The 448,964-nt window shown below is 70.4% G+C and carries 429 protein-coding genes, 6 tRNA genes, 1 other RNA gene, 6 pseudogenes and 2 riboswitches (2 of these 444 only partly in view); of the genes and pseudogenes, 226 read left to right on the forward strand and 216 right to left on the reverse strand.

Annotation, left to right across the window (positions count from 1 at the left end; translation table 11 throughout):
- The 3 genes from ACIBP6_RS30595 to lgt all read left to right on the forward strand — a co-directional run.
- Positions 1-113: the 3' portion of a class I SAM-dependent methyltransferase gene (locus tag ACIBP6_RS30595; RefSeq protein WP_397057335.1), read on the forward strand. It extends 625 nt beyond the left edge of the window; 113 of the gene's 738 nt are visible here — the last part of the coding sequence; its start codon lies off the left edge, out of view; its stop codon occupies positions 111-113.
- 560 nt (positions 114-673) lie between these two features.
- Positions 674-1,435 (forward strand): class I SAM-dependent methyltransferase, encoded by a 762-nt coding sequence (locus ACIBP6_RS30600; protein WP_397057336.1) that lies wholly within the window; start codon positions 674-676, stop codon positions 1,433-1,435.
- Positions 1,436-1,624: 189 nt separating this feature from the next.
- Positions 1,625-2,554 (forward strand): prolipoprotein diacylglyceryl transferase, encoded by a 930-nt coding sequence (lgt, locus tag ACIBP6_RS30605; RefSeq protein ID WP_397057337.1) that lies wholly within the window; start codon positions 1,625-1,627, stop codon positions 2,552-2,554.
- 77 nt (positions 2,555-2,631) lie between these two features.
- Here lgt and ACIBP6_RS30610 read toward each other — a convergent pair whose 3' ends face one another.
- On the reverse strand, positions 2,632-2,859 hold the full coding sequence (locus ACIBP6_RS30610) for a DUF6011 domain-containing protein (protein ID WP_397057338.1): 228 nt from the start codon (positions 2,857-2,859) through the stop codon (positions 2,632-2,634).
- A gap of 124 nt (positions 2,860-2,983) precedes the next feature.
- Here ACIBP6_RS30610 and ACIBP6_RS30615 point away from each other — a divergent pair, with 124 nt between their 5' ends.
- On the forward strand, positions 2,984-3,262 hold the full coding sequence (locus tag ACIBP6_RS30615) for a hypothetical protein (RefSeq protein ID WP_132609318.1): 279 nt from the start codon (positions 2,984-2,986) through the stop codon (positions 3,260-3,262).
- A gap of 123 nt (positions 3,263-3,385) precedes the next feature.
- On the opposite strand, the gene ACIBP6_RS30620 is transcribed toward ACIBP6_RS30615, so the two are convergent.
- The 3 genes from ACIBP6_RS30620 to ACIBP6_RS30630 form a co-directional block, all read right to left on the reverse strand.
- Positions 3,386-3,562, reverse strand: coding sequence for a hypothetical protein (locus tag ACIBP6_RS30620; RefSeq protein ID WP_397057339.1), 177 nt, complete (start codon positions 3,560-3,562; stop codon positions 3,386-3,388).
- Positions 3,563-3,822: 260 nt separating this feature from the next.
- Positions 3,823-6,918, reverse strand: coding sequence for a BTAD domain-containing putative transcriptional regulator (locus tag ACIBP6_RS30625; protein ID WP_397057340.1), 3,096 nt, complete (start codon positions 6,916-6,918; stop codon positions 3,823-3,825).
- A gap of 524 nt (positions 6,919-7,442) precedes the next feature.
- Positions 7,443-8,675, reverse strand: coding sequence for a DUF418 domain-containing protein (locus tag ACIBP6_RS30630; RefSeq protein ID WP_397057341.1), 1,233 nt, complete (start codon positions 8,673-8,675; stop codon positions 7,443-7,445).
- Positions 8,676-8,778: 103 nt separating this feature from the next.
- Between ACIBP6_RS30630 and ACIBP6_RS30635 the strand changes: the two genes are divergently transcribed.
- From ACIBP6_RS30635 to ACIBP6_RS30645, 3 genes and pseudogenes are all read left to right on the forward strand, one after another.
- Entirely contained in the window at positions 8,779-9,531 is a 753-nt protein-coding gene (locus tag ACIBP6_RS30635) for a TetR/AcrR family transcriptional regulator (protein ID WP_397057342.1), read from the forward strand.
- Positions 9,532-10,055: 524 nt separating this feature from the next.
- The gene (locus ACIBP6_RS30640) at positions 10,056-10,472 is read left to right on the forward strand and encodes an NUDIX domain-containing protein (RefSeq protein ID WP_397057343.1); all 417 of its coding nucleotides are present in this window, start codon (positions 10,056-10,058) and stop codon (positions 10,470-10,472) included.
- 333 nt (positions 10,473-10,805) lie between these two features.
- Positions 10,806-11,033: pseudogene (locus tag ACIBP6_RS30645) on the forward strand (IS5/IS1182 family transposase); the annotation flags it as partial.
- 438 nt (positions 11,034-11,471) lie between these two features.
- Here ACIBP6_RS30645 and ACIBP6_RS30650 read toward each other — a convergent pair.
- Entirely contained in the window at positions 11,472-11,774 is a 303-nt protein-coding gene (locus tag ACIBP6_RS30650) for a formyltransferase family protein (RefSeq protein ID WP_397057344.1), read from the reverse strand.
- Between the two features lie 14 nt (positions 11,775-11,788).
- Between ACIBP6_RS30650 and ACIBP6_RS30655 the strand changes: the two genes are divergently transcribed.
- On the forward strand, positions 11,789-11,974 hold the full coding sequence (locus ACIBP6_RS30655) for a deaminase (RefSeq protein WP_397057345.1): 186 nt from the start codon (positions 11,789-11,791) through the stop codon (positions 11,972-11,974).
- Between the two features lie 794 nt (positions 11,975-12,768).
- On the opposite strand, the gene ACIBP6_RS30660 is transcribed toward ACIBP6_RS30655, so the two are convergent.
- The 4 genes from ACIBP6_RS30660 to ACIBP6_RS30675 all read right to left on the reverse strand — a co-directional run bounded on the left by ACIBP6_RS30660 (position 12,769) and on the right by ACIBP6_RS30675 (position 14,116).
- The gene (locus tag ACIBP6_RS30660) at positions 12,769-13,017 is read right to left on the reverse strand and encodes a winged helix-turn-helix domain-containing protein (protein WP_397057346.1); all 249 of its coding nucleotides are present in this window, start codon (positions 13,015-13,017) and stop codon (positions 12,769-12,771) included.
- A 143-nt stretch (positions 13,018-13,160) separates the two neighbouring features.
- A tRNA-Ala gene (locus ACIBP6_RS30665) sits at positions 13,161-13,236 on the reverse strand.
- A 16-nt stretch (positions 13,237-13,252) separates the two neighbouring features.
- Complete coding sequence (locus ACIBP6_RS30670; RefSeq protein WP_397057347.1) at positions 13,253-13,981, reverse strand: HAD-IA family hydrolase; 729 nt, start codon at positions 13,979-13,981, stop codon at positions 13,253-13,255.
- A 15-nt stretch (positions 13,982-13,996) separates the two neighbouring features.
- Entirely contained in the window at positions 13,997-14,116 is a 120-nt protein-coding gene (locus ACIBP6_RS30675) for a DLW-39 family protein (RefSeq protein ID WP_218154143.1), read from the reverse strand.
- Between the two features lie 414 nt (positions 14,117-14,530).
- On the opposite strand from ACIBP6_RS30675, the gene ACIBP6_RS30680 reads away from it, so the two are divergent.
- From ACIBP6_RS30680 to ACIBP6_RS30690, 3 genes are read left to right on the forward strand one after another with little or no spacing between them, the layout of a single operon-like run.
- The gene (locus ACIBP6_RS30680) at positions 14,531-14,743 is read left to right on the forward strand and encodes a heavy-metal-associated domain-containing protein (RefSeq protein WP_397057348.1); all 213 of its coding nucleotides are present in this window, start codon (positions 14,531-14,533) and stop codon (positions 14,741-14,743) included.
- A complete protein-coding gene (locus ACIBP6_RS30685; protein ID WP_397057349.1) occupies positions 14,740-15,612 on the forward strand; it encodes a hypothetical protein in 873 nt (290 codons plus the stop codon). The genes ACIBP6_RS30680 and ACIBP6_RS30685 overlap by 4 nt, the downstream gene beginning before the upstream one ends.
- 22 nt (positions 15,613-15,634) lie before the next feature.
- On the forward strand, positions 15,635-17,848 hold the full coding sequence (locus tag ACIBP6_RS30690) for a heavy metal translocating P-type ATPase (RefSeq protein WP_397057350.1): 2,214 nt from the start codon (positions 15,635-15,637) through the stop codon (positions 17,846-17,848).
- Here ACIBP6_RS30690 and ACIBP6_RS30695 read toward each other — a convergent pair.
- Complete coding sequence (locus tag ACIBP6_RS30695) at positions 17,831-19,000, reverse strand: MFS transporter (RefSeq protein WP_397057351.1); 1,170 nt, start codon at positions 18,998-19,000, stop codon at positions 17,831-17,833. The two genes, ACIBP6_RS30690 and ACIBP6_RS30695, sit on opposite strands and share 18 nt — an antisense overlap.
- Positions 18,997-19,446 (reverse strand): carboxymuconolactone decarboxylase family protein, encoded by a 450-nt coding sequence (locus tag ACIBP6_RS30700; RefSeq protein WP_397057352.1) that lies wholly within the window; start codon positions 19,444-19,446, stop codon positions 18,997-18,999. The genes ACIBP6_RS30695 and ACIBP6_RS30700 overlap by 4 nt, the downstream gene beginning before the upstream one ends.
- Positions 19,447-19,513: 67 nt before the next feature.
- On the opposite strand from ACIBP6_RS30700, the gene pdxR reads away from it, so the two are divergent.
- Positions 19,514-20,914 carry a MocR-like pyridoxine biosynthesis transcription factor PdxR gene (pdxR, locus tag ACIBP6_RS30705; protein WP_397057353.1) on the forward strand — a complete coding sequence of 467 codons (1,401 nt, stop codon included), beginning with the start codon at positions 19,514-19,516 and terminating at the stop codon, positions 20,912-20,914.
- On the opposite strand, the gene ACIBP6_RS30710 is transcribed toward pdxR, so the two are convergent.
- The 3 genes from ACIBP6_RS30710 to ACIBP6_RS30720 all read right to left on the reverse strand — a co-directional run bounded on the left by ACIBP6_RS30710 (position 20,870) and on the right by ACIBP6_RS30720 (position 23,565).
- On the reverse strand, positions 20,870-21,388 hold the full coding sequence (locus ACIBP6_RS30710) for a universal stress protein (protein WP_111177599.1): 519 nt from the start codon (positions 21,386-21,388) through the stop codon (positions 20,870-20,872). The genes pdxR and ACIBP6_RS30710 overlap by 45 nt on opposite strands.
- 103 nt (positions 21,389-21,491) lie before the next feature.
- Positions 21,492-22,211, reverse strand: a complete 720-nt coding sequence (locus ACIBP6_RS30715) for a hypothetical protein (RefSeq protein WP_397057354.1) — start codon at positions 22,209-22,211, stop codon at positions 21,492-21,494.
- Between the two features lie 25 nt (positions 22,212-22,236).
- The gene (locus ACIBP6_RS30720) at positions 22,237-23,565 is read right to left on the reverse strand and encodes an aminotransferase class I/II-fold pyridoxal phosphate-dependent enzyme (RefSeq protein ID WP_397057355.1); all 1,329 of its coding nucleotides are present in this window, start codon (positions 23,563-23,565) and stop codon (positions 22,237-22,239) included.
- Between the two features lie 34 nt (positions 23,566-23,599).
- Here ACIBP6_RS30720 and ACIBP6_RS30725 point away from each other — a divergent pair, with 34 nt between their 5' ends.
- Both ACIBP6_RS30725 and ACIBP6_RS30730 read left to right on the forward strand, forming a co-directional pair.
- Positions 23,600-24,229 carry an FMN-binding negative transcriptional regulator gene (locus ACIBP6_RS30725; RefSeq protein ID WP_397057356.1) on the forward strand — a complete coding sequence of 210 codons (630 nt, stop codon included), beginning with the start codon at positions 23,600-23,602 and terminating at the stop codon, positions 24,227-24,229.
- 9 nt (positions 24,230-24,238) lie between these two features.
- Positions 24,239-24,700: a GbsR/MarR family transcriptional regulator gene (locus ACIBP6_RS30730; RefSeq protein ID WP_397057357.1), complete on the forward strand. Its 462-nt coding sequence runs from the start codon at positions 24,239-24,241 to the stop codon at positions 24,698-24,700.
- A 222-nt stretch (positions 24,701-24,922) separates the two neighbouring features.
- Here the strand turns inward: ACIBP6_RS30730 and ACIBP6_RS30735 are convergent, their stop codons facing one another.
- On the reverse strand, positions 24,923-25,429 hold the full coding sequence (locus ACIBP6_RS30735; protein WP_397057358.1) for an ATP-binding protein: 507 nt from the start codon (positions 25,427-25,429) through the stop codon (positions 24,923-24,925).
- A gap of 360 nt (positions 25,430-25,789) precedes the next feature.
- On the opposite strand from ACIBP6_RS30735, the gene ACIBP6_RS30740 reads away from it, so the two are divergent.
- Entirely contained in the window at positions 25,790-25,930 is a 141-nt protein-coding gene (locus tag ACIBP6_RS30740; RefSeq protein WP_397057951.1) for a hypothetical protein, read from the forward strand.
- Positions 25,931-25,943: 13 nt separating this feature from the next.
- Positions 25,944-26,285: pseudogene (locus ACIBP6_RS30745) on the forward strand (SDR family oxidoreductase); the annotation flags it as partial.
- Here the strand turns inward: ACIBP6_RS30745 and ACIBP6_RS30750 are convergent.
- Positions 26,203-26,880 (reverse strand): hemerythrin domain-containing protein, encoded by a 678-nt coding sequence (locus ACIBP6_RS30750; RefSeq protein WP_397057359.1) that lies wholly within the window; start codon positions 26,878-26,880, stop codon positions 26,203-26,205. The pseudogene ACIBP6_RS30745 and the gene ACIBP6_RS30750 overlap by 83 nt on opposite strands.
- A gap of 64 nt (positions 26,881-26,944) precedes the next feature.
- Positions 26,945-27,694 carry an SDR family NAD(P)-dependent oxidoreductase gene (locus ACIBP6_RS30755; protein ID WP_397057360.1) on the reverse strand — a complete coding sequence of 250 codons (750 nt, stop codon included), beginning with the start codon at positions 27,692-27,694 and terminating at the stop codon, positions 26,945-26,947.
- A gap of 255 nt (positions 27,695-27,949) precedes the next feature.
- Between ACIBP6_RS30755 and ACIBP6_RS30760 the strand changes: the two genes are divergently transcribed.
- A complete protein-coding gene (locus tag ACIBP6_RS30760) occupies positions 27,950-28,693 on the forward strand; it encodes an SDR family NAD(P)-dependent oxidoreductase (RefSeq protein WP_397057361.1) in 744 nt (247 codons plus the stop codon).
- Positions 28,694-28,697: 4 nt separating this feature from the next.
- Here the strand turns inward: ACIBP6_RS30760 and ACIBP6_RS30765 are convergent, their stop codons facing one another.
- On the reverse strand, positions 28,698-29,585 hold the full coding sequence (locus ACIBP6_RS30765) for an NAD(P)-dependent oxidoreductase (protein WP_397057362.1): 888 nt from the start codon (positions 29,583-29,585) through the stop codon (positions 28,698-28,700).
- A gap of 50 nt (positions 29,586-29,635) precedes the next feature.
- On the opposite strand from ACIBP6_RS30765, the gene ACIBP6_RS30770 reads away from it, so the two are divergent.
- A complete protein-coding gene (locus ACIBP6_RS30770; RefSeq protein ID WP_397057363.1) occupies positions 29,636-30,034 on the forward strand; it encodes a MerR family transcriptional regulator in 399 nt (132 codons plus the stop codon).
- Between the two features lie 6 nt (positions 30,035-30,040).
- Here the strand turns inward: ACIBP6_RS30770 and ACIBP6_RS30775 are convergent, their stop codons facing one another.
- From ACIBP6_RS30775 to dnaA, 10 genes are all read right to left on the reverse strand, one after another.
- Positions 30,041-30,451: an ester cyclase gene (locus ACIBP6_RS30775; RefSeq protein ID WP_397057364.1), complete on the reverse strand. Its 411-nt coding sequence runs from the start codon at positions 30,449-30,451 to the stop codon at positions 30,041-30,043.
- Between the two features lie 1,160 nt (positions 30,452-31,611).
- Positions 31,612-31,688: transfer RNA gene (locus ACIBP6_RS30780), tRNA-Ile, on the reverse strand.
- 129 nt (positions 31,689-31,817) lie between these two features.
- Positions 31,818-32,573: a DUF3566 domain-containing protein gene (locus ACIBP6_RS30785; RefSeq protein WP_397057365.1), complete on the reverse strand. Its 756-nt coding sequence runs from the start codon at positions 32,571-32,573 to the stop codon at positions 31,818-31,820.
- A 3-nt stretch (positions 32,574-32,576) separates the two neighbouring features.
- Positions 32,577-35,075, reverse strand: a complete 2,499-nt coding sequence (gyrA, locus tag ACIBP6_RS30790; RefSeq protein WP_397057366.1) for a DNA gyrase subunit A — start codon at positions 35,073-35,075, stop codon at positions 32,577-32,579.
- Between the two features lie 21 nt (positions 35,076-35,096).
- Positions 35,097-37,040, reverse strand: a complete 1,944-nt coding sequence (gene gyrB / locus ACIBP6_RS30795; protein WP_397057367.1) for a DNA topoisomerase (ATP-hydrolyzing) subunit B — start codon at positions 37,038-37,040, stop codon at positions 35,097-35,099.
- Between the two features lie 681 nt (positions 37,041-37,721).
- A complete protein-coding gene (locus tag ACIBP6_RS30800; RefSeq protein ID WP_397057368.1) occupies positions 37,722-38,219 on the reverse strand; it encodes a DUF721 domain-containing protein in 498 nt (165 codons plus the stop codon).
- Between the two features lie 256 nt (positions 38,220-38,475).
- Positions 38,476-39,720 carry a DNA replication/repair protein RecF gene (gene recF / locus ACIBP6_RS30805; RefSeq protein WP_397057369.1) on the reverse strand — a complete coding sequence of 415 codons (1,245 nt, stop codon included), beginning with the start codon at positions 39,718-39,720 and terminating at the stop codon, positions 38,476-38,478.
- A gap of 64 nt (positions 39,721-39,784) precedes the next feature.
- Positions 39,785-40,729: a phosphogluconate dehydrogenase (NAD(+)-dependent, decarboxylating) gene (gnd, locus tag ACIBP6_RS30810; RefSeq protein WP_397057370.1), complete on the reverse strand. Its 945-nt coding sequence runs from the start codon at positions 40,727-40,729 to the stop codon at positions 39,785-39,787.
- A 45-nt stretch (positions 40,730-40,774) separates the two neighbouring features.
- Positions 40,775-41,914, reverse strand: coding sequence for a DNA polymerase III subunit beta (dnaN, locus tag ACIBP6_RS30815; RefSeq protein WP_132612958.1), 1,140 nt, complete (start codon positions 41,912-41,914; stop codon positions 40,775-40,777).
- A 546-nt stretch (positions 41,915-42,460) separates the two neighbouring features.
- Positions 42,461-44,002, reverse strand: coding sequence for a chromosomal replication initiator protein DnaA (gene dnaA, locus ACIBP6_RS30820; RefSeq protein WP_449595612.1), 1,542 nt, complete (start codon positions 44,000-44,002; stop codon positions 42,461-42,463).
- Positions 44,003-44,487: 485 nt separating this feature from the next.
- On the opposite strand from dnaA, the gene rpmH reads away from it, so the two are divergent.
- The 8 genes from rpmH to ACIBP6_RS30860 all read left to right on the forward strand — a co-directional run bounded on the left by rpmH (position 44,488) and on the right by ACIBP6_RS30860 (position 49,964).
- Positions 44,488-44,625, forward strand: coding sequence for a 50S ribosomal protein L34 (gene rpmH, locus ACIBP6_RS30825; protein ID WP_043614899.1), 138 nt, complete (start codon positions 44,488-44,490; stop codon positions 44,623-44,625).
- Positions 44,626-44,687: 62 nt separating this feature from the next.
- Positions 44,688-45,050 (forward strand): ribonuclease P protein component, encoded by a 363-nt coding sequence (gene rnpA / locus ACIBP6_RS30830; protein ID WP_132612954.1) that lies wholly within the window; start codon positions 44,688-44,690, stop codon positions 45,048-45,050.
- The gene (yidD, locus tag ACIBP6_RS30835; RefSeq protein WP_132612952.1) at positions 45,047-45,328 is read left to right on the forward strand and encodes a membrane protein insertion efficiency factor YidD; all 282 of its coding nucleotides are present in this window, start codon (positions 45,047-45,049) and stop codon (positions 45,326-45,328) included. Before rnpA ends, yidD begins: the two co-directional genes overlap by 4 nt.
- A 4-nt stretch (positions 45,329-45,332) precedes the next feature.
- Positions 45,333-46,283 (forward strand): membrane protein insertase YidC, encoded by a 951-nt coding sequence (yidC, locus tag ACIBP6_RS30840; RefSeq protein ID WP_132612950.1) that lies wholly within the window; start codon positions 45,333-45,335, stop codon positions 46,281-46,283.
- Positions 46,284-46,303: 20 nt separating this feature from the next.
- Positions 46,304-46,792 carry a protein jag gene (locus tag ACIBP6_RS30845; protein ID WP_397057937.1) on the forward strand — a complete coding sequence of 163 codons (489 nt, stop codon included), beginning with the start codon at positions 46,304-46,306 and terminating at the stop codon, positions 46,790-46,792.
- Between the two features lie 280 nt (positions 46,793-47,072).
- Positions 47,073-47,747 (forward strand): 16S rRNA (guanine(527)-N(7))-methyltransferase RsmG, encoded by a 675-nt coding sequence (rsmG, locus tag ACIBP6_RS30850; protein ID WP_397057372.1) that lies wholly within the window; start codon positions 47,073-47,075, stop codon positions 47,745-47,747.
- Positions 47,748-47,983: 236 nt separating this feature from the next.
- Positions 47,984-48,820, forward strand: a complete 837-nt coding sequence (locus ACIBP6_RS30855; protein WP_397057373.1) for a ParA family protein — start codon at positions 47,984-47,986, stop codon at positions 48,818-48,820.
- Positions 48,821-49,001: 181 nt separating this feature from the next.
- Positions 49,002-49,964, forward strand: coding sequence for a ParB/RepB/Spo0J family partition protein (locus ACIBP6_RS30860; protein WP_397057374.1), 963 nt, complete (start codon positions 49,002-49,004; stop codon positions 49,962-49,964).
- A gap of 495 nt (positions 49,965-50,459) precedes the next feature.
- Here ACIBP6_RS30860 and ACIBP6_RS30865 read toward each other — a convergent pair whose 3' ends face one another.
- On the reverse strand, positions 50,460-50,612 hold the full coding sequence (locus tag ACIBP6_RS30865) for a hypothetical protein (protein WP_397057375.1): 153 nt from the start codon (positions 50,610-50,612) through the stop codon (positions 50,460-50,462).
- 2,306 nt (positions 50,613-52,918) lie between these two features.
- Between ACIBP6_RS30865 and ACIBP6_RS30870 the strand changes: the two genes are divergently transcribed.
- Entirely contained in the window at positions 52,919-53,215 is a 297-nt protein-coding gene (locus ACIBP6_RS30870; RefSeq protein ID WP_397057376.1) for a transposase, read from the forward strand.
- Positions 53,216-53,799: 584 nt separating this feature from the next.
- Here ACIBP6_RS30870 and ACIBP6_RS30875 read toward each other — a convergent pair.
- The 3 genes from ACIBP6_RS30875 to ACIBP6_RS30885 form a co-directional block, all read right to left on the reverse strand.
- Positions 53,800-54,846 carry a threonine aldolase family protein gene (locus tag ACIBP6_RS30875; protein ID WP_397057377.1) on the reverse strand — a complete coding sequence of 349 codons (1,047 nt, stop codon included), beginning with the start codon at positions 54,844-54,846 and terminating at the stop codon, positions 53,800-53,802.
- Positions 54,847-54,888: 42 nt separating this feature from the next.
- Complete coding sequence (locus ACIBP6_RS30880; RefSeq protein ID WP_397057378.1) at positions 54,889-55,836, reverse strand: D-alanine--D-alanine ligase; 948 nt, start codon at positions 55,834-55,836, stop codon at positions 54,889-54,891.
- 183 nt (positions 55,837-56,019) lie between these two features.
- Complete coding sequence (locus tag ACIBP6_RS30885; RefSeq protein WP_397057379.1) at positions 56,020-57,345, reverse strand: PLP-dependent aminotransferase family protein; 1,326 nt, start codon at positions 57,343-57,345, stop codon at positions 56,020-56,022.
- Between the two features lie 176 nt (positions 57,346-57,521).
- Between ACIBP6_RS30885 and ACIBP6_RS30890 the strand changes: the two genes are divergently transcribed.
- Positions 57,522-58,139 carry a GNAT family N-acetyltransferase gene (locus ACIBP6_RS30890; RefSeq protein WP_397057380.1) on the forward strand — a complete coding sequence of 206 codons (618 nt, stop codon included), beginning with the start codon at positions 57,522-57,524 and terminating at the stop codon, positions 58,137-58,139.
- Positions 58,140-58,287: 148 nt separating this feature from the next.
- Here the strand turns inward: ACIBP6_RS30890 and trxA (ACIBP6_RS30895) are convergent, their stop codons facing one another.
- The 8 genes from trxA (ACIBP6_RS30895) to ACIBP6_RS30930 form a co-directional block, all read right to left on the reverse strand.
- Positions 58,288-58,602 carry a thioredoxin gene (gene trxA / locus ACIBP6_RS30895; protein ID WP_132612930.1) on the reverse strand — a complete coding sequence of 105 codons (315 nt, stop codon included), beginning with the start codon at positions 58,600-58,602 and terminating at the stop codon, positions 58,288-58,290.
- A gap of 10 nt (positions 58,603-58,612) precedes the next feature.
- Complete coding sequence (trxB, locus tag ACIBP6_RS30900; RefSeq protein ID WP_397057381.1) at positions 58,613-59,545, reverse strand: thioredoxin-disulfide reductase; 933 nt, start codon at positions 59,543-59,545, stop codon at positions 58,613-58,615.
- A 147-nt stretch (positions 59,546-59,692) separates the two neighbouring features.
- On the reverse strand, positions 59,693-60,622 hold the full coding sequence (locus ACIBP6_RS30905; protein ID WP_397057382.1) for an anti-sigma factor family protein: 930 nt from the start codon (positions 60,620-60,622) through the stop codon (positions 59,693-59,695).
- Positions 60,612-61,247, reverse strand: coding sequence for an RNA polymerase sigma factor SigM (gene sigM, locus ACIBP6_RS30910; protein ID WP_132612924.1), 636 nt, complete (start codon positions 61,245-61,247; stop codon positions 60,612-60,614). The genes ACIBP6_RS30905 and sigM overlap by 11 nt, the downstream gene beginning before the upstream one ends.
- Positions 61,248-61,262: 15 nt before the next feature.
- The gene (locus ACIBP6_RS30915; protein ID WP_397057383.1) at positions 61,263-62,783 is read right to left on the reverse strand and encodes a protein kinase family protein; all 1,521 of its coding nucleotides are present in this window, start codon (positions 62,781-62,783) and stop codon (positions 61,263-61,265) included.
- A gap of 166 nt (positions 62,784-62,949) precedes the next feature.
- Positions 62,950-64,557, reverse strand: a complete 1,608-nt coding sequence (gene murJ, locus ACIBP6_RS30920; RefSeq protein WP_397057384.1) for a murein biosynthesis integral membrane protein MurJ — start codon at positions 64,555-64,557, stop codon at positions 62,950-62,952.
- Positions 64,554-66,659, reverse strand: a complete 2,106-nt coding sequence (locus ACIBP6_RS30925) for a DUF6049 family protein (protein ID WP_397057385.1) — start codon at positions 66,657-66,659, stop codon at positions 64,554-64,556. Before ACIBP6_RS30925 ends, murJ begins: the two co-directional genes overlap by 4 nt.
- Positions 66,660-66,709: 50 nt before the next feature.
- Positions 66,710-67,234: an aminoacyl-tRNA deacylase gene (locus ACIBP6_RS30930; RefSeq protein WP_397057386.1), complete on the reverse strand. Its 525-nt coding sequence runs from the start codon at positions 67,232-67,234 to the stop codon at positions 66,710-66,712.
- Positions 67,235-67,386: 152 nt separating this feature from the next.
- On the opposite strand from ACIBP6_RS30930, the gene ACIBP6_RS30935 reads away from it, so the two are divergent.
- Positions 67,387-68,784: a CCA tRNA nucleotidyltransferase gene (locus ACIBP6_RS30935; protein ID WP_397057387.1), complete on the forward strand. Its 1,398-nt coding sequence runs from the start codon at positions 67,387-67,389 to the stop codon at positions 68,782-68,784.
- Here ACIBP6_RS30935 and ACIBP6_RS30940 read toward each other — a convergent pair.
- The gene (locus tag ACIBP6_RS30940; protein WP_397057388.1) at positions 68,764-70,050 is read right to left on the reverse strand and encodes an MFS transporter; all 1,287 of its coding nucleotides are present in this window, start codon (positions 70,048-70,050) and stop codon (positions 68,764-68,766) included. The two genes, ACIBP6_RS30935 and ACIBP6_RS30940, sit on opposite strands and share 21 nt — an antisense overlap.
- A gap of 120 nt (positions 70,051-70,170) precedes the next feature.
- Between ACIBP6_RS30940 and idi the strand changes: the two genes are divergently transcribed.
- Positions 70,171-70,755 (forward strand): isopentenyl-diphosphate Delta-isomerase, encoded by a 585-nt coding sequence (gene idi / locus ACIBP6_RS30945; protein WP_397057389.1) that lies wholly within the window; start codon positions 70,171-70,173, stop codon positions 70,753-70,755.
- Positions 70,756-70,841: 86 nt separating this feature from the next.
- Here the strand turns inward: idi and ACIBP6_RS30950 are convergent, their stop codons facing one another.
- Complete coding sequence (locus ACIBP6_RS30950) at positions 70,842-71,921, reverse strand: inositol-3-phosphate synthase (RefSeq protein ID WP_132621176.1); 1,080 nt, start codon at positions 71,919-71,921, stop codon at positions 70,842-70,844.
- Positions 71,922-71,934: 13 nt separating this feature from the next.
- Entirely contained in the window at positions 71,935-72,525 is a 591-nt protein-coding gene (locus tag ACIBP6_RS30955; RefSeq protein ID WP_132621174.1) for a PadR family transcriptional regulator, read from the reverse strand.
- A gap of 134 nt (positions 72,526-72,659) precedes the next feature.
- On the opposite strand from ACIBP6_RS30955, the gene ACIBP6_RS30960 reads away from it, so the two are divergent.
- The 4 genes from ACIBP6_RS30960 to ACIBP6_RS30975 all read left to right on the forward strand — a co-directional run bounded on the left by ACIBP6_RS30960 (position 72,660) and on the right by ACIBP6_RS30975 (position 78,139).
- Positions 72,660-73,046 (forward strand): DUF5318 family protein, encoded by a 387-nt coding sequence (locus ACIBP6_RS30960; protein WP_397057390.1) that lies wholly within the window; start codon positions 72,660-72,662, stop codon positions 73,044-73,046.
- Between the two features lie 145 nt (positions 73,047-73,191).
- Positions 73,192-75,759, forward strand: coding sequence for a transglycosylase domain-containing protein (locus ACIBP6_RS30965; protein WP_397057391.1), 2,568 nt, complete (start codon positions 73,192-73,194; stop codon positions 75,757-75,759).
- 2 nt (positions 75,760-75,761) lie between these two features.
- Complete coding sequence (locus ACIBP6_RS30970; protein WP_397057392.1) at positions 75,762-77,078, forward strand: glycosyltransferase family 87 protein; 1,317 nt, start codon at positions 75,762-75,764, stop codon at positions 77,076-77,078.
- Positions 77,075-78,139: a mannosyltransferase family protein gene (locus tag ACIBP6_RS30975; protein WP_397057393.1), complete on the forward strand. Its 1,065-nt coding sequence runs from the start codon at positions 77,075-77,077 to the stop codon at positions 78,137-78,139. Before ACIBP6_RS30970 ends, ACIBP6_RS30975 begins: the two co-directional genes overlap by 4 nt.
- A gap of 63 nt (positions 78,140-78,202) precedes the next feature.
- Here ACIBP6_RS30975 and ACIBP6_RS30980 read toward each other — a convergent pair whose 3' ends face one another.
- Positions 78,203-78,946 (reverse strand): deoxyribonuclease IV, encoded by a 744-nt coding sequence (locus tag ACIBP6_RS30980; protein WP_397057394.1) that lies wholly within the window; start codon positions 78,944-78,946, stop codon positions 78,203-78,205.
- Between the two features lie 74 nt (positions 78,947-79,020).
- On the opposite strand from ACIBP6_RS30980, the gene ACIBP6_RS30985 reads away from it, so the two are divergent.
- Entirely contained in the window at positions 79,021-79,197 is a 177-nt protein-coding gene (locus ACIBP6_RS30985) for a hypothetical protein (RefSeq protein ID WP_165970117.1), read from the forward strand.
- A 58-nt stretch (positions 79,198-79,255) separates the two neighbouring features.
- On the opposite strand, the gene ACIBP6_RS30990 is transcribed toward ACIBP6_RS30985, so the two are convergent.
- Positions 79,256-79,570, reverse strand: a complete 315-nt coding sequence (locus tag ACIBP6_RS30990; protein WP_132621164.1) for a hypothetical protein — start codon at positions 79,568-79,570, stop codon at positions 79,256-79,258.
- Between the two features lie 197 nt (positions 79,571-79,767).
- Here ACIBP6_RS30990 and rpsF point away from each other — a divergent pair, with 197 nt between their 5' ends.
- From rpsF to ACIBP6_RS31025, 7 genes are all read left to right on the forward strand, one after another.
- Positions 79,768-80,058, forward strand: a complete 291-nt coding sequence (gene rpsF, locus ACIBP6_RS30995) for a 30S ribosomal protein S6 (RefSeq protein WP_106242878.1) — start codon at positions 79,768-79,770, stop codon at positions 80,056-80,058.
- Positions 80,059-80,136: 78 nt separating this feature from the next.
- Entirely contained in the window at positions 80,137-80,694 is a 558-nt protein-coding gene (locus tag ACIBP6_RS31000; RefSeq protein WP_397057395.1) for a single-stranded DNA-binding protein, read from the forward strand.
- A 63-nt stretch (positions 80,695-80,757) separates the two neighbouring features.
- Positions 80,758-80,994, forward strand: a complete 237-nt coding sequence (gene rpsR, locus ACIBP6_RS31005; RefSeq protein ID WP_020543048.1) for a 30S ribosomal protein S18 — start codon at positions 80,758-80,760, stop codon at positions 80,992-80,994.
- A 14-nt stretch (positions 80,995-81,008) separates the two neighbouring features.
- Complete coding sequence (gene rplI, locus ACIBP6_RS31010; RefSeq protein WP_397057396.1) at positions 81,009-81,455, forward strand: 50S ribosomal protein L9; 447 nt, start codon at positions 81,009-81,011, stop codon at positions 81,453-81,455.
- A 356-nt stretch (positions 81,456-81,811) separates the two neighbouring features.
- The gene (locus ACIBP6_RS31015) at positions 81,812-82,678 is read left to right on the forward strand and encodes an ABC transporter substrate-binding protein (RefSeq protein WP_132621158.1); all 867 of its coding nucleotides are present in this window, start codon (positions 81,812-81,814) and stop codon (positions 82,676-82,678) included.
- Positions 82,679-82,685: 7 nt separating this feature from the next.
- Positions 82,686-83,525: an amino acid ABC transporter permease gene (locus ACIBP6_RS31020; RefSeq protein WP_397057397.1), complete on the forward strand. Its 840-nt coding sequence runs from the start codon at positions 82,686-82,688 to the stop codon at positions 83,523-83,525.
- A complete protein-coding gene (locus ACIBP6_RS31025; RefSeq protein ID WP_397057398.1) occupies positions 83,522-84,265 on the forward strand; it encodes an amino acid ABC transporter ATP-binding protein in 744 nt (247 codons plus the stop codon). Before ACIBP6_RS31020 ends, ACIBP6_RS31025 begins: the two co-directional genes overlap by 4 nt.
- Here the strand turns inward: ACIBP6_RS31025 and ACIBP6_RS31030 are convergent.
- Both ACIBP6_RS31030 and ACIBP6_RS31035 read right to left on the reverse strand, forming a co-directional pair.
- Positions 84,262-85,740 carry an APC family permease gene (locus tag ACIBP6_RS31030; RefSeq protein ID WP_397057399.1) on the reverse strand — a complete coding sequence of 493 codons (1,479 nt, stop codon included), beginning with the start codon at positions 85,738-85,740 and terminating at the stop codon, positions 84,262-84,264. The two genes, ACIBP6_RS31025 and ACIBP6_RS31030, sit on opposite strands and share 4 nt — an antisense overlap.
- A 407-nt stretch (positions 85,741-86,147) precedes the next feature.
- A complete protein-coding gene (locus ACIBP6_RS31035) occupies positions 86,148-87,449 on the reverse strand; it encodes an MATE family efflux transporter (RefSeq protein WP_397057400.1) in 1,302 nt (433 codons plus the stop codon).
- A 302-nt stretch (positions 87,450-87,751) separates the two neighbouring features.
- On the opposite strand from ACIBP6_RS31035, the gene dnaB reads away from it, so the two are divergent.
- The 4 genes from dnaB (at position 87,752) to ACIBP6_RS31055 (ending at position 93,714) form a co-directional block, all read left to right on the forward strand.
- Positions 87,752-89,104 (forward strand): replicative DNA helicase, encoded by a 1,353-nt coding sequence (dnaB, locus tag ACIBP6_RS31040; RefSeq protein WP_397057938.1) that lies wholly within the window; start codon positions 87,752-87,754, stop codon positions 89,102-89,104.
- A gap of 133 nt (positions 89,105-89,237) precedes the next feature.
- Positions 89,238-92,792, forward strand: a complete 3,555-nt coding sequence (gene dnaE / locus ACIBP6_RS31045; RefSeq protein ID WP_397057401.1) for a DNA polymerase III subunit alpha — start codon at positions 89,238-89,240, stop codon at positions 92,790-92,792.
- Positions 92,789-93,151, forward strand: a complete 363-nt coding sequence (locus ACIBP6_RS31050) for a DUF6300 family protein (protein ID WP_397057402.1) — start codon at positions 92,789-92,791, stop codon at positions 93,149-93,151. Before dnaE ends, ACIBP6_RS31050 begins: the two co-directional genes overlap by 4 nt.
- Before the next feature lie 116 nt (positions 93,152-93,267).
- A complete protein-coding gene (locus ACIBP6_RS31055) occupies positions 93,268-93,714 on the forward strand; it encodes a universal stress protein (protein ID WP_397057403.1) in 447 nt (148 codons plus the stop codon).
- On the opposite strand, the gene soxR is transcribed toward ACIBP6_RS31055, so the two are convergent.
- Positions 93,689-94,192 (reverse strand): redox-sensitive transcriptional activator SoxR, encoded by a 504-nt coding sequence (soxR, locus tag ACIBP6_RS31060; protein WP_132608481.1) that lies wholly within the window; start codon positions 94,190-94,192, stop codon positions 93,689-93,691. The genes ACIBP6_RS31055 and soxR overlap by 26 nt on opposite strands.
- A 9-nt stretch (positions 94,193-94,201) precedes the next feature.
- Positions 94,202-94,633: an Lrp/AsnC family transcriptional regulator gene (locus tag ACIBP6_RS31065; RefSeq protein WP_397057404.1), complete on the reverse strand. Its 432-nt coding sequence runs from the start codon at positions 94,631-94,633 to the stop codon at positions 94,202-94,204.
- Positions 94,634-94,689: 56 nt separating this feature from the next.
- On the opposite strand from ACIBP6_RS31065, the gene ACIBP6_RS31070 reads away from it, so the two are divergent.
- From ACIBP6_RS31070 to ACIBP6_RS31080, 3 genes are all read left to right on the forward strand, one after another.
- Entirely contained in the window at positions 94,690-95,595 is a 906-nt protein-coding gene (locus tag ACIBP6_RS31070) for an SMP-30/gluconolactonase/LRE family protein (protein WP_397057405.1), read from the forward strand.
- Positions 95,596-96,208: 613 nt separating this feature from the next.
- On the forward strand, positions 96,209-100,915 hold the full coding sequence (locus tag ACIBP6_RS31075; RefSeq protein WP_397057406.1) for a hypothetical protein: 4,707 nt from the start codon (positions 96,209-96,211) through the stop codon (positions 100,913-100,915).
- A gap of 5 nt (positions 100,916-100,920) precedes the next feature.
- Complete coding sequence (locus ACIBP6_RS31080) at positions 100,921-101,517, forward strand: hypothetical protein (RefSeq protein ID WP_397057407.1); 597 nt, start codon at positions 100,921-100,923, stop codon at positions 101,515-101,517.
- A 127-nt stretch (positions 101,518-101,644) separates the two neighbouring features.
- Here ACIBP6_RS31080 and ACIBP6_RS31085 read toward each other — a convergent pair whose 3' ends face one another.
- The gene (locus ACIBP6_RS31085) at positions 101,645-102,232 is read right to left on the reverse strand and encodes a hypothetical protein (protein WP_397057408.1); all 588 of its coding nucleotides are present in this window, start codon (positions 102,230-102,232) and stop codon (positions 101,645-101,647) included.
- 44 nt (positions 102,233-102,276) lie between these two features.
- Complete coding sequence (locus tag ACIBP6_RS31090; protein ID WP_397057939.1) at positions 102,277-103,206, reverse strand: C40 family peptidase; 930 nt, start codon at positions 103,204-103,206, stop codon at positions 102,277-102,279.
- A gap of 398 nt (positions 103,207-103,604) precedes the next feature.
- Between ACIBP6_RS31090 and ACIBP6_RS31095 the strand changes: the two genes are divergently transcribed.
- The 8 genes from ACIBP6_RS31095 to dnaN (ACIBP6_RS31130) all read left to right on the forward strand — a co-directional run bounded on the left by ACIBP6_RS31095 (position 103,605) and on the right by dnaN (ACIBP6_RS31130) (position 112,423).
- On the forward strand, positions 103,605-103,886 hold the full coding sequence (locus ACIBP6_RS31095; RefSeq protein WP_397057409.1) for a hypothetical protein: 282 nt from the start codon (positions 103,605-103,607) through the stop codon (positions 103,884-103,886).
- 83 nt (positions 103,887-103,969) lie between these two features.
- Entirely contained in the window at positions 103,970-104,764 is a 795-nt protein-coding gene (locus ACIBP6_RS31100; RefSeq protein WP_397057410.1) for a hypothetical protein, read from the forward strand.
- 5 nt (positions 104,765-104,769) lie between these two features.
- Positions 104,770-106,026: a hypothetical protein gene (locus ACIBP6_RS31105; RefSeq protein ID WP_397057411.1), complete on the forward strand. Its 1,257-nt coding sequence runs from the start codon at positions 104,770-104,772 to the stop codon at positions 106,024-106,026.
- A complete protein-coding gene (locus tag ACIBP6_RS31110) occupies positions 106,013-107,509 on the forward strand; it encodes an SCO6880 family protein (protein WP_397057412.1) in 1,497 nt (498 codons plus the stop codon). The genes ACIBP6_RS31105 and ACIBP6_RS31110 overlap by 14 nt, the downstream gene beginning before the upstream one ends.
- A 182-nt stretch (positions 107,510-107,691) precedes the next feature.
- Positions 107,692-109,077 (forward strand): ATP/GTP-binding protein, encoded by a 1,386-nt coding sequence (locus ACIBP6_RS31115; RefSeq protein ID WP_397057413.1) that lies wholly within the window; start codon positions 107,692-107,694, stop codon positions 109,075-109,077.
- 72 nt (positions 109,078-109,149) lie between these two features.
- Positions 109,150-110,574, forward strand: a complete 1,425-nt coding sequence (locus tag ACIBP6_RS31120; protein WP_397057414.1) for a sensor histidine kinase — start codon at positions 109,150-109,152, stop codon at positions 110,572-110,574.
- Positions 110,574-111,224, forward strand: a complete 651-nt coding sequence (locus ACIBP6_RS31125; protein WP_397057415.1) for a response regulator transcription factor — start codon at positions 110,574-110,576, stop codon at positions 111,222-111,224. Before ACIBP6_RS31120 ends, ACIBP6_RS31125 begins: the two co-directional genes overlap by 1 nt.
- Before the next feature lie 101 nt (positions 111,225-111,325).
- Positions 111,326-112,423, forward strand: coding sequence for a DNA polymerase III subunit beta (gene dnaN, locus ACIBP6_RS31130; protein ID WP_397057416.1), 1,098 nt, complete (start codon positions 111,326-111,328; stop codon positions 112,421-112,423).
- On the opposite strand, the gene ACIBP6_RS31135 is transcribed toward dnaN (ACIBP6_RS31130), so the two are convergent.
- The 7 genes from ACIBP6_RS31135 to upp form a co-directional block, all read right to left on the reverse strand.
- A complete protein-coding gene (locus tag ACIBP6_RS31135) occupies positions 112,401-112,868 on the reverse strand; it encodes a MarR family winged helix-turn-helix transcriptional regulator (protein WP_397057417.1) in 468 nt (155 codons plus the stop codon). The genes dnaN (ACIBP6_RS31130) and ACIBP6_RS31135 overlap by 23 nt on opposite strands.
- An 11-nt stretch (positions 112,869-112,879) precedes the next feature.
- Positions 112,880-113,554 carry a FadR/GntR family transcriptional regulator gene (locus ACIBP6_RS31140; RefSeq protein ID WP_397057418.1) on the reverse strand — a complete coding sequence of 225 codons (675 nt, stop codon included), beginning with the start codon at positions 113,552-113,554 and terminating at the stop codon, positions 112,880-112,882.
- Between the two features lie 101 nt (positions 113,555-113,655).
- Positions 113,656-114,999 (reverse strand): helix-turn-helix domain-containing protein, encoded by a 1,344-nt coding sequence (locus ACIBP6_RS31145; RefSeq protein ID WP_397057419.1) that lies wholly within the window; start codon positions 114,997-114,999, stop codon positions 113,656-113,658.
- A gap of 96 nt (positions 115,000-115,095) precedes the next feature.
- On the reverse strand, positions 115,096-115,629 hold the full coding sequence (locus tag ACIBP6_RS31150) for a PH domain-containing protein (RefSeq protein WP_111176071.1): 534 nt from the start codon (positions 115,627-115,629) through the stop codon (positions 115,096-115,098).
- The gene (locus ACIBP6_RS31155; protein ID WP_165969524.1) at positions 115,626-115,784 is read right to left on the reverse strand and encodes a hypothetical protein; all 159 of its coding nucleotides are present in this window, start codon (positions 115,782-115,784) and stop codon (positions 115,626-115,628) included. The genes ACIBP6_RS31150 and ACIBP6_RS31155 overlap by 4 nt, the downstream gene beginning before the upstream one ends.
- Before the next feature lie 96 nt (positions 115,785-115,880).
- Complete coding sequence (locus tag ACIBP6_RS31160; protein WP_397057420.1) at positions 115,881-116,105, reverse strand: hypothetical protein; 225 nt, start codon at positions 116,103-116,105, stop codon at positions 115,881-115,883.
- Between the two features lie 124 nt (positions 116,106-116,229).
- Positions 116,230-116,868 carry a uracil phosphoribosyltransferase gene (gene upp / locus ACIBP6_RS31165; protein ID WP_132608517.1) on the reverse strand — a complete coding sequence of 213 codons (639 nt, stop codon included), beginning with the start codon at positions 116,866-116,868 and terminating at the stop codon, positions 116,230-116,232.
- Positions 116,869-117,093: 225 nt separating this feature from the next.
- Here upp and ACIBP6_RS31170 point away from each other — a divergent pair, with 225 nt between their 5' ends.
- The 4 genes from ACIBP6_RS31170 (at position 117,094) to ACIBP6_RS31185 (ending at position 118,656) form a co-directional block, all read left to right on the forward strand.
- Positions 117,094-117,609 (forward strand): tRNA adenosine deaminase-associated protein, encoded by a 516-nt coding sequence (locus ACIBP6_RS31170; protein WP_397057421.1) that lies wholly within the window; start codon positions 117,094-117,096, stop codon positions 117,607-117,609.
- A gap of 18 nt (positions 117,610-117,627) precedes the next feature.
- Positions 117,628-118,104 carry a tRNA adenosine deaminase-associated protein gene (locus ACIBP6_RS31175; RefSeq protein WP_397057422.1) on the forward strand — a complete coding sequence of 159 codons (477 nt, stop codon included), beginning with the start codon at positions 117,628-117,630 and terminating at the stop codon, positions 118,102-118,104.
- Positions 118,101-118,556, forward strand: a complete 456-nt coding sequence (gene tadA, locus ACIBP6_RS31180) for a tRNA adenosine(34) deaminase TadA (protein ID WP_281282609.1) — start codon at positions 118,101-118,103, stop codon at positions 118,554-118,556. Before ACIBP6_RS31175 ends, tadA begins: the two co-directional genes overlap by 4 nt.
- A gap of 10 nt (positions 118,557-118,566) precedes the next feature.
- Positions 118,567-118,656, forward strand: a tRNA-Ser gene (locus ACIBP6_RS31185).
- Between the two features lie 48 nt (positions 118,657-118,704).
- Here the strand turns inward: ACIBP6_RS31185 and ACIBP6_RS31190 are convergent.
- The 3 genes from ACIBP6_RS31190 to ypfJ (ACIBP6_RS31200) form a co-directional block, all read right to left on the reverse strand.
- A complete protein-coding gene (locus ACIBP6_RS31190) occupies positions 118,705-119,001 on the reverse strand; it encodes a type II toxin-antitoxin system VapB family antitoxin (RefSeq protein ID WP_397057423.1) in 297 nt (98 codons plus the stop codon).
- A 48-nt stretch (positions 119,002-119,049) separates the two neighbouring features.
- Entirely contained in the window at positions 119,050-119,877 is an 828-nt protein-coding gene (gene ypfJ / locus ACIBP6_RS31195; RefSeq protein WP_397057424.1) for a KPN_02809 family neutral zinc metallopeptidase, read from the reverse strand.
- 62 nt (positions 119,878-119,939) lie between these two features.
- Positions 119,940-120,899, reverse strand: a complete 960-nt coding sequence (ypfJ, locus tag ACIBP6_RS31200; protein WP_397057425.1) for a KPN_02809 family neutral zinc metallopeptidase — start codon at positions 120,897-120,899, stop codon at positions 119,940-119,942.
- Between the two features lie 236 nt (positions 120,900-121,135).
- Between ypfJ (ACIBP6_RS31200) and ACIBP6_RS31205 the strand changes: the two genes are divergently transcribed.
- Positions 121,136-121,621, forward strand: a complete 486-nt coding sequence (locus ACIBP6_RS31205) for a LysE family translocator (protein WP_397057426.1) — start codon at positions 121,136-121,138, stop codon at positions 121,619-121,621.
- Between the two features lie 6 nt (positions 121,622-121,627).
- On the opposite strand, the gene ACIBP6_RS31210 is transcribed toward ACIBP6_RS31205, so the two are convergent.
- The 3 genes from ACIBP6_RS31210 to ACIBP6_RS31220 all read right to left on the reverse strand — a co-directional run bounded on the left by ACIBP6_RS31210 (position 121,628) and on the right by ACIBP6_RS31220 (position 123,134).
- Positions 121,628-122,023: a hypothetical protein gene (locus ACIBP6_RS31210; RefSeq protein ID WP_397057427.1), complete on the reverse strand. Its 396-nt coding sequence runs from the start codon at positions 122,021-122,023 to the stop codon at positions 121,628-121,630.
- Positions 122,024-122,167: 144 nt separating this feature from the next.
- Positions 122,168-122,563: a GNAT family N-acetyltransferase gene (locus ACIBP6_RS31215; protein WP_397057428.1), complete on the reverse strand. Its 396-nt coding sequence runs from the start codon at positions 122,561-122,563 to the stop codon at positions 122,168-122,170.
- Positions 122,564-122,606: 43 nt separating this feature from the next.
- Positions 122,607-123,134 (reverse strand): helix-turn-helix domain-containing protein, encoded by a 528-nt coding sequence (locus ACIBP6_RS31220; protein ID WP_397057429.1) that lies wholly within the window; start codon positions 123,132-123,134, stop codon positions 122,607-122,609.
- Positions 123,135-123,205: 71 nt separating this feature from the next.
- On the opposite strand from ACIBP6_RS31220, the gene ACIBP6_RS31225 reads away from it, so the two are divergent.
- The 3 genes from ACIBP6_RS31225 (at position 123,206) to ACIBP6_RS31235 (ending at position 126,334) form a co-directional block, all read left to right on the forward strand.
- Positions 123,206-124,327 carry a cytochrome P450 gene (locus ACIBP6_RS31225; RefSeq protein ID WP_397057430.1) on the forward strand — a complete coding sequence of 374 codons (1,122 nt, stop codon included), beginning with the start codon at positions 123,206-123,208 and terminating at the stop codon, positions 124,325-124,327.
- An 83-nt stretch (positions 124,328-124,410) separates the two neighbouring features.
- Positions 124,411-125,100: a DUF4097 family beta strand repeat-containing protein gene (locus ACIBP6_RS31230; RefSeq protein ID WP_397057431.1), complete on the forward strand. Its 690-nt coding sequence runs from the start codon at positions 124,411-124,413 to the stop codon at positions 125,098-125,100.
- A 265-nt stretch (positions 125,101-125,365) separates the two neighbouring features.
- On the forward strand, positions 125,366-126,334 hold the full coding sequence (locus ACIBP6_RS31235; protein WP_397057432.1) for a DUF418 domain-containing protein: 969 nt from the start codon (positions 125,366-125,368) through the stop codon (positions 126,332-126,334).
- A gap of 423 nt (positions 126,335-126,757) precedes the next feature.
- On the opposite strand, the gene ACIBP6_RS31240 is transcribed toward ACIBP6_RS31235, so the two are convergent.
- Together ACIBP6_RS31240 and ACIBP6_RS31245 are read right to left on the reverse strand one after the other, a co-directional pair.
- A complete protein-coding gene (locus tag ACIBP6_RS31240; RefSeq protein WP_397057433.1) occupies positions 126,758-127,300 on the reverse strand; it encodes a DapH/DapD/GlmU-related protein in 543 nt (180 codons plus the stop codon).
- Positions 127,301-127,385: 85 nt separating this feature from the next.
- Positions 127,386-128,351, reverse strand: a complete 966-nt coding sequence (locus ACIBP6_RS31245) for a LysR family transcriptional regulator (protein WP_397057434.1) — start codon at positions 128,349-128,351, stop codon at positions 127,386-127,388.
- 373 nt (positions 128,352-128,724) lie between these two features.
- Here ACIBP6_RS31245 and ACIBP6_RS31250 point away from each other — a divergent pair, with 373 nt between their 5' ends.
- Entirely contained in the window at positions 128,725-129,594 is an 870-nt protein-coding gene (locus ACIBP6_RS31250; RefSeq protein WP_397057435.1) for a hypothetical protein, read from the forward strand.
- A gap of 675 nt (positions 129,595-130,269) precedes the next feature.
- Here the strand turns inward: ACIBP6_RS31250 and ACIBP6_RS31255 are convergent.
- Positions 130,270-130,357, reverse strand: a tRNA-Ser gene (locus tag ACIBP6_RS31255).
- 95 nt (positions 130,358-130,452) lie between these two features.
- Between ACIBP6_RS31255 and ffs the strand changes: the two genes are divergently transcribed.
- Together ffs and ACIBP6_RS31265 are read left to right on the forward strand one after the other, a co-directional pair.
- An RNA gene (ffs, locus tag ACIBP6_RS31260) (signal recognition particle sRNA small type) lies at positions 130,453-130,548 on the forward strand.
- Between the two features lie 31 nt (positions 130,549-130,579).
- On the forward strand, positions 130,580-132,904 hold the full coding sequence (locus tag ACIBP6_RS31265) for a DNA polymerase III subunit gamma and tau (protein WP_397057436.1): 2,325 nt from the start codon (positions 130,580-130,582) through the stop codon (positions 132,902-132,904).
- Positions 132,905-133,465: 561 nt separating this feature from the next.
- Here the strand turns inward: ACIBP6_RS31265 and ACIBP6_RS31270 are convergent.
- Positions 133,466-134,902 carry a helix-turn-helix domain-containing protein gene (locus ACIBP6_RS31270; RefSeq protein ID WP_397057437.1) on the reverse strand — a complete coding sequence of 479 codons (1,437 nt, stop codon included), beginning with the start codon at positions 134,900-134,902 and terminating at the stop codon, positions 133,466-133,468.
- 395 nt (positions 134,903-135,297) lie between these two features.
- Here ACIBP6_RS31270 and ACIBP6_RS31275 point away from each other — a divergent pair, with 395 nt between their 5' ends.
- The 5 genes from ACIBP6_RS31275 to ACIBP6_RS31295 all read left to right on the forward strand — a co-directional run bounded on the left by ACIBP6_RS31275 (position 135,298) and on the right by ACIBP6_RS31295 (position 139,188).
- Positions 135,298-135,648, forward strand: a complete 351-nt coding sequence (locus tag ACIBP6_RS31275; protein ID WP_111184437.1) for a YbaB/EbfC family nucleoid-associated protein — start codon at positions 135,298-135,300, stop codon at positions 135,646-135,648.
- Between the two features lie 3 nt (positions 135,649-135,651).
- Complete coding sequence (gene recR / locus ACIBP6_RS31280) at positions 135,652-136,251, forward strand: recombination mediator RecR (protein ID WP_106242960.1); 600 nt, start codon at positions 135,652-135,654, stop codon at positions 136,249-136,251.
- Positions 136,244-136,774, forward strand: a complete 531-nt coding sequence (locus tag ACIBP6_RS31285) for a DUF5063 domain-containing protein (protein ID WP_132608539.1) — start codon at positions 136,244-136,246, stop codon at positions 136,772-136,774. Before recR ends, ACIBP6_RS31285 begins: the two co-directional genes overlap by 8 nt.
- 84 nt (positions 136,775-136,858) lie before the next feature.
- Complete coding sequence (locus ACIBP6_RS31290) at positions 136,859-138,133, forward strand: aspartate kinase (RefSeq protein ID WP_132608540.1); 1,275 nt, start codon at positions 136,859-136,861, stop codon at positions 138,131-138,133.
- Positions 138,130-139,188 (forward strand): aspartate-semialdehyde dehydrogenase, encoded by a 1,059-nt coding sequence (locus tag ACIBP6_RS31295; RefSeq protein ID WP_397057438.1) that lies wholly within the window; start codon positions 138,130-138,132, stop codon positions 139,186-139,188. The genes ACIBP6_RS31290 and ACIBP6_RS31295 overlap by 4 nt, the downstream gene beginning before the upstream one ends.
- Before the next feature lie 73 nt (positions 139,189-139,261).
- Here the strand turns inward: ACIBP6_RS31295 and ACIBP6_RS31300 are convergent, their stop codons facing one another.
- Positions 139,262-140,185, reverse strand: coding sequence for a hypothetical protein (locus ACIBP6_RS31300; RefSeq protein WP_397057439.1), 924 nt, complete (start codon positions 140,183-140,185; stop codon positions 139,262-139,264).
- Positions 140,186-140,370: 185 nt separating this feature from the next.
- Between ACIBP6_RS31300 and ACIBP6_RS31305 the strand changes: the two genes are divergently transcribed.
- The 4 genes from ACIBP6_RS31305 to ACIBP6_RS31320 all read left to right on the forward strand — a co-directional run bounded on the left by ACIBP6_RS31305 (position 140,371) and on the right by ACIBP6_RS31320 (position 143,903).
- Positions 140,371-141,039, forward strand: coding sequence for a TetR/AcrR family transcriptional regulator (locus ACIBP6_RS31305; RefSeq protein WP_246074326.1), 669 nt, complete (start codon positions 140,371-140,373; stop codon positions 141,037-141,039).
- Between the two features lie 64 nt (positions 141,040-141,103).
- A complete protein-coding gene (locus tag ACIBP6_RS31310) occupies positions 141,104-142,063 on the forward strand; it encodes an LLM class F420-dependent oxidoreductase (protein WP_397057440.1) in 960 nt (319 codons plus the stop codon).
- Positions 142,064-142,066: 3 nt separating this feature from the next.
- On the forward strand, positions 142,067-143,485 hold the full coding sequence (locus tag ACIBP6_RS31315; protein ID WP_397057441.1) for an amidase: 1,419 nt from the start codon (positions 142,067-142,069) through the stop codon (positions 143,483-143,485).
- 64 nt (positions 143,486-143,549) lie between these two features.
- On the forward strand, positions 143,550-143,903 hold the full coding sequence (locus ACIBP6_RS31320) for a YkvA family protein (RefSeq protein ID WP_397057442.1): 354 nt from the start codon (positions 143,550-143,552) through the stop codon (positions 143,901-143,903).
- Here the strand turns inward: ACIBP6_RS31320 and ACIBP6_RS31325 are convergent.
- The 4 genes from ACIBP6_RS31325 to ACIBP6_RS31340 all read right to left on the reverse strand — a co-directional run bounded on the left by ACIBP6_RS31325 (position 143,900) and on the right by ACIBP6_RS31340 (position 147,313).
- Complete coding sequence (locus tag ACIBP6_RS31325; protein WP_397057443.1) at positions 143,900-145,096, reverse strand: amidohydrolase family protein; 1,197 nt, start codon at positions 145,094-145,096, stop codon at positions 143,900-143,902. The genes ACIBP6_RS31320 and ACIBP6_RS31325 overlap by 4 nt on opposite strands.
- A 155-nt stretch (positions 145,097-145,251) precedes the next feature.
- Positions 145,252-145,968, reverse strand: coding sequence for a tyrosine-protein phosphatase (locus tag ACIBP6_RS31330; RefSeq protein ID WP_397057444.1), 717 nt, complete (start codon positions 145,966-145,968; stop codon positions 145,252-145,254).
- A gap of 37 nt (positions 145,969-146,005) precedes the next feature.
- Positions 146,006-146,794: an SURF1 family cytochrome oxidase biogenesis protein gene (locus ACIBP6_RS31335; RefSeq protein ID WP_397057445.1), complete on the reverse strand. Its 789-nt coding sequence runs from the start codon at positions 146,792-146,794 to the stop codon at positions 146,006-146,008.
- 51 nt (positions 146,795-146,845) lie between these two features.
- A complete protein-coding gene (locus ACIBP6_RS31340; RefSeq protein WP_132608548.1) occupies positions 146,846-147,313 on the reverse strand; it encodes a winged helix-turn-helix transcriptional regulator in 468 nt (155 codons plus the stop codon).
- Between the two features lie 58 nt (positions 147,314-147,371).
- On the opposite strand from ACIBP6_RS31340, the gene ACIBP6_RS31345 reads away from it, so the two are divergent.
- The gene (locus ACIBP6_RS31345) at positions 147,372-147,881 is read left to right on the forward strand and encodes a GNAT family N-acetyltransferase (RefSeq protein ID WP_397057446.1); all 510 of its coding nucleotides are present in this window, start codon (positions 147,372-147,374) and stop codon (positions 147,879-147,881) included.
- Positions 147,878-148,474, forward strand: coding sequence for a TetR/AcrR family transcriptional regulator (locus ACIBP6_RS31350; protein ID WP_397057447.1), 597 nt, complete (start codon positions 147,878-147,880; stop codon positions 148,472-148,474). The genes ACIBP6_RS31345 and ACIBP6_RS31350 overlap by 4 nt, the downstream gene beginning before the upstream one ends.
- Before the next feature lie 16 nt (positions 148,475-148,490).
- Here the strand turns inward: ACIBP6_RS31350 and ACIBP6_RS31355 are convergent, their stop codons facing one another.
- Positions 148,491-148,793 carry a hypothetical protein gene (locus tag ACIBP6_RS31355; RefSeq protein ID WP_397057448.1) on the reverse strand — a complete coding sequence of 101 codons (303 nt, stop codon included), beginning with the start codon at positions 148,791-148,793 and terminating at the stop codon, positions 148,491-148,493.
- 141 nt (positions 148,794-148,934) lie between these two features.
- Here ACIBP6_RS31355 and ACIBP6_RS31360 point away from each other — a divergent pair, with 141 nt between their 5' ends.
- Complete coding sequence (locus ACIBP6_RS31360) at positions 148,935-150,338, forward strand: DUF7059 domain-containing protein (RefSeq protein WP_397057449.1); 1,404 nt, start codon at positions 148,935-148,937, stop codon at positions 150,336-150,338.
- Between the two features lie 290 nt (positions 150,339-150,628).
- Here the strand turns inward: ACIBP6_RS31360 and ACIBP6_RS31365 are convergent, their stop codons facing one another.
- The 3 genes from ACIBP6_RS31365 to ACIBP6_RS31375 form a co-directional block, all read right to left on the reverse strand.
- Positions 150,629-153,649, reverse strand: coding sequence for an AfsR/SARP family transcriptional regulator (locus tag ACIBP6_RS31365; RefSeq protein WP_397057450.1), 3,021 nt, complete (start codon positions 153,647-153,649; stop codon positions 150,629-150,631).
- Positions 153,650-153,901: 252 nt separating this feature from the next.
- Positions 153,902-154,546: a GNAT family N-acetyltransferase gene (locus ACIBP6_RS31370; RefSeq protein ID WP_397057451.1), complete on the reverse strand. Its 645-nt coding sequence runs from the start codon at positions 154,544-154,546 to the stop codon at positions 153,902-153,904.
- Between the two features lie 141 nt (positions 154,547-154,687).
- Complete coding sequence (locus ACIBP6_RS31375; RefSeq protein WP_397057452.1) at positions 154,688-155,962, reverse strand: pyridoxal phosphate-dependent aminotransferase; 1,275 nt, start codon at positions 155,960-155,962, stop codon at positions 154,688-154,690.
- Between the two features lie 79 nt (positions 155,963-156,041).
- On the opposite strand from ACIBP6_RS31375, the gene ACIBP6_RS31380 reads away from it, so the two are divergent.
- From ACIBP6_RS31380 to ACIBP6_RS31390, 3 genes are read left to right on the forward strand one after another with little or no spacing between them, the layout of a single operon-like run.
- Positions 156,042-157,076 (forward strand): LysR family transcriptional regulator, encoded by a 1,035-nt coding sequence (locus ACIBP6_RS31380; RefSeq protein ID WP_397057453.1) that lies wholly within the window; start codon positions 156,042-156,044, stop codon positions 157,074-157,076.
- A gap of 31 nt (positions 157,077-157,107) precedes the next feature.
- The gene (locus ACIBP6_RS31385; RefSeq protein WP_397057454.1) at positions 157,108-157,779 is read left to right on the forward strand and encodes a ribonuclease HII; all 672 of its coding nucleotides are present in this window, start codon (positions 157,108-157,110) and stop codon (positions 157,777-157,779) included.
- Positions 157,780-157,785: 6 nt separating this feature from the next.
- Positions 157,786-158,766 carry an LLM class flavin-dependent oxidoreductase gene (locus tag ACIBP6_RS31390; protein ID WP_397057455.1) on the forward strand — a complete coding sequence of 327 codons (981 nt, stop codon included), beginning with the start codon at positions 157,786-157,788 and terminating at the stop codon, positions 158,764-158,766.
- A 49-nt stretch (positions 158,767-158,815) separates the two neighbouring features.
- Here the strand turns inward: ACIBP6_RS31390 and ACIBP6_RS31395 are convergent, their stop codons facing one another.
- From ACIBP6_RS31395 to ACIBP6_RS31405, 3 genes are all read right to left on the reverse strand, one after another.
- A complete protein-coding gene (locus tag ACIBP6_RS31395) occupies positions 158,816-159,202 on the reverse strand; it encodes an SCO5389 family protein (RefSeq protein ID WP_397057456.1) in 387 nt (128 codons plus the stop codon).
- 86 nt (positions 159,203-159,288) lie between these two features.
- Positions 159,289-160,218 (reverse strand): nucleotide-binding protein, encoded by a 930-nt coding sequence (locus ACIBP6_RS31400; protein ID WP_397057457.1) that lies wholly within the window; start codon positions 160,216-160,218, stop codon positions 159,289-159,291.
- A 109-nt stretch (positions 160,219-160,327) separates the two neighbouring features.
- Entirely contained in the window at positions 160,328-161,704 is a 1,377-nt protein-coding gene (locus ACIBP6_RS31405; protein ID WP_397057458.1) for an LCP family protein, read from the reverse strand.
- Between the two features lie 126 nt (positions 161,705-161,830).
- On the opposite strand from ACIBP6_RS31405, the gene ACIBP6_RS31410 reads away from it, so the two are divergent.
- From ACIBP6_RS31410 to ACIBP6_RS31420, 3 genes are all read left to right on the forward strand, one after another.
- The gene (locus tag ACIBP6_RS31410; protein ID WP_397057459.1) at positions 161,831-162,520 is read left to right on the forward strand and encodes a class I SAM-dependent methyltransferase; all 690 of its coding nucleotides are present in this window, start codon (positions 161,831-161,833) and stop codon (positions 162,518-162,520) included.
- 41 nt (positions 162,521-162,561) lie between these two features.
- A complete protein-coding gene (locus ACIBP6_RS31415) occupies positions 162,562-163,992 on the forward strand; it encodes an MFS transporter (RefSeq protein ID WP_397057460.1) in 1,431 nt (476 codons plus the stop codon).
- A gap of 169 nt (positions 163,993-164,161) precedes the next feature.
- Positions 164,162-164,941: an HAD family acid phosphatase gene (locus tag ACIBP6_RS31420; RefSeq protein ID WP_397057461.1), complete on the forward strand. Its 780-nt coding sequence runs from the start codon at positions 164,162-164,164 to the stop codon at positions 164,939-164,941.
- Positions 164,942-164,944: 3 nt separating this feature from the next.
- Here the strand turns inward: ACIBP6_RS31420 and ACIBP6_RS31425 are convergent, their stop codons facing one another.
- The gene (locus ACIBP6_RS31425) at positions 164,945-165,160 is read right to left on the reverse strand and encodes a hypothetical protein (protein ID WP_397057462.1); all 216 of its coding nucleotides are present in this window, start codon (positions 165,158-165,160) and stop codon (positions 164,945-164,947) included.
- 402 nt (positions 165,161-165,562) lie between these two features.
- Here ACIBP6_RS31425 and ACIBP6_RS31430 point away from each other — a divergent pair, with 402 nt between their 5' ends.
- Positions 165,563-166,027, forward strand: coding sequence for a hemerythrin domain-containing protein (locus ACIBP6_RS31430; RefSeq protein WP_397057463.1), 465 nt, complete (start codon positions 165,563-165,565; stop codon positions 166,025-166,027).
- 147 nt (positions 166,028-166,174) lie between these two features.
- Here the strand turns inward: ACIBP6_RS31430 and ACIBP6_RS31435 are convergent, their stop codons facing one another.
- Positions 166,175-166,582: a RidA family protein gene (locus ACIBP6_RS31435; RefSeq protein ID WP_397057464.1), complete on the reverse strand. Its 408-nt coding sequence runs from the start codon at positions 166,580-166,582 to the stop codon at positions 166,175-166,177.
- Positions 166,583-166,643: 61 nt separating this feature from the next.
- Here ACIBP6_RS31435 and ACIBP6_RS31440 point away from each other — a divergent pair, with 61 nt between their 5' ends.
- Complete coding sequence (locus ACIBP6_RS31440) at positions 166,644-167,264, forward strand: TetR/AcrR family transcriptional regulator (protein ID WP_397057465.1); 621 nt, start codon at positions 166,644-166,646, stop codon at positions 167,262-167,264.
- Here ACIBP6_RS31440 and ACIBP6_RS31445 read toward each other — a convergent pair.
- Positions 167,261-167,707, reverse strand: coding sequence for a MarR family winged helix-turn-helix transcriptional regulator (locus ACIBP6_RS31445; protein ID WP_397057466.1), 447 nt, complete (start codon positions 167,705-167,707; stop codon positions 167,261-167,263). The genes ACIBP6_RS31440 and ACIBP6_RS31445 overlap by 4 nt on opposite strands.
- A 98-nt stretch (positions 167,708-167,805) precedes the next feature.
- Here ACIBP6_RS31445 and ACIBP6_RS31450 point away from each other — a divergent pair, with 98 nt between their 5' ends.
- Positions 167,806-167,982 carry a hypothetical protein gene (locus tag ACIBP6_RS31450; protein ID WP_397057467.1) on the forward strand — a complete coding sequence of 59 codons (177 nt, stop codon included), beginning with the start codon at positions 167,806-167,808 and terminating at the stop codon, positions 167,980-167,982.
- Here the strand turns inward: ACIBP6_RS31450 and ACIBP6_RS31455 are convergent.
- A complete protein-coding gene (locus ACIBP6_RS31455) occupies positions 167,975-168,847 on the reverse strand; it encodes a LysR family transcriptional regulator (protein ID WP_397057468.1) in 873 nt (290 codons plus the stop codon). The two genes, ACIBP6_RS31450 and ACIBP6_RS31455, sit on opposite strands and share 8 nt — an antisense overlap.
- 71 nt (positions 168,848-168,918) lie before the next feature.
- Between ACIBP6_RS31455 and ACIBP6_RS31460 the strand changes: the two genes are divergently transcribed.
- Positions 168,919-169,794 carry a 4-hydroxy-tetrahydrodipicolinate synthase family protein gene (locus ACIBP6_RS31460; protein ID WP_397057469.1) on the forward strand — a complete coding sequence of 292 codons (876 nt, stop codon included), beginning with the start codon at positions 168,919-168,921 and terminating at the stop codon, positions 169,792-169,794.
- Positions 169,795-169,869: 75 nt separating this feature from the next.
- Positions 169,870-170,781: an NADP-dependent oxidoreductase gene (locus ACIBP6_RS31465; protein ID WP_397057940.1), complete on the forward strand. Its 912-nt coding sequence runs from the start codon at positions 169,870-169,872 to the stop codon at positions 170,779-170,781.
- 78 nt (positions 170,782-170,859) lie between these two features.
- Here the strand turns inward: ACIBP6_RS31465 and ACIBP6_RS31470 are convergent, their stop codons facing one another.
- From ACIBP6_RS31470 to ACIBP6_RS31480, 3 genes are all read right to left on the reverse strand, one after another.
- The gene (locus ACIBP6_RS31470) at positions 170,860-171,774 is read right to left on the reverse strand and encodes an aminoglycoside phosphotransferase family protein (RefSeq protein WP_397057470.1); all 915 of its coding nucleotides are present in this window, start codon (positions 171,772-171,774) and stop codon (positions 170,860-170,862) included.
- Complete coding sequence (locus ACIBP6_RS31475) at positions 171,775-172,653, reverse strand: 1,4-dihydroxy-2-naphthoyl-CoA synthase (RefSeq protein WP_132608571.1); 879 nt, start codon at positions 172,651-172,653, stop codon at positions 171,775-171,777. It lies immediately after the preceding gene.
- Between the two features lie 107 nt (positions 172,654-172,760).
- Positions 172,761-173,093 (reverse strand): ArsR/SmtB family transcription factor, encoded by a 333-nt coding sequence (locus ACIBP6_RS31480; RefSeq protein WP_132608572.1) that lies wholly within the window; start codon positions 173,091-173,093, stop codon positions 172,761-172,763.
- A gap of 87 nt (positions 173,094-173,180) precedes the next feature.
- Between ACIBP6_RS31480 and ACIBP6_RS31485 the strand changes: the two genes are divergently transcribed.
- A complete protein-coding gene (locus ACIBP6_RS31485) occupies positions 173,181-173,351 on the forward strand; it encodes a DUF3073 domain-containing protein (RefSeq protein WP_111176810.1) in 171 nt (56 codons plus the stop codon).
- Between the two features lie 81 nt (positions 173,352-173,432).
- Here the strand turns inward: ACIBP6_RS31485 and ACIBP6_RS31490 are convergent, their stop codons facing one another.
- From ACIBP6_RS31490 to ACIBP6_RS31515, 6 genes are all read right to left on the reverse strand, one after another.
- Positions 173,433-174,842, reverse strand: a complete 1,410-nt coding sequence (locus tag ACIBP6_RS31490; RefSeq protein WP_397057471.1) for an LCP family protein — start codon at positions 174,840-174,842, stop codon at positions 173,433-173,435.
- Positions 174,843-174,932: 90 nt separating this feature from the next.
- On the reverse strand, positions 174,933-175,199 hold the full coding sequence (locus ACIBP6_RS31495; protein WP_132608574.1) for a DUF6510 family protein: 267 nt from the start codon (positions 175,197-175,199) through the stop codon (positions 174,933-174,935).
- Position 175,200: 1 nt separating this feature from the next.
- Positions 175,201-175,926, reverse strand: a complete 726-nt coding sequence (locus ACIBP6_RS31500) for a ferredoxin reductase (protein WP_397057472.1) — start codon at positions 175,924-175,926, stop codon at positions 175,201-175,203.
- The gene (locus ACIBP6_RS31505) at positions 175,926-176,525 is read right to left on the reverse strand and encodes a sulfite oxidase-like oxidoreductase (protein WP_397057473.1); all 600 of its coding nucleotides are present in this window, start codon (positions 176,523-176,525) and stop codon (positions 175,926-175,928) included. The genes ACIBP6_RS31500 and ACIBP6_RS31505 overlap by 1 nt, the downstream gene beginning before the upstream one ends.
- A 47-nt stretch (positions 176,526-176,572) precedes the next feature.
- Positions 176,573-177,235, reverse strand: coding sequence for a response regulator (locus ACIBP6_RS31510; protein WP_397057474.1), 663 nt, complete (start codon positions 177,233-177,235; stop codon positions 176,573-176,575).
- Positions 177,232-178,377 carry a sensor histidine kinase gene (locus tag ACIBP6_RS31515; protein ID WP_397057475.1) on the reverse strand — a complete coding sequence of 382 codons (1,146 nt, stop codon included), beginning with the start codon at positions 178,375-178,377 and terminating at the stop codon, positions 177,232-177,234. The genes ACIBP6_RS31510 and ACIBP6_RS31515 overlap by 4 nt, the downstream gene beginning before the upstream one ends.
- A 193-nt stretch (positions 178,378-178,570) precedes the next feature.
- Between ACIBP6_RS31515 and ACIBP6_RS31520 the strand changes: the two genes are divergently transcribed.
- Both ACIBP6_RS31520 and ACIBP6_RS31525 read left to right on the forward strand, forming a co-directional pair.
- Entirely contained in the window at positions 178,571-179,569 is a 999-nt protein-coding gene (locus ACIBP6_RS31520; RefSeq protein ID WP_397057476.1) for a carboxymuconolactone decarboxylase family protein, read from the forward strand.
- Positions 179,566-179,979: a hypothetical protein gene (locus ACIBP6_RS31525; protein WP_397057477.1), complete on the forward strand. Its 414-nt coding sequence runs from the start codon at positions 179,566-179,568 to the stop codon at positions 179,977-179,979. The genes ACIBP6_RS31520 and ACIBP6_RS31525 overlap by 4 nt, the downstream gene beginning before the upstream one ends.
- 2 nt (positions 179,980-179,981) lie before the next feature.
- On the opposite strand, the gene ACIBP6_RS31530 is transcribed toward ACIBP6_RS31525, so the two are convergent.
- Positions 179,982-180,455 carry an MSMEG_6728 family protein gene (locus ACIBP6_RS31530; RefSeq protein WP_397057478.1) on the reverse strand — a complete coding sequence of 158 codons (474 nt, stop codon included), beginning with the start codon at positions 180,453-180,455 and terminating at the stop codon, positions 179,982-179,984.
- Positions 180,456-180,529: 74 nt separating this feature from the next.
- Here ACIBP6_RS31530 and ACIBP6_RS31535 point away from each other — a divergent pair, with 74 nt between their 5' ends.
- Together ACIBP6_RS31535 and ACIBP6_RS31540 are read left to right on the forward strand one after the other, a co-directional pair.
- Positions 180,530-182,845, forward strand: coding sequence for a xanthine dehydrogenase family protein molybdopterin-binding subunit (locus ACIBP6_RS31535; RefSeq protein ID WP_397057479.1), 2,316 nt, complete (start codon positions 180,530-180,532; stop codon positions 182,843-182,845).
- 36 nt (positions 182,846-182,881) lie between these two features.
- The gene (locus ACIBP6_RS31540) at positions 182,882-183,571 is read left to right on the forward strand and encodes a DUF2267 domain-containing protein (RefSeq protein ID WP_397057480.1); all 690 of its coding nucleotides are present in this window, start codon (positions 182,882-182,884) and stop codon (positions 183,569-183,571) included.
- 67 nt (positions 183,572-183,638) lie between these two features.
- On the opposite strand, the gene ACIBP6_RS31545 is transcribed toward ACIBP6_RS31540, so the two are convergent.
- Positions 183,639-183,944, reverse strand: coding sequence for a DUF2795 domain-containing protein (locus tag ACIBP6_RS31545; RefSeq protein WP_397057481.1), 306 nt, complete (start codon positions 183,942-183,944; stop codon positions 183,639-183,641).
- Positions 183,945-183,960: 16 nt separating this feature from the next.
- Positions 183,961-184,113, reverse strand: a complete 153-nt coding sequence (locus ACIBP6_RS31550; protein WP_165969528.1) for a hypothetical protein — start codon at positions 184,111-184,113, stop codon at positions 183,961-183,963.
- 228 nt (positions 184,114-184,341) lie between these two features.
- On the opposite strand from ACIBP6_RS31550, the gene ACIBP6_RS31555 reads away from it, so the two are divergent.
- Complete coding sequence (locus ACIBP6_RS31555) at positions 184,342-184,776, forward strand: ATP-binding protein (RefSeq protein ID WP_281282612.1); 435 nt, start codon at positions 184,342-184,344, stop codon at positions 184,774-184,776.
- Positions 184,777-184,781: 5 nt separating this feature from the next.
- Here the strand turns inward: ACIBP6_RS31555 and ACIBP6_RS31560 are convergent, their stop codons facing one another.
- Positions 184,782-185,705, reverse strand: a complete 924-nt coding sequence (locus tag ACIBP6_RS31560; protein ID WP_397057482.1) for a GlxA family transcriptional regulator — start codon at positions 185,703-185,705, stop codon at positions 184,782-184,784.
- A 70-nt stretch (positions 185,706-185,775) separates the two neighbouring features.
- On the opposite strand from ACIBP6_RS31560, the gene ACIBP6_RS31565 reads away from it, so the two are divergent.
- The 4 genes from ACIBP6_RS31565 to ACIBP6_RS31580 all read left to right on the forward strand — a co-directional run bounded on the left by ACIBP6_RS31565 (position 185,776) and on the right by ACIBP6_RS31580 (position 191,043).
- Complete coding sequence (locus ACIBP6_RS31565; protein ID WP_397057483.1) at positions 185,776-186,672, forward strand: NAD-dependent epimerase; 897 nt, start codon at positions 185,776-185,778, stop codon at positions 186,670-186,672.
- 72 nt (positions 186,673-186,744) lie between these two features.
- Complete coding sequence (locus ACIBP6_RS31570; RefSeq protein ID WP_397057484.1) at positions 186,745-187,968, forward strand: alpha/beta hydrolase family protein; 1,224 nt, start codon at positions 186,745-186,747, stop codon at positions 187,966-187,968.
- A gap of 7 nt (positions 187,969-187,975) precedes the next feature.
- Entirely contained in the window at positions 187,976-190,183 is a 2,208-nt protein-coding gene (locus tag ACIBP6_RS31575) for a polysaccharide lyase 8 family protein (protein WP_397057485.1), read from the forward strand.
- A 35-nt stretch (positions 190,184-190,218) separates the two neighbouring features.
- Positions 190,219-191,043, forward strand: coding sequence for a patatin-like phospholipase family protein (locus tag ACIBP6_RS31580; RefSeq protein WP_397057486.1), 825 nt, complete (start codon positions 190,219-190,221; stop codon positions 191,041-191,043).
- Here the strand turns inward: ACIBP6_RS31580 and ACIBP6_RS31585 are convergent, their stop codons facing one another.
- From ACIBP6_RS31585 to ACIBP6_RS31670, 18 genes are all read right to left on the reverse strand, one after another.
- On the reverse strand, positions 191,044-191,838 hold the full coding sequence (locus ACIBP6_RS31585; protein ID WP_397057487.1) for an alpha/beta fold hydrolase: 795 nt from the start codon (positions 191,836-191,838) through the stop codon (positions 191,044-191,046).
- 61 nt (positions 191,839-191,899) lie between these two features.
- A complete protein-coding gene (locus ACIBP6_RS31590) occupies positions 191,900-193,090 on the reverse strand; it encodes a hypothetical protein (protein WP_397057488.1) in 1,191 nt (396 codons plus the stop codon).
- Positions 193,087-193,602 (reverse strand): RNA polymerase sigma factor, encoded by a 516-nt coding sequence (locus tag ACIBP6_RS31595; RefSeq protein ID WP_397057489.1) that lies wholly within the window; start codon positions 193,600-193,602, stop codon positions 193,087-193,089. Before ACIBP6_RS31595 ends, ACIBP6_RS31590 begins: the two co-directional genes overlap by 4 nt.
- A 46-nt stretch (positions 193,603-193,648) precedes the next feature.
- Positions 193,649-194,512, reverse strand: coding sequence for a hypothetical protein (locus tag ACIBP6_RS31600; protein WP_397057490.1), 864 nt, complete (start codon positions 194,510-194,512; stop codon positions 193,649-193,651).
- A gap of 1 nt (position 194,513) precedes the next feature.
- Positions 194,514-194,822: a PadR family transcriptional regulator gene (locus ACIBP6_RS31605; RefSeq protein ID WP_397057491.1), complete on the reverse strand. Its 309-nt coding sequence runs from the start codon at positions 194,820-194,822 to the stop codon at positions 194,514-194,516.
- 62 nt (positions 194,823-194,884) lie between these two features.
- Positions 194,885-195,826, reverse strand: a complete 942-nt coding sequence (locus tag ACIBP6_RS31610; RefSeq protein ID WP_397057492.1) for a hypothetical protein — start codon at positions 195,824-195,826, stop codon at positions 194,885-194,887.
- Positions 195,826-196,098, reverse strand: a complete 273-nt coding sequence (locus tag ACIBP6_RS31615; RefSeq protein WP_397057493.1) for a hypothetical protein — start codon at positions 196,096-196,098, stop codon at positions 195,826-195,828. The genes ACIBP6_RS31610 and ACIBP6_RS31615 overlap by 1 nt, the downstream gene beginning before the upstream one ends.
- Positions 196,099-197,352: 1,254 nt before the next feature.
- Positions 197,353-198,111 carry an ABC transporter ATP-binding protein gene (locus ACIBP6_RS31620; RefSeq protein ID WP_397057494.1) on the reverse strand — a complete coding sequence of 253 codons (759 nt, stop codon included), beginning with the start codon at positions 198,109-198,111 and terminating at the stop codon, positions 197,353-197,355.
- Positions 198,108-198,713, reverse strand: a complete 606-nt coding sequence (locus ACIBP6_RS31625) for an iron chelate uptake ABC transporter family permease subunit (protein WP_397057495.1) — start codon at positions 198,711-198,713, stop codon at positions 198,108-198,110. Before ACIBP6_RS31625 ends, ACIBP6_RS31620 begins: the two co-directional genes overlap by 4 nt.
- Positions 198,596-199,087, reverse strand: coding sequence for an iron chelate uptake ABC transporter family permease subunit (locus ACIBP6_RS31630; protein ID WP_397057496.1), 492 nt, complete (start codon positions 199,085-199,087; stop codon positions 198,596-198,598). Before ACIBP6_RS31630 ends, ACIBP6_RS31625 begins: the two co-directional genes overlap by 118 nt.
- A complete protein-coding gene (locus ACIBP6_RS31635; RefSeq protein ID WP_397057497.1) occupies positions 199,084-200,067 on the reverse strand; it encodes an ABC transporter permease in 984 nt (327 codons plus the stop codon). Before ACIBP6_RS31635 ends, ACIBP6_RS31630 begins: the two co-directional genes overlap by 4 nt.
- Positions 200,064-200,966 carry a siderophore ABC transporter substrate-binding protein gene (locus tag ACIBP6_RS31640; RefSeq protein WP_397057498.1) on the reverse strand — a complete coding sequence of 301 codons (903 nt, stop codon included), beginning with the start codon at positions 200,964-200,966 and terminating at the stop codon, positions 200,064-200,066. Before ACIBP6_RS31640 ends, ACIBP6_RS31635 begins: the two co-directional genes overlap by 4 nt.
- A 236-nt stretch (positions 200,967-201,202) precedes the next feature.
- Positions 201,203-202,378 (reverse strand): ABC transporter substrate-binding protein, encoded by a 1,176-nt coding sequence (locus ACIBP6_RS31645; RefSeq protein WP_397057499.1) that lies wholly within the window; start codon positions 202,376-202,378, stop codon positions 201,203-201,205.
- A 136-nt stretch (positions 202,379-202,514) separates the two neighbouring features.
- Positions 202,515-202,694 carry a hypothetical protein gene (locus tag ACIBP6_RS31650; RefSeq protein WP_397057500.1) on the reverse strand — a complete coding sequence of 60 codons (180 nt, stop codon included), beginning with the start codon at positions 202,692-202,694 and terminating at the stop codon, positions 202,515-202,517.
- 170 nt (positions 202,695-202,864) lie between these two features.
- The gene (locus tag ACIBP6_RS31655; RefSeq protein ID WP_397057501.1) at positions 202,865-203,374 is read right to left on the reverse strand and encodes a hypothetical protein; all 510 of its coding nucleotides are present in this window, start codon (positions 203,372-203,374) and stop codon (positions 202,865-202,867) included.
- Entirely contained in the window at positions 203,364-203,786 is a 423-nt protein-coding gene (locus tag ACIBP6_RS31660; protein ID WP_397057502.1) for a MarR family winged helix-turn-helix transcriptional regulator, read from the reverse strand. The genes ACIBP6_RS31655 and ACIBP6_RS31660 overlap by 11 nt, the downstream gene beginning before the upstream one ends.
- 51 nt (positions 203,787-203,837) lie before the next feature.
- Positions 203,838-206,096, reverse strand: a complete 2,259-nt coding sequence (locus ACIBP6_RS31665) for an NACHT domain-containing protein (RefSeq protein ID WP_397057503.1) — start codon at positions 206,094-206,096, stop codon at positions 203,838-203,840.
- A gap of 179 nt (positions 206,097-206,275) precedes the next feature.
- On the reverse strand, positions 206,276-206,803 hold the full coding sequence (locus ACIBP6_RS31670) for a DinB family protein (protein WP_397057504.1): 528 nt from the start codon (positions 206,801-206,803) through the stop codon (positions 206,276-206,278).
- Positions 206,804-207,012: 209 nt separating this feature from the next.
- Between ACIBP6_RS31670 and ACIBP6_RS31675 the strand changes: the two genes are divergently transcribed.
- The 4 genes from ACIBP6_RS31675 to ACIBP6_RS31690 all read left to right on the forward strand — a co-directional run bounded on the left by ACIBP6_RS31675 (position 207,013) and on the right by ACIBP6_RS31690 (position 211,148).
- The gene (locus ACIBP6_RS31675) at positions 207,013-207,471 is read left to right on the forward strand and encodes a hypothetical protein (protein ID WP_397057505.1); all 459 of its coding nucleotides are present in this window, start codon (positions 207,013-207,015) and stop codon (positions 207,469-207,471) included.
- A gap of 151 nt (positions 207,472-207,622) precedes the next feature.
- Positions 207,623-209,344 carry an MFS transporter gene (locus tag ACIBP6_RS31680; RefSeq protein ID WP_397057506.1) on the forward strand — a complete coding sequence of 574 codons (1,722 nt, stop codon included), beginning with the start codon at positions 207,623-207,625 and terminating at the stop codon, positions 209,342-209,344.
- Positions 209,320-209,889 carry a cysteine hydrolase family protein gene (locus ACIBP6_RS31685; protein ID WP_397057507.1) on the forward strand — a complete coding sequence of 190 codons (570 nt, stop codon included), beginning with the start codon at positions 209,320-209,322 and terminating at the stop codon, positions 209,887-209,889. Before ACIBP6_RS31680 ends, ACIBP6_RS31685 begins: the two co-directional genes overlap by 25 nt.
- 41 nt (positions 209,890-209,930) lie before the next feature.
- Positions 209,931-211,148 carry a threonine synthase gene (locus ACIBP6_RS31690; RefSeq protein ID WP_397057508.1) on the forward strand — a complete coding sequence of 406 codons (1,218 nt, stop codon included), beginning with the start codon at positions 209,931-209,933 and terminating at the stop codon, positions 211,146-211,148.
- A gap of 4 nt (positions 211,149-211,152) precedes the next feature.
- Here the strand turns inward: ACIBP6_RS31690 and ACIBP6_RS31695 are convergent, their stop codons facing one another.
- Complete coding sequence (locus ACIBP6_RS31695) at positions 211,153-211,500, reverse strand: DoxX family protein (RefSeq protein WP_397057509.1); 348 nt, start codon at positions 211,498-211,500, stop codon at positions 211,153-211,155.
- A gap of 179 nt (positions 211,501-211,679) precedes the next feature.
- Here ACIBP6_RS31695 and ACIBP6_RS31700 point away from each other — a divergent pair, with 179 nt between their 5' ends.
- On the forward strand, positions 211,680-212,909 hold the full coding sequence (locus tag ACIBP6_RS31700; RefSeq protein ID WP_397057510.1) for a M20 family metallo-hydrolase: 1,230 nt from the start codon (positions 211,680-211,682) through the stop codon (positions 212,907-212,909).
- Between the two features lie 298 nt (positions 212,910-213,207).
- On the opposite strand, the gene ACIBP6_RS31705 is transcribed toward ACIBP6_RS31700, so the two are convergent.
- Both ACIBP6_RS31705 and ACIBP6_RS31710 read right to left on the reverse strand, forming a co-directional pair.
- On the reverse strand, positions 213,208-214,323 hold the full coding sequence (locus tag ACIBP6_RS31705; protein ID WP_397057511.1) for an epoxide hydrolase family protein: 1,116 nt from the start codon (positions 214,321-214,323) through the stop codon (positions 213,208-213,210).
- Positions 214,320-214,904 (reverse strand): TetR/AcrR family transcriptional regulator, encoded by a 585-nt coding sequence (locus ACIBP6_RS31710; protein ID WP_397057512.1) that lies wholly within the window; start codon positions 214,902-214,904, stop codon positions 214,320-214,322. The genes ACIBP6_RS31705 and ACIBP6_RS31710 overlap by 4 nt, the downstream gene beginning before the upstream one ends.
- Before the next feature lie 290 nt (positions 214,905-215,194).
- Here ACIBP6_RS31710 and ACIBP6_RS31715 point away from each other — a divergent pair, with 290 nt between their 5' ends.
- The gene (locus ACIBP6_RS31715) at positions 215,195-215,821 is read left to right on the forward strand and encodes a dihydrofolate reductase family protein (protein WP_397057513.1); all 627 of its coding nucleotides are present in this window, start codon (positions 215,195-215,197) and stop codon (positions 215,819-215,821) included.
- A 58-nt stretch (positions 215,822-215,879) separates the two neighbouring features.
- Here ACIBP6_RS31715 and ACIBP6_RS31720 read toward each other — a convergent pair whose 3' ends face one another.
- The 4 genes from ACIBP6_RS31720 to ACIBP6_RS31735 all read right to left on the reverse strand — a co-directional run bounded on the left by ACIBP6_RS31720 (position 215,880) and on the right by ACIBP6_RS31735 (position 220,531).
- Positions 215,880-216,272, reverse strand: coding sequence for a hypothetical protein (locus tag ACIBP6_RS31720; protein WP_397057514.1), 393 nt, complete (start codon positions 216,270-216,272; stop codon positions 215,880-215,882).
- A gap of 147 nt (positions 216,273-216,419) precedes the next feature.
- Positions 216,420-217,067 carry a response regulator transcription factor gene (locus ACIBP6_RS31725; protein WP_397057515.1) on the reverse strand — a complete coding sequence of 216 codons (648 nt, stop codon included), beginning with the start codon at positions 217,065-217,067 and terminating at the stop codon, positions 216,420-216,422.
- Positions 217,058-218,611: a sensor histidine kinase gene (locus ACIBP6_RS31730; protein ID WP_397057516.1), complete on the reverse strand. Its 1,554-nt coding sequence runs from the start codon at positions 218,609-218,611 to the stop codon at positions 217,058-217,060. Before ACIBP6_RS31730 ends, ACIBP6_RS31725 begins: the two co-directional genes overlap by 10 nt.
- 327 nt (positions 218,612-218,938) lie before the next feature.
- Positions 218,939-220,531 (reverse strand): endonuclease/exonuclease/phosphatase family protein, encoded by a 1,593-nt coding sequence (locus ACIBP6_RS31735; protein ID WP_397057517.1) that lies wholly within the window; start codon positions 220,529-220,531, stop codon positions 218,939-218,941.
- A 235-nt stretch (positions 220,532-220,766) separates the two neighbouring features.
- Between ACIBP6_RS31735 and ACIBP6_RS31740 the strand changes: the two genes are divergently transcribed.
- The gene (locus tag ACIBP6_RS31740) at positions 220,767-221,108 is read left to right on the forward strand and encodes a dihydrofolate reductase family protein (RefSeq protein WP_397057518.1); all 342 of its coding nucleotides are present in this window, start codon (positions 220,767-220,769) and stop codon (positions 221,106-221,108) included.
- Between the two features lie 2 nt (positions 221,109-221,110).
- Here the strand turns inward: ACIBP6_RS31740 and ACIBP6_RS31745 are convergent, their stop codons facing one another.
- Positions 221,111-221,680 carry a dihydrofolate reductase family protein gene (locus ACIBP6_RS31745; protein WP_397057519.1) on the reverse strand — a complete coding sequence of 190 codons (570 nt, stop codon included), beginning with the start codon at positions 221,678-221,680 and terminating at the stop codon, positions 221,111-221,113.
- A gap of 233 nt (positions 221,681-221,913) precedes the next feature.
- Here ACIBP6_RS31745 and ACIBP6_RS31750 point away from each other — a divergent pair, with 233 nt between their 5' ends.
- The 6 genes from ACIBP6_RS31750 (at position 221,914) to ACIBP6_RS31775 (ending at position 229,363) form a co-directional block, all read left to right on the forward strand.
- Complete coding sequence (locus ACIBP6_RS31750; protein WP_397057520.1) at positions 221,914-223,806, forward strand: DUF5107 domain-containing protein; 1,893 nt, start codon at positions 221,914-221,916, stop codon at positions 223,804-223,806.
- A 69-nt stretch (positions 223,807-223,875) separates the two neighbouring features.
- Positions 223,876-224,532, forward strand: coding sequence for a 4'-phosphopantetheinyl transferase (locus tag ACIBP6_RS31755; RefSeq protein ID WP_397057521.1), 657 nt, complete (start codon positions 223,876-223,878; stop codon positions 224,530-224,532).
- 70 nt (positions 224,533-224,602) lie between these two features.
- Complete coding sequence (locus ACIBP6_RS31760; RefSeq protein ID WP_397057522.1) at positions 224,603-226,597, forward strand: phosphopantetheine-binding protein; 1,995 nt, start codon at positions 224,603-224,605, stop codon at positions 226,595-226,597.
- Positions 226,594-227,661 carry a saccharopine dehydrogenase NADP-binding domain-containing protein gene (locus ACIBP6_RS31765; RefSeq protein ID WP_397057523.1) on the forward strand — a complete coding sequence of 356 codons (1,068 nt, stop codon included), beginning with the start codon at positions 226,594-226,596 and terminating at the stop codon, positions 227,659-227,661. Before ACIBP6_RS31760 ends, ACIBP6_RS31765 begins: the two co-directional genes overlap by 4 nt.
- 17 nt (positions 227,662-227,678) lie before the next feature.
- Positions 227,679-228,437: a class I SAM-dependent methyltransferase gene (locus ACIBP6_RS31770; protein WP_397057524.1), complete on the forward strand. Its 759-nt coding sequence runs from the start codon at positions 227,679-227,681 to the stop codon at positions 228,435-228,437.
- On the forward strand, positions 228,434-229,363 hold the full coding sequence (locus tag ACIBP6_RS31775) for an NAD(P)/FAD-dependent oxidoreductase (protein ID WP_397057525.1): 930 nt from the start codon (positions 228,434-228,436) through the stop codon (positions 229,361-229,363). Before ACIBP6_RS31770 ends, ACIBP6_RS31775 begins: the two co-directional genes overlap by 4 nt.
- A gap of 37 nt (positions 229,364-229,400) precedes the next feature.
- Here the strand turns inward: ACIBP6_RS31775 and ACIBP6_RS31780 are convergent, their stop codons facing one another.
- From ACIBP6_RS31780 to ACIBP6_RS31805, 6 genes are read right to left on the reverse strand one after another with little or no spacing between them, the layout of a single operon-like run.
- Positions 229,401-231,881 carry a methyltransferase gene (locus ACIBP6_RS31780; RefSeq protein WP_397057526.1) on the reverse strand — a complete coding sequence of 827 codons (2,481 nt, stop codon included), beginning with the start codon at positions 231,879-231,881 and terminating at the stop codon, positions 229,401-229,403.
- Positions 231,871-234,132 (reverse strand): ATP-binding cassette domain-containing protein, encoded by a 2,262-nt coding sequence (locus tag ACIBP6_RS31785; protein WP_397057527.1) that lies wholly within the window; start codon positions 234,130-234,132, stop codon positions 231,871-231,873. Before ACIBP6_RS31785 ends, ACIBP6_RS31780 begins: the two co-directional genes overlap by 11 nt.
- Entirely contained in the window at positions 234,119-235,072 is a 954-nt protein-coding gene (locus ACIBP6_RS31790) for an ABC transporter permease (protein WP_397057528.1), read from the reverse strand. Before ACIBP6_RS31790 ends, ACIBP6_RS31785 begins: the two co-directional genes overlap by 14 nt.
- Entirely contained in the window at positions 235,072-236,598 is a 1,527-nt protein-coding gene (locus tag ACIBP6_RS31795) for an ABC transporter substrate-binding protein (RefSeq protein ID WP_397057529.1), read from the reverse strand. The genes ACIBP6_RS31790 and ACIBP6_RS31795 overlap by 1 nt, the downstream gene beginning before the upstream one ends.
- A gap of 31 nt (positions 236,599-236,629) precedes the next feature.
- Positions 236,630-243,235 carry an SDR family NAD(P)-dependent oxidoreductase gene (locus ACIBP6_RS31800; protein WP_397057530.1) on the reverse strand — a complete coding sequence of 2,202 codons (6,606 nt, stop codon included), beginning with the start codon at positions 243,233-243,235 and terminating at the stop codon, positions 236,630-236,632.
- On the reverse strand, positions 243,232-247,068 hold the full coding sequence (locus ACIBP6_RS31805) for an amino acid adenylation domain-containing protein (RefSeq protein ID WP_397057531.1): 3,837 nt from the start codon (positions 247,066-247,068) through the stop codon (positions 243,232-243,234). The genes ACIBP6_RS31800 and ACIBP6_RS31805 overlap by 4 nt, the downstream gene beginning before the upstream one ends.
- Before the next feature lie 176 nt (positions 247,069-247,244).
- Between ACIBP6_RS31805 and ACIBP6_RS31810 the strand changes: the two genes are divergently transcribed.
- The 3 genes from ACIBP6_RS31810 to ACIBP6_RS31820 all read left to right on the forward strand — a co-directional run bounded on the left by ACIBP6_RS31810 (position 247,245) and on the right by ACIBP6_RS31820 (position 249,041).
- Complete coding sequence (locus ACIBP6_RS31810) at positions 247,245-248,072, forward strand: isochorismatase family protein (protein WP_397057532.1); 828 nt, start codon at positions 247,245-247,247, stop codon at positions 248,070-248,072.
- Complete coding sequence (locus tag ACIBP6_RS31815) at positions 248,069-248,383, forward strand: alpha/beta fold hydrolase (protein ID WP_397057533.1); 315 nt, start codon at positions 248,069-248,071, stop codon at positions 248,381-248,383. The genes ACIBP6_RS31810 and ACIBP6_RS31815 overlap by 4 nt, the downstream gene beginning before the upstream one ends.
- Positions 248,384-248,573: 190 nt before the next feature.
- The gene (locus tag ACIBP6_RS31820; RefSeq protein ID WP_397057534.1) at positions 248,574-249,041 is read left to right on the forward strand and encodes a cupin domain-containing protein; all 468 of its coding nucleotides are present in this window, start codon (positions 248,574-248,576) and stop codon (positions 249,039-249,041) included.
- A gap of 658 nt (positions 249,042-249,699) precedes the next feature.
- Here the strand turns inward: ACIBP6_RS31820 and ACIBP6_RS31825 are convergent.
- Positions 249,700-250,737 carry a Glu/Leu/Phe/Val dehydrogenase gene (locus ACIBP6_RS31825; RefSeq protein ID WP_397057535.1) on the reverse strand — a complete coding sequence of 346 codons (1,038 nt, stop codon included), beginning with the start codon at positions 250,735-250,737 and terminating at the stop codon, positions 249,700-249,702.
- A gap of 142 nt (positions 250,738-250,879) precedes the next feature.
- A complete protein-coding gene (locus ACIBP6_RS31830) occupies positions 250,880-251,848 on the reverse strand; it encodes an AraC family transcriptional regulator (protein WP_397057536.1) in 969 nt (322 codons plus the stop codon).
- A gap of 96 nt (positions 251,849-251,944) precedes the next feature.
- On the opposite strand from ACIBP6_RS31830, the gene ACIBP6_RS31835 reads away from it, so the two are divergent.
- The gene (locus ACIBP6_RS31835; protein ID WP_397057537.1) at positions 251,945-252,613 is read left to right on the forward strand and encodes an alpha/beta fold hydrolase; all 669 of its coding nucleotides are present in this window, start codon (positions 251,945-251,947) and stop codon (positions 252,611-252,613) included.
- Positions 252,614-252,655: 42 nt separating this feature from the next.
- On the opposite strand, the gene ACIBP6_RS31840 is transcribed toward ACIBP6_RS31835, so the two are convergent.
- Positions 252,656-253,855 (reverse strand): cytochrome P450, encoded by a 1,200-nt coding sequence (locus ACIBP6_RS31840; protein WP_397057538.1) that lies wholly within the window; start codon positions 253,853-253,855, stop codon positions 252,656-252,658.
- Positions 253,856-254,017: 162 nt separating this feature from the next.
- On the opposite strand from ACIBP6_RS31840, the gene ACIBP6_RS31845 reads away from it, so the two are divergent.
- On the forward strand, positions 254,018-254,677 hold the full coding sequence (locus ACIBP6_RS31845; protein WP_397057539.1) for a MarR family transcriptional regulator: 660 nt from the start codon (positions 254,018-254,020) through the stop codon (positions 254,675-254,677).
- 151 nt (positions 254,678-254,828) lie between these two features.
- Here the strand turns inward: ACIBP6_RS31845 and ACIBP6_RS31850 are convergent, their stop codons facing one another.
- The gene (locus ACIBP6_RS31850) at positions 254,829-255,797 is read right to left on the reverse strand and encodes a GntR family transcriptional regulator (protein ID WP_397057540.1); all 969 of its coding nucleotides are present in this window, start codon (positions 255,795-255,797) and stop codon (positions 254,829-254,831) included.
- Positions 255,798-256,119: 322 nt separating this feature from the next.
- On the opposite strand from ACIBP6_RS31850, the gene ACIBP6_RS31855 reads away from it, so the two are divergent.
- Positions 256,120-257,100, forward strand: a complete 981-nt coding sequence (locus ACIBP6_RS31855; RefSeq protein WP_397057541.1) for a hypothetical protein — start codon at positions 256,120-256,122, stop codon at positions 257,098-257,100.
- A 574-nt stretch (positions 257,101-257,674) separates the two neighbouring features.
- Here the strand turns inward: ACIBP6_RS31855 and ACIBP6_RS31860 are convergent.
- Positions 257,675-258,538, reverse strand: a complete 864-nt coding sequence (locus tag ACIBP6_RS31860) for an SDR family oxidoreductase (RefSeq protein ID WP_397057542.1) — start codon at positions 258,536-258,538, stop codon at positions 257,675-257,677.
- A 176-nt stretch (positions 258,539-258,714) separates the two neighbouring features.
- Between ACIBP6_RS31860 and ACIBP6_RS31865 the strand changes: the two genes are divergently transcribed.
- Positions 258,715-259,599 (forward strand): helix-turn-helix transcriptional regulator, encoded by an 885-nt coding sequence (locus ACIBP6_RS31865; protein WP_397057543.1) that lies wholly within the window; start codon positions 258,715-258,717, stop codon positions 259,597-259,599.
- Positions 259,600-259,647: 48 nt separating this feature from the next.
- Here the strand turns inward: ACIBP6_RS31865 and ACIBP6_RS31870 are convergent, their stop codons facing one another.
- On the reverse strand, positions 259,648-261,624 hold the full coding sequence (locus ACIBP6_RS31870) for a glycoside hydrolase family 31 protein (RefSeq protein ID WP_397057544.1): 1,977 nt from the start codon (positions 261,622-261,624) through the stop codon (positions 259,648-259,650).
- Positions 261,625-262,229: 605 nt separating this feature from the next.
- Here ACIBP6_RS31870 and ACIBP6_RS31875 point away from each other — a divergent pair.
- On the forward strand, positions 262,230-262,802 hold the full coding sequence (locus ACIBP6_RS31875; RefSeq protein WP_397057545.1) for a DUF6506 family protein: 573 nt from the start codon (positions 262,230-262,232) through the stop codon (positions 262,800-262,802).
- Between the two features lie 28 nt (positions 262,803-262,830).
- On the opposite strand, the gene ACIBP6_RS31880 is transcribed toward ACIBP6_RS31875, so the two are convergent.
- Positions 262,831-263,412 (reverse strand): TetR/AcrR family transcriptional regulator, encoded by a 582-nt coding sequence (locus ACIBP6_RS31880; protein ID WP_132614305.1) that lies wholly within the window; start codon positions 263,410-263,412, stop codon positions 262,831-262,833.
- Positions 263,413-263,530: 118 nt separating this feature from the next.
- Here ACIBP6_RS31880 and ACIBP6_RS31885 point away from each other — a divergent pair, with 118 nt between their 5' ends.
- Positions 263,531-264,373: a hypothetical protein gene (locus ACIBP6_RS31885; protein ID WP_397057546.1), complete on the forward strand. Its 843-nt coding sequence runs from the start codon at positions 263,531-263,533 to the stop codon at positions 264,371-264,373.
- Between the two features lie 112 nt (positions 264,374-264,485).
- Here the strand turns inward: ACIBP6_RS31885 and ACIBP6_RS31890 are convergent, their stop codons facing one another.
- The 4 genes from ACIBP6_RS31890 to ACIBP6_RS31905 form a co-directional block, all read right to left on the reverse strand.
- Positions 264,486-265,382 (reverse strand): lysostaphin resistance A-like protein, encoded by an 897-nt coding sequence (locus ACIBP6_RS31890; RefSeq protein WP_397057547.1) that lies wholly within the window; start codon positions 265,380-265,382, stop codon positions 264,486-264,488.
- A gap of 563 nt (positions 265,383-265,945) precedes the next feature.
- Complete coding sequence (locus ACIBP6_RS31895) at positions 265,946-266,389, reverse strand: HIT domain-containing protein (protein ID WP_397057548.1); 444 nt, start codon at positions 266,387-266,389, stop codon at positions 265,946-265,948.
- Positions 266,390-266,553: 164 nt separating this feature from the next.
- Entirely contained in the window at positions 266,554-266,973 is a 420-nt protein-coding gene (locus ACIBP6_RS31900) for a pyrophosphohydrolase domain-containing protein (RefSeq protein ID WP_397057549.1), read from the reverse strand.
- An 867-nt stretch (positions 266,974-267,840) separates the two neighbouring features.
- On the reverse strand, positions 267,841-268,446 hold the full coding sequence (locus ACIBP6_RS31905) for a helix-turn-helix domain-containing protein (protein ID WP_397057550.1): 606 nt from the start codon (positions 268,444-268,446) through the stop codon (positions 267,841-267,843).
- 374 nt (positions 268,447-268,820) lie between these two features.
- Between ACIBP6_RS31905 and ACIBP6_RS31910 the strand changes: the two genes are divergently transcribed.
- Positions 268,821-269,780, forward strand: a complete 960-nt coding sequence (locus ACIBP6_RS31910) for a TIGR03619 family F420-dependent LLM class oxidoreductase (RefSeq protein WP_397057551.1) — start codon at positions 268,821-268,823, stop codon at positions 269,778-269,780.
- Positions 269,781-270,247: 467 nt separating this feature from the next.
- Here the strand turns inward: ACIBP6_RS31910 and ACIBP6_RS31915 are convergent.
- Positions 270,248-270,333 (reverse strand) — tRNA-Leu (locus ACIBP6_RS31915).
- A 326-nt stretch (positions 270,334-270,659) separates the two neighbouring features.
- On the opposite strand from ACIBP6_RS31915, the gene ACIBP6_RS31920 reads away from it, so the two are divergent.
- Both ACIBP6_RS31920 and ACIBP6_RS31925 read left to right on the forward strand, forming a co-directional pair.
- Positions 270,660-271,247 (forward strand): hypothetical protein, encoded by a 588-nt coding sequence (locus ACIBP6_RS31920; protein WP_397057552.1) that lies wholly within the window; start codon positions 270,660-270,662, stop codon positions 271,245-271,247.
- 277 nt (positions 271,248-271,524) lie between these two features.
- A complete protein-coding gene (locus ACIBP6_RS31925; protein WP_397057553.1) occupies positions 271,525-273,516 on the forward strand; it encodes a chaplin family protein in 1,992 nt (663 codons plus the stop codon).
- Between the two features lie 116 nt (positions 273,517-273,632).
- Here the strand turns inward: ACIBP6_RS31925 and ACIBP6_RS31930 are convergent, their stop codons facing one another.
- A complete protein-coding gene (locus tag ACIBP6_RS31930) occupies positions 273,633-273,818 on the reverse strand; it encodes a DUF5703 family protein (RefSeq protein WP_103957247.1) in 186 nt (61 codons plus the stop codon).
- Between the two features lie 189 nt (positions 273,819-274,007).
- On the opposite strand from ACIBP6_RS31930, the gene topA reads away from it, so the two are divergent.
- From topA to tmk, 4 genes are all read left to right on the forward strand, one after another.
- Positions 274,008-276,692, forward strand: coding sequence for a type I DNA topoisomerase (gene topA, locus ACIBP6_RS31935; RefSeq protein WP_397057554.1), 2,685 nt, complete (start codon positions 274,008-274,010; stop codon positions 276,690-276,692).
- A 13-nt stretch (positions 276,693-276,705) separates the two neighbouring features.
- Entirely contained in the window at positions 276,706-277,977 is a 1,272-nt protein-coding gene (locus ACIBP6_RS31940; RefSeq protein ID WP_397057555.1) for a metallophosphoesterase, read from the forward strand.
- 71 nt (positions 277,978-278,048) lie between these two features.
- On the forward strand, positions 278,049-278,606 hold the full coding sequence (locus tag ACIBP6_RS31945; protein ID WP_397057556.1) for a helix-turn-helix transcriptional regulator: 558 nt from the start codon (positions 278,049-278,051) through the stop codon (positions 278,604-278,606).
- Positions 278,607-278,747: 141 nt separating this feature from the next.
- Positions 278,748-280,790, forward strand: coding sequence for a dTMP kinase (gene tmk, locus ACIBP6_RS31950; RefSeq protein WP_397057557.1), 2,043 nt, complete (start codon positions 278,748-278,750; stop codon positions 280,788-280,790).
- Here tmk and ACIBP6_RS31955 read toward each other — a convergent pair.
- Together ACIBP6_RS31955 and ACIBP6_RS31960 are read right to left on the reverse strand one after the other, a co-directional pair.
- Complete coding sequence (locus ACIBP6_RS31955) at positions 280,787-281,500, reverse strand: GAP family protein (RefSeq protein ID WP_397057558.1); 714 nt, start codon at positions 281,498-281,500, stop codon at positions 280,787-280,789. The two genes, tmk and ACIBP6_RS31955, sit on opposite strands and share 4 nt — an antisense overlap.
- Positions 281,497-282,102 carry a TetR/AcrR family transcriptional regulator gene (locus ACIBP6_RS31960; protein ID WP_397057559.1) on the reverse strand — a complete coding sequence of 202 codons (606 nt, stop codon included), beginning with the start codon at positions 282,100-282,102 and terminating at the stop codon, positions 281,497-281,499. Before ACIBP6_RS31960 ends, ACIBP6_RS31955 begins: the two co-directional genes overlap by 4 nt.
- Positions 282,103-282,295: 193 nt before the next feature.
- On the opposite strand from ACIBP6_RS31960, the gene ACIBP6_RS31965 reads away from it, so the two are divergent.
- From ACIBP6_RS31965 to ACIBP6_RS31985, 5 genes are all read left to right on the forward strand, one after another.
- Positions 282,296-283,468 carry a DNA polymerase III subunit delta' gene (locus tag ACIBP6_RS31965; RefSeq protein ID WP_397057560.1) on the forward strand — a complete coding sequence of 391 codons (1,173 nt, stop codon included), beginning with the start codon at positions 282,296-282,298 and terminating at the stop codon, positions 283,466-283,468.
- Positions 283,469-283,511: 43 nt separating this feature from the next.
- On the forward strand, positions 283,512-284,039 hold the full coding sequence (locus ACIBP6_RS31970; protein ID WP_246074977.1) for a SigE family RNA polymerase sigma factor: 528 nt from the start codon (positions 283,512-283,514) through the stop codon (positions 284,037-284,039).
- Positions 284,036-285,085, forward strand: a complete 1,050-nt coding sequence (locus ACIBP6_RS31975; RefSeq protein ID WP_397057561.1) for a permease-like cell division protein FtsX — start codon at positions 284,036-284,038, stop codon at positions 285,083-285,085. The genes ACIBP6_RS31970 and ACIBP6_RS31975 overlap by 4 nt, the downstream gene beginning before the upstream one ends.
- Before the next feature lie 100 nt (positions 285,086-285,185).
- Positions 285,186-286,001: a stage 0 sporulation family protein gene (locus tag ACIBP6_RS31980; RefSeq protein WP_397057941.1), complete on the forward strand. Its 816-nt coding sequence runs from the start codon at positions 285,186-285,188 to the stop codon at positions 285,999-286,001.
- Between the two features lie 246 nt (positions 286,002-286,247).
- Positions 286,248-286,324: transfer RNA gene (locus ACIBP6_RS31985), tRNA-Thr, on the forward strand.
- A 51-nt stretch (positions 286,325-286,375) separates the two neighbouring features.
- On the opposite strand, the pseudogene ACIBP6_RS31990 reads toward ACIBP6_RS31985, so the two are convergent.
- Both ACIBP6_RS31990 and ACIBP6_RS31995 read right to left on the reverse strand, forming a co-directional pair.
- Positions 286,376-287,098, reverse strand: a pseudogene (locus tag ACIBP6_RS31990) (FtsK/SpoIIIE domain-containing protein); the annotation flags it as partial.
- Between the two features lie 50 nt (positions 287,099-287,148).
- Positions 287,149-287,325 (reverse strand): annotated as a pseudogene (locus ACIBP6_RS31995) (hypothetical protein); the annotation flags it as partial.
- 236 nt (positions 287,326-287,561) lie between these two features.
- Here ACIBP6_RS31995 and ACIBP6_RS46845 point away from each other — a divergent pair.
- From ACIBP6_RS46845 to ACIBP6_RS32030, 7 genes and pseudogenes are all read left to right on the forward strand, one after another.
- Positions 287,562-287,885, forward strand: a pseudogene (locus tag ACIBP6_RS46845) (transposase); the annotation flags it as partial.
- Positions 287,882-288,358: a hypothetical protein gene (locus ACIBP6_RS32005; RefSeq protein ID WP_397057562.1), complete on the forward strand. Its 477-nt coding sequence runs from the start codon at positions 287,882-287,884 to the stop codon at positions 288,356-288,358. The pseudogene ACIBP6_RS46845 and the gene ACIBP6_RS32005, both read left to right, overlap by 4 nt.
- A 539-nt stretch (positions 288,359-288,897) precedes the next feature.
- Positions 288,898-289,326: a cupin domain-containing protein gene (locus tag ACIBP6_RS32010; RefSeq protein ID WP_397057563.1), complete on the forward strand. Its 429-nt coding sequence runs from the start codon at positions 288,898-288,900 to the stop codon at positions 289,324-289,326.
- Between the two features lie 382 nt (positions 289,327-289,708).
- Positions 289,709-289,978 (forward strand): alpha/beta fold hydrolase, encoded by a 270-nt coding sequence (locus ACIBP6_RS32015; protein ID WP_397057564.1) that lies wholly within the window; start codon positions 289,709-289,711, stop codon positions 289,976-289,978.
- A gap of 550 nt (positions 289,979-290,528) precedes the next feature.
- The gene (locus tag ACIBP6_RS32020; protein WP_397057565.1) at positions 290,529-291,887 is read left to right on the forward strand and encodes an epoxide hydrolase family protein; all 1,359 of its coding nucleotides are present in this window, start codon (positions 290,529-290,531) and stop codon (positions 291,885-291,887) included.
- A 223-nt stretch (positions 291,888-292,110) separates the two neighbouring features.
- Positions 292,111-292,836 (forward strand): SDR family oxidoreductase, encoded by a 726-nt coding sequence (locus tag ACIBP6_RS32025; protein ID WP_397057566.1) that lies wholly within the window; start codon positions 292,111-292,113, stop codon positions 292,834-292,836.
- Positions 292,837-293,115: 279 nt separating this feature from the next.
- Positions 293,116-293,802 (forward strand): hemerythrin domain-containing protein, encoded by a 687-nt coding sequence (locus tag ACIBP6_RS32030; RefSeq protein WP_397057567.1) that lies wholly within the window; start codon positions 293,116-293,118, stop codon positions 293,800-293,802.
- Positions 293,803-293,908: 106 nt separating this feature from the next.
- Here the strand turns inward: ACIBP6_RS32030 and ACIBP6_RS32035 are convergent, their stop codons facing one another.
- The 4 genes and pseudogenes from ACIBP6_RS32035 to ACIBP6_RS32050 form a co-directional block, all read right to left on the reverse strand.
- Complete coding sequence (locus tag ACIBP6_RS32035) at positions 293,909-295,039, reverse strand: transposase (RefSeq protein WP_397057568.1); 1,131 nt, start codon at positions 295,037-295,039, stop codon at positions 293,909-293,911.
- A gap of 5 nt (positions 295,040-295,044) precedes the next feature.
- Positions 295,045-295,245 (reverse strand): hypothetical protein, encoded by a 201-nt coding sequence (locus tag ACIBP6_RS32040; RefSeq protein WP_397057569.1) that lies wholly within the window; start codon positions 295,243-295,245, stop codon positions 295,045-295,047.
- A 201-nt stretch (positions 295,246-295,446) separates the two neighbouring features.
- Positions 295,447-296,085: pseudogene (locus tag ACIBP6_RS32045) on the reverse strand (SDR family NAD(P)-dependent oxidoreductase); the annotation flags it as partial.
- Between the two features lie 168 nt (positions 296,086-296,253).
- On the reverse strand, positions 296,254-296,550 hold the full coding sequence (locus tag ACIBP6_RS32050; protein WP_397057570.1) for an Ohr family peroxiredoxin: 297 nt from the start codon (positions 296,548-296,550) through the stop codon (positions 296,254-296,256).
- A gap of 217 nt (positions 296,551-296,767) precedes the next feature.
- Between ACIBP6_RS32050 and ACIBP6_RS32055 the strand changes: the two genes are divergently transcribed.
- A complete protein-coding gene (locus ACIBP6_RS32055) occupies positions 296,768-297,700 on the forward strand; it encodes a LysR family transcriptional regulator (protein WP_397057571.1) in 933 nt (310 codons plus the stop codon).
- A 145-nt stretch (positions 297,701-297,845) separates the two neighbouring features.
- Here ACIBP6_RS32055 and ACIBP6_RS32060 read toward each other — a convergent pair whose 3' ends face one another.
- Complete coding sequence (locus ACIBP6_RS32060) at positions 297,846-298,505, reverse strand: TetR/AcrR family transcriptional regulator (RefSeq protein ID WP_397057572.1); 660 nt, start codon at positions 298,503-298,505, stop codon at positions 297,846-297,848.
- Between the two features lie 121 nt (positions 298,506-298,626).
- On the opposite strand from ACIBP6_RS32060, the gene ACIBP6_RS32065 reads away from it, so the two are divergent.
- The 4 genes from ACIBP6_RS32065 to ACIBP6_RS32080 are packed head-to-tail and all read left to right on the forward strand — an operon-like array spanning position 298,627 to position 300,619.
- A complete protein-coding gene (locus ACIBP6_RS32065) occupies positions 298,627-299,997 on the forward strand; it encodes an FAD-binding oxidoreductase (RefSeq protein ID WP_397057573.1) in 1,371 nt (456 codons plus the stop codon).
- A gap of 28 nt (positions 299,998-300,025) precedes the next feature.
- Positions 300,026-300,310: a hypothetical protein gene (locus tag ACIBP6_RS32070; protein ID WP_397057574.1), complete on the forward strand. Its 285-nt coding sequence runs from the start codon at positions 300,026-300,028 to the stop codon at positions 300,308-300,310.
- Complete coding sequence (locus tag ACIBP6_RS32075) at positions 300,307-300,480, forward strand: FAD-dependent monooxygenase (protein WP_397057575.1); 174 nt, start codon at positions 300,307-300,309, stop codon at positions 300,478-300,480. Before ACIBP6_RS32070 ends, ACIBP6_RS32075 begins: the two co-directional genes overlap by 4 nt.
- 7 nt (positions 300,481-300,487) lie before the next feature.
- Positions 300,488-300,619 carry a hypothetical protein gene (locus tag ACIBP6_RS32080; protein WP_397057576.1) on the forward strand — a complete coding sequence of 44 codons (132 nt, stop codon included), beginning with the start codon at positions 300,488-300,490 and terminating at the stop codon, positions 300,617-300,619.
- Positions 300,620-302,048: 1,429 nt separating this feature from the next.
- Here the strand turns inward: ACIBP6_RS32080 and gdhA are convergent.
- Complete coding sequence (gene gdhA, locus ACIBP6_RS32085; protein ID WP_397057577.1) at positions 302,049-303,392, reverse strand: NADP-specific glutamate dehydrogenase; 1,344 nt, start codon at positions 303,390-303,392, stop codon at positions 302,049-302,051.
- 681 nt (positions 303,393-304,073) lie between these two features.
- Between gdhA and ACIBP6_RS32090 the strand changes: the two genes are divergently transcribed.
- Positions 304,074-304,721 (forward strand): hypothetical protein, encoded by a 648-nt coding sequence (locus tag ACIBP6_RS32090; RefSeq protein WP_397057578.1) that lies wholly within the window; start codon positions 304,074-304,076, stop codon positions 304,719-304,721.
- 315 nt (positions 304,722-305,036) lie between these two features.
- On the opposite strand, the gene ACIBP6_RS32095 is transcribed toward ACIBP6_RS32090, so the two are convergent.
- Positions 305,037-305,438, reverse strand: a complete 402-nt coding sequence (locus ACIBP6_RS32095; protein ID WP_397057579.1) for a nuclear transport factor 2 family protein — start codon at positions 305,436-305,438, stop codon at positions 305,037-305,039.
- A gap of 95 nt (positions 305,439-305,533) precedes the next feature.
- On the opposite strand from ACIBP6_RS32095, the gene ACIBP6_RS32100 reads away from it, so the two are divergent.
- Complete coding sequence (locus ACIBP6_RS32100; RefSeq protein WP_397057580.1) at positions 305,534-306,115, forward strand: TetR/AcrR family transcriptional regulator; 582 nt, start codon at positions 305,534-305,536, stop codon at positions 306,113-306,115.
- A 158-nt stretch (positions 306,116-306,273) separates the two neighbouring features.
- Here ACIBP6_RS32100 and ACIBP6_RS32105 read toward each other — a convergent pair whose 3' ends face one another.
- On the reverse strand, positions 306,274-306,948 hold the full coding sequence (locus ACIBP6_RS32105; RefSeq protein WP_397057581.1) for an SMI1/KNR4 family protein: 675 nt from the start codon (positions 306,946-306,948) through the stop codon (positions 306,274-306,276).
- A 71-nt stretch (positions 306,949-307,019) separates the two neighbouring features.
- Here ACIBP6_RS32105 and ACIBP6_RS32110 point away from each other — a divergent pair, with 71 nt between their 5' ends.
- Complete coding sequence (locus ACIBP6_RS32110) at positions 307,020-307,148, forward strand: hypothetical protein (RefSeq protein WP_397057582.1); 129 nt, start codon at positions 307,020-307,022, stop codon at positions 307,146-307,148.
- A gap of 6 nt (positions 307,149-307,154) precedes the next feature.
- On the opposite strand, the gene ACIBP6_RS32115 is transcribed toward ACIBP6_RS32110, so the two are convergent.
- Entirely contained in the window at positions 307,155-307,817 is a 663-nt protein-coding gene (locus tag ACIBP6_RS32115; protein ID WP_397057583.1) for a class I SAM-dependent methyltransferase, read from the reverse strand.
- Positions 307,818-307,999: 182 nt separating this feature from the next.
- Positions 308,000-308,518 carry a hypothetical protein gene (locus tag ACIBP6_RS32120; RefSeq protein ID WP_397057584.1) on the reverse strand — a complete coding sequence of 173 codons (519 nt, stop codon included), beginning with the start codon at positions 308,516-308,518 and terminating at the stop codon, positions 308,000-308,002.
- A gap of 186 nt (positions 308,519-308,704) precedes the next feature.
- Between ACIBP6_RS32120 and ACIBP6_RS32125 the strand changes: the two genes are divergently transcribed.
- Positions 308,705-309,604 (forward strand): helix-turn-helix domain-containing protein, encoded by a 900-nt coding sequence (locus tag ACIBP6_RS32125; protein WP_397057585.1) that lies wholly within the window; start codon positions 308,705-308,707, stop codon positions 309,602-309,604.
- Positions 309,605-309,611: 7 nt separating this feature from the next.
- Here ACIBP6_RS32125 and ACIBP6_RS32130 read toward each other — a convergent pair whose 3' ends face one another.
- Both ACIBP6_RS32130 and ACIBP6_RS32135 read right to left on the reverse strand, forming a co-directional pair.
- Positions 309,612-310,007, reverse strand: a complete 396-nt coding sequence (locus ACIBP6_RS32130) for a VOC family protein (RefSeq protein WP_397057586.1) — start codon at positions 310,005-310,007, stop codon at positions 309,612-309,614.
- A gap of 191 nt (positions 310,008-310,198) precedes the next feature.
- Complete coding sequence (locus tag ACIBP6_RS32135) at positions 310,199-310,765, reverse strand: TetR/AcrR family transcriptional regulator (RefSeq protein WP_397057587.1); 567 nt, start codon at positions 310,763-310,765, stop codon at positions 310,199-310,201.
- A gap of 47 nt (positions 310,766-310,812) precedes the next feature.
- Between ACIBP6_RS32135 and ACIBP6_RS32140 the strand changes: the two genes are divergently transcribed.
- Positions 310,813-311,778: a DMT family transporter gene (locus tag ACIBP6_RS32140; RefSeq protein WP_397057588.1), complete on the forward strand. Its 966-nt coding sequence runs from the start codon at positions 310,813-310,815 to the stop codon at positions 311,776-311,778.
- Here ACIBP6_RS32140 and ACIBP6_RS32145 read toward each other — a convergent pair.
- From ACIBP6_RS32145 to ACIBP6_RS32165, 5 genes are all read right to left on the reverse strand, one after another.
- Positions 311,721-312,167 carry a hypothetical protein gene (locus tag ACIBP6_RS32145; protein ID WP_397057589.1) on the reverse strand — a complete coding sequence of 149 codons (447 nt, stop codon included), beginning with the start codon at positions 312,165-312,167 and terminating at the stop codon, positions 311,721-311,723. The genes ACIBP6_RS32140 and ACIBP6_RS32145 overlap by 58 nt on opposite strands.
- Positions 312,168-312,364: 197 nt before the next feature.
- Positions 312,365-313,672 (reverse strand): family 43 glycosylhydrolase, encoded by a 1,308-nt coding sequence (locus ACIBP6_RS32150; protein ID WP_397057590.1) that lies wholly within the window; start codon positions 313,670-313,672, stop codon positions 312,365-312,367.
- Between the two features lie 179 nt (positions 313,673-313,851).
- Positions 313,852-314,226, reverse strand: coding sequence for a hypothetical protein (locus ACIBP6_RS32155; protein WP_397057591.1), 375 nt, complete (start codon positions 314,224-314,226; stop codon positions 313,852-313,854).
- Between the two features lie 27 nt (positions 314,227-314,253).
- Positions 314,254-315,246 carry an ankyrin repeat domain-containing protein gene (locus ACIBP6_RS32160; RefSeq protein WP_397057592.1) on the reverse strand — a complete coding sequence of 331 codons (993 nt, stop codon included), beginning with the start codon at positions 315,244-315,246 and terminating at the stop codon, positions 314,254-314,256.
- A 1-nt stretch (position 315,247) separates the two neighbouring features.
- On the reverse strand, positions 315,248-316,501 hold the full coding sequence (locus tag ACIBP6_RS32165) for an MATE family efflux transporter (RefSeq protein WP_397057593.1): 1,254 nt from the start codon (positions 316,499-316,501) through the stop codon (positions 315,248-315,250).
- Positions 316,502-316,571: 70 nt separating this feature from the next.
- On the opposite strand from ACIBP6_RS32165, the gene ACIBP6_RS32170 reads away from it, so the two are divergent.
- Positions 316,572-317,210, forward strand: coding sequence for a class I SAM-dependent methyltransferase (locus ACIBP6_RS32170; RefSeq protein WP_397057594.1), 639 nt, complete (start codon positions 316,572-316,574; stop codon positions 317,208-317,210).
- Positions 317,211-317,277: 67 nt separating this feature from the next.
- Here ACIBP6_RS32170 and ACIBP6_RS32175 read toward each other — a convergent pair whose 3' ends face one another.
- The 3 genes from ACIBP6_RS32175 to ACIBP6_RS32185 form a co-directional block, all read right to left on the reverse strand.
- Entirely contained in the window at positions 317,278-318,393 is a 1,116-nt protein-coding gene (locus ACIBP6_RS32175) for a DNA glycosylase AlkZ-like family protein (protein ID WP_397057595.1), read from the reverse strand.
- Between the two features lie 29 nt (positions 318,394-318,422).
- Positions 318,423-318,887, reverse strand: a complete 465-nt coding sequence (locus ACIBP6_RS32180) for a YcxB family protein (RefSeq protein ID WP_397057596.1) — start codon at positions 318,885-318,887, stop codon at positions 318,423-318,425.
- A 104-nt stretch (positions 318,888-318,991) separates the two neighbouring features.
- A complete protein-coding gene (locus ACIBP6_RS32185; RefSeq protein ID WP_397057597.1) occupies positions 318,992-319,975 on the reverse strand; it encodes an LLM class flavin-dependent oxidoreductase in 984 nt (327 codons plus the stop codon).
- Between the two features lie 619 nt (positions 319,976-320,594).
- On the opposite strand from ACIBP6_RS32185, the gene ACIBP6_RS32190 reads away from it, so the two are divergent.
- The 10 genes from ACIBP6_RS32190 to ACIBP6_RS32235 all read left to right on the forward strand — a co-directional run bounded on the left by ACIBP6_RS32190 (position 320,595) and on the right by ACIBP6_RS32235 (position 331,797).
- Complete coding sequence (locus tag ACIBP6_RS32190) at positions 320,595-321,188, forward strand: phosphotransferase (protein ID WP_397057598.1); 594 nt, start codon at positions 320,595-320,597, stop codon at positions 321,186-321,188.
- Positions 321,189-321,217: 29 nt separating this feature from the next.
- Complete coding sequence (locus ACIBP6_RS32195) at positions 321,218-321,781, forward strand: dihydrofolate reductase family protein (protein WP_397057599.1); 564 nt, start codon at positions 321,218-321,220, stop codon at positions 321,779-321,781.
- A gap of 70 nt (positions 321,782-321,851) precedes the next feature.
- The gene (locus tag ACIBP6_RS32200; RefSeq protein ID WP_397057600.1) at positions 321,852-322,388 is read left to right on the forward strand and encodes a DUF305 domain-containing protein; all 537 of its coding nucleotides are present in this window, start codon (positions 321,852-321,854) and stop codon (positions 322,386-322,388) included.
- A gap of 95 nt (positions 322,389-322,483) precedes the next feature.
- The gene (locus ACIBP6_RS32205; protein ID WP_397057601.1) at positions 322,484-323,182 is read left to right on the forward strand and encodes a FadR/GntR family transcriptional regulator; all 699 of its coding nucleotides are present in this window, start codon (positions 322,484-322,486) and stop codon (positions 323,180-323,182) included.
- A 16-nt stretch (positions 323,183-323,198) separates the two neighbouring features.
- Positions 323,199-324,449 carry an ABC transporter substrate-binding protein gene (locus tag ACIBP6_RS32210; protein WP_397057602.1) on the forward strand — a complete coding sequence of 417 codons (1,251 nt, stop codon included), beginning with the start codon at positions 323,199-323,201 and terminating at the stop codon, positions 324,447-324,449.
- A 58-nt stretch (positions 324,450-324,507) separates the two neighbouring features.
- The gene (locus tag ACIBP6_RS32215) at positions 324,508-325,359 is read left to right on the forward strand and encodes a carbohydrate ABC transporter permease (protein WP_246075446.1); all 852 of its coding nucleotides are present in this window, start codon (positions 324,508-324,510) and stop codon (positions 325,357-325,359) included.
- Positions 325,356-326,168 (forward strand): carbohydrate ABC transporter permease, encoded by an 813-nt coding sequence (locus ACIBP6_RS32220; protein WP_397057603.1) that lies wholly within the window; start codon positions 325,356-325,358, stop codon positions 326,166-326,168. Before ACIBP6_RS32215 ends, ACIBP6_RS32220 begins: the two co-directional genes overlap by 4 nt.
- The gene (locus ACIBP6_RS32225; protein WP_397057604.1) at positions 326,165-329,122 is read left to right on the forward strand and encodes a glycoside hydrolase family 38 N-terminal domain-containing protein; all 2,958 of its coding nucleotides are present in this window, start codon (positions 326,165-326,167) and stop codon (positions 329,120-329,122) included. Before ACIBP6_RS32220 ends, ACIBP6_RS32225 begins: the two co-directional genes overlap by 4 nt.
- Complete coding sequence (locus tag ACIBP6_RS32230; protein ID WP_397057605.1) at positions 329,119-330,351, forward strand: enolase C-terminal domain-like protein; 1,233 nt, start codon at positions 329,119-329,121, stop codon at positions 330,349-330,351. Before ACIBP6_RS32225 ends, ACIBP6_RS32230 begins: the two co-directional genes overlap by 4 nt.
- Before the next feature lie 9 nt (positions 330,352-330,360).
- Positions 330,361-331,797 (forward strand): S10 family peptidase, encoded by a 1,437-nt coding sequence (locus ACIBP6_RS32235; RefSeq protein WP_397057606.1) that lies wholly within the window; start codon positions 330,361-330,363, stop codon positions 331,795-331,797.
- On the opposite strand, the gene ACIBP6_RS32240 is transcribed toward ACIBP6_RS32235, so the two are convergent.
- From ACIBP6_RS32240 to ACIBP6_RS32260, 5 genes are all read right to left on the reverse strand, one after another.
- Positions 331,765-332,604 carry a hypothetical protein gene (locus ACIBP6_RS32240; RefSeq protein WP_397057607.1) on the reverse strand — a complete coding sequence of 280 codons (840 nt, stop codon included), beginning with the start codon at positions 332,602-332,604 and terminating at the stop codon, positions 331,765-331,767. The genes ACIBP6_RS32235 and ACIBP6_RS32240 overlap by 33 nt on opposite strands.
- A 71-nt stretch (positions 332,605-332,675) precedes the next feature.
- Positions 332,676-333,095, reverse strand: coding sequence for a peptidase inhibitor family I36 protein (locus ACIBP6_RS32245; RefSeq protein ID WP_397057608.1), 420 nt, complete (start codon positions 333,093-333,095; stop codon positions 332,676-332,678).
- Positions 333,096-333,340: 245 nt separating this feature from the next.
- The gene (locus ACIBP6_RS32250; protein ID WP_397057609.1) at positions 333,341-334,111 is read right to left on the reverse strand and encodes an SDR family NAD(P)-dependent oxidoreductase; all 771 of its coding nucleotides are present in this window, start codon (positions 334,109-334,111) and stop codon (positions 333,341-333,343) included.
- Entirely contained in the window at positions 334,108-335,112 is a 1,005-nt protein-coding gene (locus ACIBP6_RS32255; protein ID WP_397057610.1) for a DUF4432 family protein, read from the reverse strand. The genes ACIBP6_RS32250 and ACIBP6_RS32255 overlap by 4 nt, the downstream gene beginning before the upstream one ends.
- Positions 335,109-336,272 carry a DUF4185 domain-containing protein gene (locus ACIBP6_RS32260; protein ID WP_397057611.1) on the reverse strand — a complete coding sequence of 388 codons (1,164 nt, stop codon included), beginning with the start codon at positions 336,270-336,272 and terminating at the stop codon, positions 335,109-335,111. The genes ACIBP6_RS32255 and ACIBP6_RS32260 overlap by 4 nt, the downstream gene beginning before the upstream one ends.
- 129 nt (positions 336,273-336,401) lie before the next feature.
- Between ACIBP6_RS32260 and ACIBP6_RS32265 the strand changes: the two genes are divergently transcribed.
- From ACIBP6_RS32265 to ACIBP6_RS32285, 5 genes are all read left to right on the forward strand, one after another.
- Positions 336,402-337,361 carry a phage baseplate protein gene (locus ACIBP6_RS32265; protein ID WP_397057612.1) on the forward strand — a complete coding sequence of 320 codons (960 nt, stop codon included), beginning with the start codon at positions 336,402-336,404 and terminating at the stop codon, positions 337,359-337,361.
- A 72-nt stretch (positions 337,362-337,433) separates the two neighbouring features.
- Positions 337,434-339,044 carry an ABC-F family ATP-binding cassette domain-containing protein gene (locus ACIBP6_RS32270; RefSeq protein WP_397057613.1) on the forward strand — a complete coding sequence of 537 codons (1,611 nt, stop codon included), beginning with the start codon at positions 337,434-337,436 and terminating at the stop codon, positions 339,042-339,044.
- A gap of 89 nt (positions 339,045-339,133) precedes the next feature.
- Positions 339,134-339,937: a hypothetical protein gene (locus tag ACIBP6_RS32275; protein ID WP_397057614.1), complete on the forward strand. Its 804-nt coding sequence runs from the start codon at positions 339,134-339,136 to the stop codon at positions 339,935-339,937.
- Positions 339,938-340,083: 146 nt separating this feature from the next.
- On the forward strand, positions 340,084-341,754 hold the full coding sequence (locus ACIBP6_RS32280; RefSeq protein ID WP_397057615.1) for a hypothetical protein: 1,671 nt from the start codon (positions 340,084-340,086) through the stop codon (positions 341,752-341,754).
- 99 nt (positions 341,755-341,853) lie between these two features.
- Positions 341,854-342,954: a C40 family peptidase gene (locus tag ACIBP6_RS32285; RefSeq protein ID WP_397057616.1), complete on the forward strand. Its 1,101-nt coding sequence runs from the start codon at positions 341,854-341,856 to the stop codon at positions 342,952-342,954.
- 5 nt (positions 342,955-342,959) lie between these two features.
- Here ACIBP6_RS32285 and ACIBP6_RS32290 read toward each other — a convergent pair whose 3' ends face one another.
- Positions 342,960-343,451, reverse strand: a complete 492-nt coding sequence (locus tag ACIBP6_RS32290; protein WP_106243463.1) for an inorganic diphosphatase — start codon at positions 343,449-343,451, stop codon at positions 342,960-342,962.
- Between the two features lie 84 nt (positions 343,452-343,535).
- Here ACIBP6_RS32290 and dacB point away from each other — a divergent pair, with 84 nt between their 5' ends.
- The 11 genes from dacB to ACIBP6_RS32345 all read left to right on the forward strand — a co-directional run bounded on the left by dacB (position 343,536) and on the right by ACIBP6_RS32345 (position 353,291).
- Positions 343,536-344,963, forward strand: coding sequence for a D-alanyl-D-alanine carboxypeptidase/D-alanyl-D-alanine endopeptidase (gene dacB / locus ACIBP6_RS32295; protein ID WP_397057617.1), 1,428 nt, complete (start codon positions 343,536-343,538; stop codon positions 344,961-344,963).
- A gap of 51 nt (positions 344,964-345,014) precedes the next feature.
- Positions 345,015-346,091 (forward strand): zinc-dependent metalloprotease, encoded by a 1,077-nt coding sequence (locus ACIBP6_RS32300; protein ID WP_397057618.1) that lies wholly within the window; start codon positions 345,015-345,017, stop codon positions 346,089-346,091.
- A 51-nt stretch (positions 346,092-346,142) separates the two neighbouring features.
- The gene (gene tilS / locus ACIBP6_RS32305) at positions 346,143-347,147 is read left to right on the forward strand and encodes a tRNA lysidine(34) synthetase TilS (RefSeq protein WP_397057619.1); all 1,005 of its coding nucleotides are present in this window, start codon (positions 346,143-346,145) and stop codon (positions 347,145-347,147) included.
- Between the two features lie 10 nt (positions 347,148-347,157).
- Positions 347,158-347,709, forward strand: a complete 552-nt coding sequence (gene hpt, locus ACIBP6_RS32310; protein WP_397057620.1) for a hypoxanthine phosphoribosyltransferase — start codon at positions 347,158-347,160, stop codon at positions 347,707-347,709.
- Positions 347,710-347,945: 236 nt separating this feature from the next.
- Positions 347,946-349,943, forward strand: coding sequence for an ATP-dependent zinc metalloprotease FtsH (gene ftsH, locus ACIBP6_RS32315; protein WP_132614422.1), 1,998 nt, complete (start codon positions 347,946-347,948; stop codon positions 349,941-349,943).
- Between the two features lie 100 nt (positions 349,944-350,043).
- Positions 350,044-350,622 carry a GTP cyclohydrolase I FolE gene (folE, locus tag ACIBP6_RS32320; RefSeq protein ID WP_132614424.1) on the forward strand — a complete coding sequence of 193 codons (579 nt, stop codon included), beginning with the start codon at positions 350,044-350,046 and terminating at the stop codon, positions 350,620-350,622.
- 58 nt (positions 350,623-350,680) lie between these two features.
- The gene (gene folP, locus ACIBP6_RS32325) at positions 350,681-351,538 is read left to right on the forward strand and encodes a dihydropteroate synthase (protein ID WP_449595496.1); all 858 of its coding nucleotides are present in this window, start codon (positions 350,681-350,683) and stop codon (positions 351,536-351,538) included.
- The gene (locus ACIBP6_RS32330) at positions 351,535-351,981 is read left to right on the forward strand and encodes a nuclear transport factor 2 family protein (protein ID WP_132614426.1); all 447 of its coding nucleotides are present in this window, start codon (positions 351,535-351,537) and stop codon (positions 351,979-351,981) included. The genes folP (ACIBP6_RS32325) and ACIBP6_RS32330 overlap by 4 nt, the downstream gene beginning before the upstream one ends.
- Entirely contained in the window at positions 351,971-352,336 is a 366-nt protein-coding gene (gene folB / locus ACIBP6_RS32335; RefSeq protein ID WP_397057621.1) for a dihydroneopterin aldolase, read from the forward strand. The genes ACIBP6_RS32330 and folB overlap by 11 nt, the downstream gene beginning before the upstream one ends.
- Positions 352,333-352,836 (forward strand): 2-amino-4-hydroxy-6-hydroxymethyldihydropteridine diphosphokinase, encoded by a 504-nt coding sequence (gene folK, locus ACIBP6_RS32340; protein WP_397057622.1) that lies wholly within the window; start codon positions 352,333-352,335, stop codon positions 352,834-352,836. Before folB ends, folK begins: the two co-directional genes overlap by 4 nt.
- A complete protein-coding gene (locus ACIBP6_RS32345; protein WP_397057623.1) occupies positions 352,833-353,291 on the forward strand; it encodes a DUF3180 domain-containing protein in 459 nt (152 codons plus the stop codon). Before folK ends, ACIBP6_RS32345 begins: the two co-directional genes overlap by 4 nt.
- On the opposite strand, the gene ACIBP6_RS32350 is transcribed toward ACIBP6_RS32345, so the two are convergent.
- Positions 353,288-353,473 (reverse strand): hypothetical protein, encoded by a 186-nt coding sequence (locus ACIBP6_RS32350; protein ID WP_397057624.1) that lies wholly within the window; start codon positions 353,471-353,473, stop codon positions 353,288-353,290. The two genes, ACIBP6_RS32345 and ACIBP6_RS32350, sit on opposite strands and share 4 nt — an antisense overlap.
- Before the next feature lie 135 nt (positions 353,474-353,608).
- Positions 353,609-354,754 carry an NADH-quinone oxidoreductase subunit D gene (locus tag ACIBP6_RS32355; protein ID WP_397057625.1) on the reverse strand — a complete coding sequence of 382 codons (1,146 nt, stop codon included), beginning with the start codon at positions 354,752-354,754 and terminating at the stop codon, positions 353,609-353,611.
- Between the two features lie 121 nt (positions 354,755-354,875).
- Between ACIBP6_RS32355 and ACIBP6_RS32360 the strand changes: the two genes are divergently transcribed.
- Positions 354,876-355,715, forward strand: coding sequence for a DoxX family protein (locus ACIBP6_RS32360; protein ID WP_397057626.1), 840 nt, complete (start codon positions 354,876-354,878; stop codon positions 355,713-355,715).
- 977 nt (positions 355,716-356,692) lie between these two features.
- On the opposite strand, the gene ACIBP6_RS32365 is transcribed toward ACIBP6_RS32360, so the two are convergent.
- Entirely contained in the window at positions 356,693-357,895 is a 1,203-nt protein-coding gene (locus ACIBP6_RS32365) for an aminotransferase class V-fold PLP-dependent enzyme (RefSeq protein ID WP_397057943.1), read from the reverse strand.
- 310 nt (positions 357,896-358,205) lie between these two features.
- Positions 358,206-358,321: riboswitch (SAM riboswitch) on the reverse strand.
- Between the two features lie 144 nt (positions 358,322-358,465).
- Here ACIBP6_RS32365 and ACIBP6_RS32370 point away from each other — a divergent pair.
- Complete coding sequence (locus ACIBP6_RS32370) at positions 358,466-359,227, forward strand: TerC family protein (RefSeq protein WP_397057627.1); 762 nt, start codon at positions 358,466-358,468, stop codon at positions 359,225-359,227.
- The gene (locus tag ACIBP6_RS32375) at positions 359,227-360,420 is read left to right on the forward strand and encodes a cytochrome P450 (protein ID WP_397057628.1); all 1,194 of its coding nucleotides are present in this window, start codon (positions 359,227-359,229) and stop codon (positions 360,418-360,420) included. Before ACIBP6_RS32370 ends, ACIBP6_RS32375 begins: the two co-directional genes overlap by 1 nt.
- Here the strand turns inward: ACIBP6_RS32375 and ACIBP6_RS32380 are convergent.
- A complete protein-coding gene (locus ACIBP6_RS32380; RefSeq protein ID WP_397057629.1) occupies positions 360,404-361,366 on the reverse strand; it encodes an SAM-dependent methyltransferase in 963 nt (320 codons plus the stop codon). The two genes, ACIBP6_RS32375 and ACIBP6_RS32380, sit on opposite strands and share 17 nt — an antisense overlap.
- Positions 361,367-361,558: 192 nt before the next feature.
- On the opposite strand from ACIBP6_RS32380, the gene ACIBP6_RS32385 reads away from it, so the two are divergent.
- From ACIBP6_RS32385 to ACIBP6_RS32405, 5 genes are all read left to right on the forward strand, one after another.
- A complete protein-coding gene (locus ACIBP6_RS32385; protein WP_132614446.1) occupies positions 361,559-361,792 on the forward strand; it encodes a chaplin in 234 nt (77 codons plus the stop codon).
- Positions 361,793-362,138: 346 nt separating this feature from the next.
- Positions 362,139-363,029, forward strand: coding sequence for a Rossmann-like and DUF2520 domain-containing protein (locus ACIBP6_RS32390; RefSeq protein WP_132614448.1), 891 nt, complete (start codon positions 362,139-362,141; stop codon positions 363,027-363,029).
- A gap of 21 nt (positions 363,030-363,050) precedes the next feature.
- Positions 363,051-363,887 carry a pantoate--beta-alanine ligase gene (panC, locus tag ACIBP6_RS32395; protein WP_397057630.1) on the forward strand — a complete coding sequence of 279 codons (837 nt, stop codon included), beginning with the start codon at positions 363,051-363,053 and terminating at the stop codon, positions 363,885-363,887.
- Positions 363,888-363,970: 83 nt separating this feature from the next.
- A complete protein-coding gene (locus ACIBP6_RS32400; protein WP_397057631.1) occupies positions 363,971-366,496 on the forward strand; it encodes an L-aspartate oxidase in 2,526 nt (841 codons plus the stop codon).
- 3 nt (positions 366,497-366,499) lie between these two features.
- Positions 366,500-367,282 (forward strand): type III pantothenate kinase, encoded by a 783-nt coding sequence (locus ACIBP6_RS32405; RefSeq protein ID WP_397057632.1) that lies wholly within the window; start codon positions 366,500-366,502, stop codon positions 367,280-367,282.
- Between the two features lie 43 nt (positions 367,283-367,325).
- Here ACIBP6_RS32405 and ACIBP6_RS32410 read toward each other — a convergent pair whose 3' ends face one another.
- Positions 367,326-367,787: a hypothetical protein gene (locus ACIBP6_RS32410; protein WP_397057633.1), complete on the reverse strand. Its 462-nt coding sequence runs from the start codon at positions 367,785-367,787 to the stop codon at positions 367,326-367,328.
- Positions 367,788-367,946: 159 nt separating this feature from the next.
- Between ACIBP6_RS32410 and lysX the strand changes: the two genes are divergently transcribed.
- A complete protein-coding gene (gene lysX / locus ACIBP6_RS32415; protein ID WP_132614467.1) occupies positions 367,947-369,428 on the forward strand; it encodes a bifunctional lysylphosphatidylglycerol synthetase/lysine--tRNA ligase LysX in 1,482 nt (493 codons plus the stop codon).
- Between the two features lie 45 nt (positions 369,429-369,473).
- On the opposite strand, the gene ACIBP6_RS32420 is transcribed toward lysX, so the two are convergent.
- Positions 369,474-370,541 (reverse strand): cytochrome P450, encoded by a 1,068-nt coding sequence (locus ACIBP6_RS32420; RefSeq protein ID WP_397057634.1) that lies wholly within the window; start codon positions 370,539-370,541, stop codon positions 369,474-369,476.
- A gap of 266 nt (positions 370,542-370,807) precedes the next feature.
- Here ACIBP6_RS32420 and ACIBP6_RS32425 point away from each other — a divergent pair, with 266 nt between their 5' ends.
- A complete protein-coding gene (locus tag ACIBP6_RS32425) occupies positions 370,808-371,020 on the forward strand; it encodes a LuxR C-terminal-related transcriptional regulator (protein WP_132614469.1) in 213 nt (70 codons plus the stop codon).
- A gap of 6 nt (positions 371,021-371,026) precedes the next feature.
- On the opposite strand, the gene ACIBP6_RS32430 is transcribed toward ACIBP6_RS32425, so the two are convergent.
- Positions 371,027-371,983: a C40 family peptidase gene (locus ACIBP6_RS32430; RefSeq protein WP_397057635.1), complete on the reverse strand. Its 957-nt coding sequence runs from the start codon at positions 371,981-371,983 to the stop codon at positions 371,027-371,029.
- An 81-nt stretch (positions 371,984-372,064) separates the two neighbouring features.
- Positions 372,065-372,217, reverse strand: a riboswitch (cyclic di-AMP (ydaO/yuaA leader).
- A 278-nt stretch (positions 372,218-372,495) separates the two neighbouring features.
- Here ACIBP6_RS32430 and ACIBP6_RS32435 point away from each other — a divergent pair.
- The 6 genes from ACIBP6_RS32435 to ACIBP6_RS32460 all read left to right on the forward strand — a co-directional run bounded on the left by ACIBP6_RS32435 (position 372,496) and on the right by ACIBP6_RS32460 (position 381,745).
- Positions 372,496-373,065, forward strand: a complete 570-nt coding sequence (locus ACIBP6_RS32435; RefSeq protein WP_397057636.1) for an amino-acid N-acetyltransferase — start codon at positions 372,496-372,498, stop codon at positions 373,063-373,065.
- Positions 373,066-373,150: 85 nt separating this feature from the next.
- On the forward strand, positions 373,151-374,671 hold the full coding sequence (locus tag ACIBP6_RS32440) for an RDD family protein (RefSeq protein ID WP_397057637.1): 1,521 nt from the start codon (positions 373,151-373,153) through the stop codon (positions 374,669-374,671).
- Positions 374,672-374,782: 111 nt separating this feature from the next.
- Positions 374,783-375,268 (forward strand): RDD family protein, encoded by a 486-nt coding sequence (locus tag ACIBP6_RS32445; RefSeq protein WP_397057638.1) that lies wholly within the window; start codon positions 374,783-374,785, stop codon positions 375,266-375,268.
- Positions 375,269-375,779: 511 nt separating this feature from the next.
- Positions 375,780-376,112: a histone-like nucleoid-structuring protein Lsr2 gene (locus ACIBP6_RS32450; RefSeq protein ID WP_132614479.1), complete on the forward strand. Its 333-nt coding sequence runs from the start codon at positions 375,780-375,782 to the stop codon at positions 376,110-376,112.
- Between the two features lie 1,083 nt (positions 376,113-377,195).
- Positions 377,196-379,697, forward strand: a complete 2,502-nt coding sequence (locus ACIBP6_RS32455; RefSeq protein ID WP_132614481.1) for an ATP-dependent Clp protease ATP-binding subunit — start codon at positions 377,196-377,198, stop codon at positions 379,695-379,697.
- A gap of 1,163 nt (positions 379,698-380,860) precedes the next feature.
- Entirely contained in the window at positions 380,861-381,745 is an 885-nt protein-coding gene (locus ACIBP6_RS32460; protein ID WP_397057639.1) for a sugar phosphate isomerase/epimerase family protein, read from the forward strand.
- A 147-nt stretch (positions 381,746-381,892) separates the two neighbouring features.
- Here ACIBP6_RS32460 and ACIBP6_RS32465 read toward each other — a convergent pair whose 3' ends face one another.
- Complete coding sequence (locus ACIBP6_RS32465; RefSeq protein ID WP_397057640.1) at positions 381,893-382,357, reverse strand: MarR family winged helix-turn-helix transcriptional regulator; 465 nt, start codon at positions 382,355-382,357, stop codon at positions 381,893-381,895.
- Between the two features lie 60 nt (positions 382,358-382,417).
- On the opposite strand from ACIBP6_RS32465, the gene ACIBP6_RS32470 reads away from it, so the two are divergent.
- Positions 382,418-382,795: a cupin domain-containing protein gene (locus tag ACIBP6_RS32470; RefSeq protein WP_397057641.1), complete on the forward strand. Its 378-nt coding sequence runs from the start codon at positions 382,418-382,420 to the stop codon at positions 382,793-382,795.
- Between the two features lie 374 nt (positions 382,796-383,169).
- Here the strand turns inward: ACIBP6_RS32470 and ACIBP6_RS32475 are convergent, their stop codons facing one another.
- Genes ACIBP6_RS32475 through ACIBP6_RS32490 form a run of 4 tightly spaced genes read right to left on the reverse strand, consistent with a single transcriptional unit; the run spans position 383,170 to position 386,737 of the window.
- Positions 383,170-383,940, reverse strand: a complete 771-nt coding sequence (locus ACIBP6_RS32475) for an ABC transporter ATP-binding protein (protein ID WP_397057642.1) — start codon at positions 383,938-383,940, stop codon at positions 383,170-383,172.
- Positions 383,937-384,956, reverse strand: coding sequence for a FecCD family ABC transporter permease (locus ACIBP6_RS32480; protein WP_397057643.1), 1,020 nt, complete (start codon positions 384,954-384,956; stop codon positions 383,937-383,939). Before ACIBP6_RS32480 ends, ACIBP6_RS32475 begins: the two co-directional genes overlap by 4 nt.
- The gene (locus ACIBP6_RS32485) at positions 384,953-385,720 is read right to left on the reverse strand and encodes a class I SAM-dependent methyltransferase (RefSeq protein ID WP_397057644.1); all 768 of its coding nucleotides are present in this window, start codon (positions 385,718-385,720) and stop codon (positions 384,953-384,955) included. Before ACIBP6_RS32485 ends, ACIBP6_RS32480 begins: the two co-directional genes overlap by 4 nt.
- 24 nt (positions 385,721-385,744) lie before the next feature.
- Complete coding sequence (locus tag ACIBP6_RS32490; protein WP_397057645.1) at positions 385,745-386,737, reverse strand: ABC transporter substrate-binding protein; 993 nt, start codon at positions 386,735-386,737, stop codon at positions 385,745-385,747.
- Between the two features lie 830 nt (positions 386,738-387,567).
- Between ACIBP6_RS32490 and ACIBP6_RS32495 the strand changes: the two genes are divergently transcribed.
- Positions 387,568-388,503: an alpha/beta fold hydrolase gene (locus tag ACIBP6_RS32495; protein WP_397057646.1), complete on the forward strand. Its 936-nt coding sequence runs from the start codon at positions 387,568-387,570 to the stop codon at positions 388,501-388,503.
- Between the two features lie 1,202 nt (positions 388,504-389,705).
- Here ACIBP6_RS32495 and ACIBP6_RS32500 read toward each other — a convergent pair.
- Entirely contained in the window at positions 389,706-389,864 is a 159-nt protein-coding gene (locus tag ACIBP6_RS32500) for a hypothetical protein (protein ID WP_397057647.1), read from the reverse strand.
- A 17-nt stretch (positions 389,865-389,881) separates the two neighbouring features.
- Complete coding sequence (locus ACIBP6_RS32505; RefSeq protein WP_397057648.1) at positions 389,882-390,454, reverse strand: dihydrofolate reductase family protein; 573 nt, start codon at positions 390,452-390,454, stop codon at positions 389,882-389,884.
- Between the two features lie 72 nt (positions 390,455-390,526).
- Here ACIBP6_RS32505 and ACIBP6_RS32510 point away from each other — a divergent pair, with 72 nt between their 5' ends.
- A complete protein-coding gene (locus tag ACIBP6_RS32510) occupies positions 390,527-391,099 on the forward strand; it encodes a TetR/AcrR family transcriptional regulator (RefSeq protein ID WP_397057649.1) in 573 nt (190 codons plus the stop codon).
- 290 nt (positions 391,100-391,389) lie between these two features.
- Here the strand turns inward: ACIBP6_RS32510 and ACIBP6_RS32515 are convergent, their stop codons facing one another.
- Positions 391,390-392,265, reverse strand: coding sequence for an A/G-specific adenine glycosylase (locus ACIBP6_RS32515; RefSeq protein ID WP_397057650.1), 876 nt, complete (start codon positions 392,263-392,265; stop codon positions 391,390-391,392).
- 79 nt (positions 392,266-392,344) lie between these two features.
- On the opposite strand from ACIBP6_RS32515, the gene ACIBP6_RS32520 reads away from it, so the two are divergent.
- Positions 392,345-393,022 carry a hypothetical protein gene (locus ACIBP6_RS32520; RefSeq protein ID WP_397057651.1) on the forward strand — a complete coding sequence of 226 codons (678 nt, stop codon included), beginning with the start codon at positions 392,345-392,347 and terminating at the stop codon, positions 393,020-393,022.
- 285 nt (positions 393,023-393,307) lie between these two features.
- On the opposite strand, the gene disA is transcribed toward ACIBP6_RS32520, so the two are convergent.
- From disA to ACIBP6_RS32545, 5 genes are all read right to left on the reverse strand, one after another.
- Positions 393,308-394,384, reverse strand: a complete 1,077-nt coding sequence (disA, locus tag ACIBP6_RS32525) for a DNA integrity scanning diadenylate cyclase DisA (protein WP_132612505.1) — start codon at positions 394,382-394,384, stop codon at positions 393,308-393,310.
- A gap of 41 nt (positions 394,385-394,425) precedes the next feature.
- Positions 394,426-395,832, reverse strand: a complete 1,407-nt coding sequence (gene radA, locus ACIBP6_RS32530; RefSeq protein WP_132612507.1) for a DNA repair protein RadA — start codon at positions 395,830-395,832, stop codon at positions 394,426-394,428.
- 41 nt (positions 395,833-395,873) lie between these two features.
- Positions 395,874-396,179: a thioredoxin gene (gene trxA / locus ACIBP6_RS32535; RefSeq protein ID WP_111177122.1), complete on the reverse strand. Its 306-nt coding sequence runs from the start codon at positions 396,177-396,179 to the stop codon at positions 395,874-395,876.
- A gap of 3 nt (positions 396,180-396,182) precedes the next feature.
- Positions 396,183-396,551, reverse strand: a complete 369-nt coding sequence (locus ACIBP6_RS32540; protein ID WP_397057652.1) for a MerR family transcriptional regulator — start codon at positions 396,549-396,551, stop codon at positions 396,183-396,185.
- A gap of 116 nt (positions 396,552-396,667) precedes the next feature.
- Positions 396,668-397,366 (reverse strand): class I SAM-dependent methyltransferase, encoded by a 699-nt coding sequence (locus tag ACIBP6_RS32545; RefSeq protein ID WP_397057653.1) that lies wholly within the window; start codon positions 397,364-397,366, stop codon positions 396,668-396,670.
- A 91-nt stretch (positions 397,367-397,457) separates the two neighbouring features.
- Here ACIBP6_RS32545 and ACIBP6_RS32550 point away from each other — a divergent pair, with 91 nt between their 5' ends.
- The 7 genes from ACIBP6_RS32550 to ACIBP6_RS32580 all read left to right on the forward strand — a co-directional run bounded on the left by ACIBP6_RS32550 (position 397,458) and on the right by ACIBP6_RS32580 (position 404,152).
- Complete coding sequence (locus ACIBP6_RS32550) at positions 397,458-398,267, forward strand: sugar phosphate isomerase/epimerase family protein (protein WP_132612515.1); 810 nt, start codon at positions 397,458-397,460, stop codon at positions 398,265-398,267.
- Positions 398,264-399,034, forward strand: coding sequence for a class I SAM-dependent methyltransferase (locus ACIBP6_RS32555; RefSeq protein WP_397057654.1), 771 nt, complete (start codon positions 398,264-398,266; stop codon positions 399,032-399,034). Before ACIBP6_RS32550 ends, ACIBP6_RS32555 begins: the two co-directional genes overlap by 4 nt.
- Entirely contained in the window at positions 399,031-399,618 is a 588-nt protein-coding gene (locus ACIBP6_RS32560; protein WP_397057655.1) for a TetR/AcrR family transcriptional regulator, read from the forward strand. The genes ACIBP6_RS32555 and ACIBP6_RS32560 overlap by 4 nt, the downstream gene beginning before the upstream one ends.
- A gap of 115 nt (positions 399,619-399,733) precedes the next feature.
- Positions 399,734-401,839 carry a (Fe-S)-binding protein gene (locus ACIBP6_RS32565; RefSeq protein ID WP_397057656.1) on the forward strand — a complete coding sequence of 702 codons (2,106 nt, stop codon included), beginning with the start codon at positions 399,734-399,736 and terminating at the stop codon, positions 401,837-401,839.
- A gap of 148 nt (positions 401,840-401,987) precedes the next feature.
- Positions 401,988-402,782 carry a hypothetical protein gene (locus ACIBP6_RS32570; protein ID WP_397057657.1) on the forward strand — a complete coding sequence of 265 codons (795 nt, stop codon included), beginning with the start codon at positions 401,988-401,990 and terminating at the stop codon, positions 402,780-402,782.
- Positions 402,779-403,843, forward strand: coding sequence for a glycosyltransferase (locus tag ACIBP6_RS32575; RefSeq protein ID WP_397057658.1), 1,065 nt, complete (start codon positions 402,779-402,781; stop codon positions 403,841-403,843). Before ACIBP6_RS32570 ends, ACIBP6_RS32575 begins: the two co-directional genes overlap by 4 nt.
- 27 nt (positions 403,844-403,870) lie before the next feature.
- Entirely contained in the window at positions 403,871-404,152 is a 282-nt protein-coding gene (locus ACIBP6_RS32580) for a metal-sensitive transcriptional regulator (RefSeq protein WP_043615428.1), read from the forward strand.
- A gap of 483 nt (positions 404,153-404,635) precedes the next feature.
- Here the strand turns inward: ACIBP6_RS32580 and ACIBP6_RS32585 are convergent, their stop codons facing one another.
- On the reverse strand, positions 404,636-405,976 hold the full coding sequence (locus ACIBP6_RS32585) for a hypothetical protein (protein WP_397057944.1): 1,341 nt from the start codon (positions 405,974-405,976) through the stop codon (positions 404,636-404,638).
- A gap of 74 nt (positions 405,977-406,050) precedes the next feature.
- On the opposite strand from ACIBP6_RS32585, the gene ACIBP6_RS32590 reads away from it, so the two are divergent.
- Positions 406,051-406,932, forward strand: a complete 882-nt coding sequence (locus ACIBP6_RS32590) for a hypothetical protein (protein WP_397057659.1) — start codon at positions 406,051-406,053, stop codon at positions 406,930-406,932.
- Here the strand turns inward: ACIBP6_RS32590 and ACIBP6_RS32595 are convergent.
- Complete coding sequence (locus ACIBP6_RS32595; RefSeq protein ID WP_397057660.1) at positions 406,904-407,425, reverse strand: gamma carbonic anhydrase family protein; 522 nt, start codon at positions 407,423-407,425, stop codon at positions 406,904-406,906. The genes ACIBP6_RS32590 and ACIBP6_RS32595 overlap by 29 nt on opposite strands.
- Positions 407,426-407,572: 147 nt before the next feature.
- On the opposite strand from ACIBP6_RS32595, the gene ACIBP6_RS32600 reads away from it, so the two are divergent.
- Entirely contained in the window at positions 407,573-408,586 is a 1,014-nt protein-coding gene (locus tag ACIBP6_RS32600; RefSeq protein ID WP_397057661.1) for a hypothetical protein, read from the forward strand.
- Positions 408,587-409,091: 505 nt separating this feature from the next.
- On the opposite strand, the gene ACIBP6_RS32605 is transcribed toward ACIBP6_RS32600, so the two are convergent.
- The 3 genes from ACIBP6_RS32605 to ACIBP6_RS32615 all read right to left on the reverse strand — a co-directional run bounded on the left by ACIBP6_RS32605 (position 409,092) and on the right by ACIBP6_RS32615 (position 411,297).
- Positions 409,092-409,844, reverse strand: a complete 753-nt coding sequence (locus ACIBP6_RS32605; RefSeq protein ID WP_397057662.1) for a GntR family transcriptional regulator — start codon at positions 409,842-409,844, stop codon at positions 409,092-409,094.
- 152 nt (positions 409,845-409,996) lie between these two features.
- On the reverse strand, positions 409,997-410,473 hold the full coding sequence (locus tag ACIBP6_RS32610; RefSeq protein ID WP_397057663.1) for a VanZ family protein: 477 nt from the start codon (positions 410,471-410,473) through the stop codon (positions 409,997-409,999).
- 119 nt (positions 410,474-410,592) lie between these two features.
- Positions 410,593-411,297 carry a dienelactone hydrolase family protein gene (locus ACIBP6_RS32615; protein ID WP_397057664.1) on the reverse strand — a complete coding sequence of 235 codons (705 nt, stop codon included), beginning with the start codon at positions 411,295-411,297 and terminating at the stop codon, positions 410,593-410,595.
- A gap of 99 nt (positions 411,298-411,396) precedes the next feature.
- On the opposite strand from ACIBP6_RS32615, the gene ACIBP6_RS32620 reads away from it, so the two are divergent.
- The 6 genes from ACIBP6_RS32620 to kynU are packed head-to-tail and all read left to right on the forward strand — an operon-like array spanning position 411,397 to position 416,736.
- A complete protein-coding gene (locus tag ACIBP6_RS32620; protein ID WP_397057665.1) occupies positions 411,397-412,806 on the forward strand; it encodes an aldehyde dehydrogenase family protein in 1,410 nt (469 codons plus the stop codon).
- A complete protein-coding gene (locus ACIBP6_RS32625; RefSeq protein ID WP_397057666.1) occupies positions 412,799-413,596 on the forward strand; it encodes a 2-keto-4-pentenoate hydratase in 798 nt (265 codons plus the stop codon). The genes ACIBP6_RS32620 and ACIBP6_RS32625 overlap by 8 nt, the downstream gene beginning before the upstream one ends.
- Complete coding sequence (locus ACIBP6_RS32630; protein WP_132612545.1) at positions 413,593-414,024, forward strand: RidA family protein; 432 nt, start codon at positions 413,593-413,595, stop codon at positions 414,022-414,024. Before ACIBP6_RS32625 ends, ACIBP6_RS32630 begins: the two co-directional genes overlap by 4 nt.
- Entirely contained in the window at positions 414,021-414,536 is a 516-nt protein-coding gene (locus ACIBP6_RS32635) for a 3-hydroxyanthranilate 3,4-dioxygenase (protein ID WP_397057667.1), read from the forward strand. Before ACIBP6_RS32630 ends, ACIBP6_RS32635 begins: the two co-directional genes overlap by 4 nt.
- Positions 414,537-415,535, forward strand: a complete 999-nt coding sequence (locus ACIBP6_RS32640; protein ID WP_397057668.1) for an amidohydrolase family protein — start codon at positions 414,537-414,539, stop codon at positions 415,533-415,535.
- A gap of 4 nt (positions 415,536-415,539) precedes the next feature.
- Positions 415,540-416,736 carry a kynureninase gene (kynU, locus tag ACIBP6_RS32645; RefSeq protein ID WP_397057669.1) on the forward strand — a complete coding sequence of 399 codons (1,197 nt, stop codon included), beginning with the start codon at positions 415,540-415,542 and terminating at the stop codon, positions 416,734-416,736.
- Here kynU and ACIBP6_RS32650 read toward each other — a convergent pair.
- The gene (locus ACIBP6_RS32650; RefSeq protein ID WP_397057670.1) at positions 416,729-417,103 is read right to left on the reverse strand and encodes an MmcQ/YjbR family DNA-binding protein; all 375 of its coding nucleotides are present in this window, start codon (positions 417,101-417,103) and stop codon (positions 416,729-416,731) included. The genes kynU and ACIBP6_RS32650 overlap by 8 nt on opposite strands.
- A 10-nt stretch (positions 417,104-417,113) precedes the next feature.
- Positions 417,114-418,151: a DUF2293 domain-containing protein gene (locus tag ACIBP6_RS32655; protein WP_397057671.1), complete on the reverse strand. Its 1,038-nt coding sequence runs from the start codon at positions 418,149-418,151 to the stop codon at positions 417,114-417,116.
- A 154-nt stretch (positions 418,152-418,305) separates the two neighbouring features.
- On the opposite strand from ACIBP6_RS32655, the gene ACIBP6_RS32660 reads away from it, so the two are divergent.
- A complete protein-coding gene (locus ACIBP6_RS32660; protein ID WP_397057672.1) occupies positions 418,306-419,109 on the forward strand; it encodes an FKBP-type peptidyl-prolyl cis-trans isomerase in 804 nt (267 codons plus the stop codon).
- A gap of 12 nt (positions 419,110-419,121) precedes the next feature.
- On the opposite strand, the gene ACIBP6_RS32665 is transcribed toward ACIBP6_RS32660, so the two are convergent.
- Positions 419,122-420,045, reverse strand: a complete 924-nt coding sequence (locus ACIBP6_RS32665; protein WP_397057673.1) for a M23 family metallopeptidase — start codon at positions 420,043-420,045, stop codon at positions 419,122-419,124.
- Between the two features lie 112 nt (positions 420,046-420,157).
- Between ACIBP6_RS32665 and ACIBP6_RS32670 the strand changes: the two genes are divergently transcribed.
- A complete protein-coding gene (locus tag ACIBP6_RS32670) occupies positions 420,158-422,887 on the forward strand; it encodes an AfsR/SARP family transcriptional regulator (RefSeq protein ID WP_397057674.1) in 2,730 nt (909 codons plus the stop codon).
- 1 nt (position 422,888) lies between these two features.
- On the opposite strand, the gene ACIBP6_RS32675 is transcribed toward ACIBP6_RS32670, so the two are convergent.
- The gene (locus ACIBP6_RS32675) at positions 422,889-423,410 is read right to left on the reverse strand and encodes a GNAT family N-acetyltransferase (protein ID WP_397057675.1); all 522 of its coding nucleotides are present in this window, start codon (positions 423,408-423,410) and stop codon (positions 422,889-422,891) included.
- The gene (mads6, locus tag ACIBP6_RS32680; protein ID WP_132612565.1) at positions 423,407-424,753 is read right to left on the reverse strand and encodes a methylation-associated defense system protein kinase MAD6; all 1,347 of its coding nucleotides are present in this window, start codon (positions 424,751-424,753) and stop codon (positions 423,407-423,409) included. The genes ACIBP6_RS32675 and mads6 overlap by 4 nt, the downstream gene beginning before the upstream one ends.
- A 61-nt stretch (positions 424,754-424,814) precedes the next feature.
- Here mads6 and ACIBP6_RS32685 point away from each other — a divergent pair, with 61 nt between their 5' ends.
- Together ACIBP6_RS32685 and ACIBP6_RS32690 are read left to right on the forward strand one after the other, a co-directional pair.
- A complete protein-coding gene (locus ACIBP6_RS32685) occupies positions 424,815-425,432 on the forward strand; it encodes a DJ-1/PfpI family protein (RefSeq protein ID WP_397057676.1) in 618 nt (205 codons plus the stop codon).
- Complete coding sequence (locus ACIBP6_RS32690) at positions 425,429-425,875, forward strand: MarR family winged helix-turn-helix transcriptional regulator (RefSeq protein ID WP_397057677.1); 447 nt, start codon at positions 425,429-425,431, stop codon at positions 425,873-425,875. Before ACIBP6_RS32685 ends, ACIBP6_RS32690 begins: the two co-directional genes overlap by 4 nt.
- Here the strand turns inward: ACIBP6_RS32690 and ACIBP6_RS32695 are convergent.
- Entirely contained in the window at positions 425,859-426,356 is a 498-nt protein-coding gene (locus tag ACIBP6_RS32695) for a hypothetical protein (protein ID WP_397057678.1), read from the reverse strand. The genes ACIBP6_RS32690 and ACIBP6_RS32695 overlap by 17 nt on opposite strands.
- Positions 426,357-426,754: 398 nt before the next feature.
- On the opposite strand from ACIBP6_RS32695, the gene ACIBP6_RS32700 reads away from it, so the two are divergent.
- Positions 426,755-427,024: a hypothetical protein gene (locus ACIBP6_RS32700; protein WP_397057679.1), complete on the forward strand. Its 270-nt coding sequence runs from the start codon at positions 426,755-426,757 to the stop codon at positions 427,022-427,024.
- Between the two features lie 222 nt (positions 427,025-427,246).
- Here ACIBP6_RS32700 and ACIBP6_RS32705 read toward each other — a convergent pair whose 3' ends face one another.
- Positions 427,247-427,813: a C40 family peptidase gene (locus ACIBP6_RS32705; protein ID WP_397057680.1), complete on the reverse strand. Its 567-nt coding sequence runs from the start codon at positions 427,811-427,813 to the stop codon at positions 427,247-427,249.
- A gap of 783 nt (positions 427,814-428,596) precedes the next feature.
- Here ACIBP6_RS32705 and ACIBP6_RS32710 point away from each other — a divergent pair.
- Positions 428,597-428,926 carry an STAS domain-containing protein gene (locus ACIBP6_RS32710; RefSeq protein WP_132612577.1) on the forward strand — a complete coding sequence of 110 codons (330 nt, stop codon included), beginning with the start codon at positions 428,597-428,599 and terminating at the stop codon, positions 428,924-428,926.
- On the opposite strand, the gene ACIBP6_RS32715 is transcribed toward ACIBP6_RS32710, so the two are convergent.
- From ACIBP6_RS32715 to ACIBP6_RS32730, 4 genes are read right to left on the reverse strand one after another with little or no spacing between them, the layout of a single operon-like run.
- Positions 428,892-431,081: a terpene synthase family protein gene (locus ACIBP6_RS32715; protein ID WP_397057681.1), complete on the reverse strand. Its 2,190-nt coding sequence runs from the start codon at positions 431,079-431,081 to the stop codon at positions 428,892-428,894. The genes ACIBP6_RS32710 and ACIBP6_RS32715 overlap by 35 nt on opposite strands.
- 2 nt (positions 431,082-431,083) lie before the next feature.
- Entirely contained in the window at positions 431,084-432,466 is a 1,383-nt protein-coding gene (locus ACIBP6_RS32720) for a family 2B encapsulin nanocompartment shell protein (protein ID WP_397057682.1), read from the reverse strand.
- Between the two features lie 3 nt (positions 432,467-432,469).
- Positions 432,470-433,879, reverse strand: coding sequence for a family 2B encapsulin nanocompartment shell protein (locus ACIBP6_RS32725; RefSeq protein ID WP_397057683.1), 1,410 nt, complete (start codon positions 433,877-433,879; stop codon positions 432,470-432,472).
- A 46-nt stretch (positions 433,880-433,925) separates the two neighbouring features.
- The gene (locus tag ACIBP6_RS32730) at positions 433,926-434,975 is read right to left on the reverse strand and encodes a polyprenyl synthetase family protein (protein WP_397057684.1); all 1,050 of its coding nucleotides are present in this window, start codon (positions 434,973-434,975) and stop codon (positions 433,926-433,928) included.
- Positions 434,976-435,164: 189 nt separating this feature from the next.
- Here ACIBP6_RS32730 and ACIBP6_RS32735 point away from each other — a divergent pair, with 189 nt between their 5' ends.
- The 5 genes from ACIBP6_RS32735 (at position 435,165) to ACIBP6_RS32755 (ending at position 439,403) form a co-directional block, all read left to right on the forward strand.
- Positions 435,165-436,346: a zinc-dependent alcohol dehydrogenase gene (locus tag ACIBP6_RS32735; protein ID WP_397057685.1), complete on the forward strand. Its 1,182-nt coding sequence runs from the start codon at positions 435,165-435,167 to the stop codon at positions 436,344-436,346.
- 52 nt (positions 436,347-436,398) lie between these two features.
- Complete coding sequence (locus tag ACIBP6_RS32740) at positions 436,399-437,448, forward strand: NAD-dependent epimerase/dehydratase family protein (protein ID WP_397057686.1); 1,050 nt, start codon at positions 436,399-436,401, stop codon at positions 437,446-437,448.
- A 102-nt stretch (positions 437,449-437,550) separates the two neighbouring features.
- Positions 437,551-438,015, forward strand: a complete 465-nt coding sequence (locus ACIBP6_RS32745) for an ATP-binding protein (RefSeq protein ID WP_397057687.1) — start codon at positions 437,551-437,553, stop codon at positions 438,013-438,015.
- A 78-nt stretch (positions 438,016-438,093) separates the two neighbouring features.
- Positions 438,094-438,993: a dihydropteroate synthase gene (gene folP / locus ACIBP6_RS32750; RefSeq protein ID WP_397057688.1), complete on the forward strand. Its 900-nt coding sequence runs from the start codon at positions 438,094-438,096 to the stop codon at positions 438,991-438,993.
- A gap of 11 nt (positions 438,994-439,004) precedes the next feature.
- Complete coding sequence (locus ACIBP6_RS32755) at positions 439,005-439,403, forward strand: DUF1992 domain-containing protein (RefSeq protein WP_397057689.1); 399 nt, start codon at positions 439,005-439,007, stop codon at positions 439,401-439,403.
- Here the strand turns inward: ACIBP6_RS32755 and ACIBP6_RS32760 are convergent.
- The 8 genes from ACIBP6_RS32760 to ACIBP6_RS32795 form a co-directional block, all read right to left on the reverse strand.
- Positions 439,400-441,184 (reverse strand): ABC transporter permease, encoded by a 1,785-nt coding sequence (locus tag ACIBP6_RS32760; RefSeq protein WP_397057690.1) that lies wholly within the window; start codon positions 441,182-441,184, stop codon positions 439,400-439,402. The genes ACIBP6_RS32755 and ACIBP6_RS32760 overlap by 4 nt on opposite strands.
- 5 nt (positions 441,185-441,189) lie before the next feature.
- Positions 441,190-441,930, reverse strand: a complete 741-nt coding sequence (locus tag ACIBP6_RS32765) for an ABC transporter ATP-binding protein (protein ID WP_397057691.1) — start codon at positions 441,928-441,930, stop codon at positions 441,190-441,192.
- On the reverse strand, positions 441,927-442,460 hold the full coding sequence (locus tag ACIBP6_RS32770) for a PadR family transcriptional regulator (RefSeq protein ID WP_397057692.1): 534 nt from the start codon (positions 442,458-442,460) through the stop codon (positions 441,927-441,929). The genes ACIBP6_RS32765 and ACIBP6_RS32770 overlap by 4 nt, the downstream gene beginning before the upstream one ends.
- Positions 442,461-442,590: 130 nt before the next feature.
- Positions 442,591-443,487 carry a M23 family metallopeptidase gene (locus tag ACIBP6_RS32775; protein ID WP_397057693.1) on the reverse strand — a complete coding sequence of 299 codons (897 nt, stop codon included), beginning with the start codon at positions 443,485-443,487 and terminating at the stop codon, positions 442,591-442,593.
- 105 nt (positions 443,488-443,592) lie between these two features.
- On the reverse strand, positions 443,593-443,937 hold the full coding sequence (locus ACIBP6_RS32780; RefSeq protein WP_397057945.1) for a glycoside hydrolase family 6 protein: 345 nt from the start codon (positions 443,935-443,937) through the stop codon (positions 443,593-443,595).
- A 117-nt stretch (positions 443,938-444,054) separates the two neighbouring features.
- Positions 444,055-445,347 carry a serine/threonine-protein kinase gene (locus ACIBP6_RS32785; RefSeq protein WP_397057694.1) on the reverse strand — a complete coding sequence of 431 codons (1,293 nt, stop codon included), beginning with the start codon at positions 445,345-445,347 and terminating at the stop codon, positions 444,055-444,057.
- On the reverse strand, positions 445,334-445,567 hold the full coding sequence (locus ACIBP6_RS32790) for a substrate-binding domain-containing protein (protein WP_397057695.1): 234 nt from the start codon (positions 445,565-445,567) through the stop codon (positions 445,334-445,336). Before ACIBP6_RS32790 ends, ACIBP6_RS32785 begins: the two co-directional genes overlap by 14 nt.
- A 149-nt stretch (positions 445,568-445,716) precedes the next feature.
- Entirely contained in the window at positions 445,717-447,849 is a 2,133-nt protein-coding gene (locus tag ACIBP6_RS32795) for a transglycosylase domain-containing protein (RefSeq protein WP_397057696.1), read from the reverse strand.
- 326 nt (positions 447,850-448,175) lie between these two features.
- Here ACIBP6_RS32795 and ACIBP6_RS32800 point away from each other — a divergent pair, with 326 nt between their 5' ends.
- Positions 448,176-448,964: the 5' portion of a hypothetical protein gene (locus ACIBP6_RS32800; protein ID WP_397057697.1), read on the forward strand. 429 nt of this gene lie beyond the right edge of the window; 789 of the gene's 1,218 nt are visible here — the first part of the coding sequence; the start codon lies at positions 448,176-448,178; its stop codon lies beyond the right edge, outside the window.

Consider the following 448,964-nt stretch of genomic DNA (forward strand, 5'->3'; position numbering starts at 1 on the left):
CCGTCCCGGAGGATCTTCAGGATCTGCTTGCCTGTGAGGAGCGCGCGGGCCGTACAGATCCCTACCGGCAGGTTGCCGCTTTGACGCATCTGATCGTGCGTCGAGACCGGTGAGCGGTCGGACCGGAGCGGCTTGGTGGCGGTGTGGTCGGTTCTTGGTCCGGTACGGAGGCCGAGGAGCCTGAGAGACCACGAAGTCCTCGGCGGCCGATCGGCTCAGCGGAAGCATCACGCAAGGACCTCTCCTCCTGACCACCACTCTTGCGGAATGGCCCTCGGCGTGACATCAGGTGTCGCCTCTGTTACGTGATCTACCTGGTCCCCTGGACGGCAGTCCAACGGGCGGGTCGTGGCGCGCGCGGGCGGCGTGCTGGTGGGCGCGCACCACGGTGGAGCCCATGCCCACTGTCCGGTCCACGCCCCCGGCCTGGTCACACCGGGCCCGCAGCTCATTCAGGAGCTTGGCCCACATCCCCTCCATCGACCGACGGCGAAGCCGATCGGAGGCAGTCTCCAGCTCCCGTAACGCGCCCTGGCCCGGCTGGTCGCCGCGGTGCAGGCCCGCCCGTCCGCCGACCCTTGCGGCATGACGCGACCGCACCTATCGTACCGATGTATCAAGTCGATATATCGGGCTGACGGTTCGCCGGGGCCCGGCTGACGCGGGAGTTGCGATGAGGCGGATCGACTACGACACGGAGCAGTACCAGGACTACGCGCGGGGCCGTGCGCTTGACGAGCAGCAGCTGCAGGTATGGATCAGCGCCTTCGGAGCGGTGCTGCCCGAGCGGCGTCCGCTGGCGGGGCTGGACGTCGGCTCGGGCACCGGCAGGTTCACCCCCGCGCTGGCGCGAGCGTTCGGGCCGGTCACCGGCGTAGAGCCGTCGGTCCGCATGCGTGAGACAGCGCAGGCGCAGTCCCCGCATCCCGATGTGCGGTATCTGGCAGGCTCCGCCGAGGACATGCCAGTGCCGTCCGGCAGCGCCGACTACGCACTCATGTTCTTGTCCTGGCATCACGTCCAGGACAAGCCGCGGGCGGCCAGGGAGCTGGCCAGGGTGCTCAGGCCCGGCGGGCGGCTGCTCCTGCGCGCGAACTTCAGCGACCACCATCCCCGGCCGTGGTGGCTGGAGCACTTCCCCCGCGGCTTCGAGGCGGACGCCCAGTTGTTTCAGCCGTTGCACGAGGTCATCGCGATGTTCACGTCGGACGGCTGGCGCGTTGCCGGCTTCGGCACGGTTACCGAGCCGTCCTCCGGCACCTGCGGTGACATGCTCGAACGGCTGCGCCTGCGCACCCTTTCGTTCTTCGCCCAGCTCAGTCCCGACGAGCTGGAAGCCGGCTTTCGCAACCTGGAGCAGGCCGTCGCCGCAGATCCCGACGCGCCGGCGCCGGTCTTCTCCGAGCCGTTGCTCACCCTCGAACGGCCCTGGTAATGCCAACAGCACGTCGTTGACCTGCTCAAGCCTGCGATCCCACGCAGTGGCCGCTGATCGCGACGCGCCGGCCACCCGCCAAGCCAGACAGACTGCACCGGGTTCGTGCACGCCGCGTCACGGCGGAGGAATCACACGATCAGGTCACGCACACGACCAGGTGATCCCGCATCGGCTACCGTCACCGTCATGCCCCTCGCCTTGATACCCAGCCCTTCCGAGGGGGTCTGGCATCTCGGATTCATCCCGATCCGGGCCTACGCATTGTGCTTCATCCTCGGAATCGTCGTCGGCGCCTGGCTGAGCGACCGCCGCTGGCGCGCCCGCGGCGGCGAGAAGGGCACCATCAGCGACATTGCGGTCCCCGCAGTGATCTTCGGCCTGATCGGCGCTCGCCTGTACCACGTCATCACCGACTGGCAGACCTACTTCGGCCCGCGCGCGATCAAGGAGCCGTACCAGGCGCTGTTCATCTGGGAAGGCGGGCTCAGCATCTGGGGCGCGGTCGCCCTGGGAGGCGTGGGGGTGTGGCTGGCCTGCCGCCGCCGGGGGCTGTCCCTCGGCGCCGTGGCCGACACGGTCGCGCCCGGCATCGCGTTCGGGCAGGCGATCGCCCGCTGGGGCAACTGGTTCAACCAGGAGCTGTACGGCAGTCCGACCACGTTGCCGTGGGGCCTGGAGATCGACCAGGCGCACGGCGGCGAGCCGGGCGTGCTCTACCACCCGACGTTCCTGTACGAGTCGCTGTGGGACGCGGCGCTCGGCCTCGGGCTGATCCTGGCCGGCAGGCGGTTCACGCTGCGCCACGGCCGCCTGTTCGCCCTCTACGTCGCCGGCTACACGTTCGGGCGATTCTGGATCGAAGGGCTGCGGATCGACCCGGTCGGCGGGGTGGACCACGCGGTGACGTTCCTCGATCTGCGGATCAACCAGTGGACCTCGATCGTGTTGTTCGTCGGCGCGCTGGTCTACCTCTGGGTGACTCGTCACAAGGACGCGGAAGAGATCGTGGTCCCGGCCTCGCACAAGCAGGACGGCGGGGAGGCCGCCGGGCCGGCGCATCCGGCCGACCAGGCCGACGCGGAGAAGGACACCCGCCGAGCTCCAGGAGGTTCTTGACCCGCGGAGCCCGGTGTGCCAGCTGGGTCCAGTCACGAGGCTGCGCCGTCCATGCCGTGAACGCGAGCACTGCCGCGTCACTGCTCCGCCTGGAACAGCTCCATCTGGCCTTCGCAGTCCCGCCACTTCGCCACGCCTGTGATCCTCAACGGCCGGCGCGGAGCGACGCCCAGCTTGGACGCGCAGTCCGGGCCCAAACCCAGAGCTTGGGAGCCCGGTGTGCGCAGCTTGTGCTTGCAGGCCGCGCACCGGGTGAGGTGCTCGCGGGTGGAGGGGACACCGAGATCGAGAGGGAATTCGTCCATCAACCAGCAGGCTAACGCCGGACATGTCTGCTCCCTCTGCAGTTCAAGAAGCCGGAACGGCTCGTTACCGGAACAACCGCTCGGGTATCGGGGCGCGGACGGATCGACCACAAGGGGGCAACACATGATCCGGACGCTGCACAAGATGGGGATACGGGCCGAGCACGCGTACGCCGCCGGGATCGCATCCATCGGTTTGACCGTCGCCTCGTGGGCGGCGTCATGGTTCACCGAGAACACCGCCAGGGCGGACCGGTGGGGCATCTTCGTCGGCGAGTGGGCGCCCACGTTCTTCGCGCTCGGTCTGGCGCTCCGCATGGAAGAAACCCACCAAGCTCCCGGAGAGGAGGAGGTAGGGCCGCAGCGGGAGCGGCTGGGGCAGTACGCCGACGTTCGCCGGTAGCCGGCCAGGCCGCGCGCCCCTTCCGCTGCGCGCGGCCTACCGGGCGGCCCACAGCTCAGCTGATCTTCAAGCGCCATGGCCTCGACCCGCGCTGGTGACAGTCGACCGGCCCGCTGCCCGTTCTCACTCGTCTGCGGTCTTACGGCCGGCCACGAGCACGGACGAGAGGGCGACTCCGAGACACATGGACAGCACGATGCCGAGCAGGAGGTTGTGCATGGTGACACCCAGTCCCATGCCGATCGCGATGCCCGGCCACATGCCGACTGTGCGATTGGGCGAGTTCTTGCCGTTCGTCATGCTTCGATCTTCGTGCAGGAGCGCGTAGCGGCGTAGACGTCGCAGTCATGAGTACGACATGACAGCTGTCACACGCGGCGGGACGTACCAGGCCACCCGGAGCTCGATCCCGGAACCCACGGAGCAGAAGATCGATCTGGCGCCGTTCGGAGCAGGTCAGGACAGAACACGCCTACCACTGGCAGACGAGGAAATCCGGCCCGGCACAGAGGCTTCTCCCCTGTTTGACGAGCCGGACGGTGAGGCGAGGGCCGCCGGAGCTACCCTTCCGAGTGGGCCGTGAGCCGGTCCATCGCCTCCTGCCTCGGCAGGCTCACGCCACGCCGGTACGCCTCCAGGTAACCCTCGTCGCCGAGCTGCCCAGCCAGGACGGGCACCAGCCGGCACAGATCGGGGTCGCCCTCGTCGAAGACGCCCCTGAGCACCTGGCTCATCCCGAGCGCCGTCGCGGCCCCCGCCGGGTCGCCTTCCAGCCCGAGCAGCCTGGCCAACAGCTCCGCGCCCCGGGCCATGGCGTTGGCGTTGGTGTGCCCGAGCACGCCGCGCATCGCGCGGGGCAGCAGCTCGCGCGCCCGCTCCGCGGCCCCTTCGGTCACGAGGACGGCCATCCGGGAGGACACGATCACGTCGCTGTTCAGCTCGGGCGGGCCGGGTAGCCGGTGGATGACCGTCTCGAGCTCGTCCACGACCTGATGGGCCAGTTCCAGGTCGCCGGCATGGCGGTGCACCTCGGCGAGCGGGAACAGCATGCTGGCTTCCAGCCTCCGGTGACCGTGTTCGCGACCCTGACGCCGCGCGGCGTGGATGTCGTGCAGTGCGCCGTCCAGGTCGCCACCGCGCATTCGGTTCTGGGCGAGATGCGACTTGGTCATGAAGAGGTGTTCCTCGGTGCCGAGCTCGGAGGCGATCGCGACGGCGCGCTCGCAGGCCGCGACCGCACGTTCGTGCTCGCCGCGCAGGCCGTGGACGCGGCTCTGCCGTACCAGGCTCATCATCAGCCCCCACCGGTCGCCGACCTGCTGGAACAGGCGCAGTGCCTCTTCCCTGTGGCGGGCGCCGGTCTCCTGGTCGCCCTGTTCCGTGAGGAGGAAGTCGTAGGCCCAGTGGGCGCTGGCGCGCACCCAGGGGTCGGGCGAGTCCAGCGCCTCCAGGTCCCGGGCGTCCAGGGTGGTGAGCTTGGAGATGCGGAGCAACGGCAGCGCGTTGTGGACCTTCGTCACCCCGGGACGGCGGAGGTTCTCACGGACCTCCTGCCCGCCTCCCCTGCCCGACGTCGACCGCACCACCTCGAAGGCAGTGCGCGCGTCGGCCGGCAGCATGTCTCCGAGCGACAGCACCTCGCTCAGAAAGGCGTCGGACTGGGTGGACATCCCGCGCATGCCCCAGTACCAGATCATGGACCTGACGAGCCGGGCGGCCGTGTCCGCGTCGCCCGCCTCGATGGCGCCCCGCAGCACGGCCACCAGGTTGTCGTGCTCGGCGTCGAAGACCTCGACGGCGCGCAGCTGGTCCCTGGTACGCAGCAGCGGCTCGTTCTCCTCGGCCAACGCCAGGAAGTACGCGCGGAAGCGGTCGGCGATCGGCTCCGCGAGTTCGGCCGCCGCGTAGGCGCGAATGGTCTCCAGCATCCGGTATCTGTCACCGACCTGCTGGATCATGGACTTCTCGACCAGTGCTCCCGCGACATACACCATGTCGTCGGCGGTGAGGGACGCGTCAGAGCAGATCACCTCGAGCGCGGCCAGGTCGGCTCCGCCCGGGAAGGCGGCCAGCCGGGCGGCCAGCACCCGCTCGGGCTCCTCCAGCAGGTCCCAGCTCCACTCCACCATCGCGAGCAGCGTGCGCTGGCGCGGCAGCGCGGTCCTGCTCCCCGAGGTGAGCAGGCGGAAACGGTCATCCAGCCGCCGGGCGATCTGCGCCACACTCATCGCCCGCAGCTTGGCCGCGGCCAGTTCGAGCGCCAGCGGCATGCCGTCCAACCGGCGGCAGATCTCCACCGCGGGCTCCAGCGTCGTCCGGTCGAGCGCGAACCCCTGGCGCACGCCGGCAGCCCGCTCGACGAACAGCCGCACGGCGGCTGACTCAGCGGCCTCGGCCAGGTCCGCGTCCTGCACGGGCAGGTCGAGCGGGCCGAGGTGGAACAAGGCCTCGCCGGTGATCGCCAGGGCCTCCCTGCTGGTGGCCAGGACGCGCAGCTGCGGAAGCCGGACGAGCAGCTGCTCGACAAGCTGGGCGGCCGCCTCCACCAGGTGCTCGCAGTTGTCCAGCACCAGTACGGCGGGGCCGACGTCGAGCTGGGCGGCCAGCCGCGCGGGGGCAGGAGCCTGCGGCTTGAACCCGCCCTCGAACAGGCCGCCGCAGGCGCTGAGCACCGCGTCCGCGATCTGGTCCGGCTGGGTGACCCCGGCGAGCGAGACGAACCAGGTCCGTTCCTCGACGTGGTCCGCGGCCTGCAACGCCAGCCTGGTCTTGCCCGCGCCTCCAGGTCCGACGATCGTCACCAGCCGCGCGCCGGCCATCAGCCGGGCGAGCTCGCCGAGTTCGCGCTCCCGGCCGACGAAGCTGGTCAGCCTGGCCGGGAGCCGGCTGGGCGTGGCCTGCGGCCGTACGGAGGGCCGGTTGAGCTCCCCACGGAGGAGGGCGAGGTGGACCGCGCGGAGCTCGGGCGAGGGATCCATGCCCAGCTCGTCGCCGAGCTTGCCGCGGACCTCCTCGTACACGGCCAGCGCCTCTGACTGGCGTCCGGCAGCCGACAGGGCCCGGATCCGCAGTTCGGCCAGCCGCTCGCTCAGCGGGCGGGCGACGGCCGCGGAGCCCAGGTCGGCGAGCACCTCGGCGTGGCGGCCGAGCCGTACCTCCGCGTCGAAGAAGTCCTCGGCGACGGTGGCGCGCGACTCGTCCAACCGGGCCGCGACGTTGGGCGCGAACGAGGCCTCCAGCACGTCCGCCAGCGCGGCGCCCCGCCATTGCCCCAGGGCGGCGCGGAGCAAGGAGGAGGCTTCACGCGGCCTGCCGGCCGCGAGCTCCCGCCTGGCCTGCCCGGCAAGCTGCTCGAATCGGTGCGCGTCCACGTCCTCGGGGCTCAACGGCAGCCGGTAGCCGCCGGCCACCAGCTCCACGGACTCCGGCCCGCCCAGCGTCCTGCGCAACCGGGAGACCAGGCCATGCAGCGCGTTGACGACTCCGGCGGGGGGCTCCTCACCCCAGATGCCGTCGATCAGAGAGTCGGCCGACACCGGACGGCCGGCCTCCAGCGCGAGCCGCGCCAGCAGCATCCGCAGGCGCGCACCGGGGATGTCGATCGGGGAGCCGTCGTCAAAGGTGGCTTCGACCGGACCGAGGAGGAAGATCTGCACCGAGCCAGCTTCCCATCCGCGCCTGCCGAACGGTCACCGGAGCCCGGCCATGCCCGCTGCGCCGGCGGCCTGGCCGTGCAGTCCCGCTCGTGATCTGCCGTGCAACCACCCACAGCCGGGCGGCTGCAAGGGATCGTCAAGGCGTCCTCACCCGCGCCGGGCCAGGAGCCGCTCGGCGTCCGACAACGCGGCCACACACCCACGTCGTCTTACGCTTGGTGAAACGCCAGCGGCCCCGCCCCGGCCATTGGCCAGTAGGGCAGCAAGAGCGCTATATCGTCCTGGCCGCCCGAAAGGCCCGCTCCAGGCATCCCTGGAATTGGCCGGGTAGTGGCCTTTGACCTGTAGTGGAGCCTAGGAGATTCCAGCCCCGACTTGCTGCTTGCAAACGGGAGCCAGCCACCACGTCGTGGGCTTCATGTCCTGCTCAAGAGGCAGATGCGGGCAGGTTGCGGATGGCGGCGGGAGGCGGTGTTCCTGTACTCCGCTGCTGTACGGGAGACGTTGCGTTCTAAGACTGGCCGTTATCGTCGAGCCGGTGCGTCGATAACGCGGCCCTTCCTCCGAGGCCCGTAGGTCAGGCCGCGCAGGACCATCTCGGCGGGACCGGCCTGCTCGCGCTTGTCGAGGAGGCGGGCGATCAGCACGGTCACGAGCCAGACCGCCACCGCGGTGATCAGGCCGGTCACTGTGGGGCTGCCGAAACGGTGGCCGAGGGCGAGTGTGAAGGGCGCCAGGAGGATGAGCCAGGCCACCGACTGGAACAGGTATCCGGACAGGGAGCGCCGGCCGAGGGCCGAGAGGGCGCCGGCGACGGGGCCGGGCCGCGTGATCCGCATGGCGATCAGGCCGAAGACGGCCACGTAACCCGGGCCGGCGAACATGCCGCTGGCGCCGTGGAGCGTCAGCATCAGACCGGCGGCCGACTCGTTGACGTGCAGCCATCCGGCACTGACCAGGGCGGCCGGGAGCCCTCCGGCGATGGCGACGCCGAGCCCGAGGACGGCGGTCCACCTGAGCAGCGTCCTGTGGCGGGCCGGCTCTTCGAGGACGCGGCCGCGGGCGGCCCACATGCCCAGCCAGGCGATGAGGATGAAAGGCAGGACGGTCAGCGTGTGCGTCGGCCATTCGCCGAGACGATCCAGCATGGACTCCAGGTACCCGGGCGCGGCGAGGGATTCGATGTGGATCGCCGGCAGCGGGGCCGATCCGCCCGAACCCCCGATGATGCCGCTCACCACGATGGCGCCGATGACGAGTACCTGGACCGCCGCCACCGCCCAGATCGCCGGCGCGATCCGGTGGAACTTGTCGCCGCGGCGCAGCAGCACCAGGGTCATCACGATCCCGATGATCCCGTAGGCGCCGAGGAAGTCGCCGTAGTTCAGCAAGGCGGCGTGCGCGAACCCGAAGACGACGAGCCAGAGGTTGCGGTGCATCAGCACCGAGCGGACCTGCTTCGGTGTGGCCCCGGAGGCGTCCTGGCGGCGGGCGAGCTGGACGAGTCCGTAGCCGAACATCACGGCGAAGACCGGGTACCCGCGGGCGTGGACGAGTTCGAAGAGCAGCAAGTTGAGGCCGCGCTCGACACCTTCCGGCGTGGCGTCGAAGCCGGGCTGGCCGGCGAAGACGACTCCGGCGACGTTGGCCAGCGCGATGATCAGCAGCATCGCGCCCCGGGCGAGGTCCGGTGCGAGAGCGCGTTCGGCGCGCCGGACCGGCCCTCTCGATGTTCGTGATGCGGCGTCAATGCTCATACTTGTCCCTCTCCGCTTTTAGTTTGAGAGAGAAAGTATTACACGTATACTAATAAGACCTGGCATGATGGGGTCCAACTTTCCGGGGGCGAACGAGGGAGCCATGACCAGCGAGGACTTCGTTCCGGCGGCGCTGCGCCGGCTGTGGCGGATGCCGGAGTCCTCGCGTCTCGGGCGGCCCGCGGCCCTCGACGTCGATACGGTCGTCGCCGCGGCGGTGGAGATAGCCGATCGTGACGGGCTCGGCGGCGTGACGATTCCCAAGGTCGCGAAGAGCCTCGGCTTCACGGGGATGTCGCTCTACCGGCACGTCGGATCCAAGGACGAGTTGCTCACGCTCATGGCCGACGCCGCCTCGGGCACGCCGCCGGACCTGGACACCGACGACTGGCGCGAAGGCCTGCGCAACTGGGCCTTCGCGCAGCGCGAGGTGTTCCGGCGTCGGCCGTGGCTGACCCGCGTGCCCCTCTCCGGCCCGCCCTCCGGCCCGAACCAGATCGCCTGGATGGAGGCCGCGCTCGCGATCATGTCCCGCACCCGCCTCGACTGGGCGCACAAGGTCGGCATCCTGATGTTGATCAACGGCTACGTCGTCCAGTCGGTGCGGCAGTACAGCGAGCTCGCCGAGGGCAGAGCCGAAGGCCAGGGGCAGGCCGACGCCGAGCGCGACTACGGTCGCGCCCTGCTCCGGCTTGTCCAGCCCGAGCATTTCCCAGAGACGGCCCGGCTGTTCTCCTCGGCGCTGTTCGAGGCGCTGCCGTCGGACACCCCCGACGCGGCGATCGCCGACGCGGACTTCTCACTCGGGCTGGAGCTGATCCTCGACGGCGTCGCCGTCCGGATCGAGCAGTCCTGAGCCGCCATCAGACGCGTCCCCCTCGGCGCAGCAGGCGATCCGCGACGGGTGGACTGGCGCATCGGCCGGGACCGGCCCCGGGCCGCACGCCCGGACGGCGGGCGGGCGCAGGGTGCGGCGGCGGCGCCTTGACGGACGCGCGACAGCGAGAAACGCACAGAAGCTGCAACGGCACCGACCGAAGCGATCAACGGTCGCCTCGAACACCTACGCGGCTCCGCGCTGGGATCCCGGCGAAGGGTCCTCGGAAGAGACACGCAAGGGCGCTCGTAGGGTCATTGGGCATGGCGAACGTCGTGATTTGGGGAAGCCCAACGAGACTGGCAATCACACCCCAGGCATGTTCGTGAGTTCCGGCACCAGCGGAATCTCACCGATCTCGATGTTCGTGAGTTTGGGCGCCACCCCGCGGTAGGGGCGGGACACGTCTGTCGTCGGCCAGCGCACCGCTCACGCCCGGTGACGGGTGTCGGCGGCGGGACGCGCCTTGTCTGCGGCAGATCCGCATGGATCAGAATGTGCCGATGACGATCTCCGCTGACGACTCCGGACCGGTCCGGATTGTGACGGCCGTTCTTCGCGACGGCGATCGGGTGTTGCTGTGTCATCGAAGCGCCAGCCGCCGTTGGTACCCCGACGTGTGGGACCTGCCGGGCGGTCATGTTGAGGAGGGGGAGGATCCGAGACGGAGCCTTGTCCGCGAGCTTCGGGAGGAGTTGGGAATCACGGCATCGGAGCCGTCCAGCCCGCCGATGCATGAGATCCGGACCGCGACGTTCGACATGCAGGTCTGGTTGGTCGACAGGTGGACCGGAACACCCGTCAACGCTGCGCCGGACGAGCACGACGCCGTGGCGTGGTTCGAGACGTCCGACCTAGACAGCCTGCGTCTCGCCCATGAGTCGTATCTCTCGATGCTCACCGCCGTGCTCGTCACGTGACGTCGCTCCGGAAGCCAGCGGTGCGCGCTCATCTACCAGCAGCGCCACGCCGTCGAGTGCGGCATCAACCGGCTCAAACGCCATCGCGCCGTCGGTGAGGTCGACCCGGGACGCTGGTGAAGTCGTCCACGTCGAACCCGCCGGCGAGCAGGGGTGCGGGTTTGATCACGACACGGTGGCCGGTCAGGTCAACGCTTGGCGGCAGGCGCCACCGGAGTAGGCCGCGTCAGCGGAGACCTCGATCGGGGCGCTCGTCCAGCAGGTCGAGGGCCAAGGCGCCTTCATGATGCGCGGCGCCGGAGCCGGGCCGCAACGCGACTGCTGTGAACAGGCCCGTCTCCGCCGCGCATCGTCTGGAACGACGAGCAGGCCCGGGCGGTGCTGGTGGACGCGCTGGTCGGAGATGCCATCCGGTTGCCGGCCGATCTGCCCGAGCAGCCATTGGGCGACAAAGCCGCGAACGCGGTGGGCATCTTGCCCCTGGTAGCGGGCCAGGACATGGAACCGGCCGCAAACTCCGACGGCCGTGACAGGCGCTGGCGCATCGCCCAGCGCACCGCCTCTGTTGTACAGCCAGGCTCAGGGCGAGAGACAGCGCCGCCGTTGCTGTACTTCGCTGCTGTACGGCCGTAAGGCCCTCACAGCACGACGAAGCCCAGGTCAGAGAGCAACTCTGTGACCTGGGCTTACGCGTGTGGAGCCTGGAGATTCGAACTCCTGACTTCCTGCTTGCAAAGACGCATGCCGATCTTGCTCGACCTGGGAAGGCGCAGCTCAGCACACAGGTCGCATTCCCCGCAGCTTCCCACCCTTCGGCCTGCTTCCCAGCCCCACCGGGCACGCAAGGGGCACGCCCGCTATATCGTCCGGTGGGCGGGGGCTGACGAACGAAGCCCCCGGACCTTCGATCGCCCCCAGCCCTCGATAAAGAGCAGCCACCCCGTGGCGATGCTGAGTGCGGTACCGACAGCCGACCGATTTGCCAGCAATGATGCGGGCTCAGGGGGCGTGTCCCAGGGCGAGGGCTTGGGCAGTGGCCGGCAGGAGGATGTGGTCAGCTCGAAGGACCAGAGCAGTGAGGGTATCAGGGGTGTCGTCGGGCAGGACCGGGACTTGCTGCTGAGCGATGACGGGGCCTTCGTCGTAGTTCGCGGTCACGTAGTGGACCGAGGCGCCCGAGATGGTGTCGCCGCATGCCAGGACTGCCTCGTGAACGCGCTGCCCATACATGCCAGGGCCGCCGTGGCGTGACAGTAGCGCCGGGTGGATGTTGATGATGCGTCCGTCATAGGCGTTGAGCACTGCGGTGCCGATCTTTGGTCTGCCCTGGCTACAGCGATTGCCGCTCTGTCCACACAGAGGCGAACGCCCTCCTCTACGCCAGCAAGGACGACTGCACAGGCTCCACCCTCTACATCACCGACGAGCCCTGCTCGTCCTGTATGAAGCTAATCCGCGGTGCCGGTGTGGCGCGGGTTGTAACACCCCAAAGGGGACACTAATTGGCTATCACTGGGTTAGGTCCCAGACGGTCACCCGTCCCACGATCCCCTTAGACAAATTAGCCTCACGGACATGGAAGGCGGCGATACGGCCTTCTGACGTCTTGATGCAGTACCAGCCCTCTTCTACTTGGATTTGCCTGACCCCTGCGGCGTTAGCTGCAATACGACAGTCTTCGAATGTGGGGTTCTTCGAAGAGGGTGATTCGGGGAGCCAAGGCCCAATCAAGGCGTCCCTATGGGTTTCAAGGGTGCTGTGTCCCCTTTTTCCGAGGTCGTTCCCGTCATCACTGTTAGAACTAGGGTTGGTGTCAAGGTCCTTCCATACGGGATAGTCGATCAGAAGAGGCCCTGCATAGAAGACCGATGGCTCTGATGACGCGGGCGACTCGGTGGGGGTGGGTGTTGCCGTATCAACGGCAGGTTCGGCAGTCACCGGCTCTGAGGGCTGGAGCGAAGGTGGCGTTGGCGCATCCGCCGTGGAAGTCGGTGTCGGGGTGCTCGTAGGTGTGGTCGCCGACGCGGGGGTTGTCGCTGCGACGGGTTTGTCTCCGAGCGTGATGTCGAAAAGGTCTCTCCCGAAGGTGAGAAGGCCGAGCACTACGGCCGCTATCAGGCTGTAGAAGGTCAGCTTGAGCGAGTCTTTGTACCATTTGGGCCGAGAAGGCTGCTCTTGGTTCACCATGTCTGGTCTCTCTGCGAAACCCCGAGAGGGACCTTCCATCTCGGAGATCAGAGACTACAAAACTTGTTCACATCTGCGCAGCCCGAGAGTTGATCTGTGGATAACTCGCTTAGCTCTCAGCCGCCTTAACCTTCTCCGCAGCATCCGGCAGGACGTAATGGCCAGTGCCGGCCTCCGTCTCGATCAGCCCGTACAATCGCAGTTGCCGATGCACTTTCTGGGCTACGGTGTTGCTCATCGAGAACTCGGTCATCAGCTCGAAGATCGTGGGCACGCGATCGCCAGCGGCCAGCTCGCCGCTGCGAATCCGCTCTCTGATGACCTGGTAAGCCTGCCGCCACTTCGAGCCGGCGCTCATCTACCAGCACGAGACCAAGGAGGCTGACCAGCGGATCGCGGATGCGCTCAGCGCGCGGGTGGAGGCCGAAAAGAAGAAGCGGGGTGAGGGCCCGTTGATGGCCAAGGCACCCCGCCACAAGATTGGTGGCGGGGTGGTTTTGCTGGTGGAGCCTAGGAGATTCGAACTCCTGACTTCCTGCTTGCAAAGCAGGCGCTCTGCCAACTGAGCTAAGGCCCCTTGGGACGAAGATAGCTTACCCGGCCGAGGAAGCCACCTGCGTCGTGCCGAGGTCGTCACTGAGGATCAGGTCGGGGAAGTCGGCGATCGAGTCGAGGATGTGGGTGGCGCCGCCCTTCAGGAGGCGTTCGCGGCTGTGGACGCCCGTCATCACGCCGGCCACGATCGAGGCGCCGGCGCGCTTGCCGCACAACATGTCGCTCTCCGAGTCCCCCACGACGGCCACCTGGCGGACGTCTTCCACGCCCAGGCGCAGCACCGCGTGCAGGACCATGTCGGGCCAGGGGCGGCCGCGTCCGCCGGCGTCCTCCGGGGAGATGGCGAGGTCGATCTTGTCGTGCCAGCCGAGCACGCTGAGGACGCGGCTGAGGGTCGTACGGCTGAAGCCGGTGATCAGGGCGAGCTTGCTGCCGGTGCCGCGGAGCTTGTCGAGGACCTCCAGGACGCCGGGCATGGGGACGAGACCCGCCCGCTCGATGGCGCCCTCGTAAGAGCGTTCGAACGTCAGGTTCGCCGCCTGGGCCTGGGCCTCGTTTCCGGGGAAGATCCCGCGGAAGACGTCGATCTTGGGACAGCCCCGGGACCGGTGCACGTGAACCATGGCACGCGCGTACGCTCCGGTCCCGGGCACTATGCCCTGGGTCGCGATCGCCTCGGCGAAGGCGCGCTCGACCATGGCGATGTCACCGACCGTGGTGCCCGCCAGGTCAAGGCACACCAGCTTGATGGGGACGACGTCGCTCATCGCCTCGCCGGTCGGTTAGTTCTCGGTGCCGGTCGCCTCGGTCCAGAGATCGAGCTCTGCGCGGTCGGCCTGCACCTTGCGCCAGATCAGCAAACCCCCGAGGGCGATCAGCGCCAGAACGAGCAGCTTCTTCACGGTGTGACCCCACTTCTTCGACGGCCTCACCTGCCGGGGTGAGACCCAACGGTTGACAAGCAGCCTAGCAAGGGATGGCTGCGCTCCCTGTGTTGCGCGCTGTCCAGATGTGTGGAATGCGCGAAGGGTGGCCCTTCACCCCCAGGTGAGGCCCACCTTCGCTCCTGACCGAATCCGGCCGGCCCGCCGTGGACGACATCCGAGACCCCGTTCCGGGCAACCTCATCAATGGACAACAGCCTGATCATGCCAAATATCCCGCCGACGCGCGCATCCGAGGTATGTCGCTCGCGGGTTGACATACCCCCCATAGGTATATTAGGTTCCACTTCAGGTCGCCGATACCCTAGGGGGGTACGGTGTTAGACTTAGAGGCGAAGAATGAGCAGTGACGCCACATCCAAGGAGAGAGCCATGAGCACGACCACTTACACCGTGAAGGGCATGACCTGCGGCCACTGCGTGAGCTCCGTCAAGGAGGAGGTCGGCGAGGTGGCCGGCGTGACCAAGGTCGAGGTCGACCTGGCCAGCGGCCTGCTGACCGTTGACAGCGACGGCCCCGTCGACCCGGCGAAGATCGCCGCCGCGGTCGAAGAGGCCGGATACGCATTGGCAGAGCGGTCATGAACACGGCCGCCGAGCTCGGTTCCCACACCCTGGGGCTCGCCGTCGTCTTCGGCGGCGCCCTGGGCGTGGGCAAGGTGACAGCCGTGAGCCCGAGCCCAGCGGCCACAAAGGCAGAAGACGTGGGCGACCATACCCCCGGGAGGCTCCAAGTGTCTCAGGACGGCTACGCACTCGACCCCATCACCCCGATCGCGACCGGCGCACCCGCCGACTTCACGTTCCGGATCATCGGCCCCGACGGCGGGCCGGTCACCGGCTACGAGGTCGCGCACGACAAGAAGATGCACCTCATCGTCGCCTCCCGCGACCTGACGAGCTTCCAGCACGTGCACCCCGAGATGGCCCCCGACGGCACGTGGTCGATCAGGCTGGCGGTCCCGGAGGCGGGCCCGTACCGCGCGTTCGCGGACTTCGTCCCGCAGGGCAGAAAGGGGCTCACGCTCGAGGCCGACCTGCAGGCCCCGGGCGACTACCGGCCCAAGCCACTTCCCCAGGCCGGCCGCACGACGACCGTCGGCGACTACACTGTGAGCCTCGCCGGAGACCTGGTCGCCGGGCGTTCCAGCAAGATCTCGCTGACGGTGAGCAAGGGCGGCGAGCCGGTCACCGACCTGCAGCCCTACCTCGGCGCGTACGGTCACCTGGTCGCGCTGCGCGCCGGAGACCTGGCCTATCTCCACGTACATCCTGAAGAGAGCGCCACGGCGGGCCCGCAGATCATGTTCTACGTCGAGGCGCCGAGCCGCGGCGACTACCGCCTGTTCCTCGACTTCCGGCACGAGGGCGAGGTCCGTACGGCGGCCTTCACCGCCACGGCCACCCCCGCCGACGAGGACGACTCCCCCGCGGCCACTCACGGCCACAGCTGAGGACGCGAAGAAAGGAAAGGTCATGACTTCCCTCACCGAGACCGGCACCGAGTCCGGGGAAAGGGCCGTCGAGCTCACCATCGGCGGCATGACCTGCGCGTCCTGCGCCAACCGCATCGAACGCAAGCTCAACAAGCTCGACGGCGTGACCGCGTCGGTCAACTACGCGACGGAGAAGGCGAAGGTCACCTTCCCCTCGGACGTCGACCCGCAGGACCTGATCAGCGAGGTGGAGAAGGCCGGCTACACGGCCGCGCTGCCGGCGCCGCCGCAGGCCGAAGAGCCGCCCGACGAGCTGCGCTCGCTGCGCCGGCGGCTGATCACCTCGGTGGTGCTGTCCGTGCCGGTGGTGGCGATGGCGATGATCCCGCCGCTGCAGTTCACGTACTGGCAGTGGTTGTCGCTGACGCTGGCGGCGCCGGTGGTGGCGTACGCGGGCTGGCCGTTCCACAAGGCGGCGTGGACGAATCTGCGCCACGGCGCCGCCACCATGGACACGCTGATCTCGCTCGGCACGCTGGCCGCGCTCGGCTGGTCGGTGTGGGCGCTGTTCTTCGGCGAGGCGGGCATGCCGGGCATGACGCACCCGTTCGCGTTCACGATCGAGCGCGGCGCCGGGGCCGACGCGATCTATCTGGAGACGGCCGCGGCGGTGACGGCGTTCATCCTGGCCGGGCGCTACTTCGAGGCCCGCTCCAAGCGGCGGGCCGGCGCGGCGCTGCGGGCGCTGATGGAGCTGGGCGCCAAGGACGTCGAGCTCGCCGACGGGCGGCGCGTGCCGGTCGAGCAGTTGAAGGTCGGCGACCGGTTCGTGGTGCGCCCCGGGGAGAAGATCGCCGCTGACGGCGTGGTCGAGGAGGGCTCCTCGGCGGTGGACGCCTCGATGCTGACCGGCGAATCCGTGCCGGTCGAGGTCAAGCCGGGCGACGGGGTGACCGGGGCGACGGTGAACGCGGGCGGCCGGCTGGTCGTCCGGGTGACCCGGGTGGGGGCCGACACTCAGCTCGCGCAGATGGCGCGGCTCGTGGAGGAGGCCCAGACGGGCAAGGCGCAGGTGCAGCGGCTCGCCGACCGCATCTCCGGCGTCTTCGTCCCCATCGTGATCGCGCTCGCCGTGGGAACACTGGGCTACTGGCTCGGTACGGGCGAGGGAGCGACGGCGGCGTTCACCGCGGCGGTGGCGGTGCTGATCATCGCCTGCCCGTGCGCGCTCGGCCTGGCCACGCCGACGGCGCTGCTGGTCGGCACCGGCCGGGGCGCCCAGCTCGGCATCCTGATCAAGGGCCCCGAGGTGCTGGAGTCGACACGCAGGATCAACACGGTCGTCCTGGACAAGACGGGCACGGTCACCGAGGGCAGGATGACCCTCACCGCCGTGCACGTGGCCGAGGGCGAGAGCCGTGAGGAGGTGCTGCGGCTGGCCGGCGCGCTGGAGCACGCCTCGGAGCACCCCATCGCCCAGGCCATCGCCCGGGCGGCTCAGTCGGACGCCGCCGTCGAGGACTTCGCCAACGTCGAGGGCCTCGGCGTGCAGGGCGTCGTGGACGGTCATGCGGTCCTGGTCGGCCGGCCCAGGCTGCTGGCGGAGTGGTCCCAGCACCTGCCCGCCGACCTGGAACGCGCGCTCGCCGACGAGCAGGCCGAGGGCCGTACGGCGGTCGCGGTCGGCTGGGACGGCCGGGCCCGCGCGGTGCTGGTCGTGGCCGACGTGGTCAAGCCGACCAGCAAGGAGGCGATCGAGCAGCTCAAGGCGCTGGGCCTGTCCCCGGTGCTGCTCACCGGTGACAACGAGGCCGTGGCCAGGAGCGTGGCGGCCGAGGTGGGCATCGACGAGGTGATCGCCGAGGTGCTGCCCGCCGACAAGGTCGACGTGGTCAAGCGGCTGCAGTCCGAGGGCAAGGTGGTGGCCATGGTGGGCGACGGGGTCAACGACGCCGCCGCGCTGGCCCAGGCCGACCTGGGCCTCGCGATGGGCACCGGCACCGACGCGGCGATCGAGGCCTCCGACCTCACGCTCGTGCGGGGTGACCTGAAGGTGGCGCCCGACGCGATCAGGCTCGCGCGCCGGACGCTCAAGGTCATCAAGGGCAACCTGTTCTGGGCGTTCGCCTACAACGTGGCCGCGCTGCCGCTGGCCGCGCTGGGCCTGCTCAACCCGATGATCGCGGGGGCGGCGATGGCGTTCTCCAGCGTGTTCGTGGTCAGCAACAGCCTGCGGCTACGCGGGTTCAGGTGACGTCCGCAGCAGGGTCCATCTGACGGCCGGCGCCATCGCGGCGCCGGCCGCCACGAACACGGCGCCGGTCACCAGCCACCCCAGGGTGCCGCCGCCGATCACGAGCGTGGTCAGCACGACGGGCCCGAGCATCCGGGCCACGGCCACGCCGGTGCCGAAGAACCCCTGGTACTGCCCCTGCCGGTCGTCGGGGGCGAGCGTGAAGCTGATCTCCCACGACCCCGAGGCCAGCAGCATCTCCGCCGCGACCTGCAGCACCACGCCGACGAGCAGGAACATCCATCCGTACGGGCTGAGCGCGAACACCGCGCAGGCCGCGAACATCACCAGCCCCGCCAGCCGGACCGCCGCCGAGGCGTCCCGCAGCCCCTTGATCCGCCGGGCGACGCGCACCTGGAAGAGCAGCACGCTGCCGGTGTTGACGAGCAGCAGCACGGAGACCATCCAGGACGGCGCGCTGGTACGGGTGGCGATCCACAGCGGCACCACCAGGCTGAGCAGCGGCATGTAGAACAGCATCACCGCGTTGATCAGCGTGACCAGCGCGTACGGCCGGTCCCTGAGCACCGCGAGCCGCGGCCCGGGCGAGACGGGCGCGGGCGGCACGGCGGGCAGAGCGAGCAGCAGACCCGCGGTGAGCAGGAAGGTCAGGGCGTCCAGGGCGAAGAGAATCAGGTACGCGGCCGGGGTGTCGAGGTGGAGCGCGATCCCGCCCAGCGCGGCGCCGACGGCCAGGCCGCCGTTGAGCGTGGCCTGCAGCACGGCCCGGACGACCGTGCGTTCCGCGGGCTCGACCAGGGCGGCGAGCAGCGCCTGGCGCGCGGCCGACAGGCCGGTCTGCGCGGTGCCGTACAGGCTGGTCGCGAGGACGAACAGCGGGAACGAGCGGACGACGAGGAAGCAGGCGACCGCCGCGGCGGTGGCCAGCGCGAGCATGACGGCCACACCGCGCGGCCCGCGCCGGTCGGCGAGGTGCCCGAGCGGCACGCCGGCCACCGAGCCGACGGCCCAGCCCACGGTGAGACCGAGCCCGATCTCGGTGGCCGATAACCCGACGATCCTGGCGAAGTAGAACGCGGACGTGACGAGGAAGACGCCGTCACCGATGGACCCGGCAAGCTGCGCATGCACCAGGATCCGCCGAAATTTCATGATTTGTACGACTCCGGCGTCGTCCGTATCGCCACCCCGATCCGGTTCCAGGCGTTGATGGCGGCCACGGCCATCACGAGCGCGGCCAGTTCCTCCTGCGTGAAGTGGTCCGCCGTCTCCTGCCACACCTCGTCGGTGATGTCACCGGTGGAGAGCCTGGTCGCGGCCTCGGTGAAGGCCAGCGCGGCACGCTCGCGCCCGTCGAAGAACGGCGCCTCGCGCCAGACCGCGACCGCGTGCAGCCGGGCGTCGCTCTCCCCCGCCCTCTTGGCGTCCGAGCTGTGCAGGTCCACGCAGTAGACGCAGCCGTTGATCTGGCTGGCACGCAGGTTCACCAGGTGGAGCAGGGACGGGGGAAGCGGAGTGTGCCTGACGTACGCGTCCACCCCGGCCAGCGCGCGGTACGCGGGGGCGGCCAGCGCATGCAGGTCCATTCTTTCGGTCATGAGTCCATCGTGAACCGCTACTTGTCCCGCGATAAGCTCCAATTTCCAGCAAACCGATTGGGCCAAGATGGACGTGCACATCAGCCTCGAAGGCCGCGCCGACCTGACCGCACAGGTCTACCGGCAGCTGCTCGACGCCATCCTCGACGGCCGCCTCCGCTCGGGCGAGCGCCTCCCGCCGACCAGGGAGCTGGCCCGCCGGCTGGAGATCTCCAGGAACACCGTCGCGCTCGCCTACGACCGGCTGGTCGCCGACGGGTTCCTGGTGGGGCGGGCGGGTGCGGGCACGTTCGTGGCGGCCGAGCCGGTCAGGGGTCGCGCCGCCCCGAGGGGCGTGGTGCTGCCGCGCGCGTTCTGGCACGGCGTCGAGACCGAGCGCGCCATGCCCGCCGCCCGGTACGACTTCCGCGTCGGCGTCCCCGACGCGCGGCTGTTCCCGATGGACACCTGGCGCCGGCTGATGGGCCGCGAGCTGCGGGCGGGCTTCTCGGCCTACGGTTCCCCGTCCGGCTACGGGCCGCTGCGCGAGGCGATCTCCCGGCACATCGGCCTCAGCCGCTCGGTGCTCGCCGGTCCCGACGACGTGCTCGTCACCAACGGCGCGCAGCAGGCGCTCGACCTCATCGGCCGCGTCCTGATCGAGCCGGGTGCCGTCGTGGCGGTCGAGGAGCCCGGCTATCCCCCGGCCCGGATGTTGTTCCGCTCGCTCGGCGCGCGGGTGGTGGGCGTCCCGGTGGACGCCGAGGGCATCGACGTCGCGGCCATCCCGCGTTCGGCGCGCATCGTGTACGTCACGCCCTCCCACCAGTTCCCGCTGGGCACCCCCATGTCGCTCGCCCGCCGTGCGGCCCTGCTGGCCTGGGCGGAGCGCCGCCGCGCGGTGGTGATCGAGGACGACTACGACAGCGAGTTCCGCTTCGGCGCGCGCCCGCTCGAACCCCTCCAGAGCCTCGACCGCGCCGGCCGCGTCATCTACGTCGGTTCGTTCTCCAAGACGCTGCTGCCCATGCTCAGGATCGGCTTCCTGGTCGCGCCCGCCTCGCTCGTCCCCGCCCTGCGCACGGCCAAGCTGCTCTCCGACTGGCACAACGAGCTGCCCACGCAGGCGGCCCTGGCCCGCTTCATCGACGAGGGCCTGCTGGCCAGGCACATCAGAAAAGCCACCCGCGAGTACGCCGCCCGCCACGCCCTGATCGCCGAGGCACTGGCCGCCGACGATCGCCTGGAGCCGGTGCCGTCCGCGGCGGGCCTGCACCTCTGCGCCCGCCTCGCGCCTGATGTGTCCGTACGTCCGGCGCCCGGCGTGCTCATGTTCGAGTCACTGGAGAGCAACTGCGGGGAGGAACCCGCGCAGCGCGGAGTGGTGCTCGGCTACGGCGTGATCGGCCGCGACGCCATCCCGGAAGGGCTGCGCCTGCTCAGGTCACGGATGTCGGCGGGTCCAGAACCGCCGGCCGCGCGCTTCTGACATCTCCGGGTCGTCGGGCGGTGTCGGCTGCTTGACGATGACGACGGTCGTACGCGCGTGCCGCGCGCAGTACATGCTGGTCGAGGGCAGGAAGATGCGGCTGAACAGCCCGCGTCTCCCCCGGCCCAGCACCAGCAGATCGCCTTCGCGCGCCAGATCGACGAGGTGGTAGCCGGGGTCGCCGACCCGGGCGACGACGACGGTCGTCACGTCGTCGGGAATCCCGCCCGCGACGTCCTCGAACACGCCCTCGATCACCTCGGCGCAGCGCGCCTCCTCCCCCGCCCGGATGGCGTGCTGGACGGGCAACGCCTCAGGGAAGGGGTGGACAGGCGCGCGGCTGACGTGCACGGCCACGATGGCCATCCGGTGCAGCCTGGCCGCCCCGATGGCCCAGGCCAGCGCCCAGCGCGCGGCCGGTGACTCGTCGACTCCGACGACCAGCCGCGCACCGCCGGGCAGATCCTGTTCCACGGTGCCTCCTGTTGAAGTACGACCATAGTGCGCCTCCTGGCCTGTTACCGGGAGGTGGCACTTTGGGAACTCCGAAGTCCCCCACGCAGCGGGGTCATCACTTCTAGACGAGTCTCAGCAGGCCTTCGTAGAGCGTCTCGCGCTCGGCGTCCGACAGGAGTCCGTACGGCGCTCCGGCCACCCCGTTGGTCTCCGTCTCGATCTCGGCGCGCAGCCGCCCGTCCGGCAGGCCGACGATCTCGGCCGCCGACAGGCCCGCCGCCCGCCAGGCCGCGGCGTGGGCGTCGGCCCGGTGGTAGCGCAGCGCGGAGAGCCGGTTGAACAGCAGCAGCCCAGGCCCCGCCCCGTCCGGCTCGTACGGCGGCGCGACCAGCTCCAGCGCGCCGCCCGGCAGCCGCCTGGCCCCGTCGAGCACCCGGCCGGCCAGCGCGGCCAGGCCCGGCAGGTCGTTGCCCGCCCAGACGCGCGCGGCCGCCTCCCCGTGCAGCTCGTAGAGCCGGCGGACGAACGCGAGACCCCGGCCCGCGAGCCGCAGCGTGCCGTCGGCGTCCTCGGCCAGGGTCCCCTCGCGCAGGTGCTCCTCGACGCCGGCCGCGTGGTCGGCCGGGTCGCCGTACCGGTAGATCGTGGCCAGGTCGCGGCGGGAGAGCGGGCGCCGGGGGAGTGTGAAGCGCAGGTCCGACAGGAGGCCGGGGGTCACGTCCGACGCCTCGGCCAGGTCGGCGACCGCCCGGGCCGCCGCCGCGTGCACGTTGACGTGGGCCGCGCCGATGACGGGCGCGATTATCGCCGCATACTCCGCCAGGTCCTGAAATTTCGGCATCAGCGGGATTATGCCGCTTTTCGCGTCAGCCGTAACGGCCCTCTGCGGCCGGGAGCAGTGCGGCGGCCAGGTCGGCCGCGAGCGGCTCGATCTCCTCGGGGCGCAGGGACGAGACGGTCACGCGCAGACCGGGCGGCGAGCCGATCCGGTTGCGGGCGCCGGGCGCGCAGGCCCAGCCGCGGGGGAGCAGCCGGGTGATCGCGGTGATCTCGTCGGTGACGGGGATCCACACGTTCAGCCCGCTGCGGCCGTGCGCGCGCACGCCGTGCCCGGCGAGCGCCTCGACCAGGCCGTCCCGCCGGCTGCCGTACGCCGCCGCGACCGCCGCGGTGTCCACCGCGTCCGTACGCCAGAGATGGGCGACGGCGCGCTGCAGCAGGTGGCTGACCCAGCCCGCGGCCAGCCGCTGCCGCCCGCGCAGCCGGCCCAGCGTGACCGGGTCGCCGGTGATCAGGGCGAGCCGCAGGTCGGGTCCGAACGCCTTGGCCGTGGACCGGATGAGGATCCACCGGTTCGCCGAGCCGGCCAGCGGGTGCAGGGGGAGGTCCACGAACCCGGAGCCGTGGTCGTCCTCGATCAGCAGCACCTCGGGGTAAGCCGCCAGAGCCGCTCGCAGCTCGGCGGCGCGGGCTGCGGTGACGGCCGCGCCGGTGGGGTTCTGGGCGCGCGCCGTGATGACGACCGCCCGCGCACCCGCGCGCAGGGCTCGGGCGAGCTCGCCCGGGAGCGGGCCGTCGTCGTCGAGCCGCATCGGCACCGGACGCAGCCCGAGCACGGTGACGAGGTCGAGCAGCGCCGTCCAGCCGGGGTCCTCGACGGCGATCGGGTCGCCCGGTCGCAGGTGGGCGGCGAGCACGCGCTCCACCGCGTCGAGGGTGCCCGACGTGATCGCCAGCGGCCCTTCGGGGACACCGTCCGCCCGCAGGCGTTCCCCGGCCAGTACGAGGAGTTCCTCGTCGTCGCCGGTGCCGTACATGGCGGGACGTTCCTCGTGCGCGCGGGCCGCGGCCGCCAGCGCCTCGTGCAGGGGAGGGAGCAGCGCGGGATCGGGGTTGCCGGTGGCCAGGTCACGCACGCCCGGTGGCGCCTCGATGCGGATCTCCTCCCGCAACGTGCTGGCCGGCCGGGGCCTGACGCGGGTGCCGCGCCGCCCGGCCGTCTCCACGACGCCGCGCTCACGCAGCAGCCGGTACGCCGCCGCGGCCGTGCCCGCGCTGACCCCGGCTCGCGCGGCGATCTCGCGCACCGGCGGCAGGAGCACGCCCGGCGCGAGGCGTCCCTCGGACACGGCGACCTCGAGACCGGCCGCGATCTCACTGGCCGTCCCACCGGCGATCGTGTAATTTTCTAGCACAAATCTCATTATGTACTAATACAAAGAGGCAAATGTGCTCATCCATCCTTGGGATGCCGCCCGCGACGACGACGAATGGCGGAGCTGGCTGCGTACGCGCGACTTCGGGCAACTCGCCGCCAACGGCGTGGACGGGGGCGCCCCGGTGGTGGTGCCGACGCACTTCCGGTACGACGGCGACGAGGTCGTGCTCCACCTGGCCAGGCCGAACCCGATCTGGGCGGCGCTGGAGGCCAATCCGGCGGCGGTGGTGAGCGTGCACGACGAGTACGCCTACATCCCCACCGGCTGGCGCTCAGACTCCCCGGAGACCGGGGTGCCGACCAGCTACTACGCGGCGGTTCAGCTCGTCTGCCGGGCGCACATCGTGGACGACCGGGAAGGCAAGGCGGACATCCTGCGCCGCCAGCTCGCCCACCACCAGCCGGACGCCGACCACGGCGAGGTCGCCGCCGACGCGGGCCCGTACCACAAGAATCTGTCGGCGATCCGCGGCCTGCGACTGGAGGTCGTGGACGTGCGGGCCAAGTTCAAGTACGACGACCACAAGCCGGCCGCGCTTCGCACGCGGGTGGCCGCGGGGCTCGCCGAGCGCGGGCTGCCGGGCGACGCGGCGGTCCTGCAGCGGCAGCGCAGCAGGGAAGCCGGAAGCGGTGCGGGTTAGTCTGGCCGCATGCGGGACGGTCCTGACCTGACGAAGGTGCTCGACTGGGTCGAGCGGGTGGCGGCGTTCGTCTCAGGGGAGTGGGGGCTCACTCCGGTCACCGGCCGCGTCCTGGCCTGGCTGATGGCCTGCGACCCGCCGGAGCAGACGGCCGCCGAGATCGCCGGGGCCGTCGGGGCGAGCCGGGCCTCGCTCACCACGAGCCTGCGGCTGCTGACGTCCGCCCGGGTGGTCGGCCGGGTGCGCAAGCCCGGCGACCGTACGGTGTACTACCGGATCGAGGACGACGCCTGGAGCCGGATCATCGAGCAGAAGCTGGCCGCGTTCACGGCGTTCGACCGGCTGGCGGCCGAGGGGCTGCGGCTGGGCTGGGCCGACGAGGCGCAGACGGCCCGCATCCGCTCGGCCAGGAGCTCCATCGCCGCACTGAATCGCAGGCTTGACGACACGTCACCCACAGTCTGTGGATAACCACGGCAATCTGTGGACAACCCTCCTTCGCGCAGGTCGGCCGCGCCCTCTCCGCCAACCCCTCGCCAAGCAAGGTCCAGCCCTCCGTACTCGGAGGCGTTTCCCCAGCTCAACAGCCCTTTACCAGCACCGCGGCGACCACGGTGAACCACGGTGTCGCACCCCTCAGGAACGCCCTCCACAGAACACGTATTCGGGAACACCCAACCTGTGGACGAACACTCAGCAGAAAGCCGCGACAACCCCCGCCACCTCACCCGGCGACATCCGGCCTGTGTCCACGACCTGCCCCTCCCGGCTGAGCCACGGGAAGGCCTCCTGGTACGCCGCGAGATGCCCCAATCGCCATTCCCGGATGGACTCCTCGTCGCCCTTGATCCGCCGCACCAGGGTGTCGTGGTCGGCGTGGAGCACGAAGTGCCGGACGGGGATCCCGGCCTTCTCCAGCCCGCCGCTGATCTCCCGCCAGTACTCCTCCACGAGCACGGTCTGCGGCATCACCAGCACACCGCCCACGTAGTCGAGCAACCGCACGGCGGTCTCCACGACGAGGCCGCGCCACGGCGGCCAGTCCTGGAAGTCGCCGACCCGGGGCAGCTCAGAAACCGTCCGCAACAGGTAGCCGACCTGCTCGGGGTCGAAGTAGCGGGCCTCAGGCACGATCGGCAGGAGCTCCCTGGCGGTGCTGGTCTTGCCCGCGCCGAAGGTTCCGTTCAGCCAGATGATCACGTCACCACGTCCAGCAAGAGCGGGCTTCCGACGTCCGTTCCAGCGGGAAACACTACTGGATCCTGAACGCCATGCCCTTGCCGCGGGACCGCAGGTTCTGGCAGCCGGCGTCGCCGATCGGCTCCAAGCGGCCGCCCCGGCGGCCATCATCTGTCTCTTCGTCGTCGGCACACTGTCGAGCACCCGCGCGCCGCGAGCTCACCGAAAAACCGCGAAACGTCGCGGTTATGCCGGCCATCGAAGCGGCCTATGGCGACGACGGAATCCGTCCTGGGCATTAGTGCGCTGTAGCTGCTCGGTCGCGTTTTCCGGCGCCGTGGTAAACCGAATCGAATATGTGAACTCCAGGGGGAGTCAGTCATGGGACTGCTGGACGGAAAGGTGGCGCTGGTCACCGGCGGCACGTCCGGAATCGGCCGGGTCAGCGCGATTCTGTTCGCGAGAGAAGGCGCCAAGGTGGCCGGCGCGAAGAGCGTCGTCGACCAGGTCGTCAGCCGCTGACACCGTCAATCCCACCGCCATCCGCACGCCCCTTACCCGGCCGGGCCTCACCAGGAACCCCGACGGGACCGAGTACCACCCGCACGGCGAGAAGATCCCGCTCGGGCGGCTGGGGGAGCCGGAGGAGGTCGCGAACGTCGTCCTTTTCCTCCTGTCGGACCTGGCCTCATACGTCACCGGGCAGGCCATCATGGTCGACGGCGGCCAGAGCGTGAACTGGCCGCGAGAGAGCGCAGCGCCCGCTCCGGGCGATGCGCTCTTCGAGGGTCGGGTCAGCCCGTCACGCGCGGCGGCGTGGCCGTGCCGTACAACTCCGCGGCGTACGCGGCGTACGCCTTCGCCGCCAGGTCCTTGATCACCGGCTGGATCTCGGGCGGCATCTCGCTGACGATTCGGTCGATGGCCTGGGGCTCGCCCTCGTACATGAGCATGCCGAAGATCGTCGGTAGCTGGTCCGGCGGAGTGTCGGCACTGCCTTCCTCCGTCAGCCGGCGGTACTCCTCGGCGGTGACGTACTGCTCGATCAGCGGCACGACGTGCTCCTCCTCCAGCGCCAGGTGCTCGGTGAGCGCGGGCAGGAGCTGCTCGACGGTCTCGGCCAGAGCGTCCCGCGCCTGCGCCGACGCGGTGGCGCGCCAGGCCTCCAGCGCGTCGCCCAGCTGCCGACTGCTCTTGTGGATGGCCTCGTGCTGCTCCTCCATGACGGCGACGAGCGGCTTCAGCTTCTCCGGCACCCGCTCCAGCAGGCGGGGCCACACGTGCGCGTCCTCTCCCGCGTGGTGGTGGTGCAGCACGCCGTTGATCAGGGCGACGTGGCCGGCGACCACCTCGGCCCTCCGTTCGTCGCCCGCCGCCACGCCGCGCACCAGCCCCGGCACGGAGCCGAACTCGCGGCGGAACATGGTGTGCACGACGAACATGTCACTGGCGTCGGCCAAGGGCAGGGTCATTCATTCTCCTAGGGTGCGGAAAGGGGGAGGGCCGCCGCGGATCGCGGCGGCCCTGGAAAGGGGGTCAGATGGCCCAGCGACCGCCGTCGACGTGCAGCGTCGTGCCGTGGATGAAGCTCGCCCGCGGCGAGGCCAGGAAGGCGATCGCCTCGGCGATCTCCTGCGGCGCCGCCGGACGCCCGGCGGGCAGGGTGCTCGCCAGGGCGACCAGGGCGTCGCCCATGGGGGCGGTGCCCTCGGTACGCGTCGGCCCGGGGCTCACGGCGTTGACCCGCACCCCGCTCGGCCCGAACTCCGCCGCCCACGCCTTCGTCAGCTGCGCGACCGCGGCCTTGCTGGAGCCGTACAGGCTGTAGCCCGCGTGGCCGTACTCCGCCACCATCGTCGTCACGTTGACGATGGAGCCCCTGCCACGCTCGGCCATCCCGGGGGCCAGCTCGGCCACCAGGAAGAAGGGCGCCATGACGTTGATGGCGTAGACGTCGTGGAAGTCCTGCTGGGTCATCTCGACCGTCGGCGCGAACGGGTAGATGCCGGCGCTGTTCACCAGCACGTCCACCTTGCCGAGGAGCTCGGTCGCGGTCCGCCCGAGGGCGCGTGCCGAGGGCTCGTCGCGCAGCGTCGCCGCCACGAAGTCGGCCTGGCCGCCCTGCGCGCGGATGTCCTCGACGATCTGCTTGCCCTGCTGCTGGTCCCGGCCCGACAGCACCACGCGCGCGCCGAGCCGGGCCAGCACGTGCGCCGTCTCCCGCCCGATGCCCTTCGTGGCCCCGGTGACCAGGGCGCCCGTTCCCGACAGCTCGTTTTCCGCCATTGTCGTCTCCCTCTCGATGATCGGTGTCGAGGGATGTAAGCCGCGCCCGCTGAGGGAACTTCCGGCCTTTCCATAGCGCCGCCTTATGACCGCCATAGAAAAGACCACGCTTTTGGTACGGCACCAGGCAGGAAAGGGCCTGTCGTGGGCATAAGACGGCGTGATGGCCAGGCCGGAAGCGTCCGGCGCATCGGCCAGTTATGTCGATAAATCGCCATTTATTGTGAAACAAGCCCCTGAGAGGGGTGTTCTGCCATGCAGTTCCACGGCCAGACCGCGCTCGTCACAGGCAGCACGTCCGGCATCGGCCGCGAGACCGCGCTCCTGCTCGCCGAGCAGGGCGCGTACGTGATCGTCTCCGGCCGCGACACCGCCAAGGGCGCGGACACCGTCACCGCCATCGAGTCCGCCGGCGGCAAGGCCGCGTTCGTCGCCGCCGACCTCAGCGACCTGGAGTCGGTACGCCACCTCGCCGACGCGGCGGGCGACGTCGACGTGCTGGTGAACAACGCCGGCGCCTTCCCCTTCGCGGCCACCCTCGACCAGAGCCTCGACACCTTCACCCTGATGCTCGACACCAACGTGCGCGGCACGTACTTCCTCACGCAGTCCGTCCTGCGGGGGATGGCGGCCAGGGGCGGCGGGGCCGTCGTCAACGTCTCCAGCATCGCCGGCCTGAGCGGCATGGTCACCACATCCGTGTACGGCGCCTCCAAGGCCGCCGTCGACTCCTTCACCCGCACGTGGGCTGTGGAGTTCGGGCGCAGCGGCATCCGGGTCAACGCCGTCGCCCCCGGCCACACGTACACCGAGAACGTGGTCGCCGGGATCGGCGAGGAGGAGTTCGCCAAGATGGGAGCGCGGGTCCCGCTGAGCCGCCTCGGCAGCGCCCGCGAGATCGCCGAGGCGATCGTCTTCCTCGCCTCGCCCCGCGCCGCCTACATCACCGGCGTCACCCTCCCCGTGGACGGCGGGTTCATGGCCCTCGGCCTCGACTGACCCTTCAGGCCGAGGCGGGCGTACGGAACCACTCGATCATCGCCGCGTAGCCGTCGCCCCCGCGCCCGCCCGCCACGGCCCGCTCGGCCAGCGCCTTGACGAACCGCGGCAGCTCGGCGTCGACCCCGAGGGTCTCGCTCTCCGCGACGACGTGCTCCATCGCGGCCAGGTGGGTGTCGATCGTCGAATCGAGCGCCGGGTACGCCCCCTCGTCGATCTGCCGGGCGTACCCCTCCAGCCAGGCGCCCACGGTGGAGACGCCCTCCTTGGCGAGCGGGACGAACGCCGAGGCGTTCACCCCCGCCGCGCCGAGCAGGGCGGCGCCGTGCAGGAACCCGTTCAGGATGTTCCACATCAGGCTCAGCACGGCCACCTCGTGCAGCGCCGCCAGGCCGTGGTCGGCGCCGAGGTACGCCGTGCCGCCCGCGAGGCACCTCAGGGCGGGCTCATGCTGGTCGAAGGCCGCTCGGGGGCCGCTGTAGACGATGGTGGCGTCCGCCGTGCCGATGGTCGCGGGCACGGCCATGATCGCCCCGGCGAGGTACGTGCCGCCCCGCTTCGCGACCTGCCCGGCCGTCTCGCGGGCCGCCTGCGACGTGCCCGAGCTCAGGTTCACCAGCACCCGCCCGTCCAGGACGTCGCCCAGCGGCTCCAGCAGGCCGTGCACGGCGTCGTGGTCGGAGACGCAGACGACCACGAGCGGAGCGGCCGCGACCGCCTCACCGACCGAGCCGGCGAGCCGCGCCCCCTGAGCGACCAGCGCTTCGCCCTTTCCCGCCGTACGGTTCCACACGGTCGTGGGACGCCCGTCGCGCAGGAACGCCCCCGCCAGCGCCTGCCCCATCAGCCCGAGTCCGATGACCGTCACGGGTCCGGCGTCGAGATTGCTCATCGTGCCCTCCTCAGGGATGTGATGGCAGCATCGTCAACGTTCACACCGGTATGAAGGTCAAGCGGAAGCAGGGCATGCTCATCGGCGAACTGAGCCGGCGGACCGGCGTCCACACCCACCAGCTGCGCTATTACGAGGCTCAGGGCCTGCTCGAACCACGCCGCGCCGCCAGCGGCTACCGCGAGTACGCCGACGACGACATCCTGACCGTGACGCAGATCAGGCGGCTGCTCGAAGCCGGGCTCTCCACCGAGGAGATCCGCTTCCTGCTGCCGTGCGCCACCGGCACGGCCCCCGACCTCGAGCCCTGCCCAGAGCTGCTGACCGCCCTCCGAACCCGTCTGCGGGGCCTGGACGAGCACATCGACACGCTCACCCGCACCCGCCGGACCCTGCACGACTTCATCGCCGCCACCGAACGCCGCTCCCATCCCGACGACCCGCGGTGAACGGGCTCAGCGGATGAGCTTCTGGTAGACCTCGAAGGCGTTGCGCTCGACCCGGTTGGACACGAGCTTGCCGTCGTCGCGGACGGCCCAGACGGCCGTGCCGGTCATCTCGACGGGCTGCCCGTCGGGCTCGGTGCCGAAGGCGCCGTTGTTGCGGCCGGTGAGCCGCCACAGGGAGCAGACGCGGGAGCCGTCGTGGTTCTCGAACGACTCCACCACCTCGAACGTCAGGTCGCGGAACCCGGCGCCGAATCCCTTGGCCCACTCCTTGAAGGCGGCACGGGACTCGATGCGTTCCCCTCCCGAGATGAGGACGAAGTCCTCGGCGACGAGTTCCTCGATGGCGTCGTAGTCCTGCGCCTGCCAGACCCGCGCCCAGAACTCGTGCACCACGTCGATACCGGACCGCGCCACCATCTCGGACCTCCCTTGAACCCCCGTGGAGCCCTCATCCTACTCGGCGACACACCCTTGTTGACATCAGTGTCAAACATCGCGCGCCTCCTCTGCCTGCGCAGACGCCCGCTCGGGTACATACTTCTGATCGCCGAAACCAACTCCGACCCGGCACTCGCCGGAGGCGACGGCCCCGGATGAGTGTCGGTGTCATCGCTCCGAAAGAGCACCGTGCACATCCCGGGCGTCGCCGTCCCGGTACAGGACGCCCCTCGCGTCGAACACGACCACCTTCAGCCGGCCCACCCTGACCCACCTGCCCGCCGCCTCTGGAGGACACCGGCGGAATCCCACGCGGCCAGCACCTGCTGCTCCTTCTCGCCGGCGAGGCCGAACGGCGGGGCGCCGGGCGCGGCCCCTCGACCTCACCGCCTGACCGCAACCACCCCCACGTGTCCCAAACGGAGTCACCGAACGGGCGGGTGCGCAGTCCTGCGGCCTTCGCCGAAGCACCGGACACGGCCCAGAACCGGCGGTCTCCGGCACGTCCGGAATCCAGAGGGGAACCTCGGTCCACGGTCGCACGAGCTGCAGGCCGCGGGCCGGGTCGCCGGGCGCGTGGTGGACAAGGACTCATCCTGGGTCGTCATGCATCGGCAGTTGATCGTTGATCTTGATCAGTGTCCTGCCGCCGGACGTGAACGAGGAACTGATCTGGGATCTGCGAGCGCTCGCCGCCGTCGATCTGATCAGCGATGAGCGGGTGGCCCAAGCGGGAGTGACGCTTTCGGCGGCCGGCGTGTATCCGTCGTTGCACCTCAACTTGAGCGAGTGCTATCGCAAGCTGGGCGATCTCGGCCGCGCCCGCGAGCACCTCCAGCAGGCGCAGGCCACGATGGGGCACTTGGCGACGACGAGTACGCGCGGCTCATCAAGGGTGGCCTGGAGCGGCTGGCCGAACAACTGGCTCCGCCCACACCATGAGACGTTGACCGGGCGGAAAACCGCGCGACCTGCCTCGCCCCCAGTGGTCAGGAGTTCCGGCGAACGTCCAGGATCGCCGTCAGCGCGTCAGGGAATTTGCAGGTCGCGCCGATGCTCGTTGCCGCCGCCTGCGGCACTTCGCTGCCGTACGGGCATGAAAAAAGGCCAGTTCCGAGGGAATCTGGCCTTGGACCTGCTGGTGGGGCTACCAGGACTTGAACCTGGGACCTCTTCCTTATCAGGGAAGCGCTCTAACCGTCTGAGCTATAGCCCCGCACGCACCCCGAACGTTATCGCATCCGCCCCTTTGAGGCGAACCGGTTGTTCGGACGAGGAAAAGCTTACCGCCTCCGGCGGGCTGCTCGCGCCGTACCGCCATCTCGTACGGCGCGAGCGGCCGGGCCTACTCCGCCTCGCTGAAGGTCACCTCGACGCCGCCGACCAGGTCGGAGGCGATGTTGTAGATGACCGCGCCCAGCGTGGCCAGTGCGGTGATCAGCACGACGTTCACCGCGCCGATCAGCGCCGTGTAGCCGAGGATGCGCACCGGCTCGAACCACGAGGCGATGTCGATCGGGATGGAGTTCTGGCCGCCCTCACCCTGACCGAGCTGGTTGACCAGGTCGACGACCGAGTCGAACACGCCCAGGGCCGACAGCACGCCGTACAGGACGGCGACCGCCACGAACAGCACCACGAAACAGACCAGGGAGACCACGAAGCTGAACTTCATGGCCGACCATGGCTCGACGCGGCGCAGGACCAGATGGGCCTTGCGGGGGAGCCGGCTGCCCCCGCCGCCGGACGACTTCTTCTTCGGCAGCTCGATGGCCGGCGGGGCCTCGGTGGCCAGCGACGGACGCATGCGCACCGTATCGTTGCCGTCACGCTGGGGCCCGGAGGACGGGCCCTGCGGCGCCCCCTGCGGCGGCCCCTGCTGGGGGGCCGCTTGCTGGGGGGCTCCCTGCTGCGGCTGGTTCGGCGGCATGGGCCGCTTGCCGTCCTCCTGGGGTCCGGCCGGCCTGCCCTGTGCGGGCTTGGTGCCCTTGCCGTCGTCGACCGCGTCGAACATCTCGGTTTCCGCGGGCTTCTGCGGCTGCTTCCCGTTACCGGAAGCGCCGGAAGCCTTCGTCCTGGCGGAGCCACCCTGGGCGCTCATGGGTTACTCTCCTCCCCCGTCTTCCTCGTTGTCCACCGGAGCCTCGATGGACTCCGCGTTCCGGGCGAGGGCCACCACGCTGTCGCCTTCGGCGAGGTTCATCAATCGCACTCCCATGGTCTGGCGGCCGGACTGCTTGATCTCACCGGCACTCGTCCGGATCACCCCGCCGGCGGACGTGATCGCGAAGACCTCGTCCTCTGGGTTGACCATGACGGCTCCGACCAGCTTGCCACGGGAAGAAACGATTTTCGCAGTAAGCACGCCTCTACCGCCACGTCCTTGAACTGGATACTGCTCCACCGGCGTCCGTTTCGCGTACCCAGCCTTAGTGGCGATAAGCACGTCTTGACCGTCAGCGATCCTGTTCATGGCGAGAAGTTCGTCACCGTCGAGGAACCTCATGCCGATGACACCGCTGGTCGCCCGGCCCATCGGCCGCAGCGCATCGTCGGAGGCGGTGAACCGGATCGCCTGCGCGCCCTTGGAGACGAGCAGCAGATCGTCGGACTCGGAGACCAGGCGCGCGCCGATGACCTCGTCGTCCTCCCGCAGGTTGATGGCGATGAGACCGCCGGACCTGGGGGAGTCGTATTCGGCCAGGCGCGTCTTCTTCACCAGCCCGCTGCGGGTGGCGAGAACGAGATACGGCGCGACCGTGTAGTCGCGTAGATCGAGAACTTCCATGACTGTTTCGTCGGGCTGCATGGCGAGAAGGTTCGCCAGATGCATGCCTCGTGCGTCACGACCGGCATCGGGCAGTTCGTACGCCTTAACCCGGTATACCCGTCCCTTGTTCGTGAAGAACAACAGCCAGTGATGCGTCGTGGTGACGAAGAAGTGGTCGACGATGTCGTCCTGGCGCAGCTGCGCGCCCCTGACGCCCTTGCCGCCGCGCTTCTGGGCGCGGTAGAGGTCGGTCTTGGTGCGCTTGGCGTAGCCGCCGCGGGTGATCGTGACGACGATCTCTTCCTCGGCGATGAGGTCTTCGATCGACATGTCGCCGTCGTAGGCGATGACCTCGGTCTTCCGCTCGTCGCCGTAGCGGGCGACGATCTCGGCCAGCTCGTCGTTGACGATCTCGCGCTGGCGGCTCTCACTGGCCAGGATCGAGTTGTACTCGGCGATCTGCGTCATCAGCGAGTCGTACTCGTCCTGGATGGCCTGCCGCTCCAGGGCAGCCAGCTTGCGCAGCTGCATGTCGAGGATGGCCTGCGCCTGGACCTCGTCGATCTCCAGCAGCGTCATGAGGCCCTGCTGGGCGTGCGAGGCGGACTCGGAGGCCCGGATCAGGGCGATGACCTCGTCGAGCCGGCTGAGGGCCTTCAGCAGGCCTTGCAGGATGTGGGCACGCTCTTCGGCCTTGCGCAGCAGGTAACGCGTCCTGCGGACGATGACCTCGATCTGGTGCGCCACGTAGTGCCGGATGAACTGGTCGAGCCGCAGCGTACGCGGCACGCCGTCGACCAGCGCCAGCATGTTGGCGCCGAAGGTGTCCTGGAGCTGGGTGTGCTTGTACAGGTTGTTCAGCACGACCTTGGCGACCGCGTCGCGCTTGAGCACGATCACCAGCCGCTGCCCGACGCGTGAGGAGCTCTCGTCGCGTACGTCGGCGATGCCGGACAGCTTGCCCTCGCGGACCAGCTCGGCGATCTTCAGCGCCAGGTTGTCGGGGTTGACCTGGTACGGCAGCTCGGTGACGACCAGCGCCTGCCGCCCCTTGTCCTCCTCGACCTCGACCACGGCGCGCATGGTGATCGAGCCGCGGCCGGTGCGGTAGGCGTCCTCGATGCCCCGCCGGCCCACGATGAGCGCCTTGGTGGGGAAGTCGGGGCCCTTGACCAGCTTGATCGAGGCTTCGAGCAGCTCCTCGTCGGTGGCCTCGGGGTTTTCCAGCGCCCACTTGACCGCCGCCCCGACCTCGCGCAGGTTGTGCGGCGGGATGTTGGTGGCCATGCCGACGGCGATGCCGCCCGAGCCGTTGACCAGGAGCTGCGGGAACCGCGCAGGCAGGACGTCGGGCTCCTGCGACTTTCCGTCGTAGTTGGGACGGAAGTCGACGGTCTCCTTGTCGATGTCGCGCAGCATCTCCATGGCGATGGGCGCGAGCTTGCACTCGGTGTACCGCATCGCCGCCGCCGGGTCGTTGCCCGGCGAGCCGAAGTTGCCCTGGCCGTCGACCAGCGGATATCTCAGCGACCACGACTGCGCCAGGCGGACCAGCGCGTCGTAGATCGAGGTGTCGCCGTGCGGGTGGTAGGTGCCCATCACGTCGCCGACGACGCGGGCGCACTTGAAGTAGCCGCGGTCGGGACGGTAGCCACCGTCGTACATCGCGTAGAGCACCCGCCGGTGCACCGGCTTGAGCCCGTCGCGTACGTCGGGCAGCGCTCTGGACACGATGACGGACATCGCGTAGTCCATGTAACTGCGCTGCATCTCGGACTGGATGTCCACCGGCTCGATGCGGTCAGCCGGGGGAGTGGTGTTCACGTCCGTCACAGGTAAAGGTCCTTCTACTGGCTATACATCGAGGAAGCGGACGTCGCGTGCGTTGCGGATGATGAAGTCGCGCCGCGCCTCGACGTCCTCGCCCATGAGCACACTGAACAGGTCGTCGGCCTGCGCCGCGTCGTCGAGCGTGACGAGGCGCAGCAGCCGCGTCGCGGGGTTCATCGTGGTCTCCCACAGCTGCCCCGCGTTCATCTCGCCCAGACCCTTGAAGCGCTGGACGTTGTCACGCGGCCGGGGGTCGGGCTTGCCGTTGCGGATGCCCTCGGCGATGACGGCGTCACGCTCGGGGTCGGAGTAGGCGTACGAGGCCTCCTCGCCCTTGCGGTCCCACTTGATCTTGTAGAGCGGCGGGCACGACAGGTAGACGTGACCGGCCTCGATCAGCGGACGCATGAACCGGAACAGCAGCGTCAGCAGCAGGGTGTTGATGTGCTGGCCGTCGACATCGGCGTCGGCCATGAGGATGACCTTGTGATAGCGCAGCTTGGCGATGTCGAACTCGTCGTGCACACCGGTGCCGAGCGCGGTGATCAGCGCCTGGACCTCGTTGTTCTTCAGGACCTTGTCGATCCGCGCCTTCTCCACGTTGAGGATCTTGCCGCGGATGGGCAGGATCGCCTGAAAACGGGAGTCACGGCCGCCCTTGGCCGAGCCGCCTGCCGAGTCGCCCTCGACGATGAACAGCTCGCACTTCTCGGGGTCGTTCCACTGGCAGTCGGCCAGCTTGCCGGGCAGCCCGCTGCCCGACTCCAGCAGCGACTTGCGCCTGGTCAGGTCGCGGGCCTGGCGCGCGGCGATGCGGGCGCGCGAGGCCTGCAGCGACTTGTTGATGATGTCCTTGGCCTCGCCGGGGTTTCGCTCGAACCAGTCGCGCAGGTGGTCGTTGCAGGCCTTCTGCACGAACGACTTGGCCTCGGTGTTGCCCAGCTTGGTCTTGGTCTGGCCCTCGAACTGGGGGTCGGAGAGCTTGACCGAGATGATCGCGGTCAGCCCCTCGCGGACGTCCTCACCGCTGAGGTTGTCGTCCTTGCCCTCCTTGAGGAACTTCTGCTCGCGCGCGTAGCGGTTGACGATGGTCGTCAGCGCCGCGCGGAAGCCCTCCTCGTGGGTGCCGCCCTCCGCGGTGTTGATCGTGTTGGCGAAGGTGTAGACGGACTCGGAGAAGGAGTTGTTCCACTGCATGGCGATCTCGACCGCGATGCCGTCGCCCTCCTCCTCGAAGGAGACGATCGACGCGTGCGCCGGCTCCTTCTTGGCGTTGAGGTGATGGACGAAGTCGGCCAGGCCGCCCTGGTAGCAGTACGTCACCGTGGTGGGCTCACCGTTGACGTATTCGGGACGCTCGTCGGTGAAGGTGATCGTCAGGCCCTTGTTGAGGAAGGCCATCTCCTGGAACCGCCGCGAGAGCATCTCGTGATTCCACGTCGTGGTCTCGAAGATCTCGGGGTCGGGCCAGAACGTGACCGAGGTGCCGGTCTCGTCGGTGGGCTCGCCCTTGGCCAGCGGCGCCAGGGGCTTGGACATCTCGTAGCGCTGGCGCCAGTAGTGGCCGTTCTGCTTGATCTCGACGTCCATGGCGGTGGACAGCGCGTTGACGACGGCCGAGCCGACGCCGTGCAGGCCGCCGGAGACCGCGTAGGACTGGCTGTCGAACTTGCCGCCCGCGTGCAGCGTGGTCAGCACGACCTCGACGGCGGAGCGCTGCTCCACCGGGTGGATCCCGGTGGGGATGCCGCGCCCGTCGTCGATCACGCGCACGCCGTTGTCGGCCAAGAGCGTGACGTCGATCCTGGTGGCGTAACCGGCCAGCGCCTCGTCCACCGCGTTGTCCACGATCTCCGTGACCAGATGGTGGAGGCCGCGCTCACCGGTGGAGCCGATATACATACCTGGGCGCTTGCGAACCGCTTCAAGCCCCTCGAGTACGGTGATTGAGCTAGCGTCGTAAGACAACTGCGAAATCCTCCTGCCGCGGACACGCGGCGGGGGAGGCGATCAACCACAAAGCTGCCCCTGCCGTGCCCGTCACCGTCGTGAGTGCCCCGATGCGCGGTCACCCAGGGGAGTCGGCTTGCTGCCGGGGTGACACGCAAGCGGACGTGTCCGGAATCCTTTTTCATTCTACCGCCTCCGGAGGCCCGAGGTGGCAATGAACGCGCCTGTGATGCTCTCTAGCTCGTTTTGCCCCCTGTCAAGCATCCCCCCTCCGGAAGGGGGGCTTATCGCGTCTGCGGCTTTCTGATCGCCCTCGGCGCCTAACCGTAACGACGGGAAGCGCCTCTGTGGACAGCGTCCGAAAGCCTGGCCCCTAACGGCGCGAAACACCTGCTGTGGACACCGACCGGACGCCTGAGCTGTAGCGGCGCCAAACACTTGCTGTGGACAGCGGCGGGACGCCTGAGCTGTAGTGCGGCGAGGCGCCTGCTGTGGACAGCGGCCGGGGCCTGAGCCATAGCGGCGCGAAACACCGGCTGTGGGCAGCGGCCGAACGCCTGATCCGTAGCAACGCGAACACGTACTGGGGATAGTGGTCGGACGGGGGATCCGTAGCGGCGCTGCGCCTGCTGGGGATAGTGGTCGGAGGGGGGCCCGTAGCGGCGCTGCGCGCCTGCTGCGGGTAGCGGCTGGACGCCGCTACCCGTAGGTGTCGCGTGGGCCTCGGCTTCCGGTCACCCGCAAACCGCCTGTAGGACGCGGCGCGTTCTGCGGCCCCCTGACCTTGACCTTCGTGACCGTGCCGTCGCCGAGCTCCTCGTTGAGCCTGCGTACGAGGGTGCGCGCGAGCAGCCGGACCTGCGTCGCCCACGCCGTGGAGTCGGCCAGGACCAGCACCTCGCCGTCCTCGTACGACTCGGGTTTGGTGTGGGCGGCCAGGTCGGGGCCGACGATCTCGTGCCATCGCCCGAACACCGCGCCCACCGCCACCGGACGCTCCCAGCCGCGGTCGGCCAGGAGGTCGGCGATGGCGCGGCCGAACAGCTGGGGATCGCCGCTGTTGCGGCGGGCCGCGCCGCCCTTGCGCCGGGGCTCACGACGGGGGAGCTGCCCGCGCTTGGCGGCGTCCGCCTTGGCCTGGGCGAGCTTCTCCCGCGCCATCGCCGCGCCGCGCGCGGTCACATGCTGCGGCGCCATCCCTTCATCCACAGCCCCGCCCGTGCCCTGTCCCGGCGTACGGACGGCGGCTCCTTCCTGCTCCCGGGCACCTGACCCACCCTGTGGACGAGCCGCCGCGCCTCCGTGCGGGCCCTGCGGACCGCCCGGGGACGCGGCCGCCGGCGCGGTCTCCGCCCCCGGCTGTGGTGCGGCCTGTGGATAACCCGCGGGCCGCCCGGAGACGGAGTCGCGGAACGGCCCTCCAGGCGCACCGGAGCCGGAGAGGCGCGGGTCGTCAGCGGACACGGGTGACACTCCCCTCTGCGACGTCGAATCGGCTTCCCGACAACTCGCCGGGCACGTCGTCGGGCACGGCCGCGGTGATGAGCACCTGCTCGGCCGGCGCGACCATCTCGGCGAGCCGCCGCCTGCGCTGACTGTCGAGCTCGGCGAACACGTCGTCGAGGATCAGCACCGGATCGCCCCCGTCGGCCCGCAGCAGGTCGTACGCGGCCAGCCGGAGCGCCAGCGCGAACGACCAGGACTCGCCGTGGCTGGCGTAGCCCCGGGCGGGCAGGTCGCCGAGACCGAGGATCAGGTCGTCGCGGTGTGGGCCGACGAGGGTGACCCCGCGTTCGAGCTCCGACTGGCGGACCTCCAGTAGCCGCTCCCGCAGGCGGTCTTCAAGGGTTTTCCCCAAGTCTGTGGATAACGTCTGTGTATCGGAAGATCCCCGCTCACCGGGGATTTCTGCCTCCTGGCCACCCTCGTCGTTGTCCACACCTGTGGACAACGTGCTGCGGTAGGCCAGCGTCGCGGGAGCGCTCGACGGGGCGAGCGCGGCGTAAGAACCGGAGACCAGCGGACGCAGCGCCTCGACCAGCTCCAGCCGCCCGCGCAACAGCTCGGCACCGTGCCGCGCGAGATGGGCGTCCCAGACCTCCAGAGTGCTCAGGACGTCGCCGGCGCCCGCCGCGGCGAACCCGCTGTCCTTCTCCTGCCGACGGGGGCTCCTGGCGCCTCTGCGGGCCTGCGCGGCCGTACGCAGCAGCGCGCCGCGCTGCTTCAGCACCCGGTCGTAGTCGGCGCGGACACCCGCGAAGCGGGGTGTGCGGGCCACCAGCAGGTCGTCGAGGAAGCGGCGGCGCTCGGACGGGTCGCCCTTGGACAGCGCGAGGTCCTCGGGCGCGAACAGCACCGTGCGCAGCAGGCCGACGACGTCGCGGGCGCGGGGCACGGGCGAGCGGTTGAGCCGGGCGCGGTTGGCCCGCCCCGGGTTGATCTCCAGCTCGATCAGCGCCCGCCGGTCGTCCCTGTGGACGGCGCAGCGCACGATCGCCCGGGTGGCGCCCTGCCGCACCAGCGGCGCGTCACTGGCCACCCGGTGGCTGGAGTGCGTCGCCACGTAGCCGAGGGCCTCGACCAGGTTGGTCTTGCCCTGGCCGTTGGGCCCCACGAACGCCGTGACTCCCGGCTCCAGGCCGAGCTCCACGGACGCGTAGGACCGGAAGTCGGTCAGCGAGAGGTGGGCGACATGCACCCCACGAAGGTTAGTGCGCCCCGGCGGCCGCTGTGGGCACCGGCATGCGTTCCTGTGGAAAACCCTAGCGATCGGCCTCGCGAGGCGGCGTCACGTCGGCGCCAGGGGCGTCGGCGCCCTTGGCGTGGCTGCCCTCCGCGGCGGTGATCGCGTGGCCGCCGAACTGGTTGCGCAGCGCCGCGACCACCTTCATCGCCGGGGAGTCGTCCTGGCGCGAGGCGAACCTGGCGTAGAGCGCGGCGGTGATGACCGGCAGCGGGACAGCGTGGTCGACGGCCGCCTGGACCGTCCAGCGGCCTTCGCCGGAGTCCTGGGCGTAGCCGCGCAGCTGCTCGAGGTGCTCGTCGTCGTCGAGCGCGCGTACCAGCAGGTCGAGCAGCCACGAGCGGATGACGGTGCCGGTGCGCCAGCTGGCGAAGGAGCCCTTGACGTCCTTGACGATGTCGGAGGCCTCGAGCAGCTCCCAGCCCTCCGCGAACGCCTGCATCATGCCGTACTCGATGCCGTTGTGGACCATCTTCGCGAAGTGGCCGGCGCCGACGTCGCCCGCGTGGACGAAGCCGTCGCGGCCCTCGGGCTTGAGGGTCTCGAAGATCGGCATGAGGCGGTCGACGTCGGACTTGTCGCCGCCGCACATGAGGGCGTAGCCGTTCTGCAGGCCCCAGACGCCGCCGCTGACGCCGCAGTCGACGAAGCCGATGCCCTTCTGGGCCAGCTCGGCGGCGTGCTTCTGGTCGTCCGCGTAGTGCGAATTGCCGCCGTCGACGACGAGGTCGCCCTCGCTGAGCAGCTGGCCCAGGTCGTCGACGGTGGTCTGGGTGGGTTTGCCGGCGGGCACCATGACCCAGATCGCGCGCGGGGCCTGCAGGCGCTCGACGAGCTCCTTCAGGCTGCCGACGTCGCTGATCGCCGGATCGCGGTCGTAGCCGACCACCTCATGACCGCCACGGCGCAGCCGTTCGGCCATGTTGCCGCCCATCTTGCCCAGTCCGATCATGCCGATCTGCATGTGTCCAACCCCCTTGTCAAGGTTCCATCATCTCTGATGACAGGCTCAGCCTGACAGGCGGATGGGCATGATCAGGTAACGGTAGTCGGTGACGCCCCCGTCGTCCACAGGCTTGCCGCCGGTGAGGATGGCGGGCTTCGTCGAAGTGGTCATCTGCAGCCGCGCGACGTCGGAGTCGATGGCCCCGAGGCCCTCCAGCAGGAACTGGTGGTTGAAGGCGATGTTCATCTCCTCGCCCTCGTAGTCCACAGGCAGTGCCTCGACGGCCTGCGCCTCGTCGCCGCTGCCGGCCTCCAGCACGACCTCGCCGCTCCTGAACGCCAGCCGTACGGGAGTGTTGCGCTCGGCGACCAGGGCCACGCGCTTGACCGCCTCCACGAACGGGCCTGTGGACAGGTCGGCGCGGGCGGAGAACTCCGTCGGCAGCAGCGAGCGGTACTTCGGGAACTCGGGGTCGAGCAGCCGCGTCGTCGTCCGCCGCCCGTTGCTGGAGAAGCCGATCATGCCCTCACCCTTGCCGCCGGCGGAGCTGAGCGCGATCTCCACCTCGGCGCCGCTCGTGCCGAGCGCCTTGGCCGTGTCGGCGAGGGTCTTGCCCGGGATCATCGCGATCGCCGAGAAGTCGGGCTGCCCCGGCTGCCACTTCAGCTCGCGTACGGCCAGCCGGTAGCGGTCGGTCGCGGCGAGGGTGACCGTGTCGCCCTCGATCTCCATGCGCACGCCCGTGAGCATCGGCAGCGTGTCGTCGCGTCCGGCGGCGACGGCGACCTGCGCCACGGCCGAGGCGAACACGTCGCTGCCCACCCGGCCGGCGGCCGGCGGCATCGCCGGGAGCGAGGGGTAGTCCTCCACAGGCATGGTGAGGAGTGTGAATCGCGCGCTGCCACAGGTGACGACCGCCTTGGCGCCGTCCACCACGAAGTCCACAGGCTGTGCGGGAAGCGCGCGCGTGATCTCGGCGAGCAGCTTGCCCGAGACCAGGACGACTCCCGGCTCACCGGTGTGGAGCTCGAGGGTGACCTCGGCGGAGACCTCGTAGTCGAAGCCCGAGAGTTTGAGCTGCTGCTCCTCGGTCACCTCCAGGCGCATGCCGGCCAGCACGGGCACAGACGGACGCGCCGGGAGGCTGCGCGCCGTCCATGCCACCGCCTCAGCGAGGACGTCTCGCTCGATTCGGAACATCACGGTGATCAGCCTCCTGGTTCGTCGTTGATTCCAAGGAGTCCACTCTCCCGCACTCGCGCTCCGGGAGGGGCCCCTCTATGAGTCTTTGAGTTTCTTAGTTAGAGAGATAAGAGGTCATCACACTAGGGGCTGTGGAAACTGGGGACAACTGGTGTCCTCGCTGGTCAGCGGGCGTTTCTTCATCCACCGACGGTGTGGGTGGAGCCTGGGGAGAACTCGCGCGCCTGGGGATGGAGATTCGTTGCCCACAGGCCGTCCCCAGATCTTGGTGCCTTCATCCACGGGCAACCGGCAGTTATCCACGAGGTTTCCACAGCTTATCCACGGGGTAAATCGGACACCCTTGGAGCCCCAGATCGGCTGTTCACAGGCCGTCCACAGGTCATCCACACTTTTCCCCGAGTAGTCCCCAGGTTCTCCCCAGGATGTCCCCACTGTTGTCCCCAGCCTATGTGGACCGATTTTTCCTGGCATTGCCGGGCATTCCGCAGGCACGATTTTGCGTTTCCGCTGGTCCACAGTGTTTTCCACAGGCTGTGTACGACGTCACGAGCCGCGCTGCGTCTGCTTGATCCGCATTGTCAGCTCGTTGACCTGGTTGTACATCGACCGCCGCTCCGCGATCAGCGACCGGATCTTCCGCTCGGCGTGCATCACAGTGGTGTGGTCGCGCCCGCCGAACTGCTGGCCGATCTTCGGCAGCGACAGCTCGGTCAGCTCGCGCGCCAGGTACATGGCGATCTGCCGGGCGTTGACGAGCGCCCGGCTGCGCGAGGTGCCGCACAGGTCGTCGATGCTGATGCCGAAGTAGTTGGCCGTCTCGGTCATGATCGCCGCGATGGTGATCTCGGTGTCGGACTCCGAGGTGATCAGGTCCTTCAGCACCACCTCGGCGAGCTGCAGGTCGACGCCCTGCCGGTTGAGGCTGGCGAACGCGGTCACCCTGATCAGCGCGCCTTCGAGCTCGCGGATGTTGGTGGAGATGCGGCTGGCGATGTACTCGAGCACCTCGGGCGGCGCCGCCAGGCCCTCCTGGATGGCCTTCTTCCTGAGGATGGCGATCCGGGTCTCCAGCTCCGGCGGCTGGACGTCGGTGATCAGGCCCCATTCGAACCGGTTGCGCAGCCGGTCCTCCAGCGTGATCAGCTGCTTCGGCGCCCGGTCGCTGGAGATGACGATCTGCTTGTTGGCGTTGTGGAGCGTGTTGAAGGTGTGGAAGAACTCCTCCTGCGTCTGCTCCTTGCCCTCCAGGAACTGGATGTCGTCCACGAGCAGGATGTCGATCGCCCGGTAGCGGCCGCGGAACCCGTCGGCCTTGTGGTCGCGGATGCTGTTGATGAAGTCGTTGGTGAACTCCTCCGAGCTCACGTACCTCACCCGCGCGCCGTCGTACAGGCTTTGGGCGTAATGCCCGATCGCGTGCAGGAGGTGCGTCTTCCCCAGCCCCGAATCGCCGTAGATGAACAGCGGGTTGTACGCCTTCGCCGGCGACTCGGCGACCGCGACGGCCGCCGCGTGGGCGAACCGGTTGCTGGCGCCGATGACGAAGGTCTCGAACGTGTACTTCTGGTTGAGCCGAGCCGGTTCGCTGGGCTTGCTGCTCTTCGCCTCCCACCGGTTCGGCGCCGGCTCGGGCGTCTTCTCCACTGGCGGTGTGTACGGCTGCGCCTGTTCAAAAGAGAAGCTCTGCTGTGGATATTCGGTGGATACCTGAGGCTGCTCCGGCTGCGGCGAGTAGTACTGGGGCGGCTCGGAAGCGGGGTTGTGCTGCGGCTGCGCGGCCTGTGAATAACGCAGCTGACTCTCCACACCCTGGGGATAACTGTGAGTCACAGGCTGTTGATGACTGTCGCCCGGCGACTGCTCGGGCGCCGTGGTGTCGATCATCACGGCCAGCCGCATGGTCCGGCCGAGCTCCTGAGACAGAGCGTGCACCACGAGCGAGCGCAGCTTGCCCTCGATGAGGTCCTTGACGAAGTCGTTCGGGACGCCGAGCACGATCGTGTCGTTGGCCAGGGCGATGGGGCGCACCATCGCCAGCCACGTGCGCTGCTGTATCGGCACGTTCTCGTTGAGGAAGTTACCCAGGGCCCTCGCCCATACCGTGCCGAGGTCGACACCGTTCACGGTGTGGATCCCCCTCCTCGATCTCGCGGCCCCCCGCGTTGGTCTGTCCACATGACACGGCCGCCCACATGGATGAGCGGCCTGTTCGTCCACACGTGGTGGCCGGGCGTCGAGCCGCGGCCCTCCACAGGTGATCCACAGGCTGTCCACAGGCTCTGAGCGGCCCAGAAGGGCTGACAGTAGCGATGTGCACAGCTGTGTTCAAGATGTTGTCCACAGCCTAGTGGCACCGGAGTGCACATACTGTGGACGTGTGGCCGGCGGTGGAAAAGCGGCCTGTGGATTGGTGGATAACCGCGCTGGTTTGACCTGAGCGGTCCTTGCCCCGTAACGTACGACGGTCGGCTTGTCACGCGACGGCTATTTCGCGTGCCCTCGCTTTTCTGGCAGGCCATCCATGTGTATTAAGCGTCCTTGTGGCGCACCTTCGAGCCTGGAGCCCACCCGTGAGCAAGCGTACTTTCCAGCCGAACAACCGTCGCCGCGCGAAGACCCACGGCTTCCGGCTGCGGATGCGCACCCGGGCCGGTCGCGCCATCCTCGCCGCTCGCCGCCGCAAGGGCCGCGAGAAGCTGTCGGCCTGATCGTCCCGCGCCCGATAGTCGGCCCGCCGGTGGTTCTCACCGGCGGGCGATAGGCATATACGGTGCTGTCCCGGCAATCCCGCATGCGACGCGGGGAGGAGTTCGAGAAGGCGATCAAGCGCGGGCGACGCGCCGGTCGCCCCACCCTGGTGGTGCATTTCGCGGTATCAGGGGAAGATCCGCCTCTGGTGGGATTCGTGGTGAGCAAGGCCGTCGGCGACGCGGTGACCCGGAACAAGGTCAAACGGCGGCTCCGACACCTGATGCGGGACCGTCTCCACAGGCTTCCGAGAGGTAGCCTGCTTGTGGTACGCGCCAATCCACCGGCCGCGTCCGCGCGATTCGAGCACCTGGCCGCCGAGCTCGATTCCGCACTGGATCGTTTGCTCAGGCGGCGCGAGTCCTCGACGGGTGGACACAGATGACGGAGCAGCCGCAAGACGTGGCGCCGAGCGTTGCCGCTCGGGTGCTCATCGTCCCCATCCGGTTCTACCGGGCGTTCATCAGTCCGCTGCTCGGCCCGCGCTGCCGCTTCTACCCGTCGTGCAGTGCGTACGGGCTCGAGGCGATCGCCGTACACGGTGCATTGCGCGGCATCTGGTTGACTGTCCGGCGCATCGGGCGGTGCCACCCATTCCATCCCGGAGGTATTGACCCGGTGCCCCCACGCCCGGTCCGGTCCCACGAAACGCAAGGGAGATAGCTCGGTGGAGCTGTCCTGGCTGAGCTGGCTGTACCAAGCCGTAGCCCACGTCATCATCTGGATCCATTCTGCATACAGCACGGTCCTCGACCCGGACAGCGGTCTGACCTGGGCGTTGACGATCATCACGCTGACCGTGCTGATGAGGGTCCTGATCTTCCCGCTCTTCCTCAAGCAGATGCGCTCGTCGCGGAAGATGCAGGAACTCGCCCCCAAGGTTCAGGAACTGCGCAAGCGCTACAAGAACGACAAGCAGCGCATGAACCAGGAGGTCATGGCGCTCTACCAAGGAGCGGGCGCCAACCCGCTCGGCGGCTGTCTTCCTGTGGTCGCCCAGTTCCCCATCTTCATCTCCATGTTCACCGTGCTCCACAACATGGCCGACGGCCATGCGAAGTACGGCATGACGCAGGAGCTCGTCGACAGCGCCCGTAAGGCGCACATCTTCGGCGCGCCGCTGCCGGCGAACTTCTGGATGTCGTCGGAGCAGATCATCAGCTTCAGCGCGAACCCCGTCACGACCAAGGTGGTCCTGGCGATCTTCGTGGCGGTCAGCTCCCTGACCACGTTCCTCACCGTCCGGCAGAGCGTCACCCGCTCGATTCAGCAGATGCCGGACAACCCCATGGCGCAGCAGCAGAAGATCCTGATGTACATCTCGCCGCTGTTCGCCTTCTTCAGCCTGAACTTCCCGCTCGGCCTGATCATGTACTGGGTCACCACCAACGTGTGGACGCTCGGTCAGCAGCACTGGTTCTACAGCCGGCACCCCATGCCGCAGTACGACGCCAAGGGCAACGTCATCCCGGTCCAGCCGAAGCCTGGCCTGATCGCGAAGCTCCGCAAGACCCAGCCGGAAGAGCAGGCTCCCCCGCCGCCTCCGGAGCCTAAGATCATTAGGCAGCAGCCGAGCCGGCAGTCCCGTAGCAAGCGCACCGGCAGCAAGAAGTCGTGAACACGAAGGAGAGGCCGGCCATGACCGAGGCCGAGCAGGAGAAGGCTCCTGATCTCAATGCGCTGGAGCAGGAAGGCGAGATCGCTGCCGACTACGTCGAGGGCCTTCTCGACATCGCCGACATCGACGGCGACATCGACATGGACGTCGAGGGCGACCGGGCCATGGTCTCCGTCGTGGGGCTGAAGGGCACAGAGCTGGTCGGGCCTGGGGGAGAGGTCCTGGAGGCCCTGCAGGAGCTGACCCGGCTGGCCGTGCACCGCCAGACCGGCGAGCGTTCGAGGCTCATGCTCGATGTGGCCGGCTACCGCGAGCGGCGCCGTGCCGAGCTCAGCAAGCTCGGCACCGAGATCGCCAACCAGGTCAAGGAACGCGGCGAGCCCAAGTCGCTGCAGCCGATGACGCCGTTCGAGCGGAAGATCGTCCACGACGCGGTGGCGGCCGCCGGGCTCCGCAGCGAGTCCGAGGGGGAGGAGCCCCACCGCTACGTGGTGGTTCTGCCCGCCTGAGGCGCTTCACGCCGTCTGATCCGGCCGTCCGCCCGCCGTTGCGCGTGGTGGACGGCCGTTTCGCATTTTGTGCGCCTTACCGCCGTATGTGGCTTCTTAGGTGGACGTGGGGTGGCGTGGGGTAACGATGCCGCGCGACAGCGCGCTCACCGGCCGTCTTCACCCTGGCCCGCTAGTCTTCCCTTGTGATCTCACCCGTAGCCTTGGGTGAGGACCCGATCCCCTTCCACCCCATCCACTCCGATCAGGGCCATCAGTCCCAGAAAGGGCCAGCCGACCAGTGAGCGAAGAGCTTCCGGAGCCGCCGGACATTGCGCGGGACGTCTTCACCGGGGAGGCCTGGGAGCGTGCGAACGCGTTCGCCGGGCTGCTCGCGGGTCCCGGTGTCGTCCGTGGGCTGCTGGGCCCGCGGGAGGTGCCGCGGATCTGGGATCGCCACCTGCTCAACTGCGCGGTCGTGGCCGAGATCGTGCCGCCCGACGTACGACTGGTGGACATCGGGTCCGGCGCCGGCCTGCCCGGGCTGGTGCTGGCGATCGTCAGGCCGGATATCACGGTCACGCTGCTGGAACCGCTGCTGAGGCGTACCGTCTTTCTGGAGGAGAGTGTCGAGGCGCTCAAGCTCGGCAACGTCGAGGTGCTGCGTGGGCGGGCGGAGGAGCTCGCGGGCAAACGTGAGTTCGACGTCGCCAGCGCTCGTGCGGTGGCACCGCTCGACCGCCTCCTCGCATGGGCGATGCCGCTGCTGCGCGAGGGCGGCGAGCTCATCGCGATGAAGGGCGAACGGGCGGCCGAAGAGCTCGCCGAGGCGGAGACCGAGCTACGCGCCAGCGGGGCGCGAACGGCTGAGCTTGTCACCGTCGGGCGCGGTAAGGTCGAGCCGCCTGCAACATTGGTTCGGGTGGTAGCGGGTCGCCCGCCGGAGCGCGCAGCGAGGCGGCGACGAAGGAGGTGACGGTTGTGCCAGTCACATCAAGTGGTCTTGGCTGGCCGGAAAGCCGTCCGTCTGAGAGTCCAACCGGGGTTGGCTGGCCCGAAATGGGCGTGTCGCGACAGCGAATTCCCGGCACCGGCACACCACTGGTTGAAAGGATGGCCATCGTGACCCAGACCCCCCTGAACCCCGGTGATTCGCCGTTGGTACGAGAGGCGCTCAGCTCAGTGGTTTCACGTGAAACATCTGCAACCCCGATGGCAGCTCAGCCCGGCGAGACCTCTGGTGATGGCGACGCCCTCTGGCCGCGCCCGTCCAAGACCCGCGTGATCGCGGTGGCGAACCAGAAGGGTGGCGTGGGCAAGACCACCACCTCGGTCAACATTGCCGCCGCACTGTCGATGCACGGGCAGCGTGTTCTCGTGGTCGACCTCGACCCGCAGGGCAACGCCTCCACCGCGTTGGCCACGGAGCACCGAGGCGATGTCCCCGACGTGTACCAGGTGCTGGTGGACGATCTTCCCATGGCGGACATCGTCAAGCAGGTCCCCGACATGCCCAACCTCTACTGCGCACCCGCCACCATCGACCTCGCCGGCGCGGAGATCGAGCTGGTCTCCCTGGTGGCGCGAGAGGCGCGGCTGCGGCGGGCGCTGGCGGCGTACGACGCGATGGAGTTCGACTACATCGTGATCGACTGCCCGCCGTCGCTGGGCCTGCTGACGGTCAACGCGCTCGTCGCCGCGGAGGAGGTCATGATCCCCATCCAGTGTGAGTACTACGCGCTGGAGGGCCTCGGGCAACTCCTGCGGAACGTCGACCTGATCCGCGCCCACCTCAACCCGACCCTGCGCCTGTCCACCATCGTCCTGACCATGTACGACGGCCGCACCCGGCTGGCGTCGCAGGTGGCGGACGAGGTACGGTCGCACTTCGGCGACACGGTGCTCAAGACGGTCATCCCGCGCAGCGTCCGGCTGTCGGAGGCGCCCAGCTACGGGCAGTCGGTGATGACGTACGACCCTGGCTCCAGCGGAGCGATGGCGTACATGGACGCCGCCCGCGAGATCGCCCACCGCGCCACTGTCTCCTGACCGGGTCCGGGCCCACGCCGTCGTGGTGGACGGCCGGGCGTCGTCCACCATGCCTCGCGGATTTGTGGCATGTCGGTGTGAATCCAGCGGGACGGTGTGTGGCGAGCGGGCACTCCGCCGGGTCCACAACGGTAACCTCTCCTGGAGTGACCGGAATCGACCGGGTGGACGAGGAGACGCAGTGAGTCAGCAGCGGCGGGGATTGGGCAAGGGGCTCGGGGCGCTCATCCCGACCGGTCCCATCGTTGACGGCCCCGGGGGGACGTCGGCCCCGGCGAACGGGTCAGCGGGGGAGACGGGTCCCAAGCCGATTGCCGGAGCGTACTTCAAAGAGGTGCCGCTGGCCGCCATCGTGCCCAACCCGCGTCAGCCGCGTGAGGTCTTCGACGAAGACCGGCTGGAGGACCTGGCGGCGTCCATCCGGGAGGTCGGCCTGCTGCAGCCGATCGTCGTCCGGCCGGTGGGCGGCGGCGAGTACGAGCTGATCATGGGGGAGCGGCGCTGGCGGGCCTGCAAGCAGGTCGGCCTGGACCCCGTTCCCGCGATCGTCCGCAACACGCAGGACAACGAGCTCCTGCGGGACGCGCTCATCGAGAACCTTCAGCGTGAGCAGCTCAACCCGTTGGAAGAGGCGGCGGCGTACCGGCAACTGCTGGACGACTTCCAGGCCACGCATGATCAGCTGGCCAAGAAGGTCGGTCGCTCCCGTTCGCACATCACCAACACGCTGCGGCTGCTCAACCTGCCCCCGGAAGTCCAGTTGCCCGTTGCGGCCGGCACCATCAGCGCGGGCCACGCGCGCGCTCTGCTCGGTCTCGACAGCGCCGAGGAGCAGATCCAGCTCGCCAAGCGGATCGTCGCGGAGCTGCTGACCGTACGGGCGGTGGAGGAGATCGTCTCCATGGGGAGTGCCAAGGCGGCGACGAAGCCCGTGCGCGAGCGGCAGTCCCCCAAGCCGATCGATCCCGGCCTGACCCATCTCGCCGACCGCCTCTCGGACCACTTCGAGACCAAGGTGAAGGTGGACCTGGGACGGCGCAAGGGCCGCATCGTGGTGGAGTTCGCCACGATCGACGACCTGGAGCGCATCATCGGCACCATGGCCCCGGACGCGGCCCGAGTGATGCGCGAGGTCGAGAACTGACGCTGTTTCACGTGAAACACCGTGGGAAGCCCGAGCTTGATCGTCCTTTCAGGCGCCTCGCCCACTCACCGTTGGCGCGATAAGAGCGGCGGCTACGACATCGACGTCTCACGGTGGACGCTCTTCGAGCGGTAACGCCTGCTGTCCCACGGCACGCCCCCGCCTCCCGGGGGACAGCACCCATCAGGCTCCCGCCCTAGCCTCGCCGAACCGCCAGCCCTTCTCCGGGCGCATCGCATCACCCCTCCGTCTGCTCCCAGTCACCCACGCCAGGCGTACCCGCATCCAGAAACTGGGCGCCGCCCCCGGACCTCAGCACTGCGCCGCGAAACCGAACCTGGGCAGCCACACCCGCGCCGCCTGAACAGAATCGCCTTGCTGCCGCACCCGTGCCACCTGACAGAATCGCCTTCCCGCCACACCGACGCCGCGCCGCATTGTGACCCGCACGCCGAGATCCCGGCGCCTCGTGATCACATTCCGCCAGGCCTCGTATTAGCTCCGCCCGGCGCCGGCGCGGGCCGCCATCCAGGCCGGGGGTTCGGGCCGCAGGCCCACGGCGGTGACGCGCTCGTCGGTCGCGAACAGCTCGCAGACGGCGGTGCCGATGCCGCCGGCCTCGCCGGCGACCAGGATGTGGTGGGTCACGTCAGCTCCTTCCCCCGGGTCCCGGTCTCGTCGGCGTAGAGGGCCACACCGACGAGCGCGGCGGCGGCCACGTACAGCTACGTATGAGTGGCGAACGCTGCGGCACGCTAAATTCGCACGAGTGTTGGGCGCGACTGGTCGACGCATCGTGTGCGCCGGGGGAGCACCAGCATCGGGTCGCCTGACGACAGCTGCGTGCGGCGATATTTGTGTCGCGAGATCGTGTGGGCTGGCCTGAGGCACACTCATGCCGCAGAGGTGTGTCCGACTCGCCTGGTCGAACGCATTGCGCACACCCCATCCTGGGAGCGCCCGAGGATCCTGTGGTACCGGTGGCCCGTGGGCGCTCCGTACCGCACGTGGTGACAGGCGGCGCTGGGAGCACCGTCACGTCCTCGAAGGGCGTCGGGGGATGAGCGTGTCACATGAGTCCGCGGCCTGGCGCGATGGCGATGGTGGTAGATAGAGCGCGCCGCGCTGCACCTGTGTCGCGCTGCACTTGTGTCGCGCTGCACTTGTGTCGCGCTACGCCTGTGTCCCACGTAAAAGTGGCGACGCCTGCCTACGTCTAGAAGCACGCCGGGACCGTCGGCTCGCGGTGGCTGGGGGAGAAGGTGCTCTACTTGCATGCGGACGCCGAACCTGGCATATGGGGTCACGTGACTCACCCAGTGCACCGCGCTGCTGTGCGCGCCTACTGCCCAGCGATCCTAGGGCGCCGGGTTGTGCCGCCTACACCCGCATTCGTATGAGCCGTCGACGCCGCAGCGTACTCGTCGGCGGCACACGTAAGCCGCAGGATCATGCCGAGCTGGATGGGACGTCGGCTTTTGGGGTTCTTGCCTCGCATGCCTACGCTGGCCCCTACGCCTTGTCCGGCTACTCACACTTCGGCGGTCTGGGCTCTTTCCGCGCTCATTCGCGATTCGACGCGATTGGGCCTCCGTTGCTTTGGGTTGAGGTCGTCGATGGGTGGTCTTTGGTGATGTGTCGTGTGCGCCTGGGTGATCGGTGGTCGCGAGCGGAAATGGCGCTGTCGCCGTTCACGCTGCGCGGGGATCGGGGCGGGCCGGCTATGAGCGTGACGCAGAGGTAAGAGGTTGTGTGTCGCTGCAATGAAGGGGAAGCGGGATAGGCAATGAGTGGGCGGCTTCGGCGGGGCGGAAAGCAAGGCACTGACATCGCCCTCAGGGCGTCGCTTTGTTTCACGTGAAACCAGGTGTAGTTGGGACGGTGGCTGGGGTTGCCGTAGGGCTGCGCGACCGCAGGTGCGCTGTGAGTGGTCGTTGGACGGAGGTCTCATGTCGGGCGCCGCAGGCTTCTGGTTGTAGAGGGTCGCCACCATCGTTAGCTGAATACGTCAGCGGTCTGGCTCACACTGCACAAGTCCTTGCCGCCGTCCACGGCTTGCTGTCCCAGTCTCTGTTTCACGTGAAACACAGTCGGCGGTGTCAGCCACTTGCGCGCCTATCCGTGATGCGACGCGATTGACCTCCGCTGCTCTGGGTTGAGGACGTCGATGGGTCGCCCTTCGTGATGCGTCCTGCGCGCCTGGGCGATCGGCGGTAGTGAGAGGAACGGCGCTGTCGCCGTTCCCGCCGCGTTGAGATCGCGCCTGTTCGGCAGTGAGCGTGAGGCGGAGGTGGGCGGGTGGTTGTGCTACGCAGCGAGCGTCATCGAGATTGGGATAAGGGATAGGGGATTGGGGAGCGGCTTTGTCATCTGTCATCGGGGGAGGCAATGAGCGCTGACACAACGCTGAGGCGTCGCCCTGTTTCACGTGGAACAAGGGCGTGGTTGAGACGGTGATCCGGAGTTGCCGTAGAGCCGCGCGACCGCGAAGTGCCTGCACGGTGGTCGTTGAAGGCGGCTTTGGTGTACGCGCCCAGCTGACCGGCGCCCGGGAACGGCGCAGAGGTCGGAAGGTACGGCTGAAGTCGTGTGGGCACCCCGAAGGTCGGGGTCACCCCGAAAGTCAGGGCGTCACGAAGGTCGGGTCGTCACGAAGGTCGGGTCGTCACGAAGGTCGGGTCGTCACGAAGGTCGGGTCGTCACGAAGGTCGGGTCGTCACGAAGGTCGGGGCGGCCACGAAGGTGCGGATCCCTAGCCGGCTGGTCGGGGAGTGGCTCAAGGGTTGCTTCGCGCGCTGTCTGGGACTGTCGATGGACTGAGTGACGACGCGGACTGTCGACGGACTGCCGACCGTCTCGTGGCGGGCTGTTGCGAGCATAGTGAGGTGATCCCGTTGGATGGGACATCGAGATCAGGGGATCCTCCCCACCGGAGGATGTCCCTTTTGGAGAGCATGGGGAAGAAGCCGCGTCCCCGCTGCCCGTTCACGCCGAAGTTCAAGGCCGGGATCGTCGGGCTGTGCCGGCGCGGTGACCGCTCCGTCGGTCCGCAAGCCAAGGACTTCGACCTGACCCAGACTGTGGTACGGCAGTGGATCCGTCAGGCCGAGGTCGATGCCATCCAACGGGATGGGCTTGCCAGCAGCGAGAGCCAGGAGCTGGAGGCATGGCGGCAGGCGAACCGGCGGCTGCGCGTGGCAGTGGACATCCTCAAGCGAGCGCCGACCTTCTTCACCCAGGAGACCCGGTGAGCGCGGATCCGTTCATCAAGGCGAAGAAGCAAGCCGGCCGCAACGTCAACCGGACGTGCGAGCTGCCGGCAGTCTCCCGTGCCGTCTTCTACGCACGCCGCAGCTTCGTGTCCGGCCCCGCGATGCGTGACACCGACGAGTGCGCTGCGGCGTCGCCGGCTCATACGAAGGCACAGACGGAACAACCCGGCGACCCAGGACCGCTGGGCGGTAAGTGCGCACAGCGGTGCGCGGGGGTGCGTCACGTGACCGCATGTGCCTGGTGCGGCGTCCTCACGGCACCCTAGGCGCTCGTCTCGGACCCCGTCGGCGCGGTGGTGCGGGATGCACGCGTTGCCGTCGAGCAGGCGTTGGTTGTGGTGCTGGGCGGTCTTGTCGCTGGCACCGCCATGGACGAGCCTACGAGCGAGTGCCCAGCCCCGCCGAAGACCGGCGACTCAAGTCCGCCGGTGTTCAGCGCCGCTGCGTCTCGGCGCGACCGACTCTGCGCCGGCCAGGACGCGCGGCGACCGGTCGCGCCGGCCACGCCTCCCGGTTCGAGTGACGTGGCGGGGTGGTGGCCGCGGTGTGGACGAGTGGTGGGGTCAGGCGGCGGTGGACTGGTGGAGGTCTTTGAGGAAGTCGTCCACCTGCTCAGGGGTCGTGTCGAAGGCGGTCATCCAGCGGACTGTGCCGGCCGGCTCGTCCCAGTAGTGGAACAGGTAACGCCGGCGGAGGGTTTCGGTGGCGGAGTGGGGGAGGGTGGCGAAGACGGCGTTGCCCTCCACCGGGTACGCCAGCGAGACACCCGGGATGTCGGCCAGGCCGTCGGCCAGTCGCTTGGCCATCTCGTTCGCGTGGCCCGCGTTCCGGCGCCAGAGGTCGTCCGTGAGGAGGGCGGACAGCTGCGCCGAGATGAACCGCATCTTCGAGGCGAGCTGGAGCGACTGGCGCCGCAGGAAGGGTACGGCGTGGGCGAGCGAATCGTCGACGACCACCACGGCCTCGGCCGCCAGAGCGCCGTTCTTCGTGCCGCCGAAGCTGAACACGTCCACACCGGCGTCCGTCGTGATGGCCTTCAGGTCGCAGCGGAGGAACGCGGCGGCGTTGGCCAGCCGGGCGCCGTCCACGTGGAGCCGGAGGCCGTTCTGGTGGGCGGTGTCGGCGAGGGCGGCGATCTCGTCGGGGGTGTAGCAGGTGCCGAGTTCGGTGACCTGGGAGATGGAGACGACCGTCGGCTGCGACTCGTGCGGGTTGCCGATGCCGCCGAGGCGCGAGGTGATGTCGGCGGGGCGGAGCTTGCCGTCCTCGGTGGGGACGGTCATGAGCTTCACGCCCAGCAGACGCTCCGACGCGCCCGCCTCGTGGGTGGCGATGTGGGCGCTGCCGGTGCAGATGACGGCGTCGTAGCGGCCGAGCATCAGGGCGAGACCGACCAGGTTGGCGCCCGCACCGTTGAGCACGGGGAAGGCCTGCGCGGCCGAGCCGAACACCTCCCTGGCCCGCTCCTCGAACGCCGCCGTCCAGGTGTCGTCGCCGTACGCGGGCGCGTCCCCCTGGTTGGCGGCGGCGATGGCGTCGAGGACGGCCGGATGCACGCCGGCGTGGTTGTCGCTGGCGAAACTCTTGGGGTACATCGAATCGATCAGCACAGGCCAAGGCTACTCAGCCGGTTTCCGCCGTCATGCGACCGGTCAGCGGTTGGTGGCGTTCTGCAGGAGGCTACGGCACAGCTCGCCCAGGTCCCGCCCGGCGGCTTCGGCGGACATCGGCAGCAGCGACGTCTCCGTCATGCCGGGTGCCACGTTGACCTCCAGGAAGTGCGGCACGCCGTCCGCGTCCACGATCAGGTCCGTACGGGAGACGTCACGCAGCCCCAGCGCGGTGTGAGCGGTCACGGCGGCCTCGGCGCAGGCGGCGGCCGCGGCGGGCGTGAGGCGAGCGGGGGCGAAGAACTCGGTGCGGCCGGCCGTGTAACGGGCCGCGTAGTCGTAGACCCCCTCGTCGGGCACGATCTCCACCGCGGGCAGCGCCTCCGGCCCGTTGCCGAGGTCGACGACGGAAACGGAGACCTCGACGCCTTCGACGTACCGCTCGATCAGGGCCGTGTCGCCGTACGCGAAGCAGCCGACCATCGCGGCGGGCAGCTCCTCGGCCGTACGGACGAAGGAGGCGCCGAGGGCGGACCCGCCACGGGCGGGCTTGACGAACAGCGGCAGCCCGAGCCGCTCGACGATGCGGCCGAGCACGGCCGTGGCGCCGAGGTCGTGGAACGTCTCCTTGGGCAGGGTGACGGACTCGGGGGTGTGCAGGCCGACCGAGCGTATGACGACCTTGGCGGTGGGCTTGTCGAAGGCCACCCGGCACGCGTCGGGACCGGCGCCGACGTACGGGACGTCGAGGAGCTCCAGCACCGAGCGGATCGCGCCGTCCTCGCCCGCTCCGCCGTGGAGCGTGACGAAGACGGCGTCGGGCGGGTCGGCGAGGATCGACGGGACGAGGGACGCGTCGGTGTCGCGGGTCTCCACGTCGACGCCCGCCGCGCGCAGCACCTCACTGACTCGGCGACCCGAGCGCAGAGAGACCTCCCGCTCGTAGGAGAGGCCTCCGGCCAGCACCAGCACGTGGCCCAGATCGCTCATCACTTCTCCTCCGCTGATCCCACCGCTGTCCAACGGTACCGGCGTGGGGGGCGAATGCTGCACGGGAGGTGCTTTCTCCGGCGATCCCATCCCATCTCGGCCGTTCCACGAGGGGATTTCTTGGTGTTGGGCAGAACGAGGGGGCCGGTTCGTCAAGACCCGGCCCCCTCGGAAATGGTCGCGTCAGGCGAGGTCGGGGCCTGGCGTGTCGACGCCCTGGCGGTCGATCGCCGACGCCGTGCCGAACGTGTCGCGCAACTGCATCTCCTGCTCGATCACACTCGCGAGCCGGCGTACGCCTTCTCGGATGCGGTCGGGCTCGGGGTAGCAGAACGACAGCCGCATGTGCCGGGCCCCGCTGCCGTCGGAGAAGAACCCCGTCCCCGGGACGAACGCCACCCGCTCGGCCACGGCCCGCGGCAGGATGGCCTTGGAGTCGAGCCCTTCGGGCAGCGTCGCCCAGACGAAGAAGCCGCCCGCGGGACGTGTCCACGTGACCTCGGGCGGCATCAGCGCGTCGAGCGCTTCGAGAAGCGCGTCGCGGCGCTCCCGGTAGAGCTCCCTGAACGATTTGATCTGCTCGCGCCACGGTTGCGTGGCGAGATACTGGCCGACGGCCAGCTGGGTGAACGAGGAGTGGGACAGCACGGCCGACTCCATGGCGAGGACGAGCTTGTCGCGGATGGCGTGCGGCGCGAGCGCCCACCCGACGCGGAACCCGGGCGCGAGGGTCTTCGAGAACGACCCCAGATAGACCACGCCGTCGGGATTGTCCGCGCGCAGGGCCCGCATGGGCTCTCCGTCGAACCCGAGCAGTCCGTACGGATTGTCTTCGATGATGAGGATCCCGGCCCGCTGGCAGATGTCGAGCACCTGCTGGCGCCGCGCGATGTTGAGCGTGACGCCGGCGGGGTTGTGGAAGTTCGGGATCGTGTAGAGGAACTTGATGGGCGCGCCGGCGGTCTCCAGCGCGTAGATGGTCTGAGCCAGCGACTCTGGCACGATGCCCTGGTCGTCCATGGCGATGTGAACGACTTTCGCCTGGTACGCAGAGAACGTCCCCAAGGCCCCCACGTAGGAGGGCCCCTCCGCGAGGACGACGTCACCCGGGTCGATGAAGATCCGGGTGATGAGGTCGAGTGCCTGCTGCGACCCGACGGTGACGACCACGTCGTTCGCCCCGGCGTTGATCCCCTCCAGTCTCATGACCTCGCAGATCTGCTCGCGCAGGTGCGGATCGCCCTGCCCTGAGCCGTACTGCAGCGCCACCGGGCCACGCCTGGTGACGAGGTCGGAGACCAGCTCGCCGACCATGTCGAGGGGAAGCGCCGTGACGTACGGCATGCCGCCGGCGAGCGAGACCACCTCTGGCCTCGACGCGACGGCGAACAGAGCTCGAATCTCGGAGGCGACCATCCCGGCGGCTCGCGCCGCGTACCGATCGACGTAGGCGTCGATGCGCGACCCTTGGGTCGCGGGTGTCTGACCGTGATCCAGCTCTTCCGTCACGGCCCACCTCCTAGGTGTCATATCGGGCGGAAATACCAGATTACGCCAGTCCGGCATGTCCCCCGTGACCGGGCACGACCGTCGTGGTGTCCGCTGGCTGCATCTTCACTGAGCTACGATGCCAGTTGTGGACGCGGTTTTCGCGCGCTTTTCCGGGTCAACGATAGGGGCGGTAGTTGTCGCGCCGACTGGTCAACATAACCCTGGACAATCTTGAAGATCTCCCGCGGCGCTGCCGGCGGTGCGTGTTCTGGGAGCTCGACCCCGTCAACAGCGAGCGTGCGACGGAGTCGGGTGATCCGGGGTTGGAGAAGGAAGCCTGGATCTCCGCCACGCTGCTGGAGTGGGGGAGCTGCGGGAAGATTGTCTATGTCGATGGGGTCCCGGCCGGGTTCGTCGTCTACAGCCCGCCGCTGTACACCCCGCGTTCGCTGGCGTTTCCCACGTCGCCGGTGAGCGCCGACGCGGTGTTGTTGATGACGGCCCACATCATTCCCGAGTTCTCCGGCGGCGGGCTGGGGCGCATGCTGATCCAAGGCGTGGCCAAAGACTTGACCAGGCGCGGAGTCAAGGCGATTGAAGCTTTCGGAGATCTGAAGTGGGAAGAGCCGAGTTGCATAGTACCGGCGGAATACTTGCTTTCTGTGGGGTTTAAAACTGTTCGGCCGCATTTGAGATTTCCGCGGTTGCGGCTTGAACTCAAGAACGCCGTCTCGTGGCGTGAGGACGTCGAGGTGGCCTTGGAGCGCCTCCTCGGCTCCATGACCCCGGAGCGGGCTCTCCGACCCGTCTGACGGTCCCTCAGGCCCGTAGGCATGCGAAAGCCCCCCGCGATCGAGTCGCGAGGGGCCGGCGAAGCGCTCCACGAGCGGGTCGGCCGGGGGCAGGGCCGTTCCAGTGCTGCTCCCGGCCGACGGCCGCGGGGGCCATCCGTGAGACGTGCTAGATGATGCCCTCGAGCTCGCGCAGCAGCATGGCCTTCGGCTTGGCGCCGATGATCTGCTTCACGACCTCGCCACCCTTGTAGACGTTCATCGTGGGGATCTGGAGCACACCGTACTGGCGCGGAACCTCAGGGTTCTCGTCGATGTTGAGCTTGACGATCTCGAGCTTGTCGCCGTGCTCCTTGGCGATCTCCTCCAGGATCGGGGAGACCTGGCGGCACGGGCCGCACCACTCGGCCCAGAAGTCGACCAGGACGGGCTTGTCGTTCTTGAGTACCTCGGAATCGAACGTGGCGTCGGTGACAGCCTTCACGGTGTGCTCCTTACTTCTCGTTGTTGGCCAGCCAGCGCTCAGAGTCGAGCGAGGCAGCACAGCCGGTGCCGGCCGCGGTGATGGCCTGGCGGTAGGTGTGGTCGACGACGTCGCCCGCGGCGAACACGCCTTCGATGTTGGTCTCCGTGCTCGGCGAGGCCACCTTGATGTAGCCGTTCTCGTCGAGGTCGATCTGACCCTTGACCAGCTCCGTGCGGGGGTCGTGGCCGATCGCGACGAACAGCGCGTCGGTCGCCAGCTCACACTCCTCGCCGGTCTTGAGGTTGCGCAGCTTCACGGCCTCGACCCTGGTGTCACCGAGCACGTCGGCGACCTCGGAGTCCCAGACGAAGCGGATCTTCTCGTTGGCGAACGCGCGGTCCTGCATGATCTTGCTGGCCCGCAGCGTGTCACGACGGTGGACCACGGTCACCATGCGCCCGAACCGGGTCAGGAACATGGCCTCCTCCATCGCGGTGTCGCCGCCGCCGACGACCACGATGTCCTTGTTGCGGAAGAAGAAGCCGTCACAGGTCGCGCACCACGACACGCCGCGGCCGGACAGCCGCTTCTCGCCCTGCACGCCGAGCTCGCGGTAGCCGGAGCCCATGGCCAGGATCACCGACTTGGCGTAGTAGGTGTCGGTGTGGGTCTTGACGACCTTCGGCTCGGCGTTCAGGTCGACCTCGACCACGTCGTCGGCGACCAGCTCGGCGCCGAACCGCTCGGCCTGCTTGCGCAGGTTGTCCATCAGGTCGGGGCCCATGATGCCGTCGGGGAAACCCGGGAAGTTCTCCACGTCGGTGGTGTTCATCAGCGCGCCGCCGGCCGTGACGGAGCCCTCGAAGACCAGTGGTTTAAGCTCGGCGCGTGCGGAGTAGACGGCCGCCGTGTAGCCCGCCGGGCCGGACCCAATGATGATCACGTTACGAACGTCGCTCAACGCCCCACGCCTTCCTCGTCTGCTGTTGCCAACCGGCTCAACAGATCCTAGGCCGCCGTGATTCCCAGCCCTACCCCCCGACGCGGCGACGACGCCCGGACAACCGAAAGAGCCCGCCGAAGCGGGCTCTGACGAGGTGTTTCCTGCCTACCAGCGGCCCAGGGCGGGCTTACGCAGGTTCTTGCAGTTGAACGGGTCGACGATGTCGATGCGGACCCTTTCGGTGGCCCGCTTCTTCCACGAGGCCACGACGAGGGCCTCCTGGCCGTTGTACTGGCCCCGGTCGACCGCGAACACGTCGAGCTTGCTGCGCTTGGAGACCGCGGAGACGCACTTGGCGACCTGGTCGCTCTCGGAGGAGGCGCCGTTCAGCGCGGGTGCGGGGCCGAGCAGGTCGTTCAGCCGCATCCGCAGTTCGTGGTCGCTGTAGTTGTGGTCGCTGTTGGTCACGACGTACGCCCGCGCGCGCGTCTTGTCCCGCCCCGGCTGCGCCGAGGGCTGCGCGGACGACTGCGACGGCAGGGCGATCGGTGGTGCGACGCTCGCACCGTCACCGCCCGCCACCAGCAGGCCGGTCGCGGTCACCGCCGTGCCCACCACCGCCACCGCCGCGGCGGCAGCGACCGCCGGCATCGCCCAGCGGCGCCGCCGTGGGGCCCGGCGCCGGGCCGGCACGATGCTGCCGTCGTCGGCGACCACGCCGAGGCGCACCGGCTGCTCCGGGGTCTGCTCGGGGGCCTGCCGCGGGACGTCGCCGGAGGCGGCGGGCCGCTCCCATGGGGCGTCCCGCATGAGCTCGTCCCAGTCCGGCGGCTCCGCGAGACCGACGCCACCGCCCCGCCGGGACTCGGCCTCGACCGCCAGCGCCTTGTCGATGCGTAGTGCGACGCCCATCGGCATGGCCGGTGTGGGAGTCGCCGCGAGCACCTCGCGAACCGCCGCAAGGTCGGCCAGCAGCTCCCCGCAGGGGTCGCAGACCGCGAGATGCTCGCGGACCCGCTGTGCCGTGTCGGCGTCCAAGAGACCCTCGGCCAATTCAGCAAGGATCTCCAGATCGTAGTGCGTATCACCCGTCACGAAGTTCTGCTCCCTTCGCGGATGAGACGCGATTGGCTTCGGATCGGTTCCGCAGATGCGAAAGAATTGGGGCAAGTTTCGCGCGTCCTCGGGCGCATCTGCTCTTCACCGTGCCGCTGGGCACTTGGAGCACCTGAGCTGCGTCTTCGACCGAATAGCCCATCATGTCGACCAGCACCAGGGCCGCCCGCTGGTCGCCGGGCAGGAGTTTCAGCGCGGCCGAAACCTCCATGGAGACCTCGCGCTCCAGGGTCTGGTCGGGCATCGGGGTCTCGCGCTCGGCGGCCTCGATGAGCTCGTCGTCGGCGACCGGGCGGACGGACTTGCGCCGCATCCGGTCGAGGCAGGCGTTCACCACGATGCGGTGCAGCCACGTCGTGACGGCGGCCTCACCGCGGAACGAGCCGGCCTTGCGGTAGGCGGAGACGAAGGCGTCCTGCACGGCGTCGGCGGCCTCGTCAGGGTCACCCAGCGTCCGCAGGGCGACCGCCCACATGCGGTCGCGGTGGCGTTTGACGATTTCGCTGAAGGCGTGTGGATCCCCGTTGATGTGCGCGGTCAGCAGCTCGGCGTCGGTGACCGACGGCCGCTCCGCTGATGAGGGTGTCTCGGGTGGGGAGTTCACAAGAGGGATTCCTGATTATGCCGATCCGGGAGAGTGCACCACTACCTCATAGATGGTGCCATGAAAAGTGCCTGCATCCGTCGGAACACGCGTAAACCAGATCAAAACGTACTGGCCGCTTGTCGCCTGCTCGGGAGTCAGGGTGGTCTTGCCCGACGCGTCCTTGGCGGTCGCCACCGTCTTCAGCGAGCCCAGCTCGGCGGAGTCGCCCACCTTCAGCTCGACGGTCGCGCCGGACGCATCCGCCAGCGTAACTTCGACGTCGCCGATCTGCATCGACTTGCCCATGTCGAGCAGCAGGCCGACGCCGTCCTTCAGCCGGCCCAGATCGGCGCTGGTGTAGGTCTCGGTCTTCCACAGCGTGCCGGGCTTGCCGTCGATGGCGAGCTTGGCGATGTCGGACTTCTCGTCGCCGTCGCCCAGCGGGTCGAAGCCGCTGGCCTTGTCGGGTTTGACCGCCTCCATCTCCTGGGCCGTGACCGGCGCGGTGGTGGCGGGCGTGGTGCCCCCGGCCTCGACGGGATCGGTCGGGCTGCCGAGGCTGCGGCCGATCGTCCACGCGCCGACGCCTACCGCCACGATGACGAGCAGCACCACCACCGTCATCAGCACCCGGTTGAGCGTGCCGCCGCCACCTCCGTTGCTGATCGGGCGGGGCGCGGGCGGCCGCGGCTGCATGGCGGTCTGCTGGCGGTGCGCGATGTCGAGGCCCTCGGTGTGCGAGGCCGAGGCCACCGCTGGGGTGGAGGGGTAGGAGATCGGGATGGGCATCGGCCTGGCCACGTCGGCCAGCGCCTCGGCCACCTCGGACGGGCTGGACAGGGGGCTCTGCCCCCTGCGCGACTCGGGCAGGCAGGCGCGCACGGTGACGGTGTCGAGGTAACCGGGAACGCCGGCCGTGACCTGACGGGGCGAGCAGAAGTGGCCGTCGGTCATGGGAGCCGCCGGCAGGCCGCCCTCTTCTTCGTCGCCCGGCCAGTGACCGGTCAGCCCGGCGTACAGCAGCCGGCCGAGCCCCTCGGCGTCGTCGAGCGCGGGCTGATCGGTGGTGAGACCGGCCAGAGCGGCGTCGACGGCCACGCCGAGCACCTTCACCGTGTTGCCGTTCGTCCACATCAGATGGGCGGGGCGCAGGCACAGGTGGTAGAGCTGGGCCTCGTGGGCGTGCGCCAGCGCCTCCGCCGCCTCGGCGACCAGGCCGGCGGCCCGCTCCGGCTCCAGCGGCCCCGAGGCGAGCAGGTCGGCCAGCGTCTCGCCGGTGACCCACTCACTGACGACGTAGGCGGCCTTGTCGTCCTCGGCGGCGTCGAAGACCTGGGTGATGCGCGGGTCGGTGAGCCGGCTCGCCGCGCGGGCGGCCGTGACGACCTCATGGACGCGCGGGAAGTCCGGCGAGAACGTGTGCACGGCGACAGGCCGGGCGAGGATCTCGTCGATGGCCTTCCACAGCGTGGCACCATCGGACTCGCTGACGCGATCCTCCAGCCGGAAACGCTCGGCGAGACGGGTGCCGGGTTCGACGGCCGACGTGCTCACTGGCTCTCTCCGCTGCGCCGATCGGGCGTGCTCATGACTCGACTCACCTGCGTGGGCGTGTCCCACGAAGGCCCGCTATGCCGGGTGGATCCGCCCACGCCCCTCCTGCTTCCATTCGCGCGTGTCGGGCTCCATGGTAGTGCCGAGGAGATTCCGCCCGCGTTCTTTACCGACCTACCCGTCTTGCGACCATCCCAACGATCGAGTTGACCTCAGGAATGCGCATTCTGTGGGCCACGCCGAGATACAGCAGCATTCCCAGGCCGCCGCCGATGGCAAGGACGATCACCGAGTTGAGGAACCCTAGCCCGTCGAGCGTCTCCGTGACCACCCACACGCTCGCCAGAGCCAGCACGGCGGTGGGCAGGGCGGCGAGATACATCCTGGTCATCGCCATGCCGACGGCCCATCCGCCCAGGCCCTGGACCCGGCGACTGGCCAGGATCCAGGCCACCACCGCCCCCAGCGCGTACGCGATCGCGTACGCCAGCGCCAGCCCCATCACCGCGTACGCGGTCGGCAGCAGCACGTAGAACAGCACCATGAGGGCGGCGTTGACCGCGGTCGTGCCGGCGCCGATGAACACCGGCGTGCGGGTGTCGCCGAAGCTGTAGAAGACCCGCAGCAGCAGCTGGAAGATCGCGAACGGCACCAGCGCCAGCCCGTAGACCTGCAGCACGTTGCCGATGTAGACGGCGTCGGCGACGCTGGTGGCGCCGCGGGCGTAGATCGGCACGGTGACCGCCGGCCCGAGCACCATCAGCAGCAGCGACACCGGCACCATCACCGAGCAGATCAGCCGCACGCTCGACCCGAACTCGCCGCGCACGTCGTCGAACCGCCCTTCGGCCACCGCCCGGCTCATGCGCGGCAGCATGGCGGTGATCACCGACACGCCGATGACGCCGTACGGGAGCTGGAAGAGCTGGAAGGCCAGGGTGTACGGGGTGATGCCGTGACCGGCCACCACGTCGCCCGCGTCGCTGGCCAGGTTGGTGGTCAGCACGAAGCCCAGCTGGGTGACGATGACGTACCCGATGGTCCAGACGCCCATCTTGGCCATCTCGCCGAGCCGGGCGTTGCGCAGGTCGAAGCGGGGCACGAAGGAGAACCCGGCCCGGCGCAGCGCCACGATCAGCACCATCGCCTGGGCCACGATGCCGGCCGTGGTGCCGAGGCCGAGCAGCGCAAGGTCGCCGTCGGTCACCTTCGTGATGTCGCCGCCGCCCGTGCCGATCGCGGCGTACGCCACGAACACGCAGATGACGACCACGTTGTTGAGCACCGGGGCCCACATGGGGGCGCCGTAGCGGTCACGGGTGTTGAGGATGGCGCCCGCCACCGCGCCGACGCCGAAGAAGGCCAGCTGCGGCAGGATGAAGCGGGCCAGCGTGACCGCGACCTCGAACTTCCTGCTGTCGTGGTCCCAGACGGTGTAGAGGTCGATGAGCAGCGGCGCGGCCAGCACGGCGAGCGCCGCCACGATCATCAGCGCGACCGTGGCGAGGGTCAGCAGCCGCTGCTCGTAGGCCCGGCCGCCGTCGGGGTCGCGCTGCTGCGCCCGCACGATCATCGGCACGACGACGCTGCTCAGCACGCCGAGCAGCAGCAGGTCGAGGATGCTGTACGGGATCGCGTACGCCGCGTTGTAGGCGTCGCCCAGCGCCATGGTGCCGATGGCGTAGGCGAGCACCATCGTCCGCACGAACCCCGTGACCCTGGACACCATGGTGCCCGCCGCCATGATGGCGCTGGCCCGAAGCATGCGGCTCATACGGTCTCACTTTCCGGGGACTTGGCGGCACGCGCCAGCTTGCGCTGGGACCGGCGCCGCAGCAGCCGCGTCACCACGGCGGCGAGCATCACGGTGAGCGCGGCGCCCACGATCACCAGGGCGATGCCGGTGTAGCCGGTCGTGCGGATGGTCATCCGCTGCGGCTCGCCGTACGGCTGGCCGTCGGCCGTGCGCAGCTGCACGGTCACCGTCGCGTCACCGCTGAGGGCGGCGTTCATCGGCACCTGGACCGTGCCGCTCTGGCCGCCGCCGATCGTCAGCTGCTCCTTGAAGTCGACCTGCAGCACTTCAGGGTTGTTGGACTTGACGTCGACCACGATGTCGACCGGGGTGGTCAGCGAGTTCCGCACGCTGATGGGCACCACGCCGTCGCTGCCCGCGAGCGTACGGGGGCGGTCGGGGCCCGCGCCGGTGATCTGGACCTTGTCGGTGGCCGCGTCGACGGCCGCGCCGACCAGCTTGGTCAGCGCCCGGCCCGCCCGCGCGCTGCCGCGCCAGCCCGACGAGGTCAGCCGCAGCACCGCGGCGTCGAACGCGGGCTGCGTCTTGTTCACCTTGACGATGGAGGTGAGCTGCGCCTGGGTCCAGATCTCCTTGACCGGCTCCAGGTATTTGCGGCTCAGCTCGTCCTTGCGCTGCTGGGCGGTGTAGGTCAGCCCGGCGCGCGGTACGGACGCCTTGCCCGGCTTGATGGACTCCAGGCTGGTCAGCTGCAGCCACGGCAGCCGGCCCGCGGTCTTCAGCAGCGCGGTCACGAGTGACGGGTTGGGGTCCCAGCGCCGCGAGGGGGCGGCCACCAGCGACCTCGGCAGGATCTGGCCGGGCTCGGCGGCGATCATCGCGGTCTCCGCGATGAAGCGCTGCGTGCTCAGCAGCGTGGACGTGCCGGACGGCGGCTCGAACAGCCGGCTCAGCTCGGGGTCGGGCACCAGCGCGGTGACGGGGCCGTTGACCGAGTCGAGCGTCGCGGCGGCGTCGGGGGTGGTGGTGAGCGGCGTCTGCGGCGGCAGGTTGGTGGAGTTGAGCAGCACTCTGTCGACCCCGCTGACCGAGAGCAGGTCGAGGGCGTCGGGGTCGAGCAGGCCGGCGGCCGGCCAGTTGACGTTGGTCTTGGCGTTGCGGCTGAGCAGCGCCTCGGCCTTCTCCGCGCCCAGCTCGATGGCCCGGGAGGGCTGCGTGTCGAGCCCCTGGTGGGCGAGCGCGGCCACGTCGGGGTCGGCGTACGGGGTCGCGACCACGGGGGAGGAGGCCAGGGAGGTGCGCATGGTGGTCAGCCACGACGCCGCCGCCGTGCTGGCCGGCCTGGTCTCCTCGTCGTCGTCGACCTTGACGCGGTAGCCGCGGGACATCGTGTCGAGGTCGTCGAGCAGCGCCGGGTCGACGACCCAGGTCGTGCTGCTCGGCGCGGACTGCGCGATGCGGGCCAGGTCGGCCAGGCGGCCGCGGTCGCCGATCTCCTGGCTGAGCTCGTCGTCGACGAACAGCGGGTCGTCGGTCGCCCGATGGGGCCGGTCGATCACCGGCAGCACCACGGCGAGCTTGTTGCGCGGCGGCTTCGGGGTGGTGGGCGGCGCGTACGTCAGGTAGGTGCGCTGCGTCGCCATGGGCACCTCGTTGGAGGCCACGTCCACGGCGATCGGATAGGCCCCGAACGACCGGTAGCCGAGCTGCACGGGCGTCGCGGTGAACTGCCAGCGCGCCTCGGCCCCCGCGGCCAGCGTCGGGATGTACATCCTGGAGGTCCGGGAGACGTTGGCCGGGACCGGGGTGTTCTGGTCGGTCTGATAGGCGGCCAGGGAGGCCCGGTCGGTGAAGGGCTGCGACTGGTAGCGCAGGCGCACGGAGACGTTGGCCAGCGACGTGCCGGTGTCGTTGCGTACGGTGCCGGTGAAGGTGATCTCGTCGGTGAGGTTCTTCGGCACCTCCGGCGTGATCGACGCGATCGACACCGTCAAGGTCTGCCTGACCTGCGCGGCGAGCACTTCCGGCGCCCGCGCGGCCGCCGTGCTCGGCGCGGCCGCCACCTGGGGGGCGAGCAACGCGGCGGACAGCACGGCGGTCAGCGCGGCCTTACGGATCACGCTGACGCCCGGGCTGGACTACGACGACGCACGCCCGCAATGGTACGGGCTCAGTGCCGTCTCGCGACCGCCCCACGTGATCCTCTGGGGCGCGAGCCGCGTAGATCGACTATCTTGCCCGGCAGGTGAGTCAGCAGGTCGAGGCCGCGAAGGGCGAGCGCGGTGTGCCGCTCTCCGGTGGGCATGAAGATCGTGTCGGCGTCGGTGGGGAGGCGGTCGTCGATGAAGACGGGCAGCGACTCCGGCAGCAGCAGCGGGCAGACGAGCCCGTCGGCGTAGTCGGTGGCGGCGTTGACCACGTGGGAGGGAGCCGGCCGGACCTGCCGCGCGCCGAGCAGACCGCCGAGCGCTCCGGGTCGCGGGGGCAGCGAGACAGGGGAGGTCACCCCGGCGACGACCTCGCGGCCTGCCCTGGTCACCACGTCGAACACCGTCACCATCAGGCACCTGTCATGCGCCGCGGAGACCGTCTCGGGCAGTTCTTCCGCGCATGTCATGGGCCGCGGAAGGCGTACGATCTCATGATGGACCTGGTGTGCGAGGAGCCAGCGGTGGATCGCGAGGGCGTCCTTCATATAGTCCTCCTTGCCTCATTCGATGGCCCCCGACGGTCCTTGGACCGAAGGTAACCCGGACCTGGTGTGGCTCGGGGGATATGTTCCGGAATCAGCCGAAGGACCCGACTCGTTTGTCCGACTCAACTTTGACCGAAAGCCAGCAGCGGGCCATGACCGACCTGTTCCGCAAGATCGCCCCGGTGGCCGACGAGCTCGGCCGCCTCTTCGCCGCGCAGGGCCATGAGCTGGCCCTCGTCGGCGGGCCGGTGCGCGACCTCCTGCTCGGCCGCATCGGCAACGACCTCGACCTGACCACCGACGCCCGCCCCGAGCGGGTGCTCGAGATCGTCAAGGACTGGGCCGACTCCGTCTGGACGATCGGCATCGACTTCGGCACCGTCGGCCTGCGCAAGGGCGGCTGGCAGATCGAGGTCACGACGTACCGCAGCGAGTCGTACGACCCCAAGTCGCGCAAGCCCGACGTGATGTACGGCGAGACGCTGGAGGCCGATCTGGAGCGGCGCGACTTCGCGGTCAACGCGATGGCCGTGCGGCTGCCGTCCCACGAGTTCGCCGACCCCTACGGCGGGCTGCGCGACCTGCGGGCCAAGGTGCTGCGCACGCCGGGTCCGGCCGAGCGCTCGTTCGGCGACGACCCGCTGCGCATGCTCAGGGCGGCCAGGTTCGCCTCCCAGCTCGGTTTCACCGTCGACCCCGCGGCCCTCGAGGCCATGACGGCGATGGCCGAGCGCATCGAGATCGTCTCGGCCGAGCGCATCCGCGACGAGCTGGACAAGCTCGTCTGCGGCGCGGACCCGCGCGAGGGCCTGCGGCTGCTGGTGCAGACCGGGCTGGCCGCGCGCGTGCTGCCCGAGCTGCCCAAGCTGCGCCTGGAGATCGACGAGCACCACCGCCACAAGGACGTCTACGAGCACAGCCTGACGGTGCTCGACCAGGCCGTCGCGCAGGAGGAGGACGGTCCCGACCGCATCCTGCGCTGGGCGGCGCTCATGCACGACATCGGCAAGCCCAAGACCCGCCGCCACGAGCCCGGCGGGCGGGTGTCGTTCCACCACCACGAGGTGGTCGGCGCCCAGATGACGAAGAAGCGCATGACCGAGCTGAAGTTCCCGAAGGACGTCGTGGCCGACGTCGCCCGGCTGGTCGAGCTCCACCTGCGCTTCCACGGCTACGGCACGGGCGAGTGGACCGACGCCGCCGTGCGCCGCTACGTCCGCGACGCCGGCCACCTGCTCGACCGGCTCCACAAGCTGACCAGGGCCGACTGCACCACCCGCAACAAGCGCAAGGCGGCGGCGCTGTCGCGCACCTACGACCAGCTCGAGGAGCGCATCGCCCGGCTGGCCGAGGAGGAGGAGCTGGCCAAGATCCGGCCCGAGCTCGACGGCAACGAGATCCAGCGCGTGCTGGGCGTCGGCCCGGGGCCGGTCGTGGGGCGGGCCTACAAGTTCCTGCTCGACCTCAGGCTCGACAAGGGCATGATCGGCAAGGAGGCCGCCACCGAGGCGCTGCTGGAGTGGGCGAGGTCAAACGACCTGGGCGCGTGACGACGAGGTGACCGCCCGGTAGGCGAGCGCCGCCACCGGGTAGCCCACCGAGATGATCACGACGGCGAGGTACGACTTGCCGTCGGCCGGCAGGATCGCCGCCGCCACGGCCGCGGCGAGCACGTACATGCCGTTGAAGAGCATGTCGTAGATCGAGAACGCCCGGCCGAGGTAGATGTCCTCCACGTCGCGCTGGACGGCCGTGTCGGCGCAGATCTTGACGCTCTGCCCGGCCACGCCCAGCACGAACCCGGCCACCGGCAGCCCCCACTCCTGGAACGGCAGCACCAGCGCCGCCGTCAGCACCCCTGCAGAGGCCAGCGCGATCGGCACCCACCGCTCGATCGTGAACCGCTCGGTCGCGTACGGGGTGATGATCACGGCCATGAAGTAGCCGAAGCCGGAGGCGGCCACCACCAGGCCGATGCCGCGCAGCGCGGCGTCGGGATCGCCGTCGGTGAAGTAGTAGCGGTAGAGGATGATGCCGAGCGCCGTGCACATGCCGTACAGGAAGCGGTGGGCGGCCAGCGCGCCCAGGGTGCTGGCGGCGCGGCGGTGGCGCACCAGGTGTTTGGCGCCGTCGGCCAGGCCGACGACGACGTTGCGCAGGGCCTCGCGGGCCTGCGGCCGCTCGGGGTCGTCGGACGGGCCGAGCAGCCGGCGGCCCATCGTCCGGGCGACCAGCGCGCTCAGGCCGAACACCACGCCCGAGACCACCATGAGCAGCGCGACGCCGAAGTCGCTGCCGCCGAAGATGTCGCGCAGCAGGAAGCCGACGCCCGCGCCGATGAACGTGACGACGGTGCCGGACGTGGGCGTCACCGCGTTGGCCGCCATCAGCCGGTCGGCCGGCACGACGTGCGGCAGCGAGGCGCCGAGCGCGGCCAGGAAGAACCGGTTGACGCCGAGCACGCCGAGCGCCGCGGCGTAGAACGCCGGGTCGGGCGCGTCGGTGGCCACCAGCGCCGCGGTCACGAACAGCAGCAGGCCGCGGATGAACGGCGCGATCATGAGGATCTGCCGCCGGGACCACCGGTCGATGAAGACGCCGACGAAGGGGCCGAGCACGCTGTACGGCAGCAGCAGCACCGCCAGCCCGGCGGCCACCTCGAGCGCGGTCGTCTGGTTCTCGGGGCTGAAGAAGGCGAACCCGGTCACCGCGAACTGGAAGATCCCGTCGGAGAACTGGGAGACCAGCCGGGTGCCGAACAAGCGCCGGAAATCTCTGCCCTGGAGGACCACGCGTAGATCGGCGACGAAAGACACGCCGTCAGCCTAGCCCCCGCCACCCATCGCTCACGAAGCCGCGAAGTCTGAGGCCGCAGGCCAAGATTGCATACCGAACGGGGTTCCGAACGGCCAACATGATCACGTACGCTTCGAAGCGTGACGACTGAGGAACACGTGGTGCTCGTCGATCGTGCCGGCCACGCGCTGGGCACGGCGCCCAAGACGTCGGTGCACGGCCACGAGACCCCCCTTCATCTTGCGTTCTCCAGCTACGTCTTCGACCGCGAAGGTCACGTGCTGCTCACCAGGAGGGCGGATCACAAGATCACGTGGCCGGGGGTGTGGACCAACAGCTGCTGCGGCCACCCCCTGCCCGGAGAGCCGCTCGACAACGCGGTCGTGCGCCGGCTGTCGTACGAGCTCGGCCTGGAGGTCGAGCGCGTCGACCTCGTGCTGCCCACCTTCGCCTACCGCGCCGTCATGGCCAACGGCATCGTGGAGCACGAGCTCTGCCCGGTCTACCGCGTCATGGTCGACGCGTCCGCCCGGCCCAACCCGGACGAGGTGGGGGAGGTGCGCTGGATGCCGTGGAAGGAGTTCGCCGACGGCGTCAGGAGCGGCCTGCTCGCGATCTCGCCGTGGTGCAAGGAACAGGTGCCGCTGCTGATGGAGCTGGGCGCCGACCCGCTCGCCTGGCCCGCGGCCCCGACGACGGCCCTCCCGCCCGCGGCCCGCCCGTAACCGCCGTAATCCGTGACCGGGCGTAGTCACCGTAGAAGGAAAGGCGCCGCATCCCTGCGGGGACACGGCGCCTCACAAGAGCGGGGTCAGCGATCGACCTCGCCACGGATGAACTTCTCGACGTAGTCGCGGGCATCGTCGTCGGAGTACTGCTGCGGCGGCGACTTCATGAAGTAGGAGGACGCCGACAGGATCGGACCGCCGATGCCCCGGTCGAGCGCGATCTTCGCGGCGCGCACCGCGTCGATGATGATGCCGGCCGAGTTGGGGGAGTCCCAGACCTCGAGCTTGTACTCCAGGCTGAGCGGCGTGTCACCGAAGGAACGCCCCTCCAGGCGGACGTACGCGAACTTGCGGTCGTCGAGCCACGGCACGTGGTCGGACGGGCCGATGTGGACGTCGGCCTTGGCCATCTCGTGGGGGATCTGCGAGGTGACCGACTGCGTCTTGGAGATCTTCTTCGACTGGAGGCGGGTGCGCTCCAGCATGTTCATGAAGTCCATGTTGCCGCCGAAGTTGAGCTGGTACGTACGCAGCAGCTCGACGCCGCGGTCCTCGAACAACTTGGCCATCACGCGGTGCGTGATCGTGGCGCCGACCTGCGACTTGATGTCGTCGCCGACGATCGGCACGCCCGCCTCGGTGAACTTCTCCGCCCACTCGGGGTCGGAGGCGATGAACACCGGCAGCGCGTTGACGAACGCGACCTTCGCGTCGATGGCGCACTGCGCGTAGAAGCGGTCGGCCTCCTCGGACCCCACCGGCAGGTACGACACCAGGACGTCCACCTGGTTGTCCCGCAGCACCTTGACCACGTCGACGGGAGCCTCGTCGGACTCCTCGATGATCTCCCGGTAGTACTCGCCGAGGCCGTCGAAGGTGTGGCCCCGCTGGACCGTCACCCCGAGGGGCGGCACATCGGTGATCTTGATGGTGTTGTTCTCGCTGGCGACGATCGCCTCGGACAGGTCGCGGCCGACCTTCTTGGCGTCCACGTCGAAGGCCGCGACGAACTCGACGTCGCCGACGTGGTAGTCGCCGAACTTCACGTGCATCAGGCCCGGGACCCGTATGTCCGGGTCGGCGTCCTTGTAATAGTGAACGCCCTGGACCAGCGAGGACGCGCAGTTGCCGACACCGACAATGGCCACGCGAACCGAACCCATCGCACTCGCTCCCTTACTCATCAGTTGACGTGGTATCTCTTTCGGGCCTCTCCTCTGAAGAGGCCCGACGTTCCGTTGCGATCAGCTCGTTCAGCCAGCGCACCTCGCGCTCCACCGACTCGAGCCCGTGACGTTGCAGCTCCAGCGTGTAGCTGTCGAGCCGCTCCGCGGTGCGTGCGAGCGCGGTGCGCACCGCGTCGAGCCGCTCCTCCAGCCGGCTGCGGCGGCCTTCGAGGATGCGCAGGCGCACTTCGGCCTCGGTGTGCCGGAAGAAGGCGAAGTGCACACCGAAGCTCTCGTCCTCCCACGCGGCAGGACCGGCCTGGGTCAGCAGCTCCTGCAGTCGTTCCTTGCCTTCGGCGGTCAGCTTGTAGACGATCTTCGACCTGCCGCCGACGATCGCGGTCGGAGCGGGCTGCTCCTCCGCGATGAGGCCTCGGGCCAGAAGTGATCGCAGACAGGGGTACAGCGATCCGTAGGAGAACGCACGGAACATCCCCAGCAGGGCGTTGAGCCGTTTGCGCAGCTCGTAGCCGTGCAGCGGGGTTTCGTGCAGCGACCCGAGCACGGCCAGCTCCAAGACCCTGCCCTGTCCGCCGGCCATCGGAACCGCCCCCCTCTCGCGTCGATGTATCGAGCCGATACATCCCGAGGATACGTCCGCCCGCTATATGGCCGCAATCGGCAAATCGGGCAAGTCGTTGGGATGAACCGGAGAAACGCCGTAGTCTGGCGCACATGTGGTCACAGCGAAGGGTGGTGGATTACGGCCTCGCCAAAAGGGCGGTGGTCCACTCTCTGCGTGCCGGCCGCACGTTACGCGGCGAAGTCTTTGACGCACGGCCGTACCTCCTTCGCGCGGCCCGCCACTTCGGCGAGCCGACCGAACGCCTCTGCCCGGTGTGCGAGAAGGAGAACGTCACCAACGTGACCTATGTTCATGGCGATTCCCTGGGGCGGCATGCCGGTCAGGCAAAGGTCACGTCAGAGCCCGCTGTCATGGCTCATGATTACGATGAGTTCCGGGTGTACGTTGTCGAGGTCTGCCAAGGTTGTTCCTGGAACCACCTGACGGTGTCGTACGTCCTCGGGAACGGACCGCCTGACCTCGTCGGCCAAGCGTGATACCCGAGGGCGGCGAGGAGCCTCACGCCCAACCGCCGTTTTTGTTCCGACGACGTTGCGAGGACGTGTGAGTAACAGCATGAATGAGGGGGCGGCGCACCAACCCCGCCCGGGGAGACGCCGTCGTTCCAGCTCATCCCGTTCTGTGCCCCCAAGTTCTCCGCCTCAAACCGGCGAATCCGGCTGGGGCGAGGCCCCGCCGCAGCGCAGGCCGGAGGCCGCCTACGAGCAGACCGGCGCCATGGCCGCGCAGCCGTACGACGAGCCGCCGCGCCGGCCGGCACAGCCCGCGCCCCGCCGCGACGTCACCCAGGAGGGGCCGCGCACGCGCGCCCGCCAGGAGACGCGCGGCATGAGCGACCAGGAGACCATCGTCAGCGACGGCCCGCGCCGCTCGCGCCGGCGTGGCGAAGGCGGGCCGCCCCAGCCCCCCGGCCCTCCGGTCAAGAAGGGCGGAGGTCGCGGTGGCTGGCGCAGGTTCGTGCCCAGCTGGAAGATCGTCGTGGCGGGCGTCGTCATCCTCACCGCCGGCCTCTTCGGCATGGTCATGGTCGCGTACGCCAACACCCCGGTGCCGGACTCCAAGCAGGCCGAGGCGCTGGCGCAGCAGAGCACCATCTACTACCGCGACGGCAAGACCGTCATCGCGCATCTGGGCTTCAAGCGCGAGATCGTGCCGATCTCCAAGATGGCGCAGAGCGTGCGTGACGGCGCGGTGGCCATCGAGAACCAGTCGTTCTACGAAGACTCCGGCATCTCGATCCCCGCCATGTTCCGCTCGGTGTGGATGACCGCCACCGGGCAGCAGGTCCAGGGCGCCTCGACCATCACCCAGCAGATGGCCCGTGGCTACTACGACGGCCTCAGCCAGGAAGTCTCCATCCAGCGAAAGGTCAAGGAGATCTTCGTCGCGGTCAAGCTCGACGAGAGCATGACCAAGGACCAGATCATGGAGACCTACCTCAACACCATCAACTTCGGCCGCGCGTACGGCGTCGAGGCCGCCGCCAAGGCGTACTTCGGCAAGAAGGTCACCGCCGCGAAGCTCACTCCCGAGCAGGGCGCCTACCTCGCCGCGCGCATCCAGCAGCCCGCCTGGGACGCCGACGAGCCCGCCCTGCAGGCGCGCTTCAAGATCGTCATCAACAACATGGCCGAGCAGTGGCCCGACCGCTACGGTGACCTGCCCCAGACGGCCAAGTTCCCCAAGACGGTGAAGAGCGGCGACGCCAACGAGCTGGGCGGCCTCCGGGGCTACATGGTCAAGGAGGTGCTGAACGAGCTGGAGCAGCGCGGCCTGGACGAGGACGAGGTCAAGAGCGGCGGCTACGACATCATCTCCACCTTCGACAAGAAGCTGATGCAGGCCGCGAAGACCGCGGTGACCAGCACCACGAAGGGCATGTCCAACGAGTTCCACGCGGGCCTGGCCGCCGTCGACCCGAAGAACGGGCGCGTGCTCGCCTTCTACGGCGGCGACGACTACCTCAGCGACCCGTGGAACGAGCCCTTCCAGTCGCAGAAGCAGGCCGCGTCGGCGTTCAAGCCGTACGTGCTGGCGGCCTGGCTGCAGGCCGGCTACTCGCTCAAGAGCTTCGTGCCGGGCAACGAGACCGTGCCGAAGGAGCTGCCCGGCCAGCAGGAGGGCGGCATCACCAACAGCCACAACGTCGGCGCCGCCGTCGACGTGGTCAAGGCCACCGCGCAGTCGGTCAACACCGCGTTCGTCTCGATGGCGTACGCGCTGCCGAACCAACTCGACGACGTCAAGAACCTCGTCGAGGCGGCCGGCTTCAACCAGAAGCGCATGGAAGACGACATCGCCGAGCACCACTACCAGTTCGCCATCGGCAGCGCGCTGGTGACGCCGGTCGAGCAGGCCGCCGGTTACGCGATGTTCGCCAACGGCGGCAAGTACACGCGCTACCACGTCGTGCGCGAGGTCCGGCAGAACGGCCAGGTGGCCTACCCCGAGGTGGCCAACGCCAAGCAGGTCATCGACGCGGGCGTGGCCGCCGACGCCACGACCGCCATGGCGGAGGTGCTCACCACCGGCACCGCGGCGGGCAAGGGCCTCGGGAGCCGGCCGGCCGCCGGCAAGACCGGCACCAACAACGACGAGAAGGAAGCCTGGTTCGTCGGCTACACGCCGCAGATCTCCACCGCCGTCGGCTTCTACCGCGAGCAGTGCGTGACCAAGTCAGGCAAGATCGTCCCGCCCGAGCACTCCAACTGCCCGGTCTTCCGCAAGGGCAGCAAGAAGTACGGCTGGGACAACCCGTACACCTCCCCGAAGGAGACCTCGCTCGGGTTCGAGGGCGCCGGTCCACCCACGATCGTCTGGCAGAAGTTCATGCAGCTCGCCCACGAGGGCCTGCCGGTCGAGCAGTTCCCCGAGCCGGCCGAGGTGGGCCTGCCGGAGAACATCGTGCCGAGCCCGACGCCCAAGCCGACGAAGTCCCCCGAGGACGACCCCTTCGGCGAGGGCGACCCGTTCGGCGAGGACAATCCGTTCGGCGACGGCACCGACGAAGAGTGCTTCGTCAACTGTGACGACGACGTGACGACCGAGGACGACTCGACCGTCGACGACGGCCAGGTCGAGGAGTTCTCCGACAGCCCTGACGAGGTCGGGCTGGCGGGCGGCGGCTCAGCGCCCAGGGCGCGGCCGAGCGGGCAGGAACCGATGTCCACCAGGCCCGAGGACCAGTGACGGTGACCGAGGCACGCGCCCCCTGGGGGGCGCGTGCCGTGCCGTACCTGCCCCTGGGGCTGATCGCGGCCCTGGGGGCGACCCTCGCGTACGTCGTGCGGCTGCCGTGCCGCACGGGCGGCTGGAACGACCAGGTCGCGACGTACACGAACTTCTGTTACACCGACATCTACCCGCTCTACTTCGACCGGGCGCTGGCCACCCAGAACCCGTACTTCGCCGATGTGCCGTTCGACAAGCAGGTCGAATACCCCGTCGTGCTCGGCGAGGTCATGCAGGTGATCAGCTGGATCGCCCGGTGGCTGGAGCCCGACGCGGTCGCGCAGGCCGTGCGCTTCTACGACCTGACGGTCATCCTGCTCGGCGTCTGCCTGGTGGCCGGTGTGCTGCTCATGGCCGCCGTGGCCGGGCCTTCGCGCCGGTGGGACCCGCTCTGGTACGCCGTCTCGCCCGCCGTCGTGCTCGCCGCGTACATCAACTGGGACCTGGTCGCGGGCGCGCTGTCCATGGGCATGCTGCTGGCCTGGAAGCAGCGCCGGCTGGTGCCGGCCGGGGTGCTGCTGGGCCTCGCGATCGCCACCAAGTTCTACCCGCTGATGTTCGTGGGCGCGCTGTTCCTGCTCACGTTGCGCACCGCGCGCTGGCGGCCGTTCCTGGTGACGATCGGCTCGGCGCTGGCCACGTGGCTCGTGGTCAACCTGCCCTTCATGATCTTCGCCTGGGACGGCTGGCGCCGCTTCTACGTCTTCTCCCAGGAACGCGGGGTCGACTGGGGCTCGCCGTGGTTGTTCTTCCAGACCAAGGGCTGGCCGGTCGTCGGCGAGGCCGACGTGAGCACGCTCGGCATGGTGTCGCTGGCCGTGCTCTGCCTGGGCATCGCCGTGCTCACGCTGACCGCGCCGCGCCGGCCGCGGCTGGCGCAGATCTGCTTCCTGGCCCTGGCCGCGTTCATGGTGACGAACAAGGTGTGGTCGCCGCAGTTCGTGCTCTGGCTGGTGCCGTTCGCGGTGCTGGCCCGGCCCAACTGGAAGCCGCTGGCGTTGTGGCAGCTCGCGGAGGTCTGGTACTTCGTCGCCATCTGGCTCTACCTGCTGGCCCAGCCGCCGCTCAGCCGTGACGACCTCGGCATCAGCGACGACACGTACTTCACCGCCGTGTGGGGGCGGGTCATCACGATCGGGATCATGATGGCGTTCGTGGTGCGCGACATCCTGCGCCCGGACAAGGACGTCGTACGACGGACAGGCGTCGACGACCAGACAGGGGGCGTGTTCGACGACGCCCCCGACCGGTTCACGCTGACGTCCGCCCTGAGATGATCACTCGCTCGACCCGGCTCGACGCGCTGCTGCTCTGGTTCGGCTCGCGCGCGGGGCTGCTCGTCGTGACGTTGCTCGGCGTGACGCTGGCCGACTATCTCGACAGGTGGCGCAAGTGGGACGCCACCCTGTTCATCACCATCGCCCAGTACGGCTACGACGGCGAACCCGGCAAGCCTGTGGACGACGGGCTTCCCGCGTTCTTCCCCGGGCTGCCGATGGCGTTGCGGATCGTGCACCTCGTCGTACCGGACTGGGCGGCGGCCGGGCTGATCGTCTCGCTCGTGTCCGGGGCGGTCGCCATGGTGGCGCTGGCCCGGCTGGCCGAGGTCGAGGGCGCCTCCGGCTGGATGGCGGTGGCGGCGCTGCTGCTCTTCCCGATGGCGGTGTTCCTGGCCGCGGGCTACAGCGAGTCGCTCTTCCTGGCCTTCGCGATCCCGGCGTGGCTGGCCGCCCGCCAGGGACGCTGGCCGGTCGCGGTGCTGCTGGCGGCGGGGGCGTCGTGCGTGCGGATCACCGGGTTGTTCCTGGCGGCGGCGCTGGTCGTGGAGTTCGCCGCGCGGGCGGAGTCGCCGCGGCGGGCGGGCTGGCTCGTGGTGCCGTTCGTGCCGCTGGTGGCGTACTCGATCTACCAGTACCGCAGGACCGGCGACTGGCTGGCGTGGAAGCACGCTCAGGAGGCCGGGTGGGGGCGCGACTTCGCCTGGCCGTGGGAGGCGTGGCGGACGACGTGGCACTCGGCCATGGGCTCCGACGACTTCGCCGTGGCGTTCCGGATGGAGCTCGCCGGAGCGGTGGTGGTCGCCGCCGCGCTGGTCTGGCTGCTCGTGCTGCGCCGGTGGAGCGAGGCCGTCTACTGCGGAACGCAGGCGGCGGCGCTGATGACCTCGGCGTACTACCTGTCGATCCCGCGCTCGCTGCTGCTGTGGTTTCCGCTGTGGGTGGTCTTCGCCCGCCTCGCCACGCGCAGGGCGTGGGTGTTCGTGCTCTACTCGGCGGTCTGCGGACCGCTCATGCTGCTGAACGCCGGACGGTTCCTGAGTGGCGCCTGGGCAGGCTGATGTCTATACCCGATTGTGTTTCTCGGTAATCCAAGGAAGTTATCCACAGCCTGTGTGTAAACGCTAGAGGTTCTTCCTCAGGAAGGCGATGTCGTCGGCCTGGCCCTCGGCCGGCGTCTCCACCACGATCGGCGCACCGGCCGCCCGGCAGACCGCGAGGATCAGCTCGGAGTCGATGTTCCCCTTGCCCAGGTTGGCGTGACGGTCGGCGCCGGAGTCGAACGCGTCGCGCGAGTCGTTGCAGTGGACGAGGTCGATGCGGCCGGTGATGGCCTTGACCCGGTCGACCAGGTCGACCAGCTCCTCGCCGCCGGCGTGGGCATGGCAGGTGTCGAGGCAGAAGCCGACGTCGAAGCCGTCGAGCGCGTCCCAGAGCCGGGCGATGCGCTCGAGTTTGCGGGCCATCGCGTTGCCGCCGCCCGCGGTGTTCTCGATCAGCACGGGGACGGGGCACTCCATGCGCTCGAACACCTTGCGCCAGTTGTCGAACCCGACCTGCGGGTCGTCGTTCTTGTTGACGTGGCCGCCGTGCACGACCAGGCCCTTCGCGCCCAGCCCCGCCGCCGCCTTCAGGTGCTGCTCCAGCAGCTTGCGGCTGGGGATCCTGATGCGGTTGTTGGTGGTCGCCACGTTGATCAGGTAGGGGGCGTGGATGTAGATGTCGACGCCCTCGACCGGCTTGGCGGGCAGCACGGGCTTGTCGTAACCCTGCGGGTCGCCGAGGAAGAACTGCGCCACCTCGGCGCCGACCGCCGCGGCGTGGGCGGCGGGGTCGTCCTGGTCGACATGAGCTCCGATGCGCAGCATGTCATCGAGCTTATCCGTTTCGCAGGCACTGCTCAGGGCAGTCGCCAACCGCCCCCTATGCGAGGAGAAACGACATGTCACGCTGGCGCTTACGCGCGCTGATCTTATTGGTCTACGTGGTGATCGGGATCTACGTGGCCTGGGTGTACGACTACATCACTCCGGGCCTGCTGCGGGACCTCGCCGAGGCGCTGCTCGCCGTGTTCCTGTGGTTCCTGGTCCTGCTCGGCATCGACCTGCACATCGGGTGAGCCGCACACCGCAACGGCCCCGGCGGACGGGGCCGTTCGCCGCGTCGGGCGGCGCCCTTCAGTGGGGGAGGAAGCCGCCGTGGACGATGCCGAGCGCGGCTCCCACGAACGACCCCACCAGCCCGACCACGTTGAGCGCGCGCTGCGGTGTCGTCGCCGAGATGTACTGCGAGTAGAGCCCCATCCCGAAGCCGAGCGTGCCGAACCACGACGAGATCACGTGAGCCGCGGGCCAGAACGCCGCCACGAAGGCCACGACGCCGCAGACGATGGTCGCCACGGCGAAGCCGTTCTCGACCGGGTGCGCACGCCCGTCGGCATTGAGCGTGAGCCTGAACCGCCCCCTTTCGGAGGGCTGGAGAACATGTGGCACTGCCACCACCTCCTTGGTCTTCTTCTGGGCATGCCCAGGTACTGGCGGCTGGTAACCTGGGCACCGCTGCGTTGTGACGGTTGATTGATCCGTCACCCCGGGGTGCCGAAAGGGGCCACCCGGGCTCAGACGTCAGCGTCCTCCTGTCACGGCAGAGTGTCGTGACCGCAAGAGTCCAGAGGAGGTTGGAGTCCCGCATGCGTCGTTACGAAGTAATGGTCATTCTGGACCCTTCGCTCGATGAGCGCACCGTCGCGCCGTCCCTCGACCAGTTCCTCACCGTGGTCCGCAACGACGGCGGCACCGTGGAGAAGGTCGACGTCTGGGGCCGTCGCCGTCTCGCCTACGACATCGACAAGAAGTCCGAGGGCATCTACGCCGTCATCGACCTGTCGGCTCAGCCGGCGACGGTCAAGGAGCTCGACCGGCAGATGAACCTCAACGAGGGCATTCTGCGCACCAAGGTCCTCCGTCCGGACGTGCACTAACCTCCGGCTTTTGTCGGAGGAGCCCCGTACTCTGAGCCGTAACCCAAGCGAAGGCGTGCAGGAAGGCGAGCGCAAGCCATGGCAGCAGGCGACACCGTAATCACCATCGTCGGCAACCTGGTCGACGACCCGGAGCTGCGCTTCACCCCGACGGGGCAAGCGGTGGCTCGGTTCCGCATCGCGTCCACTCCGCGGTTCATGGATCGCCAGACCAACGAGTGGAAAGACGGCGAGAGTCTCTTCCTGACCTGCAACGTCTGGCGGCAGGCGGCGGAGAACGCCGCCGAGAGCCTCCAGCGCGGCATGAGGGTCATCGTGCAGGGGCGGCTCAAGCAGCGGTCTTACGAGACCAAGGAAGGCGAGAAGCGCACGGTCTACGAGGTCGAGGTCGACGAGGTCGGCCCGTCCCTGCGTAACGCGACCGCCAAGGTCAACCGCACCTCCCGTCAGGGTGGCGGCGGTGGCGGCTTCGGCGGCCCGGCCGACGACCCGTGGGCGTCCGCGACCCCGGCCTCGCCCCAGGGCGGCGGCTTCCAGGGTGGCGGTGGCGGCTTCGGCGGCGGCGGCCAGCAGCAGGCAGGCGGCTTCGCCGGCGGCGGCGGCGGTGGCGACTTCAGCGACGAACCGCCTTTCTAAATCCAGTCCACAAGCCCGAGTCCATTCCCGCTCTGACGGCGGGGCTCTGAAAGGAGCACCACGATGGCAAAGCCGGCACTGCGCAAGCCCAAGAAGAAGGTTTGCCTGTTCTGCCACGACAAGATCTCCTACGTCGACTACAAGGACACGGCCCTGCTGCGGAAGTTCATCTCCGACCGCGGCAAGATCCGTGCTCGCCGGGTGACGGGCAACTGCACCCAGCACCAGCGCGACGTGGCGACCGCGATCAAGAACGCCCGTGAGGTGGCCCTGCTGCCCTACACGAGCACCGCGCGCTAAGGAGGCCTTGCGACATGAAGCTCATCCTCACCAACGAGGTCTCCGGCCTCGGCACCCCCGGCGACATCGTCGAGGTCAAGGACGGCTACGGCCGCAACTACCTCATCCCGCGCGGCTACGCCATGCGCTGGACGCGGGGCGCCGAGAAGCAGATCGAGACCATCCGTAAGGCACGCGACGCCCGCGAGATCCGCGACCTCGGCACCGCCAAGGAGGTCGCCGGCCAGCTCGGCGCGCTGCGCGTCCGCCTGACCACCCGCGCGGGTGAGTCCGGCCGGCTGTTCGGCTCGATCACCACGGGCGACATCGCCGAGGCCGTCAAGGCCGCCGGCGGTCCGCAGCTCGACCGCCGCCGCATCGAGATCGTCAACCCGATCAAGAGCGTCGGCTCCCACCGGGTCACCGTCAAGCTCCACCCCGAGGTGTCCGCCAACGTGGACGTCGAGGTCGTGGCCGGCTGACCTGAGTCGATCAAGGCTCCTCCCTGTCCGGGAGGAGCCTTTTCGTCTTTCCACCCTTTACGCCGTGCCCGGCCGGCCACCCCCCGTACTCCGGCCGATGACCTTCCAGGGAAACGCCCTCTGACCCTTCACCGGCTGACCGCCGCCACGCGAGCCCACGTGGACCGGCTCCGCGGTTCCCGCCGACCCCTCGCGGGTGTGCCTTCTTCTGCTCTGCTTCAAAAAGGGATCACGGCCCGAGACGCTCATTGTGCGGGGCAGAGTGGTTCACTTCTGCACCGCAGGTAAAGAGCGGGAAGGGCGGCGGCGTAGAATGCCGTTCGTTCTTTCGCGCGTTTCCCCCTGGAGGCAAGGCCATGGCCCGTCCCTCGATGCTGCTCGCGACCGGAGCCCTCGCCGTGGCGGTCGTGGGCTGCGCACCGGTCGACGACCCGGCCACCACCGCCGCGGCGGCCCCCACGTCGTCCACCGCGTGCACGAAGGACCAGCTCCAGCTGGTCAACGCGGGCAAGCTGACCATCGGCACCGACAAGCCCGCCTTCGAGCCGTGGTTCAAGGAGGACGACCCGAGCAACGGCCAGGGGTTCGAGAGCGCGGTCGCGTTCGCCGTGGCGGGTGAGCTCGGCTTCGACCGCACCGAGGTGCAGTGGAACACCGTGAAGTTCGACGCCGCGTTCGCGCCGGGGGACAAGCAGTTCGACTTCGACATCAACCAGGTGTCGATCACCCCTGACCGCGCGAAGGCGGTCGACTTCAGCAAGGGCTATTACACGGTCAAGCAGGCCATCGTCGCGGTCGAGGGCAGCGAGTTCGCCGGGGCGACGACGCTGGCCGCGCTGAAGGACGCCAAGATCGGCGTCCAGGTCGGCACGACCTCGCTCGACGCCGTCAAGAACGTCATCCAGCCCGCCGACGAGCCCAACGTCTACAACGAGCAGATCGACGCGGTCAACGCGCTGAAGAACGAGCAGGTGGACGCGCTGGTCGTCGACCTGCCGACGGCGTTCTACGTCACCGCCGCGCAGGTCGAAAACTCCAAGATCGTCGGCCAGTTCAGCTCGACGGGTGGCACGCCGGAGGAGTTCGGGCTCGTCATGGAGAAGGGCAGCCCGCTCAAGACCTGCGTCGACAAGGCCGTGGACGCGCTGAAGTCGAAGGGCGAGCTGGCCAAGATCGAGCAGGAATGGCTCGGCTCGGCCGCGGGCGCGCCCGAGCTGCAGTGACCCGCACATGAGCGAATGGGTCAAGTCGGAGCGGCAGGCCGAGCGCGAGCGCGTGCGCGGGGCGCACGCCCGGCGCTCGGCCTCGATCGCGACGATCTCGACGGTGGTCTTCATCGTCCTGGTCGTGTGGGTGGTCACGCAGTCGCCGGGCTGGCCGCGGGTGAAGGAGACGTTCTTCGACGGTGAGCAGCTCGTCGAGGCGCTGCCCGACGTGCTGAGCGGGTTCCTGCTCAACATCAAGATCTTCCTGATCGCCGAGCCGCTGATCCTCGTCGTCGGCCTGCTGGTGGCGCTGGCCAGGGGCATCACGACTCCGGCGTTCTTCCCGATCCGGGCCCTCGCCACGCTCTACACCGACGTCTTCCGCGGCGTGCCGACGATCCTGGTGATCTACCTGATCGGGTTCGGGCTGCCGGCGCTGCGGCTGCAGGGCATCCCGTCCGACCTGGCGACGCTGGGCATCATCGCCCTGACGCTCTCCTACGGCGCGTACGTGGCGGAGGTGTTCCGTTCCGGCATCGAGTCGATCCACCCGAGCCAGGTCGCGGCGGCGCGCTCGCTCGGCCTGAGCCACGTCAAGACGATGCGGTTCGTGGTGCTGCCGCAGGCCACCCGCAGGGTGGTGCCGCCGCTGCTGAACGACTTCGTCTCGCTGCAGAAGGACACCGCGCTGGTGGCCACCATCGGGCCGCTGGAGGCGCTGCGGCAGGCGCAGATCCACGCGGCCAGCACGTTCAACTACACGCCCTACCTCGTCGCGGCGCTGCTGTTCATCCTGCTCACCATCCCCATGGCCCGCTTCACCGACCATCTGGCCGCCCGTACGCGCAGGAGGCGTGGCGCATGAGCGTGCTGACCATGGAAGGCGTGTGGAAGAACTTCCACGGCCACAGCGTGCTGCGCGGCATCGACCTGGAGGTCGAGCCGCACGAGGTGGTGAGCCTGATCGGGGCCTCCGGCTCGGGGAAGTCCACGCTGCTGCGCTGCGTCAACCTGCTGGAGACGGTGGACGACGGGGCCATCTACCTCGACGGCGAGGAGATCACCGATCCCCGGGTGGACGTCGACGGGGTGCGCAGGCGGCTCGGCATCGTGTTCCAGGCGTTCAACCTGTTCCCGCACATGACCGTGCTCGACAACATCACGCTGGCGCCGCGCCAGGTGCACGGGGTGCCTAAGGCGCGGGCCGAGGAGGAGGCGCACGGGCTGCTGGCCAGGTTCGGGCTGGCGCAGAAGGCGAAGGCGTACCCCGACCAGCTCTCCGGCGGGCAGCAGCAGCGGGTGGCCATCATCAGGGCGCTGGCCACGCAGCCCCGGCTCATGCTGCTCGACGAGGTCACCTCGGCGCTCGACCCCGAGCTGGTGCTGGAGGTGCTGGGGATCATCAGGGAGCTCAAGGACTCGGGCATGACGATGATCCTCACCACCCACGAGATGGGGTTCTGCCGCGACATCTCCGACACGGTGTGCTTCCTCGACGGCGGCGTGCTGCTCGAGAAGGGACCGCCCGAGCAGATCTTCTCCGAGCCCGAGCATGCCAGGACCCGCGAGTTCCTGCGCAGCGTGCTGGAGTCGGGGCGGTTCTAGCGCCGGTGCCGGCCGCCGGCGGCGGGCTGCCGCTCGGGGGCGCGCGGGCGGGCGAGGATGCTGTTGCGGCGGCCGTACACGAGGTAGACGCCCAGGCCGAAGGCCATCCACAGGATGAACCACGCCCACGTCAGCACACGCAGGTTGACCATGAGCCAGAGCGTGGCGACCAGCGACGACGCGGGCAGCAGCGGCGAGAACGGCACCCGGAAGCCCCGCTCCAGGTGCGGCATGCGCCGCCGCATCACGATCACCCCGGCGGCCACGAAGGCGAACGCGAACAGTGTCCCGATCACCACCAGCTCCTGCATGGTGAGCACCGGCACGAACTCCGCCAGCCCGATCGCCACCAGCCCGATCACCAGCGTCACCCGCGTGGGCGTGTGGTAGCGGCGGCTCACCGACGCCAGCCCGCGCGGGATGAGCCCGTCGCGCGCCATCGAGAACAGCACCCGGGTCTGCCCGACGATCAGCACCAGGATCACCGTGGACAGCCCCAGCACCGCGCCCGCGTCGATGACGTGCACCATCCACCCGACGCCGACGGCACGGAACGCGCTGGCCAGCGGCGCCTCCACGGAGATCCGGGTGTACGAGACCATGCCGATCATGACCAGCGCCACCGCGATGTAGATGACCGTGGCGATGATCAGGCTGCGGATCATGCCCTTCGGCACGGCCCTCGGCGCGTTCGCGGTCTCCTCGGCGGAGGTGGCCACGATGTCGAACCCGATGTACGCGAACGCGATGGCCGAGGCCGCCGCGAAGATGCCGAACCAGCCGAACGCCTGGCCCTGCCCGACGAAGATCTCCAGCACGGTCGCCGGCGCGGTGTCCATCGCCTTCGGCGGCACGTAGAACTCGCCGAAGTTCGCCACGTCGATGTGCGGCAGGCCGACCACGATGACCGCGCCGATGGCCAGCAGCTTGGCCGACACCATGATCCACAGTGCCCGCAGCCCGACCCGCGCGCCGAGCGCCACGACGCCGGTGAGCAGCACCAGGATCACGAAGACGAGCGCGTCCTGGACGAGCTCCTTCTGTGCCACTTCGACGCCGAAGTTCTCGATCGCGCCGACCGCGATGGCGCCCCAGGCCCTGGCCACGACGGCGGCGGCGAACTGCAGCTCCAGGATCAGCGCCCAGCCGATGATCCACGCCCAGACCTCGCCGAAGATGACGTACGTGAAGGTGTAGGCGCTGCCGGAGGTCGGCATGGTGGACGACAGCTCGGCGTAGCACAGGCACGCCAGCAGGCACGCGATGCCGGCGATCATGAAGGAGAGGATGACGCCCGGCCCGGCGGTGGTGGCCGCCTGCTGACCGGCGATACTGAAGATGCCCGCGCCGATCATCACGCCGAGCCCGAGTATGATCAGGTCGGCCGGACGGTAGACCTCGGCCAGGCTGTGCCGGGCGCCGGTACGCAGCCCGGTCGCCTCGGTAGGCGGCAGTCGTCGCAGAATTGTGGACACGGAACACCCCGCTCAGGGAACTCGTTCACAATCTCCCACCACTGTTACAACAGCAAGCACAAGACGATTACATTGGGTCGCGTTCAGCGGCCCAATGCAGGCAGCGGCAAAGCCGCGCCTACATGGTGCGCGTTTCAGCGGGCCTCCGCAGGTCGCGGCAAGGCGCCACGCCTACAGTGGTGCGCGTTCAGCGGGCCACTGCAGGTCGCGGCAACGCCGCGCCTACATGGTGCGCGTTTCAGCGGACCGCCGCAGGTCGCGGCAAGGCGCCGCGCCTACAGTGGTGCGCGTTCAGCGGACCACTGCAGGTCGCGGCAAAGCCGCGCCTACAGTGGCCCACCCTCCGTACGGCGGCCCGCCGCAGTCAGGGTTCATCGACCCATAGTGGTCCAGCGGGTCTGCGCGTTCTATGCCCCGGTCACCAGCCACGCCGTTCCGGCGGCCCGGCGTACCAGCGTGATGAGGCGTGCCAGCATCCACACGCCGAGCGCGCACCAAAGGGCCACCACCCCGAACCCCGACGCCGCCAGCGCCGCCGGCAGGTACGCCACCGTCGTCCACACCCCCGCCCACGCCAGGTACCGCTGATCACCAGCACCGATCAGCACGCCGTCCAGCACGAACACCACTCCGCACACCGGCTGGAACAACGCCACCGGCCACAGCACGGCCAGCAGCAGCCCGGCGACGTGCGGATCGGCGTCGAACAACACCGGCAGCGCCGGCCGCGCGGCGATCACCAGCAGCCCGAGCACCGCCCCCGACCAGACGCCCCACTGCACCATCCGCTTGGTCGCGGCCCGGGTGGCGGCGACGTCCCCTGCCCCGAGTGAACGCCCGGTGATGGCCTGCCCGGCGATGGCGATGGCGTCCAGGGCGAAGGCGAGCAGTGTCCACACCTGGGTCGCGATGGCGTACGCGGCCAGCTCGGCCTCGCCCATCCGGGTGGCGATCACGGTGGCCACCACCAGCACGACCCGCAGGCACGCCGTACGGATGAGCAGCGCGAACCCGGCCGTGCCCGCCTGCCGGATCCCGCTCAGGTCGGGCGTGAGCGGCGTGCCGAGCCGCCGCGCGCCGCGTGCCACCACGACGAGGTAGACGGCCGCGCCGAGGGTCTGTGCCAGCACGGTTCCCCACGCGGACCCGGCGATCCCCCAGTCCAGCCCGAGCACGAACCACGCGTTCAGCACCGCGTTCAGCGCGAACGACCCCACGGCCACCACCAGCGGCGTCACCGTGTCCTGCAGCCCGCGCAGCACTCCGGTCCCGGCCAGCACGACCAGCATCCCGGGCGTGCCGAGCAGGCTGATCCGCAGGTACGTCACCGCCTGCTCGCTCTGTCCCGGGTTCGCGCCGAACAGCTCCACCACGGGCGGAGCCAGCGGCCAGAACACGGCGATGAGCGCGACGCCGATGCCGAGCGCGAGCCAGATGCCGTCCACACCGCTGCGCATGGCCCGGTCGTGGTTGCCGGCCCCGCTCTGCCGTGCCACGGAGGCCGTGGTGCCGTACGCGAGGAACACGCACAGGTTCACCAGTGTTGCCAGAACCGCCCCTGCGACGCCCAGCGCGCCGACCGCCGTGGTGCCGAGGCCGTGTCCCACGATGGCGTAGTCGGCCAGCAGGAAGAGCGGCTCGGCGACGAGCGCTCCGAACGCGGGCACGGCCAGGCGGAGGATCTCCCGGTCTCGGGCGGTAATAGGCATCGGTCCATTATGCCCATTACGCGGCGTGTCGCGGCAACTTTCTTTCCTCCACAGCCGGTGGACACTGTCTGACCAGGTCAGAGCGCATTCAGTGGATCTCTGTGAGACTTATCCCCAGCCTCCGTCCACAGGCATTTCACACCCTGGGGGCCGTCGTCCACAGTTCGTCCACAGCTTGACCACAGAGTTGTCCACAGGCCACGTTGCCGTCGGCCCGAGACTCCGCGAAACTGTCACACCGGTCGGCTACAAGTGGGGGTGGTGCGACCGCCTGCAAGTGTGTTCTAGGGGGCGCCGTGACCATTGACGAAGAAGAAGCCGGTGCAGGCCCAGGATTCGAGCGCACGCCGCCCCACAACATCGAGGCGGAGCAGTCGGTGCTGGGCGGCATGCTGCTGTCCAAGGACGCCATCGCCGACGTCATCGAGATCATCCGGGCCGACGACTTCTACCGTCCGGCCCACCAGATGGTCTACGACGTCGTCACCGACCTCTACGGCCGGGGCGAGCCCGCCGACGCCGTCACCGTCTTCGACGAGCTGCAGAAGCGCGGCGAGATGGCCCGGGTGGGCGGCGCCGCCTATCTCCACACCCTGACGGCCGTCGTCCCCACCGCCGCCAACGCCGGCTACTACGCCAAGATCGTCCGTGAGCAGGCCGTCCTGCGCCGCCTCATCGAGGCCGGCACCCGCATCGTCTCCTACGGCTACGGCGGCCAGAACGAAGAGGTCGACGACCTGGTCGACCGCGCCCAGGCCGAGATCTACAAGGTCACCGAGCGGCGCACGTCCGAGGACTACGCGCCGCTGGCCGACATCATGCCGGGAGCCCTCGACGAGCTCGAGGCCATCGGCAGCCGCGGCGGCCAGATGGTCGGCGTGCCGACCGGCTTCCAAGACCTCGACTCCCTCACCAACGGCCTCCACCCCGGCCAGATGATCGTCGTGGCAGCCCGGCCCGCCATCGGTAAAAGTACGCTAGGTCTGGATTTCGCCCGTTCTGCGGCGATCAAGCATGGGATGGCCACCGTCATCTTCTCGCTGGAGATGTCCCGCAACGAGATCACCATGCGTCTGCTGTCCGCCGAGGCGCGTGTCGCGCTCCATGCCATGCGCTCGGGCACGATGAGCGACGACGACTGGACACGGCTGGCCCGGCGGATGAGCGAGGTGGCGGAGGCGCCGCTGTTCATCGACGACTCGCCCAACATGTCGATGATGGAGATCAGGGCCAAGTGCCGGCGGCTCAAGCAGCGCAACGACCTGAGGTTCGTGGTGATCGACTATCTCCAGCTGATGAGCTCGCCGAAGAAGACCGAGAGCCGCCAGAACGAGGTCTCGGAGATCTCGCGTGCCATCAAGCTGCTGGCGAAGGAGCTCGAGGTGCCCGTCATCGCGATCTCCCAGCTCAACCGCGGTCCCGAGCAACGCACCGACAAGCGCCCACAAGTCAGCGACCTCCGCGAATCGGGCAGCATCGAGCAGGACGCCGACATGGTCATCCTGCTCCACCGCGAAGACGCCTACGAGCGCGAGTCGCCCCGGGCCGGCGAGGCCGACCTGATCGTGGCCAAGCACCGTAACGGCCCCACCGCCACGGTGACGGTCGCGTTCCAGGGCCACTACAGCCGCTTCGTCGACATGGCCCAGCACTGACGCGCTGCCGGGTCGAGTACGCGGGGCCGGCGAGCCGGCAACACTCGGCTCCTGGGTCGCGGCGCCCCCAACAGCCGCAGGAGAGGAATAGGCTCAGGCGGAAGTTCGGCGGCCACAGGAGTCTGGAGGGCATGTGAGCGACTCGTTCGTACACCTGCATGTTCATACCGAGTACAGCATGCTCGACGGGGCGGCCAAGATGAAACCGCTGGTCGCGGAGGCTGAGCGGCTCGGTATGCCGGCGATCGCGATGTCCGATCACGGCAACATGTTCGGGGCGTACGACTTCCAGTCGGTCGCCAAGAACAGCTCCGTCAAGCCGATCATCGGGATCGAGGCGTACGTGGCGCCCGGCTCCCGGTTCTTCAAGAAGCCTGTCTTCTGGGGTTCACGCGCGGAGACCGGCGTGGCCGACGTCGAAGGCGGCAAGGACGTCTCCGGCGGCGGCCGGTACACCCACATGACGATGTGGGCGAAGGACGCGACCGGGCTGAGGAACCTGTTCCGTCTGTCCTCACTGGCCAGCTTCGAGGGCTACTACGGAAAGCCCCGCATGGACCAGGAGCTGATCTCCCAGTACGCGGACGGGATCATCGCCACCACCGGCTGCCCTTCCGGTGTCGTGCAGACCCGGTTGCGGCTCGGCCAGTACGACGAGGCCGTCAAGGCCGCCGGCGAATACCAGGAGATCTTCGGCAAGGAGAACTACTTCCTGGAGCTGATGGACCACGGCATCGACATCGAGCGGGAAGTGCGCGCCGACCTGCTCAAGCTGGCCAAGCAGCTCAACATCCCGCTTCTGGTCACCAACGACTCCCACTACGTGACCGAGGACCAGGCCGACGCGCACGACAGCCTCCTGTGCGTCGGCGTCGGCAAGAACAAGGACGACCCGAATCGGTTCAAGTTCAACGGGTCCGGCTACTACCTCAAGACCGCGCAGGAGATGCGGGCGCTGTTCCCCGACATGCCGGAGGCGTGCGACAACACCCTGCTCGTCGCCGACATGATCGGCGACTACAGCGAGGTGTTCGCCGAAGTGAACCGGATGCCGGACTACCCCGACGTTCCCGAGGGCGAGACGCAGGAGTCATGGCTGCGCAAGGAGGTCGAACGCGGCCTGGTCATGCGGTACGGCGACCCGGTCCCCGCCGAGGTGACGGAGCGGTACGAGACCGAGATGAAGGTCATCGGCCCGATGGGGTTCTCCTCCTACTTCCTCGTGGTCGCCGACATCTGCCGGCACGCCCGGGAGAACGGCATCGCGGTCGGTCCCGGCCGAGGATCCGCCACCGGCTCCATCGTCGCCTACGCCACCCGCATCACCGAGCTTGACCCGCTGGAGCACGGTCTGCTGTTCGAGCGGTTCCTCAACCCCGAGCGCATCAACCCGCCGGACGTCGACCTCGACTTCGACGACCGCCAGCGCGACCGCATGGTGGCCTACGTCACCCAGAAGTACGGCAGCGCCATGACCGCCCAGGTCAACACGTTCGGCACGATCAAGGCCAAGGCCGCCGTCAAGGATGCCAGCCGGATCCTCGGTTATCCGTTCGCGGTAGGCGACAAGATCACCAAGGCGATGCCGCCGGACGTCATGGGCAAAGGCGTGCCCCTGGCGGAGCTGTTCAACGAGGACCACCCCCGCTACAACGAGGGCACCGAGATCCGCGCCCTGTACGAGTCCGACGTCGACGTGCGCAAGGTGATCGACACCGGCCGCGGCATCGAAGGGCTCATCCGCGGCACCGGCGTGCACGCGGCCGCGGTCATCCTGTCGTCGGACCCGCTGCTCGACCTCATCCCGATGCACATGCGGGACAAGGACAAGGTGATCATCACCGGGTTCGACTATCCGTCGTGCGAAGCGATGGGCCTGGTGAAGATGGACTTCCTGGGCCTGCGAAACCTCGGCATCATCGACCACGCCATCAAGATCATCAAGCAGAACCGGGGCGTCACCCTCGACACCCTGGAGCTGCCGCTCGATGACAACAAGACGTACGAGCTGCTCGCCCGCGGCGACACCCTCGGCGTGTTCCAGCTCGACGGCGGCCCCATGCGCCAGCTGCTGAAACTCATGGAGCCGACCCGGTTCGAGGACATCGCCGCCGTGCTCGCCCTCTACCGGCCGGGCCCGATGGCGGCCAACGCGCACACCAACTACGCGCACCGCAAGAACGGCCGCCAGGACATCGAACCCATCCACCCCGAGCTGAAGGAGGCGCTGGAGCCGATCCTCGGCCCCACCTTCCACCTGCTCGTCTACCAAGAGCAGATCATGGCCGTCGCCCGGGAACTGGCCGGCTACTCGCTCGGCGGCGCCGACCTGCTGCGCCGCGCCATGGGCAAGAAGAAGCCCGAGATCCTGGCCAAGGAGTTCGCCAACTTCCAAGCGGGCATGCGCGGCAACGGCTACAGCGACGAGTCCATCCAGGCGCTGTGGGACGTCATGCTGCCGTTCTCCGGATACGCGTTCAACAAGTCGCACACCGCCGGGTACGGTCTCGTCGCCTACTGGACCGCCTACCTCAAGGCCAACTACCCCGCCGAGTACATGGCCGCCCTGCTCACCAGCGTGGGCGACGACAAGGACAAGGCGGCCGTCTATCTGGCCGAGTGCCGCAAGATGGGCATCCAGGTGCTGCCGCCCGACGTCAACGACAGCCAGCTCGACTTCGTCGCGGTCGGCGACGACAAGGTCAGGTTCGGCATGGGCGCGGTCCGCAACGTCGGCGAGAACGTCGTCGACGGCATCGTCAAGGCCCGCACTGAGAAGGGCGCCTACCGCGACTTCAACGACTACCTCGACAAGGTGCCGCTCGTCGTCTGCAACAAACGCGTGATCGAGTCGCTGATCAAGGCCGGGGCGTTCGACTCGCTCGACCATCAGCGCAAGGCCCTGCTGATGATCCACGAGCAGGCGGTCGATTCGGTCATCGACATCAAGAAGAACGAAGCCCACGGCCAGGACTCGCTGTTCGGGGGCATCGACGACGACGGAGCCGGCGAAGCGTTCTCCGTCCAGATCCCGGACATGGAGTGGGACAAGAAGACGAAGCTCGACTTCGAGCGGGAGATGCTCGGCCTGTACGTGTCCGACCACCCGCTGGCCGGCACCGAACGGCTGCTCGCCCGTAACCGGGACACCACCATCGTCGACCTGCTCGACAGCGGCCGGGAGGACCGCGGCGACGTCCGCGTGTGCGGCCTGATCACGAAGGTGGACAAGCGCGTCAACAAGGCCGGCAACCTGTGGGCCATCGCCACGGTGGAGGACATGGACGGCGCCGTGGAGTGCCTGTTCTTCCCGAGGTCGTACGAGCTGTACTCGCTGGAGCTGCGCGAGGACGCCGTGGTGTCGGTCGCCGGGCAGATCAACAACCGCGACGGAGCCATCTCGATCTTCGCGACCGAGCTGACACCGATCGACGTGTCGGGAGTCAGCAGCGACTCCGGGCATCCGGTGACCCTGCAGCTGCGTGAGGAACGCATCAATCAGCAGCTGGTGGAAGAGCTGCGCAATGTGCTGAAGCAGCACGAAGGACCGGTGCCGGTGCTGGTGAACCTGCGCCGCGCGGCAGGGAAGACGGTCGTGTTGTCGCTGCCGGGATTCCGGGTCAATCCCGAACCGTCGTTCGCCGCCGACATCAAGCAGTTGTTCGGGCCGGAGGCGATCTCCCTTTGACCCAGCGGCGGATCGACATCGTCTCCCGCCAGGAGCCGCCGACGTGCCCCCGCTGCCGTCAGGAGGGGCTGCTGCTGGCGCGGGTGCCGTACGGCTGGACGAACGCCGGCGGCGCCGCGGTGGAAGGCAGGAACGAGGTCGTGTTGTGCGCCGCGTGCGACACGAACGCCCCGCACGCGGCCCCGCTCATCGCGTGGTTCCACGTGCGGGGCACCGTCGAGCCCGACTACAGCGAAGAGTTCCTCCGCCTGCTGGCGGGGTGGGCCGAACAGGTTTCTGTTCCGCCGCTCGACCGGCAGCGGCTCGAGACCGAGATCGAGCAGTGGCGGCGCGGACGTACGGTAGCCCGCCGTACATGAGAAGGGGCTCCCCGGCGAGTGGACCCTGCATGTGACAGAACAGACAGCCAACACGGGATGAGGGCTGATCGTTTCGGTGCTCTAGCGAGGGACTGAAGCGAAAGGGAAACAACGCCATGACCATCCTCGTCGCCTACGACGGCTCGGCCGACTCGCGGGCCGCCATCGAGTTCGCGGCCAAACACCTCGCGGCCGAGCCCGCGGTCGTCATCACGGTGTGGGAGCCGCTGCTCGTGCAACTCAAGAAGTATCCGCTGGCGGCGGGCTCGATCGACCCCGCCACCGAGGACGAGGCGCACGCCGAGGCCGAGCGGCACGCCAAGGAGGGCGCCGACCTGGCGCTCGCCTCGGGGCTCAGGGACGTCACCTATCGTGCGGTGGCCGACAACGAGTCGATCTGGAAGACGATCGTGGACGTGGCCGACGAGATCGACGCCTCGGTGATCGTGACCGGTTCGCGCGGCCTGGCCGGCGTCAGGTCGGTGCTGCTGGGCAGTGTCTCCAACCACGTGCTGCACCACGCGCACCGGCCGATGCTCATCGTGCCGCCGGCGAAGGCGTGACGCGGCAGTCCTGAGGCGGGCACAGCCGGGTGTCGATGCGCCGCGCACCCGGCCCCTCCTCGCCCAGCCGGTCGTGCGGGTTGGCGACCGGGCACAGGTCGAGCGACAGGCAGCCGCAGCCGATGCAGTCGGTGAGGTCGTCGCGCAGCCGCTGGAGCTGCTCGATGCGGTCGTCGAGCTCGCCACGCCAGGCCGCCGACAGCCGGGCCCAGTCGGCGCGGGTGGGGGTGCGCCCGTCGGGCAGCTCGGCCAGGGCGTCCTTGATGACCTTCAGCGGGATGCCGATGCGCTGGGCGAGCCTGATGAAGGCGACCCTGCGCAGGCTGTCACGGCTGTAGCGGCGCTGGTTGCCGGCCGTGCGCCGGCTGCTGATCAGACCCTTGGACTCATAGAAGTGCAGGGCGGAGACGGCCACGCCGCTGCGCTCGGCGAGCTGGCCGACCGTGAGTTCCTTGGTGTTCCACGCGACCTTCGACATACCTGAACATTACTTAAGAGTTCGCTCGACGAGCGTCTCCAGGACGACGATGGTCTGCGTCCCGGTCACGCCGTCCACCTCGAAGACCCGGCGCAGGAGGTCCTGCAGCTCGCCGGTGCCCGACGTGCGGACCTTCAGCAGCAGTGACGCCGGCCCCGCGATGACGTGGGCCTCCTCGACCTCCGGGATCGCCGCCAGCGCGGCCCTGCTGCCGCCCATCCACGCGCCGCCGTCGACCAGCACGTACGCCGTCACCGTACGCCCGAGCGCCGCCTGGTCCACCTCGACCGTGGTGCGCCGGATCACCCCGCGTTCGCGCAGTTTCCGTACCCGCTCGTGCGCCGCCCCGCCGGACAGCCCCACGGCCTCGCCCAGCGCCGCGTACGACCGGGTCGCGTCCTCTTGCAGCAGGCCGATCAGCATCCTGTCGATATTGTCCACAGCCGAATAGTATCTGGCAGTTTTGCCAAGACACCGAACGGCGTATGGTTTGGCGTATGGAAACGATCGCCACCGAGTTCGAGGTGCTGGACGAGCGGTTCGCCGGAGTCGGCGGAGACGACCGGATGGAGGTGCTGCACAGAGGCGCCCGCTGGGCGGAGGGGCCGGTCTACTTCCCCGCCGGCCGGTTCCTGGTCTGGAGCGACATCCCCAGCGACCGGCTGCTGCGCTGGGACGAGATGACCGGCGCGGTGGGCCCGTTCCGCAGCCCGGCCGGTTACACCAACGGCAACACGCTCGACCGCGAGGGCCGCCTCGTCTCCTGCGAGCACGGCGGCCGCCGCGTCACCCGCACCGAGCACGACGGCTCGATCACCGTGATCGCCGACCGCTGGCAGGGCAGGCGGTTCAACAGCCCCAACGACGTGGTGGTCCGCTCCGACGGCTCGATCTGGTTCACCGACCCGCCGTACGGCATCCTCAGCGACTACGAGGGGCACGCCGCCGACCAGGAGATCGACGGCTGCCACGTCTACCGGGCCGACCCGGTGACGGGCGAGGTGCGCATGGTGGCCGGCGACTTCGACCGGCCCAACGGCCTGGCCTTCTCGCTGGACGAGCGGCGCCTCTACATCGCCGACACCCCCGGCAAGCACGTGCGGGTGTTCGACGTGGCCGACGACGGCACCCTGTCGGGAGGCAAGGTCTTCGCCGAGGCCGAGGACGGCTTCGACGGCCTGCGCCTCGACAACACCGGCCGCGTCTGGGCCTCGGCCGGCAAATCCGTGCTCTGCTTCGACCCCGACGGCACCATGATCGGCCGGCTCCGCTTCCCTGAACCCACGTCCAACCTGGTTTTCGGCGGCCTCAAGCGCAACCGGATGTTCATCACGGCGTGCACCGGGCTCTACTCCCTGATGACGAACGTCACCGGCGCCCGCCCGATCTGGGCACGTCGCTGAGAAAGGCGCACCTGTCCGGACGGGCGCTCATGGCCGACCTGGTGGTATGCGCTCGTCCTGGCCACCCTGGCGGTGACGGCGACCGCCGCCACTCCGGCGTGATGATGATCCGGGCTGGAGCCGCAGCCGGCGCTCGACCGGCTGGACTCGCTGATCGAGCGGGTGCACGCAGCGGGGGTGGGGGTGAGATCGCCGACGTGGCGCAACCGCTCGGCCCGCGGCCGCCAAGGAGTGGAGTCGCCCGCCCATCGTGTGGTGCAGGAGGCGCTGACCAACACCATGGAATGCGCGGTGTGAGCGTCTCGCCGGTACGAAGCGGGTTCGGAATGAACCTCACCGCAGATGGCAGCCGAGGCGGCCAACGGCACGACGAGGCTGCCGGCCTCGACCGCAGGCGCCGAGACGTGGCCCGCGCCAGGTCGGGCACATCCCGTGCCTGACCTGCGAACATCTTCGGCGGGTCGTGAGCGGTTCCAGGGTCACTGACCCTAATGTGATCATGCACGCCAAGGCAGCCGTGTAGTTGAAAGTCTCGAAGGCGCCCACGCGGTGCAGGCGGTCATCCCCTCTGGCCGAATCTCTTTCATTCGGTGGATATTCGGTAGGAGGACACTTGTCCGCGCCGTATGCAGACTTCATACCGCTACTCGTGCTGGCCGTCGTGGCGGCGGCCTTCTTCGCCCGCCGGTCCCGCAACCGGTCCTGGCCACTCAAGGTGCTGCTGGTCACCGGTGCGGGGCTGTGGATGGCTCTGGCCGGAGGGTCGATGTGGCTGATGAGCCACGCGATCGCCGAGAGGCTGCCCAGCGCTCAGGTACCGACAAGACACCCGTGCGTCGGGCAGAAGCCCAGGACCTTCGATGTCTCCTTGATCAACGTGCCGCTGTTCGTCAACCGTTTCGGTGACGTGGTGCCCGAAGGGCGCATGTACGTCCTCGACAAGAACATCGCGGAGGTGCGCGCCACCTATGCGCAGGCCGCCGACCCGCGAAGAGGGTCGCTGGAAGACCTGATCGAGCCGCTGACCCTGCGCGCCAACCAGGGCGACTGCATCAAGGTGCACTTCACCAACCGGCTCAACGAACCGGCGCCGCCATTGAACGAGGAGATCCGCAACAACGCGATCTTCACGCTGCCGGGCGAGACCCTGCGGCCCCCGGGTACGGTGACCCCTGAACCGCGGGAGTTCGCGCCCGCCCTGAGCGTTCCGGAGATCGACTTCGATCCCCGGAAGGCCCCGAACGCCTCCATGCACTTCGACGGCCTCGACTACAACGTCAAGCGCTCGGACGGCACCGTGGTCGGCAACAACCCGGACTCCACCGCCCGGCCCGGCCAGACCGTCACCTACAGTCTGCACGCCAACACGCAGGGGGAGTTCCAGTTCAAGGACGGAGCGGACTTCACCTCCCAGCAGACCAGGCCGATCGATCGCAACGGCGACGTGCGCTTCATCGGCTCGCACGCGTTCGGCGCGTTCGGCGCATTCGTCATCGAGGAGCCCGGGGCAACCTGGGTGGACTCCCACACCGGCGAGCCGCTGGAGTCCGGGACGCGGGCTGTCATCAAGCGGCCGGACGGCGTGGACTTCCGGGAGCACGTGCTGTTCATGCATGACGAGGTGGAGGCGGAGCCGGGCATCCTCACCCGGCTCTGCCGCGCCAAGGACGATGTGGAACCGTCCAGCTCGGAGTGCGTGCGACCCACGAGAGCCCAGCTCAGGCTGCTGACCAGAGGCACGCTGCCCGGTCTCGGCGGTGGCGACGCCGACGCCCTGGTACAGGGCGAGATCCCGGTCAAGCTCGAGTGGTTCGCCTTCAACTACCGCGCCGAGCCCGGGTACAACCGCGAGGAGGTGGGGTGCCCGGAAGCGAGGCGCACCGCCCAGGGCTTCGACGCGGAGCGCTGCATCGGTGAGGAGACGTCGCTTTCCTCGTGGCCGTTCGGCGACCCGGGCGGCGGAGACCTGGTGTTCGAGAACTACCGCGCCGAGCCGACCCAGATCCGGCTGCTGCATCCCGCCGAGTTCGAGACCCATACCTTCCACTGGCACGTCAACCGCTGGTTGTTCGACCCGGCAGACGAGGGCGGTATCGACGAGATCAGCCGGCGCGACTTCCATACGAGGAAGACCAACATCCTCGACGTGCAGGCGGTCTCCCCGGGGAGCCACTACGGCCTGGTGATCCAGGGCGGCGCGGGGGCGGAGCGTGAGGACAAGCGGGCGACCTTCGGCGACGTCATCTTCCACTGCCACCTCTATCCGCACTTCGCCACCGGCATGTGGGGTCTCAACCGCACGCTGGACAAGCTGTCGGACGGAACACGGAGGAACCCTGACGGCACACCCGTGCCGCCACTGTTGCCGCTGCCGGACTTCGACTATCAGCTGGACGTTCCCGGCATTCAGCCGCCGCCCGCGCCCACGCTGGAAACCCCGGGCTTCCCGGACTTCGTCCCGGGGGCGTTCGGCTTCAAGGCGCCGAAGCCGCCGCTCGGAGTCGCCGAGCGGTCGCTGGGCGGCGTCTTCCCGCCGACCCCTCTGGAGGAGGCGGCGGTCGACCCGGACGGGCTGGTGCCGGGGGCCTTCTTCCAGGATCCGTGTCCCGTGGGCCGTCCCGTCAAGACGTTCAAGGTCGCGGCCATCCAGATCGAGCAGCAGTACAACCCGGAGTTGGAATGGACCAACCCGCAGGCGCGGGTCTACGTGCTGCAGTCCGACAAACAGGCGGTGCTGAACGGCAAGAAACCGGAGCCCTTCGCGCCCATCCTCAACGTCGGTGACTGCGTGGTCTACAAATTGACCAACGAGTTGCCCAGGAAGTTCGGTGGTACGGTCTTCGACCGCTTGCAGGTGACCAATGAGGTCAGCATCCACCAGCACATGGTGCATTTCGACGTGTTGACGTCCGACGGAGCCGCCAACGGCTGGAACTACGACCAGGGCGCCGACACAGGCGAGACGATCATCTACCGCGCTTACGTGCAAGAGGACGTGAAGACGAACTCGCTGCACGATCACTTCTTCCCGAACATCCATCAGAAGAACGGGCTCTTCGGCGGCTCGACCATCCACCCGGCCGGGTGCGTGCCGGCACTGCCGCACTCCAGAACGAGGCCGGTCATCGGCACCGTCTTCGACCTGCACTGCGAGCCGACGGTCGACGTCAACAACCAGCTCACGGACGGTGTCGACTACCGCAACTTCTCCCTCTTCATCGAGGACCACGTGCCGTTGTTCCAGCCGAACGACCCCAGGACGCGTGACGACGACAAGTTCGAGACCCCGTTCGGGGTGCCGATCTTCCCGGCCAAGTTCCCGTCGAGCAACGACGACCAGGGCGGCATGGGGGTCAACTACCGGTTGGAGCCGTTCGAGGCCCGCAGGGACAGGGACCCGGCGACCCTGTTCGACTCGGCGGTTCACGGGGATCCGTTCACCCCGCTGCTCAGGGCGTTCCAGGGTGATCCGGTGAAGTTCCGGCTCTTCCAGCTCTCTCAAGAGGAGTCGCACGGATTCAATCTCGACCAGTTCCGGTGGAGGTTCGAGCCTCAAGATCCTGAGTCGAACGTCGTCGGAGCACAGCACATCGGCATGCTCGAATACTTCGACGTGGCTCCCCCAGCGGAAGAACCACCACCGACACCGGACATGCGGGTGCTCGACTACCAGTACAACTACGCCGGTGCGGATGACTGGTTCCTCGGGGACTGGGGACTGTTCCGCATCTTCTCGTGCTCCAATCCGAACTCCGGGAGGGCGCCGATCCGCGAGCTGCCGGACTTCCCGCGGGACGACTGCACGGGTGAGGACGGCGAGCGCGACGACCGGCTGACCGAGTTGGTGTCGGCTCGGCACCAAGGTCGGCCGACACATTGCCGGACCGGCCAGAACCGGACCTTCGACATCATCGCCATGAACAACGACATCACGTACAACAGGTCCGGCGATCATGACCCGAACGGCCTGATGTACGCGCTGGCGGCCGACGAGCAGGCGCTGCGTGAGGGCAGGAAACAGCCCGAGCCACTGGTGATCAGGGCGAACGCGGGCGACTGTGTGACGGTCAACTTCACCAACAAACTCGATCCGCGGAAGATGAAACCGCACTGCCACGAGGCGCTGGAACCGGGGCAGCTCGGCTTCAAGGAGGACGAGGTGCGCTTCCCGCAGTGCCTCCAGCGACCGCCCCGGGACGAGGAGAACGTGCCGGGCTTCAAGCCCTTCCCGGTGAGCGCCAAGGCGTCGATCAGCCCGCAACTCGTCCAGGCGCTGCCACCCAAGGCGGTGGCACCCGGGCGCAGCATCCAGTACCACTGGATGCTGCCCAGGGACACGATCGGGATGGCGCTGCTGCGGGATCACGCCGACGTACAGAACCATCTGCACCACGGCCTGTACGGGGCGCTGATCATCGAGGAGCCCGGCTCCGAGTTCCTGAACCCGAAGACCGGCCAGCCGCTGAGCAGCGGCACCAGCGCGGTGGTCACCCACCCGACGAAGCCGGACTTCCGGGAGAACATCGTCCTGATGAACAGCGACCTGGCGCTGTTCCGCAAGGACACGAACAACAACCCGATGGACGACAAGCCCGTGCCGGACAACTTCGACCTGGTGCTTGAGCCCAGCCGGGAGGCCGACGATCCGGAGGATCAGGGGGAATTCTCCATCAACTACACAAACGAACCCTGGTCGCACCGGTTCGCCGTGGACCAGAACATCACCAACATCTTCAGCTCCGCCGTGCACGGTGACCCGGCCACGCCGTTGTTCGAGGCGTACGCCGGCGACAGGACGGTCTTCCGGGTGGGACAGGCCGTGGGCGACCCGCGCTCCACGAGCTTCGCCCTGCACGCGCACACCTGGCGCCGGTCGCCCGCCGACCCGCAGTCGCAGATCGCGGCGACCCAGGGGCAGTTCAACCCGGGCAGTGTCTACAACATCGTTCCGGGTGTGGTCTACGACATCGTCGCCGACCCGACGAGCACCGGCGGGGCCGGCGGGTACCGCCACGTGCCGGGCGACTATCTCTACCGCTCCAGCACGCTGCCCCGTCATCTCAACAGTGGACAGTGGGGGCTGTTCCGGGTGCACGCCGCGCTCCGGCCGGACCTGATCCCGCTGCCCGACGGTCGGATGCGGGACGAGGACCGCGAGCCCGTCGAGTCGCGACTGCCGTACGCGCGCGATGAGGACCACGAGCCGGCCGAGTCCGACCTGCCGTACGCGCGGGATGAGGACCACGAACCGGCCGAGTCGGAGCTGCCGTACGCGTGGTTCGGCGCGACGGGTCAGGGTAACTGGCGGCGGTCGCGATGAGACTGATGAGCAAGCTCAGGCTGCCCGACCACGACCAGCCGCCCGGTAAGCCGGCGCCGGCCCGCAGGCCGGTCCGGGGCGGACGGCGCCCGTCGCGGAAATCCGCGGGGCTGACGCCGTTCCGCCATGGCCTGCTGCTCGGCGGCTGCGTCGGGATGACGTTCGCCTTGGCCATCGGGGTGATCGGGTTCCTCGTCACCCGGCCGACGGCGCCGTCGGCGCCGGTCGCCGGTCCGGCGGCCGGTGCCCAACCGGTGGCGGCTCAGGGAGCGGCCGGGGCGCAGTCGGCGGCGGCGATCGATGTGACCGCCACGCACCTCGGTGACCTGCAGGTAGGGATCAAGGCCCAGGTGAGTGCGCCTCGCACCTACGACCCGATCACCAGGGCGGAGGTCGTCGCCTGGACGGACATGGTCGCCATGCCGATGGCCCATCGGCAGGGGCCCATCGTCATGGCCGAGGTGCCCGGGCAACCCGGCACCTACCAGGCGGTCACGAAGGTGGCGATGGTCGGGGAGTACAACATCACCGTCGAGACGCGCCGGCCGATGGCGTCCAAGGCCGACAAACGGTTGGAGGTGCGGGCAGTAGGTAAGGGCTGAGGCCTGCACCTACTGAAGGCGCCGTGGCCGGGCCGGCCACGGCGCCTTTCTGTTCCGAGGGGCGGGGGTACCGGCGCCGTGGCGGAAGCGGCCGGGTGTCACGCCCGGCCGGCCCGGGCGCGGGTGGTCAGCGCAAGGTGACGGCGGTGACGCTCCAGGGGGCGCTGCGCTCGCGGCGTTGCAGCACGACGAACGCGGTCATGGTGAGTGGCCGGCCACGCCAGCCGTCGGCGCCGATGGGGGTGACGGCGAGCTGCCACTGGCGGTAGGCGTGGGTCGCGGTGTCGGGTGGACGCGTGTCACGGCCTGCGGTCAGGGCCGGCCGCGTGTGCGCGCGGTGGGCGGCCCACGTGGTCCAGGCGGCATCGGTGCCGACCCGCGGGCCGGTCCGCAGGTCCGCCAGGTAGGCCGGGCTCAGCCAGCCGGCGGCGCGCAGGACGGCATCGCGCTGATCGCGGTCGGTGGTGGTGTCGATGCTCCACATGGTGGTCAGGACGGCGGTGCTGACGGCGTCCGCGTCGCGCTGGTCGATCGTGTCGGGATCTGGGGTGGCCAGGACCGGGGCAGCGGTGGTGGCCGTGGCCGAGGACTGCAGGGTCGGCGTCTCCCGTACGGGGACGGGGACGGGCGCGGTCGTTGCGGGCCCGGTGGGGACGCATCCGGCGAGCGCGGCAACGACGACGGCTGTGACGGCCGATCGGACGGCCGATCGCACGGCCGGTGGGGTGGTGGGTGGGACGGGACTTCGGGGCTGCGGGCTCATGCGTACCTCCGGATGGTCCAGGTGGCGGAGGTGAAGGCGCTCAAGGGGGCGATGCGGACGACGTCGCCGGGGCGGGGCGCATGGATGACCTGACCGCGGCCCATGTAGATGACGATGTGGCTGATGCCGCGGCCGTCGCGGTGGTCGATGCCGATGACGTCGCCGGGCAGCAACTGGTCGCGGGGGACCGGGGTGCCGTACTTGGTCGCCTGGGCGGCGGCCAGGTGGGGGAGCTGGACGCGACCACCCGAGGCGGCCCAGACGGCATGGAGCACGAGGCCGCTGCAGTCGAAGCCGATGATGCCGGTGGCCCGGCCGATGCCGCGGGTGGGACCTCCTGGGCCGCCGCCGCCCCAGGCGTAGGGGGTGCCCAGCCAGCGCTGGGCAGTGGCTACCACGGCGGCGCCGAAGCGGGTGGCGCTGATCGCCGTGATCGACGTGTCCGTGTAGTGCGCGACGCGGGCGAGGACGCGGCGGACGTACTCCTGGGTCTCCGGATATTGCGGGATGCCCTTGTGGTGCAGGACCGCGGCGGGGCCGGCGTTGTAGGCAGCGAGCATGTTGGAGGTCAGGTCCCCTGGCAGCCGCGCGATGGTGCGGACGAGGGCGCAGTCGTACCGCGCCATGGCCATGATCGCGTCCTCGGGGTCGTCGGGGCTGGTGATGCCGTCCCCGTCGGCGTCCCGGCCGTAGCTCGCCCAGGTGGCGGGCATGAACTGGGCCATGCCCTGCGCGCCCACGCTGGATCGGGCCATGGGACGCCAGCGGCTCTCCGCCTCCACCTGGGCGGCGATGAGCGGCGGGGTGACCTGCGGGCACAGCCGGCCGGCCCGGCTGACCCACGCCTGGTAGGCGGCGGGGACGCTGCCAGGACGCAGCGAGGCCGCCGAGCCCGGGCCCGGCGGGCCACCGCTCAGAAGGAGCACCAAGCCGATCAAGAGAGCCAGGAATGCGGCCGTCGCCACGATGGCCAGTTTTCCACCATTATTCATGACGAATGCGCCCCGATACCCCTCTTCTCGCTGCGATTTCAATGGTGTCAACGCCGGGAATCATCGATGCTCATTCGCCGCTTCCGGTCATTGTCGACGCCGCATCGAGAAAGGTGTCGCTAGTGGCTGAGCGTGATCCCGCACAGTAAGGTTTTACCTGGTCAACGGCCCGTGCGGCCGATTATTCGGTTAGTCGGCCGCTGTGGGCGCCCAGTTTTGGGAGAAATAGGGCGGGCTTAGTCATTTTCTATACGAGCATGGACCCTGGGACATGGTCATGGGGCCGGCGACTTGCACCAGATCATCGCATCTGATCACACCGGAGGACCTTCATGACGCATGTGCTGTCTGATCTGCTTCTGCTCGCCAGCGTCCCGGACCCTGGCGTGGGAACGCCGCCACCCGGATCGGAGAAACTGTTGACGGCGCTGGGCTGGGCGGCGTGGATCGTGACCGGAGTGTGCGTGGCCGGGGTGATGGGCGTGGCCGCCCGGATGGCTTTGGTCCACCACCGCGGCGAGGGCGGCCGGCACGCGGCGGGGCTGGCGTGGGTGATGGCCGCCTGCGTGCTCCTCGGTTCGGCCTCCAGCCTGGTGGGCGCCCTGCTGTCATGACCTCGACCAGCCGACGATCCTCCGAGCCGCCCGATCTCCTCACCCCGGCGCCGTCAAGCGATCCGTCATCTCCGCACGATCCGGTGGCCTCGCGCGGCGCGGCGTTCTGGGCGGCCGCCGTTTTCGTGGCCCTACTGGCGGTCCTGGCCGTGATCGTGCTCATGCTGTCCGACCGCGACTCCACCGCCGACAGGCCGCTGCCGCCGGCTCCGTCCGGCTCGACCGGGCCGGTATCGGCTTCGGCGGCCGCGCCGCCGTCCATGCCCTCCATGCCCTCCATGCCCTCCATGCCCTCCATGGCGTCCACGCCGTCCACCACGGGGCCGGGCGAGTGTCCGGCCACCCCAAAGGCGGCCTCCCAGGCGCTGCCGGCGCAGCCGCCCGACGACGTCGCGTGGACGGTGTTCCACGGGGTCGCCGAACCCGCCTCACGCGAGCACGGCCCGCACCGCAAGGAGGCCGACGTGAACCGGTGCTACTCCCGTACGCCGACCGGCGCGCTGATCGCCTCCTGGCAGATCGCCACGAGATTCGTCCTGGCCGATGACTGGCGGCGCGTCGTCAAGTTGCAGGTGATGCCCGGCCCCGGCCGGGACGCCTACGCCGCTCAGCGAGGCCGGGTGCGTACCGACACCGGCCGGGCCGTCGGCGGCTACGGGCAACTGGCCGCCTTCGCGATCGCCTCGTACACCCCTGAGGTGGCCACCGTCCAACTGGTCTCCCGTTTCGCGGCCACGGGGCAACTGCAGGTCAACACCGTCACCGTGGTGTGGAGCGGCGACGACTGGCGGTTGCAGTTGCAGCCCGACGGGTCGATCAGCCCGAGTCTGCAGGCGGTGACCTCGCTGGCGGGGTTCGTGCCCTGGGGAGGGGTGTGATCGCCATGTGGTCCGTGCCAGTGCTCGCCCCGGCCCCGGGTCCGTCGGCCGCGCCGCAGGACACAGGCGTGTGCGACCTGCCCGGAGCCGACGCGGTGTGCGCGGGGCTCGGCGGCGCCGGCGAGGGCGTCGCCGGCGGCGGCGTGATCAACGAGCTCGCCGCGGCGCTGCAGGAGGCCCAGGTCAAGGTCCTGAGCATGATGGCCGACTTCTCCGCGACCACCGCCCCGGCACCGCCCCTGTCCGACAGCGTCGGTCCGGTGGCTTGGCTGCAGGAGCGTACGCACTGGTACGTAGCCCTGCTGGCGGTGTTGGGGCTGATCATCGCCGCGGGCCGGCTCGCCCTGCGGCGGCGGGCCGAGCCCGCGATGCAGGCCACGGCGGGCCTGCTGACCCTGACGGTGGTCACCGGCTGCGGGACGGCGGTGATGTCGTTGCTGGTCGAGGCCGGGGACGCCTATTCCGGTTGGATGATCGGCCAGGCGCTCTCCGGCGCCGATTTCGCCGGCGCGATCACCCGGCTGGCGAGTTTCCAGAGCCTGACACTGCCCCCAGGCCTGATGATCATCCTGGCGTTCGTCTCGATCATCTCCTGCGTCCTGCAGATCATGCTGATGCTGGCGCGCGTCGCCCTGCTCGGGCTGCTGGTCGGGATGTTGCCGACAGCGGCCGCCCTGAGCGGCACCCAGGCGGGGCGCGTCTGGCTGACCCGCATCGCGGTCTGGGCCCTCGCCTTCGCCCTGTACAAGCCGGCCGCCGCGACGGTCTACAGCTATGCCTTCCTGGCGATGGGGACTCCGACCTCCGAGCTGGCGCAGATGTCCGGCCTGCTGATGATCATCCTGGCGGTCGTGGCGCTGCCGGCCCTGATGCGGCTGCTGTCCCCGGCGATCAGCGCGGTCGGCTCCGGCGGTGGCGGCTCCGGCGCCGCCATGGCCGTCTCGGGCGTCGCCACCGGAGCTCGGGTCCTGCCCGCGCTCGGCAGGAACCACTCCGCCACCTCCGGCGTGGACCCGGGCAGAGGCGGCCGCCCCGCCGGGCCGTGCGGTGCACGTGCCACCGGACCCGCGACGGACTCCCTGGGCAACACCCCGAACGCCGCCGGTTCGAAGGACGCCGCCGCGGAAGCGGACAGCAGCGCCACGGCCACGAAGGCGGCCGGGCGTGTGGCGGCCGCGACCACCAGGACCGGCACGGTCCGCCGCGCCGCCGACGGCTCCCAGCCACCCCCACGAGAAGGAGGACCGGATGGCGACCACTGACTCCGAGCGTACCTACGGCAACTGGCGCCGCCCCGCCAGCCCGGGGATCGGCGAGCTGGGCCTGATGGGCACCTTGCTGCTCCTCGGGGGCCTGGTCGCCTGCCTGCTCACCATGATGGTCTCGCTGTGGGCCGCGTTGGTCCTCGCGGCGGCCATCGCCTTCGTACTGGCGCCGATGCTGCTGGTGCGCGATCGGCACGGCCGTACCGGCCTGCAGATCGCGATCGCCCGCCTGTCCTGGCTGCGCGGCCGCAGCCGCGGTCGGCACCTGTACCGGTCCGGCCCGCTCGGCCTCACTCACGCCGGCGCCTTTCAACTGCCCGGCCTGGCCGCCCGCTCGCACGTCGTGGACGCCACCGACTCCCGCGGCCGCGACTTCGGCCTGATCGTCCTGCCGACGACCGGCCATTACACCGCGGTGTTCGAGGCGTCCGTGGACGGGGCCGCGCTGGTCGACGGCGACCAGGTCGACACCTGGGTGGCGCACTGGGGCCAGTGGCTGGCAGGCCTCGCCTACGAGCCGTCCCTCGTGGCGGCCACCGTCACGATCGAGACCGCGCCCGACCTCGGCACCCGGCTCCAGCGCGAGGTCGCCGACAACCTTTCACCCGACGCCCCGGCACTGGCGGCGGCCGTCCTGAACGACGTCGTACGCACCTACCCCGCCGGATCCGCGCAGGTCTTCACCCGGATAGCCGTCACCTATGCCGCGAACCCGCGCGGCGGCGGCCGGCTCCGCACCACCGAGGCCATGACCCGCGAGATCGCCACCCGCCTGCCCGGCCTGACCGCCGGACTCAGCATGGCTGGCGCCGGCGCCTCCCGGCCCATGACCAGCGCCGAGATCGCCGAGGCCATCCGTATCGCCTACGACCCCGAGAGCCACCGACTGCTGGACGCGGCCCGCTCCGGCGGTGAGCCGCTTGCCCAGCCCTGGGACCAGATCGGCCCGGCCGCCGCCCAGGAGGCCTGGGACCACTACCGGCACGACTCCGGGGTCTCCGTCACCTGGGGGATGAGCGAAGCCCCCCGGGGAGAGGTCCTCTCGCCGGTGCTCACCGACCTGCTCATACCGCACCGTGACATCACCCGCAAGCGGGTCTCCCTGCTGTACCGGCCCTACGACCCGGGCAGCGCCGCCCGCCTGGTCGAGCGTGACCGCAAGGACGCCCGCTTCCGCCTCGGCGGTGCCAACGCCGCCGCCCGCGACACCGTGGCGGTGGCCGCCGCCGACCAGAGCGCCCGCGAGGAGGCCAAGGGGGCGGGCCTGGTGCGCTTCGCCATGCTCGTCACCGCCACCGTCCCGCGGCCTGAGGACCTGCCCGCGGCCGTCGCCGCGATCGACACACTCGCCCCATCGGCGCGGGTACGGCTGCGCCGTATGTACGGCGCCCAAGCCGCCAGCTTCGCCGCCGCGCTGCCCCTCGGCCTGGTCCTGCCCGACCACCTGCGGATCCCCACATTCGTCCGGGAGGCGATGTGACCTCGCCCGGCACGGAGGCCAAGGACTCCAGCGCCATCCCGGGCGGCCCGGCGTTTCCCAGCGCGGAAGAGACCCCAGTGGACAGGACGATCATGCCAGGTGCGACTCACGCCTCCCTGCCTTCCGGCCGACGGCCCAACGCGCGAGGGTACCGCGGGCGCGGCGGTGGCCGCGTACCGTACGTGGAGGCGCCGCCGGAATGGCGCGGCACCACCGTCCAGGTGTGCGGGCTGTGGCCGTTCGGGGTCGGGTGCAGCACACCGGCGATCGGCGTGCCGCTCGGGCGCGAGCTGACCGGCGGCGCGACCTTGTGCTGTGACCCGATCTCGTGGTTCGCCCGCGCCGGACTGATTCACAACCCCTCCGAGCTCGTCCTCGGCAAGCCCGGGCTGGGCAAGTCGACGCTGGTACGCCGCCAGGTCGTCGGCCTGGCCGGCTACGGCGTGATCCCCCTGGTGCTCGGCGATCTCAAGCCCGACTACACCGATCTGATCGCCGCCATGGGCGGGCAGATCATCAAGCTCGGTCGCGGACTCGGCGCGCTCAACGTGCTGGATCCCGGCGAGATCGGCGCCGCCGCCGCGCGGCTGTCCGGCCTGGACCGTGAGCGGCTGCTGGCCGACGCGCACGGCCGCCGTCTCAACGCCGTCGCCGCCCTGATCACCATCGTGCGCGGCCGGCCCGTGGCCGACACCGAACGCACCATCCTGTCGGCGGCGCTGCGGGTGCTGGACGAGCGCCACCAGGGCGTACCGATCCTGCCCGACCTGATCCACGTCATAGACGTCGGCCCCGACCCGGTACGGGCGGTCACCCTGGCCCGCGGCAGCGACGAGCGCTATCGGCAGGTCGTCGACCCCCTGCACGCCTCCCTGCTCGGGCTGCTGGACGGGCCGCTCGGCGACGCCTTCGCCCGTGCCACCACCACCCCGATCCGGCTGGACACCCCGGCCGGATCCTGCATCGACATCTCCGGGATCGACGAGGCCGATCAGGAGCTGCAGGCGGCGGTGCTGCTGGCCTGCTGGTCGGAGGGGTTCGGCGCGATCGAGGCCGCGAACGCCCTGGCCGATGCCCAGCTGGCGCCACAACGACGCTTCTGGGTGGTGCTGGACGAATTGTGGCGGGTACTCCGGGCCGGCCGCGGCCTGGTCGACCGGGTCGACGCGCTCACCCGTCTGAACCGGCAACGAGGCGTCGGCCAAGCGATGATCACGCACACCATGAGCGACCTGCTGGCCCTCACGGAGGAAGCCGACCGGCTCAAGGCCCGGGGCTTCGCCGAACGCGCCGGCATGATCATCTGCGGCGGGCTGCCCGAGGCCGAGATGGCCTCGCTCACCCAGGTCGTGCGGATGTCCGCGCACGAGCAACGCATGATCGTGGACTGGTCCACCCCACCCAGCTGGGACAGTGCCCGCGATCGCGACGGCGAGCCCCCAGGCCGCGGGAAGTTCCTGGTCAAGGTCGGCGGCAGGCCCGGCATCCCGGTCCACATCGACCTCACTCCGGCCGAGCTGGCAGTCAACGACACCAACAAACGCTGGGCCCTCTCCACCCCCCGCTAGGTGTGCACATCGCAGAAGATGTGGTGCTAGGTACAGTGACCTGGAATGTCCGGTTGCCGCACACTGGAGAGCATGCTTCGGAGGTTCGGTCAGCTGGCGGTCCTGCTCGCGCTCGCCGGCGTGCAGGTGCCGGTGGCGGCCCTGGCGGCCGTCATGCTGCTGGTGTCGTTCGCGCTGGGCATGGTCTTCCTGTTCCCGCCACAGGTGAGGATGGTCAGAAGGCTCGCCCAGCTGCACCGGCGGCTCGTCGGGCGCTGGACGGGCATGGCCATCGAGCCTCCCTACCTGCCCGCGCCGCCGCCTCCTGTGCCGCAGGCCGACGGGATGTACCGCTCCGACCGTACGCTCTACAAGACGCCCCGCGTGCCGGCCTGGAGCGAGCGGTGGAAATGGATGCTCGCCGACCCGGCGACCTGGCGCGACGAGGCGTGGCTGGTGCTGGACCCGCTGGTGAAGGTCGCGCTGGTGCCGTTGTTCCTGGTGATGCCCGAACGCGGCATGCGCGTCTACGCGCTCTGGGCCGACCTGCTGCTCGGCGTGACCGCGGCCAGCCGGCTGGCCGGTCAGGTGACCCACCTGAGGCGCACGCGCAACCTCGCCGCCGACTCCCAGGCCGCCGAGATGCGCCGCATCGAACGCGACCTGCACGACGGCACCCAGGCCAGGCTCGTGGCGATCGGCATGACCCTGGGCGCCGTCGAGCAGCTCGTCGACACCGACCCGAACGCCGCCAAGGCGCTGCTGGCCAAGGCCCGTGACGCCTCCTCCGAGACCCTCACCGAGCTGCGCCGGGTCATCCGCGGCATCCACCCGCCGGTGCTGGCCGAGCGCGGCCTGTCCGACGCCGTACGCGCTCTCGCCATCGACAGCCCGCTGCAGGTCACGGTGGACGTCGACATGCCGCACCGGCCCGACGCGCCCGTGGAGGCCGCGGTCTACTTCGCCGTCAGCGAGTTGTTGTCCAACGCCGCCCGCCACGGGGACGCCCGTACCGCCACGGTGGACATCAGCGCCGGCGGTGGCGCCCTGCGCGTCACCGTCACCGACGACGGCATGGGCGGCGCCGATCCGTCGAAGGGCAGCGGCCTGGCCGGCATCGAGCAGCGACTGGCCGCGTTCGACGGCGTGCTCGCCCTGCACAGCCCTCCAGGAGGCCCCACCACGGTGACCATGGAGCTGCCGCGGGTGCTGCCCGAATACTGGGCCGGCGAGCCCGACCTGCCGCGCTGGAAGTCGGCGCTGGTCATCGGGTTGTGGGCGACGGCCTGGTGCCCGACCTTCCCGCAGGGCCTCGTGGCCGGTGTACTCAAAGTCGCCGGGTACGACGGCGACCCGAGCTGGTTCCTCGCCCTGCGCATGCCCGAGCCCCTGCAGTGGCCGACGATTCTGGGAATGACCGCGCTCGGTGTCATCATGCATGTCATGGCCGTCCGCATTCCCGCCAGTCACAACCGCGACCACTGGGTCGGACGGCTGTTCCCCGGGCCGATCTGCTGATGAACCGCGTCCTCGTCGCCGAAGACCTCTACCTGCTCCGCGACGGCCTGGTGCATCTGCTCCAGGCCCACGGGTTCGCGGTCGTGGGGGCTGTGGAGAGCGGCCCCGAGCTGCTGAAGGGCCTGCTGGAGCTGCGCCCCGACGTCGCCATCGTCGACGTACGCCTGCCGCCCACGTTCACCGACGAGGGCCTGCAGGCCGCGCTGGCGGCCAGGAAACAGGTGCCCGGCCTGCCCGTCCTCGTGCTGTCCCAGCACGTCGAGCAGCTCTACGCCCGTGAGCTGCTGGCCGACGGCTCGGGCGGGATCGGCTATCTGCTCAAGGACCGCGTCTTCAACGCCGACCAGTTCGTCGACGCCGTACGCCGCGTGGCCGCGGGCGGCACCGCCATGGACCCGGAGGTGATCGCCAAGCTCCTGGCCAGCAACGCCCGCAACGAACCGCTGGCCGCGCTCACGCCCCGCGAGCGCGACGTCCTGGAGGCCATGGCCGAGGGCCGCTCCAACGCCGCCATCTCCCAGCGCCTCTTCCTGAGCGAGAGCGCCGTCGCCAAGCACACGGCCTCCATCTTCGCCAAACTCGGCCTGGCTCCGTCGGAAGACGACAACCGCCGCGTCCTCGCCGTCCTCGCCTACCTCAACAACCGCTGATCACCGGCAGGCGCCCGCCCATCTCCTCCGGACGGCGGGGAGTTGTCGGTGGCACCGGCTATTTTCATAGAGCACGGCGCGCGACGAAGAGGTGGTATCAGGTGAAAATCCGGGTTAACCGCGATGTTCTGGCTGATGCGGTGGCATGGGCCGCCCGCGTCCTGCCGAGCCGCCCCGTCGTCCCCGTTCTCTCCGGGTTGCTGCTGGAGGCGGGCGACGAGTTGACCCTGTCCGCTTTCGACTACGACGTCTCCGCGCGGGCCGCGGTCGACGCCGACGTGGCCGAGGAAGGCAGGGTGCTGATCCCCGGCCGGCTGCTGGCCGAGATCAGCCGCAGCCTGCCCGCCGACGACGTCGAGATCGTCACCGACGGTCAGGAGGCGGTGCTGACCTGTGGGAGCGCGGAGTTCGGCCTGATCACGATGCCGGTCGAAGACTTCCCGACGCTGCCCACGATGCCGCCGGTCATCGGCGCCGTCGGCGGCGGGGTGTTCGCCTCCGCGGTCGGCCAGGTCGCCCCCGCGGCCAGCCGCGACGACACGCTGCCGATGCTCACCGGCATCCGCATCGACATCGAGGGCGAGTCGGTGGCGATGGCGGCGACCGACCGCTACCGCATCGCCGCCCGCGACTTCACCTGGCGCCCGGTCGGCCCCGACGTCGCCGTCTCGGCCATGGTCCCGGCGAAGGTGCTGGTCGAGGTGGCCAAGTCGCTGCGCGGTGGCGAGGTGGCGGTCGCGATGGGCGACGGGGTGGCGGGGTTCGAGAGCGTCGGGCGCAGCACGACCGTGCGCCTGCTCGACGAGCAGTTCATCGACTACCGCTCGCGGCTGACGTCCGACTGGTCGATCAGGGCCGATGTGGCGGTGGAGCCGTTCGTGGGCGCGATCAAGCGCGTCGCGCTGGTGGCCGAGCGCAACACCGCGATCCGGCTGTCGTTCAGCCAGGGGCAGGTGCTCATCCAGGCGGGCGGCGGCGACGTCGGCCGCGGCACCGAGGTGGTGCCGTGCGAGCTGCGCGGCGACGACATCCAGATCGCCTTCCAGTCGCAGTTCCTGCTCGACGGCCTGACCGGCATCGACACCGAGCTGGCCCGCATCAACCTCGAGTCGCCCACCAGGCCCGCCCTCGTCCAGGACGTCCCGGGCGACGCCCAGCCGGTCTTCCGCTACCTCGTCATGTCGCTGCGTCAGACCTGAGCCCCGCCTGGCGCTCGGCGACCAGCCGGAAGACCCTCTTGAACTCCGCGTACGCCTCCTCGCCCACGGCCCGGGCGTGCTCCGCCTCGATGGCGGCGAGGACGGCGTCCGTCGCGGCCGTCAGTTCGCGCCCTCTCGCGGTGGGCACGACCAGCTTGGCCCGCCGGTCGGCCGGATCGGGCCTGCGCTGGACGTAGCCGAGCGCGACCAGCTCGTCGACGAGGGTGCCGATCACCTGCTTGTGCTGCCCGGACTGCGCGGCCAGGTAGGTGGCCCGGCTGCCGGCGTCGTCAAGGTAGGCCAGCACCGCGCCGTGCCGTGGCCGCAGCCCCGCGTAGCCCAGCTCAGAGATCTTGGTGAACAACTCCCGCTGCAGGCTGAACAGCGTCCGGCTGGACAGGATGCCGAGATCGGGATCCTGCCGCTTGCGCCGGCTCCTGCCCACGGGTGAAGGGGTCAGGCCTCGGTGAGGGCGATGAGGATGTGCTCCATGCAGGCGTGACCCGCCCGCTCGGCCGCCGCCGCGTCGCCGGCCGAGATGGCCCGGGCGATCGCGTCGTGCGGGATGTAGCTCTTGTTCAGCGACGTGCCGGCCGCCGTGATGCTGGCCCGCAGCGCCGCGGAGAAGTCTTCGTACAGGTCGATCAGCACGAGGTTGTGGGTGGCGTGCGCGACCGCCATGTGGAAGGCCAGGTCGGCCTCGACGAAGTAGTCGGGGTCGTCGAGGTCCCAGGCCCGCTCGCGCTCGGCCAGCGCTTCCTCGATGCGGCGGATGTCCTCGTCGGTGCGGCGCGTGGCCGCCAGCCGCGCGGACTCGACCTCGAGCGCCCGGCGTACTTCGAGGATCTCGAGCTGCTCGGCCTGGCGCAGCCGGCGCAGCATCGCGCCGGACAGCTCACTCGTCGCCCGGACGTACGTGCCGTCGCCCTGACGGCACTCCAGCAGCCCGGCGTGGGTGAGCGCGCGCACGGCCTCGCGAACGGTGTTACGCCCCACTCCCAGCTGCTCCGCGAGGACCGTCTCGGTGGGGATCTTGCCGTTCATGTGCCAGGATCCTGATGTGATCTGCTCCTTGAGCTGATCGATCACCTGGTCGACGAGCGAAGCCCGCTGCGCCGTACGCAGACTCACAGTCCGCCTCCTCCGGGAAAGCCAATCATCCTATGAGTCAATGACTGGGGGATCCTCATTATTCCAGACTCGATAGGGGTCGAATCTGGAGCTCCCGGAGGTCAGCGAGAAACTACGGCGTCAGTCGTCACCCCTGCCATGGCGGAGCGAACTCCGGCAGCTTCGAGGGCCTTACGATATGCGGCCGTCTGCTCTGCTCGACACGCGGCCCTGCCGTAAAGGTCGCCGAGCTCGCGCCAGCAGCGCGCGGCCGGACGGTCGGATCCGAACACCGGGCGGTCGAGCGCGTCGAGCACCTCCTGCGCGCTGCGCAGGTGGCCGAGGGCGTCACCGCCCCGGTCGAGCGTCACCGTGGCCAGCACGAGGTGGGCCTCGGCCGGCGTCGTGCCGGAACGGTCGTGGGCCAGCCCCAGCGCCGAGACGGCCAGCTCGCCGGCGCCCACCGGGTCGCCGGCCCGCAGCCTGACCCGCGCGTGGACGATCAGGCTCTCACCATGCTCGCCCGTGGTCGCGGGGAACGCCGCGAACGCCTGTGCCGCGGCGCCGACGAGCCGCTCGGCCTCGTCGATCTCGGCCGTGGCCCGCCTGGCCCAGTGCATCGCCGTACGGGCCAGTCGCAACGCGATCCGGGACTCCCGCCCCGCCATGATCGCGTCGTCGGCCAGCCGCACTGCCAGCGCGGAGTCGTCACCCGCGGCGGCCGCCGAACTCGCCTGCCACAGCGCGGCGATCTCCGCGGAACGGTCCATAACCACGGGGACACCGGCGGCGCCGAGCACCTGCCCGACGTAGGTCATCGCGGGGGAGTCGCCCTCGCGTTCGCTGCGCGCCTCGACGAGGGCCGCGGCCAGGTCGACGGCGATCTCGCCGTGCGTGATCGACAGCCGCTCGGCCTGCGCCAGCGCGGTGGCGGCCAGGTCACGGGCCCGCAGCCGGTCACCGGCCTGCTGGTAGCAGCGGCTCAGCGCGATCGTGAGCGGCAGGTCGGCCAGCCGCTCGGGGTGGGCCGCGGCCTCGCGGCGCAGCCGTTCGAACGCCTCCACCGCCTGCCCGAGCCGGCCCTGGGCCTCGAACGCGCGCGCCCGGCCGAACCGCGCCTGCGCGGTCAGCATGGCGTTCTCCTCGTCGGCCACCTTCACGATCTCGGTGAAGCGCTCGGCGGCCACGGCCGGGTCGCCGTGGTGGAGCTCGAGCTCGGCGTGACGCAACCCGAGCTCGGTGTCGATGCGCTGCCGAGGCTCGATCCCGTGAAGGAGGAACTCGGTGGTGCATCCGAGGCGCTCGGCGAGTAGCCGGGCGACCACCGGAGTGGGCGTGCGCTTGCCGGACTCGATGAGCGAGACATAACTGTCCGACAGGTCGGGTCCGGCCAACTGGGCCTGAGACATCCGCCTGTTCAGCCGCAGTCCGCGGACGCGGTCACCGATGGTTCCCTGACTCGGCATCTCATCTCTCAAGGCGGGGAAGGGTCAACAACAGGCAATGATTGCATGAAGTAGCCGAATCTGGTATCCCCACATGAAGAATTTGCCACGGGGAGATTAATCGTCGCCGTCGTCCTTGCCGGGGAAAAGCATCTGGCAGACCTCGAGATACAGGGTCTCCGGATACGGAATGTATTCGACCGTTGACAGAGCCTGGTCCTGACCGGCGGACTCGAGGATGAACTCACCGTAACCGAGCATGCGCCCGAGTAGAGATCTTTGGAAGCTCATGTCGGTGACCTTCGCCAGGGGCATCATCGCGACCTTGCGCGTGATCAGCCCGGTGGTCAGCAACATGCGCTTGGAAGTCACCACAAAGTAATCGACCGACCACTCGGCGACTTTCCATACAAAGCGGATCAGCAGCAGCAGCCAAAGCCACCACACGACCACGAGAGCCGTGCCGCCGCCTTCGTTGCTGCCGAAGAACCTGCTGAGCAGCCCGGCGATGATCAGGCCGCCGAGCACCTCGGCGACCGGGCGGAGCAGGATGGCCGGGTGCCGGCGCACCATGATGACTGATTGTTCGTGGGGGAGGAGGTAGCGGTTGACCGACGATGGAGCGGAGTCCCCGTGGGTCACCAGCCTCATGAGAGGTTGTTCACGAATTGAGCCAGCGAGTCGGCTGCGTTGAACACCGTGTCGAACGCTCCTCTCACCGCGTCCGCGGCATCAGCTGGTCGCGCGAACAGGTAGTACGCCACAAACGCGATACCACCGTATGTGAGGACTTTTTTGACCTGCACCGTCGCCTCCGTGCCACTTGCCACTCCACCCGCCAACTACATTACCCACCTGCAAGCCGGGGTAAAGGTAACTTGGCAGGTTAGTTCTGATCTTGCTTAGCCACGTTCGCTGGCCACCAGAGCCAGCACGTGAAGGTGCTTGCGCGCGATGCGCTCCACCAGGCTGGGATGCGCGTAGCCGGTGACCTCCAGCGCGCCGTAGTGCGCTGCTTCCACGCAGCGCGTTACGGTGGTCGCCGAGTGAATGCCGGCGAACTCATCGCACAACACCGCTTCGACCTCCGCGTACGGAGTCGGATCCGGCTGTGTGTGATCGCTCATCGTCGCCCCCAACGCGCGTGCGGAAGTTGCCTTCCGGGTCTGTTCGTACCCACTCAACCACAGTATGTAACGAAGTGGTGACCCCATGTGACGGGAAAGGGGCTTTTCCCGTCAATCGGCCGGGTCAGACGACGCCGTAGAGGCGGTCGCCCGCGTCGCCCAGGCCGGGCACGATGTAGCCGTTCTCGTTGAGGCGTTCGTCGAGGGCGGCGGTGACCACGCGGATGGGCTTGCCGGAGTTGGCGAACACCTTGTCCATGTACGCCAGGCCCTCGGGCGCGGCGAGCAGGCAGATGGCCGTGACGTCGACCGCGCCCCGGTCGAAGAGGAACTGCACGGCCGCCGCGAGCGTGCCGCCGGTGGCGAGCATCGGGTCGACGACGTAGCACTGCCGGCCGGACAGGTCGTCGGGCAGGCGGGTGGCGTACGTCTCGGCCTGCAGCGTGGACTCGTTGCGGATCATGCCGAGGAACCCGACCTCGGCCGTGGGCAGCAGCCTGGTCATGCCGTCGAGCATGCCGAGCCCGGCCCGCAGGATGGGCACGACCAGCGGGTACGGCTTCGCCATCCGCACCCCGCGGGCGGTGGAGACCGGCGTGTCGACGGTGACCTCGGCGACCCGGACGTCCCGCGTGGCCTCGTACGCGAGCAGCGTCACCAGCTCGTCGGCGAGCCTGCGGAAGGTCGGCGAGTCGGTGCGGACATCGCGCAGCGTGGTGAGCTTGTGGGCCACGAGCGGATGATCGACGACGAGGGTCTCCATGGAGGTCAACGCTATCTGGTGCCGCTCTCGGTCGCACCCTCGCCTACCTGCGCGAAATGCGGAATATGACGTGCCGTACGTTGGGCGGGGTGAGGCATGGGAAGGGGCCGTGCGGCTCGCGCCATGGGTTTTGATCACAATTTGGTCGGAGAGGCACACGCCGAGTGGCGGGTTCTGGAACGATTGGGTGCTGGTGATATTTGCCGTGTCAGAGGTCGGTTGGAGATGGCGATGACAGACGAAGACGCTCTCGACTTCGCCATCGTGGTTTATCGCGAGGACGACCGCTGGGATGCGGAGATGCTGCCTGTCGCGCTCACGTCGGATCTGAAGGGGCTCATTCACGCCCTGAAGCAGCAGCCGAGTGAGAGCGGCACGATCGGTCTGGTCGCGGTCGGCGACGAGTTCTTCGTGGCGCTGCGGGTGCTGGGCGAGCGGGTCGACGTGTTCCTGTCCGACATCGCCGCCTCGTGGGACTTCCCGCTGGCGCGGGAGGTGCTCGACTATCTCGACGTCCCCGTGCCGGACGAGGAGGAGCTCGACGAGATCCTCCAGGACGAGGAGACCGTGCTCCCTGCCGGAGATCTGTCGATCTTCGCCGATCTCGGGTTGGACGAGATGGAGCTGGGCATCCTCTCCGGCGACATTGACTTGCTGCCCGAAGACGTGTTGTCCAGCATCGCCGCGCGGCTCGGCTTCTCCGAGCCGTTCGAGCGGGCCATCGAATCGGTCTTCGGCTGACCCCCCTGGAGCGCGGACATGGCGTCCAACACCTTCTCTGCGGCGTTCGTCAGGACAACCGACGGCTGGAGCGGCGCCGAAGTCGATCTGACGGATGCCGAGATCGTCGACGACTTCGGTGACGCGGTCACGGAGGCGCTGGGGCTCACGGGCGACGAGCTGGCCTTGCTCTGCGTCGAGGTCGAGGACGAATGGTTCGCCATCGTCCGGTACCGGGGCGACGACGAGCCACGGGTCTTCCTGTCGGACGCGCACGCGGTGCCGTCCAACCGTCTGGGCGAGTTGTTCGCCGAGTTCGCCGGCGTGGTGCCCGACAAGGAGGCCAACGAGCTCGGCGTGCGTCCCGCGGGCGACTTCGAGGCGCTCAGCGACCTCGGTGTGAGCAGCGAGGAGCTGCTGGAGCTCAGCATGGAGGAGGGCGTGTTGCCGGCCGACATCCTGTCGGTGATCGCCGAGCGGCTGTCGTTCGCCGACGAGCTCGACCGGCTCAGGTGACCCACGCGGAGGCCATGCGCCTGGCCCTGGCGGAGGCCGCCGCGGCCGGCGACAGGGGTGAGATCCCCGTGGGGGCGGTGGTGCTCGGCCCTGACGGCGAGGTGCTGGCCGCCGCGGGCAACGACCGCGAGTCCGCCGCCGACCCGACCGCCCACGCCGAGGTCCTCGCGCTGCGGCGGGCCGCCGCGCGCCGCGGCCGGTGGCGCCTGAACGGCTGCACGCTCGTGGTGACCTTGGAGCCCTGCACGATGTGCGCGGGCGCGGCGGTGCTGGCCAGGGTCGACCGCATCGTGTACGGCGCCGTCGACGACAAGGGCGGCGCCGTGGGCTCGCTCTGGGACGTCGTGCGCGACCGCCGGCTCAACCATCGGCCCGAGGTTGTGATGGGCGTTTTGGCCGAGGAATGCGGTGACGTACTGAAGCGGTTTTTTGCCACTCGCAGAATCCGGTAAGCTCGTGCGCGGTGGTGTCGCCTAGTGGCCGAGGGCGCACGCCTCGAAAGCGTGTGATGGGGCAACTCATCCGTGGGTTCAAATCCCACCACCACCGCCACAGCCGAAAGGGCCCCCGAGATCTCGGGGGCCCTTTCGCTTTCCTTGCTCAGGTGGGCAGTTCGAGGACCCTCGCGTGCAGGATCGAGCGCTGGTGCAGCGCGGCGCGCAGGGCGCGGTGAAGGCCGTCCTCCAGGTAGAGCTCGCCCTGCCACTGCACGACATGGGGGAACAGGTCGCCGTAGAAAGTGGAGTCGGCGGCCAGAAGAGAGTGCAGGTCCAGCATGGCCTTCGTGGTGATCAACGAGTCGAGCCGGACCTGCCGTGGCGGGATCTGAGCCCACTCCCTGGGGGTCAGACCGTGGTCGGGGTAAGGGCGTCCGTCGCCGACAAGCTTGAAGATCACCCCCCTGATTTTAGGAGAGAATCCGACGACTTGCGTTGTCCGATGGCATCAGCCCAGGTCATTGAGGTCGCAGTCGGCCGGGGAGCCGTTCTGGTAGCCGCGCTCGAACGCGTTGACGCGTTGCGCGGAGCTGCCGTGGGTGAACGATTCCGGGTCGACTCTGCCCATGGTGCGCTGCTGGATCCTGTCGTCGCCCACGGCCGCCGCGGCGTCGAGGGCCTGGGCGATCTCCGTCTGGGTGAAGGGTCTTTCGTAGAAGCCGGTCGTGGTCGCGTTGTGCGCCCAGACGCCGGCGTAGCAGTCGGCCTGCAGCTCGACGGGGACCGAGCTGCCCGCGTCGAGCGCGCCGAGCAGGTTCTGCACGTGGTGGCCGTACTCGTGGGCGATCACGTACGCCTGGGCGAACGGGCCGCCCTGCGCGCCGAACTGGCGGTGGAGCTGGTCGAAGAAGCTCAGGTCGAGGTAGACGCGGCGGTCGCCGGGGCAGTAGAAGGGGCCGGCGGAGGAGTCGGCGGAGCCGCAGGCGGTGCGGACCTGGCCGGTGTACAGGACGGTCTTCGCTACCCGATATTCGGATATTTCCTGCTTCCAGTAGTCCTGGATGCTGTTGACCACGCCCACCACCCGGCACCGCTCCGACTGGTCGGCGTCCTTGCCGGTCTGGCACTGCTGCGACAGGTTGGACGGAGGCCGCTGCTGGGCGGGCTCGGCGCCGCCGCCCACGTTGTTCAGGACCATCACGAGCACGAACACGATCAGGCTGACGATGCCGCCACCGCCGATGATCATGCCGCCTGGTGGGCCTGAGAAACCGCCGCCGCCGCCCGCGTCCTCGACCTGGGAGGAGTCGAGGTCGGCCTGGTCCCTGAAGTCCATGTTGACGTCCCTTCTGGGTCATCGTCGCAAGGACGACTTCCCAGAAAAGCCGCGAAATGACGTCAGATGCGGCCGGTGAAGGTGTCGCAGCGTGTCGGGTCGCCGGTGTCGTACCCGATGCCGAACCACCTCGTGCGCTGCTCGGAGGTGCCGTGCGTGAACGCGTCGGGGGTCACGCGGCCCTGGGAGCGGCGCTGGATGCTGTCGTCGCCGACCGCCGCGGCGGCGCTCAGCGCCTGGTCGATGTCGGCCTGCGTGAACGGGGCCTCGTAGAAGCCGGTCTTGACCGCGTTGTGCGCCCAGACGCCGGCGTAGCAGTCGGCCTGGAGTTCGAGGCGTACCGACGGGCTGCCGGCGCCGGGACGGTTGTCGCTGCCGACCCGGTTCATGGTGCCGAGCAGGTTCTGGACGTGGTGGCCGTACTCGTGGGCGACGACGTACGCCTGGGCGAACGGGCCGCCCTCGGCCCCGAAGTCGCGCTGGAGCGTGTTGAAGAACGACAGGTCCAGGTAGACCTTGCGGTCGGCCGGGCAGTAGAACGGGCCAACGGCGGAGTCGGCCATGCCGCAGGCCGTGTCGACCGCCTGCGAGAACAGCACCGTCCTGGCCGGCGTGTACGTCCGCCCCTGTTCGGCGAACGCCTGCCGCCAGTACGACTGGATGCTGTTGACCGTGCCGACGATGCGGCAGTCCTCCGACTGGTCGGCGTCGGCGCCCGTCCGGCAGCGTGCTGCGAGGTTGCCGGTGGGGGAGGGCGCGGAGGTCGGCGGCGGGCTCGGCATCCGGCCGCCGCCCTGCTGGCCGTCCTCCTCGCCGGGGAACGGCGAGGGCACCACCCCGAACAGCAGCATCCCGACCGCCGCGACGATCAGGATGAGACAACCGCCGCAGCCGCCCCGGCGGCCGATGGGCAGCATGCAGCCGCCGGGCATCCCGCCGGGGCCGCCGCGGGGCGACGGACCGGAGGCCCTGGCGTCCTCGACCTGCGAGGGGTCGAGCCGCGCATCGTCGTCGAACTGCATTCCGCGGTTCTTCCCCGTAGCGGAATGAATACGCAGGGCAATCATAGTTGCATGATTTTTTGGGATTTGTCGGTAATGTGCCGGTATGACGGGGGGATTGATCGGGATCGCGCTGGGTCCCTGGGCATGGTGCTCACGTCCGGGCCGAACATGATCTATCTGGTCTCCCGGTCGATCACGCAGGGCCGCCGCTCGGGGCTGATCTCTCGCTGACGGGGGTCCTCCTCGGCTTCACCGTGTACCTGACCTGTCTCGGGCCGACGGCCGTCTTCGCGTACGTGCCGGCCGCGTACAGGGCGCTGAAGCTCGCCGGGGCCGCGTACCTGCTCTGGCTGGCCTGGAACGCCGTCAGGCCGGGCGGCGCCTCGGCGTTCGAGCCGCGCGGGCTGCCCGTGGAGCGGCCCGGCAGGCTCTTCTCGATGGGGTTGCTGACCTGCCTGCTCAACCCCGAGATCGCGATCCTGTACCTGTCGCTGCTGCCGCAGTTCGTCGACCCGTCGATGGGACACGTGCTGCTGCAGAGCCTCGCGCTCGGGTCCGTGCAGATCGCGGTCGGCACGCTGGTCAACGGACTCATCGTGATCTCGGCGGGTGCGCTGGCCGCCTTCCTGGCCCGCCGCCCGGTCTGGCTGCGCGTGCAGCGTCACGTCACCGGGACCGTGCTCGGCGCCTTCGCCGTCAGCATGGCGACCGACCGTTCCAAGGCCGTCGTCAGCGCCTGAGCACGCTCACCGGTCGAACCATGTCGCCGACGACGGCCGGCACAGCAGACCGAACACCGCCCCGGCCATGATCGCGCCCAGCAGGTTGCCGATCGTGACGTCCTGCACGAGCTGCCAGAGACCCAGCAGGGTGATCAGCAGCTCCACCACCAGCCCGGCCGTACGGACCCAGCCGCGCCGCGAGCGCATCCGCAATGCCAGGAACGCGATCAGCAGCAGCGTCGCCAGCGGGACGGCCAGCCCCGCAACCAGCATGCCGGCCAGCGCGACGGGGAACGCGCCACCCAGCAGGACGAGCAGCAGCAACACCCCGGCCAGCCCCAGGATCGCCTGCGCCCACATGCAGAACCGGGCCACGGCGACGGACGGCGGCATCACCTCGACGTCATACGACTCGGACATCTCGCCTCCTCCCTCGGGATCGTGAACGGGAGTGACGAGGGCGGCAAATGCGGACTGGGTATGTGCCGACGTCACGGCGCGGTCGCATAACCGGCCGGCATCAGGGCCTGACGCTTTCGCCGGAAAGGGCCCTGGGGAAACTCGTCACAGGGCTATGAGGCCCGCGTTCGTCGGCCGGAACCCGCAGGCGCCGAAGTAGAAGTCCTTCAGGTCGTCGTCGAAGTCGACGTGCAGCCACTCGCAGCCGGCCTCCCGGGCGTTCGCGGCCGCGAGGGCGACGAGCCGCGCGCCGACGCCGGCCCGCCGCAGCCCGCGCGCCACGAGCGTGTCGAGGACGAAGGCGTGCGCGCCGCCGTCCCAGGCCACGTTGACGAAGCCGACCAGCCTGCCGGAGTCGTTCGCGCACACCCACCCGAGGCTGTGCCGGTTGACCTGACCCCACCAGTCGTCGTCCAGCGGCTCATGGCCGAAGCCTTCGGCGTGCAGCGCGTTGAGCGCGGCGTTCTGGAACCGGCCCCGCCAGGCGTACTCCACCGTCATCCGGCGACCGTAGACGCCGCCCGCCCGCGTGCGCAAAGAGATTTCAGGACGTGGAGTGAGGCGGTGGTATGGCCACCACGCCGAGCATGAGCTGCCGGCGGTCAGGTCCGGGCCCGTTGTCCCTGAGCGACTCGACCAGCTCGCGCATCACCGTGTGGATGCGGGCGACCTCCTCCTCGTTCACCCACAGGGGCGCGAGGGTGTAGAGCAGGCCGTCGGCGACCGGATCTTCCGGCGCGCTCGCCAGATAGGAGTGGACCTGGGCGAGCAGCCCGGTCATGAAGGCGGTCATCGCTTGCCCGTGGTCGGCGGCGGACACCGGCATGTCCGGCAGCGCCGCCTGGACGGCGTCCTTGTCCAGCTCATAGGTGTGCTCGACCGCGCCGCGCACCTTGCGTTCGCCGGTGACGCGCATGACGTCGGCGTCGACGAGCCACCTGATGTGCCGGTACAGGCTGCTGTAGGGCACGTCCGGCAGCGCCTGCCGCAGTTGTGTGCCGGTCCGGGGGCCGAGCGCGACGATCTGTATCACCCGGATCCGGACCGGGTGCAGCACACCTATTTCACTCACAGGCGTCCTTCCTTCTGCCGCACTTACCGTACGCCCTGGATTTGATGCCAAATATGGCTATAGTCTCAAATATGGAATCATTTGGTCGTACGGATGTGCCCGATGCCGCCCCGGTCAGCCTGCCCGTGGAACGGCCGGCAGGTCGCTTCTTCGATCCCCCCGAGGGGCTGGGGGCGCTGCGGGAGCAGCGGCCGCTGGTCCGGATGACCTACGGCGACGGGCACGAGGGCTGGCTGGTGACCAGCCACGCGCTGGTCCGCGCGGTGCTGGCCGACAGTCGGTTCAGCTCCAGACGTGAGCTCATGCACCCGCCGCTGCCCGTACCCGGCGCGTCCGGGCGATTGCCACCGGCTTCGCCCGGCATGTTCGTGAACCTCGACCCACCCGAACACACCCGCTACCGCAGGCTGCTCACCGGCAAGTTCACCGTGCGCCGCATGCGGCTGCTCACCGAACGGGTCGAGGAGATCACCGCGGCACGGCTGGACGCCATGGAAACGCACGGCGCGCCCGTGGACCTGGTGCCGGCCTACGCGCAGCCCATCCCCGCGCTCGTGATCTGCGAGCTCGCCGCGATCACCGGTCTGGAGGGCTATCTCTCCGACCTGGTCAAGGCCAAGCGTGCCCAGCCGAGCGACGACCTGCTCAGCGACCTGACCACCACCGACCTCACGGACGCCGAACTCGCCGGCGTCGGGAGCCTGCTGCTGGGCGCGGGGCTCGACACCACCGCCAACATGCTCGCCCTGGGCACGTTCGCACTGCTCAGCCGTCCCGATCAGCTCGCCGCGCTGCGCGCCGACCCCGACCAGGCCGTCGAGGAGCTGCTGCGCTACCTGAGCGTCCCCCATACCGGGCTGCGGGTGGCGCTGGAGGACGTCGAACTGGACGGCCACCTGATCAGGGCCGGCGACCCGGTCACCCTCTCCATCCAGGCGGCCAACCGCGACCCGGCCAAGTACGACGCTCCCGACACCCTCGACCTGCATCGGCCGGCGGGCGGGCATCTGTCCTTCGGGCACGGCATCCACCAGTGCCTCGGTCAGCAGCTGGCCCGCGTCGAGATGCGGGTCGCCTTCGCCGCGCTGGTCGAGCGCTTCCCCGGCCTGCGCCTGGCCGTACCGGCCGAGGACGTGCCGTTGCGTACCAAGTCGGACTTCTTCGGCGTGCATGCGCTTCCGGTCGCCTGGTAGCGAGCCGGTCTCGGGGGTGTGTCAGGGGGCGTTCAGGGACGTCCCGGACGCCGTCCCGGCCTGCTTCCTGGACACTCATGCGCATGAGGAGCTCAGGTGTGGTGGCGGGTTCGGTGGCGCTCGCGGCGGTGTTGACGGGATGCGGCCTCGCCGGCGCGCTCGAGAAGGACACGGTGTCGTACGACGTCACCGACAAGGTGAGCGCGATACGGATCGAGGCCGACTCGGGCGGCATCGAGGTCGTCGAGTCGGACCGGCAGGGCGTCCACGTGACCGAGCGCCTCACCTGGCGCAAGGACAAGCCCGAGGCCACGCATGAGACGCAGGGCGACACGCTGGTGCTCGGGTTCAGCTGCCCCGGCGGCTGGCTGGGCGGCGGGAGCTGCGACGTCGGCTACGAGGTCGAGATCCCCAAGGGGCTGCGCGTCACCGCCGTCAGCGACTCCGGGAACGTGACGCTGCGGGACCTGTCCGGCGACGTGGACGTCACCAGCGACTCGGGCTCGATCGAGGCCGGCGGGCTGGCGTCCCGGCAGGTCGTCATGGAGAGCGACTCGGGCGCCATCACGCTGGCCTTCACCGCTCAGCCGGACAAGGTCGAGACGTCGGCCGACTCGGGGAGCACGGAGGTGCGCGTGCCGGGCGGGCCGTACAACATCACCACGACCACCGACTCGGGCCGCGAGGAGATCGGCACACCGCACGACGCCTCGGCCCCGCGCTCGCTCACCCTGTCCAGCGACTCCGGCGCCATCAAGGTCACCGGATCCTGAACGACCCCTTCATGGTCGGGAGCTACGGCTGCTGTCCCTCCTTTGAACGCGTGAGCGATACAGGGCGGCCGGCAGCTGAGCGCTGAACGGGCCGAAAGTACGTGCGAGACCCCGACTTGTGGTCGATGTCCGCACCGGGCCGCATCTCCAGGATGAGGCCCATGCTGCACAAGGATCACGCTTCAGGACTGAACGCCGGAGGTCTGGCCCACGGTCCCGGTCTCCCCTCCGCCCGCGCCGAGGCGACGGCATGGGAGGCCCCGCGATGACCTCCCCGGGCCGAGCGCGTATCGCCGCGCTCGACGTCCTGCGCGGGTTCACGCTGTGCGAGATCCTGCTCGCCAACATCCAGCTGATAGCCAACGACGGCACCGCCGTCGTGACGCAGCCCATGGGCGACTGGGACCCCTGGCTCGGGCTCCCGATCTTCTCCCTGCTGTTCGGTATCGGGTTCTCGCTGCTGCTGGACTCCGCCGCGAACCGGGTCACCCGCCCATGGCTGGTCCTGCTGCGCCGGCTTGTGGCGCTGCTCGCGATCGGCCTCGTGCATATGCTGCTGTGGCCGGGCGACATCCTGACCAAGTACGCGATCGTCGGCATGCTGGTGTTGTTGCCCTCGACCTGGCTGCCGCGCTGGGCCGTGGCCGGCCTCGCCGCCGCACTCGTCCCGGCCGCGCTCGTCTTCGGCGGGGGTGGACCCTTGCTCATCGCCGGGCTGTTCCTGCTGGGCTCGGCACTCGTCCGATACGGGCTGATCGAGCAGATCGACCGGTCCACCCGAGGGCCGTTCCTGCTGGGCCTGGTCTTCGCGGCCGGGGCTGCCTCTGCCCTGTGGGTACCGGCGAACGTGCGAACGGGGGCGGACACGGCGCAGCCGTCTTTCACGTCCGGCCTGGCGGATCTGCTGCTCGCCGGTGTGTACGTGTGCGCCCTGCTGCTCCTGCTCAGAACACCGCTGCGACCGGCGCTGCAGGCCGTCTTCGTGCCACTGGGCCGGATGGCGCTGACCAATTACCTGACCGCCACACTCCTCGTCCTGGCGGCCACCCACATCCTCGGCCTGCCGATCGGGCGATCCTTGACGGCGGCGTACCTGGTCGCGGGAGCCATCCTCACGGCCCAGTGGCTGTTCGCCACCCTCTGGCTGCGCCGCTATCGCCAGGGCCCCCTGGAGTGGCTCTGGCGGTGGGCCACCTGGGGGCACCGCTCGGCCCTGCGCGTCCGCACGAACTGAGCCCATTCACGGCGCTGGTCAAGACGCGTGCGGGGGATGCCGGGAACAGCAGCGATCGTCGAAGTCGGTGCCTGTGAGCAGGTACACCCGGCCCTCGATGTGCTCGGACAGGGAGAGGCTGTCCGACATGGACTCTTCGCCCATCGGGCTGAGGCCCTGTGAGCTCTCTATGTGATCCCAGAACCGGGCGAGTTCCGGGTCGACGCCAGGGGCAGCAGGCGGAGACACCGAATTCGTCGTCCGACTGTGCTCGGCTTTGCGCTACGTGTGCTCTGTACTGCGCAAAGTACTCCTCGGCCGCATCGTTCACGGTTCGGAGAAGGTCGCTCCAGCGAGAGCGGGGGGTATTAGGAGGTTTCCATGATCGGGGACCTCAACGGCTGCGCTGTGGTCCGGCGCTCGGCGTGGCCCCAGGAGAGGTCGTCACCACCGTCGATGCACGGTTGCCTTACGACCGGTCACCAGGCTCGCCGGCGGAACGTCATCGGCCACGACCGCGCCGGCGGCGACCACGGCATCACGGCCGATGCTGACCCCGGGCAGGATCGTGGCACCGGCGCCGATCCACACGTTGTCCGCCACGTCGATGGGCGCGCCGCTCAACCACTCCCGCCGCTCCGCAGGATCGACCGGGTGACCGGCGGTGATGAACGTGGCCTTCGGTCCGACCATCACGCGCTCGCCGAGCCGGATGCCGGCGTAGTCGAGGAACGTGCAGTTCTGGTTGATGAACACCCGCTCGGCGAGGTCCAGGTGAAGGCCGTGATCCGTGTAGAAGGGCGGATAGATCGTCACTCTCGCCGGCAGCGGCTTGCCGAGGATCTGTTCGAACAATTCCGCCTTGCCGGCTTCGTCCTCGAAGGGCAGGACGTTCAGGCGGGAGGTGAGCTCGGTGACCCGCAGGACCCTCTCGGCCATGGCCTGGAACTCGGCGCTGTGGATGCGCATGAGACGGTCACTGGACATGCCACGACCCTTTCTGGTGTACCGGTGACTGGATAAGCGCTGGTGGAGGCTGCTGTCCGCAGCCGGTCGAGTCGCCTTGGTCGGGTCAGGACCCGCGAGCGTGTGCGCTGTCGCCGCGCCGTGGCGTCGTCGCCCAGGACGGGAGCCAGACCGTCTCAGGGAGCCTCGGCAGGCTTCCGAGGTGGGTGATGAGTCCACGGAGTCCCGGGTGTGGATTCGTTCTGGGGAGGATGAGCGAGAGCGGGTAGGCGAGGGTCGGATTCACGATGGGGATGCGGCGCAGGTCGTGGTTCGTCGGCCAGACGTACCGGTCGCGTGCCCCGACGAGGGTGGCCACGTCCGCGGAGTCCGCGAGGGTGTCCAGGAGAACCTCGTCTCCGAAGTGCGGGCCTGCCGCGTCGATGCGTAGGTCGAATGCGGTGGCGAGCTGATCGTAGAACTCCGCCCATTCGCTTCTGGGCGCGATGCCCGGCACCCATATCCGGTGCTTACGCAGCTGCGGCGGCGTCAGTACTCGCGCGGAGGCGAGCGGATGTCTCGGGCCGACGAGAAGCTGCAGCGGAGAGCCGAACGCGTGAATCATCCGCACGTCGGGCGGCAGTGTGTGGGGGGCGGTGACGGTGCGGAACGAGGCGTCGATATCGCCTGCTGCGACGGCCGCGGCCGCCTCGCGCGGGTCGTCGACCCGGAGGATGACCACGTCGAGGTTGGTTTCGGGATGTAACCGCCAATAGTCGTGCAGAACAACGGCCTGCGCGCTCCGCAGGCCGAGAACGTCGATCCGAAGGGCCCGGAAACCCGGCCTGACCGCGGTGATGGCGCGATCGACACCCGCGACGATGCTCCGCGCGTGGGGGAGGAATGCCTGACCGTCGAGCGTCAGCTCAACCCCTCGGGCGGTACGTGTGAACAGACGGACTTCCAGCTCGCGCTCCAGGGCGGCGATCCGCTTGGAGACTGCCTGCTGCGTCACGCCCAGCTCATCGGCCGCAAGTTGCAGCTGCCCGAGCCTGGCCGCCCGGACGAACGATCGCAATGCCTCGGTGTCCACCGGTTCACCCTAGGCGCGCACAACTGATCGTTGTGGCTCGCCGTGGATCGGTTGTCTGATCACGCTCCAGCATGGCCGATGTGGTTCGAGCCCCCGAACCGTCGGTTGCCCGTCGCGAGTGGCCAAGGGCGCGTAGCAGCACGTCACCCGGTTGTCCGGAACACGGTGGCCATGCGGGTCGGCCGCCTGGTCGGGTCCGGCCGCGACGTCAGGCGCCCGCCGGCTCCTCGGCCCAGGCGACTCTCCTCGGGCAGTCGGAAGATTTGACACAGCCTTGTCACGATGTCGGTAACTATTGGTTGCCGCGTACTCATGCTCTGTTATGGTCCCCACTTGTCCCCAATTGGGGCAACCTTTACTCCTGAGGAGGAACATGAGGAACGCGAAGAAGGTGGCCGTCCTTACCGCTGCCGTGGCGACCGCTACCGCGCCCCTGCTGGCACTCGCCTCCCCGGCGATGGCCGCCCAGCCTTCCACGACCGCTCAGACCGTGCAGAGCCAGTCGCTGGACTGGCTCTCCCTCGACGCGCTCAGCGGCTCGAAGCTGATCCAGCGTGTCAAGGACCTCCTGGGCAAGGGCTACGTTCCCACGGCTCTGAACGTGACCAACGCGGCCAACCCGCAGTACACGTCCCTGTGGACCAAGGACGCCACCCGCAAGGTGAACGTCCTGCAGGGCCTGTCGGCCACGGACCTGCCCAAGCGCATCCAGGAGCAGGCGGCGGCGGGCTTCCAGCCCAAGCTGATCACTGCCACCGGTTCCGGCTCGAGCGCGGTCCTCGCGGCGGTCTTCGAGAAGACCGCTCAGCTGGCCAAGTCCCAGCTGAGCATGAGCAGGGAGACCTTCGTGAAGGTCAACACCGAGCTCACCGCCGCCGGTTACAGCCTCGCGTCGCTGGACGTGTACGGCACGGTCGAGAAGCCCCTCTACGCGGCCGTCTGGGTGACCGGCGCCGTCGCGGGCACCGTCCAGGTGACGCTCGGCCAGACCGTGGAGCAGCGCGGCAAGGAACTGCTGGAGAAGACGAGGCAGGGTCTGCGCCCGGTCCTCATGGCCGTCGAGCCCGGCAAGCTGTACACCACCGTGTGGAGCAAGGGCAGCTCGACCAGCCTGAAGGAGTACCTGGGCCTGTCCAAGGTGACCTACACGGTCAAGTCGGCCCAGATGAAGGCGCTCGGTTACCAGCCGCAGATCCTGAGCGCTGAGGACGGCGTCATCGCGTCGGTCTGGAGCAAGAGCTAGAAACCGGAAGCGCCGCGGCCCGCGAGCTTGGGCTGAGTCCGGCACAGGATCAGTGTGCCGGACTCAGCTCAACGGTAGCGCAGGTCAGCGGCGGCTCCGCCGAGGCTGCCCGGCGTGCGAAGCACCGGTCGTGGATGCGGTTCGTGTGCCTCGCCGAAGCCGGCCCGGCCCCGACGGCGTCGGGGCCGCGTCGGTAGCGCTGTGCACGGCGGAAGAGGAAGTCGTCGATGGTCGCGCGGATGACGTCGCGGTCCTGCGCGTCGATCGCCGTGGCGCTACTCGACGAGCACGAGCGGGACCTCCAAGAACGCCTACTACGGGGTGAGCCGCCCCTGGGGCCGGGAGCGCCACACCTCGAACGACTGGCCGCCTTCTACGCCGCCATGGTGCGCCTTCTGGAAGACCACTCTCGCCTGGTGCTGGGCACGGAGGTGGGCTCTCGACGCGTCCCACTTCTGGCGCGCCCACGTGCGCGCACTCTTCACCGCCGCAGGCACACCCGGCCCCGACGCGCTGGTCGACGTCCTGCTCGCACCGCTTGCCCCCGAGGTGTACGGCTACAACGCACAGCGCTCGGCCTCGTCCCGGAGCAGATCACTCAGGCTCAACGGAGACCCGAACTGGGACGGAAAACCAGAAGGGGTGCGCCGTGGTCACGGCGCACCCCTTCTGGGCTGGCGGAGGATGGGGGATTTGAACCCCCGAAAGGTTGCCCTTTACACGCTTTCCAAGCGTGCGCCCTCGGCCACTAGGCGAATCCTCCGCCGACGAGCTTACCGGACTTCTCGGGGTGTGCGGACCACGATTTCCAGTGGCCTCAGGGTGGAGCGAGCACTGCGCCGTCCGGCTAGACTGTCACTGGACCCCTCGCGCGGCGTCATCCTGTGAACCTCCCCAGGGCCGGAAGGCAGCAAGGATAAGCGGGCTCTGGCGGGTGTGCGGGGGGTCTCTTCGTTGGGAGCCCCCTCGCAGGCGGGATGGTCGCATGAGCCTTGCGCTTTACCGCAAGTACCGACCCGGGACCTTCGCCGAGGTCAAGGGTCAGGAGCACGTCACTGACCCGCTCCGGCAGGCACTGCGTACGGGCCGGATCAACCACGCCTACCTGTTCAGCGGTCCCCGCGGGTGCGGCAAGACCTCCAGCGCCCGCATCCTGGCGCGCTCGCTCAACTGCGAGCAGGGCCCCACGCCCGATCCGTGCGGTGTGTGCGAGTCGTGTGTCGCGCTGGCCCCGACCGGGCCCGGCCACCTCGACGTCATCGAGATCGACGCCGCCTCCCACGGTGGTGTCGACGACGCGCGCGACCTGCGGGAGCGGGCGTTCTTCGCCCCCGTCTCGGCGCGCTACAAGATCTACATCATCGACGAGGCGCACATGGTGACCCGCGAGGGTTTCAACGCGCTGCTCAAGCTCGTCGAGGAGCCCCCGCCGCACCTGAAGTTCATCTTCGCGACGACGGAGCCGGAAAAGGTCATCGGCACCATCAAGTCGCGTACGCACCACTATCCGTTCCGGCTGATGCCGCCGGCGACGCTCCGGGCGCTGATGGAGGAGATCCTCACCTCCGAGAACGTGCCGTACGAACCGACTGCGCTGCCCCTGGTCGTACGCGCCGGGGCCGGGTCCGCGCGTGACACGTTGTCCATCCTCGACCAGCTCCTCGCCGGGGCCGACGACGGTGGCATCACGTACGCCAAGGCCGTCTCGCTGCTGGGCTACACCGACGGCGACCTGCTCGACGAGGTCGTCAACGCGTTCGCGGCCCGTGACGGCGCGCAGGTCTTCCACGCGGTCAACCGGGTGATCGAGGGCGGCCACGACCCCCGCCGCTTCGCCGCCGACCTGCTCGAACGCTTCCGCGACCTGGTGATCCTGGCGAACGTCCCAGAAGCGGCCTCCAGCGGGCTGCTCGACCGTCCCGCCGACGAGCTGGAGCGCCTCGTGCAGCAGGCCGCCTCGATGGGGGCCGCCGAGCTGACCCGCGCGGCCGAGGTGTTCAATGCCGGGCTCACCGAGATGCGCGGGGCGACCTCGCCGCGTCTGCTGCTGGAGCTGATGTGCGCGCGCGTTCTGCTCCCGGGTGCGGCGCAGGGCGAGGCGGCCCTGCTCGCCCGCATCGAGCGTCTCGAACGCGGCGGCGCCGTCGCCCAGATGGCCGCCCGCGCGCCCTCGTCCCAGGCCCCTGCTCCTCAGCCGCCCGCGCCCAGCGCCCCCGTCATGAACGGCGCGTCGCAGCCTGGTCAGCCGGCAGGTGCTCAGACGCCGGCCGCCCAGGGCGGGCAGCCGGTCCCGTCCGGTACGGCGTCCCATGGGGGCGGTGACGCGGACGGCGGTGGCGTCGCTGCGCCCCGGGCGGCGGCCTCTCCTGGGGCGGACGACTGGCCGGAGGCGGTCAGGCCGGGGAGTCCGGCGCCGGCACCGAGCGCTCCCGTCCCGTCTCCTCACAGTGGCGCCCCTCAGGGGGCTGCGGCGTCGGCCGGTACGGGTGGCGTTCAGGCTCAGTGGCCCGCCGTGCTCGCCGCGCTCAAGCAGCGCAGCATCGTCGTCTGGGCCAACGTGAGCACCAACGCCCAGGTGGTGGGCGTCGAAGGCAACATCGTGACGCTCGGCTTCACGCAGGTCGGCGCCATGAAGAACTTCACCGGCGGCGGCAAGGACGCCGTGGTGGCCGGGGTGCTGGGCGACGTGCTCGGCGGCACGTGGAAGGTGGAGGCCGTCGTGGGCGGCTCGCCGGCGCCCTCCGCGTCGCGGGGTCCCGTACGTCCTCCGTCGCACGGAGGTGCGCCCGCAGGGCCGGTGCCCGGTGCCCAGACGGCCCCACCGGCCGCGGGCCAGGGGACAGCCGGCTCTCAGGGGCGTACGGCGTCGCACGGCGCGCCCCACGACGACAGGGGCGGTGAGGAGGCCGCACAGCCGCCTGCCCCTCCGCCGGGACGTGCCACCACGGACGAGTCCTGGCCTGACGCTCCCGACGATCCCGGTCCTGCCGCACCGCCCGGCCCCGACCCGACCCGTACCGTCGCCGCCGCTCCGGCGGGAGGCGGGGGAGCGGGTCGCGCCGCCGCGCGTTCGGCGGCTCAGGCGGCCGCCCAGGCGGGCCCGCGCGTGCCCGCCGCACGGGCCGGCGCCTCCGCACGGGCCGGCGCCTCCGCCTGGCCGGAGGCGATCCCGGGACGCGACAAGAGCGCCGACGTGGACGACGTCGACCCCCTCAACGACGCCGACGCCGACGTGGACGCCGTCTCAGGGATGGCCTTGCTCGAACGCGAGCTGGACGCCCAGGTCATCGGCGAAATCGACCACACCTGACGCGCCCCTGAGCGGCGAGCACCCGCCCGTCGTCTCCAGATGAGGTGCGCCGCATGGTGGCCATGCGCGTCTCCGTCGATCGACCACGTCCACGCCGCCGGCACCGCCGAGGTGACCCCGTCTGCCCACGCCGGGTTGCGTCACAGGCACGGACGCTCCCGCGTACACGGGAACAGCGGCCACCCGCCCGTGCGGAGACTCAGCCGAAGCGGCCGGCCAGCCGCGGCTCGGGCCGCCTGAAAGTCCGGCGATCTGCTCGACCAGGGGCCCGGCGTGTTCGGACGGCCGGCAGGCCAGAGCTCCGCGCCTGGAAGGCCGAGCGGCGAGTCCGATGAGCCGACCGTTCGAGTGGCGGTCGGCCAGGGAGCGTGTGGGCCCTCGTGGTGGCTGGTCAGCCGGGGTTTCGGGGATGCGGGCCGGGTGGTTGGGCGCGTAGTGGGTGCCGGCTGCGGCTTTCGGCCGTGGAAGCCGGAGGGCAGGGACTGTGGCGATGCACCTGAGGTGAGGGGTGCCCCCCCGGGGTGCGGGTCCGGTAGGTACGGGTGCGGGGCGTTCGGGAGGTCAGGGGAGGAGGCGGGCGCGGGCGGCAGCCGAGCGGAGGTCGGTCGGGGGGAGTTCGGCGAGGCGTTCCAGGATTTCGTAGTCGTCGCGGCCGTTGCAGGTCTGCGCGTACGCCCACAGGTCGTCCGGGGAGCCTCGGCGGAGTAGGCAGGCGCGGACCTGGGCCTCCAGCTCGTCGCGTTCGCGGCGGATCTCCGGTGACTCGGAGCGAGGGAGGAGAGGGCCGCCGTAGGCGGCGGCGACCCTGGCCGGGTCGCCCCCCGCCAGCAGGCGGCGGATCTCCAGGAAGTCGGCCTCCACCGGGCAGGTCAGCCGGTACGGCTTGGCCGCGATCGCGTTGCCGAGTTGGCCGCGCAGCCGGTGGATCTCCGCCCTGATGGTCACCGGGTTGCCGGCGTCGCCGTACAGGTGGAAGGAGAGCTGCTCGGCGGTCAGGCCGTGGCGGTGGAGCGCCAGGAGGGTGAGGATCTCGGCGTGGCGCAGCGACAGGGGACGCTCGATGTCGCCGAGTGACGCGGTCGGCGTGCTCTCCCCCAGGAACGACAGCCGTAGCGACGACGGCATGGCGGACGGCGCCGGACGCAGCAGGTAGCCGTCGGAGAAGGGTTCGAGCAGGGCGACCGTGCCGTCTCTGAGGATCATGCGCTGGCCGGGCGCGAAGGTCGTCTCGGCGAGGGGGACGCGCCCGCCCAGGCCGCCCGCCGGGTCGCCGGAGATGACGCGGCCGGTGGACGACAGCAGGATGCCGGGCCGGCTGCGCAGCGACTCGTAACGGCGGCGCAGGCGTTCGTCACGCTGGTGCATGCGCAGGGCGAGCTCGGTCTCGGCGAGCTTGGCCGTCGCGGCGACGAGGGCGACGGTGGCGGGGTGGAGGCTGCGGGAGGTGCCGCTGACGTCGACGCAGCCGATGATGCGGCCGGTGTCGGGATCGGTGATGGGCGCGGCGCTGCACGACCAGATGTGCAGCGCGCGCATGAGGTGTTCCTCCGAGTAGACGTGTACGGGGCGCCCGACGGCCAGGGCGGTGCCGATGCCGTTGGTGCCGACGCTGTGCTCGGTCCACTGGTGGCCGGTGGCCAGGCCGATGTCGTCGGCGCGGCGCATGATCGAGTGGTTGCCCTCCCGCCAGAGCACCCGGGCGTCGCCGTCAGTGACGATCATGACGTGGCCGGTCTCCTCGGCCAGCCCGGACAGCGTCTTGGCCATCAGCGGCAGCAGCGGCTGCAGCGGATGGTTCTTGCGGATGTCGGTGATGAGCGAGGCGTCGTAGACGAGCGGGGCGGACGTGCCCTCCGGATCGATCCCGGCGTCGAACGAACGGCGCCAGGACGCCCTGATGAGTTGTCTGGGCGACTCGGGCCAGAACCGCCCGGACGCTGCGGATTCGTACGCTCCGCGCAGGATTCGGGAGTAGGCGTCGAGGTGGGCGTAACTCATCGGTCACTCCAAGTAGTCATGTAGAGCATCCGTCTTATGCCCGTTGTGCGCAACCCGTTCAGGGGGATTGCGGAGGGTGATTGAATGAGCGCAACGTGTGTGCAACGTAGGGTGAGTAATTTTCTTGACCAACACGTCGGCGTGGTGCGGCCGCTCCGCCGGCGTGATGGCCGGGTCTCGGGCGCTGGAGGGGGGCCGAGACCCGGCCAGGACATCACGGTTCGCCGCCCCGGCCAAGGGTGCCGGGGCGGCGTTCGCCGGAGGGCCGCGAAGTGGCAGCTGTCCCGGTAAGCGATCCCTGCACGAAACATGGTGACTCCACCAGTACATGACGCCGCCCAAACACCGTAGGCTCGTGGCAGTCAAGAACGCGGAGCCACGAGGAGCGCACGACGGTGAACCCAGGGGATGTCAACCTGCAGCAGCTGCTGGAGCAGGCCCAGCTCATGCAGCAGCAGCTCGTGAGCGCCCAGCAGGAGCTCAACGACGCGCAGATCGAGGGCTCATCAGGCGGCGGCCTGGTCACGGCCGTCGTCAACGGCTCGGGCGAGCTGCTCGAGCTCAAGATCGACCCGAGCGTCATCGACGGCGGTGACCCGCAGGACACCGCCGACACGATCGCCGACCTGGTGATCGCGGCCGTCCGCGACGCCGTGCGCGCGGCCGCCGACCTGCAGCAGGAGAAACTCGGGCCGCTGGCCCAGGGGCTCGGCGGCGGCGGCCTCGGACAGCTGCCAGGGTTCTAGGCGATGTACGAAGGGGTCGTCCAGAATCTGATCGACGAGCTGGGGCTGCTTCCCGGCGTCGGTCCCAAGAGCGCGCAGCGGATCGCGTTCCACCTGCTGGCGGCCGACCCGGCCGACGTGAAACGGCTGGCGCACGCTCTGCTGGAGGTCAAGGAGAAGGTCCGCTTCTGCCGGGTCTGCGGCAACGTGGCCGCCGAGGAGGAGTGCCGCATCTGCCGCGACGCCCGCCGCGACACGCACGTGATCTGCGTGGTCGAGGAGTCGAAGGACGTCGTGGCGATCGAGAAGACGCGCGAGTTCCGCGGCACCTACCACGTGCTCGGCGGCGCGATCAGCCCGATCGACGGTGTCGGCCCCGACGACCTGCGGATTCGCGAACTCATGACGCGGCTGGCCGACGGCCGTGTCACCGAGCTCATCCTGGCCACCGACCCCAATCTGGAGGGCGAGGCCACGGCTACCTACCTTGCCCGTCTGGTCAAACCGATGGGCATCAAAGTGACACGACTGGCCAGCGGTCTGCCTGTCGGCGGTGACCTCGAATACGCTGACGAGGTGACCTTGGGCCGGGCGTTCGAAGGACGGAGGCTGCTGGATGTCTGACGACTGGAGCGCGCTGGCGGAAGAGATCGCCGGGCACGCGCAGGACTACGTGGACGGCATGACCCGGGTGGCGGGCGGCGAGGGCGGAGACGCCGTCTGGTCGCTGCTGCTGGTGGAGGTCGCCCAGGTGTGCCTGGCAGGCGCCAAGCTGGGCGCCCACCGCGACGTGATCCTCGCCGGCAACTACGAGCCGCCCATGAGCGAAGACCCCGACATCGACGGCGTGCGCACGGCGCTGGCCGAGCGGCTTGAGGCGGTCGACGACTACGCGGAGGTGTTCGACCCGTACAAGGACACCGGGGTGACCCCGTACCGGCTGTCGGACGACCTGACGGCGGTCGCCGCCGACCTCATCCACGGGCTGCGTCACTTTCACGCCGGCCGTCCGCACGAGGCGCTGTGGTGGTGGCAGTACTCCTACTTCAACACCTGGGGCAACCACGCGGGCGCCGCGATGCGCGCGCTGCAGGCCCTGGCGGCGCATTCCCGCCTCGACGTGGCCGAGGAAGTCACCACGGCCTGAGCATCCACATAGTGGTACGAGCCATCTGACCCATGAGAAGCCCCCAGTAGACTGGCACCTCACAGTCCAAACCGGGAGACTCTCGTGGCGCTCGTTGTGCAAAAGTACGGTGGTTCGTCCGTCGCCGACGCGTCCTGCATCAAGCGGGTCGCGCAGCGGATCGTCGCGACGAAAAAAGCCGGCAACGACGTGGTCGTGATCGTCTCCGCCATGGGTGACACGACGGACGAGCTGCTCGACCTGGCCGAGCAGGTGTCTCCGCTGCCGCCGGCCCGTGAGCTCGACATGCTGCTGACCTCGGGTGAGCGCATCTCGATGGCACTGCTGGCGATGGCGATCGCCAACCTGGGTCACGAGGCCCGTTCGTTCACCGGCTCGCAGGCCGGCGTGATCACCGACTCGACCCACGGCAAGGCGCGCATCATCGACGTGACGCCCAGCCGCATCCAGGAGGCGATCGACCAGGGCCACATCGCGATCGTGGCCGGGTTCCAGGGCGTCTCGCAGGACACCAAGGACATCACCACGCTGGGCCGCGGGGGCTCCGACACCACGGCGGTGGCGCTGGCGGCGGCCCTGGAGGCCGACGTCTGCGAGATCTACACCGACGTCGACGGCATCTTCACCGCCGACCCCCGCATCGTGCCCGCGGCCCGCCAGATTCCCCGCATCTCCTACGACGAGATGATGGAGATGGCGGCCTGCGGTGCGAAGATCCTGCATCTGCGCTGCGTCGAGTACGCCCGCCGGTTCGACCTGCCGATTCACGTACGCAGCTCGTTCAGCACCAAGGAAGGCACGTGGGTCGTGTCCGACCCTTACACCGAAGGAACCGAGATGGAGCAGCCGATCATCTCCGGCGTCGCGCACGACCGGAGCGAGGCCAAGATCACTGTTGTCGGGGTGCCCGACAAGGTCGGCGAGGCTGCGACGATCTTCAAAACGCTGGCCGAAGCCGAGATCAACATCGACATGATCGTGCAGAACGTCTCGGCCGCCGCCACGGGCCGCACGGACATCTCGTTCACGCTGCCCACGGCCGACGCCCAGACGGCGCTCGCGTCGCTGAAGAAGATCCAGGCCCGGATCGGATACGAGTCGTTGCTCTTCGACGACCAGATCGGGAAGGTGTCGCTGATCGGTGCGGGCATGCGGTCGCACCCCGGCGTCACCGCGACGTTCTTCGCGGCCCTCGCCGACGCGGGGGTCAACATCGAGATGATCTCCACCTCGGAGATCCGCATCTCTGTGATCGTCGGGCAGGACGGCGTCGACGCGGCCGTGGCGGCCGCGCACCGCGCCTTCGATCTCGACGCCGACCAGGTCGAAGCCGTGGTGTACGGAGGTAGTGGACGATGAACAGGCCCAATCTCGCCCTGATCGGGGCTACCGGTGCGGTCGGCACCGTCATGCGCGACATCGTGTCGACGCGGGAGGACATCTGGGGCGAGATCCGTCTCGTCGCCTCGCCCCGCTCGGCCGGCAAGGTCCTGAGGGTACGCGGCGAGGACGTCGTGGTGCAGGCCCTCGCGCCCGAGGTGTTCGACGGCATCGACATCGCCATCTTCGACGTGCCCGACGAGGTCTCGGCCGTCTGGGTGCCGATCGCGGCCGAGCGCGGCGCGATCGCCATCGACAAGTCGGGCACGTTCCGGATGCAGCCGGACGTGCCGCTGGTGGTGCCCGAGGTCAACCCGCTCGACGCGCGCGACCGCCCGCGGGGCATCATCTCGACGCCCAACTGCACGACGCTGTCGATGATGGCGGCCATCGGCGCGCTGCACGCCGAGTACACCCTCACCGAGCTGGTCGTCGCCTCCTACCAGGCGGTCTCCGGCGCGGGCGTGGCGGGCTCGGCCCGGCTGTACGACGAGGTCGAGGCGCTGGCCGGCGACCGTACGATCGGGCAGGCGGCCGGTGACGTGCGCAAGGCGCTGGCCAACAAGCTGCCCGCCGAGTCGCCGTTCCCGGCGCCGATCGCGTTCAACGTCGTGCCGTGGGCCGGCTCGCTCAAGGACGACGGCTGGAACTCCGAGGAGCTCAAGCTCCGCAACGAGTCCCGCAAGATCCTCGGCATCCCCGACCTGAAGGTCTCCGCGACCTGTGTCCGGGTGCCGGTGATCACGACGCACTCGCTGGCCGTGCACGCGCGCTTCGAGCGCGAGATCACGGTCGCCGACGCGCACCGCGTCCTGGAGGCGGCGCCGACGGTGGTGCTCATGGACGACCCGGCCAACGGCGTCTACCCGACGCCGCTCGACGTGGTGGGCACCGACCCGACCTACGTCGGCCGCATCCGCCAGGCGATCGACTTCCCCAACACGCTCGACCTGTTCGTCTGCGGCGACAACCTGCGCAAGGGCGCGGCGCTCAACGCGGCGGAGATCGCCGAGCTGGTCGCCGCCGAGCTCTGAGGCCAGGCGCGAAGAGGTGACGCCCGTGCACGACGCACGGGCGTCACGTCGTTCATCTGCTGTGGGGGCCGCCTCAGCGGAAGAGGATGTCCCAGTGGTCGCCCTCGTCGGCGTAGATCGTCGATCCGGAGCGATAGAGCGTCGCCCCGTCGCCGCGCGCCCCGATCTTACGGGCGTGCTTGGCGATGTGCCGGTCGATGCACGAGTTGTGGGAAATGTCGATCTTGTAGCCGTTCCCGTGGCTGAAGGTGCCCGGCGCGTGGCCCCGCTCGGTGCCGCCCGTCACGGTGATCGGGCAGCCGCTCTGCTGCTTGAGCTCCAGGAGCTTGGCCACCGTCCCGGCGCGCACCGAGTCGAGCGAGGTGCAGTTGTGCCGGTGCTTGCTGACGCAGTTGCCCGTCGACTTCATCCGCATGCCCGCTCGGCGCAGCAGGTTCGTGGCGGTGGAGTGGGTGATCTGCACGGCGGCGCTGCGGGGCAGGACGCGTGCCAGATCGACGTGAGAGCGTTTGTGGACCGTGTGGCGCCGCACCTTGGGGACATGGGGCGTCCCGCCGCGTACGGGGCTCTTGCGGGCTTTGGCGGCCGCCGGCCGTTCCTTGGGGCGAACTTTGTCCTCCCGCTCGGGCACGGCGTGCTCGGGTACGGCACGCTCGTGCGTGTACGGCTCGAAGGACCACCCGGGTCCGTCGGGCCAGCCGAGGTCGCGCCACCTCGGCCGGTCGGGCTCGTCGTGCCACCGCGTCCAGCCGTGGTCACGCCGCATGTCGGGAGGGATCCAGTTGTCGGACCCTTGCGGGCCGGGCTCGTCATATTCGTACGCCTCCGGTGGCGCCGCGTCCGGGGACGGCCGCCAGTTCTCCGGCCCGTCTTCCCAGAAGCCGGGCCCGGACTCGTTCATGCTGCCCTCGGCCCGCGACCCATCAGGATGGGTGGCGGCGGAGGCGGCCGAGGCCAGCGAGATTATGGTGATCTCTATGCCGAGGAGTGCGACCATGGAGAGCCGCACAGTTCCACGTATCCACATGTCGATGCCTTTTCGCGGAAATAGCCCTTCCGCCTGAAACGACAATCCCACCATTCACAGGAGATAACTCATGCTGCGGGCGCAACTTTGCCTTCAGTCGGCGATCACCGTGCGGCTCCATGACCTTCGCCGTTTCACGACGTAAAGTGACGAACGTGTCCGAAGCCCGAAACCGTGGATCGGAGAGCACCCGAGAGGTCATCGTCGAGACGGCGTTGCGGCTTTTCCGGGAGCGCGGCTTCGAAGCGACCACCATGCGCGCCATCGCCGCCGAGGCCGGGGTCTCCGTGGGCAACGCCTACTACTACTTCGCCGGCAAGGAGGCGTTGATCCAGGCGTACTACGACCGGGCGGTGGTCGAGCACGAGGCCGCCTGCCGGGAGTTCCTGGCCACGGAGGAGTCGTTCGCGGCCAGGCTGAGCGGGGTGCTGCGCGAGTGGGTGCGCGTCTCGGAGCCCTACCACGAGTTCGCCGTGAAGTTCTTCAAGCACGCCGCCGAGCCGACGAACCCGCTGAGCCCGTTCAGCAAGCAGTCGTCGCCGGCGCGGGAGGCGTCCGTCGCGATCTACCGCGAGGTCGTGGAGGGCTCGCGCGACCGCATGAACGCCGAGCTGCGCGAGGAGCTGCCCGAGCTGCTGTGGCTGCTGTCCATGGGCATGGTGCTGTTCTGGGTGCACGACACCTCGCCGGGGTGCGCGCGAACGTACCGGCTGATCGAGGTCACGGTGCCGCTGGTGGACCGGCTGGTCGGGCTGTCTCACCTGCCGGGCCTGCGGGGGATCACGAAGGACTTCATCGCCGCGGTCCACGAGCTGCGGGCCTAGGGGAACATACCGAGCGGTTGGTACGGTGGTCGCGTTCAGCCCGTGAGGACGTGGAGGCCGTTGCATGACGCAGAACTGGGGCATGACCATCCCCTTCTACGACCGCTCGCTGGCGAGCTCGCAGGAGCTGATCGCCGAGTTGCCGGGTCTCGGCTACACCGACGCGTGGTCGGCGGAGGTCAACGGCGTCGACGGCTTCACCCCGCTGGCCCTGGCCGCCCACTGGGCACCGGGCGTACGGCTGGGCAGCGCCATCGTGCCCGTCTCGACGCGCGGCCCCGGGCTGCTGGCGATGTCCGCGGCCACACTGGCCGACCTCGCGCCGGGGCGGTTCACGCTGGGCATCGGCGCGTCCTCGCCGGCGATCGTGGAGAAGTGGAACGCGGGCACGTTCGACAAGCCGTACGCGCGCACGCGTGACACGCTGCGCTTCCTGAAGAAGGCGCTGGCGGGGGAGAAGGTCACGGAGACGTACGAGACGTTCTCCGTCCAGGGGTTCAGGCTGGAGCGGGCGCCGAAGACGCCGCCGAAGATCGTGCTGGCCGCGCTGCGCCCCCGGATGTTGCGCCTGGCCGCCGCCGAGGCCGACGGCGCGATCACGAACTGGCTCTCGCCCGAGGACGTCCGCAAGGTCCGCGCCGAGATCGGCCAGGACACCGAGCTGATCGCCCGCCTGTTCGTCTGCGTGAACGACAACGCCGACCAGGTGCGCGAGATGGGCCGGCGGATGCTGGCCGGCTACCTGACCGTCCCGGTGTACGCCGCCTTCCACGACTGGCTGGGCCGCGGCGAGGAGCTGCGCCCGATGCACGAGGCGTGGGCGGCCGGCGACCGGCGGGCCGCGCTCAAGGCGATCTCCGACGAGGTGGTCGACGCCCTCATCGTGCACGGCGACGCCGCCGCCTGCCGCGCCAGGATCCAGGAGTACGTCGACAACGGGCTCGACACCCCCGTCCTCGCCCCGCTGCCCGGCGGCGAGATCTCCATCGACCAGGCGGTTCGCGAGCTGGCTCCGGAAAGGTAGGCCATGGACGAGTTGCTGAGGCTGGACGCGGCCGGGCAGGCCCAGGCGGTCAGGGACGGCCAAGTCTCGGCCCGGGAGCCGGCCGAGGCCGCCATCGCGCGGATCGAGGCCCTCGACGGAGAGCTGAACGCGGTCGTCCACCGGCGTTTCGAGCGGGCGCTCGCCGAGATCGACGCGATCCCGGCGCAGGCGCCGTTCCGCGGGGTGCCGATCCTGCTCAAGGACCTCGGCTGGCGGCAGGCCGGGGAGCCGTACCACGCGGGGTCGCGGGTGACCGACGGGCGGGCGGACGCGCCCGACGGCTACGGCGTCGTGCGGTTGCGCGAGGCCGGGTTCGTCGTCCTCGGGCGGACGAACACGCCCGAGTTCGGCAGCACCATCACCACGGAGCCGGCCGCCTTCGGGGCCACGCGGAACCCGTACGATCCGGCGTACTCGGCGGGCGGGTCCAGCGGCGGCTCCGCGGCGGCGGTCGCCGCCGGGATGGTCGCCCTCGCCACGGCCAGCGACGGCGGCGGCTCGATCCGCATCCCTGCGTCGCTGTGCGGCCTGGTGGGGCTCAAACCGACGCGCGCCAGGGTGAGCCTCGGACCGGCGCAGGGCGAGGGCTGGAACGGCTTCTCGTGCCCGGGATTCGTCACCCGCACCGTGCGCGACAGCGCGGTGGCGCTCGACGTCGTGTCCGGCACGTGTCCGGGCGACCCGTACGGGGCTCCAGAGCTGCCCGGGCCGCTCGCCGGCGAGGTGGGGCGCGACCCGGGGCGGCTGCGGATCGGGTTCCTCACCGGGCACCCCCGCGACGACATGCCCGAGACGCCCGTGCTGACGGAGGCCGTCACGCGGGCCGCCCTGCTGCTGGAGTCGCTGGGCCACGACGTCGAGCCGGGCGGCCCCGAGGCGCTCGGCGACCCGGACTTCTCGCTGAACTTCGGCGCGATCGTGGCGAACAACGTCGCCGCGCAGGTCGCCATGCTGGGCCGGCTGCGTGGCAAGCCCGTCGAACCGGACGAGATCGAGCCGCGCAACGCCGCCATGGTCGCCTCGGCGCGCGGGCGGAGCGCGGCCGAGCACATCCTGGCCACGCAGTGGATCGACGGCTTCCGGCGGCGCATGGCCGCCTGGTGGAGCGCCGGGCACGACCTGCTGCTGGTGCCCTCGCTGGGGGTGGCGCCGTTCCCGCTGGGATGGATCCCGTCCGACGACCTCAGCCTCGCCTTCGGGCGGACGGGGCAGGCGGTGGCGTACACGTCGCCGTTCAACGCCACCGGGCAGCCTGCCGTGTCGCTGCCGCTGCACAGGGACGCGGCGGGGCTGCCGGTGGGGGTGCAGCTGGTGGCCGCCTACGGCAGGGAGGACCTGCTGGTGCGGGTGGCCGCCCAGCTCGAACAGGCCGCGCCCTTCGAGCATCCCGCCGTCGGCTGAGGCAAGGAACTCGTGACCCCCGGGACGCGTTATATCGTGAAAAACCGGGGGTAGGAGGTCTCGCATGATGGCGAAGGCAGCACGGGCGGCGGCGGCCTGGCGTACGTACCGCGAGGTGACCAGGCCGGGATCGCCCAAACTGATGACGAGGGTCCGGGCCATCCCCCGGATGATCGGCTCGGCCGTGCGCGGCCAGTACGCCGGCCTGGGCAAGGGCAGGCTCACTCTGATCGGGCTCGGCGTGGTCTACCTGGTCTCACCGATCGACGTCGTGCCCGACTTCCTGGCGCTGATCGGCGTGGCCGACGACTTCGGCGTCTTCCTGTGGCTGATGGCCTCGCTGCTCGGCGAGAGCGGCCGCTACGTCGAGCACGAGCGCCGCCTCATCACGGGCCGCGTGGCGGAGCAGGAAGGCTAGAGCTCCTCTCGCAGCAGCCAGGCGCGCGAGGGCAGCGGGTGGCCGAAGAGGCGGGCGGCGTTGCCGTAGGCGACCCTGGCGACGTCGGCGGGCGGGAGCGCGCCGAGGTTGCGCGCCACCGCCTGTTGCGTGTCGGGCCAGGTCGAGTCGGAGTGAGGGTAGCCGCTCTCCTGCAGCACGTGGTCGAGCCCGACCGCGAGCCGCACGCCCGACAGGGCCTGGTCGTCGAGGGTGCCGAAGAAGAAGTTGCGGCGCAGCACCTCGCTGGGCTTCAGGCCGCCCTCCCACTGGGCCTCCCCGGCGACGGGGTGGTCGAGGGCGTAGTCGGCGCGTTCGGCCAGCATGGGCAGCCAGCCCACGCCGCCCTCGACGATGAGGATGCGCAGCGCGGGGAAACGCAGCGGCAGACCCGACCAGAGCCAGTCGGCGCAGGCGAACATGGCGCTCGTGGGCATCAGCGTGGTGATCGCCTCGATGGGCGTGTCGGGCGACGGCACGGGCGACCAGGACGAGTCGCCGGTGTGCAGGCAGACGACGGTGCCGGTCTCCTCGCACGCGGCGAAGAACGGGTCCCAGTGGCCGGAGTGGATCGAGGGCAGCCGCAGGCGCGTGGGGAACTCGGGGAACACCACGGCCTTGAAACCCCGGGCGGCGTTGGCGCGGATCTCCTTGGCCGCCACGTCGGGATCGGGCAGCCAGGGCAGCTGCAGGCCGATGATGCGCTCGGGGTAGGTGCCGGCCCAGACGTCGATGTGCCAGTCGTTCCACGCCCTGACCAGGGCCAGGCCCAGCTCCTGGTCGCGGGTCCTGGCGAACGGCATGCCGGCCTGGCCGGCCAGCATGCCGGGGAAGCAGAGCGCCGCCCAGATGCCGGCGACGTCCATGTCGTGGATGCGGGCCTCGATGTCGTGGCAGCCGGGGCGCATCTGCTCGAACCGGACGGGGTCGAGCGTCCACTGCTCCCGAGGGAGCCCGGCGCCCACGTCGATGCCGGCGCACGGGTACGTGGCGCCGCCGTAGCGCCAGACCTGGTGACCGGCCTCCGTCTCCACGACCTTGGGCGCGACCTCGGCGTATTTCTCCGGCAGGCGGCCCTCGAACAGGTCGGGCGGCTCGATCAGGTGATCGTCGGCGGAGATGATCACATAGTCGCGCCGCCTGGGGTCAGGATCGGGGAGCAGCGGCGTAGTCACGCACGTTACCGTACGACGGCGGCACGACGTCGAACAAGCTGCGGCGTATCCGTTCGGTGTCTGCGCCCTCCCGGAGGCCCCGACCCGGGACCGCCGGGGAGGGGGACGACGGGCGATCCCGGGAGCGCCGGGCCCGCTGCACGCGGGGCGCCCTTCTACCCTTTCGCGGCCGGTTCAGTCAGCAGATGCGCGCGCAGTTCGGCGATCGCGTCGGCGGAGAGCCCGAGCACCTGGGTGACGTACCGCTCGACGGAGCCGTGCCGGGAGGTGAGGTCGGCGAGGAAGAAGCGCATGGTGTCGGCGGGCGCCAGGCCGAAGCCGGGCCACAGCTCCGCGTCGCCGTGCCGGCGGCGCCAGTCGGCGGTGAAGCGCTCGGTGGCCAGGCCGGTGAGCGCGTAGTCCGCCACGATGTCGTCCTGGCTCACGCCGGTCAGCGACAGCACGAGCGCGGTGAGGATGCCCGTACGGTCTTTGCCGGCGGCGCAGTGGACGACCACGGGCGCGTTGTCGGCCCGCGCGATGGTCTCCAGGGCCGTCCTGAGGTTGCCGACGCCGTCCTCGGCGACCTCCAGGTAGCGGTCGGCGAGGAAGCGGGCGACGCCGAGCTGCTCGGTGTAGGTGGCGATGTCCCAGCGGCGCCCCTCGATCGGCAGGTTGTGGTAGAGCTGGCCCTCGGTCTCGGGCACCCGCCCGTGCTTGTCGACCTCGAACGGGTGACGCAGGTCGATGACGTTGCGGACGCGCAGCGCCCGGAAGGCCGTCAGGTCGTCGTCGGCGAGCGAGCCGAGGGAGTCGGCCCGGTAGAGCCGCTGCCACCGGACGGTGCGGCCGTCCATGGCGGCATATCCACCTACGTCGCGAAAATTGCACATACTGACGAATTCAATGTGGCGGATCACCCCCCACACCCTAATTGGCGGCGGTCTCCGGCTCCCGCGCCTCGGCGGTCTCGGCCTTGCGCTCGGCCACCTCGCGCCGGATCAGCATGATCCACCCGCCGATGGCGATGCCGATGAACAACCACCACTGGATGCCGTAGGCGAGGTTGAGCCCGCCGCCCGCGCCGACGTCGGGCACGGGCACGGGCACGGGCGCCGCGGCGGGCTCCGGCCGCTGCTCGGTCAGCTCGACGTAACCGCCCACGAGGGTGTACGGCAGCCCCTTGCCGATGGCGTCGGCGTCGATCAGCAGCACCTGGCCGGGCGGCAGCCCCGAGCGCTCCCTGATGCCGCTGGACTCCTCGGTCTCGCTGGGCCGCAGCCGGCCCGTCACCGTCACCTGGCCGGCGGGTGGCGGGGGCACCTCGGGCGGGGCGTCGGCGGTGGGGCCGGCGGGCACCCACCCGCGGTTGACGATCACTGCCGTGCCGTTGCCGGTGACCAGCGGGGTGAGGACGTAGAAGCCGTTGCGCCCCTCCTGGGGACGGCGGCGTACGACGAGGGCGTGGGCCGGGTCGTACGTGCCGGCGACCGTGACCTTCCTGAACCGGTCGTCCTGCCGGACCGGCCGCCCGGGGGCCGCCAGGCGCTCCAGCGGCACGGGCGGCGCCTCGATGTTGGCGGTCACCCGCTCGCTGTTGGCCGAACGTTCCTCGAAGCGCCCGAACTGCCACTGCCCGAGCAGCACGAAGGCGGGGATGACCAGCAGCACCACGACGTGCAGGGTGAGCCATCGGGGCGTCAGCAGGAACCGGTACACGCCTTCCAGAGTAGGCACCGGCAGGGGTGCCCTCGTACGCGACCGCCCTGCTCAGGCGCTTTCGAGACGCTCTCCTGCCCCGGGCAGGGCGGTCACCTCGCGCGGCCCGCCCACCTCGTGGCCGTCGGCGCAGCGGAAGGTCAGCTCGATGGGGGCGCCGCAGTCGCGGTGGGTGAGCAGCACGGGCGGCCCGTCGTCGCCTGCGAGGTACTTGTCGCCCCAGTGCATGAGGGAGACCAGCAGGGGATAGAGGTCGCGGCCCTTGTCGGTGAGCCGGTATTCGTCGCGCTGGCGCTGGCCAGGCTCGCGGTAGGGCTCCTTGCGCAGCAGGCCCTCGTCGACCAGGCGGGCCAGCCGCGCGCTGAGCACCTGGCGCGGGGCGCCGGTGTTGGCCTGCATGTCGGCGAACCTGCGTACGCCCTTGAACGCCTCGCGCAGCACGAGGAAGGTCCACTTCTCCCCGACGATGCCCAGGGTGCGCTCGATCGAGCAGTCGGCCATCCGGAAGGGAACGTTCATCCCCCCATGATACCTGAGTTCATTTGACAGACTCAGATCGCGCGTCCAGGCTGAGTTCATGGAACGAACTCAGATGCGTCCGGCCGGTCCCGACGACGAGGAACGGATCAAGCGCTTCCTCGCCGGGCTGTCGCCGCGCACGCAGACCTTCCGGTTCTTCACCGGCGGCACCGTCCCGGGACTGGCGGGGAGGCTGCTCGCCGTGGACGAGCGCCGTGACGCGATCGTCGCCGCCACCGACGCCGGCGAGATCGTCGGCCACGCCATGAGCTACCGGGGCGGCTGCGCCGACGTGGAGATCGCGGTCGTGGTGACCGACGCCTGGCAGGGACGCGGCGTCGGCCGCCGGCTGATCGACGCCCTGCTGCGGCGGGCGTCCGTCCGGGGTGCGAAGACCGTGGGCATGGACGTCATGGGCGAGAACCGGCGCGTGCTCCGGCTCATCCGCAGGCGCTGGCCGGACGCGCGAATGACGGTGAGTTCCGGTTCGGTGGAAGTCATCGCTATGATCGACGCGGCCCATCCATTTGCGGAACAACGTTCTGGTGGCACACCATTGACAGTGTGAAGAGTGTCAAGAACGGACGCGACGGCCGGACCCGCATCATCGAGGGTGCCCTGCGCCGATTCAGCCAGGACGGCGTCTCCGCCACCACCCTGGCCAGCCTGCGTGAAGAAAGCGGCGTCAGCGTCGGCAGTTTCTACCACCACTTCGCCAGCAAAGAGCACGTCTTCGGGGTCCTGTACGCCGAGATTCTCACCGCCTACCAGGAAGCCTTCCTGGCCGAGCTGGTGAGCCACGACGACGCCCGCGCCGGCATCGAGGCCGTGGTGGCCTTCCACATGCGCTGGGCGGGCGAGCATCCCGAGCGCGCCCGGCTGCTGATCAGCGAGCGGCCCCCGCGCAAGCACGAGCCGGGCGGCGCCGAGGTGGCCGAGGCGCGGCGCGGCTTCTTCAAGAAGGTCTCCGACTGGTGGCGGCCGCACATGAAGAACGGCCTGCTCCAGCCCGTCCACGCCACCATGTGCTACGTCCTCTGGCTCGGCCCGGCGCAGGAGATGTGCCGGCTGTGGTTCGCCGGCGCCCACACGCCCACCGAGGAGGAGATCAAGGGCCTCGGCGAGGCGGCCTGGCAGAGCCTGCGTCAGCCCCCCGCCTGATCTCGCCCCGGCGCCTTCACATGTGTTGCCGGACCCTGCTGGGAACGTGCCACATCGCGTGGTCGAGCGAGATGTCGAGCCGCAGGTCGCCCCGGTGCCTGCGCAGACCGGGCACGCGCAGCCGGTCGTGCACGTCGAACCTGCCGCGGTGGGGGTAGCCGAAGCCCAGTTCGCCGGGCAGCACGCGCAGGTCGTCGCGGTTGCCGCAGTGGGGGCACGTCCAGGACACCAGATCCAGGCCGCGGTTGTAGTCGGAGCAGGCGCTGAAGTATTCGTCGGGGCCGAACCTGGACTCGCATGCCAAGCACGGGATCAGCATCATCCGCTCCTCGTGTGACGTGGTGACCTCACTAGAGATATCCTGCGCGACTTGTTCCCCGCTTGCAGAACTCTTCGGTACCAGTCTGAGCACTGCCGGTATCGGATCATGCGTACGGTTCGGCGGTGAAAGGATGGACTCGTGGAACGACTGCGTGATCATCTCCTCCAAGCCGGTTACACGATCGACGGCGTACGCGAGCGGCTCGGCGCCGTGGCCGCCTCGGCGCTGGCCCGTGAGGAGCTGGTGCCGGCGTTGCGCGCCACCGCCGGCGACGACCCGCTGGCCACGCTGATCCGGCTGTGGTGGCTGGGCGTTCCGGTGCCGGCCAAGGGCGTGGCGCCGCAGGTGCTGGAGTCGGGGCTGGTCACGGCCGACGGCGACCAGGTCAGCGCGACCGTGCATCTGCAGCCGTGGGAGACCGGCGGCTACGTCGTCTCCGACCGGAAAGTACGCCCCGGCGACCCCGCGCTGCGCCCCGACCATGTCGTGGGAGCCGGCGGCGCCTCGGCCAACCTGGCCCAGCTCGTCACCCGCCGCCCCGTGGACCGCGCGCTCGACCTCGGCACGGGCTGCGGCGTGCAGGTGCTCCACCTGGCCGGCCGCGCCGAGCAGATCGTCGCCACCGACGTCAACCCGCGAGCCCTGGAGCTGGCCCGGCTGAGCTGGGCGCTGTCCGGCGTCACAGGCGTCGACGCGCGCGCCGGCTCGATGTACGAACCCGTCGAGGGTGAGCTGTTCGACCTCGTCGTGAGCAATCCGCCGTTCGTCGTCGCGCCTCCCGGCGAGCGGACGCTGACCTACCGCGAGACGGGCGCCGACGGCGACGCCTTCTGCCGCGACCTCATCCGGCGCACTCCCGGCCACCTCGCCCCCGGCGGCCAGGCCCACTTCCTGGCCAACTGGCTGCACGTCGAGGGCGAGGACTGGCACGACCGGGTGGGCGGCTGGCTGAGCGAGACCGGCTGCGACGCCTGGGTCGTCCAGCGCGACGTGCAGGACCCGGCCGAATACGTCGAGCTGTGGCTCAGGGACGCCGCCGAGCAGGGCACCCGCGCCTACGCCGAACACTACGACCGCTGGCTGGCCTGGTTCGACGAGCAGCGGGTCGAGGGCGTCGGGTTCGGCTGGATCACCATGCGCAACTCCGAGACCCTCGACCCGGTCGTCCGTGTCGAGCACCTCGACCACCAGGTCGTGCTCCCGGTCGGCGACTACGTCGACTCCGTCCTCGACGCCGTCGCGACCGCGCACCGGACGGTCGGGCTGGAGTCGGCGCTGCCGCGCACCGCCGACGGGCTGCTCGACGAGCGCATCGGGCTGCCGGGCGCGGAGGACCCGATCCGCATCGTGCTCCGCCAGACGCAGGGGCTGCGCCGCAGCCGCGAGGTCGGCACGGTGGAGGCCGCGCTGGCGGGCGTGTGCGACGGCCAGCTGGCGCTCGGCCCCTTGCTCAACGTGATCGCCGAGTTGGTGGGCGACGGTGACATCGCCGACGCCGACGCGGTCAGGCCGCTCATCGCCGAGGGATTCTTCCTGCTTTGATCCGGCGTTGATTCGACGTTGACTCGGCGGGTGGAGGGTGTGGGGACGGCACAGCCCTGGGGGGTTCGAGGGCCGTGTCAGGTCCGGCCGGTCGTCTGTGTGAGGCGGCCAGCCGCCGCGCGGAGCTTCCGGATGTCCGGGCCCCCTGGTGACGCGCGGCGGCAAGGATGGCCGGCCGGGCTGACGACCGTCGACCAGGAACTCGAGGGAAACGCGAGGGACATGGTGACTCCCCAAGGACAGCCTTGATCAACCATGTGTGGATGACACGTCTGGACGACGAGCTCTACTCAGGCCTCGACGACGGGCTCGACGACGGGCTCGACGACGGTGCTGTCGCTGATGGTGTCGTCGGCGGTGGCGATGCCGTCGAGCAGGACCTTGAGGTCGCCGGCCTCGGGAGCGCCGAGCCGGGAGAAGATCTCGAAGGCCTGCCGTAGGCAGTCGAGGCTCCTCGTCCCGCTGCCGAGCCCGCGCAGCGCCTTGCCGAGCACGGTGAGCGACAGCGCCTCGCCGTACGGGTGGCCGATCTCGCGCGAGACCACGAGGGCCTGCTCGGCATGGCGTACGGCGTCGGGGTAGCGCTCGGCGGCGATGAACGTCTCGGCCAGCCGCGAGCACACCCGCTGCTCCCAGACGCGCTGCTTGCTGGCCCGGAAGAACGCCAGGCACTCGGCGTGGTGGTGGACGGCCTCGGTGAGCCGGCCGACGCGCGACAGGACGATGCCGAGGTGGTAGCGGGCCCGGGCGGTGCCCGCGCCGCTGCCGATCTCGGTGAAGACGGCCAGGCCCTTCTCCGCCGCGGCGATGGCGTCCTCGGGGCGGCCGAGGCCCAGGTGCTCGCGGGCGGAGTAGCTGAGCACCAGCGCCTCGCCCGCGGGCACGTGGTTGTCGCGGTAGTAGCCCATGGCCGCGTCGAACAGGGCCAGGGCCTCGGTGTGGCGGCGCTGCCGGCCGACGACGACGGCCAGGGCGTTCAGCGCCTCGCCGGTGACGATCTTCTCGCCGCGGGCCAGCGACAGCTCGTACGCGGTCCTGAAGTGCTCCTCGGCCTCCTTGAGCCGGTTGCCGGCGAACAGCACGCGGCCCAGCACGTAACCGGCGCGCAGCTCGGCGGCCTGGTCGCCGATCCGCCGGGCGGCGGCCAGCACGGCGCGGGTGCCCTGGTCGAACTCGCGTGTGTGGGTGCCGGACTCCAGCAGCGGCTCCATGGCCAGCAGCAGGTCGGCGGCGGGCAGCAGCTGCTCGGCGGCCCGCGCCGCGGCGGCGGCCTGGTTGATGGCGGCGAACAGCGAGTCGCCCTCGGCCAGCAGCCAGGCGACGGCCTCGTCGGCGGTGTCGAAGGCCCGGCCGCTGCCGACCACCACCAGGTTGCCGGGGATCATGCTGCCCTCGTACGCCAGGCGGTGCGCCGACTGGGCGGAGGCCAGGTAGAAGCCGAGCAGGCGGCGCAGTGCCATCGTCTTGGCCTGGGGGCGTTCGGTGCGGTCGAGCACCCGCCGGGCGAACAGTTTGAGCAGGTCGTGGAAGCGGTAGCGGCCCGGCCCGGGGGCCTCCAGGAGGCTCGCGTCCACGAGCGACTCCAGCACCTCCTCGGCCTCGAACGCGCTCAGCGACAGCACGGCCGCCGCCGCGCCCGCGGAGATGTCGGGCCCGTTGGGCAGCGACAGCAGCCGGAACGCGCGGGCCTGCGCGGGGTCCAGCTGGCCGTAGCCGAGGGCGAACGTGGCCTCGACGGCCATGGTGCCGACCTTGAGCTCGTCGAGGCGGCGCTGCTCGTCGGCCAGCCGCGGCACCAGCGAGGCGACCGTCCACGAGGGCCGCGCGGCCAGCCTGGCGGCCACGATGCGGACCGCCAGCGGCAGGAACCCGCAGGCGGCGACCACGTCCATGGCCGCGCCGTGCTCGGCCGAGACGCGCTCGGCCCCGGCCACCGCGGCGAACAGCGACAGGGCCTCGTCCGGCTCCATCACGTCGAGGTCGACCAGTCTCGCCGACGGCAGGTCGGCCAGCTTGACGCGGCTGGTCACGACGGCCGCGCACCCGGCGGAGCCGGGCAGCAGCGGGCTGACCTGCTCGGCGTCGTGGGCGTTGTCCAGCAGCACGAGGATGCGCCGGTCGGCCAGGATCGAGCGGTAGAGAGCCGAGCGCTCGGCGAGCCCCTCGGGGATGACATCGGGCGGGATGCCGAGCGCGCGCAGGAAGCCGCCGAGCGCCGACTCGGGGGCGGTGGCCTCGTCGCTGTAGCCGCGCAGGTCGGCGTAGAGCTGGCCGTCGGGGAAGGCCTCGTCGAGCAGGTGGGCGACGTGTACGGCGAGCGCGGTCTTGCCGACGCCGCCGATGCCGGAGATCGCCACCAGCGGCACACCCTCGCCCGACAGCAGCGTGCGCAGGCGTACCGCGACCTCCTTGCGGCCGGTGAAGTCGCTGACGGCGGCGGGCAGCTGGGCGGGGCGGGGCAGCTCGCGCGCGGGCGGCGGCTGCTCCTCCTCGTCGAGGGCCTGCTCGGCGGGCTGCTCGGCGACGGCGAGGGTGGGGTCGGCGGTCAGGATGCGCTGGTGCAGGGCGCTCAGCTCCGGGCCTGGCTCGATGCCGAGCTCCTCGATCAGGGCCTCACGCGTCTCGGTGAACACGTTGAGCGCGTCGCCCTGCCGGCCGCAGCGGTAGTAGGCCAGCATGAGCTGGGCGCGCAGGCGTTCGCGCAGCGGGTGGTCGGCGGTCAGCGCGATCAGCTCGGAGACGACCTTGGCGTGGTTGCCCAGCTCCAGGTCGACGTCCATGAGCGTCTCGATGACGCTGATGCGCCGCTCGACCAGCCGGTCGCGCTGGTGCTCGGCGTACGGCCCGACCGCGCCGGCCAGGGGCTCGCCCTCGAAGAGCGCGAGCGCGGCCCGCAGGCACCGGGCGGCCTCGCCCAGCCGGCCGGACTTTCTGGCGGATTCGGCCTCGGCGACGCTGTGTTCGAAGCGGGTCAGGTCGAGTGCGTCGTCGGGCAGGCGCAGCGCGTAGCCGCGGCCGATGGAGGTGAGCAGCTCGGGACGCGAGCGCGCGGGCCGGTCGGGTTCGAGGACCGTGCGCAGCCTGGAGACGTAGGTGCGCAGCGCGCCGAGGGCCCGCGGCGGGGCCTCCTCGCCCCAGACCGCGTCGATCATCTCGTTGGGAGTGACCGCGTGGCCTTGGCGCAGGAGCAGCATGCCGAGGATGGAGCGCTGCAGCGGGGTGCCGAGGTCGAGCTCCCGGCCGTCTCGCCACGCGCGGACAGGACCGAGCACGGCGAACTTCAGCCCGCCCTCACCGCTCTGACCAGCCATGCCGTATGTCTCCAAGCCAATGGAACGATTTGTTACCAAATGATAGATCTATCACTACATGTCACCTAGATCGCCGGATGATCGTTCATCTAAGCGTTGATCCGCCGTTGATCCGGTGTTGAGCCCGCCCTCGGATGCTGGTGTCGCAAGGAGTGACACGCATCGCGGGGGCGTGTGTCATGGAGAGCGCGCGAAGGCGGGAAAAAATACCGGCCCCGCCCTGAAATCAGGGCGGGGCCTCGTGGACGTTTCTCAGGCGGCCTCGACCAGTCCGAGCCGCAGGGCCAGCCGATCGCGCACGGCCGGCCATTCGGGATTCAGGATCGAGTAGAACGCGGTATCTCGGACCGTGTTGTCGGCGCCTCGGCTGTCCGCTCGCCGCACCCCGTCGAAGTGTGCGCCGAGGGCCTGGATGGCGGCCCGGGATCTGGTGTTGCGTACGTCTGCCTTCAGGGTGACGCGGTGGACGTCCCACGTGTCGAAGGCGTGCGAGAGCAGCAGGAACTTGCTCTCCCGGTTGACCCCCGTGCCCTGGGCGCTCGCGCCCAGCCAGGTGTAACCGATGTCCGCCACGGACGGGATGTCGCCCACCGCACCGCGGGTACCCGGCGGCCAGGGCAGGGGGCCCTGCCAGTACTCCAGGTGCATGAGACGGGTGGCACCGACCACGCGGTCGGTGTTCAGCCACCGGATGGCGAAGGGCAAAGCGCGTCCCTCCGCCTGCTCAGCCAGGGCGGCCTCCACGTAGGAGACCACCTCGTCCCGGCCATTCGGGACCCGAGTGAAGGCATAGGTGGAGCGGTCTTCACTCGCCGCGGCGACGAGGTCATCGACGGCCGCGAGGCTGAGAGGTTCCAGGCGCACGGAGCGCCCGGACAGGGTGACGAGTGCGGGCATGAGCACATGATGGAGGGAGGTGGGGGTGCGCGTAACCATGCAGTTCGGGAGATCTTTTCCCGAGTTGCGCGGGCTGTGTGTTTCCGCAGGTCAGAAGCCCCTTTTGGGGAAAGGTAAACCTGCTCTTGGGAAAAGATTCGCCTAACCGTGACTTGGCGTCGAGGCCAGCGCTCCGGCGGTGCCGCGCCGGGTCAGCGACAGCTCCCTCAGACCGGTCGTGAGGAAGTCGAGGTTCGCCGCGATCCACGGCAGCCGCAGGGGATCGGGGCTGGCCAGAGCGGCCATGCGCTCCTCCGCCGTGTCGCCGTAGAGCAGGCTCACCGCGACGCGGACGCGGGCCGCCGCGGGGTCGTCGCCGAAGGCGTGCCCGGGCAGCACGCCGATGCCGTGCTCCTCCAGCAGGATCTTGGTGAGCTCGGCGGATCCGCCGAGCCGCAGGTGGCTCAGGTCCGGGTAGAGGTAGAAGCCGCCCTGGGGGGCGTCCACGCGGGCGCCGGCCGCCGTGAACCGCTCGTGGACCGCTCTGGCCACCAGGCCGTGCAGCCGCCGGCTGCTCGCGATGCGCTCGGTCAGCTCGGGTGGGTCGCCGAAGGCGTACGCCGCCGCCTCCTGCACGGGTGCCGCGGGGGCCGACCAGATCTCACTGGCCACCGCGAGCAGTTGCGCGCGCAGGTCATGGGCGCCTTCGGGAAGCCGGGCGACGCCGATCCGCCAGCCGCCGAGCGCCAGGCTCTTGCTCAGCCCGGTCGTCACGATCGTCCGCTCGGGCGCGAGGTCGGCCGGCGACGTGTACGGCAGCGCCGGGTCGTGCACGAGGTCGCGGTAGATCTCGTCCGAGATGATCATCAGGTCGAGCTCCCTGGCGACGTCCACCAGGCGGGCGACGGTCTCCGGCGTGGCCAGGCGTCCCGTGGGGTTGTCGGGCAGCGTCACCAGCAGGGAGCTCACGGTCCTGCCCGCCGCGCGGGCGCGGCGCACCTCTCGCGCGACGAGGTCCGGGTCGGGCACCCCGCCCTCTCCTGATGGTGCGGGCACCAGGATCGGACGCGCGCCCACCAGGTCCGCCTGCGCCGCGTAGCTGACCCAGCTGGGCATGGGCAGGACGATGTCGCCGCCGATCGCCAGCAGCAGCCCGTACAGCAGGGACTTGCTGCCCGGTCCGCTGACGACCAGGTCGGGGTCGGTGATGAGCCCCCGTCGTGTCCAGTAGCCCGCCGCCGCGGCTCGCAACCCGGACGTCCCCGCGACCGGCCCGTAGCCGTTGCGTTCTGACGCGGCGGCCAGCTTGTCGCGCAGCGCCGGGTGGACGGGCAGACCGGCCTCACCGAAGGCCAGGTGCAGCACGCGTTCCCCGGCGCGCCGTCTTCGGTCGATGTCTTCGTTCGCCGCCAAAGTGGCGGAAAGAGTAACGGCCATGTTTGTCACGTTCCCAGCGTGATTGGATGAAGGCATCAGCACAAGCGAGGCTTTTCGTGGGTAGGCATAAGGAAGTCTGATGCTGGAATTGCGCCGTTTGGTCCTGATCTGCGAGTTCGCGAGAAAGGGCAGCATCGCCGCGACCGCGGAGTCTCTCGGGTACAGTCCGTCGGCCGTCTCCCAGCAACTCGTGGCCCTCGAACGCGAGACCGGCACGGCCCTGATCGACCGCACCGCGCGCAGCGCCGAGCTCACCGACGCGGGCCGCCGTCTGGTCCTGCACGCCGAGCGCATCCTTTCGATGGTCGAGGAGGCCGAGTCCGACCTGTCCGCGCACGCGGGCAAGCCGTCCGGCAGGGTCGTCGTCACCGCCTTCCCCACGGCTGCCGTGGCATTCGCCCCCGCGCTCGCGCGATCACTGCGCCGCCACGAGGAGCTGACGCTGCGGCTGGGACAGAGCAGGTCGGGGCGCGGCATGCGCGAGGTGCAGTCGGGCGAGGTGGACATCGCTCTCGTGGACGACTGGTACGGCCGCGTCCGCGACAGCGAGAGCCTGCGGGTCTTCCCGCTGCTGCACGACCCGCTGGTGCTGGTGGTGCCGCGCAAGCACCGCCTGGCCGACCCCGACGTGCCGCTCGACCTGCGCGAGCTGCGTGACGAGCCGTGGATGGCGACGCCCGACGGCGAGCCCTCCCGCCTGGCCGTGGACCGGCTGCTGGTGGACGTGGGCGGCACCCGGCCGACGCCGTGGGAGTTCGAGGGTCTCGGGACGATCCTGTCGCTCGTCGCCAAGGGCCTCGGCATCGCGGCGGTGCCCGCGCTGGCGCTGGCCGCGGGGGTGCGCGGCCTGGCCGTACGGCGCTTTCCCGGCAACCCGGTCGCGCGGGAGGTGCACGCCGTGGCGCGCGGATCCAGCGTGCACCGGCCGTCGGTGTCGGTGACGCTGCGCGCCGTCCACGTGGCCGCCCGCCTCATCGCCGCCGACCTCGACCCGGTACGCCTCGCAGACCGGCCGCGCGGCGGCAGGCCCGCCGAGGACGACCCGCTGGCCGACTTCCCCGCCGGACCGACGGGCTCGCGGGGCAGCTCGGTGGGCCGGTCGTTCGGCGAGTGACCGGCCCCGGGACGCGATAGCGTCTGGCGGCATGGCGCCGACGTACGACATCGAGCACCTGCTGCTCACCCAGCCGAGCACCCGCACGGTCGCGGGCGTCGACGAGGTGGGGCGGGGCGCGTGGGCCGGGCCCGTCACGGTCTGCGCGGTCGTCACCGACCTGTCCGAGCCGCCGGCCGGGCTGACCGACTCCAAGCAGCTGTCCCCGGCCAGACGCGGGCCCCTCGCCGTCGAGCTGGCCGCCTGGGCGGCGGGCGTCGGCTACGGCGAGGCGACCCACGACGAGATCGACACGCTGGGCATGACCGAGGCGCTGCGCCGGGCCGCCCGCCGGGCGCTGGAGGCGCTGCCGGTACGCCCCGACGCGGTGATCCTCGACGGCAAGCACGACTACATCGGCGCGCCCTGGCCGGTGCGGCTGGAGGTCAAGGGTGACGCGGCCAGCGTCTCGGTGGCGGCGGCGTCCGTGCTGGCCAAGGTGCGGCGCGACGCGCACATGGCGACGCTCGGCTGCGACGAGTACGGCTTCGCCGACAACGCCGGATACCCCTCGCCCCAGCACCAGGAGGCCCTGGCGAGGCTGGGGCCGACGCCGCACCACCGGTTGTCGTGGTCGTACCTCGACGACCTGCCGAAGTGGCGGCACCTGAAGCTCCACCGCGACCCGCTGGTGGGCGAGGGCCAGGCGAGCCTGTTCGGGTAGGCGGCGATGCGCATCGGGATCTTCGTCATCGCGGCACGGTTCCCCGGGCAGGAGCCCGGGCGGGTGCTGGCGGACGCCGTCGAGTTGATCACCGCGGCCGAGGAGGCGGGTTTCGCCGACGCCTGGATCGCCGAACACCACTTCATGTCGTACGGCGTGTGCCCGTCGGCCACCACCCTGGCCGCGGTCGCCGCCGGGCGTACGTCGCGGATCGGCCTCGGCACGGCCGTCAGCGTGCTGTCCACGCAGCACCCCGTGGCTCTCGCGGAGCAGGCGGCCATGCTGCATCACCTGTCGGGCGGCCGGTTCACGCTGGGCGTCGGCCGGGGCGGGCCGTGGGTGGACCTGGAGGTCTTCGGCACCGGCATCGAACGCTACGAGCGCGGGTTCGCCGAGTCGATCGACGTGCTGCTCGGCGCGCTGTCCGGCGGCCCGGTCGCGGCCGGCGGCGAGTTCTTCCGGTTCCGTGAGATCGAGCCGGTGCCGGCCGCGCGGCTGCGCCCGGTGGTGGCGTGCACCTCGGAGGGCACCGTGGCGCTGGCCGCCGAGCGCGGGCTGCCGATGCTGCTCGGCATGCACATCGGCGACGAGGACAAGGCCGCGATGGTGGCGGCGTACGCGGCACGCGGCGGTGTCGCGAAGGGGCACGTGGCGGCGGGGGTCGGCTACGTGGCCGACTCGACCGCGGCGGCGGTGCGGGAGCTGAAGCGGACGATGCCGCGCTGGCTCGGGCCGGGGCTGGCGGGATACGTGCCGGTGGACGGCCGGCCACGCCCGTCGCGGGACGTGCCGGCCTACGTCGACCTGCTGACGCGCATCCACCCCGTGGGCTCGGCCGCGCACTGCGCCGAGACGCTCGTGCGCACGTCGGAGGCCACCGGGATCGAGAACGTGATCCTCATGGTCGAGGGGCTCGGCGAGCACCGGCGCACCCTGGAGAACATCCGCCGCTTCGGCGCCGAGGTCCTGCCGCTGCTTCCCCGCTGAAGGGACCCGGATGACCGGCGGGCCGGTGCGGCGGCCCGCCGGTCGGGGCTCAGCAGTCCACGAGCTCCGGCTCCTGGTTGAGGATCTGGGCCCGCGGGGTGACGAAGTCGGCCAGAGCCCGGGTGGCCGCCGGGTCGAAGACCGCGACCCGGTGGCAGTTCTGGAACGCCAGGCGCACGCCGAAGTGGCGCTCCAGCGCGCCGCGCATCGCGTCGCTCGCCAGGCAGCGCAGCAGCTGGCCGCGCTCCTCCTCCGACGACGGCGGGACCTGGTTGTCGGCGAACGCGGCCCCGGTCTCCGCCCGCTGCTCGGCCAGGCCGCTGATCAGCGACCACGCGTAGGGAAGGGAGTCGCGGACGCAGGCGAGGAACGCCGCATCGTCCACCTCACCGGTCTTGGCCTGGTCGAGCAGATCGTTCGGAACGGTCAGCGACATGCTGTCTCCTCTCGAAACGGGTCGAAACTGACGCTAGATCGGCCGGAGATCGGCCTCATAGATCCCCGGTGGGCACAGTCGTGTGGTCAGGGGCCGTAGACGAACTCGGGGTCGACCTGCTCGGTGAGGTCGCGGCCGGTCTTCGCGTTGCCCCACGCGCGGGCGTTGCGCAGGTGGAACTCGACGGTCTGGCGGCCGAAGCGCGCCCAGTCCTTCTCCTGCTCGTCGAGGGCCTTGCGCAGCATGGTGAGGGCGTCGGCGTTGGCCGGCTCCAGGTCGTCGAGGGCGAACGGGCGGCCCTGCTCCAGGGCCCGGACGGCGGCGGAGTGCTCCATCCAGGTGAGCAGGTCGTCGCCGGCGTGCTCACGCAGGAAGTCGACGTCGGACGGGCCGTGCACCTTGTTGCCGACCACGGCGAGCGCGACGTCGTACTGGGCGGCGTAGTCGCGGTACTGCCGGTAGACGCTCAGGCCCTGCCGGGTCGGCTCGGCGACGAGGAACGTCATGTCGAAGCGGGTGAACAGGCCGGAGGCGAACGAGTCGGCCCCGGCGGTCATGTCGACCACCACGTATTCGTCGGGCCCGTCGATCAGATGGTTGAGCAGCAGCTCGACCGCGCCGACCTTGGAGTGGTAGCAGGCCACGCCGAGGTCGTCGTCGCTGAAGGGGCCGGTGGCCAGCAGGCGCAGGCCGTCAGGGGTGGACATGCCGAGCGGGTCGGCGGCCAGGTCGTCGAAGCTCAGCAGCGTGGAGCCGCGCCCCGGCGGGGTCGTCTTGACCATGGCCTCGGCCGACGGGATGCACGGGTTGGTGCCGCGCAGCCGGTCCTTGATCTCGGTGAGGTGGGCGCCGAGAGGCTCGGGCTGCCGGTCGAGGCCGAGCACGAGGGCCAGATGCTGGTTGATGTCGGCGTCGATGGCGACCACGGGCGCGCCCTGGCTGGCCACGTGTCTCGCGAACAGGGCCGACATCGTCGTCTTGCCGCTGCCGCCCTTACCGACGAACGCCACTCTCACTGCGTCCTCCAGGGTGAGGATGAAAATCGTTTCCGTTGAGAACGGTCACCATCATGCCACACTCCGTGCACGGGAGAACGCCGAATCGGCCCGAGACGGCAGGACGGGCTCAGCGGCAGGTCGCGTCGAGGCTGACCGGGGCGTCGTGGCCGGCCGACGGCCCACGCGGTCCGGCCAGGGCCCGGCGCGGCCGATCCTGTTCCCGCAGGGCCTCGCGGACCGTGCGGCGGATGAAGTGCCAGTCCGGGCTCGCGGTGTTGACCAGCGGCGGGACGAAGTTGAGGCTGCGGATCCGCGCGTCCTTGACCCGCTGCGACAGGTCGATGGCGGCCGGCAGGAGGTCCTGCGGCAGGTCGGTGGAGATGGCCCTTTTCGTGGCCGCGGCCAGGCGCTCGAAGCTGTTGAGCACCGTGATCGGGTCGGCCTGCTTGGCGACCGCGTTGAGCAGGCACTTCTGACGTCCCATGCGGACGTAGTCGTCGCTGTCGGTGCGGGAGCGGCCGTACCAGAGGGCCTCCTGGCCCGACAGCTTGCGGGTGCCGGCCGGGAGCACGCCCTCGCGGTACTTGCCGTAGACGATGGGCTCCTTGATGGAGACCCGGACGCCGCCCATGGCGTCGACGATCTCGGCGAAGCCCTTCATGTCCACCATGGCGTGGAAGTGCACGGGGATGCCGAGGATGCCGCCGATGGTCTCCTTGATAAGCTCCGCGCCGCGCCTGCCCTTCGGCACGCCCGGCACCACCTCGGGGTGGTCCTCGCCGTACTGGTAGATCTCGTTGAGCAGGCCGGGGGTGTCGGCGCCGGTGCCGGTGAAGCCCCAGGGGAAGCGGTCCCTGGCCGGGCCCTTGGGCAGCGGTACGCGCTCCAGGTTGCGCGGCAGGCCGAACAGCACGGTCGCGCCGCTGTCGACGGCCACACTGGCCACGGTCATGCTGTCGGTACGCACCCCGGGCCGGCCGGGCGCCGAGTCGCCGCCGAGGAGCAGGAAGTTCACCCGCTCGGCGCCGTTCCAGGGGTCGTGGGCCAGGACGGGCGCGGTGCTGTCGCCGGGGGAGAACAGCGTGTTGACGACGTCGCGCGAGACGTAGGCCAGGCGGGTGGCGTACGCGGTGGGCGCCAGGACGAGCGCGCAGAGGGCGATGGTGAGCGTGGTGGTCAGCGCGCGGCCGACGAGGTCGGAGCGCGGGGGACGGACGAGGAGGAAGGACCAGACGATCACCGTGATCCAGGCCAGCGCGATCACCACCAGGGCGACGGTGAGCACGGTCATCCAGCGCGGCTGGACGGCCAGCGACAGCAGGTTGACGCTGAACGCCGTGAACATGGTCAGGACGCCCGCCAGCATCAGGACGTACGCCGCCATGAGCGCCACGCCGCTCTTGCGGCGTTCCGCGGCGATGTGCGCGACCCCCCACAACACCGTCGAGGCGACGGTCAGCACGATGCTCGCGCCCAGGCCGAAATCTCGCTCTTTCTCCGTCATGCCGGCCGAACCCCCGTTGTGTGCCGATCCCAGAGACCTTAGTAATGGGATGTGCGTGAGAGCCGGTACGAACGGGAAGGGGTCTGTCAATTCCCCGTCAAAACCACCTTGGACTCCAACGCGACCATGCGTGAACGACACGGCAGTTACGGGTTCGACGCCCCCTGGGCCCTGGCCGGGCTGCTCGCCGGAGCGGTCCTGCTGCTGGCGCTCGCGGCGGTCTCGTTCGTCCTCGACGTGCCGGCGCCGGGTGTCGTCTTCCTGTTCGGGGCCCTGTACACGCTGGCCAGCGCGGCGAGCCAGCTCTACACGACGCGGCGCGGCAAGTTCGCCGTCTGGGACGAGGAGCTGCGGCGGCTGCGCGGTGACGAGCGGCTGCTCGACCTGGGGTGCGGGCGGGGCGCCGTGCTGCTGCTCGCCGCTCGGCGGCTGGAGAGCGGCCGGGCCACCGGCGTCGGCCTGAAGCGGCAGCGCGTCGTGCGGGCGAACGCCGAGGCCGAAGGGGTCGCCGACCGGGTGGCGCCGGTCACGGCCGACCCGCGTGACCTGCCGTTCGAGGACGACGTGTTCGACGTGGTGGTCTCCGGGCGCACGCCGTCCGGTGGGGAGCGGGCCGTGGCGGAGGCGTACCGGGTGCTGCGGCCGGGCGGGGTGCTGCTGATCGCCGGCGACGTGCGGCACATCGCCGCGTACGAGGGTGCCCTGCGCCGGCTCGGCGCGCGTGACGTACGGCGGCGTGACCTGGGGTGGCGCTACTGGCATGGCGGGCCCTGGGCGCGGACGGAACTGGCGGAGGCCGTGAAACCCAGCGGATAGGCCACGTTTGCCAGTCGTCTTCCGGGTATCCGGAGGTGCGTATGAGCGACGTGGAGACCGGCACCATCACCACGAAGGTGCCCGCACGGCTGGACCGGCTGCCGTGGTCCCGCTGGCACTGGATGATCGTCATCGGGCTGGGCACCGTCTGGATCCTCGACGGGCTCGAGGTCACCATCGTCGGCAACCTGTCCGCCCAGCTGGCCAAGCCCGGCAGCGGCCTGGACATCACGCAGGCACAGGTCGCGGGCGTGGCCGCCGCGCTCTACGTCGCCGGCGCCTGCTCCGGGGCGCTGTTCTTCGGCTGGCTGACCGACCGGTACGGCAGGAAGAAGCTGTTCATCATCACGTTGGTCGTCTACCTGGTGGCCACGCTGATGACGGCGTTCTCGTTCAGCGCGTGGTGGTTCTTCCTGTTCCGGTTCATGACCGGCTTCGGCATCGGCGGCGAGTACGCGGCCATCAACTCGGCCATCGACGAGCTCATCCCGAGCCGGCACCGGGGCCGCATCGACATCATCATCAACGGCAGCTACTGGCTCGGCGCGGCCGGCGGGGCGCTGCTGACCGTGCCGCTGCTCAACGACCTGCCGCTCAACATCGGCTGGCGGGTCGCGTTCGGTCTGGGCGTGGTGCTGGGCCTGGCCATCCTGCTCGTCCGCCGGCACGTGCCGGAGAGCCCGCGCTGGTTGTTCATCCACGGTCGGGAAGGCGACGCCGAGCAGATCGTCGAGGGCGTCGAGCGCGAGATCGGCACCGAGAGACTGCGGGAGCCCGAGTACGAGATCACCGTGCACCAGCGCAAGTCGATCGGGTTCGTCCGCATCGCGCACACGATGGTAGCCCTTTACCCCAAGCGCACGGTGCTCGGTCTGTCGCTCTTCATCGGGCAGGCGTTCCTCTACAACGCGATCACCTTCGGGTACGCGCAGATCCTGTCCACGTTCTTCCAGATCGACACGTACACCGGTTACTACTTCGCGGTCATCGCGGTGGGCAACTTCCTCGGCCCGCTGTTGCTCGGCCATCTCTTCGACACCATCGGCCGGATCCCGATGATCTCGTTCTGCTACATCGGGTCGGGGGTGCTCCTGCTGGGCACCGCGTGGCTGTTCAACCAGGGCGTGCTCACCGCGGTGACGCTGACCGCGTGCTGGTCGGCGGTGCTGTTCGTGGCCTCGGCGGGGGCGAGCTCGGCGTACCTGACGGTCAGTGAGATCTTCCCCATGGAGACCAGGGCGATGGCCATCGCGTTCTTCTTCGCCATCGGGACGGCGGCCGGCGGCATCGCGGGCCCGCTGGTGTTCTCCACGCTGGTGGAGAGCGGGGTGCCGGGGGACACGGCGCTCGCGTTCGCCATCGGCGGCGTGGTGATGATCGCGGCGGGGCTGGTCGAGGTGTTCCTCGGGGTCAAGGCCGAACGCAGGAGCCTGGAGTCGATCGCGGCCCCGCTCACGACCGCCGAACGCTGACGCCCGCCTTCGCCGGGACGAGCCGGGCTCGCATTTTTGACACCAGTGTCAAAGTATGGAAAATTGGCCTGCCGCGACAGGGGTGTCAAACATGATGTCCCCGCGTGGCCTTTCCCGCCGGGGGACGGGGAAGGCTCGTACCTGATGTCTTTGTGTGGAGAAAGTCGTGATGAAAGCAGCACGTCACCGCAGCCGCGGCGCGGTGGTCGCCTTGTCCGTGACAGCGGTTCTGGCGATCGGAGGGGGTGTCGCGGTCGCGCAGGCGCCGGTCCAGGACCACGGGCGGCCGGCCGCGGTGATCAACCTGGACGACGCCAAGGCCCGGCTCCAGAAGCACTTCGGCGACCATGTGGACGCCGACGGTGTGCACCAGGCGTCACTGGACAGCCCGTGGGGACGGGCGGTGGAGCGTGTTGACGACCAGGCCCTTGACCACCTCAAGGGACAGCTGAAGCGGAAGCCCGACAAGCCCGCGCTGGTGCTCGACATCGACGACACCATGTTGTCCACCTACAGCTACGGCGCCTCCCACGACTTCGCCTACCACGACGCGAAGCAGAGCCTGCAGTGGGCGCTCGACGAGAGACTCCCCGTCATCCAGCCGACGCTGGAGCTGGCCACGTGGGCGCACGACCACGGCATCTCGATCTTCACTGTCACCGGCCGGCCCGAGCAGACCAGGGCCGCCACGCTGGACAACCTGCGCAAGGCCGGCTACCCGGAGCCGAACGGCGCCTTCTTCCAGCCCGCGGCCGGCTCCGCCCCCGACTACCTGTACTGCGCCTCGTCCACCTGTACCACGACCGAGTACAAGTCGGGCACCCGCGCCCACATCGAGGCCCAGGGGTACGACATCCTCGCCAGCGTGGGCGACCAGTACAGCGACCTGAAGGGCGGCCACGCCAAGGCCGTCTTCAAACTGGACAACCCCCAGTACGTGATCCCGTAACCCTCAACCCGCCCAGACCGCGAGCAGGTCGTCCGGCCTCCAGGCCCGATCCAGCGGGAGACCGGGAGCCGCGCCGACCCGAGAGACGGCGACGCGAGGGGTGTCGTCACCCGCGCCGGGAACGACGGCGGCGGCGTGGGTGAGCTCGTCGTAGTCGTGGCGGTCGAACGGCCGGTTGTCGAGCCACTTGATGGATCCGACCAAGTGGACGCGCCACACGACAGGGCCCTTGTCCGCCCCGACGAGGTCGATCTCGGGATTGTTCTGACGGTTCCACCAGCCGCCGACCTCTTCCGTCGCGGCTTGTGCAGGAGTTCTGTGACCGCTCCGGGCTCGCGTACCTCGTCTTCCAGGCCTAGCGCGGCCGGGACAGCGAGATCATCTCGAGTCCGCCCGACCGCCTCCGGCGCCTCCCTGGAGCGGCCGTCGTGGTGCCCGGCGAAGAGGTGGTCGTGGCGGTGACGGCCGGGCGACTGCGACACGGATCCGGCCGGCGGCACCGCCGTCCTGGACGCCGTACTAGGATCTGTGCAGCGTCGCGTGCCGGTGACGGGCTGCGTCAGGCATGGAGGCGTGCGACCAGGAAGGCGGTCACGATGACCCTTTCCCCGGCCCCCACCCGTGAGTGAGGGCGACAAGAACAGGCTGATCGCCTGGGACCACGAGCTGACGGCCGCCCACCAGCGGCTCCGCGAAGCGCTGCGACTGGCGCGAGACTCCCTCGACGGCGGCGAAGGCGCTTTCCCGCGTGACCTGCTGCTCTACTGTCACGGCTTCTGCGCCGCCCTCGGCGGGCACCACGTGAGCGAGGACACCGGGCTGTTCCCGGAGCTGTCCGCGCGCCATCCCGGCCTGCGGCCCGTCATCGCGAAGCTGGAGCAGGACCACGGCATGATCGCGTGGTTGCTCCAGCAGTTCAAGCAGGCGCTCGACGCGGCCGCGCCCGCGAACGAGCTGCTTTCCCACCTGGAGGGACTCTCCGCGATCATGGAGTCGCACTTCCGGTACGAAGAGCGCCGGATCCTCGGCGCCCTGGCGACGCTGGACCTCGACGCGGAGCCGAGCTCCCTGCTCGGCCCTCTCTGACCTCGGGAACGAGCAGACCCGGTCCGCGACGGCGCGGCCCTCCACGAGGCGGTGCACGACGCCTGATCCGGGGCCTCCGATGGCGGTGGTGACCCCGGCCGGCGGCACCGCCCACCTGGAGGTCGTGCTCGGCCGGGGAGGCCGCGGTCAGTCGATGACCGCGGTGGCCTCGACCTCGACCAGGAGGTCGGGCTCGCCCAGGGCGGCGACGCCCAGCAGCGTGATCGGTTTGACCGGGTCGACCCCCAGCTTCGCGGCCGCCCGGGCGACCCCCTCGCCCAGCAGGGGGAACTTCTCGGGCGACCAGTCGACCACGTAGACGGTCAGCTTCGCCACGTCGTCGAAGGAAGCGCCGATCTCGGCCAGCGCAGTGCCGATGTTGAGGTAGCACTGCTCGACCTGGGCGGCGAGATCCCCCTCGCCGACCCTGCCCCCATCGGCGTCACGGGCCACCTGACCGGCGAGGAAGACCAGCTTGGACCCGGTGGCGATGGACATCTGCCGGTACACCTCGGGCTTCGGGAGTCCTTGGGGGTTGACCAGTGTGACGGGCATCGTGGCTCCTTCGCGGTCAGCGGTTCCACCAAACCATAACATTGCTATGTATTGTGGGGCCATGGCGAGGACGAAGGATCCTGCGGTCGGCTCGCTGCTCATCGAGCGGGCCGCGCACATGCTCCGCACCCGCGAGCCCGTCACGCTCCGCTCGCTGGTGGCGGGGACCGGCGTGTCCACGATGGCCGTCTACACCTACTTCGGCGGCATGGACGGCCTGTGGAAAGCGCTACGGCAGGAGGGGTTCACCCGTCTGGCGGGCCGGCTCGCGGCGGTGGCGGCGACCGACGATCCGGTGCGCGACCTGGCCGCCCTGGGCGCGGCCTACCTGTCCAACGCCCTGGACAGCCCCGACCTCTACCGGGTCATGTTCGACACGACCTTCGAGCTGCAGGACGCCGCGGCCGCCGACGAAACCCTGCACCGTCTGGTCGGCACCGTCGAACGCGCCAAGAGCACCGGCCGCTTCCGCGACGACGTCGACCCGCTGGAGCTGGCGACCCAGAGCTGGACCATCGGTCACGGCCTGGCCTCTCTCGTCGCCACCGGCCCGCTGCCCCGCCGGACGCTGGCCCACGGCGTGCCTCTGCTGACGGCGTTGTTCATCAGCGCCGGAGACAGTCCCGATGCCTGCCGCCGATCGGTCGAGGACGGCTGGCGCGGGCACTGGGGGGACGCCTAGCGCTGGGTGGCGGCGATCAGGCGCATCAGCGACTGGTGGAGGTGTTCCAGCTCTTCGATGTCCATGCCGAGGCGGGCGACGATGGCCGGGGGGATCTTCTCCGCCTCTGCCCTGAGCCGGCGGCCGGCTGGGGTGAGGGTCACGGCCAGGGCACGCTCGTCCTGGTGGTTGCGCTCGCGGTGGACGTAGCCGAGGGCCTGGAGCCGCTTGAGCAGCGGGGAGAGTGTGCCGGGGTCGAGCTGGAGCAGCTCTCCCAGCTCCTTGACCGACAGCGGCTCGCGCTCCCAGAGCGCCAGCATGACCAGGTACTGCGGATGGGTCAGCCCCATGGGCTGCAGCAGCGGCCGATACAGGCCGATCACGCTGCGCGAGGCGATGCTGAGCGCGAAGCACACCTGCCGGTCCAGCTTCAACAGATCTGTCGCCTCTGTCACAGGCTCCATGTGCCCCTGCCTCCGATGGCCTCTGCTAGATTACTTTGTGTACCAACTAATAGCGTGCAAACAAATGCTACTCCCATGGAGCCCGGGAGGGACCACCCATGTTTCACCGCAAGCCGCTGGAGGAGCGCATCGCCGAGCGCCAGGCCAAGCTGCCTCTCCTGAAGGAGGGCAAGCACTTCGAGCACGGCCCGGCCAAGTTCGTCTTCGTCGCGCTGCTCACCGCGGTGGCGGCCATGCACCTCGTCGGGCTGGCCGTCGTCATGCACTTCACCTGAGGGACAGGCGGGGCACGGCGGCGCGGAAGGCGGCGACCGCCGCGCCGATCGCGGGGTGCTCGCCGTTCCCCCTTCTGAACGCCACCAGGGTGCGGCGGCCCAGCGGCAGGCGCGTCAGCGTCACGCCGGGCGGCGGGGCGGTGGCGGCCAGGCGCGGGACGATCGCGACCCCCTGACCGGCCGCGGCGAAGGCGAGCACCGTGTCGAAGTCGTCGACGTGGTGGCGTACGTCGGGCTCGAAGCCGGCCGCCTGGCAGGCCCTGATCGCCATGGTGTGGCAGAGCGTGCCCGGCTTGTTGGTGATCCAGGCGTCGTCGCGGGCGGCGGCGATCGAGGGGCGGTCGGTCAGGTACATCGCTTCGCCAAACAGCGGCTCGGCCTCGATGGAGGCGTCGGTGACCGGCGGGACGAAGTCGTACTCGTGCACGAGGGCCACGTCGAGCTCCCCGGCCCGCAGCGCCGCCGAGACGTCGGCCGGATCGATCTCGGAGACCATGGGCACGAGCCCCGGGTGGGCGCCGGTCAGCTCGGCCAGCGCGGGCGGCAGCAGCACGCGGGCGGCCGTGGGGAACGCGCCGATCCTGATCGGCCCCGACGGCCCGCCGCGGGCGGCGGCGAGCGCCGCGGAGGCGCGTTCGAGCTGTTCGAGCACGGCGTGCGCGTGCTCCACCAGCAGGTGGCCGGCCGGGGTGAGCGTCACCGTGCGGCCCGTGCGCTCCAGCAGCCGCACACCGGCCTCCCGCTCCAGGGCGCTGAGCTGCTGGGAGACCGCCGAGGGCGTGAACGTCACCGCCTCCGCGACGGCGGCGATCGTGCCGCGCCGGGCGAGTTCGCGGAGCAGGTGGAGCTTGCGCGGGTCGAGCATAAGTCGAGCTTAAGCTGGAACGAAGAAATCAGCGCTGGACCTAACGGGTTCTGGGGCGGCACGCTCGGAGCATGCTGAGAGGAATCCACGTACCGCTGGTCACCCCGTTCGACGCGTCCGGCGAGGTCGCGCTGGACGCGGTCGAGAAGCTCGCCCACCGGGCGCTCGACGAGGGCGCGGCCGGGCTGGTCGCCCTGGGCACCACCGGCGAGGTGGCCGCGCTCGACCCCGCCGAGCGCGCGCGGGTGATCGAGGTGTGCGCGCGGGTCTGCGCCGAGCGGCAGGCGCTGCTCACGGTGGGCGTGACCGGCAACGACACGCGCTCCACGGCCCGCGCGCTGCGCGAACTGCCCGAGGGGGTCGGCACGGCGCTCGTGACGGTCCCGTACTTCCTGCGGCCGGGCGAGCGCGGGGTCGTCGCGCATTTCGAGGCGCTGGCCGAGGAGTCGCCGGTGCCGCTGGTGGTCTACCACATCCCCTACCGCACCGGGCAGGCCGTCGGCGCCGCCACCCTGCGCGAGATCGGCGCCCACCCGATGGTGGCGGGCGTCAAGTACGCCGCGGGCGGCATCGACCAGGACGCGGTGGACCTGCTCGCCGACCTGCTGGAGGGCTTCGACGTGCTGGGCGGCGACGACGTCTTCGTCTCGCCGCTGCTCGCGCTCGGCGCCTCCGGCGGCATCCTCGCCTCCGCGCACTTCGCCACCAGGTCCTTCGCCGAGCTCGTGGACGCCTGGCAGGCGGGCGACGCGGCCGGTGCCAGAGCGCTCGGGCACCGGCTGGCCCGGCTGTCCGCCGCCCTGTTCACCGCACCGAACCCGACCGTCATCAAGGGCGTCCTGCACGCCGAGGGCCTCATCCCGACGCCGGACGTACGGCTCCCGCTGGTCCCCGCCGACCCCGAGACCGTCGCCGCGGCCCACGCGGTGGTGCGCCAGGAACACTGATGTTTTACGTGAAACCTCGCCGCAGTTGACCTCAACCGCGCTTGAGGTAGCACGCTCGGACCCATGACCGAACTGATGAGAGCGGCGGCGTTCGCCGAACCCGGTGGACCGGAAGCGCTGAAAGTGATGGAGCTGCCCGCTCCCCAGGCGGGGCCCGGACAGGTCCGCGTCCGGGTGCGGGCGGCAGGCGTGCAGCCGTTCGACGCGGCCGTACGGGCGGGGTGGCTGCCTCCGTACCTGCCGGACCTGCCTTACCCGCGCGTCCCGGGCAACGAGTTCGCGGGCGTGGTGGACCAGGTGGGGCCCGGAGTGACCGGGGTCGCGGCGGGCGACGAGGTGCTCGGGTTCTCGCGGTTGTTCGCCTACGCCGAGTGCGTCGTGGCGCCCGCGACCGACGTGGCGCCCAAGCCGGCCGGGGTGCCGTGGGAGGTGGCCGGCGGGCTGACCGCCGCCGTGCAGACGGCGGAGCTGGCGATCGACGGGATCGGCCTGGCCGACGGCGAGACGCTGCTCGTGCACGGCGCGGCCGGCGCGGTGGGCACGGCGGCCGTGCAGATCGCGCGGCGGCGCGGGGCCACCGTGATCGGCACCGCCCGCGAGGCCAACCACGACCACCTGCGCTCCCTGGGCGCCGTACCGGTGGTGTACGGGGAGGGGCTGGCCGACCGGGTGCGCGCGCTGGCCCCCGGCGGCGTCGACGCGGCCCTGGACGGCGCCGGCGGCCACGCGCTGGAGGTCTCGCTGGAGCTGGTCGCCGACCGCCGCCGCGTCGTCACGCTGGTCGAGCACGGCAAGGCGGGCCGGCTGGGCGTCCGGGTCGTCCAGGGCGAGCGGACCGCGGAACGCCTCGGCCGCTACGCCGCCCTGTACGCCGAGGGCGCCTTCGCGTTCCCGGTGCGCCGGGCGTACCCGCTGGAGGACGCCGCGGGCGCGCACCGGGAGATCGAGACCGGCCACGGCCGCGGCAAGGTCGTGCTCACCATCTGACGCGCGTCGCCGGCGGCCTCCTGATCATTCTGACGCGACGCCGCCCCGCGGTCGTCGCGCATCACCGGCGGCTTCTGATCACCATCTGGCCCACAGGGCCTCGGCGACGGCGAGCTGGACCTCGGGCAGCTCGCTCGCGCCGCCCTGGACGTCCCACAGGCAGTTCTGCAGCGCCCGGCCGAGCGTCCAGCCGGCCGTGCGCCGCCGGTCCAGGCCGAGCGCGTCCACCATGAGGTCGAAGCGGCGCAGCACCGCGCGCGGCACGTCGCCGGTCGCGACCGCCTCGTCCCACCGGTTGTGCAGCGCGGGCATCAGGTCGAACCCGGGGTCGCCGGCCAGCGGCTTGGGGTCGATGGCCAGCCACGGCTCCCGGTCGGCGGACAACACGTTCTCGTAGTGCAGGTCCCAGTGGAGCAGCCGGTCACCGGGCTCGTGGACCAGCTCGGCGACCGCCCCGGCGCACCGCCGCAGCCACTGGCGGTCGCTCTCGCGGCGCAGCCGGGCGAGGGCGCCGTCCACGTCGTCGAGCATGCCCCGCGCGATGTCGCCCAGCCGGCGCATCCCCTCGGGCGCGGGATGGGCGACCAGCCGGCGCAGCAGCCCGGTCAGGACCTCCAGCGCCTCCATGACGTCGGGCACGGAGCCGAGTGAGCGGTCGGCTTCGAGCCGTTCGAGCAGCAGGGTGCCGGTCTCGGGGTCGGCGTCGAGCAGCAGCACGCTGCCGTCGCCCGCCCACGTGCGCAGCCCCGGGGCCTCGGTGACGTTCTCGTCGTTGACCGGCTGGAGTTTGAGCGCGGCGCGGACGCCGTCGGCACTGACGACGGGCAGCACGAGCGAGACCACGCCGTGCCGCGGCTCGCCGTCCAGCCGCAGCTCCCACTCCTCCAGGTAGCGTTCCGCCAGCGCGGGCAGCCCGGCGGACCAGGCTCGCCCGGCCTCGCCGTCCCACTTGACGTGGGACGCGGTCAGCGCCTCGGGAACCTGGATCCGCATCTAGAAATGCCAGGGGTACGGTGACCAGTCGGGCTCGCGCTTCTCCAGGAACGCGTTGCGCCCCTCGGCCGCCTCGTCCGTCATGTACGCCAGCCGCGTCGCCTCGCCCGCGAACACCTGCTGGCCCACCAGCCCGTCGTCGATCGCGTTGAAGGCGAACTTGAGCATGCGCTGCGCCGTCGGCGACTTGCCGTTGACCTTGCGCGCCCACTCCAGGGCGGTCGCCTCCAGCTCGGCGTGCGGCACCACGGCGTTGACCATGCCCATGCGGTGGGCGTCGGCGGCGCTGTAGGTCTCGCCGAGGAAGAAGATCTCGCGGGCGAACTTCTGCCCGACCTGCCGGGCGAGGTAGGCCGAGCCGAAGCCGCCGTCGAAGCTGGCCACGTCGGCGTCGGTCTGCTTGAAGCGGGCGTGCTCGGCGCTGGCCAGGGTGAGGTCGGCCACGACGTGCAGGCTGTGGCCGCCGCCCGCCGCCCAGCCGGGCACCACGCAAATTACGATCTTGGGCATGAAGCGGATCAGCCGCTGCACCTCGAGGATGTGCAGGCGACCGGTGGCCGCCGAGCCGTCGGCGTACTGGTAGCCGTCCTTGCCCCTGATGCGCTGGTCGCCGCCGGAGCAGAAGGCCCATCCGCCGTCCTTGGGGGAGGGGCCGTTGCCGGTCAGCAGCACGCAGCCGACGTCGGTGGTCTGCCGGGCATGGTCGAGGGCACGGTAGAGCTCGTCGACCGTCTGCGGGCGGAAGGCGTTGCGCACCTCCGGGCGGTTGAAGGCGACGCGTACGGTGCCCTGGTCGACCGCCCGGTGGTAGGTGATGTCGGTGAAGTCGAATCCCTCGACGGCCTGCCACGCCTTGGGATCGAAGAGCTCGGAGACCATGGCCGAGAGCCTAACCGATCGGACTTTCCCCCCTTCCTCGCGGCGTGGCACCTCGGCGCCACCGGCCGGCCGGTCCGGTCGGCGACGAGGTGCCCGCGTACGCCGGTCTAGGTGACTTCGGCCCGCAGCTCCGCGAGCAGGGCCCCTTGGTCGGCGAGCATGTCGGTGAGGATGCGCCGGGCGGCGTTGAGCAGATCGGCCAGCTCGGGTGTGGCCAGGGTGTAGACCACGGTGCTGCCCTCACGGATGGCGCTCACGATGCCCGCCCTGCGCAGGACGGCGAGCTGCTGGGAGAGGCTCGAGGCCTCGATGTCGATCTGGGCCAGGAGATCCCTGACGGGAAGCGGCCCTTCCTGGAGTAGCTCCAACACTCGGATGCGAGCGGGGTGGCCGAGCGTTCGGAAGAAGTCGGCCTTGGCCTGATAGACCTCCACGTGCATATCGTCCAGACTAATCCAGCGCAGTTGCATAATTCTTCAAGTCGTAACCTTGTTGGGTAGCATGACAGCGGGGACTAGGGAGTAGCCATGGGTCGAGGAAGAGCCAAGGCGAAGCAGACGAAGGTCGCTCGCCAGCTGAAGTACGCCAACCACAACATCGACTACGACCGGCTCCGTGAGGAGCTGGGCGCCGACGGGCGACGCGAGGAGATCTACCCGCCCACGCCGTCCGAGCAAGACCCCGAACGCATGCGCTGACGCGGGTCCGTTTCGCGGGGCACGGGTTCGCCCGTACGGGCGGTCACCGTGCCCTGAAGCGCACCGCCCCGAAAGGTGCCGTCAGGCGGCGCACGTGTCGTGGGTGGCGTCGAAGCCCTTGATCGCTTCGGTGTCGTCGGCGCGCTGCGCCTTCAGGCCCTTCCAGTCGTCGCCGATCACCAGCAGGAGCCGGTTCGTCCGCGCGGCCGGGAGCTTCCTGGGTGTGTCCGCGAGGAGGTCGGCCGAGAGCGTGGGCACCCGGGTCTCGCCGTTGGGGCCGTAGAGGATCGCGGTCCTGGCCTGCGGCTTGCGGGCGGTGTCGCCCACCTTGGCGATGTGGTAGCCGCGCTGTTCCAGGAGCGCGGCCACCTCGGTGGCCAGGCCGGTGCGCCACGTGCCGTTGCGTACCTCGATGGTGATCTTGGAACGGCCGACCTTGGCCTGGCCGCCCTTGACGCCCTCGACGCTCTGGTCCTTGGCCACGATCTGGAACAACCGGTTGGCCTGCGGCTGCACCCACTCGACCCGCCCCGGCTGGGTGAGCGAGTAGTGCCACGGGGTCGTGATGAAGCGGATCTTCCCGGCGTCGATGCCCTTCAGGCTGCTCGCGAGGTCGAACATGGCCCCCGCGGTCAGGCCGCTGTCGGTCGTGACGGCCTTGGTGCCGGCGTTGAGCACCTCGTAGAGCCGGGCGGGGTTGGTGAGCGTGTCGCCGCTCAGGATCTTTTTGATCATCGAGGCGATGAACATCTGCTGGCGCTGGATGCGCCCGATGTCGGAGCCGTCGCCGAGGCTGTAGCGGGCGCGTACGTAGCCGAGGGCCTGCTCGCCGTCGAGCGTCTGGCGGCCGGCGGGCAGGTGGAGCAGCGCCTTCTTGTCGTCGACCGGCTCGGGCAGGCAGACCTCGACGCCGCCGACAGCGTTGACCATGCTCTTGAAACCGGTGAAGTCGACCTTCACGTAGTGGTCGATGTGGATGCGGGTGAGCGCCTCGATCGTCTTCCACGTGCAGCCGATGCCGCCGGAGTTGAACGACTCGTTGATCATGCCGAGGTGGGCCTGCTGCCCGGGGAAGCTCTTGGTGGCGCGGCAGGCGGGCAGCTGCACCAGCGAGTCGCGCGGGAAGCTGACCACCATCGCGTTGTCGCGCTCGGACGACACGTGGACCAGCATGATCGTGTCGGTGCGCTCGCCCGCGATGTCGTGGCCGTATTTCGCGTTTTTTCCGTCGCGTTGGTCGGAGCCGACGACCAGGACGTTCATCGCGGAGGTCGCGACCTTGGGCGGGCGGGTGGCGCCGAGGTCCTCCGCGCTGACGTCTTCGTGGGTGACGTTGCCGGTCAGCCGGGCGGTGACGCCTACCGCCACCCCGGCGACCAGCAGGACGATCGCCACCGTGACACCGACCGCCCAGCGCAGCCAGCGGCGCCGCCGCCGCCGGAGCGGCGCGCCGGGCTCGGAGGGCGGCGCGTCGACAAGCCCGCTGCTCACGTGACTCCCAAAGGGATGAGGCCCAGGGCCACCGCCCCGAGAGCCGTTGAACGGGGCTGAGTGTACTCAGTCCAGGTCAGCGCCGTGCGCTCAGTCCGGCAGGTCGACCCGCAGCGTCACCGTGCCCCGCATGTCGAGCCAGGCCCTGCCGGGTCCGCGGACGAGCCGCAGGACCACCTCCTCGCAGCCGGGGCAGCGGCCGACCAGGCCGGGGTCCGGGCCGTAGACGTGCAGGGAGCCGATGGGGCCGGTCAGGCCGCAGTTGGCGCAGCGGCCGGTGGCGGTGGTGACGTCCACGGCGAAGAGCTCGCCCAGCGGACCGGCCAGCGTGTTGCCGTCGAGGTGTTCTGCGGTCATGTCAGCCTCCGGTAGGGCCGAAACGCTCGGTTCTGATGCGCTCCGGCGCGTGTCCCAGCACGAGGAGCAGGTCGGCCGCCGCCTCCACGAATCCGGTCGGCCCGCACACGAAGCAGTCGGGCGCGTGCCCGGCCGGCCAGCCGCCCTCGGCCAGGTCGGCCAGCATGATGCGGCCCGCCGGGCGCGACGCGCCCTCGGGCACGGTCCGCGTGTAGAGGAAGGAGACGTCCAGCCCCGGGTCGGGGCGGCGCAGCTCGTCGGCGTAGTAGGCGCCGTCGGGGCCGCGCAGCGAGTACACCAGGCGGAACGGCGCCCGGCTGCCCGCCTGCCGGCGTGTCCTGATCATCGCCATCAGCGGCACGATGCCCGACCCGCCGGCCACCAGCAGCACCGGCCGCTCGTTCTCCGCCCGCCAGACGAACCAGCCGCCCACCGGGCCGCGGATCTCGACCTGGTCGCCGGCCTCCATGATCTCGGTGAGGTACGGCGACACCTCGCCGTCGGGCACGTCCTCCACGGTCAGCTCGACGTACTCGCCGTCGGCGGGACCGGCCAGCGAGTAGCTGCGCTGCGTGCTGTAGCCGTCCTCGGCCGTCAGCCGGACGTCGACGTGCTGGCCCGCGAGGTGTCCCGGCCAGCCGGGCACCCGGAGTCGCAGTGTGCGCGCGGTCGCGGTCTCGGGCGTGCTGCCCACGAGCTCGGCCGCCCGCCAGACCAGGCGGCGCACTAGTCGCCCTCGTAGCGCTGCTCGCGCCAGGGGTCGCCGTAGTTGTGGTAGCCCGCGGTCTCCCAGAAGCCGGGGTGGTCGTCGTCCAGCAGGCGGATGCCGCGCACCCACTTGGCCGACTTCCAGAAGTACAGGTGCGGCACGAGCAGCCGGGCCGGGCCGCCGTGCTGCGGCTGCAGCTCCTCGCCGCCGAAGCGGTGCACGATCCACGCCTTGCCGTCGAGCAGGTCCTCCAGCGGCAGGTTGGTGGTGTAGCCGCCGTAGGAGTGGACGAGCGCGTAGTCGGCGGCGGTGTCGACGTTCTCGAAGAGCGTGTCCAGGGAGACGCCTTCCCAGGAGGTGTCCAGCTTGGACCACTCGGTGACGCAGTGGATGTCGACCGTCGGCGTCTCCTGCGGCAGGGCCAGGAACTCCGGCCACGTCCAGCGGTGGGTCACGCCGGCCTCGGTGTCGATGGCAAGCTCCCACCGCTCGGGCGGGACGCGCGGGGTCGGCCCCGCCGACAACACCGGGAAGTCCTCGACCAGGTACTGGCCGGGCGGCAGCCGGTCGCCCTCGTCTCTGCGTCTGCCATGGAAACCGCGCGAAATGATGCTCACAAAGCCCCCCATGCCCCCATTTGGGCCGTTTCATCAGGAAGTATCCCTCAGAGCTGTGTGCGCGGGGTCACCAGGCCGGACTCGTACGCGAGGACCACGAGCTGGGCGCGGTCGCGGGCACCGAGCTTGGTCATCGCCCGGCTGACGTGGGTCTTGGCGGTGGTCGGGCTGATCACCATGTGGGCGGCGATCTCGTCGTTCGACATGCCGCGGGCCACCAGCGCGGCCACCTCCCGCTCGCGGTTGGTGAGCACCTCCAGCCCCTTCGGGTCGGGCTCGGGGCGGCGGGACACGAACTCGCCGATCAGCCGGCGGGTGATCGCGGGCGCCAGCAGGGCGTCGCCGCGGGCCGCCACCCTGACGCCCTGGAGCAGGTCGTCGGGCTCGGTGTCCTTGATCAGGAAGCCGCCCGCGCCCGCCCTGAGGGCGTCGAAGACGTACGCGTCGAGGCCGAAGTTCGTCAGGATCACCACGTGGACGCCGCTCAGCCGCTCGTCGGCGGCGATCCGCCGGGTGGCCTCGATGCCGTCCATCACCGGCATCTGGACGTCCACGAGGGCCACGTCCGGGCGGTGTTCGAGGGCGAGCGCGACGGCCTGCGCGCCGTCGGCGGCCTCGGCCACCACCTCGATGTCGTCCTCCGCGTCCAGCAGGGCGCGGAAGCCGGCGCGGATGAGCGCCTGGTCGTCGGCGAGCAGCACGCGGATCACGATCGGTCTCCCAGCGGCAGTTCGGCGCGTACGGTGAAGCCGCCCTCGGGGCGGGGGCCGGCCAGCAGCCGGCCGCCGAGCGCCGTGACGCGCTCGCGCATGCCGGTCAGGCCGACGCCGGGCACGGGGGGCTCGTCAGGGGTGGCCCGGCCGTCGTCCTCCACCTGCACGACCAGCTCGGCTCCGCCGTAGTCGATGCGCACCGACGCGGCGCCGCCGCCCGCGTGCCGGGTGACGTTGGTGAGCGCCTCCTGCACGATCCGGTACGCCGCCCGGTCCACCTCGGCGGGCAGCTCGCGCCGCTCGCCGCGGACCGTCACTGTGGCCGGCAGCCCCGCCGAACAGGCCCGCTTCACCAGGTCGTCCAGCCGGTCGAGTCCGCTCGCGGGATCAGCGCCCGGGTCTTCCGGATCGCGCAGCACCTCCAGGGTCGCGCGCAGCTCGCGCATGGCGTCGCCGCTGGCCTCCTGGATGGCGAGCAGCGCCGCGGGCACCTCGTCGCCGCGCTTGCGCGCCAGGTGCACGGCCACTCCCGCCTGCACCTTGATGACCGAGATGCTGTGGGTGAGCGAGTCGTGCAGCTCTCTGGCGATCCGCAGCCGTTCCTCGCCCGCCCGGCGGCGCGCGGCCTCCTCGCGGGTCCGCTCCGCCTCAAGGGCGCGCTGCTCGGCCTGCTCCAGGTACGCCTGCCGGTGCCGGCTCACCGTCCCCGCCACCCCGGCGGCCACGAACCAGCCGAGCAGCAGCGTCGTGTCCTGGAGGATCCCCAGCGGGTCGCGGTCCGGGGCGGCGGCCAGGTTGCCCGCCAGGCTCGCGCCCAGGAACACCGCCCCCGCCAGCGCCGCGGGCAGCCGCCGACCGCTCAGTACGACGGCGAACACCGACAGCAGCACCGGGAACGCCGCCGTCGGGCCCGGGTCGACGCGCAGCGCCAGGACGAGCATGCACGGCGTGGCGACCAGCAGCGACAGCAGGGGCGCCCGCCGCCAGGCCACGAGCGACGCCGCGCCGACGAGCACCGCCGCCAGGTCGAGGGCCTGCGCGCCGGGGACGGCCAGCACCGTGACCGTGAGCAGGACGGCGACCACGGCGGCGAGGGCGCCGTCCAGGGCCAGGGGGCGCCATCCAGGCAAAGAGGTCATTCTTGAACAGTAAAGCGTGTTCATCGCGAGGTCATCGGCATCGAGACGGAGGCCCGCACTACTCCCGGCGATGTACGTTCGCCGCTCGTGCGCCCCCGGCCGTAACCCGAGGTGTCTTCCCCGGCACGATTCCCGGCCGCGGCCCGGGGATCACGATGGCCGTCATGGAGACGATCCGAGCAGGAGGCCGGTGATGGCCGGTCGATTCCGTCACGTCACACCCGTACGGGCGCGGGACGCCACCGGGCGCACCGCCCGCGTCTACGCCCAGGTCGCCGACGACTTCGGCATGGCCCGCATGCCGGTCTTCCGCACGCTGTCGCCGGCGCCGGACGTGCTCGCGGCGACCTGGGCCGTGTTGCGCGAGTCGCTGCTGGCTGGGGATGCGCCCAGGAGCGCGAAGGAGGTCGTCGCGCTCGGGGTGTCGATGGCCAATCGGTGCCCGTTCTGCGTGGACGCGCACACGACGCTGCTGCACGCCACGGGCGACCACCGGCTCGCCGAGGTCGTCGCCGGGGGAGGCACGCCCGACGACCCGTTCCACGCCGCGCTGCTGGCCTGGGCGCGGGACGGCGGCCCGGCGCCGGACCCGGCGGCCGAGTACCTCGGGACGGCGCTCGCCTTCCACTTCGTCAACCGGATGGTGTCGGCCCTGCTCACCGAGGACCTGCTGCCTGCCGGGCTGCAGCGCTCGCGCCTGGTCAGGAGCGCGGGCGGCCGGGCGCTGGCCGGCGCCGTACGTCGTGAACTGCCCGCGGGCGCGAGCCTGCCGCTGGTCGAGGGGCTGCCCGCACGTTCCGAGCCCGCCTGGGCGGCCGGCACCCCGCTCGGGGCCGCGTACGCCGTGCTCCGGGCCGTGACGGAGGCGGGCGGGGAGTTGCTCTCCGCCGCCGCCCGCGCCGCCGTGCTCGACACGGTGTCCGGCTGGGACGGGACGCACCCGCCGATGAACGGCGCCTGGCTGAACGGGCCCCTGGCGCCGCTCGACGTGGAGGACCGCGCGGGCACCAGGCTCGCTCTGCTGGTCGCACTCGCCCCGTACCGCGTGACGGACGCCGACGTCGCCGCCTGGCGCGGCGCCCGCCCCGACGAGGACGTGGTGCGCCTGTTCGCCTTCGCGGCCATCACCGCCACCACGGCGCTGGAGCCCCGGCTCGCCGCGACGATGCCGTACGCCGGGAGGCGGTCGTGAGCGCGCGGCAGGCCACCCGGGCGGCGTGGGGCGTGCGGTGGCTGCAGGCGCTGCGGGCCGTGGTCGTGCTGCACGTCGCCGCGCTGCTGTTCCAGGCCGTCACGGCGGGGATGTTGCTGTCCTCGCCCGGCGGGCGGGCGCTGCACGAGACCTCGGGGCAGGCGCTGGTCGTCATCGGGCTCGTGCACCTCGTCGTCGCGCTCCTCGGGTGGCGGCCCGGTGGCGGCTCGGTGCGGTTCGCCGGGCCGGCGGCGGCGCTGCTGGTGGTCACGGTCGGGGCGATGGCCCTCGGCATGGCGGGCGTGACCACCCTGCACGTGCCGATGGGCGTGGCCCTGTTCGGCGGCGGCCTCCTGCAGCTCACCCGGGTGATGGCGGCGGCCCGCCGCCCGGCCGGGCGACCCTTCTGACGCTAGAGCGGGCGTGGGCGGTCGGAGGAGGGCCAGACGTAGTCGAGGTCGTCAGGGGCGTCACCGAAGAGGGGGCGGTAGTGGGCCGGGTTCTTGCGGAGCAGAGCGGAGCGGTGGCTGAGGTGGAGTTTCTCGTCGCCGAGCCACGGCGGCAGCTCGCCGGCCGCCGCCAGCTCGGCCTGGGTGCGTACGCGCGGCGTGCCGAGGTGTCCGGCCAGCTCGCCCGTCATCGTGGCGGCGCACGTGTCGGGGCGGCCCAGCGCGCACCAGCGGGCGCAGATCTCCAGCCCGTATCGTACGAGGGCCTCCTCGTAGCCGGTCCACATCTTCACGACCGGGTGGTGGCGCCAGCCGTAGCCGGGAACGGTGAGGGCGCGCAGGATCTGCAGGGCCTCGACCCGCTGCTTGCCCAACCGCAGCGGATCGAGCACCGCGGCCGTGGCCGCGAAATCCGGATAAGGCAGGAACGTTTGCATCAGTACCCCCGCTGACGTGCCCTTTTCCTGCGGATCGTATGGACCGGACGCCGACCGGCGCTCACAATCGGGCCATGGCAGAGGGATATGTCGGCGCGCGGACGCCGCGGCGGGAAGACGCCAGACTGCTGACCGGAAAAGGCAGGTACGTCGGCAACGTCCGGCTGCCCGGCACCGTCCACGCCCATGTCGTCCGCAGCCCCATCGCGCACGGCAGGCTGCTCCGCTGCGACGTCAAGGCGGTCCGGGCGGCCGACGGCGTGCTCGACGTCATCACCCGGGCCGACGCGCCCGATCTGCGCCTCCCCTGCGTGAACGTGCTCCCGGGCCAGCCCTTCACCTCCTACCCGGTGCTGGACGACGCCATCAGGTACGCGGGCCAGCCGCTCGCCGTCGTCGTCGCCCGCACGCCGGAGGCGGCCAGGGACGCCGCCGACCTGTTCGACCTGGAGCTGGAGGAGCTGCCCGCGGTCGTCGGGGTGGAGCGGGCGCTCCAGGACGGCGCGCCGCTGCTCTACCCGGAGGTGGGCGGCAACGTGCTCACCGACTTCACGATGGGCGACCACGACTGCGCGGAGGCCGTCGAAGGGGCCGAGCACGTCGTCGAGATGACGTTCCGGATGGGGCGGCTGTCGCCGTACCCGCTGGAGCCGCGCGGCGTGGTGGCGTCGTACACCGACGACGAGCTGACCGTGCACATCTCCTCCCAGGCGCCGCACCACGTGCGCGAGCACCTGGCGGACGCGTTCGGGCTGGCCCACGACCGGGTGCGTGTCGTCAGCCGCGACACCGGCGGCGGGTTCGGCGCCAAGGAACACCTCTACCCCGACGAGGCGCTCGTGTGCCTGGCCGCGATGCGCGCGCATGGTCACCCGGTGAGCTGGACGGAGTCGCCAAGTGACCGGTTGTTCGCCACACTGCCCGCCCGCGAGGCCGTGCACCGGGCGCGGCTGGCGCTCGACGGCGACGGGCGGTTCGTGGCCATGGACGTCGACGTGCTCGGCGACCTCGGCGGCCACGTGTCGAACGTCGGCGCCTCGACGTTCGCGGTCACGGCCACGCTGCTTCCGGGACCGTACCGGTTCGACCGGTTCGCCGTACGGGTGCGCGGGGTGGTCACCACCACCACGCCGGCCGGCTCCTACCGGGGATTCGGCCAGCCCGAGGCCACCCTGACCAGGGAGCGGCTGATCGACGAGGCGGCCCGCCGGCTGGGCCTCGACCGGGTCGAGCTGCGGCTGCGCAACATGGTGCGGCCGGAGGAGCTGCCGTACACGACCCGGGTCTTCCAGACGTACGACTCCGGCGACTACCCGAGCGCCCTGCGCACGCTGTGCGACCTCGTGCGGCCGGTCGGCGAGCCCGACGGGCGCAGGCGCGGCGTCGGGTACTCCTGCCACGTCGAGACCACCGGCATGGGCCCGTCGATGGATCTGAAGGCCATGGGCATGGAGGCCGGCGGCTATGAGACGGCGGTGCTGCGCATGGAGCAGGACGCGTCGGTGGTGGTGTCGTCCGGGGTGGTCTCCATCGGGCAGGGCATCGAGACGACGCTGGCCCAGCTCGCGGCCGAGCACGTGGGGGTGCCCATCGAGCGGGTGCGGGTGGTGCTGGGCGACACGGCGGCGACGCCGTACTCGTCGGTCGGGTCGGTGGCGAGCCGGTCGCTGGCGCTCGGCGGCGCGGCGCTCACCCGGGCCGCCGCCCGGCTGCGCGACAAGGTGCTCGCCATCGCCGCGCACCGGCTGGAGGCCGACCCCGCCGACCTGGAGCTCGGCGACGACGCCGTACGGGTCAAGGGCGACCCCAGGGCGTCGGTGGCGTTGCGGGAGCTGGCCACGTCGGCCTGGCGCGGCTGGGACCTGCCCGACGGTCTCACCCCGGGCCTGGAGGAACGGGTCAGCTACGACCCGTCGGCCTACACGTTCGCCTACGGCGCCCACGCGGCGGCCGTGGCCGTCGACCCGGAGACCGGGGCGGTCGAGATCGAGGGCTACTGGGTGGTCAACGACTCCGGCGTGCTGGTCAACCCGGCCGTCGTGGAGGGGCAGCTCCTCGGCGGCGTCGTCCAGGGCATCGGCATGGCGCTGACCGAGGAGATCGTCTACACCGACGACGGCCAGCCGATCACCGACTACCTGCCGCCGACCACGCGCGAGGTGCCGGACATTCAGGTCGTGATGACCGAGACGCCCTCGGCGGTGACGCCGGGCGGCATGAAGGGCGTCGGCGAGTCGGGCACGATCGGCCCGCCCGCCGCCATCGCGAACGCGGTCGCCGACGCCCTGCCGGAGATCGCGGAACGGATCACGTCCGTGCCGCTCACCCCGGCCGTCGTGTGGTCCCTGCTGGAGGTGTCGGCTCTCCCGGCCTGGGAACGTGGAGCCTGAACGCCGGATCCGGGGGGAACCATGGAATACCGGGAGATGCTCCATGCGATCGGCCGCATGACGGGGCTGGAGGCGGGGCGGGCGCGGGCGGCGGCCGAGGCCACGCTGACCGCGCTGGCCCGCTCGCTCGACGAGGAGGACCGGCGCGAGCTGATCGACGCGCTGCCGCCCGAGCTGACGAACGACTTCGCGCTGGACCGTCCGCGCAACGACGGCACCCAGGAGGGCTTCGTCCGCCAGGTCGCGCTGCTCGGCCGCCGTCCCCCGGAGCAGGCCCGCATCAGGGCGCAGGCGGTGCTCGCGGCGCTCGCCGAGCAGGATCCCGGGCTGGTCGCCCGGCTGCACATCCCCGAGCAGGTACGCGGTCTCTTCGAGCCGCCGGGCAGCGGCGGCGTCACCGGGCCCAAGGGTCACAGCGCCCCGCTGACGGACGACGAGATCGCCTCGGCGCTGGCCACGCTGCCGAGCTGGAGCGGCGACAGGAACGGGCTGCGGCGGGTCATCTCGCTGCCGCCGGAGAACCTGCGGGCCGTCAAGCGCGCCCTCGACCGGATCAAGGCCGACACCGGCCGCCAGCCCCTCTGCCAACAGACCCCCGACGGGCTGGTCCTCGTGGTCCGCACGGTGGCGATCGGCGCGGTGACGGAGCTCGACGTGCGGCTGGCCCGCCGGGTGGACGCCATGATCGAGGAGATAGGCGCCGGCATAGGCCGCCCTCGGGCGTGATCTCACCGCGCCGGACATGATGAGGGCCGCGGTGGATCCACCGCGGCCGTTGGGTTCCTTTCAGGGGTCAGTCCTGGTCGATGGGCTTGGGGCGAGAGGGCCGCATGCTCTCCGCGAGGCCCGCTTTGCGGCCCTGGCGTCGGTGTTGCTGCATGCGCTCGTCCTCGGTGCGGTCGGGCGCCGGGTCCACGGGTACGGACCGCAGCACCTCGGCGATCCCGGCGTACTCGCCGAGCGGCAGCGACCGCAGGGCGCGTTCGGCGTCCTCGGTGGCACCTCGGGCACGGGCGTGCGCCAGGATGCTCTCCTTGTCGGCCGGGAAATCCATGTCGTTCAGCGCCTCGGTGACGGGACGCGTGTCGTGCAGTCTCATCCTGTCCCCTTGCGGCTCACCCGGCCGTCGGCCGGGTGAGGTCTTCCAGGCTCATGCCGGCCTTGGACAGCGCCTGCTCCAGCGCCTTGCGTCCGGCGGGTACGGGCTCCTGCGTCCGCCGCCCGTTCCCGGACGGCCGGCGGTCGCTCGTGTTCTCGTCAGAACTCATGCCGGTGTCCGTACCCGTCCTTTTCTGGTCTTTTCGGGCGACCGGCAAAAGAAAGGTGATTTCTCGCCGAAGATTCGACCCGGAACGGCCTTTCGTGCGTACAGGTTTCGACAGCCGCATACGTCCACCCCTAGGCAGGTCCTCTTGTTGAGCGAAACGCGTGTTCGCTGCCAACCGGCACAGGAAAGAGACGCCATGACCAGGCTGCGATCAGCTCGGCTGAGCCGGATGCAGTACGTGTGGCCGTTAGGCGAGGACGCACGGACGGTCCGTCACGCACGTACGATCATTCGCGATGAATTGTCGGCACTCGGCCTTTCTCCGGACCTCGTCGACGACGCCGTGCTCATGGTGAGCGAATTGGTGACCAATGCCCTCATGTACGGCGAGGCTCCGTACGAGCTCGGGCTCCACGTCGACGCGCGGGAGGTCATGTGCGTGGTCGTGGACGGCAGCCCGCTGCTGCCCGAACCGGCCGAGCCCGACGCGACCGCCGAGCACGGGCGCGGGCTGAGCATCGTCGCCCGGCTCTCCGACGGCTTCCACGGCTGCCACCCGCAGCGCTACGTCACCCACCCCCACCTCGTCGGCAAGGCCACCTGGTTCGCGCTCCCACGCCAGGGATCGGCCGGGAACGTGGTGCCGATCCGATCCGGCGTCTGACTCGTCTAACGCCGGGTGAAGCTGGCGCGGTAGGCCGTGGGGGTGAGACCGACCCGGGCGACCATGTGCTTGCGCAGGGAGTCCGCGCTGCCCAGGCCGCTCTTGCCGGCCACCTGGTCCATGGACAGCCCGGTGGTCTCCAGCAGCTCCCTGGCCCGGTCGACGCGCCGGTGCAGCAGCCACTGGAGCGGGCTCTGCCCGGTCTCGGCGTGGAAACGCCTGGTCAGGGTCCGCACGCTCATCCTGGCGTGGCCGGCCAGGTCGGCCAGGGCCAGCGGGCGGTCGAGGCGCGCGAGCGCCCAGGCCCGGGTGTCGGCGAGTGAGAGGCCGCGCTCCGGAGGCAGCGGGGTCTCGATGAACTGCGCCTGGCCGCCCGGGCGTACGGGAGGCACGACCGCGAGCCGCGCGGCGGCGTTGGCGACCGCCGCGCCGTGGTCGACCCTGACCAGATGCAGGCACATGTCGATGGCCGCCGCCGCGCCCGCCGAGGTGAGGATGCCGCCGTCCTCGACGAAGAGCAGGCCGGGCTGGACGTCGATCGCCGGGAAACGGGTGGCGAGGTCGTCGGCCAGCGCCCAGTGGGTGGTGGCGCGCCGGCCGTCGAGCAGACCCGCCTGGGCCAGGACGAACGCGCCCGTGCACAGGGACGCGATGCGTGCGCCGCCGCCCGCGGCCGTCCTGAACGCGTCGAGGACCTCCGCGGGGGCCTGTTCGCCGCCGCTGCCGACGGCGATCACCGTGTCGGCGCCCTCCACCGCGTCCAGCCCGTCCGTCACCACGATGTCGGGGCCGCCGACGGTCGGCACCGGGCCGGGCCGCGCCGTACAGACCCGCACGTCGTAGCGGTCGACGCTGTTGAACACCATGAGCGGGATCGAGACGTCGAAGCTCAGCACGGGAGGCACGATCACGGCGGCGACGCGGTGCATGGCCAGATCCTCCGGATAGTCGGCATTCTGGCCACTATTGCACGAGATCGCGGCTCGGCACCGTGGTGTCATGACCTTTCACGTGATCGTGGGACGCGGGGCCACCGCGTCGAAGACCGCTCTGCTGCTGGCCGAGGACGGCGAGCGGGTACGGATGATCAGCCGCTCCGGCGGCGGGCCCGAGCACCCGCTCGTCGAGAGGGTCGCCGCCGACGCGACCGGCGCCGACCGGCTCACCGAGCTGACCGAGGGGGCTGACACGCTGTTCACCACCGCCGCGCCGCCGTACCACACCTGGCCGCAGCAGTTCCCGGTCCTGTCGGCGTCGCTGCTCACCGCCGTACGGCGGACCGGGGCCGCGTACGTCATGCTCGGCAACCTCTACGGCTACGGGCCGGTGGACGGGCCGATCACCCCCGACCTCCCGCTGGCCGCGACCGGGCCCAAGGGCCGGGCCAGGGCGCGGGTGTGGGAGGAGGCCGCCGCCTCGGGGGTGAAGGTGACGGAGGTGCGGGCCGCGCAGTTCTACGGCGCCGGCGCCTTCTCGGTGTTCACCCTCATGGTGTGGCGGCAGGTCCTCGAAGGCCGGCTCGCCCTGGTGCCGCAGGAGCTCGACGTGCCGCACGGCTACTCGTCGATCGGCGACACCGCACGCACGCTGGTCGCCGTGAGCCGCGACGAGCAGGCGTACGGGCGGGCCTGGCACGCGCCCGCCTCGACCCTGTCGGTAAGGGAGCTGGCCGGCCGGCTCGCCGAGCTCGCGGGCGCGCCGCGGCCGCGGCTGGAGCAGCTGACCGAACGCGACCTGACCCTCCTCGAACTCACCGACCCCTTCTGGGCCGAGCTCCACGAGGTGCTGACCAAGCCGGGCCACCCGTTCGCCGTCGACCACTCGGAGACCGAGAAGATCCTCGGCGTGGCCGCCACCCCGGTCGACGACGTGCTCCACGAAATGCTCCGACGGTAAGGCCCGCACCACCGGGAAGTGGGCGGCGGGCAGGCTGGGGGCGGCTTCGCGGGATCCGTAGCGTCAGGCGGCATGAGGACTTCCATGACGAAACGGCTGCTCGCCCTCGCCTGTGCCGGGCTGGCGCCGGTCACCGCGATCGCCCCGGCGGCGCTCGCCGCGACAGGCTCGGCCGAGTCGACAGTGATCCGCGACCGAGTCGTCTCCGCGACCCTGCTGGCCCGGATGTCGGCCGAGCAGGTCGCCGCCTCTCTCACCGGGACCGGGTTCCCGGTGCCCGACCGGCCGCAGGGCGCCGACCTGTACGCCGTCGTCTACCGCACCGTCGGCGTGACCGGCGGGCCCACCACGGCCAGCGGCGTGGTCGCGCTGCCCGCCCGCTCGCGGAAGGGCCTGTGGACGGTCGTTTACGGACACGGCACCCAGGCCACCAGAGCCGCCGCCGGTTCCGTCGCCGACGGGGACGGGCGGGCGGTGCCGTTGATGTTCGCCTCCGCCGGGTTCATCGGGATCGCGCCCGACTACCTCGGTCTCGGCACCGGGCCGGGCCATCACCCGTACATGGACGCGGCCACCGAGGCGTCGGCCTCCGCCGACCTGCTGCGGGCGGCCGGCGAGCTGGCCCGGCGGCAGGGACGGACGTCGAGCGGCGACGTGCTGGTCACCGGCTTCTCGCAGGGCGGCCACGCGGCCATGTCCCTGGGCAAGGAGTTACGAGCCGACCCCGCGCTGCGGACGGCGTTCCGGCTGCGGGCGGTGGCGCCGATCGCGGGGCCGTACCACGTGCGGCGGGCCCAGCTGCCCGCGACGCTCGGCGACCGTCTCGACCCGCACGGCTCCGCCTTCTACCTGGCGTACTGGACGGTCTCCATGAACCGCCTGCACCACTTCTACGACTCCCCGTCGGAGGTGTTCCGCGACCCGGGCGTGGAGCGGCTGTTCGACGGTCACCACAGCTTCGACGAGATCGCCGCCGCGCTGCCCGCCTCGCCGCGCGACCTGGTGACCGCCGCCTACCTGCGGCGCGTCGCGAAGCCCTCGGGCGCGATCCTCCGGGCGCTGGAGGCCAACGACCGGACCTGCGCGGGCTGGCGTCCCGGCGTGCCCGTACGGTTGTACGCCGCCGGCGGGGACCGGGACGTGGACTTCGGCAACTCCCGCCTGTGCCTGCGCGACCTGCGGGCCGGCGGCGTTGCGGCGTCCCTCACGGACGTCGGCGACGCCGACCACACGACCTCGGCACTCCGCTCGCTGCCCGAGATCCTCGACTGGTTCACGGACGTACGCCGCCGATAATCGAGGCGTGCCCTCCAGGCGATCTTTTCTCCGGCTCGGCGGCGTCACCTCAGCGGGGATGCTCGGGGCGCTGGCGCCCGCGCGGGCCGCGCACACTCCCGACGACAGCTTCGTCCTGCTGCGCCGCCGCTGGCGGGACGTGCTCGCGGGGCCGGGGCACGCGGGGGAGCCGTACCGGAGACTGCTGGCGGCCGTGGGCAGGGCGGCGGCGCGCCACCGCGACACGATGGCGCCGGGCCCGGCCTCGCTCTGGCCCGACCAGGCGTACCCCTCGTTCATGGCGACGCCGCGGCGGCTGCGGGCGATGGCGCACGCGTACGCGCTGGAGGGCACCGGCCTGACCGGCGACCCGGGGCTCGCGGCGGCCGTCGCGGAAGGAGTCGACCACTACCGGCGGCACGTGTACGCGGCCGGCGCCGACCCTGCCGGCAACTGGTGGCACTGGGAGATCGGCGTGCCGAAGGCGTTACTGGAGGCCGCCGTGCTGACGGGCCTGGACGGGCGGCGCGCGGCGGCGTTGCTGGAGGCGGTGGACCACTTCGCGCCGAAGAGCCGGCTCGGCCGCCACGACGGCACCAGCACCGCCGCCAACCGCGTCGACCGGTGTGTGGTGATGCTGCTGCGGGCCATGGCAGGAGACGACCACGGCCGGGCGGAGCTGGCCGCCTCGGCGCTGGTCCCCGTCTTCCGCACGGTGTCGGAGGGCGACGGGTTCTACCGCGACGGGTCGTTCATCCAGCACTCCTCCGTTCCCTACCAGGGCGCGTACGGGGTGACGCTGCTGTCAGGGCTGGCCACGCTGTACGCGGTGCTCCGCGGCTCCCCCTGGGAGATCGCCGACCGGGGCGTCTTCGCCATGGTCGAGCGGTCGTTCGCCCCTTTCGTCCGCGACGGCGCCTGCATGGACCTCGTACGCGGACGGGCGATCGCCAGGAGGCCGTTCGGCGACCACGAGAGCGGGCGGCAGATCGCCGCCGCGATCCTCCTGCTGGCCGAGAGCGCACCGGCCGCCCAGCGGACCCGCTGGCAGGCCATGGTCAAGGGCTGGGCGGCGCGTGACACCGTACGGCCCATGCTGGAGCACGCCGAGCCCGCCTTCCACGCCCGCCTGGCGACGATCATGGACGCCGCCGCCGTGCCCGCCGCGCCCGAGCCGGTCGGCCACCGGCTGCTGCCGATGAGCGCCAGGGCCGTGCACCGAAGGCCGGGCTGGTGCGCGGCGCTCAGCATGGCCTCCCATCGGATCGGCCACTACGAGCACGGCAACGGCGAGAACCTGCGCGGCTGGCACACCGGCTCGGGGATGCTCTACTGGTGGGCTGAGGGCCACGGCGACCACTACTCCGACGCCTTCTGGGCGACCGCCGACCCCTACCGGTTGCCCGGCACGACGGTCTCCACCCGGCGATTGCCCGACGGGGCGGGCGAGGCCTGGGGCGACACCCGTACGCCCTGGCGGTGGGTGGGCGGCGCGACGGACGGCACGTACGCCGCGGTCGGTCAGCACCTGAGCGGCCTCGACAGCACGATGGAGGCGTTCAAGTCGTGGTTCTTCCTCGACGACGCCGTCGTCTGCCTGGGCGCGGGCATCTCCGGCGCGGACGGCGCGGCCGTCGAGACCGTCGTGGACAACCGCAGGACCCGAGCCCCGCTCACCGTGGGGACGGGCTGGGCGCACCTCGACGGCCACGGCGGCTACCTCCTGCCCGGCGGACAGGAGCCGCGCACCCTGCGCGAGAGCAGGACCGGCGGCGGGGCGACCCGCGACTACGTGACGCTCTGGCTGGACCACGGCGTCGACCCGCGCTCGGCCGGCTACGTCTACGTGCTGCTGCCGGGTGCGAGCCGCGAGGAGACGCGTGCCCGGGCCGCCTCGGGGTGGCTGCGCGTCCTGGCGAACACCTCCCGCCTGCAGGCCGTCCACGTGCCGGGGCCGGGCGTCACGGCGGCCTGCTTCTGGAACGCCGGGACCGTGGGCGGCCTGACCGCTTCGGCCCCGTGCGCGGTGCTGGTCAGGGAGCGTCCTGACGGCACGGCGACGATCACCGTCGCGGATCCCCGGTGCGATCTCGGCGGGTTGTCCGTGACCTGGTCGAGGCCGGTGGCGGAGGTGCTGGACGGCGACGCGCGCCTGTCCGGGAACACGCTCGTGTTCGGGCGCCTGGCCGGCCTGGAGGGCGCTTCGGTGACGGTCACCGTACGGATGGCGCTCTAGCGAATAATGGGGTGAATCGTACGGAGGAGGGGCTGATGGGTGGCGACAGGCGGGCGTTGGTGCTGGGCGGCGGAGGAATCGCCGGGATCGCGTGGGAGACGGGGGTGCTGGCGGGTCTCGCGGACGCCGGCGTCGACGTGACGGCCGCCGACCGGATCATCGGCACGTCGGCGGGCTCCACCGTAGGCGCCCAGGTCACCAGCGGCCTGCCGCTGACGCGGCTGCTCGCCCGGCAGGCCGATCCCGCGCTCCAGACGCCCGAGCTCGCCCCCGGGGTGGCGACCGAGGAGCTGTGGGAGAAGCTCCAGCGGATCGCCGAGGGCTCGGGCGACGCCGCCGAGCAGCGGCGCGAGATCGGCGCGATGGCGCTGGCCGCCGCCACCGTCCCGCCGGAGCGGCGGCGCGAGGTGATCGCGGCGCGGCTGCCCGTGCACGAGTGGCCGCGGCGTGACCTGGTGGTCGTCGCGGCGAACGCCCTCACCGGCGAGCCCAGGCTGTTCACGGCCGAGTCCGGCGTGGAATTGGTGGACGCGGTGGCGGCCAGCTGCGCGGTGCCGGGCGTGTGGCCGTGCGTGACCATCGACGGGGTCCCGTACATGGACGGCGGCGTGCGCACGATGACCAACGCCGACCTCGCGGCCGGGTTCGACCGGGTGCTGGTGCTGGCGCCGATGGCCGAGCCGGGCGAGCCGGCGTGGGCGAAGCTGGACGGCGTGGTCGAGGTGATCACGGCCGACGACGCCTCGCTGGCCGCGTTCGGCTCCGACCCGCTCGACCCGGCGGTGCGCACGCCCAGCGCCGAGGCCGGCTACGCGCAGGGCCGCGAGGTCGCCGCCCGCGTCGCCGCGATGTGGCGGTAGCTATCCGGCCAGCACCTTCCGCAGCACGCCGGCGAACTCCTCCGCCCCGCCCATGAACCCGCCGTGGTCGCCGGGGAACTCCACCGGCTCCGTGCCGAGCAGCCCGGCCAGCGCCACCGACGTCCGGTGCGTCAGCAGCCGGCCGGACTCGGCGCCGATCCCCACGACGATCCGGCAGGGCGCGGCCTTCAGCGCCGCCACGTCGGGCACGTACCGGGTGGTGCCGCGCAGCTCGTGGGCGAGGAACCGCGCGCCGTCGGCCATGTCCTGCTCCGACGGCTCGCCGGGAGGTCCGGCGGGCTGGTCGAACCCGGCGTTCGCCATGAACTTCGCGAACGCCGCCCCGATCCCGTCCCGGTGGAAGGTCTCGATGATGTCGTCGACGGCGGCCCGCTGCTCGGCGGCCTCGGGCAGCAGTTCCACGCAGGGCGGCTCGTGCGCAACCAGCGTGCGCACCCGGCTCGGGTGCCGCTCGACCAGCGACAACCCGGTCACGGCGCCGCCGCTGCTGCCGAACACGTCGGCGGACTCGGCGCCCAGCGCGTCGAGGATCGCGGCCAGGTCGTCGGCGCGCAGCTCAGGCGTGGAGTCCTCGGCGGGGTCGTCGAGGACGCTGCCCGAGATGCCCCGGGGGTCGTGCGTCACGACGGTGTGGTCGCCGGCGAGCGCGTCGGCCAGCGCCGCGAACTCCGCCGCCGCCATCGGCGCGCCGGTCACCACCAGCAACGGCCCCGACCCACGCACCTCGTAACGCAGCCGTACACCGGGGCGTTCGAGGAAATGGCTGCTGATCATGATCGTCCTTTCCTTGGCGCAGACTCTGTCCAGGCGTGCAGACCACCGCGGGGCAGGAAAGTCACCGGATGCCGTTCAGATTCACCACGACCTGTTCGTCGCCGCGCTTGTACCAGATCATCCTTTCCTCCACATGGAGGGTGGGAGCGGGCTTCCGCCCCGCTGCCGTCCGGACCGGCCCCAGGACGCCGGTGCGGCCTGTGGCGAGGTCGTGGACGGCGCTCGCCTGCCGGCCCTCGCGATCCGACTGCCGCAGCAGGAGGAACCGGCCGCCGGACAGGAGCACGGGCAGCCCGCTGTCCAGGCCGGGCAGCCTCCGCAGCCGGGTGCCGTCGCGCCGCCACGCTGCGGTCCCGTCGGAGCACCACGTCACTCCGCAACCGTTCCACGAGGTCCGCCCCGGGGGAAGGACCACGTCGGGCAACCGCTCGCCCGTCCGGACATCGATCAGCCGCTCGTTCGGGCGGACCGACTGATGCCGCGTCTCGGGTCGCGCGGCGTACGGCCAGGCGAGCAGGTGGTAGCCCTTCGTCCCGGGCATCAGCTCGGCGTCGCCGCCGGTCAGGGGCGCGCGGTGGACGCCGCCGTCCGCCGGTGTCCACACTGCCATGTCGTCCACGATGGCCAGGTCGACGCCCTCGTAAAGGTCGTCCCTCAGCACCGCGGGAGTGGTGGTGACCAGGTGGGGCGTCCCGCCCTTCAGCGGCACGGCCCAGATCTCCGTCTTCCGGTCGCGGTACGCGTGCCAGGCCACGTACCCGCCGCCCACGGCCACGGAGCCCGCCACGGCCGTGTCCTTCAGTGGTGTGATTCTGGTGAAGGAGCGCCGCACGAGATCGTACGACCAGATCCCGTCGAGCCGGTTCCTGGTCAGCCCGCGCCCCACGACGACGCGGCCGGTCGCGAACGCCTCCGGCGTGAACACCCGGCCGCCGGGCCCGGTGGCGGGGATCTCGTGCACCGCGCCCGGCCACACCTGGTCGATTGGCGGTGCCAGCGGCCCGATGTACCGGTCCGTGGGCATGGCCGTCGCCGAGGGCGTCGGCCCGACGGCGGGCTCAGCCCGCGGCACCAGGCGCGTGCCCACGACCGTCGCCGCCACCACGACCACGATCGCGGCCGTGACCGCCACCGGCGCCCGCCACGACGGACGCCTGCGGGGGGCCGGCAGCGCCCGCGGCACGCCGTCGTCCACCACGCCCGCCGCCCTGGCCGTCAGCGCGTCCCTGAGCCGGTGCTCGATACCGGTCATGCCGTGCCTCCCAGTTCGCTGTGGAGCCGGTCGAGGGCCCGCGCGACGGTGGAGCGCACGGTGCTCGGCCTGACGCCGGTCACCGCCGCGATGTCGGTGTCGGACAGGTCGAGGTAGTAACGCAGCACAAGCATCTCGCGCTGCCGCCTCGGCAAGCGGGCGAGTGCGGCCAGCATCTCCTGCCGCGACTCGCCCAGCAGCGCCACCGTCTCGGCGGAGTCCTCCGCCTCGCCGCCGGACGACCCGGAAACGAGCGCCGCCCACCGTGCCGCCACCCCGCGCCGCCGCAGGACGGAACGGGAGGCGTTCAGCACACAGGCCCGGACGTACGCCAGCGGCGGCGCGTCCGCACTCTTGCCGTGCAGCCGGGAGAAGACGTCCTGGACGATGTCCTCGGCGCTCTCGGGGTCGCCGACGAGCAGCACGGCGAGCCTGACCAGCCCGAGCCGGTGCTCGCGGTACAGGGCCGCCAGCGGCGGCCCGGACGCGCGCGGGAGCGTCTCACCGTTCATGTCCTATGTACGCGCGACGCCCCGGATCCGCTGCTTCACGTGAAACTCAGGCGAGGATACGCGGTCGCATGCGGCCGATCAGCGCCAGGCGTGCGCCGATCACGCCGAACGGCAGGCCGAGCAGCGGCACCACCGGCAGCAGCCAGAGGAACTCGGCGAGGGACGCCTCGACCGTCAGGCCGGGTTCGCCGTCGAAGAACGCCCGGGAGCCCGTTTCCACCCAGGTCACCGTGGCCAGGATCCCGCCCAGGAACATCAGCGGCGTGCCGAGCGCCGTGCCCCGGAGCGCGGCCCGCACTCCCGCCCGGAAGGAGCGGCCGACCGCCGCGGCCGCCGCCGACCAGAGCGCGAAGACCACGACCGGGCCGAGCACCAGGAAGAAGAACGCCCCCTCCGGCGCGGCCGGGTCGCCGAGGTGGGGGGAGAGCAGCAGGACCAGCCCGAGCGTCACCGCCGCGCCCGTGCCCGCCCTGCCCGCGACCGGCGCCGCCGGCAGGGCCTTGGCCGCTCTCACGCAGGCCCACAGCAGCAGGACGGAGAGCAGGAGCGCGACCACGTCGACCTCGCCGACCACCCCGGGATGGAAGATCACCATGGTCACGGTGAGCCCGTAGCACCCGCCCACCGCGTGGTACACCCGTCCCACCAGTGCCGGACGCCTGGGGGAGGGGTGCGGCTGGGCCGCCACGCGCAGCCCGCCGAGCGCGAACCGCCGGCGCGCGACCCGGCCTTTGACGTGCTCCAGCTCGGCGGCGAGGGCCCGGCCCCACTCCCGCCGCTCGTCCGGCAGGGCCGCGGTCACGAGCCGCAGCAGCCGGGCGGGCCCGTCACCGTGTCCGGTGGCCCGCCACACCAGCGACAGCGCCACCGCCCACGGGAGCGCCGGGACGAATAACGGCAGGTGGGTCATGTCAGGTCGCCTCCAACGGCCGCAACCGGGTGAGGGGAGCACGGGAGGCGGCCAGCTCGGCGGCGAGGCTCAGGCCGGGGCCGGTCAGCCGGTACAGGTGCCTGGGAGGGCGGCCTTGGGGCGGCTCGCTCTCCCAGGTCGTCTCCAGCAGCCCGCGGTCGGCCAGGCGTATGAGGATCGGATAGACCGAGCCCGCCTGCAGGCCGAGCCGCCGGCACAGCTCGTAGCCGTACTGCCAGGAGGACGGCTGCTCCGCCAGCGCCAGCACCACCGCCGTGGTCTGCGCCGACGGCCGCCGCGTACGCGTCATGCCTTAACTCTATATAGGTAGAGTTGCCCGGTCCAGCCCCTGATCCGGCAGCGGCCGCGTGCTCAGGCGCCTTGGCCCTCGACCTGCCAGAGGACTCCTCTCCCTCGCTGAGACGCCCGTGTCATGGCTCTGTGCCACTTCAGGTGCTTGTCCGTGTCGATGACCCACGACCCGCAGTCGGGGCACTCGTAGCCCGCCGGTCGCGGTGCCGGCTCGGACGGGAGCGCTCCGATCGGGCGGCCGTACTCCTGCGCGGCCAGCCACAGGTGCCGCCACAGGCGATCGACGTCGTCCTGGCGGGCCCCGAACAACCGCAGGAGAGGGTCCAGGAGCTCCCACTTGGGCGCGCGCTGGCCCTTGAAGACCCCTGACAGGGTCGCCGGGGAGGCCGGAAGCGGATGCAACTGCTCCTGGAGGACTCGGTATCTCGGTTTGCCCGCCCTGCGGTGCGCGCGTGCCAGCTCCTGGGCGAGATGCCGCCGGGGGTCAGTCCCCGGCGGCATCTCCATCGCGGGGGGCGGCAGGACCGCCGTCGTCATGCTCACGACCTTCGCAGGGGGAGCGAGGGTGTCCTCCTGAGCGATGGCGAGCGGCACTTTCGGCGCCGGATAACGCGACCGGCCGACGTCTGAGCCGCGCTCCGCCGTGGCCATGCCGATGGCCCTCACGACCCTGAAGGCCGCCGTCAGCGGGATCGCGACCTCCATGGCCAGGTGCTGCGCGGCCTCGTTGTACTCCTCCATGTGTCTGCCCTGGGAGACGACATCGCGAACCATCCGCTGGGAGCGTACGGAGACCCGCAACGGCTCCCGCACCCCCAGGGAATCCCTGCCTCCCTTGAGCGCCTCGACGAAAAGGCGCACATCGGCCCCGCTGTCGTGCCCCATCGACGAGCGCTCCTCCAGGAACGACACGCACAGGCCGAGGGCGTCCTCCGCGATGAGGCAGTACGCGGTCCGCATCGTCCGGGTCGGCAGCTGGGTGACGAGCAGGCGCGGGGGCACTACGGTGCTCCATCCCGCGCGTCGATCCCCTGCCGGCGGGTGTCCGCGACGACGGCTCGCACCCACGACGCCGCCAGCCGGCCGACGAACGAACGGGGCGCCGCCGCCATGCCGCGCCCCACCGACGTGAGGGTCACCGCCCGCGTGACCTGGCCCGCGACCAGGGACGTCGTGGTCGCGGCGGCCAGGGCGACCCACAGGTCGTATCCCTGGGGAAGCAACATGACCACGAAGGTCACGTACGTGACCAGCACCCCCACGAAGACGACCACCCAGGCAGCGCGCTGCTCCCTGGGAGGCCGTCCGGCGGACGGCTGGCTTCGGCGAGGGGCGCGAGCGCGCTCCCTGCCGGAAGATCCGGGCGACGTCGCCATCAGCGACCTCCTTGACTAAATATTGATCTTGTTGACTCCAGGTGGGGGCGCCGAATGCGGCACGTGGATATGGCCGCTATTGGCGCTGGCTTACCAGGAACTCCGGGATACAACGCCTGGGCAAACAGGTGTGTGAGAGTTCCTCGTCGAGAGCAAGCATGGCACGGGCGATCGCCCTCGCGCCACTTGACCGGACCATGAACGATCGCGCGGTCTGGGAAAGGCGGGGCGTGACGCATATTCGCCGACGGCCGGAAATGCGTTCTCCGGTCGCGCGCATGTCCGCGCTCCTGCCGGGGGAAATGACGAAGGGGCCCCTGTTTGCCCAGGAGGCCCCTTCGTTTTTCACTGGTTCCGACGCCCCACCTGGAGTCAGCAGACAGTCGCCTCGGAATCTCGGAGGGGGCGGGAACGGTCTCTCACTGTGAAAAACCTTCTGGAGTGCCCCTCCTCGACTTGCGGTCACGATATTGGAACCGCAAGCTCAATCGCCATGATTGTACATGTGGGTACAAGCCGCAGGGGTCAGGACCCATCAGATCGCGAAGCACCTGCTCCAGACAGGGGCATCGCGGGGTGACAGAGTCTCTGTCGCATGACAATTAGAAGGATTATGGCCTAGATCGGGCAAGTGATGAAACGGAACGAAACCGAATGAAACGATGTTGAACTCAATGAAACTATATAGAACCTTACGAAACGGTAACACGGACTTTCGGGCGCCTCTCCCACCATTATGTCACGTCCTTAAATCGTTCCCGCCCGGACCCGAAATCGATCGCCCGACACCCCGCCGAGCCGATCCGGTATGCCGGGGCTTTCATGTGACTCTCCATATCCGGTGCGCGGGGATCACGATAATCAGGAAATTCGCCTTTCCGGATCGACGACGTCAGGCCGCTGCGATTCTTGTCGACGATGCACCTGTTCCGCCATGGACGGATTCTCTCGATGTTTTCCGGAGTGCGCCCCTGAATATATGGGCCCCGATGCCGAAGAATGGCGCGCATCGACGGTCATCTTCCATCAAAGCCCGGCGTGTCGCCGTGTTCGGGCTCGCGATGCCGTCACTATTCGTGATGCCTGTGTCACACAAAGTCAGCGCGAGACTTGACACCGCATCCGGAAACGCTGCCACGTATGCATACGCGGTCAGGCGTAGTAGACGCCGATGCGGCTGCCGTTGATGTCGTGGACGTCGATGTCGAGGTCGTAGACCGCGTTGAGCACCTTCGGCGTCATCATCTCCTCCGTCGTGCCCTGGGCGATCACCTTGCCGTGCTTCATGGCCACGATGGCGTCGGAGTGGCAGGAGGCGAAGTTGATGTCGTGCACCACCATGACGACCGTCTTGGCGTAGTCGTCGGCCATGCGCCGCAGCCGGCGCATCATCTGCACCGAGTGCCGCATGTCGAGGTTGTTCAGCGGCTCGTCCAGCAGCACGTAGTCGGTGTCCTGGCAGAGCACCATGGCCACGTACGCGCGCTGCCGCTGGCCGCCCGAGAGCTGGTCGAGGTGGCGGCCGGCGAGGTCGTCCAGCTCGAAGTAGCCGATGGCCTCGTCGACCAGCGCCAGGTCCTGCTTGGTGAGCCGGCCGCCCGAGTGCGGGAAGCGGCCGAAGGCGACCAGCTCGCGCACGCTGAGCCGTACCGACATGTGGTTCTCCTGGCGGAGCACGGCCAGGCGGCGGGCCAGCTTCTCGCTGGGGGTGGTGGCGACGTCGAGGCCGTCGACCCTGACGGTGCCGCTGTCGGCGGGCAGAAGGCGGCTGATGACGGAGAGCAGCGTCGACTTGCCCGCGCCGTTGGCACCGATGATGGACGTCACCCCGCCGGGGGCGATGGTCAGCGACACGTCGTCGAGGACCGCCGTCTCGCCGTAGCGCTTGGTGACGGCCTTGATCTCGATCATCGTCGGGACTCCCGGATGAGCAGGGCGATGAAGTAGGCACCGCCGGCGAAATTGATGATCACGCTGAGGGCGGTGTTCATGCCGAACACCCGCTCCAGGACGGCCTGCCCGCCGACCAGCACGATCACGGACAGCAGCGTGGCGGCCGGCACCACCGTGCGGTGGCGGAAGGTGCCGGTCAGCTGCCTGGCGAGGTTGGCCACCAGCAGGCCGAGGAACGTCACCGGGCCGACCAGCGCGGTCGCCACCGACACCATGACCGCGACGACGACGAGCGCCTGGTTGACCACGGAGGCGTGGTTCACGCCCAGGTTGAGCGCGGTGTCGCGGCCCAGCGCCACGACGTCGAGCCGGGCCGACAGCCGTGCCGTCCACACCGCCATCGCGGCGACGACCACGGCGGAGAAGGCCAGCAGGCCCGGATCGACCTGGTTGAAGCTGGCGAAGAGGCTGTCCTGCAGGACCACGAAGTCGTTCGGGTTGATCAGCCGCTGGGCCAGCGAGGACAGGCTGCCGAAAAGCGTGCCGAAGACCACGCCGGCCAGCACCAGCACGTACAGATCGCGTCCGTCGCGGCCGAAGAGCCAGCGGTGGAGGGCCATCGAGAGATCACCATGACCGCCGTCTGCCCGGCGAAGAGCAGCCGGGGATCGGTCGTGGTGAGCGTCAGCGCGCCGAACAGGTAGACGATCAGCGTCTGGATCAGCACGAACAGCCGGTCGAAGCCCATGATGCCGGGCGTCAGGATGCGGTTGCCGGTGACCGTCTGGAACAACACGCTGGAGCAGGCGACCGCGACGCCGGCCACGACCATCGTGGCGACCTTGCGGGTCCTGATGCCGAGCGCGTACTCCCAGTTGCCGACCAGCCCGACCAGGCAGAACGCGGCCACCACGGCGACGGCGACGAGCGAGAGCAGGCCGAGGCCGCGCAGCTCGCGGCGGCGGGTGGCCCGCAGGGCGGTGGCGGTGCTCATCGGACCCCCAGCCGCCTGCCGCCCCGCAGGAGCAGGAGGAGGAAGACCGCGCTGCCGATCACGCCGACGACCGTGGAGACCGGGATCTCGTACGGGAACCGTACGATCCTGCCCGCGACGTCGCAGAGCAGCACGAACAGCGCCCCGGTGAGCGCGGTCGCGGGCAGCGCGTAACGCAGGTTGTCGCCCAGCACCAGCGTCACCAGGTTGGGCACGATCAGGCTGATGAACGGCACCGACCCGACCGTGACCACGACGACGGCGGTGATGACGGCGGCCAGCACCAGCCCGGTGTTGACCACCCGGTCGTAGCGCACGCCCAGGTTGACGGCGAAGCTGCGGCCCATGCCGGCGACGGTGAAGCGGTCGGCGTACAGGTAGCCGGCGACGGTGACCGCGCCGGCGATCCAGAGCAGCTCGTAGCGTCCGCGCAGCACGCCGGAGAAGTCGCCCGAGGTCCAGGCCCCGAGGCTCTGCATCAGGTCGGCCCGGTAGGCGATGAACGTGGTGACCGCGTCGATCACGCCGCCGAACATGAGCCCGACCAGCGGCACGAGGATCATGTCGCGGAACGTCAGCCGGCGCAGGATCTGCATGAAGAAGAACGTGCCGATCAGCGCGCACGCGACGGCCGTCGCCATCTTCGTGAACAGCGACCCGCCGCCGACGAACAGGGTGGCCAGCAGCAGCCCGAACGTGGCCGACTCGGTGGTGCCGACCGTGGAGGGAGTGACGAAACGGTTGCCGGTGATGTGCATCATCACCAGCCCGGCCACGCTCATCGCGGTGCCGGCGAGCACTACGGCGATCAGCCTCGGCAGCCTGGACTCCACCAGGACCCGCACGTCCGCTGGCCGGCCCCCGAGCAGCCCGGCCAGGGTGAGGTCGCTGACGCCGACGAAGAGTGAGCCGGCGGCGACGATGGCCAGCACCACGGTGCCGGCCACCAGATGCCACCGGCGCAGCCGGCGAGCGGTCACGTGAGGCTGTCGCCGATCGTCTTGACCATGTTCTCGACCGAGGACATCGCGTTCGGCGCGAGGTACCAGGTGAACGGGTCGAGGTAGACGATCTTGTCGTTCTTGGCGGCGTTGGTGCCGTTGACCAGCTCGTTGTCCAGCACCTGCTTGGCGGCCTGGCCGCTCTCGGCCACGACGGCGTCGCGGTCGACGACGTAGAGCAGGTCGGGGTTCTTCTCGGCGATGAACTCGTGCGAGATGGCGTTGCCGTGCGTGTCGGTCTTCAGGCCGTCGGCGGCCGGCTGCACGCCGAGCACGTCGTGGACGATGCCGAAGCGGCCGCCGGGGCCGTGCGCGCTGACCTTGCCGCCGGTGGTGAGCACGATCAGGCCCTTACGGTCGTCCGCTTTGGCCTTGACCTCCTCGATGGAGGCGTTGACGGCGTCGAGGCGCTGCTTGACCTCGGCGTCCTTGCCGAAGATCTTGCCGAGGGCCTCGGTGCGGGCGCGGAAGCTGTTCAGGAAGTCGGCGCTGTCCACGGTGAGGTCGACGGTGGGCGCGATCTTGGCCAGCTCCGGGTAGACGGACGAGGAGCGCCCGGCCACGATGATCAGGTCGGGGGCGAGCGAGTTGACCTTCTCGTAGTCGGGCTCGAAGAGCGAGCCGACCTTGGTGTATTCGTCGCCGGCGTACTTGGCCAGGTGCTCGGGCAGGTCGGTCAGCTCCGGCACGCCGACGACCGGGATGCCGAGGTCGTGCAGGTTGAGCAGCGCGCTGGTGTCGAAGACGACGACCTTCTGCGGGTTGGCCGTGACGGTGGTGCTGCCCTGTGCGTGTTCGACCGTCACCTGCTGCGCGGAGCCCTCGGCGCCGGCGGCCTGGGTCTCGGCTCCCGCGCCGCATGCCGCCAACGCGAGCATGCAGGGGAGCAGGAGCACGCCAAACAGGCGCGACAAATACGTACGGGGGCGCATAAATCCTCCGAAATCAGGCGCAACTAAGGCAAGCCTAACCTAATATCCGCTCCAGCCTCTGTCGACAGTTGGGTCTTCCTCGCGGAACGGGGCTTGACGTGACGTTCGTCCTCCGCCGGAACCGGAGCACCCTGGAACCGCGAAGGCTCGCCGCGGCGCACTTACGGACCGCAGCCGACCACTCAGCGCGGCGTCGGGGTCACGTCGGCGGTGATCGGCACGTCGGGGGCGGCGGTGTTGGTGACCACCGCGAGCTCGTGGCCGTGGCGGGTGGGCAGCCACTGGCCGCCGATCAGGGGGAGCACGGCGATGTTCGGGGTGGGGCCGTTCGTCCAGTCGAGGACGCCCGCGACGGTGGCCAGGCGGGTGCGGGCGATCGCCTCGGCGACCGCGCCGGAGTCGGCCGGATCGTCCGCGGTGGCCAGGGCGTGGTGGGCCACCTCGACCAGCGCGTGGGCCAGGCCCAGCGGCTGCAGCCACGGACGCCCGGTCGCCTGCTCGTAGGCGGCGGCCAGGTCGGCGGGGATGGTGTCGTCCAGGGACGAGCGGTGGGGGTGGAACGGCGTCCAGTAGACCAGGGTGGCCACCCGCGCCTCGGCCAGAGCGGCCGCGATGCCGGCATGGGGATAGCTCAGCCACCGCGAGCAGGTGATCAGCCGGGGGAGCTGCCCGGCCCGCGCGGCCTGGCGGTGGTACAGGGCCAGGTCGGCGACCGTGGCGGCGCTGGTGACGATGTCGGCGTCGAAGCGGAGGAAGTGGTCGAGGTGGTCGCGCAGATCGTCGGCGGGCTCCTCGTATCCGCCGGGATCGACGAGGGTGTGGCCGCGACGGGTCGCCTCGGGGGTGAAGTGGCGGCGCAGCATGCCGCCCTGCAGGTCGTCGTTCCACAGGCAGCCGACCGTCTGCGCGCCGCCCAGCCGTTCCCACATCTCCGCGAACACGGCGGCGATGTCGTCCAGCCCCCAGGCGAAGTGGTACGTCCAGCGGAACGGCCGCCCCGGCTCGGCGTCGCGCGCGTGCGCGTACGCCTGCCACGGGAACGTGGTGGACACGCACGGCACCTGCAGGCTCTCGCAGGTCTCGGTCACCGCGGGCAGGACCCTGGTGCCGACCATGCTGATCACTATGTCGGCCCGCTCGGTCTCCACCAGCTCGCGTACGGCCTGGCGCGCTCCCGACGGCTGGGAACGGCTGTCGCGGATCGCGAGGCGCACGCCGTGACGGCGGCCGCCGGCGCGCACGGGCGGGAGCCGGCCGGAGAGGCTGTCGAGGACGAAGGACATCGGATCGCCGAGCCGGGCGAGCCGGCCGGTCTTGGGGATCACCGCGCCGATCGTGAGCTGCGGGTCGGATCCCATCATCACCTCCGAAGGGGCAACAGGAACGATCACGGCTGAACGCACGCCCCGCCCGCACAGGGCAGAACGCGCGGGAGGATCAGACACGAGCCCACCGAGGTCCTCCGCGGGACCTCGGCCGGTGGCTGCGTGCTCTTTACGTGTGCCCGGTCACGCAGGTGGTGCGGCTCATGACGGAGATCGTGTCGTTGCCGCAGTTGTCGCCGTGGCCGGAGGCGTCGCGGGCGAACAGCAGCTTGGACAGCACCCCGCCGGGGCCGCCGTCGCGACCTGCGGTGTGGGCGCCGGCCGCGGCGATGACGGCGAACCGTCGCATGGTCTGCATGGTGCACCTCGATGACATGGGGAGTGTGCGTCGCCGGACGCCCAGCGCCACACATCGTAATGACACGACAGCGAAGAGCAACGAAGATGAAAAGACCCTAATGAACGAGGTGCGAGGTCACCGAGTCGGCCGTCATCGCGGCGGCCACCGACAAAGGAGGCTCAGCCGTGCTCCGCGTGCTGCCCGTGGTCGGAGACCTGGGCGTCGAACCAGGCGTGCAGCGCCTTCACCAGGGCGGTGTCCGACGTGACGTACGAGATCTGGGCCCCGTCGGCCGTCTCCGTGTAGCGCACGTCGATGCGGTCGTGACCCGCTTCGAGGTCGCGCAGGCCGGGCATCTCGCCGCCGTGGATGGAGGCGGGGTCGCCGTAGTCGCCTTGGGCGAAGCGCGCGCTCTCCTCGGTGAGGTGCTCGCGGATGAGCGTGATCTGCCGTGCGTCGGCGGGGTCGTCGGAGGAGACGGTCTGCAGGCCGCCGGTGGCCGCCTTGGCGAAGCGGTGTGTGGTGCGGTCGAGGTCGAACGGCATCACCTGCCGACTCCTGGCCGCGACCTCGGCCTGGCGCTCGGCCGACGTGTCCTGGCCGACGAGCACGTACGCGCCCGCGGCGACGGCGACGGCGGCGAGCCCGGCGACGAGCAGCCGGTGGCTTCTGGCGTTCCTAAGGTTCATCCACTGCCTCCGTGAGGACTTGGAGGGCGCGCAGGACGGCGGCACGCTCGCCCTCCGGCACCCGGTCGAGGAGCGCCGCGAAGCGCGCCGCCCTGGCCTCGGCCAGGCGTTGGGCCGCGTTGGCGCCTTCGGGGGTCAGCCGGACCAGCACGCCGCGGCCGTCGTCGGGGGCGGGGGTGCGCTCGGCCCAGCCGCGGTTGATGAGCTGCGTGACCAGGCGGCTGGTGCTGCTCTTCTCCAGTCGCAGCCGATGGGCCAGCTCGCTCTGCCGCAGCGCGCCCGCCCGGGCCAGCTCGCCCAGCGCGTGGGCCTCCGACACGGGCACGGGCTGCCCGCAGGGGGTCCGGTCGGGCTGGTGCAGCCCGAACGCCCGGACGAACCGGCTCACCGCGTCCTGTAGCTCACGCTCCATGGTTCGACCGTACAACCATCTGGTTGCACAGCACAACCGGATGGCGGTTGCTCAGGTGTTCACATCACGCTGCAGTGCGCGCTGCGTGAGGTACGTCTCGGCGAGGTGGTCGTGAAGTTCGGCGTGGCGGAACTGGTAATGCGGGCCGACCGCGCGCAGCAGCCCCAGCCGGTGCGCATCCTGCAGGAACGGCACCAGCTTGCGGGGCAGACGCCCGGCCCAGGCCAGCCGGTGTGTCGCCATCAGGTACGCGAGCCACGCATGGTGATGGCCGAACGCGATCCCGGCCACGAGCCCGCTCACCAGCCAGGTTGTGAGCCCCACCGCGAGCCCGGCCGTAACCCCGGCCGTGATCGCGGCCATGAGCCCGTATACGAGCCCGGCCGCGAGCCCCAGCACGGAGATTCGCACAAGATGCAGGGCACGGTCGGCACGCCAGCTCGTCACCGGCGTCGTCGCTCGATCCGCTCTGGCCGGGACTTCCACCCACTTCGTGAGCGCGGCCGCGAGCCCGACCGCGAGTACGGGCGCGATGAGCACGACCGTGAGCCCGAACGCGAGACCGGCCGCGAGCGCGTCCTCGTACCCGGCCGCGATCCTGCGCGCGATGTACACGGCCGCGAACCCGACCGCGAACCAGACCGCGAGTATCCGGATCAGTACCGTCCCTTGGCCATGCAGGCGAAGGTCGGCGAACGCCGGTTCCTCCGTCGACCATCTCCTCGACGAGAACACGCTCACCAGCCCGGTCACAAGCCCGGCCGTGAGCCCGACCGCGAGCCCGGCCACGAGCCCGACCGCGAGCCCCGCGCTGAGCCCGACCTCGAGCTCGTCCGCGAGTCCGATCGCGAGTCCGATCGTGAGCCCGACCGCGACCGTGGTCACCAGCGCGACCGCGAGCGCGACCACGAGCGCGAACGCCGAGCGAGTGGTGACGGTGAAGCTGCCGGTGATGTGGGCCAGGCGCCACCAGGCGAAGTCGCGGATGGGCTCGCCTCCGGCGGGCGGGTGGGACATGGTGTGGGCGAGGTAGGCCAGCCACCGCCGGACTTGACCGGGGTCGTGGCGATGGCGGGGCCGGAACGGGTCGGCCGGGTCGTCGCTGGGCCGGCGAGCCCCGATGAGCGCGGGAACCAGCTGGTCGAGCAGGTGAGCGCGCAGGGCCGCCGTGTCGGGGAAGCGGCCCGGGTCCAGGAGCGGGGCCGGGTCGGCGCGGGAGGTGATGTAGACGGTGCGCAGCAGCCACAGGCCCAGGGGCGTGGCGGCGATCTCGGCCATCGAGGACGCTGACCCGGCCCTGCGGCCGGGAGCGGCGCGCAGGCCGGTCAGGATCTGCTGCCAGGCCGGTCCGGGCTGCTGGGGCAGGCAGCGTTCGAGGTAGGTCGCGGCGGCGGCACCGGTGAGGGGCTGAGGTTCGATGACGAGAGCGGAGGTGAGCACGTCGCCGGCGTCGGCGGTGGCGGTGGCGTACTCGGTGGTGCGGCTCGTGAGGATGAGCTGGCCGTCGCCTAGGGAGCGGTTGAGTGCGGTGATGATGGCGGCTTGGGCAGGTGGGGGCATTTCGTCCAAGCCGTCCAGGACCGGCAGGATGTGCCCGCGTGCGGCGAGGGTCAGCGGCATGTCCGGGCCCAGGTCCGGGGTGCGTAGCGCGGGGTAGTCCTGGGCGAGCCGGACGGCCAGCCAGTCGTGCAGATCAGGATGAACCTCGGTGTCCCAGTCGGCTACCGACATCAGGACGGGTACCGGCTCGTCGGGGTGCTGGTCACGGGTGGCCAGCAGGTCGCGTAGAAGCTGCACGGCCAGGGTGGTCTTGCCGGTGCCGGGTCCGCCGAGCACCACCAGGCGGCGGCGCCGCATGGCACGGAACTTCGCCGTCAGGCCGGCCACATCGCTGCTCGAAACGTTCAACCGTCCCGAGGCGGGGACGAGGTTGGCCGGGTGGTCGATCAGCTTCTTGTCGCGGGTCGTACGCCAGAGCACCGGCATCGGGTCGGGGTCGTCGAGGGAACGCAGGTTCGCCTCCACGCGCCATTGCTCGGCGACCAGGCCCGCGAGGATGTCCTTGACCTGTGTCACGTCCGCCGACGTGACGGCCCTCGCGGCAACTGCCCGGCGCCGCCACAGCAACAACGGCACCAGCAGCGTCGGGAAGAGCAGCGGAATCCCCACGACCTGGGCGACGTTCGCCGCGATCTGCAGACCGTCTTCTCTGAACAACGCGATGCCCACCAGAGCCAGCACCGCCGCCAGCCCGGCGATCCCAGCCCACCAGCCCAGCACGTACCGCCATGAAGCGCCGCTCCTCGCCATGACCCCATCTTGGCGATCAGCCTGTGTCCGCGAAGCGGCCCGAACGTCTTTCTCGCCGGAATGTGACCAAGCTCGTCGACTCCGGCGAACCCGCCACCGCCGCCCGCGCGCCGCAGGGGCTTCTCCGGCGCGGCGGTGGCTGATCGTCCTGACCTGCACGAAGGACGCCTGACGCGGGCTCAGCCCATGCTCTTGGCGCCGTCCAGCGACTCGCGGATGATGTCGGCGTGGCCGGCGTGCTGGGCGGTCTCGGCGACGATGTGCACCAGCACCCGCCGGGCCGACCACCGCGCGCCCGCCTCGAACCACGGGGCGTCGGGCAGCGGGTGGCTCACGCCGAGGTCGGGCAGGGCGGCGACCACCTCGTCGGTCCTGCGGGCCACCTCGGCGTACTCGTCCAGCACACCGGCCAGGGTCTCCTCGGGCAGCAGCCGGAATCCGTCGGCCCGCCGCGCCCAGTCGTCCTCGGTCATCTCGGTGAAATCGGGCATCCCCGACGGCCCCTCCAGGATGAAGTCCACCCAGTTCCGCTCGACCTCGGTGACGTGCTTGACCAGGCCGCCCAGGCACAGCTCGCTGGCGGTGGTCCGCTGCCTGGCCTGCTCGTCGGTGAGGTCGCGGGTGGTGAAGCGGAGGAAGTGCCGGTGCTTGGCGAGCGCCTCCAGCAGGTCGGCGCGCTCGTCCGTGATCAGCTCTGCGACGGTCATGGTGATGCCTTCCGTTCGTGTGCCCGGTCAAGGACAACTCTGTCGGCAATCGCGGTCAGCTTCCGGCCTCAATCGCTCTTGTGTGTCGTTGTGCACGCCGGGGCTGATCTGTGTGGTTGTACGCAGAACGCCAGGTCGCGGCTGCCTAGATTGAGGGTCGTCCGGAGAGATCGCTCCGGAGGTTCTCCTCACAGCCAGGGATGGATGTCATGTCGAAGCTTCGTAGCCTTCTCGCCGGTACGGTTCTGGCCGGCGCCGTGGTGGCCGGTGCGGCCGCCGCCCCGGCCCAGGCGGCCACCGCCACGACCGCGTCGGTCGCTCAGGCGTCGTTCAGCAAGCACTGGTTCGAGGGCTATTCCGGTTACGGCCGGGGGGAGTCGAGCGGTCACCGTTCGTACTACAAGGGCTTCTACTACGCCGCGAACGGCCGCTACTACTTCGACGTGGACGTGTGGGACCGTGACCGTGACCGTGAGAACACCTACGTGGACTTCTGGTACCACGACGACCGCGGCTGGCACCAGGGCCGCCGTCTGGTGACCGGCGGGCACGGTAAGTTCCGGTTCAGCTACAGCGCCGGCGGCGGCTTCGACGGCTACAAGTTCCGTATCGGCGAGGGCCGCGTGGGTCACTACGACTGGAGCAGCTACGGTCAGCGCTCCTGGTGACCCACCCCACTGTTAGTTAGCGTAACTAACAGGTCTATTGTCGCTCCCATGCAATGGGATGAATCGGTCGAAACGCCTCAGGGCGTTCCTGGCCGTTCTCGCAGCGCGGGCCGGCCGTGAGCCACCGCACCCGCGAGGCGGAGGCCGCCGCATGACCCGCGCCGAGCGCGTCGGTCCCCACTACAAGTGGATCGCGCTGTCCAACACCACGCTCGGCGTGCTGATCGCCACGATGGACGCCTCCATCGTGATCATCTCCCTGCCCGCCATCTTCCGCGGCATCGGGCTCGACCCGCTCGCGCCCGGCAACATCGGTTATCTGCTCTGGATGATCCTCGGCTACCTGCTGGTCTCGGCCGTGCTCGTCGTCGTCCTCGGCCGGCTCGGCGACATGTTCGGCCGGGTCAGGATCTACAACCTCGGCTTCCTCGTCTTCGCCTGCGCGTCGGTCGCGCTGTCGCTCGACCCGTTCAGCGCGGGTGCGGGAGCGTTGTGGCTGATCCTGTGGCGGATCGTCCAGGCGTTCGGCGGGTCCATGCTCACGGCCAACTCGGCCGCCATCCTCACCGACGCGTTCCCGCCCCGCCAGCGTGGCATGGCGCTCGGCATCAACCAGATCACCGCGCTCGCCGGTCAGTTCCTCGGCCTGCTCGCGGGCGGGTTGCTGGCCGTCATCCACTGGCGGGCGGTGTTCTGGGTCAGCGTGCCGATCAGCGTGGTGGGCACGATCTGGTCGTACCGGAGCCTGCGCGAGACGGCGTCCGGGCGGCGCGGCCGGATCGACTGGCTGGGCAACGTCACGTTCGCCGCCGGCGCGGGCATCCTGCTGGCCGGCATCACGTACGGCATCCAGCCGTACGGCGGCGCCGCCACGGGCTGGGGCAACCCCACGGTGCTCGCCGGGCTCATCGGCGGAGTCGTCCTGCTGGCGCTGTTCTGCCTGATCGAGACCAGGGTCAAGGAGCCGATGTTCCGGCTCTCGCTGTTCCGGGTCCAGGCGTTCGCGATGGGCAATCTCGCGGCGCTGCTGACCGCGATCGCACGCGGCGGCCTGCAGTTCATGCTGATCATCTGGTTGCAGGGCGTCTGGCTGCCCCTGCACGGCTACGCCTTCGAGGACACGCCCCTGTGGGCCGGCATCTTCATGCTGCCGTTGACCGCCGGGTTCCTCGTCGCCGGGCCGATCTCGGGGTACCTGTCCGACCGGTTCGGCGCCCGGCTGTTCTCCACGACCGGGCTGGTCGTGATGGCGGGGGCGTTCGTCGGCCTGCTGCTGGTGCCGGTGAACTTCTCCTATCCGGTGTTCGCGCTGTTGCTGCTGCTCAGCGGCCTCGGGCAGGGCATGTTCTCCTCGCCCAACACCTCGTCGATCATGGGCAGCGTGCCGGCGGAGTACCGCGGGGTGGCCTCGGGCATGCGCTCCACGTTCCAGAACTCCGGCACGGCCCTGTCGATCGGCGTGTTCTTCTCGCTGATGATCTCCGGGCTGGCCTCGTCGCTGCCGCCGGCGCTGAGCAGCGGTCTCCAGGCGAACGGCGTTCCCGCGGCCACCGCGCACCAGCTGGCGTCGCTGCCGCCGGTGAGCACGCTCTTCGCCACCTTCCTTGGTGAGAACCCCATCCGGCACCTGCTCGGCCCCACGCTCTCCCACCTGTCGGCCGTGCGGCGCGACGCGCTGACCGGCTTCGGCTTCTTCCCCGGCCTGGTCTCCGGGCCGTTCCACCACGGTCTGGCGATCGTGTTCGGCGTGGCCACGGCCATGGCCCTGATCTCCGCGGCGGCCTCGGCGCTGCGGGGACGTCACCAGCGGGCGGACGAGCCGCCCCGCCCTACCCCGAAAGGACGACAATGGCGAAAAGCGCCCTCCTCGTGATGGACGTGCAGCGGGTCATCGTCGAGAGGTACGGCGACGACCCCGGCTACCTGCCGAGGCTGCGCCGGGCGATCGACGCGGCCCGCGCCGCCGGGATCCCGGTGATCTACGTGGTGGTCGGGTTCCGTAAGGGCTACCCGGAGGTCAGCGCGCGCAACAAGGCGTTCGGCCAGATCGCCGCGCAGGCCGCGACCGGCGGCGGGTTCGCCGACGAGCGGGCCACCGAGGTCCACCCCGACGTTGCTCCCCGCCCTGAGGACGTGGTCGTCACGAAGAAGCGCGTCAGCGCCTTCGCCGGCAGCGACCTCGACATGGTGCTGCGCGCCGCCGGAATCGACTCGCTGGTGCTGACCGGGATCGCGACCAGCGGCGTGGTGCTGTCGACGCTGCGCCAGGCCGCCGACCTCGACTTCGCCGTGACCGTGCTGGAGGACGGCTGCCTGGACGGCGACGCCGAGGTGCACCGCGTGCTCACCGAGAAGGTGTTCACCCGGCAGGCGGACGTCGTCACGATCGACGAATGGATCAAGACCCCCACCACATAAGTCGTACTCTTGGCCCATATAGAGCGACAAGGGGAGTATGTGTGAGTTTCAGCCACCTGTCCCATGTGGAGTGCGGCCGGTGCGGGGCGCGGCATGACAGCGAGCGCCCGCAGAACCTCTGCGTGAAGTGCGGCTCGCCGCTGCTGGCCCGCTACGACCTGGAGGCCGTCCGGTCCTCCGTACGGCCCGAGGAGATCGCGGGACGCGCGCCCGACCTGTGGCGCTACCACGAGCTCCTCCCGGTGCGCAGCCCCGCGTCGGTGGTCACCCTCGGCGAGGGGATGACCCCGCTGCTCCCCATGGCGAGGTACGGCGCCCGCATCGGCCTGCCGCGCCTGCTGATGAAGGACGAGGGGCTGATCCCGACCGGCTCCTTCAAGGCACGCGGCGCCGCGGTCGGCGTGTCGCGCGCGGCCGAGCTCGGCGTCGAACGCCTGGCGATGCCGACCAACGGCAACGCGGGAGCCGCCTGGGCGCTCTACGGCGCGCGGGCGGGCCTGGCCGCCACGGTCGTGATGCCGGTGGACGCCCCCGAGATCACCCGGCGGGAGTGCGTGGCGTCGGGCACGGACCTCTACCTGGTCGACGGCCTGATCAGCGACGCCGGGCGGATCGTCGGTGAGCTGGTCGCGGCCTCCGGCGGCCGGGTCTTCGATGCCTCGACGCTGAAGGAGCCGTACCGCATCGAGGGCAAGAAGACCATGGGCATCGAGATCGCCGAGCAGCTGGGCTGGCGCACGCCCGACGTGATCCTCTATCCGACCGGCGGGGGAGTGGGTCTGATCGGCATCCACAAGGCCCTGGCCGAGCTGCGCGAGCTGGGCTGGCTCTCGGGTCCGCCGCCGCGGCTGGTCGCGGTGCAGGCCGAGGGGTGCGCGCCGATCGTGCGCGCGTTCGAGCAGGGGGAGCGGGAGAGCAGCTACTGGGAGGGCGCGAACACCGTGGCGTTCGGCATCAACGTCCCGAAGCCGCTGGGCGACTTCCTCATCCTGGAGGCGCTGGCCGAGACGTCGGGCACCGCGGTGACGGTCACCGACGAGGAACTGCTGGCCGAGCTGCGGCAGGTCGCGGCCCTGGAGGGGACGTACGTCTGCCCGGAGGGCGCGGCCGCCTTCGCCGCCGCACGCAAGCTGCGCGAGACGGGCTGGATCGCCGAGAACGAGGAGGTCGTCGTGCTGAACACGGGAGCCGGCGTGAAGTACCCGCAGACGGTCCCCGTGGACGCGCCGGTGCTCGCGGTGGACGCCCACCTCGTCTGACCGGCTAGTGGTAGGCCAGGTTCACGGCCAGAGCGGCCACCGCCAGGGAGAAGAACACGGCCCACATCCCGAGGCGGTGGTCGCGGACCCGCACGTGCGCACCGAACGCCACGACGAAGTACAGCACCAGACCGGCGGCGGCGAGCGCCCCCAGCACCGGCACGGCGAACCCGGCCAGCAGCCCCAAGGAGCCCGCCGCCATCAGCGTGCCGAACGGAAGCGTCCACGATCGCGGTATGCGCATCTTGTCCGCCTGCCGCTTGGGATAGTCGTGGCCGACCAGGTTGGCGAGGGCCGCCATCCCGATGACCGCCGAGGCGAGGATGGTGACCGTGACGTAGACCGCGAACACGCGAGCCCTCCTTGTCCTTGGGACCTACGTCATGGACGGCGGCAACGCCCCAGGACGTGACATGCCGCTCCATGCCAAGTGGCCGGCATCAGGAGGCGGTACGTGGACGCGTGTCCGATCTGTCGGTTATTGAGGAATCGATCAGCATCCTGCAGGACCCACCGGACGGGAAGGACAGCGTGAACATCGACATCGACCCGCAGAAGATGGCCCGCTACGTCGAGGAGCTCGGCAAGCTCGGGGAGCTGTCCGACGGCGGCATGGCCCGCTTCCAGTACGACGCCGCCTGGGCGCAGGCGCAGGACCTCGTCGCCCGATGGATGCGCGAGGCCGGGCTGCGGGTGCGCCGCGACGCCGTGGGCAACGTCTTCGGCCGCCTGCCCGGCACCGACGACAGCAGCACGATCCTCACCGGCAGCCACATCGACACGGTTCCCGAAGGCGGCAGGTACGACGGCGCGCTCGGCGTGCTGGCCGGCCTGGCGGCGCTCGAAGCCCTGGCCGCCAGGGGCGAGCGGCCCAGGACGTCGCTCGAGGTCGTCTCGTTGTGCGAGGAGGAGAGCAGCCGCTACCAGGCCAACTTCTTCGGGTCCCGGGCCATGCTCGGCCTCGTCGGCCCCGACGAGCCGGCCACGCTCAAGGACGCCGACGGCGTGTCGATGGCCGAGGCGATGACCGCGGTCGGCCTCGACCCCTCGGCCGTGGCCACCGCCAAGAGGGACGACATCGCCGCGTTCGTCGAGCTGCACATCGAGCAGGGCAAGGTCCTCGAAACCGCGGGCACGGACGTCGGCATCGTCGAGGTCATCACCGGACTGGTCTGGGAAGAGGTCGTCGTCACCGGACGCCAGGACCACGCCGGCGGCACCCCGATGGACGCACGCCTGGACGCCGTGCAGGCCGCCGCCGAGATCAGCACCGCGATCACCCGGCACGTCGCCGAGGCGGACAAGGCCGGCCGGGTGACCTTCGGCCGCTGGGACGTACGCCCCGGCTGGCCGAGCATCGTCCCCGGTGAGGTCGTCTTCTCCATGGACCTGCGCCACACCGTCGCCGAGGACCTGAGGGCCCGCGCCGACGAGACCCACCGGATCGCCGCGACCATCGCGGCCGGCCGCGGCGTCGAGGTCACCTTCGAACGGCTCAAGGACGAGACCCCGACCGTCATGGACGCGCGCCTGCGCGAGGTGCTCACCCAGGCCGCGGCCGACCGCGGGGCGACCTCCATGGACCTGCCCAGCGGGGCCGGCCACGACAGCCAGCTCATGGGCGAGCACGTCCCGACCGCGATGCTCTTCGTCCCCAGCGTCGAGGGCCGCTCCCACTGCAAGGAGGAGTACACCCGCCCGGAAGACTGCGTACGCGGCGCCTCCGTCCTGGCCACGGCTCTGCACCGGCTGGCCTTCTGACACGTCGCACTGCCCCCATGGCATCAACAACCCGGACAAACGAGATCCGGGGAACGGGGCGACCACGCCGGTCGCCGTGATGCCTCCTCCGGTGGACGCGGTCGGTTTCGACCCGATCGACGGCTACTTCTACGGCGTTCAGAGCACGGGAACGACCTAGGACGCGAAGAAGAGGAAGATCGTGAACGTGGCGACCGTCTCCGCGACCGGCACTGATGGCAGGACGGTCACCTCGCGGGTCCGCGCCAAGGTCGCCGTCCGCCCTCCGCACCGGCACGCGCCGAGGAGGTAGCGCCTCTCACCGGTGGGCGCGGAAGAACTCGATGATGTCGTGCGCGAGGAGCTCCGGCTCCTCGTGGGCGGCGAAGTGCCCGCCGCGTGGCATGCAGGTGTACCTGGTGATGTTGTGGGTGCGTTCGGCCCAGCTGCGCGGCGGGAGGGTGAGGTCGGCGGGGAACAGCGCGAGCGCGGTGGGGACGTCCACCCGCTCCACGCGCCTGGTCAGCCCCTGCGCGTACGCGTAGTACGGCCTGAAGGAGGTCGAGACGGTCCGGGTGAACCAGTAGAGCGACGCCTGGGTCAGGACGAAGTCGTCGCTGAAGCGGGACGACAGGTCGCCTCCGCAGTCGCTCCACGCGCGGTACTTCTCGACGATCCAGGCGAGCAGCCCGGCCGGTGAGTCCGACAGGCCGTAGCTCAGGGTCAGAGGGCGGGTGCTCTGCTCGTGCTGGTAGCCGCCCTCCTCCTTGTTCCACGTCGCGACGGAGTCGAGGTAGTCCCGTTCCTCCTGGGTGAGGCTCTCCGGGTCGTACGCGGCCGGGCCGGCGACCGCCAGCAGGTGGATGCCGGCCAGCGACTCCGGGTGGGCCTCGGCGAGCCGTGAGGTGATGCCGGCGCCCAGGTCGCCTCCGTGGGCGGCGTACCGGTCGAAGCCGAGCTCGTCGTGCATGAGGCGGTGCCAGAGCTCGTGGGTCTGCGGCGACTCGGTGAGCGAGGGCTGCTGCGGTGAGAAGGCGTAGCCGGGCAGCGAGGGCACGATCACCGTGAACGCGTCGGCGGGATCGCCCCCGTGGCGCGACGGATGGGCCAGCCGGTCGGCGAGACCCGTCAGTTCGAGGAACGAACTGGGCCACCCGTGGGTCAGGACGATCGGCAGGGCGCCGGGGTGTTCGGCGTCGAAGCGCAGGTAGTGGACGGGTGTCCCGTCGAGGTCGGCGACATGGGACGGCAGGGCGTTGACGGCCGCCTCGTGCTCGCGCCAGTCGTAGCCGGAGGCCCAGTACGCGACCAGGCGGCGCAGCTCGCCGATCTCGGCGCCGGCGTCCCATCCGCTCATGGGCCAGGCGGTCGGCCAGCGGGTGGCGCGCAGCCGCGACCGCAGCTCGTTCAGCTCTTCGTCAGGTACCGCGATCACGGGTCTCCTCGGGGTGTGTGCGTGGCCGGGCCGAGAGTCTGGACGATCGCGGCCCGGGTCGCCTCGCGCGGCTCGGGCTCGGCCGCCAGCAGGGCGTGCATGATCATGCCTTCGAGCAGGGCGTCCAGGCGCGCGGCGGTGCCGGGGCCGGTGAAGCGGGCGAGGACGGCCCGGCTCTCCCACGTCCACGCCTGCGTCAGGACCCGCAGGTCGGGGTCGCGCAGCGCCGCGAGGTGCAGCTCGAAGCCGAGGACCGCGCTGCGGTGCCGCGCCGGGCCCCCGTGGACCAGATCGACCAGGACCTCGACGAACTGCTCGTGCGTCTCCACGTCCTCGAAGAGCTTCTCGAACGTCGCGGACTGCCGCTCGACATACCGGGCGAACGCCTGCGCCTGCAGGTCGGCCAGGCTCGCGAAGTGATAGGTGACCGACCCGAGCGGCACGTCGGCGCGGGCGGCGATGGTGCGGTGCGTCGTCCCAGTCGTCCCGTGCTCGGCCATGACGTCCAGGGCGGCGTCCAGGATGCGCGTCCTGCGGTCGGGATCGTACCGCCGGGCCCGCCGCGCGCCGGTCCGTGCCATACCTGCGAATGTACCCGAGTTAGGAACAAACGTACGCATCGCGGTGACGTCGCCGCCCGGCATCGGGCGGCGCCTGGTCGCGCCGACCGTATACGGACAAGATCCATGTTCTTGACAATAAAAGTTGTCGGTCCTATCGTTGCAGACGCGTCCGACGGAAACATCGGGATGTGCGCGAGACGATGCTCTCGCTCGCTGGACAGCGTCGTGGCGGCCGCGAGTGACGATCGCGACGTGTCTCACGCGTGAGAGCTGTCTCCTTCCGCACACGGGATTGATGGGAGCACGACATGAGGATCACCTTGGCGACGTTCCAGTCGCTGGACGGGGTCGTCCAGGCACCGGGAACACCCCTGGAGGACACCAGCGATGGGTTCGAACACGGCGGCTGGCAGTTCCCCTACGCCGACGAGGACCTGGGGACCTACAGCAGCAAGTGGTTCGCCGAGGCGGACGGATTCCTCCTGGGCCGGAGGACCTATGAGATCTTCGCGAACTACTGGCCGACCGTCACCGACGAGAACAACCTGATCGCCGCACGCCTCAACGCCCTGCCCAAGTACGTCGTCTCGGCGACCCTGAACAGCGTCGAATGGCACAACACGACGCTCATCACGTCCGCTGTCCTCGAAAAGATCGCCGAGCTCAAGGCCCGTCCCGGCCGGGAGCTCCAGATCCACGGCAGCGGCGTTCTCGCCCGGTCGCTGCTGGATCACGGCCTGATCGACGAGCTCCGCCTGTGGACCTACCCCGTCGTCCTCGGCACGGGCAAGCGACTGCTTGAGCCGGGTCGCGCGGCCACGGCACTGCGCCTGGTCGAGTCGAAGGCGACCAGCAGCGGCTGCGTGCTCAGCGTCTACCAGCCGGCGGGCAGGCCGACGTACGGCGACTTCACCAAGGGCACAGCCACGCCTTGACGCGCGCGCATGCTCGCCTGGACCGCCGCCAGGCCGAGCACCCGGGCGAGCGGTCTCCTCACCGACCGGCTCCCGCGCCCGTCCCACCGAAGCTGCCCGCCCGTCCTGGCCGAGGTCCTTGTGGGGAGAGGGCGAGCGATCTGGTGAGCAGGGCCGCCATGAGCACGGCGGCCAGCACCAGGCCCAGGTTCGGCCAGGCGAAGGCGCCGCGTACCACGTAGCTGAAGATCGAGACCGTGATGACGCCCGCCGACCAGCCGAATGCGAAGATCAACCCGGCGTGGGCGTATCGGCGCGGCAGCGCCGCGGCCGCCGCGAGGAACACGGCCACGGCCACATCGGGCCACAGGAACATGTTGGCCGGCCGATGGGCCCCGTCGACGGCCAGGTACACGGCCATGATCAGACTCATGACGGCGGCGACGCCTCGGGCCATGGTGACGACGTTCACGGCAGGCTTCCTCTCATCACGGGAGGCCGCCGGGGGCGGCCTGCTCTCACCGGATGAGTCTGCGGGCGCGGTCACGTGGCCGGAAGCGAGCAGGCTCTCGTCCGCGGGCGTGCCACCCGCATGCCGGTGGTGCGGCTGGCCGCACCTTCAGGCGTTCAGGTAGCGCAGCACGGCCAGCACGCGCCGGTGGTCGTCGGGCCGCGCGGGCAGGCCCAGCTTGGCGAAGATGCTGGTGCAGTGCTTCTCCACGGTGCGTTCCGCGATGACGAGCCGCTCGGCGATGGCCTGGTTGGTACGGCCCTCCGCCATCAGCGCCAGCACGGCCCGTTCCCGGTCGGTCAGGGTGTGCAGGGAGTCGTCCTCGTTCACGTGCCGCCCCACGAGCTGGTCCACGACGATCGGGTCGAACGCCGAGCCGCCCCTGCCGACCTGGCGTACCGCCGCGGCGAACTCGGCCAGGTCCGACACCCGGTCCTTGAGCAGGTAACCGAGCCCGCGGGCGCCGCCGCCGAGCAGCTCCACCGTGTAGCTGACGCGTACGTACTGCGACAGGACCAGGACCCCCGTGGACGGGTGGGCACGGCGAATCTCCTGGGCGGCGCGCAACCCCTCGTCGGTCCGCGTGGGCGGCAGGCGGATGTCCACCACCGCCACGTCCGGCCGCCGCGCCGCCACCTCCTTCAGCAGCGCCGACGCGTCCTCCACCGTCGCGACGACCTCGAACCCCGCCTCGCCGAGCAGCCGCGCGAGGCCCTCCCGCAGCAGCGTGTTGTCCTCCGCGATCACTACGCGCACGGCAGCGTCGCCTCGATCCTGGTGCCCTGACCGGGCAGGCTGTGCACGTGCAGGCTCCCGCCGTTCGTCTCGACGCGCCCGGCGAGCCCGCGCAGGCCCGACCCGCGTCCGGGGTCGGCTCCCCCGCGCCCGTTGTCGCTGACCTCCACCGACAGCCGTCCGCCGGCCCGGCTGATGCTGACCGACGCCTGATCGGCCGCAGCGTGCTTGGCGAGGTTCGCCAGCGCCTCCGCCACCACGTAGTAGGCGGTGGTCTCCACCTCCACCGGCAGCTCGCCGGGGACGTCGGACGAGACCGCCACCGGCACCGGCGCCACGGCGGCCAGCTCGTGCACCGCGCCCACCAGGCCGCGCTCGGTGAGGATCGGCGGGTGGATGCCCTGGGCGAGCGCGCGTACCTCGTCGAGGGCGGCGAAGGCGGTCTGTCTGGCCTCGCCGATCAGCGGACGCACCCGCTCGGGCCCGGACGTCAGCGCGGCCTCGGCCAGGCTGAGCGTCAGCGGGATCGCCAGCAACCGCTGCTGGACGCCGTCGTGCAGGTCGCGCTCCAGCCGGCGGCGCTCCGTCTCGGCGGCGCGCACCACCTGGGCGCGGGAGTCGGCGAGCTGACGCAGCCGCGCCCGCAGCTGGGCGGTCAGGCGCTCGTTCTCCAGGGCGAGTGACGCGGCGGCGCACGCCGCCTGGATCAGCTCGGGGTTCTCCAGCAGGGCCGGATCATGGGCGAGCACGGCGAGCGGGCCGTCCCTGTCGACCTGCGTCACCACCTGACCCGGCGCCGGCGCCAGGGGACGTCCGTCGACGTCGAGGAACCCCTTCGACTCCGGCACCCAGTACCCCACCCGCAGCGTCGGGTCGTGCAGCGTCTCGGCCAGCGCGGTCTGGAGCGTGGCCGGGTGCGGCTCCCCGCTCAGCCGCACCACCAGCCCGGCGACCCCGCTCTTGTCCATCCGCCGCCGCGCCAGGCTCCAGAGGAACGCCAGCCCGACCGCGGCGAAGGCCGTCTGGACGGCCAGGGCGAGCACGGGAGCGGAACCGCCCGCCACCGCCACCGGCTTCCACACCACGAACAGCGCCGTCGCCACCACCGCGGCCACCAGCACCGGTGTCAGCAGGCGGCGCCGGGCCACGCTGCTCCCGCGCAGCCGCAACACCTGCAGGACGATCACGCTCACGCCGACGAACACGAGCACCGGCGTCCCCACGCCGCTGATCACCTCGCTCGCCCGCGGCCCGGCGAGCTGCCGCAGGCCCATGACCACCACGCACACGTAACCCAGGGCCACCACCGCCCGGGACACCCGGCTCCCCAGCCTGCCGCCGGGAAAAGCCAGGACAAGGTGGGCCAGCAGCGCCGGCCAGGCCCCCACGGTCACCGCGGCGACCTCGCGGGGAACGGGCAGCGGTAACTGGTAGAGCGTCCACAGCACGCCCTCCGCCGCCAGCAGGAATCCGAGCCGGCCGGACCGCGACCGCCACGCGACCAGACCCGCGACGACGAAGCCGACTCCGGCGACGATCGACACCAGCACGGCGGCGATCCACAAAGACCGGGCGTACGGGTCAAGGGCGTCGATCAGCGACCGTCCTCTCTCGGAGAGCTGCCTGCCTCAAGACTACGCGGGCCCCCTACACCTGGCCCGGCGATGATCAGCGCAGCCGGGCCGGGAGGCGCCGCGGAACGGGACGCCGCTCAGGTCACCGTCGTGGTCGCGCGGCCAGGCCCGTACGCCGGGAGCGTCCGGCTCGCGGTTCACCGCCTCCCGCAGCGGGTCGAGAACGATGGCCCGCAGGCCGGCATGTCGATTCCCTCGATGCGCCGCCGATCGAGTCGAGATCCATGGTCATCGATCCGCGACCTTCACGGAAGAGCCCTACGGGGCGGTGACGGTGAACGTCGCGGTCGCCGCGACGGTGTAGCCGTCGTCCAGCAGCAGATGCACGGCGTACGCGCCGGGCGGCAGCGGCCAGGTGGTGCCCTGTGAGCCGGCGTCGAGGGTGCCGCCGGCCAGACCGGAGACGTAGGTCCAGCGCAGCGATCCCGGGCTGCCGTCCGGCGCCTCGGCGGCGGGGTAGATCCCGAGCCAGTCCAGCGCGCCGCCGGGGGCGTTGCCGAGCGTCACGGTGATCGGTTCGCCAGAGGCGTACGACGTCTTGTCCGTCTTCACCCACGGCTGAGCCGCCGGGTCGAGCACGGTGAACGGCGCCGACACGATGGTCGCGTCGCGGCCGGTGGTCATCAGCCACGCGGCCCACTCGCCGGGCGCCAGGCCGGAGGTGTCGAAGGCGACCGTCCCGCCCCGGGAGAAATCCTCGGGCCGCTCCTGGGTGCCGGAGGCGAGGTAGGCCCAGTCGGCCAGGCGGCACCACGCGGGCCGGCCCGATGACACGCAGGCGATGTCGCGCTGGGTCGGCTCGTAGCCGGCCGGGAAGAGCCCGACCCAGTCGGTGGCCTGCCGCGCGCCGTACCCCTCCAGTTCCAGGCGCTCGCCCCGCACCACCGTCGTGTCGGCGGAGGTCAGCGTCGCCGGCCGCGGCGCGGGCGTCACCTCGAACGTCGAGGCGACCGCCCGGTGGTCGGACGGCCACGGGTCGACCGCGATGTCGGTGTGCGGGCCGTTGAAGTCGCCGGGCAGGGGAACGGGCGAGGGCTGCTCGCCGACGACGTCGCTCCGGAGCGTCTTCGACGGGCCGGTGGCGTACACGAAGTCGATGCGGTCGTGGACCTCGTCCGCGGGCATCGACGGCGGCGGGTAGCCGGGCGTCCACGTGTAGCCCGGGTCGGCGATCGGGTCGGGGCGAGTCTCCCGGTAGCTGTCGCGGAAGCCGAGGTCACCGAGCCGCTTCGACACCGGCCATGCCACCGCCACGTCGTACGGACGGGGCGTGGCGGCGGCGACCTCCGCCGTCCAGTCCAGGTGCGAGGGCACGTTGAAGTCGCCGGTCAGGAAGACGGGCACCCCGGCCTCGGCCAGGGCGGGCAACGACGTGAACCGGCCCGCCATCGCGTTCATGTGGATCGTGTTCTCGTTCGCGAGCACGGAGGACAGGCTCCTGCCGTCGCGCAGGTCGTACGGACCGTACGGGTAGGCCTGCAGGTGGACGTTGCTGACGGCCACCACCCGGCCGGGCGAGACCTCGACGTAGACGAAGTCCGCGCCCTGCCGCGGAACGATGATCGGATAGCGGCTGATGATGCTCATCGGCTCGTACACGTGGTCCCAGCCGAGAGCTTCGGCGACCCGGCCGAGGTTGGCGTCCGTCTCCTGCATGCCGACGACGTCGGCGTGCGCCGCCTCGATCGCGGCCGGCACCTTGCCGAAGTCGACGCGGCCGCCGCCGGTCCAGATGTTGAACGTCATCACGGTCAGCTCGACCGGCTCGTCCCGCTTCTCGTCGCCGGCGTACGCCGCGGGTGTCATCACTCCGAGGAGGACGGCGATCGAGCCGGCCGCGAGCCCGGACATCCACTTCCTCATTCCGTTTCGTCGCACAGCCACAAACCCAAGCATCCTGCGGTGGACTACGGCGTGGCCGCGGGTGACGGGACACCGACCACGACGCGAACGCACGGCGATCTGTACGACCTGTCGCGCGACGGCTACCGTGTCGCTCTGAGTACTCCTGGCGCTGCCCTCGGCGGAGACTGAGCGAGCCCGCCGAAGCCGGTCCGCCGGCCCCACGGGCGAGCACCGGCTGCCGGTGTACGTGCTCACGCACCGGCAGTCGCCCCCGCCGCCCGCCGACGGCGTCTACACCTTCGTCAACCACGGCCTCGACAGCGCGGTGCGGCAGGCCAAGGCCGCGGCGGACGGCAGGAACATCGGGGTGAGCGGGGTCGAGGTGGGCCGGCAGCTGCTGCAGGCCGGCCACGTCGACGAGCTGTGGATCCATGTGGTGCCCGTCCTGTTCGGCAGCGGCACCCGGCTGTACGAGCAGTCCGGCGGCCCGCACATCCACCTGGACCTCGTCGAGGGCGTCCCCACGCCCAACGCCACCCACCTGCGTTTCCGCGTGCGCTCACAGCCGGCCGTCCGGGGCTGACCCTAGCGGCGGGCCCGGAAGAGCAGGTGCAGCACCCGGTCGCCCTGGACCACCACGTGCGGGTCCTCCAGCAGGTGCTGGGCGTCGACGGATCCGAAGTACCGCTTGCCCGAGCCGAAGACGACCGGCACGACGTCCATCGCCACCTCGTCCACCAGGCCGAGCGCGAACGCCTGCCCGCCGACGTCGCCCGCAGCCACCGCGACGTCGCGCTCACCGGCGAGCTCCTTGGCCTTCGCGACCGCCCCCGCCACGTCGTCGACGAAGTGGTACGACGCCTCCGGGTGCCACCCTTCGGGCTTGGGGCGGTGCGACACCACGACGACGTGCTCGCCCGTCGGCGGCCTGCCCGCCCAGCCGTTGGTCATGTCGAACAGGTGGCGCCCGATCACCATCGCCCCGACCTTGTCCCACATCGGCTGGACGTACTCGGCGGAGGCCCGCGACACCTTTCCCTGGCCGAGCGGGACGTCGCCGTTGACGTACCAGTCGAACAGCGGGCCGACCTGATCCCGCTCGTCGGCGATGTAGCCGTCCACCGACACGACGTTGTGCATGACCACGGTGCTCATCACATCTCCTGGGGGTTGCGAGGCTTGCTTGCACTGACGCGTCGAGCGGAGGGGGCCAGGATCGACAGCCCGCACGGAGAAATCTCCAGACGGCCGGCACGCGAGGTGACCTGCTCGACCGCTTGATGGTGACGCCGAATCCCGAACAGTGGTGATATGTCGGTCAGATGGTCGCTTAGGGCATGATCGGCGGAGAAGCGGCAAATAGCCCTCTTCTCCGTGGAGGACCGGCCATGTCTGTTGTGCGTACCGGAACGATGCGTCTGCCCGCCGCCGACCCGCCCGCCGCCAGTCCGCTGCCGCTCCTGCGCGGCACCCGGGCCAGGCGCGGGGTGGCCGGTGCCGATGCGGAAATGACGGCACAGATCGCGTACGGCCAGCCGTACTCGCTGCTGCCGTACACGGCGCAGGACGGCTACAGCCGCACGCGCACCGAGCGGGACCTGCCGGTGGTGGTGCTGGAGAACGAGGTGCTGACCGCGACCTTCCTGCCCGCGTACGGCGGGCGGCTCTGGTCGCTCGTCCACCGCCCGTCGGGCCGGGAGCTGCTGCACCGCAACCCGATCCTGCAGCCGGCGAACCTGGCGCTGCGCGACGCGTGGCTGGCCGGCGGCGTGGAGTGGAACGTCGGCGCGACCGGCCACTGGCCGCTGACCTGCTCGCCCCTGCACGCCGTACGGCTCACGCGGGCCGACGGGACGCCGATGCTCCGCATGTACGAGTTCGAGCGGATGCGGCGGCTGGTGGTGCGGATCGACGCCTGGCTGCCCGCGGAGTCGCCGGTCATGTTCGTCGAGGTCACCCTGCACAACCTGGCCCCGGAGCCGGTGCCCGCCTACTGGTGGTCGAACATCGCCGTCCCGGAAGCGGCCGGGGTGCGGGTGCTGGCGCCGGCCACCCGGGCCTACCACTACGACTACACCGCCGTGCTCCGGCCGGAGGACTTCCCGATGCGCGACGGGCGCGACCGCAGCTACACCGACACGGCGACGAAGGCGGCGGACTACTTCTTCGAGATCCCGGCGGGTGAGCGGGGGTGGATCGCCGCCGTCGACTCCTCGGGCAGCGGGCTCGTCCAGGTCTCGACCGACCGGTTGCGCGGCCGCAAGCTGTTCCACTGGGGGACCGGATCGGGCGGCCGCCGCTGGCAGGAGTGGCTGAGCGGCCCCTCGTCCCGCTATCTGGAGATCCAGGCGGGGCTGGCCAGGACGCAGCTGGAGCACGTGCCGATCCCGGGCGGCGCGACGTGGAGCTGGGTGGAGGCCTACGGCCTGCTGGAGGTGGACCCCGAGGCGGCCCACGGGCCGTGGGACAAGGCCGTCCGCGCCGCCACGGCAGCGGTCGACCGGCTGATCCCACGGGAAGCGCTCCTTCCGTCCGGCCCTTCGCGCGCGCCGGAGGTGCTGAGCCGGGGGTCGGGGTGGGGCGCGCTGGAGGTCGCAGACGCCCTGCCGGAGCTGGACTTCGGCGAGATCGGCGACGAGCAGCGCCCGTGGCGGGAGCTCCTGGAGACCGGGCGGCTGCCCGAGTGCGACCCGCCCGCCGCCCCCGTCGCTGACGGTCCCTGGCGCGACCTTCTCGAACGGCACCCGGCGGACTGGCACGCCCGCTACCACCTGGGCCTGGTCCGGTACGCCGACGGCGACCGGGAGGGGGCCGAGCGGGCGTGGCGGGAGTCCCTGGAGCACCGCCGTACGCCCTGGGCCCTGCGCTGCCTGGCGGAGAGCGCCCGGCTGGCGGGTTCGGGATCGGGCGCCGACCTGCTGGTGGAGGCGCACGCACTGGCGCCGGCCGTCGTCGCGCTCACCGTCGAGACCCTGCGCGCCCTGCTGGCCGACGGCCGCGCCGCCGAGGCGCTGGCCCTGATCGACCGGCTGCGGCCCGACGACCGGGCGCTCGGGCTGATCCAGATGATCGAGGCCGAGGCCGCCCTCGCGGCGGGCGACCTGGACCGGGCAGGAGCACGCATCGAGCAGGGCATCACGGTGCACAACCTGCGCGAGGGGGAGGGCTCCCTGGACGAGCTCTGGTTCCGCTACCAGGAGCTACGCCACCCGGACACCGATCCCGACCAGGTCCGGCGCGAGCACCCCCTGCCCGCGACGTACGACTTCCGCATGCGCTGAGAAAAGGAATCACGTGGAATCTGCTCGGCCACCGGTGCGCGTGCCACACCACGCGCGGGCGGGTGGCGCGTGATCGAGGAGCTCCTCCCCGGCACGGTGGTGGCGGTGGAGGCGTTCGGTGACGTGGCCGACGCGTGGCTGTTCCCCGAGGAGGAGGCGCTGGTCTCCGGGGCGGTGGCCCGGCGGCGCAGCGAGTTCGCCACCGTGCGCGCCTGCGCCAGGGCCGCGCTGCGCAGGCTGGGCGTGCCGCCGGTGCCGATCCTGCGTGGGGCGCGCGGCGCGCCCGTCTGGCCGCCGGGCGTCGTCGGCAGCATGAGCCACTGTGACGGGTACCGGGTCTGCGCCGTCGCGCGTGCCGCCGACCTGTGGACGATCGGCGTGGACGCCGAGCCCCATGAACCGCTCCCGCCGGGCGTTCTCGATGCGGTGTCCGATCCGGCGGAGCGGGCGTGGATCGACCGGCTGGCCGCCGGCGAGCCGGAGGTGTGCTGGGACCGGCTGTTGTTCAGCGCCAAGGAGTCGGTTTACAAGGCGTGGTTCCCGCTGACCGGCCGCTGGCTGGACTTCTCCGACGCCTGCCTGACCGTGGACCCGCGGCGGCGGACGTTCACCGCGGTCCTGGCGCCCGGGGGCGTCGTCACCGGGTTCACGGGCCGCTGGCTGGTGCGTGAGGGGCTCGTCCTGACGGCGATAGCCGTCGGCACCAGTGAGAGACCGTCCCGATAGGTGTAGAAATGGTTATCATTTTGCACTTATTCTGACGGGGCAGCGATGGCCCGTTGGATCGGAGATGGCGATGACCTTTGCCCGAAGCCCCCATGGTCCCCATGACACCTCCACGGTTGAGGCTGAGCTGAGCCGGATCTGGGGTGAGCTGCTCGACCTGGACCCCGAGACGATCCCGGCCGACGCCGCCTTCCTGCGGCTGGGCGGTGACTCGGTCCTGGCCGTGCGCATGGCGGCGATGGTCCGCAAGCGGATGGCGGTGGAGCTGGCGCTGGCGGACGTGACGGTGGAGATCACCTTGGCCCGGCTCGCGGACGCGGTCAGGCGGCGCAGGACCGCGGGGAACGAAGCGGCACGCGCACTGCCGGTGGAGATCGAACGCCGTGCCGACCCGTCGGCGCCGTTCCCGCTGATGCCGCTCCAGCAGGGGTACTTCGTCGGGCAGCACGACGGCTGGGAGCTGTCGTACGAGTCGGCGCACTTCTACGCGGACTTCGGGCTCGCCGGCCTGGACGGCGAGGAGGCCGCGGAGGCGTTGGAGGACGCGCTGGCGCGGCTGGCCCTGCACCAGCCGATGTTGCGGGCCAGGATCACGCCGCAGGGAGAGCAATATGTCCTGGCTCCCGACATGCCGGGCGCGATCCCACGGCCCCGGGTGTACGACCTGCGCGAAGCGGGCCCGCAGGAGGTGCGTGCGCATCTGCTGGCCGTCCGGCACGAGATGCGCACCACCGGGCCGAACCCGCTCGACGGGCCTGGCCTGGACATCCGGCTCAGCCTCCTGCCGGAAGGGCGCGGGCGGTTGCACACGGGCGAGAGCCTGCTCGTCATGGACGGCTGGTCGGCGACGTTGCTCAACCGCGAGCTGCTCACCCTGGCCGCCGACTGGAACGCCGTCCTCGCTCCGCTGGACGTCGACTTCGGCGACTACGTGACCTCGCTCGGCCGGCTGCGTGACAGCGAGCCGTACGCCGACGACCGGGACTGGTGGTGGGCGCGACTCGGTGACGTGCCCGGCCCGCCCGCGCTGCCGTTGCGCGCCGATCCGCGGGACGTGCGAGCCACCACCATGGAGACCCTGGAGAACCACCTCGCGGCGGACCGGTGGGCCGCTCTGCGCGGCCACTGCGCCGCCCGGGGTGTCACGCCGTCGGCCGCCATGCTGACCGCGTTCGGCGTAGTGCTCGCTCGGTGGGCCGGTCACCGGCGGATGCTGCTCAACTCCCTGCAGCTCAACAGATTGCCGCTGCACCCCGACATCCACCGCGTCATCGGCGCTTTCGCCACCACGATGCTGCTTCCGGTGGAGCTCGGGCAGGGCCACACGTTCGCCGATCTGGCGGGGGAGGTGCAGCGGACCTTCACCGAGTACACGGCGCACAACCTGGTCTCGGGCGTCGAGGTGTCGCGGGAGCTGGCCCGCCGGCGCGGAACCACCCGGCCGGTCGCCCCCGTGGTCTTCCAGAGCACCCTCGGCATGGACGCGGCGATCGGGGCGCAGGCCGAATCGGCCGGGCCGCTGGGCGATCTGGACTTCGAGGACTTCCACCATCAGCTCCGCACGCCGCAGGTGGCGCTGGAGGCTCGCTTCTACGAGATGCGCGACGAGCTGGTGCTCGTCTTCTCGCTGGTGGCGGAGCTCTTCCACACCGAGCAGGTGGACGCCGCCTTCGCCGATCTGCTGACGCTCGTCGAGACGCTGGCCGACGGGCCCGGCTGGGACCGGGTCGTCGACCTGCCCGCCGAGGCGGCTCGGGAAGGCATGAGCGGCCTGTCGCTGGACCGGCTGCCGGAGCACGACGCCGCACACGAGGACGGGCCGCCGGTCGACGAGCTTGAACAGCGGATCTGCGCGATCTGGGAGGAGATCCTGGGCGTTCCGGTGCTCGACCGGGCCGCGGGCTTCTTCGCCCTCGGCGGTGACTCGCTGCTGGTGGTCCGCGCCCTGGCCCGGCTGGCCAAGGAGGTGGGCGGCGCGCCCAGCGTCCGCGAGTTCCTCAACGCGCCCACGGTGGCGGGGGTGGCCGCGGCGGTACGGGCCCGGCAGGCGGACGCCCGGCGATGACGGTGATCGGCGTCCTCGGCGGCGCGGGAACCGTGGGCCGGGTGGCCGTGGACCGGCTGGCCCGCTACGGGCTCGGTGAGCTGCGCGTCGGCGGGCGCGACCTGGACCGGGTGACGGCCGTCTGCCGGGCGACGCAGGGAGCGGCCGCGCCCGTACGCGTGAACCTGCGCGATCCCCGCCTGCTTCGCGACTTCTGCGCCGGCTGCCAGGTCGTGGTCAACTGCGCCGGGCCGTCCTACCAGGTGCTCGACACCGTGGCCCGGGCCGCGGTGGCGGCCGGGGCCGACTACGTCGACGCGGCCGGGGATCTGTCGGCCGTCGAGGCCCTGGAGTCCGCCGCGCCACCGGAGCTGGGCGAGCGGGCGGCGGTGTTCTCGGCCGGGCTGATGCCGGGGCTGTCGGGGCTGCTGCCCCGCCTGCTGGCCACCGGGCCCCTGGCCAGGCTGGACGGTTACGTGGGCGGCGCCGCCCGCATCAGCGAACTGTCGGCCGTGGACGCGCTGCTGACCCGCGGCCTCCGCTTCGGCACCGCGTTGGCGGCTTGGCGCGACGGCCGCGTAGTGCCGGGCGCCCTGGCCCCGCTGCACGACGTGACGCTGCCCGGTTTCCGCGGGCGAGTGCACGCGTGGCCGTTCCTGTCGGCCGAGTTCGCCAGGCTCGCCGCCGAGCTGGACGTCACGGAGGTGCGCAACTACACGGTCTACGTCACCGACGCCATCCCGCACGCGCTGGCCGCGGCCTGGGCGGACGGCGGGCCGGTCGAGGACCACGTCCCCGCGGTCGTGGCGGCGGCCGAGGCCGACCTCGCCGCCACCGGCCCCTACTACACGCTGCTCTTCCAGACCGTGCCCGCTCCCGGAGCGGGCACGGCTCCCCGCCGGCTGCTCCTGCGCACGCCGGACTCCTATGCGTTGAGCGGTGTCGTCGCGGCCATCGCCACCGGAGAGGTGCTGGGCGGCCGGGTGAAACCGGGCGCCCGGTCGGCCGCCGAATGCCTGGACCCGGCCGGCGTGTTCGCCCGGCTGTCCGGTGACCCGCTGGTGACGCAGGCCGAGATCCTCTAGCCCCTGTGGAAGGGAACATGACAGAAGCCGAACGCGCCGAACAAGGGCACGGCTACGCCGTCAACGCCCCGTACTACGACCTGATCTCCCCTGAGGCGGCGCGGGAGGCGCTGGTCGCCGCCCTGGATCTGTTGCCGGAGAAGGCTGGGGCGGTCGCCGAGATCGGCCCCGGCACGGGCCACTTCACCGAGGCGTTGCTGGCCCGGCTCGGGCCGGACGCCGAGATCTTCGCGATCGAGCCGGCCAGGATCATGCGTGCCGCGCTGGTGACGCGGCTGGCCGGGCTGCCGGCGGCGGCCGAGCGGGTCACCGTGCTGCCGGAGGACGCCCTGACCGCGCAGGTGGACGCGCCGCTGGACGGCGTGGTGCTGTTCAACCTGGTCATGCATTTCGCTCCCGCCGACCGTGCCTGCCTGTGGAAGAAGTGGGCCGAGGCGCTGCGGCCGGGCGGAGTACTGCTGATGGAGTCGCAGTATCCGCAGACGGCGACCGCCGTCCCGCCCAGTCTGGTGCCAGGACGCCGCCTGGGACGGTATCGCTACGAGACGCTCTCGCGGGCCGACGTGGCAGGCGAGGACCTGCTGCGCTGGGTCACGACCTACCGGACCCTGCGCGGGGACGAGGTCGTCCGCGAGGAGAGTGCCGAGTTCGACTGCCACGTCGTCTCGGACGACACGCTGGCCGCCGAATTGTCGGCCGCCGGCCTTGAGCGCCACCCGGCCGCACCCGAGGGCGTCCAGGCATGGAGGCGCCCCGACCCAGGAAGGACGACATGAAGTACGACGTGATCGTGGTGGGCGGCGGCCCCGCGGGCCTGAGCGCCGCGCTGGTCTTCGGACGGCAGCGCCGGCGGGTGCTGCTGGTCGACGGGGGCAAGGTGCGCAACGCGCCGGCCGCCGAGATGCACATGTACCTGAGCCGCGACGGGTTCCCGCCCGCGCGGCTGCTGGAGCTGGGCCGATCGGAGCTGGTGACCTACCCTTCGGTGGAGATCAGGCAAGGCTCCGTGCTGTCGGCCCGGGGCAAGAAGGACGACTTCGAGGTCGAGCTCGACGGCGGTGCGGTGGAGCGGGCCCGGCGGCTGGTGCTGGCCACCGGGCAGGTGGACGAGCCGTACCCGATCGAAGGGCTGGGGGAGCGGTTCGGGCGCGGTGTCTACCACTGCCCGTTCTGCCACGGCTGGGAGACCCGCGACAGGTCCCTGGCCGTGATCACCCGGATCCCGGCGGAGACCACGCTCGCGCTGTACGTCGCCGACCGGTTCAGCGATGACGTCGTCCTGTGCACGAATGGCCCGCTGGAACTGCCCTCCTTGATCGCCGCCAAGCTTGCCGAGAAGCGCGTCCGGGTGATCGAGACGCCCATCACCCGGGTGGCCGGCGAGCCGGGAGCGCTGGAGCTGCACTTCGCCGACGGCAGCGCGCTGACCCGTCAGGACCTCTACCACCGGGCGCCCACCCGGCAGCACTCGGCGCTCGCCGCCGAGCTGGGCTGCGAGCTCAACGCCGACGGCACCGTCCGGGTGAACGAGTTGCAGGAGACCACGGTGCCGGGCGTGGCGGCGGCCGGCGACACCGCCAAACTGCCGGCCGTCCCGGACGCCCCCACGCTGGTCTCGCTGGGCGCCGCCGACGGGGTGCGTGCCGCGGTGTGGATGGACGGCGACCTGTTCCGCTCCGACCTCGGCCTGGTTCCGTCCTGACCGGGCGGGTGGCCGGAGCGATCCGGCCACCCGCGGCTCAGCCCTTGCGGGCTGCGAACAGGTGCAGCCCGGTGGTGGCGAGAGGGTGATCGTCGCCCGGAAGGGTGAACAACGGGCGCAGCCCGGCGCCTGCCAGCACGTTCAGCCATTCCTCCCGGGTGAGGAACACCCGGTCCTCGGCGTTCCGCGGGTCGCCGGGGTCCAGCCGGGTCTCGCCGGTGCGTGGCGACATGAGGAACTGCATCGAGGTCAAGATGGCGGCCATCTCCCGGCAGGTCTCCACGAAGACGAACAGACCGCCCGGCGCCAGCAACCGGCCGAGCCGGGCGACCACGTCCCGCACGTGGCGGGCGTTGTGCAACACGTTCGCCGACAACAGCACATCCTGTGATCCCGGCGGTACGTCGTGGCCGGCCGTGTTGATGTCGAAAAGGGCGAAGCGCACCCCTGGGCGTTCACCGAAGCGCTCACGGCCGAGCGACAGGAAATACTGCGACACGTCGGTGAACAGGTAGTCGACGTCCTTGCCGGTCAGTGCCCCCAGCGCGTCCACGGTCGTGCCACCGACCCCCGCGCCCAGCTCCAGCACCCGCAGCGGCCCGGCACCGCGTTCGGCCGCCCATCGCAACGTCTCCCCGACAGCGGCGTTGAGGTAGCGGTTGACGGTGTTCTCCCGGTACGCCCCATCCGCCGTGCCCGGGTCGTCGCCGGCGAACAGCAGCGCCTGCACCGGCACCTCGTCACGCAGCAGCTCGGGCAGCCGGCTCATGGCCGCCAGCAGGAACCTGGTCGTCTCCGCCGGATAGCCGATCGCGGCGCCGTCGGACTCCATGCCTCGACCGGCCGCGACGACCTCGTCCCTGCGCACCTTCCGCAACCCGTGGAAGCGGCCCTCCGCGTCACGGGCCAGCCACCCTTCCCGCGTGAGCGCTTCGAGCCAGCGGCGCAGGATCCACCGATGCCGCTCGGCAGCCTTCAGCGTGGCCGCGATCTCGTCGGCGGTGGCCCCGCCCCTGGTCAACCCGGTGGGACGCAAGGTGCACGCCATCGCCAGCAGCGCCGCCTGGTCCAGCCGGTCCAGGAATACCGGCAGCCGCGCGGCGTCCACGTCCGCGACCGCCTCGGCCGCTCGCTCGGTGGCGCGTCGCCGTACATCCGTGTCGTCCGGTGTGTCGGTCTCGACCACGATGCGCAGGTCGCGGTGGGGAAGCGATGAACGGCGCAGGAGGGCGCGGGAGATCTCCTGGAGTCTGCGGCGGGTGAACGAGGCGAACGGGTCGTGCGCCGTCCCCCCTGAGATCCCTGCCACCGGTTCGGCCGCCGCGCCCGCCGGGCTGACCACGCTCAGCATCGCCGGGTCGCGGGGGTCGGCCACCACGGCGGCCCGGGGCCCGGCGGCCGCGCGCAGGTGGGACGGCGCCACCGCCCCCTCGCGATCGGGCGCGGGCACGGCGTTGGGAATGCCATGGACGTGCACCGGCTCACCGGACAGCAGGGCCGTGAGCGTGCCCAGGCGGTCGTCGCCGGGAAGGGACGCCCACGCGACCCTCTTCGCCACCGGCGGCGGGTCGGCGTCCACACGGAGCACCGCGTCGAAGCGGTAGCGGGTGAGCTCGGTGTCGTCCGTCATGGTCTTGGGATGCACGCTCAGCCGGACCGTACGACCGCTCTCCCCGGCGACGTCCGCGGCCAGCCGGGCCAGCAGGGGCGGGTCGAACAACAACTCCTCGTCACGGGCGGCGCGGTCCGCGGCCCGCCGCGAGAGCTCGGCGCCATCGGCCGAAGGGTCGGCCGCCCGCTCCACCCACAGGGCGTAGGCGTCCAGCAGCCGGGAGTCGCGGACGTCGCCGACGATCACCGAGCCGCCCGGCGCGACCAGCCCGATCGCGTCCGCCAGCACGGACCTCAGGTAGTCCACACCCGGGAAGCACTGGGTGACGGAGTTCAGCAGCACGCAGTCGGGACGGCCGTCGGGCGCGCCGACCTCCCTCAGCGCGGCGCGGACCTCGGGCGCCGTCGCCTCGTGGGCCGCCGCGGGCACGATGGCGGTTCCGGGGCGCGCGCGGGCGCGGAGGGCGGCGACCGCGGCGGTCGAGACATCGGTGCCCACGTATCCGTCGACGTGATCGAGCAGGCGGTGCATCAGCAGCCCGGTGCCGCAGCCGAGCTCCAGGATCCAGCGCGGACCGGTGCCGAGCACCAGATCGACGGTGTGAGCGATCCACTCGCGCATGTGCGCGACCGGCAGCGGGCGGCCGGTGTCGGACGCGCGCCAGCCGGACAGGTCCAGGTCGGGGACGTGCCCGACGTCGTCCTGTGTGTACGTCCAGTCGTAGACCTCGCCCCAGTGCTCCAGGTACTCGGTGACGAGGCCGCCGGTGGGCCGTACAGCCAGCGCGGCCTGGGCGGGGCGGACGTGCAGGGAGCCGTCGGGGCCCGGCCGGGCGTCGCCGATCCAGGGGTGGGCGATCAGCGTTCTGGCCGCTTCGACGAGCGGGGATGCAGGATCAGGGTGCACGGGTGTGGTTCTCCGTTCCGATGGGATCGTGGGACAGCCGGTGGTCCGCCAGGCGCAGCACCCGATCGGCGCGGGCCGCGACCTTGCGGTCGTGCGTGACCAGCAGCACGGCCAGGCCGTCGGCGCGCAGGCGTGCCAGCAGGCGCAGCAGCCCGGCGGCGGTGACGTCGTCCAGCGCGGAGGTGATCTCGTCGGCGAGCAGCACGGCGGGGCCGGCGGCCAGCGCGCGGGCGAGCGCCACCCGCTGCAGCTGCCCGCCGGACAGCTCCCCGGGCCTGCGCGCGGCCAGCGAGGGGTCCAGCCCGACCTGCTGGAGCAATCCCGGGACCGCGGCGTACGCCCGGGTTCGGGAGAGCCCGCCCAGGACACGCGCCGGCCGGGCGAGCGCCGACGCCACGCGGTGGGCGGGATTGAGCGCGCCGGCCGGATCCTGGCCGACGAGTTGCACGTCGCGCAATGCCTCCCGGGGCCGCCGGTCCAGCGGCCAGGCGAGCGGACGCCCGCGCAACCACAGCTCGCCCGCCTCGGGAGGCAGCAGGCCGGTCAGCGCCCGCAGCAGTGCGCTCTTCCCGGCGCCGGACGCCCCGAGAACCGCCACGAGCTCGCCCGGCCACAGGGTCAGCCCGGCGCCTGCCAGCAACGTCTCGCCCCCCTGGGCCAGCCGCAGCACCCGCACCTGGAGCAGGGGCTGCTCATCCCGGCGGGGATGAGCAGCCACGGGAGCGGGGCCCGGCGCGCCGATGGTCGAGGGAGCGGTGCCGGGGGCCGCGGTGTCCGGCGCGCCGATGGTCAGGACGCGGTTGGCGACGCGGGTCACGAACTCCTCGTCGTGAGAGATCACGAGGGTCACCGACCGGCCGTCGCCCCGCCGGCGTTCGATCGCCTGGACGACCAGGTCGAGCGCGCCGGGGTCGAGTCCGCTGGTGGGCTCGTCCAGCACCAGCAGGCCCGGTTCGCCGAGCAGGGCGCGGGCGAGCGCCACCCGCTGGGCCTGGCCGCCCGACAACCGGTGGGGGCGTCGGTGCCACAGCCGGTCGGCGTCCAGGCCGAGCCCGGTCAGCATGTCCCGCACCATGGCCGACGAGCGGCGGTGGCCCTCACCGACCAGCGCGCCGAGGCCGAGCAGCGGGTTCAGGGATCCGACGGGATCCTGGTCGAGCAGGCCGACATGCGCCAGGCGCCACCGTCGCGCGTCCCGGCCGGGGCGCACCGGGCTTCCGCGCCAGGTGACGACGCCACCTGTCCTGTGCAGCCCGGGTTCGAGGATGTCGAGCGCGGCCCGGACCATCGTGGTCTTGCCGCTGCCGGAAGGGCCCACGATCGCGATGACCTCGCCGGGCCCGGCGCGCAGGCCGGCCCCTGTGACGATCTGCCGCCCGCGGTCGTCGGCCACGGTGAGCCCCACGACCTCCAGCACGGCGTCCCCACCGGTGCGTACGGCGTCCGGTCCTGGGCGGGGCAGGGTGCGTGCGCCGGGCCGGGCGCCGAGGGCGGCTGACAGCAGCATGGCCGCCAGGGCGAGCACGGTGAGCGCGGCTGCCGGGGCCACCAGGGCCGCGGGGTTGAGCGCCGCACCCGCCAGGTTCTCCCGGAGCATCGTCCCCCAGTCGGGCGCGGGAGGCTGCGGGCCCAGACCGAGCATGCCGAAGGCGGCGGCGAGCTGTAACGCCAGGACGAAACGGAGCACCACGTCGGCCGAGGCCAGCCCGGCCACCGACGGCAGGATCTCGCGCCCGAGGATCGCGACGGCCGTCTCACCCCGGCAGCGGGCCGCCTCGGCGTAACCCGTGCGGCGGGCCTGCCGTACCAGGTCGCGTACCATCCGCAGGCCAAGCGGGGCCCCGCCGCACACCGTGCCCGCGATCACCGCGGCGGGCGCGGGCAGGGCGACGGCGAGCACCAGCGCCGTCAGCATGAACGGCGAGGCCAGCAGCAGGTCGGCGAGCGCCGTCAGCCACCGCCCGGTCCGGCCGCCGGCCCATCCGGCGGCCAGTCCACCGGCCACGCCCGCGAGGCCGGCCGCCGCGGCCGCGGCCAGCGCGGTCAGGGTGAGGTCACGACCACCCGCCAGCAGCCGCGACAGCACGTCGCGTCCGGCCACGTCGGTGCCGAGCGGCCACTGCGCAGCGGGCGGTGCCCACGGCATGCCGATCGACGCGGCCGGATCATGCGGCGCGAGCGCACCGCCGCACACCGCCGCGGCCACGGCCACCGCGGCCATCCCCGCGGCCGCCACGCTACGCCGGCGCACGGACGCCTCCCCGGTCGGGATCGGACAGCGCGCTCAGCACGTCGGCGAGCGCCGACCCGGCGAGCACGACCACGGCCGCCAGCATCGCCACGGCCTGCACGACGGGGGTGTCGCGGGTGCCGATCGAGCTGACCAGAAGTTCCCCCAGCCCGGCGTAGCCGAACATCATCTCGATCACGGCCGTCGCCGCGACCAGGGCTCCCGCCGTCATGGCGAGGACCCGGACGGCGGGAGCCAGCAGGAAGGGCGCCACATGCCGCAGGGCCACCCGGTGGCGCGGCAGCCCGCGCGCCACCGCGTCCCGCACGTGCGGCCGGCGCCCGGTGTCGGCGACCGCCCCGCCGAGCAGCCCCGCGCCGAACGCGGCGGCCGGCACCGCGAGCGCCAGCGAAGGGAGCATCAACCGCTCCGCGTCGAACGGCGACGCGCCCGCGACGGGCAGCAGCGACACCGGCGGAAACCAGCCCAGCACCACCGCGAACAGGACCACCAGGCCGGTGGCGAACACCACCTGCGGGACCGCGGCCACCCCCGTCACCAGCGCCGTGAACGGCCCTCGCCATCGCGGCGAGGCCGTGCCGACCAGCCAGGCGAGCAGCAGGGTCAGTGGGACGGCCACCGCCAGCGCGCAGCCGGCCAGGGTGAGCGTGGCGGGCAGCCGTTCGGCGACGATCTGGGTGACCGGCCGGTCGGTGACGAGCGAGGTGCCCGCCTCGCCGCGGCACAGCCCCGCCAGCCACGACAGGTAGCGCTGCCAGGCGGGAAGGTGCAGCCCGAGTTCCTCACGCAGCTGCGCGAGCTGTTCGGCGCCGGCCCGGCCCCCGGTACGGCTCTGGGCCGCGTCCGAGGGCAGCAGCTCCGTCGCGCAGAACACCAGCACCGACACCACGACGAGCAGGACCAGCGCCCGCGCGACCGCCACGCCGACGACACGCGTCATCACCCGTCCAGCCGGACCCGCTCGATGAAGGCCAGGTCGAACCCGGGGCCGTCAGGCAGGCCGGAGACGCGCGACGAGGTGAGGTCGAGCCCGTCACCGACGCCCCACACCACGTACCCGCCCTCTTCGCGCAGTTCGCGCTGGAGCTCTCCTAGGTTCTCCCGCCGCCGCGCGTCGTCCTCGGTCGCCATCGCCTCGTCGTAGGCGGTGTCCCAATCCGGGCGCTGCCACGCGGTCTCGTTGGTGGGGGAGTCGCCGAGCAGGGAGACGCGGGCGACGTCGGTGAACGGGATGCCGCCGAAGAACCCGGTGTAGAAGTCGCTCTGCGCGAACACCTTCGTCCAGTAGGTGTCCGGCGGCGCGGTGGTCACCCGCACCGTGATGCCGGCCTCGCCGAGCTGTCGGGCGAACAGGGTCGCGGCGGTGTCCATCCCCGGGTAGGAGGTTGTGGTGGCCAGCTCCAGGGTCAGCCCGTCGGCGTGGCCGGCCTGCTTGAGCAGCTCCTTGGCGCGGGCGACGTCCCTCGGCCGCTGTGGCACGCCGGCCGGGCTGGAGGGGTCTGCCGGGGTCAGCAGGTCGTTGCCGATCTTCCCGTACCCGAGCAACACCTTGTCCAGCAGTTCCTGGCGGTCGGTCGCGAGTTTGATCGCCTCCCGCACGCGGGCATCGTCGAACGGCTCCCGGTCCAGCCGCATGACGAACGGGTACATGGTGACGGCCGGGCGATGCACGACCTTCAGGTTCGGGTCCTCCGAGACCTGCCGGACGGTGGCCGGGCTGACGCTGCTCGCCACATCGGCCTGACCGGAGATCACCGCTTGGGCGCGGGCCTGCGGATCGGGCACGGCCATGAGCTCTATCCGCGGCGTCGGCGGCCGCTCGCCCCACCACCGGTCGTTGCGTTCGAGCACGGCGTGCTGGGCGTTGCCGCCGGTCATCCGGTACGGGCCCGAGCCGACCACCGGCCGGTCGAAGGCGGTGGTGCCGTCGGGGATCACGAACGTGAACCACGCCAGAGCCTGCGGCACCTCGGCGTACGGCTGCACGGTGACGAGTTCGAGGGTGTGATCGTCGACCACGCGGGAGGCGTCCATGTCGAACATCTGCATCCGGCCGAAGTTCTCGGCGGCCTTGCCGGCGATGCGGCGCAGCGAGAACAGCACGTCCGCCGCCCGCACCGGCCGGCCGTCGGTGAAGGTCACGCCTTGGCGCAGCCGGATCGTCCAGGTCGTGAGCTTGTCGTCGGGTTCGAAGGCGGTGGCCAGTCGAGGCTCCATGGTGCCGTCCGGCCGGGACGTCGCCAGGACGTCGTACATCAGGGCGAAGCGGGTCAGGTCGGACTGGTTGCCGACACCGCCGTGCGGGTCGTAGATGGCGGTGGCGGGAGCGCCGACCGCGACGTACCGCAGCGTCTGGACGGTCTGGCCCGTGGGTGCCGCGGAGCCGCCGGCATCGGCGCCGCATCCGGCCGTCACCAGCGCCAGACCGAGGGCGAGGGCGCCGAGGCGCGCGGGCAGGGAGATCATCAAGGCGTTTCCGTTTCTTGTGCGGTTCGGGTCAGTACCGGGCGAGGACCCGGTTGATCAACTCGGCGAGCCGGGTGACGGCGGGTGGGCGCAGCAGGCCGTAGTGGTCGGTGTCCAGCCCATGGATCTCCAGCGGACCTGCCAGGTGGCGGCCCCAGCCCAGGTCCGGCAGGTCCGGCGGGGTGTCGTCCACGCCCATGCCCACGCCGGAGTTGCGCACGGCCCGCCGTTCGGCCCGGACCAGCACGGTGGTGGCGGTGGCGTCCGCCAGCCGCCGGGGCGTGTGGGCGCCCAGGCCGCGCAGGTGGCGGGCGAAGACGGTGACCCGTTCCCGCGGGTCCTCGCCGCGGCCCAGCAGCCGGTGCTCCCGCAGCCGCGCCGCGACCGTCTCCCACCGCTGCTCGGCCGGCATCGCGAGCAGCGCCTCACGGCCCTCCCGCGTGCCGACGCCCAGGTCGAGCCCGAGGTACGCCTCGAACGCGCCCAGCTGCCGCACGGTCGCCTCGGCCATTTCGTCGCCGGGCAGCGGCGTGATGTAGGTCGGGTCGTTGGAGTCGAACATCAGCAGCAGCCCGACGGCGGCGCCGTCCTCATGGAGCTGACAGGCCACCTCCTGGCCGAGGCTGCCGCCCATCGACCACCCGCCGAGCAGATAGGGGCCGTGCGGGCGGTGCCGCCGGATCGCCTCCCCGTAGCGGCGGGCCAGGCCCGGCAGGTCGTCCGGGGCGGACGCGCCGGCCAGGCCGGGGTCGGTCAGCGCGACGATCGTGAAGCGCTCGTCCAGCAGCCGCGAGAGCTCGGCGTAACACAGGACGTCGCCGCCGGACGGGTGGATGAGGAACAGTGTCTGCTCGCCCGTTCCCTCCCGCATCGGCACGAGGACGTCGTCGTGGCCGTCGGACACGGTGGCGGGCTCGTCCCAGGCCGAGGGCTCGGTGGCCAGGCGGCGCACCCGGGCCGCGTACCCGGCGAACATCTCGTCCACCTCGGCGTCGGGCAGCAGCCCGGCGACGGCGTCCCACTGCAGCAGCAGCTCGTCGCGCTGCACCAGCACCTGGTGGTCCAGCCACGTCTGAGGGGTCTGGCTGAGGGCGTGGACCTGTTCGCCCACCCACTGCAGGTCGGGCCGGCCGCCGACGAGGTCCTCCAGGCCCAGAGCGCTGGTGAACACCACGGGCACGGACTCGGCGCGTCCCTGCCCGGAGGCGCGTTCGGCGAGGAGGTCCAGCGCCGAGTAGGCGCGGTGGTCGAGGTCGGAGAAGAGCCGGTGCTGCGCCCGCTCCACGTGCTCGGCGAACGTGCCGGGCTCGCGGCGGTCCACCTCGTGCAGGAGCAGCGAGGTGAAGTCCCCGACGACCTTCTCGACGTCGGCGTGGATCGGCGGGCGGTCGAACAGGGTGAGCGTGAGCGCGAAGTGCTCACCTCCCGACCACGTCGCCAGCGTCTCCGCATAGGCGGTCAGCAGGACGGCGGCCGGGGTGAGCCTGCGCCGGGCCGCCTCCCGCTTGAGCGCGTCCCACTGTCCGGCCGTCAGCCGCGCGGTGCGGCGAACGAAACGTGGAGCACCGTCGGGAACGGTGACGGGCAGTGGCGGAGGGCCGGGCAGCGTGTCCAGCCGCGCCCGCCAGTAGCCGGCGGCGCGCCGCCATTCGTCGCCCTGCCTGGCCTGCTCCAATGCGTGCACGCAGGCGGCGAAGTCGACGGCGGGCTCGGGCAGCGGGGCGCCGGGACGCTCGTAGTAATGGCGGACCTCCTGGTCGATGATCCAGTAGCTGCCGGCGTCGCAGATCAGCACGTCCACGCCGATGGACAGCCGGATCCGTCCCCCTGGCAGCCGGGCCGCCTGGATCTGCACCAGCGGCCAGCGGTCGGACGGGCCGGGATCACGGGAGATCCGCTCCCGCAGCCGGGCCAGCCGGTCGGCCGCGACCACCTCATCGGCTCCGCTCAGGTCGTGCACCCGGATCCGGTACGGAGGCACGTGGTCGAGCACCTTGAGGCGTCCCTGGCGGGTGACGATCGCGCGCAACATCGGGTGCCTGGCGATCACCTGTCGCCAGGCCCTCTCGTACCGGTCCAGGTCCAGGTCGGGGCAGTCGTACTCCAGGTAGAACTGGCAGGCGATGTCGCCCAGCGCGTAGCCACCCTCACGGCCCACCCAGTAGGCGTGCTGGACGCGGGTCATGGGGAACGTGCCGTCGGGATCGTCGTGTCGCGTCGTGACCTCGGCCTCGGTGGGCCGGGCCGGCTCGCGGCCGGTCAGCAGCCTGGCGAGCGCCCCGACCGTGGGGTTGGCGATCAGATCCCGCAGGCGCAGCTGCACCCCGTGGGATTCGCGCAGCAGGGCGAGAATGCGGGTGGCCAGCAGGGAGTGCCCGCCGAGGGCGAAGAAGTCGGCGTCCGCCGAGGTCACCGGCACGCCCAGCAGCTCCGTCCACAGGCCGGCCACCGCCTGCTCGGCGGGCGTGAGCGTGGTCTCCTGCCCGGGACCGACGGTCTGCCGCAAGGGCGGGGTGTAGGCGGCCTGGGTGACGCGTTCGCGCAGGTCGGTGGTGGACACGGCGACCACGGGCGGCCGGGTGCGGCGGCGGGCCAGGACGCGGTCCAGCGCCGCCATCCCGGTCTGCGCCCCGAGCGCGAACGCCAGCCGCACCGTCCGCTCGGTCCCGGCGGGGCCGACCTTCCACGCGTCCCACACCACGCTGACCCATCGGGTGGCTCCGGCTCGCGCTCCGGCTGCGGCTCCGGCTGCGGCTCCGGGTTCGGTTTCGGCGAGGGCGTCCAGGTAGCGGTTGGCCGCGCAGTACGGCCCCATGCCGATGCCGCCGACGAGGGTGCCCGCCGAGGACATCAGCACCACGTCGCGGGGCCTGTGCTCGACCGGCAGCCGCTCGACCGCCTCGCGCAACGCGAGCGCCCCCACGATCTTGGCGTGCACGTGCCCGGCGACCTGGCCGGGTCCGGTCGCGCGCAGCGGACGCAGGTCGGCGGTCGCCACAACCCCGGCCGCGTGCACGACCAGGTCGATCGGCCCTTCGGCCGACAGCTCCGCGAGGAGCGCGGCGGTGCCCTCGGCGTCGGCGGCGTCCAGCCGCCTGACCTCGATGGGCAGTTCCTCCTCGGCGAGCCTGCGCAGCGACGCGGCGCGTTCCGGAGCGGCGGCGGGCCGCTCGCTCCGGGAGGTGACCACCACGCGCATCCCCTTGCGGGCGAGATGGGCGGCGGTGGTGAGGCCGACGTCGCCGAGCCCGCCGATGATCAGCGCCGTCCCGGCGGTGCCCGTCTCCGCGGCGCGTACGGGCCGCCACGGGGCGATTCCCCGCACCCAGCGGTCCGCGCCGCGCAGGGCGGGTTCGGCTCCGGAGGTCCCGGTGGCGAGGAGGTCGGCCAGCTCGGCGGACACCGCCTCGGCCAGGTCGGTACGCTCGTCCACGTCCAGCACCCGCCAGCGCACGCCCGGCTGCTCCTGGGCGATGACCCTGGGCAGCGCGTGCAGCGCCGCGGCGGCGGGATCGGGCCGTTCGGCGCCGGTCACCCGTTGGGCTCCCCGCGTGACCTGGAGAAGCACCTCGGCGGACCGCTCGCCGGTGAAGAACCTCTCGGCCAGCCGGGCATGCGCCAGCACGCCTTCGGTCACCGTGTCGGGGTCGGCGTGGGGGGCGTGCGCCGGCACGCTTGCGGTCACCGTGTGGGGGTCGGCGTGGGGGGCGTGCGCCGGCACGCCGTCGGTCATCGCTTCCGGATTGGGGCCGCGGGCCTCCCACCGGCCGGCCAGGATCACCACGCCTGTCCATTCGGTGTCGGGATGCTCGTCCGCGCGGGCCGCGGGGACCGCCTCGGCACCGGCCGCCGACAACGACGCGACCACCGTGGCGACCGCGTCCTCGTCGTCACCGGCCACCGCCCACCGGCCTTCCAGCCCGGCCGCCGGATCCAGCGGGGCGACCTGCGTCCAGACCGGAATCTGCAGCGGCTCGTCCTCGTCGGGCTCCTGCGCCGCGGTGACGGATCGTGTGGGCTGCGCGGGCGGCTCGATCCACAACCGCCGCCGCTGGAACGCCTGGCCAGGCAGCGCGACCCGGCGGCGCCGGTGGTGCATCGCCGCGAAGCCGGGCTCCACGCCGTGCGTCCACAGCCGACCGGCCGTCTCGCGAAGGGCCGCCAGATCGCTGTCGTCCGGGTCGGTCGCGAGAGTGGTCAGCGCGGCCCGCAGCTCGGGCAGGCGGTGGGCTCGGGTCAGGGCCGCCAGTGTCCCGCCGGGTCCGACATGGAGGAGCACCACCGGCGCCCCCTCGCCCGTGTCCATGGCCGTGCGCAGCGCCTGGGAGAACCGCACCGGCTCACGAAGCTGGCGCACCCAGTGGCCGGCGGTGCCCAGCTCGGTGGTCACCCCTTCCCCTGTCAGCGTGCTGACCACGGGCACCGCGGGGGTCGCCGTGATCAGCCCCGCAGCGGCGGCCTCCAGCCGGGGCAGGGCCGGTTCGACGAGCCGCGAGTGCGCCGCTCCGTCGAACCGCAGCCGGGCCGGCTCGTAGCCGGCGTCCGTCAGCGTCTTCTCCAGCGCCGCCACGGCCGGCTCGGGGCCGGAGACCACGCACGTTCCCGGAGCGTTCAGCGCCGCCAGGTCGATGTCGGGATGCTCGCGCAGCAGCTCGCGGGTCTCGTCCTCGCCGAACGGCACGGAGAGCATGGCGCCGTCGCCGGCGGCTTCGGCCATGGCCAGGGAACGGACGGCGACGAGCCGTACCGCGTCCGGCAGCGGCAACGCTCCGGCGACCACGGCCGCGGTGTACTCGCCGAGACTGTGCCCGAGGACCACGTCGGGGCGCACACTCCAGGTGTCCAGCAGCCGCGCTGTGGCCAGCGAGACCGAGAACAGGGCCGGCAGCCCCGGCACCGGCCCGCGGACGCCGTCCTCCTCGCCACGGACGACCGCGCGGATGTCACGCCCCAGGTGGGCGTGGAACAGCTCGGCGCATTCGTCCACGCACGCGGCGAACGCCGGCTCGGCGTCGTACAGGGTGGCGCCCATGCCCGCGCGGGCGCTGCCGCCACCGGGAAAGGCGAACACGAGTTTCGGCGGCACGCCCGGCGCGGCGACCGGTGCCGCATCGCGCAGGGCCGCCGCGAGATTCCCGTCCTCGGCGATGACGCTGACCCGATGGGCCTGGTGGCGACGGCCCTGCTGCAGCGTGTACGCCAGGTCCGCCACCGGCACGGACGGAGCGCTCTCGGCCCAACCGGCCAGATCGGCCACGGTCCGCTCCAGGGCCTCGGGGGTGTGCGCCGACAGCACCACGGGGTGCGGCCGGCCATCGGCGGGTGGCGCGGGCCGCTCGGGTGCGGGCCCCACGACGACGTGGGCGTTGGTGCCGCCGATGCCGAACGAGCTGACCCCGGCGAGCTCCGGACCGTCCCAGCGGCGCGTACGGCTCACCACCTGGAAGGGCGACCCCGCCAGCCCCAGCAGCTCGTTGACGGGCTCCGCGTGCAGCGAGGCGGGCAGCGTGCCATGCCGGACCGCCAGCACCGTCTTGATGAACGACGCGATCCCGGCCGCGGAGTTGGTGTGGCCGAGGTTGCTCTTCACCGAGCCCAGCCCGCACCAGGCCGGGCCGGCGTCCCCGAACACCTGCCGCAGCGCGGCGACCTCGATCGGGTCGCCCAGCCGGGTGCCGGTGCCGTGCGCCTCGACGTAGCCGACCTGCCGGGGATCCACCCCGGCGACCGCCAGAGCCTCCGCGACGGCGCGGGCCTGCCCGCGCACCGACGGCGCGGTCAGCCCGGTCTTGTCCGATCCGTCGTTGTTGACGGCCGATCCGTGCACCACGGCGAGAACCGGGTCGCCGTCGTCCAGCGCGTCGCGCAGCCGCCGCAGCACGACCGCGCCGACGCCCTGGGTGTAGACGATTCCGGTGCCATGGGCGGAGAACGGGCGCACCTTGCCGTCCTCAGAGTAGATGCCGTCGGGGGTGGACAGGTATCCCCGGCCCTGCGGCACGATCATGGAGGCGCCGCCCGCCAGCGCCGTGTCGCACTCACCCGACAGCAGCGACTGCACGGCGAAGTGCACCGCGACCAGCGACGTCGAGCAGGCGGTGTTGACCGAGACCGCCGGGCCGGTCAGGTCCAGCCGGTAGGCCACCTGCGCGGGCAGGTAATCGGTCTGCGTGGAGATGGCCGTCTGGAGGCTGCCGCCGGGATCGGCGCCGCCGCCGGTGGGATCCCAGCGTCCGGTCAGATTCGCGGCCAGGTATGCGCTCTGCGCCGCTCCGGCGAACACCCCCACCGCTCCGGCGCTCCGGCCGCCGCCGTGCCCGGCCTGCTCCAGCGCCCGCCAGCAGATCTCCAGGAAGAGCCGCTGCTGCGGATCCATCAGCGCGGCCTCCGCGTCGGTGAGACCGAACGGCGCGGGGTCGAACAGGTCCTGCCCGTCGATCAGCCCGGCCACCGGCACGTACGCGGGGTCGCGGCGCAGTCTGCCGGGCACCCCGCGCGTGGCCAGCTCCTCGTCGGTGAGCCGGGTCAGCCCTTCGCGCTCTTCGACCAGCAGCCGCCACAGCGCGTCGGCGTCCGGCGCGCCGGGGAAACGGCAGGCCAGGCCCGTTACGGCGACCAGGTCGTCATGGGGGTTCATCGGGTGGTCTCCTCGGCCTTGAGCCGTGCCAGGCGCCTGGACTGAGCCCGTCGGGCGGTGGTGTCCACGCTTGCGGCCTCGGCATCCGCCGGCACGGGCGGTGCCGATGGCGGGCTTTCCGCGCGGCGTTCGGTGATGTGCAGGGCGAGCTGCCGGATCGTGGGGTGGTTGAACAGGTCCACGACGGTCAGCCGCGGATCGAGCAGCTCGGTCAGCCTCACGTGGGCGCGGACCAGGGTCAGTGACGTGGCCCCGAGCCGGAAGAACGGCACAGTCGGATCAAGGTCAACGCCGTCGACCAGCTCGCTCAGCACCCGGCTCACCACCCGCTCGACCTCGGCGTCGGGCCGTGCCGTGCCCGGTGACGCGGGCCCGGCCTCGGCGTCGGGCTCCGCCATGCCCGCCCTGCCGGCCGGGATCGCCTCAGGCGCGGGCAGCACCGGCAGCTCGATGAGGGCGCCGTCGGCGGCGAGGCGCTCGCCGAGCGTCAGGCCACCGCCCGCCGCGCGCAGACGTTCGGCCCAGCCACCGGCCGTGGCCATGGCGCGGGCCGGTGGCAGCGCCCCCGCGGCGATCCTCAGAGTGATCTCCAGGCCGTCCTCGACCGCCTCCCGGATCAACGCGGCGAGGTCCGCCTGAGGAGCCGCCGGATCGGGCTTCGGCACGGGCGCGGGCGGAGCGGCCACCTGCCGTTGGTAGGGGTTCGGCAGTGCCTTGTAGTCGATCTTGCCGTTGTCGGTGATGGGGAACCCGTCCATGAGCACGAACCGGCTCGGCACCATGTAGTCGGGCAGGCGCTCGCGCAGTCGGGCGACGAGCTCCTCGTCGGCGGGCGGCCGTCCGGGGTCGTCCGCGACCACGTACGCCACCAGCCGAGGCCGGTCGTCCGGGCCGGTCACCGACAGCGCCACCGCGTGCTGGACGCCCGGCACACGGCGCAGCGCTGACTCCACCTCGCCGAGCTCGATCCGATGCCCGCGGACCTTGACCTGCCGGTCCATGCGGCCCATGAACTCGATGGTGCCGTCGTAGCGCCAGCGTCCCAGGTCACCCGTGCGGTACAGGCGCCGGCGCAGGATCGGATCGGTGACGAAACGCGTCGTCGTCTGGGGTTCGTCGCCGATGTAACCGCGGGCCAGCCCGTCGCCGCCGATGTGCAGCTCGCCGGGCCGTCCCACCGGGCACGGGCGCCCCTGGCCGTCGAGGATGAGGAAGCTCTGACCGGGCAGCGCCCGGCCGTACGGGATGCTCGTCCAGGAGGGCGACACCTCGCCGATCGGGTAGCAGATCGACCAGATCGACGCCTCCGTGGCGCCGCCGAGGCTGATCACCTGGGCCTCCGGCGCCATGGCACGGATGCGATCGGGCAGCGTGACCGGGATCCAGTCACCCGACAGCAGGACGAGCCGGAGAGAGGCGAGCGCCCCGCGGGCCCGGTCCTGGTCGATCTCGGCGTACTCGACGAGCATCTCCATCAGCGCCGGGGCGGTGTTCCACACTGTCACCCGGTGACGTTCCATGAGGTCGAGCCAGTGGCCGGGGTCGCGCTGGCGGGCGAGGTCGGGCAGGACGAGCGCGGCGCCGGCGCCCATCATCCCGAAGAAGTCGTGGACGGACAGGTCGAAGCTGAAGGCCGACAGCGCCAGGACGCGGTCTTCAGGACCGACAGGAAACCGGTCGATCATCGCGTCGATCGTCGTGCGCGCCGCGCGATGCTCGATAGCCACGCCCTTGGGCCGCCCGGTCGACCCGGACGTGAAGATCACATAGGCGAGGTCGTCCGCGCCGGGCCTGCGGGCGGCTCCCGTCCGCTCCTTCTTCTCCAGGTCAGGCAGCCGGTGCACGTTCACCGTGCCGGGCCAGGCGGGCCCGCCCTCACCCGGTACGACCGCGTGGCGGATGCCGGCCTGCTCGCAGACGGAGGCGATGCGGCTCTCCGGCCACGACGGTTCGACCGGCACGTATCCCGCGCCGCTCGCGCAGACGCCGAGCAGGGCGACCACCTGATCGACGCTCTGCGGGAAGGCGACCGCGACGAGATCGCCGGGGCCGGCGCCCAGGGCGGCCAGCGCGGAGCCGATCCGTTCCGTACGTTCTGCCAGTTCGCCGTGGGTGAGGCCGCCACCCGTGGCCAGCAAGGCTTGCCTGTCAGGCATGGCGCGGGCCGCGGCGCGCAGCGGATCGGTCAGGAGCGGCCCCACGTCCGTGCGGCCGTGCAGCGGTTCGTCGGCGAGGAACGACGGATCCCAGCCGAGCCCGGGATCGTGCCAGGCACCGGGGTCGGTGGCCAGCCTGCGCAGCAGCAGGTGATGCGCGTCCCGCATGCCGTCCACGAACCCGTCGGGGAACAGCCCGTCGACGGCGTCCCAGCAGATGCGCAGCCTGTCGTCCTCGTCGTGGACGATGTGGTCGAGGGCCACCTGAGGGGTCTGGGAGACACCGAAGACCTCCTCGCCCAGCCACCCCGTGGGGGAGCGCTCCGGCGCCAGGCCGATCCCACTGGTGAAGACCACCGGATGCGTGGGGGTGAGGCCGGCGGGTGTCGCGGCCTCGCGCAGCACCTCGATGCCCGAGACGGAACGGTGCTCCAGGTCGGTCCAGAAGCGGCGGTTGACCTGGGCCGCGAAGTCCTCGAATCCGTTCCGGCGCACCAGGTCGGGCTGGGGAAGCTCGACGAGCATCGTGGTGGTGAAGTCGCCGACCACCTGCGTCAGCTCGGGATCGTCGGGGCGGTCGAACAGCGTGGTGTTCAGGCAGAACGCCTCGTCGGCGCCCCAACGGGCCAGCACCAGCCCGAAGGCGGCAAGCAGCACGCCCGTCGGGCTCAGTCCGCGCCGGGCCGCCTGCTCCTTCAGCGCCCGCCACTCCGCGCTGTCCAGCTCGGCATGACTGCGGGTGAATCGGTGGGCGCGCACCTGGGCCGGATCCTGCGCCAAGGGCAGGCGCGGCCCGGGTGGCAGCGAGGGCGCCCGTTCCCTCCAGTACTCCAGGTCGCGCTCCCGGCGCCGCGCCTGCTCTGGATCGGCCTGCCGGCGGCGGACGACCTCCGCGAAGGTCGCCGGGACAGGGGGCAACACGGTGTCCGGATCGGCGACGAGCCGCCCCCATTCGGACACGATTTGCATCCAGCCCGTCATGTCCAGGGCAAGGATGTCGGTTCCGAAGAAGATCCGGGTGCGGCCGTTCGGAAGGAAAGCCGCCCGTATATCGAAAAGTGGCCACTTGTCGGTGGGACGCACCTGGTGGGAGCATGCGTACCGCAACTGGCGGGCCCGCTCCTGTGCCTCGTCAGGGGCGGCGTCCCGCAGGTCCTCGACGGTGATCTCGTACGGGTCGACCTCAGGCAGGATGTGCTGCCGGCCCTGCCGATCGACGATCATCCGCAGCATGGGATGGCGCCGCACCAGCCGGTCCCATGCCTCCGCCAGCCGCGCCAGGTCGGCTTCCGGACTGTCGGGACCGGTTTCCCGGTCGTACTCCCGGTAGTAGAACGTCGCGACGCCGCCCAGCGGGAACGCCGGATCCCTGCCGATCCAGTAGGCGGTCTGCAGCGGTGTGAGCGGAAAACCCTCTTCTCCGGCGGCGGGTGTGGGGTCGGGTACGCCCGCCGCGACGGTCCGGACCGTCGCGGCTCCGAGGAAAGCCGTCATCGGCAGGTCCAGACCGAGGTCGCGTAGCCGCCGGCGCAGCCGGACGGCCGTGAACGACTCCAGCCCCATGACGGTCAGCGCGGTGTCGGCGGCCACCTCCGAGGTCGGCAGTCCGAGTACCTCGGCGACGAGATCCGTGACGTCTTCGATGGATACAGGCGAAGAGGGCGGCGCTTCGCGCATGAGTCTCCTTCAGATTGACGCACAAAACAGGCAAGACCATCACAATTGCGTGCGTATGATAATCATTATCATAATCTTCCGCATGATCCCATAGCACGTGATCACAGATCACTGGAGATGTGGGTCCAGCCGGCAGGTGCTCACACACCGGCCGTCACTGTCATGAGCCGCCGTGCATGAAGGCGAGCGCGGACGGCGCCCGGCGGTTGCTGTCGTCCGCGGCTTTGCTGGGCGTGGACGGCACGTCCGGCGGTGACGATGCGTTCCATCTGGGCGATGAGCGCCGGCAGCGGGAAGGCGACGCGGCCCATGCCCTCGTCGGCGCTGTTGACCGGTCGTTCTCAACGGGCCGGCGGCTGACGGTCTTCCCCGGTCGCGTCGCCCTGAGCCGCGGCGATGCCACCCTACGGAGAGGAACCACCATGGCCCTGTTCACACCCGATGACACGGCGCTCCTGCTCATCGATCACCAGCTCGGCACCATGAGCTGGATACGCTCAGCCGACCAGGAGGAGGTCAAGGCCAACGCGCTCGCGCTGGCCAAGGCCGCGGTGGCGCTGGACATGCCGCTGATCCTGACCACCTCGCTGGAGGACCACGCGCAGGGGCCGCTCCTGCCGGAGTTCGCCGAGATCGCTTCCAAGGAATACGAAAGCCGCATCCAGCGCGTCGGCGTGGTCAACGCCATGGACGACCCCGCGTTCGCGACCGCGGTGAGGGCGGCCGGCCGCCCCAACCTCGTCATCGCCGGAGCGACCAACGACGTCTGCACCGTCCATCCCACCTTGACCGCGCTCCAGCAGGGGTATCGCGTGCAGGTCGTCGCCGACGCCGGCGGATCCATGAGCAAGTCGGCCGACGAGATCGCGCTGCGCCGCATGGACAAGGCCGGCGCCGGCATCGCCTCGACCAACATGCTCCTTACCGAACTGGCTGCCAACTGGGCCTCGCCCGCCGGTCAGAAGCTCATCCCCATCGTCGCCGACCTCATCCCGGCCTCATGAGCACGCCGTACGACCCGGTTCCCGACGGGTTCGAGCACGCCACCGTCACGGCCGACGGCGTGGACCTGCACGCGGTGATCGGCGGCTCGGGAGCACCGCTGCTCCTGCTGCACGGCCGGCCCCAGACCTGGCGGGCCTGGCGGCACGTCATGCCGGTCCTCGCCGAACAGGGATACCGGATCATCGCCCCCGATCTGCGCGGCCTCGGCGACAGCACCCGCGCCCCCGGTGGCTACGACAAGGACACCCAGGCCGAGGACCTGCGCCCCCTGCCGCACCGACTCTGGACCGGACCGAGCACGCCTTCCTGACCTGGTGGTTCAACCGGCCGGCGCAAGTCACCGCCGCGTTCCCACCGCAGGAGATCGCGGCCTCCCACACCGGACGGGAGGCCCTGCGCGCGGGCTTCGGCCATTACCGCAAGGACAGCGGACTCCTGACGAACGTCCCGAAGAATTCGCCCGGGAACTGATCTCTTTCCTGGATTGAGGGAGAACTCTCATGAGCGTTCCGTATCTGGCCCAGCCCGAACAGCAGCAGAAGCTGGAATGGCTGGGCCGCAGCACCTTCTCCGTCCTGCTGGACGCCGCCGCCACCGGCGGGCAACTCACCGTCGGACGGTTCGACGCCCCCAAGGGGGAGGCTCCGCCGTTCCACACGCACACCCGGGAAGACGAAGTCTTCATGCTGATCAAGGGCACCGCCCTGGTCTGGGTCGGTGAGCAGGAGCTGGAGCTGTCCGAGGGCGGCATCGTCTACCTGCCCCGCAGCATCCCGCACGGCTACCGCATCACCTCCGAGCGGGCCGACCTGCTGCTGATCGCCACGCCCGCCGGCATCGAGGACATGTTCCGCCAGGGCGGACGCGACCTGTCCACCCTCAGGCCCGAGGGCTTCGAGATCTCCACGGAGGTCCTGGCCGCGGCGGCCGACGCTCACGGCCAGATCATCGTCGGCCCGCCCCGATGAAACCGCCGATCGAGTCCAGGATGCGGCCAGGCCCACCAGCCAGAGCCGGCCCACCCCCTGGCCTGAGGACCTCGCACAACGCGGAATCCCGTCCGATCCCAGGCGGGCCTTGCCCTGCGCCGGGACCTCGGACCGCAGCCGGGAGGTGTGCTCGTGGCGCAGGACGTCCTCCCCGGACACGGTACGGTCGGCAAGCGGCGGCCATGACCGCTCGGGCGGAGCCGCTACTTACGGTTGGCCAGCTTCACCGCGGCGAAGACCACGCCGAAGATCAGCGCGACGCCCACTACCAGCAGGATGAGCAGTTCGGGCACTCCCAGGTTCATGAGGGCTCTCCTTCGGTCGACATGGTCCCCGATCTGCTCGAATGATCGCAGGCGTCCGCCGGGCACACACCCTTTAGCTCATTTAGCGCGTGGCAACTGACCAGGCTGACTCCAGCGCATCACCCGCGCCCGACCGCACGCCGAGGGCAAGCCGTCCGGGCCCGGGCCCGCGTAAGAAGTACTGCGGACCTGCCGACGAAGAAGGTGCACAACGGCCGGAACTTCTACCTGGGGAAGAACGCCGGGCGGATCGAGCGGGCGCACGTTGGACGGCCGCCGCCGTACGGTCCCTCCCGTACGCCGGCCGCGGCGTCAAGGTCGCGAGCCTCGGTCTACTCGGCGCCGATGAGACGGCGCTGCGCCAGTTCCGTGGCGGCCTGGGCCGGGGTGATGTGCCGGTGTCCGGCCGTGGCGAGGAGGTCGGTGACGGTGTGCTCGATGGCCTCGACGCGTTCGCGGGCCTCGTCAGGGGTCCCCTTGTGCAGCTCGATGGTGAGCGCGTTGACGACTCCGCCCGCGCTCGCGACGTAGTCGGGCACCCAGACGATGCCGCGCCGGTGCAGCAGGTCGCCGGCGGCCTCGGTGGAGAGCTGGTTGTTGGCGGGCCCGGCGATGGCGGCGCAGCGCAGACGCGGCACGACCTCCTCGGTGAGGACGCCGCCGAGCGCGGCGGGGACGAGGATGTCGACGTCCGCGGTGAGGGCCTGCTCGGGCGAGACCCAGGTGGCGCCGAGCTCGTCGCTCGCCGCCCGTTTGGTGGTGTCGATGTCGCTGACCAGGAGCTCGGCGCCCTCGTCGGCGAGCAGGCGCGCCAGCCGCAGGCCGACGCTGCCGAGCCCCACCACCGACAGGCGCGCGCCGGCGAGCGTCCGCGTGCCGTGGAGGCGCCGGTGTACCGCGCGCAGGGCCGCCAGCGTGCCGAGCGCGGTGGCGGGCGAGGAGTCGCCGCTGCCGCCGTGTTGCGCGGGCTTGCAGAAGACATGAGGGGTACGTTCGCCGATGACCGCCATGTCTTCTGGCGTCGTGCCGACGTCCGGACCGGTCGCGTACGCCCCGTCCAGTGCCGCGATCGTGTCGGCGACGTCGTCCAGCACCGCGCGACGCATGGCCGCGTCGAGCTCGACGCCCTGGGGCACGGCGACGACGGTCTTGCCGCCGCCGTTCGCCAGCCCGGCCACGGCGCACTTGGCGGTCATGGCGGCCGACAGGCGCAACGCGTCGGCGAGGCCGTCCCGCCAGTCGGCGTAGTGCCAGAGCCGGCACCCGCCGACCGCCTGGCCGAGCGTGGTCGAATGCACGGCGACGATGACCGGCAGACCGGAGTGCGCTCCCGTACGGATCAGAACCTGTTCGTGGCGGAGGGTGGACATGCCGAACCTTTCTGTCGTGCGAGCGGTGTCGTCCGGCAATCATCGGACGTTCGGCCGCACGAAAGGTCGCCGATCGTACGGACGATCGGAATCAGCCCCGAATCGCCGTACAGGGATGAACATGGTTCGGTGACTGTCCGCCTTATCCGGACAGATGAGCGACCGACGTCGAACCCGTTCTCATCCGGCTGATCCGGTACTCGCGGGGCGACAAGCCGGTCACCCGCCGGAACGCGTTGCTCAACGCGCTCTCCGAGCCGTAGCCGACCTCGCGGGCGATCATCGCCAACGTCTCGTCGCCGCGGCGCAGGCGCTCGATGGCCAGCTCGATCCGCCAGCCGGTCAGGTATTCGAGCGGGCCCCGCCCGACGGCCTGCTTGAACCGGGCGGCGAGCGTCGACCGCGACACCGCCGAGACGTCCGCGAGCTGGGCGACCGTCCAGGGGTGGGCCGGTCGGGCGTGCAGGGCCTGCAGAGCCGGGGCCACGACCGGGTCGGTGAGCCCGGCCAGCCAGCCGGTCGCCGCGCCCGGCCCGGCGACCGTCAGATGCAGGCGCAGTACGTGGATCAGCATGACCAGGGCGAGATGCTCGGTGACCAGCGTCGAGGCGAGCGGCCGGTCGCGCAGCTCGGCGTCGATCTGATCGAGCACCCACCGCACGATCGCCGCCTCGGCGGTGCGGCCGGGCACGTGGATCACCGGCGGCAGCACGTCGAGCAGCAACTCCTGCGCCCGCTCGCCGAAGTCGAACCGGCCGCCGATGAACACCGTGTCGTCGCCGGTGCCGACCCGGGCAACGCCATGGGCCTTCCCCCTGGCCGCCGCGAAGAACGGTGCGGCCGGGATCGGCCGCACCCCGGGACCGCTGGCCAGGGTGAAGGCCCGTGGCTGGGTGAGCAGGAAGCAGTCGCCCTCGTCCATCTTGATCGGCTCGGGCACGCCGTCGACGGTGAGCAGGCAGTGGCCGCGGCGCACCGCGTTGAACTTGACCGCCTCCGGCGGCTGGAACGACAGCGCCCACTCGCCGCCGGCGACCAGCCCGATGGACAGCTGGCTGGTCGTGCCGACGAGAGTCAGGACGTCTTGCAGGGGATCGGCTTGGACGCTCACGCAACTATGTTGGACCATCGGCCATTCTCAGTCCAGTTCCTGCCATTTAGCGTTGCATCCGGCAGATCTAACGAATGCGAATCCTGGAGCACTTTCATGACTACCGTGATGCTCGTCCACGGCGCCTGGCACGGGCCGGACTGCTGGGCGAAGCTCAAGCCCGAGTTGCACGCCCTCGGTTACGACACGCGTACCCCGGCGCTGCCCAGCTCAGGCGCACAGCCCACCGCCGGCATGCACGACGACGCCGCCGTGCTGGCCGCCGAACTGGCGTCGATCGACGGACCGGTCGTGCTGGTCGGCCACTCGTACGGGGGCATCCCGGTCACCGAGGCCGCCGCCGGAGCCGGCAACGTCGAGCGGCTGATCTACCTGGCCGCGTACATGCCGGACAAGGGACAGTCGATGTACGACATCCACGGCGTGCCGGAGCCCGAAGACATGGGCGGACTGTTCCCGCTCATCGACGACCCGCGTAACTCGCTCTACGGCGAACTGCCCGACGACGAGGCCGAGCAGTTGGTGAGCAAGCTGGTCGAGCAGACCGTCCGATCGTTCGCGGAGAAGGTCGACGCGGCCGCCTGGCAGGACATCCGGTCCACTTACATCGTCGCCGAGCAGGACAAGGCCATCCCGCCCGCGCTGCAGGAGCAGATGGCGGCCCACGCCACCGAGATCCGCCGGATCCCCAGCGGCCACTCCCCGTTCCTGTCGCAGCCGCACCAGTTGGCCGCCCTCATCGACGAGATCGTACGCACGGCCTGATACGCCGGCCCGCGATCCAAGAGGGTCACCCCGGTCCTCGTGTCATCCCTGGTCCCAGGTGACGGGCAGGCGGTGAATGCCGTAGATCTGCGCGGGGTCCGTACGCACCTGCACCTCTTCGTGCGGTACGGCGAGCCGCAGCGTGGGGAATCGGGTGAGCAGCGCGGGGAGGGCGACCCGCATCTCGACGCGGGCGAGCTGCTGGCCCAGGCACTGGTGCACGCCATGGCCGAAGGCCAGGTGCCCGGCGGCCGAGCGGCGCAGGTCGAGCAGGTCGGGCTCGGAGAACTTGGCCGGGTCCCTGTTGGCGGCGTTGATCGCGATCATGACCGTGTCGCCCGCCTTGACCCGCACGCCGTCGAGGTCGACGTCCTCCAGCACGCCGCGCAGCCCGGTGGCGGCGATGGACAGGTAGCGCAGCAGCTCCTCCACGGCGCTGTCGGCCAGGCCGGGGTCGTCGCGCAGAGCGGCGAGCTGCGCAGGGTTGCGCAGCAGGGCGAAGGTGCCGAGCGCGAGCATGTTGGCTGTGGTGTCGAGGCCGGCGCCGAGCAGGAAGGCGGCCACGCCCCCCAGCTCCTCGTCGGTCAGGTCGCCGCCCGTGGCCAGGTCGCTGAGCAGGTCGTCGGTCGGCTTGGCACGCTTGGCGAGCGCGAGTTCCCGCAGATACTCGCCGAGCTCGATGAATGCGGCGTACTGCGCCTCAGGCTCCCCGGCCTCCGAGAGGTTTCGCGTGGAGGCCTGGAACTGGTCGCGGTCCGCGTACGGCACGCCGAGCAGCTCGCAGATCATCAGGGCGGGGACGGGCTGGGCGAAGACCTCGACGAGGTCGGCGGGCGGCCCCAGCCGCTCCATCGCGTCGAGCCGTTCACGGGTGATCTCGGTGACCCGTTCGGTGAGCAGGTTCATCCTGCGGACGGTGAACTTGCCCGTCAGCATCTTGCGGACGCGGGTGTGCTGGGGCGGGTCCATGCCGGTCAGGTCGCCGACGGGGGCGGGCGGCAGGTGCCCGCCCGCCATCGGGTAGTACTGGGTCTCGTAGCGGGAGCTGAAGCGTGGGTCGGCGAGGATGCGGCGGACCAGCCCGTAGCCGGTGACCAGCCATAACCCGGGCGCGCCCGCGGGCGCGGCCAGCCGGGTGATCGGCTGCTCGGCGCGCAGCGCGGTGACCGCGGGGGCGGGGTCGAAGGGGCAGGCGGGTGCGCGGTCGAAAGACGGAAAATCACGATAGTACGTGTTCGACATGTTGTGAACGCTACGTTGCACTCAAAGCGATCGTCAATCGCAGGAAGTCCATATCCCCAGGTGAGTACCCGTAAATTGATGCAATGACGCTGCGTCCGAACGCAATGAAACGTTGCAATGGATGACGGCGAAAGCAATACTGGCGGCATGCCAGGTGGCAGGTTGACCCAGCGGGACCGTCAGCGCATCGCGGCCGGTCTCGCCGAAAGGCTCTCCTACGCCGAGATCGCCAGACGGCTCGACCGGCCGACCTCGACGATCAGCCGGGAGATCGCCCGCAACGGCGGCCCCGGCGGCTACCGGCCGGAGCAGGCGCACCGGGCGACCGAGCGGCGGGCGCGCCGCGGCACGCCGGTTCCCCCGCCCGCCGCCGGACCGCCGGACGGCATGCCGGAAGACGCGGTCGTCGAGATGACGGTCAGGATGGGCCTGCCGAAGATGATGGCGCGCGTGCTCATCGACCTGTTGTTGTCCGAGGACGGCAGACGCACCGCGGCCGAGCTGACGCGCAGGCTGAAGGTCAGCCCGGCGTCCGTCTCCGTGGCCGTGGGCTACCTGATCCAGCAGGGCATCGTCAGGCGTGAGCGCGACCCCCAGCGGCGCCGCGACATCTACGTGGTCGACGACGACACCTGGTACCACTCGGTGGCGACCAGTTGCCGGCAGTCGCTCGAGGCCGCGGCGGCCGCGAAGGAGGCGGCGGAGAAGTGCGGCCTCGACACGCCCGTGGGCCGCCGCCTGGCCGGGGGAGGGGCGTTCCTGGAGCGCATCAGCCTCGACACGATGGAGTCGGCTGACCGCTGGCGCGACCTCCTGTCCTGACCGGTCCCCCGAGTGAGGAATCTGCCTGACGGCGTGGCGACCAGCTCGGTGAGCACGCCCTGGCTGCAGGCCGAGATGCTCGAAGCCGCCCGGCTCACGCGCGGGGCACGGGTCCTTCGCCGCGTCGGAGGAGACACGAACCCCAGGCCGATCAGCGAGGACGAGCTGCACTCCTGCTCAGCATGACGGCGAACCCGTCGAGATGGCGTGCCAGGATGTAGTCGAACATCCCGTCCAGGTCCGACACCGTCTCCTCGGGGAGCATGGCCAGGAGCGGGAATTGTCCAGTGCTGAGGAGTTCGTCGGCCCGCTTGCGCTGGAGCAGCCACCACCCGTCGAGCGTCACGCCGGTCTCCTGCTCGGCTTCGGCCTCCTCCGCCATGGACAGTGCCACGGTGTGGACCAGCGCGGGCAGCGTGAGCGCCTCGCGGATCCGGGTCTCCATGGGCAAGTCGAGCTCGTCGAGTGCGCGCAGGGTCCACTCGGTGTGGGCCATCATGTTGGGCACCAGCAAGGGGCGGGTGAACGAGACGGCCCTGGGCAGCCAGAGGTGTCGCCGGGACAGCTCCCATTGCCGGCTGGCGATCAGTTCGAGCTTGGCCCGCCACCCCTCCGGCCCCGGGACGGGCAGCTCCGCTTCGCCGAAGACCTCGTCGGCCATCTGCGTCACCAGTTCGTCCTTGCCCGTCACGTGCCGATACAGCGACATCGGGCCCGCGCCGAGCTCGGCCGCGAGCCGCCGCATGGACACCGCGCCGAGCCCTTCGGCGTCGGCGATCGCGATGGCGGTGCGCAGGACGTGCCTGCGGTTCAGCGAGCCCTTGGGGACGCCGGCCTGCCGCGCCGTCGGCAGCACAGCCGGACCGGCCGACCGCTCCTTTCGGCTCGCGCGCGCGCTGACCACCGTACCGGCGCCGACCTTCGCCTCGACCAGCCCCTCGTCACGCAGGGCCGCCACAACCTTGGTCGCGGTCGCGACCGCGACACCCCATCGCTGGGCGATCTGCCGGATGGATGGCACGCGATCGCCTGGCCGCAGCTCGCCGGCCAGAATCCGGGTACGGAGCTCCGCGACGATGCGCCGGTAGGGCGGATCCGGACGTTGCGTGGCCGAGGTCATGAGTGCCTTCCCATCCCTTGACGGTAGTCGCGCGCTTGCCTTCAATGTACTAGTTCATTATTCAGCACACTAGTACACTTTATGTCCCTGATGAGCGGGGATCTCGTGAGATCGGCGGGGCGTGCTCATACGATGTACGCATGATATTCGATACGACGTACGCATATATGCGGCGGGCGAAGTCAACAGCCTGGCGAGGGCGTTGCGTGGGGGCCTCGGCATGGTCGACGGAGGCCGCATGAACCAGTTGGGGAGCCGGTTGTCCATCTCGTATGCCTTAGTACGGTCGTGGCATCGGCCGCTCACGATCATGGTGGCGGCCATGTCCGCGCTGGTCGTCGTCGCGAGCGTCGGTCTCTTCGCCGACGGTCGCGAGCTCCTGCAACAGTCGATCTGGGCCAAGCCGCTGAAGTTCGGGGCGTCGTTCGTCATGTACGGCGCGACGCTCGCCTGGCTGATACCGAAACTGCGCCGGGCGCGGCGCACGATGTGGACCGTCGGAACGGTCTTCGCCGTCGCCGGGCTGATCGACGTCGGTTTCATCGCGGTGCAGGCCGCCCGCGGCACCTTCAGCCACTTCAACGCCGGCACCGACACGTTCAACCGGATCGGGCAGCAGATCTTCTCCACCGGTGTGTTCGGGCTGTTCGGGGCGAGCCTGATCGTCGCCATCATGCTGCTGTTCCAGCGCATCGGTGATGCGGCACTCACCTGGGCCCTGCGCGCCGGGATCGGGCTGGCCGTCCTCGGCATGGCGCTGGCGTCCTTCATCACCGGGTGGACGTCGTCGGCCGGGACCCGCACGGTCGAGGACGCCTACGGCAGCCCGGTCCCGCTGGTGGGCGGACACGGGGTCGGGGCACCGGACGGCGGGGGCATGCCGATCACGAACTGGAGCACCACAGGCGGCGACCTGCGCGTCCCGCACTTCATCGGCCTGCACTCCATCCAGGTGTTCGTGCTCACGGTGCTGGTTCTCACCGCCCTCGCGACCCGGATCGGCCGGCTACGCCACGAACGCGTACGCGCCCAGCTCACCGGGGTCGTCATCCTGGGCTACAGCGCGCTGTTCACCGTCACCGCCTGGCAGGCGCTGCGCGGCCAGTCGCTGGTCCACCCCGACGCGGCCACCTGGACCGCGTTCGCGGCGACGGCCGTCATGACCGCGCTGCTGGCGGCCCTGGCCGTCACGGCGGCACCCGCCGGCTCCCTGGGAACGGACCCGCACCACAGCGCGGCGAGCACCCCGGCTCCAGGGCCATGCGGTGGACGCCGGTTTCAGCGGCGAGGGCTGGGACGGTGAGGCTTCCGTCGGAAGAGGTGGCCACGTCATTCAGAAGCCTGTCCATGGCCGCGCGGATGCGGGCGCGCTGATCCTGATGCCGGTCGTGGTGTCGCTGCTTCAGGTGAGGACCTCCCCGAACGTCACACCCAGCTGGACATGAGCTCAGGAGGAAGCCCTCCTGAGCTCATCCGGTCGCCGGTGTCATCGCCGTTCGCGGTGGTCATGGCGCTCGCCGGGCGGCGGAACGTCGTAGGGATCATCCGGTGCTTCCGGAACGGGCGGGACAGGGACGGGATCCTGTACTGGTGCGATGCTCGCCTGGGCCCCGACGGACGGCGCGGCGGACCATGCGGAGCCGACGAGTACGGATGCGATCACGGCGGCGGCTACGAGCGGGCGTTCGAACATCGAGATCCTCCGTGAGGTGATGAAACCGTGGAAGATGCGAGCTGATTGCGGCGTCGATGTTGCCTTCCGGGAAGCGCCGGTGCGGCGCACGAGACACTTGCCACGCTAGCGGGAGCGGTCTACGCAGTGTCCCTGCGAGAAGCAAAGCCTTCCCAGCTCAGCACGCCAGGCCCACGGACCGCGGTCACAAGGCGGCCGGGAAGTCGGTGGCCGGCGCGGTGAGCGCGGTGGCGTCGAGGTTCGCCCGCAGGGCCTCGACTTTGGCCGTGGCGTAGGAGTGGGCGTCCGAGCCGAGCAGCTGCCGCAGCGGGCCCTTCCCCGCGCGGACCTGGTCGATGATCGCGGCCGCGCCCTTGACCGGGTCGCCGAGCTGGCTGCCCTGGAGCTTCAGGTGGTCGAGGACCATCTGGCGGATCGCCGGGTAGTGCGGGGTCGTCTCGGCGGGCAGGGCGATCGAGTCCTCGGTGAGGAACTGGGTGCGGAAGTAGCCTGGCTCGACGATGGTGACCTTGATGCCGAAGTCCGCCACCTCGGCGGCGAGAGCCTCGCTCATCCCTTCCAGCGCGAACTTGCCGGCGCAGTAGAGACCCCAGCCCGGGACAGCGGTCAGGCCCAGGATCGAGGACACGTTGACGATGTGGCCGCCGCGCTGCTCGCGGAGAATGGGCAGGGCGGCACGCAGCACGTTCCACACGCCCACGACCTGGACGTCGAGCATGTCGCGGACCTCGCGGTCGCTGGTCTCCTCCACCGCGGCCAGGAAGCCGTAGCCCGCGTTGTTGACGACGGCGTCCAGGCCGCCGAAGCGCTCGGTGGTCTCCCGGACGGCCTGCTCGACCGCCGCCTGGTCGCGCAGGTCGACGGTGAGCGGGAGAAGGTTCGCCGTGTCGACCCCGTCACCGAGTGCGGCGAGCAGCCGGTCGGACGAGCGCGTCGTCGCGGCGACGCGGTCGCCGCGCTCCAGCAGCTGCTTGACCAGTTCCAGGCCCAGGCCGCGGGAGGTGCCGGTCACGAACCAAACCGCCGGTCGCTCTGTGGGGAAGCTCATGGTCATCCTCTGCTTTCTGATGTCGCTGGGGGCGCCGGCTGGTGACCGGCACATCATCAGCATCGGCCCGCGCAACCCGCTGTGGAGGGCCATATCGCGCCCTGCGCAACCTAGACGGGGCAACCTAGGACGCAGAGGACCAGTCAGGAACGGACCGCATCGGCGACACTGGTTTCATGGCGGAGACCAACCGGGAACTCGCGGATTTCCTGAGACGCGCTCGCAGCCAGGTCGACCCGTCCCGAGCCGGCCTGCCGCCCGACGGTCGCGTACGACGGGTCCCCGGCCTGCGCCGCGAGGAGGTCGCCCTCCTGGCCGGAGTCTCGACCGACTACTACGCCCGTCTCGAACAGGGCCGTCGCATCATCCCCTCACCAGCCGTCGTCGAGTCCATCGGCCGTGCCCTCGGGCTCGACGACGCAGGACGCGCGCATCTGCGCGACCTCATCGGCATCACCGCGGCGCCCGTACGACGACGAGCCCGCGGCGTCCAGCGCGTGCGCCCCGGCCTCTACCAGCTCCTCGACGCCCTCGACGGCGAGCCCGCGCTCATCCTCGGCCGCCGCACCGACGTGCTCGCCGCCAACCAGCTGGCGAGAGCGCTTTTCACCGACTTCGAACGGCTGCCGCCCCGCCACCGCAACTACGCGCGATGGATGTTCCTCGACGACGAGGCCCGATCACTGTTCGTCGACTGGGAGGTCCACGTGCGGGAAGCGGTCGAGAGCCTGCGACTCGACGCCGGCCGCGACCCGGACGACCAGGCCACCGCCGCCCTCATCGCCGAGCTGCGCGAACACAGCCAGGAGTTCGCCGACTGGTGGGAGCAGCACCGCGTCCACCAGCGCACCCACGGCTCCAAACGCCTGCGCCACCCGATCGTCGGCGAACTGACCGTCGAGTACGAGACCCTCACCCCGCCCGGAGACCCCGACACGACGCTCTTCATCTACACCGCCGAGGCCGGCTCCCCCTCGAAACGCGCCTTGGACCTTCTCGCGAGCTGGTCACTCCCCAGCACCGCCGGCGACCACCGGCCCGGCCTCGCCCAGGAGCAGTGACGGTACGCGGGCGCGAAGGGCTCGCCTGATGAACCTCGCCGGTGCCCGTTACCGATCCGCTCGGGCGTAGGCGGGGAACTCGTCGAGGCCGCAGTCCACGTCCACCCATCGGGGGCCGTTCAGCGGCTGGGTGCCGCACAGCGGCCGCCACCGGCCGGGCGGCGCCCACAGCTTGCGCCGGCCCCCTGGCTCCAGGATCGGGGCGACGAGGATGTCAGGACCGAAGAGATACTGCAGGTCGGCATCCCGGGCGGCGCGGTCGCCCGGGTAGGCGAGCACCATCGGCCGCATCAGCGGCGTCCCGGTCCTGGTCGCATCGTCCGCGGCCGCGATGACGTACGGCTGGAGCCGTTTGCGCAGCCGGCATGCCTCGATGGCCGCGGTACGGGCGGGTTCGGGATAGGCGGTGGGCTCGCGCCGTCCCACCCCGTGAAAGCGCATGATCGGGCTGAACGCGGCCCATTGCGCCCACCGCGCGTACAGTTCCGGCTCGACGTCGGCCCGGACCGCGTCCGGTGTCATCGTGTTCCGGAGTTCGACGGCATGCCGGTAGGAGTCGGGCGTCCAATAGCCGCCCGCGTCATGGGTGACGACGGCGAATCCCGACAGGGACATCGACAGGCACGCACGCAGCGACGACACCATCCCGCTCCAGGTGGATGGCAGGTCGCCGGCCCAATGACCAGGGATGCGCTGCGACCCCGCGGTGCCCGACCGGCACAACGACACGAAGTCGTCGCCCCTCACCTGGTGGCCGGCGCGCCAGACGGCCTCCTGGTAGACCAGCCCGTAGGCGTTCTCGAACGTGGCGCCGCGCTGCCCGTCGGACAAGCCGGCGTCGTCCGGGATCTCCTCGCCGAAGTCGGCCAGCACGGCGGCGTTCCCCTCCTCGCGCAGCACGTCCATGAGCCGCTCGCGCCACCAGGCCGCCGCCCGCGGGTCGGTGAAGTCGATCGGCAGGGTCTCGGGGTTGTCGGCGGTCGCGGCTACGCTGCCGTCGGAGGCCCGAAGCAGCAGGCCGTCCGACTCCAGCCGGCGGGCGAGCGCCGAGCCCTTCTTGACGTACGGGTTGAGCCACAAGCTCACCCGGATGCCTCGCTCGCCCAGCCGTCGTACCCATCCCGCGGGGAACCGGTCGCGGTCCACGCCGGTGGACCAGGTGGCGGTGTGGAGCACCGGCTCGCTGAGCCACTCGTCGACGTGCACCACGTCGACCGGACAGCCGGCGGCGCGCAGATCCTCCACCACCTCGGTGACCTCGCCTTCGGAGAAGTACGAGGAGCGGCTCATCCAGACGCCGAACGCCCAGTCGGGAAGGGACCGCGGCATCCCGGTGAGGTTCAGGTAGCGGCGCAGGATCGTGGGCGCGTCCCCGGTGATCAGGAAAACGTCCAGCTCGGCGCCGTCGAACGCGAACCGGGCGCACTCCGAATGCGCGGCGCCGAGGTCGCAGTCCACCACCGCCGCGGTGTGGACGAACACCCCCCAACCGGCGTCCGACCACAGCAGCGGGACGTTGAGGTACGCGTCCGGCCGGCCGGCCGCGCGGTTCTCCTCGGTGTTGCGCAGCAGCCGCCGTCGTCCCCTCAGGTTGGGGCCCTGATAACTCTCCCCGCCACCGTAGATCGCGGCGTCGGGCGCCAGGAAGGCCGTCTCCACCCAGCCGACCGGCCGCCCGCGTTCGTCGAGCTTGCGACCCGCGGCGACGGGAGCCTTCGACGCCCGGGGATCGGCGAAGCGCCGGAACCCCGCCATCTGGAAATGTTGCCCGTCGTCGCCCCACACCGCTTCGACGCCGGGCCCGGTGATGACGACGCCGTCCGCGGTCGCGGCAAGCGTGGCCGGGCGCCGCGCGATGTCGTTCAGCATCGGGCCGCGATCCTCCCTCGCTGGGCCGATCCGCAGCCGCAGCACCCCGTGGGCCGGCACGGTGCATTCCACGGGGACCCGCGCGCCCGACTCCAGCCCGGCCCACAACGTCCCCCCTTCCAGGGACACGGACGTGTAGCAGTCGATCGAGGCCATGCCTTTCCCCCTTCAGGCCCTGGCCTACCCACGCTTTCGCGCGGCGTCACCGCCCCGGGCCACGCCGATGGCGTGAGCGCGTACTCCACCACCAGATGGCGATCTTGTGCCTGAGCAGACACTTGTACGACCGCCAGCGCAGCCAGGCGGGCAGATGTCGGTGAGGCACATGAGTCCACAGATCCGCCGCATGGTCTTCGGCCGTCTCACGCGTCTCGGGATCCCGGAGCAGCGCGACAGAGGCGCTGTCCGCCCGGTGCGAACCGCATGTGGGACAGCGCGGTGATCCCCTGACCTCGCCGTTCATGCCCGCCTGAGGAGATCGCCCGGATCGCTCGCGGCGCGACCACCTCGACGTCGGGACGGTTCAGCGCCAAGCCGATCACCGCCGCTCCCACACGCGGTTCGCCCCGGTCGAACGCCGCGTCGACCGGATCGTCGCACCCGATCAGCCCTTCTCCGGTCTCTCAGTCCATACGTCCCGATGATGACGCGACTCTCGCCTTGCCGGCGGGGGCGCCTCGCGCGAGCGCCGCCTCCGAAGACGCTTGACCTCAACAATGCTTGAGGTCGCACTCTGGTCGTGACGAGGAAGGAGCGAGAACATGACCAGAGACCGCGTGATCATCTATGAAGAGGCTGGAGCGGACCCCCAGGCCGATGTGATGACGATCGAGAACGGGCACGGCCGCACCCGGGTACGCGCCGTCGCCGAACCGGCCCACATGCTGAAGCTCGTCACGCGGCTGCTCGACGAGGGGGTCGATCACATCGAACTGTGCGGCGGGTTCGGGGCGGTGTGGCACGCCGCGGCCCGCCGGGCCACGGGCGGCAGGGTGCCCGTGGGCGCCGTCTATTACGGATTCGAGTCGCTGACCTCCGTGGCCTCGTACAAGACGCGCTTCGAGAGCGGGGAGGCGCTGTCGGAGGCGTTCATCATCGTGCACGAGGGCGCCGATCCCGAAGTCGACCGCGTGGTGCACGAGAAGGACGCGGGCGGCAGGACGACCTTCATAGGGGTGCCCGACGAAGGCGCCGCCGCCGGGGTCGCCGGCCAAATGGCCGGCGAGCTGCAGCTCATCGAGCTGTACGGCGGGCAGGGGCCGGAAGGGGCCGGGCCGGTCATCCGGGCCGTCAACGAGAGCGTGCCGGTTGGGGTGACCGGATACCGGCGTTGACGGCGACGATCAGGACCGCCTGGCCCTCTCAGTCTTCCAGGTGGGCCAGCGCGGTGCTGGTCACGCGGACGGCGTCGTCGATCCAGGCCGGGATGCGTTCGCCGATGATCGGCCGGACGATGCCGTACGGCGAATCACGGCATGCCAGCGCCACCACCTCCATCCCGTGCCGGGTGACACGGCCGTAGCGTCGCTCGGTCAGCCGCCGGAGATGATCCACGACCGGGTCGTTCAGGTGGCGAAGCTCCTCTTGCAGCTGGGGCGGGCCCGTGGCGACCAGATCGGCGTACCGGAAGACCGTCATCATGCGGGCATCACGCGGGTGGCGACGGCAGAACTCGGGGATCCACAGCGCCGTTCGCACGATCGCCTCGATCGGGTCGTCGGTCTCGGCCGCGCGCGTCAGCCCCGCCTGGAAGGTCTTGATCGAGCGGATCCATGCCGACCCGAAGAGCACGTCCCGCGAGGCGAAGCGGTGGTAGATCGATCCGGAGGGGGCGCCCAGCAGCGCGGTGACGTGACCGACGGTGGCCGACCGCCAGTGCTCGAAGGCCGCGTCCCTGGCCGCATCGAGGATCTGATCATGGGTGAACGACGGACTCCTGGGCATCGATCACGAGCTTAGCCGCTACTCTTGTTCTAGAGACTGTTCTCTAATTCAGGGGATGATCATGCATTCCACGAAGCGAAGCCGGGTTTTACGGACGACCGTAGTGATCATCGCGGTCGTGTCCTGTCTTCCGTATCTGATCTTCAAAGTGGCCTGGTTGTCCGGATCGACGATCGGCATCACCAGCGCCGAAGGCGCGGCGACGATGAACGATCCACGCCATCTGGTCGGCAACTACCTCACGGTCGCGATGGACCTGCTCGCGATCGGGCTCGCGGTGGTGCTCCCGCGGCCGATCAGCCACCGGTTGCCGGCCTGGCTGGTGCTGGTGCCCGCCTGGGGAGCCACCGGACTGCTGGCCCCGATCGTGCTCGGCCTCCCGGTCGGGCTGCTGGTCCAGCTGGTCACCGGCACGGACGTCCCGGTAGGCAGCGGAGACGGGCTGGCCGGGTGGGTGTTCGTCATCATCTACGGCGGCTTCGGGGTGCTCGGCTGCTGCCTCGCCGTCCTGGTGCTGCTGCACGCCATGGACCGCTGGGGGCACATCTTCACCTCCGGCCCGCGACCGCCTCGGCCGGCGGTCTCCGCGATCTGCGCGGTCCCGCTGCTCGGATACGGCCTGGCCCTGCTGATCTGGGCCATCGCGGGCCCCGAGGCCGGTGGACCGGCCGGGTTCGAGAGCCCGGCCCAGCGGACGGTGCTGGCCGTCACCGGCCTGCTGGTCGCGATCGGGTACGCCACCCCGCTGGCGCGCGGTTTCGTGGCCCGGCACCCGCGCTGGGCGGTCGGGGCGACCTGGGCCGGTTGCAGCGTGGCCACCCTGTCAGGGCCGACCTTCGTCGCCCTCAGCCACGACGGCGTCGTCCGCATCCCGCTGCTGATCGCGGCCGTGGTGTCGGCGGTGGCCGGCCTGCTGTACTCGATCGCCCTGCTGCGAGTCACCAGCTCCAGGCCGCTTTAGACCAGGTTCCGCCAGCCGGCCCAGGTCTTGAGGCGCTCTCCGTCGGCTTCGCTCGATCATCGGGTGAAAACCCTGCCGAAGATCGCCCACGGGTCCCGCCATGCCAGGCAGGTCAGGCGGAGAGCTTGGCGCGGTGCGAGCGGCGCCGGATCTGACCGGCGCGGACGGCCCGCCGCAGCAGGAGGACCGTGGGCGCCAGGCAGACCAGCAGTGCGAGGAGGCTGGCCTCGGGCCCGAACGTGCCGCCGGTCAGCGCGGACGGGCCGGACAGCGTGACGTTCAGCAGGCCGTGGGGCGCCACGTCCGAGCCGGAGAGCACGACGCCGAAGACCCCGGCGTGCGTGAAGTTCCAGGCGAAGTGCAGGCCGATCGGCAGCCACAGCGAGCGGGTGGCGACGTAGGCGGCGGTCGTCATGACGCCGCCCGTCAAGGCGATCGAGAGCGTGCCCCACAGCGTGGCGTTGACGTTCACCAGGTGCGTCGCACCGAACAGCAGCGTGGACACGACCAGGGCGATCACGGTACCCGTACGTTCCTCCATGATGCGGAACAGAACCCCCCGGAACAGGAGTTCTTCGACGACCGCGACGCTCGCCATCATGCCGGCGGTGCCGAGGAAACCGCCGAAGGAACCCCAGGACACGTCCTCCCAGCCACCGAACATCGCGATCAGCGACATCAACGCGGTGAACAGGCCGGATCCGAGCAGCGCCCCACGCCGCAGATGAGACCGCCTGTCCGCCTTCTCAAGTTCGGGAACGCCCGGGCGGAGCTCGACGGTTCGGCAAAGCCAGCGGTAGCACGCCACAGCGGCGATGGCCAGGCCGATCCCCACCGGCAGGGCGATGATCGGGACGGGCGAGACGAGCTGGTTGACCCCGGCGATCGCGGCCATCACACCGAACAGGGCGATCAGCAGGACGGGGAACCGGAACGCACGCAACCGGCGCCGCGCCGTGGAGGTTTCGGCCTGCGGGGGCATGCTCTCCAAACGATCCGTGCGCGCCATGATCGCGATCCTCTCGACGGGGTTTCCGCAGCGCTTCCCTGCGTCGCCATGGAGATTACGGAGCGGAACGGGCCGTGCCATCCCACTGGAACGGACATCAGCGGTAGCTCTCACGGGGGACAGGAACCGTGCCGGATCACCCTCACCAGCCGCACTCGTGCTGCCTTCTCCGCCCTACGGGGCCCAGCCGCACACGGTTGTCCACAGCCTGTGGACAACGAAGAGAGCGCCGCTCCTGCGCTCGCACCAAGTGATCGTCATCCCCGGCACCCCCGCTTCCGCGGGAGCAGGTCCTCATGGGCAGCAACACACCGCTCCTGGTGACGGTGGGCCTCCAGCATCTGGAAGAACGACGCCCGGTTCACCAGCGCGTCGTCCCGCAACCCGCACCGCAACGCCACCCCAGCGGTGCGTCAGCACCAGGCCGGCCTCCTCGGCCGTCGCGATCGACCTGGCCGGAAAGCTCGATGAGCTGCCCGTTGACCAAAATCGGGCGGTGACCCGGCAACGAGGTCGGGTCCGAGGATCAGGAGCAGCGGATCATCCGCACACGTGCCTGCCGGTTAGGGGTTGAGTGCGGCGCGCAGCCGCTCCGCGTAGGCGCGGCGGCGGTCGGCGGGGAGCCAGTCGGGCTGCGGGGGTGTGCCGTAGAGGTCGTCGCCGGGGTAGCGGGGGAAAAGGTGCTGGTGGAAGTGCCAGACGTCCTGGTTGCCGGCGGGCTCGTTGTGCTGGCGGGTGGAGACGCCCGCGCAGTCGTAGGCGGTGCGCATGGCGCGGGCGAGCATTCGGGTGGCGTCGAAGATCGCGTGGCCGTCGGCGGCGGGGAGGTCGTAGAGGTTCTCGTGATGGGCGACAGGGATGATCAGCAGATGTCCCGCGTTCCGTGGCCACCAGCGAGGGCAGATCATCGCGAAGACGCGCTCGTCGCGGTAGACCACGTCGGGTTCCCGGTCCGGGGTGAGGTGGCAGAACGGGCAGTGGTAGCCGGCGGGTTCGTGGTTGTGCACGGGGCGCCTTCCTGGCTGGTCGTCGGCGACCGTGGAGCCTGGTCTCGGCGAGGCTCGCTGCGGTTTGCGCCTTCACGGGGGTATGGGAGTTTCGCGGGTGCCCCGAACCGCAGCTGACGACCCGTGGCCCCTCCGCACCTCTTGGTCGGACGTCGAGCTAGCGCTCAGGAGCCGGTCGACGGCCACTCGACGAGGTCATCGAGGATCGGTGGCTGGTAGCCGGGGCCTTTGAGCACCTTGCCGTCGGCTCGGCGGAGGGCTCGGCCGTCCGCGTCAAGCTTGCTCATGTTGGACCGATGGACCTCGACGAAGACGGCCGGCAGGTCGATTCCCAGCGCATCCGCGGCGCCGTACGTGACGTAGAGGACGTCGGCCAGTTCCTTGGCTACCGCCTTGTACGCGGTGCGCGGGTCGTCGCCGGTTCGCAGGACCTCCGCGAGGTCGGTGAGGGCCTCGGCTGCTTCGCGCGCCTCTTCCACCAGCAACGTCCGGCGGTGTTCCGCGCATTCGGGGCGTTCGGACTTGGACTCACCGTCGAACACCTCGCGGAACTCGGCGACTCGCCGCATCGGCTCATGGTCCATGCCCTGACCCTAAGCGCTTCGCGCGACGTCCGATCAAGGTCACCGCGAAGTAGCGCGGGGCGGAAGGTCGTCCGGCAAATTGTCCAGCTGCGAACCATAAGTGCTGCAACGCCTGGCGCGTGTATCGGCAAACGCCGCGGACGTCACCGATGCTGGAACTAGGCCAGAATCTCCGCGTCTATGGGCGGCTTGACCTGCGCCTCACCTGTGAACCGGCCCGAAACGCAACGATCGCCCGAGCTGAGCTCGGCGATCATGCGCGAAGTGTGTCCGAGGGGAGACTTCAACCAAACTGCACATCCCCTCGTCCTCGCCGCGCGGCTGGCTCTCCTTCTCACGGCCATCGCCGCTGTCGTGTCGTTCCGGTGTCTGCTGCCGTTGCCCGGCCAGGGTGATCAGCCGGCCCCGCGTATCGACGGCACCATCGCGGGGCGCGCGTACCGGGGCGTTGAGCTGGTGCACAGTAAGCAGGTCGACAACGATTCCGACACCGAGCCGTCACAGCCGCCCCGCGCCGACGAGCCGGGCCGCCTCTACGCCTTTGCCGGACGGCACGGATTGGAGGGGGCCTGCCGCCCAGGGCGCCGATCGCACGGGAAGCATGACCAGTGCTGTACGGGTGGTCGAAGTATGGAGCCGATGGAAACTTCCGTCTCGGTGACGTACGTGAATCGACGCCGTGGTCGCCCAGTTCCGCGCCGAGGGCCACGATGTTCGCGACGAGGACATCGCGCGGCTGACCCCGCTCAAGCACAAGAACTCGTCTAGTTCGCGGCCGAGTTCGGCCCACCCCCATGGTCTGGCCGAGGTGCTCCGGGGGTAGCGGCGGGCGCGGTACCGGTGGCTCCGGCCGGATACAGGGAAAGGTCACGGCCTTTCGACGCGGGTGATGATGAGCGCATAGCGGCACTCGGCATCGCTGGTGTTGGCGAAGACGTGTGGGACGGGTTCGTCGACTTCGATCGAGTCGCCCGCGTCGAGTTCGTGTACCGCATCGCCTTCGTGGAAGGTCAGCCGGCCGTCGAGCACCCAGATGACCTCCCGGATGAAGGCCAGGGACGCTGCCGGATAGGGCACGCGAGCCCCGGGCGGCAGGCGGACCTCGGCGATGTCCGCGGGAAAACGCGGCCCGGTGATCTGGCGCCGGCGATATCCGGTGGCAGGATCGCGCCATTCCGTGGCGTCGGCCATCCGGCGCACCCCAGTGACCTGCTCCCTGCCGCTGTCCGGTGCGCCACCGGTGGCGTCTTCGGAGGGGGTCAGCAAGGCGGAGACCCTGATCTGGAAGGCAGTGGCCAGTTTGCCGAGGACGACGGCGGTGGGGCTGCTTTCGGCGCGCTCTATCCGGTTGATCATCGCGCGGGACACACCGGAGGCGTCCGCGAGCTGCGCCAGGGTCCACCGGCGCTGTTCCCGTTCATCGCGGATGCGAGCTGCGATCTGCCTGACCAGGGGGTCTACTATGTTGGACATAGTCTTCTAATATGTGAGAAAGGAGGCTCGCCGAGGGCGAACCCGCGGACGTCGTCCACGGCATCCACACCATCATGCACCACCCCTGATCCGAGCAGTCCGACGAGACGGTCGACGACTCCTCATCCAGCGCGCCGACCACTCAGCCGCCGCAAACGCCGGCATCACCATCCCGGCACCCCGCCTTCATCCAAGAAAGGATTCATGCAGCTTCGCTGCCAGGGGCCTGGGGTGGCCACCGTGCCGGCAGGACCGCCGGGCAGATTCCCGGCGGCGTACGGCCGCGGCGCATTAGCGGCCGTTCTGGCATCGCTGACTCGTCGGGACCGCCGATCAGTGACAACCCGTTCATGAATTCCACCTTTGGAGGACCCATGGAACTCGGTCTCGCACTACCCGTCGCCGGCCCACAAACCTCGCCGGAGACGATCGTCAAGGTCGCGAAGGAGGCCGAACGGCTCGGCTACGCCGCCTTGTGGACATTCGAACGCCTGCTCCGCCCGCTCGAGAAGGTCCTGCTGTATACAGGTGAACACGACATGGTGCCGGAGTTCTACGGCTCGACGTACGAGCCGCTGGAGACGCTCAGCTATATCGCCGCCGTGACCGAGCGGATCAAGCTGGGCTCCGCGGTCATGGTGGCGCCGCTGCACGTACCCGTGGCGCTCGCCCGCCGGTTCGCCACCCTGGACCAGTTCAGTGGCGGCCGGGTCATCGCCGGCCTGGGACAGGGCTGGCAGCAACACGAGTTCGATACGGCGAACGTGTCGATCAGCCGCAAGGGCGCCCGCACGGAGGAATTCTTCACGGCGATGCGGGCCGCGTGGGGCCCTGACCCGGTCCGGCACGAAGGCGAGTTCTACCGGATCGCGCCGTCGCAGGTGAACCCCAAGCCGGTCCAGGCCCACATTCCGGTGCTGCTGGCCGCGATGTCGCCGGCCGCCGTCAAGCGCGCCGGCCGGATCGCGGACGGCCTGATCCCCGTCGCCTCCTCGGCGCAGGAACTGCGCGCCGTCGTGTCCGCGTTCCATGACGCCGCCCGGGAGGCGGGTCGCGACCCCGGGGACCTCATGGTGGTCAACCAGGCGCCCTGGCCGACCCAGGTCACCCGCGAGCCGATCGGGGAGGGCCGACCCTTCCTCGGCGGATCGCCCCAGCAGATCGCCGAGGACCTCGCGGCCGCCCGCGAGAGCGGTGCGACCCAGGTGTACCTCTGCAGTGGCCAGGGCCTGGGGCTCGACGTGGGCCTGCAGGCCGCCGACGTGGACCGATGGCTCGGACTGCTCGGCGAGGTGATCGAGGCGGCCGACCGCCTCGGCGTCCTCGCGCCGTGAGGATCAGCGTGCCGGTGAGCGCCGGCGCCCACCGGCACGCAGCACCGAACCTCTTGTGGATCACCTGAACACCGGCACGACTGGGCCTGGACTGCCGGTCGTACAGGGCGAGTGCAGTACTCGAGTCAGTGATCAGCGCTGGGCTGCTCGTTCGGACCACTCTGGGTTCCCGAGGTCGGCGGTCCCATTGATCCCGTCAAGGAGGCCCACGAGCTGATCATGTCTACATCTTCCGAGGTCTGCTGCTCTCCGGAGCCTGCGGCCCGACGCCCAGCTCGCCGACGATCACCGGCTGGCGGAGATCGCGGCGATGGTGATCGCGGCCGGAGACATGCGCAGGGCGCCTCGTTACGCGGATCCCGCGAAAAGGCCGAGGTGTACGGCCGGCTTGGCCTGCGCCTCACCTGTGAACCGGCCCGAAACGCAGCGATCGCCCGAGCGGAGCTCGGGCGATCATGTACGAAGTGTGTCCGAGGGGGGACTTGAACCCCCATGCCCATCACTGGGCACTAGCACCTCAAGCTAGCGCGTCTGCCTATTCCGCCACCCGGACTTGGTGCCTGCACGTGGGACCGTCATCCCGCGTCGGCTCAGTAAGGTTAGCAAACTCTGCGGGGTGCGTCATACCAAGAATCCACGCCGGCTCAGAAGCGGCCGAAGATGGGGGCGCAGGGGGCTCGGGATGGGGTGCTCATGGGGCGGAGCAGAGGGTCCGTGGGCGGTTGGGTGCGCTTTGGTGGCAGAGCTGTTGGTGAATTCCTGGGACTCAGGTGAAAAGCCCTTGCGGCAACGTTGGGTGCTGCTACGGTTACGGACCGTTGAGGGGTGAGTCCATGGACCGGCCTCACGACGTGAGGCCGGTTCTGGAGTGGAGGTCACGTGACGCGCACGGCGGTTCATCAGACGGGGGCCATCGCCCTCGCTGGATGCCGCCTGCGCGTGACGACCCCGGCCCAGGACGCGGACACCGATCGGGCGAGCCGGATGGCGCGGTTCGCGGCCGGTGCCCGTCACGTGTTCCTGCGAGCGGTCACGGCCGGCGCCCTGGTGGTCGCCGGCTGGCTGCTCACCGTCCTGTTCGGCATGCTCGGCGCCGCTCCGGCGGCCGCGGACGCCTCCGCGGCGACGGCCACGGCCACCGCCGGGGGAGAGCACACCTCAGGCCTCTCCATGACCGACGTCCTCACGGCGTCGGACAACGCCGAGGCCATGGCCGGTCGCACGGTCGACGGCCTCAACAGCCAGCAGGATCCTGGCCTTCCAGCACGGTCCACCGCCGGAAAGATCCTGGACACCGATGGTCTGGTGCCCAACGGTGGTGGCAGTGGCCCGTTCGGGCCCGTCTCCGGGGACGTCGCGCGGTCGGAGTACGACCCGCGGCTTCAGGCCGGGCGCGCTCCACTGACGCGCCTGCTTCCCCCCGTCGTCCGCACAGCGGCGGACGACCCTTCTTTCTCACCTGACTGATTCTCATCAGCAGACACCGCCCGGTGTGCTTCACATCACGAACAACGCGCTTCACGGCACCGCGAAACGGTCCTGCGAACGCGTGAAAGCCGGCGGTCTCTTTCCCGAAATGCAAAGCGGCGGAGCGTGGCCTGAATTTCCCTCCGCCCGCGGGTGAACACGTCAGTTCAACTTGTTCGCGAATCCGAGGTCTCCGCTGTGCGTGAAACCTCGCACGGCCTCGGGCTGCCCGCGAACCGTTCAGTTATCCCCCCAAGAACCACTAGGAGCATCCATCATGCGTACGTGGGCGAAGGCTTCCACCCCGGCGGCTCTGCTCGCCGTGGCCGTCATGTCGTTCGGCGGCAGCAGCACGGCGCTGGCCGACACCTCCGGTGACGGGTCCGTCGGCGGCGGCAACCAGGTCAACCTGCCGATCTCGCTGCCGATCGACATCAGCGGCAACTCCATCGCCGCGGTCGGCTCGTCCGAGGCGTCCTCGCAGGGCGGCGCGGAGGTCGTCAACCCGGGCGGTTCCGGCTCGGGCGGCAACCGTACGTCGGGCGACGGCAGCGTCCTCGGCGGCAACCAGATCAACGCGCCGATCAGCATCCCGGTCAACGCCTGCGGCAACGCCGTCTCGCTGATCGGCAGGTCCGACGCCGGCTGCAAGGGCGGCGCGAGCGTGCGTCACCAGGGCAAGGGCGGCGGCTCGGGCGGCAACCGTACGTCCGGCGACGGCAGCGTCCTCGGCGGCAACCAGATCATCGCGCCGATCACCGCCCCGCTGAACGCCTGCGGCAACTCCGTGGCGATCTTCGGTGACGCGACCGCGGGCTGCAAGGGCGGCGCCACGGTCAAGCAGTCCGGCGACGGCGGTGGCGCGGGCGGCAACCGTACGTCGGGTAGGGGCAGCGTCCTCGGCGGCAACCAGGTGGTCGCGCCGATCACCGCGCCGATCAACGTCTGCGGCAACGCGGTGGCCCTGGTCGGCCGCGCGTTCGCGGGCTGCACCGGCGGCTCGAAGGTCGGCGACGGCGGCCACAGGCACCACTACCACGCCCGCCACAAGGCCCCGCGCTCGGCGGGCAACGACACCGACGGACGCTTCGGCGCCGGCAGCGGCAACCAGGTCATCGCCCCGATCAGCCTGCCGATCGACGCCTGTGGCAACTCCGTGGGCAACGCGATCGCCGGCTGCTCGGGCGGCGCCACCGTCCACCAGAGCGGCTCCGGCGGCGCGGGCGGCAACCGCACGTCGGGCGCCGGTGGGGTGCTGAGCGGCAACCAGGTGGTCGCCCCGATCACCGCGCCCGTCAACGTCTGCGGCAACGCGGTGGCCCTGATCGGCCGCGCGTTCGCCGGCTGCAAGGGCGGCGCCACGGTCAAGCAGTCCGGCAGCGGCGGCGCGGGCGGCAACCGCACGTCGGGCGCCGGTGGGGTGCTGAGCGGCAACCAGCTGATCGCGCCGATCACCGCGCCGATCAACGTCTGCGGCAACGCCGCCGCCGTGGCCGGCAGGTCCAACGCCGGCTGCACGGGCGGCGCCACGGTCAAGCAGTCCGGTGCCGGCGCCGGCGGCAACCGTACGTCAGGGGCCGGTGGGGTGCTGAGCGGCAACCAGCTGGTGGCGCCGATCACCGCGCCGATCAACGTCTGCGGCAACGCCGCGGCCGTCCTGGGCGACGCCGCCGCCGGCTGCCTCGGCGGGGCGAACGTCGGCAAGGCCGGTTACGGCGGCCACGGCGCCCCGGCCCCCCGCTTCGTCCGTTCGAACGCCAAGGTGGCCGACGCCAAGGGCGGGCTCGTGCCCGTCGCCGGCCTGCCCGGGATGCAGGGTGACGACCTGCCGGTCGGCGTCGCCCAGCTGCCCGTCGTCGGCGACGTCTCCCAGACGCTCGGCCTGCCCGCGCTTCCGGGCCTGCCCGGGATGCCCAGCCAGCCGGTGATGCCGCAGCAGCCGCAGCAGCCGCAGCAGCCGAAGAAGGCGGCCCCCGCCAAGCCGAAGAAGCACGCCCACGCGGCCCCGGTCGAGTCCAAGGGCGCGGCCGCCGTCTCGGCGCTCGAGCCCGCCACCCGTCTGCTGGCCTCCACCCCGGCCGGCGGCGTGGTGACCTCCACCACCCGCACCCTGCCGGTCGGCGACCTGGGGCTGATGAGCGCCGAGCAGCCCGCCGGCGTGACCGGGATGAACTCCGGCTCCCTGCTCGCGCTCGTGGCCGGTGCGATGCTGGCCGCCTCGGCGACGCTGTTCGCGTCGGCCCGCCGGTTCCGGTTCGGCCGCAAGTAAGGATCAGGAACGACGAAACACCGTATGACTCCCGCTCACAGCCTGTGAGCGGGCAGCTGTGAACGCATTGCCCGTTCCGGGGGCGCGGCCCGGGGCGGGCAAAGCCATGTGGGCGCTCAAAGCGTGCGGCGCACCCGCATGATCTTGCGTCGCAGCCGCACGTGACGGCTCCCGTCGGGGTGGACGCGTACGCGCGCGAGCTCCCACTGACCGTACTCTGCGTGTTCGGTCAGCAGTTGACGTGCTGCTTCGCGAGTGAGGTCGCGCGGAATGAAGATATCCATGTAGGAGTAGTCGAGCACAACGATTAGTCTCCAGGGTGAGTCAGGGCGCCATGCCGCTCGATGGGCCTTATTCTGCGTGCTTGTGGGTGGACCCGGAAGCTAGTGGGTAGCCCGGGGGAAGGAAAAATCCGCGAGTCGGGTTACCTTTCAGTCTGTGCCGACTCCCGGCAGGGGGATTTGCAAGCGAACAGCGAGGTAGGAAGCAGCGTGCCAGCCAACAACGGCAGCGCCGGCGGAACACGCCTGGTGATCGTCGAGTCGCCCGCCAAGGCGAAGACGATCGCGGGGTACCTCGGGCGCGGCTACATCGTCGAATCGAGCATCGGTCACATCCGCGACCTACCGGAGAAGGCCGACGACATCCCGGAGAAGTTCAAGGAGTTCCCGTGGGCTCGCCTGGGTGTCAACGTCGAGCACGAGTTCGAGCCGCTGTACGTCGTCAACCACGACAAGAAGTCCCAGGTCGCCAAGCTGCGGCAGCTGCTGAAGGACGCCGACGAGCTCTACCTGGCCACTGACGAGGACCGCGAGGGCGAGGCCATCGCCTGGCACCTGCGCGAGGTGCTCAAGCCGAAGGTCCCGGTCCACCGCATGGTGTTCCACGAGATCACCCCGCAGGCGATCAGGGACGCCGTGTCCAACCCGCGCGACCTCAACCTCCGCCTGGTCGACGCCCAGGAGACCCGGCGCATCCTCGACCGCCTCTACGGCTACGAGGTCAGCCCCGTGCTGTGGAAGAAGGTCAAGCGGGGGCTGTCGGCCGGCCGGGTGCAGTCGGTGGCGACGCGGCTGGTGGTGGAGCGTGAGCGTGAGCGCATGGCGTTCACCTCCGCCCATTACTGGGACCTGCAGGCGCTGTTCGACACGGGCAAGGCCGAGGAGCGGCCGCGCGACTTCACCGCCACGCTGACCGGCGTCGACGGCAGGCGGGTGGCGCAGGGCCGCGACTTCGCCAGCACCGGGCAGCTCAAGAACGCCGACGTGCTCCACCTGTCGGAGGCCGCCGCAGGGGAGCTGGCCGGCCGGTTGCAGGGCGTGTCGTTCGCGGTCAGGTCCGTCGAGCGCAAGCCGTACACCCGCAAGCCGTACGCGCCGTTCCGGACGACCACGTTGCAGCAGGAGGCCAGCCGGAAGCTGGGATTCTCCGCGAAGTACACGATGCAGGTCGCCCAGCGCCTCTACGAGAACGGCTTCATCACCTACATGCGTACCGACAGCATCACGCTGTCGGAGACGGCGGTGGCGGCCGCGCGCTCACAGGCCATCAAGCTGTACGGCGCCGCGTACGTGCCCGACAAGCCGCGCGTCTACTCCAGCAAGGTCAAGAGCGCGCAGGAGGCGCACGAGGCGATCCGGCCGTCGGGCGAGGAGTTCCGCACCCCGGGCGAGACCGGCCTGTCGGGCGACATGTTCCGCCTGTACGAGCTGATCTGGCAGCGTACGGTGTCGTCCCAGATGAAGGACGCGGTCGGCGAGTCGGTCACGGTGAAGGTCGGCGGGCGGTCGACCGGCGGCGAAGACGTCGAGTTCAGCGCGTCCGGGCGGACGATCACGTTCTACGGCTTCCTGAAGGCGTATGTCGAGGGGGCCGACGACCCGTCGAGCGACCGTGACGACGCCGAGAAGCGGCTGCCCAACCTGGCCGAGGGCGACGCGCTCAGCGTGACCCGGCTCGACGTGGCCGGCCACTCCACCAAGCCGCCCGCGCGCTACACCGAGGCGTCGCTGGTCAAGGAGCTGGAAGACCGCGAGATCGGGCGGCCTTCGACGTACGCCTCGATCATCGGCACGATCCTCGACCGCGGCTACGTGTTCAAGAAGGGCACGGCGCTGGTGCCGTCGTTCCTGGCGTTCGCCGTGGTCAACCTGCTGGAGCAGCATTTCGGCGAGCTGGTCGACTACGCCTTCACCGCCGAGATGGAGAAGGTGCTCGACGACATCGCCAACGACCGGGCGGAGCGGCTGCCGGAGCTGCAGCGGTTCTACTACGGCTCCGACGGTGACGAAGGTCTCAAGGAGATGGTCACCGACCTCGGCGACATCGACGCCAAGGAGATCAGCTCCTTCCCGATCAAGGGCACCGACATCGTGCTGCGGGTCGGGCGTTACGGCCCGTACCTCGACAGGGACGGCGCCCGGATCAACGTGCCCGAGGACATGACGCCCGACGAGCTGACGGCGGAGAAGGCCGAGGAGCTGTTCTCGCGGCCGACGGGCGACCGCGAGCTGGGGCACGACCCGGTGACCGGTCACATGATCGTGGCCAAGGACGGCCGGTACGGCCCTTATGTGACGGAGATCCTGCCGGAGCCGCCGGCCGACGAGACGCCGAAGAAGCGGACGAAGAAGGCCGACGCGCCCAAGCCGCGCACGAGCTCGCTGTTCAAGTCGATGTCGCTCGACACCATCACGCTGGAGGACGCGCTCAAGCTGCTGTCGATCCCGAGGGTCGTGGGTGAGCTGGAGGGCGAGGAGGTCATGGCGTACAACGGGCGATTCGGGCCGTACGTGAAGAAGGGCACCGACTCCCGTTCGCTGGCCTCCGAGGACGAGCTGCTGACGGTCACCATCGAGCAGGCGAAGGAGCTGTTCGCGCAGCCGAAGCAGCGCGGCCGGCGCGCGGCCGCCGCGGCGCCGCTGCGTGAGCTCGGCGACGACCCGGCCTCCAAGAAGCCCGTGGTGGTCAAGGAAGGGCGTTTCGGCCCGTACGTCACCGACGGTGAGACCAACGCGTCGCTGCGCAAGGGCGACACGGTGGAGGACATCACCATCGAACGGGCGGCCGAGCTGCTGGCCGAGCGCCGCGAGCGCGCTCCCGCGCCGAAGAAGACGACGGGGCGCAAGGCTCCGGCGAAAAAGACGACGGCGAAGAAGCCGGCCTCGAAATCGTAAGTAGCATCAAGATGTGTTCGTCCTGATCTTCCTGGGCGGTGGTCTGCTCGCGCACGCCTACCTGTGGTGGCGGCTGGTGCGGCAGACCACCGGGCCGGGGCGTCTGCGCAGGGTGCTGACTCTCTGCCTCGTGGTGCTGTTCGCCATGCTCGTGGCGACCTTCGTGGGTGCCCGGACGGGGCTGGAGGGCTGGCTGGTCTGGGCGGGCTACATCTGGGTCGCGGTGATGTTCTACCTCGCGGTGATCCTCATCATGCTGGAGATCCCGCGGGCGGTGGCGGCGGCGTTCCTCCGCGCCCGCTCGCGCCGCTCGCCGCCCGTCGCGGTGCCCGCTCTCACGGGTCCGGGGCCGGAGCGGCCCGAGGCCCTCACGGGGCCGACGCCGGAGCGGGCCGAGCCCAGCACAGGACCCACGCCGGAGCGGCTCGCGGGACGTGACCTTCCCGCGGCTCCTGACCGACGGCTCTTCCTCGCCCGCACCGTCGCCTTCGTGGCGGGGGCAGGGGCGCTGGGCACGGTCGGGTACGGCCTTTCGAGCGCGCTGGGCGACCCGGTGATCGAACGGGTCCAGGTCGGACTGCCGAGGCTCGACCCCCGGCTGAGCGGCCTGCGGTTCGCCGTGGTGAGCGACGTCCACCTGGGGCCGCTGACGGGCATCGGGCACACCGAGCGCATCGTCCGCATGATCAACGGCCTGGAGGCCGACGTGGTGGCGATCGTGGGCGACCTGGTCGACGGCTCGGTGGCGCGACTGGGGCCGCTGGCCAGGCCGCTGCGGCACCTGGAGTCGCGTTACGGGGCCTTCTTCGTGACCGGCAACCACGAGTACTTCGCGCCCGAGGGCCCCGGCGAGTGGATCGAGGAGCTGGGCGAGCTCGGCGTACGCTCGCTGCGAAACGAGCGCGTGGAGATCAGGCACCAGGGCGCCGTGCTCGACCTGGCCGGAGTCAACGACGTCGGCGGCGCCTCCGTGGGCGATCCGCCCGACTTCGCCAAGGCGCTCGGCGGGCGCGACCCCCGCCGCTCGTCGGTGCTGCTGGCCCACCAGCCGATCCAGGTCTCCGAGGCCGCCCGCCACGGCGTCGACCTGCAGTTGTCCGGCCACACCCACGGCGGTCAGCTGGCGCCGTTCAACCTGGTCGTGGGCTTGCAGCAGCCGGTGGTGTCGGGGCTCGCGCGGTTCGGCGGCACCCAGGTGTACGTCACCAGGGGCGCCGGATTCTGGGGCCCGCCCGTACGCGTGGGCGCGCCGCCCGAGATCACCATGCTGGAATTGGGAAGCTGACTTTTGGTAATGGAGTAGTCACGCATCGCCATCCTGGCGTAGTATCCGTGCGGATACTCTCAGGAGGTGGCATGGTCTCCTCGCCCATGGAAGAGGCGCTGCGGCAGGACATCGCGCCGTGGGCCAGACGCGGCGGGCTGCTGCTCAGGCAGGCCAGGCGGGCGGCGAGCCTCAACCAGAAGGCCCTGGCCAGCGTGAGCGGCACGTCCCGCACGACGCTGTCGGCGTACGAGCACGGCAGGAAGTCCCCGACGCTCGAGACGGCGGGGCGCATCCTCGACGCTGCCGGGTTCCGGCTGACGCTGGAGGCCAAGGTCGAGTGCGCGACGCTGGCGACCCGCGACGGGCGCGCGTTCCACGTGCCGAGCCGGCTGGGGCGGCTGCCGGTGGCGGCGGCGCTCGGCGTCGCGCGGATCGGTGGCCGGTCCTACGACCTGGCCGACCGCGGCGAGCGGCGGGCCGCCTACACCGCGCTGCTGTGCGAGGGCGGGCCGGAGGAATTGCTCGCTCACGTCGACGGTGTGCTGCTCGTCGAGTTGTGGGACGAGCTCGCGCTGCCGAAGGAGATTCGCGGCGCATGGCGGCCATTGGTGGAAGAGGCGCGGGAAGAGGCCGGAGTTATGAATTGATGATGTTTTTGGGTGCCTATTCCAGGTGTGTGACCTGCGCCCGTGCCCGTTCCCGTAATACCCTCAGCCCCGAGCAACCGGGAATATCCGGCTCCTCGCTAGTCTGCCCGCCTCTGCTCCCCACCTGGATACGCTGAAATCATGACTGCCCCTGGCCGTAGCCGCCCGACTCACGTGCTGGCCAATGCGCCGTTCCGACGGCTGTGGACGGCCATGTCGGTGTGCAGTCTGGGCGACTGGCTCAACCTGCTGGCCCTGACCGCGCTGGCCGGCAATCTCACCGAGGGCGACTACCGCGTGCAGTCGCTGGCCGTCGGCGGCGTGTTCGTCGCCAAGATGTTGCCCGCCGTGCTGCTCGGGCCGCTCGCCGGGGTGTTCGCCGACCGGTTCGACCGGCGGCTGACGATGGTCACGGCCGACGTGGCCAGGTTCGCCGTGGTGTTGTCGATCCCGTTCGTCAACAGCTACCAGTGGGTCATCATCGCGACGATCCTGGTCGAGTGCGTCAACCTGTTCTGGGTCCCGGCCAAGGACGCGACGGTGCCCAACCTGGTGCCGAAGAGCCAGCTCGAGTCGGCCAACCAGCTCAACCTCCTGGTCACCTACGGCACCGCGCCGGTCGCGGCCCTGCTGTTCGCCGCGCTGTCGGTGGCGGGCGACCTGGTCACGGGGCTGGTGCCGTTCTTCGACGGTCGCGACGCGACCAGCGTGGCGCTCGTCGTCAACGCCTGCGCCTACCTGGTCTCCGCCGTGCTGATCTTCACGCTGCGCGACATCCCGCGGCGTGACGGCGCGATCTCCACGCCCTCGGTGCTCAAGCAGGTGTTCGAGGGCTGGCGGTTCGTGGGCGGCAACCGGCTGGTGCGCGGGCTGGTCATCGGCATGCTGGGCGCGTTCGCGGCGGGCGGCGCGGTGGTGGGCGTGGCCAAGATCTACGTGGCGACGCTCGGCGGTGGCGACGCGGCGTACGGCGTGGTGTTCGCGGCGGTCTTCGTCGGCATGGCGCTCGGCATGTTCTTCGGGCTGCGCCTGCTGAGCGGGCTGTCGCGGCGGCGGCTGTTCGGCCTGGCCATCACCGTCGCCGGGCTGGTGCTCGTCGCGATCGCGCTGGTGCACAACCTGGTGATCGTGGTCATGCTGACCGTGGCGCTGGGGGCGTGCGCGGGCATCGCCTGGATCATCGGCTACACGCTGATCGGGCTGGAGGTCGAAGACGCGCTGCGGGGCCGTACGTTCGCGTTCCTGCAGTCCACGGCTCGGGTGACGCTGCTGCTGGTGGTCGCCGTGGCCAACCCGCTGGCAGCCCTGTTCGGCGTGCACGAGATGGGGCTCGGCCAGCTGACCTACCGCTTCGACGGCACCAACCTGGTGCTGGTCGTCGGCGGGGCGCTGGCGGTGGGCGTCGGCGTGCTCGCGCTGCGGCACATGGACGACCGCAAGGACGTCTCCCTGGCCGCCGACCTGATCGCGGCGGTGCGCGGCGAGCGTTTCCCGGCCGAGGCGCCCGAGCACGTGCCCGGGCTGTTCGTGGCCTTCGAGGGCGGCGAGGGGTCGGGTAAGACCACCCAGTCGCGCCTCATCGCGATCTGGCTGCGCGACCAGGGCTACGACGTCGTCCAGACGCGCGAGCCGGGCTCCACCAAGATCGGTATGCGGCTGCGGGCGATCCTGCTCGACGCGGCCGAGCGCGGGTTGTCGGCGCGCGCCGAGGCCCTGCTGTACGCCGCCGACCGCGCCGAGCACGTCGAGAAGGTGATCCGGCCGGCCCTCTACCGCGGCTCGCTCGTGGTCACCGACCGCTACGTCGACTCCTCGCTGGCCTACCAGGGCGCCGGGCGGGCCCTCGACCCCGAAGACGTGTCCAAGATCAACGCTTGGGCGACCGGCGGCCTGGTGCCGCACCTCACCGTGCTCATCGACACGCCGCCCGAGGTGGGGCTGACCCGGCTCGGCGGTGCCGCCGACCGGATCGAGTCCGAGCCGCTGGAGTTCCACGAGCGGGTGCGCAAGGAGTTCCGGGCGCTGGCGGCGAAGGCTCCCGAGCGCTACCTCGTGGTCGACGGCACCCAGCCGCAGGACGCCATCACCCGCCAGATCCAGGACCGCGTCCGCGAGATCCTGCCCGACCCCGTCCCCCACGAGTCTGAGGACGCCACGGGCACGATGCCCGCCATCCGCGACTAGCCTTCCAACAGCAGTCTGGCCACCGCGTTGAGGGTCATGGCGATGCCGATGCCGCCGACGGTCCAGCCGAGCAGCCGCGCGGTGTTCCTGGTCAGCCAGTCGTTGATGCGTTGCAGCAGTGGCTCCACCGCGCGGTGGGCGGTCAGGCGGGCGACGGTCAGCACGATCGCCGGGAGCGTCATCACCAGGCAGTATCCGGCGAGGGTGGCCCCGGCGACCGGCCAGCTGAGGTCGCCGCCGGCGATCAGGCCCACGGCGGCGAGGTAGGGCAGCATCGTGGCCACCTCCAGCAACGCCGCCACCACCGCCAGGCTCATCAGCGCGCCCGCGCTGCCGCTGCCCGACATCGCCCTGACCCGCCACCGCTGCACCTTGCCCGGCTTGCCCTCCTGCCGCCGGGCTCTGGCCTCCAACCAGTAGCTCAACGCGATGATCGCGAGGCCCAGGACGAGTTGTCCTCCTTTGAGGTGGAGTGGCGGGATGCCGGCGAGGGCTTCGCGTACCGCGACCAAGGCGGCGTCGGCGCCCAGCGTGAGCAGCACGCCCACGCCGAAGTAGAACACCGCCACCGTCGTCAGGTAGACGGCGATGCGGCCCGGGCGCAGGCGGCCCGGGGTCAGCAGCAGCCAGACGGGGATCAGGAGTGTGCCGAAGCTGGTGCTGTCGATCAGCCCGAGCCCGGCCAGCATCAGTGCGAGCGCGGGCGTCATGTGGCCGCTCCCCGGTCGAAGAGACGGGAGATGTACGCGGTGAGGGCGCCGTGGATGCCTGCCGCGTCGTAGCGGTCGCCCGTCACGGCGTGGTGCAGGCTCAGACCGTCCGCGAACGCGACCAGTGCCGCCGCCTCCGTCGCCGGATCGACCGTGGTGTCCAGCTCGCCGGCGCGCTGGGCGGCCGCCAGGACTTCTGCGGCGCCGCCGATCAGGTCGGCGGTGGCGGTCTGGTGGATGGCGGCCATCTTCGGGTTGGTCAGCGAGGCCTGGACGAAGTTCAGCCACACCCTGAGCTCGCGTTCCCGTTCCTGGTCGAGAGGCAGGAGTGTCTCCATCAGGCGCGTCAAGAAGTCGCGTATGGGGGTGGTCGGCTGGACCTGGCGTACGCGCTCGACGGCGCGCTGGTAGACGTGCTCGATGCCGAAGATCAGCAGCTCGTCCTTGGAGCGGAAGTATCGCTGCACCAGGCCCACGGACACGTCCGCCGCGGTCGCGACGTCGGCCAGGGTGGTGCGGATGATCCCGCGGTCGGCGAGGGTCCCGATCAGGGCCTCGGCGATCTGCAGGCGCCGGGTGTCGGCGTCGGCGTGCTTGGTCATGACAAAATATTACCGTAATATTTTTTCTCCTGCCAGGGCTCTGCCACGGAGACAGCGGCACGGCGTACAGGAGGTCTTCGGGCGGGTCGGCCGGGATCGCCCAGCAGGCTGCCGGTCGGGGCGGTGCTCGGCCGCGTTCCCGTGCCGCCCTGGTCGGGACGTGGCGGGCGTCGGTGGCGGCTAGCCTTGGCTCGTGACGGTTTTCGATGACCTCGTCGGGCAGCACCACGCGGCGACCGTGCTGTCGCGGGCCGCGGCGGCGGCCGGCGAGGTCGTCGCGGGCGGGCGGGGCGCCGGAATGACGCACGCCTGGCTGTTCACCGGCCCGCCGGGCTCCGGTCGCGAAGAGGCCGCGCGCGCCTTCGCCGCGGCGCTGATGTGCCCCGATGGCGGCTGCGGCCACTGCGACCAGTGCCACCAGGTGCTCATCGGCTCACACCCCGACCTGGAGACCGTACGTCCTGAGGGCCTGTCCTACAGCGTCAGGCAGACCCGCGAGCTGATCCTGCGGGCGGCAGGGGCGCCCACGCAGGGCCGGTGGCGCGTCATCCTCTTCGAGGACGCCGACCGGGCCACGGAGGCCGCCGCCAACGCCCTGCTCAAGGCCATCGAGGAGCCGCCGCCGCGTACGGTCTGGCTGCTGTGCTCGCCCTCGCCCGACGATCTGATGATCACCATCAAGTCGCGGTGCCGGCTCGTCACGCTGACCACTCCCGCCACCGAGGCGGTCGCCCATGTCCTGGCCACCCGCGACAACGTGCCGCCGGACATCGCCACGTTCGCCGCACGGGCCGCCCAGGGCCACATCAGCCGCGCGCGGGCGCTGGCGCTCGACGAGGACGTCAGGCGGCGCAGGGAGGCCGTGCTGGCCATCCCGCGCTCGCTGACCGGCGTCGGCGAGTGCGTCTCGGCCGCCGAGCGGCTGGTGAAGACCGCCGAGGACGAAGCAGCCGCCGCCACGGCCGCGCTCAACGAGAACGAGACATCCGAGCTGCGCAAACTGTACGGGGAAGGCTCCACGGGCAAGGGGCTCAACCGCGGCCTCGTCCGCGGCGGCGCGGGGGCGCTGAAGGAGCTGGAAGACCGGCAGAAGTCGCGGGCCACCCGGCTCAAGCGCGACTCGCTCGACGCGGCGCTGCTGGAGCTGGTGTCGTTCTACCGCGACGTGCTGGCGATGCAGTTCGGGGCGGCGGTCGAGCTGGCCAACGACGACCTCCGCTTCGACCTCGACCAGCTGGCCAGGTCCTCCACCCCCGAGGAGACGCTGCGCCGGATCGACGCGATCATGCAGTGCCGCGAACGGCTGGCGGCCAACGTCAACCCGCAGATCGCCGTCGAGGCGATGATGCTGGCTCTGCGTTCCTGAGCTTCCCGAAGCAGCAGATCCGGCCGACAGGCGTCTCTGGTACGTGGAAGTCGAACTACTCACCCAACGCGAAGCCCTGGCGCGGGAGCGCGTCGACATAGCGTCGATCTTCGCCGAGCATCACGTCGGCCTCGTGCGACTGGCGCTCCTGATGGTCGGCGACCAGGCGAGCGCCGAAGACGTCGTTCAGGAGGCGTTCGCGCGCACGCACGCCGGCCGGGCCAGGATGCGCGACGCCGACAAGGCCCTGGCCTACGTGCGCTCCGCCGTGCTCAACGGGTGCCGGTCGGTGCTTCGCAGGCGGGCGACGGTGTTCCGGCGGGCGGTGCCGTACGAACCGCCTGTCTGGTCGGCGGAGAGCGCCGTGCTGCTGGGCGAGGAGCGGCGCGAGGTGCTGCGCGCGCTGCAGGAGCTGCCGGGCCGGCAGCGGGAGGCCCTGACGCTGCGCTACTACTTCGACCTGTCCGACCAGGAGATCGCCGACACCATGGGGGTCGGCGCCAGCACGGTCAGATCCACGATCGCACGAGGGCTGGCCGCCCTCGCCCGAGCACTTGGGGAGGACTCATGAGCAGCCCGGTGGAAGACCGCCTCCGTGAGGCTCTGGCCGAGGCCGGGGCGAGCCTCGACGCGAGCACACTGCGCCCGCTGCGGGCGCCCGAGCGGCGCCGCTTCCAGGTCGACTTCCGGCTCGTCGCCGCCGCGGCGGTGGTCGTGGTGCTCGGGGGAGCGGCCGTGGGGCTGGGCGGTGCCGGCGACGAGGATCGCGCGGTGGCCGCGAACCCGCCGTCGCCCGCGACGGAGGCGTCCGTCTTCCTCTGCGCGACGTCGACGCCCAAGGAGTCGCCGTGTGAGGGCCGCAACATCACGCCACTGCAGACGAAGGCGGTCGAGGCGGAGCTGAAGCGGCTTCCGCAGATCGAGACGGTGCGCTACGTCGACCAGTCCGTCGCCTACGCCGCCTTCCGCAGGAGTTTCGCGCACAACCAGGCGCTGCTGGACGAGGTGAAGGTCACCGACCTACCCGCAGCGTTCCGGGTGAAGATCAGTGCGGGCACCGATCTGCGTCAGCTGAACGAGTCGCTGCGGCGGGTGGCCGGGATTCACGATGTGGCCGTTGGGGGCACCGCCCTCCAGGCGAGCGAGATGATCTCGAAGTGGGACATCAGCGTCTTCCTGTGCCAGAAGGGTTCGAGCATCCCGGAATGCGGTGCGAAGCTCAAGCCGCGCGACGACGGCGACTTCCTGATCACCAAGGAGGGGAAGGGGACGACGACGGCCCAGCGGAAGGCTGTCCTCGCGGTGATCGAGGATATGCCCGAGGTGGAGTCGTACGTCTTCGAAGACCGCGCGACGGCGTTCGAGAATTTCCGGCGTGCGTACCGGGACAACAAGACGTTGCTGGCGGCGACCAGGGTGGAGGACATGCCGGAGTCGTTCAGGCTCAAGCTGAAGGAGGAAGAGGCGGCGGCGGAGGGCGACGTGGTCGCCGAGCTGAGGCGACAGGCGGGGGTGGGCAGGGTCATCTCCGGCCAGTGTTCGGCCGACCGCGCGGCACTGACGCAGAACTTCGGCCTGATTCTGCCGGAGAGCAAGGTGTGTCCCGTGGGCAAATGATCTGCCTGCCGGCGCCCATCGCCACGTAATGTGGCAAAGAAGGCCGTCAGTAACCCCCACAGGCCGGTCAGGAGGCGAGCTCTAGCCCATGGGAATGATCATGGCCGTGAGCTTCACCCGCTACGGGAGGCTCTACTACCTCGACCCGGGCGAGCACACCCCCAAGGTGGGCGACAAGGTGCTCGTCCCCACGGACTCCGGTCCGGAGGTGGCGGAGTGTGTGTGGTCGCCGCAGTGGACCAGCGAGGACATCGACGGGCTGCCGGTGTGCGCCGGGCTCGCGGGCGAGGAGCACCTCGCCCGCGACGAGGCCAACAAACGCCGCCGGGCGGAGGCGCGGAGTGTGTCGAAGCGGCTGATCAAGCGGCATGAGCTGCCGATGAAGGTCGTCGGCATCGACTTCCTCGACCAGGACAACGTCTACACGGTGTACTTCTCGGCGCCGCACCGCGTCGACTTCCGCGCTCTCGTCCGCGACCTGGCCCGCAACCTTCGGGCCCGCGTCGAGCTGCGCCAGATCGGGCCGCGCGACGAGGCGCGGCTCCAGGGCGGCATCGGGCCCTGCGGGCGCGACCTGTGCTGCGCCACGTTCCTGAAGGACTTCGAGCCGGTGTCCGTACGCATGGCCAAGGACCAGGACCTCCCCGTCAACCCGCTGCGGATCGCCGGGGCGTGCGGGCGGCTGATGTGCTGCCTGAAGTACGAGCATCCGCTGTACGTCGAGACCCGCAACAGAATGCCCCGGGCGGGAAGCCGCGTGAGCACCCCGCAGGGGGACGGAACGGTGCTGGGCCACAACGTGCCGTCCGACACGGTGACGGTCCGCCTCGACGACGGCGGACGCCGGTGCGCCTGCCCCTCGGCGTCGGTGTGCTCGCCGCGCATCCAGCACGACAAGATGTACGGCTCCGACTAGGCTCCGCCGTCCCTGCCCGAAGGCCGGGGTCTGCTCCCTCCGAAGACGTACGAGCCTGGGCGCGGCTGACTCCGCGCCGGCGAACCTGCTGGCCACACCATCCGGCGCAGCGCCGGATGGTGTGGCGGCCGGATATCCGGTGGCAGAGGTGGCATCCGATGGCGGAGGATCTGTCCTGGCATCGGTGGATCGATGGGAGCGAGAACCCCTCTGGCTCCTGTAGACTCTTTCCCGCTGCACATGCACGCCGCCTTAGCTCAGTCGGCCAGAGCACTTCACTCGTAATGAAGGGGTCTGGGGTTCGAATCCCCAAGGCGGCTCCAGCTCAAAGGCCTCTCGCGATCATCGCGGGGGGCCTTTTGTTAACACTCCTGCTAACAGGCGTCGTCGACGGCCTGGGCGAAGATGTCGGCGGCGGCGGTCTCCGCCGAGCGAATCACGTGGGCGTATACCCGCAGGGTGATCGCGGGGTCGGCGTGGCCGAGGCGAGCCGCGACGACGTGTACGGGGAGGCCGGCCAGGAGCAGCAGAGTCGCGTGTACGTGGCGTAGATCATGCAGGCGGATCATCGGTAGTGGGTTGGTGGCCGTCTTGTTGTGGTCCTCTATGAGCTTGCGTGGCAGGCCGGTGACGGTCGTGGGATAGATCGGGCCGCCCCAAGCTTCGGAGCCGATGCGCTGGCCGCAGCAGAACAGGTAGATGCCGAATGCTCTCCCGAGCTGGGCCACCCGTAGCAGCGCGGTCGAGGTGCTGGCGACCTCTTCCTTTTCTGACTTGTCGGCCATCAGGTACAGCTCGGCCAGCTCGTCGACCAGGACGACGACGGGTACCGGTCGCAGGGTGGGTGGGAGTTGCCAGATGTTGCGGGCGCCGGCCATCCGGCACACGCCCATTCGGTCTGTCATGAGTGCCACCAGGTCATCCAGCAGGCCGCCGCATTCGGTGCGGGTGGTGGCCAGTGCGGACAGCCGTGGCGCGTACGGTGTGAGCTCCACGCCGCCCTTGAGGTCGAAGCCGACCAGCGCCACCGGTTGCGGTGCGAGGCCGACGATGAGCGCGTTGGAGAGGTTGGACTTGCCTGACTGGGTCGGACCAGATCATGATCGAGATTGTCGAAGAACCCTTTGATATCAAGATTGATAACCCAGTCGGTCCGCCAGCAGCGTTCCCGGCACGCCCCCACCGCATCCAGCGCACTCTTGCGGGGCCGATACCCGTAGGAATCGGAATGAAAGATCTTCTCCACCTCCGGCTCCAGGGCCATGGCCGCCACCGTTTGCGCGATCCGGTCGGCGATCTCACCGTTACTCGCCAACCTGTTCATGCATTACGCGTTCGACGCATGGATGGTCCGGGAGTACCCGGGCATCGCCTTCGAACGGTACTGCGATGATGTGGTGATCCACTGCCGTAGTGAAGCCGCACCAGGTGCGGGACGCGATCGCGCAGCGATTGGACGAATGCGGGGGGTTGCAGCTGCATCCCGACAAGACCCGCATCGTGTACTGCAAGGACGGCAAGAGGCGTGGCTCGTACGAACACACCTCGTTTACCTTCCTCGCTAAGTATGGCAAGGCCACGGCGAAGATCACCGATGACATCGAGGAGTTACTCGCGTTCTATGACTATCCGGCCGAGCACTGGATCCATCTGCGCACGACCAATCCGATCGAGTCGACGTTCGCCACGGTGCGGCACGCGCGCCAGCGGGCCTGGGCTGATTCGATCAGCTTGAAGGCCATGGCCAGCCCGGCGGCCCGGGAGCCGGGTCCCTTGGTGACCTTGGTGCGGTTCAACGCACCCCACTTGGTGGCGCTGGTCCGTGCCGGCGCCGTCTTCACCGGCGGCAAGCTCGTCGAACGGCCCGAAGGAGTCGCCGCGTGAGTGGCCGGAACAACACCGCAGGGCCGCCGGCCGATGACGAGCATCAGCGATTCGCTCGCTACCTGCAGGACCTGGCACAGGTTCACCAGGAGAACGAGGCCGACCTGGTGAGCCTCATCCTTCGTGACTCGGATGCGACGATGGCGCAGTCCGCGGTGGCCCGCCACCTGGATCATCGAGCAGCACGGCTGCTTGCCGACGCGAGATTTCCCGGCTGGGCGTACACCGTGGCCACGGTGATCGCAGAGTGGGAGTTCCTCACCCGCCGCCTGCGTGAATGGACACTGCTGAGGTCGATCACCATGGGCGATCCGTGGACTGCGGAGGATCTCACCACCGCCTCCGATTGGTTCCAGCGCAAGGCTGCAGAGACCCTGACCTCACCTGCCGCTCTCACCTTGCTCATCAGTGCGGCAAGGACACGGCGCGTTCGCGCCGCTGCCAGCCGTCGGATGGCTCAGCGACACCAATAGCCAGACCTATTTGATCCACAGGTCTTGACGATTTCTCGTCCAGTTTTCGGATGCTCAATCTGGCGGCGGCTTGCCGAACCGGGTCTGCTTATCGTTGATCGCGATTACCGGTAGCTCTTCTGTTCATCTCCCGAGATTGCTATCCACGGCAGCATGTAAGCCGAAACATCCCCACTCACACCAGAGGCCGATTTGACGGCAACGGGCCACATCGATGACCGGGTTGTTCGCCCGGTCATCGCGGCGGTCGCGGGGAAGATGCTCAGTCCGAACAGAGGCGCGTTCATGTTCCTTGGGCGGCGACCGTCGCGATCGTCGGCGAGGTGCCGCTCGACCGGCTGCGGCACGCAGTACCCGCCTATTCCACCGTCAACGAGATCTGGCAACGCCTGCTCGAGACGTACGGAAGACCTCAGTAAATCACCGCAGTTAAGGAATATCTCATGAGTCTCCCATTCCAGCTTCCGGACAAGAGTGACCCGCAGTACATCAAGCGGGGCGCTATCCACGTGCCCGCGGGCGGGGGCATCACCAAGTGGATGGTCGGCGACGTCTATACGCTCAAGATGACCGCGGAGCAGAGCAACGGTTCGCTCGGATTCATCGAAGGCTCGATTCCGGCGGGCGCCGGGCCGATGGCACATGTCCACACTGACGTCGACGAAGCGTTCTACCTGCTCTCCGGGGAACTGGAGTTCCTCGACGGCGATCACACCTTCATCGGCAAGGCGGGGGATTTCGTCTTCATTCCTCGCGGACACCGGCACCGCTTCAAGAACGTCGGTGTGCACCCCGCCCGGATGCTCTTCCTCTTCACCCCGGGGGGTCCGGAGGGAGCCTTCGTCGAGTACGGGGGCAACCCGCGGCCCGGCGAGCCGCCGGCTCTCTGGGAGCCCGAGCGGTCCGCGCCGCTGGAGGATCTCGTCACACGCTACGGCTCGATCATGCTTCCGGAGGACGACGTGTAGAGGCCCTCGTCGGGGTGTGGACCGCTCGTTCGCCATCCCCCAAATCCGCAGTGGTACTTCAGAAAGAAAGAGAAGCATAAGTGGGCAGCGCGATAATCATCGGCGGTACGTCGGGAATCGGTTGGAAGTTGGCGAGGTATTACGCCGGTAACGGCCGATCGGTGGTTCTCGCCGGCCGGGACGCAGGCCAATGTCGTTTAGATAGCGACTAATCATGGTCTTTGTGTGCGGCCGACGGTGTGGGCAAGAGCGCGACGGTCGGCGGGCCCGCGTACCGGATGCCCTTGTCGGAGGGGCGTCGCTCGCTGTAGCTGCTCCTGGGAGAACGTTTGACGGCTCGCGAGTAGGAGCGGTATCGGCGGCGAGGGTTCAGGTTCCGTCGGTGCACGACCTGGCGAAGGGCCTGGCCAAGGGTGACCCGCGATACGACCGCCTCGAAAGGCGACTCGCTGAAGGTCCCGTCATCAGAGTGCCCACGATCACGCTGGATGGTGAGGTGGATCCCTGCACGCCTCCCGGGGGCGGCGCGAACTATCGCGACATGTTCTCGGGCCCGTACGCGCACCGGACGTTGAAGGGCATCGGTCACAACGTGCCACAGGAGGCGCCCGAAGCCTTCGCGGCGGCTGTCTTCGAAGTCGACGGTTTCTGAAAGAGTCCTTGCCTGCTGCACCCTTTGATCGGCTGCTGACGACAAACCATCGCCAGTTGCCGCTTAAAGGAGGTTCACTGCAGGCTTTTCATCCTGCCTCACGCACTTCGATGACCAAACGGCTCCCACAGTTCATTAGGGACCAGCCGATTTACGAACGTCGCCGCGACCGGGCGCGCTGCGGTGGCGCGCTGACACCGGACAGTGCCTCGACTTTGCTGGTCCCATTCTTCCTAGCGCCCGATGTGAACCGAGCCATATACGGCTCGGATAGTAATGCCCCGTGAGACTGAAATCGTTCAGAATGGCGGCTGCCGCTGCCGTGACTGCAGTTGCTGGAGCAGCCGGGGCAGGAGCCAGGGACTGTCCCTGGTGTGACGCGGCCGGTCGGCGCGCGACTGTAGGCAGTGTCGGCTCCGAGAACGGTAGGTCGGTCACCGGCCCTGTGGCCGCTCCGGAGGCGTAGTGACTCGCCAATCTCGCGCTTGAGCTTGCGCGGGTCCGGATCAAGACGCGAGCCATCACTCGCGACCAAGAAAAGGAGTTCCCGATGGGCACGATCGAAAACGGCGGTCAGGCCACCCCTGACCGCCGTCGGTTCCTAGGCCTTGCCGCCGCTGGCGCCGCCGGTGCCGTCGTCGCCACGCAGCTTGGCCTGCCCGGTCAGGCACAGGCGGCAGCAGGCAAGACGGCACTGACAAGCGCCTCCTTCGGCCCGGTGGAGCAGGCCATCGCCGGTGTCCGCCCCTTCCGCATCGAGGTCCCGCAGAGGGAGATCAGCGAGCTGCGGCGGCGGGTGAAGGCGACGCGCTGGCCGGACAAGGAGACTGTCGGCGACCGGTCCCAAGGCGTCCAGTTGGCGAAGCTGCGCCCGCTCGTCGAGTATTGGGGCACCGGCTACAGCTGGCGCAAGGTCGAGGCGAGGCTCAACGCGCTGCCGCAGTTCATCACCGAGATCGACGGGCTGGACATCCAGTTCGCCCACATCCGCTCGCCGCATGCCGGCGCCCTGCCGCTGCTCATGACGCACGGCTGGCCGGGCTCGATCATCGAGCTCCTGAAGGTCATCGGACCGCTCACCAACCCGACGGCCCACGGTGGGCGCGCCGAGGACGCCTTCCACCTCGTCCTTCCGACGATCCCCGGCTACGGCTTCTCGGGCAAGCCGACGTCGACCGGCTGGAACCCTGGCCGGGTGGCCAGCGCGTTCCACAAGCTCATGCTCCGGCTCGGCTATCTGCGCTACGTCTCCCAGGGAGGCGACTGGGGCGCGATCATTTCGGAGGTGCTCGCGGTCCAGCGCCCCGAGGGGCTCCTCGGCATCCACGTCAACATGCCAGGGACCGTGCCGCCGGACATCCTCCGGCACCTTCGCAACTTCGACCCCGCGCCCGCCACGCTGTCGGGTCGCGAGAAGATCGCCTACGACCGGCTGCTGCACTTCTACCGCGACGGCTTCGGCTACGCGGCGATGATGAACCAGAGCCCGCAGACGATCGGCTACGCCCTCGCGGATTCGCCGGTCGCGATGGCGGCGTACTACTACGACAAGTTCGCGGAGTGGACCGACAGCGGCGGCGAGCCCGAGAAGGTCTTCACCTACGACGAGATACTCGACGCCATCTCGCTCTACTGGCTGACCAACACCGGGACATCGTCGTCCCGGTCGTACTGGGAGGGCGCACAGGCCGGCGGCGGCCCGTTCGACGCTGTCGACATTCCGACGCTCCCGGTCGCGGTCACGGTGTTCCCTGCCGAGATCTACCGCGCGCCGCGAAGCTGGGGCGAGCAGGCCTTCGGCAACCTCATCTACTGGAACGAGGTCGACAAGGGCGGCCATTTCGCCGCATGGGAGCAGCCGCAGTTGTTCTCCCAGGAGGTCCGCGCGGCATTCAGATCATTGCGCTAGGCCAGGCACCTGGGGCGGTCCACCGGGGGACGCCCCGCGGCCCGGCGAGCAGCCGGCTCTCTGGGGGCCCGAGCGGTACGCGCCGATGATGGAACTCATCACACGCTACGGCTCGGTCCTGTTTCCGGAGGACGACGTGTAGAGGCCCCCGTCGGGGTGTGGATGCGCTCGCTCGCTATCCCCAAGTCCGCGGGTGGTACTTCAAAAAGAAAGAGGAGCATAAGTGGGCACCGTGGTAATCATCGGCGGTACGTCGGGAATCGGCTTGGGGTTGGCGAGGTATTACGCCGAGCACGGCCGATCCGTGGTTCTCACCGGCAGGGCCGCAAGTCGGGCCGAGAAGGTTGCATCGGAGCTGGACGGTGTCGTCAGCGGGCGTGGCGAACAGGCCACGAGCGCCCCTAAAGTACGTGGCCTCGCCGTGGATCTGACTCGGCCGCATGACATGGCCGCGGCCTTGACCGGCGTCGGGCAGGTCGATCGCCTCGCACTTGTCGCCATCGAGCGAGACATGAACAGCATCGCTGACTACGACATCGACAAGGCGATCCGGCTGACCACGCTCAAGCTGGTGGGCTACCACGCGGTGGTACACGCACTGCGGTCACGGCTCTCGCCGGACAGTTCGGTGCTCGTGTTCGGGGGACTGGCAAAGGAGCGACCGTACGCGGGGTCCACCACAGTGTCGACGATCAATGCCGGTGTCATCGGCATGACCAGGACCCTCTCCGTCGAGTTGGCACCGATCCGGGTCAACTCGCTGCACACGTGGATGATCGAGGACTCGCCATTCTGGCGGGACAAGCCGGAAAGGCAGGAGGACGCCCGCAGCCACACACTGACCAACCGGTTGGTCACGTCGGCCCAGGTGGTGGACGCATCCGTCTTCCTGCTCGAAAACGGGGCGATGAACGGCCTCGATCTCCGGATCGACGGCGGTCTACGGTAAGGATGAGACCCGCCTCGGCGCCCGCTCCTGGTGAAAGAGCAAATCGCGGTCATCAACACGCCCACAAGGCGATTGGCGACGCGATGGGTTCGGGCAGGGTGGCCACGGCTGGGCTTCGTGATTGCCCTCAACGAGGTGGCGAGAGGTACAGACCGCTTTCGAGCTTGCCGCCGATGAACCCAATGGGGCTGCCGCCACGTGTCAGGACTGTTACCGCCACGTCTGTGTGTAGCAGTGCCTAGCGGTATCAGTGCGCACAAAATTAACTATGGGAAGAAAATGACGACTTCTGATGAGCAGTACGCCGATATTCGCGAGATGTACATGGTGCACACCGTGTTTCGACGTGAGTTCGCTCTGCTGCCGGCCCTGGTTCGCGGTGTCGCCGTCGGTGACCAGGAGCGCTCGCAGATCATTGCCGATCACATCGAACTCCTGAATTCCATGTTGCACCACCATCACCATGGCGAGGACGAACACCTCTGGCCCAGGCTGCTGGAGCGCGGCTCAAAGGAGATCGCTCCGATCGTCCACGTGATGGAAAGCCAGCACAAAGGCATCGAGAAGGCCCATGACGAAATAAATGCGGCGCTGGAAGCCTGGCACAGCAGCGCCGCCTCAGAGGCCCGCGAGACTCTGGCCGATGCCCTCGACCAGATGATTCCCCTGCTTAACAAGCACATGGGTATGGAGGAGGAGCACGTCCTTCCGATCATCGAGAAGACGATCACCGCGGCCGAGTGGGGTCGGATGGTCCAGGAGGGAGGCGCCAGCGCTCCTCCCGAGCGCCTTCCCCTGATGTTCGGCATGACGATGTACGAAGGAGATCCTGACGTCATCGAGATTGCCATCTCCAGCATGCCGCCCGAAGTGCGCCCGATCATCAGGGATCTGGCCTCGCAGGCGTTCGCGTCCCACTCCGAGCGCGTGCACGGAACCGCTACCCCGCGCCGCAGCAACGCCTGATCGCATTTGTCTTCGCCCGAGCGACGGGCCCTTCTCCCGAGGTGGGGCACCAATGCCGTTGATCTAGGGTTTTGGTGGTACCGCTGACCCTGCTGGTTAACTCGCCTCAGGCCGCGAGAGCGAGTTCTGCCAGTTCGAGGCGGGCGAGGTGGCCGGTGCGGGTCCGATCAAGTGGGTGCCCGTTCCACCAGGCGTCCAGGCGAATGAGGTTGAGCGCCACGGCGGAGAAGACGTGTTCGAGGTGGACCTTCGCCAGTCCCCGGTAGCGGGCTCGGCCTTGAAGGGGGCGGGCGCGGATGGTGAGCTGGCGTCCGCCCTTCTTGGCCGAGGTGCACAAGGAGCGAACCGGACACGGCCGGCAGACCTCGCCACTGAACTTGACCACGATCGCCTCGGTATCGCGCTGGGTGCAGGGACTCCACGAGGAACTTGCCCGCCCTTGCGGGCAGATGGCCTGCTCGGCGTCCCAGTCGATGGTGAACGCCGAACGGTCGTACCCGGCCGCGGCGCGGGCTCGCGATGAGTGATCAAGAAGAACCGGGGTGACCAGCACGATCCCGAACCTCTGGCGGGCACTGACGAGGAGTTCCGCGGACGGGTAGCCGGAATCGAGGTAGTGCTCGTTCGGCGGCAGCCCACGTGTCGCAAGCATCTGATGGATCTTCTCAGTCATCTGGATGTCGGGCACGGTCGCGTTCGTGGTGGCTACGTTCGTGATCAGGTTGGGCGGCACGATGTTCTCGCCGTTCGTGTCGGCGGTGGTGTGGCAGGTCTCGCTGATGTGGAGTTTGTAGCCGTTCCAGAACAAGTCGTCGCCCTTGGCCGCCCACCGGGGGTCGATGTCGTAGGGGGAGGTCAGCCGCACTCTGCCCGGCGGCAGTCCCTCTCCGCCGTCTTCGAGGGGCCGCTGCCGCTTGACCACCTCCCGCCCCTTCCGGTCGGTGACTCGCACATAGTTTTGGATCAACATGACCCGCAGCGCCTGCACCGCGGGCAGATTCCGCAGCCAGGCCGGGGAGAACGGCGCGTACACCGCTTCCACCAGCTTGGCGAGCAGCAGGTCCAGGGCCTTCTCCTCCAGGCCGTGGGTGACCACCCGGGACCGGAACTCGCTGAGCACACTCGCGTCGAAACCGGGATCATCCAACGCCAGCCCCAGGGCGTATTTCCAGCTCAAGTCCGCTCGCACGGTCTCGGCGGCCTGCCGGTCGGTAAGACCCTCCACCCGCTGCAACACGGTGATCAACGCCAGCCGGCCCGGTGACCAGCCTGGCTTGCCTCAGCGCCAAACGCTGCGGCGAACTCGGCGTCGGTGAACAGCTCGCCCAACTCATCGCGCACCCGCACCGGCAACGGCGCTTCCCGCTTACCGCGGTACATCGCGGCGATCGCTTGCGCGATCTGCGGATCAGGCTCCGACCACGACCTTGGCTGCATCGACACCGACCACTCCATCCACGACCGGCACGAGGGGAGAAATGGCCGCGCACGGCATGATCTCGGGCCCCACAGTTCAAGTCACGGCCCCGACACCCGCGTGTCGGCAGTTAACCAGCAGGATCTCACGATCCACCAAACTTGACTCGATCAAGGCGACCTTCATCGCCCAAGCCGCCTAGCGCGGCCAAGCCTTCAGTGGCGCGGCTACGTGTCGTGGCCGTTTGAGGCGAGGCGGGCGGGGTCGCCGATGATGACGTCACCGTCGGGGCTTGTCCAGGACAATCCCTCGACGGGGCCGGAGAGTGCGGCCTTGAACCGCCGGCTCACGTCGTCGACCAGGACCTCGGTCTCTCCCTTGTTCAGGGCGATCAGGACAGCTCGGGCGACTTGGCGGGGATCGTTCTTGATCACCCTGATGTTGCTTGTCATCCTGGTGTCGGTGTACCCGAGGTGGACGCCCAGGACTTGGGTGCCCTGCCCGGCCAGTTCGACGCGCAGCGCGTTGGTCACCGACCACAGCGCCGCTTTCGACGCGCCGTACGCCCCCGCGCCCGCGGCCCAGGACAGCGCGGAGTGGATGTTCACCATCGCGCCGCCGCCGTTCGCGGCCAGGACCGGTGCGAAGTGCTGGGCGACACGCAACGGTCCGAAGACGTTGGTGTCGAACACGGCCTGCACGTTCGCGATGCGCTCCTTCACGATCGGTCCCCGGGCCGGCATCCCGGCATTGTTGACCACGATCGAAACGTCTTGCGCATACTGGGCGAGCCCCGCGACTGCCGCCTCGTCCCTGACGTCCAGGACGACCGGCTCGATTCGGGCGTCGTCGGCCGGCGCGGGGTTACGCGCGGTGGCTTACACCTTCGCGGCGCCGAGATCCAGGAACTCGGCCACGAACGCCTCGCCGAGGCCCCGCTGCCCGCCGGTGACCAGCACGGTGGCTCCCTGGATGGAGGTCATCCAGCCACGCTCGGCTGACTTTCCATAATTCGTCTGAACAATCATCATCAACTATTCAATGACCAGCTCGACCGGGATGTTGCCGCGCGTGGCCTTGGAATAGGGGCACGTCGCATGGGCGGCCTCCACGAGCCTCCGGCCGACTTCGCCGTGCAGCTCGACGCGCAAAGTGGCGGCCAGGCTGAAACCGTCGTCGCCCTTGGCCAGGCTCACCTCGGCGGTGACAGAGACGTCGGAGACGTCGACCTTCTGACTACGGGCGACAAGGCCGAGCGCACCGGAGAAGCAGGCGGCCCATCCCGCGGCGAAGAGCTGCTCAGGGTTGGTGCCGATGCCGGAGCCGCCCATCGACTTCGGGGGGTCAGCGTGAGGCCGAGGACGTTGTCGGAGGAGACGGCTCGTCCATCCCTGCCCGAGGCGGTGCGATCCCTGTATATAGCGTGCTCATACGTACTCCCATGGTGTGTCTGACCGATCCCTTGGTCTCCATGCTGCCGTTGATGGCAATCATCAGGAGATGCACAGATCAGCTACCGGTAAGCGCGTTCCGTGATAAACAGGAAGGGTGGAACTGCGGCATCTGTCCGCCTTCATCACCGTCGCGGAGGAGGGCAGCTTCACCCGCGCGGGCGAGCGGCTGCACCTGGTCCAGTCAGCGGTGTCCGCCGCCGTGCGCAACCTGGAGCGTGAGCTGGGTGTCACGCTGTTCGAGCGGACGACGCACGTGGTCGAGCTGACCGACACCGGGCGGCTTCTGCTCGCCGAGGCGCGGCGGACGCTGAGCGCCGCCGAGTCCATGCGCGGTGTCGTCGACCAGTTGCACGGCGGGCTGCGGGGTACGGTGCGGCTGGGCGTCATGCAGTCCCACCGCCCGCCCTGGATCAGTATCCCCAGGCTGCTGGCCGGCTTCCGTGAGGAGTACCCGGACGTGCGCGTGGAACTGCGCTGTGGCGCCAGTGCCGCCCATGCGCGGGACCTGCGCGAGGGTCGTTTGGATCTGGCCTTCGTAGCGCTCCCGGCCGGGGCGGCGCGCAGCCTGACCCTCACCCCGATCGCGAGTCAGATCATGCGGCTGGCCTGTCCCAGCGGGCACCGGCTCGCCGGACGCGACAGCGTCGAACTGCACGAGCTGGCCGAAGAGACGTTCGCCGACTCTCCCGCCGACTGGGGCAGCAGGATTCGCGTCGACCGCGCCTTCGAGGCGGCGGGCGTCGAGCGCACGGTGCACTACGAGGTGGGCGACATGGCGAGCATCGTCGACTTCGTGCACTACGGGCTCGCGGTCGCCATCCTGCCGCCTTCCGTCGTCGATCCGGCCGCCGACGTGCGCCTCGTCACGATCCGCGAGCACGCGCCGAGCTTCGCCACCTCGATCGCCACTCCCGCCGACCGCGAGCTCACCCCGGCAGCCGGGACCCTGCTCGATGCCATCCGGCATACCGCCGCCGCTGAGCGCCGCGATTCGGCTCTCCCCTTGTCCCGTGGAGATCTGACCTAGGCTTGATCTTTACGGGCGTCCGATCATGATGGGACGCCCGTCGCACTCCTCGGCTACGCCGACCGCGTGCGGGCAAGGCGTCCGCGCGAGCGGTCATGGGCGGTCTGAGTGCTAACGCACCCTCGAGTGGGGGAGGTCGGGCAGGTCAGGCGTCGTGGCCGCCGACCGGCCGCAGCAGTGCGCGGCAGGCGGCGTCGAGGAGCCACCGCTCGGCCCTGGCATGGGACCAGCCGTTGTCGTCGACAAGGGTGAAGAAGCCCGCGTAGCCGAAGTAGAACCACAGGATGTCGAGAGCCTCGTCGGCGTCGACGCCGTCCCGCAGCGCGCCGAGTTCCGCGAGGCGCCGGGCGGCGACCGCCGTGCCGTCCCGGTAGCGGTGGGTGGCGATGGCGAGGCCCTCCGCCGCCGTGGGGTCGTGGGGAGCCGTGGCGAGCACGACCCGCATGATGTCGCCGTAGTCCTCCCGCATCTGCCGGGTGAGCCCTGAGACCACCCGCATGATCTCCGCCGCGTCGTCGAGTCCTTCCAGCCGCCGCCGGGTCGTCTCGATCTCGGGTGCGGCGGACCACTGATCGACCAGGATCCGCAGCAACCCCTGCTTGCCGCCGATGACGTAAACGGTCGCCGGGGAGACCCGGGCGGCCGACGCGACGTCGTCGACCTTCGTCGCGAAATATCCCTTCTCGCTGAACAGTCGGCGCGCCTCGTCGATGACGGCGCGCCGTGTCGCCTCCGCGTACTCCGCTCTACGGCTGATGCGGCCGGAGTGACCCGTCTCACCGGTGTCGCGGATGTCCTTGCTCACAGGCCGAGTGTATCGTCACACTTTGTTCGCTGGAGTTCTACTCCAGCAAATGTGAGTAAGACTATTCACATAACCTTCTCTCTTATCGGCAGAGCATCGCTTCCCTGAAAGGATGTGGATCATGAAAGAAGACGTCTCGGCCATGGCGGCGGCCACAGAGCCGGCCGACGGCCTCGACCCGAGGCTAATGGTGACGTCCGGCCCGGCATATGAGGACACGTGCCGGATCTGGAACGGTGCCGTGGCCAGCCGGCCCGCCCTCGTCGTACGTGCCCGGACGCCGGACGACGTGCGGGCTGCCGTGCGCGCAGCCCGCCACCGCGACCTGCCGTTGTCCGTGCGTTCAGGTGGCCACGACTGGGCCGGGCGGAGCCTGCGGCACGACGGACTGGTGATCGATCTGACCGGCATGCGGCAGGTCACCGTGGACGTGGGGAACCGCGTGGCCACGGTCGTCGGCGGCGCCACCGCCGCCGACGTCATCGCCGCGGCTGCGCCGCACGGATTGGCCGCCGTCACCGGTACGGTCGGCAGCGTCGGGATGGCGGGCCTGACCCTCGGCGGCGGGTACGGCCTGCTGAACGGCCGCTTCGGCCTCGCGGTCGACAACCTGCTCGGTGCCGACCTGGTCCTCGCCGACGGCCGGCTGATCACCGTCGACGAAGAGCACGAGCCCGAGCTCTTCTGGGCTGTTCGCGGTGGGGGCGGCAACTTCGGCGTCGTGACGTCCATGCGCATCCGGCTCCATGCGGTCGACCGCATGCTCGCCGGTATGATCGCTTACCCGCTGGCGCAGGCCACGAAGGTACTCGACCAGCTGAGCGAGATCCTCGTCGCCGCACCGGACGAACTCACCGTGCAGAGCGTCATCGTCAACGGTCCCGACGGCGCGCCCGCGCTCTTCCTTATGCCTGCGTGGTGCGGCGACCTGACGGCCGGCGAGGCGCACATCGACGAGCTGCGGCGGCTCGGAACACCTGTGCTCGTCCAGGTCGGGCCGATGGCCTACGAGGACCTGCTGCACCTGAACGACGCCCAAGGCGAGGTGACAGGCAACCACGTCACGGCCCGTACGCGATGGCTGCCCGGCTTCACACCGAATGGCATCACTGCGCTCGTCGAGGCGGGCGACACCCTCACTTCACCGTTCTCGGGCGTGGTGGTCCACCACTTCCACGGCGCCGCGTCTCGGGTGCCGGTCGAGAGCACCGCGTTCGGCCTCCGGCAGGACCACCTCATGGCCGAGGTCGTCGGGTGGTGGGCGCCCGGCGACGGCACGCCGCACGAGGCGTGGGCGGACTCGGTCGCGGGCGCTCTGGCGGCCGATGCGTTGCCGGGAGGCTACCCCAACATGCTCGGACCCGATGACCACGCGCAGATCGCCGACGCGTACGGTCCCAATGCCGCACGGCTCCTCGCGGCCAAGGCCCGTTTCGACTCCGACGGGGTCTTCTCCGCCACGTCCCTGCCGCGCGCCGCAACCGCGGGCTGAGCCCGTCCCACCCTGCTCTGCCGGCGGGATGTTCGAGGAGGACCGCGAGGCCTGGGACTCCATCTCGATCGTGGTGCACGGCACGAACGCGACCTGGACGTTCGAGGGCCGGCAGATCCAGACGACGCAGTCGCTGCAGCGGACGAATGACGGCATCCTCGGCCTCATCATGGAGCAGGCCACCGCGTCGTTCCGCCACATCACCGTCACGCAGCTGCCGCGTCCGGTCATCCCACTGGTGCAACTACCGCGGCCGACGACGTCTACGTCGACCCGATCGCCTGCCTGGCCGAGCCGCTGTCGGCGTTCGTGACCGGCAGGATCGCGCTGCTCGGCGACGCCGCGCACGCCATGACGCCCGACCTCGGGCAGGGCGCCGGCCAGGCCTTCGAGGACGCCGCCGCGCCCGCCACCTGTCGGGGGCCGGGCCAGCCGAGGTGGCCGAGCGGCTGCTGCGTTACGACGCGCAGCGCCGCCCGCTAACCGGCTGATGCGGGCCGCGGGGTGGCAGTCGCGGCTGACCTCGCAGACCGGGGCCGCCGCCTGGGCGCGTGACATCCTGCTGCGCGCGATCCAGGCCCGCCTGGCCACCCGGCAGCTCGCCGCCATCTGGCGCGCTTAAGGGCGGAGACGAGGGGTCAACCACGGTCACTGATGACCGGCCTCAGGCCCAGGTCAACGCCTCTACGAGGCAAGATCCCTGCAATTCCCAAGCTGGCAGCGCGGGTTCGATTCCCGTCACCCGCTCCCCTCTCCAGGGGAGATAAGCCGCGCCAGCGGATCATTGGCACTACATGCTCAGCCTCTGGCATGCGTACTGCTGATCAGGATCTCCGAACTCCATGCCGTTCTCATCGAGAGCGTTGTAAATCGTCACACGGCCGTGCGGGAAGAGGAATCCGACAGCCACCGTCCCTTGCGCCAGGTCCTCACCCATCCACGACAAAAGCTCCACGGCCTGCAACCTCTGCCCCTGCAAGCTCGCCAGTTGGTCAGGAACGCCCTCTCGCCATGCCAGCCGGAGTCCTGTCCCCGCCCAGTCCAGCGGCTGTTCCGGATCGACGGCCGGGGATGATCGTGCCTGGTTCTGCCTCGCGGGATATACGCGGGATGGTCTTGCCTGGTGGCGGGCAAGCGAGAGCCGTACCCGGAGGTCAGGGGCCTAACGTAGCCGCGGACGTCGACCCGCTGTAAAACCGCCGGCTACATCGTCACGCACCCGAACCCTTCCCCAGGATTGTCGTACGCCGTCGCTACAGTCCGGTCGTGGATGACGATCGTAAGAACGGCCTCATCTGGTGGTCCACACACCGCGCCACCGTTGGACTAATCGTGCGTGACGGCGTCGTGGTCGAGTCTGCCCCGTACGCCCGGCGGTGGGCGCAGGGACGCGACGCCCGCGAGATCTACCGTAAAGGGAAGCAACAGAAAGGCGTAACTCTCGCCTGGGTGCCTGCGACGGAGACTGAGCAAGCATGAGGGCTGAGGTCCGCTCTTGCTAACGGAGGTGCTAACAACGGTCCTGGACGATCACGGACGTTGCACCAACAGTGAGGTCGCCTTGAGCAGGCATCGTCGCTCCACCTGGACGACCCTGGACGATCGTGTTCTCACTCGTAATGAAGGGGTCTGGGGTTCGAATCCCCAAGGCGGCTCCAGGTCAAAGGCCCTTCGCGATGATCGCGAGGGGCCTTTCGCGTGGGCGTACAGCAACCGCCTCTGGTGCTGTGACCAGAAACGTTCACCGTGGGTGGCCATGCCATCCGCCACGGCACGAGCACCCGTTTCTCGGCATCCTTTTCCGCGGCCCGCACAGCACTGGCATCGGATCTCGTGATCTTCAACGGCACCCACGGCGCAGGTAGTACAGCACCTGTCGGCGCGGCCGGCCAAGGTCGAAGAGCAGTTGGCTGCGTCCACGACACGCCGCGCGTAGGAGGCGGTGACCTTCCGCGCCGGCGACGCGGGCGCCCCCGTCCGGGCGTTAAACGCGGACTCAGCGCCGGATGCCGCGGACTGCGCTGCGGGTGCCGGGTCGCAGGACGCCTGGCTCAGATCAGGCCCAGGGCCAGCATCGCATCGGCCACCCGGCGGAAACCGTCGATGTTGGCGCCGGCCACGTAGTTGCCCGGCATGCCGTACTCCTCAGCTGTCTGCAGGCAGCGAGCGTGGATGTCCTGCATGATCTCTTGGAGCCGCCGTTCGGAGAACTCGAACGTCCACGAATCACGGCTGGCGTTCTGCTGCATCTCCAGCGCGCTGGTCGCCACACCGCCCGCGTTGGCCGCCTTGCCCGGCCCGAACGCGACGTCCGCCTCCAGGAACGCCCTGATGCCTTCAGGCGTGGTCGGCATGTTGGCCCCCTCGCCCACCGCGATACAACCGTTGTCGACCAGGAAGGCGGCGTCGCGGCCGGTGATCTCGTTCTGGGTGGCGGACGGCATCGCCACCTCGCAGGGCACCTCCCATACGCTACGGCCCGGCACGAAAATGGCGTGCTCGCCGCGACGTGCCGCGTACACGTCCAGCCGGCCCCGCTCGATCTGCTTGACCTGCTTGAGCAGGTCCAGGTCGATGCCCTTCTCGTCGACCACGTGGCCGGAGGAGTCGGAGCAGGCCACGACCACGCCGCCGAGCTGCTCGACCTTCTCGATGGCGTAGATGGCCACGTTGCCGGAGCCGGACACCACGACCCGCTTGCCGTCGAACGACGTGCCCCGCGCCTTCAGCATCTCCTCGACGAAGAACGCGCACCCGTACCCGGTGGCTTCCGTGCGGACCTGGGCGCCGCCGTACACCAGCCCCTTGCCGGTGATCACGCCGGATTCGTAGCGGTTCGTAATGCGCTTGTACTGGCCGAACAGGTAGCCGATCTCCCGCCCGCCGACGCCGATGTCGCCGGCCGGCACGTCGGTGTACTCGCCGATGTGCCGATAGAGCTCGGTCATGAAGCTCTGGCAGAAGCTCATCACCTCACGGTCGGAGCGGCCCTTCGGGTCGAAGTCCGATCCGCCCTTGCCGCCGCCGATGGGCAGGCCCGTCAGACCGTTCTTGAAGATCTGCTCGAAGCCCAGGAACTTCACGATGCCCAGGTAGACCGACGGGTGGAAGCGCAACCCGCCCTTGTACGGCCCCAGCGCGCTGTTGAACTCCACCCGGAACCCGCGGTTGATCTGCACCTCGCCCCGGTCGTCGATCCACGGCACCCGGAAGATGATCTGCCGCTCGGGTTCGCAGATACGTTCTATGATCTTGGAATCGGCGTACTCAGGGTGCTTGCCGAGAACCGGGCCGATGCTCTCGAGCACCTCGCGAACGGCCTGGTGGAACTCGATCTCCCCTGGGTTGCGGCTCAGGACGTTGTCGTAGATCAACGACAGCTTCTCGTGCAACACGTGCGCTCCAAGTTCACCGACGTAGGCCTTCTCACTTTATGCGGCGGAGCATGGTGAACTGGAGGTGACCTCCCGTTTCGCCACGGCGGCCCCGTGCCGGCCGGGGATCGCCTCCGTGCTCGTTCCTCGACACTGGAGGAGCGGGGCATGTACGAATCTGCCCGGCGTGTTTCTGGGAGGCACGGCGACCACGACGCCGAAGAGATCCGCGGCGCTCCCAGCCGCGAGAGCCGTACCCAGGCGCGGGCAACTTCGCCGGCCGTCCGGATGACGTCGCCGTTCCAGCGCAGTCTCCGGATCGCCGCGCCCTGGACCGCGAGCGATCCGCCCGTAACCTCGGCAGCGGCTGCCAGGTTCCGGGCTTGATCCGGTTTCATCCCGACGCGACCCATCACGTCCCGACTGGAAGCGGGGACGGCAGTACGCATCTCTTCATGTAGCAGCGATATATGTCCGAATACGTCCGACCTTGGACACGGACGACGAGGGAAATTCGGGGCGGCGTCGAACCAATGGACGTCTGGGGGCATCCAATAAGATCACAGCGCCAGAAGGGACTCATGTGATCATCTGGTCGAACGGCACCTTCGGGGCAGGCAACCATGTGGATGGGCCCTTCGCCGGGCGACCGGGGCCGCGCGGGACGCAGGGGGCCCTCGCAGCCGTGAGCGTGTCCCAGGCATGGTGATCCGCAAACGCGCCCCACGCTCCACGCAGCTAATCGACGTGTCCCGCCTTCCCGACGACGTCGTGGCACTCATCGACGCCCTCGAGCCTGGTGAGAACGTGGTCCTCACGCGTGACGGCGCGTCGATCGCGACGATCTCCAGCACCGTTGACGTGGTCCAAGGCGCCGTCGTCGATCGCGACGCGCCGGATGAGGCCCGCGAACAAGCACCGATCGACTACGAGAGCGTGACCGTCGTGGCCACCGCGATGGAGCTGTCGACTGCGGCTCGGGTGGCGCTGTCCACCCAGCTCGGGGCGGACTACGTGGTGCTCGACATGCATGCGGCTCCCGCAACGACCGATGTGTTGCTGGCGCCTCCGGGCAGCCCGCAGCTGATCACAGCGCTCCGATCGATGTTCCCGAATGCTCGCGTCATCGTCACCGAGATCGAGGACCACGAACTCGGAGTCCAGTACCACGGCCCGGTCCGGCGACTGCTCGACGCCGGCGCTGACGCGTATCTACCTCCGGCCACCCTCCCACTGCTGGCCAGGCAGCTGGACTACACACTGCATCAAGGGCGCGAGCTCGCCGGCGGGGCGGCGACACCACTGCAGATCGCACCGGCCGTGGAGCCGGCGGATCCAGACGACGAATGACCCCGCGACTCTCCGCTGGACCGTCGAGTTCGGTGCTGAAGCTGACCGGGTTCGCCGTTTCCGGCTTGATGCTCACCGTGCAGCCAAGCCGGCGTCCCAGCGCGGTACGGCGGTACGGCGGTGTGTCCCGGAATCGCGGGTCGATCCAAGCCGCGCGGATCCGGTCAGAGCGCCGGATCATAGGCCTCAGATCTCATCATTCATGGTGCCCATCCGGCGCGTGGATCGGGGACCGCAGCCTCACGAGCACCCGCCGGTCGCGCGCGGAACGTCATGATCTACGAAGCCGACGGGCGGCCGGACATGTACGCCGCGTCAGGGCGTCAAGGGCACTCGCCGGGCGCGGACAGTGCGATGGCTGATTCTCCAGCCGTCGTCGCTACGCACCACCGTGTCCTGGTACGTCACACTGCCCGTGGTGCCGTCACTCTTGACGCCGAGGCCCTTGGATCGCGCGTGCACCCGGCCGTCGGCCATCTCGGTGATCACGACGTTGGTGACGTGATGAGCGACCGGGTTCGCCTCACCCAGGGCGCGCGCGGCCTCCCGCACCGCCGTCAGCCCGGCCAGCACCTGGCCGCCGAGATCGGTGACGTCATAGATCACATCGGGGACGAACAGCTCGTCCAAGGCGCCGAGATCCCCGCTGTCCGTCAGGTGTCCGTGGCGATTGATCAGATCGGTGATGGCCAGCCGGTCCTCCACGGTCAGGGCCATGGCGTCCTCCACTTCCCCGTGAGGGCTTCCCCACTTCAGGCTGTTACCGTAAACGGGGAGCTCCCCGGATATCAACCGAACGAAAGGCGGATGGCGTGACCGCCGGTCGTGCACGCAGAGCGGACGCCTCGCGCAACGCGACGCTGCTGCTCACCGCCGCACGCGACCTCATCGCCGAGTCAGGTTCCGAGGTGGCGCTGGACGAGGTGGCCCGGCGCGCAGGAGTCGGCAACGCGACCCTCTATCGGCACTTCCCGACCCGGGCCGACCTACTCGTCGCCGTGTACGCCGACGAGGTGGCGGCTCTGTGCCGGCAAGTCGCCGACCCGCCCGCAGACCCGGCGCAGGCGCTCTTCTCCTGGCTGGAGTCTTTCGTCGCCCACGTTTCGACGAAACGGCCACTCGCTCTCGCGGCCACGGAGGGCCCCGCCGGCCGCCGTACGGAGTTGTTCGACCAGTGGCACAAGTCGATCCACTCCGCCGCGACAACCCTGCTCGCACGGGCACAGGAGGCCGGCGCCGTACATCCGGAACTCACCGGGACCGACCTCCTGGCCCTCGCCGGCGGTGTGGCCCTCACGGCGACCGACACGGCCCACGCCCGGCGCCTGCTCGCACTCCTCCGCCACGGCGCCGAGACAAGCCGAAGCGGCGGCAGCCGGCCCACCAGCTGGTGAAGCTCCTCGGCGCAGGAGAAGCGCGAGGCGACATCCGGTGCCCCGGCACAACGCTCAAGAACCAGAGGTGAAGAAACACAGCAGGATAGGAGTCATCTCCGCGGGATGCTCCTCATGGATCCAGTGACCGGAGGAGGCTGTGCACAGGGGTCGGTCGCTCAGTGGACGCCGTGTGACACCTGGTCTTCTGCCGCGTCCAGCCAGCGCCGATACCAACGGGCGAAGCCGAGCGGCTTTCCGTCGTCGTACAGCGGCTCGAAGCCGGTGCCGTCGGCGGTGCCGTCAGCCCACATCTGGCCCCGCGCCGGGCCAGTGATCACCAGAGCCTCGCGATACGCGCAGCCGAGGTGGCAGAGGTACAGCAGTCCGATCGAATGCCGGGGGTGGCAGACGATCGTGTCGTGCCGCTCCCAGTACGCGTCCTCAGCCGCGTTGAACTCCTCGGTGGAGTCGAAATCCTCCTCCTCAGGCGGCGCGGGCAGCGCGTCGGCCGGATTGAACGCCTCGACATGAGGAAACGGCTGATTCAGGGTGCCCAGGTCGGTGAGGTCGGCGCCGTCGCCCTGCCATGTCCATCGTCCATTCCTGCGCAGCACAGGAAAGAGTCCGTAGGCCGGGCCCGCTCCGCCGCACCCTGCCCGCAGCAGGAAGGACCGATATTCGTCGGGTAGCTCTATCCCTAGCCGGGCTTCCAGATCGGCGAGGTCGTCGGCTTCCAGCGGCGGCCCAAGCTGCCAGCCGTGGTCCGCAGAGCCGAACACCGCACCGGCACCGGGCACGGCGGCCAGCCGCGACAGCCGTTCGGGCACATCTGCCCAGTCGGAATGCGTCACGTCCGGCACCATACAAGAACGAGTGGTCCGCTCCTGGTGATTTGCGCCGCGTCGGAGGCTTGATCGATAGCGTGTCCGTTGATGCGGTGGCGACCGCCGCCGTGCCGGTGGAGCCGGTCAGGCGGCGCCTGCTTCGTGAGCGCTGCATGCGTCGGGTGGAGCAGCTCGACGGCCGGCCGAGCGATGCGGCCGGCGCCTGATCGGTCTCAGCGCTTGGGGCGAGCGATGACGACGTACCTCTCGTCCTGGATCGCGCGGCCCCACAGCGTCGGGTCGGTGAGGTGCTCGGTGTCGACCACGTCGGCCAGGCGCTCAAGCGTCTCGATCAGTCGTGCGGCGGTGACGCCGCCGAACCAGGGCAGCTTCGGAGAGCCCGGCGTGTACGTGCCGGCTTCCGCCGATGTCTGCCAGCGCCCTTCCACGAGCACGAGCCGTCCGCCCGGGCGTAGCAGGCTCAGCCAGCGGGCGAGCGCTTCTGCCGGGGCAGGGAGCGTCCATACGAGGTGGCGTACGACGATCGCGTCGAACGGCCCGCCCACGGCGGCGGGTGGGTCTCCCGCGTCGCCCACCATGAACGGCACCGCGAAGCCCGCTGAGGACAGCTTCCTGGTGGCGAGCTCGATCATGCGGGGGGACAGGTCGACTCCGGCCGGCCGGTGACCCTGTTGAGCCATGAGCAGAGTCAACGAGCCCGTCCCGCAGCCGAGATCGAGAACGTCGGCGGGCGAGTCGGGGAGCCAATCGGTCAGCCGTTGCGCCCAGGCGGCGTTGACGTGTGGATCGCGAAGCCCGTGGTCGGCCTCATCGTCGAAGGCGTCGGCGGACTCGTTCCAGTAGGCGGCGATGGACGCGAGCTCTGATGCGGGCATGACGCGACTCTCGCAGGTCCCACCGACAGAACCGGGACGCCGATCACCGACAGAAGCCCGGGCCGTCTTCGTCGGCCGGACGGGTGCGTACCGCGACCGGGCTCATCGCCCTGATCGTCCACCCTGGCCCACCTGTGACAGGCCGAAGGCCCTCTCAGTGAGGGTGAGAGGGCCTGTTGTCGTCAGCCGCGGCCGGCGCTTGCCGCGCCGGTCACGCATACGTTCGACGGGGTCGAGGTGAGGCCGTACTTCGGGCCCCAGTAGATGCGGCCCGTCGCCATGATGCAGCCGCGGGAGATGTTGAGGCGGGCGGTGTGGGTGCGGCCGGTGTACCAGCCGCGGGTAGCCGTCGACTGGAGCTGGCCGTGGCAGGCCCCGTAGTTGTCACTGGGGCGCGCGCAGTGCTTCAACATGATCGTCATGTGCTTCCTGGTGCCCCAGGTAGCGTTCGTGGAGTTGAGGTACGCGCAGGCGATGCCCGTGCCGGAGTCGTAGAAGACATGGATGTACGCGGCCTTCAGCATCTCCCGGGTGTAGAGGGGCTGGTGCATCACCCGCCTGCCCGAGCAGGTCGGCAGTTGGCCGGCCGACTGGGCCGAAGCGGCGGTGACCTGCGGCGGGGCCGACGACTGCGCGGCGGCGGCGGTCGGCGGACCGGCCAGCGTGGCGGCGGTGGCGAGGCTGATCATGAGTGATCGCATGACGTCTCCTGTCCGTCTCGCACGGTGTTGTGCGAGCATTGATCGTTCGGTTCGTTGTCAGGTTGGCCAGACGCCGCCGGCGGGGCCAGACGGTGCAATCGGTGGAATGTTGCACCGCTCGTTGAACGGGGCTGCACCTGCGGTTTCACAGTCGTGCGGACAATTGCGCGAAAGGGGCTGCACCGGATGGAGACGTTCGAGGAGCTCGCCGATCGGCTCGCGGAGGCGCTGGACGAGGCCGCCGAGGGCATCCGGGAGGCGTTGCGGTCGCAGGGACGTCCGCAGAAGCACCTCGCCAACCGGGTCCGCGACGCCAGCCCTTCGTTGATCTCGCGGTGGTTGTCCGGATCGCGGCAGCTGGCCGACCGCAACCGGCTGCCCGGCGCGGAGGTGATGCGGGAGATCGCCAAGGTGCTGGACCTGCCCGTCGAGAGGGCGCAGGCGCTGGTGGCGCTCGGCGACACGATCGACGGCCTGCGCAAGCGGCTGGAGGCGGACGAACGCGGCTGGCGGGCCAGGGCCGCCGAGCGCCTGAGCCGCCCGGACGGCCCGGCGAGCCCTTCGTACGAGCCGCCGTCAGCGGGCCGGCCGTCGGTCGTCCGCAGGACGGTGTCGCTCATGGCCGCGACGGCGGCCGCCGCGGCGGTGGGAGTGATCACCTTCCTGGGCGGGGTGCTGGCGGGGCGCGGCTGGGCCCCCGAGGCGGAACCGGTGAACACGACGACGAGCACCCTGGCGGCCGCCGAGCGGTGCAGCCCATGGACGGATGCCGGGCAAGGCGTCCAGGTGGAGGCGTGCGTACGGATCCGCGACAGCCGCATGCTCATCAGGACCCGGTTACGCGGCCCGATCGGCATCCGGGCCGACATGATGGTCCAGGCTTACGACACGTTCCTGGAGAAACCGGTGACCAAGGAGCTGAAGTGCCACCAGATGAGCGTCATGGTGGCGGGCCAGGTCCACACCTGTGGGTGGCACGAGATCAGGCCGCCGTACGGGTCCGAGTACAGTGCCCGCGCCGGGTGGCGGCCCGCCGGTGAAGGTGTTTTCGGCGGGTTCGTGGAGAGCGCGGGCGTGCGCTGGTGAACGGGCGTCAGGCGGCGGTGGTGACTTTCCACAGGTAGCCGTCGGGATCGCTGAAGTAACCGAAGTAGCCGCCCCACCCGGCGGCGGCCGCCTCCTTGACCACAGTGCCGCCGGCAGCCGCCGCGGCGCGCATGACCTCGTCCACCTCGTCCCTGGAGCCGGTGACGAAATGGAACGACGAGCCGCGGAACCCGGACCCCTCCGCGGGGACGCCGGCGTCCTGAGCCGCCGCCTCCCACGCGTAGAGCGCCAGCGACGGGGAGCCCTCGCCCAGGTCGCATTTGACGAAACCGGGGTGGTCCTGGTCGATCTCGCATCCCAGGCCTTCGGCATAGAACTTCTTGGCGCGAGCGACGTCCTTGACGCCGAGCATGATGGTGGTCACCTGGAGCTTGGTGTTCATGGTGGTCACGCTAGGTTCGGGCCGGTCATGGGCGCTTCTCGATTCCTGATCCATCTGGGCTCCGTGATCGTGTTCACGGCGGCGCCCAGATCTCCCGGGATGCGGAACATGGCCGCGGATCAGCCGAGCGGATCGTCCGCGCCGAGGGCGAAGCGGGTACGCGCCGCGTCAGTTCTGGGAGACTGCGCGCTTCACGCGAGCAGGGCCGCGGCGCAGGCGGCCGCGTGGGCGAAGGCGTCGTCGACGATGCCCATGCCGGCGGTGACGAGGGCGCCCTCGTGGAGCAGCATGATGCGGTCGGCGACGAGGCGTGGTTCCGCGACTCCGGCCGCCTCGGCCAGGTCGGTGAACAGGGTGAGCATCCAGCGTTTCTGTCCGACGATGACGGCGTGAGCCGGGTGCCTCGGGTCGCTGATCTCCGCGTACGCGTTGATCATGCTGCATCCCTTGCGTCCTCGGTCCTGTGACCAGGCCGCCGAGGCGCTGAAGACGGCACGCAGTTGCTCGTGGGGTGTCCGGCCGGCCTGCTCAAGGTGTGCGGCGAGGAACTGCCTCCACTCCGAGTCGCGTGCGCTGAGGTACTCCACGACCAGGCGTTCCTTGGAGCCGAACCGGTCATAGAGCGTCTTCTTGGTGACGCCGGCCCGCTCCGCGATGGTGTCGACCCCGACGGCGTGGATGCCGTGTTCGTAGAACAGCTCCGAGGCGGCCGCGAGCACGGCGCGTGCCTTCGGGGTCCAGTCGATCGGTGCCGTCACGGGCACCAGCCTACCCCTTTGGCTAAACCGATCTGTATAGTCGAGCCATGGGAGGTAGACAGATCGGTATAGTCAACGGCTCGCGGACCTGGCTGACGGGCGTGCTCGCCGTCGTGTTCGTGTTCTGCTGGTCGTCGGGGTTCATCGGCGCCAAGCTCGGCGCGGCCCAGGCTCCCGTCACGACCGTTCTGATGTGGCGTTTCGTCCCTCTCGCGGTCGTGCTGCTGCCCTTCCTGGTCACCAGAACGGCCCGGGCCGAGCTCGGCCGCCACGTCCTGATCGGGCTGCTGTCTCAGTCGGGATACCTGCTCACCGTCTACTGGGCCATCGGCCTGGGAGTCAGTACGGGTACCACCGCGCTCATCGACGGTGTGCAGCCGCTGGTCGCAGCCGCACTCGTCGGCCCGTTGCTCGGCGTCGCGGTGACCGGGCGCCAGCGGGCAGGGCTCGCGCTCGGGCTCGCCGGAGTGATGCTGGTCAGCTGGACCGACGCCACCTCGCCCGCGACCCAGGCAGCCGCGTGGGCGTACGTGGTGCCGTTCATCGGCATGCTCAGCCTCGTCGGCTCCACGATCCTCGAACGACGAGCCCGCGTGACGACACCGCCCCTGAGTGCTCTGGCGATCCACTGCACCACCTCGGCCCTCGTGTTCACCGTGCTCGCGCTCGCCACCGGAACGGCGGCACCACCGGGCTCGGCGGGGTTCTGGGCGGCCATGACCTGGCTGATCGTGCTTCCCACCTTCGGTGGCTACGGCCTGTACTGGGTCCTGGTCGAGCGCATCGGTGTGACGCCGGTCAACAGTCTGATGTTCCTCATCGCGCCCGTCACGTCCGTGTGGGGCGCCGCGATGTTCGGCGAGCCCCTCACCCTCATCACCGTCGCCGGACTCACGCTCGCGCTCGTCGCGGCACTGGTCGTCAGCCGCACACCGAGCGAGCCGGCAGGTGATCGCTATTCGAGGAGGCCCCCCGCTGGATCCATGCCGAGCAGGTCTTCGTGGAGGGATTGAAGCGCGCGGCCGGTGAGCTCGCCCGTCGCCGTGGTCTCCATCAGCCGCCAGCCGGGGGAGTCGTCCGGCGCTTCGACGTCCCGTCCCTGGGCGGTGAGGCGGTACAGCAGGCCGAAGACCGCTTCATACGCCGAGACGCGCGCGAGCCGAACGAGGTCGTCGCGATTCGCTCCGTTCGACAGGAGGCGGTTCGCGGCCGGGATCGCCTCCAGGGACTCAGGACGAGTGTCGATCAACTCTGGCCAGACGCTGCGCAACGCCAGGTAGCGAGCGAGTTGGGGGATGCCCTCGGTGGCCTCCGAGAGCGCGCGGCCGTCAGGGTCATCGGCTCCGAGGGCTTCGAAACGGGCTCGCAGTGCGAGCAGCGCGGCGCGATCCACGTCGTCCATCCCGACATCCCACCACAGCCGGTAGCGGTAGGGCCGCCCCTACCGCTGCCCGGGGGCGGTCGAGGGCAGCCCGGAGACGTTCGCCGCGTTCGGGCGGCTCTGCGCACCCGCCAACAGCCCCGACCCGAGCTTTCCTGCGGAGCCGGAATGTGGACCCCTCCAGGACCTCCCGAGATCCGGAAGGGGTCCGAAGGGCGTCAGCCGCGGCGGCGCTGGACGTACAGGCGGTTGCCTTGCGGGCCGGTCCATTCCAGGCGTACGACGCCGGGCACCGCGGCGTCGGCGATGCGCGAAGGGTCGGACCAGTGGCCGAAGTTGGGGTTGCGGAAGAACGTCGCCCACAGGTGGCCGCTGCGGTCCCTGAAGATGTTGTTGTGGCCGGCGCCGACCCCCATGGTCCACCGCTGCGAGTACGGCCCCTCGAAGGTGTCCGAGACGGCGACGACCGCGTCGTACTGGTACTGCACGCGGCCGGGGCCGGGCGGGTCGTAGGCGTGGCGCGTGCCGCCGTCGGGATCGGCCGACGTACGGTTCCAGGCGGCGTGGAGCAGGAAGTACTTGCCTCCGTGCTTGAACACGTACGCGCCTTCGAGGTACGGCTCGGGGGGGTAGGGCCGCTGCTGGAACGCCGGCAGGCCGGTCGCCGGGACGATGTCCTCCATGTCGTCCCGGAACTTCGCGTACACGTGGTTGTGCAGCACCAGCCACGCGTCGTCGCCCTCGGCGTAGAGGCTGCCGTCGATGTGGTGGTAGGCGCCGGGCTCGATGAAGTTCGGCCCGCCGACGAACGAGTCGCCGAACGGTTTGTCCAGGTTGCCCTCGACGAGCCGGTACGGGCCCTCGATCCCGCCCTCGCTCACCAGCATGAACGAGCCGACCTTCCGGGAGTGGTCGCCCATGCAGGCGACGATGTACCACCGGCCGCGGAAGTAGTGCACCTCCGGGGCCCACGCCTGGCCGCGCTTGCCGAACCGGTCGTCGTACCAGTACTCCTGCCACGGGGCGACGACCGTACGGCCGGGACGGTTCTCGCCGGCGAACTCCGGCGACCACACCTTGCCCTTCTCGGCGCCGGGCCGGATGCCGGTGGTGTCGACCAGCCGCCACGGCCCGCGCAGGGACGGCGACACCCACACGAAGATGCCGTCGTTCCACGGGCCGGCCGCTTCGAGCCCCGGCACGCGGGTGGTGCCCGTGGCGACGTAGACCGGGCGACCGCCGACGACGAAGCAGTTGACGTAGGTGTCCCGCATCCAGACCCGGCCGAGCTCCTCGTCACGGGGGCGCATCTCCAGCGGCAGGATGAAGGAGTTGTCGTCGCGCGGCCACAGGTCCAGGCGGGTGTCGGCGAGGCCGTAGGGCTCGGGGTCGGGCCAGTTCGACGGGAACCGCCGCGTCTGCGCCGATGCGGCCTCGGCGGCGGTCGCGGGCAGTGCCACCGCCCCTAAGACGCCGGCCAGCAATGCTCGTCGGCCGAGGTTCGACCCGTTGTCGGAATCGGTCATCAGTCACGTCCTCCTACGTTCCGAGCGGCTTGCCCGGGTGCGGTGGGGAGAGTCTGCCTAAGTCGCCGATATTTCGTCAATAACCCGGAAAAAATCCCCGGTCGCCTCCGGTAGGCCGTGAAAGCACACGAAATCGCAGGTCAGCCGCGAAGCGCGGCTCGTCACGCGCACGTGATTCGTCAGTCCGCCAATTGCCGGTTGACTTCCGCCGCCACCCGATCGGCACGCCGGCCGATCAGCAGCAGACCGCCGACAAGGAGGGTGAACTGGCCGGAAATGATCAGATATTCGGCGGCCCCGGGCAGGTCCAGACCCACGTCGGCGGCGACGGACGCGACGAGCACCGCCGCCATGGCACCGGCCAACCTCCGAAGCGGACGCTTCAACCATGCGTGGGCGGCGTCCCATGCCTCCCGGGAGGCGAGCGTGTGGCGGGTGCGGAAGCCCGACAGCTTGTTCCGGGTATCGACGGTGCCCGACTCATCATGGAAAGAGATCAACAGCAGGGCGACGGCCGGAAGGCTCAGCAACGAGGTCATGAAGACGGGGCCCACGTCCTCGATCGTAAGCTTGCTGGGCGGTCAGGCCCAGGTGTCCTGGTCGGGCAGGCGCAGCCACATGTCGGGCGGGCCCATGATCGGCCGGGGGTCGGTCAGGCGCAGGCCCGCGCCGGCGCAGCAGTAGGCCAGAGCATGGCCCTGGTAGAGGTAGCAGGCCAGGATCTCGTCGGCGGGCTCGTCACCGGATACGGCGCCGCCGCCGGGATGGGTGTCCCACGCTTCGTCGGAGCCGTCCCGGTGGACGGATCCCTGGTTGCCGTCCGCGGCGTTGGCGTACATGGCGTAGCAGACGGTTCGGACCGAGAGGCGTCCGGTGACGCCGCTGGTGAACGGGGTGTATCCCCACGGCTGCGTGACGACGCAGCCGCCGGGCACGTCCGTGACGCCGACGATGGTCAGGCCGTGCTCGTAGTCGGAGCCTGGGTCGTCGTCGATGAGTTCGAGGTCGTCCTCGTCGGCGGGGACTGCGTCGAGCCGCCGGGCCGCCTCCGCCGCCGTGATGCCGGCGACGCAGGCCAGGCCCAGGCCCTCGTAGAAGAAGGTGCCGATGGCGGCCTTGAGGCGTCCGGCCTCCGCCGCGGCGGCCCGCTCGGCCTCCGTCAGGCCGAGCCCGGCCCCCGTCATGGCTATCGACGCGCCGCCGTCCGCTGAGGGGACGGGGAAGAGGTCCGGCGTGGGGCCGGCCAGAGCGAGGCGGCCGGGGGGCCAGCCGGTCATCATGGGACGCCAGGGGTCGGCGCCGGCGGAGACGAGGGCCCGCGCGTTGCCGGGCCGGTCGGCGAAGACGGCGGACCACAGCGCGGTGCGGCCCTTGTACAGGGCGTCGATGTCGTCGACGCGACCGGCCAGCTCGGCGACCACCTCGGGTGAGCCGTGCTGGGCGGCGGCGTGCAGCGGCGTCCCGAAGTGCGACACGCCGGAGTTCGGGTCGGCGCCCGCGTCCAGCAGGGCGCGGATCCGCCCGAGATCCGTCCAGGAATCCCAGCCCGTGCGGAGCCATCCGGTTGCGGTCACGTCAATGATCTTGCCGTACGCGGCGAGCGAAGATCACAGTCTGAAGGGTGAGGATGAGCGCGCACGTGGCGGGCAACGCGGTCCACAGGCCGGTCATCCCCCAGGTCGCCGCCACCGGCGTCATGACCGCGGCCAGCAGGCCGTAGCCGGTGACGGAGGCGAGCATGTGCCACGACGAGCTCCTGAGACCGACCAAGGCCGCGGCCGTCACGATCGCGCAGGTGTCGGCCAGGGCGTACACGGCGAACAACGGGAGCAGCGCGACGGCCAACGCGAGCACGCCGGGGTCGGAGGTGAGCAGCCGGGCCGCGTTCTCACCGACGAACAGCAGTGCGGTGAGGACCGCGGCGGACACGATCGTCAAGGCCGCGCGGCGAAGCCGGCGGACCTCGCGGGCGCAGGACACACGGGCGATCTCCGGTGTCAGGGCCTGTCCGACGGCGACGGACGCCAGGCCGAGGAGCCCGTTCAGCGAGATGAGGATCGCGTGGGCGGCGGCACCCTGGGCGCCCGTCCGGGCGGCGGCGTAGGTGATGCCGCCCATGACCGTGAACTTGACGACCAGCGTGGCGGACATCGGAACGCCCACCCGCGCCATGCGCACGATCTCGCGAGGCCGCGGACGCCGCAGAAAGCTCCCTCCGAGCAGGCGCAGCAGGAGCGTGTTCGACACGGTGAGCGCGAGGGCGGTGGAGAGCAGGAGCGCGACACCGGCGCCCTGGACGCCCATCGCCGGCACGAGCAGCAGGAGCGCCACCGCCTCCACGGCCGCGCTCGGCAGGCTCGACCGGAGCACGAGGCGGCTGCGTCCCAGGGCGACGAGCATGCCGCCCGCGCCGCCGCCCGCCGCGGACAGCAGCACGTGCACGGCGAAGATCACGGGCAGCGCACCGAACTCCGCGATCACGTCGGCGGGTGCGCCGCCGATCCGGGCGATCAAGGGGACGCCGAGCATGACGCCCGCGCCGGCCGTGCCGAGCCCGAGGGAGAGCCAGCGGGCGTCGTTGAGCACGGCCAGGGCCTCGACGGGACGGTCGCGGCAGGCGGCGGCGAACGGCACCATGCCGCGCAACCCGCCGGACACGGCGGCGCCGACCGGGGCGAGCACCGCGCTGACGAGCGCGAACGCCGCGAGCTGGACGGTCGACTGGTGGCCGAGCAGTGCGGTGCAGAGGAGCCGGGTGACGGCTCCGGCGCCGGCGGTCAGGAACAGGGGGAGTGCCGCGTTCAGCAGTATGCGGTGGGGAGAGGCCATGAAAGCCGAAATCCCGGGCGGCCAACCGCTCGGGACGTGATCATTCTATCGGATGGGGCATCATGGCGCGATGAATGCCCGCTATCACGAGGTCGTCGACTCCCTGCGCAGCTCCTACGACGGCCGCGCGGCGCAGCGTGACGCACGAGGCAAGGCGCCGTGGAAGCTGGCCGAACGGGCGGCGTTCCTGGAGCGGCTGCGGGCGCAGGACTGCCGGCGGCTGCTGGAGGTCGGCGCCGGGACGGGCCAGGACAGCGTGTTCTTCCAGGAGCACGGGCTTGAGGTCGTCGCCGTCGATCTCTCGCCCGCCATGGTGGCCCGCTGCCGCGAGAAGGGTGTCGAGGCGCACGTCATGGACTTCCTCGGCCTCGACTTCCCGCCCGGATCGTTCGACGCGGTCTACGCGCTGAACTGCCTGCTGCACGTGCCCAACAGCGACCTGCCCACGGTCTTGGACCGCATCGCCTCGGTGCTGCGGCCCGGCGGGCTGTTCTTCCTCGGTGTGTACGGCGGCGGCACGTTGACCGAAGAAGGGGTCTTCGAGGACGACGAGCACGATCCGCCCCGGTTCTTCTCCTTCCGCGGTGACGAGCAACTCCAGGACTTCGCGCGCGGGGCGTTCGAGATCGTGGACTTCCACGTCGTCGGGAACGGCGACAACCGCTTCCAGTCGCTGACGCTCAGGACCGGTCGGGGCGGACCGGGGTGATGCGGTCGCGCGGGGCCTCCACGGTCTCGCGGTGGTAACCGGGTCTCGATGGAGGTGTCGATCTCCGTCATGGTCGGCCTCCTGAGGCCCGGGTCGGGTCGAGGCCGAGCCATCGGGACAGGGCTTCGATCTCGGCGTGGATCGCCTCGGTCATCGGGGCGGTGAACGGGGTGTCCTCGTGGACGGCGTTGACCCGCAGGACGCCCGCCTTGCGGTCGGCCGTGGCGTCGAGCTTGCCCACCAGCCGGTCGCCGTACAGGATCGGCAGGGCGAAATAGCCCCAGCGGCGCTTGGCCACCGGTTTGTACATCTCCAGCTGGTAGTCGAAGCCGAACAGCTCGGTCGTGCGCCTGCGGTCGTGGATCAGCCGGTCGAACGGCGACAGCAGCGCCGCGCGCCCCGTGAACGGCTGGTCCAGCAGCGACGCGTCGATCCGCCACGAGCCCTTGACGCCCTCGACCACGGCGGGCTCGCCGGCCTGGCCCACGTCGGCCGGCTCCACCATGTATTTCGGGCCACGCGGACGGGCGATGCCGAGGGCGCGCAGCCGGCGCTCGTCGCGGATGCGGATCGCCTCGTCGGCGGGCACGACCGGGTCGTCGGGGTAGACGCGGGAGGCGAGATCCCACAGCCGCTGGCGGCCGAGGCGGCCGGCCACGGCGACCTCTCCCCGCAGCACCATGAACTCCAGCAGCTGCGTCACGTTGCGGTCGCCCGTCCAGCCGGTCGACTTCCACGGCACCGCGCAGGTGTCGGGAAGCTCGCGGGACGGCAGCGGCCCCGACGCGTCGAGCCGGGCCAGGATGTCGCGGCGGCAGGCGTCGTTGGCCCGCACCCAGTCGCGATAGTGCACCTGCCAGGGCTCCAGCTCGCCGTGCCCCGGCCACTCGGCCATCCTGGCGCGGTAGAGGGTGACGTCTTCGCCGGGCCGGATCATCGCCCGCAGCTCCAGCAGCGACCTGTCACGCAGGGCCGCGGCCAGGTCGGCCGGGGCGTACGACGAGCCGAGCCGGCTCCACGCCACCAGGTCGGCGGTCGGCGCGACGGCGGCGGTGGGGTCGATCTGCAGCAGGGTCAGGTGGCGCACCACGTCGAGCAGCCCGGCCGGGCGCGTGCCGTCGAGGAGCTGCGCGCGCACGGCGAGGCGGCGCGCGTCCGCAAGGGAGAGATGGTGGACGGTCACGGCACGACCCTAGGCGGTCGCACCGACAGTCATCGACTGCCGAGGACGGCGTCGATCTCCGCCTGCTGCTCGGTGGTGAAGGCGCGTTTGGGGAGGAAGCCGGTGAACTGGTTGTTGTCCTTGAAGAACAGCCAGAACTCCTCGCCGGTGACGACCCGCTGGAAGAAGGACCATCGCACGCTCATGGTCTGCTCGTCGGTGCGGGTCTCGTAGCCGTCGGCGGTGAAACGGAGGGTCGTGGGGACGCACAGGTGGGCGAACTGCCGCCGCGCCGTGCGGCGGAGCGACCAGGTCATGACGAACGGGCACGCGACCGCCGAGACGAACAGGGCGATGCCGACGCTGCGCGCCTCGATGAGCACGCACATGACGCCCGCTACCACCATGAGCGACGTCAGCAGGACGCTCAGCCGCCTCAGCTGGTGCTTCGCGCCCTGCTCGAAGGCGCGCACCACTTCGTCGGGTGTGGGCTGGTACTCAACGGTGAAGTCCACGGCGTCGCCTTCTGTCGATCATGCTCGCGCCATCATGCAGGACCGCGCGCCGCCGCCACAACGGACCGGTGACGGACTGCCGCCGCACGGTCCGGTCACGGTGGTCACCGCAGGAGGCGGGCGGTTTCGGCGAGGAGGTCGACCTGCGTCCGCCAGTCGCCGCCGGCGACGCCGATGATCGCGTGCGTCGCCCCGGCCTCACGGTACGCCGCCAGGCGCTCGGCGGCCTGCTCCGGGCTGCCGGTCAGCGGGATGCCCAGGGCCTCCTCCAGTGAGCGGCCGTAGGCCGAACGGATGCCGGAGGCGACCTCCTCGCGGGACGGCACGCCGGGGTCGGCTCCCAGCGCCGACGTGCCGCCTATCGCGACCAACGGGGTCGGGCGGCCGTGCGCGGCCGCGAGGCCCGCGAGCCGTTCCCGCCCTGCGGCGACCTCCTCGGGCGAGATCAGCGACGGGAACCAGCCGTCCCCCAGTCGCGCCGCCCGCCGGATCGCCGCCGCTGAGGCGTTCCCCACCCAGACCGGCGGCATCGCCACGGCCGGCGCCAACCGCACCACCGGCCCGCCATCACGCGACGCCGCTTGTCGGGGCTCGGCCGTGTGGCGTGCCGCCGGTTCGGGCTCGGGTGGGTGGGGCGGTGAGCTCCGAGCGGTGGGGAACACCACCGGCTCGCCTGCCAGAAGGCGGGGGAGGAGCTCCAGCGCGGTGTCCGTACGGTGGCCGCGCTGCGTGTACGGGACGCCGGCCGCCGCCCACTGGCCGGGGCCGCCGCCGGAGCCGACGCCGAGGACGAGGCGGCCGTCGGAGACGTACTGCAAGGAGGCGATCTGCTTGGCGGCCCACGCGAGCGGACGGATGGCGGGGACGAACACGCTCGTCCCGATCGTGATCCTGGACGTGGCAGCGGCGGCGGTGGCCAGCGCGATCGGGGCGTCCAGCGTGGGGCCGCCGATGGCGAGATGGTCGCCGTGCCAGACGCCGTCCAGGCCCGCGTCCTCGGCGTGCCCGGCCGCCTCCCGCAGCGTGACGCCGTCCCGGCGCTGGACGTCCACTCCGGGCAGGATGACGCCGATCTCGAAAGTAGCCATGTCGCAACCGTGCAACCTGAAGCATGGTTGATGTCAACGGCGCGGATCCTCAACGGCGCCCGTGGTCGGCGCCGTCATAATCGTGTGGCGCGGGACGGCGAGCGTGGGGGAGCATCGCCTCATGCTTCCCACTCCGGTACGCCCGGCCACCCCGGAGGACGGGCGGGGGTCCGCGCCGATGCGCCGCCGCGTGGAACGCCCCCTGTGAACGGCCGGGAACGGCGCTTCGCCGAGCGCGAGGAGCTGACCGGCCTGGTACGCGACGTGCTCGGCCGGCGCCTGGTCGCGGTGGAGCGGCTCAGGGGCGGCACCAGCAAGGGCGTCTACCGGCTCACCCTCGACGACGCCTCGAGCGTGGTGCTCTACGTCTGGTCCGACGAGGAGAACTTCTGGACCCGCACGGACGGGGCCCGGGACGAGCTCCGGCAGCGGGGCGAGGGCGTGGAGAGAGGGTCGGGAGGGCGGTCCCCGGAGGTGTCGGGGATGCGGCTTTTCGAGGCGGCGCATGCGCGGTTGGCTGATCTGGGGGTCCGCGTTCCCCGTCTGTACTTCGCCGACGGCTCGGGAAGGCGCTACCCCGGTGAGGTGGCGCTGGTCGAGGACGTGGCGGGGTGGCACGTTGGAGGCGCAGCTGACCGGGCCCGCGATGGGCCGCCTGGCGGAGGGGCTGGCCGTGATGGCGAGGTGTCGTTCCCCGCGGCACGGGAAGGTCGCCCTGGTCGAGAACGGCCGGGGCGACCCGCGACCCGCGTCCCAGAGAGTCCTGGAGTGGGCGCTTCGCGACCTCGCCGAGGCCGCTTCCCGGGTGGAGCGGATCCGCGGGATCCGCGGCCGGCTGGCGGACGACCTCGGGCAGATGGCCGCCGGCCTGCGGCCGCGGGAGAGCCACGGCCTGATCCACGGCGAGCTGGGCCCCGACCACGTGCTGATCGACGAGCACGGCGAGCCGGTGCTGATCGACATCGAGGGCACGATGTACTTCGACGTCGAATGGGAGCACGCCTTCCTGCGCCTGCGGTTCGGCCCTCACTACGGCCGCCTCCGCGTCGAGGGCCTGGACGAGGCCAGGATGCGCTTCTACCGCCTGGCCCAGCACCTGTCGCTCGTGGCCGGCCCGCTGCGGCTGCTCGACGGCGACTTCCCTGACCGGGAGTCCATGATGGGAATCGTCCGGCATCACCTCGCGGAGGTGCTCGCCTGGCCGGCGCGATGAGTTACGCCGCTCACGGAGGTCTCACCGGTATGCGCAAACTCCTTTACTGCATGCTCATCTCCCTGGACGGCTACGTCGAGTCCCTCAACGGCGACATCAGCTGGTCGGGGCCCGACGACGAGGTCCACGCCTTCATCAACGACCTGTCGCGCGACATCAGCGGCGCCCTGTACGGCAGGCGCCTCTACGAGAACATGTCCGCCTACTGGCCCACGGCCGACGAACGGCCGGACGCCCCGCAGATCGAGATCGACTTCGCCCGCATCTGGCGGGACACACCCAAGTACGTCTTCTCCAAGACGCTCGACAAGGTGGACTGGAACAGCACCCTCGTCACCGGCGACCTGGAGACCGAGGTGACCCGGCTCAAGCAGGAAGGGGACGGCTACCTGGAGGTGGGCGGCGCCACGCTGGCGCACAGCATGATCCGGCTCGGCCTGGTCGACGAGTTCCGGATCTTCGTCCACCCGCTGCTGCTCGGCCGCGGCAAGCCGTTCTTCCCCGAGCTCGACACCGCGGTCAGGACCCCGCTGCTGGAGACCCGGGCGTTCGACTCCGGCATCGTCTACCTCCGCTACGGCGTCGAGCACTGATCAGCCCTTGCGTCCGAAGCGGAAATCGTCAACTCTTAAGAAGGTTTCCAATAGGGCTGGGGAGCGGCCGGTGCGCGGTGGACATGTCCTGGCGGTTCTCCTCCTGCTGCTGTCGGTCGCCTGCGGTCAAGCCGGGAGCGCAGAGAAGGCGGAGCCGGTCAACGCCGACGACGTGATGTTCGTCCAGATGATGGTCCAGCATCACCGGCAGGGCATCGAGATCGCCGGGATCGGCGCCTCGCGCACCGCAGATCCCGAGGTGAAGACGCTGACGGCGGCCATCGAGAGCACGCAGCAGGACGAGGTCGAGATGATGCTGCGCTGGCTGCACGACTGGGACCAGCCGCTGACGGCCGCCTCGGTCGCGCACGACCACCACGGCGGCATGCCGGAGACCGACCGGCAGCGTCTCCAGCAGCTCAGGAAGTCGCAGAACTTCGATTACGACCTGCTCACCGTGCTCATCGAGCACCAGGACGGCGCCGTCACGATGGCCGCCGACGAGGTGACGCGCGGCGCCAACCCGGCGGTCCAGCAGTGGGCCGCCCAGGTGCAGACCTCCCGCAGGGCGCAGATCGCGATGATGACGGACCTGCTCAAGCGGTGAAGCGGTAGAGCGGCAAGACCGCCTCACAGGCCATATGTCACGAAATAAACACTCCTCATAGACGCCGTCTCCATTAAGTGATTAGATCACTTGATATGTCCGAGGTGACGCGGCCGACGCTTTCCGACGCTCTGACCGAGCGCATGCTGGAGCTCATCCGTTCGGGAGGGCACCGGCCCGGCGACAGGCTGCCTTCGACCAGGGAGCTCTCCCAGCGCTTCGCCGTCACCACCCCGACGCTGCGCGAGGCGCTGCGCAGGCTCGAGGCCACCGGGGCCATCGAGATGCGCCACGGCTCCGGCATCTACGTCGGAGCCGCCATCGAGCGGCTGGTCCTGCCCAACCCCAACATGCGCGAGATCCGTGCCGCGCAGCTCCTGGAGCTGCTGGACGCCCGGATCGTCATCGAGCCGCCGCTCGCCGCGATGGCGGCCGGGCGCGCGGCGGAAGAGGAGCTGACGGCGCTCAAGCAGGCCCTCGCCACGGCGGGCCGGCATCTGGGCGGCGATGACGCCGAGCTGCACGACGCGAACATGTCCTTCCACCGCGCCACCGCGCGGATGGCGGGCAACGTCGTGCTGCACGAGGTCGTCGACGCGCTGCTCACCGTCCACGGGCCGGAGCAGCGCGAGATCCTCCAGCTCTTCGACGACCGGCGCCGTGACCACGAGGAGCACCTGGCGATCCTCGCGGCCATCGAGGCGCGCGACGCGGCGCAGGCCGAGGAGCTCATGCGGGCCCACCTGGTCGACGTGAAGACGGTTATCGAGCACAGGGTGCAATCCCCCCGATGAACAAGGAGGCCGGCCCATGTTCCGGTCACGTGTGGCCACGCTCGGCGCGGCGGCGCTCGTCCTGACCGCCTGTGGCGGAGGCGGCGGCGAGGCGCCGCAGAAGAAGACGGAGCTGAGCCTGTACAACGACAAGGGCGCCTGGACGAAGTACTTCGACGAGATGGGCGCGGTGTCCAAGCAGAGCATCGGCCTGAGCATCAAGCCGACGGGATACACCGACTCGGCGCAGTACCAGGCGTTCATCAAGGCGTCGTTCCGCACGAACGTCAAGCCGGATCTCTTCACCTGGCAGACCGGGGGGATGCTGGCGGAGATCGTCAAGCAGAAGCAGGTGGCCGACACCTCGGCCGTCTGGCAGGAGGCGATCAAGGCCGGCGACCTGTCGCAGGACCTCATGCCCTACTACACGGTCGACGGCAAGCAGTACTGCGTGCCGATGAACGTCGCGTACTGGGGGATGTTCTACAACAAGAAGGTCTTCGACCAGTACGGCCTGAAGCCTCCGCAGACCTGGGACGACCTCGTCAAGGTCGCCGACACGCTCAAGCAGAACAACGTCAAGGCGTTCTACCACACCAGCGTGCTCTTCTCGTTCGTCTGGTTCGAGCAGCTGCTCGCCGGCACCGACCCCGACCTGTACGACCGGCTGTCCACCGGCCAGGCGAAGTACACCGACCCGGGCGTCGTCCAGGTGATGGAGCGCTGGAAGCAGCTCATCGACGCCGGCTACTTCATCAACCCCGGCGACAAGACCGACCCCGCCGACGTGCTGAAGAACGGCAAGGCCGCGATGGTGTCGTTCGGCACCTGGTTCAACACCAGCATGGCGTCGCGGAGCATGAAGGCCGGCACCGACTACGACTTCTTCGTCATCCCGAACGTCAACCCGGCGCTCCCCAAGACCTCGATGATCTTCGAGAGCGGCCCGTTGTGCTCGCTGACCAAGGCGGCCGACCCCGACGCGAGCATGCGCTACCTCAAGTGGTGGACCACCGCCGAGGCGCAGGAGAAGTGGTCGACCAGCCGCGGCGACGTGAGCGCCAACCCGAAGGTCGCGATCGACGACAAGGCGCTCGGCGCGGTCACCAAGGACGCGGGCAGCGGCGAGTACCGCCTGGTGAACCGCTACTTCGAGGCCACCCCGCCGCCGATCCTGACCGCCGCCCTCGACGGCTTCTCCAAGTTCGTCACCGAGCCGGCCACCTACATGGAGGTCCTCCAGACCATCCAGCAGGCCGCCGACGAGTACTGGAGCACGCATCAGTGACTCGCATGAGCACGCGCGGCGGCATTCGGGTGACCGAGCCGCCGAACGGAGTGAGGCCATGAGAGCACGCGCTCCGATGCTCGGCAGGTTCAGGTACGGATACGTGGCGCCCGCGGCACTGCTGGTCGCGGGGCTGCTCTACGCCCCGTTCCTGTGGACGGCCTATCTCAGCCTCACCCGTTACGACGGCCTGGAGTCGCCGGCGTGGATCGGGCTGGACAACTTCGTCAAGCTGTTCGACGACGCGGCGCTGCTCACCTCGACCCGCAACACCCTGATCTGGGTGGTCGGCACGATGGTGCTGCCGGTCGGGCTCGGGTTGCTGGTGGCGGTGCTGTCCTATGACATCAAGGGCGGCGCGTGGTTCCGCGTGCCGTTCATGCTGCCGTACGCGCTGAGCGGCGCGGGCCTGGCGATGGTGTGGAGCCCGATCCTGTCGCACGACGGCGTGGCCAACCGGCTGCTCGGCGTGGACACCGCGTTCCTGCAGGACTCGCCGTACAACACGCTGGCCATGCTGCTGGTCTGGACGTGGCAGCAGCTCGGCGTGAACACGCTGCTGTTCGTGGTGGGCCTGCAGTCGATCCCGAAGGAGCCCATCGAGGCCGCCCGGCTCGACGGCGCCTCCGGCTGGCGGTTGTTCCGGCACGTGATCTGGCCGCTGATGCGCCCGCTGACGGCGGTCGTGGTCGGGCTCGCGCTGGTGGCGGGGCTGAAGACGTTCGACATCGTGTGGGTGCTGACCCAGGGCGGCCCGGGTCGCAACTCGGAGACGCTGGCGGTGACCATGTACAAGGAGACGTTCGTGTCCAGCGACTACGGCTACGGCTCGGCGGTCGCGGTGATGCTGACCGTGGTGACGGGCCTGGCGTCCTATCTCTACCTGCGCAGGCAGGTGACGGCCACATGATCAGGCGTGCCGTGCTGGTCGTGCTCGGGCTGATCTGGCTCGGGCCGACGTACCTGCTGCTGGTCAACGCCTCGCGGCCGGCCGACTCCTACGACCCGGGCAGCGCGTGGATCCCGTCGGGTGACTTCGCGCTGCTGCGGAACTTCGTCAGCGCCGTGGAGGGCGCGAACCTGGCGGGGAGCCTGGCCAGCACCGCGCTCTACAGCGTGGTCTCGCCGCTGCTCGGCGTGATGATCGGCGCCCTGGCCGGCTACACGATCGTGGTGCTGCGGCTGCGGCACGGTTTCTGGTGGTTCCTGCTGATCTTCGGCGGCACCGTCTTCCCGTCCCAGATGCTGCTCGTGCCGCTCTTCGTCGGCTACAGCGACGCCGGTCTGTACGACAGCCGCGCCGGCATGATCCTGCTCTACACGGCGATCAACGTGCCGCTGGCCGCGTTCGTGCTGCGCAACTTCTACAGCGGCGTGGCGTTCTCGATCTTCGAGGCGGCCCGCATGGACGGCGCCTCCACGTGGCGGATCTTCTGGCGCATCTACCTGCCGATCTCGTTCACCGCGCTGGCCGCCGTCTTCATCCTGGAATTCACCTTCATCTGGAACGACCTCATCTTCGGCCTGACCCTCACCCAGACCGAAGAGGTCCGGCCGGTGATGACCGCCATCGCCGGCCTGATGACCGACGTGTACGCCGGCACCCCCGTCCCGGTCGGCCTGGCCGCCGGGCTCGTGGTCTCGCTGCCGACGGTCGTGCTGTTCCTCGCCACCCAGCGCCTCTTCGCCAGGGGCCTTGCTCTAGGGAGTGTTCATTGACCAGCCGGTTGCTCCAGCGCAGTCTGGGGAGCCCCGACTACGACGGCATCAGGCAGGCGCTGCGCGACGACACCTCGACGCCCGTCATCAGCGTGCGCGGGCTGGAGGTGCGGGTCGCGGTGCTGCCGCTGTTCACCCACGACGGCCGGCAGGCGGTGCGGGTGTCGAGCACCGAGCCGCTGACGCACGTCCTGGTGGGCGTGGACAGCGCGTCCGGCACCGACGTGACGCTGCTGATGCCCGAGGTGGACGCGCCGCGCGTGCTGACCCTGGAGTGCCGCGACGACGCGGGCGTGGTCGGCAGCGCCGAGGTCACGGTGACGCCGCAGCGCAGGTGGAGTGTGTTCGTGGTGCACCACTCGCACCTCGACATCGGCTACACCGACCCGCAGGGCACGGTGCTCCGCCATCACCTCGACTACCTCGACACGGCGCTGCGGCTGGCCGAGGAGAGCGCGTCCTGGCCGGACGACGCCAAGTTCCGCTGGTCGGTCGAGTCGTCGTGGCCGGCGCTGAAGTGGCTGGAGGCCCGGCCGAAGGAGCTGACCGACCGGTTCACGGAGCTGGCCAGGGCGGGCGTCATCGAGGTGACCGCCTTCCCGTTCCAGCTGCACACGGAGGCGTGCTCGACCGAGGAGCTGCACCGCCAGCTCCGCTTCACCCAGGAGCTCGGCTTCCCGGTCAGGTCGGCCATGCACACCGACGTGCCGGGCGCGGTCGTCGGCCTGGTGGACGCGCTCAGCATGGCGGGCGTGCGCTACCTGGCCGCCGCCCACAACTGGGCCGGCCGGTCGGTGCCGTACCTGCACGGCGGCGACAAGCTGACCCGGCCGTTCCGCTGGCGGGCGCCGAGCGGGAACGAGCTGGTCGTGTGGTTCACCGACACGCCGCACGGGATGGCGTACATGGAGGGCAACACGGTCGGGCTGACGGACTCCTACGAGCTGGCCGACGACCTGCTGCCGCGCTACCTGTCGGCACTGGCGACCCGCGGTTACCCGTACGGGCCGGGGACGTTCGGCTGGCAGGGGCCGGACGCGCCGAAGGAGCCGTACGAGCTGGACGTGCTGCACCTGCGGGTGCAGGGCGCGCACGCCGACAACGCGGGCCCGTCGATCGTGCCGGCGCGGATCGCCCGCAGGTGGAACGAGCAGTGGGCCTACCCGCGCCTGCGCTCGGCGGTCAACAGCGACTTCTTCGACCACGTCGTGGAGCGCTACCACGACCGGCTGGCGGTGCACGAGGGCGACTGGACCGACTGGTGGGCCGACGGGCTCGGTTCGGGCGCCCGGCCGCTCGGCTACGTCCGGCGCGCGCAGTCGGCGCTGCGCGTCGCCGAGACCCTGCACACGCTGGCCGGCGTGGACGCGACGGAGCAGGTCGACGCGGCCTACGACAAGGTGGCGCTGTTCAACGAGCACACCTGGGGCGCGGCCAACCCGTGGGAGGACGCCGAGGAGGCGGGCGACTCGGGCGGCCTGCAGTGGACGCGCAAGTCGTCGGGCGCCTACCAGGCCCAGGACGACGCCGCCGACCTGCTGCACGCCGCGACGCGCAGGTTCGCCGCCGCCCTCTCCCAGGACGGCGACACCGGCGCCCTGGCCTCGTTCGCCGTCTTCAACCCCGCGACCACGGCCAGGACCGACGTCGTACGCGCGTTCCTGCCCCGCGACGTGGTCGCCCTGGACGTGCCGATCGCGCTCGTGGACGCCCGGACGGGACGGACGCTCCCGCACCACGAGGAGGTCGTGCACCCGGAGGACTGGCCGACCCGGCCGATCGGCCGGCACATCCACGCCGTCGTGCCCGACATTTCTGGATACAGCCATGTGCGCCTGGACGTGGTCCCCGGCGCCACCCAGGCCCCCGAGCCGGTCGAGCTCGACCCGACCGGCGTGATCGAGAACGAGTTCTACCGCGTCGCCTACGACGTCCGCGAGGGACACATCAGCTCGATCTTCGACAAGCGGGCCGGCCGCGAGCTGGTCAACGCCGACGCCGCCGCCGGCTTCGGCCAGTACGTCTACGACCAGTACGCCACCGCCCCCCACTTCAACCACCTGTCGGGCCACGTCGGCGCGCACGACCGCACCCTGCTCGGCGACCGCGCCATCGGCCGGCACGCCAGGATCACCAAGGTCCAGCGCACGGCCGTGGGAGAGAAGCTGGTCGTGGAGCTGCACGGCAAGGGCGTCGACTGGATCCGCACGACGATCGAGCTGCACGCCGGCGTGCCCCGGCTCGACCTGACCTACCAGCTGGCCAAGCAGGGCACCCCGGCCAAGGAGGCCGTCTTCCTGGCCTTCCCGTTCGCCGCGGGCCCGGCCACGGCCTGGGAGCTGACCGGCGGCGTCGGCGGGCCTGACGTGCCGCGGGTGCCGGGCTCGGCCGAGTACATGTTGCCGATCCGCCACTGGATCGCCTTCGAGGACCCGGAGCTGACCATCGCCTGGGCCACGCTGGAGGCCCCGCTCGTGCAGCTCGGCACCATCCACATGCCGTACGCGCCGTTCCCGCCCACGCTCGACCAGGAGGACGGCACGGTCTACTCCTGGGCGCTCAACAACATCTGGGACACCAACTTCCCGGCGCAGCAGCAGGGCGAGACGACCTTCCGCTACGCGGTCACGTCGGAGGTGGGGGCACGGGGCAGGCGGCTCGGCGCGGTCGCGGCCTCCGGGCTGACCGAGCCGCTCGTCGCCGCGCTGGTCAACGGCTCCGGCACGGAGCAGACGTACGTCTCCGTCGACCACCCCGACGTGCTGGTCACGTCGCTCGGCCGGTCGGGCGACGAGTGCGTGGTGCGGCTGCAGTCGCTGGCCGCCGAGCCGGTCGAGGCGACGGTCACGCTGCCCGGCCTGCGCTCGGCGCGTGACCTGGACGTGGTGGACGAGTCGGTCAAGGTACGCCTGCCCGCCTGCGGGGTGGCGGTCGTTTGGGGGACGTGTTCGTGAAGATCGCAGACATCAGGGCCACGACGGTCGCGGTCCCGCTGGAGGCGCCGCTGCGGCACAGCAACGGCGCCCACTGGGGCCGGTTCGTGCGCACGATCGTCGAGGTCGAGGCCGACAACGGGCTGGTCGGCCTGGGGGAGATGGGCGGCGGGGGCGAGAGCGCGGAGGCGGCCTTCAAGGCGCTGCTGCCCTACCTGGAGGGGCACGACCCCTTCCAGCTGGAGGCCCTGCGCTTCAAGATCGCCAACCCGACGGCCTCGCTCTACAACAACCGCACCCAGCTCCTCGCGGCCATCGAGTTCGCCTGCCTCGACCTCATCGGCCAGCACCTCGGGGTGCCCGTGCACGACCTGCTCGGCGGGCGCGTGCGCGACGCCGTGCCGTTCGCGTCGTACCTGTTCTTCCGGTACGCCGCTGCGGGCCACGACGAGATCCGCACCCCCGAGCAGCTCGTCGCGCACACCGCCCGCCTCAAGGAGGCCCACGGGTTCACCGTGCACAAGCTCAAGGGCGGGGTGTTCCCGCCCGACTACGAGCTGGAGTGCTACCGCGCCCTGGCTGCGGCCTTCCCCGCCGACCAGCTGCGCTACGACCCGAACGCCGTGCTGTCGGTGGCCGAGGGCGTGCGCTTCGGCCGGGCCATCGAGAATCTGAACAACGACTACCTGGAGGACCCGGTCTGGGGGCTCGAAGGGCTGAAGACCGTGCGCGAGCAGGTCAGGGTGCCGATCGCGACCAACACCGTGGTGGTCAACTTCGAGCAGCTCGCCGCGAACGTCATGCGCAGGGGCGTGGACGTGGTGCTCCTGGACACGACGTTCTGGGGCGGCATCCGGCCGTGCGTGAAGGCGGCGGGGGTGTGCGAGACGTTCCAGCTCGGGGTGGCCGTGCACTCCTCGGGCGAGCTGGGCATCCAGCTGGCGACCATGCTGCACCTCGGCGCGGTGCTGCCCAACCTCACCTACGCCGCCGACGCCCACTACCACCAGCTCAGGGACGACGTGATCGAGGGCGGCAAGATGGCGTACTCGGAGGGTGCCATCCCCGTGCCGTCGGGGCCGGGCCTGGGCGTGCGGCTCGACAAGGAACGGGTGGCCCGCTACGCCGAGCTCTACCGCGAGCTGGGCGGTTACCCCTACGATCGCGACCCCGGCCGGCCCGGCTGGTACGCCACCGTCCCGAACGAGCGCTTTGCGGACCCGGACATTTCCCAAGAAATAGCACCATAATTAGGCGGCATGTCTGAAGAGTCGAAACCCGCCGCCCCCGCCGACAACCTCGTCACCTCCTCCCACACGTTGCCGTCCGGCGAGGCGTACACCGCCACGACCGGGACCATGGTGCTGCGGGAGGAGGTGTTCACCGACGGGACGTTCGAGGGTCTGCGGCCGAAGGCCGAGATGTTCGTCACCGCGTACACCCTGGACGGGGCCGACCCGCTCACCCGGCCGGTGACGTTCGCCTTCAACGGCGGGCCCGGCTCCTCCAGCGTGTGGCTGCATTTGGGCGTGCTCGGGCCGCGCCGGGTCGTCATGGGCGACGCGGGGGCGCTGCTGCCGCCGCCGTACGGGCTGGCCGACAACGAGGAGACGTTGCTGAAGGAGAGCGACCTGGTCTTCATCGACCCCGTCTCCACCGGCTTCTCGCGGGCGGCCGAGGGTGAGAAGCCGGAGCCGTACCACGGGTTCAAGGGCGACCTGGAGTCGGTGGGCGAGCTCATCAGGCTGTGGACCACCAGGAACGGGCGGTGGATGTCGCCGAAGTTCCTGGCCGGCGAGTCGTACGGCACGGTCAGGGCGGCGGGGCTGGCCGAGCACCTGCAGTCGCGCTACGGCATGTACCTCAACGGCGTGATGCTGATCTCCTCGGTGCTGGACTACATCACCGGCGAGTTCAACGAGGGCAACGACCTGGCCTACGCCCTCTATCTGCCGACTTATGCGGCTATCGCGCACTATCACGGGCTGCACGGCGACCGGTCGCTGGAAGACGTGCTCCGCGAGGCCGAGGAGTACGCCGCGAAGGACTACATGTGGGCCCTGGGCCGCGGCAACCGGCTCACCCCCGAGGAGCGGACGGCCGCGGTCGCCAAGGTCGCCTCGCTGACCGGGCTGAGCGAGGACTACGTCGACCGGGTGAACCTGCGGATCGAGCACATCAGGTTCTTCACCGAGGTGCTGCGCCCGCGCCGGCAGGTCGTCGGCCGCCTCGACGGCCGCTTCATCGGATGGGACCCCGACGCCGGGCGCGAGCACTTCGCCGCCGACCCGAGCATGAACGCGATCACCGGCCCCTACGGCGCCGCGCTCAACCACTACCTGCGCTCGGAGCTCGGCTACGCCAACGACCTGCCGTACGAGATCCTCACCTCGCGCGTGCGGCCGTGGTCGTACAAGGAATTCGAGAACGCGCACGTGGCGGTGGTGGACCGGCTGGCCACGGCCATGCGGACCAACCCCCACCTGCGCGTCCACGTGGCGTGCGGCTACTACGACGGCGCGACGCCGTACTTCGCGGCCGAGCACTCCTTCGCCCGCCTGCCCGTGCCCGCCGAGCTGGCCCGCAACATCGAGTTCGCCTACTACGAGGCGGGACACATGATGTACGTGCACGAGCCCAGCAGGCTGAGGCAGTCCGCGGACCTAGCGGCCTTCGTCCGCGCTCAGAACGGCTGAGGCGCGCTTCAGCCGCTGCTTGAGGTTGGCCCGCAGGGCGGAGAACCGCGCGGGATTGTCGGTGATCACCTTGTCCTGCCGCTCGGCGTCGGCCGTGTACCAGGCGAGCACCAGCCCCGACGACCACTTGCAGGTCGTGTCGTCGGTCGCCGTGCGCTTCTCCGCCTCGCTGACCTGCGGCTGGTCCAGGTTCCAGCGCTTGTCGCCGATGGCCGCCTCGGGTGAGGCGTAGGAGTGGCCGGCCTTGCTCATGCACTCCCGCCAGCGCTTGACCGCCGTGACCACGGACGGGTCCTTGGCGGCCTGCTCCAGCGTGACGGAGTCCTGCTGGGCCAGCCACGGCCAGTCGGCCTTGGGCGCGCCCTTGTCCAGGCCGAGCGTGGCCTGGTCGACGCAGCCCCGGTCGGCTGCGGTGCCGTACAGCCGCTGCCGGGTCTGCTCGGGCAGCTTGGCCGCCCAGGCGTCGGTGGTGTTCGGAGCGGGCGGCCTGGCCAGGTGGTAGCCGTGGGTCCTGGCCGCGTCGATGTCGGTGACGCCGTAGCGTCGCGAGTTGCCGGGGTCGATCGCCGCGAGGGTCTTGGGGTCCTCGGCCGGCGGGGTGACCGTGATGCCGTGCTCGCGCATGCACGCGACGAGCAGGCGGTTGTGGGCGTTGCCCAGGACGGCCCGCTGTTTGGGAGTGGTCTTGTACGCGTCGAACGGCAGCACCAGCTTCTCCACCACGGTGACGCCCTGGGTGGGCGCCGGCGGTGCGGGCGGCTGCGGCTGCTCGGCGGCGCAGGCCGCGGTGACGACCGCCAGCAACACTGCGCTGGCGAGGACCCCGCGGCGGCCGGTTTCCGGCGGCCAAGCCCGGAAACCGGCACTCCCGGCGTCGGTCAGCGGCACCAGATGTCGAGCGAGCTGGCGCGGTTGTTGCCGACGGCGTTGTTCGCGAGCAGGCCATCGTTCGAGTTGTGCGTGAACGTGCTGTGCGAGCCGGTGTAACCGGGGTGCTGCCACAGGGTGGCGCTGCAGCCGATCCGGTTCCGCACGGAGCTGGTGTCGTTGTCCATGCTGCGCCAGGAGTTGCTGAAGTCCCAGTTCAGCCAGTTGTTGTCGGCCAGGTTGGAGTCGTCCTGGACGAAGTCCCGCCAGTGGTCGGCCTGCCCGCGGTTGTAGTCGTAGCCGGCGTACAGGCAGACGCGGCCGCCGTAGCAGGTCGAGCGCGGGCTCGCCACAGCGGCGGCAGCGGGGGCGGCCACGGTGAACAGTGTGACCGCGGCGACGATGCCAGCGGCCTTCTTGGATAGCCTCACGGGTCTCTCCTCAGATCGGTGAGTGGGTTTCGACCTCGGTAATGCGGCGTGCCGAATCGAACGCGAGTCGTGGTGACCCGCTGATCCCGCAAGGCTGCGCGCCCCGGAAAGGGTCGCGTGCCCGGCCGCCGACCAAGACGTACCAGCCCGGTGATGTGGGACTTCGCCGCGTTGACGCAACGCTTGCCAGCTGTGGTGCGCCGCTGGAGGAACCCGTGGGCTCTGCTTTCAGTCGGGGAGGGCTCTCACTCGGGGAGCGCGGCGGGGTTCTGCGCGAGCAGACCGCCGTCCACGCGGTGCTCGGCCCCCGTGATGAACGACGAGCGCGGCCCCGCGAGGAACGCGACCAGCTCCGCGACCTCCTCCGGCCGGCCCACGCGCCCGAGCGGGTGGGAGCGGCCCCACTGCGCCACCTGCTCCTCCTGCGACAGCTCGCCGCGCCACAGGTCCGCCGCCCAGCGCAGCATGGGGGTGTCGACCGAGCCGGGGCAGACGGCGTTGACCCTGATGCCGTCGGCCGCGTGGTCGAGCGCCATGGCCTTGGTCAGGCCGTTGAGCGCGGCCTTGCTCGCGGTGTAGGCGGCCACCTTGGCCTGCGAGGCGAACGCCTGCACCGACGAGACGACCACGATGGAGCCGCCGCCGCGTTCGCGCAGCCGGGGGACGGCCGCCTGGCAGGTGAGGTAGACGCCCTTGAGGTTGACGTCGAGCACTTCGTCCCAGACGTCCTCGGGGGTGGTCTCGACGGTGCCGTAGCGCTGCACGCCGGCGCAGGTCACCACGACGTCGAGGCCGCCGTACCGGGTGACGGCGAGGTCGACCAGGTCGCGCATGTCGCCGGCCCGGCGTACGTCGGCGGTCCTCCCGGTGACGCGCTCGCCGTCGACCTCGGCCTCCGCGTCCGCGCCGCAGAACACCACGGACGCGCCGCCGGCGGCAAGCCGGTCGACCACCGCCCGGCCGATGCCCATCGACCCGCCCGTGACCAGCGCCACCTTGCCGTCGAACTCGCTCACGCCAGCACCTCCGCGCGCATCCGCATCACCTTCGTCTCGTACGGGTCCAGCGCGAGCGCCGTCCCGTTGGCCACCGCGGCGGCCAGGCCGTCGGTCGGCATGCCGGCGAACGGCTCCAGCCCGATCGTGTACGCCCGTCCCCACCAGGGGTAGCCGGTGGACGCGCCGAGCTCCTGCCACATCCACAGGTAGGGCAGCACCGTCGCATCCCATTCCACCCGAATGCCGATGTCTCCCACGATCTCGTACCAGCCTTCCGGGAAGCCGGTCAGGTAGACGATGTCGCTGGGGGAGCCGGGCTCGGGCACCACGCTCAGGTCCGTCCGCCCGCCGCCGTGGGCCGGGACCTCGGGCCACGAGCCGCCCGCCGCGACCCTGCGGTCCGGCGGGTTGACGGCGCTCTCGTGCGGGATCACCGTGACGCCCTCCGGCAGCCTGATCCTGGCCCCCGGCCGCAGGAACGGGCGGCCGTACACGATGTGCTGCCCCCACATGGCGTGCAGCGCCAGCCCCGACTCGTTGGTGGCCCGCCCCTCGACCTCCAGCGCGGCCGTCCCCGACCGCACCCGCAACACCTTCTCCATCCGGTACGGCAGCCGCCGCGTGCGCACGCTCAGCCGCACCGCGACCTCCTCCGGGGAGTCGGCCACGACCTCGCACTCCCACGGCAGCCCCGACACCTCGCCGTGCTGCGCGAGCCGCGCCCCCCGGTACTCGCTGGGCGCGCCGCCGTTCGGGAAGATCTCCTGCCAGCCGCCCTCGTAATGGTCGACGAACGGGGCGACGCCGTCGGGCGCGCCCTGCAGGTGATCGCGCGGGTCGCGCAGGCCCTGCGGCGACAGCCAGACGAAGTCGGTGTCGGTGGGCTTGTGCAGGAACTCCACCACGTCGCCGCCCTTGCCCGGCAGGACGGTCACGCGCAGCCGTTCGTTCTCCAGCGTGACCGCGTCGATCCCGCCGATGGAGCCCCGCCGCAGCCGGGCCGCCCAGTTGCGTCTCACCGGAAGGTCACGTCCAGGAAGCGCGGCCGGTAGATGGTGACGTCGCGGTAGTGGTCGGTGTTGACCAAGCTGTTCACGTTGTACGAGACCACCAGGCCGTCGCCCGCCACGTCGGGGTGGGCGTGGGCGTTGTAGGTGAAGATGTTCCCGCCGGTCTCGGGGGTCGTGTAGACGTGCTGCTTGCCGGTGAACGGCCCGAAGGGCGAGCAGGACGAGTAGGCCACGATGTTCGGGCTCAGCGCCTCCGTCGTGTCATGCGTGATCAGGACATATCCGGATCCGACCTTGGTGACGCTGTACTCGTTCGCCACCCCGCTCATCACCCGCGCCGAGTCGGCCTCGTCCGGCGACCAGGTGCCGTCGGCCGTCAGGAACTCCCAGTCGCCCAGCAGACTGTGGCCCTTGACCCGGGCGATGTGCATGTACTTGGGCGAGCCGAGGTCCTCGACCCCGTAGACGTAGGTGTGTCCGCCGTCCTCCAGGAGGCCGGACGCCCAGGCCACGCCGTTGCCCGACGGCAGCTCGTGCACGCCGATGGGCTCGGTGAGCCGGCCGGGCGCGAACCTGGCCACCACGTTGCGGTGCCAGCGCCAGTCCCATGCCCCCGGGCCGAAACGCTCGTACTCCTGGTAGGTGACCTCCACGACCCCACCGGCCAGCGTGGCGTCACCGGCCCAGTACCAGTGGTTCGCGTCGCGCGGGGGCATCAGCGCCTCCGGCTTGTCGTCCGTGCCGCCCTGGATGGTGGCCAGCCGGCCGTCGCGCTCGACGGCGAAGGAATTGTTCAGGAAGACCGTCGTGCCGCCCTCCTCGACCACCGGCGGCCGCGAGCCGTCGGCGTTGACCTGGCCGAGGAACGTGTCGGAGAACACCCACAGCTGCCGCCCGCTCGGCAGCCGCAGCGAGTACGTGCCGTCGGCGCCCGTCCAGTCCTTCAGGCTGCTGTTGTCGTTGCCGTGGCTGGTGAACAGGCTGGTCAGCCGCGGGTTGACCGTCGCGCTCCCGACCTGCGGCGCGCACGCCGGGGCCGCCGCGGGCTGCTGTGGGACGGCGACGGACGGGACGGGCTTCGGCGGGGCGGCGGAGGCGGGCTGCGGTACGGCCGTGAGACCGAGCAACGCGATGGCCAGGGGGGCGAGGGCGGAGCGGAATCGCGTCATCACCTGTCCTAGGGGGAGGAGTCCCTACAGTTCTAGTCATTAGATCACTTACTGTCCAGACCCTTTGTGAGCACAAGCCGCCATTAGGGTTGGACGCCGAAACTGTCGCTGAGTGGAACGGACGTGTAAATGTCAGCCCATGTGCCGGTGACCCGCAGAGGACTGCTCAAGCTCGGCGCCGGAGTCGCCGCGACCGCAGCGCTGGCCCCGGCGGAAGCCGCAGCCGCCGCCGAGGGCCGGTTCGACCTCACCGCCCCATCGACCTCGCTGATCTGGAAGAAACCGCTGCGCGACGGCACCGTGTTGCAGTCGTTCGCCATCGACAACACCAACCGGCACATCTACGCGGTGCAGCTGAAGAACGGTGGCGGCTCGAACGCCGCGGGCGACCTGTGCGTGACCAAGCTGAGCCTGTCCGGGTCGATCCTCGGCCACATGTACCTCATGGGCTTCGGCCACGGTGTCCAGATCGGCGTCGAGCCGTCGGGCACGTCGGCGTACCTGTGGACGGAGACGGACGCGGCGGGCGCGGCCGACGGGGCCAGGGGCACGCGGCTGGCCAGGTTCAGGTTCGTCAACGGCCGCACGATCAGCCCGTCGTCGTCGGGACTGACCAAGTACTCCCTGGTCGCGGGCGCGTCCAACACCACCTGCACGATCGACCCCTCGACCGGCCGGCTGGTGATGCGCTACCACGACGGCAGCGGGTTCCGCTTCGCCGCGTACTCGCAGGCGGAGGTCAAGTCGGGCTCGAAGGAGCGGGTGTTCGACGTCGCCCAGCCCTCCGGCCTCGGCACTTTCCAGGGTTACGCCGCGTACGGGAACTTCGTCTACATCCTGACCGGCAACGCCTACCACGCCGGCGACAACCCGCCTCCCGGCGACACCTACACGCACTGCGTCGACCTGCGCACCGGGAAGCTGGTTCAGCGCGCCCGCAGCGTGGCCGGCAAGTCGCTCGACTACCGGGAGCCCGAGGGCATGGGCATCCAGATCGTCAACGGCGCCCCGCGCCTGTGCCTCGGCCTCGCCTCCGGCCCCAGCGGCGACCGCCTGGCCAGCATCTTCTACAAGACGAAGCTGATCTGAGCCGGCGGAAATCCGTGTGACGGCCTCCCAGGCGGGCCGATAGCCTCGTGCGGGGTTCCGAAGGGATGAGTCGTGGGACATGTGGAAATAGGGCACCTGACATACGTGCTGCCCGACGGCAGGCCGCTGCTCAACGACGTGTCCTTCCGGATCGGCGAAGGCGTCAAGGCCGCCCTCGTCGGGCCCAACGGCGCCGGCAAGACCACGCTCATGCGGCTGGTCGCCGGTGACCTGCAGCCGGTCGAGGGCAGCGTGGCGAGCTCCGGCGGGCTGGGCGTGATGCGGCAGTTCATCGGCAGCGTGCGCGACGGCAGCACCGTGCGCGACCTGCTGCTCGGCGTCGCCCCGCCGGCCGTGCGGAACGCCGCCCAGCGGCTCGACGACGCCGAGCTGGCCATGATGGAGCGCGACGACGAGAAGACGCAGATGCGCTACGCCCAGGCCATCAGCGACTACACCGACGCCGGCGGCTACGACATCGAGGTGCTCTGGGACACCTGCACGGTCGCCGCGCTCGGGGTGCCGTACGAACGGGTGCAATACCGCGACGTGTCCACGCTGTCGGGCGGCGAGCAGAAGCGCCTGGTCCTGGAGGCCCTGCTGCGCGGCCCCGACCAGACGCTGCTGCTCGACGAGCCCGACAACTACCTCGACGTGCCCGGCAAGGAGTGGCTGGAGCAGCAGCTCAGGGAGACGCCGAAGACGGTGCTGCTGGTCAGCCACGACCGACAGCTCCTCGCGAACGCCGCCGACCGCATCATCACCGTCGAGTCGGGCAACATCTGGATCCACGGCGGCGGCTTCGCCACGTACGCCGAGGCCCGCAGGGCCCGCAACGAGCGCCTCGACGAGCTGCGCCGGCGCTGGGACGAAGAGCACGCCAAGCTCAAGGCCCTGGTCAACATGCTGAAGAACAAGGCGAGATACAACGACGGCATGGCCGCCCCGTACCACGCCGCCCAGACGCGGTTGCGCAAGTTCGAGGAGGCCGGGCCGCCCGAGACGGCCCCCGCCGACCAGAACATCACGATGCGCCTGCGCGGCGGCCGCACCGGCAAGCGCGCCGTCATCTGCGAGGGCCTGGAGCTCACCGGCCTCATGCGCCCGTTCGACCTGGAGATCTGGTACGGCGAGCGGGTCGCGGTGCTCGGCTCCAACGGCTCCGGCAAGTCCCACTTCCTGCGCCTGCTGGCCGGCGAGCCGGTCGCCCACGAGGGCGTCGCCAGGCTGGGCGCCCGCGTGGTGCCCGGCCACTTCGCGCAGACCCACGCCCGCCCCGACCTGCTCGGCCGCACCCCGGTCGAGATCGTCATGACCGAGCACGCCCGCCTGAAGAACGAGGCGATGAAGGCGCTGGCCCGCTACGAGCTGGCCGGTCCTGTCGCCGAGCAGCGCTTCGACACGCTCTCCGGCGGCCAGCAGGCGCGCCTGCAGATCCTGCTGCTGGAGCTGTCCGGGGCCACGCTGCTGCTGCTCGACGAGCCCACCGACAACCTCGACCTGGCCAGCGCCGAGGCGCTGCAGGCGGGCCTGGCGGCATTCGACGGCACGGTGCTCGCGGTCACCCACGACCGCTGGTTCGCCGCCGACTTCGACCGCTATCTGGTCTTCGGCTCCGACGGCAGGGTCTACGAGTCCGCCGAGCCGGTCTGGGACGAGACCCGCGTGGTCCGCCCCCGCTGAGGGCTTCGGGCAAGAGATCCCTTAAAGAGTTGGTACGCCCGGCGCGTGTCCCCTGCCGGGCACGCCCAGGCTCGGGTTATCACGGCAAAGTGATCCTGCGTAGCCGAACCGTCAGCCTCCTCGCACTCGGGGCGATCTGCCTCACCGGGTGCGCGAGCGAGGACCAGCCCGCACAGCCAGCGCTCAAGCCCCTCGCTCTCAAGGAGCAGGTCTCGAACATCGCCAAGTCCGCCGACGGATACGCCGTCAGCTGGGCGGGCGTGCTCAACAACGCCAACCCATGGCACTTCGGCGAGCACGTCGTGGCGACGATCGTCGGTCACGACGCCAAGGGGGCCGAGATCGTCCGGATGGACCAGCCGCTCGACGCGGTGCCGCCGGGCGGGCAGCTGGCCTTCACCGGTCAGGCGAGCGCCGCGCAGAAGCCGGCCAAGGTGTCGATCCAGTACCGTCCCGCGCAGTGGCGGCAGGCCGCCCGGATTCCTTCGGCGTTCCACCGGTTCCCGGTTTCGCGTGTGCAGACGATGCGCCAGAAAGACGGCTCGTACCTCATTACGGGATATGTCACGAATCCTTATCGGGTGACGGCCGGCAGCCTCGTCGTGAACGCGTTGCTGCGCGATCAGTCCGGCAAACTCGTCGGAGGCGGCAGCACGTTCGTGGACGACGTGAAGGCGGGCAGCCCGCCGCGATTCGTCCTCACGGTGAGCGGGGTGCCGAAGAACGCGAAGGTGGCGAGGACGGACGTCTCGGCGCGTACCTGGGGGTCAACCGGGAAGCCGTACGAGGAGCTGGCGCTGGCCGGGATGGCTCCGGTGCACACGGTCAAGCCGACGACCGAGCCGTTCGCGGAGGACCGCAGGACGCAGATCGTGTCAGAGTATAAGCAGTAGTTTTCGCCGTAAACGGCGAAAAATCGGGCGGGCTCGTGATAAGTCCTGTAATTTACGCATGAAATTCGGGCGCGTTGCCCGAAAACCGCTGCCATCGCCGCTGAAATGGTAGAACTACTAGTTACCGATCCATTACCTTCGGTCACATGAATGACCGCGTCCTGGTAGAAGCCCTCCGCGCCCGTGATCGGGCGGCGCTCACCGCGCTCTACGACACGTACGCGGAGAGCCTCTACCGCTACTGCTGGTCCCTTCTCCTGAGCGCCGACAGCGCCCAGGTGGCGCTGCGCGACACGCTCATCGCCGCCGAGGCGCACGCGGGCGCGCTGGCCGACCCCGGGCGGCTGCGCGCCTGGCTGTACGCGCTGGCCAGGGCCGAGTGCCTGCGCCGCAGGGCCGCCGCGCCGCCGGGCGCCGACGAGGCATTGGCCGAGGCGCCGCCGCTCGACGACCCCGCCGACGCCGACCTGCGCGTCATGGCCTGGAACGCCGTGCAGAGCCTGCCCGCCGCCGACCGCGAGATCCTCGAGCTCGTCCACCGGCACGCCGTGCCCCCCGCCGAGCTCGCCCAGGTGCTCGCGATCCCGGCCCGCCAGGTCGAGCCGGCCATGGAGGAGGCGCTGGAGCGCCTGCAGGACGCGATCACGGCCGAGATCCTGGCCAGGAAGGGCCCGTACGACTGCCCGCGGCGGGCCCGCATCCTGGCCGGCTTCACCGGCGAGCTGACCCAGGAGATGCGCGAACACCTGGTCAGGCACCTGCCGCGGTGCGAGACCTGCGCGCCTCACCGCACCCGCCAGGTGTCGGCCGCCAAGGTCTTCGAGCTGCTGCCCCAGATCGCGCTGCCCGAGTCGCTGCGCATCAGGGTGATGAGCTGCTTCATCGATCCGGAATTGCTGCCGTACCGCCGTTATGTCGCCCGGCGGACGAGCGCGCTCGGCGCGGCCGGATTTCCCGTTCCCGCCTTCTCGCAGGCTCGGCGGTGGCCTCAGGCGCTGGCGGGCGCGGTGGCGGCGGTCGCGGCCGTGGTGGCGATAGCCGTCATCTTCGACCAGATCGGCAGGGAGAACGGCGGCGTGAGCGGCGTGGCGACGGCCGCGTTCCCGCCCACGGGCGAGCCGCCCGGCATCCGCCTGCCCTGGCAGGCCGAGCCGCAGGACATGCCGCTGACCGTGGTCCCCATCCTCGACGAGACGGGCGCCAAGCCGGTGGGGACACCTCCGGGTCAGCCCCCAGGCCCGTCCTCGGAGCCGGTCCGGGGCACGCCTCCGTCGCGCGGGCCGGCCCGGCCCGCGCCGAGCGCGGGCACGCCGACCTCGCCCGGCGCGGGCCACTCCCAGCCGCCCCAGACCTCGCATCCACCGGTGACGGAGACGCCGCCCCCCGGAGTGCATCCGACGGCCCATCCGACGAAGGGCCCGCGTCCTGGCTGGCCCGGCGGACGTCCGCCGGGAGCGCGCCCTCCGGGCAAGTGGGTCTCGTGCCGGCGCGACCAGCGTCACCACTGTCCCCCCCACAGCCACCGGCCGCCCCATGGTCACCGGCCGCCGCACGGCACGAGGCCCCCGCACACCCACAGGCCCCCGCACACCAAGCCGCCGCACACCCACCGGCCGCCGCAGACGCCCGGCCCCAGGCCGACTGCCACGTCCAGCCCGCCGCCACCCCAGCCGACCGTGCAGCCCACGGCGCCACCGCCGCAGCCACCGCCGCAGCCACCGCAGCAGCAGCCGCCGCCTCCGCCCCAGCCCACCACGCCGCCGCAGCCCGCGCCGCCCCCGGCCGGCCAGCCGAATCCGTCAGGCTCCATCGGCTGAGACCCCCCGAACACACGTTCCGGTGGCGTTGACTACGTTACGTGAGCGCATTGCCGGGAACTGTGTGCATAGAGTGACCATCTGTTTTCGGGGGGACCTATGCGCGCATTCCGGGCCGGGCTCCTCGCGGCCTGTTTGCTCGTCGGCCACTGCCCGCCCGCCGTGGCGGAGCCGCGCCCGTCCTCGCGCGAGGTGGAGCGGGCCCGTCAGACCGTACGCGAGCGGTCGAAGGAGCTGGGCCGGACGAACGCCGAGCTGGCCACGGCCCAGGCCCGGCTGGACGAGCTGGCGGCCGAGGTGGGGCGGCTGGTGGAGGTGTACAACGGGGAGCGGGTCAGGCTCCGGCAGGCCGAGGAGGCCCGCACGCAGGCCCAGGCCCGGCTGGCGGCGGCCGACGCCGAGGTCGAACGGGTCCGCCAGGACGTCGCCCTGCTGGCCACCGACGACCACGGCGGCCTCGGGCTGATGAAGCCGCTGGTCGGCATGATCCTCGACCAGGGCGGCACGGACGGTTTCCTGCACCGGGCGGGCATGCTCGGGCACCTGAGAAGCGAACGCTCCGCGCTCCTGCGCAACATGCGCGACGCGCAGGAGGTCGCGGCGATCCTGCGGGCGCAGGCGGCCAACGCCCACGCGGCCCAGCGGGCGGCCGCCGAGCGCGCCCGGCTGGCCAAGGCCGCCGCCCGGGAGGCCGTGGCCAGGCAGCGCCGCGAGACCAGGGCTCTGCGGGCCCGTAAGGACAGGCTGCAGCGCAAGGTGGACGCGGCCCGCAGCCGCGCCGAGCTGCTGGCCAGAAAGCGGGCCGCCGCCGCGCGGGGCCTGGTCACCGGCGGCTCGGCCGTCGGCGACGTGGCCGCGAACTGGGCGCTCACCCAGCTCGGCAAGCCGTACGTGTGGGCCGCCGACGGCCCCGGCTCCTACGACTGCTCGGGGCTGACCATGCGGGCCTGGGAGAGGGCGGGCGTGCGCCTCGACCACTGGACCGGCACGCAGTGGACCTCGGGCCCACGCGTGCCGTTCGACCAGCTACGCCGCGGCGACCTGCTGTTCTTCGGCCACACCGCCGACTCCTCGGCCATCCACCACGTCGGCATCTACGTCGGGCGCGGCCAGATGGTGCACGCGCCGCAGACCGGCGACGTCGTGCGGGTGGCCTCGATCTGGCGCGGGGACCTGGTGGGCGCCACCAGGCCCCGCTGAGGAGGTCAGTGGTGACCCTCCTCCTTCGCGCGCCGGAACGAGCGCTCGATCTCGGCCTCGGCCTCGATGCGCCCGACCCAGTTGGCGCCCTCGACCGACTTGCCGGGCTCGAGGTCCTTGTAGACCTCGAAGAAGTGCTGGATCTCCAGCCGGTCGAACTCGGAGACGTGGTGGATGTCCTGGATGTGGTGCATCCGCGGGTCGGTGGACGGGACACACAGGACCTTGTCGTCCCCGCCCTTCTCGTCGGTCATCCGGAACATCCCCACCGCGCGGCACGTGATGTAGCAGCCCGGGAACGTCGGCTCCTGGAGCAGCACCAGCGCGTCGAGCGGGTCGCCGTCCTCGCCGAGGGTGTGCTCGATGAAGCCGTAGTCGGCGGGGTACTGCGTGGAGGTGAACAGGAGCCGGTCGAGCCTGATCTTTCCGGTTTCGTGGTCCACTTCGTACTTGTTCCGTTGCCCCTTGGGAATCTCAACGACAACGTCGAACTCCACCGCGGTTCCTCCGCTCAGGCCCCCGGGAACCCCCGGCTGGGCGTTAATGTCTCGTAGGCGAACACAGGAGAGAGGGCAGGCGACGTGGCGCGGCGCGACCGGTGGGTGATGCTGACCACACTCGTCGTGCTCCAGGCGGTGACGATCGTCATCGGCATCTACGCGATGACCACCGGTCTGAGCCTGGGCACCCTGACGGGCGGGGCTTCACCGACCAGGCCGACGGCGTCGTCCCCGGCGGAAGGAGCTTCCCCCGTCCCCGTGGTCACCTCCGGGCCTGTGCTGGCCCGGCTTCCGGCGAAGTCCGGAGACGGACCTCTCCCGACTAAGACTACTTTGACGCGGCAGCTCACCGACGCGGCGGGGGACCGGGCGCTGGGCGACCGGGTGGGGGCCGTGGTGATCGACACGGTCACCGGGGAGCGGCTCTTCGGGGTCAATCCCGACGTGGCCATCACGCCGGCCTCCACGACCAAGGTGGTCGTCTGCGCCGCCGCGCTGGCCTCGCTGGGCCCCGACGCCAAACTGGCCACCCGGGTGGTCCAGGGCGCGAAGCCAGGCGCGATCGTCCTCGTCGGCGGCGGCGACCCGATGCTCGCCGGGCCGTCGGCCAAGCCGACGTACCCGAAGCAGGCCAGTCTGAGCGTCCTGGCGGCTCGTACGGCGGCCGCGCTCAAAAAACAAGGCGTTCAAAAAATCACGCTTTCTTACGACGCATCGCTCTTTGTTGGGCCGGCGAAGTCCAGCGGGTGGAAGCGGAACTACATCCCCGACGGAGAGGTCGCGCCCGTCCACGCCCTGGCCATGGACGAGGGCCGGCAGGACCCGCGCTCCAACACGCCCCGCGTCTCCGACCCGGCCGAGCACGCCGCCGAGGCCTTCGCCGGGCAGCTGGCCAAGCGGGGCGTCGCGGTGTCGGGCTCCGTACGCCGGGCCAAGGCGCCCGCCGGGGCCGCCGAGCTGGCCCGGGTCGACTCCGCCCCGCTCTACGCCCTGGTGGAGCACACCCTCACGCGCAGCGACAACGACTTCGCCGAGGCTCTGCTGCGGCACACCGCCATCAAGGAGGGCCAGGAGGCGTCGTTCGCGGGCGGCGCCAAGGCCGTGAACACGGTGCTGCGGCGCCTCGGCGTGACGCAGCAGGTCACGCTCACCGACGGCAGCGGTCTGTCCATCCAGAACCGCATCGCGCCGAGCACGCTGGCCCAGGTCATCGCCATGGCGGGCTCGCCGCGGCATCCCGAGCTGCACGCCGTCGCCTCCGGCATGCCGATCGCGGGCTTCTCCGGCACGCTCGGCAACGGCAGCCGGTTCACCACCCGTGACAGCAAGGACCAGGTCGGCCTCGTCCGCGCCAAGACCGGCACGCTCAACCACGTCAACACGCTCGCCGGGCTGGCCACGACGAAGGACGGGCGGCTGGTCACGTTCGCGTTCATGGCCGACCGCGTGCCGGTCAACGCCGAGCCCGTGCTCGACCGGCTGGCGGCCATCGTGTCCCGTTCCTCCTGAGTATGAGACGGCCCTTCGCGGCTTTACCTCCGAGCACGTACGGTGGACGTTATGCAGGTGATCGACTGGGATCTGGCCGTCACGACCGGTACGCGCCTGGTGCGCCCCGGTCCTCAGGTGAGCAGGGAGGAGGCCAGGCAGGCCGTCACCGAGCTCCGCACCCTGTCGCGCGAGGCCGAGGGCCACGTGCGCGAGTTCACCAAGATTCACACCGATACCGCGCCGCAGACCGCGACCGTCGTCGACCGGCCCGGCTGGATCCGGGCCAACGTCGAGGGCTTCCGCGTGGTGCTCGAGCCTTTGACCCAGCGCATGGGCAACAGCTCCAACCCGCCGCCGGCCATCGTCTCGGCCGTGGGCTCCCGCATCACCGGCGTCGAGGTCGGGGCCGTGCTGGCCTTCCTCGCCTCGCGGGTGCTCGGGCAGTATGAGCTGTTCCTCCCGCCCGATCCCACGGGCCAGGAGCCGGCCGGCCGGCTGACGCTCGTCGCGCCCAACATCGTCCACGCCGAGCGCGAGATGGGCGTCAACCCCCACGACTTCCGCCTGTGGGTCTGCCTGCACGAGGAGACCCACCGGGTGCAGTTCACGGGCGTGCCGTGGCTGCGCGAATACGTCCGCGGGCAGATGACGGAGTTCCTGCTCGCCTCCGACCTCGACCTGCCCACCCTGCTGGAGCGCCTGCGCAACGCCGCCGACACCGTGGCCGACGTGGTGCGGGGCGGCGAGGGCAACCTCATCGACGTCATCCAGTCGCCCGGCCAGAAGGAGATCCTCGACCGGCTGACCGCCGTGATGACCCTGGTCGAGGGCCACGGCGACTATGTGATGGACGCGGTGGGCCCGTCCGTGGTGCCCTCGGTCGCCGACATCCGCGGCAAGTTCGCCCAGCGCCGCGAGGGCGGCACCCGCCTCGACCGCACCGTCCGTCGTCTGCTCGGCATCGAGCTCAAGATGAAGCAGTACGCCGAGGGCTCCGCGTTCGTGCGCACGGTCGTGGACCGCGTCGGCATGGACGGCTTCAACAAGATCTGGACATCACCGGAGACCCTCCCGACGCATCAGGAGATCTCCGACCCGACGTCCTGGATCGACCGCGTCATCGGCACCCCGGCGCTCCCGGCCTGACCCGCCGCCCGGCCGGGCCGGCGCTCGCCGCGGGTGCGGGAGAATGCAGGCGTGGGGCCGCATCCAGCCGTAGCCGACGTGCGCAGGGCCGTGCGTGAGGCGCTGGCCGACGTCCAGCGCGACGCGCTGGTGCTGGCGGCGTGCAGCGGCGGCGCCGACTCGCTGGCGCTGGCCGCGGCGCTGGGTTTCGTCGCGCCCCGCATGAGGCTGCGCGCGGGCCTGCTCACCGTCGACCACCAGTTGCAGGCAGGCTCGGCCGGACGGGCGCGTACGGTCGCCGAGATCGGCGCCCGCGACCTCGGCCTCGATCCCGCCGAGGTGCTCACCGTCACGGTCGGCGCCGCGGGCGGGCCCGAGGCGGCGGCGCGGGAAGCCCGCTACGCCGCGCTCGCCGAGGCGGCCGACCGGCTGGGGGCCGCCGCCGTGCTGCTCGGCCACACCAGGGACGACCAGGCCGAGACCGTCCTGCTGGGCCTGGCCAGGGGCAGCGGGCCGAGGTCGTTGTCCGGCATGGCCGCCGTGGCCGGCCGCTACCGCCGCCCCTTCCTCGACCTGTCCCGCGCCACCACCGTCGCCGCCTGCGCGGCCCTCGGCCTCGACCCGTGGGACGACCCGCACAACGACGACCCCCGCTACACCCGGGTGCGCGTGCGGCGCAGGGTGCTGCCCGTGCTGGAGGCCGAGCTCGGCCCAGGTGTGGCAGAAGCGCTCGCCAGGACCGCGAGACTGGCCCGCGAGGACGCCGACGCCCTTGACGAGTGGGCCGGATCGGCGTATCAGAATTGCGCTCTAAGCGATATCGGCGAGGCCGGAAAGCCGGTGGAGCTGAGCGTCGCCGAGCTGGAGAGGCTGCCCGACGCCGTCAGGCGGCGGGTGCTGCGGCGCGCGGCCGTCGCCGCCGGAGCCCAGTCGGGGGCGCTCTTCGCCACCCACGTGCTCTCTGTCGACCGGCTGATCACGAGCTGGCACGGGCAGAAGGCCGTTGACCTGCCCGGGGGTCTGACCGCTGTGCGGCGGTATGGCACCCTGATACTCGCCATCAGTCCCATCCCGTAAGGAACCACAGGTGGACGCTGCCGACATGGGCCACGACCTGGAGAAGGTCCTCATCCCCGAGGCCGAGCTCCAAGACAAGATCAAGGAGCTGGCCGGCCGGATCGACGAGGACTACGCGGGCAAGGACGTCCTGCTCGTGGGGGTGCTGAAGGGCGCCGTCATGGTGATGGCCGACCTGGCCAGGGCGATGCACGTGCCGGTGCAGATGGACTGGATGGCGGTGTCGTCGTACGGCGCGGGCACCAAGTCGTCCGGGGTCGTGCGCGTGCTGAAAGACCTCGACACCGACATCTTGAACCGCCACGTGCTGATCGTCGAGGACATCATCGACTCCGGCCTCACCCTGCACTGGCTGCTGGAAAACCTGAAGTCGCGCAATCCCGCCTCGCTGGAGATCTGCGCCGCGCTGCGCAAACCCGACGCGGTGAAGGTGCCCATCGACGTCAAATACGTGGGCTTCGACATTCCCAACGAGTTCGTCATCGGTTATGGGCTCGACTACGCGGAGCGATACCGCAACCTGCCCTTCATCGGCACTCTGGCTCCGCACGTTTATCAGTAGCGTTCGTACATGTCCGGGAACACCGCCCGACGTGACGTACGTTGAAAGGGCAAGGCCGGTGCAGCGGGCGGGTCCCTCCGTGCGCTCTGCCGGTGTACCTTCAGACTCCTGGAGGGTGACCGCGTGTCGCCTTCGGGTAGTCAGAAGTCGCGGTGCCGGATGCCGCGGCCCCGGGCCAGCCCGGGGTTCCAGGCCATGGTCAGGAAGGGACGGGCCCGCAAGGGGTTCCGCATCGGATGGATCTCAAGCGATTTACACGTGGGCCACTGCTGTGGATCCTGGGCATCGTCGTGCTGCTCCTGCTCGTCACGCAGTTGTTCGGTGGCGGCGGAAATTACAAGACGGCCGACACGTCCTTGGTCCTTCAGCAGATTCGCGCCGGAAACGTCAGCAACGCCAAGATCGTCGACAAGGACAACCGGATCGAGGTGACCCTCAACAACCCGGTCTCGGTCAAGTCCGGCGACGCACCGACCAAGCTGATCCAGTCCGACTGGGTCACCGGCTACGGCAGCAAGCTGACCGATGAGCTGCAGGCTCAGGTCGACGCGGGCAAGACCAAGAGCTTCACCACCGAGGTGCCCCAGGACAACATCCTGGTCAGCCTGCTGGTGAGCTTCCTGCCGATCGTCATCATCGTGCTGCTCTTCCTGTTCATCATGAACCAGATGCAGGGCGGCGGCTCGCGTGTGATGAACTTCGGCAAGTCCAAGGCCAAGCTCATCACGAAGGACACCCCCAAGACCACGTTCGCCGATGTCGCCGGCGCCGACGAGGCCATCGAGGAGCTCCAGGAGATCAAGGAGTTCTTGCAGGCCCCGGCGAAGTTCCAGGCGATCGGCGCCAAGATCCCCAAGGGTGTGCTCCTGTACGGCCCGCCCGGCACCGGTAAGACGCTGCTGGCGCGCGCCGTCGCCGGTGAGGCCGGCGTGCCGTTCTACTCGATCTCCGGCTCCGACTTCGTCGAGATGTTCGTGGGTGTCGGCGCCTCGCGAGTGCGCGACCTGTTCGAGCAGGCCAAGGCCAACGCCCCGGCGATCATCTTCATCGACGAGATCGACGCCGTCGGCCGCCACCGCGGCGCCGGCCTGGGCGGCGGTCACGACGAGCGCGAGCAGACGCTCAACCAGCTGCTCGTCGAGATGGACGGCTTCGACGTCAAGGGCGGCGTGATCCTCATCGCGGCGACCAACCGGCCCGACATCCTCGACCCCGCGCTGCTGCGTCCCGGCCGGTTCGACCGGCAGGTCACCGTCGACCGTCCCGACCTCGAGGGCCGCAAGGGCATCCTCAAGGTCCACGGCCGCGGCAAGCCGTTCGCGCCCGACGTCGACCTCGACGTCATCGCGCGCCGCACCCCCGGGTTCACCGGCGCCGACCTGGCCAACGTGATCAACGAGGCGGCCCTGCTCACCGCGCGGGCCGACCAGAAGCTGATCACGATGGAGGTCCTCGAGGAGGCGATCGACCGTGTCATGGCAGGGCCCGAGCGCAAGACGCGGGTCATGTCCGACAAGGAGAAGAAGATGATCGCCTACCACGAGGGCGGTCACGCATTGGTGGCGCACGCGCTGCCCAACTCCGACCCGGTCCACAAGATCACGATCCTGTCCCGCGGCCGCGCCCTCGGTTACACGATGACGCTGCCGATGGAGGACAAGTTCCTGGCCACCAGGTCCGAGATGATGGACCAGCTCGCGATGTTGCTCGGCGGTCGCGCGGCGGAGGAGCTCGTCTTCCACGAGCCCACCACCGGCGCCTCCAACGACATCGAGAAGGCCACAGCCGTCGCCCGTCGCATGGTGGTCGAATACGGCATGAGCGAGGCGCTGGGCGCCCGTAAGTTCGGCAGCGGCCAGGCCGAGGTGTTCCTCGGCCGCGAAATGGGTCACGAGCGCGACTACTCCGAGAAGATCGCCTCCACGATCGACGAAGAGGTCCGCCGGATGATCGAGACGGCGCACGACCAGGCCTGGGACATCCTGGTCCAATACCGCGACGTGCTCGACAACCTGGTGCTGGAGCTCATGGAGAAGGAGACCCTCTCCCGCCAGCAGGTGCTCGAGATCTTCGCCCCGGTGATCGTCAAGGAACACCGCCCGTCCTACGCGGGCTACGGCAAGCGGCTCCCGTCGGACCGCCCGCCGATCCTGACCCCCAAGGAGAAGCAGTCGGCCAACGGCTCGCTCACCGGCGGGCACCAGGAAGCCCTGCCGTCGGGGGACTCTGCGTGACCACACGAGTGAGTGCCGTCGCCCGGAGAAGCGGCAGGAGCGTAGCGACCGGAGCGGGGCAAGGCGTACGGCGAGCGAGCCTGCCGAGCGGAGCGCGGCCGTGACCGAGCATGACGTCGACCTGGCACGCATCGAGAAGGCCGTCCGCGAGATCCTCTACGCCATAGGCGAGGATCCCGACCGTGACGGCCTGATCGAGACGCCCGCCCGGGTCGCCCGCGCGATGGCCGAGCAGTTCTCCGGGCTCGGCCAGACGCCGGAGCAGGTGCTCACCAAGGTCTTCGACGTCGACCACGACGAGATGGTGCTCGTCAAGGACATCGAGGTCTACTCCACGTGTGAGCACCACCTGGTGCCCTTCCACGGGCTGGCGCACGTGGGGTACATCCCCAACGCGCGCGGCCAGGTGACCGGGCTGTCGAAGCTGGCCCGGCTGGTCGACGTGTACGCGCGCCGTCCGCAGGTCCAGGAGCGCATGACCTCGCAGATCGCCGACGCCCTCATGCGGGTGCTGGAGCCGCGCGGGGTCATCGTGGTGATCGAGGCCGAACACCTCTGCATGACCATGCGGGGCGTACGCAAGCCGGGCGCCAGGACGGTGACCTCGGCGGTGCGCGGCGACTTCCGTACGAGTGACAAGACCCGATCCGAGGCGATGGCGCTGATCCTGGGCCGGTGACGACCGAACGGGGTACCCACGATGTCAACAAGTATGGGGAAGCGCCTAGGCTTGCTCCATGACTAGCGTGCCCATCAACGTGCCGGGAGGTGCGGATCGGTGCCTCGTGATGGGTGTGGTCAATGTGACACCCGATTCGTTCTCCGACGGCGGCATGTGGTTCGACGAGGCGGTTGCCATCCGCCACGGCCTCGACCTGATCGGCCAGGGTGCCGACATCGTCGACGTGGGCGGCGAGTCCACCCGCCCGGGCGCGGCACGGGTCTCCCTGGAGGAGGAGCTGGCCCGGGTCGTCCCGGTGGTCCGGGCGCTGAGCTCCGAGGGCGTGGTGGTCAGCGTCGACACGATGCGCGCCGAAGTCGCCAGGGCCTCGGTCGAGGCCGGCGCCAAGATCGTCAATGACGTGAGCGGCGGCCTGGCCGACCCCGAGATGCCGCGCGTGGTCGCCGAGACCGGAGTCACGTACGTCGTGATGCACTGGCGCGGCCACAGCCATGACATGCAATCCCGCGCCGTCTACAAGGACGTGGTGGCGGAGGTGTGCGCCGAGCTCACCAAGCGGGTCGACCTCGTCCTCACGGAAGGTGTGACGCAGGCGCAGATCGTCCTCGACCCCGGCCTCGGCTTCGCCAAGAACGCCGAGCACAACTGGGCAGTGCTGGCCGGCATCCCCAAGCTGGCCGAGCTGGGCTATCCGCTGCTCATCGGCGCGTCCCGCAAGCGTTTCCTGGGGCGGCTGCTGGCCGCGCCCGACGGCACGCCACGGCCGTTCGACCGTAGTGACGACGCCACGATGGCCGTGACGGCGCTGGCCGCGCACGCGGGCGCGTGGTGCGTACGCGTCCACCAGGTGGCCCCCAACGCCGATGCGGTACGCGTTGCCGCTGCATGGAAGAGAGCCGGAGCAGGCACATGAGCGTCGACACCGCAGCCATCGAGACGGTCAACCAGGAGTTCTACGCCGCGATCGAAAGCGGCGACCTCGACAAGATGACGGAGATCTGGGCCGAGGACTCCCCTGACGACCAGGTGACCTGCGTCCATCCGGGCTGGACCCTCCTCCAGGGCCGCTCCGAGGTGCTGCGCTCGTGGGCGCTGATCATGGCCAACACCACCTACATCCAGTTCGTGCTGACCGACGTCGACACGACCGTGCTGGGCGATGTGGCCGTGCTGACCTGCGTCGAGAACATCCTGACCGCGGGGGAGGAGGGTGAGGCCAGCTTCGCCGCGGGCAAGGTGGTGGCCAGCAACGTCTACGTCCGCACCCCACAGGGCTGGCGGTTGTGGATGCACCACGGTTCACCGGTGCTCCAGGGCGACGACGACGATGAGGAGGAGGGCGAGCTTGAGCGCTGATCGCATCGCCCTCAAAGGCCTGCGGGCCCGGGGGAGGCATGGTGTGCTCGCTGCCGAGCGGGAGCTCGGGCAGGAGTTCGTCGTCGACGCGACGCTGTTCCTCGACACCGCGCCGGCCGCGGCCGGTGACGACCTCACCAAGACCGTCCACTACGGGGAGCTGGCCCAGGCGCTGACCGAGGTGGTGGAGGGCGAGCCCGTTCAGCTCATCGAGACGCTGGCGCAGCGGCTGGCCGACGTGTGCCTGGCCAGCGAGCTGGTGCGGCGGGTCGAGGTGAGCGTGCACAAACCGGCGGCGCCCATCCCGCTGCCGTTCGACGACGTGGTCGTGACGATCGAGCGGAGCCGCGCATGAAGGTGGTGCTCTCTCTCGGCAGCAATCTGGGCAACCGCTTCCAGACGCTGCAGGGTGCCGTGGACACGTTGTTCGACGCGCCGGGGCTCGATTTCGTCAAGGCGTCCCCCGTCTACGAGACCGACCCCGTCGGCGGCCCCGGCGGGCAGCGGCCGTACCTGAACGCGATCGTGATCGCGGAGACCACCCTGGAGCCGCGCACGCTGCTGGAGCGGGCGCAGGGCGTGGAGAACGCCTTCGGCCGCGTCCGCGAGGAGCGGTGGGGGGCGCGCACCCTCGACATCGACCTGATCGTGGTGGGCGACACCGTCTGCGACGACCCCGACCTCACGCTGCCTCACCCCAGGGCACACGAGCGCGCGTTCGTACTGGTGCCGTGGGCGAAGGTCGATCCCGAGGGCGTGCTGCCCGGGCACGGCCGGGTGGCGGAGCTTGTGGCGGGGCTCGATCGCCAAGGGGTGCGCCTGCGCGACGACCTGAAGCTGCAGAGGCCCGATTGAAGCCCACACATCCCGGTCACCTCGTCGGCGTCCTGGTCATCGTCGCCCTGATCGCGTGGGCGGTGATCTCGCGGGTCTACGCCGACCTGCCCCTCATGCCATGGACGGCGATCCCCACCGTGCTGCTGCTCGCCATCGGCGAGGGCTACAGCGGCTGGGTGACCAAGGCGCGCATCGCCAGGAGGCCCGGCACCAAGCCGGTGGAGCCGCTGGCCGTGGCCCGGTTGGCGGCGCTGGCCAAGGCGTCGGCGTACGCGGGGGCCGGATTCGGCGGGTTGTTCGCCGGGTTCGCCCTCTACACGGTGCAGCTGCTCGACCGTGACACGCCGCGTACGGAGTTCTTCGTCGCGACGGGGTCGTTCGTGTCGTGCGTGGCGCTAATCTGTGCCGCCCTCTACCTCGAGCACGCCTGCCGCATCCCGACCGAGCAGGACGAGGCCGACCAGCGCGACTAGCGCTCTTCGGGCAGGCCCTCGGCCGCCGGGCGGGAGCCGCCGCGCAGGCGGTCGTGCCACATGTCACGTTGCAGCAGGCGCAGCGCGCGGCGCAGGACGTCGCTGGGCCGCTCGCCTTCCCGTAGGGCGGCACGGATGATCCGCTCGTCTTCGGCGTTGGCCCGGAAGGCGATGTCAGCCATGGCCCTGAGCTTATGGACCCGCCGTCGTCTCTGTCCTGGGTTTACTCGTCGTCACTTGTCGCGTCACTTGTCGCGTCACTTGTCGCGTCACTTGTCGCGTCACTTGTCGCGTCACTTGTCGCGTCACTTGTCGCGTCACTTGTCGATGTCACCCACGACGAAGAACATCGAGCCCAGGATGGCCACCATGTCGGCGACCAGGTGCCCGGGTAGTATCTCGCGCAGCACCTGGATGTTGCTGTACGACGCCGAGCGCAGCTTGAGCCGCCACGGCGTCTTGTCGCCCTTCGAGACCAGGTAGTAGCCGTTGATGCCGAGCGGGTTCTCCGTCCACGCGTACGTGTGACCCTCCGGAACCTTGAGCACCTTCGGCAGCCGCTGGTTGATCGGGCCGGGCGGCAGTGAGCGCAGCTTCTCGACGCAGGCGTCGGCCAGGTCGAGCGAGACCTTGAGCTGGTCGAACAGCACCTCGAAGCGAGCCTGGCAGTCGCCGGCGCCGCGCGTGACCACCTTCACCGGCAGCTCGGGATAGGCCAGGTACGGGTCGTCGCGGCGCAGGTCGAAGTCGACGCCGGAGGCGCGGGCGACGGGGCCGCTCACGCCGTACTGCATGATCTGCTCGCGGGAGAGCACGCCGACGCCCTTCGTGCGGGCGATGAAGATCTCGTTGTGCAGGATGAGATCCTCGATGTCGGGCACGCGGCGGCGGGTCTCGGCGACGGCCTCCGACACCCGGTCGAGCCAGCCGTACGGCAGGTCCTCCTTCAGGCCGCCGACCCGGTTGAACATGTAGTGCATGCGCCCGCCGGAGATCTCCTCCATGACAGCCTGGATGCGTTCGCGCTCGTTGAAGGAGTAGAACAGCGGCGTCATCGCGCCGAGCTCCAGCGGGTAAGAGCCGAGGAACATCAGGTGGTTGAGCACCCGGTTGAGCTCCGCCAGCAGCGTACGCGCCCACACGGCCCGCACCGGGGGCTCCATGCCGAGCATGCGTTCGGCGGCCAGCACCACGCCCAGCTCGTTGGCGAACCCCGACAGCCAGTCGTGCCGGTTGGCCAGCATGATGATCTGGCGGTAGTCGCGGACCTCGAACAACTTCTCCGCGCCCCGGTGCATGTAGCCGACGATCGGCTCGGCGGCGGTGATGCGCTCGCCGTCGAGGGTCAGCCGGAGCCGCAGCACGCCGTGGGTGGACGGGTGCTGTGGGCCGATGTTGAGGACCATGTCCTCGGTGGCCAGCTCTTTCGCGCCCGCGCCGATTCCCACCACGCGTTCCGTCATACGGCCATGCTGCCACCGTCCCGTTGGGCGGGCCAGCGCGGGGGATGGTCAAGAGATGGCATGAAACGCATTCCGAAGCCGGACACGGGGAGGAATACCGGGAACGGGGGGAGATAGCACCATGAAGAGAGTTGTGTTTGACATAGCCGCGTTCATCGCGCGGATTGCCACTGGCGTGATCTTCGTGGCCCACGGCTGGCAGAAATGGCAGGGCGGACACAGAGCCACGGCTCAGGGTTTTTCGGAAATGGGGATTCCGATGCCTGACCTGGCCGCCGGGTACGCGATGGCGGTCGAGATGATCGGCGGCGTCCTGTTGATCCTTGGGCTGCTGGTGCGGCCGGTGGCGCTGCTGTTGCTGCTCAACATGCTCGGCGCGATCGTGTTCGCGCACTGGGAACGCGGTGTCCTGGTCTCCGAAGGCGGATGGGAGCTGGCGGGGGCGCTGGGGGCGCTCTGCTTGCTCTTCCTGGCGCTGGGCGGTGGACGGCTGGGCCTGGACGGCATTTTCCACGCGATGTTCCGCAGGCGTTCGGAACGCCGGGAGATGGAACGCGAACTGGCCGCGCACACCCCAAGCCGCACCAGAACCGACGCCGACACCGACATCGACACCACCGGCACGACCGGCACCGGCACGACCGGCACCACCGGCACCACCGGCACCACCGGCACCACCGGCGACACGACGACCGGCGGCACGGCGGCGGGCGCAGCCGGCGGAACAGCCGCCGGAACCACCGGCCGCTCGGAGGCGGGCCCGCCCGGCGGCCCGGAGGCCGGCCAGACCGGTGGCCGCACCACGCCAACGGAAGCGAGGGACCGAACCGACCGACCAAAGGTCCCGCACCAGCCATCAGAGAGAGGCGCGGGCAGCAAACTGAGCGACGAGGACATGCGAGACATCGACGCCCTCATCGCCGACGAACCACCCCAACACCGCAAACCACCAAACCGCTGACGCACCCTCTCCGCCGGCCAGGGATAGTCCACCCCTGCCGGGCTGAGTGCCCTTCCACCTCACAGTCTGTGGCTGAGGTCCTGTGAAGGGAGAAACCAGGGGTGGGATCCAGTCGGTGGTCGGGGCCGTCGCATGGGCCGAACGGCGTGGCTGGAACGCCGCGTGCACGGGCGGTGATTCCGCCTGCGGCGCCCTGTCGCCGTGCTGTGGTGCTGCTAGCGGTGCTGCGCCGGGGTGCTGTCGTGCTGTGGTGCTGCTAGCGGTGCTGCGCCGGGGTGCTGTCGTGCTGTGGTGCTGTCAGCGGTGCTGCGCCGGGGTGCTGTGGTGCTGTCAGCGGTGCCCCGCCGCCGTGCCGCCGTGCCGCCGGTCGTCGTGTCGCCGGTGGTGTCGGCGGCGTGCGGGCGCGCTGCCTCTGCTTGGGGGCCGCTGTGCCGGGTCGGCTCGGTCGCGTGCTGGGTGGAAGGGCGTTGACCAGGTGCTGGCCGGTGCCGGCGCTGACCGTGTGCTACGGGGCTGCTGTGCCGGGTCATGCCGTAGCGATGCAAGGCTGCATGGATCGCGAGAGCATCAGCCACCACCCAGAACGCCGGCACACCAGACACGTGGGCCTCTCCGCCGTAAATCTGCAGGGCTGGCGATCCAGCGTTCCTATCGTGGCCCGACGGCACTTCGTCGAACGCGCGGGCACTGTAGGCGTGTGTGGTCGGCCGTGCGTGACCGGCCGTGTGTGGTCGGCCGTGCGTGACCGGCCGTGTGTGGTCGGCCGTGTGTGGTCGGCCGTGTGTGGTCGGCCGTGCGTGATCGGCCGGGTGCGGCCAGCCATGCGTGGTCGGCCGTGCGTGGCCAGCCCTGCCCGACCACGACGGAGGTGCGCTCGTGGTCGAGGATGGTGGGGCGGTTCGGGGCGCGTGCGGTGGCTCTCGGCCGGCTACCGGAGGTCGTCGGCCGAAGCCTGGCGGATCGTGACCCGGCCGACGTCAGGGGGTGGTCAGGGCGTGGAGGGCGTTGAGGAGGCGGTCCACGTGTTCGTCGGTGGTGCCGATGCCGATGGAGGCGCGTACGGCTGAGGCTGTGTCGTCTTCGCAGCCGCCGTCGGCCTCGCCCAGGAGGTGCTGGAGGAAGGGGTGGGCGCAGAATTTGCCGTCGCGGACGCCGATGCCGTACTCGCTGGACAGGATTTCCGCCACCTCGCGGGCCGTGTAGCCGGCGACGGTGAACGAGACGATTCCCACCCGGGGGTGGTCGTCGCCCCATAGGGACAGCTCGTGCACGCCCTTGATCGCGGCGAGGCCCGACCGCAGGCGTGCGATCAGGCGTTCTTCCTCCCGGACGAGTGGGGTCCAGTCAGTGGCGGTCAGAGCGTCGCAGGCGGCGGCCAGGGCGATGGCGCCCAGTACGTTCGGGGTGCCGGCCTCGTGGCGGGGCTCCGGGTCGTCGTGCCACTCGGTGGTGTCGCTCACCGAGCGCACCGCGCCTCCGCCCTTCAGGTACGGCTCTCCGCCGGCCAGCCAGTCGCGTCGACCGATCAGCACGCCGGCGCCGAACGGGGCGTACAGCTTGTGCCCCGAGAAGGCCACGTAGTCGAGGTCGAGCGCGGTGAGGTTGAGCCGCCGGTGCGGCACGTACTGGGCGGCGTCCACGAGGATCCGGGCCCCGTGGCGGTGCGCGATGTGCGCCAGGGCGGCGATGGGCCACAGCTCGCCGGTGACGTTGGAGGCCGCGGTGACGACGAGCAGCTTCGGCCCGTCGATGGCGGCCAGCGCCTCGTCCGCCGCGCGTACGGCCTCGCCGGGGAACGCCGGCGGCGCCAGCCGTACGGACGTCTTCCAGGGGAGCAGGGAGGCGTGGTGCTCGGTGTCGAAGACCACCGTGGTGGTGCCTTCGGGCAGGCAGCCGGCCAGCAGGTTCGTGGCGTCGGTGGTGTTGCGGGTGAAGATGACGGCGTCGTCGGGACGGGCTCCGGCGAAGGCCCGTACGGTGTGGCGGGCCTGCTCGTAGCGGGCGGTGGTGAGCTGCGAGGCGTAGCCGGCGCCGCGGTGGACGCTGGAGTAGGCCGGGAGCGCGGCCGCGACGGCGGCGCTGACCGGCTCCAGACAGGGGGCGCTGGCGGCGTAGTCGAGGTTGGCGTACCCGACGAGCCTGCCGCCCTTCACCGGCACCTGGAGGTCGGCGCCGAGCACGGCCGGGACAGGACGTTCCGCCTCGGCGGCCTGCGAGAGACCGGCAAGCGACGGGCCGAGCTCCGACTGGCCGGCCGGCGATGCGCCGGTCTGCGCCGCGCCCGTCTTCGACGAGCCGGACTGTGACGAGCCGGACTGTGACTGGCCGGACTGTGACTTGCCCGGCTGTGACTGGCCGGGCTGCGACGAACCGGGCTTCGACGGGCCCGTTTGCGATGGGGTCGTCTGGGCGGGGACGGAGCTGAAGATCGTCAGGGTCGACACGGCATGCCTCCTGCAAGGGTCGTCGGACCCCTGGGAGCAGCCACGGAGCCCGCGCTTGCCCGCCACACCCCGTGGCGGACCAGGTCTTCACCCGGGGCACCCCGCCGCGGACGCGAGGGTTGCCGGCCAGCTAGCCGGGGCTTGTCGCTGGCACTCATGACCTACGCCGGGGACTATACCAAGGACAAACCGCTCATCGCACGCCCCCCATCCGACACCTTGCCGGCAACCGCAAGCGCGAACTTATGCCGCGCCCGGCTCGTTGCTACCGGAAACCGTCAGCTACTAGTCAATGGAGGTGCGCCGATGTTGGATTGGGTGACCGACCCGCAGATCTGGATCGGCTTCTTCACCCTCGTCGCCCTGGAGATCGTGCTGGGGATCGACAACATCATCTTCATCTCCATCCTCGCGGGGAAGCTGCCGCCCGAACAACGGGAGCGGGCACGTGTGCTGGGCCTGGCCGCCGCGCTGATCAGCCGGCTGCTCCTGCTGCTCGGCCTGTCGTGGGTGGTCCAGTTAACGGAGCCGCTCTTCGCCGTCCTCGGGCATGAAATTTCCGGACGTGACCTGATTCTGCTGGTCGGCGGCCTGTTCCTGCTGGCCAAGAGCGTCACCGAGATCAGCCACACGATGGACGTGGCGCACGGCGAGGACGGCAAGCAGGCCGCCGCGGTCTCGTTCACGTCGGTGATCGTGCAGATCATGCTGCTGGACATCGTCTTCTCGCTCGACTCGGTCATCACCGCGGTCGGCATGGTGGAGGAGATCGGCGTCATGATCGCGGCCGTGGTGGTCTCCGTGCTGGTGATGCTCTTCGCCTCGGGCCCGATCAGCCGGTTCGTCGACCAGCACCCGAGCATCAAGATGCTGGCGCTGGCGTTCCTGGTGCTCATCGGCGTCGTGCTCGTCGCCGAGGGGCTCGACCAGCACATCCCCAAGGGTTACATCTACTTCGCGATGGCGTTCTCGGTCGTCGTGGAGCTGCTCAACATCCGGATGCGCAGCAGGCAGCGCAAGAAGGTCGCGACCTCGGCGGAGGGAGAAACGGCTTCTAAGATGCACTAGTGGGCTTTGATCCTTGGAATCCGGATTTCGTGGCGTACCCGTACCGGGTCTATGACGAGTTGAGGCGCGAGGCGCCCGTCAGCTACTTCGAGCCGACGGGCCAGTGGCTCGTCGCGCGGCACGCGGACGTCAACGCGCTGCTGCGCGACCGCCGCCTCGGCCGGTCGTACCTGCACGTGGCCACGCACGAGGAGTTCGGCAGGCCGCCGGAGCCGGAGTTCCAGGAGCCGTTCTGGCGGGTGATCAGGGCGGGCATGCTCGACGTCGAGCCGCCGGTGCACACCAGACTGCGCCGGCTGGTCTCGAAGGCGTTCACCCCGCGTATGGTCGAGTCACTGCGTCCCCAGGTCCGGGCCATCGCCCGGAGCCTGGTGGACGCGTACGTCGACAAGGGCGGCGGCGACCTGATCGCCGAGGTCGCCGAGCCCCTCCCGGTGACGGTCATCGCCGAGATGCTCGGCATCCCCGAGGCCGACCGCCACCTGCTCCGCCCCTGGTCAGCCGATATCTGCGGCATGTACGAGCTCAACCCCACCCCGCAGGCCCAGCACACGGCGGTACGCGCGGCGACGGAGTTCGCCGACTACCTCAAGGCCCTGGCCGCGGATCGCCGCCGCGTCCCGGGCGACGACCTCGTCAGCGCGCTCACCCAGATCGACGAGCTGACCGAGGACGAGTTGGTCGGCACCTGCGTGCTGCTGCTCAACGCCGGCCACGAGGCCACCGTGAACGTCACGGGCAACGGCTGGTGGGCGTTGTTCAGGAACCCCGCCGAGCTGGCCCGGCTGCGCGAGGACCGCTCCCTGCTGCCCACGGCGATCGAGGAGCTGATGCGCTGGGACACGCCGCTGCAGATGTTCGAGCGCTGGGTGCTGGAGGACATCGAGGTGCACGGCGTGCGCATCCCGCGCGGCACGGAGGCGGCGCTGCTGTTCGGCTCGGCCAACCGCGACCCGGCGGTCTTCCCCGACCCCGACCGGCTCGACGTGGGCCGGGTGGACAACCCACACATCTCGTTCGGCGCGGGCATCCACTTCTGCCTGGGGGCGCCGCTGGCCCGCATCGAGCTCATGGAGTCGTTCGGCGCGCTGCTGGACCGGGCGGATACGCTGGAGCTGCGCGCGGAGCCGTCGTGGAAGCCGGGCTACGTCATCCGCGGTCTGGAGGCGCTGGAGCTCAGCGCCGCTGGCTGAGCCAGCCGAAGCCGCCGAGCCCGGCCGGGTCGATCAGCTCGGCCTCCTCCGACGCCCTGGCCAGGGCTCTGAGGTAGCCGCTCGGATCGGTGCGGGCCAGCTCCAGCGGCGGGCGGGCCCCTGTGACGCCCAGCGCCCGCAGCGCCTCGCGCTGTGTGGACAAGGTTGTGGATATCGCGCCGGCCCGCCGCCCGGCCTCGGCGCACGCGTCGAGCGCGACGTGGGCGGTGATGTCGCAGCTCCCGTCGGGTACGGGCGGGACGACCGCGCCGTCGCGGTATCCGGTCAGCGTGCCGTGGAGGGGACGGTTGTCCACAGGGTGTGCATAATCGACGGCCACCGCCCTGCCCCTGGTGAGGCGGGCCACGACCGAGGCCCACGCCTCGTCGCGGTGGCGGCCGATCTCGGCCCGCGCCCCCACGCAGGGCAGCGGCCACCACCGTTCGAGCCAGGCCAGGTCGGCCCGGCGCAGCGGGCCGTCGACCCGCTCCTCGCCCGTGCGTACGTCGACCATGACCAGCCGTGGCCCGTCGGGGGTCTGCTCCACCACGTCGAGCGGCACGTTGTCGAGCCACTCGTTGGCGACGGCGAGCCCGGTGATCTGGGCGGGCAGGCTGCGCGACCACCGGACGCGCTCCGGCAGGCCGGGCGGGCGGGGCGACACGTCGACGGCGGTGACGCGGAGCCGGTCGCGCAGCCCGGGGCCGGCGGCGGCCAGCACCTGGGTGACCAGCACGCCCTCGCCGGCGCCGATGTCGACCAGGTCGAGCCCGGCGGGGTGGCCGAGCTCCGCGTCCACTTCCGACAGCACCCTCAGGACCGCGTCGGCGAACACCGCCGACGCGCTGACCGAGGTGCGGAAGTGGCCTGACGGGCGTTCGCGGAGGTAGAAGCCCTTCTCGCCGTACAGCGCGCGTTCCGTCGCGGCGCGCCAGGTGAGCCACATGCCCTGGACTATCTCATGACTCGCCGACAGAACGCGGAGTAATTTCATGACTACTCAACGTGGCGGTCTTGCGCTAGCCTTTACTTGTTGTCATCGAGTGAATGCGCTTCGTCATCAGAACCGAATGGCGGAGGGGTTCGCTCGAGCAAGCACCCCCCGCGGCCATGGCCGCGCAACCGAAAGGAGCCCCTCATGCTGAAGAAGGTCCTGGTCCTCACCGGAGCCGTCGCCGCGATGACGCTGGCCGCCCCCGCCGCGCACGCCGACATCACCAGCGGCAAGGGCGGCATCATCTCCGGCAACCAAGTCCGCGTCCCGATCAACGCCCCGGTCAACGTCTGCGGCAACGGCGTCGCGGTCTTCGGCTTCGCGGTCGCCGGCTGCAAGGGCGGCGCGGGGGTCCACGGGTACAAGCGTCACTGGTAGAAGAAAGAGCCCGGGCCGGCGCAGGCCGGTCCGGGCTCCTCTCCCGGCTGGTCAGTCGGCGGTTGGCCAGCCGGCGCACCTCCAAGAGGTCGCATCCGATGCGGGCGTCGGTCCCAAACGGACTCGGCGCCCGCCGCCATGCGATGAACCCCTCTCCTCATCTCTTCCGACAGGGGGTGCACGATTTGTATGCCCTTGTCGCTTTTGTCGATAACTCAACCGGCAGCAAAGCCCCAGTCACGGTGGCATGCCCCCTGGCTGAGGGCCGGTGGGCGTGGCTTACCGTGGGCAACACAACAGGCCGTTACGCATGGCGATGCCATCGGGTCGACAGGGGTGAGACGTCATGGACGCAGGTGATCGGCCGGCACGGCTGACTGTCGGCGTGCTGGGGGCGGGCAAGGTCGGATCGGCCCTGGGAGCCGCGCTCGCGCAGGCGGGCCACCGCGTGGTGGCCGCGAGCGGCGTGTCGGATGACTCCCAGCGGTGGATGGCCGAGCGGCTCGGGGTCAAGCCGTCCCCGCCCGACGAGGTGGTCTCCGCTGCCCAGCTCGTGCTGCTGACCGTGCCCGACGACGTGCTGCCGTCGCTGGTCAGCGGGCTGGCCGCCACCGGGGCCGACCTCCGGGGCAAGATGCTGGTGCACACGAGCGGGGCGCACGGGCTGTCGGTGCTCGACCCGGCGGCGGCCGCGGGCGCGCTGCCGTTCGCGCTGCACCCGGTGATGACGTTCACGGGCCGCGACGACGACCTCAACAAACTGACCGGCATCTCCTACGGCGTGACCGCGCCGGAGGCGGTGCGCCCGGTGGCCGAGGCGTTGGTGATCGAGATGGGCGGCGAGCCGGTCTGGATCGCGGACGCCGATCGCCCGCTCTACCACGCGGCCCTGGCCGGGGCGTCCAATCACATGGTCACGCTCATCGCCGAGTCGTCCGACCTGCTGCGGCGCATCGGCGTCGAGCATCCCGGCCGCATGCTCGGCCCGCTGCTCGGCGCCGCGCTCGACAACGTGCTGCGGCTCGGCATCGCGGGGCTGACCGGCCCGGTCGTGCGCGGCGACGCCGGCACGGTGCGCAAACACGTCGACGCGCTGATCCTGGCGGCGCCCGAGGCGGCCGACGCCTACGTCGCGCTGGCCAGGCTCACAGCCGACCGCGCGCTGGCCGCCGGGCTGCTCAAACCGGAGGAGGCGGAGCGGCTGCTCGACGCGCTGGGGGGCAATATATGGACCTGACCGTCGCGTGAAAGGGCAACCATGGATCTGATCGTCGCCAGGAACCGGGCAGACCTCGTCGCGGCCCGCCGCGAGGGAACGGTGGCACTGGTGCCGACCATGGGCGCGCTGCACGAGGGGCACCGTTCGCTGATCAGGCAGGCTCGGGTGCGCTCGGATCAGGTCGTGGTCAGCGTCTTCGTCAATCCCCTCCAGTTCGGGCCTAATGAGGATTTTTCGCGCTATCCCCGTACGTTCGATGATGATCTGGACGTGTGCCGGGCCGAGGGCGTCGACGTGGTGTTCCATCCGTCCGTCGAGGACATGTATCCGCCCGGCCGGCAGGTGGGTGTGTCCGCCGGCGAGATGGGCCGGGTCGTCGAGGGCGCCTCCCGGCCGGGCCACTTCGACGGCATGCTCACGGTGGTGCTCAAGCTGTTCAACCTCGTCCGCCCCGACCTCGCGGTCTTCGGCCAGAAGGACGCCCAGCAGCTCGCCCTCATCCGCCGCATGGTCGCCGACCTCGACGTGCCGGTCGAGGTCCTGGGCGGCCCGACCGTGCGTGAGCCCGACGGCCTGGCGCTGTCCAGCCGTAACCGCTACCTGTCCGACGACGACCGGAAGGTGGCGCTGGCCCTCTCGCGGGCCCTGCGCGCCGGCGCGGCCCAGCTGACCCCCGACAAGATCCGTGCGGCCGCGCACGAGGTGCTCGCCCAGGCCGGCCCGAAGCTGGAGCTCGACTACCTGGCGCTGGTCGACCCGGCCACGTTCACCGAGGTGAACGAGGCGTACCACGGCATGGCCGTGCTCGCGGTGGCCGCCAGGGTGGGCTCCACGCGGCTGATCGACAACGTCACCGTCACGTTGAACCCCGCCTGATCGACCGCACCCCGGGGCATGCGCACGACGCGCGTGGCGTTATCGTCATGTTGACGAAATCGCCTCAGATGAGGAGAGCCCCCATGAGTGCACCGGCGATTCCCCTGCGGCTGACCGCTCCCGCCCCCGGCTGGACCGTCGAGGCGGACGTGGTCGTCGTGGGCTCGGGCATCGCGGGCCTGACCGTGGCCCTGCGGTACGCCGAGCTGGACCCGGCGGCCAGGGTCCTGGTCGTGACCAAGGACGTGCTGTCGTCCGGCTCCACCCGCTGGGCCCAGGGCGGCATCGCGGCGGTGCTCGACCCGCGCGACACGCCGGAGGAGCACCTGAACGACACGCTGCTCGCCGGGGTCGGGCTGTGCGACGTACGGGCCGTGCGCACGCTGGTGACCGAGGGGCCGGGGGCGCTGCGCCGGCTCATGGCCCGCGGCGCCCGGTTCGACCGCACGGCCGACGGAGAGCTCCAGCTCACGCGGGAGGGCGGGCACCGGCGGCGCCGGATCGTGCACGCCGGCGGCGACGCCACCGGCGCCGAGGTGCAGCGGGCGCTCGCCGAGGCCGTACGCGCCGCCCGCGTCGAAGTGATCGAGCACGCCCTGGTGCTCGACCTGCTGAAGGACGCCCGTGGCCGGGCCAGAGGCGTGACCCTGCACGTCATGGGAGAGGGCGAGCGCGACGGAGTGGGCGCGGTGCACGCCAGGGCGGTGGTGCTGGCCACCGGCGGCATGGGCCAGGTGTACGCGGCGACCACCAACCCCGCGGTCTCCACCGGCGACGGTGTGGCGCTCGCGCTGCGGGCCGGGGCGGTGGTGCGCGACCTGGAGTTCGTCCAGTTCCACCCGACCGTGCTCTGGCTCGGCGCGGGCTCGACCGGCCAGCAGCCGCTGATCTCGGAGGCGGTCAGGGGAGAGGGGGCGTTCCTGGTCGACCACGAGGGCGAGCGGTTCATGGCGGGCGTGCACGAGCTGGCGGACCTGGCGCCGCGTGACGTCGTGGCCAAGGCGATCATGCGCAGGATGCGCGAGACCGGCCGCGACCACATGTTCCTCGACGGCCGCCACTTCGGCCGCGACAAGTGGGAGTCGCGCTTCCCGACGATCTACGCGGTCTGCCGGGAGCACGGCGTGGACCCGGCCACCGACCTCATCCCGGTGGCGCCGGCGGCCCACTACGCCAGCGGCGGCGTCCGCACGGACCTGCGGGGCCGTACCTCGATCGAGGGTCTGTACGCGTGCGGCGAGGTCGCCTGCACGGGCGTGCACGGCGCCAACCGGCTGGCCTCGAACTCCCTGCTGGAAGGGCTGGTCTTCGCCGAGCGCATCGCCGAGGACATCCACGCCGTACGCCCCGCGCCCGGCGAACCCGTCCCAGGCGGGGCCGCGTCCGGGCTGGTGGACCCGCGGGTCAGGCCGCGCGTCCAGGCCCACATGAGCACCGGGGCCGGCGTGCTGCGCAGCCGCGAGTCGCTGGTCGCCACCGCCAGGGCGCTGCGCGACGCCCGCTGGACGCCGGTCGAGGTGCCGCCGTGCACCGAGTCGTGGGAGACGACGAACCTGCTCACCGTCGCCACCGTGCTGACCGGCGCGGCGGCGGCCAGGCTGGAGACCCGCGGCTCCCACTGGCGTGAGGACCACGACACCCGCGACGACAACGAATGGCTGGGCCACCTGGACGTGACCCTGAACGAGGAGGGGCTGGGCATGACGTACACACCGCATGGGGACGCGATGCCGTCACGGCTGGCGCAGGAGCTGACCTCGGCCGGGCTCGACCCGGCCGAGGTGGACGCGCTGATCGATCGTGCGCTGGCGGAGGACCTCCAGGAGGAGGGCGACGTGACGAGTCTGGCCACCATCCCGGCCGAGCAGCGTGCCGCGGCCGACGTGGTGGCCCGCAAGGACGGCGTGGTGGCCGGGCTCGCGGTGGCCGAGGCGGTGTTCGTCCGGCTGGGGGCCGCGCGCGCCGAGCGCCGCGCCAAGGACGGCGAGCGCGTACGGGCCGGCGACGTGCTCATGACCGTCGAGGGGCCGGTGCGCGCCCTGCTGACCGCCGAGCGTACGGCGCTGAACCTGCTCACCCATCTGTCCGGGGTGGCCACGCTGACCGCGAGGTGGGTCGAGGCGATCAGCGGCACGGGCGCCCGCGTCCGCGACAGCCGCAAGACCCTGCCCGGCCTGCGCGCGCTGGAGAAGTACGCCGTACGCTGCGGCGGCGGCGTCAACCACCGCATGTCGCTGTCCGACGCCGCCCTGATCAAGGACAACCACGTGGTGGCCGCGGGCGGCGTGGCCGAGGCGTTCCGTCTGGTCAGGGAGCGCTACCCGGAGCTGCCGATCGAGGTGGAGATCGACCGGCTCGACCAGCTCGAACCGGTGCTGGACGAGGGAGCCGAGCTGGTGCTCCTGGACAACTTCACGGTCGAGGACACAGCTGGAGCGGTGAATCTCGTGAGAACCCGAGCGGAAAACAGGGTTGCGCTTGAGGCAAGTGGGGGATTGACCTTGGAATCGGCCCGTGATGTGGCGGAAACTGGCGTCGACTACCTTGCGGTGGGAGCGCTGACGCATTCGGCGGCGGCCCTCGACATCGCTCTGGATCTGCGGGGGTAATGGATGCTGCTCACGATCGATGTCGGCAACACGCACACGGTGCTGGGGCTCTTCGAGGGTGAGGAGGTCATCGAGCACTGGCGGCTGGCGACCGACGCCCGCCGCACCGCCGACGAGATCGCGGTCGTGCTCCAGGGTCTGCTGACGCAGTCCCCCCTGCTCAAGGGCGCCGACGTCGACGGCATCGCCATTTGCTCCACCGTGCCGAGCGTGCTGAACGAGATGCGGGAGATGTGCCGCCGTTACTACGGCGACGTGCAGGCGGTGATCGTGGAGCCGGGCATCCGCACCGGCGTGCCCGTGCGCATGGACAACCCCAAAGAGGTCGGCAGCGACCGCATCGTGAACGCCCTGGCCGCCATCGACCAGTACGGCGGCCCCTGCGTCATCGTCGACTTCGGCACCGCGACCTCGTTCGACGCGGTGTCGGCCAAGGGCGAATACATCGGCGCGGTCACCGCCCCCGGCATCGAGATCTCGGTGGACGCCCTCGCCGCCGCGGGGGCGCAGCTGCACAAGGTCGAGCTGGTCAGGCCCCGCTCGGTGATCGCGAAGAACACCGTCGAGGCGCTGCAGGCCGGCATCATCTACGGCTTCGCGGGCCAGGTCGACGGCATCGTGGAGCGCATGGTCGCCGAGCTCGCCGACGACCCCGAGGAGGTGACCGTGGTCGCGACCGGCGGTCACGCGGGGCTGGTCGTGGGCGAGTCGCGCTCGATCGACGTGCACGAGCCGTGGCTGACGCTCATCGGGCTGCGGCTGGTCTACCACCGCAACACCGCCTGACGGCCCCGCCTCTCACGGAGAGGGGGGCCGCTCGTCTCGGATGTCATCGGGTGCTGAGGTACTCCCAGCGCCCGCAGTTCGTCGGGAAGCCGCCGCGCGGCCCGACCTGGCAGACCCGCACCCGCAGGCTGCGGACGTCGTCCTCGCGGAAGGAGATCCGCTCGGAGCCGGGGAAGCCGCAGTACCTGTCGGTGTAGACGGTGTTCCAGTGGCGGTGGAAGTCGTTGGCCTGGAACGAGACGTACGCGCACTTGCCGCCCTCTTCGTACGAGCGGCGGTCGAGGTCCTGGAGGCGGCCGCTTACGGTGACCTCGTTGGACCGGCCCCTGCGGTCCCAGTCGACGAACATCCGGCCCTCGGCCTTGGCCAGGAAGCGCTGAGCGTAGACGGGGCCGAAGGACTCGGAGCGGTCGTACGACGCGGCGCTGGCGGCTGCCGGGAGCGAGAGGGCCACAGCGGTGGTGGCGGCGACGGCGAAGAACCCGGTCGCGATCTTCTTGTACATCGTGTCTCCCCGAGCTCCCCATGCGGGCCGGCTCCCTGCCGGCTCCCCCCTGAGCTCGTGGGATATTGGTATGCCGGGTCTCTTGCAGCGACCCTGCACGCATCATGCAGCTAACCGACGAGTCCTTGCAGTTCGCCATATCCCCTACCCTTTGATGTTGTGAGCGACGAACTTCCCGAGCAGATGCGCATCCGGAGGGAGAAGCTCGACCGCCTTCGTCACGAGGGCGTCGACCCTTACCCGGTGACCTTCCCCCGTACGGCGACCAACGCCGAGGTCAGGGAGAAATACCAGGGCCTGGAGCCCGACTTCGCCACCGGCGACACGGTGGGCGTCGCGGGGCGCGTCATGCTCAACCGCGTGGGCGGCAAGCTGTGCTTCGCCACGCTCCGCGACGGCGGCGCCGACCTCCAGGTCATGATCTCGCTCGACAAGGTGGGCGAGGAGTCGCTGGCCTCCTGGAAGCGCGACGTCGACCTGGGCGACCACGTGGGCGTCACCGGCGAGGTCATCACCTCGCGCCGCGGCGAGCTGTCCATCCTGGCCGACAGCTGGCAGATCACCGCCAAGTGCCTGCGCCCGCTGCCGGAGAAGCACGTCGGGCTCACCGACCCCGAGGCGCGGGTGCGCCAGCGCTACGTCGACCTCATCGTCAACGACGAGTCGAGGAAGATGGCCCGGCTGCGCAGCGACACCGTGCGCGCCGTACGCGACTTCTGGCACGAAGAGGGCTACCTCGAGGTCGAGACGCCGATGCTGCAGCCGATCCACGGTGGCGCCTCGGCCCGGCCGTTCAAGACCCACATCAACGCCTACGACATGGAGCTCTACCTCCGCATCGCGATCGAGCTCTATCTGAAGCGGCTCGTGGTGGGCGGCATCGAGAAGGTCTTCGAGATCAACCGCAACTTCCGCAACGAAGGCGCCGACTCGACGCACAACCCCGAGTTCACCATGCTCGAGGCGTACGGCACCTACCTCGACTACAACGACATGGCCGACCTGACCCAGCGGATGTACCAGAAGGCCGTCGTGGCGGCCCTGGGCACCACGGTCGTCGTCCACGACGGCGTCGAGGTCGACCTCGGCATCGCCGAGTGGCCGCGCATCACGCTCTACGGCGCGGTGTCGCAGGCCGTCGGCGAGGAGATCACCACCTCCACCACGCTGGAGGAGTTGCGCAAGATCGCCGACAGCCGTGAGATCAACTGGGACCCGAAGTGGGGCTCGGGCAAGCTCGTGCAGGAGCTGTTCGAGGCGCTGGTCGAGCACACGCTCGTGCAGCCCACGTTCGTCATGGACTACCCGCTGGAGACCTCGCCGCTGACCCGTCAGCACCGCGACAACCCGCTGCTCACCGAGAAGTGGGACCTCATCGGCTTCGGCACCGAGCTCGGCACCGCCTACTCCGAGCTGGTCGACCCGATCGAGCAGCGCCGCCGTCTGACCGAGCAGTCGCTGCTGGCCGCCGGCGGCGACCTGGAGGCCATGCAGCTCGACGAGGACTTCCTGCAGGCCCTCGAATACGCGATGCCGCCGACGGGTGGCATGGGCGCCGGCATCGACCGCATGATCATGGCCTTCACCGGCAAGAACATCCGCGAGACCATCCTCTTCCCGCTGGTCAAGCCGACCCACTGAGCACGCGTCAGCACGAGGCGGCCGCGCACCCCGCGGCCGCCTCTGCTAACGCCTGAGGCGTACGGGCAGCCTGGCCAGGCCGCGCAGCACGAGATTCCCCTTGTACGGCGGCTCAGGCTCGGCCAGGTCCAGGTCCGGCGCCGCCGTCGCGAGGGCCGACAGCGCGATCTCGCCCTCCATGCGGGCCAGCGTCGCGCCCAGGCAGAAGTGGATGCCGAGGCCGAAGGCCAGGTGGCGGCCCGGGTCGCGGGTCACGTCGAAGCGGTCGGGGTCGGAGAAGACCGCCGGGTCGCGGTTGGCCGCGCCGATCAACGCCATCACCCGCGTGCCCGCGGGCACCGGTACGCCGCCCAGCTCCACGTCCCGCAGCGCCTGGCGGGCGGTGAGCTGCACCGGCGGGTCGTACCTCAGCACCTCCTCGACCACCTGCTTGGGATGCTCGGCGGCGTGCTTCAGCAGCCCGTGGCGGGTCAGGTTGAGCACGCCGTTCGCGATGAGGTTGACGGTCGTCTCGTGACCGGCCACGAGCAGTAGCACGCAGGTCGCCAGCAGCTCGCCCTCGGTCAGCTCGCTCACCTGGGTCAGGGCGCTCAGCAGGTCGTCGCCGGGGCGCTCACGCCTGATCGCGATGAGCTCGCGGAAGTAGTCGCGGAACTCCTGCGCCGCCCGTCCGCTCTGCGCCGCGAGGTCGTCCGTCAGGATCGGGTCGAGGCCGCGGGCGAGGCTCTCGCTCCAGCCGCGGAAGCGCAGGTGGTCCTCCTGCGGCACGCCGAGCATCTCGCTGATCACCATGACCGGCAGCGGGTACGCCAGGCCCGACACGAGCTCGGCCTCCTCCGGCAGCGAGCTCACCAGGTCGGCGGTGATCGCCTCGATGCGCGGGCGCAGCCGTTCCAGCATGCGGGGGGTGAAGGCGCGGCTGACCAGGCCGCGGAGCCTCGTGTGGTCGGGCGGGTCCATCCACAGGAACGACTGGGCGGGCTCACCTGTGGCCCGCATCGGGCCTGAGCCGCGGCCGAAACGGGGATCGCGCAGCAGAACGGTGCAGAGCTCGTGCGTGGTGGCGACGAGCAGACCGGCACGCGTACGGAAGAGAGGGCCGTGCTCGCTCATCTCCCGATATCGGACATATGGATCACGGAGAAATTCCGGATCGAACGGATCGAAACCCAGGGCGTCCTCGGGAGTGACGGGAGGGGTGTTGACGTCGTTCATCGCGGACCGATCAGTGCCGACATATCGCGAGTAGGTCACATATATCGGGTCATGTCAATGGTGATCGTCACGCATGGTGATTGTTATGCTTGACCACCTTTCTACGATGCGTTTACCGTCAGCGGGATCGATTTCGGCCCGCGGCTGTTGGGGGAGGGCTCCCGATGGATGTGCTCACGGAAGGCATCGAGCTGAGCGAGGCGGATCTCGCTCTGCTGGCGGAGCTGGCCAAGGGGGTCACCGTCGACCGGGTGGGCAGGCGGCTCGACATCAGCGGCCGCACCGTACGCCGGCGGCTGCGCGCCATCTGCGACCGCATCGGCGTGGCCACGGCGATCGAGGCCGTGGCCTGGGCGGCCCGCCGTCAGCTCATCTGAGCCCGCTCAGTCCGCGATGCGTACGGCCCCCGCGTACGGCCGGCCCTCGATCGCGGCGATGCGGACGACGTCACCGGTCCGCGGCGCGTGCACCATCATGCCGCCGCCGAGGTAGATGCCGACGTGGTGCAGGTCGTTGTAGAAGAACACCAGGTCACCGGCGCGCAGCTCAGAGCGGTCGATGTGCCTGCCGGACGTCCACTGGCTGCCGGTGTAGTGCGGCAGTGCGATGCCCACCTGCCGGTAGGCCGCCATCACCAGCCCGGAGCAGTCGTACGAGCTGGGCCCCTCGGCGCCCCACACGTACGGCTTGAGCTGCTGCGTCAGCGCCCAGCGCGCGGCGGCGGCGGCCTTGCCGTCGCCCGGGACCGGCAGGTTGACGCGGGTGGCCCGGGTGCCGGGCCGGCCGGCTTCGCCGAGCGCCCGCTGGAAGAGGTTGCTCTCGATCTTGGTGACCAGTTTGGTGATCTTGTCGCGCTTGGTGTCGATGTCGGAGACCAGTTTCTCGACCTCTTCGATGCGCGTCTTGGCGCCGGCCCGTGCCCGCTCGGCCGCGTCCATGGCCTTGAGGAGCTGGGTGACCTCCTCGCCCTGCTGCTGCTCCAGCGCGTACGTGGTGGCGGCCTGGTCGAGGAACTTCTCGGGGTCCTCGGCGGAGGTGAAGGTCAGGGCCCGGCTCAGGCCGCCGGTGATGTAGGCGTTCTGGGCCAGGGCGATGGCCTTGGCGCGCTTGGCGGCGAGATCGGCCTCGCTGGTGGCCAGCGTCTTCTGCGCGGCCTCGGCGGCCTTGCGCGCGGTCTTGAGCTTCTCGCGCTGGCCGTTGTACTGCTCGGCCAGCGTCTCGATATCGGTGTGCATCTTCTCGACCTGGTCGGCCAGGTCCTGGAGGGAGGGCTTGGGGTCGGCGGAGGCCGAACCGACGGGGACGGCGAGCAGCGTCGCGGCGACTGTGAGACTCACCACACCGAGAAAGCGTGATCTCCGCCCGCGTACGGACGGACGGGCGTGTCTGCCTTGGCGCTCGCGCAAGCGCTTCACCAACCAAGCTCCTCTCGTAGACGCCTACCGGGTTAGCTGACGGGTTCGGGCCGGAGCAGCCCTACCGAGCGATCTCGGATTCACCCCTTGTGGTGGCGTTCTGGGGAGGCCACCGGCGGGTCCCCGGCTCCCCTCGCGGGGATTGGGCGTGTCTCCCGCGTGTGGGGACACACGGGGAACATCGTCGCTGGACACTAATGCACTCCGGGTTCGTGCTCAACCGGAACTGCCGACTTCGTCGGCCTTTCACCGCTGGAGAGTCGCGAGGTGAAGGCGTGTACTCCCGTGCACAACGGGCATTTTGCCCTGATTGTCACGCTTCGGTGCCCGACGATTGGGGTCCGGGCGCGTGTCCACCTGGCCACAAGATGTAACAAGATGGGGCGGGACATGGGAGTTAAGGCTGAGCCGTAATGACATCTGTACGCTGGAGAGCCATGGAGCAGGTGGCCGAACCGACGTTGTCCGAGACCGCGGTGGTGGTCCGGCGCGCCCGTACCCCCGACGTGCGGACGATCAGGCGCCTCGTCGACACCTACGCGGGCGCGGGGCCGCGGCTCCTGGAGAAGGCCACGGTGACGCTGTACGAGGACGTACAGGAGTTCTGGGTGGCCGAGCGGGGCGGGCAGGTCGTCGGATGCGGCGCGCTCCATGTGCTGTGGGAGGACCTCGCCGAGGTCCGCACCGTCGCCGTGGACCCCGCGTGCCGGGGCATGGGCATCGGCCACCGCATCGTCTCGGCGCTGATACAGCAGGCGAAGGATCTGGGGCTGAGGCGTGTATTCTGTCTGACTTTTGAGGTCGACTTCTTCGCCAGACACGGCTTTCGCCGGATACAGGGCACGCCGGTCTCACCCGAGGTGTACGCCGAACTCCTGGCCTCGTACGACGAGGGTGTTGCGGAGTTCCTCGATCTGGAGCACGTGAAGCCGAACACCCTGGACAACACCCGCATGCTGCTGCATCTCCCATCGGGTGACGCGGACGCTGACCACATGGAAAGGTGATTGTTGATACCTATGTCGATACGTTGGGCAGCACAGGCATGTGTCCTGACACGTGCCACATGCGCACTTGAAGCGAGGTGACACGGTGAGCACCGGACAGCCGCCGTATCCGCAGAACGAATCCGGCGAAAATTCTGCACCCGGCCCCTACGGGCAGCAGAACCCGGGCCGCCATCCTGGCGAGCCCGACCCGGACGCGACTGTGGTCGGCTACCGGGTGGACGATGCCTACGGGCAGCAACCCCCCTACGGACAGCAAGGCTACGGCCAGCCCCAGCAGGGTCAGCCTCCCTACGGCCAGCAACCCCAGTACGGCCAGCAGCCCGACTACGGGCAGCAGTCGCAGGCCCAGCCCGACTACGGCCAGCAGGGCTATGGTCAACAGGGCTACGGCCAGCAGGCCCAGCCTGACTACGGTCAGCAGCAGGGCTACGGCCAGCCCGAATACGGCCAGCCCGAATACGGCCAGCCCGATTACGGCCAGCAGGGCTACGGCCAGCAGGCTCACGCCCAGCAGCCCCAGTACGGGCAGCAGCCGCAGGCCCAGCCCGGCTACGGGCAGCAATATGGCCAGCAGCCCCAGTCCCAATCCGACTACGGGCAGCAGCAGTACGGGCAGCAGCCGCAGTCGCAACCCGATTACGGGCAGCAGCAGTACGGGCAGCAGCCGCAGTCGCAACCCGATTACGGGCAGCAGCAGTACAGCCAGCCCGACTACGGCCAGCAGGCCCAGCAGGGTCAGCAGGGTTACGGTCAGCAGCCGCAGTCCGGCCAGCAGCCCCAGTACGGGCAGCAGCCCGACTACGGCCAGCAGCAGTCGCAACCGGGCTTCGCCCAGCCGCAGTACGGCCAGCAGCCGCAGTCGCAACCCGACTACGGTCAGCAGGGCTACGGCCAGCAGGCTCACGGCCAGCAGCCCCAGTACGGGCAGCAGCCGCAGTCCCAGCCCGGCTACGGTCAGCCGCAGTACGGCCAGCCCGGCTACGACCAGCAGTACGGCCAGGGCTACGGCCAGCCGCAGCAGCCCGCGTACGGTCAGGCGCCTTACGGCCAGACGCCCTACGGGCAGCCCGGTTACGGCCCGATCGGCGTGCAGCCGCCCGGAGCCCCGGCGCCGCTGGCCGAGTGGTGGCAGCGCTGGGTGGCGCGGATCATCGACGGCATCCTGTTCGGCATCGTGCTGTTCGTCGTCATGGTCGTCATAGGCGGCATCCTGCTGGCCACCTACGACTCGACGACCGGCACCATGTCGGGTATGTCGTCGTTCGTGGTCGGCATCATCGTGGCCGTTCTCGTGACGGCCATCTACGTCGGCTACGACTTCCTCATGCACAAGATGAAGGGCCAGACGCTCGGCAAGATGGTCCTGGGCATCAAGGTCGTGCAGGTCGGCCAGCCGATGCCGGCCGGTGGCGTGCCCACCGACGCCGCGCTCAAGCGCGGCCTGGCGACCTGGGGCGCCTACATCCTGATGCTGCTGCCGTTCGGCATCATCCTGGCTCCGCTCGTGTGCGGCCTCAACGGGCTGTCCATGCTGTGGGACAAGCCGCTGCAGCAGACGCTCGCCGACAAGTTCGGCAAGACTGTCGTGGTGAAGATCAAGTAGTCTTCGCGGGCGTAAAACAGGGGGCCGGCTTCGTGCCGGCCCCTATGTTTTGTCCGGGTGACCGTACCAAAATGGGGGGATCCGAGCCGCCGATGACGCGAGGTGGGAGTTATGGCCGGCACGCCCCCATCGGGCCCGGCGCCCGCGGAATGGTGGGAACGCCTCGCCGCCCGGCTCATTGAAGCGCTCGTCTTCGGCGTCTTCTATTACATTCTGTTCATCGCCCTGTGGGGCATCTTCCGGACTGTCGGGATGTCCGAGATGCTCGGCGGGAGACTGCCGGGTGTGTTCTCATGGGCAGCGGCCGGCGCCGCTTATGCCGGCTACGACTGGTGGGCCCATTCGCGGCGCGGGCGCACCTTCGGTAAGGCGATCATGCGGATTCGCCTGGAGCCCCGGGATCTACCGTCCCGGTCTCTGCTCAAACGGGCGCTGGTCTATCCCGCTCCTGCCATGCTGATGGGCATTCCGGTGGTGAATCTGGTGGCGGGAATGCTGCTGTTCGGCGTCGGGTTGCTCATCCTGATCGACAAGCCGCTCGAGCGGGGGCCGCACGACCGGCTGGCCGGAACACGTGTGGTGAAAGATCTTCGGTGAGACCTTCCGTACCTGCACGGATGCCTTTTCGCAAAATTTTCGCTTGATCCGGTAAGGACCCTGGAGAGACTGGCATTAGGCTATGGGGCGTCCGGCTTGCCGGATGTTGGCGCCCCTGCGCGCGCAGGGCGAGTGTGTGCCGCTATGGTCGGTTGCGGGTGGTTGTCGCCTGCTGTCATGGGGGAGCCGGGCTCTCCGTGACCCCGCTGCCAGCGCTTAAAGCGCCCCGAAACCCCGCTAGCCGTGGAGGCCGAGGACGAATGGAAGCCCTAACAGACGTATTGTCAGCGCTCATCCCCCCGGCGGTGGTGGGCGGCGCCTTCATCTTTGGCGTAGTGAAGTTGGTCCGGTCCGAGGCCCTGGGCGGCCGGCGAAACCGCGAGGATCAGCCGGAGAGCCAGAACTGATCGGCCAGTCAGCCGAATCCCGTAGCGCTGAATTGTCTCCACGCCTTTCCGGGTATATGTTTGGGCAGGCGAATGAAACAATGCTCCGCGAAAGGATTGCGTAGATGGCCAAGCAGATCCAGGAGATTCTCATCGATGACCTCGATGGGGGCGAGGCCAATGAGACGGTCAGCTTCGCTATTGACGGCTCCTCCTATGAGATTGACCTCAGCGACCTAAACGCGAAGAAGCTGAGGGACGCGCTCACGCCTTTCGTGCAGCATGCGCGCAGGGCGGGCACCGTATCCACGCGCCGGCGTGGCCGCGGCGGCAGTCGCGCGATGACCCGGGAGAAGAGCTCCGAGATCAGGCAGTGGGCCAAGAATCACGGCCTGCAGGTCAGCGAGCGCGGCCGTATCGCCTCCACCATCGTGGAGAAGTACGAGCAGGCTCACTAAGGAGTCGGTCGGCCGACCATGCGCTTATGATGCTCGCCTCGGACCCCGGCGACCGCCATAAGCGCATGATCCTTCTCTTGGCGTTCCAGATTTCGGGACGTCTGGGGATGACGATCTCAAGACCCACCCATATGCGGGCGTTTTGGGCAGGTGTTCCGGCGTCAGCGCCGATTCACCGGCCAGGCCCTCGCATATGCGAGGTGTCGTGCCCCGTGCGTTCGAATGCCGCGCATTCACGTACGCACGGGGGCCTCACCCCGGGCACCCAATGTCCCTCGCCGACGACATTGGCGCGCCGCAGGCGGGTGCCGCGCCCACTGGAACGGGCCATCGCGGAAAACACCGGCGCGGTTAACCCCCCTGCGGCGATCTTCCGGCGTTGTGGCGCTTAACCCGCGATCCGTACGCACCCCGGCGAAAACCGGGCGCGGATGTCGCGGCATAACCTGAGTACGCCTCATAACAATGCCGCTTCCCCGGCGTGCGGTGCGCATTGGTTCGATTGGTAACCAGCGGCAACGGCAGGACAGTAGCGAAACTCCTGACCCATGGGGACAGCCGTCTCATCATGCGGACGGGTTCGGTAACCGGGCTGACCGGATGGCACATTAAGAGAGCACCGGCGTACACGGCAATGCGGCGCCGCGATGTGCGGTGCGTCGCGTGTTGTGCTCAGGGCGTAGCGAGACCGCTTGGCCATCCTTTGCGACCCGACATAGGATGATTGCGTAACAGATACGGGCGCGGCATCTGAGATGCGCGGGGCAGGTGTCCCCACGCCGGCCTCGCAGCAGGCGTCCGGTGGACGATCCGTGTGGATCGGTGTGGATCTGTGTACGCCGCGGGCGGCAATTCGGTGCCGCTTCCGCGAAGTGTCCTAAACATCGTTCGCTTGCGGCGTATCGGGAACACGTCACCCCCGAACAGTAGTTGGATGGAGGGTGAACGCCCTGCTCTCGGGGAACGTGTCTGTTATAGAGCGTGTCAGCGGCAGTGGGCACGGTTCGCCGAGCCAGGGCTAGCATGCGGGAGGACGGGACCGGATTTACCGGCCTGACTGACCGCTCTGTGAGGAGCGACGAGATGTTCGAGAGGTTCACCGACCGAGCGAGGCGTGTTGTCGTCTTGGCCCAAGAAGAGGCCAGGATGCTCAACCACAACTACATCGGCACTGAGCACATTCTTCTTGGTTTGATCCATGAAGGTGAGGGCGTAGCCGCCAAGGCTCTGGAGAGCCTCGGCATCAGCCTTGAGGGTGTGCGCCAGCAGGTCGAGGAGATCATCGGCCAGGGCCAGTCGGCTCCGTCGGGGCACATTCCGTTCACCCCGCGGGCCAAGAAGGTCCTCGAGCTGTCGCTCCGTGAGGCTTTGCAGCTGGGCCACAACTACATCGGCACCGAGCACATCCTGCTCGGGCTCATCCGCGAGGGTGAGGGTGTGGCGGCTCAGGTGCTGGTCAAGCTTGGAGCTGATCTCAACCGTGTCCGGCAGCAGGTCATCCAGTTGCTCCACGGTTACCAGGGCAAGGAGCCGGCCGCGGCGGGCGGTCCGCAGGAGTCGGCCCCGTCGACCTCCCTGGTGCTCGACCAGTTCGGCCGCAACCTGACCCAGGCCGCCCGCGAGGGCAAGCTGGATCCGGTCATCGGCCGCGAGAAGGAGATCGAGCGGGTCATGCAGGTCCTCTCCCGGAGGACCAAGAACAACCCCGTTCTCATCGGCGAGCCCGGCGTCGGCAAGACCGCCGTCGTCGAGGGCCTGTCGCAGAAGATCGTCAGGGGCGAGGTGCCCGAGACGCTGAAGGACAAGCAGCTCTACACGCTTGACCTCGGCGCCCTGGTCGCCGGCTCCCGCTACCGCGGCGACTTCGAGGAGCGCCTGAAGAAGGTGCTCAAGGAGATCCGTACGCGCGGCGACATCATCCTGTTCATCGACGAGCTGCACACGCTCGTGGGTGCGGGCGCCGCCGAGGGCGCGATCGACGCCGCCAGCATCCTCAAGCCCATGCTGGCCCGCGGTGAGCTGCAGACGATCGGCGCGACCACGCTCGACGAGTACCGCAAGTACTTGGAGAAGGACGCCGCGCTGGAGCGCCGCTTCCAGCCGATCCAGGTGGCCGAGCCGTCGCTCAGCCACACGATCGAGATCCTCAAGGGTCTGCGCGACCGCTACGAGGCGCACCACCGCGTGTCGATCACCGACGACGCGCTGGTCGCCGCCGCGCAGCTGGCCGACCGCTACATCAGCGACCGCTACCTTCCCGACAAGGCGATCGACCTCATCGACGAGGCCGGGTCCCGGATGCGCATCCGCCGCATGACCGCGCCGCCGGACCTGCGCGAATACGACGAGAAGATCGCCAACGTCCGCCGTGACAAGGAGTCCGCGATCGACGCGCAGGACTTCGAGAAGGCCGCTGCCCTCCGTGACCAGGAGAAGCAGCTCCAGCTCAAGCGCGAGCGGCGGGAGAAGGAGTGGAAGGCCGGCGACATGGACGTCGTGGCCGAGGTCACTCAGGAGCTCATCGCCGAGGTCCTGGCGACCGCCACCGGCATCCCGGTCTTCAAGCTGACCGAGGAGGAGTCGCAGCGCCTGCTCCGCATGGAGGACGAGCTCCACAAGCGGATCATCGGCCAGGACGACGCCATCAAGGGCCTGTCGCGGTCCATCCGGCGCACCCGCGCCGGCCTGAAGGACCCGCGTCGTCCCGGTGGCTCGTTCATCTTCGCGGGTCCCTCCGGTGTCGGTAAGACCGAGCTGTCCAAGGCCCTGGCGGAGTTCCTCTTCGGCGACGAAGACGCTCTGATCAGCCTGGACATGTCGGAGTTCATGGAGAAGCACACCGTCTCCCGGCTCTTCGGCTCGCCTCCCGGCTACGTCGGCTACGAGGAGGGCGGTCAGCTCACCGAGAAGGTGCGGCGCAAGCCGTTCTCCGTGGTCCTGTTCGACGAGATCGAGAAGGCCCACCCCGACATCTTCAACTCGTTGCTGCAGATCCTGGAAGACGGTCGCCTGACCGACGCCCAGGGTCGGGTGGTCGACTTCAAGAACACGGTCATCATCATGACCACCAACCTCGGCACCCGCGACATCTCCAAGGGCATCGGGGTCGGGTTCGCGAAGTCCAACGACACCGAGTCCAACTACGAGCGGATGAAGTCCAAGGTCCAGGAGGAGCTCAAGCAGCACTTCCGGCCCGAGTTCCTCAACCGTGTCGACGACATCGTCGTCTTCCACCAGCTGACGCCGGTCGAGATCATCAAGATCGTGGATCTGATGCTCAACCAGGTCGACGCCCGGCTGAAGGACCGCGACATGGGGCTCGAGGTGTCGCCCGAGGCCAAGCAGCTGCTCGCCGACCGCGGCTACGACCCGGTCATGGGCGCTCGGCCGCTGCGGCGCACGATCCAGCGTGAGCTGGAGGACTCGCTGTCGGAGAAGATCCTTTACGGCGAGCTCCGGCCCGGCCAGGTCGTCAAGGTGACGATCGAGGGTGAGGGCGACGAGGCGAAGTTCGTCTTCAAGGGCGAGACCGCCTCGACGGTCCCTGACTCGGCCGCCGCCATCGCCGCGCCGATCCAGCACTGACGCTCGCTCTTCGGAAGCCCCCGCGTGACCTGTTCACGCGGGGGCTTTCGCATGCGGCGGCTCTTCCGCAGCCGTGCCCGCCACGGGACCGTCCGTTCTCTTGGGAGACGCGGCGAGATATGTGCCCATAAGCGGCTGAAACAGCCTGTGCCACGTCGAATGGCGTAAAGGCTGCACGGGTGTGTGCGCCACCGTGATGGAGGGCGAGCGGACCTGTCAGGCGCTCCCAGCCGCATCCCGGAAGGCGACTCACCGGCGGCTGAGCAGTGCGGCGCTGAGGAACACGCCGGTGGAGCTCTCGGGTGAGGGCGTTCCACTCAGTCGCACCGCGACCTTCTCCCGGGGAGTCGGCCACGACCTCGCAATTCCACGGCGGCCCCGATACCTCGCGCTACGCGGGCCCCGGTACTCGCTGGGCGCGCCGTCGCCGGTGCCCGCATGGACGGACAGGACGTGGCGGTGCCTCGCCGGTGTCATGGGTGACCCCGAACGTCGCGGCTCCTGCGCATTGAGGAGCCCGGCTCGGTGGCCGTGCTGGGCGACGCCTGCTCTGACCGCGCGAGGCCGACGTGCGGGCGGTGGGCGGACCGTGTCGCCCGCGGTCGCATGAGTGTGAGCAGGCATGGTCCGGGCGGACGTCGCAGTGCGTGATGGGGGATAGCCTGGCGTGTGCGTCGTCCGCGACAGGATGGATCCCGGCCGGGCGGCATGACGTTGCCGGCTTGGGCCATCGGCGGGCTGATGGCGGCCGTTCCTCTCGGGGCTCTGTCCGGTTGGCGGGTGTGAGGGGATTCACTTCTCGCGTGATGGGCGGCTCATCCGCTCACGTGGCGGAGATGGCGGTGTGAGAACGGCTGGTCGTCGTTGCGTAATTGTTGGGTGGGCGGCTATACCACCACCGCGAGTAGTACTACACTGCGTAGAGCTTCGCCAAGTCTCATCCAAGTGACCCACAAGGGCGTGTTCCTATGCCGGCGGCTGCTCCTTGCGGAGTAGCCCGGATAACAACTCAGGGCGGACGCGCGCGCCACACGTGAGCAGGCATGCTCGCATGGTTCGCACGTTCGAGGCGGGCGAGGGAACACACAAGCAAGCCGTGGAGGAAACCGATGCGCCTGCGTCACGATGACGGAACGCTCGTTCACCTCGCCTACAACGCAGGCGTGCACCCCGCTGAGGACCTGGAGAACCTCATCGCCCACCTGACCCGCTACGCCGTGCCGGTGCGCAAGCGGCTGGGCGTGGAGCGGATGGGCATCGGGCTGTGGCTGTCGCCGAGCGTCGCCGACCACCTCACGGCCGACCGCATCGAGCTCGTACGGCTGCGCCGTTCTCTGGAGGAGCGCGGCCTGGAGGTCGTCAGCCTCAACGGCACCGGCGGCCGCAACCAGGAGGTCCCGGGCCCCGACTGGGCCAAGCCCGAGCGCTACCGCTACACCATGGCGCTGGCCAAGATCCTGGCGTTCCTGCTCCCGGAGGACGTCCGGTTCGGCAGCATCTCGACGATTCCGATCGGGTGGCGGCGCGACTGGCCGGTCGACCTGCAGGCGATCGCCACGCGGCGGCTGGAGCGGCTCGCTCGTGAGCTGCGCGGCATCTACAGCGTGACGGGGAAGACGATCCGGGTGGGGTTCGAGCCGTGGCCGGGTTGCGTGCTGGAGACGACTGAGCAGGCGCTCGCGCGGGTGGGCGGCATCGACTCCGAGCACCTGGGCGTCTGCCTGGACGCGTGCCATCTCGCCGGCGGGGGCGAGGAGCCCGGCGCGGCCCTGAGGGGCCTGGCCGAGGCCGGAGCGCCCGTGGTGAAGCTGGGCCACGTGCACAACCACTCCGACGAGACGCCGAACACGGGGGCCGTGCTGCACGACACGCTGGCGGCCATGCTGTCGGGCGCCGTGAGCGGCAACGCGCACATCGAGGTCGAGACGCACAACCTCATGGTCCCGGGCCGCGCCAAGGGGCCGGGGGCGCTGGTGTCCCTGCTCGCCGAAGAGCTGAACTGGGCTCGTACGAACCTGACCAGCCTGGGCCTCCAGCTGGCCGCCTAGCAGCTGGGGCCGCACGAAGAAGGCGCGCCGCACATGTGTGCGGTCGCGGCCGGTGCAGGGTGTCGCCCGCACGGTCGCCGGGGTCGCTTCCGTGGGAGTCCCGGACAAGTCGCCTTACGGCGGCCAAGGCGCCTTGCGGACGCTTGGTCAGAGGGCGCCGAACCAGCCCGGGATGTCGAGGCGCCAGGGGTTGTCGGGGGTCATGCGGCGCAGGTCTGACTCCAGGGCTTGGAGGCGGTCCTCGCCCAGCTCGGCGGCCCAGCGGGCGCGCAGGGTGTCGAAGATGCGGGCCGAGCGGTCGAGGGCGTCCATCCCGTGTGGGGTGAGGCGGACGAGTTTGCGTCTGCTGTCGCGGGGGTCTGTGGCGCGTTCGGCATAGCCGATGCGTTCCAGGTTGTCGACGGTCTTGCCGGCGGCCTGTTTGGTGACGCCCAGGGCACGGCCCAGCTCGACGGCGGTCGTGCCGTCGGGGCCGATGGCCTGCATGACGAATCCGTACATCGGCCTGATGTCGGGGTGGCCCTGGCGGGCGAGCTCGGCGTGCAGCTCGTCGATGAGCATCCTGAACGCGAGCAGCAGGCGGAGCGGCAGTTCGAAGCCGTTGCTTGACATGATAGACAACCTGGTTAACTATATGGGAAACGTGGTTGCCTATTCTAGGGAGTGAGCGGGATGACGGTCATTCGTCAGGGTGAAGCGCGGCGGTCGGAGACTTCGGGCGGGGTCATGACGACGTTCGCCTCGCCGACCCAGGGCGGGGCCTCAAGGGCTCTGTGGAAGGTCGAGGTGAAGCCGGGCGTCGCTGGGCCCGTGCACGATTTCGACGCCGAGCAGGTGTGGACCTGGGTGGCGGGTGCGGCCACCGTGGAGCTGGGCGGGGAGACGTTCGCCGTGGGCGCGGGGGACACGGTGGTCATGCCTGCGCGTACGGTGCGGCGGGTGCTGGCCGACCCAGCGACCGGATACACCGCCGTCGTCACCGCTCCGGCCGGTGCCCGGGCCATGGGCGCGGACGGCGCCGATTACGGCGTTCCGGCGTGGATCGCATGAAACCGGTGTCCGTGGTTCCCGACGGACGCCTGCTGGAAGGCGGAGACGCCAAGCTTGATGATCGCCGCCGGTCTCCACGGTGCAGGGGCGGGCCGGTAGGTGCGTGTCCTATGGGCGGGGGGCACGAGCAGCTGCAGGTGGCCGGGGCCAGGCTAGTGGCGGCCTGCCGCAGCGCGACCTCCTGCACGCCATCGAACTGCTCGGCACCAAAGTGCTTCCCCAAGATCCGCGCCGAACTCGGCTGACCGCCGTACGGCCAGGCCCGATGCTCCGGCAACGGGCCGCCTCCTCGCACGCAGCCCACCGGCCGGGCTCCTTGTCCGCCCCGATCGCAGTGCAGGTTCGAGAGCACACGCTGATCCGCTTCCGTGCCGCTACGGCGATGAACTCACGAATCGCAGGCTCGGGCGGCCGGTGGCGGAGGGGGTGATCTCCGCTCGTACGTGGTAGACGCGTTCCACCGTCTCCTCGGTGAGGATCTCCTTCGGATGGCCCGCGGCGACGAGCCGCCCTTCGTGCAGCAGCAGGAGGTGATCGCAGTACTGGGCGGCGAGGTTGAGGTCGTGCAGGGCGGTGACGACCGTGACGGGGGTCGAGGCGAGCAGGTCCAGCAGGGCGAGCTGGTGGGCGATGTCGAGGTGGTTGGTGGGCTCGTCAAGCAGCAGCTCGGTGGGTTCCTGCGCGAGCGCGCGAGCGATGTTCACCCGCTGCCGCTCGCCGCCGGAGAGCGTGGACCAACGGCGGTGCTCCAGGTCGGCCACGCCGCACCGGCGCAGGGCGCGGCGGGCGTGCCCGAGGTCGTCCTCGCCGGCCGCGGCCGCCAGGCGGCGGCGATGGGGGATGCGTCCGAGCAGCACCACGTCGAGGACGGTCAGCTCCACGTCGGTGCTCACCTCCTGGGCGACCACCGCCAGGCGGCGGGCGACGTCGCGCCGCGGCAGGCGGTCCAGGTCGTGGCCGTCCAGCAGGACCGCGCCGCCCTGCGGACGCAGCAGCCCGGCGAGCAGCCGCAGGAAGGTGGACTTGCCCGAGCCGTTCGGGCCGAGCAACCCCGTCAGGCCACCGGGCGTGATCTCGACGGTGATGCCGTCGACGATCGGCCGTCCCTGGGCCGTCCACGTGACGTCATGCGTGTGCAGACTCATGCCGGTGTCTCCTTTGTCCGCCGCATGATGAGCGCGAAGGCAGGGACGCCGATCAGTGCCGTCAGTACGCCGACGGGGATCTCACGAGGGGCGAAAGCGGTGCGAGCGACGGTGTCGGCGGCCAGCAGGAACACGCCGCCGTACAGGGCACAGGCGGGGAGCAGGGCGTGGTGACGCCCGCCGGTGAGGGCGCGCACGGCGTGCGGGACGATCAGCCCGACGAAGCCGATCGCGCCGCTCGCCGCGACCAGCACGGCGGTGGTGAGCGCGGTGACGGTGAACAGGATCAGCTCCGTTCTGGCCGGGGCGATGCCCAGCGACGCGGCGGCCTCCCGGCCGAAGGCGAACGCGTCCAGCGCGGCCGAGGCCAGCCAGCACACGAGAATGCCCGCCGCCGCGACGATCACGCACAAGGCCACGCTCGCCCAGCTGGCCGAAGCCAGCGAGCCCAGTAACCAGAACGTCACCCCGCGGGTGCCCTGCGCGTCCGCCGCCCAGATCACAATGAGGCTGGTCAGGGCGCTGAACAGCTGCGAGACCGCAATCCCGGCCAGCACGACGCGGATCGTGCTGCCCAACTGCCGGCCGATCATGGCCAGCACGCAGCAGAAGGCGAGCAGGCTGCCGCCGAAGGCGCCCGCCGACAAGGCGGCGGTCCCGGCGCCCAGGCCCAGAACCAGCACGGCCACCGCACCGGTGGAAGCGCCGGAGGAGATCCCCAGCAGGTACGGGTCGGCCAGCGGATTGCGGGTCAGCGCCTGCAGCACGGCGCCGCACACCGACAGTCCCGCTCCCACCAGCACGGCCAGCAGGACCCGGGGCAGGCGCAACTCCCAGACGATGCCGTCGTCCAGCGGCGCGAGCGGCTCCACCGGCAGGCCGGCATGGGCCGCGATCGTCCGGAGCACGTCGGCGGGAGACAGCCCGGCCGCCCCCACCACGGAGGCGGCCGCGATCGACAGCATGAGGAGCAGCAGGCCCCCGGCGATCGCGACGGCGGTGCCACGCCTGCTCATCGCCTGGCGAAGACGACGTAGTCGTCAAGGTACTGCCAGACGGTGCCCACCTCGGTGAACCCGGCTGTCCGCAGCGCGGCCTGGTGAAAGGCCAGCGAGGCAAGCGGCTGAGGCGGGCGGTCGGCGAAGCGCCGCCGGCGCTCGGCGATCCGCTCGCCAAGGTCGGGACGTCGCCCGGCCAGGGTCCACCATGCGTCCCAGGTGGGGGCGCCGGCGGCGAAGGCGGCCTGCCGCATCAGCTCGTCGTGGCGGGCCGACACTTCGGCAAGGGTGGAGTGCTCGGGCCCGAAGCGGAGATGGTCGGCGTTGAGCAGGACCGCGCCGGGCGGCAGGATCGTGGCCAGCTCGGTGTAGACGCCGAGCAGTTGGCGCGGGGACAGCCAGTGCAGCGCGGTCGAGGTCAGGACGGCGTCGAAACGCCACTCGGCGAAGGGCCGGCTCCAGCCGGATTCGGCGAGGTCGGCGTCGATGACGGTGGCGCGCTCGCCGTACTCGCCGAGCACGGTCTCGGCGAGCCGGGCCAGCACGGGATCGTAGTCGGTGGCGACCACCCGGGAGCCGGGCAGACGGCCCAGCACCCGGTCCGCGATCGAGCCCGGCCCGCAGGCCAGGTCCAGCACGGTGGGCTCGGCGGGGGAGTGCAGGCGAAGGACGTCCAGCATGACCTCGAAGCGGTTCTCGCGGTGGGCGACGTAGGCGCTCTGCTGCTCCTCCCACCGGGCCAGCAGGTCCCGAGGGGTCAAAGAGGTCGTGGGGGCGCTCAAGGGGATCTCCTATCGGTAGTGCTTTCAGCCGTACAGGCGGGCCAGGCCTTGGCCGACGTGTTCGACGGCGGTGACGCTGCGGACGGACGGGTCCACGGAGGAGCCGGGTACGACGATGAAGCGGTCGTTCTGCACCGCGGTGAGCTTGGAGGCGACGGGGTCCTCCCGCAGGAAGCGCTTCTTGGCCTCGGCGCTGTCGCCGTCGCCGCCGCGGGTGAGGTCGGCCAGCACGATGACGTCGGGGTCGCGGGCGGCGATCTCCTCCCAGTTGCCCTCCGTCCATTGCTGCTTGACGTCGGCGAAGGCGTTGCGTGCTCCCAGCAGTTTGGTGATGGTGCCGGGCAGGCCGGTGTCTCCGGCGATGGCGGGGGTTTTGGTGCCGGAGTAGTACCACATGATGTCGGCGTCGAGGTTTGTCGGCGCCGAACGCTTGGCCTCATCCAGTCGTCGGCGCAGGTCGGCGACCACCGCCTGGCCGCGCTCCCGCGCCCCGAAGACGGTGGCGATGTCGTCGATCTCCTTGAAGATCGCCTCGAACTCGGCCGTCGCGGGGATGAGCGTCTGGTCCTCGCAGTCGTTGGACGACAGGTAGGCGGGAACGCCCAGTTCGGCGAGGTCCTGCCGGGAGCCGGCGGCTTCGGGGGCGAAGGCGGAGGCGCGCATGGAGTAGACGAAGTCGGGCTTGTTCGCCAGCAGCGCCTCACGGCCGGGGTACTGCTCGGCCAGCACGGGCACCTGGGCGTAGGGCTCCTTCAGTTCGGGCAGCACCGGGTCGGTCTGATACGCGGTGCCGGCCATGCGGTCGGCCAGTCCCAAGGTGAGCATGATCTCTGCCGCGTTCTGCTCCATGGCGACCGCCCGCCGTGGCGGGGACGAGATCTCCAGCGTGACCCCGCAGCTCGTCACCCTGGTCGCCGGGGGAGCGCCGGCGGTGGTCGCCGCCGTGCTGCTTCCGCAGGCGGTGGCCAGGGTCAGCACGGTGGCCACCACACCCCAGCGAATGGAAATGGTTTTCATGTTCTTTGACCCTAGCATCACCGGAGAACGCGGTTGCCGGGTGGTCCGGTTCGGGCATGCGACCGCCGTCGAGCACGGCGACGGATCCCAACCTGTGCGGCCGAGAGCAGGGCATATTCCACGAATCCGGCGCTTGACAGGCGCAACCCCATGAGGGTCTCGTTGGCATCGAATCCACCCACGCCTCGTAGGCCCCACGCGGGTCGCCGTCACCGGGGCAAAGTAGCTCTGCGTTATCGCTGTTCGGGTAGATGGTGAGGAATGACCAGCTCCCGACATAGGGGCTGGACGGCCGAGACGTTCGACGTGGTGCCCACGTGGGTTTCCCGACGCGGGGAGTCGCCCCCTGGAAGGCACGCGCCTGCCCAGGGGGCCGGCGCAGGCGTTCGATGGTGAGCCGGTGTGCAGGTTGGCGCGGCTGTTGTGGAGCGCTGGAGGTCTGCTGGAAGGTGGTCCAACTGATCGCGCTGGTCTCCGAAGCGGAGCCGTTCTTGTAGCGGCTGTAGGACAGTTGACGGGATTTCGCGTTTTCTTGTCCTGTCGCAGCGAAGAGTGAGCATTGTCATCGAAGGTTGAGTGATTGTGGGGCTTGAGTTCCCGGAGAGACGGTGAGGGAACCGGGCTGTCGTCTGCCGGTCAAGTCGAGGCACTGCCGGAAGAGTTGAGGCATCGGCACCACCGTGCCACTGGAGTTGAGGCAGGCAGACGCTGGGCAACCGCGCGGAGGGCGGTTACTGAGGTACGCCCGGAGTTCTCTTTGTCGCGCGGTTCGGTTGCGTCCACGGAAGTGGTGTACGCGTTCGGCCTGGTCACAGGCGTGGCGTCATGAAATGAAGACGGCCATCGATAAATGTCGGCATTCGGCAGCAGGCAGCCGCTACCGTGCCTCCATGTTGGATGCCCACGAGCGATTTGTGCCCTCCGGGCCGCTGCGGATTTGGACCGAGCGGGTCGGGGATCCCGGGCTTCCCGCTGTTTTGATGGTCATGGGGTCGGCTGCTCAGGGCGTCAGTTGCCCTGATGCGCTGGTTGGCCGGCTTGTTGACCGTGGGGTTCAGGTGATCCGGTTCGATCATCGGGACACCGGTCGGTCCAGCGTTGTCGACTTCGATGCTCATCCGTACACGCTCGGGGACATGGCTCGCGACTGCCTGGCTGTGCTGGACGGTCATGGACTGAGCTCCGCTCATGTGGCGGGGACTTCCATGGGCGGCATGATCGCGCAGTGGCTGGGTGTGCACGCGCCGGACCGGGTCCGGTCCTTGACCGTGATGTCCAGCTCGCCGATGGGTCATGATCCGGGTCCGGCGTGGGCACGGGCGCGGGCCGGGGAGCCGGCCGACCCGGATGACCTGCCGCCGCCGTCGCCGGCGTTTCTCGCGCATCTGGCCGCTGGGCTGCCGCCGGGAGTGGAGTCGGACGTGGCCTTGTTCCGGGTCTTCAACGGGCCGGTTCGGCCGTTCGACGAGCCGGCCGCCCGGGCGATGCTGGAGTCGGCGCTGTCGCGGGCTGCCGACCCGGCGGCCGCGGCCAACCATCACCGGGCCGTGTGGATGGACGCCCCTGACCTGCTCGCCCCGCTGTCGTTGATCACCGCGCCGACCTCGATCGTGCACGGCGACCAGGATCCGGTCTATCCGCTCGGTCACGGTGAGGCCCTGGCTGCCGCGATTCCGGGCGCGGTCCTGCACGTCGTGCCCGGGATGGGCCATGTCATGACTTCACCCGGCCTGCCAGAGGAGGTCGCCGACCTGATCCGGCTGTGACCCGCCTTGCGGGGGCGGGGCCGCGCCGATGAACAGCCGCGTGGTGAACCGCCGCTACTTCTCCACGACGGATCTCGTCATCACGCCCGGCCCGGCAGCACCGCGGTGATCGAAGCAATCGACGGACTCGTCCGCGAGGGAGAGATGGGCAACGCCCGCCCCCGACCCGGAAGGAAGCCGAGATGCTCGGATCGATCGGCGGAAAGCATCCCCTGTGTCTGCCAGTTCCTCTGAGGCGCCGCAGGTCACGGGCACATCAGAGGAACTGGCGGACGACACCGGCACGTGCGTACGGCGATCCCGCGCCGGGCCGTCGCGAACCACCTCGCACCGACCCTCCTGCGGGCGCAGCTACAGGCGTCATCGGACTTCCGATGGCGCCCGCAGCTGGACCGACTCGCAGCCGCAAGCGGGCGCACCCAGGACGTGCTGCGATGCACCCTTGCCGGATTCCTCCGCGAGTGATGCGCCACCCCGCTCGGCCTCGGAGTGCAGGGAGCATTCGGCCACCTGCCGCCGAATGGCACACCGCCGGCACCACCCCGAACGTTTCCGGCCGACGCCACCACCGCCGGTCGTGAACTCGTGCGTAGACCTGCGGAACCTCCTTGACCTCGCGATTGTCGCCGCGCCGGCCAACCACCGCTCCGACGATGCGACACTCCGCTGCCTCGGGACGACCCCTGCGGTCTGCCTCGGCTCTGGTGCTCAGACGCGTGCCGCGTACGGGCCACCGAGAACGCCGAAAGAGGGCAGCCGAGCCACAATCACTCAAACTTCGGTGAGAACGGCTCAACCTCCGCTGCGACAGAACATTTCTGGGCCTTCGGGCCGCTGAGCGGTTCTGTTCTGGCTCGTGTGGTGGTCGGGGGGGACGGCGGCGCCGGCTGGCACACCTGCGTCCGCGCCATGCAGGCCCATCGGAGTCCGTCCGCCGGGAGCGCGTGCTCAGCACGGGTGCGCGCGTGGTTCTCTGTCGTGAACTGATCGATCGATGCCATCGGAGAAGGCGCCGGGAAGAATGGGCGCCGCATCCGTGCGTCAAGAGATCGACCTCGTCTCACCCGAAGGACGATCAACGGGCCGGCGATACCGAGATCGACCCAGCGACAGGCAGCCATGCCACGACCCGCTCGGTACAGACGGGCCTCGTCCAGCGAATCGCCGACGCGCCTCTCAGGGGCGTGATGGCGCCGGCCCGCTCAGTACCCGCTGCGGCGGGGTGCGGCGGTCGGGCGGCGGGGGAGGTCGGTCCGGCCCGTGGGCTTGATGTCGCGCGCCGGGTGCGCGTGCCGGTGCGGCGATCCGGCCTGGTGGTCGGTCTTGGCCCCGGCAATCGAGGCTGGGAGTTTGATATGCATGGTCCTCCTTGTGGTTTCTATGCCCTGGTGAGCCAGGTGACCTGGGCGCCGTTGTCGAAGGACTCGCGCCGGGTGGGGGTGAACAGGGTGGGGCGGAACTCGCCGGAGAACATCGGGATGCCCGTGCCCGCCACCACGGGGTAGCTCTTGAGGATGATCTCGTCGATCTCCGGGAGCAGGGAGGCGGCCAGCTTGCCGCCGCCGCAGAGGTAGATGTCCTGGCCGGTGTCCTCGGCCTTCAGCCGCCGGACGAGCTCGATCGGGTCGCCGGTCTCCACCTGCACCGTCGGGTCGTCGATCTTCAGGGTGCTGGAGACGACGTACTGGCGCAGGTGGGAGTACGGGCTGGTGGTGGGGACGTCCAGGGCCGGCTCGTAGGTGCCGCGGCCCATCACCAGGGTGTCGAAGACCTTGTTGGGCGCGCCGTCCAGGCCGACGAGCTTGCGGATGTGGGTGGGGATCGTCTCGGGGTAACGGGTGTTGATCCAAGCGGCCATCTGGTCGGACACGGGGTAGAAGTCGAACTCGGCGTTGGGGCCCGCGATGTAGCCGTCGAGGGAGACGCCGATGTAGTAGACCAGCCTTCGCATACCGTTCAACTCCTGGTGTAGTACTCTGTTTGGAGTGCTTTGAACGTAGTACTACGACTGGAGTGGTGTCAAGTGCGGAGTAATCCCGAGCGGCGGCAGGCGCTGATCGACGCGGCCATCGAGGTGCTGGCCAGGGAGGGGGCGCGGGGGCTGACCTTTCGGGCCGTCGATGCGGAGGCCGCTGTGCCCCCCGGTACGGCCTCCAACTACTTCGCCAACCGCGACGACCTGTTCACCCAGGTCGGCGGACGCATCTATGAGCGGTTGCTGCCCGACGAGGCCACGATCGCCCGCAACCGGGCGGGCGTGCAGGACGAGACCCGCTATGCCGAGCTCATGCACGAGCTGGTGGATCGGGTTGCCGCCTTCAACTCCGGTTACCTGGCCCTGCTTGAGCTCCGGCTGGAGGCCACTCGGCGCCCTGAGCTGCGCGCCGTGCTGACCAAGCGCATCCGCGAGGACATCGACGCCAACATCGGCTACCACGCCACTTCGGGTCTGCCCGGCGACTCGACCTCGGTGGTGCTCCTCTACCTCACTCTGAACTGGCTCATCGTGGAGCGGCTGACACTGCCCGACATCTTCGCCGAGCAGGAGATCCACGAGCTGGTGGACGCCGCCGTGCGCAGATCGCTGAATGGGTGACGTCCACGGCCGTCCGGCGGTTGTCGGAAGGTCCTGTTCCGCCAGGTCGTCCACTTTCGTGAACAGCGCGACGCGGAGGCAGGGTGGGGCCGGCCGCGCGCCCGGGCCGGCAGATTCGTGCCGAATGCCGCCGGCGTGGAGTGGAGTTCCGTCGCCGCTGATGCGGAGCGGGCTTGTATCCGGTTGGCGTTGCCTCCGGGCTGGGGGTTGGGTGTCCGGTCCGGAGGGGCTTGCTGAGACGCCGTCCGGTTGAGGTGCCGGATTCCGGTCCGGGGACGGAGGAAGCGGGGTCAGGCGTGGGGGAGGCGGTAGGTGTTGTCGTCGAGGACCTCCGCCAAGCCGTCGGACACCAGGCCGTCGAGGGCGCGTTCGCGTTGGACCGCGTCGTCCCATACGGCGTCGAGGGCGGCCTTCGGGACGGGGCCGTGGGAGGAGCGCAGCACCTCGAGGAGGCGGCCTCGGCACTGGCGGTCGGTGCCGGCGTAGGTCTGGCCCTTGCGGGCGGGGCCGGAGTGGGGTGGCTTGCCTGCCAGGCGCCAGGCGCACAGGTGAGTGATCGGGCAGTCGCCGCAGCGCGGGGCGCGGGCCGTGCACACCAGGGCGCCGAGCTCCATGACGGCCACGCCCCAGCGGGCCGCGCCCAGCTCGGGAAGCAGACTTTCCGCCAGCCGTCGCTCGGCCGCGGAGGTGGCCGTCGGAGGGTACTCCTCGGCGCGGACGGCCCGGGCGAACACCCGCCGGACGTTCGTGTCGAGGACGGCGTGCCGGCCGCCGTAGGCGAAGCTGGCGACCGCTGCGGCGGTGTATTCGCCGATGCCGGGCAGCGACAGCAGCGTCGCGTGGTCGGACGGCACCTCGCCGCCGTGCTCGTCGGTGATGGCCCGGGCGCAGGCGTGCAGGCGCAGCGCCCGGCGCGGGTAGCCGAGCCGGCCCCAGTGGCGTACGGCCTCGCCCGGCTGCTCGGCGGCCAGCGCCTTGGGGACGGGCCAGCGTTCCATCCATTCGTGCCAGACGGGCAGGACGCGGGCCACCGGGGTCTGCTGCAACATGATCTCGCTGACGAGCACACCCCACGGGGTCGCGTCGGGGGCGCGCCAGGGGAGGTCGCGGGCGTTGTGCGCGTACCAGTCCAGAACGGGGGTGCGCAGGAGGTTCGGCTCGACCACGGGGTCAAGCGTATTCGGGAAACGGCGCGGCCCGGCGTGTCGTCACTCTGCGTGCAGAACCGGTTACCATGCTGGGCCTATGGACCCGGATACGATGCGTGGCGACGGCGGCGACATCTACTGGCGGCGCCGCATGAGCGTGCTGGTTGCGGTGCTCGTCGTGGTGGCCGTTGTGGCGTGGGCGTGCTCCAGCGGGGGCAGCGGGCCGGAACGCGCCTCCAGCGCGCAGTCCTCACCGAGCGTCACGCCGTCCGCTGACCCGCTGCTGGCCGGGCTGCGCACGCTCGCCCTCGGCACGGCGTCCCCGTCGCCCACCCCGAGCGCCACCCCGAAGGCGACGCCTTCCCCGCGCCCGAAGCGGCCGGGGGAGCCGTGCGAGGAGAAAGACCTCGTGCTCAGCCTGCAGAGCGGCAAGGAGCCGATCTACGCCGGCGACGCGCGGCCCAGCTTCATCGTCACGCTGGTGAACACCGGCTCGGTGATGTGCACGGCCGACGTGGGGCCGCGAGCGGTGGAGGTCCGCATCACCTCGGGCGCGGACCGCATCTGGTCCACCGCCGACTGTGTGAGCGGCCCCGGCGCCGACGTCAGGAAGCTGGAGCGCGGCGTGCCGTACGTGCGCTCGCTGGAGTGGGACCGGCGGCGCTCCAGCGACGACTGCCGCGCCAGCCCGCCCACCGCCCTGCCGGGCACGTACGTCGCCACGGTCCGCATGGGCAAGCTGCGCGGCGGCAAGGGCGTCTTCCACCTCCGCTAGAGGCCGCCAGAGGCCGTCACCGGCGCCCCGCCGGTGCGACAGACGGCGTGGCGGGGCCGGACCCGGCCAAGGCCCGGCTCCAGGGCTCCGGCTCCGCCACTGCCGACCAGCGGCTCCGACGTGGCGGCTTCGGGCGGCTTCGGGCGGCTTCGGGCGACTCCGACGCGGGCGGCTCGAACGTGGCGGCCTCGATGTGGCGGCCCGGATGTGGCGGCTCGGATGTGGCGGCTCCGACGCGGGCGGCCCGAACGTGGTGGCCCGGATGTGGCGGCTCGGGTGTTGCGGTCAGACGTAGCGTTCGAGGATGGAGGACTCGGCGAGGCGGGACAGGCCCTCGCGGACGCTGCGGGCTCGCGACTCGCCGACGCCGCCCACCGCCTGCAGGTCGTCGATGCTGGCCGCGAGCAGCTTCTGCAGGCTGCCGAAGTGGTTGACCAGCCGGTCGACCACCGTCGCGGGCAGCCGAGGCACCTTGGCCAGCAGCCGGAAGCCGCGGGGGCTGACCGGGCTCTCCAGCTGCTCGGTGCCGTTGTGGCCCATCACGCGCGCCACCGCCGACAGGTCGAGCAGATCGCTGCCGGACAGTTGGTCGAGGTCGTGCATGGCCTCCATCAGGCGCCGCTGGCGGCGGCCTCCGGGGGCGGGGAGGTAGTCGCGCACGACCAGCTCGCGCTCGGACTCGACGCCGGCCACCAGCTCGTCGAGCTGGAGCGAGAGCAGGCGGCCGTCGGTGCCGAGCTCGACCACGTAGCCCTTGATCTCGTCGGAGATGCGGCGGACCATCTCCAGGCGTTGCGCGACCGCGGCCACGTCTCTGACCGTGACCAGGTCTTCGATCTCCAGGGCCGACAGGGTGCCGGAGACCTCGTCGAGGCGGTGTTTGTAGCGCTCGAGGGTGGCGAGGGCCTGGTTGGCCTTGGACAGGATGGCCGCCGACTCCTCCAGGACGTAGCGGATGCCGTCGAGGTAGAGGGCGATGATGCGCATCGACTTGCTGATCGCGATGATCGGCAGGCCGGTCTGCAGGGCGACGCGCTGCGCGGTGCGGTGGCGGGTGCCGGACTCGTCGGTGGGGATGGACGGGTCGGGCACGAGGTGGACGGCGGCACGGACGATCTTGTGGTCGTTGCTCACGACGATGGCGCCGTCCATCTTGGCGAGCTCGCGCAGGCGGGTGGGCGAGAAGTCGACATCGAGCTCGAAACCGCCGCTGCAGACCTCTTCGACCTCTTTGTTGTAGCCGAGCACGATGAGCCCACCGGTCTGGCCGCGCAGGATTCGTTCCAGGCCGTCGCGCAGAGGTGTGCCCGGCGCCACGGCCGCCAGGGCCTCGCGGCGACGGTCGTCCAGACTCCTATCCACCTGACCCCCGTGTCGATCGGTCACCGCTCAGCTTAGCCGCGCTAGGTCACGTGCGTGAGAGCGTCCCAGACGTTCTCCGCCTGGACGACCTCGAACCCCGGTGCGAACGCCACCGGCCCCACCGGCACCAGAGCGCGCTGACCGTCGCGTCTGCGACCCGGCTCTTCCAGGGATCCGGCGGGCACGAGGGCGCGCTTGAAACCGAGCCGGGCGGCCTCGGTCAGCCGCCTGCGCACGTCTTTGACCGGGCGCAACTCACCCGCCAGACCGACCTCGCCCAGGGCGACCAGACCGGCGGGCAGCGGCTTGTCCCCGGCGGCGCTGGCGACGGCGAGCATGACCGACAGGTCGACGGCCGGGTCGGCCAGCTTGATGCCGCCGACGGTCGCGGTGAACACGTCGCAGCCCCCCAGCCGGGCGTTGAGCCGGCGCTCCAGGACGGCGAGGATCATCTGCACGCGGTAGGTGTCGAGGCCGGAGGACGTGCGCCTGGGCTGCTGGGCCTCCGTGCGGGCGACCAGGGCCTGGACCTCGGCGGGCAGCGGGCGCGTGCCCTCGACCGTGACGGTCACGCACGTGCCGGGGACGGGCTCGCTGCGGCGGGAGACGAACAGGCCGCTCGGGTCGGTGATGCCCTCGATGCCGCGCTCGTGGAGGTCGAAGCAGCCGATCTCGTCGGTGGGGCCGAACCGGTTCTTGATCGCGCGGACCATGCGCAGCCTGGAGTGGCGGTCGCCCTCGAAGTTGAGCACGACGTCGACGAGGTGCTCGAGAGTGCGGGGGCCGGCGATGGAGCCCTCCTTGGTGACGTGGCCGACGAGGACCGTCGCCATGTTGCGCTCTTTCGCCAGGCGGACGAGATTGGCGGCGACCTCGCGGACCTGGGTGACGCCGCCGGGGACGCCGGTGGTCTGCGCCGAGCCGATCGTCTGGACGGAGTCGACCACCAGCATCTGGGGCTGGACCTTCTCCACGTGGGCGACCAGGGCCGACAGGTCGGTCTCCGCGGCGAGGTAGAGGTTGTCCTGGATGGCGCCGATGCGGTCGGCCCGCAGACGCACCTGCGCGGCCGACTCCTCGCCCGTCACGTAGAGGACGGTGGTGCGCTCGGCGATGCGGGCCGCGGCCTCCAGCAGGAGCGTGGACTTGCCGATGCCGGGCTCGCCGGCCAGCAGCACCACGGCGCCGGGCACCAGGCCGCCACCCAGCACCCGGTCGAGCTCGGCGACGCCGGTCGTGCGGGCGGTCGCCGTCTCGGCCTTGACCTGGCCGATCGGCAGGGCGGGGCCGGTGGTGGCGCCGGCCTGGACGACATTGACGCCCGCGCGGGCGCCCTCTTCGTCGACCGTGCCCCACGACTGGCACTCGCCGCACCGGCCGACCCACTTGGTGGTGCGCCAGCCGCACTCGGCACAGCGGTATCCGGGCTTCTGGGCTGTCTTGGCCATGCCGAGCAGGCTAGCGGCTGGCGCCGACAATCATCGAGAGGTCAGGCCAGGCCGAGCTCGGAGACGAGCATGCGCTTGGGCTTGGCGCCGACGATCTGCTTGACGGGCTCGCCGTTCTCGAACAGGAGCATGGTGGGCACGGCCATCACGCCGTAGCGGGCCATGATCTCCGGGTTCTCGTCGGTGTTGAGCTTGCCGATCGTCAGGCCGTGCTCGGCCTCGATCTGCTCCAGCACCGGACCGACCATCTTGCACGGCCCGCACCACTCGGCCCAGAACTCGACCAGCACCGGCTCGTCGCGCTTGAGCACCTGCTCCTCGTAGTTGTCAGTGGTCAACGTGATCATGATTTATCCCCTTACGAAGCAACCTGGGCAGGACTGGGCGAGCTGGGCGGCCACTTCGGCGCGGCGCGCGAGCAGCACGCGGATCTCCCGGTCGATCTCGGTGAGCTTGCGCTCGTAGACCTCGACCGACTCCGCGCACGAGCCGCCGGTGCGGTGACCCCGGCGCAGGCAGTCGACGAACGGCCGGGTCTCCTCCAGCGTGAACCCGATGTCGAGCAGGGCCCGGATCTCGGACACCAGGCGTACGTCGTCCTCGCCGTAGTCGCGGTAGCCGTTGGACGTACGGCGGGCGTGCAGCAGCCCGTGCTCCTCGTAGTAGCGGAGGGAGCGGGTACTCACTCCGGTGCGTTCCGCCAGCTCACCGATGCGCATGCGCCCACGGTAAACGTTGACGTCGGCGTCAATGTCAAGTGGCGAGCGGACCAGAGCGGGGGAAGGCGGCGGCGTCCGGTGAACGAGCCCGCCGCACGGAGCCCCATGAAGACGGCTCAGTAGTAGCGCCAGCGGAGCACGTTCGGGTACTCCAGATCCAGGCCCGGCGTCTCGGCGATGGCTTGTTCGGCGACCTCGGGGGCGAACTCGATGCGGAGCACCGCCTCCAGGTCGGCTCGCCGCTCGAACGCCATGCGAAGGTCGAGCGGCCGCCGCTGCCAGCCGTGGCGGACCCAGAACGCCTCGACCTCGCGGGCGGAGTACGCGGGCACGGTGCGCGAGAACCACCGGCCGAACGACCCCCGCGTGGCGTCGAGGTCGAGGACGAAGGCGGCGCCGCCGCGGCGTACGACCCTGGACAGCTCGCGCAGCCCCGGCTCGCAGCCCGGGCCGAAGAAGTACGCCCACCGCGCGATGGCCACGTCCACGGACGCGTCCGGCAGCGGCAGGTCCTGGGCCGTGGCGGCGTGCACCGTCACGTCGGCGAGGGCCGCGCAGCGGCGCCGGGCCAGCGCGGCCAGGTCGCCGTGGGGTTCGACGCCGATCACCCGCGCCGCCTCGGCCGCCAGGACGGGCAGGTGGTAGCCGGTGCCGCAGCCGATGTCGAGCACGGTGGCGCCGTCCCAGGGGCGCAGGGAACGCATGGCGGCGTCGGCCACGCCCTCGGGGTCGACGGCGCGGTTCTCCAGCTCGTAGATCTGGGGCGTGTTCCAGATGTTCGGGCTCGGGATGGCACCCTTGGCGATCCGTGACATGGCACAACCGTATGGCGCACCGGGGAGCGTGTGAGCGGCTCGACAAAGGGCCTGGCGCACCGGAGCGGCTTCTCCGGCTTAGGCTGGCAAGGTGGCTGATGTCATCCGCGTGCCCAATGCGAAGATCGCATTGTCCACCGCCTCGGTATATCCGGAACGCACTCCCGACGCGTTCGAGCTGGCCGCGCGCCTGGGTTACGACGGCGTCGAGATCATGGTCGGCGCCGACCCGGTGAGTCAGGACATCGACGTGATCGAGCGGCTCTCCGACCACTATCACGTGCCCGTGCTGGCGATCCACGCGCCCTGCCTGCTGGTCACCCAGCGCGTCTGGGGGCGCGACCCGTGGGCCAAACTGGTCAAGGCGCGCAAGGCCGCCGAACGCCTCGGCGCCTCGACGGTCGTGGTGCACCCGCCGTTCCGCTGGCAGCGCGACTACGCCCGCGACTTCGAGACCGGCCTGGCGAGGATGCGCGACGAGACGGACGTCACGTTCGCGGTGGAGAACATGTTCCCGCTGCGGGCCAGGGGCAACGACGTGGTGCCCTACTCGCCCGACTGGAACCCGATCGACTACGACTTCCCGAAGGTCACGCTCGACCTGTCGCACACCGCGGTGTCCGGCTCCGACGCCATGGAGATGGCCGGCAAGCTCGGCGACCGGCTCGCCCATGTGCACCTGGCCGACGGCCTCGGCGTGACGAACAAGGACGAGCACCTGGTGCCGGGCCGGGGCAACCAGCCGTGCGCGCAGCTGCTGGAGCGCCTGGCCAACACGGGCTACTCCGGGCTGGTCGTCCTGGAGGTCAACACACGCAAGGCGACCAGCCGCACCGAGCGGGTGGACGACCTGGCGGAGGGGCTGGCCTTCGCCAGGCTCCATCTGGCGGCCTCCCGGTGAGCGCTGGGCCGCTCAAAGAGCTGGCCAGGGTGTTCGACCGCGTGGCCGACGCGTACGACGCGGGCCGCCCCGGCTATCCCGACGAGCTCTACCGCGCGCTGGGCGAGCTGTCCGGCGTCGGCCTCGCCGGCGCGACCGCGGTGGACGTCGGGGCGGGCACCGGCATCATGACCCGCGGGCTGCGGGCCCGCGGCGCCCACGTGATCGCGGTCGATCCGGGCGCCGCGATGCTGGCCCGCCTGGTGACCAGGATCGACGAGGAGGGGGCGCCGGTCGTCGCGGTGCGGGCTGACGGCAACGCGCTGCCGCTGGCCGACGGGGTGGCCGACCTGGTGACGTACGCGCAGTCGTGGCACTGGCTCGACCCGGTGGCCTCGATCGCCGAGGCCCGGCGGGTGCTGCGGCCCGGGGGCGTGATCGCGGGCTGCTGGAACTTCCACCACGCGGCGCAGGCCGACTGGCTGGCCGCGTACGAGGTCCGGCTGGCCGAGGCCGTGCCGTCCTACAACGGGCCGGCCCTCGACGAGTGGTCGGCGCCGCCGATCGCCGCGGCGTTCGAGGTGGTCGAGGAGCGCTGGCTCCCGTGGACCAGGCTGGTCGGCATCGAGGACTTCCTGCTCGGCCTGCGGTCCCACTCCTACATGGCGGCGCTGGCGCCGGAGCGGGCCGACGAGCTGGTCGAGCGGCAGCGGGCGGAGCTGCGTGGCGAGTTCCCCGAGGGCGTGCTGTCGGTGCCGATGCGGGTCTACCTGGCGGTGGGCCGGTGACCGAGCCGGCCAGGCGGCGTCCCGGGCGCAGGCCCGGCTCGGCCGACACGCGCGGGGAGATCCTCGCGGCGGCCAGGAGGGTGTTCGCGGAGAAGGGCTTCGACAAGGCGACCGTGCGCGGCATCGCCAGGGAGGCCGAGGTCGATCCGGCGCTCGTGCACCACTACTTCGACACCAAGGCGGGCATGTTCGCCGCGGCCATGCAGCTGCCGATCACGCCCCAGCAAATCCTCCCGCTGGTGGTGGAGGGCCCCCGCGAGCAGCTCGCGGAGCGGCTCGTACGCTTGATCCTGAGGGTCACGGCCGCGCCGGAGACGCGTGAGCCGCTGGTGGCGCTGATCCGCTCGGCCATGACCAACGAGCAGGCGGCCGCGATGTTCCGCGAGTTCATCACGAACGCCCTGCTCTTCCAGGTGGCCGACCGGCTGGAGGTGCCGCACCTGCGGATCGAGGCGGCGTTCGGGCAGATGATCGGCGTGGTGCTGGCGCGCTACGTGCTCAGGCTGGAGCCGATCGCGAGCGCGAGCGAGGACGAGCTCGTCGAGCTGCTGGCGCCGACGATCCAGCGGTACTTCAGCGTCTAGAGCATTGTTCTACACAGGCCGGTGACCTTAGGGTATGTCTCGTACCCCGGTAATGTTACCCACGGGTAGGATTTCGGGGTGGCTGGACAGCCAACGTCGTCTGTGGGAGGACCCCGTGCTCTGGGTAGCGATCATCGGGCTGGTCATGACCGTCGTGGCGGTCGCCTTGGCCGGCCGCAGGGCGCTGTTCCTGTACAAGCTCGCGACCGTGGGGCCGCCTGCGCCGGAACGCATCGAATATGCCAAGACCCACGTGGGTGACGAGATCAAGGCACAGCTCGTCGAGGTGTTCGGGCAGAAGAAGCTGCTCAAGTGGACACCATCCGGCGTGGCGCACTTTTTCGTCATGTGGGCTTTCTTCATCCTGCTGACCGTCTACATCGAGGCGTACGGCGCGATCATCCAGGGCGCCATCACCGGCAGGCCCGATTTCCACATCCCGCTCATCGGGCAGTGGGGCGTGCTCGGCTTCCTGCAGGACTTCATCGCGGTCGCGTGTCTCGCCGGCCTGGTCGCCTTCGCGATCATCCGGGTCAAGAACTCCCCCAAGGCGCTCGGCCGCAGCTCGCGTTTCTCCGGCTCGCACCTGGGCGGCGCGTGGCTCGTCCTGTTCATGATCTTCAACATCATCTGGACGCTCTTCCTCGCCCGCGGCGCCGCCGCCGCGAACGGGAACCTCCCCTACAGCTCGGGCGCGTTCGTCTCGCTCGGGCTCGGTGACGTGCTGCCGGGCAGTCACCTGCTGGAGGAGATCGCGCTGCTGCTGCACATCGGCTTCATGCTGGTGTTCCTGGTCATCGTGGTGAACTCCAAGCACCTGCACATCTTCACCGCGCCGCTCAACGTGCTCTTCTCCCGCCGTCCCGACGGCCTCGGCGGCGCGCCCGAGATGCGCGTCGGCGGCAAGCCGGTCGACTTCGAGGACGAGGACCTCGACCCCGAGAAGCTCGGCCGCGGCAACATCGCCGACACCACGTGGAAGGGTTTCCTCGACTTCTACTCCTGCACGGAGTGCGGCCGCTGCCAGTCGCAGTGCCCGGCGTGGAACACCGACAAGCCGCTGTCGCCGAAGATGCTCATCCTCGACCAGCGCGACCACGCCTTCAAGGTGGCCCCGTACCTCATGGCCGCCCAGCAGGGCGTCGAGCACAAGGACACCGACGTGCTCGCGCTGCTGGAGAAGCCGCTGGTCGGCGAGGAAGGCGTGATCCACCCCGACGTGCTGTGGTCGTGCACCAACTGCGGCGCCTGCGTCGAGCAGTGCCCGGTGGACATCGAGCACATCGACCACATCCTCGACATGCGCCGCTACCAGGTGATGGTGGAGTCGTCGTTCCCGTCCGAGGCGGGAGTGATGGTGAAGAACCTGGAGAACAAGGGCAACCCGTGGGGCATGTCCGAGATGAAGCGGGCCGACTGGATCGAGGAGCTCGACTTCGAGGTCGAGATCGTCGAGGACAAGATGCCCGAGGGCACCGAGTACCTCTTCTGGGTCGGCTGCGCGGGTGCGCTCGAAGACCGGGCCAAGAAGACCACCAAGGCCGTCGCCGAGCTGCTGCACATCGCGGGCGTGAAGTTCGCGGTGCTCGGCCCGATGGAGGCCTGCTCCGGTGACCCGGCGCGCCGGCTGGGCATGGAATACCTGTTCAACATGCTGGCCCAGCAGAACATCGAGACGCTCAACGAGGCCGGCGTCAAGAAGATCGTCGCCACCTGCCCCCACTGCTTCAACACGCTGGCCAACGAGTATCCGCAGCTCGGCGGCACGTACGAGGTCGTGCACCACACGCAGCTGCTGTCGAAGCTGGTGGACGAGGGCCTGCTCACCCCGATCACGCCGATCGAGGAGAAGATCACCTACCACGACCCGTGCTTCCTCGGCCGCCACAACAAGGTCTACTCCCAGCCCCGCGACATCATGGCGAAGGTGCCGGGCGTGCAGACCCAGGAGATGCACCGCCACAAGGACCGCGGCTTCTGCTGCGGTGCCGGCGGCGCGCGCATGTGGATGGAGGAGCGCATCGGCAAGCGCATCAACACCGAGCGGGTCGACGAGGCGCTGACCACGAATCCCGACACGGTGTCGACCGCGTGCCCGTTCTGCATGGTGATGCTCGGCGACGCGATCAACGAGAAGAAGAACAACGGCGAGGCCAAGGAATCGCTCGAAGTCGTGGACGTGGCCCAGTTGTTGATCAAATCGGTCAAGGGAGCTTCCTGACCGATGTTCGTCAAACTCCTCCACCCGTGTGGTGGAGGAGTTTCCCATGTCAACGGGCGTGATCAGAAGAAACCTGGCATCCACATAACGGGAAAATCACGGTAACCTCAACGACGCATGGCCTTATTCGACGGGGAGGGGGCTCGTGATGGGCGTCGTCGTCACGGACGCCGAAGTCACACTGGCCGACGTCCTCTCCCTGCGACTCGCCATCGACGGACCACTCGAAGACGGCACCGAGCTGGTGCTCCGGCACCGCACCACGGGGGTGGAGCGCGACGTGCGGATCGGCACCTCCGGCGTGCGGGCGCGCGAGGCCACGCTCGCGGTCTCGCTCGCGCCGCTGCGGCTCACCGCCGGGCGCTGGGACGCCTACCTGCGCTCCGGCGACACGCGCAGCCGGCTGCGCAGCGTCGATCCCGGCTTCTCGCTCGACCATCTCGACGCGTACGCGCTGTGCAAACGCACTCTCGCCTACCGCTCCTACCGCACCCGCAACGGGTTCCTGGCGCTGAAGATCTCCGACGCCGAGCCCGTCGCCGAAGTGCGCGCGATCTGGTTCCGCGAGGGCCGCTTCGAGGTGACGGGCCTGCTGGCCTACACGGGGCTGGAGGACGACGACTCCCGCCACGAGGCCGTGCTCACCCTCGACCGGCGGCCGACGAGCTCCCGGGTGTCGGCCACGGCCACCGTGCAGGGCGTGCGCTTCCACGCGGCCGTGTCGCTGGTCGACGTGCTGGCCGCCGATCCCGAGGAGTCGGGCATGTGGGAGCCCGCGCTGGAGGTCGAGGGGGTGCCCGCGCCGCTCCCGCTGGGCGCGCGGCTCGACGACGTCGACGGCAAACGGCGCCGGCTCCACTATCCGTCGGCCCGGGTCGACGGCGTGCTGATCAGGCCCAGCTACACCGCCGACGACGAGCTGCGCATCGAGGTGGGGGGATGAGGATCAGCCTGGTGCTCGCCTCCGCCTACGGCATGCGTGGTGACGTTCGGGCCACGCTCAACCTCGCCACCGCGCTGTCCGAGCGGCACGACGTCGAGGTCATCAGCATCCGGCGGCAGAAGGACAAGCCGTTCTTCCCGATCGGGCCCAAGGTGTCCATGCGCAGCGTGGTCGACGCCCGGCCCGGGGTGAGACATCTGTTGCCGCGCGGTCAGGTCCGTACCGAGGTGGCGCTCTGGCGGGTGCTGCGCAACCTCAAGTCCGACGTGCTGATCACGACCCGGCCGGGCGTCGGGGTCCAGGCGGCCAGGCACGCGCCGCGCGAGACCATCAAGATCGCCAGGGAGTGGGGGCGGCCGGCCGTCCCCGGCCCGGTGATGCGCTTCTACCCGCGCCTCGACGCCGTCGTGACGGCCACCGAGTCGGCGCTGGAGGAGTGGGCGAGGCTGCTCGGCGCGGGGCCCGTCGTGCACAGCCTGCCCGACGCGCTGCCGGACGGCCCGTGGCCGCGCTCGCGCATGGACAACCGCATCGTGGCGGCCGGCGGTCGGTGGGTGGCGGTGAAGGCGTACGACCGGCTCATCCGGGCGTTCGCGCTCGTGGCCGCCCAGCGCCCCGACTGGCGGCTGCGGCTGTACGGCGCCGGCCCCGAGGAGCGGCGGCTGCGCACGCTGATCGGCGAGCTCGACCTGCACAATCACGTCTACTTCATGGGCACGACGTCCGACCTGGCGGGCGAGTTCGCCAAGGCGTCGATCGTGGCCAACACCTCGCGCAGCGAGGACCAGGGCATGACGGTGCTGGAGGCCATGGGCTGCGGGGTGCCGGTCGTGGCGTTCGACGGGGCGCGGGGGCCGAAGGAGTTCGTGGCGACGGGCTACAACGGCGTGCTGGTGCCCGACCAGGACGACCCTCGGACGTTCGCGGCGGCGCTGCTGGCGCTGATCGACGACGAGCGGCGGCGGCGTTCGCTGGCGGCGGGGGCGCTCGACACGGCCGTGCGCCACGCGGCCACCGAGGTGGCCGGCCAGTGGGAGAAGCTGATCGGCGAGCTCCGCTGAAATACCGGTTACGGGTACCGTAGAACCATGCATGGGTACAGCGGAGACAAGCAGGCATATCTGACACGCCTCCGGCGAATCGAAGGTCAGATCCGGGGCCTGCAGCGCATGGTGGATGACGATGCCTACTGCATCGACGTGCTCACCCAGGTCTCCGCGGCGACGCGGGCGCTCCAGGCGGTGGCGCTGGGGTTGCTGGAGGAGCACATCTCCCACTGCGTGGCCGACGCCATCAACAGCGGCGGCCCTGAGGCCGAGGCGAAGGTCAAGGAGGCCTCGGCGGCGATCGCCCGTCTCGTGCGGTCGTAGCCCCCGCAGGGGCAAGGTGACTAGTTAGGGGTAAACCCCGGAAACCGCCGTTCCCGACCCCTCAGGAGCCGGGAACTAGGTTCCCGGGGCTAGTAATCGTCTGGTCCTTCAGCGGCTCGCCGAAGTCCGCAATCCGAGCGCGTCGTCGAGTTCGTCCAAGGTCAGCCGCCGCTCGCTGACAGCCACGGCCGTGAGCACCTCGGCGTAGAGCGCAATCTCGTCCAACGCGACACGGTCGTGGACCCGAGAGTCCAGGTCATCGTGCCCCACCGCGTCGTCCTTCCTTCCGCAGCCCACACCCTCTACGAGGTTACGGCGGACGCCCCTCCGGGCGACATGGCCCATCGGAGTCATTCCTTTCGGAGCCTCGGGGCTCCTCTGGGTCATTTCCCCAATCCGAGATCACAATTCAGCGAATGAGCTGTTATCGCAAGTGTTAGAAGGATATGGGCGAAGTAAGTGGGAAATGACGACATTAGTGGTTTACTTGAGACCGCTGTGGTCGTCGCGTTCGTGGATGAGCCGTGCGACGAGCGCCGACTGACCGGGCAGCCCGCGCTCGGGCACCTTCGCCCCCGTGAGCCGCTCCCAGGCGAGCCCCATCGCGTACGCGGCCCCGAGCACCGCCGCCGCGCTCCACCGGTCCGGCGGCGCTACCTCCAGCACCGGCGCAGGCACCGGTGCGGGCGCCGTCGAAACCCCGCCCGCCCGCGCCTGCACCGGGAACCCGTCGGGCTCCGTGGACTCCGCCGCCGAGGCGCCGGTCAGGCCGGCCCGCCGCAGCTCCTCGTACGCCGCGCGCAGCCGGTGGTCCAGCAGGCCGGGCAGCCTCCCGCCGGAGTCGGACAGGTCGGCCAGGAACGCGGCCGCGCCCTTCCGCGGGTCGGGCAGGAACGTCAGCGCCTCCACGAGGTCGTACAGGGTGTGGGAGAAGTGCGCCTCGGGGTCGTTCTCGACCAGCAGCGCCCGGCACAGCCGCGCCGGGCAGCGCTCCAGCCACACGCGGCGCAGCGCCGCGGCGTCGTCGGGGTCGGTCAGCTCGGGCCTGCGCAGCATGGGCTCGACCATGGTGAGCAGCGCGAGCGCCCGGGGCCTGAACCGGGTGTCGAGCAGCAGGAGCTGTGCCGTGTCGGCCATCACGGCGGCCAGCCGCAGCGCCTCGCGCGTGCGGCCCGCGCGCATCCGCTCGGCCACGAGCGTGACGAGGTCGAGCAGCGGCGGCGCGGGCAGCCAGCGCACCCAGTCGTCGCCGGGCAGCGAACGGCGCAGGTATTCGCCGAACACGGTGATCAGCCGCTCGTTGCCGTCGAACGCCGGCGCGTACGCCGACCACATGATCGTGCCCCAGACGGCCGCGACCGTGCCGGGCACGTCGGAGCCGAAGACGTCGCCGAAGGCCGTCAGCGGGTAGTCGAGCTCGGACTTGCGCCCGCTGGCCCGCAGCAGCACCCTGAGCTGCTCGGTGAGGCGCTCGGGCACGTCGGGGCCGATGAACGCCTGGGTCGAGCCGGGCTCGGCGTGGAAGTCGTAGCCGTCGGGCACCACGGTGTCGGGCAGCCCCGCCGCCGGATGCCCCACCTGGCGCGCCCGCGTGCCACGGGGCGGAGGGGCCGGCAGCCAGCGGCCGTCGGCCGGGTCGAGCAGGCGCCAGCGCGCGTGTGCGCCGAACAACCACCGGTCGCCGTCGGGGGTCACGAGAATCCTGGCCGCCAGGACGTGGGCCCGGTCGGGCACCGAGAGCCCCTGCCAGCGTGGGTCGGCGACCATCGCGCGGACCTCCGCCTCGGTGGCGGTGAACGCATCCCAGGGTGGCACGGCCGTCATCGTACTGGGCATCCTCGGATCATCCTTCAGGTTCTCACGGCAGAATGTCCCCTATGAGGGCGAAGGTTGCAGGAATGTTGGCAGTCGTGTGCGTGCTCACCGGATGCGGTACGACCACGTCGGCGCAGCCGACGCTCTCCGGGCCGGGTGTGCTCACGCTGGAGAACGCCAAGCCGCCCGCGCCGGGCGGGGAGGTGGGCGGCGCCTCGACGGAGTTCGACGACGCGGACGACCTGTCGATGTGGACGAAGCTGAGCGAGACCGAGAAGGACGTCGACCGCATCACCAAGCTCGACGTGAACAAGACCGCCAAGGGCGCGATGTACCTGGAGCCGAACACGTCGGCCTGGTTCGACGCGTTCCGCGGGCCGTACGTCTACCAGGACCTCGCCGGCGACATCGTCATGCACGCCCGGGTCAAGGTCACCGGGAAGAGCGCCGGGTGGCCCAAGCGGAAGTTCTCCCTCGGTGGCCTGATGGCCCGCCAGCCGAACTCGTACGCCAAGCCCAACTGGGTGTCGGTCACCGTCGGGACCGGCGAGAAGAGCGGTCAGGTCGAGGTGAAGTACACCCAGGACGGCAGCTCCAAGCCGCACGAAGTGGCGGTCAAGGAGGGCTGGGTCGACCTGGTCCTGGCCCGGGTGGGCCGCGTCTTCGTCGCGCTGTACAAGGAGGAGGGCGGCCAGTGGAAGGTGGGCCGGCGCTGGCCCTCGACCCTGCCCGACGTGCTCCAGTGGGGCGTCACCGCCTACACCGACTGGGACAGCTACAGCACGCTCAAGAAGGACGCCGACAAGGGCAACGCCAAGCAGGTCAAGGGCACGCCCGACCTCAAGCTCACCGTCGACTTCGTACGTTTCCTGCGGCCGGAGCTGCCCGAATACGCCGACCCGCTCAACGACGCCTCGGTGCCGGACCAGGTGCTGATCAAAGCGATGACGCCCGCCGGTGCCTGAGCGCCTTGGCCATGTAGGTGTCGGGCGTGCGGGCGAAGGAGTCGCGGTCGTCGTCGCTGAGCTCGCGGACGATCTTGCCGGGCACCCCGGCCACGAGCACGCCGGCCGGGATCTTCTTGCCGGGCGGCACGAGCGCCCCGGCGGCCACGAGCGTGCCCGCGCCGATGTGGGCGCGGCCCAGCACGATCGCGCCGATGCCGATCAGCGCGCCCGACTCGACGTGGGCGCCGTGCACCATCGCCTTGTGGCCCAGGCTGACCCGGTCTTCGAGGACGGCGGGCTCGCCGGGGTCGGAGTGGAGGCACGACAGGTCCTGGACGTTGCACTCGGCGCCGACCTCGATGCGCTCGTCGTCGCCGCGGAGCACGGAGCCGTACCAGATGCTGGACGCTCTGCCGATGCGCACGTCGCCGACCACGACGGCGCCGGGCGCGATGTACGCCTCGGGGTGAATGTCCGGGACTGCCCCGTTGTCCAACGCTGCTATGTACATTCGACACATCGTAATTCCAGGTCCGGGTATGGCGTTCGGGTTGCGGACGTGGGCAGATGGCAGGAAAGTCGTTTCCTGACGTCTCGTCGCCAGACCCTCACAACCTGCAGTTTTCCCCCGCCTCACGCAAACCCTTAGGTAACCCCCATGACGAACCAGCACGAGAGCTTCCCCGACCTGATGCAAGAGGACACCTTCGAGGTCGTGATGCGCGGCTACAACCGCCGTCAGGTCCACGACTACATCATCCGTACCCGTAACCAGATACGGGATCTGGAAGAGCGGCTGGCGCGGGCGCTCGACCAGGCCGAGCAGGGCCGGATCGAGCTGGCGGAGGCCAGGCGGCGCATGGTCGAGACGCCCCAGAGCTACGAGGACCTCAGCCCCCGGCTCGCGCAGATCCTGCGGCTCGGCGAGGAGGAGGCCCAGGCCAAGCGGGAGGACGCCGAGGCCGAGGCCGCCGCCCTCCGGGAGGCCGCCAAGACGGAGGCCGACCGGCTGCTGACGTCCTCGCGCGAGACGGCCGACAAGATCCTGACCTCCGCGCAGGCCGAGGCCGAGCGGCGGGTCGGCGAGGCGACGCAGGCGGCCGAGCGCATGCTCGCCCAGGCGGGCGCCGACGCCGAGGAGGTGCAGCGGGAATCGCGCGCCGAGGCCGAGCACCTGCTCTCGTCCTCGCAGGCCGAGGCCGAGCACGTGCTCTCGTCGGCTCGCACGGAGGCGGAGCAGCTGCTGCAGTCCGCCAACGCCCAGGCCGAGCAGCTCGTGACGGGCGCCCACGCGGAGGCCGAGCAGCTCGTGACCGGGGCGCGTGCCGAGGCCGAGCAGATGCTGGCGGCGGCGCAGCAGCGCACCGCGGTGCTGGACGAGCAGGCGGGGCGCCGGGTCGAATACCTGAGCAACACGCACACCGAGGTGGTGCGGCGGCTGACGGAGATCAGCTCGGTGCTCGGGGATCTCATGCACGCCGAGTCGGCGGCGGGGCCGCTGGTGCCCGAGACCGCCGCGCCGCCGGTGGCTCAGCCCGCTCAGCCCGCCCAGGCGCAGGAGGACGTGCGGGTGATCGTCGAGGAGGACGAAGTGGAGGAGGAGCCGCGCGAGACGCCCGTCTCCGACGACACCGACGTGAACATCGTCCGGCTCTCGGAAGCCGGCAAGTAGGCGAACAGCGGGCGGAAGCCCCCGCCCCCGATCGGGTCGGGGGCTTCCGTGTTCGTGGCCCCTCCGGGTTGGGGGCCCGGTGCCGGGGCCGCCTGGACGCAGGACCAGGCACCGGGCTGCTTGAGTACGCCGGCCGCGGAACGGTCCACGGCCCGCGTCAAGGAGGGGCGGGGCCGGACTGCCGAGGGTGCTGCTCGCCGGCCCGCCTCTCCTGGTCCCGGAGGAGGTCGCGCAGGCCCTCCGGGTCGTCCGCGTCGATGGTCATCGCGCATCCGGCATCGCGCTGCGCCGCGCTCAGCGGATGGTGTCTCGTGGCCCACCAGCGGCCGGCATCGCTCCGCCAGATGGTCCACTGGGGGTAGTCCCGGGCGATTTCGGCAAGATGCCGATCAAAGGACATCCTGTCCACCCTTCCCGGACCCCCAGGCGAGGTTTCCATCTCCTTTCCGAAGATGCGGCACCTCTCTAGAGAATTCAATGATCGTGATGGATAGCCTGTCGTGACCTAGGCGTCGAAGTCGTACTGCAGCACGTACGCCGCCGAGTCCAGGACCATCTCGTTGAGCTCGACCGGCACCCCGCCCGAGGTGTACGCGGTGCGTGAGATCACCATCACCGGTGTGCCGCCGGGCAGGTCGAGCAGCGCGCTCTCACGGGGCCCCGGCATGCGGGCGCGCACCTCCTCGGTGAAGTGGGCCGGCGGGATGCCGAGGTCGCCGAGCCGGGCGTAGACGCCGCCCGGTCCGGTGTCCGGGAGGGTGATCGCACTTCCCCCGACGAGGTGGGCGGGGAAGTACGAGGTCGCCAGTTGCACGGGCCGCGAGTCGACGCAGTAGCGGCGGCGGCGCACCCAGACCTCGCCGCTCTCCAGGACGGCCGCCACCTCCTCGCCGGCCCGCTCCAGCGTCACCTCCACGCGGTCCACGCTGAACGTCCGGCCGCGGGTGTCGGCGTCCCAGATGGACCGGCCCTGGCCCCACTGCTCGCGTGACAGCCGGCGTGAGCCGTGCCTGCGGATCGGTTTGAACAGCCGCACATAAACCCCCGAGCCTCGTTTGGGCACCGCCAGACCTTCGTTGATCAACACGGCAAGCGCCTGCCTGGCGGTGGCTCTGGCGATCGCGTGTTCGGCCATCAGTGCGTTCTCGCCCGGTAGTCGGTCCCCGTCGCGCAGTTCGCCGGACAGAATCCGGGCGCGGAGGCCGTCGGCGATGCGTCGATAGATAGGGGGCTCGTGGGGTACCGGGGATTCAGACAACTTTGATCACCCTCTGTCACCAACCAGGTAGTGGCGTCTCCAGAGAACTTGCCCCGTCTTGTCCACGATCGCACAGATACAGAGGTTGGTCGCGAGCTTCTTTTGAGCGGATCGTGCCTATGTGGTGAACTACGGAGTGTTTCAGCGGGCCGTTATCGTGGAACGGTCCCAGCCGGATTTCGACCGGCCCACCAGCGGTGGGTAACCAAAGAGAAGATCACGGCGCCCGCGGTGTTGAGCAGCACGTCGTCCACGGACGAGAATCGGCCCAGTCTCAGCGCGTACTGGAGCGCCTCGACGGTGACCGAAAACGCCGCCGCGACGGCCGCGACGCGGGCGGCGGACGACAGCGCGCGGCTGCGTACGGGCAGCAGGGCGCCGAGCGCGGCGAAGACCAGCAGATTGCCTCCGACCTGCACGAAGACCGTCTGCCAGGGAGCCCCCGCCAGGTCGGCGAGGTCGCGGAACGGCACCAGTCCGACGCCTGTCGGGCCGTCGGAGGGCGTCAGGATCATCCAGACCCAGGGCGCGGTGCCGACCACGATGCCGCCGTCGGCGAGGGCCGTACGCAGGGGCGCGGGGTGGCCGGCGCGGGCACGGCGGCGGGAGAGCGCCATGATCGCCGGCACCGCCAGAAGGGCGGTAAAAGTACCAGCAATAATGACATTTCCCCACAATTCCCATGTGTGCGCCATCCGGCCATCTTCCCGATGATCTAGGGATACCGGAAGCTGTCCTTCCGGACAGGTCACCCCGCGGGCAGATGCTTGTCCAGAAAGGCCGTCGCCACCCGCCACGCACGCCCGGCCGCCTCCGGTTGGTGGAACATCGGCGCCTCGCTGTTGTGGAAGGCGTGTCCGGCCTCCTCCTCGACGTGCACGACGACGTTCGGCCGGCCCTCGGCGGCCCGCTCGACGGCGGCCACCCACTCGCGTGGGATGTACGGGTCGCTGCCCCCGAAGACCAGCAGCAGCGGCGAGGCGATGCGCTCCATCAGCCCGGTCGCGTCGGGCACGGCCGAGCCGTAGAACGACAGCACCGCGCTCAGCTGGACCTGGGTGGCCAACATGTACGCCACCGAGCCGCCCAGGCAGAAGCCGACGGCGCCGATGCCGCCGTGGACCTCGGGCAGCGCCCGCAGATGGGAGACGGTGAGCGCGCAGTCGGACACGCCGTGGGCGAGGTCGAAGCCCTTGGACAGCTCGATGGCCGCCTGGGTGCCCTCCGGCGTGTGCTCGGCCAGCCAGTTGGGGGTCAGCCGCCAGAACAGGTCGGGCGCGGCCACCACGTAGCCCCGCCCGGCCAGCTCCGTGGCCACCTTCTCGATGTACGGCCCCACGCCGTAGATCTCCTGGACCAGGACCAGGGCGGGGCCGGACGGCGCGTCCGGCAGCCACAGGCGTACGTCGAAGGAGCCGTCGTGGGCGGTGATGTGATCGGTACGGGTCCGCATGTCCACCAGCATCGCGCATGGCGCGCTCAGCGATCCGGCGAGACGATGCGCATGAGAGGTTCCGTGTCCCGGAAGGGAGGCAGACATGAGGAGAGCGCTGTGCTGACCCACTTCATCGGCGGCGGGCCGCTCGCCGCGGGAAAGTCCTTTCCCGTCCACGACCCGGTGACCGGAGCGGTGGTCAGGCACGTCCACGAGGCCGACCCGGAGGTCGCCGACCGGGCGGTGCGGGCGGCCAGGGAGGCGGCGCGCGACTGGGCGGCGCTGCCCGTCGGTGAGCGCGCCGGCTGGATGCGCCGGCTGGCCGAGGGCATCGAGCGGCGCTTCGACGACCTGGTGGCGGCCGAGATCGCCGACACCGGCAAACCCCTGGAGCAGACCCGCACCCTCGACATCCCCCGGGGCATCGCCAACTTCCGCGCCTTCGCCGAGATCGCCGCCCAGCGGCCGGACGACGCCTTCCACCTGGCGGGCGTGCTCAGCTACACCGTGCACAGGCCGCTCGGGGTCGTCGCGGTGATCGTCCCGTGGAACCTGCCGTTCCTGCTGATGACCTGGAAGCTCGCGCCCGCCCTCGTCTCGGGCAACACCGTGGTGGTCAAGCCGTCGGAGCACACGCCGGGCTCGGCCGCCGTGTTCGCCGAGATCTGCGCCGAGACCGGCCTCCCTCCCGGCGTGGTGAACATCATCTTCGGGTACGGCTCCGCCGGCCGGCTCCTCGTCGAGCACCCCGGCGTGGACGCCGTCACGTTCACGGGCTCGACCCCCACCGGGACGGCGATCATGCGGACGGTCGCCGAGCGGGTCAAGCCGATCTCGTTCGAGCTGGGCGGCAAGAACGCCGGCCTGGTCTTCGAGGACTGCGACCTCGACCGGGCGGTGGAGGGCACGGCGCGGTCGGTCTTCACCAACGGCGGGCAGGTCTGCCTGTGCACCGAGCGCCTCTACGTGCAACGCTCGATCTTCGAGGAGTTCTGCGGCAGGCTGGCCCAGAGCGCCCGGGAGGTGGAGCCGCAGCCGATGATCTCGGCGGAACACCGCGACAAGGTGCTGTCCTTCTACGCCCTGGCCCGCTCGGAGGGAGCCAAGGTGCTCACGGGAGGCGGCGTCCCGGTGTTCAACGATCACCGCGATTCCGGATATTTCGTGGAACCGACAGTAGTGGCAGGCTTGTCGGAATGGTCGAGATTCAATCGCGAGGAGATCTTCGGTCCCGTGTGCCACGTCGCGCCCTTCGACAGCGAGGCCGAGGCGATCGACCTCGCCAACGGCAGCGACTACGGCCTGGCCGCCACGCTCTGGACCACGAACCTCGACCGGGCGCACCGCGTGGCGCAGCGGCTGGAGGCCGGGCTGGTCTGGGTCAACACCTGGTATCTGCGCGACCTGCGCACGCCGTTCGGCGGCGTCAAGCTGTCGGGCATCGGCCGGGAGGGCGGCGCCCGGTCGCTCGACTTCTACTCAGAACCCACCACGATCACCATCAAACTGGAGCAATCGGATGCATGACGAATGGTCCCAGGCGGTGGACGTGCCCGCCCAGGCCGCCGACCGGCTGGCCGAGGCCGCGCGTTCCGGCGAACCGTGCGCGCCGATCAGGGACCTGGTCAGCACGGCGGCCGACGCGTACGCCGTCCAGGAGATCGGCACGAGACGGGCGCTCGACGAGGGGAGGCGGCCGGTAGGCAGGAAGATCGGCCTGACCAACCTGGCCGTGCAACGCCAGCTCGGCGTCGAGCAGCCCGACTTCGGCATCCTCTTCGCCGACATGTGCTACGGCGACGGGCTGCCCGTACCGATCGGGCGGTTCCTGCAGCCGCGCGCCGAGGCCGAGGTGGCGCTGGTGCTCGGCCGCGACTTGGAGGGCGGCCCGTTCACGGTGGTCGACGTGATCAGGGCGGTGGAGTTCGCGCTGCCCGCGATCGAGATCGCCGACTCGCGGATCACCGACTGGGACATCACCGAGGCCGACACGATCGCCGACAACGCCTCGGCGGGCGCGTTCGTGCTGGGCGGCACGCCGATGCCGTTGATGGGGCTCGACCTGCGGGCGGCCGCGATGACGATGACGCGCGGCGGCGAGGAGGTCTCGGCCGGCTCCGGCGCGGACTGCCTGGGCAACCCGCTCAACGCCGCCGCCTGGCTGGCCACCCGGCTCGGCCGCACGGGCTACCCGCTGCGGGCCGGCGACGTGGTGCTGACGGGGGCGCTCGGGCCGGTCGTGCCCGCCGGGCCCGGAGACGTGTTCGAGGCGCGCATCGAGGGGCTGGGCGCCGTACGTGCGGTGTTCGGCACGTGAGGGAGCGGGCCCGGGCCATCCGCGTGCCGGGCAAGGCCACCCCGCGCGGGCGCTTCCCGCACGTCAAGAGGGCCGGTGACTTCCTGTACCTCTCGGGCACGAGCTGCCGCCGCCCCGACGACACGTTCGTGGGCGTCGAGGTCGACAAGCACGGCGCCACGACCCTCGACATCCGCGCCCAGACGCGGGCGGTCATCGAGAACGTCGGCGACATCCTCAAGGCCGCCGGCGGCTCGCTGGCCGACCTCGTGGAGATCACCACATACCTGGTCAACATGAACGACTTCCGCGGCTACAACGAGGTCTACGCGGAGTTCTTCGACGAAGAGGGCCCAGCCCGCACCACCGTCGCCGTGCACCAGCTCCCGCACCCCCATCTGCTCATCGAGATGCGCGCCGTCGCCTACCACCCCCTGGAGCGATCATGATTCCCCCCATCGACTTCACGAAGTGGATCGACGAGCACGCCCACCTGCTCAAGCCCCCGGTCGGCAACAAGGTGGTCTTCGAGCAGGCGGACGACTTCATCGTCATGGTCGTCGGCGGCCCCAACAGCCGCACCGACTTCCACGTGGACCCGTACGAGGAGCTCTTCTACCAGGTGCGGGGGAACATGCACGTGAACGTCGTCACCGAGAACGGGCCCGAGACCGTGCACGTCCGCGAGGGCCAGATGTGGCTGCTGCCGCCGCGCATGCCCCACTCGCCGCAGCGGCCGGAGGCCGGGTCGGTGGGGCTCGTGGTCGAGCGCATCAGGCCGGAGGGCACACTGGAGATGTTCCAGTGGTACTGCATGGAGTGCGGCGCCCTCGTCCACGAGGTCGAGCTGCAGGTGCGCGACATCGTCAAGGACCTGCCGCCGGTCTTCGAGGCCTTCTACGGCGACGAGCGGGCCCGCACCTGCGGCGGGTGCGGCGCGCTCCACCCGGGCAAGGGCTGAATGGTCACCGACGTCCACACGCACCACGTGCCCCGAGGCTGGCCCGAGCTGGGCTGGCCCGGGGCTCCCCGGCTGAGGGTCGACTCCGAGCGTGAGGCGACGATCCTGGTCGGCGACCGGGAGTTCCGCACGATCCAGGACGACTGCTGGGACCCGCGAGTCCGCCTGGAGCGCATGGACAGCGACGGCGTGGACCGGCAGGTCGTCTCGCCCACACCGGTCTTCTTCGGCTATGACCGGCCGGCCGCCGAGGGCGTGCGCATCGCGAAGGTCTTCAACGACCTGGCGCTGGAGATCTGCCGGGACGAGCGGCTGATCCCGTTCTGCCAGGTGCCGCTGCAGGATCCCGAGCTGGCCTGCGCCGAGCTCGACCGCTGCCTGGCGAACGGGCACCGGGGCGTGGAGATCGGCAACCACGTCGGCGACCGCGACCTCGACGACCCAGGCGTGGTGGAGTTCCTCCAGGAGTGCGCCGCGCGGAACGTGCCCGTCTTCGTGCACCCGTGGGACATGCCCGCCGGGCGGCGCGTGAGCCGGTGGATGGCGCAGTGGCTGGTCGGGATGCCCGCCGAGACGCACCTGTCGATCCTGGCGATGATCCTCGGCGGCGTGTTCGACCGCGTGCCGAACACCCTGCGGATCTGCTTCGCGCACGGTGGCGGCTCGTTCGCGTTCTGGCTCGGCCGGTTCGAGAACGCCTGGCACCGCAGGCCCGACGTGGTCGGCGTCTCGGCGTTCCCGCCGTCCCACTACCTCGGCCGGTTCTCCGTCGACTCCGCGGTCTTCGACGAGCGCGCGCTGCGGCTGCTGGTCGACACCCTGGGGGCGGACCACGTGATGCTGGGCAGCGACTTCCCGTACCCGCTGGGGGAGTCGCCGTCCGGCGGGCTGATCCGGCGCGCGGGCTTCCTGTCGGAGACGGCCAGGGCCAAGCTGCTCGGGGGCAACGCCGAGGTGTTCCTGGGTTGCGACAATGGGGTGAAAACGGAACAGGAGTGATCCGGTGCCTGATCGCCACCATTGCCTCGCCCTCGACGCCGACGATCCGCTGCGGGCGTTCAGGGACGAGTTCGTGCTCCCCGAGGGTGTCGTCTACCTCGTCGGCAACTCGCTGGGCGCGCTGCCGCGCCGTACCGCCGAGCGGGTACGGCGGACGGTCGAGGACGAATGGGGCAAGGAGCTCGTCGGCGGCTGGAACACCGCCGGCTGGTACGACCAGCCGCTGCGGGCCGGCGACCGGATCGCCCCGCTGATCGGCGTGGGCCCCGGCCAGGTCGTCGCGGGCAACACGACCTCCATCGCGATCTTCCAGGCGCTCGCGGCGGCGCTGCGGCTGCGGCCCGACCGCCGGGTGATCGTCTCCGACGTGCACAACTTCCCCACCGACCACTACATCGTCCAGGGGCTGGCCGGGCTGCTCGGCGGCTACGAGGTGCGCGACCTCGCCGAGCGGCGCTTCGACGACGCCGCCGTGGTGCTGCTGTCGGAGGTCGACTACCGGACGGGCGCCCGCCAGGACGTACCCGCCGTCACCGCCGAGGCGCACGCGGCCGGGGCGCTCATCGTCTGGGACCTGTGCCACAGCGCCGGCGTCATGGAGGTGGACGTCTCCGAAGCCGACTTCGCGGTGGGATGCACGTACAAGTACCTGAACGCCGGCCCCGGCGCGCCCGCGTTCCTCTACGTGAACCCGCGCCACCACGCCACCGCCGAGAACGTGCTGTCCGGCTGGTTCGCCCACGCCGAGCCGTTCGCGTTCGAGGAGGGCTTCCGCCCGGCCGAGGGGATCAGGCGGTTCGCGGTGAGCACGCCGCACGTGGTGTCGTTCGCGGCCCTGGAGGCGGCGCTCGACATCTGGGAACGCGTGCCGATGGCGCAGGTGCGGGCCAAGAGCATGGCTCTGACCTCGCTCTTCGTCGAGCTGGTCGGCGACGCGCTGGAGCTGGCCTCGCCCGCCGACCCGCAGGCGCGCGGCAGCCAGGTGAGCTTCCGCCACCCCGACGGCTACCCGGTGATGCGGGCGCTGATCGACCGCGGCGTGCACGGCGACTTCCGGGCGCCCGACATCCTCCGGTTCGGCTTCGCGCCGCTCTACACCTCCTACACCGACGTCCACGACGCCGCCGCCACGCTGCTGGAGGTGCTCGGCAAGGAGCTCTGGCGCGAGGAGAAGTACGCCCGCCGGCTGTCGGTCACCTGAGCTCGTCGAGCAGCTTGACCGCGCGCTTGGGCGCGACCGCGCGGTAGCTCTCCTCGACCCAGTCGAGCAGCACCTCCGACGGCGGCAGCTCCGCCCCGAACGGCACGGTCACCCAGCCCGCCTTGCCCAGGCCGTAGCCGCTGGGGGCCGCGCCCTCGACGCTCAGCGCGTGGCCGTGCGCCGCCGAGCGCAGCTTCACGCCGAACGTCGGTCGCCACTTGTCGGTCGGCTCCTCCACGCCGAGGAAGAGGAAGATCTTCTTGCCGACCTTGATCACCGTGTCGCCCCACGGGTGATCCTCGCGGGCCTCGGGCAGCCCGAGCGCGAACGCTCGGAGCTCTTCGCGGGTCTCGCGCCAGTCGCTCATGTTCTCGCCCCTAACCTCGGAACTCGGTGAGCTTGCGGTCGATGGCGTCTTTGATGCGGTCGCGTGCCTCCATGCGGGGCACGCCCGCCATCAGCAGCCGGTCGTAGTCGGTGTCGAGGTGGCGGATCGAGGCGATGACGGCGAGCGTGATGGCGTGCTCGTCGAGCGCCTTGGCCGCCGCGGTCCGTCCCACCCGGCCGCTGCCGCGCTGGGCGGCGTGCCCGGCGATCTCCCGCGCCCGCTCCTCCGGACAGCCCGGGAACAGCCGGCCGATCTCGGCGGCCATCCGCGCCTGGAAGTCGACGTCCTGCTGCTCCCTGCGCTCGCGGTCGCGCTCGCGGCGGCGCTGCCGTACCTCCTCGTCGGCCAGGCAGCGCTCCTCCGCCGCGGCCAGCGCCGCCTCCTCCACCAGCACGCCGACACGCTGGTAGACCTTGCGCCGCCGGTTGTAGCGCACCACCACCGCCGACAGGCCGCTCTCCTGCTTGGCCCGGCGGCTCAGCGCCGCGTGGCCCGACGGCAGGAACACCAGGTGGTCCAGGTCGGCGCAGGTCAGGCAGTGGGTCCTGTCGTCCTCCATGATCAGGTAGGGGCCGGTGTCGCCGCACGACGCGCACGTCCAGGCGTCGAGTGGGGCCACCGCGACCAGGTCGGGCGCCTTGCTCTGCGCCTCGGTGAGCCGACGCACCCGAGCCTCGCCGAGGTCGGGGGAGAGCCAGTGCACCCGGAACGGCTCCTGCTCCGGCCCCGAGATGAAACGCAGCTCGCGCCGGTCGCGGGTGCCGGCCACGTACGGCGTCTCCACCGGCTTGAGACCCTTCGCCCGCGCCCAGTCACGCAGCAGGACGGCCGTGGTGCGCAGGCGCTCCTCGTCGACCGCGGCCAGCTCGGCCAGCGTGGCCGCCCGGCCCTGCCGCCAGAGGTCGACGTGGCGGGAGTGCAGCCAGCGCAGGCCCGTCACCACGTCGATGAACGTCACGTACTTCCGGGTGGTCAGCGCGACCTCGGCCGCTTCGGCGACCCGGCGCGCCAGGTTCGGCTTGCTCACCGGGCCTCCCCGGCCGGGCCTGTGAGCGTGGCGCTGTGTCCGTCGGTTGTCACGGCCCTAGTTTCCCGCGCCTTTGCGCATGAGGCGGCTTTCCTTGCACGACTTGCGGCAAGTACCCCTTCGGCCTCGCTGAACCACGGGCCTGGAGGAAATCGTGCGTCTGTTCTGGCCCGCCCTTCTCATCCTCGCCACCTCGTGCGGCATGGCGGAGGGCGGTACGCAACCCGTCGTCACCGGCGAGTTCGGCAGCAAGCCGAAGGTCGCCATCCCCAAGGGCAAGCCCGGCCGCACGCCGCGGATCACCGTGCTGTCCATGGGCACCGGACGGCGTACGGTCCCGGGCGACGTGGTGCTCGCGGACGTCGACATCCGCCGCTGGTCCGGCAACCAGCCGTACATGAGCACCTACGACGGCAACCAGCCGACCACCGTGGTGTTCGACGGCAGGCGGGTGTCGGAGACCTGGCGGCAGTCGCTCATCGGCCGGCCGGCGGGCAGTCGCGTCATGCTGGTCGGCCCGGCCGCCGAGGCCCTCGGCCCCGACGTGCCGCTGACCGGGCTCGCGCCCGCCGACATGCTCGTGCTCGTCTTCGACATCCTCGGCGGCTACCCGCCGGACGCCCGCCTCGTCGGGCGTGCCCTGCCGGTCGTCCCGGCCGACCTCGCGCCGGGAGAGCCGGCGCGCACGCTCATCGACGGGTCGGGCCGCACGGTCGAGGCGGGGTCGAAGGTGGTCGTCCAGTACGTGGCCGCGTCGTGGCCCGAGAGGACCGTCGTGGACTCCTCGTACCGAAGGGGAGGGCCCAGCGCGTTCACGCTCAAGGAGGGCGCCGTGCCGGCGGCCTGGCTCGGCGCCCTCACAGGGCAGCGGGTGGGCAGTCGCGTGGCCGTGGCGTCGGCGGGTGAACCGCCGATGTTGTACGTCATCGACGTCCTCGACACCATCGGCCACGCCTAGCGCCCGGGGGCGTCAGCCGCAGTGCTCGAACGGGCTGTCGTACCGCGACGACCCGGCCGAGCCGCCCCACTTGACGCACGTGCTCGCCGCCTGCGCGGTGACCGGGCCGGCGTAGTAGCCGAAGTTGCCGGAGTCCGTCCGTCTCGTGCCGCCCTGCACCTCCAGGTACGCGCTGACGGCCGTGGCCGTGCCGACCGAGGTGGACTTGAGGGTGACGACGCAGTTGTTGCCGTTGCCGGTGTTGTAGAGCAGGTAGACCGTGCCGCCGGTGAGGCCGGCCGAGTCGATCACGTTGTAGCCCGAGCCGCAGACCTGCTCCGGCGTGTACGGGTTCGCCGAGCCGCCGCAGTTGCGCGAGGTGAGCGTCTGCTGCGGGTACCCGAACGTGACGCCGTTGAAGACCGCCCGCTGGATGTTGGACGGATAGCTGCTCCCGAGCCGTACCTCGTAGTGGAGGTGAGGCGAGATGTTGTTGCCCGGCCGGCTCGTGTTGCCCACGGTGCCGATCCGCTGGCCCTGCGAGACCGACTGCCCGGCGCTGACCGAACGGGTGTTGAGATGCGCGTAGTACGTCGACCAGCCGCCCCCGTGGTCGATCTTGACCAGGTTGCCGAAGCCGTTCGTGGAGCCCTGGTGGGCGGAGATCGCCACCGTGCCGGCCGCGGCGGCCACCACCGGGTCGCCGAGATCGGCGCCCGCGGTGCTGCCCCGGTTGAAGTCGATCTCGTACGACTGGTGCGCGCTGCTGGCGCTGGAGTTGCCCGTCCAGCTCTGGCCGCAGGGGAACGGCAGCTGGAAGTTCGTGGCGAGTGTCTGGATCGGGTCCTGGGCCTGTTCGGGCTGCGGTTGTGGCTGGGGATCCGCGGCGGCCGCGGGGGCCGCCGCGAGGGTGAGTAACAGGGCGAGGCCCGCGGCCATTGCTCCGCTGAGCTTCATGGGGTGATCCTTTCCCGAGGGAGATCTGAGAACAGGGTCCGCGCGGCCCGTACAAGAATCGTCCAGAACCGATACAAAGAGCTGTCAGGCCTCTGTAGAGGAGCTGATGCGGATGACGGTCACCTTCCACGTGCTCGGGCCGCTCGAGGTGCGCTCCGACGGGCGTCCCCTCCGGATCTCCGGCAGGAAGCCGCGGCTGCTGCTCGCCACCCTGCTGCTCGACGCGGGCCGCGTGGTCTCCGCCGACCGGCTGGTCGAGGTGCTCTGGCCGCAGCGCCCGCCGCGCTCCGCGCAGGCCAACCTGCGCACGTACGTCAGCTCGCTGCGCTCCGGCCTCGGGGCGGGGTGGCTGCGCGCGGACGGCAGCGGTTACGCCATCGACGTGCCCGGCGGCGCGCTCGACCTGCTGGTGTTCGAGGAGCTGGTCGACCGGGGCGACTACGCCGGGGCGCTCGCCCTGTGGCGCGGGGCCCCGCTGTGCGACCTGCCCGGCAGCCCGCTGTGGGACCGCAGGATCGAAGCCCTCGACGCGTTGCGCCTGCGCGCCGCCGAGGCGCTGGCCGAGCGCCGCATCGAGGGCGGCGACCACGACGGCGCCGTCAGCGCGCTGCGCGCGCTGCTGGCCGAGCACCCCTACCGCGAGGACCTGTGGAGGCATCTCGTGCTGACCCTGCACCGCGGCGGGCGCAAGGCCGAGGCCCTGCGGACGTACGCCGCCGTGCGGGACCGGCTCGTGGACGAGCTCGGCGTCGAGCCGGGGGCGGGGCTGCGGGCGGCGTACGAGGTGATCCTGGCGGACGACGCGCTCCCGGCCGCGCCCCGCCAGCTCCCGCCCGATCTGCCCGACTTCACCGGACGGGCCGGCGCGCTGGCCGAGCTGCGCGGGCCGTTCTCCGTCGCGGTGATCTCGGGGCCGCCAGGGGTGGGCAAGTCGGCGCTGGCCGTGCACGCGGCGCACACCCTGCGCACGGCGTACCCGGCCGGGCAGCTCTACCTGGAGCTCGGCGGCCGGGACCCGGCCGGGCCGCTGGCCGAGGCGCTGCGGGCGCTCGGCGTCGAGCAGCCGCCGCCGACCGTGCCCGAGCGCTCGGCGCTGCTGCGCTCGCTGCTGGCCGAACGTCCCATGCTGGTGCTGCTGGCCGACGCCCGCGACGCCGCCCAGGTGAGGCCGCTGCTGCCCGGCAACGGCAGCGCCGTGATCGTCACCAGCCGGCGCAGGATCACCGAGCTGCCCGGCGCGGTGTGCGTCCAGCTGGGGCCGTTCGAGCAGGAGGAGGCGCTGACGCTGCTCGGCCGGGTGGCGGGGGCGGAGCGGGTGGCGCGCGAACGCGAGGCGGCCCGCGCCATCGTGGCCGCCTGCGGCGGGCTGCCGCTGGCCGTCAGGAACGCGGGCGCCCGCCTGGCCGCGCGCCCCGGCTGGTCGCTGGCGGTGCTGCGGCAGCGGCTGCAGGACGACTGGCTCGCCGAACTGGGTGACGTACGGGCCACCCTCGACCACGGGTACGCCCGGCTGCCTCGCGAGGCCGCCCACGCTCTCGGCACGCTGGGCCGGCTCGGCGCGCGGGCCCAGCCCGGCTGGGTGGTCGACGCGGCACTCGGCCGCCACGTCACTGACCTGCTGGTGGACGTCAACCTGCTCGACCCGGTCGGCACCGACCCGGCGGGCCAGCCGCGCTACCGGGTGCCCGACCTCATCGGCCGCCACGCCCTCGAACGCGGCCCCGCACTGCTGGGCGACGGCGTGATCGGGCTCGACGGCGGGTTCGACGGCGGATTCGACTGTGCGCTTACCGGCGCGCTCGGCGGTGTGAGCCGGATGCTGGCGGCGTGGACGGCGACCGCCGAGCACGCCATGGCCCGGCTGCCCACCACCGTCTTCAGCCTCACCGCCGACCGGGCGCCGCGCCGCCCGCTGCCGGCGCACCAGCTCGAACGCCTGACCGCCGACCCGGTGACGTGGTTCGAGGCCGAGCACGAGGCGCTCGCGGACGCGGTCGAGGCGGCGGCCGGGCTCGGGCTCGCGGAGCCCGCGTGGGGGCTGGCCGCCGCCATGGTGCCGTACCTGGATCTGCGCTGTCACCTCGGCACGTGGCGGCGTACGCACACGGCTGCCCTGACCGCCGCCCGCGCGGCCGGCGACCGGTACGGCGAGGCCGCCATGCTCAGGGGCCTGGCCCAGGTGGACCTCTACCAGGACCGGTACGACGAGTCGGCCGCCGGCTTCACCCGCTCCCGCCGGATATTTCGCGATTTAGGCGACAGCAGGGCCGAGGCCATCTCCATCTGCGGGCTCGGCGCGGTCGCCCAGTTCCGCGGCCGGAACGCCCGTGCGCTCGCCCGCTTCCGCCAGGCCCTGGCGGTCTTCCTGTCCGTCGGCGACCGGCATGGCGAGGCGTTCGCCCGCCAGGCCATCGGCCGCGTGTGCCTGCAGTCAGGAGACCAGCACGGCGCGCGGGAGTCGCTGACCCGGGCCGTCCTGCTGGCCAGGGAGCTCGGGGACGCGCACCGCGAGGGCTGCGTCTGCCTGCAGCTGGGCCGGCTGCACCGGGAGATGTCGTTCCACCGGCACGCGCTGGAGATCTTCGAGTCGCTGGGCGACCGGCACTGCGGGGCGTACGCGCTGCAGGATCTGGCCGGGCTGCAGGCCGCCCAGGGCGACCTGGTGCGGGCCTCCACCGGGCTGGAACGCTCGCTCGCCGTCTTCAGGGAGCTGGGCGACCGCAGCGGCGAGGCGTCGGCCACCCAGCTCCTCGGCGAGCTGCACCGGTCGGCCGGGCGCACGGGGCTCGCGCTCGACTACCTCAGGCACGCCGGCGCCCTGCGCCGCAACCTGCCCGCCTGAATCAGTCGGACGAAGGGGCGAGGTCGGAGCGGAGCATGCTGTAGAGCACGCCGTCACGCCACTCGCCGGCCCGGAAGCCGACACCGCGCAGGACGCCCTCGCGGGTGAACCCGGCCTTCTCCAGCGCCCGCTGCTCGGCCACGTTGGTGATCTCGGTGGAGGCCTCGACGCGGTTGGCCGTCGAGTGCTCGAAGAGGTAGCGGGCGAGCAGCCGCTGCGCCTGGGTGCCGTGGCCCTTGCCGCGCCGCTCCGGGGCCACGATCAGCCCCATCTCCCAGTAGTGGCTGGCCCGGTTGGCGACCCGCTTGCGGAACGAGACGAAGCCCACCGGGTCGTCGCCGTCCGCGATGATCAGCATGCTGTGGTCGTCGCCCAGCAGCCCGTCCTCGGCCCACCGCTTGCGCATCGCGTGCGGGTTCTGGAAGCCGTACCACTCGAACTCGCCGCCGCCTTCGGGGTCGCTCGTGAGGCGGTGGAGGAGGGAAAGATCTTTCTCGCTGACAGGTCGAAGGCGAATGGTCATGAGCCGGACACTATGCGACGGACGAGCCGTCTGAGCCGCGACTCATGAAGCGGGGCGTGCTGCAGGGCCGCGAGCGCCTCGGCCGCGCTCGGGCGCTTGCCGGGGGAGTGGTCGAGCATCCGGCGCACGACCTCGGGCACGTCGGGACCGTGGGCGTCGGCGCTGGTCGGCAGGTGGCCGGTGAGCAGCTGGTAGGCGATGACGCCGGCCGCGTAGACGTCGGAGGCGGTGCTCATCTGGTCGGCCCGCTCCTGGCACTCGGGCGCGACGTAGTGGGCGTCGAGCACGTTGCCCAGCTCGTGGACCAAGGTGTAGTTGCGCGGCCCCGGCTTGGCGTAGTCGAAGCCGGTCAGCACCGCGTGGCCGTCGTCGGTGACCAGCACGGACGCTGGGGTGAGCGCACGGTGGATCACACCGTTGGCGTGGGCGTGCGCGAGCCCGCTCAGCAGGTCCTGGATCACGCCGAGCCGGGCGCCCTGGCCCAGCGCCAGGTGCAGGGCCTGGCCGTGCACGTCGTCGAGCACCAGCACGAACCGGCTCTCGTCGTCGATCGCGAAGAAGTCGCGCGAGCGCACCACGCACGGGTGGGGCGGGATGCGGGCCAGCGTCTGGTAGGCGTTGGCGATGCGCTGCCGCTCGGCCGCCCGCGCCTCGTTGTCGGCCAGCGGGTCGGCCTGGTAGACCCGCAGCAGCACCGTCTCGCTGCCCGGCAGCGTGGCGTTGAACGCGCGATATTCGGTGACCTTGGCGTCGCCGCCGAGCTGCTCCTCGACCTCCCAGTTGCCGAACCGGGGCGGCGCCTCGCTGCGGCGCACGGTCTGGTTGAGCGCGTCGAGGATCGCCGTCAGATACGGCCGTACGTCGGGGCTGCAGCCGCGCCTGACCCGCGAGACGTCGCTCATCGTGGCGATCAGGCGGGGCAGGTCGGTGACGTTGACCGCGTCGCGCCCGGCCGGGTCGACCAGCTCGGCGTCGGGCGAGGTGAGCACGACCAGGCTGTCGACGTAGACGCGTTCGAGCTGCGTGGCTCTGGAGACGAGCAGGCCCTTGAGCGCCTTGGCCGTGCCGCGCAGCTTCGTCACGGGAGAGCCGAACGCCTCCCTGCGCGGCGGGAACCAGCGCACGCCCGACACCTCGATGCGGCCGCGGGTGCCCTTGACGTCGACCACCACGAGCGAGTGGCCGGTCAGGACGATCAGGTCGACCTCGAACACGTCGTGGCCGCGCGGGACCTCGACGTTGTGCAGCAGCAGCCAGTCGGCGGGGGCGTGGTCGCGCAGATAGGCGATCACACGCCGCTCCGCGTCGTTGACCGGACGTCCTCCGCCGACGATCTGTGCCATGCCGTCTATCCTCGCACGGGTTCCCATTGACAACATGTTGTCGTAATGACAAGATGTTGTCATGAAGCGAATCGTTCACCACGCCGTCTACGACACGCTCGCCGACTGGGAGACCGGGCACGCGACCGCACACCTGCACAGTGGGCGCTACCACCGCGAGCCCGGCGGCTACGAGATCGTCACCGTGGGCCTGACCGCGGACCCGGTCGTCACCATGGGCGGCGTGCGCATCGCCCCCGACCTGACGCTCGACCAGCTCTCGCCGGCCGACAGCGCACTGCTCATCCTTCCCGGCGCCGACCTGTGGGACACCGGTGACACGCTGGCGCCGTTCGCGCGCAAGGCGGGGGAGTTCCTGGCGGCGGGGGTGCCGGTCGCGGCCATCTGCGGCGCCACCGCGGGGCTCGCCCGAGAGGGGCTGCTCGACGACCGCGACCACACCAGCGCGGTGGTGCACTACCTGATGGCCCAGGAGGGGTACGCCGGCGCCGCCCGCTACGTCGACGCCGACGCGGTGCTCGGGGGCGACCTCATCACGGCCGGGCCGACGGAGCCCGTGGCCTTCGCCAGGGAGATCTTCCGCCGGCTCGACGTCTGCCGGCCCGAGGTGCTCGACGCCTGGTTCCGGCTGTTCGCCAGGAGCGACGCGACGGCCTTCGAGGTGCTGGCGGCGGCATGAGCGAGAGCGCCGAGCTGTTGTCGGGGCTGGCGCTCGGGGCGTTCCGGCTCAACGGCCAGTTCCTGCACGTGGCCGAGGGGCTGGCCCGGCCGGTGGGGATGACGGCGGCGTGGTGGCAGGTCCTCGGGGCCGTCCTGCGTGAGCCGCTGCCGGTCGCGGGGATCGCCAGGGCCATGGGGATGACCCGGCAGGGTGTTCAGCGGATCGCCGACCTGCTGGTGGAGCGGGGGCTGGCCGAATACCGGCCCAACCCGGCCCACCGCCGGGCCAAACTGCTGCAGCCCACGGACGCCGGCCGCGCGGCCATCGCCGAGATCGTGCCCGCCCACCAGGCCTTCGCCGACCGCCTGGTGGACGAGCTGGGCGTCGAGACCGCGCGCGACTGCCTCCAGGCGCTCCAGCGCCTCTCGGCGGCCCTCGACGGCCTCACTGACCAGCCGTGACGGCCGCCGCCTGGACGGGGCGGGGCCTGCGGCGCGGCTTGAAGACCGACAGTGCCGTGGCCGTCACCAGGAGGACGGCCTGCGCGGCCGGCACGGCGACCTGGCCCCACTGACGGGCGTCGCCGGCGGCCCGCCCGCCCGCGGTCGCCGCGGTCATCCCCTCGGGGTCGAACAGGAACATGCCCAGACAGATCACCCCCACCAGCAGCACGAACTTGGCCGCCACCCAGAGATGCCGGAACACCCCCCACCGGCTGGTCAGGCCCAGCACGACGCCGGTGGCCAGCGCGACGAGGCTGAGCGGCATCCCGCCCGCGAACACCAGAGCGGGCATCAGCCCGTAGGCGGCGTGCGCCAGGCCGGTGTCCTCGGTCAGCGCCGCCGCCGTGTTCAGCACGGTCAGCGCCCACACCTCGCCGAGCAGCGCGACGGACGCGATGACGTGAATGACCAGAATCGTCTTGCGGATACGTGGCCGCATCGCGCTCACCTCCTTCAAGGAATCCACACCCATCGTCACGGCCCCGCCCGCGGGGGGCATCGGCCGGAAGTGGGCTTCCCGGCTACGCCGGTCGGCGTACGACGACCCCAAGTTTCGGGCGATCGTTTCCTAAAGGCCGGTGAACGGCCACCGCGCAATTCTCGCGGACAGCCAAACTAAACCGGCCCAGGTATTTCCGGGCGACGATTCTCCTCGCGTTCCGCCGAAGGGCGAGAAAACCCCGCACCAAGAAAGCGAGGTGTCGCCTTGACCCCGAAGATGGCTATCTGGGTTGCGGTTTTCGCTGCCTGCCGCAATGGTTATGGGCGGCACCTCACAGCCCTGCAAAAACGACTATGGCGCTGGATTTCCGCGCCGTTCCATGGAGGAAACACAACATGATCCGTCGCATTCTGGCCGGTGCCGCAATCGCGGCCGCGGCCCTCGGCTTCTCCGCCTCCGGAGCGCTCGCTGACGGCCCCAACGCGTACAACTCGGGGCAGAACATCCTGAGCCAGTTCAGCGCCCTCAATGACGTGTCGGTGCTGAACAAGGTCCTGAACGACTCGATCAAGTACGTCGACCTCATCTCGATCCTGGACATCCAGGACGTCAACGCGAACGTCCTGAGCAGCCTCGACGACGTCAAGGCCAGCGACCGGAGCTGACGGCTCCGCGCGGAGCGGACAGGAGGCCGATCGGCGATTCCCGTGGGACCCCCGCGGACCGCCCGGCCAAGGTCGCCCTCCTGGGCGCCCGCGAGATGAACGGGAAACTGTCGTGGAAAGTCGCGAAGCCACGGCACGGGCTTGGTGCGCACCGAGTTCTCAGACGCCGCGCGGCCCCGGTCGATCACTGCAGGACGACCGGGGCCGCGCGGCCTCGTCCGGTCAACCGCGTTCGGCGAAGGCGGCGCTCTCGCCGGGCCGGACCACCCCCATGAAGGTCCGCCGCTCCAGCGGGTCCACCCGCACCGACTGGCCGGTGTACGGCGCGTGCACCATCCGGGTGGCGTCCAGGACGATCCCCACGTGCTCGGGCCCCGGACTGTCCGCGTTGTTGTCGTAGAAGACCAGGTCCCCAGGCTCCGCCTGCTCCTTCGGGACGCGGGCTCCGGAGCGCCACTGCTCCTGCGTGGTCGTGCCGATCATCACCCCCGCCCGCGCCCACGCGTACTCGGCCAGGCCCGAGCAGTCGAAGCCCCACGTCCTGGCCCCCTTGCCGATCCCGTAGCCGGGGCCGCGCACACCGCCGCCGCCCCACGAGTACGGGACTCCGATCATTTCGATCGCCGCCCGCGCCACGATGGCCCCGGCCGGCGACCGTGCGGCGAGTGCCTCGGACGGCCGGCAGATCGTCGTCGCGCAGTCGTGCGCGCCCGCCGCCGCGGTGGACTGCGAAGTGAACAACATCGCCTGCGCCAGCGCTATGGGCAGCAGCGGCCTCAGTGTATTCATGGCATATTCAGCGCTCCCGTGGTCGTCCGTGCCGATTTGTACGGCACGTGGCAAGGTCGATCATTCCGCCACCTCTATGGGGATAAAACGTCCTTTGGTCGCGTGAGATGCACATATGGCCATAAGCTGAAAAATTGCCGTTCAGCCGATTCCGGACAAAACCCAACCAATCTGGATATATCGAGACCGATGGCGGTTTGTGGGGCAAGAAAAATGCCGGAGGAGTGCCGGCGGTCGCGTCGGGGCCGGATCGTGACACGCCGACAATGCGTACGGATGTTTCCGGGAAATATCGGCGGGCCATGCGGATGGCTCTCGGATACGCGTATTCCGTGCTGATTCCCGGTGCGGAAGGAGTAGGAAAGGCGGAGCATTCCGCGGGCTCCCCGCAGCGGCCACCGGCCGGGAGCGCCTCGGGCTGCGACGTCCCCGGCGAGCGCCTGGACCGTCCGCGAGGCGACTCCGCCGCAGGTCAACACCCCTGGCGGTACCTATGCCCCGCCGGACGGGGACGCGGTGAGCCCCGTCGGGGTAGATCACCCTTCCGAACGGCCCGTCGTCTGTCACGCCCGTGGCCGGCGCGGGTACGGGCGGCCTGTTCGGAAAGCGCTCCCCTCCATACTTTCCCCGTAATACGGTCATATCACGGCGAAAAATACATAGTGCCACATAGCTCGTGTAGCCTGGATTCGGGCTAATCGCCGGAATTGTTCGGTGGTCATCCCGGCCGCCGAGAGTACGGCAGGACAACCCCCAGAGCGCGTGTTGGGGGGTGCGTGGAGTGTGGACATCCAGGAGCGGCTGCTCTACCAGGACGAGCAACTGAGGATCACGGTGGCCATGGCGCCGGGCGTGCCGACCGTCACCTTGTTCGGCCAGATCGACGCCAGCAACAGCCCCGCGCTGGCCAGTGCGCTGGCCGAGTGCCGCACCGGCCCCCACATCGTCGTCGACATCGGCCGCCTGACCTTCGTCGACGTCTCCGGCCTGCGGGTGCTGGCGCTGCCCGCGCTGCCGCCGTCACAGCGGTGGATCCGTCTGCACAACGTCACGCCGTACCAGCAGCGGCTCCTTCACATCATGGGGTGGTCCTGCCGGCCGACGGCACCCTAGGCACGATCAGCGCGGCCGACGTGCCAAGGCCGGTAGGCCTACCGAGCCGGAACGGGCGCGGCTGGTGGTGGCGGCGCAGCGTCGCCTCGTCGTAGCGGAAGCAGCCGCGGTGCCAGTTGTAGATGCCCGCCAGCCAGTCGCGCAGCTCGGCCACGAACGCGTCGAGGTCGCGCCGCGCCCCGGCGCCGAGGCCGAAGTCGTCGCACACGATCGGCAGCTCATGCTCGACGATGTGCTCGAACTGCCGTACCCGGGCGGCCAGCAGGTCGTCGACGATGGACAGCGCGGTGGGGTGGTCGCACCCGAAGAAGTTCTGCACCACCAGGACGCAGTTGTGCACCTCGCCCTCGAACTCGATCTCCTTCTGGTACGAGAAGACGTCGTTGAGCAGCGCGCCGGCGTCCATCATGGCGTTCTCGGCGGCCACCATCGGCCCGCTGGCGTAGAACTCGTCCGGGATGCCCTTGGAGTGGCGCAGCCGGGACAGGCTCATCGTGAGCTGGGAGCCGAAGGTCAGCCTGCGCATCTCCAGGTAGTCGACCGGGTCGGGGACGCGGTGGGCGATCTCGCCGGCCAGCTCCCACAGCCAGCCCTCGCACATCTCCTCGACGGCCGCCCGCAGCTTGCGCCGGTCTTCGGGCGGCATCGGCCCGGCCGTGCGCGCCCACACGTCGGCCAGCCCGCGTTCGAGTGCGTTCGCCGGCGGAGGGGCGGGCGTGCCGTCGAGCGGCATGCAGCCGCCGAACCGGTCCACCGTGACCTTGGCCGCCGCCAGGTTGCGCGTCCGGCCGAAGACGACGGGGAAGTAGTCGTCGCCGTACGTGCCCCAGGCCAGCCAGAACGAGGCCAGGTCGAGCTCCTCCGGGGTGGCGTCGGGGTGCAGGCCCGCCGCGCAGAGGGGCAGGTCGTAGTCGACCAGTTTGCGCTCGTCCCACACCGCCGCGCCGTTGTGGGGTTCGAGCATGCCCATGCTCGCGCACCAGGCCACCGTGCTGCGCCGCGCGTGGTCGAGGTGGGGTGACAGGCGCAGCTCGTACGGCACGTACAGGTCGGGGATCACCGACGGCCGCACCCGCTGGTACGGCACGTGCGTATGGCTGCGCACCCGCTTGGCGCCCACCAGGTCGGTCAGCGGCGACATGCCGAACGGCCGGTCCTTGCGCACGTCCTGGTTCATGTAGCGGCTGGAGCGCATGTGCCACTCGTGCCCGCCCGACTGCCAGTCCTGCAGCCCCTTGACGTAGGCCATCACCCCGGCGGCGCTGACGGGGTCGATCATGTGCTCGGCGAACAGCGGACCCAGCTCGGTGAAGACCGTGTGCTCGAACTGCTGCAGTCGCGAGGTGAGCAGGTCGTTGACCGCGTCGGCCGCCTCCTGTGTGCCGCAGCCGAGAAACTTCTCCAGCACGAGCACGCCGTTGCTCAGCTCGCCCTCGTCGCCGACCTCCCGCTGGTAGGAGAACAGGTCGTTGCGCAGGTGGACGGCGTCGGAGAAGGAGTCGCGCAACACCCGCATCGGCCGGGTCGCGGCGATGCGGGCCGGTACCTCGGCCCCCACGGCGTGCTCGACGAGCCCGGCGGACCAGGGCGCGCCGCCGACCTTGCGCCGCATCTCGATGTACTCGACCGGGTTCGCCACCCGGCCCCGGTTGATGTTGGCCAGCTCCCAGAGCGACTCGTTGAGCAGGTTGCGGGTGCTCTCGGCGAAGCGCGCCCGCCAGCCGGCCGACATGCCCGGCACCGTACGCGGCCACAGGTCGGCCAGCCCCGCCTCGACCGGGTTGACCGGCTCGGGCACGGCCCCGCCGTCGCCCATCGGCATGAACGCGGCCAGCCGGGCCAGGTACTCCTTGCCGCCCGCCAGGTCGCCGGTGCGCTTGAAGACCTCCAGGAAGTGGTCGTCGAAGAAGAACACCCACACGTACCAGTCGGTGATCAGGCAGAGCTCGGCGGCGTCGCAGTCGGGATGGGTGTAGCCGCACAGCAGCGGATAGTCGTGGGCGTCGAGGTCGGCCTGCTCCCAGACGCCCGACCCCTCCAGCATGCCCATGTCGCGCGCCCACCGTCTGGAGTGCACGCGCGCCTCTTCGACATGCCGGTTGAGCCGGGCGGGGTACGGCACGTAGAAGTCGGGCAGGACGAACGGCTGGGACAAGGTCACTCCTTGACGTGAGAGTTCAGCTCGACGCCCTCCAGCACTCCGAGGGCGTCCGGTACCAGCACCGCGGCCGAGTAGTAGGCGCTGACCAGGTACGACGCGACGGCTCTCGGGTCGATGCCGGTGAACGTCACGCTCACCCCCGGCTCGACCTGGCCGGGCAGCTCCGCCGGGCGCAGGCCGACGACGCCCTGGTCGTCCTCGCCGGTGCGCAGCACCAGGATCGAGCTGGTGCCGGTCCGGCTCACCGGGATCTTGTCGCAGGGCAGGACGGGCACGCCGCGCCACGCCGTCAGCCGGGAGCCGTGCAGCTCGACGCTGTCGGGGTAGATGCCCCGGGCACTGCACTCGCGGTGGAAGGCGGCGATGGCGCGCGGGTGGGCCAGGAAGAACCGCGACTTCTTCCTGCGGCAGAGCAGCTCGTCCAGGTCGTCGGGGGTGGGCGGGCCCGTGCGGGTCTGGACGCGCTGGCGCGGGTCGGCCTGGTGCAGCAGGCCGAAGTCGCGGTTGTTCAGCAGCTCTCGCTCCTGCGACTCGCGTATCGCCTCGACGGTCAGCTTGACCTGCTGCTCCTTCTGATCCATGGGGTCGTTGTAGAGGTCGGTGACCCGGGTGTGCAGGCGTAGCACGGTCTGCGACACGCTCATCACGTACTCGCGGGGGCCGGGGTCGTAGTCGGCGAACGTGGTGGGCAGCGCCGGCTCGCCGCGATGCCCGGCCGCCGTGACGATCGCCGCCTCGCCCCACCGGTTGCGCGGCCGGGCGAGCAGGGCGCGGTGGCGGTCGAGCGCCTCGCGCAGCGCCGGCGACCGTTCGGCCAGGGCGTGCAGCTCGGTCCACGGGAGGGCCAGCACCGTGCACGGGGTGCCGGCCTCCAGCGTGTGCTCCCACACCGCGCCCTCGGCGGGCGGGCCGGAGCCGGCATGGTCGCCCCCGGCCAGCGAGCCGGCGACGACGCGGTCGCCGTACGCGCCGGTCTGCAGCTTGATCGCCTTGCCGTGCGCGATGATCAGCAGTTCGCCGGCCGGCTGTCCGGCCCGGACGATCGGGTCGCCGCGCTCGTACTCCCGCTGCTCGAAGCGCCCCGCCAGGGTGTCCAGCACCGGGTCATCCGCCAGGCCGCCCAGAGGGGGCAGCTCGGCCAGGCTCGGCGGGACGACCCGGACGCGGGAGCCGGCGTTGGAGAAGCTCACCCGGCCGCCGCCGACGGGGTACGTCAGCCGGCGGTTCACCCGGTAGACCCCGGCCTCGACGTCCACCCACGGCAGCACCCGCAGCAGCCAGCGCGGGGTGACCTCCAGCGTCTGCGGGACGGTCTTGGTCGTCGTGGCGAGCGCGCGCGCCGCCGCGGTGTCGAGGCTCAGCCGTTCGGCCCCCGTCATCGGCTAGTCGTTCCGGCCGAGCTCGACGTCCTCCAGGACGCCGAGCGCGTCGGGCACCAGGACGGCGGCCGAGTAGTAGACGCTGACCAGGTAGGAGATGATCGCCTTTTCGTTGATGTTCATGAACCGCACCGACAGGCTCGGCTGGTACTCGTCCGGGATGCCGGTCTGGTGCAGCCCGACGACGCCCTGGTTCTCCTGGCCGGTACGCATCAGCAGGAACGACGTCGTGCGCGTGGTGGAGACCGGGATCTTGTTGCACGGGAAGATCGGCACGCCGCGCCAGGCCGGCACCCGGTGCCCGCCGACCTCACTGGCCTGCGGGTAGAGGCCGCGCTTGCTGCACTCGCGGCCGAAGGCGGCGATGGCCTGCGGATGGGCCAGGAAGAACGCCGGCTCCTTCCACACCAGCGCCAGCAGGTCGTCGAGGTCGTCGGGGGTGGGAGGGCCGGAGCGGGTGCGGATGCGCTGGCTGAAGTCGGCGTTGTGCAGCAGGCCGAACCCCCGGTTGTTGATCAGCTCGTGCTCCTGGCGCTCGCGCAGGGCCTCGATCGTCAGCCGCAACTGCTGCTCCAGCTGGTTCATCGGCTGGTTGTACAGGTCCGAGACCCGGCTGTGCACGCGCAGGACGGTCTGGGCCACGCTCAGTTCGTACTCGCGGGGGCTCTGCTCGTAGTCGACGAACGTGCCGGGCAGCACGGCCTCGCCGACGTGGCCGGCGGACAGGTCGATGGCGGCCTCGCCGTAGTCGTTGGTGGCGCGCGAGCCGCCGGCGCGCCAGGTGTCGACGTGCTCGCGCAGGGCGGGGGACTGCGCGGCGATCTGGTCGAAGTCGTGCCGCGAGAGGCTGAGCACGGTGGTGGCCGTCTTGGCGCGCGCGGTGAAGGCGTACTCGCCGCCGTCGGTCAGGGACTGCTCGCCGAGGTGGTCGCCGTCGGCCAGCACGCCGAGGTCCTGCTCGTCGCCGTACGCGCCGCGCCCGATCTTGGCCACGCGGCCGTGGACGATCAGCACGAGCCGGTCGGCGGGAGCGCCCTCGGAGACGATTCTCTCGCCCGCCTCGACCTCCCCCTGGGTGAAACGGCCGGCCAGCGCTTCGAGCACCTCCATGTCGTCGAAGCCGCGCAACAGGGGCAGCTCGGTGAGCTCGGCCGGGATGACCCGCACCTCCGACCCGGTCGCGGTGAAGGTGATCCGGCCGTCCCCCAGTGTGTAGGTGAGCCTGCGGTTGACCCGGAACACGCCGCCGGAACACTGCACCCACGGCAGCAGCCGCAGCAGCCAGCGGGAGGTGATCTCCTGCATCTGCGGCGGGGTCTTGGTCGTGGTCGAAAGTTGCCTCGCGGCGTCGGTGCTCAGACTGAGCTGCCCGTCCCCGTTTCCGGGCATGGTCGAGTGCGTCGTTTCCGTCATGATGCTCCGCCAATCTCAGAGTGCGGCCTGGTGGTGGGAGAAAAGATCATTTGGTGCGGTGGGCGAGCCGGTCGGCCATCAGCGCCAGCTCGTCGGCCGCCTCGGGGGCGACGCGCGCCTCGGCGAGGGCCGACATGGCCTCCCGCACCCGCTCGCCGATCAGCGTCTCGACCCTGGCCAGCGCGCCGGTCTCGACGAGGATCCGGCGCAGCTCGGCGGCGCGGTCCTCGGTCAGCTCGGGGTTGCCGTGCCAGGTCCGCAGATGGGCGAGCTGGGCGGGGGTGGCCTGCTGGACGGCGTAGGCGAACATCACCGTCTGCTTGCCCTCGCGCAGGTCGTCGAGCGCGGACTTGCCGGTCTCCCGCGACGAGCCGAACGTGCCCAGCACGTCGTCGCGCAGCTGGAACGCCTCCCCGAGCGGCACACCGAACCGCGAGTAGGCGTCGAGCAGGTCGAGGTCGGCGCCGGCCAGGGCGCCGCCGATCTGCAGCGGCCGTTCGACGGTGTATTTGGCGCTCTTGTAGCGGATCACCGTCAGAGCCTCGGCCTCGGTGGCCCCGGAGCGGAGCTGGGCGAGGACGTCGAGGTACTGGCCGCTGATGACCTCCGTGCGCATGGCGTCGAACAGGTGGTGGGCGGCGCGCAGCCGTATCGGGTCGATGCCGCACGACGACAGCAGCGCGTCGGCCCAGGCGAGGCTGAGCGTGCCGAGCAGGATGCCGCCGGCCCGGCCGAACGCGTCGGCGCCCGGTCCGCGGTGCAGCAGGGCGAGGTTGCGGTGCACGGTGAACCGGCCCCGGCGCAGGTCGCTGTCGTCCATGATGTCGTCGTGGATGAGCAGGCCCGCGTGGCACAGCTCCAGGGCCGCGGCGGCGCTGACGATCTCCTCGCAGTCGCCGCCGCCGGCGCCGCGCCAGCCCCAGTAGCACAGCTGAGGCCGCACGCGCTTGCCGCCGCCCATGATGAAGTCGGTCAGCAGCGTGTACGCCGCCTCGACGCCGGGATCGGAGATGGGAGTCCGGCAGGACCCCAGAAAGCCGCTGAGGCGTTCGTCGATACGTGAACCCAAGGTCTGCTGGGTGAGGCCCACCGGCATGGGTGCGGCTCCTTCGGTGCGTCGGTGACTACCATCAGTTACTCATCGAATACGAACCGTGTAAAGAGTCTTCCGCCACTGGAGTTTTCTCTTGCCTCAGCTGTACCGAATGGCCCAGAAAGGCTCGCCGTTTGAGGCTCTATGTAGGGGTATGCGGCAGTTGTGCCCCCGGCAGTGAAGGAGACGAGCATGAAAGCAGTCACCTGGCACGGCAAGCGCGACGTACGGGTGGAGGAAGTCCCCGACCCGGCCATCAAGGAACCGAACGACGCGATCATCAGGGTCACCAGCAGCGGCATCTGCGGCTCCGACCTGCACCTGTACGAGGTGCTCGGCCCCTTCATGGCCGAGGGCGACATCCTCGGGCACGAGCCCATGGGGATCGTCGAGGAGGTCGGGTCCGGCATCAGCACCATCAAGCCCGGCGACCGCGTCGTCATCCCGTTCAACATCGCCTGCGGGCACTGCCACATGTGCGGGATGGAGCTCTACGCGCAGTGCGAGACCACCCAGGTGCGCGAGCACGGCATGGGCGCGGCGCTGTTCGGCTACACCAAGCTCTACGGCCACGTGCCCGGCGGGCAGGCCGAGTACCTGCGGGTGCCCGAGGCCCAGTTCGGCCCGATCAAGGTCCCGGAGGGGCCGCCGGACGAGCGCTTCGTGTACCTGTCCGACGTGCTGCCGACCTCCTGGCAGGCCGTCGAGTACGCCCACATCCCCGAGGGCGGCAGCGTGGCCGTCTTCGGCCTCGGCCCCATCGGCCAGATGAGCGCCCGCATCGCCCGCCACCTGGGCCACCGCGTCATCGGTGTGGACGGCGTCACCGCCCGCCTGGAGATGGCCCGCCGCCACGGCATCGAGGTCGTCGACGCCAGCGAGGTGTCCGACGTGCCGGGGGAGATCCGGCAGCGTACGGACGGGCGCGGCACCGACTCCGTCATCGACGCCGTCGGCATGGAGGCGCACGGCTCGCCCGCCGCCAAGCTCGCCCAGACGATCACCGGGCTGCTGCCCGACGTGGTCGCCGCGCCGCTCATGTCGAACGCCGGCGTGGACCGGCTCGCGGCGCTCAACCACGCCATCGACTCCGTCCGCCGCGGTGGCGTCATCTCCATCACCGGCGTCTACGGCGGCATGACCGACCCGATGCCGATGCTGCGCATGTTCGACAAGGGCATCACCATCCGCATGGGCCAGGCGAACGTCAGGAAGTGGATCAGCGCGCTCATGCCGCTGCTCACCGACGACACCGACCCGCTCGGCGTGATGGACTTCACCACCCACCGGATGCCGCTGGAGCAGGCGCCCGAGGCGTACGAGATGTTCCAGAAGAAGGCCGACGGCGCGGTCAAGATCCTGCTGAAGCCGTAACGGGGCAGTTCACGCGCGTTTCACGGGCCCTGCCCCGGGCAGCGGAGCACGCATGAGAGTCGTTGTGGTGGGAGCCACCGGGAACGTCGGCACCGCCGTGGTGCGCGCACTGGCCGCGGACGACAGCGTGACCTCGATCGTGGGCGTCGCCCGGCGGCTGCCGGGCTGGCGGGTCGATCGCACCGACTGGCGTCAGGCCGACGTGGCCACCGCCGACCTGGCGCGGATCTTCGACGGTGCCGACGCCGTGGTGCACCTGGCGTGGCTGTTCCAGCCGACCAGGAGCCCCGCGGTCACGTGGCGGGCCAACGTGCTGGGCAGCATGCGGGTCTTCCGCGCGGTCGCCGAGGCCGGAGTGCCGTCCCTGGTGCACGCCTCCTCCGTGGGGGCGTACTCGCCGGCGCCCAAGGACCAGCCGGTGGACGAGAGCTGGCCCACGCACGGCTGGCCCGGCGCCGCGTACGGGCGGGAGAAGGCGTACGTCGAGCGGGTGCTCGACGTCTTCGAGCACGACCACCCGACCGTCCGCGTGGTGCGGATGCGTCCCGGGTTCATCTTCCAGCGGGCGGCGGCCACCGAGCAGCGGAGGTTGTTCGGCGGACCGTTCGTGCCCGGGCGGCTGGTCAAGACCGGACGGGTCCCGTTCGTCCCTGACATCCCCGGGCTGCGGATGCAGGTGCTGCACGCCGAGGACGCCGCGCAGGCGTACCGGCTGGCGGTCACCGGGCGGGCGCGGGGCGCGTTCAACCTGGCGGCGGAGCCGGTGATCGGCCCGAACGAGCTCGCCGGGCTGCTCGGGGCCCGCACGGTGCGGGTGCCGGAGCGCATGGCCAAGGCGGTCATGGCCGCGGGCTGGCACCTGCGGCTGCTGCCCGCCGCGCCGGGGCTGCTGGAGCTCGTCCTGCGGATGCCGATCATGAAGACCGACCGGGCCAGGGAGGTGCTGGGGTGGACGCCGCGGCACTCGTCCCTGCAGGCCCTGCGCGAACTGTTCGACGGACTGCACGACGGCGCCGGCATGGAGACCGCCCCGCTGGCGCCCGACAAGGGGCCGGCGGGCCGGGTGCGCGAGCTCGCGACGGGGATCGGCCGGCGGCCGTGACGTCATGACCTCGCGCAGCCCGTTCCCCGCAGGTGAGGGAGGGGGCCGCGCGAGGCCGCGCAGCGCGGCTTCCGTGTCGTCCGTCATGACACGAGGAGACGCATGCGCACGCTGATGGCCGAAGCCTTCACCGAGGTCGACATGACCCGGCTGCGCCGAGCGGTGGCGGAGAAGGCCGAACAGGCGGGGCTGCACGGCTCACGCAGGGACGACTTCGTGCTGGCGGTGCACGAGAGCGTGGTCAACGTCGTGGAGCACGCGGGCGGCCGCGGCTTCCTCAAGCTGTGGACGGTGAACGGCGTCATCTGCTCCGAGACGACCGACCACGGCGCCGGCATCCCCGAGGCGTACGTACGGGAGGACCGCACGCCGTCCGAACGCGCCGACTACGGACGGGGCATCTTCCTGATCCGCCACCTGTGCGACGAGGCCGACTTCCGCACCGGCCCCGGCGGCACGACGGTCCGGCTGACCATGCGGTTACCGCGCCGGCGCGTCCGCGGGGGCATGCGAGGGATCCGGGTGTCGGCGCCCGGATCCCGGCTGCTCGGCCGTTTCAGCACCTGATCCCGCCCCGTCTGACCTGGCCCAGCTGAGCCGGCGACCCGCCAGGTAGTCTCGAGGGGACGGAAAGGGATCACTACGTTGAGCGGCGAGAAGCTTTCCCCCGGGATCATCTCCCCCGTCCGGCGCATCGGTCGGCGGGAGTTCGACTTCGAGCGCCAGGTGGCGATCATGGCCATCGTCAACCGCACGCCCAACTCCTTCCACGACCAGGGCCGCACCTTCGCGCTCGACAGCGCGGTGTCGGCCGCCGTCAAGGCCGTGGAGCAGGGCGCCGACTGGGTCGACATCGGCGGGTTCGCCTTCAGCGCCGCGCAGGATCCGATCGAGGCCGCCGAGGAGATCGAGCGGGTCGTGCCCGTCATCACCCGGGTCAGGGCCGCCACCGACGCCGTGATCTCGGTCGACACCCACCGGCCCGAGGTGGCCAGGGCGGCCGTCGAGGCCGGGGCCGACGTCATCAACGACACCAACGGGCTGCGCGAGCCGGGCATGGCCGAGGTCGCGGCCGAGACGGGCGCCGCCGTGGTCGTCACGCACAGCCTCGGCGGCCCCGGCCGGCGGGTCCTGCGGCCGAGCTACGCCGACGTCGTCGCCGAGGTGGCCGCGTACCTGCGGGAGCGGGTCGCGTACGCGCTGAAGGCCGGTGTCGGGCCCGACAAGATCGTCATTGATCCCGGCCACGACCTGAACAAGAACACCTTCCACTCCCTGGAGCTGACGCGCCGGCTCGAGGAGATCACCGCGATCGGATACCCGACGCTGGTGGCGCTGTCCAACAAGGACTTCATCGGCGAGACCCTCGACCGGCCCCAGGGGCAGCGGACCGAGGGCACGATCGCCGCCAACGTCGTCTCCATCCTCAAAGGCGCCCGCATCCTGCGCGTGCACGACGTGGCCGCGACGGTCGCGTCCGTACGCATGACCGAGGCCGTGCTCGGGTGGCGCGGGCCCATGGCACCCAGTCACAACCTCGCGTGAGGAGACCGCACGTGACCGAACGCAAGCCCGTCGGCTTCCCCTTCGAGACCTGGATCGACCGGCAGATCCGCGAGGCCGAGGAGCGGGGCGAGTTCAACGACCTGCCGGGCAAGGGCAAGCCGCTGCCCGGGCTCGACCGGCACCTCGACGAAATGTGGTGGATCAAGCAGAAGATCGAGAGCGAGGGGTTGTCGATGCCCCTGCCGCCCACCCTGGCGCTGCGCAAGGAGGCGGAGGAGGCGCTGGCCGAGGCGCGCGGCGCCCGTTCCGAGACCGAGGTGCGGCAGATCGTCGAGGACATCAACCACAAGATCCGCGAAGCGATCAGAACCGGCCTGTCCGGCCCTCCGCTCAACCTGATGCCGTACGACGTGGACGCGGTCGTCTCGGAGTGGCGCGGGCAGCACTAGCTTTCGGCGCTGAGGGCCTGCGCCACCGGGCGGCGCGCCGCCAGGCGTGCGGGCAGGGCGGTGAACGCCGCCGTCGCCAGGAGGGTCGCGAGTGCGGCGCCGAGCAGCCAGGAGGAGGGGGCGTCCACGGCGTTCCTGGCGGCGAAGAGCGAGAGCAGGCCGACGCCCAGGGGAACGCCGACGATGGCGCCGGGCAGGCTGGGCAGGAGCTGGGCGGTGGACAGTCCCGCGGTGATCTGCCCGGGGGTGGCGCCGAGCGTGCGGGCGATGGCCATGTTCGCCCGGGCCTCCATGGCAGTGGTCCAGGTGAAGGTGATGGTGTTCACGACGGCGAGTGCGACCAGCAGGATGGCGACGGCCAGCATCAGGTGGCGGCCGTGCTCGCCGCGCAGGTTGGGCAGGGCGGCGGAGCCGTCCAGCCCGTAGCCCCTCTCCGTCTGGGCGTGGATGGTCAGCAGGGCGACGATCGCGATCACCGTGGTGGCGGTGGAGCACGCCTGCAGCACGGCGCGGCCCGGTCTGCGGGCGGTCAGCCGCAGCCCGAGCAGCAGCGGCGTGGGCAGCAGCGCGGACAGCGCGGTGATCCAGGGGCGGTGACGGGGCTGGTGCGCGGTGGCGGTCAGCGCCGTGACGGTCGCCGTGCGCAGGGCGCGCAGCGTGGGGCGCAGGGTGGACAGCACCGCCACCACCACGGCGAGCACTGTCGCCGTGGCGACGGTGGCGCCGGTCAGCCCGGCGGCGTCGCCGATCCGGCTGGCGGTGGGACTGGCGATGACGGGCGCGGTCACGCGGGCGACCGCCAGCCCCAGCGCGTCGCCGGCCAGCGCCAGCGCCAGGTACTCGGTGAGCAGGACGGTGGCGATCAGACCCGGGGCGGCGCCGACCGCCTTGAGCAGCCCGGCCCGGCGCGTCTGCTCGGCGGCGCGTCCCGCGGCCAGCGCGGCCACTCCGGTGACGGCCAGGAAGCTGATCAGATAGCTGCCGACGACCAGGATCGGCTGGCTGTGCTTGAGGATGCCCATGTCCTGCTGGGCCGTGAACTGCCAGGAGTGAGAGTTGATCCGCACGGCGGAGTCGCGGTGGGCGTCGCGGAAGGTCTCGGTGGCGGCGGGGTCGCGCAGCTTGAGGTCCAGGGCCATGGTGACCGGGAGATCCCGGGACGACGCCAGTTTCCTGGCGTCAGATCGGGTCATCCAGGCCAGGCCGCTGTAGTCGGTGGGGCCGCCGCCCGGGCCGATCTGCGCCGCCCCGGGGTAGACGGAGGTGGCCGCGGTGACGGCGATCCCGACGACCGGGTACGACCGGCCGGCGATGGTGACGCGGTCGCCGGCGCCGACGCCCAGCGCGGTGGCGAAACCGCGTTCGAGGACCGTGCCGCCGGAGCGTACCCAGTGGCCCGAGGTCACCAGCGGCCGGTTGACCGCGCCGGGCTTGTCGGCGAAGCCGTGCACCACCACGTTGGGGCTGAGGCCGCGTGCGGTGAGATCGGCGTAGACGATGCGGTACGGGCCATGGTGGGCGACCACGTCGGGAGCCTCGGCCAGCGAGGCCAGGGCCGAGGCCACGGCGGGGCCCGTGTCGCCGGAGAGCGCCACCACGTCCGGCCCGGCGGTGGCCGTGCGGGTCCGCTCGTACAGCGCCTCGCTCACGTCGCGCAGGGACAGGCCGAGGGCCATCGTGGCGGTGGCCACGGTCACCGTGAGCAGGAGCATCGCGGCCTGGGCCTGGTGCCTGCGGAGGTCGGCCAGCACGAGTCGCGCGACGAGCACGATGGAGCCCATGGCGTTCAGCCCTCCAGCCCGATCAGCCCGCCCAGCCCGCGCGCGTGGGAGCCGGCCAGCCAGGTGTCGTCGACGAACATCCCGTCGCGCATCGAGACCAGCCGATCCGCTGTGGCCGCCACCCGTTCGTCATGCGTGACGATCACGAAGGTCTGCCCCGCGGAACGCAGCTCCTCGAAGATCCTCAGCACGTCGAGGGTCGCCGCGGTGTCGAGGTTGCCGGTCGGCTCGTCGGCCAGGACCATCAGCGGGTCGTTGACCAGCGCGCGAGCGACGGCGACGCGCTGACGCTGCCCGCCGGACAGCTGCGACGGCAGATGCCGGGCGCGCTCGGCGAGCCCGGCCCGTTCCAGCAGCAGGCCCGCGCGCCTCCTGGCCTGACGGCGCGAGCGCCCGGCCAGCAGCGCGGGCAGCTCCACGTTCTCGGCCGCCGACAACTCCTCCACCAGGTGGAAGGCCTGGAAGATGAAGCCCACCGACCGGCGCCGCAGCCGCGCCAAGGCTCGCTCGCTCATGGTGTCGATGCGCCGCCCGGCCACCCACACCTCCCCACCGGTGGGCCGCTCCAGGCCGCCGAGCAGGTGCAGCAGCGTGGATTTCCCGCAGCCGCTGGGGCCCATCACCGCCAGCATCTGTCCCTGGGGCACCTCCAGGTCGACCTCGTCCACCGCGCGGACCCGGCTCTGCCCCTGACCATGCGTCTTCACCAGGCCGCAGGCCCGGACCGCGGCACCTGACACGTTCATCCACCCTCGACTTCGTCATCGACCTTGGACCAGACCCGCTCACAGGCATCCAGCCAGCGCAGGTCCGCCTGCAACCGCAGCACGACCCCTTCCAGCAGCAGGCCGGCTCCCGCCCCGGCCGGCTCGGCCAGCGCGGCGTGCTGCGCCTCACGCAAGCGGCGCAGCAACTCACGGCGCTGCGCCGCGATCAGCTCCACCGGGTCGGCCAGCCGGGCCGCGGCGGCAGCGGCGAGCTTGAGATGGAACTCCGCCAGGTCCGGTTTCGGCCGGCCCACCTCGGCCAGCCAGGCCGTCACCCGTTGCTGCCCGGCCGGCGTCAGCGCGTAGACCTTGCGCTCGGGCCGCTCGGGCAGGCCGTCCGCCCGCTCACAGACGACGAGCCCGGCCTTTTCCAGCCGGGCCAGCGTCACGTAGATCTGGCCGGGGTTCATCGACTCGCCCAGCGGGCCGAGGCTCTGCCGCAGCCGGGCGCGCAGGTCGTACCCGTGTGACGGCTCTTTGGCGAGCATCGCCAGCACTGCGTCTTGCACGCGGACCCCCTAACGGTTAGCCAATAGATAGCGGTTACCCGTAAGGGCGTCAAACCAGCGCGAGAACCACGAAGCCGGGCCCAGGAGCAGTCCTGGGCCCGGCGGTCATGCGATCAGCGGGAGTTCTGGCTCAGCCGCAGTGTTCGAAGGGACTCGTGTACGAGCTGCTGCCGATCGAGCCGCCCCACCTGACGCACTGTCCCGGGGCAGAAAGCCTGACAGGCCCGGCGTAGTAGCCGTAGCTGCCTGAGTCGGTCACCCTGGCCTCGCCCTGCGGTTCGAGGAAGGCCGACATCGACGAGGCGGTGCCGACATTCGTCGTCTTCAGCGTCGTGACGCAGTTGTAGCCGTTGCCGGAGTTGTAGAGCAGGTAGGTGCGGCCACCGGTGAGAGCGGCCGAGTCGATGACCGCGTAACCGCTGCCGCAGACCTCTTCCGGCGTGTGGGGGTTGGCCCCGCCGCCGCAGGTGTTGGTGCTGGTGATGGCCTTCTTCTGGCCCAGGGACACGGTCACGCCGTCCACGGTCGGGCTGGTGTCGACCGCGCCGGAGGAGGTTCGCTGCTCGTAGTGCAGGTGCGGGGCGTTGCTGCCGCCTGTCGAGCCGACGGTGCCGATCACGGTGCCCTGGCCGACGCTCATCGAGCCGCCGGCCGCGCGCACCATCGTGGCGAGGTGGGCGTAGCGGGTCCTGGTGCCGTCGCTGTGGCGGACCTCCACCCACTTGCCGTAGCTGGTGCTACCCGCGTCGTTGAAGTAGGCGGTGCCCCCGGCCGTGGCGCGTACGGTCTCGCCGTTGATGGCGTCGCTCCCGTAACTCTGCCAGTCGATGGAGCCTGACGGGTTGTGCGAGGGGGTCCAGTTGTTGGCGTAGAACGTCTTTCCGCAGTTGAACGGGCTCTTGTGGCTGGCGAGGACGCCGGTGCTCCGCGCCGATGCGGCCTGGGGGATCAGTGCCGCCGCCAGGGTGACCAACAGGGCCAGGGCGGCGGATGTGCGGATCGGTGATCGGCTGAAGGAACTGATCATGGGGACTACTCACCTCTCTGAACAGGTGGGTAAGTGGGGGCGCCCCGTTGATCAGGAAGATAGACCCGAAACTTCTCTTCATCAATCCCTGTTGGAATGAAAACTTTACGACGTCTTGTTGATGACCGATCGACGCGCAGGAGAGGCCTGGGGGGCGGGCCTCTCCTGCTGGGGGAAGGGGTCGGGGTGGATTCGTCCTCGGTGGGTCAGTTGATGGGCGGATAGGCGTTCTGGAGGAGTTCGCGGAACTGGGCGGAGAACCAGCGGCCCGACGTAGGCGTCGAAGCCGGCCGCGGGGCTCGCGGTGGGCCGGACGCCCATGCCGGCGCCGCTCTGGTTGCACCAGTTGCCGGCGTGGACGCGCCGGTCGACGCGTGACTGGTCGACGAAGACGTCCACGTCCGTGGAGGTGCTCGGGCCGGTCGGGCGGGCGCTGCCGCAGCCGATCATGGTCACGGTTTCCGGCCGCGGCCGGGGCTGCTCGCCGCGCTCGTACGACAGGGCCGGTGCCGATCTCCACGAGTTCCGGCGCGTCCCAGGACGATGCCTACGAGGCGTAGCCGGTTGTCACTCCGACCGGAGGGCGGCGTCGAGGGCGTCGAGGTGGAGTCGCAGGGCGTTGGCGCAGGCTGGGGTGAGGCGCCCTTCGCGGGAGCGGTCGGAGAGTTTTCTGCGCACGCTTTCGGTGCCGGCCTCCGCCGGGCCGTGGGGCAGCACGGCGTGCTGGAGCACCTGGCGCAGGTCCAGGACGACGTCGGTGTCCGTCCCGCCGCAGGCCGTTCTGTCCTCCAGCACGGTACGGAACCCCGCCACCGCCTGTTCGACGGCGCCTGCCGATGTCGGCGGACGCTCGACCGTCCGTTCCTCGGGAGAGGTCCAGGCGCGGCCGGTCGGCGAGGGGGGTGTGCTTTCGAGCAGCGTGGGCGGGGGTGGGGCGGCCTGGTGTGGATGGCGGGGCGGTGCTTGGTGCTGGAACCACAGAAGAGCCGACAGGGCGAGCAGGGCGGAGCCGGTTACCGTGACGCCGCGTCGGACGTTTCGCGTCAGTGCGGCCGTGCTGAGCGCGGATGCCAGGGCCGCGGCGGCCTCGGCCGCCGTGGGCCGCTGTCTGGGGTCCTGCGCGAGGCAGCGCCGGCAGAGGTCGGCGATCGCCTTGGGCACGCCGGGCACGCGGGGAGGCGGCGACGTCCTGCGGACCGCCTCGATCTCCTCCCACGTCGTCTCCGGGTACGGCGTCCGCCCCGTGAGCATGGTGTGCAGCAGCACGCCGAGCGCGTACACGTCGATCGCAGGATGGGTCGGCGCGCCGAGCAGCCGCTCCGGCGCCACGTACGGCGGCGTGCCGCGGTCGTCGTCGGGATCGCCCGCCCAGGCCGCGATGCCGAAGTCGAGCAGCTTGGGGCCGTCGGCGGTGAGCAGCACGTTCTCGGCCGTGACGTCGCGGTGCACCAGGCCGCGCGCGTGCCCGGCCGTCAGCACCCGCGCCAGCCGCAGCGCGAGGGAGGCCGCCTCCTGCCACGGCAGCGCCCCGTGCTCGACGCGTTCGGCCAGCGGCGTGCCGTCGAGCAGCGGCATCACCACGTACGCCGCCACCCCGCCGTAGGAGGTGACGGTCTCCCCGTAGTCGTAGATGTCGATCGCGTCGGGGTGGATGAAGCGGGCGGCGGCCCTGGCCTCGCTGCGCACGCTGACCCGCTGGCCGGGGTCGGTGTGCAGCGAGGCGGTGAGCACCTTGACGGCGATCATCCGGTGCAGCGACTGGTCGAAGGCACGCCAGATGACCGACATCCCCCCGTGGGCCAGCGGATCCAGGAGCAGATACCGCCGGGCCAGCACGTCCCCCGGCTCAAGCCGACTCACGGACCACCAGTTCCGTGGGGAGCACGGGATCGACGCCCGCCGCTCCCGTCGGGAGCAGCCGGGTGGCGACGGTGGCGAGCTCCTCGACGGGCTGGCGGACGGTGGTGAGCGTGGGAACGGTGTGCCGGGCGACCGGGGCGTCGTCGAACCCGATCACCGCGACGTCGGTCGGCACCTTGCGCCCCGCCCGGCGCAGCGCCTGGATCGCGCCCGCCGCCATCAGGTCGGAGGCGGCGAAGACGGCATTTACTGGGAGTGCGCCCGCTTGTGCGGACGCACTCCGAATTCGCTCAGCTGGATCGGCCGGAGTTGTGGATCACGGGTTATTTCCGCGCCCGATTCTCCATATCCGACAATCAGGAAAAATCCTCATTCGAGGACGGTGGTCACGTCCGCCTCGTCGAGCGGCCCCGTGGGCTCTTCCTGGTCCCGCTCCGGCGGCGCCGGCCGGCAACTGGAGCCGCAGCCGCCGAAGCGCTCGGTGTCGACGGGGTGGAAGTCGGTCGCCGGCACGCCCTTCAGGGCGTTGATCATGGTGTCCTTCCAGATCGGGCCCGGGATGGAGGAGCCGAAGACCGAGGGGTAGTACTGTCCGCCGATGGTGATGTTGTTCAGCTTGTAGTTCTGCGAGCCGCGCGGGTCACCGATGCTGACCGCCCCGGCCAGGTCGGGGGTGAACCCGGCGAACCAGGCCGTGGCCTGCGCGTCGGTGGTGCCCGTCTTGCCGGCCGCCGGGCGCCCGATGCCGCCCACGCCGCTCATCGTGCCCTTGGTGAAGACGCCGGACAGGATGTCGGCCGCGGCGTCGGCGACCCCGGGGTCGATCGCCTGCTTGCACTTGGGCTGGTAGTTCGTCACCTTGCCGTCGCGGTCGGTGATCTTGGTGATGACCATCGGCCTGCAGTACTTGCCACGGGCCCCGATCGCGGCGTACGCGTTGGCCACGGTCACCGGGTCCATCTCGTTGATGCCGAGCGTGAACGTCTCGTACTCCTGCAGCGGCAGGCCGTCGGAGCGCTTGATGCCGAGCGACTTGGCGGTCTTGACCGTGTCGCACAGGCCGACCTTCTGCTCCAGCGCCACGAAGAAGGTGTTGACCGACTCCCAGGTGCCGGTGGCCAGCGTCTTGAAGCCGCCGCCGCCCTCGTCGTTGGTGACCGTGTGGGTCGGGTCGCCGATGTTCTCGCCCTTGCAGTTCTTGAACGAGGAGTAGTAGGGCGCGCGGTAGCCGCTGCCGACGGACAGCCCGTCGTTGATCTTCATGCCCTCCTCGAGGGCTGTGAGCAGCGTGAACGTCTTGAACGTCGAGCCTGCCTGGAAGCCCACGCCGCCGCCGTGCACCGCGTCGGCCACGACGTTGTACGACATCTCCTTCTTGCGCTTGTTGGTGCCGTACTCGCGGCTGGCGGCCATGGCCTTGATCGCGCCCGTGCCCGGCTCCACCAGCGCCTCGGAGGCCACCGGGTTGTCGCTGGCGAAGACGTGCTTCTTGATGGCCTGCTCGGCGGCCTTCTGCATCTTCGGGTCGAGCGTGGTCTGGATGTTCAGGCCGCCCCGGTTGAGGAACTGCTCGCGCGCCGTCTTGGTCTTGCCGAACGCCGGGTTGCTGAGCACTTCGTTGCGCACGTACATGCAGAAGTACGGGTAGTCGCTGGAGCCGCAGCCGCCCGGGATCGGGGTGCCCTTGAAGCCGAGCTTGGTCTTCTTCGCCTCGGCGGCCTGCTCCGGGGTGATCTTCTTCAGCTCGGCCATCCGGTCGAGCACCACGTTGCGCCGGTTCAGCAGCCGGTCGCGATGGTCCTTGCTGAGGTTGGGGTCGGTCGCGTTCGGGTCCTGCACGGCGCCGGCCAGCGTCGCCGCCTGCGGCAGGCTCAGCTCCGACGCGGAGACCCCGAAGAAGCGCTTGGCCGCCGCCTCGACGCCGTACGCGCCGGCGCCGAAGTAGGCGATGTTGAGGTACTTCTCCAGGATCTGGTCCTTGGTGTACTTCTCCTCGACCGCCATCGCATACCGCAGCTCCTTGAGCTTGCGGCCGTAGCTGGCCTCCAGGGCGGCGTTCTTCTCCTTGTCGGTGGTCGCCGAGTTGAGCAGCACCTGCTTGACGTACTGCTGGGTGATGGACGAGCCGCCCTGGGCGACGCGGCCCGTGGCGAGGTTCTTCGCCAGGGCGCGCATGGTGCCCTCGATGTCGATCGCGCCGTGCTCGTAGAAGCGGTAGTCCTCGATCGAGATGATGGCCGTCTTCATGATGTCGGCCACCTGGTCGAGCTTGACGTTCTCGCGGTACTCCTCGTAGAACCAGGCGATCGGGTTGCCCTCGGCGTCGAGCACGGTCGTGCGTTCGGCCAGCGGGGGTTCCTTCAGCTCCTCAGGCTTGATGCCGAGCTCTTCCGACGCCGAGACGAACACCGCTCCGGTGCCTCCGACAGCGGGCAACGCGATCGCGGCGGCCACCACGCCGGCCGCCGTCGCGGCCGCCGCCAGCCGCGCCATACTCGACATACGGGAACCCATGCTGGATAACCCTCCCCCTCGTGGCAATACGGTGCATCTTAGACCCGGGCATGACATGCTCCAGGTAAAACCTTGGATGCCCCATGAGAGGCGAATGTTCGTCCCGGGGCCAGGTTTTTTGCAGGAGTTCGGGCCACATACGGATGGTTCGGGCGGCTCGTGGTCTCTGTGGCGAGTGGGATCAAGCGCTCCTTCTGCGGTGGCCGAGTTTCGTCCAGGCGGCGGCAAAGAACCGTGTTGCCCGCGTGGCGGTCGTCCACCGGTCTGGCAACGTCTACCGGGGCATTTCTTCCAGGCCTTGGTGGAGGGCTGCTATGCGTCGTGTCGGGGAGGGCGAGCACGCCGATCGCCTGCTCGCCGCCGCCAGGACATATTGGGGAGACAGCCCCGGCGGCGACAGGTGCGTCGTGGCGGAGGCGTACGACGACGATGACCCGCGGGTCGTGGTCCGTACGCTGCTGGTGGCGAAGGCGATCTGCGGTCTGGTCTCGGCGCGGCTCGTCGTGCTCGCGGCGCCGGAATGGGCGCCGCTGGCCGAGGCGTTCGGCGCCGCGCCGGACGGCCGGCCCGAGGTGCCGCCCGCCGCGCTGGTCACCAGCCGGGCCGACCGCGCCGTGGAGCGGGAGGTCCCCGTCGTGCTGGTGCACGGCGGCGGGACGCTGAAGGCGTACGCGCTCTTCCCCGACCAGGGGCCGTGCTCCCTGCGGGAGGAGCTGCCGGCCCGGATCGGGGCGTTCTTCGAACGGCACGTGTGGCCGTACCGGGAGACGATCAGGCCCAGCGCCGAGCGCGTCGCCTGGCGGGCCAAGAGCGGCGGCTACCAGATCCGTACGGAGACCGAGCGCCGCCAGCTGCGCCACTACGGCTGCGCCCGCCTGGGCATCGACGCCGACCGGCCCACCATCGCCGTGTTCGGCCACTCGCCAGGCCTGGACGAGGAGCTGTTCGAGGCGACGGCGGAGTTCGCCGCCCGCGACGACGACGCCAACTGGCTGTTCCTCGACCCCGTTCCCGACACCGGGAACCCGCGGATCCGGGGCGTCACCGGCGCCCTGTCCGCGAACGTGCTGTGGAGCGTGACGGACGTGGGCGTCACCTTCGGC

The organism is Nonomuraea terrae (genome assembly GCF_044465245.1).
GTDB lineage: Bacteria > Actinomycetota > Actinomycetes > Streptosporangiales > Streptosporangiaceae > Nonomuraea > Nonomuraea terrae.

Bases quoted from the DNA above. Each gene is read 5' to 3' on its own strand.
- ACIBP6_RS30600 (WP_397057336.1), top strand. From the start codon at position 674: ATGAGGCGGATCGACTACGACACGGAGCAGTACCAGGACTACGCGCGG.
- lgt (WP_397057337.1), top strand. From the start codon at position 1,625: ATGCCCCTCGCCTTGATACCCAGCCCTTCCGAGGGGGTCTGGCATCTC.
- ACIBP6_RS30610 (WP_397057338.1), bottom strand. From the start codon at position 2,859: ATGGACGAATTCCCTCTCGATCTCGGTGTCCCCTCCACCCGCGAGCAC.
- ACIBP6_RS30615 (WP_132609318.1), top strand. From the start codon at position 2,984: ATGATCCGGACGCTGCACAAGATGGGGATACGGGCCGAGCACGCGTAC.
- ACIBP6_RS30620 (WP_397057339.1), bottom strand. From the start codon at position 3,562: ATGACGAACGGCAAGAACTCGCCCAATCGCACAGTCGGCATGTGGCCG.
- ACIBP6_RS30630 (WP_397057341.1), bottom strand. From the start codon at position 8,675: ATGAGCATTGACGCCGCATCACGAACATCGAGAGGGCCGGTCCGGCGC.
- ACIBP6_RS30635 (WP_397057342.1), top strand. From the start codon at position 8,779: ATGACCAGCGAGGACTTCGTTCCGGCGGCGCTGCGCCGGCTGTGGCGG.
- ACIBP6_RS30640 (WP_397057343.1), top strand. From the start codon at position 10,056: ATGACGATCTCCGCTGACGACTCCGGACCGGTCCGGATTGTGACGGCC.
- ACIBP6_RS30660 (WP_397057346.1), bottom strand. From the start codon at position 13,017: ATGAGCGCCGGCTCGAAGTGGCGGCAGGCTTACCAGGTCATCAGAGAG.
- ACIBP6_RS30670 (WP_397057347.1), bottom strand. From the start codon at position 13,981: ATGAGCGACGTCGTCCCCATCAAGCTGGTGTGCCTTGACCTGGCGGGC.
- ACIBP6_RS30680 (WP_397057348.1), top strand. From the start codon at position 14,531: ATGAGCACGACCACTTACACCGTGAAGGGCATGACCTGCGGCCACTGC.
- ACIBP6_RS30685 (WP_397057349.1), top strand. From the start codon at position 14,740: ATGAACACGGCCGCCGAGCTCGGTTCCCACACCCTGGGGCTCGCCGTC.
- ACIBP6_RS30690 (WP_397057350.1), top strand. From the start codon at position 15,635: ATGACTTCCCTCACCGAGACCGGCACCGAGTCCGGGGAAAGGGCCGTC.
- ACIBP6_RS30695 (WP_397057351.1), bottom strand. From the start codon at position 19,000: ATGAAATTTCGGCGGATCCTGGTGCATGCGCAGCTTGCCGGGTCCATC.
- ACIBP6_RS30700 (WP_397057352.1), bottom strand. From the start codon at position 19,446: ATGACCGAAAGAATGGACCTGCATGCGCTGGCCGCCCCCGCGTACCGC.
- pdxR (WP_397057353.1), top strand. From the start codon at position 19,514: ATGGACGTGCACATCAGCCTCGAAGGCCGCGCCGACCTGACCGCACAG.
- ACIBP6_RS30715 (WP_397057354.1), bottom strand. From the start codon at position 22,211: ATGCCGAAATTTCAGGACCTGGCGGAGTATGCGGCGATAATCGCGCCC.
- ACIBP6_RS30730 (WP_397057357.1), top strand. From the start codon at position 24,239: ATGCGGGACGGTCCTGACCTGACGAAGGTGCTCGACTGGGTCGAGCGG.
- ACIBP6_RS30740 (WP_397057951.1), top strand. From the start codon at position 25,790: ATGGGACTGCTGGACGGAAAGGTGGCGCTGGTCACCGGCGGCACGTCC.
- ACIBP6_RS30750 (WP_397057359.1), bottom strand. From the start codon at position 26,880: ATGACCCTGCCCTTGGCCGACGCCAGTGACATGTTCGTCGTGCACACC.
- ACIBP6_RS30755 (WP_397057360.1), bottom strand. From the start codon at position 27,694: ATGGCGGAAAACGAGCTGTCGGGAACGGGCGCCCTGGTCACCGGGGCC.
- ACIBP6_RS30760 (WP_397057361.1), top strand. From the start codon at position 27,950: ATGCAGTTCCACGGCCAGACCGCGCTCGTCACAGGCAGCACGTCCGGC.
- ACIBP6_RS30765 (WP_397057362.1), bottom strand. From the start codon at position 29,585: ATGAGCAATCTCGACGCCGGACCCGTGACGGTCATCGGACTCGGGCTG.
- ACIBP6_RS30770 (WP_397057363.1), top strand. From the start codon at position 29,636: ATGAAGGTCAAGCGGAAGCAGGGCATGCTCATCGGCGAACTGAGCCGG.
- ACIBP6_RS30775 (WP_397057364.1), bottom strand. From the start codon at position 30,451: ATGGTGGCGCGGTCCGGTATCGACGTGGTGCACGAGTTCTGGGCGCGG.
- ACIBP6_RS30785 (WP_397057365.1), bottom strand. From the start codon at position 32,573: ATGAGCGCCCAGGGTGGCTCCGCCAGGACGAAGGCTTCCGGCGCTTCC.
- ACIBP6_RS30800 (WP_397057368.1), bottom strand. From the start codon at position 38,219: ATGGCGCCGCAGCATGTGACCGCGCGCGGCGCGGCGATGGCGCGGGAG.
- gnd (WP_397057370.1), bottom strand. From the start codon at position 40,729: ATGCAGATCGGCATGATCGGACTGGGCAAGATGGGCGGCAACATGGCC.
- yidD (WP_132612952.1), top strand. From the start codon at position 45,047: ATGACGGAGCAGCCGCAAGACGTGGCGCCGAGCGTTGCCGCTCGGGTG.
- ACIBP6_RS30845 (WP_397057937.1), top strand. From the start codon at position 46,304: ATGACCGAGGCCGAGCAGGAGAAGGCTCCTGATCTCAATGCGCTGGAG.
- ACIBP6_RS30855 (WP_397057373.1), top strand. From the start codon at position 47,984: ATGGCAGCTCAGCCCGGCGAGACCTCTGGTGATGGCGACGCCCTCTGG.
- ACIBP6_RS30870 (WP_397057376.1), top strand. From the start codon at position 52,919: ATGGGGAAGAAGCCGCGTCCCCGCTGCCCGTTCACGCCGAAGTTCAAG.
- ACIBP6_RS30880 (WP_397057378.1), bottom strand. From the start codon at position 55,836: ATGAGCGATCTGGGCCACGTGCTGGTGCTGGCCGGAGGCCTCTCCTAC.
- murJ (WP_397057384.1), bottom strand. From the start codon at position 64,557: ATGAGCCGCATGCTTCGGGCCAGCGCCATCATGGCGGCGGGCACCATG.
- ACIBP6_RS30930 (WP_397057386.1), bottom strand. From the start codon at position 67,234: ATGAAGGACGCCCTCGCGATCCACCGCTGGCTCCTCGCACACCAGGTC.
- ACIBP6_RS30935 (WP_397057387.1), top strand. From the start codon at position 67,387: ATGACCGACCTGTTCCGCAAGATCGCCCCGGTGGCCGACGAGCTCGGC.
- ACIBP6_RS30950 (WP_132621176.1), bottom strand. From the start codon at position 71,921: ATGGGTTCGGTTCGCGTGGCCATTGTCGGTGTCGGCAACTGCGCGTCC.
- ACIBP6_RS30955 (WP_132621174.1), bottom strand. From the start codon at position 72,525: ATGGCCGGCGGACAGGGCAGGGTCTTGGAGCTGGCCGTGCTCGGGTCG.
- ACIBP6_RS30960 (WP_397057390.1), top strand. From the start codon at position 72,660: ATGTGGTCACAGCGAAGGGTGGTGGATTACGGCCTCGCCAAAAGGGCG.
- ACIBP6_RS30975 (WP_397057393.1), top strand. From the start codon at position 77,075: ATGATCACTCGCTCGACCCGGCTCGACGCGCTGCTGCTCTGGTTCGGC.
- ACIBP6_RS30980 (WP_397057394.1), bottom strand. From the start codon at position 78,946: ATGCTGCGCATCGGAGCTCATGTCGACCAGGACGACCCCGCCGCCCAC.
- ACIBP6_RS30985 (WP_165970117.1), top strand. From the start codon at position 79,021: ATGTCACGCTGGCGCTTACGCGCGCTGATCTTATTGGTCTACGTGGTG.
- rpsF (WP_106242878.1), top strand. From the start codon at position 79,768: ATGCGTCGTTACGAAGTAATGGTCATTCTGGACCCTTCGCTCGATGAG.
- ACIBP6_RS31000 (WP_397057395.1), top strand. From the start codon at position 80,137: ATGGCAGCAGGCGACACCGTAATCACCATCGTCGGCAACCTGGTCGAC.
- rpsR (WP_020543048.1), top strand. From the start codon at position 80,758: ATGGCAAAGCCGGCACTGCGCAAGCCCAAGAAGAAGGTTTGCCTGTTC.
- rplI (WP_397057396.1), top strand. From the start codon at position 81,009: ATGAAGCTCATCCTCACCAACGAGGTCTCCGGCCTCGGCACCCCCGGC.
- ACIBP6_RS31015 (WP_132621158.1), top strand. From the start codon at position 81,812: ATGGCCCGTCCCTCGATGCTGCTCGCGACCGGAGCCCTCGCCGTGGCG.
- ACIBP6_RS31020 (WP_397057397.1), top strand. From the start codon at position 82,686: ATGAGCGAATGGGTCAAGTCGGAGCGGCAGGCCGAGCGCGAGCGCGTG.
- ACIBP6_RS31025 (WP_397057398.1), top strand. From the start codon at position 83,522: ATGAGCGTGCTGACCATGGAAGGCGTGTGGAAGAACTTCCACGGCCAC.
- ACIBP6_RS31035 (WP_397057400.1), bottom strand. From the start codon at position 87,449: ATGCCTATTACCGCCCGAGACCGGGAGATCCTCCGCCTGGCCGTGCCC.
- ACIBP6_RS31055 (WP_397057403.1), top strand. From the start codon at position 93,268: ATGACCATCCTCGTCGCCTACGACGGCTCGGCCGACTCGCGGGCCGCC.
- soxR (WP_132608481.1), bottom strand. From the start codon at position 94,192: ATGTCGAAGGTCGCGTGGAACACCAAGGAACTCACGGTCGGCCAGCTC.
- ACIBP6_RS31070 (WP_397057405.1), top strand. From the start codon at position 94,690: ATGGAAACGATCGCCACCGAGTTCGAGGTGCTGGACGAGCGGTTCGCC.
- ACIBP6_RS31080 (WP_397057407.1), top strand. From the start codon at position 100,921: ATGAGCAAGCTCAGGCTGCCCGACCACGACCAGCCGCCCGGTAAGCCG.
- ACIBP6_RS31095 (WP_397057409.1), top strand. From the start codon at position 103,605: ATGACGCATGTGCTGTCTGATCTGCTTCTGCTCGCCAGCGTCCCGGAC.
- ACIBP6_RS31105 (WP_397057411.1), top strand. From the start codon at position 104,770: ATGTGGTCCGTGCCAGTGCTCGCCCCGGCCCCGGGTCCGTCGGCCGCG.
- ACIBP6_RS31110 (WP_397057412.1), top strand. From the start codon at position 106,013: ATGGCGACCACTGACTCCGAGCGTACCTACGGCAACTGGCGCCGCCCC.
- ACIBP6_RS31120 (WP_397057414.1), top strand. From the start codon at position 109,150: ATGCTTCGGAGGTTCGGTCAGCTGGCGGTCCTGCTCGCGCTCGCCGGC.
- ACIBP6_RS31125 (WP_397057415.1), top strand. From the start codon at position 110,574: ATGAACCGCGTCCTCGTCGCCGAAGACCTCTACCTGCTCCGCGACGGC.
- ACIBP6_RS31145 (WP_397057419.1), bottom strand. From the start codon at position 114,999: ATGCCGAGTCAGGGAACCATCGGTGACCGCGTCCGCGGACTGCGGCTG.
- ACIBP6_RS31150 (WP_111176071.1), bottom strand. From the start codon at position 115,629: ATGAGGCTGGTGACCCACGGGGACTCCGCTCCATCGTCGGTCAACCGC.
- ACIBP6_RS31160 (WP_397057420.1), bottom strand. From the start codon at position 116,105: ATGAGCGATCACACACAGCCGGATCCGACTCCGTACGCGGAGGTCGAA.
- upp (WP_132608517.1), bottom strand. From the start codon at position 116,868: ATGGAGACCCTCGTCGTCGATCATCCGCTCGTGGCCCACAAGCTCACC.
- ACIBP6_RS31170 (WP_397057421.1), top strand. From the start codon at position 117,094: ATGGCGATGACAGACGAAGACGCTCTCGACTTCGCCATCGTGGTTTAT.
- ACIBP6_RS31175 (WP_397057422.1), top strand. From the start codon at position 117,628: ATGGCGTCCAACACCTTCTCTGCGGCGTTCGTCAGGACAACCGACGGC.
- ypfJ (WP_397057424.1), bottom strand. From the start codon at position 119,877: ATGGACTTCAGGGACCAGGCCGACCTCGACTCCTCCCAGGTCGAGGAC.
- ypfJ (WP_397057425.1), bottom strand. From the start codon at position 120,899: ATGCAGTTCGACGACGATGCGCGGCTCGACCCCTCGCAGGTCGAGGAC.
- ACIBP6_RS31210 (WP_397057427.1), bottom strand. From the start codon at position 122,023: ATGTCCGAGTCGTATGACGTCGAGGTGATGCCGCCGTCCGTCGCCGTG.
- ACIBP6_RS31215 (WP_397057428.1), bottom strand. From the start codon at position 122,563: ATGACGGTGGAGTACGCCTGGCGGGGCCGGTTCCAGAACGCCGCGCTC.
- ACIBP6_RS31225 (WP_397057430.1), top strand. From the start codon at position 123,206: ATGGAATCATTTGGTCGTACGGATGTGCCCGATGCCGCCCCGGTCAGC.
- ACIBP6_RS31230 (WP_397057431.1), top strand. From the start codon at position 124,411: ATGAGGAGCTCAGGTGTGGTGGCGGGTTCGGTGGCGCTCGCGGCGGTG.
- ACIBP6_RS31235 (WP_397057432.1), top strand. From the start codon at position 125,366: ATGACCTCCCCGGGCCGAGCGCGTATCGCCGCGCTCGACGTCCTGCGC.
- ACIBP6_RS31240 (WP_397057433.1), bottom strand. From the start codon at position 127,300: ATGTCCAGTGACCGTCTCATGCGCATCCACAGCGCCGAGTTCCAGGCC.
- ACIBP6_RS31250 (WP_397057435.1), top strand. From the start codon at position 128,725: ATGAGGAACGCGAAGAAGGTGGCCGTCCTTACCGCTGCCGTGGCGACC.
- ACIBP6_RS31265 (WP_397057436.1), top strand. From the start codon at position 130,580: ATGAGCCTTGCGCTTTACCGCAAGTACCGACCCGGGACCTTCGCCGAG.
- ACIBP6_RS31270 (WP_397057437.1), bottom strand. From the start codon at position 134,902: ATGAGTTACGCCCACCTCGACGCCTACTCCCGAATCCTGCGCGGAGCG.
- recR (WP_106242960.1), top strand. From the start codon at position 135,652: ATGTACGAAGGGGTCGTCCAGAATCTGATCGACGAGCTGGGGCTGCTT.
- ACIBP6_RS31285 (WP_132608539.1), top strand. From the start codon at position 136,244: ATGTCTGACGACTGGAGCGCGCTGGCGGAAGAGATCGCCGGGCACGCG.
- ACIBP6_RS31295 (WP_397057438.1), top strand. From the start codon at position 138,130: ATGAACAGGCCCAATCTCGCCCTGATCGGGGCTACCGGTGCGGTCGGC.
- ACIBP6_RS31300 (WP_397057439.1), bottom strand. From the start codon at position 140,185: ATGGTCGCACTCCTCGGCATAGAGATCACCATAATCTCGCTGGCCTCG.
- ACIBP6_RS31310 (WP_397057440.1), top strand. From the start codon at position 141,104: ATGACGCAGAACTGGGGCATGACCATCCCCTTCTACGACCGCTCGCTG.
- ACIBP6_RS31315 (WP_397057441.1), top strand. From the start codon at position 142,067: ATGGACGAGTTGCTGAGGCTGGACGCGGCCGGGCAGGCCCAGGCGGTC.
- ACIBP6_RS31320 (WP_397057442.1), top strand. From the start codon at position 143,550: ATGATGGCGAAGGCAGCACGGGCGGCGGCGGCCTGGCGTACGTACCGC.
- ACIBP6_RS31330 (WP_397057444.1), bottom strand. From the start codon at position 145,968: ATGTGCAATTTTCGCGACGTAGGTGGATATGCCGCCATGGACGGCCGC.
- ACIBP6_RS31340 (WP_132608548.1), bottom strand. From the start codon at position 147,313: ATGAACGTTCCCTTCCGGATGGCCGACTGCTCGATCGAGCGCACCCTG.
- ACIBP6_RS31345 (WP_397057446.1), top strand. From the start codon at position 147,372: ATGGAACGAACTCAGATGCGTCCGGCCGGTCCCGACGACGAGGAACGG.
- ACIBP6_RS31355 (WP_397057448.1), bottom strand. From the start codon at position 148,793: ATGCTGATCCCGTGCTTGGCATGCGAGTCCAGGTTCGGCCCCGACGAA.
- ACIBP6_RS31365 (WP_397057450.1), bottom strand. From the start codon at position 153,649: ATGGCTGGTCAGAGCGGTGAGGGCGGGCTGAAGTTCGCCGTGCTCGGT.
- ACIBP6_RS31370 (WP_397057451.1), bottom strand. From the start codon at position 154,546: ATGCCCGCACTCGTCACCCTGTCCGGGCGCTCCGTGCGCCTGGAACCT.
- ACIBP6_RS31375 (WP_397057452.1), bottom strand. From the start codon at position 155,962: ATGGCCGTTACTCTTTCCGCCACTTTGGCGGCGAACGAAGACATCGAC.
- ACIBP6_RS31380 (WP_397057453.1), top strand. From the start codon at position 156,042: ATGCTGGAATTGCGCCGTTTGGTCCTGATCTGCGAGTTCGCGAGAAAG.
- ACIBP6_RS31385 (WP_397057454.1), top strand. From the start codon at position 157,108: ATGGCGCCGACGTACGACATCGAGCACCTGCTGCTCACCCAGCCGAGC.
- ACIBP6_RS31390 (WP_397057455.1), top strand. From the start codon at position 157,786: ATGCGCATCGGGATCTTCGTCATCGCGGCACGGTTCCCCGGGCAGGAG.
- ACIBP6_RS31395 (WP_397057456.1), bottom strand. From the start codon at position 159,202: ATGTCGCTGACCGTTCCGAACGATCTGCTCGACCAGGCCAAGACCGGT.
- ACIBP6_RS31405 (WP_397057458.1), bottom strand. From the start codon at position 161,704: ATGACGGAGAAAGAGCGAGATTTCGGCCTGGGCGCGAGCATCGTGCTG.
- ACIBP6_RS31410 (WP_397057459.1), top strand. From the start codon at position 161,831: ATGCGTGAACGACACGGCAGTTACGGGTTCGACGCCCCCTGGGCCCTG.
- ACIBP6_RS31415 (WP_397057460.1), top strand. From the start codon at position 162,562: ATGAGCGACGTGGAGACCGGCACCATCACCACGAAGGTGCCCGCACGG.
- ACIBP6_RS31420 (WP_397057461.1), top strand. From the start codon at position 164,162: ATGAAAGCAGCACGTCACCGCAGCCGCGGCGCGGTGGTCGCCTTGTCC.
- ACIBP6_RS31435 (WP_397057464.1), bottom strand. From the start codon at position 166,582: ATGCCCGTCACACTGGTCAACCCCCAAGGACTCCCGAAGCCCGAGGTG.
- ACIBP6_RS31440 (WP_397057465.1), top strand. From the start codon at position 166,644: ATGGCGAGGACGAAGGATCCTGCGGTCGGCTCGCTGCTCATCGAGCGG.
- ACIBP6_RS31445 (WP_397057466.1), bottom strand. From the start codon at position 167,707: ATGGAGCCTGTGACAGAGGCGACAGATCTGTTGAAGCTGGACCGGCAG.
- ACIBP6_RS31450 (WP_397057467.1), top strand. From the start codon at position 167,806: ATGTTTCACCGCAAGCCGCTGGAGGAGCGCATCGCCGAGCGCCAGGCC.
- ACIBP6_RS31455 (WP_397057468.1), bottom strand. From the start codon at position 168,847: ATGCTCGACCCGCGCAAGCTCCACCTGCTCCGCGAACTCGCCCGGCGC.
- ACIBP6_RS31460 (WP_397057469.1), top strand. From the start codon at position 168,919: ATGCTGAGAGGAATCCACGTACCGCTGGTCACCCCGTTCGACGCGTCC.
- ACIBP6_RS31465 (WP_397057940.1), top strand. From the start codon at position 169,870: ATGAGAGCGGCGGCGTTCGCCGAACCCGGTGGACCGGAAGCGCTGAAA.
- ACIBP6_RS31470 (WP_397057470.1), bottom strand. From the start codon at position 171,774: ATGCGGATCCAGGTTCCCGAGGCGCTGACCGCGTCCCACGTCAAGTGG.
- ACIBP6_RS31475 (WP_132608571.1), bottom strand. From the start codon at position 172,653: ATGGTCTCCGAGCTCTTCGATCCCAAGGCGTGGCAGGCCGTCGAGGGA.
- ACIBP6_RS31480 (WP_132608572.1), bottom strand. From the start codon at position 173,093: ATGCACGTGGAGGTCTATCAGGCCAAGGCCGACTTCTTCCGAACGCTC.
- ACIBP6_RS31485 (WP_111176810.1), top strand. From the start codon at position 173,181: ATGGGTCGAGGAAGAGCCAAGGCGAAGCAGACGAAGGTCGCTCGCCAG.
- ACIBP6_RS31495 (WP_132608574.1), bottom strand. From the start codon at position 175,199: ATGACCGCAGAACACCTCGACGGCAACACGCTGGCCGGTCCGCTGGGC.
- ACIBP6_RS31515 (WP_397057475.1), bottom strand. From the start codon at position 178,377: ATGACCTCTTTGCCTGGATGGCGCCCCCTGGCCCTGGACGGCGCCCTC.
- ACIBP6_RS31520 (WP_397057476.1), top strand. From the start codon at position 178,571: ATGGCCGGTCGATTCCGTCACGTCACACCCGTACGGGCGCGGGACGCC.
- ACIBP6_RS31530 (WP_397057478.1), bottom strand. From the start codon at position 180,455: ATGCAAACGTTCCTGCCTTATCCGGATTTCGCGGCCACGGCCGCGGTG.
- ACIBP6_RS31535 (WP_397057479.1), top strand. From the start codon at position 180,530: ATGGCAGAGGGATATGTCGGCGCGCGGACGCCGCGGCGGGAAGACGCC.
- ACIBP6_RS31540 (WP_397057480.1), top strand. From the start codon at position 182,882: ATGCTCCATGCGATCGGCCGCATGACGGGGCTGGAGGCGGGGCGGGCG.
- ACIBP6_RS31545 (WP_397057481.1), bottom strand. From the start codon at position 183,944: ATGAGACTGCACGACACGCGTCCCGTCACCGAGGCGCTGAACGACATG.
- ACIBP6_RS31550 (WP_165969528.1), bottom strand. From the start codon at position 184,113: ATGAGTTCTGACGAGAACACGAGCGACCGCCGGCCGTCCGGGAACGGG.
- ACIBP6_RS31555 (WP_281282612.1), top strand. From the start codon at position 184,342: ATGCAGTACGTGTGGCCGTTAGGCGAGGACGCACGGACGGTCCGTCAC.
- ACIBP6_RS31560 (WP_397057482.1), bottom strand. From the start codon at position 185,705: ATGCACCGCGTCGCCGCCGTGATCGTGCCTCCCGTGCTGAGCTTCGAC.
- ACIBP6_RS31565 (WP_397057483.1), top strand. From the start codon at position 185,776: ATGACCTTTCACGTGATCGTGGGACGCGGGGCCACCGCGTCGAAGACC.
- ACIBP6_RS31570 (WP_397057484.1), top strand. From the start codon at position 186,745: ATGAGGACTTCCATGACGAAACGGCTGCTCGCCCTCGCCTGTGCCGGG.
- ACIBP6_RS31580 (WP_397057486.1), top strand. From the start codon at position 190,219: ATGGGTGGCGACAGGCGGGCGTTGGTGCTGGGCGGCGGAGGAATCGCC.
- ACIBP6_RS31585 (WP_397057487.1), bottom strand. From the start codon at position 191,838: ATGATCAGCAGCCATTTCCTCGAACGCCCCGGTGTACGGCTGCGTTAC.
- ACIBP6_RS31590 (WP_397057488.1), bottom strand. From the start codon at position 193,090: ATGACCGGTATCGAGCACCGGCTCAGGGACGCGCTGACGGCCAGGGCG.
- ACIBP6_RS31595 (WP_397057489.1), bottom strand. From the start codon at position 193,602: ATGAACGGTGAGACGCTCCCGCGCGCGTCCGGGCCGCCGCTGGCGGCC.
- ACIBP6_RS31600 (WP_397057490.1), bottom strand. From the start codon at position 194,512: ATGACCCACCTGCCGTTATTCGTCCCGGCGCTCCCGTGGGCGGTGGCG.
- ACIBP6_RS31605 (WP_397057491.1), bottom strand. From the start codon at position 194,822: ATGACGCGTACGCGGCGGCCGTCGGCGCAGACCACGGCGGTGGTGCTG.
- ACIBP6_RS31620 (WP_397057494.1), bottom strand. From the start codon at position 198,111: ATGATCGAGATCAAGGCCGTCACCAAGCGCTACGGCGAGACGGCGGTC.
- ACIBP6_RS31625 (WP_397057495.1), bottom strand. From the start codon at position 198,713: ATGGCCCTCCACCGCTGGCTCTTCGGCCGCGACGGACGCGATCTGTAC.
- ACIBP6_RS31630 (WP_397057496.1), bottom strand. From the start codon at position 199,087: ATGAGCACCGCCACCGCCCTGCGGGCCACCCGCCGCCGCGAGCTGCGC.
- ACIBP6_RS31640 (WP_397057498.1), bottom strand. From the start codon at position 200,966: ATGCTCGCGTTGGCGGCATGCGGCGCGGGAGCCGAGACCCAGGCCGCC.
- ACIBP6_RS31645 (WP_397057499.1), bottom strand. From the start codon at position 202,378: ATGGGATCCGACCCGCAGCTCACGATCGGCGCGGTGATCCCCAAGACC.
- ACIBP6_RS31650 (WP_397057500.1), bottom strand. From the start codon at position 202,694: ATGCGACGGTTCGCCGTCATCGCCGCGGCCGGCGCCCACACCGCAGGT.
- ACIBP6_RS31655 (WP_397057501.1), bottom strand. From the start codon at position 203,374: ATGAACCTTAGGAACGCCAGAAGCCACCGGCTGCTCGTCGCCGGGCTC.
- ACIBP6_RS31660 (WP_397057502.1), bottom strand. From the start codon at position 203,786: ATGGAGCGTGAGCTACAGGACGCGGTGAGCCGGTTCGTCCGGGCGTTC.
- ACIBP6_RS31665 (WP_397057503.1), bottom strand. From the start codon at position 206,096: ATGGCGAGGAGCGGCGCTTCATGGCGGTACGTGCTGGGCTGGTGGGCT.
- ACIBP6_RS31670 (WP_397057504.1), bottom strand. From the start codon at position 206,803: ATGACCGTCGCAGAGCTGATCACGGACGAGCGCGCCGACCTGCTGGAG.
- ACIBP6_RS31675 (WP_397057505.1), top strand. From the start codon at position 207,013: ATGTCGAAGCTTCGTAGCCTTCTCGCCGGTACGGTTCTGGCCGGCGCC.
- ACIBP6_RS31680 (WP_397057506.1), top strand. From the start codon at position 207,623: ATGACCCGCGCCGAGCGCGTCGGTCCCCACTACAAGTGGATCGCGCTG.
- ACIBP6_RS31685 (WP_397057507.1), top strand. From the start codon at position 209,320: ATGGCGAAAAGCGCCCTCCTCGTGATGGACGTGCAGCGGGTCATCGTC.
- ACIBP6_RS31710 (WP_397057512.1), bottom strand. From the start codon at position 214,904: ATGGCACGGACCGGCGCGCGGCGGGCCCGGCGGTACGATCCCGACCGC.
- ACIBP6_RS31715 (WP_397057513.1), top strand. From the start codon at position 215,195: ATGAGGATCACCTTGGCGACGTTCCAGTCGCTGGACGGGGTCGTCCAG.
- ACIBP6_RS31735 (WP_397057517.1), bottom strand. From the start codon at position 220,531: ATGTCCGGGCTCGCGGCCGGCTCGATCGCCGTCCTCCTCGGAGTGATG.
- ACIBP6_RS31745 (WP_397057519.1), bottom strand. From the start codon at position 221,680: ATGAGCACCGTGGTCATGCACAACGTCGTGTCGGTGGACGGCTACATC.
- ACIBP6_RS31750 (WP_397057520.1), top strand. From the start codon at position 221,914: ATGTCTGTTGTGCGTACCGGAACGATGCGTCTGCCCGCCGCCGACCCG.
- ACIBP6_RS31760 (WP_397057522.1), top strand. From the start codon at position 224,603: ATGACCTTTGCCCGAAGCCCCCATGGTCCCCATGACACCTCCACGGTT.
- ACIBP6_RS31765 (WP_397057523.1), top strand. From the start codon at position 226,594: ATGACGGTGATCGGCGTCCTCGGCGGCGCGGGAACCGTGGGCCGGGTG.
- ACIBP6_RS31770 (WP_397057524.1), top strand. From the start codon at position 227,679: ATGACAGAAGCCGAACGCGCCGAACAAGGGCACGGCTACGCCGTCAAC.
- ACIBP6_RS31775 (WP_397057525.1), top strand. From the start codon at position 228,434: ATGAAGTACGACGTGATCGTGGTGGGCGGCGGCCCCGCGGGCCTGAGC.
- ACIBP6_RS31790 (WP_397057528.1), bottom strand. From the start codon at position 235,072: ATGACGCGTGTCGTCGGCGTGGCGGTCGCGCGGGCGCTGGTCCTGCTC.
- ACIBP6_RS31795 (WP_397057529.1), bottom strand. From the start codon at position 236,598: ATGATCTCCCTGCCCGCGCGCCTCGGCGCCCTCGCCCTCGGTCTGGCG.
- ACIBP6_RS31800 (WP_397057530.1), bottom strand. From the start codon at position 243,235: ATGAACCCCCATGACGACCTGGTCGCCGTAACGGGCCTGGCCTGCCGT.
- ACIBP6_RS31805 (WP_397057531.1), bottom strand. From the start codon at position 247,068: ATGCGCGAAGCGCCGCCCTCTTCGCCTGTATCCATCGAAGACGTCACG.
- ACIBP6_RS31810 (WP_397057532.1), top strand. From the start codon at position 247,245: ATGAAGGCGAGCGCGGACGGCGCCCGGCGGTTGCTGTCGTCCGCGGCT.
- ACIBP6_RS31815 (WP_397057533.1), top strand. From the start codon at position 248,069: ATGAGCACGCCGTACGACCCGGTTCCCGACGGGTTCGAGCACGCCACC.
- ACIBP6_RS31820 (WP_397057534.1), top strand. From the start codon at position 248,574: ATGAGCGTTCCGTATCTGGCCCAGCCCGAACAGCAGCAGAAGCTGGAA.
- ACIBP6_RS31825 (WP_397057535.1), bottom strand. From the start codon at position 250,737: ATGTCCACCCTCCGCCACGAACAGGTTCTGATCCGTACGGGAGCGCAC.
- ACIBP6_RS31835 (WP_397057537.1), top strand. From the start codon at position 251,945: ATGACTACCGTGATGCTCGTCCACGGCGCCTGGCACGGGCCGGACTGC.
- ACIBP6_RS31840 (WP_397057538.1), bottom strand. From the start codon at position 253,855: ATGTCGAACACGTACTATCGTGATTTTCCGTCTTTCGACCGCGCACCC.
- ACIBP6_RS31850 (WP_397057540.1), bottom strand. From the start codon at position 255,797: ATGACCTCGGCCACGCAACGTCCGGATCCGCCCTACCGGCGCATCGTC.
- ACIBP6_RS31855 (WP_397057541.1), top strand. From the start codon at position 256,120: ATGTCCGCGCTGGTCGTCGTCGCGAGCGTCGGTCTCTTCGCCGACGGT.
- ACIBP6_RS31860 (WP_397057542.1), bottom strand. From the start codon at position 258,538: ATGAGCTTCCCCACAGAGCGACCGGCGGTTTGGTTCGTGACCGGCACC.
- ACIBP6_RS31865 (WP_397057543.1), top strand. From the start codon at position 258,715: ATGGCGGAGACCAACCGGGAACTCGCGGATTTCCTGAGACGCGCTCGC.
- ACIBP6_RS31870 (WP_397057544.1), bottom strand. From the start codon at position 261,624: ATGGCCTCGATCGACTGCTACACGTCCGTGTCCCTGGAAGGGGGGACG.
- ACIBP6_RS31875 (WP_397057545.1), top strand. From the start codon at position 262,230: ATGACCAGAGACCGCGTGATCATCTATGAAGAGGCTGGAGCGGACCCC.
- ACIBP6_RS31880 (WP_132614305.1), bottom strand. From the start codon at position 263,412: ATGCCCAGGAGTCCGTCGTTCACCCATGATCAGATCCTCGATGCGGCC.
- ACIBP6_RS31890 (WP_397057547.1), bottom strand. From the start codon at position 265,382: ATGGCGCGCACGGATCGTTTGGAGAGCATGCCCCCGCAGGCCGAAACC.
- ACIBP6_RS31900 (WP_397057549.1), bottom strand. From the start codon at position 266,973: ATGGACCATGAGCCGATGCGGCGAGTCGCCGAGTTCCGCGAGGTGTTC.
- ACIBP6_RS31905 (WP_397057550.1), bottom strand. From the start codon at position 268,446: ATGTCCAACATAGTAGACCCCCTGGTCAGGCAGATCGCAGCTCGCATC.
- ACIBP6_RS31910 (WP_397057551.1), top strand. From the start codon at position 268,821: ATGGAACTCGGTCTCGCACTACCCGTCGCCGGCCCACAAACCTCGCCG.
- ACIBP6_RS31925 (WP_397057553.1), top strand. From the start codon at position 271,525: ATGCGTACGTGGGCGAAGGCTTCCACCCCGGCGGCTCTGCTCGCCGTG.
- ACIBP6_RS31945 (WP_397057556.1), top strand. From the start codon at position 278,049: ATGGTCTCCTCGCCCATGGAAGAGGCGCTGCGGCAGGACATCGCGCCG.
- tmk (WP_397057557.1), top strand. From the start codon at position 278,748: ATGACTGCCCCTGGCCGTAGCCGCCCGACTCACGTGCTGGCCAATGCG.
- ACIBP6_RS31955 (WP_397057558.1), bottom strand. From the start codon at position 281,500: ATGACGCCCGCGCTCGCACTGATGCTGGCCGGGCTCGGGCTGATCGAC.
- ACIBP6_RS31960 (WP_397057559.1), bottom strand. From the start codon at position 282,102: ATGACCAAGCACGCCGACGCCGACACCCGGCGCCTGCAGATCGCCGAG.
- ACIBP6_RS31975 (WP_397057561.1), top strand. From the start codon at position 284,036: ATGAGCAGCCCGGTGGAAGACCGCCTCCGTGAGGCTCTGGCCGAGGCC.
- ACIBP6_RS31980 (WP_397057941.1), top strand. From the start codon at position 285,186: ATGGCCGTGAGCTTCACCCGCTACGGGAGGCTCTACTACCTCGACCCG.
- ACIBP6_RS32010 (WP_397057563.1), top strand. From the start codon at position 288,898: ATGGTCGGCGACGTCTATACGCTCAAGATGACCGCGGAGCAGAGCAAC.
- ACIBP6_RS32020 (WP_397057565.1), top strand. From the start codon at position 290,529: ATGGGCACGATCGAAAACGGCGGTCAGGCCACCCCTGACCGCCGTCGG.
- ACIBP6_RS32030 (WP_397057567.1), top strand. From the start codon at position 293,116: ATGACGACTTCTGATGAGCAGTACGCCGATATTCGCGAGATGTACATG.
- ACIBP6_RS32050 (WP_397057570.1), bottom strand. From the start codon at position 296,550: ATGGGCGGCTCCGGCATCGGCACCAACCCTGAGCAGCTCTTCGCCGCG.
- ACIBP6_RS32065 (WP_397057573.1), top strand. From the start codon at position 298,627: ATGAAAGAAGACGTCTCGGCCATGGCGGCGGCCACAGAGCCGGCCGAC.
- ACIBP6_RS32070 (WP_397057574.1), top strand. From the start codon at position 300,026: ATGTTCGAGGAGGACCGCGAGGCCTGGGACTCCATCTCGATCGTGGTG.
- ACIBP6_RS32080 (WP_397057576.1), top strand. From the start codon at position 300,488: ATGCGGGCCGCGGGGTGGCAGTCGCGGCTGACCTCGCAGACCGGGGCC.
- ACIBP6_RS32090 (WP_397057578.1), top strand. From the start codon at position 304,074: ATGGTGATCCGCAAACGCGCCCCACGCTCCACGCAGCTAATCGACGTG.
- ACIBP6_RS32095 (WP_397057579.1), bottom strand. From the start codon at position 305,438: ATGGCCCTGACCGTGGAGGACCGGCTGGCCATCACCGATCTGATCAAT.
- ACIBP6_RS32115 (WP_397057583.1), bottom strand. From the start codon at position 307,817: ATGCCCGCATCAGAGCTCGCGTCCATCGCCGCCTACTGGAACGAGTCC.
- ACIBP6_RS32120 (WP_397057584.1), bottom strand. From the start codon at position 308,518: ATGCGATCACTCATGATCAGCCTCGCCACCGCCGCCACGCTGGCCGGT.
- ACIBP6_RS32125 (WP_397057585.1), top strand. From the start codon at position 308,705: ATGGAGACGTTCGAGGAGCTCGCCGATCGGCTCGCGGAGGCGCTGGAC.
- ACIBP6_RS32130 (WP_397057586.1), bottom strand. From the start codon at position 310,007: ATGAACACCAAGCTCCAGGTGACCACCATCATGCTCGGCGTCAAGGAC.
- ACIBP6_RS32140 (WP_397057588.1), top strand. From the start codon at position 310,813: ATGGGAGGTAGACAGATCGGTATAGTCAACGGCTCGCGGACCTGGCTG.
- ACIBP6_RS32145 (WP_397057589.1), bottom strand. From the start codon at position 312,167: ATGGACGACGTGGATCGCGCCGCGCTGCTCGCACTGCGAGCCCGTTTC.
- ACIBP6_RS32150 (WP_397057590.1), bottom strand. From the start codon at position 313,672: ATGACCGATTCCGACAACGGGTCGAACCTCGGCCGACGAGCATTGCTG.
- ACIBP6_RS32165 (WP_397057593.1), bottom strand. From the start codon at position 316,501: ATGGCCTCTCCCCACCGCATACTGCTGAACGCGGCACTCCCCCTGTTC.
- ACIBP6_RS32170 (WP_397057594.1), top strand. From the start codon at position 316,572: ATGAATGCCCGCTATCACGAGGTCGTCGACTCCCTGCGCAGCTCCTAC.
- ACIBP6_RS32185 (WP_397057597.1), bottom strand. From the start codon at position 319,975: ATGGCTACTTTCGAGATCGGCGTCATCCTGCCCGGAGTGGACGTCCAG.
- ACIBP6_RS32195 (WP_397057599.1), top strand. From the start codon at position 321,218: ATGCGCAAACTCCTTTACTGCATGCTCATCTCCCTGGACGGCTACGTC.
- ACIBP6_RS32205 (WP_397057601.1), top strand. From the start codon at position 322,484: ATGTCCGAGGTGACGCGGCCGACGCTTTCCGACGCTCTGACCGAGCGC.
- ACIBP6_RS32210 (WP_397057602.1), top strand. From the start codon at position 323,199: ATGTTCCGGTCACGTGTGGCCACGCTCGGCGCGGCGGCGCTCGTCCTG.
- ACIBP6_RS32215 (WP_246075446.1), top strand. From the start codon at position 324,508: ATGAGAGCACGCGCTCCGATGCTCGGCAGGTTCAGGTACGGATACGTG.
- ACIBP6_RS32220 (WP_397057603.1), top strand. From the start codon at position 325,356: ATGATCAGGCGTGCCGTGCTGGTCGTGCTCGGGCTGATCTGGCTCGGG.
- ACIBP6_RS32235 (WP_397057606.1), top strand. From the start codon at position 330,361: ATGTCTGAAGAGTCGAAACCCGCCGCCCCCGCCGACAACCTCGTCACC.
- ACIBP6_RS32260 (WP_397057611.1), bottom strand. From the start codon at position 336,272: ATGACGCGATTCCGCTCCGCCCTCGCCCCCCTGGCCATCGCGTTGCTC.
- ACIBP6_RS32265 (WP_397057612.1), top strand. From the start codon at position 336,402: ATGTCAGCCCATGTGCCGGTGACCCGCAGAGGACTGCTCAAGCTCGGC.
- ACIBP6_RS32280 (WP_397057615.1), top strand. From the start codon at position 340,084: ATGAATGACCGCGTCCTGGTAGAAGCCCTCCGCGCCCGTGATCGGGCG.
- ACIBP6_RS32285 (WP_397057616.1), top strand. From the start codon at position 341,854: ATGCGCGCATTCCGGGCCGGGCTCCTCGCGGCCTGTTTGCTCGTCGGC.
- ACIBP6_RS32300 (WP_397057618.1), top strand. From the start codon at position 345,015: ATGCAGGTGATCGACTGGGATCTGGCCGTCACGACCGGTACGCGCCTG.
- ftsH (WP_132614422.1), top strand. From the start codon at position 347,946: ATGGATCTCAAGCGATTTACACGTGGGCCACTGCTGTGGATCCTGGGC.
- folP (WP_449595496.1), top strand. From the start codon at position 350,681: ATGACTAGCGTGCCCATCAACGTGCCGGGAGGTGCGGATCGGTGCCTC.
- ACIBP6_RS32330 (WP_132614426.1), top strand. From the start codon at position 351,535: ATGAGCGTCGACACCGCAGCCATCGAGACGGTCAACCAGGAGTTCTAC.
- folK (WP_397057622.1), top strand. From the start codon at position 352,333: ATGAAGGTGGTGCTCTCTCTCGGCAGCAATCTGGGCAACCGCTTCCAG.
- ACIBP6_RS32350 (WP_397057624.1), bottom strand. From the start codon at position 353,473: ATGGCTGACATCGCCTTCCGGGCCAACGCCGAAGACGAGCGGATCATC.
- ACIBP6_RS32355 (WP_397057625.1), bottom strand. From the start codon at position 354,754: ATGACGGAACGCGTGGTGGGAATCGGCGCGGGCGCGAAAGAGCTGGCC.
- ACIBP6_RS32360 (WP_397057626.1), top strand. From the start codon at position 354,876: ATGAAGAGAGTTGTGTTTGACATAGCCGCGTTCATCGCGCGGATTGCC.
- ACIBP6_RS32370 (WP_397057627.1), top strand. From the start codon at position 358,466: ATGTTGGATTGGGTGACCGACCCGCAGATCTGGATCGGCTTCTTCACC.
- ACIBP6_RS32380 (WP_397057629.1), bottom strand. From the start codon at position 361,366: ATGTGGCTCACCTGGCGCGCCGCGACGGAACGCGCGCTGTACGGCGAG.
- ACIBP6_RS32385 (WP_132614446.1), top strand. From the start codon at position 361,559: ATGCTGAAGAAGGTCCTGGTCCTCACCGGAGCCGTCGCCGCGATGACG.
- ACIBP6_RS32390 (WP_132614448.1), top strand. From the start codon at position 362,139: ATGGACGCAGGTGATCGGCCGGCACGGCTGACTGTCGGCGTGCTGGGG.
- panC (WP_397057630.1), top strand. From the start codon at position 363,051: ATGGATCTGATCGTCGCCAGGAACCGGGCAGACCTCGTCGCGGCCCGC.
- ACIBP6_RS32400 (WP_397057631.1), top strand. From the start codon at position 363,971: ATGAGTGCACCGGCGATTCCCCTGCGGCTGACCGCTCCCGCCCCCGGC.
- ACIBP6_RS32405 (WP_397057632.1), top strand. From the start codon at position 366,500: ATGCTGCTCACGATCGATGTCGGCAACACGCACACGGTGCTGGGGCTC.
- ACIBP6_RS32410 (WP_397057633.1), bottom strand. From the start codon at position 367,787: ATGTACAAGAAGATCGCGACCGGGTTCTTCGCCGTCGCCGCCACCACC.
- ACIBP6_RS32420 (WP_397057634.1), bottom strand. From the start codon at position 370,541: ATGAGCGAGCACGGCCCTCTCTTCCGTACGCGTGCCGGTCTGCTCGTC.
- ACIBP6_RS32425 (WP_132614469.1), top strand. From the start codon at position 370,808: ATGGATGTGCTCACGGAAGGCATCGAGCTGAGCGAGGCGGATCTCGCT.
- ACIBP6_RS32435 (WP_397057636.1), top strand. From the start codon at position 372,496: ATGGAGCAGGTGGCCGAACCGACGTTGTCCGAGACCGCGGTGGTGGTC.
- ACIBP6_RS32445 (WP_397057638.1), top strand. From the start codon at position 374,783: ATGGCCGGCACGCCCCCATCGGGCCCGGCGCCCGCGGAATGGTGGGAA.
- ACIBP6_RS32450 (WP_132614479.1), top strand. From the start codon at position 375,780: ATGGCCAAGCAGATCCAGGAGATTCTCATCGATGACCTCGATGGGGGC.
- ACIBP6_RS32455 (WP_132614481.1), top strand. From the start codon at position 377,196: ATGTTCGAGAGGTTCACCGACCGAGCGAGGCGTGTTGTCGTCTTGGCC.
- ACIBP6_RS32465 (WP_397057640.1), bottom strand. From the start codon at position 382,357: ATGTCAAGCAACGGCTTCGAACTGCCGCTCCGCCTGCTGCTCGCGTTC.
- ACIBP6_RS32470 (WP_397057641.1), top strand. From the start codon at position 382,418: ATGACGGTCATTCGTCAGGGTGAAGCGCGGCGGTCGGAGACTTCGGGC.
- ACIBP6_RS32475 (WP_397057642.1), bottom strand. From the start codon at position 383,940: ATGAGTCTGCACACGCATGACGTCACGTGGACGGCCCAGGGACGGCCG.
- ACIBP6_RS32480 (WP_397057643.1), bottom strand. From the start codon at position 384,956: ATGAGCAGGCGTGGCACCGCCGTCGCGATCGCCGGGGGCCTGCTGCTC.
- ACIBP6_RS32490 (WP_397057645.1), bottom strand. From the start codon at position 386,737: ATGAAAACCATTTCCATTCGCTGGGGTGTGGTGGCCACCGTGCTGACC.
- ACIBP6_RS32495 (WP_397057646.1), top strand. From the start codon at position 387,568: ATGAAGACGGCCATCGATAAATGTCGGCATTCGGCAGCAGGCAGCCGC.
- ACIBP6_RS32500 (WP_397057647.1), bottom strand. From the start codon at position 389,864: ATGCATATCAAACTCCCAGCCTCGATTGCCGGGGCCAAGACCGACCAC.
- ACIBP6_RS32505 (WP_397057648.1), bottom strand. From the start codon at position 390,454: ATGCGAAGGCTGGTCTACTACATCGGCGTCTCCCTCGACGGCTACATC.
- ACIBP6_RS32520 (WP_397057651.1), top strand. From the start codon at position 392,345: ATGGACCCGGATACGATGCGTGGCGACGGCGGCGACATCTACTGGCGG.
- radA (WP_132612507.1), bottom strand. From the start codon at position 395,832: ATGGCCAAGACAGCCCAGAAGCCCGGATACCGCTGTGCCGAGTGCGGC.
- trxA (WP_111177122.1), bottom strand. From the start codon at position 396,179: ATGATCACGTTGACCACTGACAACTACGAGGAGCAGGTGCTCAAGCGC.
- ACIBP6_RS32540 (WP_397057652.1), bottom strand. From the start codon at position 396,551: ATGCGCATCGGTGAGCTGGCGGAACGCACCGGAGTGAGTACCCGCTCC.
- ACIBP6_RS32545 (WP_397057653.1), bottom strand. From the start codon at position 397,366: ATGTCACGGATCGCCAAGGGTGCCATCCCGAGCCCGAACATCTGGAAC.
- ACIBP6_RS32570 (WP_397057657.1), top strand. From the start codon at position 401,988: ATGGGCGTCGTCGTCACGGACGCCGAAGTCACACTGGCCGACGTCCTC.
- ACIBP6_RS32575 (WP_397057658.1), top strand. From the start codon at position 402,779: ATGAGGATCAGCCTGGTGCTCGCCTCCGCCTACGGCATGCGTGGTGAC.
- ACIBP6_RS32580 (WP_043615428.1), top strand. From the start codon at position 403,871: ATGCATGGGTACAGCGGAGACAAGCAGGCATATCTGACACGCCTCCGG.
- ACIBP6_RS32585 (WP_397057944.1), bottom strand. From the start codon at position 405,976: ATGACGGCCGTGCCACCCTGGGATGCGTTCACCGCCACCGAGGCGGAG.
- ACIBP6_RS32590 (WP_397057659.1), top strand. From the start codon at position 406,051: ATGTTGGCAGTCGTGTGCGTGCTCACCGGATGCGGTACGACCACGTCG.
- ACIBP6_RS32595 (WP_397057660.1), bottom strand. From the start codon at position 407,425: ATGTACATAGCAGCGTTGGACAACGGGGCAGTCCCGGACATTCACCCC.
- ACIBP6_RS32600 (WP_397057661.1), top strand. From the start codon at position 407,573: ATGACGAACCAGCACGAGAGCTTCCCCGACCTGATGCAAGAGGACACC.
- ACIBP6_RS32615 (WP_397057664.1), bottom strand. From the start codon at position 411,297: ATGCGGACCCGTACCGATCACATCACCGCCCACGACGGCTCCTTCGAC.
- ACIBP6_RS32625 (WP_397057666.1), top strand. From the start codon at position 412,799: ATGCATGACGAATGGTCCCAGGCGGTGGACGTGCCCGCCCAGGCCGCC.
- ACIBP6_RS32635 (WP_397057667.1), top strand. From the start codon at position 414,021: ATGATTCCCCCCATCGACTTCACGAAGTGGATCGACGAGCACGCCCAC.
- ACIBP6_RS32640 (WP_397057668.1), top strand. From the start codon at position 414,537: ATGGTCACCGACGTCCACACGCACCACGTGCCCCGAGGCTGGCCCGAG.
- ACIBP6_RS32650 (WP_397057670.1), bottom strand. From the start codon at position 417,103: ATGAGCGACTGGCGCGAGACCCGCGAAGAGCTCCGAGCGTTCGCGCTC.
- ACIBP6_RS32665 (WP_397057673.1), bottom strand. From the start codon at position 420,045: ATGAAGCTCAGCGGAGCAATGGCCGCGGGCCTCGCCCTGTTACTCACC.
- ACIBP6_RS32670 (WP_397057674.1), top strand. From the start codon at position 420,158: ATGACGGTCACCTTCCACGTGCTCGGGCCGCTCGAGGTGCGCTCCGAC.
- ACIBP6_RS32675 (WP_397057675.1), bottom strand. From the start codon at position 423,410: ATGACCATTCGCCTTCGACCTGTCAGCGAGAAAGATCTTTCCCTCCTC.
- mads6 (WP_132612565.1), bottom strand. From the start codon at position 424,753: ATGGCACAGATCGTCGGCGGAGGACGTCCGGTCAACGACGCGGAGCGG.
- ACIBP6_RS32685 (WP_397057676.1), top strand. From the start codon at position 424,815: ATGAAGCGAATCGTTCACCACGCCGTCTACGACACGCTCGCCGACTGG.
- ACIBP6_RS32690 (WP_397057677.1), top strand. From the start codon at position 425,429: ATGAGCGAGAGCGCCGAGCTGTTGTCGGGGCTGGCGCTCGGGGCGTTC.
- ACIBP6_RS32695 (WP_397057678.1), bottom strand. From the start codon at position 426,356: ATGCGGCCACGTATCCGCAAGACGATTCTGGTCATTCACGTCATCGCG.
- ACIBP6_RS32700 (WP_397057679.1), top strand. From the start codon at position 426,755: ATGATCCGTCGCATTCTGGCCGGTGCCGCAATCGCGGCCGCGGCCCTC.
- ACIBP6_RS32705 (WP_397057680.1), bottom strand. From the start codon at position 427,813: ATGAATACACTGAGGCCGCTGCTGCCCATAGCGCTGGCGCAGGCGATG.
- ACIBP6_RS32720 (WP_397057682.1), bottom strand. From the start codon at position 432,466: ATGACGGGGGCCGAACGGCTGAGCCTCGACACCGCGGCGGCGCGCGCG.
- ACIBP6_RS32725 (WP_397057683.1), bottom strand. From the start codon at position 433,879: ATGACGGAAACGACGCACTCGACCATGCCCGGAAACGGGGACGGGCAG.
- ACIBP6_RS32730 (WP_397057684.1), bottom strand. From the start codon at position 434,975: ATGCCGGTGGGCCTCACCCAGCAGACCTTGGGTTCACGTATCGACGAA.
- ACIBP6_RS32735 (WP_397057685.1), top strand. From the start codon at position 435,165: ATGAAAGCAGTCACCTGGCACGGCAAGCGCGACGTACGGGTGGAGGAA.
- ACIBP6_RS32740 (WP_397057686.1), top strand. From the start codon at position 436,399: ATGAGAGTCGTTGTGGTGGGAGCCACCGGGAACGTCGGCACCGCCGTG.
- ACIBP6_RS32745 (WP_397057687.1), top strand. From the start codon at position 437,551: ATGCGCACGCTGATGGCCGAAGCCTTCACCGAGGTCGACATGACCCGG.
- ACIBP6_RS32760 (WP_397057690.1), bottom strand. From the start codon at position 441,184: ATGGGCTCCATCGTGCTCGTCGCGCGACTCGTGCTGGCCGACCTCCGC.
- ACIBP6_RS32765 (WP_397057691.1), bottom strand. From the start codon at position 441,930: ATGAACGTGTCAGGTGCCGCGGTCCGGGCCTGCGGCCTGGTGAAGACG.
- ACIBP6_RS32775 (WP_397057693.1), bottom strand. From the start codon at position 443,487: ATGATCAGTTCCTTCAGCCGATCACCGATCCGCACATCCGCCGCCCTG.
- ACIBP6_RS32780 (WP_397057945.1), bottom strand. From the start codon at position 443,937: ATGATCGGCTGCGGCAGCGCCCGCCCGACCGGCCCGAGCACCTCCACG.
- ACIBP6_RS32790 (WP_397057695.1), bottom strand. From the start codon at position 445,567: ATGGCGGCGGGCGCGATCCAGGCGCTGCGCCGGGCGGGGCGCAAGGTG.
- ACIBP6_RS32795 (WP_397057696.1), bottom strand. From the start codon at position 447,849: ATGTCGAGTATGGCGCGGCTGGCGGCGGCCGCGACGGCGGCCGGCGTG.